We start from the raw sequence: 453,894 nt of genomic DNA, 5'->3' as shown, positions 1-453,894 counted from the left end.
GCGGCGGGCAGGCGGTCAGCGTCTGGCTCTCCACCGAGTACACCCGTGCGGCCCCCGGCGGCACCGGCTTCGCCAAGTGCGGCGGCAACTACGCCGCGGCCTTCGTGGCCCAGCGCCAGGCCGTCGAGCAGGGCTGTGACCAGGTGGTCTGGCTGGATGCGAGCGAGCACCGCTACGTCGAGGAGATGGGCGGGATGAACCTGTTCTTCGTCTACGGTGACCGCCTGCTGACCCCGGCGCTCACCGGCACGCTCCTGCCGGGCATCACCCGCGACTCGATCCTCGCCCTCGCCGCGGACCTCGGCCTGCGGGCGGAGGAGGGGCGGCTGTCGATCGAGGAGTGGCAGCGGGGCTGCGAGTCGGGCGAGCTCACCGAGGTCTTCGCCTGTGGCACCGCCGCGGTCGTCACCCCGGTCGGCTCGGTCAAGGGTGCGGACCGCGGCTGGACGATCGGCGACGGCACCCAGGGGCCCGTCACCGAGAGGATCCGCGAGGAGCTCGTGGGCATCCAGTACGGTTCCCGCCCGGACTCGCACAACTGGGTCCACAAGATCTGCTAGTCCCGTCCCCTTGGAGGAAGCCCGGTCTCCAATCCGGCCGGGCCTCCTCCTGCGGCGGGTCTATCCTTCGCTCAGCTTGCCGGTGTCGATCGTGAGGTTCCACGGCGCGGGCAGCTCAAGCGGCTTGCCGATCGACTCGGTGATCTCGTCGGAGTACCCCTCCGGCCCTGGCCTGCTGAGCAGCCTGAAGCGGTTCGCGAAGGTGTCTATCACCAGGTAGAGCGGAACTCCCGCGAGTGCGCAGGCCCGCGGTTTGACCACGTGGTCATCGTGAACGCTGCTGGGGGAGACGACTTCGGCGACCAGTAGCGTGGCGTTGGCGTACACGTGGCTGGGGTCCCAGAGGGGAGGGTTCGGGGGAACGACGACGAGGTCAGGTTCGAAGCGGTCCGCCTGCACCTGCAGGAGGAGTTTGGCCTCGGGGTAGACACGCCATCCCTTCTCTATGGAGAACGGTATGAGCTCCGCCATGAGCTGGTAAGCGACTTCGGCGTGAGCGATCGTGGGCATCTCCCTCACCACGATCCGGCCGTTGATGATCTCGATTCGGTGCTTCTCGAACCGATCGACGAGCTCCAGGTAGAGCCGTTCGAGCTCTTCCTGATCGTTGATCTGGTACGCGATCGATCTTTTCATGAGTAGTCCCACGAGGTCATCGGTTACTTCCAGCGTGGATACCTCCGCCCTCGGGCGGGGGAGGAAACGCGGCACTGTGCCGCGCTTCTGGGTGGGTGATGTAACCGTAGCCGTCGGCTCGTTGGAGCAGGCGAACATGGCGGTGGTGGATGCCCTGCACGAGGCCGTGCCGGGTGCGAATGTTGAATTTGCCGGTGGAGCGGACCGCGACCCGCCCCGTGTGCGTCCCGGTTTTGGTGCCGGTCGGGACGATGGCGCGGACCAGGTCGCCGGTCTGGTAGCCGTGGTGGCGTTTGGTGCGGGGTAGTGCCAGCCGGGGGAATCCGTAGCGGTCGCTGCGGGTGCGGCGGTAAGTGCCGCGCCCGGTCGCTGCGACCACCAGGATCACAGACGGCCAACCGGTCACGGTGTCGAGGTGGCCGACGTGCAGGGCGTCGAGGGTGTGGGATTTCGCGGCGCCGGTGCGGGACCGGTTCCATTTCGTGCGCCCGCCGGACGCGACGGCGACCGGTAGGCCGGTGGCCTCCAGTGCCCGCCACAGTGCCCACCGGGTGGCGTTCACGGCGGCGGCGTCCCGCAACGGGGCCTTGATCTGCCGCAGTACCTTCGCCAGCACCTTCGGCCGGTCGGCCAGGAACTCCTCGACCAAGGTGGCGGCCTTGGCCTGGTTGCACGGTATGCACGCCACGACAAGGTTGCTGAGGCGGTTGGAGCCGCCTCGGCTGTGCGGGTGGAGGTGGTCGAGGTTCAACGGTACGCCGGAGGCGCCGCAGTAGGCGCACGCCCGCCCCCACCTGGCCAGCAGGTACTCGCGGACCTCGTACGCGGCGAGGGTGCCCTGCTGGTATTCCACTCCTTCGAGTGGCCTGCCCGCCGACAGGGCGTGGGTGTCGAACGCGACCCGCTCGACGTGGACGGCCCGTACGGGCGCCCACCGGGTCAACCGGGTCGCCCACGACATGGTGGTGTCGACGCGGTGGCGCAGCGACGGCGCCAACCACCCCTGTGGTTTCGTGCGGTTGTTGAAGCGGGGGGGGGCGCGGTAGCGCAGGTTCCGCGACCGGCGCCCCCGGCGTAGAGCGGCGCGGGCGGTGAGCCTGTCGCGGATCTGCCCGCCCCGGTGGTCGAGCTGAATGCCGTACAGGCCGGTGCGGTCGGCGTGGCCGGTGCGGAACACCGCGATGCCGGTGTGTTTGCTGCCGGGGTCGATGCCGACCTGCACACCCTGGACGACGGAGTCGGCCACGGTGCGGTCGCGCAGGCGGATGACGAACGGGGTGTGACGCACCACCACCGCCCGGCCCGCCGCCAGCAGGCGGCGGGCACGAGCCGGGTGGCATGGGTCAAGCGGGTGGCTGTGCACGTCCAGGACGAACACGGCCGGGTGAACCTCACGGTTCGCTCCCTCGGACGCCTCAGCGCCCTTGGGGTGACGCCGGTCAGATGGTGCGGCCTGGCCGGTCTCCCCTCGCCCAGGTTGAACACCCGTTGCCTTGCGGCGTCCACGTCCCGTTTCGTCCCGACCCTGCGGGGTGTCTGCTGACGTGGATTCGAGGATCCGGGGCTGAGGAAGCACCCCGGAGTCGGTCTGCCGGCGTGTGTTCAACGTAGCCATCTGGTTCGCACCTCCACATCGTGATGGCTGGGGCTGGTCAACATGGAGCTAGCGGTGCGCGGTGCGGCACTTCAAGCTCCGGCCTTCGGACCGGGGTCGTTGACCCTTCCCTCCGCGCGGGTGGGCGTAACGTGTTTGGCATGTCGCTTAAAGTAATCGAAAAGATTTCTGCCCGCCCGGGGTTCGGGAAAGTTCTCGTCAGTGCTTTCGAATCATGGTGAGGCCGTCGGCGATGGGGAGCATGATCGAGGTGACCCGCACGTCGGCGCTGACCATGTCGTTGAACTCGCGGATGTGTCTGACCGTCTCGTCGTCCCTGCTGGGATCGGCGACGTGGCCGTTCCACAGCGTGTTGTCGACGAGGATCACCCCGCCGGGGGCCAGGCGCGACATCAGGATCTCGTAGTAGACGGGATAGTTGACCTTGTCGGCGTCGATGAACGCCAGATCCACCGCGGGGTGCTCGGGGAGCTCGCGCAGCCGCTCGGCCGCCGGGCCGATCCTCAGCTCGATGCGGTCGGAGACCTGCGTCTTCTCCCAGTATCTCCGGGCCACCGCCGTCCACTCCTCGCTCACGTCGAAGCAGGTGAGCCCACCGCCGGGGGCGAGCCCGCGGGCGAGGCAGATGGAGGAGTAGCCGGTGAAGGTGCCCACCTCCACCGCGTTCCTGGCGCCGCAGATCTGAGCGATCATGGTGAGGAATCGCCCCTGGTCGGGGGAGATCTGCATTACCGCACTGTCGCCGGTCAGCTCGCGGGTCTCGACGGCGAGCGCGTCGAGGACGTCGTCGGGCAGGGTGGTGTGCGCGAGCAGATACTGCCCCACGGCGGGGTCGAGATAGGTCGCCTTCATGGGCCTCATTCTCGCCGGTGCGAGGCGATCGCGAGGCGATGACGGGCGTGAAGCCGGGCCGTGTCGGCAGGTCGCGGGTCTCAGATCCTAAGATCGATGTGTCGGATGCTGTCAGCGTGTGGCAGACTCCAAAGCATCATGTTCTACGGTCTGCTCATTATCGGCAGGCGCGCTGGCTGAAAAGGGACACCGCCAGCGCGCAGACCTCTCACGTCCGTGAGGGGTTTTTTTGTTTCTCGAAGCCGAATGAGCGCGCGGCGAATCATCGAACCGCGAAGGAGAACGACATGGCCGACGATCGCTTCCACGTGTACGACACGACTCTCCGTGACGGAGCCCAGCAGGAGGGGCTCAACCTCACGGTGGCCGACAAGCTGGCCATCGCGCGTCACCTGGACGGCCTGGGCGTCGGTTTCATCGAGGGAGGCTGGCCGGGGGCCAATCCCAAGGACACAGAGTTCTTCAGGCGCGCTCAAACAGAGCTCGACCTGAAGCACGCGCAGCTCGCCGCGTTCGGCGCGACCCGCCGGGCAGGTGCGAAGGCAGCCGACGACCCATTGGTGGCCGCGCTGCGCGAATCCGGCGCGCCGGTCGTGACCCTTGTCGCCAAGAGTCACGACCGGCACGTGGAGCTGGCCCTCCGCACGACCCTGGAGGAGAACCTCGCGATGATCCGCGACACGGTCTCCCACCTCCACGCGGAGGGGCAGAGGGTCTTCCTCGACGCCGAGCACTTCTTCGACGGCTACAAGTCCAACCCGGCGTACGCGCTGGAGGTGCTGCGCACCGCCGCCGAGGCGGGTGCCTCGGTCATCGCGCTCTGCGACACCAACGGGGGCATGCTCCCCGACGAGCTGGCCGAGGTCGTGCACGCGGCCGTCGGGACGTCGGCCAGGATCGGCATCCACTGCCACGACGACACCGGCTGCGCGGTCGCCAACACCCTGGCCGCGGTAAAGGCCGGCGCGACCCACGTGCAGGGCTGCGCCAACGGCTACGGCGAGCGCTCGGGCAACGCCAACCTGTTCACCGTGGTGGCCAACCTGCAGCTCAAGCGGGGATTCGACCTGGTGCCGAGGGAGGCGCTGGCCGACATGACCAGGATCGCCCACGCGGTCACCGAGGTCACCAACGTCACCCCCAACTCCCACGCCCCCTACGTCGGCGTCTCCGCCTTCGCGCACAAGGCCGGGCTGCACGCCAGCGCGATCAAGGTCGATCCCAACCTCTACCAGCACATCGACCCCGCCGAGGTCGGCAACGACATGCGCATGCTCGTCTCCGACATGGCCGGACGCGCCTCGGTCGAGCTCAAGGGGCGCGAGCTGGGCTACGAGCTGGCCCCCGAAACCTCGCGGGAGCTGGTGAACCGGGTCAAGGAGATGGAGTCGAAGGGGTACACCTTCGAGGCCGCCGACGCCTCCTTCGAGCTCCTGCTTCGCGACACCGTCGCGGGCGAGCGCAAGCGCCACTTCCAGGTCGAGTCCTGGCGGGTGATCGTCGAGCGGACCCGCGGCGGCGAGGTCGTCAGCGAGGCCACCGTGAAGCTGCACGCCAAGGGTGAGCGGATCGTCGCCACCGGCGAGGGCAACGGTCCGGTCAACGCCCTCGACCGGGCCGTACGGCAGGGACTTGAGCGGCTCTACCCCGAGCTGGCGGGGGTCGAGCTGATCGACTTCAAGGTACGCATCCTGGAGGGCGCGCACGGCACCGACGCCGTCACGCGCGTGCTGATCACCTCCAGCGACGCGGCCGGGGAGTGGTCCACCGTCGGCGTCGACGAGAACATCATCGAGGCGTCCTGGCAGGCGCTGGAGCAGGCCGTCACCTATGGCCTGCTGCGCGCCGGCCACACCGACTGAGGGGCGGCCTCCGGGGTGCTTTCCCTGGCCGGCTCGGAAACTTCCGGCCAGGGCGGATGCGGGCGGGCTCTTTGGGGCTCGCGCGCCCCGGCCGGGGCTTGTCGTCAGGAGAGGTCGGCGCCGCCGACGCGGAAGCTCACCGGGCCCTCGGAGGTCTCCACATTGACCTTGCCGCCGGAGCAGGAGAGAGACGGTTTTCCGGTACCGGGCACCAGCACGGTCAGTACGGAGTCGCCCGAGGCGGGGGAGACGACCGCGGGTGCGGGGTGTCTCTGCAGGTAGGCGGAGGAGACCCAGCCCTGGTAGGGGTTCTTCTGGCCGCGGACCACCTTGAGCCCGCCGACCGGCTTGCAGGAGGGCATCGAGACCTGCACGAGCGTCGCCTTCCAGCCCGCCTTGTCCTTCACCACGACCTGGCCGCCGCTGTTCGAGACGGTGGACAGGTCTCGCGAGAAGTGCCAGATGTTGCGGACCGAGGAGCCCTTGGGGACCGTGTCCAGCACGGCCATCAGGTCCCGTTCGTGGTTGACGAGCACCGAACGGGTTCTGGGCACGCCGTAGGCCCTGTCGGTCAGCCGGTAGCTCTGCCGCTCGGACCCGATCGAGGATTTGCTCAGGGTGGTGGCGGTCCTGCCGCGGAACCGGGCCCCGGACACGATCGAGGTGTTGTGCGCCTCGGCCGACATCGTCCAGTGCCGGTAGCCGCTGTTCTCGTACGAGTCGAAGCCGACGTCGACCAGGACGTCGCGGCCCTGGGCGTAGTAGGTCACGCCCAGGTGGTCCTCGTGGCCGTGGTACTTCATGCCGGGCCCGAAGCGGATGGAGTAGAACGCCGACTCGGGCTTGTCCCAGGCGGTGCGCCCGTAGACGTAGCCGTTGCCGAACACCCGCACCGTCTTCTTCGGGTGGGAGTAGCCGACGGGCCGCACGTCCGCGCCGCCGTCGCCGATCGGGACCATGAACCCGTCGGGCTGGGTGGAGTGGGAGATGAAGTCCTCCAGCGACTCCCAGCGGCGTGAGATGTCGGCGGGCACCTTCCGCCCGCACGACTTGATGTTGTCCATCGCGACCTTCAGACGCTCGTAGACGTAGATCGCGTAGCGGGGGGCCTGCTCGCGCAGCGCGCCCTGGGAGTCGACGTCGAGCTTCACGGTCTCGGTGAGCCGCCTGATCGCGAGGCTGGACCACTGGTCGCGGCCGTAGCGGCAACCGATGCCGAGCAGCGCGATGTCCTGGTCGATGCCGTGGTTGTGGCCCTTCTCATACAGCTTCGGGTCCGACAGCATCCTGGCGTGCTCGGCCAGGCTGCCGGAGAGCCACGACTCGTTGACGTGCTTGCTGAGGCAGACCAGCGCGGGGGCGCGCAGCGCGATCGGGTGCTCCTGCCAGGCGTACGGGCTGGTCCCCGCGCCGCCGCGGGGGTTGTCGGCCACCCAGTCCTTGGCGATCTCGGCGGCCCGCGCCAGGTACGCCTCGTTGCCGTTCGTCTCGTAGTCGGCGACGAGGCGGCCCATCCAGCGCAGCGAGTGGAAGACCATGCTCCAGGAGCGGTTCCGGTAGGGGTCGGTGCGCCAGTCGACGTTCTTGCCGATCTTCACCGGGGCCAGGTCCAGGAAGGCGACCTCGCCGTTCATGATGTCCGCCGCCGTCGGCGTGGCCGGTAGCCAGTCGCCCTGGCACTCAGCGGTGCGTTTTACCTCCTGTGCCTCCGCGGTGCCGGCCGTGGCACCACAGGTCATCAGGAGGACGAGGGAGAGAGCGAGTGCTTGTGTGCGGCGGCGCACGCCAGTTCCTTCCGGGCCGAACAAGGGGAGTGGATCATGCTGTCCGAATCCCACTGAACCGGTCAAGCCGGGAGAGGCGCTTCCGGGACATCGTTAGCAACTAGATGCGGGTCTCCCAGGTTTCCCGGAGGGTGTGGCCTGATCCTGCCGGCCGATGTCCCTGCGGCCACTCGCGGGTGCCTTCGTGTTTCGGCAGGCTGGGCGGTATGAGACTCGCCGACATCGTCATCCCCGACACACCGGCCGCCCGCGGCGCGCTGGAGGTGGCGACCGCCTACTGCTCGCCCGCCCTGCTCAACCACTCCGTGCGCGCCTACCTGTGGGCGGCGGCCTACGGTGCGATGAACGACGTCGCCTTCGACGCCGAGTTGCTGTACGTCGCGTCGATGATGCACGACATCGGCCTGGTCAAGGAGTTCGACAGCCACACCGTGCCGTTCGAGGAGGCGGGAGGCCATGTCGCGTGGGTCTTCGCCGCCGGGGCCGGATGGCCCGTCGAGCGCCGCGTGCGCGCGTCGGAGATCGTCGTACGCCACATGTGGGACAGTGTGGACCCCGCGTGGGACCCCGAGGGGCACCTGCTAGAACTCTCCACCGCGCTCGACATCTCAGGGCGCCGGCCGGAGGACTTCCCCCCGGGGCTCCGCGCCGAGGTGCTTGAGAGTTACCCCCGGAAGGGGATCGGCCCCGAGTTCACCGCGTGTCTCATGAACCAGGCCACGCGTAAGCCGGACAGCCTGGCCGGAGGGTTCGCCCGCTCCGGGGTCGCCGAGCGCATCGCCGCCAACCCCCTGGACCGCTGAGGGTACCCGGCTCGGCCCCGTTCCCGGGGGAGCGATCGGGAGCGGAGCGCGCGCCCGGAGCGGACCCGGGCGTGCGCTCCTCCTGGCCGGTGCCCCCGACGATCAGGCTCCGGGCGCGGGGCCGGTGCTCTGCACGACTTCAAAGGACCACAACTCGGCCCCGGAGGCGGCCGGGCCCTGCCCGTGGCCGTGCCCCTGGGCCGGGCCGCCCTGGTCCTGGCCGTGCCCGTGGCCCTGGGCCGCACTGTGGGCGTGGCCGTGCCCCTGACCGGCCTCGGCGGCGGCCTGGGCGTGGCCCCGCTGGAAGGCCTGGCTCTCGGTCCAGCGCTTGAAGTCCTCCTCGGAACGCCAGCGGGTGTAGACCAGGTAGCGGTCGGTGCCGTCCACCGGGCGGAGCAGTTCGAACCACTCGAACCCGTCCGCGGACTCGACCACTCCCGCCCGTCCGGAGAAGCGGCGCTCCAGCTCCTCGCGCATCTCCGCGGACACTGTCAGCACGTTTATCTTCACGACCGAAGGCACATCGTCTCCTCGAAGCATTGGTTTCCCTGATCACCCTATGATCGGTGCTCCGTCAGGCGACGGTCCTTCGGGGGGGCGGCGCGTCCCCCAGGCTCACCCGGGCGACGGCGGGCATGCGCTCGGTCTCCAGGGCCTGGCGCATGTGCGGGATGACCACCCCGCCCAGCTGCTCGCGGACCGCGCTCATCGGCGCGTCCTCGGCGACCGCCACCCGCATCCGTACGACGGGGTGCTCGCTCGTGCCGACTATCGCGGCGGTGGCGCCGATGATCGAGGGGTGCGAGCCCGCCTCGGCCGCCGCCGCGTCGGTCACGCTGTGCGTGTCCACCTCGGTGATCCCTGCGGGGCCGCCGTCCAGGCGTATGCCGCTCAGCTTCCGGCGGCGTCCCTGGACCAGCAGCCAGCGCAGGCCGAACAGCGCGAGCACTATCGCCGCCGCGGCGACCACCCACCACAGCCACGGGTCGTAGCGGGCGAACGGCGCACGCGTCCGGGCGTCCACGAGTGGCCCGTGGGCGGACGCCACGGCCGGAGAGAACGCCCCCGCGCCGCGCGCCATCGCCAGGGCGCCCAGGGCCATCAGGGCCAGTCCCACGAGCAGCAGCCCCAGCCGGTTGCCCCGGGCGGTCTTGTCGTCCATGGCGCTCACTTCCCTCGCAGGTGCACGTGGACCGGATGGTTCCAGACGGGGGAGAGCGCGACGATCCGCGCGGCCACCGCCTCCCGTACGGCGTCGGCCAGTCCGGTGGTGTCCCGAACGCCGCTGTGGGCGTCCACTCGCACGGTCTTCCCCACCAGCCGTACCCTGGCCCGGTCGACCCCCTGCACCCGCTCGGCCGTGTGGGCCAGCGACCGGGCGAAGCCCCGGCGCTGCATGCCGATGACCAGGTCCTTGTCGCCCGTCCTCACCGGGATCAGCGTGGGCCGCCCCGGGATGAGCGCGAACAGCACCAGCAGCAGGCCCAGCAGGCCGATCAGGCCCGCGCCCGCCATCACTCGCGGATCGCTCCACGGCGTTGACGATGCCCAGGTGAGCATCCGGTCGTAGGGCAGCAGGCGTAGCGGGTGGCCCACCAGCGCGGAGATGACCTCCAGCGCCACGATGACGCCGATCGCCGTCATCAGCACGGCCGTGATGACCGAGGGGACCACCCGGCGCGGGCGGAAGGCCCTGACCGCCGCGCGATCCGCGGAGGCGTCCCTCGCCACCTCGTCGGGTGCCCGCGACGCGGGCGGTTCCACGAACGCCGAACCGGGCGCGGCCGGGATCTCCTCGGTCGGCCCCGTCTCGGAGACATGCTCGGAGAAGGGCGTCTCGGAGACATGCTCGGAGAAGGGGCCGGCCGGGTCGGGGGTCTGGGAGGTCATCGCCCTTCCTCCCGTGACGGGACGTCGGTCCCGTGGGCCGCCGTGTCCGGTGTCCGGAAGTCGGGCTGGTTCCCGCCCTCGGCCCATGAGAGCCCGCCTGAGACCTCGTGCGAGGTCTCGGCAGGGCTCTCGGCCGGGTTCTCGGGGGCGCGGGTCACGTTGGTGACGTCGATGTCGATGTGGCCGACCTCCATGCCGGTCAGCGTCATGATCCGCTCGGCGACATGGCGCCGGACCTCGTCGGCCACCTCGCGGATCGGGGCCGGATACTCCACGGTCACATCCAGCCGGAGCGTCGCGAGCGTGCCGTCGACGGCGGCGCGGGTGCCGCCGCGGAAGGACAGCGGCCCCTGTTCGCCGACCTTCCGCACCCGTGCCACCTCTCTGGCCGCGCCGGCCGCGATGCGTGACACCACCCGGTTGGATATGTCGGTTCTGCCGCGCAGTTCGGCCGGCACGGCCCGTTGTGACGGCTGGGCTGGTACGGCGGGTGGCGCGGACCGCTCGGTCCCGGCGAGGACGGAGCCCACCTGGTCGGCGGGGAGGCCGCCCGGGTCCGCGGCCGTTCCCGAGGAGGTGGCGCGGTGCTCGACGGGGGTGTTCATCGCCGTCTCGCCGAGAGCCGGGACAGGTCGACCTCGCCGACCTCCGCGAAGTGGCCGATGAGGAATCCGATGGCGCCCAGCACGAGCACCAGCAGGAATGCCCCGAAGCCGCCGAAGGCTCCGGCGAAGCCCAGAAGAACGCCGACGATCGTGCCGAGCACGGACCACACTGGGAACTTGTTCATGTCAAACCTCCGATATGGACATTCACCGGCCGGTCGTCCGCCATCGGGACGACCGCCGCGCGTATCTCGTCGGCGATCTCCGGTAGCGGGCGCCCCAGCTTGACGACCACCGAGACCTCGATCCCGTCCTCGTGCAGCGCGACACCGGAGATCCTCTCGCCGGGCAGGTAGGTCGCCACCGTCCCGAACGGGCCGCCCGAGAGGTCGACGACATCGGGGCAGCGCCGTACGGCGTCGGCTATCCCGTGCGCGAGACCCGACTCCTGGCGGGCAGGGTCCCGCTCAGTGGCCCGCCCAGTGGCCTGCTCACTGGCCCGCTCAGCGGCCGCGGCCGGTTTCTCGCGGGCAGGACCCGCCTTCTCGCCGGGTGCCGCGGCTGTCGTGCGGGCCGGGCCCCGTGGCCTCTGCGCGGGAACGGCCTCCGCCGGGGTGGCAGGCCGGTGGGCCGGGTGCTCCAGTCTGTGTGCGGGCATGACGGCCGGGGTCGGGTGCTCCGGTCCGTGCTCGGGCATGACGGCCGGGGTCGGGTGCTCCGGTCCGTGCACCGGATCTCTCACTGGACGCGCGGCTCAGGCCCGGACGACTCCCCCGAATCGTCCTTGTCCTGGCCGGGCATGTGGACGTCGGAGACCTTGATGTTGACCTCGGTGACCTCTAGCCCGCACATGCGCTCGATCGCCGTGATCACGTTGCGGCGTACGGCGGTGGCCAGGTCGGGGATGGCCATGCCGTATTCGACGACCACTTCGAGGTCGGCGGCGGCCTGACGCTCGCCCACCTCGACGGAGACCCCCTGCGTGATGTTCTGGTCGGCGCCGACCATTCCGCGTACCGCGCCTAGGGCGCGCGCCGTGCTCGCGCCCATGTTGTGCACGCCGGGAATCTCCCGGGCCGCCAAGCCCGCGATCTTCGCTACGACGGCGCTCTCGATGGTGGTGGTTCCCCTGGGAGTGACCAGGCCACCCTGGGATCCGGGAGTGTCGGTGCGTGCCCGGGGCACAGATACCTCGTCGCCCTTGGGCCTGTTCACCGTGCTGGCTTCAGTCACGTCCGTTCCTTCCCCCGAGGGAAGACCTGCTGGCCCTCCCGCATACTGACAGAAACGGTCATACCCCTAGTATTCCTGGCAATCAGGACATACTTATTCTTAACTCAATCGTGGTCGTATTGGGAAAATAGGTTTTATGGGTATTTTTAGTTGTATATAGCCCAGAGGGTTCGGTGGTGTGCTGGAGGATGCCGGACGGGCGGGGCGCGAGTCCTCCGGAGACGCGGGGGCGGTCAGGCGAGACCTGGAGCCCGACTAGCCTTGTCGTGTGCGTATAGCGAGGTTCTCCACAGGAGACGGTGTCGGGTTCGGGGTGGTCGAGGGTGGACCAGGGGAGGAGTTCGTCTCCGCGATCTCCGGTCACCCGTTCGGACCGATCCAGTTCACCGGTGAGCGTTACTCGCTCTCCCAGGTCAGGCTGGTCGCGCCCATGCTGCCCAGCAAGGTCGTCGCGATCGGCAAGAACTACGCCGACCACGCCCACGAGATGGGCGGCGAGGTCCCCGACGAGCCACTGGTCTTCCTCAAGCCGTCGACCTCGGTGATCGGTTCGGGTGAGGCCATCGCCTACCCGACGACCCTGTCCCAGCGGGTCGACTACGAGGGGGAGCTGGCGGTGGTGATCGGCAGGCTCTGCCGGGAGGTGCCCCGTGAGCGGGCCCACGAGGTCATCTTCGGCTACACCTGCGCCAACGACGTCACGGCCAGAGATCTGCAGAAGAAGGACGTCCAGTTCACCCGGGCCAAGGGCTTCGACACGTTCTGCCCGCTCGGCCCGTGGATCCAGACCGAGCTCGACCCGAGCGACGTCGCCATCGTCACCTCCGTGAACGGCGAGGTCAAGCAGAGCTCGCGCACCTCCAAGCTCATGTACGACATCCCCGCGCTGATCGCTCACGTGAGCGCGGTCATGACTCTGATCCCCGGCGACGTCATCCTCACCGGGACGCCCGAAGGGGTCGGCCCGCTCAGCGTCGGCGACGAGGTCAGCGTCTTCATCGAAGGAATCGGCACTCTCAGCAACCGGGTGGTCTCCCGTGATTAGGGTTCGTTTCGCCCCCTCGCCGACCGGCATGTTCCATGTCGGCGGCGCCCGCTCCGCGCTGTTCAACTGGGCCCTGGCCGAGAGGACCGGCGGAAGGTTCGTGCTCCGAATCGAGGACACCGACGCCGCGCGTAACCGGCCGGAATGGACCGAGGGCATCATCTCGGCGCTCGCCTGGATCGGGATCAACGACGGTGCCCCGGCCTTCGAGGGGCCCTACTTCCAGTCCTCGTACGAGAAGCAGCACCGCGAGGCCGCGGCCAGGCTGCTGGCCGAGGGCCGGGCCTACTACTGCACGTGCACTCGCGACGAGGTCAAGGCCCGCACCGGGTCCGAGCACCAGGGGTACGACGGCTTCTGCCGCGACCGGGGCCTGACCGAGGGCGCGCTCCGCTTCCGCACCCCCGGCGAGGGCGTCACCGTGATTTCCGACCTGGTCCGCGGCACCGTCGAGTTCCCCAACGGCGCGATGGAGGACTTCGTCATCGCGCGCGGCGACGGCTCCCCGCTCTTCGTGCTGGCCAACGTCGTCGACGACGTCGAGATGCGGATCAGCCACGTGGTCCGCGCCGAGGAGCACCTGTCCAACACCCCCAAGCAGCAGCTGCTCTGGGAGGCGCTCGGCGTCACCCCGCCCACCTGGGCGCACGTGCCGGTCATCGTCAACGAGAAGCGCCAGAAGCTGTCCAAGCGCCGCGACAAGGTCGCCCTGGAGTCCTACCGCGAGGAGGGCTACCTGGCCGAGGCGATGGTCAACTACCTGATGCTGCTCGGCTGGGGACCCGGCGACGACCGGGAGATCATGCCCTGGTCGGAGATGGTGCCGCTGTTCAAGCTGGAGGACGTCAACCCCTCCCCGGCCTTCTTCGACGAGAAGAAGCTCCGCGCGTTCAACGGCGAGTACATCAGGGCACTGCCCCTGGAGGAGTTCATCGCCCGCTGCGAGCCGTGGCTGGACCCGAGCTGGGACCGCGAGACCTTCGCCAAGGTCGCCGAGCTCGCCCAGACCCGCATCGCGGTCCTGTCCGAGATCACGGCGAATGTGGACTTCCTCTTCCTGGACGAGCCCGTCTTCGACCAGGTGTCGTGGGACAAGGCCATGAAGAACTCCGCCGTGGAGATCCTCACCGGCTACCTCGACCGGCTTGAGAAGGTCGAGATGGACCCCGAGTCGCTCAAGACGGCGCTGGAGGAGGTCGGCGTCTCCTGCGGCCTCAAGCTCGGCAAGGCCCAGGCGCCGGTCCGGGTGGCCGTCACCGGCCGCACCGTCGGCCTGCCGCTGTTCGAGTCGATCGAGGTCCTCGGCCGGACGCGGTCGATGGACCGCATCCGCGCCGCCCTCGCCAGGCTCCAGGCCTGAGGAACGCAGACCGGACGAGGCTCGGGTGTGCGGCGGAGCCGTCAGCGCATCGGAGGTCATCGTGGAGCCGGGGGTTCCGCCCAGGCCTGGGAGGAGTCACCCCCACCCAGGCCGGGGCAGGACCGGTGGTGCGGGAAGGATCAGGTCGGCAGGCCCCGGCGCCCTAGGAGGGGCGTGCCGGCGCCGTCCCGTGCGAGGCGAGCGGTCTGACCCCGCCGGGCAGCGGGAAGAGCTGGGGCGCCGTCTTCTCGTTGACCGCGGCCTCGTACTCCTCGGCCGTCATCGGCGGGAACATCAGCGACGTGAACAGCATGCCCTCGTCCCTGGTGATGCCCGTCAGCATGGGCACGCGGTGGAAGCGGCCCTCCCCGAACACCTTCGAGGGATCTTCGGGCAGCACCGCGTTACCGTACGCCGGCCCCCGGTGCCAGCAGCAGGGCGCAGGCCAGGCCGGAGACGAGCGCGGCGCCCATCCCGGTCCACTTCCATGGTCGTTTCATGGTGTTCAGTGTGCGCACCGCCCGTGCGGAGCGCATTGGAGATGCGTACCCGTCCGGGGTGCGGTTTCCCGCACCCCGGACGGTGCGCGAAGGGCTATGCCTCCAGGCCGCGGCGCTTCAGCAGAGGCTCGATGCGCGGGTCGCGGCCGCGGAAGTCGCGGAAGGCGTCCATCACGTCCCGCGAACCGCCGACCGACAGCAGGGTGGAGCGGAAGTGGTCGCCGTTGCCGCGCGTCAGGCCGCCGTTCTCCTCGAACCAGTCGACGCTCTCGGCGTCCAGCACCTCGCTCCAGATGTAGGAGTAGTAGCCGGCGCTGTAGCCGCCCACCCCGCTGACGAAGATGTGCGCGAAGTAGTTGGTCCGATAGCGGGTGCGGACCAGGTCGTAGGCGATCCCGGCGCGCTCCAGGACCGCGTTCTCGAACGCCTCGGCGTCCTCGACCCTCTCGCCCGCGGCCAGCTTGTGCCAGGCCCAGTCCAGCAGCGCCGCCGCGAGATACTCGACGGTGGCGAAACCCTGGTTGAACTTCTCCGCGGCCCTCATCTTCTCCAGGAGCTCCGCGGGCACCGGCTCGCCGGTCTCGTGGTGCCTGGCGAAGCCCGCGAGGATCGAGGGCCAGGTGGCCCACATCTCGTTGACCTGCGAGGGGTACTCCACGAAGTCGCGCGGCACGTCGGTGCCGGAGACCCGGGGGAAGCGCACATCGGAGAAGAGGCCGTGCAGGGCGTGGCCGAACTCGTGGAAGGCGGTGTTGACCTCCTCGAACGTCAGCAGCGTCGGACCCTCGGAGGGCTTGGTGATGTTGAGGTTGTTCATCACCACGGGCAGCTCGCCGAACAGGTGCGACTGGGTGACCAGGTTGTTCATCCAGGCGCCGCCGCGCTTGGTCGGCCGGGCGTACGGGTCGAACACGAACAGGCCGAGTGGTGAGCCGTTCGCGTCGGACACCTCGAAGACCCGGACGTCCGGGTGGTACCCGGCCAGGTCGTCCCGGTCGGCGAAGGTGATCCCGTACAGCTCGCCGGCGGCGCGGAAGACACCGTCCCGCAGCACCCGGTCCAGCTCAAAGTAGGGGCGAAGGTCGGCGGCGTCGAAGTCGTAGCGGGCCTTGCGCACCCGTTCGGCGTAGAAGGACCAGTCCCACGGCGCCAGGGGGAAGCCGGCCTGCTCGCTCAGCGCCTCGGCCTCCCGGCGGGCGTTGGCCACCGCGGGACCCACCAGCTTGCCGAGCATCTCCTCGACGGCGTCGGTGGTCTTGGCGGTCTGGTCGGCGACGGAGTATGCGGCGTGGTTGGGATAGCCGAGCAGGGCCGCCCGCTCGGCGCGGAGCATCGCCATCCTGGCCGCCAGCTCGAAGTTCTCCGGCGCCCGGCCGACGGACAGCTCGTACAGCCTCCTGCGGGTCTCCCGGTCGGTCAGCTCGGCCAGCGCGGGCTGGTTGGTGTAGTTGAACAGCGGCAGGACGTAGCCGCCGTCCTTCTCGATCGCCTTGATCGTGCTCTCGGCGAGCCCGTCCAGCAGCTTGACGTCCTCGACGACCAGCGCGGAGGCCGTGGAGGCCGTGAGCAGGTTCTGGGAGAAGGTCGTGGCGAGCCTGGTCAGTTCCTCGTTGAGCGCCCTGAGGTGATCCTGGTCGCTCTCGGACAGATCCGCGCCGGCCCTGACGAAGTCGACGCGGTACTTCTGCAGCAGCCACGCCTCCTCGGGGTCGTCGGTGGCCACCTGTTTGATCCGGGCGTACAGGGCGCGGTTCAGGCGGATGGAGTCGGCGTGCTGGGTCAGCCGGGGGGAGACCTGGGTCTCGATCTCCCGGATGCCGTCGGTCGTGTCGGAGGCGGAGATGCTGCTGAAGACGGTCACGACCCGCTTGAGAATCCGGCCCGAGCGCTCCAGGGCCTCGATCGTGTTGGCGAACGTCGGGGGCTCCGGGTTGTCGGCGATCTCCCGCACCTCGCGCAGCTGGTCGGCCATGCCGCGCTCGAAGGCGGGAAGGTAGTGCTCCTCCCTGATCAGGGCGAACGGCGGCAGTCCGTACGGCAGCGTGCTGGGTTCGAAGAACGGGTTCTCGGCCAAGGCGGGAACTCCTCTCAGGTGGACGGATCTCTCCAGCAGGGTTACACAGCGGACCTTCGTTGCGGCAGCCCGGTGATACCGCGATTCGGTCGCAGGCAATCGTTTTGGTCTTGACCCCCAACCTGGGCTATTCTTTCGGAGGCGCCAGCGAGTCCCGCAAGGGAGTCCAGCGCGGTGGGGTATGGTGTAATTGGCAACACGGCTGATTCTGGTTCAGTTGTTCTAGGTTCGAGTCCTGGTACCCCAGCTGCATCTTCTCCGGAAGATGCCGCAGATTCGGCTCCCTCCGAATCTGATGACAGTGTGTAGGGTCCCGTCGTCTAGTGGCCCAGGACGCCGCCCTCTCAAGGCGGTAGCGCCGGTTCGAATCCGGTCGGGACTACCACTGTCTCTCGCAAGGCTCCGTCGTCTAGTGGCCTAGGACGCCGCCCTCTCAAGGCGGTAGCGCCGGTTCGAATCCGGTCGGGGCTACAAGTGCGAAACCCCCGGGAGCAACGGCTCCCGGGGGCTTTTTTCGTTTCAGGGGCGCCTGAACGCTCCCCGCCATGGCGGAACAGGAACTTCCCGCCATGGCGGAACAGGAAAGGGACGGGGCGCCGCCCCGTCCCTTTCCTGTTCCGTTCCTAGTTCTGCCCCGAGCGGGCCTTGAACAGGGCACGCTTGGCGGCCTTGCCGACCTGCTTGTCCGGATGCGCCTTGCCGATCGCCTCCAGCAGTTCCTCCAGGTGCGGGTGCGGCACCTTCCAGATCACTTCGAGCAGGCTGACCAGGTTCGGCACGTTGCCGATGTCGTCCAGGCTGCTGACGAACTCGGGACGGCCCAGGCCGGCGGAGATGGTCAGCATGTCGAGGATCAGCCAGTGGGTGTCGGCCTGGGTGGGCGGGGGAGCGTCCTCGACGCCCAGCTGGGCCAGGTGGGTGGCCGCGTACGGGCGCAGGGACGGCTCGTCGAGCGCCTCCCGCCAGGCGGGTATGGCCACCTCGCCGAGCGAGCCGACCATGCTGGCCGCCTGGACCCGGATCAGCGCGTTCGCGTCGTCCTCGGCCGCGGCCTCCAGCAGGTCCCTGGCGGCCTGTTCGGGCGCGCGCAACTCCATCCAGGCCTCGAACTCGGCGTCCGCCTCCTCCTCGGGCAGCTCGGAGCCGAAGGAGAGCAGGTCCAGGGCGGTCATCGCGTCGATGGCGGGCCGGGCGTCCAGCTCGATGTCGGCGTCGTCCACGAGGTGGACCACGCCTTCCATGCCGAGCGGGGTCAGCCGCACCTGGTCGTGCTCGACCTCGACCATGCCGTACCCGGCCAGCCAGTCGAGCACCGGGTTGAGCGGGTCGCCGTACTGCGCGGTGGCGGCGGCCCAGGCCTCCGTGCCCAGGTCGTCGTACTCGGCGGCGGCCTCGGCCAGCTCGGTGCGGAGCTCGGCCAGCGGCTTCGAACCGGTCGCCAGCAGCACCCGGACCAGCAGTGCCCTGGTCAGCCCGGACAGGGCGATCGTGGCCTCCTCGTCCTCCAGCTCCGGGTCGCCGTAGTCGATGGAGTGCAGACCGGCCATCCACGCGTCGAGGGCGTCGTCGTCCTCCTCGAAGGGCCACTCCGCGGTGTCGGCGTCGACGCTGACCGTGTCCTCCCCCTCGGGCTGGAGGAAGTCGAGGTCGATCGCGAGGTTCCAGATGTTCCAGAGCGCGGGGACGGAGTCGGCCAGCGACTTGTCGCCCTTCTCGGGAACGGGGAGGCCGAGGGCGGCCAGGGCCTCGGTGATCTCGGCGTCGTCGAGCAGGCTCGTCTCGCCCACCCGGCGCTCCGAGCCGACCCAGACCGCGAGGTCGCGGGCCTTGGAGATCAGAGGTGCCCTGCGGGTGGCCGCGGCCAGCTCGGAGTCGGGGCGGAGCCTGATCGTCGGCAGCTCGGAGAGCTCGTCGGCGAAAGGCTCGAAGTCGCCGAGCCCCTCGGACTCCTCCTCGTCGTCGTACTCGTCGTCCTCGTCCTCCTCGACGACAAGATCCTCCATGGCGTCGACGAAGTCGTCTTCGAGGCGGTCGAGCTCGGCGAGCAGGTCCCCCAGCGGAGCGGAGCCCTTGGCCAGGCGGTCGGACTCCGACAGGAAGGTCAGGTAGGCGCGGATCGCGGGCACCATGCCGTCGGCGGCGGCGTCCGGGTCCTCGACGACCTGGGGCATCCGGTCGAGGAGAACCGTGCGCAGGTCGGACTGCCTCCACCGGCCGACGTCGTCGGAGGCGATCAGCCGGTGCCACAGCGCGACAGAGCCGACCAGGTTGGAATCGCTGCCGGGCGCGTTCTCACGCGCCCACAGGATGAAGTTCTGGAGCAGGGGACGCAGTTCAGCCGCGGCTGCCTCGATGCGATCTGTCACCTGCCCAGCCTAGGGGGCCGCAGGGGTGCTCGCCTCCTCATATCGCCCACAGGTCGACCGGTGTCAGCCGCCGTGGACGTCAGTTGGCGCGGCGCATCGACTCGGTGATCCGTTCGGCGGCGGTGACCACGGGGGCGGCGTGCAGCCTGCCGGGGGTGCGGGTCAGGCGCTCGATCGGGCCGGAGACCGACACCGCGGCGACCACCTTGCCGCCCGCGCCCCTGATCGGCGCCGAGACGCTGGCCACGCCCTGCTCGCGCTCGCCGACGCTGTGCGCCCAGCCCCTGCGCCGCACGCTCGCGAGCGTGGCCGCGGTGAACTTGGCCCCGCGCAGGCCCCGGTGCAGGCGGTCGGGCTCCTCCCAGGCGAGCAGGATCTGCGCCGCGGACCCCGCGAGCATCGGCAGGGCCGAGCCGACCGGCACGGTGTCGCGCAGTCCGCTGGCACGTTCGGCGGCGGCCACGCAGACCCGCTCGTCGCCCTGGCGCCGGTAGAGTTGCGCGCTCTCCCCGGTCAGGTCCCGTAGCTGGGTGAGGACCGGCGAGGCGACGGCCAGCAGCCTGTCCTCACCGGCGGCGGTGGACAGTTCGGACAGGCGGGGGCCCAGGACGAAACGGCCCTGGGTGTCGCGGGTGACGATGCGGTGGTGTTCCAGGGCGACGGCCAGCCGGTGGGCGGTGGGGCGGGCCAGGCCGGTGGCCTGTACGAGCTGCGCGAGGGACGCAGGGCCGGCTTCAAGGGCGTTGAGCACGAGGACGGCCTTGTCCAGTACGCCGACTCCGCTAGAGTTGTCCATACACCGATACTGCCGTCTCGACATATGAGAAAGCAAGTGGATGTGGGACAGCCGATCGCAAGGAGGCGACATGGGCCGCACGCTCGCGGAGAAGGTCTGGGAGCAGCACGTCGTGCGACGTGCCGAGGGAGAACCGGACCTGCTCTACATCGACCTGCACCTCATTCACGAGGTCACGAGCCCGCAGGCGTTCGACGGCCTGCGCATGGCGGGTCGCCCCGTCAGGCGGCCCGACCTCACCATCGCCACCGAGGACCACAACGTCCCGACCGTACGCGGCCCCATCGACGACCCGGTGTCGCGGGTGCAGGTGGAGACGCTGCGCAAGAACTGCGCGGAGTTCGGCGTCCGGCTGCACCCGATGGGTGACGCGGGGCAGGGCGTGGTCCACATCATCGGCCCGCAGTTCGGCCTGACCCAGCCCGGCATGACGATCGTGTGTGGTGATTCTCACACCTCCACCCACGGCGCCTTCGGCGGCATCGCGTTCGGCATCGGCACCTCCGAGGTGGAGCATGTGCTGGCCACCCAGACGCTGCCCGCCTACCGGCCGAAGACCATGGCCATCGAGGTCTCCGGCGAGCTGCCCCCCGGTGTCACCGCCAAGGACCTGATTCTGGCGATCATCGCCAAGATCGGCACCGGCGGCGGCCAGGGCCACATCGTCGAATACCGCGGTGAGGCCATCCGCAAGCTCTCCATGGAGGGCCGGATGACCGTCTGCAACATGTCCATCGAGGCGGGCGCCCGCGCGGGCATGATCGCTCCGGACGAGACCACCTTCGAATATCTCAAGGGCCGTCCGCACGCGCCGTCCGGTGCCGACTGGGACGCCGCGGTCGAGTACTGGAAGTCACTGGTCAGCGACGAGGACGCGGTCTTCGACACCGTCGTGGAGATCGACGCCACGACGCTGACCCCGTTCGTCACCTGGGGCACCAACCCGGGCCAGGGTGCCCCGCTGGGAATGCCGGTGCCCCGCCCCGAGGACACCGACGACCCGGCCGCCGCCGCGCGTGCCCTGGAGTACATGGGCCTGACCGCGGGTACCCCGCTCCGCGAGGTCAAGGTCGACACGGTCTTCGTGGGCTCCTGCACCAACGGCAGGCTGGAGGACCTGCGCGCCGCCGCCGAGGTGCTGCGCGGGCGCCAGGTCGTGACGCGCACGCTGATCGTGCCCGGCTCGATGCTGGTCAAGCTGCAGGCCGAGCAGGAGGGGCTGCACGAGGTCTTCAAGGCCGCGGGCGCCGAATGGCGCGAGGCCGGCTGCTCCATGTGCCTGGGCATGAACCCCGACACCCTCGCCCCCGGCGAGCGCAGCGCCTCGACCTCCAACCGCAACTTCGAGGGACGCCAGGGCAAGGGCGGCCGTACGCACCTCGTGTCCCCGCAGGTCGCCGCCGCGACCGCCGTCACCGGCAAACTCACCGCGCCCGCCGACCTGTAAGGAGTCCTCGAGATGGAAGCGTTCGTCACCCACACCGGCCGGGCCGTTCCGCTGCGCCGCAGCAACGTGGACACCGACCAGATCATCCCCGCCGTCTGGCTCAAGCAGGTCAGCAGGACCGGGTTCGAGAAAGGCCTGTTCTCCGCCTGGCGTGAGGACCCCGGCTTCGTCCTGAACGACCCCGTTCACGACGGCGCCACGGTCCTGCTCGCCGGCCCCGACTTCGGCACCGGCTCCTCCCGCGAGCACGCGGTCTGGGCCCTGCAGCAGTACGGCTTCCGCGCCGTGATCGCAGCCCGTTTCGGAGATATCTTCCGTAATAATTCCACCAAGATGGGCCTGCTCCCGGTCGTCCTGCCGGGCGAGGTCGTCGAGGCGCTGCAGACCGCGGTCGAGGCGGACCCGACCCTGGAAATCACCGTTGACCTGGAGGGACGCCAGGTCCGCTGGGGCGCGGAGGCCGTCGCCTTCGAGATCGACGACTACACGCGCTGGCGGCTGATGGAGGGCCTGGACGACATCGGGCTGACCCTGCGCAACGCCGATGCCATCGGGACATACGAGAATGGTCGGCAGCCATGGCTGCCGACGACCATCTGACGAGTTCAGAACACGAGCTGGCGTGGCGGCTGCGCGAGGCGCACCGCCGCGTCCGGTCCCTGCACGTCTCCGTCGAGGAGAGAAAACGTCTCACCAGGCGCCTTCTGGCCATCTGCGATATGGCCAAGCGTGACCTCGATCACGCCACAGGGCGCCTTGATTTGTTCCTTCTCAGCATTGATGTCTTGGTTTCAGATACGCCGAGCACTGGAAACATTGCGGAAGGTGATTGAGTCATACGGCTCCGTCCCCTAATTTCAAGCGAGCAGGGGGTTTCTCACCGTGATCGTTGATGAGAGATCTGTGATGAGACCCCTCGCCGTGACAAATCGGGTGAGACGGGTTTTCTGCCCCGTGACCCACTCCCGGACATCGGTAAGCAGGGGGAGCAACCTTATGAACAAAAAGGAACTCGTCGACGCCATCGCGGATCGGGTGGGCGACAAGAAGACGGCCACCGAAGCCGTGAACGCGGTGCTCGACACGATCCAGGCCGCCGTCGCGAGTGGCGACAAGGTCTCGATCACGGGGTTCGGTGCCTTTGAGATGGTGCACAAGCCGGCCCGCACCGCACGTAACCCCTCGACGGGTGCCGAGATCCACGTCGCCGAGAGCTGGGGGCCGAAATTCCGGCCGGGTTCCGACTTTAAGGAACTCGTCAACAACGGCGGCAAGAAGGCGGCGAAGAAGAAATAGGCCCCGGCGCAGGCGCCCGGACTCCCGAAGCGGGGCGTCCGGGCGTCCGGCCTCCCGACCGGCGCCGTCGGCTCGGGATCCCCGGCAGGGGCCGGCGAAAGCGCCCGGTGCGGTGTCCGGCCGGGGCCGGCGAAAGCGCCCGGTGCGGTGTCCGGCCACATTCACCGGGTTCGACAGCGGGGCGCCCCGGAGATGATCTCGGCCCCGGACCGCCGGGGAAGCCGGTGAGGATTCCCGGCCGCCTCACCGGCCGGGTACGGGGAAACCGGGTACGGGGAAAGTCGAGAGAGTGATGTAGGAGACATCGTCGCCGTCCATGACGATGTTGACCCGCTGGCCTGACCTGAGCAGCCTGAGCGGCCCCGCGTCGAACGCCGCCGCGCCGAACGGGATCTCGGTCCCGTCGTCCAGAAAGACCGACCCCGACCGGGTCGCCTCCTCGAAGCTCCGCACCGTCGCCTGCACACGCCCAGGGTAGCCTCCGGGCCGGAATCCCGCCCGAACCAGGTCGGGGCGTTCCGCTACCGGTCTCTGTCGCGCTCCTCCGGCCGCGAAGACCCGCCGGACGCCGAGATCTTTTCCGCGATGGCCAGTGTGCGGGGGCCGACGCCCAGGATCAGCGCCTGGCGCAGGTCGTCTGGGGTGTCCACGTCATGGCGGACCGACACCACCCCCTCCACGCAGAGCTCCTTGGCGCCGCGCCGCAGGTGCCGGTCCCGTGACTCGCCGCCGAACCCCGGCGTGAACGGCATGCCGGGCCGTACGCCGTAGAAGGTCGTGCCGACCTCGGCGGCGTCGGGCAGGAACATCTGGTCGAACTCCGTGGCGGCGGTCAGCACGCGGGCCAGCTCCGCGGGGCGGAGGGCGGGGAGGTCGGCCTGGAGGGCGCCGACGGCGTCGCCGGGCGCGAGCCGTACCGCCTCCAGGGCGCCGTGCCGCAGGGCGGCGTTCAGCCCCGCCTCCGGGTCGCCGACCACGTGCGCGCCGACCTCGCCGAGTGCCCCGGCGGCCACGGGGTCACCCGTCACCACGACCACCCGGGTGACGAGTGCGCAGCTCAGCGCCGCCTCGACGGTGTCGCAGGCGATCGCCACGGCCAGTGCGGCCCGGTGCGGGCCCGCCGCCGCCGACAGGCGGGTCTTGGCGGCGACCAGCGTTTTGACCGGGACGACAAGGGTCCAGGCGGAACTTCCCTGAGCAGGCATAGCGTTAAGCATCCCGCCTCGACATCCCGGGGAGCCAACCGGGAGACTTGGTGTGCAAACCGTTCATATGGAGGAGCCCATGAGACGCCCTGGCTGGCCCTCGCGATTCTGGGTCGCCTTCGCCGTCGTGATCGTCAAGCCGATCTCATGGCTCCTGGTCAAGAAGGACTGGCGTCGCAGCGACCGGTTGCCCAGGACGGGCGGGGTCATCGTGGCGACCAACCACCTGTCGTGGCTGGATCCGATCCTCATCTCGCACTTCCTCTACAACAACGGCCGCTGGCCGGTGATTCTCGCCAAATCGGGTCTCTTCTCGGTGCCGCCGCTCGGTCCCCTGCTGAGGGCGCTCCAGGCCATTCCCGTCTACCGGGGGAGCTCTGACGCGGGGCGCTCGCTGGAGGAGTCACGGCGCCGGTTCGCCGCGGGGGCGTGCGTGATGTTCTATCCGGAGGGTACCTGCACCCGCGACCCGGACTTCTGGCCGATGGAGGGCAAGACCGGCGTGGCCAGGCTCGCGCTGGAGACCGGCGCGACGGTTGTCCCCGTCGCGCACTGGGGAGCCCAGGAGATCCTGCCCTACGGAGCCAGAAAGCCCCGCCTGCTGCCGCGCAGGACCTTCCACGTGCTGGTCGGACCACCACTCGACCTGTCGCGGTACGAGGGGCGGCCGCTCCAGGCCGACGCGCTGCGCGCCGCGACCGCCGACATCATGGCGGCGATCACGGCGCAGCTGGCCGAACTCCGCGGCGAGAAGGCACCCGAGGCGCCGTTCAAGCGACCTTCCGACGCCTGACTTCGGCGTACGGTGTTGACATCCTCCTCTCCCCGCAGGGAGGGGATTCCCGTTTTCTCCCCCGCCCGGAGGCGGAGGTTTCCACGCCCAAGGAGAACCGATGACCAAGGCGGCTGTATTCGGCACGGGTTCGTGGGGAACGACCTTCGGCGTGATCCTCGCGGGGGCGGGCACCCGGACGATCCTGTGGGGCCGCAGCGCGGAGGTCGTCGAGGCGATCGACCGGCGGCACGAGAACCCCGTCTACCTGCCGGGCACGGTGCTGCCCGAGACGCTGCGCGCCACGACCGACCCCGCCGAGGCTCTCGACGGCGCCGACTTCGTGGTGCTCGCGGTGCCATCCCAGACCCTGAGGGAGAACCTGACACGCTGGAAGCCGGACCTGCCACCGGAGGCGGTGCTGGTCAGCCTGATGAAGGGCATCGAGCTGGGCACCACCAAGCGGATGAGCGAGGTGATCTGCGAGGTCGCCGGGGTGCCCCAGGAGCGGGTCGCGGTGGTGTCGGGGCCCAACCTGGCCGGTGAGATCGTCCGGGGCCAGCCCGCCGCCACCGTGGTCGCCTGCACCGACGAGCGGGCGATGGAACGCCTTCAGGAGGCCTGCTACCTGCCACCCTGGTTCCGCCCCTACACCAACCCCGACGTCGTGGGGGTCGAACTCGGCGGGGCCGTCAAGAACGTGATCGCCCTCGCGGTCGGCATCTCGGCGGGGATGGGGTTGGGCGACAACGTCGGGGCGATGCTCATGACGCGCGGGCTGGCCGAGATCTCCAGGCTCGGCGCGGTGCTCGGCGCGGACCCGCACACCTTCGCGGGCCTCGCGGGCATGGGCGATCTGGTGGCGACCTGTATATCCCCATTGTCGCGGAACCGAACTTTCGGGGAGAATCTGGGGCGGGGCATGACCTTGGCCGAGGTCGTCGCCGCCACGAAACAGACCGCCGAGGGGGTCAAATCCTGCGAGTCGGTGCTCGAACTGGCCAGAAAGCACGACGTGGAGATGCCGATCACCGAAGTGGTGGTGGCCGTCGTCCACGACGCAATGCCTCCCAGCGAGGCCGCGGTGCTCCTGATGTCGCGGACTCCCAAGCCGGAACGGTACGGCCTGTGAACACACGGTGTGGCCCATGAACAGACGGATACGCAGGCGTAGGGGGGAGAACACCCGGTCGGTACACCTGCCGGCTCCCGAGACGCCCCCGCAGCGGCCCTTCGGCCTTCCCGTGTGGCGCAGCTCCGCGTGGGGTTTCGGCGACTCCGCCGAGTACGCCGACGCGTTCGAGGAGAAGGGCTCCGGCCACACCTACGGCCGGATCGACAACCCCACCACCGCCGCGTTCGCATCGGCGGTGGCCTCTCTGGAGGGGGCCGCGGCGCCCGAGGACGTGGCCGGGCAGGCGTTCGCCTCGGGGATGGCCGCCGTCAACGCCGTCCTGATGACGTTCCTGCGCGCGGGCGCGCACCTCGTGGCACCCACCCCGCTGTACGGCGGGACCCACTCGCTGATCACCAACGTGCTGTCCAGGTTCGGGGTCGGCGCGGACTTCGTCGGCTACGGCGACCTGACCGAGGTGCGGGCGGCGATCAGGCCCAACACGAAGATCATCTATGCGGAGACGCTCTCCAACCCGACCATGGCGGTCTCCGACATTCGCGGCCTCTACCGGATCGCCCGAGCCGCGGGGGCGCTGCTGGTGGTCGACTCCACCTTCGCCACCCCGATCGTGTGCCGCCCCCTGGAGCACGGCGCCGACCTGGTGATCCACTCCGCGACCAAGTATCTCGGCGGCCATGACGACTGCGCCGGGGGCGTCGCGGTGGGCCGCCCCGACCTGATCGCCCAGTTGCGCGAGGTCAGGATCGACACCGGGGGCACGCTCTCTCCCGACGACGCGTTCCTGCTCCGCCGGGGGCTCGCGACCCTGCCGCTGCGGGTCCGCCGGATGTGCTCCACCGCGATGGTCTTCGCCGCGGCCGTGGCCAAGCACCCCGCCGTGCGCCGGGTCGACTACCCGGGGCTGCCGGAACACCCCGGCCACCAGCTCGCCAGGCACCTGTTCGACTCGGGGCCCGAGGGCACCAGGTACGGCGCCTGTGTGACGATCACCCCGCGTGGCGGTTACGACGCCGGCGTGGCCCTGGCCGACGCACTCAGGCTCGCCTCGATCGCCACCTCCGCCGGAGGAATCCACACCAAGGCCGCGCACGTGGCCTCGACCACCCACCGGAGAGCCGGCAAGGCGTCGGGGATCGACGAGGCGGCTGTCCGGTTCTCCATCGGACTGGAGGATGCGGAAGATCTCATCATGGACGTGACCAAGGCGCTCGACTCACTACCCGCATCGGGTAGATAGGCGCGTCTAACAGCCGGATTGCCCCCTAACAGGGGGTAGATTCGGTCATCATGAGTGAGCAGCACGAACCTCTACCGAGGGTCGCCGTCGTCTTCGGCGGTCGCAATTCCGAGCACGCCGTCTCCATTCTCGGGGCGGGAAGCGTGCTGGAGGTCATCGACAGGTCCAAGTACGAGGTGGTCCCGATCGGGATCGCCCAGGACGGCCGGTGGGTGCTCGCCTCCGGGGAGCAGCGATACGGGATCGAGAGCGGTGAGTTGCCCGCCGTCGACGCGGCGAGTGCGACGCTGGCGCTGACATCCGGTAGCGGCTCGCTGGTGGCGTACGACCCCGGCAGCATTCCCGTCGAACTCGGCCACGTCGACGTCGTCTTCCCGGTGATGCACGGCCCCTTCGCCGAGGACGGCACCATTCAGGGGCTGCTGGAGATGGCCGGGGTCCGCTATGTCGGCTCCGGGGTGCTGGCCAGCTCCGTCGGCATGGACAAGGCGTACATGAAGATGGTCCTCGCCGCCTCGGGCCTGCCCATCGGGCCGTACGTCGCGATCCGTGACCGCGACTGGCGGACCGACCGTGGCCGGGTGCTCAAGGAGGTCCAGGAGCTCGGCTGGCCGGTCTTCGTCAAGCCCGCCCGCGCCGGGTCCAGCCAGGGCATCTCCAAGGCCGCCGACCTGGAGGAGCTTGAGCGGGCCATCGAGTTCGCCCGCGAGCACGACCCCAAGGTGCTGGTCGAGGCCGCGATCACCGGCCGCGAGATCGAGTGCGCCGTGCTGGAGTCGCCGGACGACGAGGCGCCCCGCGCCAGCGTGCCAGGCGAGGTACTGGTCCACGGAGAGCACGAGTTCTTCGACTTCGAGGCCAAGTACATCGGGAATGACATGTCCCTGTCGGTGCCCGCGGACATCCCACAGGAGGCGGCCGAGCAGTTGCGGGCGATGGCCGTGCGCGCATTCGAGGCGCTGGGCTGCGAGGGCCTGTCGCGGGTCGACTTCTTCTACACCCCCGACGGGCGGCTGATCGTCAACGAGATCAACACCATGCCGGGCTTCACCGCGATGTCGGTCGCGCCGCAGCTCTGGGCCGCCACCGGGGTGCCCTACCCGGAGCTGGTCGACCGGCTGATCCAGCTCGCGCTGCGCCGCTCACCCGGTCTGAGGTAGGGCGGCCTTGATCGGTGCCGCGAGATCGACAAGCACGTTCTGCGGGGTGTGCTCCCGCGCGATCGTCACCTCGACGTAGGCCGCCCTGCCGATCGACGTGAACAGCGTCGGTCGGGCCGGGTCGGCGTACCACGCCACTCCGTCGATCTCGGGCACCTGGTCGGTGGGTGACATGGTCACCGGCCGTGGCACCCCGCAGCGCAGGGCGATGCGGCCCTGCCCCCACACGGCGACGTAGGGTGAGGCGGGGGTGGACTCGACCCGGTCAGCGCCGTCGAGTCTCCGCGGGAGCCGCTCGGCGAGCGCCTGGCACGCGGCGGCGGCGGACCCCTCGGGGACGGGCGGCTCGACCTGGACGGCGCCACCGCATCCCGCCAGGATCAGCAGGGCGCAGGTGCACCCCGCCAGGCGGGCGAACCGCAGTGGCATGTCACGTTCCCGACGGTCGGATACGGACCAGATACGGACTCAGATGTGGACGATGGGACACGTCAGTGTACGCGTGATCCCCTCCACAGCCTGAATCTGCGCCACCACGAGCTTTCCCAGCTCATCGACGTTGCGGGCCTCCGCCCGCACTATCACGTCGTAAGGGCCGGTGACGTCCTCGGCCTGGGTGACACCCGAGATGCCGGAGATCTCCGAAGCCACGTTCGCGGCCTTGCCGACCTCGGTCTGAATAAGGATGTAGGCCTGCACCACAACGACCTCCGGGGCGATTGGATCAGTGCCGAAGGGCCACCGTACCCTGTGATGAACGGGAGGTGTGTCATCACAGTCGGAGATCTCGGCGAATTCGGGGTTGTTGCACGTATTGCCGGACGCTTGCCACAGGGTGGGGCCGTATTGCTCGGTCCCGGAGACGACGCCGCGGTGGTGAGCGCTCCCGATGGGCGGGTCGTCGTGACGACTGACCTGTTACTCGAGGGTAGGCACTTTCGCCGTGATTGGTCCAGCGGCTACGACATCGGACGCAAGGCCGCGGCACAGAATCTCTCGGATGTCATGGCGATGGGAGCCCGTCCCACCGGCCTCGTGGTCGGCCTCGGGCTGCCCGCCGACGCCGCCATCGGCTGGCTGGACGACCTCACGGACGGCTTCCGCGACGAGTCCGATCTCGTCGGTGCCAGCGTGGTGGGAGGCGACATCGCCCGCTGCGACCTCGTCATGATCGCGGTCACCGCCCTCGGTGACCTGGGTGGCCGGGCGCCGGTCACCCGGTCGGGGGCCCGGCCCGGTGACGTGGTGGCGGTCGCGGGCCGCCTCGGGTACGCCGCGGCGGGCCTCGCGCTGCTCCGTGCGGGCCTGGCCGGGCCGGTGGAGCTGATCGACGCCCACCGCCGCCCCTGCCCTCCCTACGCGCAGGGCCCCGAGGCCGCCACGCTGGGCGCCACCGCCATGCTCGACGTGAGTGACGGCCTGCTCCAGGATCTCGGCCACGTGGCGGCCGCGGCCGGAACCGCGCTCGTGCTCGACCCGGAGGCGTTCGACGTCCCGCCGGTGATGCGGGAGGCGGCCCGGCTGCTCGGCGCGGACCCGCTGGAGTGGGTGCTCTCCGGCGGCGACGACCATGCCCTCGCCGCGACCTTCCCGGCCCACGTACGGCTCCCGGCGGGCTGGAACGTGGTGGGGCATGTCATCGAGGGGGAGGGAGTGCAGGTCAAGGGCCATCTGCTCGACCGCGGAGGCTGGGACCACTTCCGGGAGTGACTTTTACCACTCGTTGTTACATCTGCGAAAATTACGACAAACGGTTATTGAACTGGTATGAAGTTGGGCGGTCGAGATTCCCTCCGAGAAAGGGGCGATATGGGCCGCCATGCTGGAAACGGGGATGAGGCTTCCCCGGGCCGGGGGAAACGCGGGCCGGAGTCCGCTCCGGCACCCGGTCACCGGGACGAGCCGATCGGGCGCCGGCTCCGTCCCGAGGAGTCGATGATCACTGAGCCCCAGACGGGTTTCCTGGGGTCGGGATGGACGTCGGAGTCCAAGACGTCCGTCACATGGCCCGAGGACGAGGAAAGGTCCGGCGGACGGATCAAGACGACCCTGCTGATCGTCGCCGCGGTGGCGGTGGTGCTCGGCGGGACAGTGTTCGGGATCCGGGCGCTGACCGGCTCCGAGGGTTCCGCCGCCGACTGCCCGCCCACCGGTTGTGTCACGGCGGCGTCGAACCAGCCGGAGCTGCAACCCGACCCCGTCGGTGAGACCGAGCCCGAGGAGCCCGTACCGACCGACGAGCCCGCGGAGGCGGGCGACAGGACCGCGGAGGCCACCCCCTCCCCGACCCCCACCTCCACTCGCAGGGGAGGCGGGGCCACCCCCACCTCCCGGCCCACCGCGACGAGAAAGGCCACCCGCGCGCCCCTGGCCACCGACGAGCCGTCGTCCACCGACAAGCCGGAACCCACACCCACCTCCGAGCCTCTCGTCGTCGGTGACCACCGGACACCGGCCCCTGAACAGTCCCCGAGCACCACGGCGCCCGCCCCCGTGCCCAGCGACACCTTCGAGCCGCCCGTGCCCGCCGCGGGGGGCGCCATGATCATGGTCGGCGCCGCTCTCGTGAGGAGCAGGGCACAGTCGTACACGGTCAAGCTCGTGGTCGCCGCGGACGAGAGCGTCGAGAACCTGAAGGTGAGCGTGCCGGTCAGCGGGACGGTCTCCTCGGCGAGCGGAGCCGACTGGGAGCAGGTCGGCGACAGTCTGGTGATCGAGTCGCCGGAAGGGCTGCAGGTCGGCGAGGAACTCGTCGTCGTCTTCACCGCGAGCGGTGACGCGGAGATTCCGGAGACCTGTGAGAGCGACGGGGGAGAGTGCGCCGTCGCCTGACCCGGTGCCGTCGCGGCTCTGCCTGCGCGGCCCAGGTGCGGTGGGGAGTGGCAGCGGGGGTCTGATCCGCCACAGCCCCCGCACTTCAGTCTGCCTGCGCGGCCCAGGTGCGGTGGGGAGTGGCAGGGGGGCGCCAGCCGGTCGGGACGGGGCTGGTTGGATGGGGGCATGACCGTTCTGGCTCCCCCACGCGTGCTGACCGTCGCCGGCTCCGATTCCGGAGGCGGCGCGGGCATCCAGGCCGATCTGAAGACCATGCTGGCCCTCGGCGTCCACGGCATGAGCGTGATCGCCGCGGTGACCGCCCAGAACTCGGTGGGCGTGCAGGGCTACTGGGAGCTTCCCCCGGAGGCGGTCCGTGCCCAGCTCGACTCGGTGCTCGGTGACATCGGCGCCCAGGCGGTCAAGACCGGCATGCTCGCCTCGCCCGTACTGGTGGAGACGGTCGCCGAGGTGCTGGCAGGGCTGGATGTGCCCGTCGTGGTCGATCCCGTGGGAGTCTCCAAGCACGGTGACGCGCTCCTCGCCCCGGAGGCCGTGGAGACGGTCAAGTCGAGCCTGCTGCGCACGGCCACGGTGGTCACCCCCAACCTGTGGGAGGTTCTCCAGCTCACCGGGGTGAAGGTCGAGGACGACGCCGACCTGCGCCGGGCCGCCGACGCGGTCCTGGAGCTCGGGCCCGGGTGGGCGCTCATCAAGGGCGGCCACCTTCCGGGGGCCCCCGTCGATCTGCTGACCGACGGCACGCGGGAGTTCCGCTTCACCGCGGAGCGCCACGACAACCGGCACACCCACGGCACGGGCTGCACCCTGGCCTCCGCGATAGCCTCCTACCTGGCCCTCGGCGAGGATGTCCCCGCCGCCGTGGAGAAGGCGAAGGCGTACGTCACCGGTGCGATCGAACACGGCTTCCCCCTGGGGGCCGGCATCGGCCCGGTGGACCACGGCTGGCGCCTGCGCTCCCAGTCAACTTGACCCGGCCCTAAAGGACCGGGCTTGGAGGTAGGGCACCACTGGCTGTGGTGTGGCCTCCTCCGTCCAGACCACCTACGGGGTGGCTGGGACGCGTGACTCACGCCCCGCAATCCACGCAGCCTCGCCGCGTGCGGCGATGTTGCGGGAGGCATTCCGGTCGGCGTGGGCAACGACCCCGCAGTTCCGGCAGACGAAGAGGGCCTGGTTGACCCGGTTGTTCTTCTCGATGTGGTGGCAGTCGGCGCATTCCTGACTGGTGCAGGCCGGATCAACGCGCACCAGCGGGACGCCCGCCCGCCGCGCTTTGTACTCAAGGAAGGCCCCGAGCTGGTGGAAAGCCCAGGAGTGGAGCATGACCCGTTGGGGCTTGCGGAGCCGTACCCTCTCCCGGATTCCGCCCAGGTCTTCCAGGGCGATACCGGACGAGGTGCGTGCAGCCTCGGTCACGATCTTCTTCGAGATGATGTGGTTGACGTTCGCGGCGTGCCGCCGCTCTTTGCGACGGCGGCGCTTAAGCCGTCGCCTGGCGGACTTGGTGCCCTTGGCCTGGAGCTTACGGCGAAGTTCGAGCTGCCGCTTGCGGTGCCGGTTCAGACCACGTCCGTTGAACGGCGTCATGCCGTCCACGGTGGCGATGTTGACGATGCCGAGGTCCACGCCGAGCCAGCCGTCGGGGTACTCGTTGACCGGGGCCTCAGGTACCTCGCACACAGCGATCAGGTAGAAGGCGCCGTCGCGTTCGATCAGATCGGACTCACCCTTACGGTGTTCACGCAGCGCCTTGAGCGCCTCGGCCGAACAGACGAAGCGGACGTTCCTGATACGCCCGGCGGTGGTCCAGATACTGACGGTCTGAGCGTCGTACTGCCAGCTCAGACACCGGTCGTCAAACGGGTGCGCCGCCTGTGGACGGAAGGTGATCGGCGTGGACTCCGCTTTGATCCGGCGCTTGGAGCCCTTCTTGCCGAGGTTGCCGGCACGGACGTTCGCCTTCAACGTGGTGTAGGCATCGCGGACCTTCTTGATGGTGTGCTGAGCGGCCTGTGCCCCCAGCCCCCGCGCCTTCAACTCGGCGTAGGTGTGCTTGCGCAGCTCATACTCACGCGGCACGCCGTGCTCGAATGCCACGGCCGACACCCGGTTCGCGGCGTCGTTGACCGCATGCAGGGTAGCCGACAGCGCGGTGGCCTGATCGGCCTGCGGCATCAGCTTCACCTGCACGACGACCTTCACTTGGAAGATCGTATGATCTGTGTCACCACGCCGGGAGCCGAACCCCGACATTCGCAGGGGCCGTACACTCGTCTGCACCCTCTGCGCACACGTGGTCTTCACACCCGGGTATCGGCGCGGACCGTTCACCGACGAAATCCTCAGGCGGTGCGAAGACGTCATGCGGGCCGTCCGCGCCGACTTCGAGACCGAACCGGTCGAGTTCAACGGCGAGCGTGATCACGTGCACCTGCTGGTGCGCTACCCGCCGAAAGTCTCCCTGTCCAGGCTGGTCGGCTCCCTGTCCAGGCTGGTCGGCTCCCTCAAGGGCGTGTCCGCCCGGAGATCGCGACAGGAATACCCCGACCACATCGGCAAATACCTGTGGGGTGCCCACTTCCGGTCGCCCTCGTACTTCGCGGCCCGGTGCGGCGGAGCACCGCTGTCCATCATCAAGGAATACATCGAGAGCCAGAAACGCTCAGGCTGAGCCGCTCTCCGAAAGTTGCCGTCACCGCACCGCTCGGCCCTTGGCGGGCCTCCCGCGCTGCCGTTTCCTCCCGGGCGTGAACGCCCAGGGTTCCACGACAGATCACGCTGAACGTGGAGAACCTGCTCCGAACGAGGCGGAGCCGTCCTCGGAAGTGGGCCGTCCTCGGAAGGGGTCGTCCTGGGCCGCGAAGCCCGTTGGGAATGGCGAAGCCCGCCGTCCCATCGAGGGGACGGCGGGCTTCGCGGAAGTCCGACTAGCGGGTGACCTTGCCGGCCTTGATGCAGGAGGTGCACACGTTCAGCCGCTTCGGCGTGCCGTTCACCACTGCGCGCACGGGCTGGATGTTCGGGTTCCAGCGGCGGCGGGTGCGGCGGTGCGAGTGGGAGACGTTGTTGCCGAAGGTCGGCTTCTTAGCGCAAACGTCGCAAACGGAAGCCACGGTTCGCTCCTTAGATCAGTCGAGAGGCTCGATCCGCCGCACTGGCGGGCGGTCATCGGGCATGCCGGGACGACCGGCTGGCCATACGAGGATACCCGATGTTCGGCCCTACAGGCGAACGTGAGCCGCCATGAACGGTCGAACGGGGATAATCTCCGGAGGCAACCGTAGCGCATCCCGGGACACGCCACGGCGGGTCGTGTCCGGCGAGCGACGATCAGCCGGTGCGGCCGGGGTCGGCCGGGCTGTGCGGACGCTGAGCCACAGGTGGCGGCATGCCGGTCGCGGAGCCGGGACTCGACCGGAGAGACCGGAGAGACCGGAGAGAGCCGGTCAGGAGCAGGAGGGCAGGAATGCTGCAGGTTCTCGACCCGCCCTCGGTGCGGAGGTGGTCGCGGCTGGCCGCGGAGACACTGGGGAAGGCGCGCGAGGAGATCGACGCGCTCAACGTCTTCCCGGTGCCCGACGGCGACACCGGCACCAACCTGCACCTGACGATGCTCTCCGCGGCCGAGGCGCTCGACGGGCTGCCCGCCGACGCGGGGGCGGAGGCCACCTGGCAGGCACTCGCGCAGGGAGCGCTGCTCGGCGCGCGGGGCAACTCCGGGGTGATCGTCAGCCAGGTGCTGCGCGGCCTCGCCGAGGTGTTCAGGGAGGCCGAGGGGCGCGGCACGGACCTTGGCCGCGGCCTGGTCAGAGCCGCCGAGCTGGCCCGCGCCGCGGTGGCCAGGCCGGTCGAGGGCACGATCCTGAGCGTCCTGACCGCCGTGGCCGCGGTGGTGCGCGAGAGCCGGGAAGATCTCGTCTCGGTCGCGAGAAGGGCGGCAGAGGAGGCGCGCTCCGCGCTCCGCCGCACCCCCGGGCAGCTCGACGTGCTGGCCCGCAGTGGGGTGGTCGACGCGGGCGGCGCGGGCTTGACGATCATTCTGGAGAGCCTCGCCGCGGTCGTCACCGACTCCTACACCGAGCGGGTGGACATCCCCGCCCCGGCTCACCGGATCGGCGTGGAGGTCACGGAGGAGAGTGCGGACGGGCCCGGCTACGAGGTCATGTATCTCCTGGACGCCGGAGCGGCGCAGGTCACGGCGCTGCGTGCGGAGCTCGACGCGCTCGGCGAGTCGCTGGTGATCGTGGGTGGGGACGACCTGTGGAACGTGCACGTCCACGTGGACGACGCGGGCGCGGCGATCGAGGCGGCCGTCCGGCTGGGGCGGCCCCACCGGATCAGGGTGACGTATCTGGTCGGCTCGGGCAGGACCCGCCCGGCAGCGCGGGGCAGGGGGGTGGTGGCCGTGGCGGCGGGACCCGGGCTGGCCGCGCTGTTCGAGGAGTCGGGGGCCGTGGTCGTCCGCCGCGAGCCGGGCTCCAGCCCGCCACTGGCGGCGGTGCTCGCCGCCATCCGCGAGGCAGGCTCGGAGGTCGTGGTCCTGCCCAACGACAGTGGGACGCGTGAGGTCGCGGCCGCCGCCGCGGAGATAGCCAGGGAGGAGGGCCTGGTGGTCGGCGTACTCCCGACCAGGGCCTCGGTACAGGGCCTGTCGGCGCTGGCCGTGCACGACCCGCTGCGCCGCTTCGACGACGACGTGGTGGCCATGACCGAGGCCGCCGCGCACACCCGCCACGGGCACGTCTGGGTGGCCGACCGCGAGGTCATGACGAGCGCGGGCCTGGCCGAGCCCGGTGACGTTCTGGGGGTGGTCGACGGGGACGCCGCGCTGATCGGCAGGGACCTCGGGGCCACCGCTCTGGAGGTCGTGGGCCGCATGGTGTCCTCCAGCAGTGAGCTGGTGACCGTGCTGGAGGGCGTCAACGCCCCCGAGGGGCTTGCGCGCGCGGTGCGGGACCATCTGGCCGAGACCAGGCCGGACATCGAGGTGCTCCTGTACGAGGGTGGCCAGGGCGGCTACCCGCTGCTCATCGGTGTCGAGTGAACCGGTGTCGGACGAGCCGGTGTAGCGAGATTCGGTGTCAAGTGAGTCGGTGTCGCGAGATTCGGCGGCCGGTGCGCCGCCGGGGCGTTCGCGGGTGACGGCGCGTGAACCGCTCCGCGAGCCGGATCGGCGGCGCCGTCCGGGCCGGGTCGGGCGATTTCTGTCCCCCGCGCACGGTAGAAAGCTGGGGTGACGAGCTTCGACGAGCCGCTGGCGAAGGCGCTGGACCCTAAAACCGCCAAGTTGCTGGAGAGCGTTCTCGACCTGCGCACCGTCGGCGACCTGCTGCGGCACTACCCGCGGCGCTACGCCGAGCGGGGCGAGCTGACCGACCTCGACGATCTGCGGGTTGACGAGCACGTCACGGTGGTGGGCGAGGTCACCAGGGCGATGCGCAGGCCGATGCGTAACAAGGGCGGCACCTGGCTGGAGGTCGAGGTCGTCGACGCCCGCCGCAGCAAGATCTACCTGTCGTTCTTCGGCAAGGCGTCACACATCGCGGAGACGCGGCTGCGACCGGGCAGGCGCGGCATGTTCGCGGGGAAGGTCAGCGCCTTCGGCCAGGGCGAGAAGCGCAAGTGGCAGCTCTCCCACCCCGAGTTCGAGATGATCGAGGAGAGCGAGACGGGGGCCGAGGAGTTCGCCGCCGCGCTCGTGCCGATCTACCCGGCGGGCAAGGACGTGACGCCCTGGGCCATCCGCAGGGCGCTGGGCGTCGTCCTCGACACGATGGGCGAGCTCGACGACCCGCTCCCCGCGGAACTGCGCGGCCGGCACAGGCTCCCCGGCCTGTCGGACGCGTTGCTGGCGGTTCACCGCCCGCGCGACCACGCCGACGTGAGCAGGGCGCGCAAGCGGCTCAGGTTCGACGAGGCGTTCCTGCTCCAGGCGGTGCTGCTGCAGCGCCGGATGGCCGCGGCCTCCTGGCCCGCCACGCCCAGGCCCGCGATTCCCGACGGGCTGCTCGCCGACTTCGACGGGCGGCTGCCGTTCGAGCTGACCGAGGGGCAGCGCGAGGTGGGCAAGGAGGTCGCGGCCGATCTGGCCATGACCCACCCCATGCACCGGCTGCTCCAGGGCGAGGTCGGGGCCGGCAAGACCGTGGTCGCGCTGCGGGCGATGCTCCAGGTGGTCGACGCCGGGGGGCAGGCCGTGCTGCTGGCGCCCACCGAGGTGCTCGCCCAGCAGCACCATCGGTCGATCTCGGCCATGCTCGGCGACCTGGCCACCGGTGGCATGTTCGGCGGCACCGCGGTCGCCCTGCTGACCGGCTCGCTGGGTGCCGCGGCCCGTCGTTCGGCCATGCTCGACGCGGCCTCGGGCGCGGCGGGCATCGTCGTCGGCACCCACGCGGTCCTGCAGGAGCGGGTCCAGTTCGCCGATCTCGGCCTGGTCGTGGTCGACGAGCAGCACAGGTTCGGCGTCGAGCAGCGCGACGCGCTCCGCGAGAAGGCCGGGGGTGGCCGCCCGCACGTGCTCGTCATGACCGCCACGCCCATTCCCCGCACGGTCGCCATGACGGTCTTCGGCGACCTCACGGTCTCCACACTCTCCCAGTTGCCCTCCGGGCGTGCCCCGATCACCACGCATGTGGTTCCCGCCGCGGAGAAGCCGCACTTCCTCGACCGCGCCTGGACCCGGCTGCGCGAGGAGATCGGGCTGGGCCGCCAGGCCTACGTCGTGTGCCCGCGCATCGGCGATCTGGAGGGCGACGAGGGCGACATGTCGAAGGCCGACGATGAGCGCAGGCCGCTGCTGGCGGTGCTCGACGTGGCTGAGACGCTCTCGCACGGGCCGCTGCAGGGGCTCCGTACGGAGGTGCTCCACGGCAAGCTGCCTCCCGAGGAGAAGGAGGCGGTGATGAAGGCGTTCACCAGGGGAGAGATCGACGTGCTGGTGGCGACCACGGTCATCGAGGTCGGCGTCGACGTCCCCAACTCCTCGGTCATGGTCATCATGGACGCGGACAGGTTCGGCGTCTCGCAGCTCCACCAGCTCCGCGGCAGGGTCGGCCGCGGCGGGCTGCCGGGTCTCTGCCTGCTGGTGACCGATTCCCCGGGGGGCACGCCCGCCAGGGAACGGCTCGACGCCGTGGCGGCCACCCTGGACGGCTTCGAGCTGTCCCGTGTCGACCTGGAACAGCGTAGGGAGGGTGATGTGCTCGGCGTGGCCCAGTCGGGGCGCAGATCGTCGCTGAAGATGCTCAGGCTCCTCCGCGACGAGGATGTCATCCACGCCGCACGCCTGGACGCCGAGACGATGCTGGAGGCCGACCCCGAGCTGGCGGGGCACCCCGTGCTCCGCGCGGAGATCGACAGGCTCCTGGCGGACGAGCGCGCCGAATATCTGGAGAAGACCTGACAGGTGGCGGAGGCGATGCCAGGCGGAAAGGCGGGCGTCGTGGGTGTCGCGGGTGTCGCGGCGGTGGCAGACGGCCGGGCCGCGCTGTGCCCAACTGCGGGGACGGCCTCCCCCCGAATGCCGTCCCCGCCTGGGCCCACTCCCGGGTCAGGTGCCGAGAGCACCGGCGTGCGGAAGGGCTCACGATCACGCCGGTCGGCCTCCCCCTGGGTCACTTGGAGGCCGCAGGAATCATCATGCAAGGGACCGGCACCTGACGGAACGACCCTTACGCTTTCGTCGCCACTCCTTGCCCACTCTTGACCTAGATCACCTACCAGGACCCTTTTGACCTGCGGTTATGTGATGCGTCGCGACACGCCGTGCTGTGCGCGGCGCACCTGGGCGTCTCAGGGGCCGGTGTCGGAACCGGTGTCGGAACCGGTATCGGGACCAGTGTCGGGACGGGGTGCGGGCCGCGTCTGACGGTGTCTGACGGCACTGGGCGGCGCCTGACGGAACCGGTATCGGGACAGGGGGCGGGCGGCGCCTGACGGTCCTGACGGCACTGGGCGGCGGCACTGAGAGGATGGCCGGGTGAGCCGAGTCATCGCGGGAAGCGCAGGGGGACGGCGGCTGGCCGTGCCGCCGGGGCGGGGGACCCGCCCCACGAGTGACAGGGCGAGGGAGGGGATCTTCTCCACGGTGGGGTCGCTGATCGGCCCGCTGGAGGGGTGCCGGGTGCTCGACCTCTACGCGGGCTCGGGCGCGCTCGGGCTTGAGGCGCTCTCCCGGGGGGCCGCCCGTGTGCTTCTCGTGGAGTCGGACGCCAGGGCGATCCGGACGATCAGGCAGAACGTCACCTCGCTGGGGTTGCCCGGAGCCGAGGTAGCCGCCGACAGGGTTGAGCGGCTGCTGGCCAGGGGTGTCGGGGACACCGGGGACACTGGGGAGCCCTACCACCTCGTCCTCGCCGACCCGCCGTACGCGCTGGGTGACGAAGAGGTGGGGACGGTGCTTGAGCTGCTACGTGACCGGGGCTGGCTGGCCGAGGACGCGCTCGTCGCGGTGGAACGTGAGAGCAGGGGTAGAGACCTCCTGTGGCCCACGGGCTACGAAGAGGAGAGGGTCCGTCGTTACGGTGAAGCGTCCGTTTGGTACGGTCGCGCCGCCGGGAATCCTTAAGAGCAGGGAGTCCACCTTGCGTCGCGTTGTCTGTCCGGGATCATTCGATCCCGTCACGAACGGTCATCTGGACATCATCGGCCGGGCTTCCCGGCAGTACGACGAGGTCGTTGTAGCCGTACTGATCAACATCGAGAAGAAGAGCCTCTTCACGGTGGATGAGCGCATCCAGACGCTCCGGACGGTCACCAAGGAGTACGGGAACGTCCGCGTGGACAAGTTCCACGGCCTCCTGGTCGACTACTGCAGGCAGCAGGAGATCCCCGCCATCGTGAAGGGCCTGCGCGCGATCAGCGACTTCGACTACGAGCTCCAGATGGCGCAGCTCAACTACCGGATGTCGGGGGTGGAGACGCTGTTCATGGCCACCGGCCCCGAGGTCTCCTTCCTGTCTTCCAGCCGCATCAAGGAGATCGTCAAGTACGGTGGCAGTGTGGCCGGACTGGTACCTGATCTTGTCCAGGAACTCCTGGTCGAACGGCTCAGGGGCTAGGCCCTGCTATTCTCTTGTTTCGGCCTTGCACGATGGCGATGATGCGCCATGCCTAATGAGAGTGAAATGATTCAGCGCAACCTTGACCCCCGAGCCCCGTGGGTGATCTCTACCCATGACCTGGGGCGACGACCAGGGTCAATGCGTCGGATGAATCTCGTTCTCCCGGCACCGGCGGACATCGGCGTCGACATGATCGGCGTCCCCAGGGACGCCGATGTCGAGCTGGACATCCGGCTTGAGGCGGTCATGGAGGGTGTGCTCGTCACGGGCACTGCGCAAGCCCCGCTGCGGGGGGAGTGCGCACGCTGCCTGGAGCCGGTCATCTCGCGAACCGAGGTGGACTTCCAGGAGCTGTTCTTCTACTCGGCAGAGGATGCTGCCGAGAGTGACTCGCTTCTCGACGGTGAACTTCTCGACCTCGAACCCGCGTTTCGCGACGCGGTGGTGCTCACACTGCCGTTGAGTCCGGTCTGCGGTGAAGACTGCACCGGGCTCTGCGCGGAGTGCGGGGTCAGGCTGGCGGATGCCGAGCCTGACCACGGCCATGAGGTGATCGACGCCCGCTGGGCGAAGTTGCAGGGTCTGGTTCCGGAACATAACAACGATCAGGAGAGCTGACGTGGCTGTCCCCAAGCGCAAGATGTCGCGGAGCAACACCCGCTCCCGCAGGTCGCAGTGGAAGGCCGCCGCGGTTTCGCTCGTGAGCTGCCCCCAGTGCCGCTCGCCGAAGCGTCCGCACGTGGCATGTCCGACCTGCGGCACTTACAACCGCCGTCAGGTGATCGAGCCCTCCGCCTGATCGCATTCTGACTGACGGATGCCGACCGGGTCCTCCACGGCCTCGGTCGGCGTCACCGTCTGCATCCCCTGCGATGGCGGCCCGCCCGCGGCTGTGGTGGACGCCGGGGTTCGCGGTAGAACGCGTGCCCTCCCGGCGCCCACCACATCTTCGGGCATCTCTCGTTCCTTCGCCATCGCGCATTCGATGAGAGAACGTGCGAGGAGAAGCCTTGGGTACGAGCGTCAAGCCGGTCGCCGTCGAGTTCGTCAAGAACGAGCTTGAGCGCCTTCTGTCGGTGCGCCTGGACGTCGCCATCCTGGAGCGTGCGCTGACGCACCGCTCCTACGCGTACGAGAACGGCGGCCTGCCGACCAACGAGCGCCTGGAGTTCCTGGGCGACTCGGTGCTGGGCCTGGTCGTCACCGACAGCCTCTACCGCAACCATCCAGACCTGCCCGAGGGGCAGCTCGCCAAGCTCAGGGCCGCGGTGGTGAACATGCGCGCCCTCGCCGATGTGGCCCGCTCGCTGGGCCTTGGCCGCTTCCTGCGGCTCGGCCGGGGCGAGGAGGGCACCGGGGGGCGTGACAAGTCCTCGATCCTCGCGGACACCCTTGAGGCGCTCATCGGCGCGGTCTACGTGAACAGGGGCCTGGACGAGGCGTTCCGCGTCGTCCACCTGCTCTTCGATCCCCTCATCACCCGCTCCGCCTCGCTCGGCGCCGGGCTCGACTGGAAGACCTCCCTGCAGGAGCTCACCGCGTCCGAGTCGCTCGGCGTGCCCGAATACCATGTCGAGGAGAGCGGCCCCGACCACGCCAAGTCCTTCACCGCGGTCGTTCGCGTCGGCGGAGAGGGGTACGGTTCGGGATCCGGCCGCTCAAAGAAGGAAGCCGAGCAGCAGGCCGCCGAGGCGGCCTGGAACAGGATCCGCCAGGACCGCGACAGGCGCGAAGCCGGCTGACTCGTCGCCAAAGGAGGGGTGCATGCCCGAACTGCCCGAGGTCGAGGTGGTACGCCGTGGCCTGGAGCGGTGGGTTTCCGGCAGGGTCGTCGCCCATGCCGAGGTGCTCCACCCGAGGGCGATCAGGCGGCATCTTCCCGGAGCCGAGGAGTTCTCCGCCCGGCTGCAGGGCCGCACCGTCGGCCCGGCGGAGCGCAGGGGTAAGTACCTCTGGCTGCCGCTGGACGGCTCCGGCGCGATCCTGGCGCACCTTGGGATGAGCGGCCAGCTGCTGGTCGTGGAGCCGGACTCGGCATCGGAGAAGCACCTGCGGGTCCGGATCGGCTTCACCGACGGCGGCCCGGAGCTGCGCTTCGTCGATCAGCGAACCTTCGGCCACGTGCTGGTGACCACCATGACCCGGGCCGGCGGCCGGGCGGTGCCCGAGCCGATCGCGCACATCGCGGCCGACCCGTTCGAGAGGCATTTCGACGACGAGGCGTTCGCCCGCCGGCTGCGCGTCCGGCAGACCGAGGTCAAGCGCGCGCTTCTGGACCAGTCGCTGATCAGCGGTGTCGGCAACATCTATGCCGACGAGGCGCTCTGGCGGGCCGGACTGCACGGTGCCAGGCCCACCGGGTCGCTGACCAGGCCGAAGATCGCCGAGCTGCTGGGCGCCGCCAGGGAGGTGATGTCCGCCGCACTGGCCGAGGGCGGCACATCTTTCGACAGTCTTTACGTGAATGTCAATGGTGAGAGCGGTTACTTCGACCGTTCCCTCGCTGTCTACGGCAGGCGCGACGAGCCCTGTTCCCGGTGCGGTGCCCTGATCGTCCGCGAGTCGTTCATGAACCGCTCCTCCTACAGTTGCCCTCGCTGCCAGCCCAGGCCGAGGGGGGCCGCGGAGTGACGGACGTGCGGCTGACCGCCTGGGTCAGAGGTCGTGTGCAGGGTGTGGGGTTCCGCTGGTGGGCGCGGGCCAGGGCGCTGGAGCTCGGCCTGGTCGGCTGGGCACGCAACACGGCCGACGGCCGGGTCGAGGTGGTCGCGCAGGGTCCTGAGCAGTCGTGCTCCATGCTGCTTGAGCTGCTCAGGGGTGGTGAGACACCCGGCAGGGTGGACGGGGTCGTCGAACGTTGGAGCGAGGTCAAAGGTAGTCCCGAAGGTTTCGTTGAGCGTTGACCACTTTCCAGACCCACCCAAAATAAGGTATAGTTAACTGTCGAGAGTGCCTACTGGTGCATCCACTCGGAGCGTTCAACTTGACCGTCTCCCTCACCGGTGCGACTCTTGCATAAAGAACCACGCGCACCCCTCCCGCGGCAAAGAAGTGCGCGAACCAGTCTGGTCACTCAGCGTGGAGGACCCTTTACTATGGCGAAGGCTCTACTCGGCCACGTCGGCGGTCCCGACCCTCGTATGGTCTCGGAAATGCGTCGTCTTCAACAACGCATCCGTGATCTCGAGGGAGAGCTCACCCGGCTCCAGGCCCAGAACGACGAACTCGCGGCAAGTGCCCGCGATGAGGAGTTCAACCGTCTGCAGGATCGTGAGCCGGCCCTCACTTAACGGGGCCGGGGCGGAAACACACTGTCCGGGGACGCCTCGTCGGGGCGTCCCTTGTCATATACGTGTCATATATGTCGTGCGAGGAAGGCCAGCTGCTCGGGTAACACCCTGCGGCGATAGGCCGTGTCCTGGCATCCGTCGCTGATCCCTCCCTCGGCCGTGGCGCCCAGTGCCTTCAGGCCCTTCAGCATGGTCTGGGTCTGCCGTGCCCATGCGTCGCGCTCTCCACACCCCAGCCAGACCGGGATGTTCACGAGTTCGCGCAGCGGCGCCTGCGCCGCGCTCACCGTCGGCGATGCCGCGACGACCGCCCCCACCTGTGCGGGGCCCAGCTCCGCGGCCAGCCTCAGCGCCCCCGCGCCGCCCGCCGACCAGCCCATCAGCCCGATCTTCGTGGTGTCCATCCCGTTCATGCTCAGGTAGGGCAGCAGGGTTCCCGGGATGTCGGCGGAGGGCCAGTCGTCGATGGAGGCCAGCGCGAAGCGCCCGCCCCCGGCGGCCAGATAGCGGTCGATCGCGTAGACGTCGAACGGCGTGCGCGCGTCACCCGCGGCCCCGTGAAGCATGATCACCACGGGTAGCCCGTCCGCCGCCCCCGGGGGCAGCCCGACGATGACCCGCCGCCGGTCGACCCGGCTGCGCTGGAGCGTTCCAGGAGACGTCACCGGGGGTGCGGGGACCAAGCCGCAGACGATCTGGGCGTACGCCCCCCGGATGCCGTCGGGGCCGGCCGCCAGCACGGCGCCACCGAGGCCCAGCGCGGCCAGTCCGCCGCCCACCAGGAAGGCGCGCCGCCCGAGACGACCCCTGCCGCTCGATGGGCGTGACGGAGCTCCGTCGGCACCGCGTTCACCGTTCATGCAGGGCACCATAGGCGGTGTGCGGGCGGGTGCGGGTGAAGAACGGTAGTCTTCCCGCGTTGGCGAAGCCGTGGGCTGACGAGGGATGACGCGTTCATCGGTGCCGGGGGTGCGGCGCGTGACGCGCAGGCCGGCGCGGCCGCACCGTGAACGGGGGGTTTTCCTTGTATCTCAAGACCCTTACCCTGCGCGGTTTCAAATCCTTCGCCTCGGCCACCACGCTCAGGTTCGAGCCGGGTATCACCGCGGTCGTCGGCCCCAACGGGTCCGGCAAGTCCAACGTGGTCGACGCCCTGGCCTGGGTCATGGGGGAGCACAGCGCCAAGTCGCTGCGCGGTGGCAAGATGGAGGACGTCATCTTCGCCGGCACCTCCTCGCGGGCACCGCTGGGCCGCGCCGAGGTCACGTTGACCATCGACAACACCGACGGCATGCTCCCGATCGACTACACCGAGGTGACGATCAGCCGCCTGATGTTCCGGGCCGGCCAGAGCGAGTACGCCATCAACGGCGACATCTGCCGCCTGCTCGACATCCAGGAACTGCTGTCCGACTCCGGCATCGGCCGCGAGATGCACGTCATCGTCGGCCAGGGCCAGCTCGACCAGGTGCTGCACGCGGGACCCGAGGAGCGCCGGGCGTTCATCGAGGAGGCCGCGGGCGTTCTGAAGCACCGCAAGCGCAAGGAGAAGGCGCTGCGGAAGCTCGACGCGATGCAGGCCAACATGACCCGGGTCCAGGACCTCACCACCGAGCTGCGCCGCCAGCTCAAACCGCTGGGCCGCCAGGCCGAGATCGCCCGCAGGGCCGCCGTCATCCAGGCAGACCTCCGCGACGCCAGGCTCCGGCTGCTCGCCGACGACGTGCTCACCCTGCGGACCACCCTGGAGCGGGAGATGGCCGACGAGGCGGCGGTCCTCGCCCGCCGCACCGCTGTGGAGATCGAGCTGGAGCAGGGGCAGGCCGCCGAGGCCGAGCTGGAGGGCGCCGAGGCCGAGGCCCAGCCGCGCCTGGCCGCCGCACAGGAGACGTTCTTCCGGCTCTCCTCCCTCCGCGAGCGGCTCAGGGGCCTGGCAGGGCTCGCCGCCGAGCGGCACCGGCACGCCACCGACAACGCGGTGGAGCGGCGGGGGCGTGATCCCGAGGATTTCGAACGTGAGGCCGAGGAGGTCCGCGAGCAGGAGCGGGTCCTGGTCGAACTGCTCGAAGGGGAGCGGGAGTCACTCGCCGAGGCCGTGGCCCGGCGTGCCGAGACCGAGGCCGCGCTCGCCGCGGAGGAGCGGCGGCTGGGCGCGGAGGCCAGGGCCGCCGCCGACCGGCGCGAGGGCCTGGCCAGGCTCAGGGGTCAGGCCGGGGCCGCGCGCAGCCGGGCGGGGGCCGCAGAGGAGGAGATCGGCCGGTTGCGGCGCTCGCTGGAGGAGGCCGAGCAGCGCGCAGAGGGAGCCCGCGCCGAGTACGACGGCCAGGAAAGTGCCGAGCCGACCGCCGACCCGGCCCTCGCCGAGGAGCTGGAGATCGCTCTGGAGACGGTCGAGCAGGCCAGGGAGTCCGTCGAGTCGGCCAGGGCCGGAGGCGAGGAGGTCAAGGCGGCCGTCGCGGGCCCGAACGCCGCGCTCGCCGCCGCCAGGGCCGCCCTCGCCGCGGCACGCAAGGCCGACCAGCAGGCGCAGCGCCAGGTGGCCGCGCTGGAGGCCAGGTTCGAGGCTCTGGAGCTGGGGCTGGCCGGTGGTGCCGACGGTGGAGCCGCGCTGCTCGCCGCCGACCTGGCCGGGGTGCTCGGGCCGGTGGCGACCATGCTGTCGGTGCGGGCCGGCGCCGAGGAGGCCATCGCCGCAGTGCTCGGGGCCGACGCCGAGGCCGTCGCCGTCGAGTCGCTGCAGAGCGCGGCCGACGCCATCGAGTTCCTCAGGGGCCACGACGGCGGCCGGGCCGGTCTCGTCATCGCCGCGGGTGGAGCGGCGGTCCCACCGGGCCAGGTGCCGCAGGCCGGTGCGGAGTGGGCGATCGACCTGGTCACGGTCTCCGCCGAGCTGCGGGCCGCCGCCACCCACCTGCTGGCGGGCGTGCTGGTCGTGGACGATCTCGCGATCGCGAGGAAGACGGTCGAGCAGTACCCCGAGCTGCGGGCCGTCACCCGCTCCGGCGACCTCCTGGGTGCCCACGTCGCCGGCGGCGGCTCGGCGGGCGGCACCTCCGCCATCCAGATGCGGGCCGCGCTCGACGAGGCGGCCGCCGACCTGGCCGAGGCCAGGGTCGCCGCCGAGCTGGCGGCAATGGAGCTGGAGGAGACCGCACAGGCCGAGGGGGAGGCGCAGCTCGCGGTCGAGACCGCCCAGGCGCGGGTCGCCGACGCGCAGACGGGGGTGCAGAACACGCAGGCCGCCTTCAACGCGGCGCAGGCCGCCCTGGACCGGGTCAGGGCGAGGCAGCGCGACGTGGACCAGAAGGTCGCCGCGGTGGCCAGGCGGCTCGCCCAGCTGGACGCCGCCGCCAAGGCGGCCCGTGAGGAGTGCGAGCGCCTGGCAGGGGGCGTACGGGCGGCCGAGGAGGCGCGTGACCGCGACACGGCCGGTTTCGCCGAGCTGGAGGAGCGGCTCGCCGAGGCCGTAGGTGCCGAGGAGCAGCAGAGCGAGCCCGGCACCGACCTGCGCGACGAGCTCGCCGAGATCTGCGCGACGGCCAGGCAGGACGAGATGGAGGCCCGCCTCACCGTACGGACGGCGGAGGAGCGGGTCAGGAGCATCGACGGCAGGGCCGAGGAGCTGACGCGCGCCGCGGAGCGCGAGCGCGAGGAGCGTGCCAGGGCGGCCGAGCACAGGGAGCGGCGGCGTGAGCAGGCGCGGACGGCCCAGGCGGTCGTCAGGGGCGCGGAGCTGGCGCTGCGCGCGCTGGAGACCTCCCTGACCGCCGCCGCCGGAGAGCGCGACGAGGCGGAGCGGGCACGCGGGCAGATCGACGCCTCGCTCAAGGCGGTCAGGGTCCGGGTCCGGGAGCTCACCGGCGAGCTGGACAAGCTGGTCAATCGGGCGCACGGCAGCGAGGTGGCCCGCACCGAGCAGCGGCTCCGCCTGGAGCAGCTCCAGGGGCGGGCGGTGGAGGAGTACGGCGTCGAGACCGAGACCCTCATCGCCGAGTACGGCCCCGGCGAGCCGGTTCCGACGGAGGACGGCGAGCCCATCCCCTACGACCGCGAGGAGCAGCTCAAACGGGCCAGGGCGGCCGACCGCCAGATGGCCCAGCTCGGCAAGGTCAACCCGCTCGCGCTTGAGGAGTTCGCGGCGCTGGAGGAGCGGCACGCGTTTCTCACCTCGCAGCTGGAAGACCTCAAGAAGACCCGCCGCGACCTGCTGCTGGTGGTCAAGGAGGTCGACGAGCGGGTCGAGCAGGTCTTCGGCGCCGCGTTCGCGGACGTGGCCCGCGAGTTCGAGACGATCTTCACGCGGGTGTTCCCGGGTGGTGAGGGCAGGCTGCTGCTCACCGACCCGCAGGACATGCTGACCACCGGTGTCGAGGTCGAGGCCCGGCCGCCGGGCAAGAAGGTCAAGCGGCTGTCGCTGCTGTCCGGCGGTGAGCGGTCGCTGACCGCCGTGGCGTTCCTCGTGTCCATCTTCAAGGCGCGGCCCTCGCCGTTCTACGTGATGGACGAGGTCGAGGCCGCGCTGGACGACACCAACACCCAGCGCCTGCTGACCCTCTTCGAGGAGCTCCGGCAGACCTCGCAGATCATCATCATCACCCACCAGAAGCGCACCATGGAGATCGCCGACGCGCTGTACGGCGTGTCGATGCGCGGGGACGGCGTCACCCAGGTCATCAGCCAGCGCCTGAGGGAGAACGAGCCCGCCTGAGGTCCCCAGGGGGCCTGGAGAGAGCCCGCGGGATGAGGCGCCGGTAGGCCGTGAACCTGCCCGAGCCCTCGGGGGCGGTCCGGGGCCGTCCTCACGATGAACGAGTCCGTCCGGGTCTTTGAGGGTGGTCCGCCCGGTCGGGGGTGACCGGTGACGAGGGACCGCGCACCCGTCCGGGCACCTTGAGGTCGGAGCATCCCGGGCCGTCTGGAAAACTGTGGTCTTGTGGAAGGCTATCTCGGCATAATCGCGATCATCGTCGTCGTCGCCCTGCTGGCGGCAGGCGGCATGCTCCTGCTGTTCAGGAGGGGGGGCACCAGTGCGCCGCCGCGGGTCGAGGCGCCCGAGGCGCCGACGACCCCCGAGGAGACGCGGGCCCCCGGCAGGGGCGCGGTCGTGGAGGACGACGAGGCGACGACCACCCTGCCGCCGCCGGCCAGGCCGGTCGAGCCCGAGGCCGTCGTCATCCCGGAGATCGAGATCCCGCCGCCGTCCGCCGGCCGGATGGTGCGGCTCCGCGCCCGGCTGGCCCGGTCGCAGAGCACCCTGGGCAAGGGGCTTCTTGAGCTGCTCTCCCGTGACCGTCTCGACGACGACGCCTGGGACGAGATCGAGGAGACCCTGATCACCGCGGACGTCGGCGTGGCGCCGACCCAGGCGATGGTCGAGGAGCTGCGTACCCGGGTGAAGGTGCTGGGCAGCCGGACGCCCGAGGAGGCACGCGCCCTGCTCAAGGAGCAACTGCTCGGCCAGATCGGTGCCGACATGGATCGTACGCTGCACGTCAAGCCGCACGGTGAGCGTCCCGCGGTGGTCCTCGTGGTCGGGGTCAACGGCACCGGCAAGACCACCACCACGGGCAAGCTGGCGCGCGTCCTCATCGGCGACGGCGGCAAGGTCGTGCTGGGTGCCGCCGACACCTTCCGCGCCGCCGCCGCCGACCAGCTGCAGACCTGGGGAGACCGGGTTGGGGCAGCGGTCGTACGCGGCCCGGAGGGCGGTGACCCCGCCTCGGTGGCCTTCGACGCCGTGGCCGAGGGCATCAGGGAGAAGGCCGACGTGGTGATCGTCGACACCGCCGGGCGGCTGCACACCAAGACCGGTCTGATGGACGAGCTCGGCAAGGTCAAGCGCGTCATCGAGAAGAAGGCCACCGTCGACGAGGTCCTGCTCGTCCTCGACGCCACCACGGGTCAGAACGGCATGCGCCAGGCCCAGGTGTTCGCCGAGGTGGTCAACATCACCGGCATCGCCCTGACCAAGCTTGACGGCACCGCCAAGGGCGGCATCATCATCTCCGTCCAGCGCGAGCTGGGCGTCCCGGTCAAGCTGGTCGGCCTTGGCGAGGGTCCCGACGACCTCGCCCCTTTCGATCCCGAGGTCTTCGTGGACGCGCTCCTCGGGGAGTGAGTCCCGCCCGGTTGAGCCGGTCGGTCTCGGGGAGAGGCCGATCGGTGTGGCCCGGTTCGATCCCGAGGTCTTCGTGGACGCGTTCCTCGATGAGAGGCCGGACGGGCCTGGCCCGGTTCGATCCCGAGGTCATGGAGATCCAGGCCCGCTGTCGCTGCCCGCCTGACAGCTCGTCCAGCGGACGATCGCCCAGGTCGAGCAGGCCGGTCATGGCCAGGGCCACGCCGACCGCGGACTCGTCGTCGGACGACCACTGCCGGTACCAGGTCTGGTGCGGGTGCCTTCCCCTGGCGACCAGGTCCGCGCCGACGACCAGGACCGCGCCGGTGAGGGCCGAGACGACCAGCGGTGGCTGCGCCACCCCGGCCAGGCGCAGCGCGATCTGCGGGGCGGTCAGGGCGACGAACGCGATCGGCCCGGCGGAGGCGGTCGCCGTCGCCGCGAGAAGTACGGCCGCGAGGATCATCAGGCCCCTGGCGAGGTTCATCCGCACTCCCAGGCCGGTCACGGTGTCGTCGCCGAAGCGCAGCGCGCCGAGCGAGGCGGTGCCGACCAGGACCAGCCGGTAGCCGTCCATGCCGCTACGCCAGGCCAGCAGGTAGACGGTCAGCGCGCCGAGCAGGCCGCCGAGCAGGGCCGCCGCGGGGACGCCCGCCTCGGCGAGGACACCGCTCACGCCGCCCCAGGTGTTTCCCGCCGCTACGATGACCGCGACCACGGTCACGCTGGCGCCGGTGGTGACGCCCAGGATGTCGGGGCCGGCCAGCGGGTTGCGGGTCCGGTCTCTGCCGGTCGCGGTTGGCCCGCGACAGGAACGCGCCCCAGGGCGGCGCCTTCTCAAATACTGATTAATTTCAGGTACCCGTACATCACATACTTGGACGCGACCACGGTACGAGCCGTGTCCGCCAAGGGGAGCGCGTGCGGTGAACCGCCGGGGTATGCCGGGCCGTCTTCCAAGTGGAGATTAAGTCCCCAACGCGTGGGAAGCGGGAAGGCGTGGAGATGGGTCTTGGAACTTCTGTGGGCGTAGGCCTCGATCCGGAGGCTATCCGGTGGCGAGTCCGTCAGGCGTGGCGATTGACACCTTTCCTAACCCGAAAGATGTCACTACCTGAGGCTATGTGATGATAGACACACCTTCGACCGAATCCGGAGAACGATGTTACGATATTGATACTTGTTCGGCTGTAGGGCGTGTCGTGCCCGCCGTTGGCGCAGTCGGCGAGCAGCCTCCCGATCGCGCAGGGCTTTTAACGGCCCCCTTACGGGGTGCCTGCGAGCATCGGCTACGCCGTCAGAAAGGGTGCGCCGCAGCCTTGCCGGGCGGCAGCGGGGGGAAAAGCACGAGGGGGGTCCAATGATCACGATGACGGAAGAGCAACGCCAGGACTGGTTCGAACGCGATGTCGTGCCGGTCACCGGTCAGCTCTACGCGTCCGCGATGCGTCTGACCCGCAACACCGCCGACGCGGAGGACCTGGTCCAGGAGACCGTCACCAAGGCGTTCACCTCATACCACCAGTTCCGCGAGGGTACCAACCTCAAGGCGTGGCTGCACCGCATCCTGACCAACAACTTCATCAACGACTACCGCAAGAAGCAGCGCTCGCCCAAGCTCTCGGCCGCCGAGGAGATCGAGGACTGGCAGCTCGCCGCCGCCGAGTCCCACATGTCCAGTGGTCTCAAGTCCGCCGAGACCGAGGCACTGGAGCAGCTGCCCGACAGTGCGGTCATGAACGCCCTACGTGCCCTGCCTGAGGACTTCCGGGTCGCCGTCTACCTGGCCGACGTCGAGGGCTTCGCCTACAAGGAGATCGCCGAGCGGATGGGCACCCCCATCGGCACGGTCATGTCCCGCCTCCACCGCGGTCGCCGCCAGCTCCGTACCATGCTTGAGGACTACGCCCGCGAGGAGGGCGGCCTCCGCTCGTCCGAGCAGGTCCAGGTCGCCTGAGCCGTTTCCCGCCTTCCCGCCTCGCCTTCCTGCTTTCTTGCCGGGACACCGCGAGGCCGGGAGGCCGGGACGGACGGGTCAACCGGATGCGATCAGCGCGACCGCGGCGAGCGTGAAGCCGATGCCCACGGTCTGCACGGTGTTGAGCCGTTCCCCCAGCACCTGACGGGCCAGCAGCAGCGTGCTCGCCGGGTAGAGCGAGACCAGGACGCCGACGAGGCTCAGCAGCCCTCGCTGCTGGGCGAGCATGAAGAGCACGTTGGCGACCATGTCGAGCGTTCCGGCCGCGATGATGACGCGCAGCGCGCCCGGTCCCGGCCGCAGGGTGCGGCCGGTGGACAGGGCCAGCAGTGCGATGAGGGTGACCGAGGCCAGGCGTGCCCCGACCAGAGGCCACACGCCACCTTCCGCCGGGGCCTGGGCGAGCATGATGAAGAAGCCGCCGAAACCCGCGCCCGCGGCGAGTGAGGCCAGGATCGGGCCGTACCCTCTGACGCTTTTCCCACGGGAGGAGTCGCGGCTCACCAGTAGCACCGCCAGCAGTGCGAGAACCACCCCCGCCAGCGCGATCGGCTCCGGACGCTCTCCGACGGCCAGCCCGAACAGCACGGGCAGCACCGCCGAGACGGTCGCGGTGATCGGCGCCACCACCGACATCACGCCGGTGGCCAGCGCCCGGTAGAACAGCACCACCGCCGCCGCGCCGCAGAGACCGGAGGCCGCGCCCCAGGCCAGCGTCACGGGTGCCGGGGTTCCCGGCAGGGCCGGTAGCAGCGCGACGGCCACGGCCAACCCTGCGACCTGGGAGAGGACCACCACGGCGAGCACCCGCGACCGGCGAGTGGCCATGCCGCCCAGGAAGTCCGCGGTGCCGTAGACCATCGCGCAGGCCGTCGCCAGCACCACAGCGGTCACGCGTCACCTCAGTTCAATGGACTGTACTCCTAGGACAATATATGAAGTGCAATGGAGTGCCAACAAAGTTCACTAAACTGAACTTGTGGACCCAGAGACGATCACTGCCGCAGTCGCCAACAACGTGCGGGCCCAGCGGGCGCACCGGCAGATGACCCTCGACGAGCTCGCCGCGCGCTCCGGGGTGAGCCGGGGCATGCTCGTCCAGGTCGAGCAGGGCAGGACCAACCCGAGCATCACCACGCTCACCCGCATCGCCGACGCGCTCGGGGTGACCGTCGCACGGATGGTGGAGGTCTCCGACACGCCCGTGGTCCGGGTGGTCCACAGATCGGACGTGGTCACCTTCCCGCACGGCGAATCCAGCACCGCGCGCCTGCTGGTCGGCACCGACGCGCCCGCCATCCTGGAGCTGTGGGACTGGCGGCTGGCCCCCGGCGACCACCATGACGGCGACGCCCACCCCCCGGGAACCCGCGAGATGCTGACCGTGCTGGAGGGACGGCTCACCCTCTCGGTGTACGGCAGGAGCCACACCGTTGAGGAGGGTGACGCGGTCGTGTTCAGTGCCGACCGCCCGCACAGGTACGCCAACGAGGGGGACGTCCCGCTGCGGTTCATGATGGTCGTGACCGAGCCCCGGGAGACGCCGGACCGCTGACCGATATGAGACGTTCGCTGGACAGAGCCCTTTTAAGGCGCTAACTGGCCTCATCAGATGAGACATCGCCCCAGGTTATGCATCTCACTGAATGTGGCGCGTCGATACGGACAACTGGCGATTGACGCCCCATCCTGGTAGAAGTCCCGGCCATGATCCTGCGGGGGAGGCCGCCGGGGCTGCTTGTCGTCCCCGCGCCGCTTTCTGGGGGAAGCATGCGGGTATGGATGGCGGTGGCGACCCTGCTGCTCGTGGTCGCGGGATGCGCTTCCCCGAGCACCACGACGGGCTCGCCCGAGCCGGCGGCGCCCACCGGGACCATCGCGCCCACCGGGAGACCCACCCCGATCGAGCCGACCGCCCCGATCGAGCCGACCGCCCCGATCGAGCCGACCGCCCCCATCGTGCCCATCGTGCCCGCGCCTGCCGGTACCCCCGCCGGCGGCGTGCCCTCACCGGCCGGTTCCGGGAGGGCCGGCGCGAGGAAGGCCGAGGTCCGGCCGGGCCGGCCGGCGGGAAACCTCCCCGCCCCGCGCCCGGCGCGCAGGATCGACTGCGAGCGGGTCAAGTGCGTGGCGCTGACCTTCGACGACGGTCCGGGTGCCTACACCGAGAGCCTGCTCGACATGCTCGCCAGGCACCGGAACAGGGCGACCTTCTTCGTCGTCGGGCAGATGGTGCCGGGGAAGGGGGAGAGCATCCTCCGCAGGATGGTGGCCGAGGGGCACGAGCTGGGCAACCACAGCTGGAACCACCCGGAGCTACCCGGCCTGTCGGAGGTCGGTATCAGAGAGCAGCTGAACCGTACCCAGTGGATCGTCAAGCGCGCGACGGGGGTGACGATGGACCTCATACGCCCCCCGTACGGGGCGACCGATGCCCGGGTCGCCGCGGAGAGCCGCCACCTGGGGCTGGCCCAGATCATGTGGGACGTCGACACGCTCGACTGGCGTGACAGGGACTCCTCGCTCGTCGCCCGCCGCGCGGCCGAGGCGACACCGGGCTCCATCGTGTTGATGCACGACATCCATCTCTCCACCGTTCAGGCCGTCCCGCGGCTGCTGCACCATTTCGCCGCCAGGGGCTACAGGTTGGTGACGCTCTCGGAGCTGTACGGGAGGCGCCTGCTGTCGGGCAGGAAGTACCCCAGAGACAGCGGCTTCTGACCTCCGGTGACGGCCCCGCCCGGGAGGACCTCCGGTGACGGCCCCGCCCGGGAGGACCTCCGGTGACGGCCCCACCCGGGAGGAGGGCGGCCTGACGATCACCGTCGAGCTGCTGTACGAGAGCCCCTGACCAGATCCGGTACGGCTCCGTTCCCCCGAGCGGAGGCCGTACCGGTCGTGCTCTCAGGTGAGCAGTAGTACGAGCGCGGTGAAGGCCACCCACGCGAACAGCAGGGCCAGACGCATCCGGCCGGTCACGACCTGCATGGTGATGATCCCCCTTTCTATGCGGAAATCCTGCCCGGCCGCTCTTGGAGGGGGGTTGGAAGTCACTGGGGCCGATCCTGCCGATCCTGCCGATCCCGCCGTGGTGAGGCGTGGTGAGACGTAGTGAGGCATGGTGAGGATCGGTCAGGCGCTGCCCCGCAAGGCGCGAGAGGAGCGGCGGCGTGTGGCGGTGATCGGCGACGGCGCGGCGCCGCCTGACCGCGGTGGGCGGAGGATCCAGGGGATGGAACCCCTAATGCCTGATGATCACGCCGCAGGCGACGCGTCCGCCGGAGTCTCCCGCCTTGAGGGTTTCCGCGTCCGGGCCGCCTGTGCCGGCCGGGTCGCCGGGATCGGCGGGGTGGCCGTAGCGGTCGGGGATGTTGGCATGGTTGTCGGGCAGCATGTGGACGACGATGGAGCTGCCGTCGGAGTCGAAGAGCTGTCCCACCCGGAAGCGGTCGGTCACGACCGTGGCCTCACCGGTGCCGTCCGCGGCGACGAGGAGGTTGGGCAGGTCGCCGGAGTGATCGCCGTGCGTGGCCGAGTGGATGGTGAAGTGCGCGCCCGCGCTGGAGAAGGGGCTGCGGGTGACCGGGTCGATCGCCTTGGGGTCGCAGACACCCCTGGTGTGGATGTGGAAGCCGTGATAGCCGGCGTTCAGGCCGCTGACGGAGACCGTGAGCCTGGACTTGTTGTACGGCTTGTGGTCGATGCGCAGAAAGCCGACGTTCTTCCCGGCCGTGTTCTTGATGACGGCCTCGGCCGACGGCCAGGGCCATCGTGGCACGTGTGACGTCGCCTGGGCGGTCGCGCCGGTGCCGGCCGCCAGCGTGCCGAGCGCGACGGCCAGGGCGAGACAGGTCCTGTGAAACATGAGAGATCCCCCGTACGGTTCCCGGGCTCCCCCTCAGGTGGGGGGAGCGGCCCCAGCACAGGTTCATACCCCAACGGGGACGGGCACCCGCGTCACCACGCCGCCCCTGTGGGCACTCGGGGTGATCGCCGGCTCGTCGTGTTTACCCGGCGGGCGTCCGACCTGCCCGGCCCGCGTGGTGACGCGGGCCGGGCAGGTCGGTGGCGATCAGTTGGTCCGCTTGGCGCGGGCGGTGGTCCTGGCGCGGGTCGAGGCGTCGAGGACGACCTTGCGGATGCGCACGTTCTCCGGCGTGATCTCCACACACTCGTCCTCACGGATGAACTCCAGCGCCTGCTCCAGCGAGAGCTGGCGCGGCGGGATCAGCGTCTCCGTCGTGTCGCTCGTCGAGGAGCGCATGTTGGTGAGCTTCTTCTCCTTGGTGATGTTCACATCCATGTCGTCGGAGCGCGAGTTCTCACCGACGATCATGCCCTCGTAGACCTCGGTGGTCGGCTGGACGAACAGCACGCCGCGCTCCTGCAGGTTCAGCATGGCGAACGGGGTCACCGGGCCAGGCCGGTCGGCCACCAGCGAGCCGTTGTTGCGGGTGCGCAGCTCGCCGAACCACGGCTCGTAGTTCTCGAACACGTGGTTCACGATGCCGGTGCCACGGGTCTCGGTCAGGAACTCGGTGCGGAAGCCGATCAGACCGCGGGCCGGGACCACGAACTCCATCCGGATCCAGCCGGTGCCGTGGTTGGTCATGTGCTCCATGCGGCCCTTGCGGACGGCCAGCAGCTGGGTGATCGCCCCGAGGTAGTCCTCCGGGCAGTCGATGGTCACCCGCTCGACCGGCTCGTGGACCTTGCCGTCGACGAGCTTGGTGACGACCTGCGGCTTGCCGACGGTCAGCTCGTAGCCCTCGCGGCGCATCTGCTCGACCAGGATGGCCAGCGCCAGCTCACCGCGGCCCTGCACCTCCCAGGCGTCGGGGCGCTCGGTCGGCAGAACGCGCAGCGACACGTTGCCGACGAGCTCCTTGTCGAGCCGGTCCTTGACCATGCGGGCGGTGACCTTGGAACCCTTGACCCTGCCGACCAGCGGCGAGGTGTTGGTGCCGATGGTCATGGAGATCGCGGGCTCGTCGACCGTGATGAGGGGCAGCGGACGCGGGTCGTCGGGGTCGGCGAGGGTCTCGCCGATCATGATGTCCGGGATGCCGGCGATCGCGATGATGTCGCCGGGGCCCGCCTCCTCGGCGGGCTTGCGCTCCAGCGCGTCGGTCATCAGCAGCTCGGTGACCTTCACCCGCTGGATGGTGCCGTCGGTGCGGCACCAGGCGACCTGCTGGCCCTTCCTGATGGTGCCCTGGTGGACACGGCAGAGCGCGATCCTGCCCAGGTAGGAGGAGGCGTCGAGATTGGTGACGTGCGCCTGCAGCGGGGCCGTCGGGTCGTACGTCGGAGCCGGGATGGTGTTCTTGATCACCTCGAACAGCGGCTCCAGGTCCTCGGAGTCCGGCATGCCGGCGTCCTCGGGACGGTTGAGCGAGGCGCGGCCGGCCTTGGCCGAGGCGTAGACGATCGGGAAGTCGATCTGCTCCTCGGTGGCGTCCAGGTCGATGAAGAGCTCGTAGACCTCGTCCACGACCTCCTTGATCCGGGCGTCGGGGCGGTCGACCTTGTTGATGCACAGGATGACCGGCATCTTGGCGGCGAACGCCTTGCGCAGCACGAACCGGGTCTGCGGCAGCGGGCCCTCGGAGGCGTCGACCAGCAGCACGACGCCGTCGACCATGGACAGACCCCGCTCGACCTCACCGCCGAAGTCGGCGTGGCCGGGGGTGTCGATGATGTTGAGCGTCATACCGCCGTGCTTGACCGCGGTGTTCTTCGCGAGAATGGTGATGCCCTTCTCGCGCTCGAGGTCGTTGGAGTCCATGACACGGTCGTCCACGTCCTGGTTGACGCGGAATGCGCCCGACTGCCAGAGCATGGCATCCACGAGAGTGGTCTTGCCGTGGTCGACGTGCGCGATGATCGCGATGTTCCGCAGGTCGTCGCGGCTGTTCAAAGGCATGATGGAATCTCACTCTGTGATCGTGGAGGCGGCCGAGGAACCTGCGGCTCTCCTATTTTAGTTGATCCGGACAATCGCTCTCACGCCTCTGACCGATGAAGTGTGTCAATTCACCCTCAGAACCCCCGCCGGTCCCCTTCGATCCACAATCGGTACCGGGGTGGACGTCCACGACGAGCTCGCGCTGGAGAAGGCCGGGACCTTCCTGTGGGTCCATGCCGTGGCCGGCCACCGGGCACTCCCTAAGCTCGGATACATGCCTTACGCACCGTCGTTCCCCGTGATGCTCAGGACCCGGGATGATCTGCGGATCGATGCCGCGCACACCCCGTCGCGCGGGGCGGCCGACCTCGGGATCGTGCTGGCCCACGGTTTCACCGGGTCGTGGAGGGAACGTGTCACCCGCCGCATCGCCCACGTGCTCAGCGGGTTCGGCGGGGTGGTGGCGTTCGACTTCCGAGGGCACGGCCGCTCGGGAGGGCTGTCGACGGTGGGCGACCTGGAGATCCTCGACGTGGACGCGGCGGTGCGGCACGCGCGGACGATCGGCTACCGCAGGGTCGTGACCGTCGGGTTCTCCATGGGGGGTGCGGTGGTCCTGCGGCACGCGGGGGTGCTCGGCGGGGCGGACGCGGTGGTGTCGGTGAGCGCGCCGGCGCGGTGGTACTACCGGGGGACCCGGCCGATGCGCCAGGTGCACTGGGCGATCGAGAGGCCGGTCGGGCGGCTGGCCACCCGGCTGGGCAAGAACACCCGGATCATGAAGGGCGTGTGGGACCCGCTGCCGCTGGCGCCGTACGAGGCGGCCGCGAAGATCTCACCGGTGCCGCTGCTCGTCGTGCACGGGGACGCGGACCCGTTCTTCCCCCTGGAGCACGCGCACCAGATCCACGGGTGCGCGGACGAGCCGAAGGAGCTGTGGATCGAGCCCGGGTACGGTCACGCGGAGTCGGCGGCCACGCCGGAGCTGATCCGCCGCATCGGCGGGTGGGCCGTCGCCCGTTCCCGCCCGCCGGAAGGTGTTTACTCCTCTTGACGACGAATGATCGACAACGGTGGGGGACGGGGCGTATGCGGAGCATCTACGTGGCGGGTCTCGGGCGGGGAGACGGCAGGCAGATCGTCGAACTCGGCCTGATGGAACTGCTCACCCGGAGGGCCGGCCGTACGGGGGTGTTCCGGCCGATCACCGGGGGCGGCGAGGACCGCATCCTGGAACTGCTCAAAAGCAGATACCAGCCCGCAGCCGCGGTGACGGGGGTGAGCGCCGAGGAGGCAGCGGAGATCTACGCGGAGCGGGGCGTCGAGGAGCTCGTCGGCCGGATGGTCGCCCGCTTCCACACGCTGGAGCGGGAGTGTGACGCGCTGCTGGTGCTCGGCAGCTATTTCGACACCGACGACCTGCCGCGCGAGCTGGGTTTCAACGCCCGTCTGGCCGCCGAGTTCGGCGCTCCGGTGATCGTGGTGGTGGGCGCGCACGGCGACGCCGCCGAGGAGATCGCGGCCGAGATGCGCACCGGCTACCAGGTCTTCTCCGACCTGGGGTGCACCGTGCTCGCGGTGATCGCCAATCGGGTGCCCGAGGGCACGGTCGTCGACTGTGAGCTCCCGGTCCTCTGCTACGCCATCCCCGAGCATCCCTCGCTGTCGGCGCCGACCGTCGGGCAGGTCATGCGGGCGGTGGACGCGGAGCTGATCCAGGGCGACGAGGACGGCCTGCTCCGCGACGTGTTCGGGTTCGTGTTCGGCGGGGCGACGCTCCCGGTGTTCCTGGAACATCTGCTCGACGGCGCGCTGGTGATCGCACCGGGCGACCGCGTGGACCTGCTGCTGGTCTCGCTGGCCGCCGAGGCGGCCGGTACGGTGCGACCGGCCGGGGTCGTGCTCACCGTGGGGGAGCGGCCCACGACGCCCGTACGGGCGCTCACAGCCCGTCTGGCGCCCGGCATGCCGGTGCTCGCGGCCGACGGGGGCAGTTTCGAGGTGGCGACCACCCTGGCGGGCCTGGAGGGGCGGCTCACCGCGGACAACCCCCGCAAGATCGAGACAGCCCTGGGCCACTTCGAGGCCCATGTGGACGCCGACGCCCTGGCCGACCGGATCGAGCTGACCCGCTCGGAGCGGGTCACCCCGATGATGTTCGAGCACACGCTGCTGGAGCGGGCGCGGACCGACCGGCGGCACATCGTGCTGCCCGAAGGCGAGGAGGACCGCATCCTGCGGGCGGCGGACATCCTGCTGCGGCGCGGCATCGTCGACATCACCCTGCTGGGCAGGGAGGACGTGGTGCGGCGGCGGGTCGCCGACCTCGGCCTCGACCTGTCGGGTGTGACCGTCGCCGACCCGCTGACCTCGCCGCTGCGGGAGTCGTTCGCCCGGGAGTACGCCGAGTTGCGGGCGCACAAGGGCGTCACCCCCGAGCGAGCCGTGGACGTGGTCGCCGACGCCAACTTCTTCGGCACGATGATGCTGCACCGGGGCCTCGTGCACGGCATGGTCTCCGGGGCCGCGCACACCACGGCCGCCACCATCCTGCCCGCCTTCCAGATCATCAGGACGGTCCCCGGCACCTCCATCGTCTCCTCGGTGTTCTTCATGTGCCTGGCCGACCGGGTGCTCGTCTACGGCGACTGCGCGATCAACCCCGACCCGGACGCCGAGCAACTCGCCGACATAGCGATCTCCTCGGCCCGTACGGCGGAACGGTTCGGCATCGAGCCGAGGATCGCGATGCTGTCCTACTCCACCGGCGAGTCGGGCAGCGGCGCCGACGTCGACAAGGTCCGCGCCGCCACCGCCCTGGTCGCCGAGCGCGCGCCGGACCTGCTGGTCGAGGGGCCCATCCAGTACGACGCGGCGGTGGACGCCCGCGTCGCCGCGGCCAAGCTGCCGGGGTCGCGGGTCGCCGGCCGGGCGACCGTGCTGATCTTCCCGGACCTGAACACCGGCAACAACACCTACAAGGCGGTGCAGCGCTCGGCCGGGGCCGTCGCGATCGGACCGGTCCTGCAGGGGCTGCGCAGGCCGGTCAACGACCTGTCGCGCGGCGCCCTGGTCACCGACATCGTGAGCACCGTCGCGATCACCGCCATCCAGGCGCAGGAGGTCACGCTGTGAGCCGGGTACTGGTCCTCAACTCCGGGTCGTCCTCGGTGAAGTACCGGCTGCTGAGCGGTGCCGAGCACCTGGCCTCGGGAGTGGTGGAGCGGATCGGCGAGCTCGGCTCCCCGGTGCCCGACCACCGGGCGGCCCTGAAGGTGGTCGCCGACCTGCTCGCCGCCGAAGGGCTGGGGCTCGACTCTCCCGAGCTCGTCGCGATCGGGCACCGGGTGGTGCACGGCGGCACGACCTTCGCCGAGCCCACACTGATCACCGACGAGGTGGTCAGGAAGATCGAGGAGCTCATCCCGCTCGCCCCCCTGCACAACCCCGCCAACCTGACGGGCATCGAGGTGGCGCGGCGGCTTCGCCCCGACCTGCCGCAGGTGGCCGTCTTCGACACCGCCTTCCACGCGACGATCCCCCCGGCCGCCTCGACGTACGCGATCGACAGGGCGGTGGCCGAGCGGCTGAGCGTGCGGCGCTACGGCTTCCACGGCACCTCACACGCGTACGTCTCCCGCCAGGCCGCACTCCTCGCGGACCGGCCCGGGGCCAACGTGATCGTCCTGCACCTGGGCAACGGGGCCAGCGCCTCGGCGGTGTCCGCGGGGCGGTGCGTGGACACGTCCATGGGCATGACCCCGCTGGAGGGCCTCGTCATGGGCACCCGCAGCGGCGACCTGGACCCGGCGGTCGTCCTCTACCTGGCGCGTGCCGGAGGCATGTCCCTCGACGAGATCGACGTGCTGCTCAACCGCCGCAGCGGGATGCTCGGCCTGTGCGGTGACAACGACATGCGCGCGGTGGCGGAGCGGGTGAGCGAGGGCGACCCGGACGCCGAGCTGGCCATGTCGGTCTACTGCCACCGGCTCCGCAAGTACGTCGGCGCCTACTACGCGGTCCTCGGCACCGTCGACGTCATCGCCTTCACCGGAGGGGTGGGGGAGAACTCCGCGCTGGTCAGGGAGCGGTCGCTGGCCGGTCTCGGGGCGCTCGGCATCACCGTCGACCCGGCGCGCAACGTGCGGGGCGGCACGATCATCTCCCCTGACGGCGGTGGCGTGAAGGTCGCGGTGATCCCCACCGACGAGGAATTCGAGATCGCCAGGCAAACTCTGCTGGTCGTTTCGCGAACCAACCGGGGATGAATCACGTCTACCCATGGTGGACACATGAAATCCGCCGGAAGAAGTCCAGGGGACACGGAGCATCGCTCGACGATGCTCCGCGGGACATACTTCAGTGGTCGGGCGGTTGCCCAGTGTCGCGGGGGCGCGCTGGGCGGTGTGTCCGACGAGGGTGCCGGTACGGCTCGACACGAGCCGTACCGGCACCCACTCAAAGGAGCGGATCAGCCCGGACCAAGGATCAGCCCGGACTCAAAGGAGCGGATCAGCCCAGGCGGGCGATCGACTTGTACTCCAGGAAGGACGACAGTCCCTCGGGGCCCAGCTCGCGGCCGAGGCCGCTGCCCTTGAACCCGCCGAAGGGCGAGCTGGTCTCGATCATGAAGAGGTTGACGCCGTAGGTGCCGGTGCGCACCTGACGGGCGATGTCCATGCCGTGCTCGGTGTCGGCGGTCCACACCGTCCCGGCCAGGCCGTAGTCGCTGTCGTTGGCGATCCGGACCGCGTCGGCCTCGTCCTCGTACGGGATCACCGCCAGGACCGGGCCGAAGATCTCCTCGCGGGCGATGCGCATCTCGTTGGTGGCTCCGGCGAAGACGGTCGGCGCCACGTACCAGCCGCGGTCGTGGGGGCGCTCCAGGCCGCCGACGACGGCCTTGGCCCCCTCGTCGATGCCGATCTTGATGTAGCCCTCGACCCGCTCCTGCTGCCGCTTGGCGACCATCGGGCCGATACCGGTCGCCGGGTCGGACGGGTCGCCGACCGGCATGCCCCGTACCATCGCCGAGACCGCTTCCACCACCTCGTCGTAGCGGTTGCGCGAGGCCAGGATGCGGGTCTGGGCGACGCAGGCCTGGCCGTTGTTCATCAGCGAGGCGATCGACAGGAAGCCCATCGCGGAGGGCAGGTCGCAGTCGTCCAGAATGATCGCCGCGGACTTGCCGCCCAGCTCAAGCGTGCAGCGCTTGAGCTGCTCGCCGCAGATCGCCGCGATGCGGCGCCCGGCGGCGGTGGAGCCGGTGAAGGCGACCTTGTCCACGCCGGGGTGGGAGACCAGGTGCTCGCCCGCCTCGCGCCCGGCGGCGACGATGTTGACGACGCCGTCGGGGACGCCCGCCTCCCTGACCATCTCGGCCAGCAGGTAGGCGTCGAGCGGTGTCTCGGGCGCGGGCTTGACCACGATCGTGCAGCCCGCGAGGAGGGCGGGGGCCAGCTTGATCATGATGACGAACTGCGGGACGTTCCACGGGACCACGGCGGCCACCACGCCGACCGGCTCGCGGCGCACGGTCACCGGGCCGAACGTGCCCGCGCGCTCCTCCTCGACGGGGAAGGTCTTGCCGAGCTCGGCGTAGTACTGGAGCATGCCGAGCGGCTGCGGGGCCTGGGCCATTTGGGAGAAGGTGATCGGGGAGCCCATCTCCAGCGTGATGATCTCGGCCATCTCGCCTTGGCGGGCCGCGTAGATCTCGGCGAGCCTGGACAGGACGGCGGCGCGCTCGGGCATCGTCATCCGGGGCCACGGGCCGTGGTCGAACGCCTGGCGGGCGGCGGCCACCGCCCGGTCCATGTCGGCGGCGGTGCCGTCGGGGACCCGGCCGACGACCTCCTCGGTGTGTGGGGATATGACGTCGATGGTGCCGGTCCCTGCGGGGGCCACCCAGTCGCCCCCGATGAAGAGCGTGTCGTGCCGGCGCATGATGTGTTGCCTCCTGGTGGGCGGGCCAGAGTCATAATTTGAGCGAATGCTTGCTTGGACAGTGTTATCCGACAGTGTTATCCGACAGTGTCATCCGCGGGGAAGGGCGCCACAAGCCCCACCGCCGCTTGAGACCGAATCATGTTCTGTCGCCGATGGCAAGGGTGGCGGAAGTCTCCGCCCGATGAGCGGGCCGGGGCGCCCTGTGCGAAGATTCATCAGGGTTAAACCAGTGACACGTCAGGAAATGTTTACTCAAATCACCCTAAATGGGCAGATGGTTCGTCAATGGTGCGCGAGTTCCTCCGTTCCGGTGGCGAGCGCCAAGATCGTCTTCTATAGTTTCGCTCCGTCCATGAGGGGGCGCCGGAGGTGAGCGAAGCGTGAGGCCGACTCGCTCGGCGGTGCTGGTCGCCGTGCTCGCCGCGCTGCTCCTGTCGCCGGCCGTCGCGGGGGCGGCACCCCTCCGAGCGGCCAAGCCCAGTCCGGAGGTCGAGCTCAAGAGGCTGACCAAGGAAGCGGCCGAGATCAACAAGAACTACCGCGGCCAGGTGCAGAGCCTGGAGGAGACCCGGGTCCAGGCCAGCAAGGCCACCGTCAACGCCAGGAGCCTCAAGCGTGCCCTGGTGGCCGCCGAGGCCGACGTCGTGCGCTTCGCCCAGACCGCCTACATGGGCGGTGCCCTGGACGACGGCAGCCTGCTGAGCTTCCAGGGCGACCCCACCCTGGCCCTCAGCCAGGCCGCCACCATGTCCTACCTGGCCGGCCGCCGCGCCACCCAGCTCAACCGGGTCAGGGAGCTCATCAAGAAGGCCAAGGCCGCGGAGAAGGCCGCCGACGCGAAGATCCTCAAGCTCAAGAAGGACATCGCCGACCTCAAGAGGCAGCGGGTCAGGATCGAGGGGCTGCTGGCCAAGTACGGTTTCCAGACCCCCTCTGGCAACGGCGGACTGACCCCCCGCACGGTCACCATGCGCAACACCGTGCTGCAGAGCTTCCCCATGCCCTACGGCTACGGCTGCCTGCGCCCCGGCGACCCGGGCGACCACGGCACCGGCCGGGCCTGCGACTTCATGCTGAGCACCGGCGGCCGCGTGCCCACTCCGGATGCTCTGGAGCGCGGCAACCGCCTCGCCCAGTGGGCCATCGACAACGGCAACAAGTACGGGGTCATGTACATCATCTGGCAGCAGAAGTACTACGACGTCCGCACCGGCGCCGGCTGGAAGATGATGTCCAACCGAGGCGGCAACACCGCCAACCACATCGACCACGTCCACATCTCGATGTTCTGAGCTGCTGGGCCCCTGACCTGCGGTGATCTCGTCATGTGGGGCCTTCAGGGCACATCCAGGGCACTTCACGCTTGATGATCTTCAGCTGGCACGCGATAGAAGGTAGGGGCGGGCGCGTGCCCGGAGAACCTCGCCCGAGGAGGATCGCGGTGCCCCTGATCTCTCGCAGCGACTGCGAGCTGAACGCCTACGACCGCACGTTCTTCGTGGTCGATGTGACATTCGCCTACGATCCCGGCGACTTCCCGGGTGGCGGCTGGTTCGGAGCGATCACGAACTGCTGCCGCGTCTCCGCGGACGACGACCGCGTGAGCATCCGGCTTGAGGCGTGGGCCGACGTACCCGAGGAGCAGCGCGAGCCTTGGGCGGACGTCGCCTCAGGCGTGTTCCGGTCGGAGACCGGGGAGATCTGCGCGGCGGAGCTCTACACGGATGTGCAGGACGGGTTCCTGATCCTTGGGGAGCCGGGCCGGGACCGGCATGTGCGGGCCCACACTCGCACCGATGACGAGGCGGATCCGAGGGAGGAGTTCCTCTTCCAGTTCTGGCCGGCTCCCGTCATCGAAAAGCCTTCCTTCTAGGACTTCGACGTCGCGTTGCCAGGGGGCGCCCATATGTTTTCGATGACCTGTCTCATGCGCTCCTCGCTGGAGGGCATCAGGTGTAACGGCACCGTCGGATATCAGAACTGTCCGAATGGGTGTTTGATCACTGGACCTTGGCCTCGGCCCATGCTCGGGTGAGGATCTCGTCGACGGTGTCGTCTGGAGTCTGGTCGGAGGTGTCGAGCCAGAGCCCGAGGTGGGGGGTCTGGCTCCGCAGGCCATCGTCGAGCATGTCGATGGTCCACTGGTTGTAGGCATTCTTGCCGCGGGTTGCTTCCCGGGCGGCGATGGCCTCGGGCCGGGGGGCGAGCACCATGACGAGCAGCGGCCGCTGCTGGATGAGTTCGATCATCTCAGTGAGGTGTTCGCCGAGGATGACGTCTTGGGCGACCACCGTGAACCCCTCCCGGAAGTACTCATTGCAGGTCGCCGCTGTCAATCGGTGGCGCAGACGCAGCTGCCGCACCGCCTCCTCGGAAGAGTCGGGAGTCATGTCCGCCCGCCCGTTGATCACCATGCGCCGGAACAGGTCACCTCGGACGTGCACCGAGCGAGGCAGCCGTTCAGCCAGCAACTGCGCGATGGTCGACTTCCCGGCCGCCTGGATCCCGGTGATGAGGATGACGGCCTGCTGGTGTGCTGGGGTCACTGTGCGGTGTCCTTCGTGGATCGGCGGCTGACGTCGGCGGCGTAGGTCATCCAGCCGCCGCTGCTGGCGCGTTGCCAGGCGACGGCGACGTCGATGTGGATGCCGAGCATGCGGGCGAGCAGGGCTGCGGGGAGTTCGGTGGCGAGTTGGAAGAGTGCGGCGGAGCGTGCTTGGCCGGGTTGGATGTCGAGGTTTTTGAGGCGTTGTCCGAGGTGGGTGGAGCTGATCGGGCGGCCGGGCCGGCCTCCGGGGAACAGCCGGGGTGAGGGGTTCCCGGTGCCGGTGGTGGCGTGTCCACGTTTGCCGTCCAGGAGCCGGCGGGTGAGGTCGGCGACGGGTTCGGGCAGGGTGATAGGCGCTGATCCCAGGCGGATGCGGACCGTTGTGCCGTCGATGGTGATCTGGTCGGTGGTCAGTCGGCTGATCCGGGCGACTGGTTGGGCATAGAGCAGGACGAGAAGACCCGCGAGGCGGTCCCGGTTGCCGATGGTGTCGTCGTGGAGCAGGCGGCGGGCTGCCTCCCAGCGACTTTCCTCGTCCAGTACTTGGGTGGGGCCGTGCCAGCGGGTGGCGGGAAAGGACAGCGTGGTGAGTCGCTGGCCGATGCTCCAGCGGACGAAGTGTCCTGCCTGGTAGCGGTGGGAGGCTTCCCCGCTGGCCCTGTTTGTCCGACGCGCTGGTCACGATCGAGGCGTCGGCGTCCAGCACGATCCACCCGTTCACGGCGCGGCCGGCGGTGCTCACCCAGGGGAATCCGTCAGGGCGCCGGGCGAGCAGGTCCCACACACGGCGGCGGATGGTGGCGCGTGCCCGGCCGATCCTGGTCAGGTGGTGTGCGGTCACCTCGCCCGGCGTTCGCCAGACGATCGGCATCGACGCCGTCGTACCGAATACCGGGGTCGGGTGCTTCAGCAGCGCGATACGATCTTGTCCGGGCCACTGTGAAAGATGCGGGCCGACCGGCGTCCGCGACCACCGAACGTCGCGAGGAACTCAAAGCTGCCCGCCGCTGAGATTGTCGGCCGCATGGCCGGCACCGAACTCCCCTAGGCGGCCCTGCACCATGACCCTCCGCCATGTCGCCAGCAGCATGTCTGCTGCCGCGTACGGGTCGGTCGTTCCTGCAACGACTTGTTCCGCGAACTCGTCGAGCACGGCATCGCCGCGAATCCCTTCCCAGTCTTCCCGCAGCGACGTCACGGCGATCGTTTCGATCTCTACTTTCGCGCGGGCCAGACGTCGCTGCCGCAGCTGTCCGTTGGATGTCATCCACTCCAGATGTTCGGTCAGCACGTCAGCGACCTCTTGGATTCCGTCGCCAGTTTGCGCGACCAGTCTGAGCACTGGACGCCGCCACTGATCTGGCCTGCGGTCCATCACCTGGGTTGCGGCGCGTACGTCGCGGCGCACCTGGTCGGCGCCGCCCCGGTCAGCCTTGTTCACGACGTACACATCGCCGATCTCCAAGATCCCGGCTTTCGCTGCCTGGATCCCGTCTCCCATGCCGGGGGCTAACAGCACCACCGTCGTGTCGGCCATTCCAGCGATCTGAACCTCACTCTGCCCGACGCCGACGGTCTCGATAATGATGACGTCGCAGCCCGCGGCGTCAAGGATCCGTAACGCATGCGGGGTTACCCGGGCCAGCCCTCCGAGCTGCCCTCGCGACGCCATCGACCGGATGTAGACGCCCCTGTCGTGGGCATGGTCCTGCATGCGTACGCGATCACCTAGCAGCGCACCGCCGGAAAACGGTGATGACGGGTCAACGGCGAGTACCCCCACCTGCTTGCCTTGCCTGCGTAACACGCTCACCAGTGCCGACGTGGAGGTCGACTTCCCCACGCCGGGCGCGCCCGTGATACCGACGACGTGCGCGTTTCCCGTGTACGGCGCGAGGCCGGCCATAATCTCACGCAGGAGCGGAGACGCGTTCTCGACCAGGGAGATCATCCGGGCCACCGCCCGCAGCTCCCCGTCGAGCGCCTGCTTCACCAGTTGCGCGACATTCCGCCCCGGATCCTGCCTCATCGCTCAGCCTCCGTCTTGCCTGTCGTTCACGCCGTGTGGCTGGGTTCCTGGACGAACTCGACCAGGACACCGCCGAACGAGTGGGGATGCGCGAACATGATCTGCGTACCCATCCCACCGGGGCGTGGTTTCTCGTCGATGAACATCACCCCACGGGCGCGCAGGACAGCGATCGTTTCTTCGATGTCATCTACTTCGAACGCGAGGTGGTGGAACCCTTCCCCGCGCCGTTGGATGGAACTACGGACGACGCCGTCGCCCGTAGCCTCGAGCGCCTGCAGCCAACAGTCGCCAACCGGGATCATGCGTTCGACGAACCCGTCGGCGCTCTCGCTGTGCTCGACCGGGGTGCCGAGCAGATCGCACAGGAGTCGCACCCACGGGGCACCGGTCTCCTCGGCGAAGGCGACGTGGTGAAGCTTGCGGACAAGGCTCATACAGATCTCCAAGGTGGCGAACGCGGGCTACAGGTTCTTCCGGTCGAAGGGTTCGGCGAGCGCGGAGGGGACCCGGGCCCGTCCCACCAGTCCGCCGAGCGCCGCCAGGCTGAGGATGTAGGGAAGAGCGAGCCACAGCTGCGCCGGCAGCGACAGGGCGAGGTCGAACACCAGCGGCGCCGCGATCACCGGCACGGCGCCCGCCAGGACCCATCCGGATTTGGTGACGCCGTTGCGGCGCACGTGGCGGACCAGGAACACGACCGCTACCGCGACTGCGGCCAGCCAGACCACCGACGGGATCGTCTCGGCTCCCTGCAGCCGCAGTTGCAGCGCGTCGGCCCCACCGAAGAGCAGGCACGCGAGGATCATCCCGCGGGGATGCCACTTGCCGAACACGACGGCGGCCAGCGCGAGGAAGCCGCGACCGCTGGTCATCCCTTCGATGAACAACCCGACCTGCACCACCGACAGGAATGCGCCGCCCAGGCCGGAGAGGCCTCCGGCGAGGAGCACGGCGCTCCAGCGGACCCGGTTGACGTTGATACCAGCGGTCTCGACCGCTTCGGGAAGCTCGCCGGAACCACGAACGGCCAGGCCCCACTTGCGGCGGTACAGCACCCAGGCGATGAGCGGAACGATCCCGTAGCACAGGTACACCACGGGTGACTGGTCGAAGAAGACGCGCCCGATGACAGGAAGGTCGGCGAGAACAGGGACCGGGACCTTGTCCATCCGGGCGACGGTGACCTGTCCGGCGTCGAGGTACATCTGACGGTTGAGGAAGATCGTGACGCCTGCCGCCAGCAGGTTGATCCCGACCCCGACGACGATCTGGTCGGCGCGCAGCGTGACCGACAGCAGCGCCATCACCATCGCCAGGCTGGTTCCGGCGACGATGCCCACGAGCAGGCCGAACCAGCTCGAATTGGTCTGCTCGACGATCAGGAACCCGAAGAAGGCGCCGAAGAGCATCATGCCTTCGAGCCCGACGTTCATGACACCGCTACGTTGTGAGACCAGCTCCCCGCTGGCGGCCAGCAGGATCGGCACGGCGAGGAGCAGAGTCGTCGTCAGCCATGCCATGTCAAGGGGTGACATCGTCCGGCCTCCTGATCAGTTCGTCTCTGAGGTCAGTGCTGCCACCGGCTGCGATCCGGGCGAGGTCTTGGCCGACACCCGCCGGACCCGCCGTTTCTCGAACAGGTAACCGGCGCCGGCGACCAGGATGATGACCAGACCTTGTGTCACCAGGACGAGTCCGGACGGAACACCGACGCGTGCCTCCAACAGGCCGCCGCCCTGCTTGAGGGAGGCGAACAGGAACGCGGCGGGGATGCAGGCCAGCGGCGAGTTCCTCGCGAGCAGCGCGACCACGATGCCTTCGAACCCGTAGTTGGCGGAGAAGTTGTCGGCCATGTTGGCCTGCGGGCTGGCACCGATCAGCGACGCTCCCGCCAGCCCTGCGAGGCCACCTGACGCGACGAGCGCCAGGGCGGAGATCCGTACGGTCTTGATACCGGAATAGGCGGCGAAGTCGGGGTTGGCGCCGGTGGCGCGCAACCGGAACCCCGCCGTGGTGTTGCGCAGGAGCAGGGACAACCCCACCGCTGCCACCGGTACCAGGAAGAAGTCCAGGTGCAGCACCGTCCCGGGTATCAGCGTCGGCCATCGCGCGGCCTGCTCGATCGGCGCGGTCTGCCCGAGTGTCTGGGTCGGCTCCTCCAGCGGACCGGAGACCAGCCAGCTGACGCATTGGATCATGACGAAGTTGAGCAACAGGGTGGAGATGATCTCGTTGACGTCGCGCTTGGCCCACAACCACGCTGCGACCCCGGCCCACAGGCATCCGCCCAGGATGCCGCCCAGGATCATCAATGGCAGGTGGACGACGGCCGGGATACCACTGATCAGCAGCCCGATGGTCGCCGCGACGACGCCGCCCGCGAGGATCTGCCCTTCCAGCCCGACGTTGATCCGGCGGGCCGAGAACGCGAGCACCCATCCGAGCGCCGCCAGGGTCAGTGGCACCGACTTGGCCAGCATCGCACCCATCCGGCCGGTGCTCCCGAGCGCACCGTCGTAAAGCGCCTGCGCGGCCTCGCCGGGCGAGCTGCCGGCTGCCGCCACGATCGCCAGCGACGCCAGGAGCGCCAGCACCACCGCGCCGACGGAGACCGCCCACGCGATGAGCAGTCCACGCAATCGATCCGACATCATGCCATCGCTTCCGCTGCACCGGACATCAGGTGGCCGATCGTCTCCGAGGTCGCCTCGTCACCGACGAGGACACCGACGATCCGGCCACGCACCATGACCACGACCCGATCTGACAGGGTCAAAATCTCATCGAGCTCGGACGAGACGAGCAGCGTCGCGCCCCCTTGTTCCCGGTGCCGGTTGACGCACCGATACACGAACTCCATCGCGCCGATGTCGAGTCCGCGAGTCGGTTGTGCCGCGATGAGGAACTTCGGGGATCGTTCCAACTCCCGCGCCACGACCGCCTTCTGCTGGTTGCCGCCCGACAGTTGCCGCATCCGTACGTCGAGGCCCGGCACACGGATGTCGTAGTCGCTGATCAGCTTGCGGCAATGGTCCCGGATGGCACGACGCCGCAGGATCCCCGACCGTACGAACCGGTCATCGCCGAGGCTCTTCACCATGAGGTTGTCGACCATCGAGAGCGACAACGCGACCGCGTCACGATGCCGGTCCTCGGGGATCACCGCAGTGCCGGCGGCCGCGACGAGACTCGGGTCCAGCCGCTCGATCTCGACGTCGCCGATCTGCACACGGCCCCGGCTCGGCTGCCGGGCGCCGGCGAGGATGTCGACCAATTCGGACTGACCGTTCCCCTCGACACCGGCGACCCCCACCACCTCTCCCGCCCTGACCTGCAGGTTGATGTCGTCTAGGCGCACCCGGCCATCGGCGTCGCGAAGATGCACCCCCTGCACGTCGAGCATGACCGGGCCGGGTTCGACCTCGGCTCGGGGGACGCGCAGCAGAACCTCCCGGCCCACCATCATCCGCACGAGGTCCTTCACCGTCGCCTCGGCCGTGGTCACGGCCCCGACCACCTTTCCGCCTCGCAGAACGGTGCAGCGGTCGGCGACCTCGAACACCTCGCCGAGCTTGTGCGTGATGATGATGACGGACTTGCCCTGCCGGGCCAAGTCACGCAGCACCGTCGCTAGATGCTGCCACTCGCCTCGGGTGAGTACCGCGGTCGGCTCGTCGAGGATCAGCAGCTCGGCGTCTCGATAGAGAAGCTTGACGATCTCCACGCGCTGCCGTTCCCCGACCGACAGCTCGCTGATGCGAGCGTCGGGATCGACCTCCAGCCGGTGCTGCTCGGCGAGCCGGGTGAACCGATCCCTGACGCCTGCCAGATCCGATCCGGCGGCCAGGTGTCCTGGTGCCGTCAGGGCGATGTTCTCGGTCACGGTCATGTCCGCCACCAACATGAAGTGCTGGTGGACCATGCCGATGCCGAGCTGTTGCGCATCGCGGGGCCGCCGGATCGTGACCTGCCGGCCGTTGACGTGGATCGAGCCCTCGTCCGCCTGCACGACCCCGTCGAGGATCTTCATCAGCGTGCTCTTGCCAGCTCCGTTCTCGCCGAGAAGGGCGTGAATCTCACCGCGCAGCACTTCGAAGGTGACGTCCTCGTTCGCGACGACTCCCGGGTAACGCTTCGAGATGCCCAGCATCTTGAGGAACGCTTCGGAGGTGATTTGCCCCTTGTCGGGTGCTTCGGGCTGGCGCATCATCGATCAACCGCCCTCGGGCATCTTGATCTCACCGGCGTTGATCTTGGCCGTGACCGCGTCCGCCTCGGCCTGCAGATCCGCGGAGTTCGGGCACATGGTCAGCTTCTGAATCTTCGGGTCCTCCAGCGCGTACTTCTTGGTGCCCGTGGGCAGCCTTCCACTGGTGTAGTCCTGCAGGATCGTCGTCACCAGCTGCTGGTTGTTCTGGTAGTCGTAGCCGATGAGGGCATCGGACTCCTTGCAGCGGTTGGTGGTGGGATTGAACACCTTGACGTCCTTGCCCGATTCCTCGATCGCCTGCAGCACACCCGGCAGACCGGCGTCGACGAACGCGTAGATCACGTCGACCCCGTCGGTGATCTGGGCGGCGGCGGCCTGTTTGGCCTTGGTGGCGTCGCTGAAACTCCCGACGGTGATCGCCGAATACTTGATGCCCGGGGTGGTGGCGTGAGCGCCGGCCTTGAAGTCGATGTCCGACTGGCTGGTCGGCGGGATCTGCGCCCCGCCGATGAACCCGACCTTTCCGGTCTTGGTGACCTTGGCGGCGAGCACGCCCGCGACGTAGGCGGGAACGCCCTGCAGCATCATGTAGGCGTGGAGGTTGCCGATGCCCTCCGTGACGACACCTGACATCACGAAGGTCGTGTCGGGGTGCGTGGCCGCGATGGCGTTCGCGCCGGCGACCAGCGCGCTTCCGCCGCCGATGATGAGGTCGTTGTCGGCGGCCAGGTTGGTCAGCGCGTCCGTGATCTGCTGAGGGGCGACCAGGTTGTCGACGACCGACACCTTGAGGTTCATCGCCTCAGCGTTCTTGGTGACGCCTTCCAGATACGTCTGGTAGAAGGCGTTATCGTTGCGGGGCCCAGCCAGAGCGACTCCGACTCGGATGGTCTTTTCCTTATCCGAGCCCTCGGGGGCATCGGTTGCCCCAGCCCCGCAGGCGCTCGTGAGCAGCAGCGATCCCGCCACCGCCACCGCGGCGGTCAATCGTGAAGGAATTATCATGATGAAGCTCCATTGGGGGAAGAAGCCGAAGAGCATCGGCAATGGCGCTGAGTGAGAGCGGATCATCAGTAGATAGGCCAAGTGCCGCGAGGCTCGATCCCGATCTCCTTGAGCACGCGGCGGTCGATCTTCTCGACCTCCTCGCGGAGAGCGCCTTCGTCGACCCTGGTGAGCTTCTTGTTGTCCAGCAGGATGTCCCCACTGACCAGAACGGTGTGGACGGAGTGCCCGGTCGCCCCGTACACGAGGTTCGCGACGGGGTTGTGCAGCGGCCGCCAGTCGAAGTCGTCGGCCTCGTAGACGACGATGTCGGCCTGCTTGCCGACCTCGATGCCGCCGACGATGTCGTCCCACCCCAGCACGCGCGACCCGCCCAGGGTGCCCATCTCCAGCGCCTGCTCGGCGCTGACGGCGTTCGGGTCCTGCCGAGCGTCCCGCGGCAGCAGGGCGGCGAGCGAGATCGCCCGAGTGATGTCCTGGTGGTTCGAGCAGTTCTCGGCATCCGTGCCCAGGCAGATCGGGACGCCGGCGGCGAGCAACTCGGGCCACTTGCCGAACTGGGTCGTGCCCTTGGCGAGCTTCAACGCGGTACTCGGGTTCTGGGAGATCCGGGCACCGGAATCGGCGATGAGGGGGACCTCCCACTCCGCCACGCTTGTGACGTGGTTCATGAGGACCCGCTCGTTGAGCGCACCGATCTTGTGCATGTGCTCGATCGGCCGGTGACCGAACGCCTTCAGTTCCAGCGCCACCTCGCGCTCGCTGGTGGACTTGTGGATCACCATCAGTGACTCGGCTTCCAGCGCCAGTCTCGCCGCGCCCACGGTCAGCTCATCGGAGCAGGTGCCGACGCCCTCGATCGTCACGGCATCCCGGATACGCGGGTTGTTGAAAGAGCGGACGGTCTCCACACCCCACTCGAGCCGCTTGATAGCCTCCTTGGCATCGAACTTCAACCAGTCAGGAAGATCGCTAGGACCGGCGGAGCCGTTCTGGTCCCACGTCCAGGGACCGATCCGGCACCGCATGCCTGACGTCGCCACCGCCGTCATGACGGCCTCGATGTGGTTGCACCCTGGCTCTTCGAAGCTTGTGGTTCCGAAGCGCACCATCTCCGCGGTCGCGTGCAGTGCGTAGACGTGCATGTCCTCGGCGGTCAGCCGTGAGAAGGATGGGTAGATGAAGCGCCGCAGTGCGTCGAGGGTGGTCCCCCCTTCAGGCATCGCCCCCTTGGCGCAACACAGCAGGTGACGGTGACCGTTCGACAGGCCGGGGATCGTCACCTTGTTCCGGCCGTCGATGACGCGCTTCGCGTGGTAGCGGCCGGCGAGGTCCTCTCGTCGCCCGACATCGACGATCACGCCATCCTTGATGGCGACGAACCCCTGCTGGAAGATCCGGCGCTCCGGGTCGAGGCTGAGAACCCAGCCACCGTCGATGACAATGTCGACTTCCACCGTCGAGGAGATGGTTTGCTCTTCTGACATCTATAAGCCCTTCCCAAGCAGCAACGGCCTGCCAGGTATCTGGAGCCCCACGGAAGATCAGATCTGAGATCTGATATCGCATTGGCGCAAACCTATCGATGGCCGGAGCAGATCGTCAACAGTTTGAGAGACGGAATCCCCGGCGCGACATTCGAAAGCCGCAGGTCCGAGACCCTCAGGGCACGGGGATCAGGCAAGGCGGGACCTGGACGGCGACCATTGCCCCGAGGGTGGGACGTCACCTCAGGGGGTGCGAACAGCCAGGTGCCTGAGCCGGAGATTCCGGCGAACATGATGGTCGGGGGCGAGGGTCATCGCCCCCTTCGCCCCCGTCGGCAAGGAGCGGGCGAGTGTCAGGCGGGGCCGGAGTCGCTGAAGTTCTCCAGCTGGTCGGCCATCACCGAGACGACATGCGACCGCATCAGCTTCTCGGCGCCCTCGGCGTCGCCCTGGGCGATAGCCGAGCAGATACCGGCGTGCTCTTCGATCGACTGCTCAAGGCGCCCAGGGATGCCGACGGTGAGCCGCCCGATGCGCCGCTGGTGGCCTTCGAGGTTTTCTATCAGATCGTTGATCCACTTGTTGTTCGACTGACTGTAGATGAGCCGGTCGAACTCCTCGAACAGCCGGACGACCTCGGCAACATCGTCGGCGGCGAGCGCGTCGCGGCCCGCCTGCACGTTGCGCTCGAGGTCGGCGCGCAACCGGCCGGTCGGCTCGGCCGCGGCCGTGGCCGCGCAGGCGCCCTCGATCAGCTCGCGCACCTCATAGACCTCACGGAGGTCCTCGCGGCTGTAACCGGCGACGACCGCGCCCTTGTACGGAATCAGCCGCACCAGCCGGTCCTTGTGCAGCCGGACGAAGGCCTCCCGGATCGGCGTCTTGCTGACCCCCAGACGCGTGGCGATGTCGACCTCACGTAGCGCGGCGCCCACCTCGAAGTCGCCGTCCACGATGCCTTGGCGGAGATACTGGTAGACGCGGTCCTTGAGCTGCAGATGCGGCAACCCGTCCTGACCGAGGCGTTCCGCCGATTCCATTCAGGCCCCTAGATGAATTGTCGTTCCGGGAGATAGGCGTCTGTACGGCGTCTTGACAACTCCCAAGACAGCATAGTTTCGCGCGTAAGATGTGATGTGCCAAACCAGAAACGTCAAGTTCAGGTAAGCTCCCCGTTGATCAGGATCGGGCGACTGTCGAGCTCCAACGTCGCCTCCCGCATGACACAGTCGAGATGGGCCGAAGCGTCGACGGTCCCCCCGTAGGCGATCGAGTTGCCCAGCGCTATGTGGGCGCTGCCCAGGGTCGACTCGGTCTCCATCGCGATGCCGCATACCCGGCCATTGGGGTTCAACCCCATGGAAACCTCGGCGAGGTTGCTCATCCGCTCATCCTGGCAGCGGTCCATCATCTCCGTCAGGCGGATTCCTTCATCACCTTCGACCGCCACGAGGTGTCCGTCGGTGAAGTGCAACGCGACCGGCCGGGTCACCGGCCCCTGCCCCATGAACAGGAAGTCGGCGTCGATGACCACGACCCCGTTCGAGCTGTGCTCGACCGGGGCGGTCCCCGACTCGACATCGGGCGGCGCCATGTAAGCACCCCTGTCGCGGGCGACCCCGAACAGGGCCCGGCCCGGACGCCCTTCAACCGATCCGGACAGGTCGGTGCCCGCCGGGGTCGTCAACCGGTAGCTGGACGCCGATCCCCACGCTCGCGCGAGCCGCTCGGTCAAGGTTCGCAACCGGTCGAAGTCGACGTCGAACGGCCCACCGAGCCGGAAGGTGTCGGCGACGACGCCCGGCATGGCCAGGTAGCGCACGCCCTTCGCGGTCGCCCTCTGGCGCGCCCGGCTGGACCCGATGAACGTCGAGGTCAGCTCGATCGCGGCGGCGGCGCCGGCCAGCAGGCCCGCGACCGCCGCCGGCGGCTCACTTCCCGGCACCACGTATCGCGGCATCTTCGCTACGACCGGGACACAGTGCCTCTCCTCCAGGCCCGAGACCAGCGCCGCGACGACGTCCGCGTCGGTGCCCTCGTCAACGAGGAGGACCACCTCCTCCAGCGGCCGGGCACCCAGGCACTGGTCGAGGACGGTGGACAGGGTCCGGTCCGGAACGGGGTTTGCCACGACCGTTCAGCTTCCGGTGACGCTGTCGAAGCATTCCTTGAAGTACCGGACCGTCTTCATCCGGTCATCGCCGAGCGGGAACACGCTGACGCACTCCACGTCGAGTTCGAGCATGTTCTTGATGTGCTCCCGGGCACGGTCCTTGCCACCGGCCAGCGACATCCGATGCACGAACTCGTCAGGAAGCAGTTTCGCGGCCTGCTCGGCCTCCTGGAACTCCCCACCGCTGTACATCTCGCGGACCTGCCGGACGAGCTCGTTCGACAGACCCGCCATCTCGCAGTACACCGGAGCGGTCTGCGGAAACCAGGCGGCGATGGTCCGGCCGGCGGCCAGCGCCTTGTCCTCGTCGTCGTCGATCGCGCCGTACGCGAAGACGGTGATGTCCGGACGGGCGGACCGGCCCGCCTTCTCCGCGCCCCGTTCGATGTGGTCGATCGCCCACCGCAGCCCTTCCGGGTGCAGGCCGGCGAGTAGGATGACGCCGTCGGCGACACGACCGGCGAGCTCGAGGGTCTTCGGACCGCTCGCCGACATGTAGACCGGGATGTCGGAGCGCCCCGGCTCGCGCATGTGGGCATCATCGAGGACGAAGCCCGGCGCTCGCATCGTCACGTTCTCACCGGTCCACAGCCGCCGGATCGCGTCGATGCCCGCCTCGAGCTGCTTGAGCGGCGCCGGCTTCGAACCGAGCGCGAGCAGCGGACGATCTCCGGCGCCGATGCCGAGGACCGCGCGCCCACCGGAGACCTCGTCGACCGTGGTGATGGCGGTGGCGGTGACCGCGGGGTGGCGGGTGATGGGGTTGGTCACCGCGGTCCCGAGCCGTATCCGGTCGGTCCGCGACGCGGCCAGGGTGAGGTACACATAGACGTTCCGTGCGTGCAGCGACGAGTCGGTGAGCCAGAGTTCGTCGAACCCGTTGCCCTCGATCTCCTCGACCATGGACTCGAATTCCGTTGGGGCGTCAACGGGTTGCAGTGCCACTCCGCTAAGCATTTCAAACTCCCGAGGAGATGTACGTGTAGATGGTGGTGACCAGAGCCCGCAGGCCGAGCGTGACCGGTTGGATCTCGATCCACTCGGTCTCCGTGTGAGTGCCGTCCCCGTAGGTGATGCCGAGGGTCACCGCCGGGATGCCGAGCTTGTAGGCGGCGTTCGCGTCGGTGCTGGCTGCCGTGTAGCGGGGCTCGATGCCCAACGCCCGCAGCGACGCCGCGGCGGCCTCGACGAGTGGATGGTCTGCGTCCATCCGTCCCGCCGGGCGGTCGCCGATCTCCTCGATCTCGACGTTCACCCGCGGGGGGACATTCTCCAGGATCGCCGTCGCGCCCTCGGTGAGCGACCGCAGGGCGAGCGGGTCCTCCGAACGCAGGTCGAGGTCGAACATGCAACGCTGGGCGCGGGCGTTGATGGACTCACCGCCGTGCAAGGTGCCGACGTTGACGGTTACCTTCGCGGTGTGCTCCACCCGGAGGTGCCCCAGGTCGCGGATCATCTCGGCCGCCACATGAACCGCGCTCGGGACATGCGGGTCCTCCCACGCGTGCCCACCGGGAGCGGTGACGGTGACGCGCTTGCGGACCGAGCCGACCCCGATCAGGTTCACCCGGCCGAGGTAGTTGCCTTCGAGGGCGATCAGGGCACCGATCGGGACGAGCGGACGGTCGAGGGCGGCGGTGACACCGCGGAGGTTGCCAAGGCCCTCCTCACCGACGGTGGCCACGATCCACACCGGCCGGTCCGTCGGTGCCGCCATCAGCCGGTCGAGGCTGGACAGGGCGGCGACCGCGACCGTGTCGTCCCCGCAGCCGGGCCCGACGAGACGTCCCGCGCCGTCATGGGTGAGCCCGTGCCGGATGTCGCGTCCGAAGACGGTGTCGAGGTGCGCGGCGATCAGCACAGCCGGGCCGCGACCTTCACACACCCTTGCCCACACGTTTCCCACCTGGTCCATCGCGACCTCGCGCAGGCCGTCAGCACGCCACCACTGGGCGACCCGCTCGGCGCGGTCGGCCTCGTCCAGCGGCGGCGCCGCGATCAGCGAGAGCTCGATGGTCCGCTCGATGACCTGGCCGGCCTCGATGTCGCTGGTGGTGGCCAGAGCCGCCCGGGCCGCTTCGTCGAACGAGTCGGTCATGAGTCGACCACCACCTCGGCTTGGCCGACGGCCTGCCCGAGATCCAGCTCGGCCAAGATCTCATCGGTGTGCTCGCCCAGCTCGGGCGCGCCACGGTCATAGGAGAGAGGACCGTCCACCTGGAACGGCGGACCGATGTAACGGTAGCCGCCGGTCCGTATGCTCTGCTCCCGGACCAGCCCCAATACGGCGACCTGGGGCGAGGATAGCACCTGTGCGAGATCCCGCACCCGGGCCGACGGGATCCTGGCCTTCCCGAGATGCGAGAGCCAGGCGTCGACGTCCTGCTCGGCCAGCACGGCCTCGATCGCGTCGACGAGATCGGTGAGGTTGCGGACCCGGTCGGCATTGGTGGTGAAGCGAGAGTCCTCGAGTAACCATCGGGTGTCGAGGGCGCCGCACAGGCGATGCCAGAGATCCTCGCTTCCCGCGCCGGCGATGACGAGGTAGCCATCACGCGCACGGAACGCGCCGTACGGAGCGAACGTCGGGGAGTGGCTGCCCATCTGCCGCGGTACCTCGCCGTCGACGAGGTACGCGGGTGCCGCGCTGGAGAAGGCGGCGACCGCGAACTCCAGCAGCGACGATGACACGTACGCCCCGTCGCCGTGACGTTCTCGTCCCATCAGGGCTGCGACCACCGCGAGCGCGCACGAAACGGCGCTGCCGATGTCGAGGATCGGCACGCCGACCTTGACCGGTTCCCCTCCGGCGACACCCGTGACGCTCATCAGGCCACCCTCGGCCTGCAGGATCAGGTCGAACCCGCCCCGGGAGGCGTCCGGGCCGACCTGGCCGTACCCGGAGATGGAGGCGTACACCAGGCGCGGATGACGCGCGCGCACCGAATCGCTGTCGAGCCCTACCCGCCTGAGGGACCCGGGCCGGCCGTTCTCGATCATCACATCAGCCGACCCGATCAGGGCCTCCATGACGCGCAGCCCCTCGTCGGACTTCAGGTCGACGTGGATGCTGCGCTTGCCGGTGTTCAGCACCTGGAACAACACGCTCTCGTCACCGACGAACGCGGTCCCCTGCACCCGGTACGGATCGCCGGCGGCCCCCACCTCGACCTTGATCACATCGGCGCCGAGCGAGGCGAGGAGCATCGAAGAGTAGGCCCCCGAGACGAACCGGGTCAGATCGACGACCCGGATGCCTTCCAACGGCCTTTGCCGCCTCACCATAGCTGCGGCTCGCGGTAGACGCCGAACCTCGCCCGCATGGTGTCCGCGATCTCCCCGAGAGTCGCGCCGGCCCGACCGCACTGCATGATGTACGGCATGGTGTTGGCGCCGTTGCCGAGTGCCTCGTCGAGGTCCTCCAGCGAGTTCCGCACCGCCGCCTCGTCACGGGCCGCGAGCCGGTCCCGCAACTTGCGCCGCTGACGGTCACCCGCGGTCTCGTCGATCTCGAACAGGGGTGGGGCGATGTCGGAGTCGTCGGTGTACTTGTTCACCCCGACCTTGATGCGTTCACCGCTGACGATCTGCCGCTCGTAGGCGTACGCGGACTCGGCCACCCATCGTTGCGGGATGCCCTGGGCGAGCAACTCGACCAGCCCTCCGCCGGCGTCCACCTCGTCGACCAGCGCCCACGCGCGCTTCTCGATTTCGTCAGTGAGGCTCTCCACGAAGTACGAACCGGCGAGCGGGTCGATCACCCTCGCGACCCCGGACTCGTGCGCGATGATCTGCTGGGTACGCAGCGCCAGCCGTACCGATTCCTCGGTCGGGATCTCCAGCGCCTCGTCGTACCCCATGACGTGGATCGACTGTGCCCCGCCGAGCACTGCCGCGAGGCACTGCAGAGTGGACCGGACCACATTGTTCAGCGGCTGCTGCGCGGTCAGGGTCGCTCCGGAACATCCGGAGAAGAACCGCAGCCGCGCCGAGTTCTCCTGCTTCGCGCCGAACCGCTCAGTGGCCAGCCTGTGCCACATGCGACGCGCCGCGCGGACCTTCGCCGCCTCCTCGAACAGGTCGAGCTGGCTGGAGAAGTGAAAGGACAACCTCGGCGCGAAGAAGTCGAAGTCGAGTCCCCGGGCGAGGAACGCCTCAGTGTAGGCGATCGCCGAGGCCATGGTCAGCCCGACCTCCTGGATCGCGTTGCATCCCGCTTCCCTGGCGTGGTACCCGGTGATCGAGATGCCGTTGAACCGCGGCAGCTCCGCCGAGGCGTACTCCACCACGTCGGCGACGAACCTGATCGACGCTTCCGGCGGGAAGATGAACGTCTTGCGGGCCAGGAACTCCTTGAGGATGTCGTTCTGCAGCGTTCCGGCGACATCACGCAGGTTCACGCCCTGCCGCTCGGCCGCGACCAGGTAGAACGCCAGGATGATCGGGGCGGTCGCGTTGATCGTGAAGTTCACCGACAGTTCGCCGATCGGCAGGCCGTCGAACACGGCCTCCATGTCCTCGACCGTGTCGATGGCCACGCCCACCCGGCCGACCTCCGAGGCCACGTCCGGCGCGGTCGAGTCGTATCCGAGTTGCGTAGGCAGGTCGAACGCCACCGACAGAGCCGTCTGTCCTTGCGAGAGCAGGTAGCGGTAGCGGGCGTTGGTGTCTTCCGCCGAGCCGTACCCGGCGTACTGGCGCATGGTCCACAGCCGCTCGCGATACATCGTCGGGTAGGGCCCCCGCGTGAACGGAGGCTTCCCCGGTAGGCCGAGCCTGTCTTCCAGCCCGTCCTCGACCATGTCCGCGAAGTAGATCGGCTCCAGGGGAATCCCTGAATCGGTGGTGACCTCGTTGGGGTCATCGTTCATGACGCACTCCGCCCTCGTTGCGCAATGTCGAAAATCCTGGCCACCACGTCCGGCAGCGGCGTGCCCACCGGGAAGACGTCACGGACACCGAGGGTCTTGAGCCTGTCGACATCGGCGGGCGGAATCGTCCCGCCGATGACGATGGCGATGTCGTCCAGGTTCGCCTCGCGGCAGGCTTCGATCAGTTGCTCGGCCACGGCGATGTGCACGCCGGAGAGAACCGACAGCCCGATGATGTCCACATCCTCGGCCAACGCGGCCCCCACGATTTGGCTCGCCGACTGCTGGAGGCCGAGGTACACGACCTCGGCTCCGGCGTCGCGCAGTGCCATCCCGACGACCTTGACGCCGCGGTCATGCCCGTCTAGGCCCGGCTTGGCCAGGACGACTCGCGGGCGGACGGTCACCGGGTCGCTCATCGGGTCTCCTGGTCCCCGAGCGCGAGGGCCGCGAAGGTGGCGTAGACCTGGGTGGCCTCGACGATGTCGTCGATCGACAGGTGCTCATCGGGGCAGTAGACGGGTTCGCCTCCGGGGCCGAAGATGATCGTCGGAACCTTCTGGCCGAAGCTCGCGGTGTCGCCGAGCCACCCGGCCGCCTGCAACGGCGGTTCGCTGCCGCGCACCGAACGCACCGAGTCGCGCATGAGCTGGACGACGCGGTCACCGGGCTGGGCGAGGTAGCCGGACTTGACGTCGGCCAACGTGACGTCGGCCTCGAACCTCGGGTCGCGGACCTTGGCCGCGCGCAGGCAACGGTCGATCTCCTCCCGCACCTGCTCCACGGTGACGCCGGGCTGCGGCCGGCAGTCGACGCGGATGACGCACTCGTCGGGGATCATCGACGGGCCACCCGGCGGTAGTCCACCGTAGACCCGGCCGGGAGCCATGTAGGTCTCCGCACCGAACAGGTCGGTCACCCAGTCCTCGAGCTGTGGCGTGAGGCGGGACTGGTCGAACTCGAGCAGGGCATGCGCGGCGAGTGTGTTGGCGTTGACCGCGAGCGGCTTGTGGCAGGTATGGGCGGACTTGCCGCGCACCGTGATGTCGAAATAGTAGCGGCCCCGGTGGCCGAGGAAGATCTCGTTGCCCGACAGCTCTCCGAGCACGCACAGGTCGGCCGGGTACTCGTTGAAGTAGGCGATCGACCCGAGCTGGTCACCCATGTGATCGGAGACGGCCGCCATCGCGACCGAGCCGCGCAGCGGGATGCCGGAGTCGCGCAGCGCCTCCATGGCGACGATCTGGCAGACCAGCGCCGCCTTCATATCCATGATGCCGTGGCCGTAGATGGCCTTGTCGATGATGTCGCCCGAGAACGGCTCGGTCTTGGTCCAGCCCTGCGAGACCGGCTTGGTGTCCATGTGACCGGTCATCACCACCCGCGGCCCCGCACCGAAGGTGACCTCCCCGACCGTGTTCGGCCGGTCCGGAAGGACGTCCTGCAGCGCGGTCTTCTCGAAGCCGGAGTCCTTCATCACATCGAACAGGAACTTCGCAAGCGGGCCCTCGTCACCGAGGATGCTCGGGATCCGGCAGACCTCCTGAACGAGCGTCGTCAGCCGTTCGTAGTTGATGGCATCGACCGCACGAGAGGCCGCGTCGTCGCTTACCTCAGTGGTCATTCTTCATCCTTCCCTCGCTGACTGCGGTCGGTCGAATGGGGCCACCCAGGCGGCAGCACGGGGCTCCCGATGTTCGGCACCGAAGCCCAGCACCAAGTGTTTAAGATCTGATATGCAATCTAGCAGGCCCGGCAGGCCATGTCACTATCATCACTCATCAGATCTGAGATCTAATATCTCCTTTGTGGTGTTTGGGTGTGCCGTGCCAAAACTCATGCACCGGCTCCAACCTGGTATTTCGCATGCTTCCGAGGCGGGTGATGTTCTGGTGCCCAGAGCTTCGTCCACTTCGTGTGACCTGCAGTGTCTGCGGTTGGCAGGGTGCGTGGAAGGAGGCGGATGATCCTACCGAGGGGACGTCACCTAGAAGAGGGAACCTCGTAGGCAGGTGGCTGGCCAGCCATCAAGTCGGTCAGGTCGTTATCGGTGAGGCTGAGGTCGAAGGCGTTGCCCGCCTGCCATGGATTCCAGCCGCGATCAAGGGCCCTACGTATGGTCGCCATCACGAGCACCGGCCGTATGGCCATCATCCGCTCCCCGAGCCATGCGTCTGGCCGAGAGCAGGGAAGCGACACCAGGAGAACGCGACCCGGCGTATCGGACAGCTCCACCGCAAAGGTCAGCGGGCCCCAGCTGTTCCCCTGGCAGACGTGGGCTTACGACGGACCCACCAGCGGTAGACGATGCCATCCACCGTGATGAGCCGTGAGCCCTTCTTGGGGATCGCCATGAGACAGCCTCCTGCTCCGTTCCGTCCTTGTTCCGTGGGAGCGCCGAAACCGACGACGCCGTGCGTTGGGGATCGCTCAACCGGCGGTACGGGCGACCCGCCGGCCCTCGGGGGTCGTCGTCGTGGTCGACACCGAGCGGCAGTTCAGCCTCAACCGCCGCATCGCCATGCGGCTGCTGCGACAGCGCATCGAGGACGGCGACGAGACCGCGGGGCGCGCCGTCACCACCGCCCGCTGGCGCGTTCACGATGAGCTCGTACGCGGCAACCCCACCCGCATCGAACGCCCGGAAATGCCGAAGCAGGACCTGGCTTCACAGGAGCAAACGCGCCGACGACCGTGACAGTCCACCCGACCATAGTGATCGGCAAGCTGCTCGGCCTGCACCCCAACACCGTCGAACGCTGGGCGATCCTGGATCGCGGTGCCCCTGGTCTCTTGCAGCGACTGCGAGCTGAACGCTACGACCGCACGTTCTTCGTCGTCGATGTGACGTTCGCCTACGATCCCGGCGACTTCCTGGACGGCGGCTGGTTTGGAGCGTTACGAACTGCTGCCGTGTCTCTGCGGACGACGACCGCGGGGGTATCCGGCTTGAGGCGTGGGACGACGTACCCGAGGAGCAGCGCGAGCCTTGGGCGGACGTCGCCTCAGGTATGACGGATCAGATCTCGATGTTCTGCGCTGCCGGGCTTCCGACCTGCGGTGATCTCGTTGTAAGCCTCTCTCAGGGCACATTGCCCCGCCGCCCACACGTCTTCGATGACCCGCCTCATCCGGTCCTCGCCGGAGGGCGTCAGGTGCGGGTAGGTCCGCGTGCCCGAGGAGGTCGGCCGCAGCCTTGACGGAACTTGGAGATCTTCCATGACCGGCGGGCCGTTCTCGTGATCGCCAGGGTGCCCTAGGTGTTCTTGGAGTCTGTCGGAATGGGGATGTTCTGCATGCGGATGTACTCCAACAGATCATCTTCGTCGATGACCTCGTCGGCGGGCGGGGCGGTGACGACGAGCCGGCATCCCCAGTCGGTGTAGCGCGTGTCGCTCCGCTTGACCAGCGGCTCTTTTCCCTCTCCCACGGTGTCGGTGGTGGTCAGGCGCTTGAGCAGACCGTCACGGTCGGCCCAGAGTTGCCAGGAGACCTTCCCCTTGCTCTTCTTGCCGATGGGCTGCCCCGAGGTCCAGCTGATGAGGGCGCTCCTGGAAACCCTGCTCAGCTCCTTGTAACTCATGGTGCCCCGGTAGAGGAAACCACCGGAGACGGGCTTGCTCGCCGAGCGCTTCAGCACGGCCTTCAGCATGGACAGGTCGTACACGTTGATCGGCTGCAGGCTGGCGTCCCAGGCCATGTCCCGGCTCATGCCTCCCCTGTGGTTGTTCGGGAACCGGATCCACTTCTTGCCATCCGGGACCGGTCCGGGATACCGGTCGGCGTCGTCGTACACGTCTTTGCCGACGCGGATCACCCGGTAGGGGGCCGACTTCTTGGACGGGAGCCCCTTGCCCCTCGGCTGGGAAAGATCCCACCAGGTGAAATCTGCAGCCACCGGGCCCGATGGGGCGAGCTGGAGACTACCGCTGATCCGGGTCCCGCTCCCGGAGACCTTCGACTTCTTACCGAAGAAGTAGCGGCTGGTCTCGGAAATCCGAACGCCATGCTCGTTTCGGAACTGCTTTTTGAGTGTGCGCGCCGGATCAGGGGCGCCTGCCTGTGCGGCGGCGGGACTCATGGCAGTCGGCACGGACGCGATCAGTACGGCGACAGCCAGGGCGGACCATCGTCTCATGGGGCATTCGTCCTTGTTGTTGAGCTTTTTAGGCATTCGACGGAGAAGTGAAACTTAGCTGAGATGGTAACGGGCAGACCTTGCCCGCTTCGACGTTCGGCCCTGTGCTTTCTTTCATGGCGGGCGGCAGCGCCGAGCACGCGTGCGATGAAGCGGGGCGATGCTTGAACCCCTGGCACCACGCTCGATCCTGCTGACGGAAGCGCTGACAGCACCCCTGGACAGGGATGGACGCCGACAGAAAACGATCAAGAGATTGGGGTCTGCGAGCAGGTCTTGGGGATGCCGGTGGACGATCTCGAACTGGCTATGGATCTCAATGTCAGGCTTTTAAGGTCGTGTGGGGTGCTCGCCTGATGTGGCAAAGACGATCATTTGAGAACGGATGCCGATTGGGGGTTGAAGCGGTGTAAGTGAAGCGCCCTGGACTCGATCGGGGGATGGCGTCGGTGTCCTATTGGAAACCACCTGGTAGGGGCATGGTGACGCGGGGTTTCCGTGTTCGGGCCGCCTGGCGGGTGAAGGTCAGGCGGTCGGCACCACCATGGGGGTGCCGGTCACCGGGTCGGGGACGACGACGCAGGGCAGGTCGAAGACCTCCTCGATGAGCGCGGCGTCGACGATGTCGGCGGGAGCTCCCTCCGCGACGACGCGGCCGGCCTTCATGGCCACGAGGTGGTCGGCGAACCGGCAGGCCTGGTTGATGTCGTGCAGTACCGCGATGACCGTGCGCCCCTCGTCGCGCAGCCGCGCGAACAGCTTGAGCAGCTGGTACTGGTGGGTGATGTCGAGGAACGTGGTGGGCTCGTCGAGCAGCAGGTAGGGCGTCTCCTGGGCCAGCACCATCGCGACCCAGACGCGCTGGCGCTGGCCTCCGGACAGCTCCTCGACGCCTCGCTCGGCCAGTTCCGTGACGCCAGCCGCGGCCATGGCCTCCCGCACCGCCCGCTCGTCCTCGGCCGACCAGGTGGACAGTAGGGCGATGCCGATCGCCAGCAGCGGGATGGTGTGCGACATCTGCTCGCGGCCGGCCAGCGCCCCGACGGACCAGAAGCGGAACCGGTCGAAGACGTCGGGCAGCATCAGGCGCATGCCGAGCGAGAGGCCCGCGAGCACCGAGCTGAGGGCGACGCCGGCCAGGACGAGCCGGAGTGGGGAGGTCCGGCCGACGGAGTAGACCAGCAGCACCGCGAGCACGGAGCCGGCGAACGCGAGCATCAGCTGCGCGGACTGCGACCCCGCGAGGCCGAGCGCGCCGCCCAGGTTGATGGCGAAGCCGGCGCCGGCGGTCACCCCGAGGATGCCGGGTTCGGCCAGCGGGTTGCGGGTCAGCGTCTGGATCAGCGCGCCCGAGGCGCCGAGGGCGGCACCGACGAGGATGCCGAGGATCGTGCGCGGCACCCGGACATCGCGGATGATCAGATGATCGTCACTGCCGGCGTAGTCGGCGAAGGCACGCCAGATCTCGGCCGGTGCGATCGCGCGCGTTCCGACACTCACGCCGGCCACCGCCACCACAACGAGCAGTGCGAGGGCCGCGAGGAGGATCGCGGCCCGCGCCGGTAGATCAGTCCTCAAGCCCGGCAACTCCGCGCTTCCAGTATCCGGTGAACAGCGAGTCGAGCCGTCCCGCGCCCCATGAGCGCAGCGGCTTGATGTCGCACGCCTCCCCGGCCGCGAACAGGAAGGTCCGCTCCTCGGGCAGGGGCAGGGAGCGCACCGTCTCCGCGAGCGAGGAGCGGGTGCCCTCGCGGACCAGCCGGACGACCTGCACCCCTTCGCGCGCCGCGAGCGGGTAGGCGTGCTCGGCGGCGTCGTCGGTCTCGATCACGACCTGGGCCGAGACGTCCGCCGGGGACTCCTCCAGCCAGCGCGCGACCGCGGGCAGCGCGGTGGCGTCGACCGCGAAGACGTAGTGGCCGTAGTTGTGCGGGAACGCCTTGGCCCCCGGCGGACCGGCGATCGTGAGCTCGTCGCCCACCTCGGCGGCGACCGCCCACGCCGACGCGATCCCGCCCTCGTGGAGCACGAAGTCCAGGTCGAGCTCGGCGGCCTCGGCGTCGTACCGCCGCACCGTGTACTTGCGCGTGGTGGGCATCGGCTTCGGCCAGTCGAGCTCCAGGTGGTCGTTGGCGACCGGGGCGCGGTGGGTGCCGTCCGGATCGGGGAAGACGATCTTGATGTGGTCGTCCGCCTGGTAGGTGTGGAATCCTTCGAGCCCGGGGCCGCCGACGGTCAGCCGGAGCAGGCGCGGGGTCACGTACTCACGCGCGAGCACCGAGACGGTGCGGACCCCGATCGGGTAGCCGATACGCGCGGTGCCGGTCCCGGTCCGGTGGTGGGCGGCGACGCGCCCCCTCGGGTCGAGGCGGTCGGCGCTCATCGGCCGAGCAGCGGCGCGAGCGCCTCGTCGATGGAGTCCAGCGTCTTGACGGCCGAGCCGTATGTCGCCGCCTCGGTGTAGCGCAGCGGGAAGACCTTGCCGGCCTTGACCGCGGGCAGGTTCTTCCACAGCTTGGAGTCGAGGACGTACCGCACCGGCTCGCTCACCGAGCCGTCACTCTCCAGCGTGTACGTGACGGCGTCGGCCTCGGCGAGGCTCTCCGGCAGTTCCTCGATCGAGGGGTACTCGCTGACGTCGAGCGCGCCGCCGCCCTTCTCCTTGACCTCGCCGTAGTAGGTCACGCCGATGTCGGAGGCGATGTTGGTGCCCCACGACCCGGCGAACTCGCGGTGGAACGTTCCCTTGGCGATGTCGCCGTAGGCGCCGACGTGGCCGAACTTCACACCGTCGAGAGCGCTCCGGTACTTCTCGGTGAGCTCGGCGGTCCTCTTCTCGTACGCCGCCTTGGCGGTCTCGAAGTCGCCGAGGCGACCCGCGGCGTCGGACTGGCGTCGCGACAGCTCGCGCCACGCGGAGGGGACGGTCGGGCCGATGACGACGACCGGGGCGATGGACTCCAGCCGCTTCATGTCGAGATCGGCGAGGGCCGGCTTCGGGACGCCGATGACGATCAGGTCGGGCTTGGCCTTGGCGACGGCCTCGTAGTTGGTCTCGGCTGCCGTCTCTCCGGCGACCTTTTCGAGGCCGTTGTACGTCGCGAGGTCCTCCTCGGTCATCATCGCCAGGCCGCGTCTCCAGCCGGAGATGCCGACCAGAGGGGCGTCGGCCTCGATGAGTGCAGGCACCGCGTACCCGGTCGCGACGACGCGCTTGGGGTCGGCGGGGATGGTGATCTCGCCGTTGTCGGCGGGAGGCCATCCAATGTCGATGGGAAGTCACTCTGCGACCGGTGCCGGCCACTTCGGGACCGATCCGCTCTGGTGCGAGGAGTACGGCTACGGCCTGGGCACGCTCACCGGCGTCCTCGTGCTCAAGTACCGTTCGGCGGCCGTGCTCGAATTCGGCCAGAGCAGGCAGGACTTCCTGCACCAGCTCTACTGGTCGCCCGACGGCGTGCTCTCGACCCGGCACGGTGCCGACGCACAGTTCGTGGGCGCGCGGGAGGCGTTCTGGGCCCACCGCGCGGTGAGCCACGAGGTGCGGGCGGCGGGCCGGCAGACCGTGTACCGGGTCTGCCTGCGCCAGGTGCCCGAGGCGCTCGGCGGGCTGCGGGCCGGCGCGGTGTCCATCGACGACGAGGCGGCGCGGCTCGTTCAGGCGATCGCCCGACCGGGGTACGACGAGCGGGAGGCGCTCGTCGCCCGCGAGCGCATCATGGCCGGACTCGGTGCGTCGACCCGTGAGTTCGTCGGCCACCACGCCACCGGCACCGGTTTCGCGATGACCGTCGCCCGCACGCTGTCGCACGACCCCGGCGATCCCGTCCGCCTCGACGAGTGGGCCGAACGGCTGCACGTCAGCGTCAAGACGCTGCAGCGGGACTTCGTGCGCGAGTTCGGCATGTCCTACTCGCAGTGGCGCACCAAGCTGCGCCTGCGCGCCTCGCGGGTGCTGCTGGAGACCCAGCCGGTGGCCGAGGTCGCCCGCCGTGTCGGATACGCGACCCCCTCGGCCTTCATCGCGGCCTTCGCGAAGGAGTACGGATGCACGCCCGGCAGGTACGCTCCGCGCGAGGCCGACTCGGCCTGACCGGGAGGGAGACCGCACACCGCCCGGGTCCGGGCGGTGTGCGGGTGTGTCAGCGGAGCAGCTCGAAGAGCGTCAGCCACCGGTCGGGGTGGACGAACGCCACCACAGTGTCGCGGTCCACTCCCGCCTCCGTTTTGCCCGCGTGTCGCGGGTCGATCTCGTAGGCCACGACCCTTGCGCAGCTTTCGGCGAGGGCGAGGGTGAGCGCACCCTCGCCCGCGCCAGGCTCCAGGAGCAGCCCGTGCGATCCGGCCGCGGCGGCCATCTGCCCGACGGCGTGCGGATCGACGAGGAAGTTCTGCGAGAGGGTACGTCTGGCCAGGTCGCGGTCACCGCGACCGCCGCTGTTCCTTACCTTTCTCTGGGTGTGTGAATGGTTTCCGTGCGCGAAGGAGTGCGCCACAGCCGTCGCCCTTTCGGGTCCGAGGTGAAAAAGGTCTCGGAAAGGCCCTGGGCGCGCATTGGGGACGCGTGCGGAACGGAGAAGAGGTGACGCGTCCCTAGCGGGCCAGAGCCCGGCTGCCGCGAGGACGGATCACGTAGCCGACCATATGATCGTCGCCATCGCCGGGAAGTACGGCAAGACCCCGGCCCAGATCGTCCTGCGCTGGCACCTCGACCTGGGCAACGTCGTCATCCCCAAGTCGGTGACGCCGTCGCGGATCAGGGAGAACCTCGACGTCTTCGACTTCGCCCTCACGGACGAGGACATCGCCGAGATCGCCAAGCCGGACGCCGGCACCCGCGCCGGGCCCGACCCGGACACCTTCAACCGCTGAGTGCGTCCGCTCGCCCGCGCCGTGGCGGTGAGGTCCGCGGCCACGGCACGGGCGGGTGTCGGATGTCCCAGCCCTGTGAGATCCGCCGGCGTAGCCACTCGTAGGAGGCCTTCGGGGTGCGCCTGCCCGTGGGGAAGTCGACGTGGACGAGTCCGAAGCGCTGGCTGTAGCCCTCGGCCCACTCGAAGTTGTCCAGCAGGGACCAGACGTAGTAGCCGCGCACGTCCACCCCCTCCGCCCGCGCCCGCTCGACGGCCCCGATGTGGCCGTCGAGGAAGTCGATCCTGGCCTGGTCGTCGACCGTCCCGTCAGGGCCAGGCTCGTCGGGCTGGGAGCAGCCGTTCTCGGTGACGTAGACCGGCGGGAGGGCGTCGCCGTACCGGGCCCGGAGGCCGACCAGCAGCTCGCGCAGACCGTCGGGGGCGACGGGCCAGCCGAAGGCGGTGGTGGGGTAGCCGGTGACACCCGCGTCGGAGAAGGGGAGGCCCTCGCCGGTGGGCGCGGCGATCCGGGTGGGGTTGTAGTAATTGATACCGATGCCGTCGAGGGGCGCGCCGATCAGGTCCAGGTCACCGTCGCGGACACAGTCCAGGCTCACCCCGTACGCCGACAGGTCGGGGTAGGTGCCCAGCAGCAACGGGTCGTTGAACAGGCGGTTGTGCAGGATGTCGTAGGCGTCGGCGGCGGCCAGGTCGGCGGGGTCCGCGGAGGCGGGCCAGACCGGGGTGCAGTTGTTGGTGATCAGGACCTTCTCCGCACCGAGCGCCCGCAGCTCCCCCGCGGCCAGGCCGTGCCCGAGCAGCTGGTGGTGGGCGGCGGGGAGCGCGTCCAGGGCCAGGGTCCTGCCGGGGGCGTGGGTGCCCAGCGCGTAGCCGAAGACCAGGTGGACGAAGGGCTCGTTCAGAGTGATCCACATCGGGATCCGGTCGGCGAGCCGGTCGGCCACCGCCGCGGCGTACTCGGCGAAGCGGTAGGCGGTGTCGCGGTTCAGCCAGCCGCCCTCGTCCTCCAGGGGCTGGGGCAGGTCCCAGTGGAACAGCGTGGCCGCCGGGACGATGTCCCTCTCGTGGAGCGCGTCGGTCAGCCGGTCGTAGAAGTCCAGGCCCGCCTGGTTGATCGCGCCCCTGCCGTCTGGCTGGACGCGCGGCCAGGCGATGGAGAAGCGGTAGGAGTTCACCCCGAGACCGGACAGCAGCTCGATGTCCTCGCCCCAGCGGTGATAGTGGTCGCAGGCCACGTCGCCGGTGTCGCCGCCGCGGACGCGGCCGGGCTCGTGGGTGAAGGTGTCCCAGATCGAGACGCCGCGCCCGTCCTCGGCGATGGCGCCCTCGATCTGGTAGGACGCGGTCGCCGTACCCCACAGGAACATTCCGGCCTCCAAGTGCATGAGTCTGGCTCATGTTAACCGTCGCGCCTGCTTGTGGGGGATGATGGGGAGATGACGAACGTCTCCGGGGGAACGCTTCGCCGCCGCCCTGCCCAGCGCCGCAGCCTGGAACGGGTTGAGCGCATGCTGGACGAGTGCGCGCGACTGCTGGACGAGGTCGGCTACGAGGCACTGACCACCAAGGAGGTCGCGCGCCGCGCGGAGGTGCCGATCGGCACCTTCTACCAGTTCTTCCCCGACAAGCAGGGGCTGGTGCGCGCGCTGGCGCTGCGCAACCTGGAGGCGTTCCTCGGCAGGGTCACGGCCAGGCTCGCGGAGGTACGGCTCTCCAACTGGACCGAGATGGTCGACCTCGCGATCGACGAGTTCGTCGCGATGAAACGGGCCACGCCGGGGTTCGCCGTCGTCGACTTCGGAGAGGTGCTCGCCGCGCCCGGCGGGCCGGTGGTCAAGGGGACCGACCGGATGCTCGACGCCGTGCTGGAGAACAACGTCATCGTGGCCGACCGGCTCCGTGCGATCACCGTGGAGCTGCTCGGCGCCCCGATAGGCCCGGAGCTGGACCGGGCGCTCTTCGTCGCGGTCGAGGCGGCCGACGCGGTGCTCAAGCTCGCCTTCCGCTCCCTGCCGGACGGGGACCCCGAGCTGATCGCCGAGTGTAAGCACCTGGTCCGCCGCTACCTGTCGGCGCACCTGCCGCAGGAATGATCCCGGGGGCCGGATCCCGATGGTCCTTCACTTGACCTGGAGTGGGCTCCAGGTGGCATGCTGCCCGAGTGAGTGTGTACACACCGGGACAGGTGGTAGAGGAGACCGGCTTCAGCCTCGACACGCTCCGCTACTACGAGCGGATCGGGCTGCTTGAGTCGATCGACCGCAACGCGGCCGGACAGCGCAGGTTCACCGAGAAGGACGTCGGCTGGCTCGGCATGATCCGCTGCCTGCGCGACACCGGCATGCCGATCGCGGAGATGCTCCGTTTCGCCGAGATGACCAGGGCGGGCGACCACACGGTCCGCGAGCGGATCGCGCTGCTCGAAGCCCACGACCGGCGGGTACAGGGGCAGGTCGACAACCTGCGTGAGAGGCAGGTGGCGATCCGGAACAAGATCGCGTACTACCACTCGGTGGTCGGCCGGCCACTGCCTCTCCGAACCTGACCGGTGGTGGTCGGCCACTGCCAACCGGTGGTGGTCGGCCACTGCCTCTCCGAACCTGACCGACTCTCTCCGGGTCGAGACGCCCGCTCCCTGACGGGAGCCTCCCGGCCGACGTTCGGTGCGGGGCCACTGGAAGCCGTACGGCGGTAAATCCTACGGCTTATTGGTCGATCGGAACCCGTACGGCGGCTTTGCCGCTGGTCGAGGCACCCTTTTCGGTCCGGCTGTTAAACCGGTATCGGGGAGGGGCCATGGTCGCACCGCGCGCACGCCGGATCAACATCCCGCTGCGGCACGTCGCCCTGATGTGCGGGGGGATGCTGTTCGCTCTCCTCGCCAACGTGACCTACCTTCAGGGCCTGGACTCCGAGCGGCTCAACGAGGACCCGCGCAACCAGCGGACGATGATCGCTCGCTTTCACAGCCCCAGGGGTCGGATCCTGCTCCACGACGGCACGGTCATCGCGACCAGCCGCAAGGCTAAAAGCGCCACGTACCGGTATCGGCGCTCCTACCCTGGAGGCCCGCTCTACGCGGCGATCACCGGGCACTTCTCGCTCCACGGCAGCGGGGGCATCGAGCAGGCCGAGGAGGCTCTGCTCTCGGGAAGCGACCCCCGGGTGAAGGTGCGCGGGCTGGTCGGCGGCACCCGTGGCGGCGCCACGCTCCGGCTCACCGTCGATCGCGGTGCCCAGCGGGCCGCCTACGACGGGCTGCGCGCCACCGGAAAGCCCGGTGCCGTCGTCGCGCTCAATCCCCGCACCGGCGCGATCCTGGCCATGGTCTCGCTGCCCTCGTACGATCCGAACCTGTACGCGAGCTTCGACACGGCCAAGCTCGACCGGGTCTACAAGCGGTTGCAGGGTGATCCCGCGGACCCGCTGCTGAACCGGGCGATCCAGCGGAACTATCCGCCGGGATCCACCTTCAAGGTCGTCACCGGTGCGGCGGCGCTCCGCTCCGGGCGGTACGGCCCCGGCACCCGGGTCAGCGCCCCGGTATTCCTGCGCCTCCCCGGCACCGGCACCTACCTGCGCAATTTCGGCGGCCGTAGCTGCGGCAACGGCAACCCGCCGCTGCTCCAGGCGTTCAAGCTCTCGTGCAACACCCCCTTCGCGAAGATCGGGGTCGACCTCGGCCAGGACGTGTTGCGCGAGCAGGCCGAGGCGTTCGGGTTCGACACCGACGACCTGGAGATACCGATGCCGGTGGCCAGGAGCGTCTACCCTCCCGTGTTGGACGACGCGCAGACCGCGATGTCGGCGCTTGGCCAGTTCGACGTCCGGGCCACTCCGCTCATGATCGCGATGATCGCGGCGGCCGTGGCCAACGACGGTTCGCTGATGCGCCCCCACCTCGTGGAGGACGTACGTCTCGCCGACGGCACGGTGATCGACGAGGTCGAGTCGTCGGCGTACCGCCGCGTGTTCGGCGCCGAGGAGGCCGAACGGCTCACCCTGATGATGGTCGCCGCCACCGGGAAGGGGGGGACCGGCGCCGCCGCGGCCATCCGGGGGGTGAAGGTCGCCGGCAAGACCGGCACCGCGGAGAACTCCGCCAAGGGCAAGGACCACGCGCTCTTCACCGGCTTCGCCCCGGCCGTCTCCCCCCGGGTCGCCGTGGGGGTCCTGGTCGAGGGCGGCGGGTCAGGCGGGCAGGTGGCGGCGCCCATCGCCAGAGCCGTCATGGAGGCGGTCCTGGGCGGTCAGGCCGAGTAGGCCCTGGCCTGGAGGCCGTAGAGGTCGGCGTACAGCCCGTCGAGGTCCATGAGCTCTTCGTGGGTGCCGTGCTCGACGACCTTGCCGTGGTCCAGGACGTAGATCCGGTCGGCGTAGCGGACGCTGGCCAGCCGGTGGGTGATCAGCAGGACGGTGCGCCCGTCGGCGTGCTGCCGGATGCGTTCGAACAGGGCGTGCTCGGCACGGGCGTCCAGGGCCGCGGTGGGCTCGTCGCAGATCAGCAGCGGAGCGTCCCGATGGAAGCCGCGGGCCACCGCGATCCGCTGCCACTGGCCGCCGGACAGCTCCTGGCCGTCCTTGAAGCGCCGGTCGAGCAGGGTGCTGTAACCGTGCGGCAGCTCGGCCACCACCTGGTCGGCGCCCGCGACCTCGGCCGCCGCGACGAGCGCGGGCTCGCCCTTGTCGGTGCCCATGCTGATGTTGTAGCGGGCGGTCAGCGGCCAGCGGGTGTGGTCCTGGGCGATGACCGCGATGCGGTGTCGCAACTCGTCGGGATCGACACCGGCCAGATCGGTGTCGTCCCAGCTGACCCGGCCGCCGTCCGGCTCGTACAGCCCGGACAGGAGCTTGGCCAGCGTGGTCTTGCCCGAGCCGTTCTCCCCGACGAGGGCGACCACCTCGCCCCTGTCGATGCGCATCGTGAGCCCCCGGAGCGCGGGGACGGCGGAGCCCGGGTAGGTGAAGACGACGTCCTCGGCGGTGATCCGCTCGAAGCTCTCCGGCGCCCGCGCCGGGCGCCCGGAGGGTAGTCTGCGCTCCGCCTCCGCGCAGAAGTCGAGGAAGTCGGTGAAGTACAGCCCCTCCTCGTAGAGGCGGTTCGTGGCGTACATCAGGTTGGCCAGATAGGTCTGGCCCGAGCGGATGGCCAGCACGGCGGTGCCCGCCACCGCCAGCGGGACCGCGCCCATCGCGAGCAGCACGCCCAGGGCCACGTAGACCACGGCGGTGCCGACCCCGCCCAGTGCCTCGCCGACGACCTTCGCGAGCACCTGCCGCCGAGCCAGGCCGAGCATGACCGTCTGCTCGGCGGTGGCCACCGCGTCGTACATCCGCATCAGGAAGCCGCGCATGGTGAACGAGCGCACCTCGGCGGCGGGTTCGCGCTCCGCGAGCAGTTCCGCGATGATCCACTTTCGGCGGCGGGCGGGGATCAACGCGTACATGGTGGTGTAGCGCATGCGCGCGGAGCGGACCGCGGCCCAGGCGTCGGGCAGCACCGCCAGCACCAGCAGCGGCAGCAGGACCGGGTGGAGCACCCCCAGCACGCCCGCGGCGGCGACGATGCCGATGATCGCGGTCAGCGCGTTGATGGCCGTGGCCACCACCTCGTCCGCCATGGACACCCCGCGCGCCCTGGCCCGCTGGAGCGTGTCGTGGAAGTCGGGGTCGTCGAAGGCCGCCAGGCCGACCTGGCTGGTCAGCCCGTACAGGCGCTCCTCGGCGATCCGGCCGACCTGGGGCTCCAACCGCGACTGAGCCCAGCCCGCGCCCGCCTGAGCGAGGGTACGCAGGGCCGCGGCCACGCCCACCAGGATCAGGCTCGGTAAGGCGGCCCGCACTCGCTCGGGGGTCGGGCCCGCCTCGAACAGCGCCGACAGCACCCCGGTCGTGGCGAGCAGCCCGAACGCGGTGAACACCCCGCCGAACAGGCTCAGGGTGATCGCGACGGAGGTGTCACGAGGGCTGGCCAGCCAGGCCAGCCTGACGGCCTGCGACACCAGTGCGGGCAGCCTGCGGGCGATGGTTAGGAAACCGACCTTCGCCATCTTGTCGGTGTGCGCGTACCACTCGGAGAGGCTGAGCTCGCCAAGCTCGGGGGCCGGATCGGTGGGGGAGTCTGCCATGCGAGCAGTGTGAGCCGCCGCACCGGCGATGGCCATCGAATGGCCGGTTACGGTCGACGTCGCCTCGTATTCGAACCGCCACCGTCCCCGGCCGGACCGTCGGTCACTTTCGGAATCACATCAAATGCGGAGCGTCATGATTCTCGATGGATCGCCGTCCCGAGGCGGGGTGAGCGGTCACGGCCGAGTGGCGGGTGAGGCGGAACGTGCCGGGACGGGATGATCTGTAGGCCGGAAATGGTCTAAGACTGGGCATGGTTCGGTAATTGATGTCACACTTTCTGTGACGGTTCTACCCGCGACCTCTTTAAGAGCCGATGACCCAGGACACCGCACACGCTTCCCTCACCGGAGGCAACCTGCCTCTCGAACCCAACGGCTTCGTGGGGCGTGAAGCCGACGTGGAAGAACTCGCAGACCTGCTGAGCGTCGCCCGGGTGGTGACGCTCTGCGGGGCGGGCGGCATCGGCAAGAGCAGGCTGGCGGTCCGGGTCGCGACCCAGCTGGCGGGGGAGTTCCCCGGTGGTTCCTGGCTGGTCGAGCTGGCCGACGCGGTGCCGGGCGACCTGATCGAGCCCCGGGTGGCCGCCGTGCTCGGGGTCAAGGCCGAGCCGTCCCGCGCGCTGGCCGACACCCTGATCGACGCGCTCGGCGAACGGCGGCTGCTGCTGGTCATGGACAACTGCGAGTCGCTCATCGAGGAGTCCGCCAGGTTCTGCCGCGCCGTGCTCACCGTCTGCCCGGACGTGCGGGTGCTCACGACCAGCCGCGAGCCCCTGCGGGTGGCAGGGGAGACCGTGTGGCGGGTGCCGCCGCTCAGCCTGCCCAGGGGCGAAGGCCGTGACGTCGGCGCCAGCGAGGCGGTGCGGCTCTTCGTCGACCGTGCCACCGCCGCCTCGCGGGGCTTCGCCATGACCGAGCAGAACGCGGCGGACATCGCCGGGCTCTGCGCGGCGCTCGACGGGATGCCGCTCGCCATCGAGCTCGCCGCCGCCCTGTGCAGGGTGCTGACCGTGGAGCAGATCAACGCCAGGATCCAGGACCGGTTCCGGCTGCTGTCGGTGGGCGACAGAACGGCCCCGGCCAGGCAGCAGACGCTCCGGGCGACGGTCGACTGGAGCTACCAGCTGCTCAACGAGCCCGAGCGGATCCTGCTGCGGCGGTTGGCGGTCTTCACCGGCGGGTGGACGCTCGACATGGCCGAGCAGGTCTGCGCGGGCAGCGCTCTGCGGGCCGAGGACGTCCTGGGGGTGCTCTGCGACCTGGTCGACAAGTCGCTGGTCCTGGCCGACGCCGAGGTCGCGGGCGAGACGCGATACCGCATGCTGGAGACGATCCGCGAGTACGCCGCGGAGCAGCTCGAAGCCTCCGGCGAGGAACCCGAGTTCCGGCGGCTGCACCGCGACCACATGATCGAGCTCGCCGCCCGGATCCACCAGACGATAGTCCGGCGGCCCCGGCCCACCTGGACCGAGATCTGCCCGATGCTGGTCATGCTGGACGAGCTGCAGGCCAACGTCTGGGCGGCGGTGCGCTGGTCCGTCGAGGCCGCGAGCGACCCGGAGAGCGCGCTCCGCCTTCTGGTGCTGCTCCGCTGGCCGATCATCGCCGGGGGGAGGTTCACCCCGACCGACAAGTGGCTCGACCGCCTGCTCGACACCGCGCCCGAGGAGCTGGCGCCGTACGTGCGCGGCGACGCCCTCGCGCTGCGCGGGCAGGTGGCCTTCGGGCAGGGCGACCCGGACACCGCGCAGATCGCCTGCACCGCGGCGGTCGAGCTGTGCCGCGAGACGGGCCTGCCCGGGCCGCTCAGCGGCGCGCTGGCCATCCTCGCCTGGGTGGCGATCTACCAACGCCGCCCGGAGAGGGCCAGGTCCCTGCTGGACGAGGCACTGGAGGCCGTGCACACCGTCGACGACCCGTGGCACGAAACGGTCATCCGCTCCATGGAGGGCACCTTCGCGCTGTCGGAGGGCAGGGCGAAGGAATCGCAGCGCTCCTTCGAGGCCGCGCTGGCCATCGCCCACGAGCTCGACAACCACTGGGCCGCGCCGGTGGCCCTCATCGGCCTGGCCCAGGTCGCCTGGCTCCGCGGCGACCTGGCGGAGGCCCGCGCCCACTACGAGCGCGCCCTCGACATGCTCCAGGACATCACCGCCCACTGGCAGTCCATCACCTGCCTGTCAGGTCTTGGCCGGATCGCCCTGGCCCAGGGAGACCTCGTCACCGCGCGGACCAGGCTGATCGAGAGCCTGCGGCTCTGCATCGGGACCGGGCAGCGGCTCGGCGTGGCCCGCCGGATCGAGACACTCGCCCAGCTCGCGCTCGCCGAGGAGGACGACCGCAGGGCGGTGCGCCTGGCCGGCGCCTCCGCCGCGATCAGGAGCGCGATGAGCGGAGCCGTGCTGCCGCCCGGGTTCGGGGCACGGATGGAGGAGCTGCTCCAGCCCGCCCGGGTGCGCCTCGGTGACGTGCTGGTCGCCCAGCTGTGGGCGCACGGCCAGGAGATGTCCCAGGAGCGGGCGGTCCGCTACGCGCTCCAGCTCGACGAGCCGTACGAGACGCCCGTCCTGCTCGGCAAGCCTCCGGTCGCCGCCCCGCTGACCACGCTCACCTGCAGAGAGGCGGAGATCGCCGAACTGATCGCCAGGGGAATGAGCAACAGGGCCATCGCCGACGAGCTGGTGATCAGCCCCGCCACCGCGGCCAGGCACGTCGCCAACATCCTGGCCAAGCTCGGCTTCTCCTCCCGTACGCAGGTCGCCACCTGGGTCGTCGAGCAGAACCGTCCTTAGCGCGGTGTTCGTTCACGCTCGCCGGGCACGGCGGCGCGCCACCTCGGAAGACACCCCCGGGCTGGGACCGCCCGGGAATCCGGTGCGGATTCCCGGCCATCGCTTCCCGGCCGCCACCGCCCGGCCACCGCACCGGCCCGCACGCTCGGCTCGGGCCACTACATACCTCGGGCTACACATGTGCGGGCGTGAAGATACATCTCGGGATACCTAGTCCGGAGTATGTTCCGGGGCCGCCGCTCGCCGTACGTTTTCCTGGTGTTCGACCGATGACGTCCAGCCTTCCGCACCGTGCCGGTCACAGTTCCGGTCCGGGACGGCAGGTCCACACCATCCCGGACGTCTCGGTCGAGCACGTTGCGGACGTCGCGTGTCCCGGTAGACGGTGAGGTCCCCTCGGAGGGGTGGGGGCCGGAGCCAAGGGCCGCACGCGGCAGCGGGCTCGAGTCGCGCAGGGCTCGGGCCCGCCTTCCGTTTCCGGGACATCGTTTCCGGGACATCGTTTCCGGGACACCGCTTCGGAGGCGCTGTTTTTTGGGGAACTGTTTTCCGGGGGCGCTGCTCTCTGGGGCGCTGCTCTCGGGGGCGCTGCTTTTCCAGGGGAGTGCGGCTCGGGGCGTCACGGGGCGTCACGGGGCCGAATACACAGTCATCTACATACATCTGTCGATGCCCCTGTGGACAGGCCGCCCTACCCTCATCGGAATGAGACCCACCTCGCCGTCCACCAGCTGCACACTCACCGAGGCGGTGTTCGGCTACGCGCACGGGCGAGGTGATCGGCCGGCACTGATCGACCTCGGCGCGGGAACGGTGTACGGCTACCGCCGGTTGGCCGCGGAGGTGACCCGAGGAGCCTCGGGCCTGGTGCGGCGGGGGGCACGGCGGCGTCAGGTGGCCGGGATCCACGTGGACAGCGCGGTGGCCCAGACGCTGGCGGTGCACACGGTCATCGCGGCCGGAGGGGTGGCGGCGCCGATCACCTCGGGGTGTGAGGAGATGGCCGACCTGCTGGCCGAGTGGGAGGCGCGGCTGCTCATCACCACCCCGCGCCTGGCGGACGCCTCGTTGCGGGCCGTGGAGGACTCACGGGTCCGGCAGGTGATCGCGTTCGGCCCGGCCCGCGACACCGTCGACTTCGCCGACCTGCTGCTCCTGGAGCCCGTCCCGCTGCCCTTCCTCGACCCGGCGGTGCAGCCCGCCCTGCTGATCGAGGACGGAGGGGTGCTCACCCACCAGGATCTGATCACGCGGATGGGCCTGCTCGACAGGGGCGCCGAGCTGGAGAAGTCCGACGTCCTCCTGGTGACCTGGCCACTGAGGTGCAGCCTGGCCCTGACCACCCTGATCGGGCTGGCGTTGATGCGCGGCTCCCTGGTCGTCGTGGCCCCGGGCCTCTCACCCGAGGAGCTGGCGGCGACCATTCATGACTTCGGCGTCACCGTCGTGGCACTTTCCGACGGGGCGGTCCAGCGCGTCTGAGCTGTTCGCCGGAGCCGTCCCGGTGTTCACGACGGGCCGAAGACGATCCCCACGTAGGAGTCGGCCCGTAGCCGCCGGGCCGCACGGTGGGTCACGCCGTTCGGCTGCGCGCCCTCTCGCCGCTTCGACCATTCGCGCTATGGCTCATCAAGCCGGAGGAGGCCCGGGCTTTCCTCCGGGAGGAGATGGAATACCACCGGGCGCGACTGCGGGGCATGCGGGTCCTGAGGAAGGGACTCGATCTCAGCCGGCCCGCCGACCGGGCGTCCCTGCTCGGCCTCGAAGCCGGCATCCGGCGCCTGGAAGCGATGATCTCCTGGGCGGAATGGGCGATCGATGTGGTGGCGACCTGGCCGGCGGACGCCGACGCCGCGACCGGCGAGAGGGAATCAGGCTGAGGCGCCACCGCCCAGTGCGGCTGGACGGTTCACTCTATTTTCGTGTCAGACCCGTACGGGAGAGGCCTCATGAGGAAGCGTCGAGGGCCGGTGAGCGGCCGATCAGGGAGTCGCCCAGGGGGGTGCGGTGGTAGAGGACGGTGCGGCCGGAACCGTGGTAGGAGCCTTGGCGTATGCGGGGCGCTCGCCGCCGGCCAGGACGGGCTCGGAACATCGGGCGGCCTGCGGTCGGCGAGAATGGAGATTCGTTCGGAACGTCCCACCTCGCGGTAGGAGATCATCTACGTTGTCCCAGAAGCGCGAAGTCCCCTCGGCCGTCGGAGACAGTGCCCGCCTGCGGGCCGACTGTGCGAACTGCTTCGGGCTGTGCTGTGTCGCGCTGCCCTTCGCCGCCTCGGCCGATTTCGCGATCGACAAGGACGCGGGGAAACCGTGCGTGAACCTGCGGGCGGACTTCCGCTGCGGCATCCACGCGAACCTCCGCGAGCGGGGCTTTCCCGGCTGCACGGTCTTCGACTGCTTCGGCGCGGGACAGCAGGTCTCCCAGATCACCTTCGGCGGACAGGACTGGCGGCAGGCTCCGGGCACCGCCGGGAAGATGTTCGAGGTGTTTCCCGTCATGCGGCAGCTCCACGAGCTGCTCCGGTACCTGACCGAGGCACTGGCGCTGCCGCAGGCCCGCCCCATCCACGATGATCTCCGTCACGCGCTGGACGACACCGAACGCCTCACGCACGGCAGTGCGGAAACGCTCGCGAAAACGGACGTGGCAATGGTCCGTCAGGGTGTCAACGCCCTGCTGCTCCGCACCAGCGAGCTGGTACGGGCCGAGGTGCCCGGCCGCAAGAAGAATCACCGGGGAGCCGATCTCATCGGGGCCCGGCTCAAGGGCGCCAACCTGCGGGGGGCCAACCTGCGCGGGGCCTACCTCATCGCGGCCGACCTGCGGAACGCCGACCTGCGTACGGCCGACCTCATCGGGGTGGACTTCCGTGACGCCGACCTGCGCGGTGCCGACCTCACCGGGAGCATTTTCCTCACCCAGGCCCAGGTCAACGCGGCCAGGGGAGACGCCGCGACCAAGCTGCCCGCCGCACTCACCCGCCCCGCGCACTGGTCCTAAGCAGGGAGTTCCCCCGAGCCCCGGGGGATGAGCCTGGTCGGCAGCTCGACCCTCTCGGGAGTGCCGTGGTCGCCCGACAGGCGGCGGCGACAGCGTGGCGGCGATCCGGCAGTGGGCCGCCCGGACCTCGCAAGCGGTGTTGGAGCGGCTGGGTGCCTACCGTGATCCGTTCACCGGCCGGTTCACCGTGCCCAGCGAACGGACCTTCCGCCGGGTCCTGGCCGAGCTGGACGCCGACGCGCTGGACGCGGCGATTCCACCGCCGCCAAACACGGTGTCGACGTCATGACGACGATCCGCGACGCGTTACTGGGCCGCGCCTGGATGCCGCCCGACCCGGCATCGACCTGACCCCGGTTACCGTCCGCGATGACTCATCTTTAAGGACGATCACATAGCGCGAGCATGCAACCCCGGAATGCGCTGGACGTGAATGCTTACGACAAGAGACGATGCGAGAGGTATTAGCCCCACGCGAGGACACGGTGATCAACGAGCGGGGCCAGGGACATCGCCGCGCTCCTACGTAGCCCCATCGGGCCAGGACGCCGTCGGCAGCCCTGGGGGTCCCCGACCGGCGTGGGGGCATGAGATATCTCCTGGCTCCCACGGCCGTTGTCCGGTTGCGGGGGGTCGGTGCTGGTCATGGTGTGGGCCAGGGCCGGTTGCCACATCATCCAATCGGCGTCGCCTTCGGTGATCGAGTGGTGAAGGTCGTCGATGAGCTCCGGGTCAGGACGTGGTGGCCCGTACCGCGTCGGCCGGCGATGTGCCGGGCCGGCCGATCAGGCGGCCGAGGTCGTCGCCGGGGGTGTCGAGGTCGCCGCGCGCGGTGGCCTCGTCCAGGGAGGCGACGAAGTGGGCGGTGCCCTCGTCGAGGCCGGCGGACTGGAGGACGCCGGCCAGTTCGGGGACCGTGATGTCGCGGTACACGACCTTCGTCCCGGTCACCTCGGTGATCGTCGCGGCGAGCTCCTCCATGGTGAACGGTGTGCCGCCCAGCTCGTAGACGGCGTTGTCGTGCCCCTCGTCGGTCAGTACGGCGGCAGCGGCGGCGGCGTAGTCGGCCCGGGTGGCGGCGGCGATCCGCCCGTCGCCGACGGCCCCGAGGATCTCGCCGCGCTCAAGGTACTGGCCGAGTTGACCGGTGTAGTTCTCGGTGTACCAGCCGTTGCGCAGCAGGGTGAACGGGACGCCGGACTCGCGCAGCACGATCTCGGTGGCCTTGTGCGTGGCGGGTGTGAGCGAGAAGATGCTGGCGCAGACCCTGCAGACCCTTGAACGGGACGGCATGGTCACCCGCGAGGTCCTCACGGTGATACCCGCCCGGGTGGAATACTCCCTGACCCCTCTCGGAGCCCGTGTCGCCGAGCGCCTGCGCGACCTCGCGGACCTACTCGAAGGCTCCGTGGGCGAGATCGGCGCGGCGCGCGAGGCGTACGACAGCCGCCAGGCGTGACCGCGGGCGGGAACGACTCAGGACGTTTCTCTCCAGGATGTCCGGGTGGTGCTTCCCGCCATCCCGGCCGCGTGTAGATCGGCCTCAGCCCGGGCGGCCGCCGCGAGCAGCGAAGGCAACAGGTCACGGCGGGCGGACTCGGGGGTCGTACGGCTCGCGTGGGAGGAGATGTTCATCGCGGCGGCCACCCGGCCGGAGCGATCGCGGATCGGCACGGCGATCGAGCGCAGCCCCTCCTCCAGCTCCTGGTCGACCATCGCCCAGCCCTGGGAGCGGACCCTGTCCAGCTCGGCTCGGAGCGCATCGGAGGTCGTGATGGTTTTTGGAGTGAACCTGCGCAGTTCGGCGCGTTCCAGGTAGGCGTCCAACTCGTCCGGGGGCAGCCAGGCGAGCAGCACCCGGCCCATCGAGGTGCAGTGGGCCGGGAAGCGGGTGCCGATGTTGATGGTCACCCGCATGATCCGGGTGGTGGCCACCCGGGCCACGTAGACGACGTCCTCGCCGTCGAGCACGGCCACCGACGCCGACTCGCGCACCTCGGTGACCAGCCGTTCGAGGTGCGGCTCGGCCATCTCGGGCAGGGAGAGGCCGGACAGGTAGGCGTATCCGAGGTCCAGGACGCGGGGGGAGAGCGCGAACAGCCGCCCGTCGGTCCTGACGTAGCCGAGGTCGACGAGCGTCAGCAGGAACCGCCGGGCCGCCGCCCTGGTCAGGCCGGTCGCGCGGGCGACCTCGCTGAGCGTCAGCTCGGGGCTCGTCGCGCTGAACGCCTTGATCACCGAGAGCCCGCGCGCCAGCGACTGCACGTGGTCGGAGCCGCGGTCAACCGGTTCGATCATCGCCGTCCTCCTCGTTCCGATCGAACTCCAGTGCCGCCCGTGCCACCGCGAACGCCCGGTTCGCGGCGGGTACGCCAGCGTAGATCGCGGTCTGCAGCAGCACCTCCTTGATCTCCTCTTCGGTGAGACCGACGCGGAGCGCGGCCCGCACGTGCATGGCCAGTTCGTGCTCCTGCCCGAGCGTGGCCAGCATGGCGAGGGTGATGCAGCTGCGGGTGCGCCGGTCCAGGCCGGGGCGGGTCCAGATCTCCCCCCAGGCGTACCTGGTGATGAAGTCCTGGAAGTCGGCGGTGAACGGGGTGGCGCTCGCGGTGGCGCGGTCCACGTGCTGGTCACCGAGCACGGCCCGGCGCGTCGCGTCCCCGGCCTCCCAGCCGTTCGTGTCCCTGGTCTCACCCGTGCTCATCACATCTCCTCGGGCGTGGGGCGTCGGCCGCTGTTCTCGTGGGCGGCGAGCGCCCGGTCGACGAAGGCGGCGGCGGAGCCCAGGGCACCCGCCGGGTCGAGGGCCGCGTCGATCTCCTCGGCGGTCAGCGAGACGCCGGGATCGGTGAGCAGGACCTCTCGCAGCGCCAGGCCCTCGGCGGCGGCGCGGGCGCAGGCGGCGTCCACCAGCCGCCGGTGCTGCGGAGTGCCGCCGAGCCGGACGACCACCTGCTCGGCCATCAGCAGCCCCCGGGTCGCGTCGAGGTTGGCGCGCATCCTGGCGGTGTCCACGGTCAGGCCCTCCAGCACCTCGCGTAGCCAGCAGGCGGCGCTGCCGGTGAGCCGGAGCAGCTCGCCCAGCGTCTCCCACTCGGCCTGCCAGGGGCCGGCCGCGCGCTCGTGCTCGGCGACCATGCCGCCGAGGAGGGAGGCGACCAGCCCGGGTACCCGCTGGACGCAGGCGAGTACCGACATCGAACCCACCGGGTTCCGCTTGTGTGGCATCGCGCTGGAGGTACCCCGTCCGGGCCCGGTGGGCTCGGCGACCTCCGCCACCTCGGTCTGGGCCAGCAGCTTCACATCGTTCGCGATCTTGCCGAGCGTCCCCGCGACGGTGCCGAGCGCGCAGGCGAGCCGGACGACCGGGGTCCGGTCGGTGTGCCAGGGAACGACCGGCTCGGCCAGGCCGAGCTCGGCCGCGAGCAGCGGCGGCACCTCGTGGCCCCGCTCGCCGAGGACCGACAGGGTGCCCGCCGCCCCGCCGTACTGGGCCGGCAGCGGCACCCGCGCCAGCTCGGTCCGGGAGCGGTCCAGCGCGCTCAGCCAGCCCGCCACCTTCAGCCCGAACGTGATCGGTACGGCGTGCTGGCCGACCGTACGGCCGGCCATGACGCTGCCGCGGTGCTCGGACGCCAGTCGCGCGCACGCCCCGGCGCAGGCGGACAGGTCGGCCAGGACCGGGGCCAGGGCGCGGCGGGAGAGCAGCATCGCCGCGGTGTCGTTGATGTCCTGGCTGGTGGCGCCGTAGTGCACGAACCGTCGCAGGCCGGGCTCGACCCGCGCCCGCAGGGCGGCGACCAGGCCGATGACGGGGTTGCCGCTCCGGGCCGCCCCGGCGCCCAGCTCGGCGAGGTCGTAGAGCTCGGGACGGCAGGCCGCGGCCACTGCCGGGGGCACCTCGGCGGGGACCAGCCCGATCCCGGCCTGCGCGGCGGCCAGCGCGGACTCGACGTCCAGCATGGCGGCCAGCCACGCGACGTCCGACACCTGTGCGGCGGCCCCGCCCCTGGCGAACATCCCGGAGAACAACCCGGCGGCGGGAGCGGACATGGTCACCTCCGGATGGTTCGAATGTCGTTCACGGCGGACCAGAAGCCGACGCCCCCGGGGACGGCGGCGAGTCCCACACCATCCTCGCCGCCCCGGGGGCGCGACCTACCCGGTGCCGCACGCCTCACGCGCGGCGCGTCCTTCACGGCTTCCCGCCGGTGAGAGTGCGGAGGGCGGCGAGCTCCTCGGGGGCCGGGGGCGCGGTCTCGCGGAGACCGGGAGCGGCGGCCAGCGCCCAGCCGGTGGCGGCGCGGGCCTCGTCGAGGGTGACGCCGGGGTGCAGGTGGGTGAGGACCAGCTCGCAGGTGTCCGGGTCGGGCTCCAGGATGCCCAGGTCGGTGATGATCGTGCGGGGGCCGCTGCCGCGCAGGCCGAGGCGCTCGCGGTCGCCGGGCCCCGAGCCGAAGCCCACGGAGGTCACGAAGTCCACCCGGTCGACGAACGTGCGGCGGCTCTGCCGCACGACCACCGTCACCTCGCGGCAGGAGGCGGCGATCTCGGGGGCCCCGCCCGCGCCGGGCAGCCGGACCTTCGGGTCGTCGTAGGGGCCGATCACCGTCGTGTTGATGTTGGCGAACCGGTCGATCTGGGCGGCGCCTAGGAATCCGACGTCGATCCGGCCCGGCTGGAGCCAGTAGTTGAAGATCTCCGGCACGCTGACGACGGCGTCGGCGGTGTCGGCCAGCGCGCCGTCCCCGATCGACAGGGGCGGCCGGTCGGGTTTGGCGCCGATGGTGCCGGACTCGTAGATGAGGACCAGGCCGGGGGCGTGCGTACGGCGGGCGAGGTTGGCGGCGACGCTGGGCAGGCCGATGCCGACGAAGCATGAGCCGCCGTCCCGCAGCCGCCGGGCCGCGGCCACGGTCATCATCTCGTCGGAGGTGTAGCCGGTGCTGTGGGAGGGGGCGGTCGTCAAAGCACGTGCTCTCTCATCCAGGCCGCGAAGGTCTCCCGGTCGCGGCTGATCTCGTCCCAGGCGAGGTAGAAGTCGTTGTCGCGGCTGGAGTACCCGGCGCTGTAGGAGGGGTGGGAACCGCCGGGGGCCTCGGAGACGTGAGTGATCGCCCAGCCGGGCAGCACGATCGCGCCGGGGCGCGGCTCCAGCTCGTCGACGAGCTCCTCCACGGTGACCAGCGAGCGGCGGGCGGCCAGGACCGCCTCCTTCTGCACGCCGGTGATGCCCCAGAGCTGCACGTTGCCCCGCCGGTCGGCGCGCTGCGCGTGGATCACCGCGACGTCCGGGTTGATCGCCGGGACCGCGGTCAGCTCCTCGCCGGTGAACGGGCAGGTGATCGGCCTGATGTCGGCGGTCCTGCCTGGCAGGTCGGTGCCCCGGTAGCCGCGCAGCACCGCGAAGGGCAGTCCCGAGGCTCCGGCGACATAGGCATTGGCGATGCCGGCGTGGCTGTGCTCCTCGATCTCCAGGGGACCCGGCCAGTGGTTCTGCACCGCGTCGCGGAAGCGGTGCAGCGAGCCCACCCCGGGGTTGCCGCCCCAGGAGAAGACCAGTCTGCCGGCGCACCCCATCCCGATCATCTGGTCGTAGATCAGGTCGGGGGTCATCCTGATCAGGGTGAGATCGCGGCGTCTCTGCCGGATGATCTCGTGCCCGGCCGCGTAGGGGATGAGGTGGGTGAAACCCTCCATCGCCACGCTGTCGCCGTCGTGTACGAGCTCGGTCACCGCCTCGGCGAGCGGAACCACCGTGGCCATCGCGCCCCTTTCGCGGCTGTTCGATATGCGAACGACTGTTCTTTGGGTGAACATACTGACTCTTCGTTCGGATGGTCAACCCGGCGGCCGGCGTGGACGCCACCCCCATCCGCCTCGGCAAGTCCACGAGGTTCTTCGACCGCACGCCGGCGGCCGAGCTGTGGACGGCCCTGGGCCAGACCGGCTGGGGGCGCCCGGCCCGGCCATCGCCTGCTGCGCGGCGGTGCCGGTCGGGAGGCATGCCCCCTTCTCACAGGCCACCGAACGGGCTGTGGGAAGGTTGGCCAATAGTCGAGCGGGGGGTCGGTGTGTCGCGGGTGTCGCGGGTGGTGCTCATCGCGGGCTTCGTGCTCGCCTCGCTCAACCTGCGGCCCGCGCTGGCGGGCGTCTCCCCGGTGCTGGACGAGATCATGGGCGACCTCGGGCTGAGCGCCGCCGGGGGAGGAGCGATCACCACGGTCATGGTGGTCTGCCTGGGCGTGCTGGGCCCGCTCGCCCCGCTGCTCGCCCGCCGTTTCGGCCTGGACCGCACGCTCATGGCCGGGCTGCTGATCCTGGCCGTCGGGGTGGCGCTGCGCAGCGCGGGAAGCGTCCCCGCGCTCTACGCGGGAGCGGCCGTCGCCGGCACGGCCATCGCCGTCATGAACGTCACGATGCCCGGCGTGGTCAAGCAGCACTTCCCGGCGCGGGTCGGCCTGTTCACCGGGGTCTATGTCTCCGGCCTGGTGCTGGGCGCCGCCGCGGCCTCCGGGCTGGTGGTCCCGCTGGAGCGTGCCACCGGATACGGCTGGCGCGAGGTGACCGCGATGGCCGCGCTCCCGGCGCTGGCCGCCGCAGTGCTCTGGCTGCCCCAGGCACTGCGCCGCCCCGCCCGCTCCGAGGTCGCGCCCAGACCGTTCGCGCCGCTGCTCCGCACCCGGATGACCTGGTACGTCACCGCCTACATGGGCCTGCAGTCGCTGACCTTCTACGTCATGCTGGCCTGGCTGCCGACGATCTTCAAGGACGCGGGGCTCCCCGCCGACCAGGCCGGATACCTGCTCGGCCTCACCAACCTGGCCCAGGTGGCGGCCACCTTCACGGTCCCGATCCTCGCCGGGCGCGCGCGGTCGCAGGTGCCGTACGTCACCGCCGCGACCCTCCTCACGGTGGCCGGATACCTCGGCGTGCTGTTCGCCCCGGCCACCCTCCCGTGGCTCTGGATGATCGTCCTCGGGGTGGGGCAGGGCGCCTCGATCGCGCTGGCCCTGCTCATCATCGCGCTCCGCGCCCCCGATCCGGTCTCGGTGACCGCGCTCTCGGCCGTCGCCCAGTCCGTCGGGTACGTACTGGCCGCGCTCGGGCCGCTCCTGGTCGGTGCGCTCTACCAGTTCTCCGGCGGCTGGACGCTGCCGCTGCTGGCCGGGCTCGGCGCCTGCGGCCTGCAACTGGCGGCCGGGTTCCCAGCGGGGCGACCGGTCCCGCAGGCCGATACGGGCGCCCCGCCGGGAACCCGGCCGGACGAGGACTCCCCCTCCCCGGCCTGACCCGTCGCCACCCTGGGATCGGCGGAGCTCAGGACATCGGCTCTCGTCGCAGACGCAGGCAGAAGCAGGCGCCCCCGTCCTTGCCGGGTTCGTACCAGGCGTCGCCGCCGTTGCCCTGGGCGAGGCTGCGGACGATCCAGAGTCCCAGCCCCGTTCCCTCTGTCCTCTGCTCAACCCCCGGCTCACGGCTGAAGCGCTCGAACAGCCGGGGCACGAAATCCTCCGGTACGCCCGACCCCCGGTCACACACCCGGACCTGGACCCAGCCGGGCCGCCCGAACGCGGACACCTCGATCGGCGGGCGCCCGTAGGCGAAGGCGTTCTCCAGGTAGTTCTCCAGCATCGCCGAGAACTCCTTGCGATCGACCATGGCCACCAGTTCGGGACTGCAGGACAGGTGCACCTCCTGGGATCGCCCGTCCAACTCGCCCAGCCGTTCGAGGATGAATTCGAGCACGGGGACGCTTTCCAGGGAGGCGGACGCGCCCTTCGCATCGATCGTCGACGCGGCGAGGAGCTTCCGGACCAGCCCCTGGAGGCGGGCCGTACGGTCGGCGATGCGGTCGACGATCTCGGCCCTCTGCTCCTCGGCCAGCGCGACCAGGCGGTCACGCAGCACGTCCACCAGCACGCTGATCGTCGCAAGCGGATTGTGGAGCTCGTGAGCCGCGATCGCCACGGCGACGTTCTGGCGTTCCAGGGCCGCTTCCATCTCTCGCTCGTCGTGCCTCTGGCGTGTGACGTCGCGGAATGTCGCCACGTAGAGGCGCTCGCCCTCCAGGGTCGTGGCGGTGATCCGCATCTCGACCACCCGCCTGCCCCCGCCGGGCAGTATCAGGTCGATCCCGGTCGCCGCGCCGACGACGAGGGGGAAGCCGAACAGGGTGCCGATGAGTTCCTCCGCCGGGCGGGCGAAGAGTTCCGCGGCGGCCGGGTTGCAGAGCCGGATGACGCCCTGCTCGTCGACCGCGATGATCCCGTCCGCCGAGGCCGACACGATCACCTGGTTGATGTTGCCCGGAGATCCCGCGTCGTCGGGCCGCCTCGGCCCGGAGCCCACGGCGGGCCTTCCCTCGGCTGAGGGATCCCCTTCGATCCTCACTCCGACGGTCCTTCTGTCCCCTCGGATCCGGGTGCCCACAGGGTCGCGGGGCTGATGTCCCCGGCGAGGATCTGGGAGACGCCCCGCAAAGGCTCACCAATGTGCATGCCGGTACCGTCGATCGTCACCTCGCGAATGCCTTGGTCGTGGGCGGAACCCCGCGTCTGGAGTACGGCGATCGCACGCTGGATCTCCCCGACGCGCTCGACGTACTGGAGCAGGACCCAGACATCGGTGAAGCCGGCGATCTCCGCGGTCGTCGGGGTGCCCGTTGCCATGAGCCGTCCCGTGGGTCTCGCGGTGAGAAGCGTCGTGATCTCGCTCTGGCGGAGGACCGCTCCCAGCGCGATGACGAAGTCGAGCAGGGCCCGTGGCGTGACGACGCGTTCGAGCGCGGACAGCGTGTCGATGACCAGCCGACGGGGCCCGAACTCCTCGATGGCCCGCCTGAGCTGGAGAAAGTGATCCTCTGGCGACGCCACCTCCGGGTAGTCGGCGATGACCCGGAGCAGACCCGATGCCTGCATGGATCTGATGTCCAGGCCCCAGCCGTCGGCGTTGCGGAAGAGCTGCTCACGGGTCTCGTCGAAGGTGCAGAACAGGCTGCGCTCGCCCGCCTCGAACGCGCTGGCGGCGAAACGCAGACCCGCCAGCGTCTTGCCCGTGCCGGTCGGGCCGGACATCAGGACGATCGCGTCCCGGTAGAAGCCGCCGCCGCACATCTCGTCCAGCTCGGCGTTGCCCGACGAGACACGGTCCGGTGACGCGCGGCCGGAGGACACCAGGAACGCGAGGGGGACGACCACGATCCCGTCCCGCGGGTCGACGGTGAAGAGCCATTCCCCGGAACGGTGCGGGGCGCCGCGGAACTTGACGATCTCGACGGTACGGCTCCGCCGCCCCTGCCGCAGGACGTTGCGCAGGATGATGACGTTGTCCAGCACGAACTGTTCGACCCCGTAGCGGGTCACGCCGTCATACTCCGCGGGCCGCTCCGCGGTGAGCACCGAGGTCACCCCGAGCGTTTCGAGGACGGCGGCGATCCGGACCAGCTCGTGGCGGATGGTCTCGACGCCGGTGAAGCGGGTGAAGATCGCGCCGAGTGAGTCGAGCGCGACACGGCGGGCTCCGGTCTGGCGGACCGCGTGCTGGATGCGGGCCACCAGCGCGCCGAGGTCGTAGGACCCGACGGTCGGAGCCTCCTCGCCGATGCCCGTTGACGCGTCGACGAACGCCCACTTCCCCTCGTCCTCCCACTGCTCGATGGGGAAGCCCAGCGAGGCCGCGTTACGCCGGATATGGCTGGATGTCTCCTCGAAGGTGACGAACACCCCCGGCTCGTTGAAGCGCATGATCCCGCGAGCGAGGAATTCGACGGCGAACAGCGTCTTACCGCTGCCGGTCGTGCCGCTCACGAGCGTGGACCGGTTGGCGGGCAGCCCGCCCAGGGCGACATGGTCGAAGCCGTTGATCCCCGTGGGCATCCGCTCGATCGTTCCGCCGCCGCTCATCGCCGCGGCCTTTCCGGGGGCGGTTCCTCCAGGACCGGGAGGCCGAGGGCGACGGCGGCGCGGTTGTGATCGGACAGGTCCCCGATTACCCGTAGCTGCGGTGACGGCGCGAGTCTGATCACCGTCGGAGTGGCCAGGATCCGTCCCTCCTCCGCCAGGTCGGGCCGTTCGGCGGCGTCGACGACCTCGACCTCGTAGGTGCCGGACAGGCGGGCGTCGCAGAGGAACCGCAGGTTCACCTCCGCCGCCTTGGACCGTTCCGTGTTCCCGGCCACATACAGCCTGAACGAGTAGATGGTCACCTGGGAACTCGTCTCCAGCCTGCGCGGATCCCAAACGGGCCCCGCGGGATATGCCGCCGCCCGTGCCCTCTCGGGGGTGAGGAGAGGCCGGGGCACGTACCCGGTACCTCGAATGCTCATGAGTCCCAGCGGTCACACCCGCCGCACGGAGACCCCGTGACCTCCTCCAGCGGGCCTTGCCCGTCGCCCCGCGCCGCGAGTAGCGTCGTGAGCAGGGCCTTTTAACGCCGTTCGGCCTGTTCCCGACCCCTGACTCGCCCGCGAGGCCATGGGCCCGGGTTCGGTCATGATCGGCGAACCGTAGGGCGGCGGGGGCCACCCACGAGCCGGGAGGCGTTCGCGGTCCAAGTGAGCGGTCCAAGTGAGCAGTCCGAGTGAGCGGTCCAAGTGAGCAGGAGCATCCGTTGACCCGAGTCCTCGTGGTGGAGGACCAGCGGGCGCTTGCCGGTGCTCTTGAGATCGCGATCGACGCCCAGCCGGATCTGGACTGTGTGGGAGCCGCTGGAACGGTTGAGGATGCCGTACGCCTCATGAAGGCGCACCACCCCGACGTCGTGCTCATGGACATCCACCTGCCCGACGTCGACGGAATCGAGGGCACGAGGCGGATCAAGGCGGCCTACCCGGAGACCCGCGTCCTCGTTCTGACGGGAGACGCCACTCCTGATCTCTTCACGGCCGCCGCGGCGGTGGGCGCCGCCGGATTCCTCGCCAAGGACACGACGTTCCCGGCCATCCTCAGAGTGATCCGGGCTTCGGTCGACGAGAAGATCATCATGGTTGAGGGCGAGACGCTCGGAGTGCTGCTGCGGAACCCCCCACCCGACACGCCGCCCCGCGACGGTCGTGAGAACCGGGCGGGGCTCACCGCACGCGAACTGGAGGTCCTCGGGCTGATGGGGGAGGGGCTCGATCCCCGAGCGATCGCCGAACAGCTCGTCGTGAGCCTGCACACCGCCCGCGGCCACGTCAAGAACGTCATGGCGAAGCTGGGCGTGCACAGTCAGCTTGAGGCGGTCGTCGTGGCCACCCGGACGGGTCTCCTGCCAGGCCGGTAGGCGTACGGCCGAGCCTCGGGGGCGGCCCGAGGCGCAGGCGTCCCGTCCGGCCGAGGTCGCCGATCCGGCCCATCTGGGGGTGGTCATCGGACCACCTGGGGGTGGCGGGTCCGCCGGTCGTCCTCCTAGCGTGGTGACCACGCACCGCACACTGCCAAGGCTTGGTGGCGGGAAGGAAAAATTGACATGAGGGATACGGTCGGTCTGTGTGACTATGTCGATGATTTCGACACGTCTTCGGACCTCGGGCACGGGTGCCACAAGACTCCCGGGCACTCCGACGGTGTCGAGGTCGTCCAGACCGTCGCCCGCACGCTGAAACGCCTCGGGCAGGCGCTGCAGCAGCAGCGCCGGTTCGCCTCCGACGCCTCGCACGAGCTGCGCGGCCCTGTCGCCGCGCTGCGCGTGGAGCTGGAGGAGGCTCAACTGCATCCCGGCGATCACGACCTGGGGGAGGTGCTCGGGCGCGCACTGAGCGACGTCGATCGGCTTGAGGCGATCATCGCCGACCTGCTCGCGCTCTCCAGGGCCGGGGAGAACGCGCCGATCGAGTGGGAGCCGGTGGACCTGGCACAGCTGGTCCGGACGGAGGTCTTCCGGCGGGCGGACCGGTTCGATGTCCAGCTGCGGCTCGCACCCGGGGTGAACGTCAACACGGTCCGTCTCCAGCTCGCCCGGGTGCTCACCAACCTGCTGGACAACGCCCAGAGGCACGCGGAACGAGTGGTGCGGGTCGAGGTCACCCGTAACGCGCACACCGCGGAACTGGCGGTCTCCGACGACGGAGCGGGCATCGCCGAGGCCGACCGGGAACGGATCTTCGAACGGTTCACCCGGCTGGACGCGGCCCGCAGCCGCGACCGCGGCGGCACCGGCCTTGGCCTGGCGATCGCCCGTGAGATCGCCGAGGGCCATCGGGGGACCCTCCAGGCCGAGGACTCACCCATCGGCGGCGCGTGTTTCGTGCTGCGGCTCCCGCTCACCGACCCCTCTGGACTCCCGTTCCACGACTCGGCCCCGGGGCAGGCACGAGGGGATGGCGCCTTCGGATGTCACATGCTGGGCAACCCCAGGTGACCTTTGCCTACATAGAGATCAGGCCACCAAGCCAATCATGGCGGGCTTCAGGAGGATCGCCAGGCCGGTGCCCCAGGCACCCGAGGCCGTCGTCTTTGTGACTCGCTGTCCTTGTGGCTGACTTCCTTTGCGAGTCGTTGTCCCGCTGGTCATCCGGTCCTTCTACGGTCCTGAACATGATCCGTAGGTTTCAGGTCGCGGTGCTGGCGGTCCTCGCGACCGGTACCGTCGCCTTCGTGTCGCCACAATCCGAACCCGCGATCGCAGAGCCCCGCGGCCGCGACCCCATCGTCATCGGCCACCGTGGTGCCAGTGCCCACCGGCCCGAGCACACCCTGCTCTCGTACGAGGCCGCCATCGCGCTCGGCGCCGACTACATCGAGCCCGACCTGGTCTCGACCAAGGACCACGTGCTGGTCGCCAGGCACGAGAACGAGATCGGCGGCACCACGGACGTCGAGAACCATCCCGAGTTCGCGGACCGCCGCACCACCAAGACCATCAACGGTAGGTCGATCACCGGCTGGTTCACCGAGGATTTCACGCTCGCCGAGCTGAAGACCCTCAGGGCCGAGGAGCGCATCCCCGACCTGCGACCGGGGAACACTGTCTTCAACGGCCTCGCGGAGATCCCCACCTTCGACGAGGTGGTCGCGCTGGCGCGGCGGCACGGGGTCGGGGTCTACCCGGAGACCAAGAGCCCGAGCTACTTCGGCTCCATCGGCCTCTCCCTGGAGGGGCCGCTGCTGGAGGTGCTCGGCAGACACGGCTGGAGCGGGAGCGGCGCCCCGGTCTTCATCCAGTCCTTCGAGACGGCCAACCTGCGCGAGCTGAGCAAGCGGACCGAGCTGCCGCTGATCCAGCTGATCACCGCCGGCGGCGCCCCGTACGACTGGATCGCGGCCGGAGACCCGCGCACCTACGACACCATGGTCACCCCCGCGGGGCTGCGTGAGGTGGCCGGTTACGCGGACGGCGTCGGCGTCGACACCCGGCGGATCGTGCCGGCGGGACCCGACGGCCGCCTCCTGCCGCCCACCACGTTCATCCGGGACGCCCACGAGGCGGGACTGAAGGTGCACGCCTGGACCGTCAGGAACGAGAACTCACACCTTCCGCTGGACTTCCGGCTGGGCAACCCGGCCAGCCCGGCCTTCCCCCGGGCCACCGGCGACGTGATGGGCTGGCTGGAAAGGCTCTACCGGCTCGGCCTGGACGGCGTCTTCGCCGACGACCCGGGCATGGCCAGAGCGGTGCGGGCACGGGTGTTCTGACCTGCTGGGTTCGGTGACCGTCCAGGTCCGAGAGCCGTGCGGACTGCCACCGTCGCACGGGGGTTTCGCGACGGCGAGACCCCTGCGCTCTCTCCAGAACCGCGATCAGTGCCGGTGAGGTGATTTCCGGTCAGTAGGCAGGCCATACCGAGCCGACAGCACTCTTCTTGAATGCGCGCGTCATCGGTGGCGATGAACGTTTCCGCGATGTTTTCGGCCTGCTGGCAGCGCCGGTAGACGTGCCACATCAGGGGCTTGTCTCCCAGGAGTGCGAGCGGCTTGCCGGGGAACCGGGTCGAGCCGTACCGGCAGGGGATCACGGCGACATGGTGCGGGGTGGTGCCTCCCGATGAGGGCATAGGTACGGCTCCTGAAGGAAGAAGGTCTACGAGGACAGGAGCATCGCGAGCTTCGCCGCGAGACTGGGGGAGGAACAGGTGGCGAGCTTCAACCAGCGGTAGCCGCCGACCTCCTCGGGCTGCAGGGTGATGTCGACATCGCGCCGGCCGGTAGTCCGGAACGCGAAGCGGAAGTCGAAGTGCGGGTGCTCAGGTTCGGCTTTGGCAGGGTTGGCGGGGATGGTGTGGATGTCGATGTCCAGCGGCGTCCCGTCCATGGCGAGGTCACGGCTGACCGCGTCTGTGGGGATGCCGGTTTCTTCGGTGAGTTCACGGAGTGCCGCGGCAGGGAGGTCGGCATCGGCGCTTTCCAGGTGGCCGCCGGGTAGGAGAAGCCGGTCCAGGGCGTTGTGGTGGATGTGCAGGACCTGCCCGCACTGGTCGATGAGTACAGCGCTGCAGGTCACGTGGCCGGTGAAGGTGCCCCGGTTGGCAAGGTGACCGGGTGCGGTCAGAGCTTCGGTCAGTGGGATGAGAGCTCCGCGCTCGTCCGGGTGGCGTGCGAGATAGGCGTCGAGAGCGGCGCGGATGTGGTCATGGCTGATGGACACGCGGGTCACCTCTTGAAGTAGTCGAGCCAGATCTCCGCGATGACCTGACGCGCATCGGTGGTGAGTTCATACAGGCCGGGGGCATGGTCGTCACTGGTCAGGAGTGCGGTGACGGCGAGTATCTCGGCCTGCACGAGGTGGATGTAGGGGCCGACCGTCGCGCCGTGCAGGAAGTTGACGGCGTTGCCATCGGCCAGGACGTAGAAGTAGTGGCCGGTGGTGGAGTACCGGGTGAGATGGGGGCCGACCTCGACGCGACGGTAGAGAGGCGTGAGGGCGGTCAGTTCGAGTTCGTCCTCGGAAGAGGTGACCGAGGCGATGTAGGCGCCGTTCGGAAGCGCGGTGAAGTCCTCGTGCCTCAGGGCGAGGTTTCCGGTGGCGCACACGATGAGCCCGCACCCGCGGACGGCCTCGGCGCGGGTGACCGGGACGTGGAAGCCGTGGGAGCGGGCCTGGACCCGCTTGACCGGGTCGCCGTCGTAGACGGTGACCCGGACGTTCTTGGCGTGGAGCATCCGGGCGATGGAGCCGCCCAGCTTGCCGTACCCGATGACGCAGGCGTCGAGGCTGCCGAGGATGTCGCCGCGGGAGCGGATCAGGGCCTCGGTGGAGAACACGATCGAGTGGCCGACCAGATGGTCTTCAGGCTCCTTGAGCGGAGAACGGGCCACCGAGTAGACGGGGCAGGGCAGTTTTTCGAGTGCAAGGTAGCGCTGCAAACCGTTTTCCGTGTCTTCGACGACACCGCGGATCCTGCCGGAGAACTGCGCGCAGACCGCTTCCAGGCCGACGGCGAAGTAGCCGCCGATGTCGAGCAGCAGCAGGTCCTGACCTGCGGCGGTCTCCTCCAGGTAGTTCAGCGCGGTGACGGGATCAGCGAATCGGGTCCGACTGAGCGAATCGAGCGTGAAGTGCTTGCGGGCCTCGGCCGCGGCCGACTCGAAGATGGACCTGGGCTTGGGCAGAACGGCCGCGACGCGGGTCAACCGGGCCATCGCGTGAAGGAAGGCCGGACGTTCAGCGAGCAGGTGCGTAATGATCACGGAGGAGACCGGCTCGGGGTCGGGGAAGCGCTCGGTGACGCGCCGGAAGAAGGCGTCCAACCGGGCTTTCTCGAAGCTTTCCACAAGGAATTCCCTTGGTAGTCGGGCGGCATGTGTTCAGACGGCGGCGTGCTGATGGGAGGCGAGCCAGTCCAGTTGCGCGGCCATGCCGTGGCCAGGTCGACGCGGGGGTGCCAACCCAGCAGACGTCGCGCGGTACGGGGGTCGGCGTGCGTGGCGGGGACGTCACCGTAGCGGGTGCTGGCCATCTCGACCAGGACCGGCTCCCCGGTGAGCCGACGAGCGATGTCGATGACCTCGTTCAGGGAGGTGGTAGTGCCCCCGCCAACGTTGATCACGTCGTTTCCGGCAGGGGCCGTTGCGGCGGCGATGGTCGCGGCGACGACGTCGGTGACGTAGGTGAAGTCACGGCGCTGGTTGCCGTCGCCGAAAAGCCCGACGCCCCGACCCTCCAGGGCCGCGGTGAGGACGCGGTGGATGAACATGTCCTCGCGCTGGCGCGGTCCGAAGACGGTGAAGTAGCGCAACGCCACGACGCTGGTGGCGCAGTCGGGACGGGCGGCGTGCGCCAGGCAGAGTTGTTCCTCGGCGAGTTTGGTGACCGCGTACGGTGAGGCGGGTCGTGGATGATCGGTCTCCTTGCTCGGAGTGCCGTCGGTCGCTCCGTAGACGCTGGAGGAGGAGGCGACGACGAACCGCGGGACACGGAGCCGGGTGGCGGCTTCCATGATCCGCTGGGTGGCGAGGATGTTGCAGGCGACGTAGTCGCCGAACTGCGGCCCCCAGGAGGGCCGCACGCCGGGGATGCCGGCGAGGTGGAACACCGCGTCCGCGTCGAGCAGAAGAGGTTCGACGGCGCAGGTGAGCAGGTCCGCGGTGATGGAGATGAATCCCGGCTGGTCGTTCAGGGCGGCCAGGTTCGCGGCGGCGATGTGGTCGGCTCCGGCATTGCGGCGATCCACCCCGATCACGGTCATGCCGTACTGGAGCAGGGCCAGTGCCAGGTGGGAGCCGATGAATCCGGCGGTGCCGGTGACGACGGCTCGGCGCGGCGTTCCCAGGGATGCGCCGGAACGCGATGTTCCCAGGCGTTCGCCGGAAAGGGAGGACGGGGCCTCAGGCATGAGGAAGGTCTCCTGCTGGATGGATGACGTGGTCAGATGAGCTGGTCGAGCAGCGTGCGGCCATGTACGGCAAGCTGGGGGTTGCCGCTCTCGCGTCCGCGGACCAGCGCGGTGAGCGCCTCGATGACGCCGAACCGGATGAGAAGGTCGCGCTCGGTCTCGTCCGGTGGCCGACCGTAGCCGTCGAAGAACGTCTGGCGGAGGTAGGGGTTAAACCGCCAGTGGCGGTGTTCCAGCCGGGCGAAGTCCCGGACGCGGGCATCGAGCCGCGCGTGCTCGAAGTCGAGCACGCGCACGACCCCGTCCGGGCCGACGAGCCAGTTCCTGGGCTGGTAGTCCAGGTGACAGATCGCGCCCTCCATGGCCGTGACGGCCAGGGCATCGGCGTGGGCGAGCAGCGTGCGCCACTCGGGCGCGCTAATCAGACCGGCGGCGTGCGCCCGGCCAACCCACCAGCGGGTCCGCTCTGCCAGATAGACGGGGACGCTGTCTCCGGACTCCGTTGGCCCGACCTGGTGAAGTGCCCAGAGAGTGGCACCGGCGGAGTGATGGGCATCCCGCTCAGCGGACGAGCCGGGCGGGAGGTCGACGGCGCTCTGCCCGGAGAGCAGGGTCAGCAGGAGAGAGCGGGTGACTGGATCCGCCGCGACCATTTTCGGGGCACGGTCACCCAGGTGAGGGACCACGGTGATGTAGGCGTGTGCCTCCTGCCGGAAGCGACCGGCGTCAGTGTGCCGCTTGACCACATGGAGGACGTCACGGGCGTCGACGAGCGCCAGCAGGTGTGGTGGCAGCCCGGGCATGGGCACGGGACTGACCGGGCCGAGGGCCTGGCGGGCGAAGGTGAGGCGCGGGTCCTCGACAGCGATCACAGCGCCACCAGGTGTGCGGTGTCGTTGTGGCGGTCGAGCATCCAACGGCGTCGGCCTAGCCTGTTGAGATGGAGCTGCCAACAGGTCAGCGATCCGTGGTCGACGGTGAACCCGGCCTCGGCCCTGGGAGGGAGGCCGAGCAGGAGGGTATGTGCGGCGAGTACGGTCTCACCGTGCGCGGCGAACAGGACGCGCTCACCGTCGTGGCGTTCGACCAGGCTGGCCAGGAACGCTCCGGCCCGCCGCAGGTAGCCGTTCCATGTATCGGATCCGATGGCCCATGGCCGGTCGGGATGGGCATGCGGACCTCCGCCGAAGCCGGTCTTCACCTCGTGCCAGGGCTGGCCGTCGGCGTCCCCGTGGATCGGCCCGTCCAGGCCGGGCTCGATGATCAGCGGCAGGTTCAGGGCCGCGGCGTAGATCTCTCCGGTCTGACGGAGCCGGAGCCGGGTCCCGGCGTAGAGCGCGGTGATGGGCGCGTCGAGGTGCTCGGTGGCGATCCGCCGCACGGCCAGAGTCGCCTGGCGCCGCCCCAGCTCGGTCAGACCGGTGCAGGTGCGCGGGCCACCAACCAGACCCGCGACGTTACAACGGGCCTGCCCGTGCCGGGTGAAAACCAGCTCGGTGACGATCATGCGTGTCCTTCCTGTTCGATGACGAGACGCACCTGCGGCCAGGAGTGCCGGTAACCACCTCGTCCCAGGTAGGGAGCGGTGAGGATGCGGTGCAGCTCGGCGTGGCCGAGGAGCTGCGTCATGCTGGTGCCTCCCAGCCGGGCGTCATGTCTGGTTGCTGCCTGGTTGTAGCCAGCGAGCGCATGCTGGATGGCCGTTAGCTGGAGCGGGCCGTACGTCATGGCCAGGGTGACGACGAGCTTGGCGAGGTCATAGCCGAACGGGGCGAGGGTGAGGTCGTCGACGTCGACGATGATCGGGATGCCTTGCTCGGTGATGAGGATGTTGCGCGGGTTGGTGTCCTTGTAGAACGCCGCCGGTCCGATGGCGACGGCGTGCAGGAGCCTTTTCGCGGCGGTCAGGTCTTCGTCGTCAGCCAGATGATGAGTACGGCGCCGGGCGTCGAGCGCGGCGAGGCGGGGAGCGAGGAAGTCCGCCATCGTGTGGCCTGCGGGTAGCGGGTGAGGAACGCCCTGGTGTGCTCGGTGCAGGTCACTCACCCAGGCGGCCCCGTGCGCGTCTCCCAGAAGGGCTGCGAGCATCGGCAGGTCCCGCACACCCGGGTGACGGCCGTGAATATAGGTGAAGTCGATTGACGTCATTCCGACCGCTTCGATACCGGGTTGCCGGAACGGCAGGGCGTGCTCGGCCAACCAGGCATGATGCCGTACCGCCTGCGCGCACTCCTCCTGGGCGCCGTAAACCTTGGTGAAGACCGGCAGGTTCATCGCTCACCTCCCGGCTTCCGGGCCAGCAGGTAGGTGACGACCGAGGTGGTGCTCACTGGCTCGTCCGGCAGGCGGGTGCGCAGCGCGGAGGCGATGGCAGTGGGGTCGCCACGCAACTCTGCAGGAAGTTGGTACTTCGGGCTGGTGGCCAGGTATTCGGCGACGTGACCCAGGTTGGTGAAGGTGAAGCCGTGCTCTTCGTGTTCGAAGTGCTCGATGGGCAGCACCGGTTCGGTCAGGTCAGCCAGGTTGCCGCTGTGTGCCGCCGCGTACAGGCTTTCCCGGTACGACGCGTCTGGATCGAGCCCGGCATCGGCGACGAGGATGTCCAGGTCGTGGTAGCTGTCAGCGGACTTGGTGACCAGGATGGCGATGCCGCCCGAAGTGAGAGCGCGGGCGATCTCCGCGATCACCGCCTCCGGCCGGGGTGCGTGGTAGAGGCAGAACGCGGCGACGGCCATGGTGCACGCGCCGGTCGGTACGGGCAGGTGACGGAAGTCCGCCTGGACGAAGGACACCGCGCTGTCCGTGACGCCGAGGCGGGCGCGGGCGTCGTCGAGCATCGCTGCTGAGGCGTCGATACCAATGAGCCGTCTCGGTCGTAGGCGCTCGGCCAGGACGCGGCTGCTGGTCCCGCGCCCGCATCCGACGTCGATCACCAGCGGCACCTCGGGGGCAGGTAGATGCGCGGTGGCCAGGTCGGCAATGACCTCGGCGACCGCCCGGCCCCAGGTCTTGGCACGGTGCAGGGCCGAGGTGCGAGCGGCCAGCCGGGAGGCGTTCCGATACAGCTCCTCTTGCGCTGTCGCATCGAGAAAGGGGTTGGTGGAGGCGGTCACCGGCTCCACCTCCCGGTGCGGGGGGTGGAGCGCGTTATGCCTGGTGTGGGGCTGTCTGCTTCAGCCAGCGGCGGGTGTGACGGCGGCTGGTCAGCAGTACCACGTCGGCGTGCCCGCCGTACTCCTTGATCTTGGCCAGCACGCGGGGCCGCATCCTGCGCCGATAGGTCGCCACATAGCGCAGCACGCCCCAGTGGATGCGGTTGTAGATCCCGCTGTCCCGGTCCTGGCCGTGGCCGTGCTTGAGCTGGCGGGAGAAGACTCCCCACAGCGCCACGACAGTGGGCATGTCCATCAGGATCACGGTGTCGCAGGCCTCCAGCCGCACCTGGAGCGTGGAGTTGTAGTTGCCGTCGATCACCCAGCGCTCCATGCGGACCAGGTCGCGCTGGAGCGCCTCGAACTTCTCGGGTGGCAGCGGATTCCACGCGTCGTCGTAGTAGACGGCGTCCAGATGGGTCACCGGCGCGTCCACGACCTTGCCCAGCTCGCGGGCGAGGTGGGACTTGCCGCTGCCTCCGCAGCCGATGATGGCGACCCTCTGCATCTGCATGATGCTCCACGATAGTCAGGACGGTGACCTGCGACCGGGCATCGGCGCGGGCTCGTCCGAGTACAGCGGCCCCGCTGCCCGGGGTACGCGAAGGGATCATCTGACTTCCCTTCCTGAACTGACCGTCTCGATACGGGCCCGCGGTCCGGTGAGGTCGGCCAGCACCGCTTCAAGGACCCGGATCTGGGTGCTCAGCCGGAACAGTTCCAGGTGGTGCAGGCATTCGGCGATCAGCCGCATGTGCTCCCGGCTGCCCGCGATGGCACGCAGGCGGGCCAGCTTGCCGATGACGTCGGTCCTGTCGCGGACGATCAGCCGGGGAGGGACGAACCGCTCGACGTGCCGGATGTCCGCGGGGGCGAGCGGCAGGCATCCGGCCAAGACCGCCTCGAAGATGCGCTGGGTCACCTGACCGGCCGCCGCGTATCTCCGGGGCAGGAGCAGCACGGTCGCCAGCGCGCCGCCGTACAGCTCGTGCACCTGAGGGAAGGGGATCCTTCCTAGGAAGGTCACGTAGGGCCAGCGGTCGGTGTCGGGCCACTTGCCGGCGACCCGGTGCGGGAAGCGCGCGGCGGCGGACGCCAGGTAGGTGTCGAACTCCTCGTCCCTGTCGTACTGGTTGCCCACGTAGCCCAGGGTGATCGGCCGAGGAACAATCGCCAGGGCGCGCGGGTCGGCGCTGTCCAGCAGCGCGTCATCGACGGGGAACAGCAGGCTGCGCGCTCCGGCGGTCGGCGCGAGAGCGGCCTCGCACACGATCACGCCGGGTCGGTGGCGCCACGGGCTACCGGCGGTCAGCTGCCGGTCCTTGTCCCAGATCACCGTCGGGGTGCGCCGGACAACGGTGTAGTGATCCAGGAGTTCGTGCTGCCGGTGCAGGTCGCAGGTATGTTCGGGAGTCCCGCACGGAGTGGTGTTGCGGCCGGGGATGATCCAACGCCATTCCAGGAACAGCACGTCGATCTCGGGGAGACCTCGCTCGAAGGCGTAGCGACCGCCGAGGTCGTCACCGGCCTCCAGCCGGTCGCGGTCGGCCTGGAGGAAGACCAGCTGGTGGCCCTGCCCGATCAGCGCGTCGACCAGGGGACGGCGGTGGCTGCGTCCTCCGTCGGGAGTGTCGGTGATCCCGGGGCCGAGGAAGCCCCAGAAGCTGTATCCGATGATCACTTCGTCACCCACCTGCCTTCCAGGAGCAGCGCGTCCAGCCCGGAGACGGCCAGGCAGTCCAGAGCCATCCGCGGCGTTCCGCAGATGGGCTTGCCCTTGACGTTGAGGGAGGTGTTGATCAGGACGGGGACGCCGGTCCGGCGGGCGAATGCCTCCAGTACGGCGTGCATGAAGGGATTCTGATCTTTGGTGACGGTCTGGAGCCGTGCGGTCCCGTTGGCATGGACGATCGCCGGGATCCGGGCACGGGCGAGATCGGTGACGCCGGAGGCCATGGACATGAACGGGGCGTCCTGGCCGAGGGTGAAGTAGTCGGCCGCATGGTCGGCGAGGACCATCGGGGCGAACGGCCGGAACGGCTCGCGGAACTTCACCGTGGCGTTCAGCCGCTCGACCACGCCTTCGTTCAGAGGGGAGGCCAGGATGGAGCGGTTGCCCAGTGCCCGAGGGCCCGCTTCGACCCGCCCCTGGAACAGCCCAACGATGCGTCCGCTCGCAAGCTGCTCGGCCAGATGTTCGGCCGGGTCACCCTGCACGTGTTTCAGCGCGAGGGTGGGCCATGGAGACAGGTCGAGTTCCGGTTCGGCGAAGGCCGGGCCCAGATAGCAAACTCCGGCGATGCCGGACAGCGGCCGACCACCCGCGTTGAGATGGACGGCCGCAGCCGCTCCGATGGCGGTTCCCGCATCCCCCGGAGCCGGCGGGACGAAAACCTCCTCGAAGATCCCGGCATCGATGATCCGGCCGATGCTGACGCAGTTGGTCGCCACTCCTCCGCCGACACACAGGCGGCGTGATCTGGTCAGAGCCCGGGCGCGGCGGGCCAGGTGCAGCATGACCACATCGGTGCGTTCCTGTAGCGCGGCGGCCAGGTCCCGGTGAACCTGCTCGACGGGGGCGTGCGGGTGACAGGAAGGACAGGTCTCGGCGACGAAACGGGGCGACAGCCGAGGGTAACCGGAGGACAGGACCCGGATCGGGAAGAGCCTCGGGTCCAGGGTGAAACCGTCCGAGGTAAGGCAGATGGCCCGGGTGAACAGCTCGCGGAAACGCGCCGGGTCGCCGAGGGCGGCCAGCGCCATCACGGTGCCCTCCTCGTCTCCACGCCGCCAGCCCAGGTGTTCGGTGACCGCGCCGTAGGCGTAGGCGAGCGAGGCGGGATCGTGCAGGGCATGTAGAGTGCGGATCTCGGGCTGGCCGGGGGTGCGCTGGCGGGCGACGGCGACCGTGGTTGTCTGCGTCTCGCCCAGGCTGTCCACGACAAGCACGGCGGCCGCGTCCCAGCCGGAGGCGGCGAAGGCGTACATCTGGTGGGTCCGATGGTGCAGGACCGGCCGTACTCGCGCGCCTGGGAACATCCGGCCCAAGACTTGGACACGGCGGGCCGTACGTAGGGCGACCTTGGCGAATCCGGCCGCCCGGGGCAGCGCCCGTCCCCGCGTCTCGACCGAGCACAACAGGCGAGCCGCGTCGGGGACGGCGTCCAGGTAGCGGGGACCGCAGAAGTTGTAGGCGATCGCGTCCACGTCGGCGGCGGTGATGCCGGCCTCCCGCAGCAGCCACCGGACGGCATGGTGGGGGTAGTCCCTGGTGTGCTTGATCTGCGACAGGCGTTCCTCCTCGACGAACCCGACCAGCTCGCCGTTCACCAGCAGCGCCGCGGCGGAGTCGTGGGTGTAGGAGCACAGGCCCAGCACGACCGGAAAGGGGGATGTCATCACTGGTCTCACCGGGTCCCGGCCGTTGCCGTCGCGCGCGACCGTAGTTCCTCGTACCAGGCACGCAACGCCTCTCCCAGCGGCCCGCGTGCTTGGTCGGCGAGGTGCTGGGCACCGACACGGTCGCCGCTCTTCCATAGCCGGTAGCTGTGGAGCACCTCGGCCGCGGTGTCCCAGCCAGGATGGCCGGTCAGCTCGCCCGCCCGGGTCCGCGCCAGGAGCGTTTCGAAGCCGTGCCACGGCGCGGTCATCGCGGGGAGCTCCGGCGTCTCGGGGATCGCCCTCAGCGTGGCGGCCTGGTCGATGTCGCGTTCGTAGATGTGCAGGGAGTCGACGTGGTGGTGGTAGTCGCCGAGCTCGGCCTCCAGCCACCCGGCCATCAGCTCGTGCAGGGTGGTGGTGAAGAACAGGTCATACGGCAGGCCCACCCATACGTCCTGGCCGCGCATGGTGGTGGACATGTGCAGTCGCCCCTGCCGCAGGTGGAAGCGGAAGCCGAGGGTGCACGGGACGTCCCGATGCCCTGCGGTGTCCTGAGCGGGGTCGTACAGCTGAACCACCGCGCGGCGGGAGTCCGGATCGGCTTTCAGGGTCTCGATGACCCGTGCCAGCTGGTCGATCCGCCCACCCCAGCGGCGCATCCGCGGGCCATAGGCGCCGCGCAGGACTCCCCCGTCGGCGAACTGACGAAGCCGCCCGTTGAAGTCGAAGATCCACGGGTCGTCGGAGCCGGACAGGATCCACACGGTCTCGGCGATGGCGAAGGCCGGGTTGAGGATGCGGGCTGGTGGGGCGAGCAGCAGCCTGGCCCGTGGCCGGGTCAGCCGGAGGTTCACGTCCAGAACCTCTCGCGTGGCCATGCCTCGCGGGCTGACGCTCCGCCCGCCGTTCATGGTCAGAGCTACCGTCCCGCCGAACAGCCCGGCGACGCTGTCAGCCGTCAAGGTCATCATCAGGGGTTTCCTTCCTGGCCCGCCATCAGCGGGGCATCGTTGTCGAGAAATGCGGGCCGTACGAGGTCAGCTCGACGGGCCGAGGACGAGTTTCGCGACGGCGGCAGCAGTCGCGCCGTCCCATCGGCACACGGCGTTCTTCGCCCTGCCGGAGACGGATGTCTGACGAGGGAATGCGGCCAGGTGAGACAGGGCCGCGGCGACATCGGCCGCATCCGCGCAGGCACGCGCCGCCTGATGTTCGGCCAGACCGAGGGTTTGCTCGCCGGGCAGGCGGAGTTCGAGCACCGGCACGTTCAGCAGCATCGCTTCGATACCGCAGGTGGAGGAGACCGTCACGATGGCGTCGGAACCGACCAGGCAGCCGCGCGCCCCTGTCGCCGGATCGGCGACGGCCACTTTCAGCCCGGAGAGAGCCTCGAACACGTGCGGGTCCTGCGCAGGATGAGGAGCGATGACCAGTTCCCAGCCTCCCTCCGCTGCCTGCATCCCACGTAAGAGGATCTCCGCCTGGGTTCGCAGACGGCTGCGGGAGAACGGCTGGCAGGCCCAGACCACGATCCGTTCCGGTGGCCGGCCGCCTTCCGAAGTGAGCAGACTCTCCAGGTAACGGCGCTGACGCGGGCGATCCACCGAGGCGAGTGCGTCAAAACGTGGCTGGCCCAGCACGTGGATCTCGGCGTCGTCACGCCGTACCCACCCGGCGGCCGACGCGGCGTCCCGCTCACCCATGACGACGATGTGACGGCAGTGCAGGACGGGCCAGGCCACCGACCCGGGAATCCACGCTCCGTGCTGCACGTAGACGGTCCGCACGCCGATCCGGTCGGCGGTATGTACGGCGAGCGCGCCGAGAGGGCTCGTGTCATTGCTGACCAGCATCGTCGCGGGCCGGGTGGCGGCGATGACACCGTCCAGCCACGCTTCGGCGTTCACGGTGGCGCACCAGGACGGCTGGGTGCATCCCGCGCTGCGCTCCAGCAGGCGGGCCGCGAGGTCGGCCAGCCGGTCCAGGAGGACCTTATGTGCTCCGATCAGCACGGATCGACTGTCGCCCGGCTGCCGCATGGCATGGAGAGTGGTCACGGGAAGCCCTCCGGGAGCGAGCAGGCGGGTGAGGGGAATCCGGTGGACCGTGATCAGCGGATCATCGACCTCCAGGCACCGTTGTGCAGGGTCAGTGGCCAGATCCAGCAGCAGGCTCCGCTGTCCATTGCGGCTTACCTCCGCCAGGACCGGGAGCAGCGTCCCGGCATGGCGCGATGACCACGACACAGCCACCACCGCCGCCGTCGGGAAGCTGGGGACATCCCGGATCTCTGCGCTGGCGAAGGAACGGGGTAACGGCGCCGACGCGGCGAGGACCTCTGCGCCGAGGAGGTAGGCGATTCCCGGCCAGGTGACCGTATAGGAGCGGTACTCCTGCGAACTGCTGTCGCGTTCGCCGATCAGCGCTTGTCCAGGTGGGACGGTAATGGGACCGGGGGCGCTCGTGAACGGCGGCCAGGCCGACAGGGCGAGCAATTTACGCACGACCTGGGAGACCAGCCTCCGCACCGGCACTTGATGGACGTGCAGCCACGAGGCGCCGCTCGGTGTCACGGCGAGTTCCGAGGCGAACGATCCGAGCTCGTCCATCACGTGCTCGACATGCCGCTTGATCTCGTCGGGATCAATCTCGCCCACGTCGAGTTCCTCCACGCGGATGCGCGGTCCCGCTGAGGGCGTGAGGCTCGCGGCGCGCATCAGGTCCCAGCTCGGCGTGGCTGACGGCCGCCCTGAGAAGATCAGCGTGAGGTCGCTGGCAGTGGTCATCTGGGGCTCCTCAAGGGCACCGGTGAGGACGCCGCGGGAGCCTGTAGGTTCCGCCCGATCTGGACGAGGCGGGCGGGAGTCTCCACGACCAAGGGAGACGGTGTGGTAGGAGCCCCATATCCCCATCCGGCGTGGATATACCGCACGCCTGCGTGCAAGGCGGCCTCCTGGTCTACCGCCATGTCCCCGACGTAAACGGCTTGTGCCGGATCCGCTCCGAGCTCGACCAGGGCCAGCAGCAGGGCGTCAGGAGCGGGTTTGCCACGCTCGCTACCGGGAGTACGCACCGTGCCGAACGGACAGCCCAGGTGTTCCAGGAGCGGTGCCGCCCGGTTGAGCGGCTTGGCGGTCACAACCCCAAGCGACCAGCCGTCCTCAGCGAAGGCACGCAACGCCGCCTCGATTCCGGGAAACGGCGGGGCGAGGTCAGCCCACGTGACGGACGCCTCGTCGTAGGTGGCGTGCAACAGCTCGGCCTCGCACAGGCCAAGCTGCCGCATGATGTCGGGGAAGGGACGGCCGATGTGGCGCAGGTAATCCTCGAAGGGGACGTCCACGTTGTGACGTTCCTGAACGAGCTGCCAGGCCCTGCACATCACGACGCGGGTGTCGAACAGGACGCCATCCAGATCGAGCAGCAGCGCTCTGCGGGGCTCGGGGGCGGGCGATTCATCGTGGGAGCCAGCAGATGGGGAAATCACGGTCGCGGTTCTCCTTGCTGAGGCGGATCCGGGGATGTCACAGGTCACGCGGAGGACGTGCTGTCGCGGCGCAGGAAGGTGGTGACCTGCTTTCCGTTTGCGGCGATAGGAGCGGCAGTCCATGACTGAGCGAGAGCCGTGATGATCTGCAGCCCACGGCCGTTCTCCTGATCGTCAAGAGCGATCCGGGGCACGGGCAGGATCGGAGAGCCGTCCTGGAGATGGATGCCCACGGCGTTCGGCCGCAGTTCCAGGAGCAGGGTGACGATCTCAGTGCTCTGACCCATGAGAGCGGTGAGATCTTCCGGCCTCTGGCTTCGACCGTGATGGAAGGCATTGGTGACCAGTTCGCTGACGATCAGGACGGCGTCATCGATGAGATCCTGCTCTCCCCACGCGCGCAGGATGTCGGCGGTGAAGACGCGGGCCCTCTTCGGGGCGAGAGGATCGACGGCCGTCTTCAGCTGGGCGTGAAGTGTAACTGCTGGAAGGTCCACGTCGGCGGCGCTCATCACGGCTGCTTCCGGCCGACCGCTCCGGATGCGTCGTTCCGCCTTTTCGCGTAGTGAGAGCGCTGTGGGCGCGAGGTGCTGGAGATGCCATCGACGGCCATAGCCGGATTCCTTCCTGGAGACCAGACGGGGGACACTCTGTGCTCAGCGACCGTCACCGTTCGAAGCGGTAGGGCGCCGTGCTCAGGCAACCCCTCCGGCGGCCGTTCCGGAAGGATGCATCGATGGTGTTTGCGGGCACGCCGGGGTGCACGCAGGTTGTACGCCTTGCGCGAGGTGGGGCGTAGTCGCGAGGTCCTGTGCTGCTGCATGCTCACCAGGGACCATTCGGCAAGATCGTGGAGTGTTGACACAGGAAGGGGACACGACATGGACGGCAGTCACGCCGGCCCGGCCGGAAGCGCTGGATTCACATTGACCGGAAAGCGTGTTGTCGTCACGGGCGGATCACGCGGGCTGGGCGAGCAGATCGTGCGGCGTCTCGTGCTCGAAGGCTGCTCGGTGGCGGCATGCGCCCGCAGCGAGGAGCACCTCCGTCAGATGGCTGAATCCCTGGGGGGGTACGGTGAGAACGCGCTGTTCACCAAGTCGCTGGACGTGACCGCCTCAGAGCTGCTGGAGGAGTTCGTCGCCGAAGCGGCTTCTCGATTCGGCGGGCTGGACGGCGTCGTGGCATGTGCCGGTGGGGCGAGAGGCGGAGCGCTGGGCTCAGCGACCTCCCAGGACTGGACGGCGACGTGGGAGCTGAACGTCGGGCACGCGGCCCGGCTCATCTCGGCCGCCGCCCCGCATCTCCGTGCGGCGGGTGGTGGATCCGTCGTGATCGTCTCGTCGATCTCCGGCTGGAAACCCGGACCTCAGCCCCAGTACGGCGCGGCCAAGGCCGCACAGATCCACCTGGCCACCTCGCTGGCCCGGGAGCTCGGGGCGGACGGGATCCGGGTCAACGCCGTCTCACCGGGCTCCATGCTCATCCCGGGCAAGCGGTGGGATCGGATGCGCACCCAGCATCCCGAACGGTTCGCCGCGTTCACCCGCGAGTTCCCCGCCGGGCAACTGGTGGATCCTGCCGAGGTCGCGGCGGTGATCGCCTTCCTGCTCTCCGACGCGGCGAGCGGCATATCAGGGGCGAACATCCCGGTGGACCGGGCGCAGAACGCGCCGACCCCGGACGGTTACTGACCTCAGGCCGCGCCGAGTACGGGCCGGGCCTGCCGTTCGAACCGGCGCACCAGCGGCTCCGCGTGGTGCGGCTCCAGCCTGGTGCGGAAATCACGCAGAGCCTGCACCGACCGTTCGGAGTGAACCGTGCCCAGTAGGTTCAAGGCGGTGCTGGCCGCATCGATGGCCTCGTCCAGGCGCCGCTGCTGTAGATGTGCGGTGGCCAGGACGGACTGGCTGATGGCCTGGCGTCGACGCCGGTCGGCGTTGGCGCGTACCGAGTCGTCGGCGAGGTGTTCGGCGCGGCGGGCATCGCCCAGGTCACGGAAGCAGTGCGCGGCCTCGGCCTCCAGGTAGTGGTGGTCGAGGTAGCGGACCCAGGGCGACTCCTCCGAAGGACCGTCGCTGGCGTCCAGGGCAGCGTCGGCGGCCTTCAACGAGGCGGCGGCCTGCGCCGAGTGCTTGAGGGCGGCATGCCCGCGAGCCGCCATGGCATGCAGCCGCATCAGCCCGAGCGGGCTTCCCGCATTCTTGGCTGTGGCCAGTCCGCTACGCGCGAGGGCGACTCCCTCGTCGGGACGGCCGAGGCTGGTGGCCAGATGAGACAGGCCGGCCAGGATCTGCCCGCCCAGCACCCGGTCCCCGCCTTCGGCACAGAGCCGTAGCGCCTGGATCATGTAGCGCTCGGCCAGGCCGTACTCGGCCGAGTCATAGGAGCTCCAGCCCGCCATCGCGGCCAGCTTCGCCGCCGCAGTGAACAGCCGGCCGCGCTGGCGCTCGGGTGCCCCAGACCGCTGGAGCATGGGGACGACCTCGGCGGTGAGGTAGTGCACGACACTGGAGCGCACCTGTCCGCCGCCGAAGCGGTTGTCCATCTCGTCGAACATCGCGATCATCGCGTAGACACGCTCAGCGGGGCCACTGTTCGCGACGGCTGTCAGGTGTGTGGCCTGGTCGTCTTCGAGAAGCCAGAGCAGCCAGCGGCGCTGAGGGTCCATCAGGGCCGTGGCGACGAAGGGCACACTGCCCAGCAGCGCGCGGCGGGAGATATCGGTGGAGCCGAGTTCGGCAAGCGTGTGCAGTGTTTCACCCACATCTTCACCATAGGCGAGCGAACGGGCCACGACGGGACGCTGAGGCTCCGCCAGAAAACCGATGGCGACCGGACTGAGCGCGCGTCCGAGGCGTTCGGCCAGCGCAGCGGCTATGAACTCCGGGACATGGCCCCGCGGATGCATCCCTTGCAACCAGCGGGTGACAGATGCCTTATCGTAGCGCGTCACCACTCCCTGGCGCCCCGCCAGCTCGTTCACCCGACGCGCGAGCGCACCGTGGGAGCACCCCGCCTCGGAGAGCACCGCAGCCAGCGTCGTGTTGCCGCCCAGGAGTGTTCTGTCACCGCCCATGCGTTGATGATGCCTGCCCAGGGGGCGCCTGTCCCAGTATCTGGACCTGGTCTGCTCTCAAATACAACCCCCCGTACAACCGAACAACCCTTGGGCGGTCCGGTGCCGAACTTGATCAATTCTTTTTTTGATCAGGTTCGGCACCTGTCCAAGGCCGTCTCCCTGCCGAATCTCCGCCCGAGCCGTCCGGCCTCAGGCGACCTCGACCATCTGCTCGGCGTCGTCCAGCGGGCGCAGCTCGTCGGCGTAGCTGACCGAGACGCGGCGCATCACGCCGCTGTCGCTGATCGAGTACTGGCCCAGGCGCCACAGCGGCGGTGAGTACGCGTGGATCGAGACGCTGCCGTGCACCGCGCCGTTCAGCCGGTGGATGTGGTCGGGACCGAAGGAGAAGGACCCGCCCTCGGAGATCATGGTCTCCAGGTGCTCGCCGCCGATCCGGGGGTTGCACTCCAGGAGTGTCCCGGCCACCACCCGGACCGCGCCGGAGGAGGTGTCGTGGTCGTGCCAGCCGGTGTCGTCCTCGGGCCGCCAGCACAGCAGCCAGATGTCGACGTGGGAGTCACGGTAGAGAGAGGCGTAGTGGCGGCCCCCCTCCTCGGGGAACTCGACCTGCCCCTCCCATCGGGAGGGGTCGGCGGCCAGCTCGTTGACCAGGTCGAGAAGCTCGCGCCGGTCGAGGGCGCGGGCGGGCAGGGCCTCGTAGCTCATGCGGACTCACCGCCGGACGGCTTGGCGCCGCTGCTGTTCACTCGCGTGGCGCTCGCGTCGCTCGGGGCCGTCGTCGCCGGGAGCACACAGCTCCCACGGTCCTGGGACTGGTTCACTGACGCGACTCCTTCCGGTTCAACAGACGGTTGGGGTTGGTGACCGCCATGGCGTGCCAGGCGGCGTCGCCGAGCCCGGGGTCCGGGGCGGTGGCGTAGGGCTGGTCGGAACCGCTGACCACGACGTCGACGCCGAGTTCGCGGACGATCGCGTCGATGGCGCGCGGACCGTAGGAGGAGGTCTCCAGGAACATGCCGGGGTCGACCTGCCCCCGGCCCTCCCCGCCCCGGTTGGCCAGGCGCTCGGAGTGCAGCGGGGCCAGCCCGGCGAGCAGCGAGAAGCAGACCCGCAGGCGGGGGTGGCGGGCCCGGCCGAAGGCGGCGAAGGCGTACCAGGCGGAGTGCATCTGCTGCACGTACGGCACGACGGCCGGCCACCAGCCGGGCACCCCGGGTACTTCGGGTTCCTCGGCTTCCGGGGCGGGTCCTGGGTGCACGAAGAGCGGCAGGTCGCGTTCGGTGAGCACGTCGAGCAGCGGGGCGAGGTGGGCCAGGCCCGCGGCGTCGCGCACGGCGGTCGCGGGCAACTGGAGCCCGGCGAACCCTCGCCCGGCGTGCCGGGTGTCGAGGCTCTTGGCGAGCCTGCCCGGGTCGACCTCGCTGAGACAGGTCGCCGCCCAGGCGCCGAACGGCGCGGGCAGGGCGAGGGCGTCCTCGTGGTAGGCGTCGATGATCGGCCAGGCGTCCTCGGGCGGCAGCGACTCGATGCCGAGCGGGCTGGACAGTGACACCAGGGTCAGGGAGAGGTCCGAGTTCAGTGCGAGGCGCGCGGTGAGGTCGTGGTCTGCGGGGTTGACCTCGTAGGGGGGCTCGCCGCCGGTGTGGAGGGTCCAGCCGTCGAGGCGGGGCGCGGCCGTGCGGTGCCTGAGCGCGTCGACGAACGCGGGCGTCCACAGATGCTGGTGAACGTCGACGGCCACAACCGGCCTCCCCCCAGACTATCGAGGTATTTCCTACCTAGAATATAGGTAACCGCTCCCACCATGCTACATCCAGCAGTGACACGGTTCAGTGAACCGTTTCAGTGAATCGCTTCACCTCGTATCATGTCAATACCCTCAAAAGCCGCGATCTCCCTGGGAGTGCGCCTTCGGAGGCCTTGAGGAATAGGCTGGTCCGATGCCCCAGCCCCGGAAACGAGCGACCATACGTGAGGTGGCGAAGGCCACCGGACTGTCACCCGCCGCCGTCTCGTACGCGCTGCGCGGCATGCAGGTCTCCGAGGAGACCATCGAGCGGGTACGCCGGGCCGCGGCCGAGCTCGGCTACGAGGCTGATCCCATCGCCCGCGCGCTGGCCAGCGGCAGAACCGGCATGATCGGCCTGCTCTGCGGCTCCCTGGAGGATCTCTGGCAGCAGGCGCTGGCCGTCGGCATCGGCCGCGCGCTCAAGGACAACGACCGCTACGCCCTGATCCTGGACGCCGCGGGCGACCCCGCGAGGGAGCACACGCTCGCCAGGCAGCTCCGCGACCAGCGAGTGGACGCGCTGATCGTGCAGCCGGTCGACCCCGCGGCACCGCTCTGGGCCGAGCTGTGCGAGGGGCTGCCGGTGGTGTCGATCGGCGACGCGCTGGCCGGGGCGCGCGCCGCGGGCGAGGTCGTCTTCGACAACAGGGCCGGGGTGACCCTCGCCCTGGAGCACCTGAGAAAGCGAGGCCACCGGCGCCTGGCCGTCCTCACCTCGACCGGGGCCAGCACCCCCGACAGGCCCGCCGACGTGCACGTCATGGCCGAGGCCGGGCGGCTGGATCTGGACATCGAGATGGTCACCGCCCCGCAGTCACTGGCATCCGCCACGAGGGTCGCCGGCGAGATGCTCGACGCCGGGCACCGGGCGTTCTTCTGCTTCGCCGACTCGATCGCCTACGGCGTCTACGCGGCCTCGGCCGAGCGGAGGCTGGTCATCCCGTCGGAGGTGTCGGTGATGGGCTACGACGACCACCCCATGTCGGGACTGCTCACCCCCGGCCTGACCACCGTCGACTGGGACATCGACGGTATCGTCCGGGCCGCCGTCCGGATCGTGGTGGCCGCCGCCGACGGCAACCCGCGCCGCCGCCGCATCGTCCAGGCCCCCCAGCTCCGCGAGCGCGGCTCGGTCGGCTGACCGGCGGAGAGTCAGCGAACGGCGAGGGCGAGGCCGGACAGGAGCCCGCGTGCCACGTCGAGGTCGGCGTCCAGCGGGCGGTCGTCCATCGCGGGATCGAACGGTAGATCGCAGGGGACGCCGCGCAGGCGCAGGGCCCGTACGGAGGTCACCAGCTCGCAGGCCAGGACGATCTCCAGCGGTTCGACGGAGGCGAGCGTGGAACGGGCCGCCTGCGGGGTGAAGCTCGCGTGGTCCTCGGTTCCCAGGGAGAGCACGGCGCCGCCCAGAGTGACGGGGGCGGCCAGGTGGCGCAGCTCGGCCAGGGCGGAGTGCGCGACGTATTCGAGGATCATCACCCCGGAGCGGCCGGGGCGCTCGGCGAGGAAGGGGAGCAGCCCGGTGTGGGCCGGGTCGTTCAGGGTGGCGAGCCTGGCGGCGCTCAGCGTCGCGGTCTGCACGAGCGCGGCCCGCAGGGCGTCGAGGGCCAGTGCGACCCGCGCCGAGTGGAAGTTGCCGTTGTGCCAGGCCCGGCCATCGGCGATCAACGGGTTCTCCGGAGCCGCGTTCGCCTCCTCGGTGACGGTCTGCTCCGCCCGGTGAAGAGCGTCGAGCACGGCCCCGTGGACCTGAGGGAAGGCGCGGTAGCCGTACGGGTCCTGTACGCGGCGCGGGTTGGTGGCGCCGACCAGGGCGCGCAGCCCGGCCGCGACCGAGGTCTGCTCGGGGCCGCGCTGCACGACGGGAGAGAGCGGTTCCAGCGAGGCGTCGACCGCCAGGAAGGAGCGGGCCGCGACCGCCGTGGCGGCGGACAGGAGGACTCCCAGGCGGTGGCAGGCCAGCGCCGCGTCCGCCAGGGTGGCCGCGCCCGAGCTGATGAACGGCAGTGCGTCACCGGCGGCGAGCGCGAACCGGGGCACGGGCTCACCGGCGTGCGTGCCGGGAGAGGCGTCTTCGGCCCGGGCATCGGACCCGCCGGCCCGCGTCGCCCAGGATGAGGCGTCGGTTCCGGCTCGCCCGCCGGTCCGTACGCCCTCGGAGGGAGACCTCCAGGCGAGCTCGCCCAGCAGACAGAGCGCGGTGGTGGCCAGGGCGGTGAGGTCACCGGTGCCGATGGCGCCGTAGGTGCGGATCGGCGGGGTCAGGCCCCGGTTGACGGCGGCGGCGAGTACGGGCAACAGCGTGGGATCGACCCCCGAGCCGCCGGCGAGCAGCTGGTTGAGGCGGACGACGAGGGTGGCGCGGGCACGGAACTCCTCGATCTGCGGCCCCGCGCCACCCGCGTGGCTGCGGAGCAGGTCAAGACCGGCGGCCTCGGTCGCCACGTCCTTGTTGGCGCCCACCCCGGTGGTCCGGCCGTATACCGGCCCTTCGAGCAGGCAGGCCGTCCGCCATGCCGCCCGCGCGCGGGCCGTGGAGCCCAGCGCGACCGGTGAGCCGTGAGCCGCCCGATCGACCTGTTCGCAGGTCAGGTGGGCGCCGTCAAGGACGACGACCATCGGTTCAGTCGCCGACGATCGCGTCGAGGATCAGGTCGAGCAGCCAGCTGACCAGGCCGATGACGATCGCGCCCCAGAACGCGGGCCAGAAGCCCTCCACGTGGAAGGGCAGGCTGAGCTCCTTGGCGATCCAGCTGGTCAGCAGCAGCAGCCCGGCGTTGACGACCAGGGCGAACAGGCCCAGCGTGAGGATGTAGAAGGCGCAGCCGAGTGTCTTGATGACGGGCTTGAGAACGGTGTTGACGATCCCGAACACCAGGGCGACGGCGAGGAGCGTGCCGATCTCCTTGGCAGGGGTCTGCGCGGACACCGTGATGCCGTCCACGAGCCGGGTCGCCGCCCACAGGGCGGCGGCCACAACCAGTATTTTGATGATTATTTTCACGTTTGGGCATCCTCGCATGGATGGTTGGACGGGCGGCAGATCTGCATCCCGAGAGCGGATATATACGGACACTAGACACTTTGCTGGCCGGCCGAGCGCCTGCCGATCCGATCGATACCGAGCGCCGCGGGTACGGCGGTCACGGTGACCGGGACGGCGGACCGTATTCCGGCTTCCGTGGAGAGTTTCGCATCCGTGACCAGATGCGGTCACGAAAGTGGCGAGATCTTGTCAGGTGCGTCGCCGTTTCGCGAGAAGAACCGCTACCGGATGGGAAAGTCCCAGATGAGAAGCACAAATCGCCGAGGGGGCCTCATCATGTCGGACGACCGATCATCCACCGGCCGATCAGGAGATCAGTCCACCGGAGGCGGGACAGAACCCGGAACCCGGCCGGTCCCCAAGCCGGGCCCGAGGCCCGGTCCCGTTCCCAGGCCTGGACCCGGCCCCAAGCCCGGTCCCAAGCCTGGACCCGCTCCCAAACCCGGCCCCCAGCCCGGCGCCGCTCCCAAGCCCGGGCCCGGACCCGGAGCAGGACCCGGAGCCCGGGCCGGGGCCGGACCCGGGGCCGTGCCGGAGACGGGAGCCGGGCCGAGGGCCGGAGCGGGCACCGGTGCCGGGAGGGCCGCCGCGACCGGGACCGCCGCCGCGACCGGGACCGCCGCTGTGAACGGGACGTCGGCGCGTGCGGCCGGCCGTACGGTGTCGCGGGAGATCCGGCTGGCGTCGCGGCCCTCGGGGTGGCCGGTCCCGGAGAACTTCGAGCCGGCCGAGGCCGAGCTGCCCGCTCCCGAGGAGGGGGAGATTCTGGTCCGCAATCTCTTCATCAGTGTCGACCCGTACATGCGGGGACGCATGAACGAGGGCGAGTCCTACTTTCCGCCCTTCCAGATCGGTGCCCCCCTCGACGGCGGGGCCGTCGGCGAGGTCGTCGTGTCGCGCTCGCCGGACTTCGCCCCCGGCGACTTCGTCACCCACGGGTACGGCTGGCGCGAGTACGCCGTGCTTGACGCGAGGCAGGCCTGCAAGGTCGAGGAGATCCCGGGTGTCCCGCTCTCCGCCTACCTCGGGGTGCTGGGCATGACCGGCCTCACCGCGTACGTGGGCCTGCTCGACATCGCTCACTTCAAGGAGGGCGAGGCGGTGTTCGTGTCCGGCGCGGCCGGGTCCGTGGGCAGCCTGGCCGGGCAGATCGCCCGGCTGAAGGGCGCCTCACGCGTGGTGGGCAGCGCCGGGTCGCCGGAGAAGGTCGCCTACCTGGTCCGCGATCTCGGCTTCGACGCCGCCTTCAACTACCGCGACGGCCGGATCGGTGAGCAACTCGCCGAGGCGGCCCCCGGCGGGATCGACGTCTACTTCGACAACGTCGGCGGCGACCATCTACAGGCGGCCATCGACGAGCTGAGGATGTACGGCAGGGTCGCGATGTGCGGGGCGATCTCGGTCTACAACGCCACCGAGCCGGTACCGGGCCCGAACAACCTCCTCCTGGCCGTGGGGAAACGGCTCACCCTGCGCGGATTCATCGTCTCCGACCACCAGGCGCGGCTGCCCGACATGATCGCCGAGGTTGGCGCCTGGCTCCGCGAGGGCAGGCTCGTCTCGACGGAGACCGTCGTCGACGGCCTGGATAACGCCCCGCGGGCGTTCATCGACATGCTCCGCGGCGCCAACACGGGGAAGATGCTGGTCCGGCTGGTGCGCTGACTGTGCGTACCGTCGATCGCGCATGATGGTGACAATCTCGGGGCAGAAGGGGCGTGAGGGGGTGGGTCTGTTGGAAACGGATGAGCTTGAGTCACTGTCGGCCCAAGAACTGCATGATCGCGCGGTCCACTACGCCGTGCACCACGGAGATCTCGGCTTTCTGTGGGAGCTGCTCTCCTTGATCCCGGCGGCGGAGGCGTCATCGGGCCACGGGGATGAGACGACCAACGACCTTAGCCGGATCTCGGCTCTGCTCAGTGACGCCATGGTCTCGGGCCACGGGGAGCTGGGCGACGCGCTGCGCCCGTTCTACATCGAGTACCTGTCCAGACATCCCGATGCCTGAGGCGGGCGCCGTTCCGGCCTCCCTGCCTCTGTAGGGTGATCCGCAGATCCAGGGCGGCCGGAGGAGGAACGCGATGGCGCAGGTGAGAGTGGAACGGACCGAGAACGGGTTCGTGGCGCGCAATGACCGAGGAGCCGAGGTCGCCATGGGCAGTGGCGACGAGCAGGGGACCTTCACCCCGGTCGAACTGCTGCTCGCGGCGCTCGGCGGCTGCAACATCGTCACGGTGGAGCCACTGACGGCCCAGCGTGGCCACCGCATGGTCCGCCTGGCGATGACGGTCCAGGCGGAGAAGGTCGAGGCGAGCAAGCTGGGGCCGATCACCATCACCTACGACGTGGAACTTCCCGAGGGTGACGAGAAGGCCTCCGAGGTCCTCCGCGCGGTGGCCCACCGCGTCGAGGAGAAGTACTGCACGGTGAGCCGGGCGCTGAGGGAGAACACCGAGGTCGGCCTCGAACTCCCCTGATCCAGGCCCGGGGCAGGCAGATCGGTTCTCGGCCCGAGCTCGAACCGGGCCGATCGGCCTTCGGTCCGAGCCCGGGGCAGGCCGATCGACCCCCGGCCGAGCCCGAACCAGGCACCTCGACCCCCGGGAAGCCGGATTGTCGGGTATCCGGCGGGGGTTGACGGAGGCTTCGGTGATACCGGGTCAAGGGTGGGTGTAGGTGCAAAATCAACCTTTGGATGACGCGCCCGTTACATTTGGCCAGGTAGTGTTGTTGCAGGTCAAGGGGTCTGCGAAGCCCGGGGGGAGCATTGCAGAGACTTTTCACCGGATAAGGACGCGAGGGGGATCGCGTTCCCGAGCGGAGCCGCCGGAGTCTTGGGGGAGACGATGGCAAAGCCCGCGAAGAGGCCGGGGCCGGACAGTTGGGGGACTGTCCGGCCCCGAGTCTATCCGGGGGCCGGACGGCGTCCAGGCGGTGGACAGTGGCGGACAGTGGCGGACAGTGGCGGACAGTGGCCGAGCGGGATCAACCGGGGTGCGAGCGAGCTGAGGCTGCTGCTAGAGTTACCCCCGTTGCAAGCGCCGCTAGCTCAGTTGGTTAGAGCAGCTGACTCTTAATCAGCGGGTCCGGGGTTCGAGTCCCTGGCGGCGCACCACCGGCTGAAGCCGATGACCTGGGCACCTTCCGCACCGCGGGGGTGCCCGTAGTCATTTCCGGCCCTCGTGCGGGTTCTCCGGCCGCGCCCGCCCCTCACCTGATCGTTGATCTTTCGATGGGTGCGGATGGCGAAGGACCTGAGCGCGTAGAGCGCCGTCGAGGCCGTTGAGCAGGCGGTCGGCGCGGCCGTCGGAGGAGGATTCGAGTAATCTGGCGATGATGGCGGGGGGCAAGTAGCCGAGCACGTCGCACGCCTTTTGTGCGGGCATCGTCTCGATCAGGCGGATGGCGAGCGGGGTCGCGGCGAGGACGCGGACGATGCCGGCCGTGGTCCGGGCGGCGGTGCGCGCGAGGATCTTCGCGACCTCGCCGGGAGGTATGGCGCCCAGCAGCGCGCCGCCCTGTCCGGGATCGATGTGGCTCAGCGCCTGGCCCGCGCGGGCCGTCTCCATCGCCCGCAGCACCGCGGCGGTCTCCCGCCGCCTGGCCGCCATCACATTCAGCACGGGGCCTGCGGTTCTCGCCGGGACCGCGTCGAGAAACGAGGCGGCCCTGTCCGCGGACAGCTCCAGCAGGATCGCCCCCGCGGCTTCCGGCTCGATGTGGACCAGCACCCGCGAGACGATCTCCGCGGGGAGGCGGGCGAGCAGTCGCGCGGCGGGCGAGGTCGCCATGGCGCTGACGACCCGGGCGGCTTCGGCTGGGGCCAGCCCGTCGAGATCCACGGGCCTTTCCTGCGCGCGCTCGGTGGCCCTGGACGAGATCGGTGACGCGGGCCTGGGCGACGGTGTGGCTGAGGGTGCGGCCCCTGGCCGGTGCTGCGAGGGCGCGGGGTCGGAAGGGTGGGGTGAGGGGGCGGCGACCCTGGGCCGGCGCTGTGCAGGCGCGGGGTCGGCAGGAGGCGGTGAGGGGGCGGGCCTGGGGCGGTGTGGCGAGGGCGCGGGTGGGGGATCGGCGACGATCGACCTCAGAATCCCCTCCAGTCCCCGCGCGTCCATCCGCCGGTCGGGATCCTTGCGGAGCAGCCTGACGACCGCGTCGGACAGCGGCCCCGTACGAGTGAGGCGGGGAGGGGCGTCGAAGGTGATGGCTTTCATGGTGGCCGGCACATTGCCGCGGAAGAACGGGGAGTATCCCTCCAGGGCGTGGAAGAAGGTCGCCCCCAGAGACCACAGGTCGGCGGGCGGCCCCGGAGGAAGGCCGTTGATCCGTTCCGGCGCCATGTATTCCAGCGTGCCCGCGAAGGCGTTCTGCGAGGTGAGGCGGCTCTCGCCGATGATGTGGGCGATACCGAAGTCGACGAGGAACACCTCGCCCCCCTCGCCGACCAGGATGTTGGCGGGCTTCACGTCACGATGCAGCACGTCGGCCCGGTGCGCGGCGGTCAGCGCGGCCAGCACCCGCCTGCCGATCTCGGCGATCCGGCGCTCGCCGATGGGGCCGCGCTCGATCAGGTCCTGGAGCGAACTGCCCTTGACGTAGGCCATGACGATCCAGGAAAGATCGTCCTCCACGAACATGTCGTAGACCTCGACGATGCCGGAGTGCCTGATCCGCGCCGCGGCCCGCGCCTCGCGCAGCACGCGCTGGCGACGCACGGACAGGTGCTCTCCGTTCGGGAACAGGATGAGCTCCTTGAGCGCGACGCGGCGCCCGAGCAACTCGTCCTCGGCCAGCCAGACATTCCCCATCCCGCCACTGCCGATCATGGACAGGAGCCGGTAGCGGTCATTGACCAGGCGGCCGTTCATTTCGGGGATCACGCAGGGTCAGTCGTCGTCATCGGGGAACAGTTCGATCCTGCCGGGGCGCTCGCCCGCCGGGCCCGCGGAGTCGGATCTACGGAACGCCCGGGTGTTCGGCATCGCGCGCAGCATGTCGTCCTCGGCGGAGTAGTGGTCGTTGTCCGGGTTCTGAGGGTCGGTCAGATGCATGGTCTTCGACTGCCCGGCCGGGGTCTGCACCCTGCGGGTGGCGCGTAGGGGGTCTGGTTCTTCCCAGATGTCCCATATTGATGCGGAGTCGTCGTCGGCGTCCTGCTGTGTCGCGGAACCCGGCGAGGGGGCGGAGGAACCGAACTGGGAGCGGTAACTGTCTCGCGCGTCCCGGAACTCCTGCTTCGCCGCGAGGTTGAGAATCTTCTCGTAGTTGCCCGGCTTCTGCATCAGCTTGATCGCGACCGGCAGGCACTCGATCAGCAGGAACAGCAGGAACAGCAGGAGGTGGGTCGACCTGAGGGTGAAATCCTTGCCGGACGCCTCGTTGAGGGCCTGCAGCCGGATCAGCAACCCGTTGGTGGCCCTGTTCTCCGCGTCGAAGGCGTTCTGCAGGTCGCTCTGGCGCCGCACCGCGGCATCGAGCGACTCCTGGACCTTGGGCAGGTCCTGCGTCGCCTGGTCGAGGCGCTCCTTCTTGCTGCTCTCGTCCGTGGCGGTGAGCTCTGACTTGCGGTCCTCGATCTGCCGGGTGAGCAGGTCGACCTGGCTCTGGGCCTTCTCGTAGGCGCGCTTGCTCGCCTGGGCCAGGGGGCCGTCGCCCTTGCGCGGGCATGTCTTCCCGCCGTAGAGCTGGCACTGCCATTCGTCGTAGAGCTTCTTGGTCTGCGTCTGCTGGGCGCCGCGCTCGGCGGTCAGTGATTTGATCTTCGGGTCCTTGGCGGGATCCAGCGGGACGTCGCCTTCGGAGGTGATCACGTTCTGGAGGGCCGTCGTCTCCGTGCGGAGGCGGGCGACCTCCCGGGCGACGCTGCCCGTGCTCTGCCGCGTGGAGAACTCGTTGGCGCGCTGCTGCTTGATCTGGACGATCTGTGCGTCGATCTCGGACTTGAAGATCTGCAGGACCAGCGGGGTCGAGATGACGAGGCCGAGCAGCACGGCCATGAGGATCCGGGGCAGAGCCACCCGCCAGCGCCGCGGCCCGTCGGCGTGCATGGTGCTGACCAGCCAGCGGTCGAGGCTCATGATGGCCAGGCCCCAGACGAGGCTGGCCGGGATGGCGAGGACAAGGGAGACGCCGAGCGCGGAGTTCAGGGCGAACGTCATCGACACGACCGCCAGCACGCTGGTGGTGAGCACCGCTCCGCCGATGCCCTCGAATTTGCCCTGCTCGGTCGGGCAGAGCTTCAAGACTTCTGGGCGTGCGCCGGACAGGGCAATCAGGAGTGTCCTCATCTATTCCCCTTCCGAATGGCGCCCGAGCCCACGGTTATGAACTTTAGATCATGAGCTGGGAACGTCGCCACGACATGGACACTATTATAATTCTGTAAGGTGTGATTCCTTATACCGCAGGGAAATCAAGTCCGTGGGACGTCCCGGAGGTGGTCGTTGTGGGATCGATGCGACGCTGACAAAAGACGGAAAGAAAATTACACCGCAGGTGTTCGGGAATTCGTCGAGGGGATTGCCGGGTGGCGGAGCCGTCGCGCCGACAGTGGTCCATGCCTTTCTTTAGACGCGTTACGGAGGCCTTCAGGTGACCGAGCCGGGTGAGGTTCTGCTCCGCAAGGCCCTCGCCGGGGCGGTCGCCGGACTCGACGAGTCCAGGCGGCTGACCTTGGTGGAGGTGGCCGCCGACGGCATCACCACTTTCGACCTGCGCCGCGACGACCTGGGCAGGCCGCGCTGCCGGTTCGACCCGGTGATTCCGTGGACCTCTCTGGCGGGTGAGCGCGGGTGGGACAACCCCACGCAGGACCCCACCGAGGAAGCCGTCATCCGCGCCGCGGGCGTCCACTCCCACGCCGCGCTGATCCTGGTGTGCTCCTTCCCGGACAGTCCACTGGCCGGACAGGCGCTGGCCTGGCTGCACGCGGCACGCCCGGAGGCGATGGCTTTCGTCCAGGCGGACGTGCGGGTCGACGCGCTGCTGCGCGAGGTGCTCCTGAACGACCCGCTGGACCGCCCGTACGAGCTGGTCGTGCTGGAGCGGAGCGTGGTGACGGGCGGGTTCGAACTCGCCGCCCATCGGCTGTTCGCCATCGGGGCACGGCCCGGCGCGGTCGCCGAGGTCACCGTGCGCTGCGAGGCGGGTGACGAGAGGGGCACCGCCTTCGCCGTGGTGGCCTGGGGCCGCAGGCCGCTGCTGCTGTCGCTCCAGTCGGCGAGGCTCGTCCCGGGCCGTTACGATTTCCTGGTCGAGCTGGAGAGGCCGGGCCGGGTTCGTCTCCTCGGCCTGCCGGGCCTGGCGCAGGACGACCGTAGCTGGGCCGACCTGGTCGCCGCGGTGCCGCGCCGGGTCGACACCCGGACCGGCTCGCAGCACCTGATCTGCGCGGTCGAGACCAGCGGTGCCCCAGGTGACATCGTGAAGCGGCTCGACCGCCTCCGCCAGATGATCGCGACGGTGTCCGCGGGTTCTTCCGGCCATCTCCAGGTGTCACTGGTCACCTACGGCGCGCACTCCTACGACCGAAGGGTTCCCGAGGGGAAGGTCGAGGTCGTGGACTGGCTGGTCTCTCCCGGGCACGCCCTGACCTCGCTGACCCGCCTGGAGGAACGCGATCCGGCGCCGGAAGGCCACCCGCACGGCGCGCAGCTGGAGGACATGCTGGCCGTGGTGGCCGGCCGGATCGCCGCGGGAGAGGCCGAGCGGACGGTGCTGCTCACGGTCGGCGATCGGTCGCCGCATCCGGCCAGGGTGAACGGGAGGATCCTGCCCTGCCCGCACCGGCACGACTGGCGCGCGCTGCTGCACCGGCTCGAACAGTATCCGGGCATGGCGTTCGGAGCGATCTGCGACCGGGACGTGGGGAAGGCCGACCCCGTCTGGTCCCGTCTGGGCGCGACGGCGCTGACCTGGCTGGACGCCCTGGACATCCGCGAGTTCGGCGCCGAGCTCGGCCTGGCGGCGCCTCCAGACCAATCGATCCCCTTCCCCCTGATCGAGGTGCCATGACGAACATATGGAGCGGGCAGCGTATGGCTCCCGAGGCCGGATCCGGGCGTTCGCTGCCCAACATCGCGATGTGGGGTGCTCCGGGCAGTGGTAAGACCACGCTTCTCGCCGCGCTCAACATCGCCCTGCTCCGCCAGGAGGGCAACTGGAGCATCGTGGGCGCGGATGCCCAGTCCACCAGCTTTCTGACGGAGAAGACCACGGCGTTGTCGCGGGACAAGGTGTTCCCTCCGGCGACACAGGGTCTGGACAACTACAACTGGTTCCTGGTCGGGCAGCCCGAGCGTCGGCGTGCACGCTGGTTCCGCAGGTCGAGGATGGCCCGCGCCCTCAAGATCGGCATCAATCCGCTCGACCCGCCCGGCGGGGCCTTCGGCGACAAGGAAGGGGGCGGTCGCGCCTCCCAGCAGGACTTGCTCCGCAACCTGGTGCACAGCAGGGGCATCCTCTTCCTCTTCGATCCCATCAGGGAGAACGAGGACGGCGACGCGTTCGAATATCTCTACGGGGTGCTGGCCCAGCTCGCCGAGCAGGTGATCGCCGGGTCCGAGGTGACCGACGGCAGGCTGCCGCACTATCTCGCGGTCTGCATCACCAAGTTCGACGACTTCAAGGTGCTGGAGACGGCGAAGCGGCTGAGGCTGCTGACGACCGACCCCGAGGATCCCTTCGGTTTTCCCCGGGTGGCCGACGAGGACGCGAAAGAGCTGTTCCAGCAGCTGTGCAGGGTATCGGCCAGCGGAAACGCGGATATGGTACTGAATGCTATTGGGCGATTTTTCCGTGAAGACCGAATTAGGTACTTTGTCACCTCGTCGATTGGTTTCTACGTCGGCCCCAGGAACAAGCTTTTCGACATGGATGATTATCAAAACCTTGTCCCGACGGTGTCCAAGCCGGCGGACGGTCAACCGGTCTCCGACACCAGGTACAACACCGAGATTCGGATACGCGGCGAAGTGCGTCCGATCAATGTGATGGAGCCGATGCTCTGGCTCGGGCAGCGGATTTCCGTGCCGTAGCCGATCAGGAGGACTGGCCGATGAGCACGGTGCAACTGCCGTTCGAATGGGCGGTGGGGGGGAAGCTCCCCGGCAGCGGTGACGACTACAAGATCCTCGCCTGCAGCCAGGGGTTGCTCAGCCGCGACGACTTCGAGGAGATCAGAACGGTCTACACGATCGGCACCCCGGAGAAATTGCCCCAGGTGACGACCGCGTGGGTGGGCAGCGGTGACGACGCGCATCTGGTCCTGGCCATCCAGACGTGGTCGGACGAGGAAGACAGGCGGCATCGCAGGATCGCCCGCACCCACTACTTCTGCGTGCCGTACGCCCGCATCACCCAGCCTCCCCACCCCGTGTCCTACGAAGATCTCTACCACGTTCTCGGGATGTGCTCGCTGACCACGGACAGGCAGCTCGTCGTCCCCGTTCCCACGCTCGACTCCGGCGCGGTGGCGGCGAGGATCGACGGGACGGCCATGACCACGGCCGCGCTGCTCATGACCGGTCAGCACGTCTGCGTCGTGGACGGCGAGGCCGTTCCGACGATCGAGCGCCTGCGATTCCTCGACACGGTGGCCGCGCTGCTCCCGTACGGTATGCGCGCGAGGCTGACGGCGTCCACCTGGGCCAGCAGCACCGCCGACCACAAGATCAGGCTCGCGTTCACTCAGCACGTCCCGGCCAGGACGTACCCGGTCGCCTGGGGACAACTGGCGGAGATCCCCCGTCACGAGGAAGACGCGTACCGCTACCTCACCCTGCTGGGGCGCCACGCTCCGGACGCCAAGCTGGTCGACTGGCTCGCCGCGCGGACCGAACCGCTCACGTTCGGCAAGAACGGTAGATCCCGCGTGCTGGACCTGCTCCGGGGGTTCAACCCCTCGCCCCTACCGGCACTCATGCCCCCGCCCGCACAGCCGCCCGCACAGCCGCCCGCTCAAGTGCCCGCTCAGGTGCCCGCCGCCCAGGAGACGGTGGAAGGGCTGCTGACCGAGTGCGCCGATGTCCTCGAACGCGGGAGGACGGCTGAGATCAGGGACGTTCTCGCCAGGCTGGACGGCGTCGTCACGAGCCTTGGGCTGACGATCTCGGATGCCGAGCGGGCCCGCTACCAGAAGATCATCAGGGACCGGCAGCTGCTGTTGCCGAAAGACAGCCTGCCCGAGGAGCTGGAGGCTTTTCTGCACGCGGTGATCCGGATGGCCGGATACGGTTTGGCGGACACGCCCGCGCAGCTGGGCGGGACCACCCAGAGTGTGGTTCAGCCGGCCAGGGCGGCGACGACGGCGATCGTTCGCAGGCCCCCTCCCGATCCGGTCGCCTCCATGAAAACGGCGTACGAACTGGGCCGGGAGGAGCTGGAGGAGACGCTCAGGCCGCTGCAGACCAGGGAACTGGTCGCGGTGGCCGCGCGGCGGCCCTACGACATGCGGGTGGTGAAGATCACCTGTGACGAACTCGTCAAGCGGGGCGGTGGCAATGCCGAGGACCCGGAGATCGCCGAGGCTCTGCGCGAGCACCACTACCTCACCGACGCGCTCAGCGCGCTTCATCCGGCAGGGGACCGAGCCCAGTTCGACCGGCTCTGCGATCTGCTGGGGGCGGCTTACGGGCAGGAACTACACCCCAAGGCGTTCGAGGAGGTCTTCCGCTCACCGGGCGGACGGTCGGCGATGCTGGTCGCCGCCGCGGTGTTCCGGTTCGGTACGGGCGCGGGGGAGGCTCTGAAGAAGTCCGTCATCAACCTCGTGCGCGACTCGGGGCTCGAGCGCGAGATCGTCGAGCAGGTGGAGAAGCGGCTGCTCGAATCCCAGTCCGGCATGAGCCATCTGACCGCCGCCGATCCCCCACGGAAGAGGTGGTTCGGCCACCGGCGCCGGGGCAACAGGGGCAAACCTCTCGTCCCGACCCTGACCCTGTACTTCGCGATCATCGTGCTCGCGATCATCGCGCTGGTGGAGTTCTTCATGCTCATCCCGCGCATCCCGGGTTCCTGAGCGGGCGGCCGGTCATGCTGATAACAGCCGAGTGGGCACTGTGGGGCGTGCCTCCGGGAAGCAAGGACACGCACGACGTCCTGTCCTGCAGCCAGGGACGGATCGGCCGCTCAGGCTTCTCCCAGCTCGTCGACCGATACGCGAAGGCGACCCCCAGGGAGCTCCCCCAGGTGACGATCGCCAGGGCGGGCGCCGGCGAGGCCGCGCACATCTTCCTGGCCGTCCAGGAGTGGTCCGGCGCGTACGACGGGCTGGGCCGGGGAATAGCGGTCACCCGCTGCTTCTGCGTGCCCTACGCGCAGGCCGCCCTCGGCCCCGTCTCCTACGAGCGGCTTTATCGGGCGCTGGAGGGTCAGGCACTGCCGCCCGACGGTGCCCCGCTCGTCGTCGACCCACCGGCACTGGACGTCGAGGCCACCGCCGCGGCCGTGGGTCAGACCGCCATGGGCGCGGCGGCCCTCCTGCTCACCGGGCAGCGGGTCTGCGTCGTCGAAGGCGGCGGAGCGTCGCTGCTCGACCGGCTCCGGTTCCTGGACACGGTGGCCGCGCTGCTCCCGTACGGCTTCAGGACCAAGCTGATCGCCTCGACCTGGGCACCTCTCGCGGCCGAGCACCGGAGCAGGCTGTTCTTCGCCGAGTACCCGTCGGAGAAGGCGTTCAACATCGTCTGGAGGCAGGAGGTGAGCATTCCCGAGAGCCACGACGTCGCCCACCGGTATCACGACATGCTGACGAGCAGGAAAGAGAGAGGGCTCGCCGGGCTGATCGCGCGGTTCTCCCATGAGACCGAGCAGAGAGCGTTCTCCACGGAGACCCTGGCGGCCGTCCTGCCGATCGCGGAGTCCGGCGCGGAGCCCTCCCCCACGTCGATCGACGACCTGTTGATCGCCTGCGCCGACAGCATCGAGTACGGGCAGGCAGGCCTGATCCCCGGTCACCTGGCCCGGCTCGACGCGCTGCGGGATTCGGCCGCCGTGAACGGCAGCGTGCGCCGCCGGCGCAATATCGTCAGCGACCGCGGCCTCCTTGTCCCGAGTCCCGCCCTGGTCCCGGCGGTTCAGGAGCATCTCTACGATCTGGTACTGAGCGTGGCCTACGGGCCCGAGCTCACCGTCGACGGGCTCGACCGGATCCTTGCGGACGTGGATCCGATCCCCGCACGGCTGCTGACCGCGCTGTCCCGGATGCCGGCGGCTGATCCGACCGTCACGTTGAGGCTCGCCGGCCGCCTCGACCCGCGCCGGTCCGCGCCGGTCCTCGCGTCGCTGTCCGTCGGGGAACTGGTCGACGCGGGGGAGCGGGAGCCGATCGACGCGCCCGTGGTGCGGCTCGTGTGCTCGGAGCTCGCGGCCCGCTGGTCCGAGCCTCGCCAGCGGGCCGCCATCGGCGCGGCGCTGCGAGGCCGCGCACGGCTCACGGCCGCGATCGGGCGGCTCGACGGGACCGACGTGGACAGCCAGTTCGAGAGGTGCCTCGTCCTGCTGGTGGCCGACTACGGCGCATCCCTCGACTCCGACGAGTTGCGGGAGGCTTTCACCTCTCACGCCGAGGTGTTGTCGGTGCCGCTGCTCGCCGCGCTCGCACTGCTGTGCGACGCCCCCGCCCACCGGCTGCTCACCCAACTCGTCTTCCGCGCGCTTCTCAGCCAGGGGGGTATCACTGCAAAGACCTTCGAGAAGTTCCAGGCCGAGCACGACACCCCGGAGCCTGCCGACCCGTCGTGGACGCGCGTTCCCAAGCCGGAGGAGCCCGACGCCGACCCCTCACTCCTGCGCCGCCTCGGGTTCACGTACCGCAAGCGCGCTTAGATCCTGGAAAGGAGACCGGTCCTTCTCACGGCTGTGCCAGCCAGAGGAACGGCTTCACCACATTGATCGGATGTACTTCGCCGCGTATCCGGGCCTCGGTGTTGTACCCGGTGCCGGAGACCGGCTGGCCGCCCGCGGGTCCGGACTCCGCCGGAACGAGATTCTGATAGTCGTCCATGTCGAAGTACTCGTTCCTGGGGCTGACGTAGAAGCCGATCGACGAGGTCACGAAGTATCTGATCCGGTCCTCATGGAAGAAACGAGCGATGGCATTCGGCACCATGTCCGTGGCCCCGGATATCCTGCACAGCTGCTGGAACAGCTCTTTCGCGTCATCGTCGGTCACCAGGGGAAACCCGAGGGGATCCTCGGGGTCGGTGGCCAGCAGCCTCAGCCGCTTCGCCGTCTCCAGCACCTTGAAGTCGTCGAACTTGGTCAGGCAGACCGCGAGACGGTGCGGTAGGCGGCCGGCCGCGTCGAGGTGCGGGCCGAGCTGTGGCAGCGTGCCCAGGAAAAAGCCGGAGGCGTCGTCCCACCCCGACTCACCGAGGGGGTCGAAGAGATAGACCAGGTCATCGCAGCCGGCCAGCCACCGCGCCATGTCCTCGCGCTGCCCGCCGGAGGTGGTCATGACGCTGAGATGGAGAGTGAAGTCGGTCTCGCGGCGCCTTCCCAAGAAGCCCCGGGACAGCCGCTTTCCCCGGAATGTCAGCTCCGTGCCATCCAGCGTGATGTTCGCCGGGGGGAACCTGCGTCCCCGTACCAGCGTGTCGGTGAGTGCGACGAGCCGATCGGTCGCCGCGCTGTCGGCGCCCAGCAGCGACAGGCCGGCGTCGTGGCGCATGACCGCCATGTTGAGCGCGCCGAGAAAGGTCGTCTTACCGCTGCCCGCGGGGCCCAGCAGCCCAACGCGGCGCACGCGCCGGCCGGGTTCGGGCACCGCACCGTGCTCGGCCGTGATCCTGCGGGTGGGCGCCGCTCTCCTGGCGGGTGCGACGTGCTGTATGGCCATCGCGTCCACGAGGGCGGCAGGATCGGCCCGCCGCAGTTCCACGGAGTGATCGACACCGAGCCTTCGCAGGTGCGGGGACGTACGGCCGGGTGCGTCGTCGGTGACGGTCATGAGGCGCACCCCGCGATCGGCGAGCCGATCGGTCAGCTCCCGGTGGTCGTAGCGGTTCGGGCACGGGAGCGCCGCGTCGCGGCTGGCCCTGACCGGATGGGGCGGCTGCCTCGCCAGTACCAGCAGGACGACGGGGTGGCCCGGGTCGCCGGGGGAAAGGCGGCGCTCGATGTGATGCAGGGCGTCTTCCAGGGGTGCCGCCCCCGGGAAGCTCACCGACGTCGATTCCAGACTCGCCAGTGAGGCCAGAGCGTCCTCCGCGGGCTCCAGCCAGGAGCCGCTGACCACGGGCCGGCGCCCGTCGCCACGGCGGTTGTAGTCGTGGTAGGTGTAGCCGATGACCGCCACGTTCACCTCGCCGGGGTATCTGGCCATCAGCTGTTCGATCGTGGCCGCCGTCAGCCGCCGACGTCGCAGGACGGCTTCGTCCCTCCCGGACATCTCGATGGCGAAGATCACATCTGCCCGCTCCCGCCGGGCGGGAGCGGGTTGCCCGGCCTGGTCGCCCAGCAGGCTGTCCAGCAGTCCGGCGTCAGGACGCGGCGGGACACCGTCGTCGTGGTCCGGCACGACGCCGGTGCGTACCTCCGGCACGACGCCGGTGCGTACCTCCGGCACGACGCCGGTGCGTACCTCCGGCACGACGCCGGTGCGTACCTGCGGGGTCAGGCGGCTCTTCCAGCCCTGGCCGCCGATTCTCCTGCCACGCGCCTCGGGGAGCTGGCCGGGAAGCAGCGCGTTCACCTCTCGCATCGTGATCGCCACACCGCTGCCCGGCCCGCCGACCTTCGTGACCATTCCGATGACGGCTCCGTAGCCCGGCGACCACACCGCGGCGCCGCTGAGGCCGGGATCCAGCCGATGGCCGGGGTCGGTGGTCAGCGTGACGCTCCCATGGGCGGGCGCGAGGTCCATGACCCCCTTGACGATCACGCTCCGGCCCTCGTCGTCGGGCAGCCCCACCGCCGACCACCGCCGCCCCACCAGGTCGTCCACTTCGTCCAGCCGTACGGGCGCCGCGACCACCTGGGGCGAGGGGGTCTCCGCGAGCAGCAGGACCGCCAGGTCACCCGAGGCGCCCGAGGCTCCCGCCCCCGAGATCACCGAGGCGCCGTACCGGCGCGTCGGCCCGTTCGCCCTGGGGAAGGTCACCCACAACCGGTCCGCGGTCCGGCGACCGGGCGGGATGCCGTGGGCGCAGGTCAGCACCCGGTTCTCGCCGACGAACACTCCGGCGCCCACCGGCGCCGGATCGTCTCCCCGATGGATCGCGGCGACCCAGGTCCCCTCCTTTCCCGACCGGTTCCCCGGCCAGGGCTTCCCGGGTACGGCCTGGAAATCGACGTGACGATCCTCCGCTCCGGACGCGAGCGCGGTGATGCGCACGGGCAGGGTGTCGGTCCTGACGGTGGCACCCCTCTGGGTGCTGAGGCTGAGCCGGAGCTCGTGATCCCCCGCGTCTCCCCGCGCGGTCACGACGAACCGGGCAGGCCCGTACGTGCCACCGAACCGGTGGAGGATCACCGAGATGTCGTCCACCGACTCGACGGCGATTCGCTCCCCGCCGTCGAGCATGCAGCTGAAGGCGAACTCCTCTTCCCGGTACGGCCACTCGTCGCCGGGCCGCGCGAGCCTGAGATCCACCGTGACCAGGTACTCCTGGCCCACTGTCATGGCCCGGGGCCAGCTGACCAGGGGCTCCAGCTGGATGGTGGGCGGACTCACCGGGTCTCCTCGCGCGGCGCCGGCCCCAGGGTGGTCTCCGGGCTTCCGAAGTACGCGTACATGAAGGCGTAGAAGAACGGGAGCAGCTGTGCGGCGGCCTCCTCGTCGTCCTCACCGGGGACGCCCACGATCGGGGCCGCGACTTTTCTCCGATAGTCGCGCAGGGCCACGACCACGGGCGTGCCGGGGTTCCCGGTGAACGCGTCGAGCAGGCTCTTCGCCAGGTCGTACCCGTGCTCCCGGCCGACCTCTCCCATGGTCCCGATGAACCCGGAGGCCCCCGCGTCGAGGAAGACCCTGGCGAAGCTGCGCAGCGTGGTGTTGTCGAGGTCGGGGTCGACCTTTTCCCTGGCGGAGTGGCAGGCGTTGAGGAAGACGAGTCCGCCGGTCTGTTCCAGGCGGAGCAGGTCGTGCGCGTGGATCTCGCGGAGGCTGATCCCGCGCTTCGAGCCGCGAGAGCCCTCGATGAGTTTGATCTCTGTCCCGGAGTGGGGTGTGCCGGTCTTCCCGTACCTTCCGTGGCAGGCCACGTAGACCAGCGAGACGGGGCCGCCCTCCGCGTCCAGCAGATTCAGCAGGCCCTTGAGGGTGACGTCCCTGGTGGGCATCGGGAATCGATCCAGCAGGGCACGGTCGCCCGCCATGTCGGGAGCGACATAAGCGAGGATCTCGCCGGTGCATCTGGTCACCGCCGAGGGAGGTGTCCCCACCGAGCGGGCGATCGGAAACAGCGCGCCCAGCCACTCACCGGCCAGGCCCCTGTCGCGGTGCCGCAGTAATTCCCAGGGGAGGTCGTAGCCCGTGACATCCTCGATGATCATACGGACGTCGTCGCCGTGCGCCCGGCGGATCTCGGAGAGAAAGCCCTTGAGACCCTCGCTGGCGTCCTTGGACCAGCTGATGAGGCGCAGGAACGTCTTGGTCGGAGATTCCCCGCCGGCGCCGCCGTGGATGAGGTCTCCCAGGGTCAGCCTGGAAGGTTTCACCTGTTGCGGCTGCTTCTGGTAGGTGAGCGCGATGCCGCAGCAGCAGACCCCGGCGAGTCCGTAGCTCTCCCTGCCGGTGCCGCTCTCCCGCCACACGTTCAGGCGGGCGGTCCTGGGGGGCAGACCGGCGGTGGGATCGATGGGGGCCGGGGGGAGGGGGGCCATCTTGGTGACTCCCGCCCCGGCGCCGCCGACCGGCGGAACCCGTGCCTCCGCCGCCCCGGGGTCCCCCTTCGAGGGAGCCTGTGCCCGCGGGGGGCCGGCGGCGCGCGGGTTGAAGGGACGTCCGCCGCTGAGTAGTGCCCTGCGCAGCCCGTTCGGCATGCCGTTCACCGTGGCTCACCACCCTGCTGGAGCCGGGCGCCGCAGGCCTCGGCCAGCGCGCGGGTCAGAGCCGCGCCCGGTCTGGGGCCGGGATCGAGGACGACGGCGTGGATCCGTTTCATCCTGCTCAGTTCTCGTGCCATCGCCAGCGCGTCCTCCACTCCCTCGCTGCCGACGCGGTCGGGCAGCTCGCCCGTCGCGCTCGCGCGCAACGGGATGTTGCCGCGCCCGTCGGTGACGATGACGAGCAGCACGTCGTCGGCGGGCACCCTCCCCAGGTGGAGCCGGTGGCGCAGTGTCTCGACGGCCAGGTCGAGTCCGTGCGCGAGTGGGGTGCAGCGGCCCACGGGCCGTTCCAGGGCTCGTACGACCCGAGGGTCGAGCAGGCTGGACGCGCTGAACCGCTGGGCGCGGAGCTCGTTGGCGACGCCCGCCGCGCCGACCTCGATCACGGAGACGCCGGCCCTGCCGGTATAGGCCCACTGCAGGTAGGGGGCCAGGGCGTCGAGCCAGTTCCAGCCCGCCCTGCAGGTGTGATCGAGGACGAGGACCAGGAGCCTGGCCGGGTCGGCGCTACGGCGATGGACCCTCAGGTCCGGCGGGATCAGGTGCAGGGGGTGCGGCGGGCGCGAGTAGTGATCCTCACACCGCCCGGCCTGCAGGGGAGCGGCGCCGAGGATGGTGGCGACGATCGCCAGGTCGCCGAAGGCGCCCGGCCGTGACCCGATGGACCTGCCGTGGCTCGGCCGCGACGAGGAGTGCCGCGTGGTCTGCGAGCGAAGCGACCCCGGGTCTCGTTCCGGCTCGGTGTCGTCCTCGGGGTAGGGGCCGCCGGGGTCGGCGGGGGAGACGGGGCCCGGAGCGAGCGGCTGGGCGGGAGCCGGGGCCGCGACGTTGAACCCGTCCGCTCGCGCCGAGGGGGACGGCTCCTTCCCGCCGCGCCTTCCGGCTCCGCCGCCCTCTTCGGGATCGTGCCGCCCGCGGGCGACGCCGCCCCCGGAGTCGTCGCGGTGACCCCGATCGAGTGGTGGGGGGAGGCGCAGCAGTGACGCCGCCTGCTCGACGTCGGCGTTCGTGGTCCAGGTACGGCTGTCGAGGGTTGCCAGCGCCCGGCCGATCCTGGCGAGGGCGAGGTCCCGGCGCGCACCGGCCGTGCCCCTCGCGGTACGGCCGAGAACCCCTCTGGACACCTCGTCGGGTACAGTCGCCAGCCGGCCTCCGGCCAGCGCGTGGCGCCACTTCTCCGCTGGGGGTTCCAGATCCGCGGGGAGCCCGGAGGCGTCGACGCGCAGGGGGAAGCGGTCGAGCAGATGCGGCGGGATCCGGCCGACGTCGGCGCGGGCGCAGCCGGCCACCCACCGGGTCCGTGGCGCCCAGGTCACGCTGAGCCCTTCGCGCTCCAGGTGGGCCACGTCGGCGTCCAGCAGGGTGATCGCGGCCCGCTGCCCGGTGAGCGAGAGCTTCGCGAGATCGGAGACGAGGACGGTGAGGGGAGGGGCGCCGGGGCTGTCGACCAGGGGTCCCGGAGAGACGCCGAACGTGGGCCTGGAGGACAGGCCGATCCACGCGTTGTCCGCGACGGCCGACGTTCCCAGCACGTACGGGTGGGGATTCCCGAGGAGCGAGCCGAGCCAGTGCCCGATGTCGAGCAGCAGGGCGGGCTCCAGGTCGAACAGGAGCACCCCGCGGAGCCGTGGGTCGAGCGCGGCGCACGCCAGGGCGTACCTCACTCGCGACGCGGTCGGCATGGCCATCGTTACCCCAGGATGATCGTGTCCAGCTGGTCTCGCTCCTTGGCGGTCCACTTGATCGACTCGCCGTACACCGCCTCGGGAAGGCGATGCGCCAGGGCGAACTCGGCGACCGCGCGGACGTCGCCGGAGGTGACGATCCGGTGTCCTTCCAGCGCCGCCCGCGCTCTGGCGGCCAGTGCCATCACCTTCTCGCCGCGGTGCCCGGCCACCTCGAACTTCGCCGAGATCCGGGAGCAGAGGCCGAGGATCTCGTCCGGCATCTCCACCTTGCCCACCCTCGTCTTGGCCAGGTCAAGCCGCCTCCGTATCTCCCGGTCCTGCTCGGCCCCCTTCTCCAGCCACGGGGAGCCCGGCTTGGCGATCTCCTCCTCGAACCGCAGGACCGTGCGGAGGATCTCGTGCCGCTGTTCGACCGCCGTCTCGGCGCTGACCGGCACCAGCAGGCCGAACCGGTCAAGAAGCTGCGGGCGCAGCCACCCCTCCTCCGGGTTCATGGTGCCGACCAGCGTGAACTTGACGGCGATCGTCGGCCGGTCGAGCCCTTCCCGGTGGACCACGAGCACATTGGTCGAGGTGACGTCCAGGATGATGTTGACCAGATGGTCGTCGAGGAGGTTCACCTCGTCGATGTAGAGGAGACCCTGCTTGTCGGCGGCTTCCAGCAGACCCGGCTGCCGCTCGGTCCTGCCCGTCATCAGCGCGTCGATGCTCCAGCCGCCCAGCACGCGGTCTTCCGTGGCGTTGATGGGCAGCGTGACCGGAAGCCCGCCGTAGGCCATGAGGCTGAAGGACCGCACCGTGGTCGACTTGGCCGTGCCGCGCTCGCCGCTGACCAGCACGCCGCCGATGCCCGGCGCGACGAAGGCCAGCTCCAGGCATCGGCGCAGGTCCGCCTGTCCGACGACGTGGCTGTAGGGCAGAATCCGCACCTCGGTCATGGAGCCGGCTTCCTCCAGCGCAGCGTGACCAGAAGCTGCGCCCCGGAGGCCAACTCCACGATCTTCGCGCCGACCTTGCCGTCGACCTTCACGGCGAGCTGCATCTCGAACTCGTCGGGACGAGCCTCCTTCGCCATGGCACCGATCTGGTCGCCCACCTCGTAAGCGCAGTCCGTCACCATCTGGATCGCCTCGCTGAACAGGTGGCGACCGATCACCAGAGGTTTTTCCAACGCTCCCCGGGTGTCGCCGTCGTAGATCGACGCATGATCATTCGCTTCGAATTCGTCGATCTCGATGTTGATGGTCCCGCGACCGGACGCGCTCTCAACCGCCACTACAACCATGAAACCTCACTGGAGATTAACGTCGTTCTCAACGCCACTCGGCAGGCTCCCTGATTGTGCCGTAAATACCGGGGGTACGTCAGCGTATCCGGTGATGTACTTTCCCGCCGCGGAGCCGGATCGCGGTGATTCTCGCCCCGGCCCGGTGCTCGGATAAAGGGTCCGGTATTCGACCGCGGAGCGCACCGGCAGGTCATGCCGGGGAAAGCGGTTGTGGCAGCCCTCCGGTTCCGCGGAGGCGTTGACGACCGGATCCGCCGGCGCGGACCTCCGGGCAGATCGGCCGCCTGTCGAGGGCCTTCCGCTCCCACGTGGTCACCACCGGCGCGGGCGGGGGGTGCGGATGGTCGGGAAGATCTATAAGGGTATTTAGGGTGTAATAATACGAAATATCGGCCCAGTCCGGATCTGGTGGCGATGATCGGCCGCCGGCCTTTCGTGGCCAGTCTGGATATCCGACGATGTGCGGTCAGAAAGCCCGGCCCGATCGCACCGGATCCGGCTTTCATTTATTCACCCCGGGTATTGCCTTCCCCACGGTCCTGGCGAAGAGGGTCGCCCCGCGCCGCTTCCCGTCATTCTTTCATCGGTCAATCGGCGCCTTCCATGCGCCCGGCGGTGAAGACTTACCGGCGTGGTTCGAACTCTTTACCACCCGGCCGTCCCCGTCCGAGGCCGGCGGCGGGGGATCAGCGGGACCGGGACGATCGCGGACGCGGCCTGCGCCGGCTCCTCGACGGTATCGCCGGGCGGTCGCTCAGCGGGATGGACCGGTCGCGAGCGGCGATACCGGAAGAGTCCCCGTTTACCGCTCACCGGCTGGGTTTTCCTACGATGCGGGGATGGAAGTGCTGAGCGAGCAGGAGTGGCGGCGCCGGGCCTCGGCGCACCGGGATCGGGTCGGAACCTGGCTCGAACCGCATCTGCGCCGCGGCCAGGAGCGGGTCGCCCATCCGGTCGAGGACTTCCTGTTCACCTACTACAGCTTCCGGCCGGGACGCCTGCTGCGGTGGCACCCGGGGGCCGATGTGGTCCTGGCTGGGGCGAGTTCCTTCGGGGCGAACTACCGTGACTGCGAGCAGGGTGCGGTGCTGGACCTTGGGCTGGTGCTGCCGCAGCGCACGGCCGCGATCGGCTGGACCAGGGAGCTGCTGGCCGCCACCGCGAGCCGTCCGCCCTACCTGGGCTGCTTCGGGATGCACGAGTGGGCGATGGTCTACCGGACGCCGGAGGCGGAGATCCGGCACTCCTCCTTCCCGCTCCGGCTCTCTCCCGAGGGGATCGAGGAGGTCGTCGACCAGCGCGGAGTGCGGTGCGGCCACTTCGACGCGTTCCGGTTCTTCACCGCCCCCGCCCGCCCGCTCAACGTGATCCAGCCGACCCGCGAACGCCAGCGGGAGCTGGAGCAGCCGGGTTGTCTGCACGCCAACATGGACCTCTACAAGTGGGCCTACAAGCTGTCGCCGCTGATCGGCAGCGAACTGGTCGCCGACTGCTTCGCGCTCGCCCGCGACATCCGGATCGTGGACATGCGGGCCAGCCCGTACGACCTGAGCGCCCTGGGCTACCGGCCGATCCAGGTGGAGACCGCCGAAGGTCGCGCAGAGTACGCGACCGCCCAGCGCGCCTTCACCGAACGCTCCGCTCCACTCCGCCAACGCCTGCTGGAGGAGTGCGACCGCCTGCTGGCCCTGGCCTGACCGACGTCGGCCCCGGCAGCGTGGCCCGGTCGGCGGGCTACGGCTTGCGCGCCACAGCCCCGTGCGCGTCGATCCAGGGCGAGTCGTCGGTGTCGGGCCGCCAGCGTGTGATGGGCGCCAACCCCGGCTCGACCAGCTCCATATCCGCGAAGCACTCGGCCAGCTGGTCGAGCCGACGCAGGTAGTACGGCACGGCTCCGCTCTCCGCGAGCTTCTCACTGCCCTCGTTGACCGCCTCGCCCGTGTCGGTCCCGTCCCAGAGCACCAGGTAGCTGCCGGAGGGCACGGCATCCATGACGCGCGAGACGATGGAGCGCATCACCGCGAAGTCCTCCACATAACCGAGGACGCCCATGAACATCACGGCGATCGGCCGGGTGAAGTCCAGGACGTTGCGGGCGTCCTCCAGGATCAACTCGGGCTCGTGATAGTCACCGTCGACATAGGCGGTCACACCCTGCGGAGTGGTGTTGCGCAGCAGCGCCCTGGCGTGCACCAGCACCATGGGGTCGTTGTCGACGTAGACGATCCGCGCATGCGGCGTGACCTGCTGAGCCACCTCGTGGGTGTTCTGCATCGTCGGCAGGCCGGTGCCGATGTCGAGGAACTGGTCGATTCCGGCCTCCGCGGCCAGGTGACGCACCGCCCGGGTGAGGAACTTCCGCGACTGCGCCGCCATCGTCACGATCTGGGGGTAGACCGCGGCGACTGCGTCGCCGGCCGCCCTGTCCGCCTCGAAGTTGTCCTTGCCGCCCATCCAGTAATTCCAGATCCGCGCCGCGTGCGGAATATGTGGCTGGATCTTCGCGGCCAGGTCGCCGCGCCAGGGGATCAGAGGATCATCCATGTGCTCGAACTCCGGAGGGGGGTGAGGTGACGAGAGCAGTGCAAGAGTGATCATAAGCCTCGGCGGCTGTGCACCGCCATAACAAGGTATGAAGGCCACGAGAGATCTCTTTGCGATGAGCAACGGAGGCAATCCACAAGGTCCACGGCCTCGTCAACGCACTCGGATTTCCTGGCCGGTGTGCCGGGCAACAGCATGCTGGACGAACTGCGCCTCCGTTATCCCGACGGCACACTCAAAACGATCAACCTCAGCGTGTTCGGCCCCGTTCTACTACCGGTCCAGACCGTGTACCGCTACGTCGGCAGCTCGAACGACAACCTCACGGGCGCGGCCGAGATCGCCCATGAACAGCCAATTGGCTGTTCAGAGGCCTTACTACTGAGGTTCATGTGGTCTCTTCCCGCTGCGGCACCTTCCCTGCGGCTATCCTCACTGGTATGAGCGCTCAGCCTGTTCACCCGCACGTTCCTGGGGAGCCTCGGGTGCCGCGTACCGTCGACGGGATCTCCACCGCCCTTCAAGGCGGTCGGCGGATGGAGTTCTATCGCGAGCTCGGTATGGCACCCCTGGACCAGGCAGAGGCGATCCTGCGCCGTTGGTGGTGCGAGGCGATGCTCGACACTGATCCCAAGGCCGACCAGATTCGCAAGGCCGCGCTGGAGGGCACCTTGCCCGTCGCCACTCTCGCGGATGTCCTTGCTCGCAGAGAGCGGCAGGGTTTGCCCCTTGAGTGAGTCCGACGAGGAGGGATGGCCTTGCTATTTCTCCGAGGGAGTCGCGGAACTCCTGTCGGATCCCCAGATCAGCCCGACGTTGTTCTCAATGATCGCCGCGCTGTCCGTTGAGATCAACGAGACAAGAGGCGATCTCTCCGGACATACGGCTTCTGTCCAGTGGCCGCAACAGCGCAGAGTTCCGCTCGGCAAGGGTGGGATCTTGGGTATAGCTGAATATGTCGTCGTCGCAGACGCAGCCGAACCGCACTGTGTCATCATCCGGATCCAACGATCATGGCGATGACCAGGTGCTCATCGCCGATGGTCGTCACGTAGTCGGGCAGGGGGAGGGGGTCGGAGGCGCACACGACGTCCACCTCGGGCCAGAGCCTGCGGCAGGTCGCGAAGGCACGGCGTTCCGCGTACGGCTTCGAGACCAGCAGGACGGAGTCCACCCCGAGGGGTTCCAGCAGCCGGCGGGAGAGCGTGATGTTGTCGCCGGTGTTGCGGGCACGGGGCTCCACGATGATGGCCTCTGCGGGTACGCCGAGCTCGATCGCGTGTTCCCGGTAGTGCACGGCCTCTCCCCGGGGGAACCGGGCGGCGGTTTCCGTCTCGCTCTCGGGCGGCGCCGCGGTAACGGTCGCGGTCACGGTGAGGGTCGGCCTCGGGCTCGCGGTCGGGCTGGGACTCGCCTGGCGCGGGGCTTGCCGCTTCGCGGCGCCGTCCGGCCGGCGGACCTGGGGCGGATCGCCTGATGTCCCGGCTGACCAGGGAGAGCTTCACGCCCTGCATGTCCTTCGCGGTGAAGTAAGGCCTAAATGTCGCTCTGACCATATGTGGTCAGAGCGGAACGGTGGCAAGGATTGCCGTTGACTCGGATCCGGCCGCCGCGCAGATTACGGGCATTCCTGTTCTTCGGGGGATGTGCGGAGGTTGCCATGAAACGTGCGAGATTGGTCATTCTCGCAATCACGGTCCTGTTGCTGAGCCTGATCGTGACCACGCCCGCGGCGGCGGTACCGGATCCGCCGGCCGGTGATGACGGAGTACACGTCTACGTCGGCGAACTCACCGTGCGGCAGCTGGACGTGCTGCTGAAGTCGGGCGTCGACCGTGAGGAACTGCGGATCACCAAGTCCGTGAACGGCCAGAGGCTTCTCGTCGAGGCGGTCCTCGGGGCGGCCCAGGTGGAGCAGCTCCGCCGGGAGGGCCTCGGCCTGAAGGCCCAGCAGGCCGCGGCGTCGAGCAGACAGGCGGCCAAGGGGGACGGCGTCTTCAAGCCGTACAGCGGCGCGGGAGGCATCCGCGAGCAGATCGTCAACGCGGCGAACGCCAAGCCCGGCATCGCCAAGGTCGTCGACCTCGGCACCACGATCAACGGGCAGCCGCTCACCGCGATCAAGGTGACCAAGAACGCGCGGCAGCTCAGGGACGGGGCACGCAAGGCGGTGCTCTACATGTCCGCCCAGCACGCCCGCGAGTGGATCACCCCGGAGATGAACCGGAGGCTCCTGCTCCACTACCTGAACGGCTACGGCGTCGACCCCGAGATCACCCAGCTGGTCGACACCGTCGAGCTCTGGTTCATCCCGGTGTCCAACCCCGACGGCTACGACCACACCTTCACCGCGGGCAACCGCCTCTGGCGCAAGAACCTCCGCGACAACAACGGCGACGGGCAGATCACCAGCGCCGACGGCGTCGACCTGAACCGTAACTTCGCCTACAAGTGGGGCTACGACAACGAGGGCTCCTCGGACAACGCGGCCAGCGCGGTCTACCGAGGCCCGAACGCCCAGTCGGAGCCCGAGACCAAGGCCGTCGACGCCCTCGCCAAGCGTGTCGATTTCAGCTACGTGCTCAACTACCACTCGGCGGCCCAGCTGCTGCTGTACGGCGTCGGCTGGCAGCAGGCCACGCCCTCTCCCGACGATCTGATCTTCGAGGCCCTGCTCGGCGACGACGCGACGCCCGCCGTCCCCGGCTACGACCCCGACATCGGCGCCGAGCTTTACACGACCAACGGCGAGACCGACGGCCACATGACCAACAAGCGCGGCGCCCTGGCGATCACACCGGAGATGACCACCTGCGAGGTGGCGGCAGAGAGCGTCCCCGACGACGAGTGGACGCTCGCCGACTGCGCGGGCGGCCTGGGCTTCACCTTCCCCGACAGTGAGGCGCTGATCCAGGCGGAGTTCGCCAAGAACGTCCCGCTCGCCCTCGCCCTCGCCAAGTCCGTGAAGACCCCCGACAACCCGGTCTCCCCGGTGGGGCGTACGGTCCCCGATTTCAGGCCGGACAGCTTCACCGTCTCGTACGGCGACCCGCAGCCGGTGGCCGTGACCGCGCGGCGCTCCCTGTCGGCCAAGCAGCTGCGCTTCCGGATCAACGGGGGCCCGGTGCGCCTGCGCGGGCTCACCGAGTGGAAAGGCGGCGAGCGGTACGGCGACGAGAACGACGAGTACTTCGCCGAGTACCGCGCGAAGGTGGAGGGCGCCAGGCCGGGAGACAGCGTCGAGGTCTGGTTCACCGGCCACAAGACCGGCACCGGCACCGTGGAGAGCCGGCACTTCACCTACAAGCTGGAGAAGAAGTCCAACGCCAAGGTGCTGATCGTGGCGAACGAGGACTACACCGGGTTCAACCCGGACTATCCGGCGTCGGTGACCGCGCCGAAGTACGCCGCGCAGTACAGGCAGGCGCTGCAGAGCGCCGGGTACTCCTCCGAGACGTGGGACGTCGACGCGCAGGGCGTGCCGCACCACCTCGGGGTGCTCAGCCACTTCAAGGCGGTGGCCTGGTACCTCGGTGACGACCGGCTCGCGATGGACGCCCAGGACGTGGCCACCCAGACCCCGTTCGGCCCGCTGCCCGACATGGACGTCAAGCGGGAGCAGCAGGACCTGACCATCTCGGTCCGCGACTACCTCAACGAGGGGGGCAAGCTGCTCTACACCGGGGAGACGGCCGGATACCTCGGCTTCTTCGGCACCAGCCTCGGCGGCATCTACTACGGCCTGGACGGCGCGCCGGACGCCGACTGCGTCATCACCAGCACGGACGGCTTCTTCGAGGAGTGCCTCATCCTCGCCGACGACTTCGCCCAGTACTACCTCGGCGTCTACGGCCGCAACCCGCGCGTCGGGCCGTCCGGGTTCACCGGCACCGGCACCGGGCTGAACGGCACGAGCGGCACCTTCGGCGGCCCGGCGGTCACCGACAACCCGCTGGACGAGGCGGGCAACCTCCAGGTGACCAGCGACAAGCTGCCGCCCGCGAGGTTCCCGCAGTTCAAGAGCTCGGCCTCGGCCGAGTACATCGGGGCGACCGGGCCGTTCGACCCGGTCGAGGGCGGCTGGTACGCGGCCGGACCGCACACCGACGACGCGTACATGAGGCTGACGCGCACGATCGACCTGGCGGCCGTCCCCGCCGCGCAGCAGCCCAGGCTCCAGTTCCAGCTCTCGTTCAACACCGAGGAGGGGTACGACAACGTCGTCGTCGAGGCGCACACGGTCGGCCAGGACAACTGGACCACCCTGCCCGACCTCAACGGCGGCACCTCCACGGGCGTCCCGGCCGAGTGCGAGGCCGGCTTCCTGCTGGACGAACACCCGTGGCTGCTGCGCTACCTGACGCCGGGCAGCCCCTGCGCGGCGACCGGGACCAGCGGCTCCTGGAACGCCTTCACCGGCGACTCCGGCGGCTGGCAGCAGGTGGCCTTCGACCTGTCCGCGTACGCGGGGCAGCAGGTCGAGGTGTCGATCAGCTACGTGACCGACCCCGGCACCGGCGGTGTCGGCGCGTTCGTGGACGACACCAGGGTCACCACGGCCGGTGGCCAGCTGAGCGCCGAGGGCTTCGAGTCCGGTCTCGGTGCCTGGTCGATCCCCGGGCCGCCGCAGGGCAGCCCGTCGGGCGCGGGTGACTTCGCCAGGGTGCAGGCCGACAGGACGGCGGCCGTCTCGACGAAGGACAGCGTGTTCCTCGGCTTCGGCCTGGAGCAGGTGGCCAGTCCCGCCGAGCGCGCCGCGACCATCAAGAAGATCATGAAGCACCTGATCGGGTAGCCGGGTCCCACCGATAACGGGCAACCGGTAACCGACCCGATAACCGGTGACCGGACCCGACCGTGAGGCCGGGCGTCACGCACGTGGCGCCCGGCCTCCGCGCGCCCCGCTGACGTCGTCCACACAACCGCGTTCAGTTCCGCGGGTCGTCCCAGTAGTTCTTGAGCATCTCGCCAGGCCAACTGGGCTCGCGTACTTCGCCGCGCGGACCCATCTCTCTGAAGTACGGCGCCAGATCGTAGACGGGGCTGCCGTCGATCGCGTCGAGGTCGGTCACGTGCAGGTCCAGGCCGTCGGCCAGGGGCACGGTCGAGGTCCCCGGCGTGAACGTCGCGCAGAAGGCCGGGCTGAACCGCTCGATCGCCGGGGAGGCCTGGGCTCGCACCGTGACCCTGCTGGAGTACAAAACCCGTGATCGCGGCGGGATGGTGGTGAAGGTGGCAGCCCCGGGCACGTCGCAGACCTGCCACCGGTGAGGGCACGGTCTGACACCAGGACTCATGGTCCAGGACGAGGGAGTGCTCACTCACCAGCAGCTACCAGGCACCGAGTCTGCCCGAACAGCAGAACCGGTAGCTCCCATTAGGACGTGGAGACCTCGGGGTTACCCGGTCTGCGAAGCGTCAACCCCCGCGCGCCGCTTAACCGCGACGCGACGGGAGAATCTCCGGTCTTCAGGCCGGGGAGGAGTTCAAACCTGCTCCGACGTGAGCTTCGGCGGGGGCGGCAACCCCAGCCCCACGCCGACGGTGACTCCCACACAGACCCCGACCTCTACTCCGACAGTCACTCCGACGAGCCAGCCGGGCGGCACCTGGCAGGCGGGCACCACCTACGCGGCGGGCGCCACGGTGACCTACGGCGGCGTGACCTACCGGTGCCTGCAGGGGCACACCGCGCTGGCGGGCTGGGAGCCGCCGAACGTCGGTGCCCTGTGGCAGCGCGTCTGACCCGTTGAAATCCGGCCGGGGCGGTCGTCGCCGCCCCGGCCGGGCTCATCGCCGCCTTCGGGGGTCGGTGTCGACCGCTCCGCCGCTTTCAGGGGTCGGTGTCGACCACTCCCCGCCCAGAAGGACTCCGCGGCCGAACATGTCGGCCCGGTGTCCGGCTTTCCTCCCCGGCCTGTCAAGGAGATCTGATGAAGCGTGCGGTTGAGGAGGTGGCGGCGCTCACCGCGGCGCCCCCGGCCGAGTTCGAGAGAAGGTTCCTCGACATGCTCATCGCCCAGCAGGACGACGCCTCCCAGATGGCCAAGGTGGAGGTCGTGACCGGTCTGCACGCCGAGGTCACCGAGATGGCGAAACGCGTCGCTGTCTCGCGTACAGCGCAGATCGCGCAGATGCTGGCTTTGCGTGATAAGTGATGATTTGTCCCTTTATCTGCTTCTGTGAGATATTTCCTACCAGCTGTACGGGGAATCTGGGGGAGAATTATGCGCAGGATATTTGGGATCGTGGCCGGACTGATCTTGGCCGGGACCCTTGCCGGATGCGGGGGGGGCGTCCACCGACACGGCCCAGCCGGCCGACGGCACGCCGAAGGCCGATACCCCGCTCAAGGTCGGGGTCAACCCCGTGCCGCACGGCGAGGTGCTCAAGTACGTCAAGGACAACCTCGCCACCGCCGCCGGGCTGAACCTGGAGATCGTCGAGTTCACCGACTACGTCCAGCCCAACATCCAGCTCGACGAGGGAAACCTGGACGCGAACTACTTCCAGCACGTCCCGTACCTGGAGGAGTTCTCCAAGGGCAAGAACATCCAGCTCAGCTGGGTCGCCCCGGTCCACGTCGAGCCGCTCGGCCTGTACTCCAAGAAGATCAAGAACGTCTCCGAGCTCGCCGAGGGCGCCCAGGTGGCCCTGCCCAACGACGCGAGCAACCTCGGCCGCTCGCTCAAGCTGCTGGCCGACAACGGCCTGATCACTCTCAAGGAGGGGGTCGGCGTCAAGGCCACCGAGCGCGACGTCGCCGACAACCCCAAGAAGCTGGAGTTCAAGCCCCTTGAGGCCGCCCAGCTGCCCCGCTCCCTGGAGGACGTGGACGCCGCGATCGTCAACGGCAACTACGCCCTGGAGGCCGGCCTGCAGCCCGCGGCCGACTCCCTGCTCCTGGAGAAGAGCGAGGGCAACCCGTACGCCAACGGCCTGGTCACCGTCCCGGCCAAGGTGGACGACCCTCGGATCAAGAAGCTCGCCGAGACCCTGGCCGGCGCCGAGGTCGGGAAGTTCATCGAGGACAGGTACAAGGGCGCGGTCCTGCCCGCCCAGTGACCGATCCTTCGCCGATCTCTCAAGGGCCTGACGACTTTTCCGAAGTCGTCAGGCCCTTGACGTCTGCCGGGATGCCGTGGCCGGCATCTGTCTCCGCCGGGTGACGTTTGGGAGCCGTGTGCGGGATAGGGGGGATGCGTTGGCTCGAAGGAGGAGATCCCATGACCATCGCAGGCGGCATCCTTTTTATCATGCTCGGCGCCGTTCTCACCTGGGCCGTCGAATTCGACATCGCCGGATTCGACATCAACGTCGTCGGTGTCATCCTGATGATCGGCGGTCTCGCATGGCTCCTGTTCGCCGTCTACCGGCTCAGCATCGCCCGCCGGGCGGTGGCGGACTCGACGGCCACCACCGTGGTCGAGGACCCGGTCACCCGCCGTCGCGTCTACGAGAAGCGGCACTACAACGACCCTCCGGCGGTGTGAGTCAGGTACCGGCCAGGCGTGCCCGCGTCCTGGGCACAGCGGCCTCCTCTGCCCCCATCAGGGGTTTTAAACGTGTTTGACCTTGGGTTTCGCGGGAAGGCGAGCTGTTTTGGACGGAAAGGAGTTCGACGATGGAGGCTCCGCAGTACGTCGCCGCGCGTGTGCAGCGCGCGCTCGCCGAGGACGAGAGAACCACGGAACTCGGCATCCGGGTGGATGTCCGAGGTGACCAGCTCTACCTGCGCGGCCAGATCACCAGCGCCGACCGCCGCGACCTGATCGCCAAGGTGGCCGGCGAGGCGGCTCCCGGGCTGGTCGTCCACAACGAGATCGATGTCGTGAGCGTGGTGGAGCCGGTGAGGGAGGAGCAGCTGTGAGCGCGCTGCGGATCGCGGCGGTCGGGGACGTGCACCTGGACGAGAGTCTCAGGGGGGATTACCGCAGGCGGCTCGACGGTATCGAGGATCGGGCCGACGTGCTGCTGCTCGCCGGCGACCTGACCCGGCACGGCACCATGGAGGAGGGGGAGATGGTGGCGGACGAGTTCCACGACCTGCCGATCCCGGTGGTGGCGGTGCTCGGCAACCACGACTACCACTCCGACCGGCCCGCCGAGATCGCCGCGCTGTTGCGCGGGGCCGGGATCGAGGTCCTGCACGACGACGCGACGGTGATCGAGATCGACGGGATGCGGCTCGGCGTGGCCGGTGGCAAGGGCTTCGGCGGAGGGTACGCGGGCAAGTGCGCCAGCGACTTCGGTGAGCCGGAGATCAAGGCGTTCATCGGTCACACCAAGCGGATCGCCGATCGCTGGCGGGTGGCGCTGAAGGAAATGGAGGCCGACTACCGGGTCGTGCTGTCCCACTACTCGCCGGTCAAGGACACCCTCGACGGGGAACCGCTGGAGATCTACCCCTTCCTCGGCAGCTACCTGCTGGCCGAGGCGGTCGACGCCGAGGGCGCAGACCTGATCATCCACGGGCACGCGCACGCCGGTACGGAGAAGGGCGTCACCCCGGGCGGTATCCGGGTGCGCAACGTGGCGCTGCCGGTGCTGGGCCGGGCGTACGGGGTGTACCTCCTGTAGAGGGGCCCCGCGTCATGGCTCACGTCGCACCACCTTGTGACATGAGCGGGGTGTGGCCTCCGATAAAGGGCCCGCCGGAGGGGTCCGCCTGCAGACCTGTAGAGGGGACCGCGCCCCTCCCCCGCACCGTCGGGCGCGCCGCCGCAGGGGAACCGGTGGTGGGGGAGGGGGACATGAAGAAGCGGGCCGGGGAGATCCGGCCCGCGAGGCTTCTTGGGGTTCGGGGCGACTTGCGCCTTACGGGCGCGAAGCTCGCTTCGAATGGCGTGTCGGCTCAGGGTCGACACTGGACGGCGTGCGGGTCATGGGCCCGCACCGGACATGTGCTTTCGCGAGTGTGGGGCTCGCGTCAGACATTGAAGATGCTCACGCCCCCGGGGCCGACGAGGAAGCCGAGGACGATGAGGACGATCCCCCAGAGGAGGTCACGACGGGCCAGGATCACGTAGATCCCGGAGATGACGAGAATGACCGCGATGATCCAAAGTAAGGTTGCCATAATCGGCCTCTGCCCTCACGATTCATGACTTAACATCTTCATCATCCTTTGTTCGGTATAGATCAACTATCGGCTGAATGAACCAAAACCAGGCGCTGGACAGGGCCACGACCCCGCCGAACACCGCCGCCGGCCAGGCGTTGACGACCGTCTCCGCGACCAGCGCGACCGAGCTCGTCATCGCGATCGCGAGCCCGGCGGCCCCCGCTATGCCGACTCCGTTGGCGCGGTGCAGCATCTTCTCCTTCAGCCCGGTCCGGAACAGCAGGCGATGCTGGGCGGCCGGGGTGATGAAGCAGACGGACGCGATGGCGGCGCTCAGCAGGGCGATGAAGAACAGCCAGTGCCCCAAGACATCGACCTTGTTGAAGCCCGCGGCGAACGGCAGCGTCAGCAGGAAGGCAAAAAGCACCTGCACGCCGGTGACCGCGACGCGCAGGCCCTGCAGGAGCTCGCCGAGTTCGCGGTCGACGCGTTCCTTGCGGGTTTCTTCAGCGATACTTAGCGAGGAACCCCGGGTGTTCACGCCCGGGAGGAATCGCATACGGTGCCGCGCGTTTGGCGAGTCAACGCTATACTTCACAGCGTGAAATTCGTTGTGCAGGTCCGGCTGTTCCCCACGCCCGCCCAGGAGGCGGCGCTGGCAGACACGCTGCGCCTGTGCAACGACGCCGCCAACCTCGTCTCCGGTGTCGCGTGGGCGACGAAGGTGTTCCGCAACTACGACCTGCGGCTGCACTCCTACGGCGACCTGAAGGCCATGGGCCTGTCGGCCCAGCCCGCCCAGCACGTCATCAAGAAGGTCTCCGACGCGTACACGACGGTGAAAGCCCAGGTGAGTGCGGAGCTGCGCACGCCTCTGGCCAAGCCGATCGCCTTCCGCCCGGACGCGGCGCAGCCGTTCGACGATCGGTGCCTGTCCTGGCAGGTCGAGGCCCGCACCGTGTCCATCTGGACCACCGGCGGCCGGATGAAAGGCATCCGGTTCGCCTGCTCCGACGAGCAGGCCCGCGCACTGGCCGCCTACCGCAAGGGCGAATCCGACCTGATCCACCGAGACGGCATGTGGCTGCTCATCGCCACCTGCGACGTCCCCGATGCCGACGTCACCGAACCCGACGCCTTCCTCGGCGTTGACCTCGGCATCGCCAACATCGCCACCACCGGCGACGGCGAACGACACTCCGGCAGGCACCTGAACGCGGTCCGGCACCGCAACCGGGAACTCCGCCGCCGCCTGCAGGCCAGGCAGACCAAGTCCGCCAAGCGGCTCCTGAAGAGGCGCCGCCGTAAGGAGTCCCGGTTCGCCCGGGACGTTAACCACCGCATCTCCAAAAGCATCGTGACCGAGGCTGCACGCACCGGACGCGGCATCGCCCTGGAAGACCTCCAGGGCATCCGTGAGCGGGTACGGCTCCGCAGGCCCCAGCGGGTCACGCTGCATTCGTGGTCGTTTCACCGGCTCGGCCGGTTCGTCGCCTACAAAGCCGCCCGCGCGGGTGTCGCCGTCGTCTACGTCGACCCGGCTTACACCTCGCAGGAGTGCTCGGCGTGCGGGCACGTCGACAAACGCAACCGGCCCAACCAGGAAACCTTCGCCTGTACGTCGTGCGGTTTCGCTGAGCACGCCGACGTCAACGCGGCCCGCAACATCGCCTCGCGCGGTGTGACGTGCTGGGCAGTGAGTCACGCTGCCGACGACGCGGCCTGAACCGTCGAACCCATCGACGGCGAGGAGCTGCAAGCTCGGTCGTTTACGGCCGAGAAGCTGACGGGAGGGATTTTCTCTTTGCATATGCTTGACTTGAACCATACGCCCCGTTTACCCGAGTCAAGGTCCGGCATGCCTACCGTGGAGGCTATGGGGTACGCGTGAGCCATGGGCAGCCACAGTCATGAGGTCACGGACGCGATCCTGGAAACGCTGAAGCGGGCGAGCAGCGGGCTGAAGGAGGCGGATATCAGGTTCGCGCTCGCCGGAGGCTGCGCGGCGTACGCGCGAGGAGCCGCGCCCTCGCTGCACGACGTCGACTTCGTCCTCCCCGTCGAGGACGTGCCGCTCGCGCTCGAAGCGCTGGGCAAGCTGGGCTTCGAGACGGTCAAGCCGCCGGAGGACTGGCTGGTCAAGGCATTCGACGAGGGCAGGCTGGTGGATCTGATCTTCTCGATCTGCGACCATCCGATCACCTCGGAGCTGTTGAAGCGGGCCGAGCCGATGAAGACCTCGGCGGTGATCCTGCCGGTCCTGGAGGCCACCGACCTGGTCATCTCGTGGCTGCTGCCGTTCTCCGAGCACACCTGCGACTACGGTTCGTTGCTGCCCCAGGTCCGTGCCCTGCGCGAGCAGGTCGACTGGAACCGTGTCGCCGCCGTCGTGCGGGACTCCCCGTACGCCTCCACCTTCCTTACCCTCCTGGGACGCCTCGACATCATCCCCGACTCCCTCGACTCATCGGGCGACCCGACCTGGCCGTGAAGCGTCATCGATCTTCGGAGGCGCCACCCGGGGGTCGGCGGCGCGACTTTCCGGTACCGCCTTCCGGTACCGGAACGCGACTTTCCGGTACCGGAAGGCGGTACCGGAAACGGAGAGTGCCCCGCCGGTCGGCGGGGCACTCTCGTTGTTCGGCGTGCCGGATCAGATGGTGCCCGGTCCGCTCCCGAACGGGAAGCGGCCGTAGTACTCGCCGACGCGGTCACGGTAGGCGGGCTCCTTGAAGTTCGCCTCGTCGAACTCGGGCGCGCCCTTGATCTCGTGCTTGGTGCGCGCGACGTAGACCTTCTTTTCCTGCGGGTCGATCTGTGTCACGGTGCTCGCCGGCAGGAGGACCTTCTTGCCGAAGATCCACGGACCCGTGTCGATGACGAGGTAGCTCTCGCCGACCTCGTAGGTCGCCTCGTCGACGGAGCCGATCTTCCCGTCGGTGGCCTCAACGTGGTACCCGGCGACATCGAGCGTCCTGTCCTGGCCGTACACGTCGGCGCGGTAGTTCCAGAGCTCAGGCTGCATGGTTGAACATCTCCTTTGCGTTGGATTCTCCGGGCTCCGATCAGGTACCCGAGCGAGGGGCGCTAAACGGGCTCCGTTCCGAGTCGGCCGGTGCGGAGCACCGCCCTGCCCCCCTCGCACCGCAGGTCGCCACGTGATTCCGCCCTCCCATCCCGCCCGGAGAAATCGCAGCCGTCACCTGTTCGTTGCTGCTCATATGTCAGTGCATGTACGGACTACAGCGCCGAGTCCGGTAGTCTTGTCGAGGTCTGGCGCCGCTAGCTCAGTTGGTTAGAGCAGCTGACTCTTAATCAGCGGGTCCGGGGTTCGAGTCCCTGGCGGCGCACCTGAAAGAAGCCCCAGCCGGGTATGCCCGGCTGGGGTTTCTTCGTTCGTCGCCTCGTTGAATCAGTCTGTCTCGTCCTCGTCCTCGTCCTCGTCCTCGTCCTCGTCCTCGTGATCGTGTTTTGGTGCTCGCGGTGTGGTCGTGCGTGGCCGCGTCGTAGCGGGCAGATCGTCGATCTTCACCCCGGTCTCGTGCGATCCGGGCTCCGTCCCGCATGCCTTCCGTACGCCACGGTGTGGGCGGCCGTAGCCGCCCACGCCGCGCCTCAGGCGAAGGCCTTGCGCGACAGGTCGTCCCACGCCTCCCATTCCGCGATCCGCCGCGCGTACTCCGCGCGCAGCAACGGCAGCGGCTGGTCGCCGAAGAAGACGCGCAGCGGCGGCTCCTCGGCGTCGACGATCGCCAGGATCGCCGCGCCGGTGGCGTCGGGATCGCCGCGGCGAGCCGAGGCGCTGATCGGCATGTTGCCCCGGAACTCCTCATATGCCGACAGCTGCGATGCCCGTACGGCCGAGGATCCCTGCCAGTCGGTGGCGAATCCGGCCGGTTCCACCAGGGTGACCTTGATCCCGAACGACCGGACCTCCATCGCCAGGCTGGATGTCAGGCCTTCCAGGCCCCACTTCGACGCGTGGTACAGCCCGAGGCCGGGCAGTGCGAACACACCGCCGACCGACGACACCTGGATGATGTGCCCGTGACCCTGCTCGCGCAGCACGGGCAGCGCCGCCTGCGTCACCCACAGCGGGCCGAGTAAGTTCGTGTCGATCTGCCGCCGGGCCTGTTCCTCGGTGACCTCCTCGACCATGCCGAACAGCCCGTATCCGGCGTTGTTGACGACCACGTCGAGCGAGCCGAACCGGCTGTGCGCCGTGGCGACGGCGGCGAACGCGGCGTCGCGGTCGGTGACGTCGAGCTCGATCGGCAGGACGGCGTCGCCCCATGCCTCGACGAGCGGGGCGAGCGTCCGCAGGTCGCGCGCCGTCGCGGCCACCGAGTCGCCGCGTTCCAGGGCCGCCAGCGTCCACACGTGGCCGAATCCTCGCGATGCTCCGGTGATGAACCATGTCTTGGGTACCATCGAGACCTCCTTGAAGTAACTATATGGTTATCTGTCTATCTTGGCATTGATTGCTTGTCAATAACCAATTATTTACTTATGCTGGGGTGTATGGCACGCGATGCGGACAAGACTCGGGACAAGCTCCTGCTCGCGGCGACCGCCGAGTTCGCCGCGTACGGCGAGGCCGGTGCACGGATCGATCGAATCGCCGAGCGCGCGGGCGTCAACAAGCGGATGATCTACGCATACTTCGGCAACAAGGAACGGTTGTTCGCCACCGTGCTGGAGCACTCCCTCAGCCGGCTCGTCGAGGCGGTCCCGCTCACGACCGACGACCTGCCCGGATATGCCGGTCGTCTCTTCGACTACCTGGTCGACCATCCCGAGCGGCACCGGCTTGCCCTGTGGCGCACCCTGGAGAGCTCGCCGTCCACCGAGGTGGAGGAGCGCTCCATCGCCGAGAAGCTGGCGGCGCTGTCGGCCGCGCGGGCTCATGACAGCGCGCTCGATCCGGTGGCGCTGCTGGTGTTCATCATGGCGCTCGTGCAGGCATGGCCGAGCAGGCACGGCGCCCTGGCCCGGCCCACGTTCGCGGACGCCGCCGCTCAGCGGGCCACCGTCGTGGAGGCGGTCCGCCGCCTGACGACTCCGTAGCCGGCAGCACGCCACCGGCTCTGGCCGGTCGGCGTTCTTACCGGCGTTCTTACCGGACTTCTTGTCGGCGAAGATGTGCCGACAGCCCGCCGTAGTGAATCTGGGCGATCATCTGCTGCTCTTGTCGCCGGAGCCCTGAGTGGATCTCAGCCGGGAACGGAGGAAGTTCACGATGATCGACATGACCTGCGTGCTGGTCCAGATGCGGGCCTTGGACGACAGTACGCCGTGACCGGCACCCTCCAGCACATACCGCCTGCTGTCCACATCGGCGCGGCGCAGTGCCTGGTGCAGGCGTGCGGTCTGCGCAGGAGCCACGACGCGGTCGTCGTCGCCGTGCAACAGCAGGAACGGCGGCGTCTCACCTGTGATGTGGCTGACCGGGCATGGGCGCGCCACCAGTAGCGCCAGGACGGCCGGCACCAGTGCGGCCAGCATGACCAACGCCATCGCTCGCACCGTAGTGCCACTCAATGGGGCGGCCAGGGCGCCGAACAGGTAGGCGGCACTGCCGGACAACGCGGAGGCCGCCCCGGCGCGGGCGTGGCCGATGGTCTGCGTGATGGTGGTGACGGCGGGGAAGACGCCGCCGACGCCGAACATCGTGACGGCCAGGCAGAGCCAGGTGCCGGCCAGGGTGGGCGCCAGCATGGCCTGGACTGCCAGCGCCAGCGTGCCGAGGGTGGCGATGGCGATGTAGCCGGTCAGTAGCAGCGGCAGCGCCGCTCGCCGGGCGGCCAGGCCGAAACTCGCGCTGGCGGTGAGCATGGCCACGGCGTTGACGGCGAACACCAGCCCGTACTGGACGGCGCTCAGCCCGTAGCCGTCCTGGAAGACGTAGCCGCCGACCCGCTGCTACCCGGCACCCACACCGTGAGCATCCGGGGAGTCCTGCAGCGCTACCACGTCGCCGGCTTCACCCAGGCCTACGGCATGACGGAGCTGGCCCCGGTGGCCACACTGCTCACCGCGCGGGAACACCTGACGGGTGGCGGGCTGCTGCGCTCGGCAGGGCGAGCCACACCCCACTGCGAGGTCCGCGTCATCACCTCCGACGGTCAACCCGCCCCGGCGGGCACGGTCGGCGAGGTCACCGTCCGGGGCGCCAACGTGATGCTCGGCTACTGGGGCAGGCCCGACGACAGCGCCGCCGCGGTGCGCGAGGGCTGGATGCACACCGGCGACGGTGGCTACCTCGACGAGCACGGCTACCTCTACATCGTCGACCGGATCAAAGACATGATTATCACCGGCGGCGAGAACGTCTACTCCTCCGAGGTCGAAAACATCATCGCTCAGCATCCCGCGGTGGCCTCCTGCGCCGTCATCGGCGTACCGGACGCACAATGGGGAGAGCGAGTGCACGCCGTCATCGTCCTGCGCCCCGGCGCGACCACCACCGCCGCGCACATCAGGACCCATGTCAAGACCACATCGCCGGCTACCCCGTCTGGCTCTCCCGCTTCGGCAACGCCACCCGGCAGGCGGCGACCTACCGCAAGGGCAGGGTCTTCCTGGCCGGTGACCACGCCCACCCGCTGACCGGAACCCGGGCCCCCGACCTCGACCTGGCCGATGGGACGCTGTTCGAGCTGCTGCGCGACGGCCGTCCGGTGCTGCTGGACCTGTCGGGCGGCACCCTGGCGGCCGTCGGTGGCGCCCACGTGTACGCCGTCGCTCCGGCGGCCGGTGACCGGCCGGGATGGGCCACCGCCCGGGCGGTCCTGATCAGGCCTGACGGGTATGTGGGGTGGGCGTCCGAGGAGCCGGACGACGCCGCCTTGGCCAAATCGGCGCGAGCCATGCTCCACTGACCACCCGGCCCGCTATCGCAGCACCTTGGCGACGCCGCGCCCGCTCCGGAGGCGACGGCCCCGGTCATCGGGTGTATCGGGCGACGCGCAGCCGGTGTAGCCGTTCGACCAGGTCGGTGGGGCGGTCGAAGTCCACCAGGGGGAGCCAGGTGAGAGTGTCGAGCTCCTCCGGGGCCATCGCGCCCCGGATTCCGCCGACCAGCGCGGCGACGGTGTCGGTGTCGCCGCCGAGGAGGACGGAGTGGCGCAGCGCCGAGTCCAGATCCGCTGTCGTGCTCAGCACGTGGACCACGGCGGCGGTCGTCTCCAGCGCGTCGAGGCTGACGCCTTCGGCGGGAGAGGTCCAGTTGCCGGCGAGGGCGGCGCGGACGGCGGTGGGCTCGCCGTAGCGACCGGCGACCCAGTCGGCCTCGGCCTCGGCGGCGGCCAGGACCGCGGCGAGTCCCAGGCCTTCGATCGCCCTGGCGGCCATCGCGGCGACAAGGCAGGCCGCGGCGATGGCCTCCGGGGCGCGGTGGGTGCCGATCGCCAGCGCCTCCACCAGGTGACGGCGCAGGTCGGAGGCGGTGGCGGGAGTGGTCCAGCCGACCGGGAGCATGCGCATCGCCGCGCCGTTGGTGGCGCGCTGGCCGGGGATCGGCTCGGGCAGGGCACCCGTCTCACGGAAGTGCTCCAGGGCCCGGCGGGTGGTCGGGCCGATGCCGCGGATCTCGTCCTCCGCGGCGGCGAGCCGGGCCAGGAAGGCTTCGGCGGTCGGGTCACCCTCGGTGTCGGCCAGCAGCTCGCAGACCAGGAGCATCTGGGCGGTGTCGTCGGAGGTCGCGCCGCGCGGCCAGCCCCGCCGGGTGGCCGGGATCTCACCGATGCGGTCGGCGTCGATCGCCGCCGGGGCCGAGCCCTCCCAGGGGACGCCCAGCGCGTCGCCCGCGGCGAACGCCGTCATCGCCCGCCCGATGCGCTCGGCGCCGTCGAGGCGGCCCGCCGGGGACGTGGCCTCGGCGTGGCCTCGGGTCACCTTCGCGTGTGGCGGGCGTGGGGTCACCTTCGCGTATGGTGGGCGTTCTCCCTGGTCACGGGCGAGCGAGGTAGATTTGGGGAGCCGTTCCTCTGGTTGCTGCACCGCTACATGGTAGTTCGTGAGCACCTGGTGAGCCTGCGATACGAGTTCCGGCGTGATGTTCGTGACGGCGTGACGCGGCGACCGGTGGAGGGCGGGCCGCTGTTCCCCGAGGACGGGGGTGACGAAGGAGAACGCGGTCAGCCGCCGGAAGGCCGTCATCGTCGCGGGGAGGTTCATCTCCGCTTTCAGCCGGAGGAACAGGTCGCCGTCGAACGACTGGGTGGCCGACTCCCCGTCCCGTGAGAGCCGAAGAGGCTCCGATCCGGGCGCTCACGGCCCGGGCCGGAGCCCGTGGTCCTGCGGTGTGGCGATGATCAGCCGACGTTGGCGCAGATCGCGTAGACGCTGATGCCGACGTCGTTGTAGCCGGGCTGGCGTCCGAGGCCGATCCAGCCGCCACCGTCATCGGTGGGGAAGGAGCCCACCAGGACGGCCTGGTTTCCCTGTGCCTCGGCGCCGCCGCCGACGACCTTCTTTCCGGCGGGACACCTCACCACCCGGCGCTGGAAGTTGGGAACGTTGGCGTTCGGAAGCTTGACGATCTGGTATCCGGTGAAGTCGGCGGCGGCCGGCACGGAGGCCGTGGCCGGGGTGGTGACGGTCAGCGCGGTCAGGCCCGCGATGCCGACGGCGACGCTCAGGGCGGTGGTCACGAGTTTCCTGCTTCGCATGATCTCTCCTGGGGGACCGGGGATTCCTGAATGGTCACGCATAGTAAATTGGTCACCGCTCTGCGTGTCCAGTCTTGGTTCTGTCGCCGCTTCGCCAGTTGTGCCGGTCTTGTCGATCGGGTACGCGCGTGACGGGTGGGGGCGCCGCGTAGGTGGGGGCGGCGTGTGCGCGAGGGGCTGGACGGGCGTGGGAGCCGGGGGCGTGCGGAGGTGCGGTGTGCCCGGAGGTGGCGTCGGGGGCCGGTGCCGGGCTTGGCGGGGTGGGGGTACGGAAGGTGGAAACGGGCACCGTCAAAGCTGGGACAGGGGGGGAGACCTACGCCTACTTCGCCACCGACCCGGTGACGGGCTGGGAGCACTACACGCAGGGCGCGGGGCCGCAGTCCTCCTCGGGAACGCTCGGCAACCTGTCCGGAGGCCAGGTGAAGGTCGAGGTCTGGAGCGCCATCGGCAACGGCACCACCTCCCTCGGCGTCGGCAACCAGTCTCTCGTACGGCTGCCGTTCAGCTGATCCGCGACGGGGCGGCGGGTTCACCGCCGCCCCGTCACCCTCAGTTGATCTGCGAGGGGAAGGCCGGGAGCGAGAGCTCCCGGCCGTTCTCGTTTCCGGTGGCGGACGGCAGGGGCAGGCCGATCGGGCTCAACGGCGGCAGGAAGCCCGACTTCACGACGGCGCAGGCCAGCGGGCGGAGCAGCCGGGCGAGGACGGAGGTCCGCTCGTCACCGAGGGCCCGCCAGGGACCGGCCGCGGCCTCGTCGGTCAGCCGTTCGATCCGCTCGCGCACCCGCGTGCCCTCGGACGTGAGGCCGCCGGAGGCGTCGACCCACCCGCGCTCGCGCAGGGCGGCGGCACCGGACTCCCACTCCTCGTCCGGCCAGGGGCGCGCCGCGCGCAGCAGGGCCATGTCGGTCTCACCGGCGGCGACCTTGAGCAGGTGGGCCTGGATCGGGGGGACGCCGTGGGTGATGAGCGCGGCCACGTGCCCGTCGCCCCGGTGCTCGCGCAGCGTGGTCGCGGCCTGCCAGAGCAGCAGGTGCGACTCGCCCGGCGCGGGCAGCGCCTGGTTGGCCGCGCTCAGCACCCGGCCCGCGGTGTCGGCGAGGCCGGCGGCCTGCCAGGCGAGGTCGGCTGCCGCGCGCAGGTCGTCCGGGCCGGTCACCTCGTCGGTGAGCAGGTTCCGCAGCGCCGCCCTCGCCCCGTCGCGCCGGGCACGGAGCACGTCGCCGGGTGTCGCGAACGTCCATGCGTCGGGGAGCGCCCTGGACACCTTGGCCGGGGGGAAGCCGTGGAAGGCGGCCGTGACGACGTCTGGGCCGACCGGCCCGAGCGGCGCCGCCCGGGCCGCGAAGTACCCCATCCAGAAGCCACGCATGCCAACCGCGTCGGACGCCGCCCGAGCCTCCGGGGCGAAGTAGGTGACGGCGTGCAGGGGCTCCAGCAGCTGCCACATGACACGCGGAACGTTCGGTTCGTGCTCCGGCACGGTCTCACACCCTGTCTCGTGGATCCTGGCGGATCGGCTGTGCATGTTCATACGGTACTCGGCGAAATAACCGTTGATCTCCCGTTGGGAGATCCGCTCATATGGTCCGAACCCTGACCTGATCAGCGGAGATGGGTCACCTTTCCGGTAAGGCTGGGTCTTCTCAAGGGATGCCGTGCGGGTTGTCGAGAACTCAGAGCGAATTGTGATCCCAGACGGTTCGCCCTCTGTCGCCGCACTCCCGGTGCCACCGTCATGTCCGGTCGTCCAGCCCTCCCGAGTCGATGGAGAGCCGCGCGTGTCGGTCACTGAAGGTGACACCGGCGGCGGCGCCAGACCTGGGCGGCCGCTCCGGTGACCGGGGAGGGGGAGCCCGCCCTCACTCCACCGGCCTCCCGGCCCCGCGGCTCTAGCGGCACCTCGCTCCCTCGCCGAGCTTTCGACCCTGAACCTGGGTGGTGCCGTGCGGCGAGTCGCCTGCCGCGCTCCCGTACCCCGGAAGGCGGTGGTCGGGGGGTGAGCCGGCCCGGGGCTCTTTCCTCGCTGGATGAGCCGCGACGGTGCCGTCGCCGCGCGGGGAAGCCGGGGCATGATATAGCAAACGGGGTTGGTATGCCCCGGAAGTAGGAGCCAACCGTTATTTACCTTTGTGCACGGTTGTTGGGGAATCTGGAAATTGGTGGTAAATCATCCCGGCGCTGCGGGGCCATGGCAGAGGGCCCGGCGGGGCGCTTTCCAAAGTCGACATTGTTCATGACTACAAGTAAAGAGAACGGTGGAGAAGGGGGTTGTCTGGGCTCCATGTGGTAGGGCCTCGGGGGGAGGCGGCCTCTTTCTCCTAGATGGATCGTTCCAGTGGACGTCGAGTCCGGTCTCATGGCGCATGACGGGAAGATCTCCCGGATCGGGGCCGGCCTGGGGTGGGGGGCGGCCAGGGGTGGGGGCGGTAAGGAACCCGCTGGGCGCGGGCGCCGGAATGCCCGTCGCATGGAACCTCGGGGCCCTCTGTGGGATCGCCGGTGACGGCGGAGCCGAAATCGTCAGTGAAGTTCGCCTGTCGAAAAGGGTGTTCATGAAGCCCGTGATCTGGCCGGGGCGACTTATGTGAGAACGGCGGGAAGAATGCGCCGTGACAGCCGGAATTCCCGGAGGAGGACTGAATGGCGCCCGGCATGAATGTGTCGAGATGTTTGATAATTGCTATATTAAAAATAAGCGGCAAATAGCGAAGAGTGGATGTCGGGTTCTTTTTGAAACGCTCTCGGGATGCCGCTGATTCGTGACCGGACGCAACCCGTGAGGCGGGTACGACCACGGCGTGCGGCCGGACGGTCGTGCGCACGGCCCCGGAGGCCTCCGGGGACTTCCGGGCGGGGCACGTCGGGGCCCGGTCGGAGGTGACCGCGGGGCCGTCGCCGGTGAGCGGCCGCCTGGATGTGCCGGAGTCGCCGTCAACAAGGTGCGGACCAGGGGCGTTCCCCAGACCGAGAGAGTTGCGTTCTCTGGCCGGAGCGATTGTCGCGGACTCGGCGAGGGGGCGGACCGGACCGGCGGGAGATCGTCCCGGGGTGATCCGTCGTGCGGATGGCCACTCCGATGGCCATCCGGGCGGGTTGCTACAGATTTCAAAGTGAGGAGCCCTACCCTGAGTCGCTGGTCAGGGGGTAAATTTCCTGTTAACTGCTGGTTTGTCGCCCCCATGTACTTATCCCGCCCCCTTACCCAAAGTCAAGGTCTTGCCGATCGCTATTGATGCTGATAGTCATTCTGGGTAGGACATTCGGCTGAATCGGCTCTCCGAAAATCGGTTCTCCGAGAGGGGCTGTGGCGATGCGGTCACTATTGCCATACGGGATGGCGGACTTCGAACGGCGCGGTTTCCGGACCGATCACGCAGCGGCCCGGGCGATTCTGGAGGAACGCGCCAGGAGCTTTCTTGACGGATTCAACCTCGCAGCCTTCCGCTGGTCGGACATCCACGAGGCGCTCGCCACGGTGCCGGCGGAGAACCGGGGGTTCGCCTACGAGGGCGCGGCGATGTACGCGGCCTATCGTGACCTGCCCAACCCGCGGCGAGACAGCGCGCTCCACCGGCTGCTCGACGGGCCGGGGCGGGGCTACCCCCACCTCATCCACGTCGGCGCGGGCTGGGGGCTGACCCCCGCCCGGCTGCCGGCGCCGCTGCGGCTACCGGGGACCCCGCTGCTGCGGTGGCTGGCCCTTGACGGCGCGGGGTTCGGCGAGGTGTTCTTCGGCGGCCTGCGGGCGCTGGCCCGACGCAGCCGCAGGGCGCCCACCGCCAGGGGGGCGATCCGGCTGGCGGGCTGCGGCCGGGCGCTCTGGTTCGCCGAGTCCGCCGACGTCGCCGGGGTGGCGGAGGTCATCGGCCGTCAGCCGGGAGTGGCTCGCACCGAGCTCTGGAGCGGAATCGGCCTGGCATCGGCGTACGCCGGGGCCACCACGGAGGCCGGGCTGGAGGCGCTGCTGGCCGCGGCCGGCCCCTCGGCGCCGGCCTTCGCCCAGGGGGTCGTCTTCGGGGCCACCGCCCGCGTCCGCTCGGGCATCGTCCCGGCCCACACCGAGCTCGCCTGCCGCGTCGTGCTCGGGGTCGACCTTGACACCGCGGCATCCTGGGCCGACCGCACCGCCGCGGACCTCGACCACTCCTACGACGCCGCCGCCTACCAGGAATGGCGGGCCCGGCTGAGAGGTATCACCGCCGCCCGGCAAGCCGCTTGAACCTCCGATCGGAGAACGGAATGGTCCACACCATCCTGCGCAGGAGCGTGCCGGCCACGGTCGCGATCGTCCTCTGCGCCGCGCTGGGGTTTCTCACGCTGCGGCCGAGCATCGCGACCGGAGAGGCCACCCGGCTCGCCGGGCGCTACTCGTTTGAGAGCCTCGACCTGAACTCGGCCCCGCCCCAGGCCCGCACCGAGCGTGTCGTGGCCCCCGGCCTCCGGGACATCAGAGGCTGGATCTCCGCGGTCGGCGCGGCTGTGGCTCTGACGGACCTGCGTGGGCTCGGCCACTCCGGCGACGTCTGCCTGGTGGACCCCCGCGACGACAGCGTCACGCTCCGGCCGGCCCCCCGGTCGGGCGGCACGCCGTACCCGCCGGTCGAGCTGCGGCCCTCGGGCGGTGTGCCGTACGACGCGACGATGGCGCCGATGGGGTGCGTCCCCGCCGACCTCGACGAGGACGGCGACACCGACATCCTGGTCTACTACTGGGGCCGGTCACCGGTCGTCTTCCTCAACACCCGGCCCGGCGTCCCGGCCGCCGCGGGCTTCACCGCCACAGAGCTCGTCGAGCCCATGCAGGTGTGGAACAGCACGGCACTCAACATCGCCGACGTCGACGGCGACGGGCACCTCGACGTCCTGGTCGGCAACTACTTCCCTGACGGGGCCAGGGTGCTCGACCCGACGGCGGCCGACGACAGCCGCATGGCGATGCAGCACTCGATGAGCCTGGCGCGCAACGCCGGCGGCAACCGGATCCTGCTCGGCAGGCCGACGGGCGCCCGCGACACCCTGCCCCGGTTCACCGACGTCGGCACGGCCCTCGACGACGACGTCGCGCGTTCGTGGACCCTCGCCTTCGGCCTGCAGGACCTCACCGGAGACCTGCTGCCCGAGATCTACGTCGCCAACGACTTCGGGCCCGACTTCCTGCTCGCCAACGAGTCCACGCCCGGCCACCTGCGCCTGCGGGCCGTGCCCGGCACGCGGACCCTGACCATGCCCAAGTCCAAGGTGCTCGGCCACGACTCGTTCAAGGGCATGGGGGTCACGTTCACCTATCCGGGCGGTACCGGCCTGCCGATGATGATGGTCAGCAACATAACCAGCGAGTACGCCCTGCAGGAGAGCAACTTCGCCTTCGTACCGGTCGGCGGTCCCGGCGAGCTCGCCTTCCGCGACGACAGCGAGGAGCTGGGGCTCTCCCGCAGCGGCTGGGCCTGGGACGTCAAGTCCGGTGACTTCGACAACGACGGCACCGACGAGATCCTGCAGGCCACCGGGTTCCTCAAGGGCGAGAAGGACCGCTGGCCCGAGTTGCAGGAGCTCGCCATGGGCAACGACGACCTGCTCGACCTGGCCGGGGCCTGGCCGAACTTCGGGCCCGGCGACGACCTGTCCGGCCACCAGCACAACCCCTTCTGGGTCAGGACTCCCACCGGCCGCTACGCCGACCTGGCGCCCGCCCTCGGACTCGACCGGCCGGACGTCAGCCGGGGGTTCGCCCTGGGCGACGTGAACGGGGACGGGAAGCTCGACGCCGTGGTCGCCAACCAGTGGGAGAACTCCCGTCTCCTGCTGAACCGGTCCGAGGGGCCTCCCGGAATCGACCTCGAACTCGTCGTGCCGGCCGCCGGCGGAGGCACCAGGGCCGCGGTCGGCGCGCAGGTCGAGATCACCGGGCCCGTACGGCAGAAGACCCAGCTTTATCCGGCCAACGGGCACGCCGGCGCCTCCGCGTCGCGGGTCCACCTGGCGGCGCCCACCGGCTCCGCCACGGGGATGGTGACCTGGCGCGACGCGGCGGGCACGCACAGCGCTCCGATCTCGCTCACGGCGGGCCGTCACACCCTTCTGCTCGGCTCCGACGGAACGGTGGCGACGCGATGACGACCACTCAGAAGGAACGGCGGTTAACGCGATGACCACCACGCTTCCCCAGCCGGAGATCCAGCTCCCACCCCCCTCCACGCCTGAGCAGGCGGCCCCGCCGGTCGACATCCGCCTGAAGGCGCTGCAGCGGTTCGCCATATCGATCACCATCCTCACGATCCTCGGCCACGCGGTGCTCGGCTTCGAGCAGGCCCCGATCACGCCGATCGTCTCGGTGCTCGCCGCCTACGCCGTCGAGCTGCTGATGGAGACGTTGAGCGCGTGGTCGAAGGGCCGGCGTCCCGGCTACGCGGGCGGCCCACGCGCGCTGGTCACCTTCCTGCTGCCCGCGCACATCGTTGGTCTGGCCTGCGCCATGCTCCTGTACGGCAACGCCTCCGTCTGGCCGTACGTCTTCGCGGTGGCGGTGGGCATCTGCCTCAAGCACCTGATCAGGATCAAGGTGAACGGCTCCGCGCGGCACTTCCTCAACCCGTCGAACGCCGGCATCGTCGTCACCCTGCTGCTGTTCCCCTGGGTGGGCATCGCCCCGCCCTACCAGTTCACGGCGAGCATCAGCGGGGCGCTGGACTGGTTCGTCCCGCTCGGGATCCTGATGCTCGGCACCATGCTCAACGCGAAGCTCACCGGGAAGATGCCGCTCATCGCCGGGTGGGCGGGCGGTTTCGCGGCGCAGGCGGTCATCAGGTGGCTGCTGCTCGACCACTCCCCGGTGGGCGCGCTGCTGCCGATGACGGGGGCGGTGTTCGTCCTCTACACGAACTACATGATCACCGATCCGGGGACGACGCCGGTCAAGCCGCGCAACCAGATGATCTTCGGTGCGACGGTGGCCGCGGTCTACGGCGTGCTCGTCACCCTTCACGTCGCGTTCGGTCTGTTCTTCGCATTGGCGATCACCTGCCTGCTGCGCGGGGCGGTACTCCTCGTGGGCCGGGTCCGCAGGGAGAAGGCGGCACGATGAGTCCTGCGAACACCCGGATCGCCGTCGTCGGGATGGCCTGCCGCTACCCCGACGCGGTGAGTCCGGACGAGCTGTGGCAGACGGTCCTCGGCGGGCGGCGGGCGTTCCGCCACCTCCCCGAGGCGCGCACGCGCGTCGCCGACTACCGGGGAGAGGGGCCCGACTCGATCTACTCCGGCCAGGCCGGTGTGCTGCGCGACTGGGAGTTCGACCGGAGCCGCTTCCACATCTCGGGCCCGCTGTACCGGGCGGCCGACCACACCCACTGGCTCGCGCTGGAGACCGCGGCGGACGCCCTCGCCGACGCGGGCTTCCCCGACGGCGACGGACTGGAGCGCGACCGCGTGGGGGTCGTCCTGGGCAACTCGCTGACCGGCGAGTTCAGCCGGGCCTCCGCGCTCCGGCTGCGCTGGCCCTTCCTGCGCCGGGCGGCGGCCGCCGCGCTGGCGGGTAGCGGCCTGGAGTCCGACGCGGTGTCCGCGGTCCTCAGCCGGCTGGAGAACCTGGTGAAGGACCCGTTCCCCGAACCGGGCGACGAGACCCTCGCCGGGGCGCTCAGCAACACGATCGCCGGGCGGATCTGCAACCACTTCGACTTCCGCGGCACCGGTTACACGGTCGACGGCGCGTGCTCCTCCAGCCTGCTCGCGGTGATGACCGCGTGCCGGGCGCTGGCCGACGGGGATCTCTCCCTGGCGCTGGCCGGGGGGGTGGACCTCAGCCTGGACCCGTTCGAGCTGGTGGGCTTCGCCCGGGTGGGCGCGCTGGCCCACGGGGAGATGCGCGTCTACGACGCCGACCCGACAGGCTTCCTGCCCGGCGAGGGCTGCGGGATCGTCGCGCTCATGCGCACCGAGGAGGCCGAGCGGCGCGGGCTGCGCGTCTACGCGTACCTGACCGGCTGGGGCAGCTCCTCGGACGGCGCGGGCGGGCTCACCCGTCCCACGGCGCGAGGGCAGGCCCTCGCCATGCGGCGCGCCTACCGCCTCGCGGGGACCGACCCCGCCGAGGTGGGGTTCGTCGAGGGCCACGGGACCGGCACCGCCGTCGGCGACCGTGTCGAGATCGAGGCCCTCACCGAGGTCAGAGGCCGGGGTGCGGCGCGCGCGGCCCTCGGCAGCGTCAAGGCCAACATCGGGCACACCAAGGCGGCGGCGGGCGTCGCCGGGCTCATCAAGGCGGCCCTCGCGGTGCATCACCGGGTGCTTCCCCCCTCGACGGGTACGCGCGAGCCGCATCCCCTGCTCGGGGAGGCGGGGGTGCCGCTCCGGCTGCTCGCCGAGCCCGAGCCGTGGGACCGGCCGGTGCCCAGGGCCGCGGTGTCCTCGCTCGGCTTCGGCGGGATCAACGCGCACCTGGTCCTTGAGGGCACCGGGCGCACCCCCGCCAGGTCGCTCTCCCCGGCCACCCGCCGCTGGTCGGCGCCGGTCCCCTCCCACCATGTCGTCGCACTGGCCGCCCCCGGCACCGGCGCGCTCGCCGGTCTCCTGCGGGACGTGGCGGGGCTGGCGCCCGCGCTCAGCCAGGCGGAGCTGCACGACCTGGCGCTGACCTCGCAGGCCGGGTTCGGTGGCGGTGCCGCCCGCGCCGCCCTGGTGGCCGGGACCCCCGACGAGCTCGCGCGCGCCGCGGAGGCGGCGCTGGACAGGACCGGGGAATGGGACGGCGGGCTCGTCGTCGACGCGGGAGGCGGCTTCGCGCTCGCATCGGGACCGCACGCCCGGGTGGGACTGCTCTTTCCCGGGCAGGCGGCGCCGGTCCGCGAGACCCTCGCCGCCTGGGCCGGCGGCCTCGCCGTCCCCGACTCGCCGGTCGCGCTGCGTGACGGCGACCCCGACACCGCGATCGCGCAGCCCGCGATTCTGCGACAGTCGCTCGCAGCCCTCGCCTGGCTCGACGCGATCGGCTGCGAGCCCGTGGCGGCGGTGGGACACAGCCTCGGCGAGATCGCCGCCCTTACCTGGGCCGAGGCGATCACCCCTGGCGACGCCATGCGCCTGGCCGCCGCCCGCGGCCAGATCATGGCCCGGCACGGCACGCCGGGTACCACCATGGCGGGCATCGCGGCCCCGCCCGAGCGGGTCACCGAGTTGCTCGCCGGGACCGGGGCGGTCGTCGCGGCGCTCAACGGCCCCGCCCAGACCGTCGTCGCGGGACCGGTCGAGGACGTGCGCGCCATGGTCGCCCGCGCTCGCGCGGAGGGGACGGAGGGAGCCGTCCTGGCGGTCTCCCACGGATTCCACAGCCCCGCGATGCGCCCCGCCGAGGCGCCGCTGCGCGAGTTGCTGGACACGATGACCGTGCAGGCGGCGCGGCGACGGATCATCTCCACGGTCACCGGCCTTCCGTACGGCGACGGCGACGGCGACGGCGACGGCGACGGCGGCGGTGGCGGTGACGGCGATCCGGCGGCGCTGCTGGTCGACCAGCTCACCCGCCCGGTCAGGTTCGCCGAGGCACTCGCGCGCCTGGTGCGCGAGTGCGACCTGCTGGTGGAGGCGGGACCGGGAACCACCCTGTCCGGCCTGGCCGCCGGACTGCCCGCGATCTCGCTCAGCATGGACTGCGGCGGCGACCCCAGGCGCCAGGCACTCGTCACCGCGGCCCTGGCGGTGTCAGGGAACGCGGACCTGCCGGGATGGGCCGCCGGGCGCGCCTACCGGCACCTTCCCATCGACAGCTCGCCGAGCTTTCTGGCCAATCCGTGCGAGACCCTCCCCTGGGACGGGACCTCCGGGGACGGGCCGCCTGCCGAGGTCGCGTCGCCCCGGCCGGTGGCCGAGATCGACGAGGCACCCGTGGCCGAGGCTGGGAGCGGGGCCGGGAGCGGGGCCGGGGCCGGGAGCGGGGCGACCACGGACCTGAACCCCCTGGAATGCCTGCGCGAGGAACTGGCGGCAGGGCTCGAACTGCCGCTGGAGACCATCAGGCCCGCCAGCTCGCTCCTGGGTGATCTGCACCTCAACTCGCTACAGGTGGTCCGGCTCGTGGGCCGGGCCGCGAAGGCTCTCGGCAGGCAGTTGCCCGCCGTCCCGCTGTCGCTCGCCGAGGCGTCGGTGGCCGAAGCCGCCGAGGTACTCGCGGCCCTGCCGTCCGCGGGGGAGGAGAGCACCGAGCACGTCGAGGGCGTCGGCGGATGGGTGCGGGCCTTCCGGCACGAGTGGGTCCCCGCCGATCCTGCGGGGCCGACAGGGGAGCCGGTGTTCTCGCTCCCCGCCGAAGCCGGCCCTGAAGCCGTGGCCGCGCTGCTCACGGAGATCGCCGAGCGCGCTCCCGAGCGGCTCGTGCTCCGCCACGACGGGCACCCGGCGGCCGAGGCCGTCGGCCGCAGCCTCGCGGTCGAGCTCCCGCGCACGTCCGTGACGGTCCTGCGCACGGCGGGAGGCGAAGAAGGGCCGCCGGTCGGCGCGGAGCACGGGTACGCCGAGCTCAGACGGCTGCCGGACGGTTCGTACCAGCGGGTCCGCACGGTGCCGCACCCACTCTCCGCGAGCGGCGGGCCGCCCATCGGCGTCGGCGAGGTCTGCCTGGTCACCGGCGGTGCCACCGGCATCACCGCGCACAGCGCCGCCGCCCTGGCCGAGCGGGCCGGATGCGTGCTCGCCCTGCTCGGCCGCAGGCCCGCCGACGATCCCGAGGTCGCCGCCGCACTGGCGGACCTGCGGACCCGGGTCCGGGCGGTCTACCTTCCCTGTGACGTCACCGACCCCGCCCAGGTGCGGGCGGCGCTCGCCGCCGCCGCCGAGCACGGGCCGGTGCGCGGCCTGATCCACGGGGCGGGCGTCAACCTTCCGCAGAGCCTGTCCGCCGTGACAGCGGAGACGCTCCGGGCGCATCTGCGTCCCAAGGTGGACGGGCTGCGTGTGCTCCTCGCCGAGGCGGGAGAGGGGTTGAGCCTGGCGGTGGCCTTCGGCTCGATCATCGGCAGGCGCGGCCTGGCCGGGCAGTCGGAGTACTGCCTGGCCAACGACTGGATGCGGCACGTGGTCGAGGACTGGGCGGCCGACCACCCGTCCTGCCGCACCCACCTGCTGGAATGGTCGCTCTGGTCCGGGGTGGGAATGGGCGTCAGGCTGGACACGGTCGACGCCCTCCGGCGGCAGGGCATCACCGCCATCGCCCCGGACGAGGGCGCGGCCGTGTTGCTCGACGTGCTCGGCGACGCGGCGGCGCCCACCACGCTCCTGCTGACCGCACGCTTCCCCGCCGGCCCGACCCTCGCCGTCGACGGGCCGCCCGCGCCCCTGCTGCGCTTCACCGAGCGGGAGCTCACCCGTACCCCCTGCGTCGAGGCCGTCTACCAGGCCGATCTCGGCGCTCGCACCGACCCCTACCTCGACGACCACCGGATCTCGGGCACCCGGGTGCTTCCAGCGGTCGTCGGCCTGGAGGCGATGGCCCAGGTCGCCACCGCCGTGGGCCACGGCGGTGAGCAGTGGTCCTTCGAGAACGTCCGCCTGCGCGCGCCCGTCATCGTCGACGGTGACGCCCCGCATCCGGTACGGCTGGCCGCGCTCGCCGGGCCGGACGGCACCGGTGTCGTCCTGCGCGACTCGGCGGACGGCTTCACCACGGACCGCTTCACCGCCAGGCTGGTCCCTCCTGCCCTCACGCCTGCCGCCACGCCCGCCCTCACGCCTGCCGCCACGCCCGCCCCGGTGGGCGCTTCCGCCGCGCACGGCTTCTACGACAACGGCCTGTTCTTCCACACGGGCAGGTTCCGGCGGGTCGCCTCGTACGGCCTGCTGACCGCGTTCCGGGTGGAGGCGGAGATCGAGGGTGGGGCGGACGACTGGTTCTCCTCCTTCCACTCGCCCGATCTGCTGCTCGGCGATCCGGGGCGGTACGACGCCGCAATCCACGCGCTGCTGGCCTGCGTGCCGCACCGTGAGGCGCTCCCCGTCGGGATCGACAGGTTCACCGTCTGGCGGCGGCCTTCGGGGGGCTGCCTGGTCCGAGCCGCGGAGCGGGAGCATCACGCCGGTGAGTACGTCTTCGACATGGACCTCGTCATGGACGACGGGCGGATCTGTGCCCGCTGGGAGGGACTGAGGCTGCGCGCCACGGGCCCCAGGGCGTGGCCGGGTTCGCTGCCGCTGTCCCTCGCCGGGCCGTGGATGTCGCGGCTGCTCGCCGAGAACGGCCTCGCCCGGCGCGTCGAGCTGGCCGCCGTGCCCGGACGCAGACAGGACGGCGCCGCGGCCGGGCTCGCGACCCGGCTCACCGCCGGCGCCGCCGGCGCCGACAGCGCCGGTGGTGCCGTGTGGCACGACGCGCGCGGCGCGCTGCGGGCGCCCACCGGGGGAGTGAGCGCCTCGTACACCGCGGGCCACGTCCTCGTCGGGGTGGCCGACCACGCGATCGGGGTCGACTGGCAGGACACCTTCGGCATCGCGGACAGCGAGTGGCCGGACCTCGTCGGCGAGCGTGGCACCGCGCTCGCCGACGCCCTCGCGGCCAAGACCGGTGAGGGGCAGGCGATCTGCGCCGCGCGCTCCTGGACCGCCAGGGAGTCGCTGGCGAAGGCAGGGAGCGCCCCCGACGAGCCACTGCGCGTCCACCAGGTCGGCCGCGACGGCCTCGTCGTGCTCACCGCCGGGGGCTGGTGCTGCGCGACCGCGCTCGTACCCGGTACCGGGGTCATGGTCGCGACCGCGGTACCCGAGGAGATCTGATGCGCGCATACCGCCACGTCCACACCGTCACCTTCGACGAGACCAACCTCGTGGGCAACGTCTACTTCGCCCACTACCTGCACTGGCAGGGGCACTGCCGGGAGCACTTCCTCGCCGAGCACGCCCCCGGGGTCCTCAAGTCCCTCGCTGACGGCACGCTCGCGCTGGTGACCCTCGGCTGCGACATGACCTACTACGAGGAGTGCTTCGCGCTCGACAAGATCGAGGTGCTCATGACTCTGTCCGCGGTCAACGGCAACCGTATCGCGATGAACTTCGACTTCCGCCGGGGCGGAGTCCAGGTCGCGCGCGGCTCCCAGTCCGTCGCCTGCATGCGCAGGACCCCCACCGGCGTCGCCCCCGTCGCCCTGTCCGCCGAGCTGTCCGCCGCACTCAACGCCTTCGCCTGATCCCCCGTTCCCACCTGATCGCGAGAGGTCCGAGATGACATCGCTCAACAGCACCAGACACCGCACCGCGCTCTTCGTGTTCCTCCTGATCGTGCTCGCACACTGGGCCGAGCATCTCGTTCAGGCCGCCCAGATCTGGGTGCTGGGATGGCCGATCCCCGAGGCGCGCGGCGTGCTCGGGCTGTGGTTCCCCTGGCTGGTCAAGTCGGAGGCGCTGCACTACGGCTACGCCGTGGTCATGCTCGTCGGGTTCGTTCTCCTGCGCAGGGGGTTCACCGGCCGCTCGCGGGTCTGGTGGAACATCGCCCTGGGCATCCAGGTCTGGCACCACTTCGAGCACCTGCTGCTGCTCGTCCAGGCGGTGACCGGCAACCACCTCCTCGGCCGGCCGGCGGTCACCAGCGTCGCGCAGCTCGTCTTCCCCCGGGTTGAGCTACACCTGTTCTACAACAGCATCGTCTTCGTCCCGATGGTCGTCGCCATGCTGCTCCACCGCAGGCCCAACCTTGCGGAGTACAAGGAGATGAACTGCTCCTGTGCGGCGGTCGTGCCGCGTGCGGCGGTCCCGGCGTGAGCGACGACCCGGGTCCCACCACGGGCACGGTCGACCCGCCCGAGGCCCCGGTACGGAGGCCGTCGGTGTTCTCCATGGTGCTCGCCACCGTCGCCGGGCTGGGGCTGCTCGCGCTGACGCTGCCGAGCATCGGACCCACGGTCCGCGCGGCCTACGCCGACGGGGTCAGGGGCACCTTCACCGCGGTCCGCCTGAGCTGCGTCGAGCATCCCGGTCACGAGGCGTGCTCCTGGTACGGCCGGTTCAGGCCGGAGGGGGGCGTGGACTCCGCCCAGGAGGTCTACCTGTACGGCAGCGACCGCGAGATGCTCAGCCCCGGCCGGCGGACGGCGGCGGTGGACGTCGGCAGGGGCAGCCGGGTGTACGGGCCCGGCGGCTCCAGGGAGTGGGTGTTCGTCGGCCTGCTCACGCTGGCGGGGCTGGGCCTGCTCGGCCTGGGCGGGCGGACCGCGGTCCGGCTGGGCAGCAGGCGTGCGGGAGAGGGGTGAGAGCGGCGACGGCCACTGCGGACGGTCGCCGCGGCTCAGGAAACGGAGGAGGGGGGGGGTATCGGCTGGGCCGACAGCCCCATCAGCTGGGTGCACCTCAGGATCGCCGCCGGATCGCCTTCGAGCGACAGACCTCCGGTGACGACGGCGTCGAACGGGCTGATCAGCTCGGCTCCGATCCGGACGAACGTCTCGGCGCTCGTCCGCACCACTATCGCCGGCTGGTCGGCGGGACCACGGTGGGCCGTCGCCGCGCCCGCGGTCACGGCGATGTGGAACACGTCCTCGTCTATCCGGAACTCGTAGGACTCGTGCACGTCGGGCACCGGTTGCCCCTGGATCATCGCCTGGAGGGCGAAGAACCCCCAGGAACTGCTGGTCATCCCCGTCCTGGCATCGTCCTCGGTGAGGAAGCGCATTCCCCATCGGGAGAGGTACAGCAGGGGCTCGCGGAGCTGCTCCCCGATGGGAGTGAGCCTGTACCGCTTTCCCCGGGCGTCTCCGGGAACGGGCTCGGCCTCCAGGATCCCCCGCGCGCCGAGCGCCTTGAGACGGTCGGTGAGCAGATTCGGACCGATTCCCGGTAGGTGTGCCTGGATCTCGTGAAATCGTGCGGGCGCTATGATCAGTTCCCGGACGATCAGCAGTGTCCAGCGCTCCCCGATGATGTCAAGCGCGGCGGCCAGCCCACAGAACTGTCCGTAGTGCCGCTTGTCTGACGTGAGCACGCGCTCTCAAACCTTCCTGTTGCTTTTTTCAACTGCCCTGTGTTCGGTGCCCCGCCCGGCCGCGTCCACGTCAGGCCGGGAGCGCCTTGAGCTCGCCGTTGACGCGGCACCCCGGCTCGCCCAGCACGTTGATCTCCCCGTAGCCCCCGGCGGGCAGGCCCGACCCCGTGCCGCCGGGGTTCCACACCGATGACGGCAGCGAGAGCGCCAGCACCGCGCACGCCGCGAGCACGGCCGTGGTCTCGGCGTCCCGGCAGCCGGCCGCGTAGAGGCAGTGCTGCTCGCCGTACTCGCTCATGATGCGGATCACGGCGCCGCTGACTGGAGCGTTCCCGCCGGGAATGGGAACGACCTCGCACTCCAGGAAGGGGAAGACCGGACGCCCGGAGACGCGTCCGTCGAGTTCCCAGACCCTTCCCATCGCGGCGGCGAGTGCTTCGGCGTGGTCAAGGCACGCGCCGATCAGCGACCCCGTCAACTCCAGGCGGTACGGCCGGGTATGCACGAAGCTGGTCGCCATTCCCACGAGGGTGAGGGAGGAGGGATCGGAGCCCGTACGGACCTCCAGGCCGAAATACTCCCCGCCGTTGAGGAAGGCGACTGTTCCGAGAGCCGGCCTTGGGGTAGGGGTCCGCTGGTCGCGGTTCGAGTCGCTGCTCGTGGCCGTCATGACGACATCACCTCGTCGGCATCCGAGTTCGCAATCATTGTCGCCGAGTCACTATGCACATTCAAATTGTATTCCCATCAAGCCCTGGACGAGGCGTCAATTTTGCAATTGACTATATAAAAAAATAGTGTAATCTCCACGCTGGAGGGCATACAGGGCAGGGAAGAGGGGTGTGAATCCATGACGGAGAAGCCGCCGGCGAAGATCGGCAAGGACGACATCGGTTTCGACTGGGCGCTGGAGAAGGATCCCGGGGCGGTGTGGGCGGCGCTGTCCACCGAGGAGGTCGTGTCACGGTGGTTGGGCTGCAAGGCCGCCGTCGACCCCGTTCCCGGTGGCAAGGTGCGGTTCGACTGGGGGGACGAGGGGATGACCGAGGGCGTCGTCACCGACGTCGAGCCCGGCCGGATCCTCGAATACAGCTGGGACGAGACGGCCGAGGAGGCGTCCAGGGTCCGCTGGGAGGTCGAGGCCGCCGAAGGCGGCAGCCGCCTCCTGCTGACCCACAGCGGTTTGAACAGGCCGCAGAAGGCGGTGAAGGAGCTCGCGGCGGGCTGGCATGACTTCCTCGACGCCCTCGTGGCGGAGCTGAGCGGCACCACGCACACCAGCCGCCACGACGAGCTGCTCGAACGCTACGCGAAGAGTTAGCGCGGCCGGACCGGACCGTTCACCGGGCGGTCGCGCCCGCGACGCGGCCGGTGGCGAAGCCCGCCAGGCAGCGCATCCGCTGGGTGGCGACCCGGGCGCTCGCGGACGCGGGATCGGCCGGGGCGAGCCGGTCGGCTCGCTGGTCGGGTGCGTACCGGCTGGTCGAGGGCTTCGGCGTGTTCATGTGGCCTCCGGCGAAACGGGCGCGATGGCCGGCGCGGACGCCGGCCATCGCGGGGTTGGTCACGGGTGGGTCAGTGGTGCCAGCCGGTCCGCGGGCAGTACTGGATGCCGGGCTCGTCGGCCACGCCGTCCAGGTCCGAGTCCACGTCGGCGTCCCTGGTGGAGTAGATGTCCAGGGAGTTGAGGTCCACCTTGCCGTCGCCGTCCCAGTCGACCAGCTTGCCCTTGAAGGTGCCGGTGATGAAGGCGTTGGTCAGCGGTCCGGTGGGGGTGTCCAGCGTGCCGAGGATGCTGTTGCCGGGGAAGAGGATCTCCTCCAGGGAGCTGCCCTTCATCGCGTCGAAGTTGACGTAGCCCCAGGTGTGCACGCCACCGCGGACGTAGCGGATGGCGGCCTCGTCCTTGATGGTCATCCGGGGGTCGAGCGTCCAGCGGCCGGCCCGGGAGGCGATGACCTGCTCGTTGCGGTGCCCCAGCGAGTCGTCGTCCGCCTGGCCGGAGAGGAAGATCGGGCGCAGGCCGCGCGACTGGAAGTAGAAGCTGCCGTGCCCGGCGTCGCCCATGTTGGTGACGCCGCGGAACAGGAAGTTCTCCACGTGCGGCGAGCCGTCCTCGTGCAGGCCGGAGAGTGACTTGCTGATGATCAGCTTGTTGTGCCGGGTGTCCACGTTGGGGCACGCGTGCGCCTGGCCGAAGCTGCGGGCCAGTCCCTGCGGGGAGAGGGTGATCTTGCCCCAGTGCTTGCCCGTGTCGTCCAGCATGACGTAGACGTGGCAGCTGATGTTGAGGTAGATGGTCTCGTCGAAGGTCCGGTCGGCGTGGTAGACCCACGCGCGGCGGTCGAAGGTCGGGTAGCCGGTGGTCAGTTCGGAGGCGAAGAGCCCCGCCCACTCACCGACGTCGGCGTCGTCGTCGTTCACGGTGCGCTCGAGGATCTCCAGGGCGCGCGCGCCGCCGATCTTCTCCAGCGCCCAGAGGGCGTTCCAGCGGACCTCGCGGTTGTCGTCGGTGGCCACGGCCTCGGCCAGCAGGTCCACGGCGTCCGGCAGGTTGCGGTCGACGTACTGGTACAGCGACTGCTCGCGGATCATCGGGTCCGCGTGGTGCAGGGCCTCGTGTGCGACGTGGGCGTCGGGGCGGGAGTCAAGGCGCACCGCCACCTGGTCCAGGAATCGGCCGAAGTCGCTCTGGAGGTCGGCGGGGTCACCGGCGAGCGGACTGGTCCACGGCGTGCTACCGCCGGGAGTGAACTCGGATACTTCGCGGGTGAATTCGACGGTCATGACCAGCTGCTTTCTCTTGGAGATTTCGTCTCGACATCGTCGTGATGGGGGCTCGCGGGGTCATGGACAGGTGCCGTGATTCGCCGAACGCGGCTACCTCCGTTTCGAACGGTTGCCTGTTCGAGGCCGGTCTGATCGCTACGGGAAGTGCCCGGGGGCCGGCCGGTCAACTGATCGAGAGAGGCGGCGTCGATCACCATACCGCCCATCTCGCTATATATAAAAATAGTATCGCGGGTTCGGGAAAATCAACCCACAGCTTCGCCCGATCTGGCCCTCTCGGTGGGTGTGTCCAGCTTTCGTAGGGTGAAATGGGTCAGGCTAGGCGCACTCATCACACTCTGCACCTAGCCTGAGAATAAAGATCTTTATCTGTAAAGATAGTGTTCTGTGGCCTACGGCCGCCGAGGGGGAATTGTCAGCACGGCACGGCCTCGATGTTCGCGGCGAAGGCGGCCGCGATGTCGTCGATCCGGGTCTGCGTCTCCTCCTCCGTCGCGCCGTGGACGACCGCGCAGCCCGCGTCGACGTTGAGCACCGTCCGCCGGTCGGGTACGCGGTCGCCGATCGCGATGCCCAGGTCGACGTCGACCACCCCCGGCATGCTCCGGATCCGCTTCATGTCGGGCAGCCGGGTGACGTGGCCGGTGGGGACCGGCAGCTCGCTCCAGGCGACGTAGCCGTCCCCGTGCGGCCCCGGCGGGCTGAAGTCGTCCATCACCGCCACCTTGAACGCGGTGCTCTCCAGCTCGATGCCGAACCGGTGGGCGATGCAGGGGAGGATCCTGCCGCCGCCGCACCGCGCGGCGCACTCGGAGAAGAAGGTCCCCTCGGACGACTCGAAGAGCTCAAGGTGGAAGACCGTGGAGGTAAGCCCGAGCGCGCCCAGCGAGGCCTCGGCGAAGCGGTGGTAGCGCGAGTAGAGGTCCGGGTGGGCGCCGGGGTCCATGATCATGGAACCGACGAGGTTCCCGTTCCTGAGCTCCAGCATGTTCCGCACGTAGCGGCCGACGCTCAGGAACTCCACGACCCCGTTCCTGACGATCCCGTCGAGGTGGAACTCCACCCCGTCGACGAACTCCTCGACCAGCCACGGCCCCGGAACGCTCCGGTGGACTTCCCGGTAGGCGCGCAGCACCTCGCTCAGGTGCTCGCGGTCGCGGACCCGGGTCACCCCGTAGGTACCGGCCGAGGCCAGTGGTTTGACCACGGCGGGGAATCCGAGGTCGTCGATTCCGTCGACCGGCGAGTGGTTCGACTCCAGGACGGCGGAGGGGGTGACGGGGATGCCCGCGGCGCGGATGAGCGCCTTCTGGAAGCCCTTGTCGCGCGCCGCGACGGCCGCCCTGACCGGGATGCCGCGCGCGCCGAGCAGCTCGGCCAGCGCCGCCGCGGTGATCATCCCCGCTTCCGAGTTCGTGAACACGGCGTCGATGTCGCGGTGAATGCCGCGGCGGTGGAGCGCGGAGAGGATCTCGGCTATCGAGGTCCGGTCGGCGACCGCTATCGGATCGCTCTGGAGCCGCAGGTTCTCCAGCCGGAGCCCGTGTGCGTCGAGCACGTTGAACAGGACGACGCCGTTCTCCTCCGCGTAGTCCGCGTAGGCGGAGCTGTGTCCCAGGACGAGTACGCGCATGGCATTCTCCGATTGGTGGGCGTCCCACCCTCGTTATCTGATCAGTATGCTGTCCAGCCGCCGGCGGGCCACGAGCAGTGCGGCGACCCCCACGACCAGCAGGTAGGCGACGTGGCCGAGTGCGTCCCATCCCGCGTGGCCGAGCGCGAGGTCGCGGATGAGCACCACGCCGTGGTAGAGCGGTGTCCAGGCGACGATGTCCGCCAGCCAGTCCGGATAGACCGACAGCGGATACAGCGTCGTGGAGAGCAGGGAGAGCGGAACGACGACCAACTGCACGAATTCGTAGTCGTCGTAGTCGCGCATCAGGGTGACGGCCACCATGCCGAGCGCGGCGAAGGTGAACCCCAGCAGCACGCACGCCGACAGCGCCAGGACGCCCAGGTGCGCCTGAACCAGACCGAGCGCGACGAGGATGGCCATGAAGACCGTCGAGTAGGCGGTCGTCCTGAGCAGGATCCAGATGGTCTCGCCGATGGCGATGTCGGTGACCATGATGGGAGTGTTCAACACCGCGTCGTACGTTTTGGCGTAGCGCAGCTTGGCGAACATGATGAGTGTGGTGTCGTACACCGCGTCGTTCATGACCGCCGACGCCAGCAGCGCGGGTCCCACGAAGGCCGCGTAGCCGACGACCACCCCCGGGGACATCTCCACCTCGCCGATGAGGCTGCCGATGCCGAACCCGATCGAGAACAGGTGGAACAGCGGTTCGAGGAACCGGCACAGGACCGCCATCCGGGTGCGGCGGTAGATGATCACATTCCGCTCGATCAGGCGGAACGGCCTGCGCCGGTTGCGGTACGGAGGTGACAGGACCTCGTCTCGCCGCGCGGTCTGGGTCAACGGAGCCGCCTCACTTGGTGAGAACCCGCTGGTAGCTCCGTACCGCCAGGAAGAGCCCCAGCGCGGTCAGCGAGAACAGGTAGAGAACGTGCACGGTCAGCGCCCCGGCTTCGACGTGGCCGATGACGAGCCCCCGGCACAGCTCGACCCCGTGCCAGAGCGGGGTGGCGTACGCCAGCGGGCGGAGGAGCGCGGGCATCTGCTCGATGGGGAAGAAGATCCCGGAGAACAGGAAGAGCGGCAGCACGATCACCCGGAACACCGCGTCGTACCAGACGGCGCTGACCTGTCGTACGGCGAAGGCCATCGTGACGGACGCGCACGCGATGCCGGTGAGCAGCGCGGCGGGCAGGGCGAACAGGGACGACCAGGAGGAGATCGCGCCGAGCAGCAGGCCGGCCAGCAGGAACGCCGTGCTCACCATGGTGATCCGCACGCAGATCCAGAGCAGGTGACCGAGGAAGACGTCCCTGACCCGCAGCGGGGCCGCGATCATCGCCGCGTACGTCCGTTCCCAGAACGCCGCGGTGGTCACCGGCCAGGTGGACTCGCCCACGGCGGTCTGCATCGCCGCCCAGACGAGCAGTCCCGGCGCGATGAACACCACGTAGTCGACACCGCCGATCTGGCCGGAGCCGGAGATCTTCGTGTCGACGAGCGCCCCCAGGCCGAAGCCCATCCCCACCATGAAGACGATGGGGGTGAGGATTCCGCTGATCACGGTCCCGCGCCATCGTCGCCGGTAGTTGATCGCCCAGTACTCCAGGGCGTGGATCGTGGGATGTTTCGGCATCGGGTTCCCCTAGTCGGTCAGCGCGCGTCCGGTGAGCCTGAGGAACACGTCCTCGAGACCGCTCCGGCGCACCAGCAGGACCTCCGGTGTGAGGCCCAGCTCGACGAGCTCGATGGCGGCCCGGTCGCCGTCGTCCGTGTAGAGCAGCGTCCGGTCGCGCATCGTCTCCACCCGCTTGGCGAGCTGGGACAGGCGGTCGCCGAACCGGGCGACCACCTCGGAGTCGGCCCTGATCTCCACGACCTCGCGGGTGGAGTATCTCTCGATCAGCTCGCGGGGCGAGCCCTCGGCGACGATCCGCCCGGTGTCCATGATGACGAGCCGGTCGCAGAGCTGCTCGGCCTCCTCCATGTAGTGCGTGGTGACCACCAGGGTCACGCCCTGGCTCTTGAGGCGGTGGAGCCTGTCCCAGACGGCCTGGCGGGCCTGCGGATCGAGCCCGGTGGTCGGCTCGTCGAGCAGCAGCATGTCGGGATCGCTCACCAGGGCGCGCGCCATGGTCAGCCGCCGCCGCATTCCGCCGGAGAGGTTGGCGACCTTGTCGCCGGACCGATCGTTCAGATGGACGAACTCCAGCAGTTCCACGGACTTCGCGCGAGCCTGCCGCCAGCTCATGCCGAAGTAGCGGGCATAGACGATCATGTTCTCGTGGACCGTGAGGTCCTCGTCCAGGCTGTCGTCCTGAGGGACCACGCCGAGCCGCTGTTTGATCGCGGACTCGTTGCCGGGGATGTCGGTGTCGAAGACCCTCAGCAGGCCCTCGGTGACCGGGGAGACACAACCGATCATGCGCATCACGGAGCTCTTGCCCGCCGCGTTCGGGCCGAGGAAGCCGAAGGCCTCGCCCCGGACGATCCGGAGATCGATGCCGTCCACGGCGGTCAGCGCTCCGTACCTCTTCACGAGGCCCTCGGCGTGGACGTAGGTTGCCTCCACATCATTGCGCATATATGAAACGATAGCGTCATGGGTAAGGGGCGTCCATGGATCACGGCCCTCCCAGCGGGGATATCGCTTGTTCTTCGGCACTTTCGCGGTCGTGATTCTCGGTAGATCGGTTGTCGTTGACGCGTATCGTTATAGATATATATTGTCTTCCCTGTCTTGACCTGCGGGGGAGGTTCGTATGCCACCTGACACAGCCGGCCACCCGAGCAGGCCACTCACCAGGGGGAGTGTGACCGTCCGCCCGTGGACGCGGCACGACGTGGCCTTCCTCTCGATGGTGAGCTCGCTCGAAACCAACCCCTGGGCTCCGGTGCCGCTCGGCCTGTCAGCGGCGCAGTGGCTATCGGAACTCGAAGCGACAGCGGACCGGGGCGACCTGGGCTTCATCATCGAGGTCCAGGGCGTAGAGGCGGACGAGAGCGCCGGGATCACAGGGAGCGCCGGGATCACAGGGAAGGCCGACGACGCCGGGCGGGACACGCGCCCGGCACCGGCCGGCCTGCTGACACTCGGAGCCTTCGACCCCCACCACCGCGTCGCCGAGATCACCGGCTACTGGGTGTTGCCCCGCCTGCGTGGCCGGGGTGTCGCGGCGACCGCCATCGACCTCGTCACCGGCTGGGCCATCGCCTCGCTGGGTTACGCCCGCATACAGATCTTCACGCGCCCCGACAACGTGGGCTCCCGTGTGGCCGCGCTGCGCGCCGGCTTCGCGGAGGAGGGCGTGCTCCGATCATTCGTGGAAGTCGCGGGCGAACGTTCGGATGCGGTGGTGCTCTCACGCGTCCACCCTGTTTCACCTGTCCCTACCGAGAGGAATGCCCCCCGTGCTCTCGACGCCGCCGACCAGGCGCCGGCTCATCTCCGCTGACTCCCACCTGGACCTGCCGTGGATCCCGCCGGGCCTGTGGCAGGAGAGGCTGCCCGCGAGCCTGCGCGAGGAGGGGCCACGCGTCGTCGAGACCGGCGACAGGGGCTCGATGTGGGTCTGGGAGGGCAGGCCGCACACCCCGTCGGCGGCCGGGTCGAACAACGCCCTGCTCCTGAAGGATTTCTACGGTGACTTCGGCGTCGAGACGGAGCCCGGATCGCTGCCGCCCTCCGATCCGAAGCTGGTGAGCGCCCACCTCGAAGGCGCGGGCGTCACCGCTCAGGTGATGTTCCCCCCGGTGGACGGGTTCATCTTCGGCGACGAGCGGCTGGGCCTGGCCTGTGTGCGCGCCTACAACGAGTTCGCGCTGACCATGGACCGGGACAGCGGTGGGAAGGTCGTACCGCTCGCCATCCTGCCCACCGGCTCGCCGGAGGCGTGTGCGGCCGAGGCCCGCTGGGCCGTCGAGCAGGGTTTCCGCGGGCTGGAGTTCAACGCGCTGCTGGCCGGCCGGCCGCTGTGGGAGCCGGTCTGGGAGGAGTTGTGGGACACCGTGGAGCAGGCGGGCGTCCCGCTGTGCACGCACATCTCCGCCACTCCAGGTGTCGAGCCGGTACGCCACCACGGCCAGTGGCCCTCCTACGTCGTGCAGGCGTCGTTCGCGATCCTGGACCCGATCCTGTCGCTGCTCTTCTCCGGCGTGCTCGACCGGCGGCCGGGGCTGCGCGTCCTGCTGGGCGAGTGCCGCGTGGGCTGGCTGCCGTTCGTCATCCAGCAGGCCGAGGACACCGCCAGGGAGCGCTACACCGACGTCAAGCTCTCCAGCACGCCCATCGAGATCTGGCAGCGCCAGATCGCGGCCACCTTCGAGGAGGACCGCATCGGCGCGCGGATGCTCGCGATGCCGTGGGCGAACCTGGCGGGAACCGTCATGTGGGCCTCGGACTACCCGCACAACCACCGCGTCTGCTTCGACCCGCACCCCGTCCTCGACGAGTTGTTCGCCGAGGTTCCCGAGGACGTCGCCGACCACGCCTGCTACGGCAAGGCAGCCGAGTGGTTCGGACTGTGACCCCCCGGACCTGTACCCGCCCGTCACCGAGCAGTCGCCGATCCGCACCCAGCCGTCCGGCAAGGAAGGCGCGGAAGACGAGAAAGGGAGGTTCGGCATGTACCGGACCAGCAACGCCGAGTTCACCGGCCCCTCGATCCGGCCGCAGGTATCCGGACCGATCATCGACGTGGACCAGCACCTGAACGAGACGTTCGGCACCTGGGACGGCGTGGACCTGACCGAGACCGGCGGGCTCAAGCTGGACCTGCGCGAGGACGAGTTCGGCCGGCGCTTCCTGTACCTCGGCGAGGAGCGGATCGGCCCGGGCCGGGCGACCGTCCCCGACGAGTACGAGCGCATCGCCCGCCTCATCGCGGCCGACGAGCTGGCCTACGAGCGGGAGAAGGAGGACCGGGCGCTCAACCCCCGCTCCTTCGACGAGACATGCGAGCCGACCGCCAGCGACCCGGCCGCCAGGATCCCGCTCCTGGACCAGATGGCCACGGACGTCGCCATCATGTTCCCGAGCTACGCCTTCTACTGGACCCGGCTGGTCGAGCCGCGTGGCCACCGCGTCGTCCAGGCCCACATGGCGGCGTGGAACGACTGGGTGGCCGGGCAGTGCGCGCCCTACCACGAGCGGCTGCTGGCCGCGGGGCAGATCGGTCTGTACGACGTGGACTGGACCGTCGCCGAGATCCACCGCTGCGCCGCGCTCGGCATGAAGGGCGTCTCCCTGGCGATGAAGCCGTTCCGGGGGGTGCCCTGGTCCCATCCGAGCAACGAACCGGTGTGGAAGGCGCTGGAGGAGACCGGCCTCGCGGTGTTCATGCACATCGCGGTCATGCCGCACACGGTCGACCCGGCGTGGGAGAGAGTCGACGCGTACACGGACTCGCACTCGGGGCCGGACCTCAGCTCGATGATCAATCGACACCTTCCGGTCGAGGCGGCGCTCAGCGACCTGATCTTCGGAGGGGTCTTCGAGCGGCATCCCGGGCTGAAGGTCGCCACCATGGAGTGCGGCGGCCTGTGGGTGCAGAGCTTCCTGGAGCGGATCGACTGGGTGATGGACGTCGTCGGGGTGCGCAACCACTATCTGCGCCGGCAGCTGTCCATGCCGCCCTCGGACTACTTCCGCCGCGCCGTGCGAGTGGGCGCCTTCCCCTTCGAGGGACTGCCCGGCTACCTCTTCGAGGGTGGCGAGGACCTGTTCCTGTACGCCAGCGACTTCCCGCACTACGAGGGGACGGCGTACGGGACCGGACGGTTCGAGGAGGTCTTCGACGCCCTGGGCGCCAACCCGTCGATCAGGCAGAAGTTCTACGTCGACAACTCGGCCGAGTTCTTCGGGATCTCCCCGGTGAGCGGGCAGGAAGGCGCGCCGGCCGATGTCGTGGCGTCTGCTTAGCGCGGCGGACGCCGCCCCGGTGCCGTACGGCACCCGCTCGCTGTCGGCTGCCGGCGGTCCGTCAGGGGAGGCTGCCGGCGGTCCGTCAGGGGAGGCCGCCGGCGGTCCGTCAGGGGAGGCCGCCGAGTCGGCGTCGGAGGTCGCGGGTCCGCTGTCGGAGGCCGAGGTCCAGAGCTTCGCCGCCGACGGATACCTGGTACGCCGGGACTTCTTCACCCCGGAGGTCCACCGGGAGCTGCTGGCCGGTGCCGACCGGCTGATCGAGCTGGTGGTCGACTCCTCGGTCGTGCTCGGCCGCCGGAACCCGCGAGGCGACCTGCTGCTGGACGCCTCGGGCGAGCTGGTGATCCGCAGGATCAGCCCCGTCGTCGATGTGCTGCCCGTCGCCGCGGCCCTCGCCGCCGATCCGATGATGCTGGCGGCGGTACGGCAGCTGACCGGGCACTCCGGCACGCTCATGGAGAGCAAGCTCAACTACAAGCAGCGCCTGCCTCCGGTCGAGGGGCTTCCGTTCCTGCCGACCCGCGCGTCCGGCGACACCTGGCCGCTCCACCACGACTGGGGCTACTACCGTCAGCAGGGCTACCCGCCCAGCACCATCTCGGTGGCGGTCAGCCTGGACGACACCGAGAACCGGGGGCCGATGACGGTGGTGCCGGGCTCGCACCGCGAGCCCACCCGCCTGGTGGGCCGCGATCCCGACAGCGGCAGCGGCCGGGTCGAGGAGAGCAGCGTCGGGCCGCTGCGGCGGAAGATCCACGCCCCCGCCCGTTCGGTGCTCTTCTTCCACAGCCTGCTGGTGCACTCCTCCTCGCCCAACGAGTCGGGCCTGCCGCGCAGGATCCTGCACCTGACGTACGCCCCCCCGTTCGCCGACGGGACCGCCGCCACCCGGCGCAACGGCCGCTGGCAGGAGGCCGCGGCGCGCTTCGAGCGCCGCTACCGCGAGATGGGCGGGACCCGTTCCTTGACATCCTCCCCGAAGCCGGAGCACGGGGTTTCCACGCTGGAGGGATTCAGATGAGCACCGACGCGACCGCAGGGCAGGCCGCCCCGCTGAAGGCCGTGGTCTTCGACTGGGGCGGCACGATCACGCCCTGGAACCTCGTACCCAGGCAGCTGCAGTGGCTCGCCGCGGGTGCCCTGCTGGACGGGGCGGACCCGGAACGGGCCGCCGCCGCGCTGGCCGCCGCGGAGACCGAGATCTGGAGCATCTGGGCCGAGACCAGCGAGGTGGCCTCGATCCTCACGGTCCCCCGTATGGCGGCCGACACCCTCGGCGTCGAGCTGCCGGACGGGCTCGCCGACGAGGTGCTCGCCGCGCACCTGGAGACCATGGCGCCCAACATTCACGCCCGCCCCGAGGCGCGGCGGGCACTGGCCGCGCTCAAGGAGCGTGACCTGCTGGTCGGCATCCTGACCAGCTCGCACTGGCCGCGCTCCTGGCACGAGCGGCTCTTCGAGGAGGACGGCCTGGCCGATCTCCTGGACGTCTGCGTCTGCGGCTCGGACCTGAAACGGGCCAAGCCGGACCCGGACAGCTTCCTCACGGTCCTGCGGATCCTGGGGGTCACCCCGGCCGAGGCGGTGTTCGTCGCCGACAGCCCCTGGGACATAAGCGGCGCCCAGGCGGTCGGCATGCGCGCGATATGGCTGCCCAACGGCCTCCAGGAGGAGGAGGGCACCGACCCGGAGGCGATCGTCACCGACCTGGTCGGCGTCGTCGACGTCGTCGACCGCTGGCTCGACCCCGTACCGCTCTCCAGCTGAGAGGCTCTCCATGCGTTACGTAGTGCCCCTTGAGGAAGCCCCCGCCGGTGCCGGTGCCGGTGCCGGTGCCGGTGCCGGTGCCGGTGCCAGTGCCAGTGCCAGTGCCAGTGCCGGCGTCGGTGTCGACGCCGGTCTCGGCGCCGGTGTCGGCGGTAAGGCGTCGGGGCTGGCCGACCTGCTGCGTGCCGGGGTCAGGGTTCCGGCCGGGTTCTGCCTCACCGTGCTCGCCCTGCGGGACACGCTCGCCGCGGCCGGGCTGACCGAGCTGGCCCGCGAGGTCGAGGAGGGCCGATCCGACGCCTCGGGCGTGGCGGAGCTGAGGTCCGGCCTGCTCGGGGCCGAGCTGCCGCCCACGCTGGTGACCGAGGTCCTCGACGCGTACGACCGCCTCGTGGCGCGCTCCTCGCGGGGCGGGGGGGAGAGCGCCGCCGCGGTGGCGGTGCGCTCGTCCGCGCTGGCCGAGGACGGCGCCGAGGCGAGTTTCGCCGGCATCTTCGACAGCCACCTGAACATCGGCGACGCCGACGGGCTGCTCCACGCGATCCGCGCCTGCTGGCTGTCGCAGTGGTCGGAGACGGCGCTGGCCTACGGCGAGCGGATGGGGACGTCGGGACACACGATGGGCGTGCTGGTGCAGCGTCTGGTCTCACCGACGGCCAGTGGCGTGCTCTTCACCGCCGACCCGGTCACCGGGGACCGCTCCCGCCTGGTGGTGAACGCGGTCTACGGCCTGGCGAGCGAGCTGGTCGAGGGGACCGCCCCCTGCGACACGTTCGTCGTGGACCGGGAGACCGGTACGGTGCTGGACCGGAAGATCGCCGACAAGCCCTCGGCGGTCGTCCCCGGTGGGCCGGGTGAGATCGTCGATCTGGAGGTGGCGGCCGGGCGGCGACAGGCGCCCGCGCTGACGGACGCGGAACTGCGGCGCCTGGTGGAGCTGGCGGCCGAGATCGAGGCGGTCAGGGGCGACAACCAGGACATCGAGTGGGCCTTCCACGACGACGAGCTCTTCGCGTTGCAGGCCCGCCCGATCACCGGGCTGCCGTCGGACCTGAGCGCGCAGTACTCCCCGGACCTCCCGCCGGACGGCCGCTACTGGCTGCGCGCCTCCGAGCTGTCCCTGGGGCCCTCCTCGGTATGGGGTCTGATCTCGTTCGGGAAGTTCACCGAGGGCCTGAACCGGGCGCGCGCCTCCTGGCACTCGCCGTGCCGGCTGCGGACCGCCACCTACCAGGGCTACCTCTACATGGGCGAGGACCTCGCCACCGGTGACCTGCCCGATGATCATCAGGTCGCGTACGAGGTGGCGATCGACCGCATGGTGGCCGAGGCCCCGGTGCGCTGGCGCGACGGGTGGCGCGAGGCGGTCCAGCGGAGCAGCAGGGAGATCCTGGCGGCGGACCTGACCGCCCGCTCCGACGCCGACCTCGTGGGCGGGCTCACCGCCTGGCTCGCCGGGCGGGCCGACGACGACGAGATCGGCGGCATGGTCGGCATGACACCGGTCTTCGTGATGGCACGCCTGGCCCGGATGGAACCCGAGATCGCCCAGGAGCTGGCCAAGCACGTCCTGCACGGCCTGCCGAGCATGCTCGGCGAGCTGGAGGAGGCGCTGTGGCTGCTGGTCAGGGAGCTCGAAGCCGACGACTGGACGCGCCGGACCCTGACGGGCCTGGAGGCGCCGGCCGCGCTGGAGGCGCTGCGCACCCGGCCGGAGGCGTGGGCTCCGATCGCCGCGTTCCTCGGTGAGTACGGCTATCACGGCATGGACGGCATCGAGTCGACCCCCTGGATGGAGGACACCGTCCCGCTGATCGCCGTACTCGCGGCCAAGGTCGGGCACGAGGAGGAACGGCCGAGCACCAGGCTGGCCAGGCTCGCGGTCGAGCGGCGGCACGCCGTGGACGCCCTGGTCGCCGAGCACCCCGGCCGGGCCGAGGCCATCCGCCGCCTCGTCGTCGAGCTGGAGTCGTGCCTGCCACTCGGGCAGGACCGTTATGTCGCGCTGACCGAGGTGGGGCACGCCGCCACCCGCTACCAGCTGCTGGAGATCGGCCGCAGGCTGTGCGCGCGGGATCTGTTGCGCGAGCCGGTGGACGCCCTGTACCTGGACGCCTCGGAACTCGAACAGGGCCTGATCGGAGGCCTGGACCGTCGAGGCCTCGTCGCCGAGCGCAAGCGCATCCGGCACTGGCAGCGGGGACTGCGGCCACCGATCACCATCGGGGCCGAGCAGTCACTCGACGCCGTGCCGTACGTGATCGACTCGATCCTGTCCGACCGGGCGAGCGGTCTCGACTTCAGCGTGGGACCGGGGTCGGCCGACGGCGAGCAGGTGCTGGTCAGCGGGGTCGCGGGATCGGCCGGTCGCTACGTGGGTCCCGCGCGGGTCTGCGCGTCGGTGGCCGATGCGGTGCGTCTGCGCCGCGGTGACATCCTGGTGTGCTCGACGACCTCGCCTGCCTGGACCCAGTACTTCGGCCTGATCGGTGCCGTCGTGACCGACCAGGGAGGGCTGCTGTCGCACCCGGCGGTGGTGGCCAGGGAGTACGGGATTCCAGCGGTGATCGGCGCCGAGGGCGCGACCACGACCATCGTCTCCGGCCAGTCGGTCGGGGTCGACGGCGGTAGCGGGATCGTCTTCACGCCCGGCTCTCCCTGAACTGTTGAAACCGCACCTGTGGTTCAGATGGTTCAGGAGGGTATGACGAGCCTTGTCATGTCCGGTAGCCGGGCCTGCCGACCACAGGAGAGTCTTCGATGGATCGCACCTGTCCGACAGGATCGCCGTGAGCAGCGGCGTGAGCGGGGGCATGAGCGGGGGCGTCGGCCCGGCCGTGGCCGCGTTCGGCGGGGAGGGGCGCATGAGGGGTGACCGCCCCCGCGCTCTCGGGGAGAGACCGTGAACGAGCTCGGCGCGCGGCTCCGCGAGGCGCTCCACGCCGAGTTGCCCGCCGCCTACCGGCTGCGGCGGGAGCTGCACGCCGAGCCGTGCCTGTCCGGCAAGGAGGAGCCGACACTCAAACGGATGCTGGACGCGCTGCCCGAGGGCAGCGCGATGGAGCGGGTGGCGGAGACCGGCGCGCTCCTCCGGGTCGGCGGCGACGGCCTGGCCGTCGGGGTACGCGGAGAGCTGGACGCCCTGCCGATCCCGGAGGAGACCGGGGTGCCCTGGGCTGCGCAGAACGGTGCCATGCACGCCTGCGGCCACGACGTCCACCTCGCCGCCCTGGTCGCGCTGACCAGGGCGGTCGACCACGTACAGGCGCCGGCACCGATGGTCGCGGTGCTGCAGCCACGTGAGGAGGGTCCCCCCTCCGGCGCCCGTGACATCGTCGCGTCGGGCGCGCTCCAGCGGAACCAGGTCGGCGCGATGATCGCGTCACACGTCCAGCCGGTGCTCGAAGCCGGTCAGACGGCCTGCACTCCCGGCGCTGTCAACGCCTCCTCCGACCGGTTCGCGGTCGTCGTCCGGGGCCGGGGAGGGCACGCGGCCTACCCCCACCTGGCCCAGGACTCGGTCCTGGCACTCGCCCAGATCATCGTGGCCGCGCAGCAGCTCGTCAGCCGCGACGCCGACCCGATGACGCCGACGGTGGTCACCTTCGGGATCGTGTCGGCGGGCACCGCCCCGAACGCGATTCCAAGGAAGGCCGTCGCCCAGGGCACCTTCCGTACGATGTCGGAGGCCTGGCGTCAACGGCTGCACCAGCGCTTCCACGAGATCGCCGAGGGTGTCGCCCGTGCCTACGGCTGCGAGGCGGAGGTGCGGATCACGTACGGGGAGCCGGTGCTCGTCAACGACGCCCGCCTCGCCGAGGAGACCGGCTGCATCCTCGTCGAGACGGGCCACCACATGCCCGCCACGCTGCGCTCCTGCGGTGCCGATGACTTCGCCCACTTCGCGTCGGTCGTGCCGTCGCTGATGCTGTTCGTGGGCACCGACACGGTGGCCGGGCTGCACAGCCCGCACTTCCTGCCGGGAGACGAGACGGTGAAGGCGCTCGCGGAGAGCCTGCTCGCCGGTTACCTCGGGGCCGCGCAGGTGATCGGCGCGGGCCAGGGCCACTGACAGAACCACCCGCTCCGGTCGCGGGACCGTTTTCCCGGCCACGGCGGCTCACCGGTGCCGTCTCCGGGAACCGAGGAGCGCGGGGGCGACACACCGCCGGCCGAAAGCGCCTAGGTGAGCCGGATCCACCGCGATGCCGGTTCCGCGGTCCGGGACGCAGACGATCGCGGAGCCCGTCAGTATCCCGCGGCGGGATCGATGACCCCCTCCAGCGGGAGGCCCGTCCGCAGATTGCGCACGTTCCGCTCGACCCGCTCGCAGAACATCCGGGTGACGTACTCGGCGGAGTCGGCGCAGTGCGAAGTGATGAGCACCCTGTCCTCGGCCCACAGCGGGTGCCCCTCGGGGAGCGGTTCCGGGTCCGTCACGTCCAGCCCGGCGGCGGAGATCGTCCCCGCGCGGAGGGCCTCGACGAGCGCGTCGGTCTGAATGTGCGCGCCGCGGGCGACGTTGACGACGACGGCGTGCGCCGGCAGCAGAGCCAGCTCGGCGGCGCCGATGACGTGCGTCGTCTCCGGCGTCAGGGCGAGGGCCAGCACCAGGATGTCGGTCTCCGGAAGCACGGCGGGCAGGGCCTCGGGCGGCAACGTCTCCTCGGCGCCCTCGATCCTCTCCGCCCGGCGGCGGATCACCCGGATCCGGCACTCGAACGGCCGCAGGAGCCGGATGAGCTCGGTCGCTATACCGCCGCCGCCGAGGACCGTCACCCTCTGGCCGTGCAGAGACCTGGGATCCACCGGGTACCAGCGGGGGGTGCGCGCCTGCCGGGCGAGGTTGCGCAGGCAGGCCAGCACCAGCATGAGCGCGTGCTCGCCGACCTGCCCGGCGAACGCCCCCTTGGCGCAGCTGAAGACCACGGGGCGGTCGAGCACCCCGGACGCGGTGAACCTCTCCACCCCCGCCCAGGGGAACTGCACCCAGCCGATCCGGGGGTGGGCATCCAGAGCCGAGCGGAGCAGTTCCGGCTCGCCAGGGATGAGCCACACCAGGCCGTCCGCCTCGGCGAGCGGGACATTGACGCCACCGCCGCCGGACACGGCCTCCTCGACCCTGAGGCGCAGGCGGTCGAGGCCGGGGGAGTTGGGACGGTCGTAGGCCGCCCCCGCCTCCGGGGACGGGGCTATCGCGATTCGGGCTTCCATGAACGACATTCTGTACGTGGCCCACCGGCCGCGTACCTCGGCGTCCCGCACCCGTCACCGAACGGGATCGATCACCCGAACCCGTCACCGAACGGGATCGATCACCCGAACCCGTCACCGAACGGGATCGATCACCCGAACCCGTGCCTCTCACGTTCCTTGACCAGCTTGAAGAACTCGTGCTCGGAGGCCGCGACGCGGGAACGGCGCCGCCACCAGCTCACCTGCTCGTGTCGAGGAAGGCGTTGGAATCCCTCCCCTGGAGGGCGTGTGCTGCCGTTGCCGACGGATGATCATCGTGGGATCGGCCCCTGCGGGGCAGTTGGACACGGGTTCATACCTACGGCACCGCCCAGGGCATGTACGGGGTGGTTGGGGGCCGTTGGCACCTGCGGCGCTGTCCGGTGTGAAGGTCAAAACCGCGTCGAGGGTGAGTGGGTGGTCAAGCGCCGTTCGGATTTGCGGGCTGTCCGGGGCTGAAGGTCAAAACCGCAGCGACGGCAGGTGGACGGGTGGGCGCCGTTGACGCCTGCGGACCGTACGGGGTGAAGGGCGCGTTGGGGGAGGTGGTTGGGGGTGGTGATGGTGGGGGCGAGGAGAGGGGGCAAAACGGGGCAAAAACCTTACGGTCGGCCTCTGGTGAGCTTTTCCGTAGGGGGTTCCTTGATCTGGGTGATTGAGCACACCCCCGGTGTGCTCAATCACCCAGATCAAGGACTGATCGGTGCAACTCATCGGGCGGATGGGGGCAGGGTGCTTATCCACAGAAAGGAATTCGGTCCTACGGGCTTCCTCTCTCACAGGGCATCCTGCGGCGTATGCGAGCACTGGCCCATCAACGTCTCCCCTTGGCACTGGAGCGCCTGATGCACCATCAGGCGGGGGTCGTCACCCGGCAGCAGGTGCTGGGATACGGAATCTCCCGGAGCGCCGTCTCCCATTACCTTGGTGGTTGTCGGTGGCGGGCCGTCTATCCCGGCCGAGGCGTCTATGCGACCTTTACCGGACCATTGAGTAGAACCGCTGAGCTGTGGGCCGCGGTTCTCGCCTGCGGGACAGGCGCGATGCTCAGTCACCACACCGCTGCAGAGTTGTGGGGAATCACCGAACGGCCGAGTGGCCTGATCCACGTGACGCTGTCCCACGGTCATTCGGTCAGAGCACTGAGCCTGGATCCACCGAGCCGATTCTGAACTGAAGATCCTGAAATGAGAGGAGGTGCCCTCCGACCTGGGATGATGGGAGTTCTTCAGGCTTCCGCCACCTTGATCGAGAGGACACCTCTCAAGTGCAATTGTTCCACGACTCTGCCAAGACCCATGCGATCTTCGATGAGGAGCGTGTAGTCGCGTACGGCGGGCTGGGGCCGGTGATGCGGTTGGCCGAGCGGTGCGGCCTGAGCGACCTGGCGGGCGAGCACGTCACTCCCACCGGCCGGGACGGCGTGAACCCGGCGGCGAAGATCGGCTCGATCGTAGCCGGGATGGCCTGCGGGGCCGACAGCATCGATGATCTGGACGCACTGCGCCACGGCGGCATGGACACGTTGTTTACCGGTATCCGCGCACCGTCCACGCTGGGATCGTTCCTGCGGTGCCTGGCCTGGGGCAACGTCCGGCAGATCGAGAAAGTGGCCCGCCTGCTGCCGGCCCGGCCGGCCGCCCATACGCCGTTGCCGCCCGGCGCGGACGTGCTCGCCTTCCTCGATGTGGACTCGATGCAGCGACGTACCTACGGCTACAAGAAGCAAGGATCGGGGTTCGGCCACACCAAGATCGGCGGCAAGGGCGTGCTGGTGCGCGGACTGAACGTGCTGGCCTCCACACTGTCCACACCGCTGGCCGCCCCGGTGGTGACCGGCACCCGGCTGCGCGGCGGAAGCGCGAACTCCGCCCGCGGCGCGGCCTGGTTCGTGCGTGAGTCGATCGGCGCGGCACGATCAGCGGGCGCGAGCGCCACCCTGATGATGCGCGGGGACTCGGCGTTCTACACCGCAGGCGTGATCAACGCCTGCCACACGAACGACGTGCGCTTCTCCGTCACCGCCAAAATGGACCCCAAGATCAAAGCCGCGATCGCGGCGATCGACGAAACCGCCTGGACAGCGATCAAATACCCCAACGCCATCTTCGACGAACAAGCAGGGGGCTGGATCTCCGACGCCGAGATCGCGGAGGTCGCCTACACGGCGTTCGCCGCGAAGAAGGGCCAGGCCATCACCGCCCGGCTGATCGTGCGCCGGGTCAAACGGCTCAACTCGCAGACCGGGCTCCGGCCAGAGGAACCGTTCCCGCTCTACCGCTATCACGCGATCTTCACCGACAGTCCGTACGCCCTCGGGCAGGCCGAGGAACAACACCGTGATCACGCGGTCATCGAGCAGGTCAACGCGGACTTGATCGACGGACCATTAGCGCACCTGCCCTCGGGCGTGTTCACCGCCAACGCCGCCTGGCTGACCTTGGCGGCGATCTGCCACAACCTGCTGCGCGCGGCCGGCTGCCTGGCCGGAACCTTTCACGCCAAGGCGCGCGGCGCCACCCTGCGCCGCCATCTCATCGGCGTGCCCGCCCGCATCGCCCGGCACGGCCGGGGCCACCTCACCCTGCATCTTCCCCGGTATTGGCACTGGCGGCACGCATGGATGAACCTCTTCCAAGCCGTCCACCGGCTGCCACCGATCCGCGCGGCTTGACCCGTCCCCGCCCTGCCACCACTCTTCCCTCGACCTCCACGGTCACCCGCGCCCTCGCGCACGAACCCCGCCCCCGAGCCCGTGAACGCCTGGACAATCCGTGACCCGCGCACGGCGGGTTCTCCACACCCCAAATCAGACCCCCGTCAGGCAAAACGGTCCTGGTGAAGGAATCGAACCGAAGAATGATCACCAGAATTCACGCCGTGGATCCAGGCTGAGGGACATACGGATCCACCGATCTTCCAAGGCAGATCGGATCAGGCATCCGGCGGCATCTCCGCCGCGAACCAGGTTGGAGGAGACGGTCATCGCGCTGACCCAGCTCTCCTCTGATCTTGACGAGGTCACCGCATGGGTAGCGCAGGCTTGCGGCTCCCGACTGACCACCGCGGCTCGGCTGGCCACCACACTCGCAGGGCACGGCAAGCTTCGCCGGCGGCCGGAGTTGATCGCGTTCGTGGGTGTGGCCGCCGAAGGTGCCCATTCGCTGTTGGAGACACGCTACTTCCAGAGAGTCGAGCGGGCTCATGATCTCCCCCGAGGTCGACGCCAGCTCCGGCGCACCGAAGACGGCGTCAGCCAGTACGACGACGTGACTTATGAGCAATATCGCACGATCGTTCACCTCGATGGCCGAGTCGGTCACCTTGGGCGGGATGTCTTCCGGGACATGCGCAGAGACAACGCCGCCACGGAAAAGAACAAAGCCTCGCTCCGATATGGCTACGCGGATGTCACCCACCGCTCCTGCGAGGTCGCCGCCCAGATCAGCCACGTCCTCATCGCCCATGGCTGGACCGGGCGCCCCAGTTCCTGCGGTCTGGCCTGTTCGGTCCTTGATCTGGGTGATTGAGCACGCTGGGGGTGTGCTCAATCACCCAGATCAAGGAAAACCCCTACGGAAAAACGCGCCAGAGGCCGACCAGTAAGCCTTTTGCCCCGTTTCGTCCCGGCCCTTCGCCTCGACCCCCAACTGCCTCCCCCCAACCGCCTCCCCCCAACATGCCCTTCACCCCGTACGGTCCGCAGGCGTCAACGGCGCCCGCCCGTCCACCTGCCGTCGCTGCGGTTTTGACCTTCAACCCCGGACAGGCCCGCAGATCACACCCTCGGCGCATCCCCGACCTTCACCACGGACGACGCCGGACGTGTGAACGGTGCCTGTCCACTCACCTGCCGTCGGTGTGCCCCTCACCTTGCACATACGAGCGGCCCCCGACCAGTGTGGCCGGGGGCCGCTCGTTGAAGGTGTGTCAGGGCTCCACGCCTGTGGCCGGGGGCCGCTCGTTGAAGGTGTGTCAGGGCTCCACGCCTGTGGCCGGGGGCCGCTCGTTGAAGGTGTGTCAGGGCTCCACGCCGATGTGTACCGGACCGGCGTCCGGTCTGACCGCGCTGAGGATGCTCGTCGGGATGCGGAACACCCGGCCGGGAGCCGCCGGCCACCACAGCCGCTTCCGCACGACGACCTTTCCCTCTTGCCGAAGAACGATCCGGGGGAACGGGATGTAGCGGTCGCTCCACAACAGCAGGCGGCGACGGGCCGGGGCCGGATCCTTCGGGCGGAAGATCTCCGGCGCCACCCAGCGGAAGGGCGCGTCGGCGACGAGACGTACCTGTTCGGCCGGTGTCCTCCTCTCCTCCACCCAGGCGATGACGGAGCGCACGACATGGGCGCCGTCGATCGCCGCGATGTCGGCGGTGTCAACCGGGTGGAGCAGGTTGCCCACGGCGAACACGCCCGGCCTGTCGGTACGTAGCGCGTTGTCGACCAGCGGGCCGTTCGTGCCGGGGTCCATGGCGATTCCCGCCGCGCGCACCAGCTCGTGGTCGGGGATCCAGTCGCCGGTGAGGACGAGCGTGTCGCACTCGACGACCCGCCTCCTGCCGGTGTCGATGTCCTCGATCTCGACGGCCCGCAGCTCCGGTCGGCCGATGACCTTCGTCACCCGGGTGCGGGTGGCGACCCGGGTGCGGAAGAGGATCCTGCCGGGGACGCTGAACAGGGAGTAGGAGTCCGGCCGGGGATACTCGGTGGTCATCAGGACGGTCCGGCAACCGGCCTCGCGCAGGGTCAGCGCGGCCGACCAGCTGACCAGTTCGGCGCCGACGATGACCGCTCTCTTCCCGACCTTCCCGTGCTGCAGGTGGACGAGATTCTGCAGGTGCCCTGTGGTGTAGACGCCGTGGGCGCGGTCTCCGGGGATGAGCCGGGCCGGTCGTGGACGCTCCCGGGCGCCGGTGGCCAGGATGACTGCCTGCGCCTCGACGCGGATGCGGCCCCGCGGGGTGGTGGCCTCGATCGCGCGGTCACCGGCCCAGTTCGTCACGGTGGCGTTCGTCAGGATCGTCGCACCGGCGGCCTCGGCCTGCCGGACGAGCCTCCTGGCGTAGGCGGGACCGCTCATGAAGCGTCTCATGTCCCTGATCCCGTAGCCGGGATGGTCACTGTGCCGGGGAATGCCCCCGGCCGTGCTCTCCCGGTCCAGGACAAGGACCTCGCCGTTGATTCTCGGCGCGAGTTCACGGGCGGCGCTCAGCCCGGACGGTCCGGCGCCGATGATGACGACGGCCGGGGTGAGAGTGGTGATATCGCCGGACGTCATCGGCAGGCCTCCTGCGGTGATATCGCCGGACGTCATCGGCGGGCCTTCCGCGGTGTTGTCGCCGGACGTCATCGGCGGGCCTCCTGCGGTGCGTGGCTCTGCCCGCAGGCGCTCTCGCCCCTGCTTTCCAGCAGCTTCTTGACCTCGGCGCCGCAGAAGAACCCCTGGCAGCGTCCGTTCATCGCCCGGGTGCGGCGGCGCAGCCCTTCCAGGGTGGCCGGTGGGATCGGCGACCGGAAGGTGTCGCGGATCTCGCCGGCGGTCACCCGCTCGCAGAAGCAGACCACGTGGCCGTAGGCGGGGTCGGCGGCGATCCGGGCGGCGTCCTGGTACGGGCGGGTGAAAGCCTCCCCGAGGTTGGGCATGCGGGGCGGCTCCGGCAGGTTCTCCCGTGGTACGAGCACCAGCCCGGCGCCACGGGCGAGCTCGGCGACGTGCTCGGCGATGGCGATGCCGGCGGTCAGGCCGGTCGAGCGGATCCCGCCGACCAGCACGTAGCGCTGTCCGGCGTCGGCCTCGATGAGGTAGTCGGGGTGGTCGCTCGCCGCGCGCAGACCGGCGTAGGTCGCGGTGACCTCCTCGCGCAGCAGGTCGGGCATCAGCTTCTCGCCCTTGCCCAGCAGGAACTCCAGCCCCTTCTCCGAGGTCCCGGTGTCGGTGCGGTCGACGAGGTCCTCGGCGGTGGGACCGAGCAGCACGTTGCCGTAGACGGTGGGGCTGATCAGCACGCCCTTGCCGCGCGAGCTGGGCACCGGCAGAACGATCTTGTTGACCATCGGGCGGGCGAGCTTGTCGTAGACCAGTAGCTCACCGCGGCGCGGCGTGACCGTGAAACGGTCGTGGCCGAACAGCCGGTCGATGACGTCGGCGCCGAGCCCCGCCGCGTTGACCACCCAGCGGGCCTTCACCTCCCCGCCGGAAGCGCGCAGCACCGTGTGATCGCCGAGGTCCTCGACCGAGGTGACCGCCCGGTTCAGCAGCAGCGTCACGCCGCGGCCGACCGCGTCCGCGGCCAGGGCGAGGTTGGTGGTCCAGGTGCAGATGATCGACTCGTCGGGAACGGTCAGGCCGCCCAGGACGCCTTCCCCGAGGTGGGGAAGTTGCCGGTACACCTCCTCGGGGCCGACGATCTCCGTCCTGCCGTACCCGTTCTGCTCCGCCTTCCGGCGCAGGCCCGGCAGCGCGTCGAGCTCCTCGGCCGTCCAGGCCACCAGCAGGGCGCCGGTGTGCTCGACCGGAATGCCGGTCCGCGTCGCGTACTCGGAGAGCAGATGGTAGCCCTCGCGCACCAGCCGGGATTCGAGGGTGCCGGGTTTGGCGTCGAAACCGGTGTGCAGGATGGCGGTGTTCGCCTTGCTCGTGCCGTCACCGACGTCGTCGCGCGCGTCGAGCAGCGCGACGCTCAGCTCGTACCCGGCCAGCTTCCTGGCGATGGCCGAGCCGACGATGCCGGCACCGATCACCGCCACATCGAATGTGGTGTTCACCGTGCTCCCTCCCGCGTCAGGGCGGCGTTGACCGCCTCTCCCCACCGGGAGCGGAAGTCGGCCGCCTGATCGGCGGACCATCGGGGTTCGTAGGTCGTGCTGGGCTCCCACGGGTCCACCGCGTCCGCGAGGGAGAGCGACGGGTCCAGCGCGGTGCGGGCCAGCGCCACCGCCCCCATCGGGGTGGCGTGCTGGGAGGGGTAGACGTCGATCCGGATCCGCATCAGGTCGGCGACCGCCTGCATGAGGACCCTGCTCCGGGTGAGCCCGCCGTCCACGCGCAGCCGGGTCAACGGCTGCCCGAGGTCGGCGGCGACGAGGTCGCCGAGCTCGGCGACCTGCGCCGCGATCCCCTGCAGTACGGCGAGCACGAGGTGCCCGGAACCGGTGGAGAGGGTCAGCCCGGAGAACGACGCCTTGGCGTCGGGACGCCACCAGGGGGCTGCCAGGCCGGCCAGCGCCGGCACGCACAGCACCCCCTCGGCGTCCGCCGCCGCGACCACGTCCAGGTCCGCGGCGGTACGGATGAAGCCGAGATCCTGGATCCACCGTACGGCGGAGGCGGCCGTGTAGACCTGGCCGTCGAAGCAGTACGAGGTCTCCCCCCGGACCCGCCAGGCGACCGAGGCGGCCAGGCGGGCGGTGGAGCGCGCGGCGGAGGTGCCGGTGTTGGCAAGCAGGAACGCGCCGGTGCCGAAGGTGCACTTCGCCTCTCCGGCGTTCAGGCAGTTCTCGGCGAGCAGCGCCGCCTGCTGGTCGACCACGAGTCCGCCGACGGGCACGTGCCCGCCGAACGCGGAGGTGTGGCCGACCACCTCGTCGCAGGAGACGATGCGCGGCAGGCGCTCCCCGCCGAGCCCGAACAGCTCCAGCAGCTCCGGATCCCAGTCGCCGTCGTCGAGCCGGGTGACCAGCGACCGGCTGGCCGTGGCGACGTCCGTGACGAACTCCCCGGTCAGACGGTGGATGATCCAGGAGTCGGAGGTGGTGACCACCCCTTCACCCGTCACGTTCCGGCGTAGCCAGGCCATCTTCGGGGCGGAGAAGTACGGGTCCAGGATCAGCCCGGTGGTCGCGGCGATCCGGTCCTTGAACTCCTCCAGCTCCGCGCAGATGCTCTCCGAGCGGCGATCCTGCCAGACGATGGCGGCCGATAGGGGCTCACCCGTTACGGGGTCCCAGGCCAGGACGGTCTCGCCCTGGTTCGCCAGCGTGACGGCGTCGATCCGCACCCCGGCCCGCGCGACGGCCTGGCGACCGGCCGCCAGGACCGAGTCGAGCAGTTCCCCGGGGTCCTGCTCGACTCCGCCTGCGGGCAGGTAGGTGGGGCGGACCGGGAGCTCGGCGAGGCCGAGCACCTCACCGCGGGCGTCGACGACGATCGCCTTGGTGCCGGATGTTCCCTGGTCTATCGCCAGTACCGTGGTCACCGCCGGTGGGTCCCCTCCGTGCGCCTGCCCTTGGCCGCATCCGTGGCGTCGGTGGTCAGCTCCGCGTCGATGGAGTGCATGTCCGGCATCACCAGGCCCTTCGTGCCCTTGGTGAGAAGGAGGTAGGCAAAGTACACGGCGCCGATGGCGAGCATGATGAGCACGTAGATCCACGGCTCCACGAATGAGGCGTCACGGAAGAGCAGCAGTTCGAACGCGAGCCAGATCAGCGCGACGACGATCACCGGGATCTCCCAGCGGCCCAGGTCGAACCCCTTGCTCGGCGGCAGCGACTTCCGCTTGACCACGTACATGACGACGGTCCCGGTGTAGATGATCGCCGGCAGCAGGGTGGCGGCGGCGAACAGACCGAAGAGGGCGTCGGTCCGGGTGGAGAAGACCGCCAGGATCAGCTCGCCGATGACGAACATGAAGACGGTGGCGTTCAGCGGGGTGCCGAAGCGCGGGGAGACCTTGTGCAGGCCCTGCCAGCCGGGGAAGCGCTGGTCGCGGGACATAGCCCAGACCAGCCGCACGCCGGTCATCAGGATCACCATGCCGCAGGCGAAGATCGCGATGACCACCAGCACGAGCAGACCCGTACCCACGATCGGGCCGAGCGACCGGCTGATCACGTCCGCGACCGGGGTTCCCGACTTGGCCAGCTCGACCGGGTCGCCGGCGAGCAGTGTGACGGCGACCAGGAACAGGAAGCCGAGCACACCGGAGGCGAGAACCGCCTGCCACATGGCGCGGGGGACGACGCGGGCCGGGTCCTTGGTCTCCTCGGCGAGGTTGGCCGCCGACTCGAAACCGACGATCGTGAACGCGCCGAGCAGGAAGCCCAGCATCCACGGGCCGGCCGAGGTGAGGGTGCCAATGCTGAGGTAGCCCTCGGACGGGATGGCGCCGGTGCTGAACAGGTTGGCGAAGTTGACTTCCTTGGCGACGAATCCCACGATCAGCAGCAGCAGGACGAGGGCGATCATGCCGATCAGCTCCGCCGTCACGGCGAAGTTGTTGACCCGCTCGGTCCACTTCGTGGAGAACCCGACCAGCAGCGCCTGGCACATGATGACCACGCCGGTGATCACCCAGGCGTTCAGCGCGGTGCCCTCGTAGCCGAGCAGCACGGGCATCACGGTGGAGGCGATGGTGTAGTCCACCGCCACGACCACGACCGCGAGGAACGAGAACGAGACCCAGCCGATGATCCAGCCGAGGACGGGGTTGGCCAGCCGGGACATCCACTGGTAGGAGTAGCCGGTCACCGGGATGCGCGCGGCCAGCGAGCCGAAGATGAACGCGACGGCGAGCTGACCGATGATCACGATCGGCCAGGTCCAGATACCGGCCGGTCCCGAGGTGTTCAGCACCGAACCGTACGTGGTGAAGATGCCGGTGGCGATCGAAACGAAGGCGAACGCCACGGCGAACGAGGCGAAACGCCCGGTGCCCCGCGTCATCGCCTGCTTGTAACCGAATTCCTCAACACTTGCGCCGCTCTCCTGATTGCCCGGCGCGGGTGGTGAATACTGGGTCATGGACCTACAACTCCTGTGTTTCCTGTCAGATGGTGCATCGGTGTGGTAGTCCGAGCCGGGTGGCGTTGCCGCGCCGCCCGGCTCCTTCGACAGTCGAGAACGTTCAAGACAGCACGATCACCCCGCCCTTGCGGGTGATCGTGTCCTGGATGCCGGAGGGGGGTTCCGCCTCGGTGATGAGACCGGCGAACTCGCTCACCTCGGCGACCCGGTGCCGGGCGACCAGGCCGAACTTGCCTGAGTCGGCGAGCACGTAGGAACGCGTCGCGTTCCTGAGGATGATCTTCCGAACCGCGATCTCGTCCAGGTAGTAGTCGGTCAGGCCGGCCACGGCGTCGACGCCGCCCGATCCGAGGAACGCGATGTCCGGGTGCAGGTCCGCGAAGAACGCCTGGGCCACCGAGTTCGAGAGCGCGAGGTCTCCGCTCCGCAGCCTGCCCCCGCAGACGAGGACCTCGATGCCGGGGTGCTCGGAGAGTTCGGCGGCGACCAGCAGGGAACACGTGGCCACGGTCCCGGAGAAGTCAAGTGGCAGGGCACGGGCCACCTGGACGGCTGTGGTTCCCACGTCGATCACGATGGTCTGGCCGGGATGCACGAGCGCGGCCGCGGCGCGGCCGATGCGCCTCTTCGCCTCCGCCGCGGTCCCGGCGCGTTCGGCGAAGGGGAGTTCCTCACCGGACGACTGCCCGAGCGCGATCGTCGCGCCTCCGTGAACGCGCGCCAGCTTTCCCTGGCGTTCGAGCAGTACGAAGTCACGGCGGATCGTCTCCGCTGACACGCCGAGCTCGCGAGCGAGGTCGTCCGTGGTGACCACGCGAGAGGTCCGGAGCGCCTCCCCGATGCGCGAATGCCGCTCAGCGGGCAGCATGGTTGCCCGTTTTTGTGGAATTCTGTGCATGCATGACGGGAATTATGCTTTGGTGTGGTTACCAAGTCAATACTTTGCGCTATCGAGTTGGAAACTTTTGCTGGGATCCCGCTGTCGGCAGCCCGAGGGAGTCCCCCCTGACCTGGTTACATAAGTGAGCTATAAGGCCCCGGTGACTCTGCCTGTCCGTGACCGCCCCGGGCATCCTCGGTCATTCGCGGGCATCGCGGCCACTCTCCGGCCGTGCGGGCCGTGTGAGCCGTGCGGGCTGTGTGAGCCGTGCGGACTGTGTGAGCCGTGCGGACTGTGCGGGTCGCGCGGCGGCGCGGCCCCCTGCCGGGAGCCGGTCTCACCCGGGTGCCGGGCCCGTGGCCGACCGAAGGTGTCACGGGCCCGAAAGCCGCCCATGGCACGGCCGTGGCCGGTGTCCTGTTCGGACGGCACGGCACGATCGTGGCCGGGGTGGCCGCGCTGCGTGCTCGCGCACGACTACGCCGTCTACGTCGAACCCAACGTCTGGGTGCGCCATCCCCTGGACTGACCGGGCCCGCGAGCCCTCACCGTTCCCGCCGGATCAGAGCCGGGGCCGGGGCAGAGCCGGATCAGAGCCGGGGCCGGGGCAGAGCCGGATCAGAGGTCGGCCGCGCGCGGGGGTGTGATCTCGGTGCCGGTGTTGCCCGTTCATGGTGTTTTGCGAGAGAGACCCAATTGAGGGGGGCGTCAGGCTCTCCGCCTGGTCGAACGGGCGGCCCTGAATTCTGCACCGCCTCATCGCGTGTCTCTCAGGGTTTGGCCATGGTGACTTCGCGAGCGACGGCAGAGGGGGCGGCCGGCGGAGCTCCAACCCCCGGAAGGGCGATTTCGGGCAAAAGCCCTTCCGGGGGTTGGAGCTCCGCTTCTTCGTTCACGGCCGGTCCGGCCGATGAGACGTGCCGAACGCCTTGATTACCTCAGTGTGTTTGGTTCCTGTTTATCTACAGAACCTGTCGTGGCCGTCGTCGTAGCCGTCCAGCCAGCCCCTGTCGTAGTCGCTGATTCTCAGTGCGAGGCCGGGCAACTCGCCCGCTTTGGCCCTCGGCCTAGAACAGTCCTGTCCGGCGGCTCGGTAGCCGTCTCGGTAGCCGTTCCAGTACCCCCCTCTCGGGTCCCTGGCCGGTGGGGCCAGGTCCGTCGTTGGCTTGCTCTGTTGAGCGCTTGCCGCCGGCGGTGTGGGATCCGGCGTGGCCGAGGCGTGCGAGATCGAGGCCGGTCCGAGGGTCAGGGCCGCAAGAAGCGCCGGACCGAGCACCATAAGTTGTCGCTTGCCGTACATGGGTTCCTCCTCTGAATGGCCGCGAGCATGGATCACTTGGCGGCCATGGGCAACAGGCACGATATAAGGCGAATCCTTTGGCGCAAAGGATCTAATTGCTTGCTTTCTTGTTCTTGCGGCAGACTCCGGCAAAGCCAATTTAACCTCCGGATTTGTTTGTTCCGATTATTTTTGGGAACCTGTCGACTTTTCCGAAAGAGCGAAAAGGCCATGGGCACTCGCTTGACACGGGCGGCGCCGGGCACCGGTACGGACTGCTTGTCCAGGGGGGGCTCGGCCTGAGGCCGAGTGGTGATGTCGATGATCGTGGTACGAGATCGCGCTGGGCCGCCGCCGGTCCGGGGGCGGAGCCCTCGGCGCCCGGCCGCGTCTTTCCGAGGCGCCTGGAGGGGCGCGAGAAGATACGCGATGGAATGGCCGCGTACTATGCGCGATCGGTGGATAGCGACCGCAAGGTGAACGCGGACAGGTACCGGTACGTGCTGCACACCACCGCTGACCCGGATGTGTTCATCGCCGAGATCGATACCGCCTTCGACGTGCCAGGAGGAGCGACGACCATGTCGCTGGTACAGATCTTCCGCCTTCGCGACGGGAAGATCGCCCTGCTACGTGAACACTTCGCACCGGAGCAGGTGGACTGAGGAGATGCCGGATACCCCGGAGCCCTCTCCAGGGTTCCGGGAGCAGGTCACAGGTAGCGACCGCAGGGGTGGAAACCCCGGTGGTAGTGGAAGCACATTTCCACGACGAAGGGGCGGCCGTCCTCGTGGAACACGTCTCCCGTCTTCACCTGACATCCCATTAGGTACATCCCGTTAGGTCATCAATCATGTGGTGATCGGGGATGGCGGGTGAAAGGAGTGGGGTTGTCGAAGCCCCACTCCTCTTCTAGCTGTTGCCGTGACTCTGGCTAATGACCGCATCGACTACAGGTGCTCCCACCGCAGTGGTCTGGTGCCTGGGCGGAGGTGAGATCGACGATGGGCTCGAACACGAACGTTGGCGAGGTCGTTTGATCGGTGGTGGTATCGACCGGTGTGTTTGTGCTCATGGGCTTCCTTTCAAAGTGTGTCCCGCCGTGGGCAGGTCACAGATCGCCGACCCGTCGCCGGGTCGATTTCCGCGCTGTTTCAGGTGACCTCTGTGAGGTCGGCGCGGAGCCTGATGGGGATGGCCCTCGGGGAGTCGTGGCCGGGCCTTCCCTCAGTAACGGTCAGCGGCGACGCAGACCACGCCCTCGGTGACAAACCTGGTGAGCATGCCGGTGACCTGGTCAGAACCGACGCCGACCGCTGCGATCACCTCCGTGACGTTCCGGGTGCCGTCGCAGTGGTCCAGCAGGGCGGCGGTGGCGTCGTTGATCCGGTAGACCCGTACGGCCGGCTCACCCCACTGGCGTTGCAGCAGGATCGACGTGTGCCGGGCGGGTAGTCGCGCGGGCGGCACCTCGGCGGTGACGTCGTGATCGAAGAACGCGACCCGGACGGTGGGGGAGATGCTGAGCACCCCACCTGCCGGTGTGCCCTCACCGACGGCCCCGTCCGGAGCGAGGACCGGTTCGAGGACCGGTTCGAGGTCATCCGGAACGGCGGCGGTCGGTTTTCTGGCCACTTGGGCTGCTTGGGCTGCTTGGGCCGTATGGGCTGCCTGGGGCATTTGGGGTGCCTGGGTCGCCTGAGCCGCTTGGGCCGCCTGGGTCGCCTGCCGGTCACGTGCGAGCTGTCCGCACAGCAGTTCGTAGCGGGCGAAGTCGACCAAGGGCGCCGACGCGCGGCCGTCGATCCACGCCACCAGTCGCTCGGGCTCCCCGGAGCCCGTCAACCCCTCGCCCGGTTGCGGTCGGCGAACGGTGGCGGAGGCGAACCCCTCCAACAGCTCCGGGTAATGGGCCTTCAGCTCGGCGACGGTGACGGGCAGACAGGCTGTCACCTTCTGCACCAGCTTGCTGCGGACGCTCTCAGCGGTGACACGGAATCCCGCGGGTGGAGCGCCGGCCAACATGGCCAGCTCGGCATCGCTCAACCCGTAGCGGTGCTGCAGCCGCGCGGGATCCTCACGCAACGTCGCCAGTTCGGCCTCGCAGGTCAGCACCGCGGCCAAGGCCTCCTGTAGGCCCATCAGGTGCTCCCGGTCATGGACGGGCCGGCAGGCGAACGTCGTAGGAGGGTACGGGCCTGGTCGATCTCCACCAGCAGCTCGTACGGATCATCCGGGAAGTTCCGGTCGCGTTCCACCAGGGTGGCCTGAACGGTGGTGCGGCCCACCAGTTCGGCCAGCAGGTCCCACACGCGGGGTGGTACCGGTTCACCATGGGTGTCGAGGGACAACTCCCTATCGTCCCCGTCCTCACCGCCCGCCAGGTGCACCTGCGCCACCCGCTCCACCGGGATGGTGTCGAGGAACTCCAGCGGATCAAAATCGTGATTGCGGGCGTTGATGTCGAGATTGGTCAGGTCCAGCAACAGGTGACACTCGCAGTTCTCCATCACCTCGGCGATGAACTGCGCCTCGCTGAGCGGGCCGGCCAGATTCACGTAGTAGGTGATGTTCTCCAGCAGGAACGGTGCCCCCACCGCGTCCTGCACTTTCTGCGCCCTGCGTCCCAGCAGGCGCGCCGTCTCCCGGGTGCGGGGCAGCGGCGCGAGCACCCCCAGCGCGACCTGATCCGTCCGGGTGAAACACAGATGGTCGCTGAACCACGGCGCATCGATCTCGGCCACCAGAGCCGCCAGTGCCTCAAGGTAGTCTCCATCGACTTCACAGCCCGAGCCGATGGACATTTCAACCCCGTGCGGCACGATCGGGAATCGGGCGGCCAGCGCGTGCAACCGTTCCCGCTTGTCAGTAGGGGCGAACAGGAAGTGCTCAGTGATCACTTCTAGCCAGTCGATCCGGTCGGCATGCTGGTCGATCATGTCTGCGAGCTCGGTCCGGTAACCCAGGCCTGAGCCCAACTCGCGCAGTTCGAACACCGTGCACCCCCAAGATTCGGCGTGTGTCGCCATCTAGGGATCCTGGTTGCCAGTCCTTTTGAATGATGCCCGAGCCCGTTCCCGCCACACTCCCGAGATGGGCAAATACTGAATTAGGCTGATAAAAGCTGATATACACCGAAATATGGAAAGTCTTGATGATGAGTTCTTAGCGTCTGCGAAGATTCAATTTTCGAAGTGTCTTGGATATACGGGTCAGGGAGCCCCTCGGTGTTCGTCGCCGCGGACGATGGCCGGTGACCGCGGCTCGGCGTCTGGAAGATGCCGCAGGTCAGGGATCCGGGAGCAGGGCGTGGGCGAGCTGATCCGTGACCCAGCTCTCCCAGTGCTTCGTGGTCCACGCGCATTCGCGGGTCATGACGAGGAACAGGTCCGGTGAGAGCAGGGCGACGGTGATGTCGGTGGCCCGGCGCCGGGTCAGTCCAGGTCTCAGCGCGGTCAGCCCGGCGAGGACGGCGACGAACGTGCTGTGGGCGGTGCGCCGCTCCTCGCTGTTCTGGGCACACTGGGCGGCCATGTCGGCATCGCTCGCCGCCGCGTCGCGCACCACCGCCAGGACGGGGGCGACCCGGCCGAGGATGACGCCGGACTCGTGAACCCACCGCCGGATGGCCGTCGCCGGGTCCGGTGCGGCCTTCAGCGCGACGAACCGGGGCCGTTCGAGAAGCGGGACGGGCTCGTCGTCACCCATGGAGGCGACGTCGACGACGTGCTTGAGGAGACAGCCCTTGTTGCCGTAGTGGAAGTAGACGGTCGGGGCCGACACCCCGGCGGCGTCGGCGATCTCCTGGAAGGTCGTCCCGGTGTAGCCGTGGGTGACGAACAGCCGGTGCGCGGCTTCGACGATGCGGAGCCTGGTCTGCGCGGATCTTCGGTTCCGGCCGTTGACGTCTGACACCAAACTATAGTAACACTTTAAAGTATAACTTTAATAACTTCAGATCCGCGCCGACGCCCCTCGCCGGCCGGGAAGGGGTGACCGATGACGGCCCTGGGCGGATTCCATCACGTCAAACTGCCGGTCTCGGACGTGCGCAAGAGCATCGAGTGGTACGGGCGGGTGCTCGGCCTTGAGGTGGCGATCGAGTTCGTCGAGGCGGGCGTGCTGCGCGGTGTGGCACTGCGCGACCGGGACGGTACCCTCATGCTGGCGTTGCGCGAGGAGCCCAGGCTGGCAGGGGAGCTGCGGGGGTTCGACCCCGTCGCGCTCGGCGTACCGACCTACGACGCGCTGGTGGAGTGGTCGGATCACCTCGACGCCGCCGGCGCGGCCCACTCCGGAATCGCCGAGGCCAGCATCGGATGGCTGATCAGCGGGGTGACCGACCCCGACGGCATCGAGATCCGCCTCTACACCCTGCAGAAACGCGGGTGAACCCACCTCTGACCACCGGCGGCCAGGACGGCGCGGGTCCGCCGGTTCGACTACACCGAACTGGTGGCGCGGGTGCGGGCTCTGGGACGGCACAGCCAGGAAATCGGCCGGCGGCAGACCGGGCTCGGCCGCCGGCCTACCGCCGTCGTTTCCCTCATGACCGCCACGCTGCCCCGGATCTCGAAATAGGGCGGGGTGCTTCCCGGCGTCAGTTGGTGCGGGTGTTGGGGAGGTGCTCACCCAGGTAGCCGATCCAGACCTTGCCGGTGGTGCCGGCTGAGTCGTCGTGGAAGTACAGCCGGGGCGCGGGGTATCCGACGGGCCGGAGCTTGATGTGGGACTCCATCAGCATCTGCCCGCTCGGATGCACCTCGGGTGGTACGGCGAAGACGCGGGGGGCGCTGAACTTGGCGCGGCTGACCACGCTCTTGGACTCGCGCATGGACAGCATCCCGGTGGGGATGGTGAGGCGAGTGGGGGAGCCGTTGGTGCACCAGTCGTAGAAACCGCCGGCGAACTCCCGGCGGGAGCGCGCCCCCGCGAAGTCGTCCAGGGCGCGCAGCGCGTCCCACGCCTTCGCCGCCCAGGTACGGCACTGGACGTGATGCTCCAGGTCCAGCCGGGCGGCGGCGTCGTCGATGTCGCCGACGCCGATGTGACGCAGGCTCTCGCGGGCCTCGGCCAGGACCTCGATCAGGCCGCCGGGTTCGAACACGGGTTCGTCCCCGGTCACCCCGTACACCGGCTGGCCCGCCTCGGCGAGCCTGCGCTCCAGCCAGCGGACCCGCTCGGCGAGCTTCCTGGCGTTCGTGACGGCCTCGGCGTACTCCCCGCTGAGCAGTAGGTGCTCGTCGCGAAGCTTCCTGATCTCGGCGGCAAGCCGGTCGCTCGCGTCCTCCGTCCTGGCGGGAGGCTTGGCGTGAGGTCTGGGGGGAGGTTCGGAGTGAGGTTCGGCGGGGAGCCCGGTGGGAAGTACGGCATCGTGTCGTTCCGCGACGGCGTCACGCAGCTCGAAGACGATGTCGCGCAGGCCGGAAAGGTGCGGGCCGAGCGTGCGGACCTCGCGGAGCACCCGGCCGGAGTCGCCCGAGGCCTGGGACGACGTGGCGAGTCCCAGGGCCGTCTCCAACTCCCCGCGCAGTTCCTTGACCACCAGGTCCGCGACACTCTGGGCGATCTCCGCCACGCCGGAGGTCGGCCCGGCTTCCACGGCGACCGTCTCCCCGGTCTCCGTGTCCTTCCCGGCGGCGACCTCGGCGACCTCGGCGTTGCCCTCGGTCTCCCCGGTGTCCTCGGAGGGCTTGGCGACCGGGGAGGCCGTGGGCCGGGTCTTGGCCATCATCCGCCGCAGCAGGTCCTCGCGGGCGGCATCGGTCTTCGAGGGCCGGGACGCGGCGGCGGCGATCTCGCCCAGCTCGGCCCGTCCGGCGAGCACGCGGTAGACGGCACTGAGCGTCCGCCGCACGTCTTCGGGGAGCTCACGATGGGCGGTCTCGCCGATCGCCCCGTCGACGATCCGATCCAGGGCGGCGGCGCCCCAGCTGCGGATCTTGGCGTCGCCCATGGGCAGGTGCCGACGGGGGTAGCGCTCCCCGGCAGGATCGAAAGGGGTGAAGTAGGTGCGGATCGCTCCGCCGAACACGCCCAGCTCCGGGCCCATCGCCTCGTTGAACCGGTCCTGGGCGCTCAGGTCGGCCAGCCGTACGACCAGGCCGACCCCTGCGACGCCGTCGGCCAGTCGACCGGCGCGCTCCCGCGCCGCCTCGGGATCGCGGGGGTTCGTGGAGACGACCAGGACCGGCACCCGGCGGCGGGGTTCGGTCATCACGTGGACGAAGCGCCGCACGTCATCCTCGTGGAGGAGCACCGGGCCGCCCTCCACCTGGACGCCGCCGTCGCTGATCCGCGAGGTGCTCAGGTACGCCGGGAGGAAACCGGGTGCTTTCACCACCGCCGGTTCCTGCTGCGGCTCCGCTTCCCGGCCTTTCCGTCTTCCCGCCCTCGATCCCTGCCCGGTGGTCCCGGCATGTTCGGGCTCTCCATGCTGGTCCACGGTGACGACGACCCATCCGGTCATGCCCGGCACCGATTCGGCGTAGGTCACCCGGGTCCGCAGACGTGCCTCCCCCCACGGCTCGTCCAGCGTGTAGCGGCCGCAGTCGCCACGCCGCTCCATCACGAGCCGGGCTCCGCCCACCTCCGCCTCTACCTTCGGCGCCGCGGCGCCCGGGGCCGGGAACCCCTTCCGTACGACCCAGCCCGAGAAGGTACGGCGCAGCCGGATGGAGATCGGAGGTGTGGGGTCGCGTAGCACCGCCTGATATAACCGCGTCACGTTCGACGTCATGATCACAACACCTCATATGTCATCAACATCGGGGATGTACGGCTCGCGTCCGGTGAGCGGACGTCAGTCGCGCACGAGTTGGATGTCAGCGAGGCCCCGAGGGTTCCCGCAGGTGCGCATAGTGCGGCATGAACACTGATTTGGGAGGGAGTTCCGCAATATCGGTGCTGAATGAGGTGATATTTGGTGCTTTGGTGACGTGGAATCTCCGGCTGTCAAAGACCCGGCCGCCGCCCCCTCATCGGACGTCGCCAGTCCGGATACCGGCGGAAGGGGCGTTGTGGCAGACCTCGATCGCGAGGCGATGCGAGCAGTGGTGGAGCGGATCCGGCACGAGCCTTCTGCTGGGCACGGGGGAGTTCCTCGCCGACCGGCTGCCGAGGATGCTGGTCCGGGGAGGATCGGCGGATCCCGGTAAAGTCCCCGCCGGGGGCTTCGACACCGGCGGATTTAATTTGGGATGAAAGGTGATGGGCGTGCTGGTGTGCACGAGCGCCGTTCCCATGACCGTCTGGCCGTCACGCTGCTTCCAGATCTCAAAGTGATAGAACCCCGCGGGGACGTTGACCCATTTGTGATGCTGCCAGGAGTTGCAGGTGAACTGCGCGACGGTGCCGATCGGACGCAGGGCCATCCAGTAAGTCGTGACACCGGACGGACAGGTGAGGTTCGACCAGATCTCGATATTGCCACTGACCGTCTGGGTCCAGTCCCCCGAGAAGATGCGCATGGTCATGCTCTCGATCGTTATGGGGAAACCGTGTCCAGAGGTTACCGGCGACGGACTGGCCGCCGGAGACGAGGTGGGGATGACCAGGGAGGGGACGGGACCCGTAGGGGTCGACAAGACTTTTTCTGTCACCCAGACCCCGGCGATCACCACCGCGGCCAGCACGACGATTCTCGCCACGGCGTGCACGGACTTTTTCCGTCTGGACGGCGCCGCTGCCATGGTGGCCCGAGCCAGCGCCGACCAGCGGTCCACCCAGGGAACAGGGTCGGCCCCACACGCCGTGGTGTAGGCCTTGACGAATTCCAGAGAGGGCAACGGCCCGGTTGGAACGAGGCGTCGCGCCAGAAAGCTGCCATGACGCCCCATATGTGCGCCGACCTCTTTGAATGAGGAGTTCCCGCGCAGTCGGCGCAGGTCCTCAATGAATCTTCTCGCCTCCGGAATCGTCGGCGCCTCAGGGTTTACTACCACCCCTTTTTTCCTTTGTGCGGCGACCTGATCAAATGTAAGGGCGGCTGCGAGCAATGCGACCACCAGACCGGCCGAACTGGATATCTTGTCCGCGGCCTCCAAGCCGACGTGCACATAGATGGTGATCGCTACGGAGGTCACACCCGCTACTGCCGCCCAAATGGCAAAACGCGTGTTCATGGCGATATTATGGATCACTCACAGAAGAAAATTACCCTGTCGGATGTGCCGCGAAAAAATTCTTTGGAGCAGCCGGCCGGAGTTTGCCGCCCCTCCGGGGGGCGGTTTCCTGGACAAAACGGTGCGATATCCGGGGTGACGGCGCCGATGGTGAAGGTCGTGGTGGCCGCCGGAGCTTGGCGGGTCAGGCTCCGGCCGTTTCCCTCCGCGGTTCCGGCCGGATCCGGCAGCGGGACCTCCGGACCAGGGGGTGTCGCCGAACTCCGGGTCGATTGTGGGTGTCAGCCGGGCTGGCTGCTGTCCTTGTGCTTGCCCCAGCCGTGCCAGTGGTCGATCTCGATCCAGGCGCTGACCCGGCCGCGGTCCCGCTGCGGATACTTCTTCCCGAGGTACTGCTGGGCCAGCCGGTCGATGTCGGTCAGATCCTTGTCGTCGCGTATGTCGGCGACGTGCCCGATGATGCTGACGTGGGTGTACCAGTTGTCCTCTTCGAGCACGGTGAGGGCGACCCGGGGGTCGTCGCGCAGGTGATTCAGCCGCTTGCGGCCCTCGTCCATGTTGACCAGGATCCGGCCGTCGTCCCAGAGATACCAGGTGGCGGTGGACACCGGCCGGCCGTCGGGCTGGAGCGTTGTGATGACGGCCGGATTCGGCCTCTTCAGCATGGCGACTGCTTCCTCGGGAAGCGGCGGGTTCGACATGATCTCTCCTCTTCGCGTCGGCGTCTCACGTCCCGGACGGTGACGGTTACGCTACCTTCCGTACGCGGTCCGTCCCGTGGTGGAGCGCCGAGGGAACGCCTGTCGAGGCCGGAATCCCCGGCCCCGCACAACCGGCCGCAGGAGTGAGAGTGCCCATCTCAGGTTGAGCCGCAAACCCTCGACCTTGGCACTTTTCCCGGACCAAGGCCGGTTTGGGGCTCATCAAGGGCAATACCTGTCCTTCGTGACTCCTCCGCTCCCCGAAGGCAGCGGCTTCTCGTTAAGCCGCTGCGGCGTCACAAAGGGCAAGCCCTGTCCTCAGGATATGGACGGCGAGAGGGGCGCCCACTCACCGCGATCGGGCGAGCCGGAACCCCAGGTCGTCGATGCGGAAGGTCGGGTGACTCTTGCGGCGGCACGACGCTCGGCATCCCCGGGGGTGATCGTACAGACCTCCGCCCCGGAACACCCGGTACGGGCCGTAGACCTCGGGATCGTAGACGTCCCAGCACCACTCCCACACGTTGCCGATCATGTCGTACAGGCCCCACGCGTTCGGCGCCCTGGTCGCGACGTCGTGCACCTCGCCGCCGGAGTTCCCGCGGTGCCAGGCGATCTTGTCCAGCTCCCCGTAGCGCACGCCGGAGGTCCCGGCCCGGCACGCGTACTCCCACTCCGCCTCGGACGGGAGGCGATAGCCGTCGGCTTCCCGGTCGCAGACCACGTCCTGACCGTCGGGGTTGTCACCCATCAAGTAGCAGGGGCCGAGCCCCGTCGCCTGAGAGAGCAGGTTGCAGAACCGGACGGCATCCATCCAGGAGACCTCGGTCACCGGCGTCCGCGGCCCCGCCGAACTCGCGGGCACCTCACCTCGAACGGTGCGGTACAGCTCGCGGGTCACCGGATACGGCGCCAGCTCAAAGGCGCCGACCTCGACCTTCCAGATCGCCTTCGTGCCCTCGTCCCGCAGGAAGATGCTCCCGGCGGGAATCTCGATCATGTGCTCGGCGATCGCCTGGCGCGGCGTCGACTCGGGGCTCATCGTAGGTCCTGTTCCACCCGGCTGGTCCGTGTGAACGACATGCGGACACACCTGTTCGCGAACGCTACCAGGGGAGGACGGGCAGCCCCGCGGGTCTCGCGCGCAACAGCAGCATGTCATCGGAGTCGATCATCGTCGCGTTGGCCCGATCCCGGTTCGCCTTCCAGGCCGGACCGCCGTAGAAGAGGGCTGCCCGGTGCCGGGCCGTCGATGTCCGGGCGGACTCGGCACGCCTGGGGATTCCGACGGGATCTCCTAGCCTCGGGCGGATATCTGCTGTACGGCCCAGCTGTTGCCGTCCGGGTCGTTGAAGAAGACGAATCCGACGTTGTCCAGGGGGTCAGGTTCGGGATTCGGGCTCTTGCCAAGGACCTGGATCTCGCTGACCTCCACCCCTCGCTCGACGAGCTGGGCACGCGCCGCGTGGAGATCCGAGACGACCAGTTGCAGCCCTCGGAGCGAGCCCGGCGCCATGTCCGTGAGCCCCTTCCCCACCACGATCGAGCAGCCAGAGCCCGGAGGGGTCAGCTGGACGACGTGAACGTCGTCGCCGACCTTGGTGTCGTGGTCCACGGTGAAGCCGAGTCGCTCGGCGTAGAAGGCCTTGGCGCGGTCCACGTCGGAGACCGGCACGACCACCACTTCCAGGGTCCAGTTCACAGTGCGTTTCCTCTCGGCGACGGGATGACTTCCAACGCACGTCTATCAGCTGCCCCCGACAAATCCATGTGATCGGGATGAGACGCCGGAGCGCGAAGATCACTCGCCGTGGCTGATAAGTCTGACGGCTCAGGTTGGGTAAGGATCGGTGGGTGCTCGGGGACCTCTCGTGTGCCGTCGATGCCCGCCCGGCGGACCGGGGTGACGAGGCGCAGTACAACGACATCTGTCGAGGCCATCAGGAACTGCTCAGGGCCGTGACGATGGACGGCGGGAATGTCGAGGACCGGGTCGAGAACAACGTCAGGAACCGCTCCCAGGCACCCTTTCCCGGAGGTCGGCCTGGAGGAGCCCGTAGCCGCCGGTGACGCGCCAGTCCGGGGTGTCCGCGTCGAGGTTTTTCAGGGTTGCCGGGGGGATGCCGACGGCCACGTCGGATTTGAGGGTGCGGAGCGCGGCGACCGGGCCGGGAAAGTACGCGACCGTGTCGGCGAACGGGGTGGTGGGCGGCCATGACCGGTCGCCCACCAGCCGCCGGTAGTTGAGATCGCCCTTCATGATGGTCAGTGACGCCCGCTCGAACAGAACCGCGAGGTCGGTGGGGAGACGACGGAAGGACCAGGGCGCGCAGTAGAAGTCGTGGACGTAGGGCGAGAGTCTCCCGTCCGCGGTCGCCTTCCGGAGTCGGTGGAAGGACGCGCCGTCTGTTTCGGCCAGGCGGGCCAGCGTGTCGGCGAGGTCGGCGGTGGTCGCGTCGGAGACGTAGTAGGGGTACGGCTTCAGATGGAGAGCGACCGAGGAGGCGTGCCCGTGTTCCAGGAGGTGGTCGATGAGAATCAGATCCGCGAGCAGTTCGCGCCCGCTGTTGTCGGCCACCACCACGACCTCGGCCCCGGGAGAGAGCGCGTTCCACACCTTCGCGCTGTCGTCGCAGACCAGCTCGGCACTCGATGATTCGGCGAGGGTGCCCATTTTGAAACTCAGGTCGGCGCGGTTGCCCCAGAGCGCGGCCAGCAGCTTTGCCCGACCGGACGCGCCGGCCGCCGGCCGCTCAAGGTCGTCGAGGGATGCCGGCTCGGCACGCTTGAGAGGGGCGAACGGATCCACTCCTTGCCACGGTCCCGGCTCGAAGAATCCGACCGCCTCAAGCACCCGCCGGTAGAAGTACGACTCCGACCAGAGGAAAGGGGCTTCCAACCATGGTTTTCCGAAGTGGTCGGCACCCCAGACCGCCCACACCTTCCGATCATGGGCCCGCGCGCCGAGCGGCTCCATCACCCCGGAGAAGATCTCGGTGAGCAACGCGTCGAGGGCGTCACGCTGCTCGGACCCGTACGAATTCGTGTCCTTGATCTTCGCTACCAGCTTCGGAGTACGATCGTGCCAGACCTGCCAGGCGTAGCCCTCCGGATCGCTGTTCAGCAACTCGGGCGGTAGCTCTTCATTCACCGAAGTTCTCTCGCTCCTCGTCGGCGGGTATCTGACGCGTGCGTTCCAACCGTACGCGTCGAGGTCGCGAAGACCGAACGCCACCCAGCTGGCCGTGACCGTACCTTCAACCGCGCGGACGCCGCCCAGCAGATCATGGCGGTGGGTCGGCCGCGCCTCTCGGGTCGCCCGCCGGAATGGTCGCAAATAGGTGACGGCGGTTCGGTGTGATGGGTTCTGTCGGATTTAAATGCTATTGATGGCCGTCGCAGTGATTCCGATGATTTGTGGAGCTATTAGATGGCAACGGTCACCTTCAGAGATGAGACCGCGGCGGGAAAGCCGAAAGAGGAGTTCACCCTCCCCGACCTGCCGGAGAGCATCTCGGCGCGGGAACTGGTCCGGCTCAGGGTCCGCGAGGAGGTCGCCCGGTACAACGAGGCCCCCGCCGCCCGGTTCAACGGCCTGGTCCGTCCCGAGGACGCCGAGGTGGAGTTGAACGGCTACCGGATGGGCGCGAAGCGGCGGATCGACTGGGAACGGCAGGCGGACACCGCCGAGCGGGCGTTCCAGCGCAACGGGTTCGTGCTGCTGATCGGGGAGCGGCAGATCGACGACCTGTCGGAGACGGTCGATCTGACCTGTGACCCGGTTGTGTCGTTCATCAAACTCGTTCCGCTGGTCGGTGGCTGACCAGGCCACCCGCCGGCTCGACACCTGAGAACCGCCCGGACGCGGACGGCCGCGCCCGGGGGTGATCAGGAGAGCTGGGGCGGGTGGCCGGCCGGGCGAAGAGGCCGTCCTGCACGGCCGGCAGCTCGTTGTAGGTGCCCTGCTGGACGATGCGTCCCTCGTCCATGACCACGATGCGGTCGGCGGCCACCACCGTGGAGAGCCGGTGGGCGATCACCACCCGGGTGGCGTTGTCGCCGGCGTGGCCCTGAGCCGCAAACCCCGCTACCTCGGCCGTACGGCGCAGGAGGCGCGGCTCGTCGCCCGCGGCGAGGCCGACTACCTCGGCATTCCGGGCTTCATGTTCGACGAGCCGGCGCGCGCCCGCACGCACTCGGTGCCCGACGCCCCGGTGGCCGGCGGAGGCGGCCGGTTCCGCGGCAAGCCCGGAGACCTGGCCGCGGTCCTGTCCAGGTACGGCCACCTGACCGTTCAGCAGGAGCGGGGGCCGGAGGCGCCGGCGTGGGTGAGGTCGCCGGTGGTGACGGTGACCGGCCGAGGGGGCGTACGGTGCCGTGCAGGAGAATCCACAACCTCATGATCTGAACCCCGAACACGCCCTAATCGGGTGACCCCGGGTTCGGGGACGTGGGGGCGCAGCCGTGGGTGACGAAGTAGATCTCCATGGAGATCGACCCGTTAGGGGCGGAGAGGTCGTGGAAGTTCCGGGTCACGGCCGTTCCGAAGATGCGCGGGTACGTCTCGCGGATGGCCGTGTTGACCCGGGTGGCCAGTTGAACGCCGCCTCTGGCGCCGCCGTCGGAGTCGGAGCCGAAGGTCAGGACCATGCCGACGCGCCGTCCGGCCAGGTTGTCCCGGTACCTGCGCAACTCTTGGCGGACCTGTGCGGTCAGTACGCCGTCACCGGCACCGGGGGTGACCCGGAACGAGAGCGTGACCGGTTTCGCCCGGACGCCTCCGATCAGGCCGGTGCAGGGAGAAGCCGAGGGGGCGGGTCTGGCGGGACTCTTTTCCCCAGGTTCCTTCTTGGCCGGGCTCTTCTTCTCCGAGGGCTCCTCGGGCTGGTGTTCTCTCTCCGAGGTTTCCTTCTCCGGGGTTTTCTTCTCCGAGCTCTCTTGCTCCGGGGCCTTCTTCTCCGGGGCCTTCTTCTCCGGAGGCTTCTCGGCTGAAGGCTTTTCGGCCAGGGGCTCTTCGGCCGGTAGCCCTTCGGCCGGGGGCTCTTTGGCCGGGGGCCGGGCGGGGGCAGGCAGGGACTGGAAGGGGTCCGGTTGGAGCCGAGCGGTGTCCGTCACGAGGTCGGTGGGTGAGGGGGGTGGTGCCTGCGCTCCCAGCATGATGATCGTGAGTCCGAGCAGCAGGTCGGCGAAGAGCCAACCGGCCATCAGGGTCGTGCTGGAGGTTCTTCGGCGGGCGGTCACTGCGGGGTCCGAGCTCTCTGGCGTGAGTCCGGCTCGTCGTCACCGCTGTCGTCTGCTTCGTTGTTGCCGTTGCCGTTGCCGTTGCCGTTGCCGTTGCCGTTGGCCTGGTCGTTGTCGCCGCCGTCGGCCCGGCCGCCTCCGCTGTCCCCGCCTCCGCTGTCCCCGCCGCCGTTGGGGCCCTCGCCGTTGCCTCTGCCCTTGTCGTTCTTCCCGTCCTTGCCGGGACCGCCGGCCGGGGCGAGAGCCCAGAGGCCGTCGGCCGGAAGCCGCAGCCGGGTACTCGCCTGCTCCGAGTCGGTCACCTCGCGTTCTGCGAGCTCCCTCGAAGGCAGGTCGGCCAGCACGCTCGCGAGCGCGGTGGGAAGCCGGTCGAGCGCCTCCCGCGTCTGCTCCAGCAGGGCGACCGTCTCGATGGTGGTGTCGATCCGGGAGGCGTGGATCCCGGTGGCGGCGGACCAGCTTTCAAGGGCCTCCCGGATCTCCGTACCGGTGCCCTCGAAGGTCCGGTGAAACTCCCTGGCCGTGCCCGCGATGCTGTCGGTGACCCGCGCGCCGAGCAGGTCGACCGCCTTCTCCGTCGACGAGCCGACCGAATCGATCGAGATGGCCGCGCGGTCGACGGCATGGCCGATGCCCGCCGTCACGCCGACCAGCTCGTTGATCCGGAGGTTCAGGCCGGAGACGCTGCCCTGAACCGACTTCATGGACCGTACGAGTTCGTCGTTGAACGCCTGGCGCATGTCGAGGGTGGTCCGGGAGATGGTCGTCGACAACTGGTCACCGGCATCGGTGACGGCCCGGCCGGCCGTGGAGCCCGCGATGTCGATCACGGCCGAGAACCGGGCCACCGCCGCGGCGAGGTCGTCACAGGTGCTGTTGACGGCCGCCAGGTGCCCGCCCAGATGCTCGACGGCGTCGCGCACGTCGATCGCGCTGCCGGCCAGCGCGTCCGTGGTCTTGCGGGTGGCCTCCAGGGTCAGGGTGAGCGCCTCGACCAACTCGGTGTGCACCTTGCGCGCCGTGGTCCCGACGAAGCCGATGTCGGCCGCCGCCTTGTTGAGCTCGGCCCCGAACCGCTCCGGTGAGGAGAGGCGGACCTTGCCGAGTACCAGGCTCGCCTCGGTCAACGCCCCGCGAAGCCGGACGCGGAGGGCACGCAGCGTCCGCTCCGCGGCGTCCTCCCTGGTGTTCCGCGTGATGTTCTCGAACACGGTCCAGCAGATGAGGCAGAAGATGGCCGCGAGGGTGCAGAGCGCGATGTTGTCGAACTCGAAGAACCCCGGCAACCTGCCGTCGAAGCCCTGCTGCCACATCTCCAGGAAGGGCCGTCGGGCCGCGTTCAGGCCGCCGGCCTCAAGGACGTCGCCGTAGGCGCCGGTGGCCATCATCAGGCCGAGCCAGGTGATGAAGATCGGTACGAAGACGAGGGCGGGACCGATGGCGCCGCTGAGCCCTCGTCGCCACCCCGGTCTCCTCGGCGAGGACGTGGTTCCCGCCGGTTCCCCGTCCACGAGGATGGTGTCATCGGGGGCGAAGGCGGCGAACAGATCGACCTCGCACCAGTGTCCGGCCGTGTCGGGATCGGTGACCGCGTCTGCGAGGTCACGTAGCTGGTCCTGACGGGCCGCCAGGTGGGGGTGATCGGCAAGCTCGCGAAGCTCGCCGGCAAGCTCCAGGTCCGTCACGGACAACCGACATCCCCTCCTGATGGCGCTGAGCGCCTTTTCGGCAATCCGGATAGACCGATTCATGCCTCTGGGAGGCGTGATCATTTTGGCATATGGCGCGCATGTCAGCGGAAAGAACGGTCCGCGGCGGAGGAGAGCGCGCTGGATCGGCGCCGGCGGACGCGGACGGCGCCGTGCGGCACGGTGAACTCCGGTGGTGCGATGAACTCCGGTGGCACGGTGAACTCCGGTGGCACGGTGAACTCCGGTGGTGCGATGAACTCCGCGGTCAGGTCCATGAAACGGAGGCTTGGAGAACTCGATTCGTGGCATCGGGTGAAAGGGGGGGACCGGACCGAGGAAACGGAGTTCACGCTTGGGTGCGGAGACAGATCTGGACGACGCGGAGGTGATCAAGCGTGCCCGGCATGATCCCGCTGCTTTCTCGGTGCTGTTCGACCGGCATGCCTCCGCCCTGCACCGTTGTGTGACGCGGCGCCTGGGGGGCTCGATGGCCGACGACATCGTGGCCTGCTGAGCGGCGAGATCGGCGGTGATAGCGTCGGTGACCGCTGCCTCGGGCACATTGGCGGGGGTGATGCCGACCGCGGCGATCAGGCCGGTGTCCAGATCGGTCAGCACGTGCCGTTTGTAGCCGTCGAAACGTACCGCGCGGGATTTGCGGCCGTGGCGCATGTCGGTGTCCGCGGCGCCGATGCGCCGGTCCTTGGCCACGCCCCGGGCCAAGACCGTGCTGCCGTCCTCGGCGATGGTGACGTCCTGGTCGCGGATCTGGGCGGCGACGGCCGTGCTCGCCGCCGCGGCGTCGGTGCCCGGCCCTGCCGGCTGGACGGCGATGAACGCCTCGACCGCGGCCCGGCGGCTGCCGCGTGCGTAGCCGCGGTCGACGAGTGGGTGTGAGATTGATTCCTATCGGCCTTGCCAGACCGGGACGCGCTTCTCCTTGAACGCGAGCGCGCCCTCGCGTGCGTCGGCGGAGTCGAAGACCGGCGCGAGGATCTCGCCCTGGCGGCGGAACGCCTCGTCGGGCTGCCAGCGGGGCGCCTCGGCGATGATCTGCTTTGCCGCGGACACGGCCATCGGGGCGTTCGCCGAGATGGTGCGCGCGAGGTCCTGGGCGACCCGCAGCGTCTGGCCCGGCTCGGCCAGCCGGTTCACCAGTCCGTAGGCGTGTGCATCCTCGGCGGTGATCGGGTCGCCGGTGAGCAGCAGTTCCAGGGCGCGGCTGCGTGGCAGGTGGTGGAGAAGGCGGAGTGCTCCGCCGCCGCGGGCGACCAGTCCGCGCTTGACCTCGGGCAGGCCGAGGACGGCGGTCGAGGAGGCGACCAGGAGGTCGCAGCAGAGCAGGATCTCGAAGCCGCCGCCGAGCGCCCAGCCTTCCACGGCCGCGATCAGCGGCTTCGTCGGCGGCCGCTCCACGATGCCGGCGAACCCACGGGTCGCCGAGCGGGCGACCTCACCGTGGGTGAACGCGTCCAGGTCGAGTCCGGCGCAGAACGTGCCGCCGGCACCGGTGATCACGCCGACCCGCAGCGCGTCGTCCTCCTCCAGCCGGTCCAGCGCCGCGGAGACGCCCTCGGCGACCGCGCGGTTGACCGCGTTGCGCTTCTCGGGCCGGTTCAGTGTGATCGTGAGGATTCCGTCGTGCGCGTCCACTAGGACGGCACCACCCGTTTCCTTCTCCATGTGTCCTCCTCGGACGTCCCAGGCTGGCTGGCGTGTTATTCTACATCAAGAACAATGTTCAATGGAGGATGGAATGTCGACGACCAGGTTGTCCGAGGAGACGTCCGCGATCCTGAGTGGCCTGGAAGGCTTCCTCCAAGCAGAGGTCTTCCCGCTGCACGAGAAGCATGCTGCCGTGCTCAACGAACCGCGCGGCCGCTACGACGACAGCGGTCGGCACGTCGCTCAGGTCGAGGAGTGCCGCCGCCGGGTCCGTACCGCGTCCGCGGAGGCCGGCTTCTTCACGATGAACGTGCCCGAGGAGCTCGGCGGCGGTGGCCAGGGCGCGGTCACGACGTACGCCGCCTGGGAGCTGATCTACCGGCTCAGCGGGCCGCACCGCTGGCTCGCCCACGAGGCGCTGGCGCATTGGGCGACCGGTCCGAGCTTCGTCTTCGGGCTGGTCTCCGCAGACGTTCGCGATCGGGTGCTGCCGGGCCTGATGTCCGGCGAGAAGACGATGTGCTTCATGATGTCGGAGCCCGAGGCGGGTTCCGATGCGTGGTCGATGCGGACCAGGGCGGTTCCCGATCCGTCCGGCGGGTGGCGCCTGACCGGCACCAAGCAGTGGACGACGAACGGTCCCTACGCGGACTACGGCCTGGTCTTCGCGGTGACCGACCCGGCCGCGCTGGCCGAGCGCAGCGGCGGCCTCTCGGCCTTTCTCGTCGACATGGACGCGCCCGGGCTCCGGGTGGACAGCGTCATCGGCCTGTACGGCGAAAGCGGCGGCAACCACGCGATCATCTCGCTCGATGACGTCCACGTCGGGGCCGAGCTCCTCGTCGGCGAGGAGGGCCGGGCTGCCGGCATCGGCCTGGGCGGGATCAGCCTGGGCCGGATGTACAACTGCGCCAAGTCCGTCGGCCTGGCGCGCTGGGCACTCGACCAGGCGCTCGACTACGCCGCCGAGCGGCGCTCCTTCGGGAAGGTGCTCGCCGAGCACCAGGGGGTGATGTTCCCGCTGGCCGAGTCCGCGACGTACGTGCACGCCGCGCACGTCCTCGGCCTCGACACCGCCACCCGGATCGACGCCGGCGAGGGCGCCCTCAAGGAGTCGGCGATGTGCAAGATCCTCTCCACCGAGATGGCGACCCGGACGATCGACCGGGCGATGCAGACCCTTGGCGGCATGGGGATCACCACCGAGGTGGGGATGGCCGAGGCATGGCAGATGGTCCGCACCGTCCAGATCGCCGACGGGTCCGCGGAGATCCTGCGCCGACTCGTCGCCGGCCGTCTGCTCGCCGGCGACCGCAATCTCTGATTCCTTCGAGTAAGGTGGCGCGTTTCTGAAATCATTTGCCGAGTAAGATCGCGCGTTTCTGAAACGATGCCGACCGCGCGGCTCCGAAAGGACGAGATCCATGACCGATGACAAGGACCGGGCACCCGCGGTGACGCGCGCCTTCACGGTGCTCAGCGCCTTGGCGCAGGGCGGCCCCTCGGTGCTCGCGGACATCGTCGAGAAGACCGGCATCAACAAGAGCACGGTCTTCTACATCCTCCGCACTCTCACCGCCCTCGAGGCGGTCGACTACGACGAGCGGATGCGCACCTACCGGCTCGGCCCGGCCCTGCTCGAGCTGGGCGCGGCGGCGAGCAGCCAGTTCGGCGAGCTCTCCCTGGCGCGCCGCTACCTCGGCGAGCTGCTGGAGAGGCTGATGGCCACCATCGTGATCTACCGGCGGGTGAGCACCGAGGAGATCTCGCTGCTGGACAAGCTGGAGCGTCCCAACCGGGTCCGGATCACCCTCCAGCCGGGCGAGCGGATCCCGATCCAGGGCGGCTCGTTCGGTCGCGCCTTCCTCGCCTACGAGGACCCTGCCTCGCTGGAGGTGATCCTGCGGCACGGACTGCAGGCGTTCACCCCCAAGAGCCTCACCGACGTCGCGGCGTTCCGGCAGGAGCTGGACCTGGTCCGCGAACGCGGGTGGGCGGTCGACCACGAGGGATACGCGCTGGGCATCTCCACGGTCGCGGCCCCGATCTTCGACGCCGACGGGCGGGTCACCCTGGTGGTGGCCGCCGTGGGCTTCTCCAATCTCATCGACGACGACACCGCTGCCGAGTACGGCGTCGAGCTGCGCCAGGTCTGCGACCGGATCGGCGAGGCCAACGCGCAGTCGCGGCAGCTGAGTAGATAGGCACCGGCTTGACCCCACCCCCGGCGTACTTCCCTCAGGCCGGAGAGCAGGCTCTCACCGGCATCCGCGTGGTCTTCCCCGCGGCGCTCGGCCCGGTACCGTTCGCGGCGATGCTGCTCGCGGACCTGGGTGCCGAGGTGATCCGGATCGACCGCGCCGGAGCCGCCGGGGTGATCGACACCGCGCCGGCCGACGACCCGCGCACCCGTGGCCAGCGCTCGATCGGGATCGATCTGAAACACCCGGAGGGATGCGCGATCGCGGCCCGGCTCGCGGCCTCCGCGGACGTCCTCCTCGAGGGGATGCGCCCGGGGGCGATGGAGCGCCTGCGCCTGGGGCCGGCGGATCTGCATGCGGTCAATCCGCGGCTGATCTACGGCCGGGCGACCGGCTGGGGGCAGGACGGACCGCTGGCCCAGACCGTCGGACACGACATCAACTACATCGCGCGTTCCGGGGCGCTGCACCCGATCGGCGACCCCGACCGACCGCCCGCGGTCCCGCTGAACCTCGTGGCCGACTTCGGCGGCGGTGGCGCCTACCTCGCGCTCGGCGTGCTCGCGGCGCTCATGCAGCGCGAGCGGACCGGGCGGGGTCAGGTGATCGACTGCGCGATGGTGGACGGCGCGGCGTCCCTGACCACGATGATCCACGCCATGCTCGGCTCCGGCGCCTGGCGCCCGGAGCGCGGCGCCAACCTGCTGGACGGGGCCGCTCCCTTTTACCGCACCTACCGCACGGCCGACGGCCGGTACGTCGCGGTGGGCGCGATCGAGCCCGCCTTCTACCGCGCGCTGCTGGACGGACTCGGCCTCGAGCCGGCCCAGTGGCCGCAGCACGACCGGTCCTGCTGGGCCGGGCAGCGGGCCGCGCTGGCAGAGATCTTCGCCTCTCGGACCCGGGCCGAATGGGTGGAGCGGTTTCGCGGGAGCGACGCCTGCGTGACCGCGGTCTCCACGCCGGACGAGGCGGTCGCCGACCCCGAGCTCGCCGTGCGCGGCGTCTTCGTCGACTGGGACGGCGTGCCGCAGCCGGCGCCCGCGCCGCGGCTCTCGGCGAGTCCCGCGGTCGCCCGGCCCCGGTGCGGGCAGGCGGCGGACACCGCCGAGCTGCTCGCGGAGCTGGGTCTGGGCGAGGACGAGGTCGACGCGCTCTGCGCCGCCCGCGCGGTCTTCCGGGCACCCGCGCGTCCTTGACCCCGATAGCCAGGCGCTCGTACACTATAAAGAATACGGTTCTCCATAGTGAATGAGTGCGTGATGACTCTCCCTTCACACTCCGACCGCGGCGGCGCCGTGGAGTACGCCGGGTTCGACGTTTCGGTCATTGACCGCGTTCTCGTCGTCCGGCTCGACCGGCCCGAGGTCGGCAACGCCCTGAGCCGCCGGATGCGCGAGCCGATGGCGCGCATCTGGGCGCGCGTCAACGAGGACGACGAGCTCCGCGCCGTGGTGGTGACCGGCGCGGGCGACCGGCACTTCTGCACCGGCGCCGACGTCAAGGAGATCGCCGAGACCGGTGAGGTCCCGTCCGCGGCCGCCGCGCAGGAGCCGATCGTCTGGTCGCCCCTGGCAAGCGGCGTCCGCAAGCCGGTGATCTGCGCGGTCAACGGCATCGCGGCCGGAGGCGGCCTGCACTTCGTCGTCGACGCCGACGTGGTGATCGCCGCCGAGCACGCCGCCTTCCTGGACACCCATGTCAGTGTCGGCCAGGTCGGGGCGGTCGAGAACATCGGCCTGACCCATCGGCTGCCCTTCGGGACCGCGATGCGGATGACCCTCCAGGGCTCCTCCTTCCGGCTCGACGCGGCCCGGGCGCACGCGCTCGGACTGGTCGAGGAGGTGGTCCCCGCCGCCGACCTGGAGTCGACCGCGCTGCACGTGGCCTCCTGCATCGCCGCGAACTCGCCGCGCGCCGTCGAGTTGTCCCGCGCTCTGCTTTGGGACTCGCTGGGCCGTCGGCCCCACGACGCCGCGGAGGATGCCTGGCGCCTGGCTCAGCGGCACTGGTCGCACCCCGACTTTCTCGAGGGCGCCCGTGCCTTCGCCGAGAAGCGGCCGGCGCGGTGGACGGTGGGGTCATGACCGCTGAGCTCGCCGACGTCGACGCGTTCCGGGCCGAGGTCCGGGCACTGCTGGGCGAGATCGGCGACGGTCTCGACCCACGTCAGTTCTTTCACGGCCGAGGCGGCCCGACGCGGGCGCTCTACCGTGAGCTCGGCCGGCGCGGCTGGCTCTCGCTGGGCTGGCCCGGTGAGGACGGCGCCGCCCCGGAGACGCTCGCCCACGAGTTCGCGCTCTGGGACGAGCTCGCCTACGCCCGCGCCGCGCGCCCCGATCTCGCCGCCGGCATCGTCGCCAAGACTCTCGTCGTGCACGGCACCGCGGACCAGAAGGCGCGCTTCCTCCCCGGCATCGCGCTCGGCGACATCTCCTTCGCGCTCGGCTACTCCGAGCCGGAGGCAGGCTCGGACCTGCGCGGGGTGCGTACCCGGGCGGTCCGCGACGGTGGCGTCTACCGGGTCACCGGGGAGAAGCGCTGGACCTCCGACGCCCACCACTCCGACTACCTCTGGCTGCTGTGCCGGGCCGACGGGGTGGCCGACGGCGACCCGCACACGCTGCTCGTCCTCGACCTGCGAGCCGTCGGCGTCGACATCAGGCCGATCGAGACCATCGACGGGCACCGCCTCAACGAGGTCTTCCTCGACGACGTGGTCGTGCCGGTGACCGACCGGGTCGGTGAGGAGGGTCAGGCCTGGAGGCTGATCCGGGAGGCGCTGGCGGTCGAACGTCACCTGATGGTGCTGCCCGGCCGGGTCCGCCGCGACCTGGAGAGCCTGGTGGGCTGGGCGCGGGAGCAGGACGTCCTCGACGACCCGCTTCTGCGGGACCGGATCGAGCAACTCGCGGTCGACGTCCAGGCCGTCGAGGTGCTGGCCGCCGAGGCGCTGGCGCGCACCCTGGAAGGCGCCGACTGCACCGCGGAGGCCGCGCGCGTGAAGCTGGTGGGTTCGCGGGCGACCCAGGAGATCGCACGGGCCGCGCTGGAGCTCGGCTACCTGGAGGCCACCCGCCGCGAGGACGACCTGGCCTTCCTGTGGCGCGAGTCGATGATGGAAACCCTGGCCGGCGGTACGTCGGAGATCATGCGCGGCGTGCTGGCGCGCGCCGAGTTCGGGCTCGGTGGCCGATGACCGGCTCGTTCGTGGAGGTGGTGCGTCGGCATGCGCTGCAGACCCCGCAGGCGCCCGCGGTCACCGACCCGGCGACCGCGTGGAGCTGGGCGGATTTGTGGCGGCGCGCGCACCAGATCGGCGGCGCGCTGGCGGACCGCGGCATCGGGCCCGGCGACCGGGTGGGGACCGCGATGGACCCGGGAGCCGAGCACCTCGCGGTCCTGATCGGGATCATGGCCGGCGGCGCGACCGCGGCGCCGCTGAACGTCAAGCTCGCACCTGCCGAGCTCGCGCGGTACCTGGACGCGGTCCGGCCGTCCGCGATCGTGGTCGGCGACGGACATCGCCCGCAGACGCGGGTGCCGTCGTACCTGAGTGGCGAGCTCGTCGGCGCGGCCGCGTCCTGGCAGCACCACCGGACGCCCGGCGACGCGCCGACAATCGTCTTCGGGACCGGCGGGACGACGGGGACGCCTCGCGGCGCGGTCTGGTCGACGGCCGGGCTCGCCGACTACCTGGCCTGCAGCGCGCTCGCCCTCGAAGCGCGCCGGACCGACACCGAGCTGTTCTTCGCGCCGTTCTTCCACATCGCGCTCGCCACCTGCGCGCTCTCGACGCTGTACGTCGGAGGCGGTCTGGTGGTCGAGCCGCGCTTCGACGCCGGCCGGGCGGTGGACCTGCTTCTCACGGGCCGGGCGAACCGGCTGTTCGGCCCTCCGACCGCGCTCAACCGGATACTCGACCATCCCGCGTTCGACTCGTCCCGTACCGGACACATCCGCACCGTGCTCTTCGGCTCGACCGCCTCCGAGCCCGACCTGCCCGAGCGGCTCGGCCGCGGCTTCGGCCACGCCACCCTGATCACCGGCTACGGCGCCACCGAATTCGGCGCGGTGGCGCGGCTGCGTTCCTGGGAGAACGGAGGGAGGATGAGCGGGATCGGCTGGCCGGTTCCCGGCGCCGAGCTGCGGATCGTCTCCGCAGCCGGTGAGCCGGTCGCGGCAGGCGAGGTCGGTGAGCTGGTGGTGCGCGCGCCGTGGCAGATGGCGGGCTACCTCATCGACGGGGTACCGCAGCCGGTGCCGGAGGAGGGAGTGCGCTCGGGCGACCTGGCCGCCCGCGCCCCGGACGGCAGCATCGAACTGCGCGGCCGGCTCAAGGAGCTGATCATCACCGGCGGCGAGAACGTCTTCCCCATCGAGGTGGAGCGGGTGCTGTGCGAGCACCCGGACGTGGCGCAGGCCGCCGTCGTCGGCGTTTCCGATCCCGGCTGGGGCGAGCGGGTCGAGGCGGTGGTGGTTCCCGCGGCAGGGTCCACCGGCGCTCTGGTCGGCGACCTGGACCGCCACTGCCGGGAACGGCTGGCCGGGTACAAGGTGCCCAAGCGGATCGTCGTCCGCGACGCGATGCCGCTGACCACGGCGATGAAAATCGACAAGCTCACGCTGAAGAGGTGGCTCGATGAGCACTGACTGGCCCTACTCCCAGGAACAGCGCGATTTCCAGCGCACGTTGGCGCGCATCCTGTCCGAGCTGCCCGAACCCGAGCCGAGGCCGATCTTCCCCCGGAACCGATGGACCGCGATCGCCGAGGCGGGGGCGCTGGGGCTCACCGCGCCCGACCTCGGTGCCGGCGCCCTGGACGTGGTCGCGGCCGGCGACGCGCTCGGCCAGGGCGGCTGCCCGGGCCCGTGGTGGCAGACCCTGCTGACCCTGGACGCGCTGCCGGCCGAGGACGCCGAGGCGGCGATGGCCGGCGCGCTGGTGCTGACCGCCGGCACCGCGACCGCGATGCCGTGGGGCGCGAGCGCCGACCGGATCTTCGAGCTGGGCCGGTACGACGAGGACGGCTGGCGGGTCCGGCCGGTGGCGCTCGGCGAGGTGCGCGAGGACTGGGTCTCGCTCGGCCACGAGCCGGTCGTCGCCGCAGAGCTCGTACCCGCGAGCCCCGAGGTGCTGGTCGGGCCGCGTACGGCGCTGCTGGCCCGGCTCGGTCTGGCCGCCTATCTGGCGGGCGCGGGCCAGCGCGTGCTGTCCGATGTCGTCGCCTACGCCGGACAGCGCACCCAGTTCCGGACCCGGATCGGCGACTTCACGGCGGTCGCCCACCCGCTGGCCGAGGTCGACGCGCAGGTGCGGGCGGCGACGCTGCTGACGCGCCGGGCGGCCGACGCGCTCGACGACGCCGACGACCCGCGTGCGGCCGAGATCGACGTGCACGCCGCGCTGCGCGCCGCGGCGCGCTCCTCCCGGCAGGCGGTCTACCAGGCGCACCAGACCTACGGCGCGATCGGCTTTTCGCTCGAGGGCCCACTGTCCTGGCTCGGCCAGCGGGTCGCGCAGCTGGCCACCGAGGCCGAGAGGTTCGCTCGGCAGGTCAGGCTGGTACCGGCCGCCTGAGCCGAGCCGAACCGGCGACCGAACCGGCGACCGAACCGGCGACCGAACCGGCGACCGAACCGGCGACCGAACCGGCGACCGAACCGGCGACGAGGCGCGACCGTATCGGTCGCGCCTCGTCGTCGGTTCGGTCTCGTCCGGGTCAGCGCGGTGCCATCCGGATCGCGCCGTCGAGCCGGATCGTCTCCCCGTTGAGGTAGCCGTTGGAGAGGAGCTGGAGGGCGAGCTCGGCGTACTCGGCCGGGTCGCCCAGCCGCTTGGGGTAGGGCACCGTCGCGGACAGTGCGGCGCGGGTCGACTCCGGCAGCCGAGCCAGCATGGGCGTGTCGAAGATGCCGGGCGCGATCGCGTTGACCCGGACCCCGTGGGAGGCCAGGTCACGGGCGGCCACCAGCACCATCCCGTGCACGCCGGCCTTGGACGCCGAGTACGACGTCTGTCCGATCTGGCCGTCGAAAGCGGCCACCGAGGCGGTCAGCACGATCGCCCCCCTCTCGCCGTCGACGAGGTCGTTGCGGCTGAGGCGCTGCGCGGCCAGCCGGAGCACGTTGTAGGTGCCGATGAGGTTGGTACGCACGACGTCGCCGAACGACTCCAGCGAGCCGGGCTGTCCGCCGCGGTCGAGGATCCGTACCCGGTCGCCGCCGCGCCCGGCGCAGTGGACCACCCCGTGCACGGCACCGTAGCGCTCCTGTGCGGCGTCGAAGACCGCGGTCATGGCCGTCTCATCGGTGATGTCGGCCTTGACGAACGGGATCGCGGTCGCGTCCGCCTCCTGCGGGCGCAGGTCGGTCCCGACCACGTTGGCGCCGCGGGTGAGCAGCAGATCGGCGGTGGCCCGCCCGAGACCGGAGGCGGCCCCGGTGACGACGATGGTGGACGACTCGATCTTCACACTGTGTCCTAATCAGTTCTGGGAGTAAGCCATCCGGCGGAACTCCGGGTCGGTAACCGCCGCAGGTGAGCGCTCTGATGTTCTGGGCGCGCCTACCACGACCGGCGACGCGCCCGTGGGTCCGGCCACGACGCCGCTCATGACCAGCGCTCGACGAGCGTGGCGTTGGCCATCCCGCCGGCCTCGCACATGGTCTGCAGACCGAAGCGGAGGTCGCGGTCGCGGAGGTGGTGCACGAGGCGGGTCATCAGGATGGCGCCGGACCCGCCGAGCGGGTGCCCGACCGCGATGGCGCCGCCGAGCGGATTGACCCGGGCCGGGTCGGCGCCGGTCTCCCGCTGCCAGGCGGCGACCACCGAGGCGAACGCCTCGTTCACCTCGAACGCGTCGATGTCGCCGATGCCGAGACCGGCGCGGGCGAGCAGCTTCCGGGTGGCGGGGATCGGCGCGGTGAGCATGGTGACCGGGTCGTCGCCGATGACCACGCCGTGCCGGAACGCGGCCAGCGGGCGCAGTCCGAGCTCGGCCGCCTTGCGGTCGGTCATGATCAGCAGCGCCGCGGCGCCGTCGGAGATCTGCGAGGCGTTGCCGGCCGTGACGACGCCGTCGTCGCGGAAGGCCGGCTTGAGGCCGGCGAGCTTCTCCGCTGAGGTGTCCCGGCGGATGCCCTCGTCGACGGCGAGAGAGCCCTCGGGGAGGTCGACCACCGCGAGCTGGTCCTTGAAGGCGCCGACGTCGGTGGCGGCGGCGGCCCGCTCGTGCGAGCGGAGGGAGAGCTCGTCGAGCTCGTTCCGGCTCAGGCTCCAGCGCTGGGCGATGGTCTCCGCGCCGAGGCCCTGGCTGAAGGTGTCGGTGCCGTAGCGGGCCCGTACCCGCGGCCCGTACGGGTTGCCGACCGCGCGCGCGGATCCGATCGGTACCGTCGACATCGACTCGACGCCGCCGGCGATCACGACGTCCTGCTGTCCGGAGACCACGGCGGCGGCCGCGAAGTGGAGTGCCTGCTGGCTGGAGCCGCACGCGCGGTCGACGGTGGTCCCCGGAACCGTCTCCGGCCAGCCGGCGGCGAGCGCGCCGAGGCGGCCGACGTTGCTCGACTGGGCGCCGATCTGGGTGACGCAGCCCCAGACGACGTCGTCGACGTGGGCCGGGTCGAGACCGTTGCGCTCGAGGATCTCGGTCAGCACGTGCGCGGTCAGGTCCACCGGGTGGACGCCCGCCAGGGAGCCGTTGCGGCGTCCGATCGGGGTGCGTACCGCATCGACGATGACAGCTGTGGCGCTCATGCAGACCCTCTCGACAAGGCTGTTCTGTATATTGTTCTATGTTCTTACTGGTGAACACATTAGAGCAAGGACGCCGGATGTCAATTGTGTTGAACACCGAGGAGCGGGACCTCCAGCAGGCGTTGCGCCGCTACCTCGACACCAAGATCGCACCGCTCGTCGCGGAGTACGAGAAGCGCCGCGAGTTCCCTTGGGACCTGCTCGGGGAGCTCTACGAGTTCGGGTACGTCCGCGGCGCGGTCGCCCGTGAGCACGGCGGCGACCAGGTGAGCGCGATGGTGCAGGCCATCCTCATGGAGGAAGCCGGTCGCTGCTGGGGCTCGCTGCGGACCACGGTGAACGTCCAGGGCATGGTCGCGATGCTGCTCAGCCGGGTCGGCACCGCCGCGCAGCGCGCCCGCTTCCTGGATCCGATGCTGGCCGCGTCCCGGTTCGGCTGGTTCGCGCTCACCGAGGCGGAGGCCGGCTCCGACGCCGGCGCGCTGCGCAGCACCGGCCGCCGCGAGGGCGACTCGTTCGTGCTCAACGGCCGCAAGATCTACATCACCAACGCGCTGCATTCCGAATTCGGGATTCTGCTGGCGCGCCAGCTCGACGAGGACGGCACCGACCGCGGGGTCTCGGCGTTCCTGGTCGACGCGGCCGAGTCGCCGTACGACGTCCACGACATCGCGCACATGCCGGTGCGCAGCACCACCAGCTGCGAGCTCGTCTTCGACGATGTCCGGATCCCCGCCGAGAACCTGCTCGGTGAGCCCGGCTCCGGGTTCGGGCTCGCGATGGCCGCGGTCAACCAGGGGCGGCTGAACATGGCGATGGGCGCGGTCGGCCTCTCCCAGGCGTGCTTGGAGGCGGCGGTCAAGTTCAGCCGGGAGCGCAGCCAGTTCGGCAAGAGCCTGGCCGAGTTCCAACTGGTCCAGCAGATGGTGGTCGACATCGCCGTCGGCACCCAGACCGCCCGGCTCCTCGGGTACGACGCCGCCCGCGTGCTCGACGCCGGCGGGGACGGGCGCTTCGAGTGCTCGATGGCGAAGTACTACTGCGGCGAGACCGCCGGACGCAGCGCGACGCTGGCGCTGCAGGTGCACGGCGGCGCCGGCCTGATGGAGGAGTTCCCCGTCGAGCGGTACTTCCGCGACGCTCGTGAGGCGACGATCCCGGAGGGCACCTCGCAGATCCAGGTTCTGCAGATGGGCAAGCACCTCCTCGGCCGATCCGCGCTGCGATGAGCGGGCCGCTGAGGCTGTCGGTGGTGCTGCCGCTCGGCGGCGAGCTGCCGCGGCTGCTGGAGACGGCGATCGCGATGGAACGGGCCGGCGTCGACGTGCTCGCCGTACCGGAGGCCTACAGCATGGACTGTGTCAGCCTGCTGGGGTTCCTGGCGGCGCACACGAGCCGGGTCGAACTGGCCAGCCAGATCCTGCCGATCTACTCCCGCACCCCGGCGCTGCTGGCGATGACGGCGGCCGGGCTCGACCGGGTCAGCCAGGGACGGTTCCGGCTCGGCCTCGGCGCCTCGGGACCACAGGTGATCGAGGGCTGGCACGGTGTCCGCTTCGACCGGTCGCCGGCCCGCACCCGTGAGATCGTCGCGGTGTGCCGCCGGGTGTGGCGCCGCGAACCGTTGTCCCACGACGGCGACCTGTATCCGCTGCCGCTGCCGAAGGGGCGCGGCGGCAGCGGCCTGGGCAAACCGCTGACCCTGATCGAGCGACCGGTGCGCGACCGGATCCCGATCTACCTGGCGGCGCTCGGACCCCGCAGCGTGGAACTGACCGCCGAGATCGCCGAGGGGTGGATCCCGTTCGTCTATGTCCCCGAACTCGCCGACCGGGTCTGGGCGGAGCCGCTGGCGCGCGGCCGGGAACGGCGGGACCCGGCGCTCGGGCCACTGCAGGTCTCGGCCGGCGGGCCGTTCGCGATCACCGATGCCCCGTGGCCGCTGCGTGACCTGGGACGGGAGCGGCTGGCGCTGTACGTCGGCGGTATGGGCGCTCGTGGCGCGAACTACTACCACGCGGTCGCCTCGGCGTACGGATTCGCGGACGAGGCCGACCGGGTCCAGGAGCTGTACCTGGCCGGGCGCAAGCCCGAGGCCGCGGCCGCGGTCCCCGCGGGACTGCTGGAGGGCACCTCACTGATCGGGGACGAGGACTACCTGAGGGCGCGGCTGCGCGCCTACGTCGACGCCGGCGTGACGACCCTGCAGATCGACCCGGTGGGCCCGCGGCCGCTGGCCGACATCGCCCGGCTGCGGGAGCTCGTCGATGCCCTGTGACTGCTCAGAGAACGGGCTTTGCAAGTCGTTGACGTGCTCCTGCGCCATGGATTACGGTACACAGAACGTTGTTCTCACATGAGAACAATCCAGATCCTGGAACTGCACATGATGGAGGCTCGCCATGGCGAATAGAACTCGAATTCTGGGGGTGAGCCTAGCTGCGGCCGTGCTGTCCCTTTCAGTCACAGCCTGCAGCGACTCCCCGGAGAGCGGAGGCGACATCGTCATCGGCATGATCGAAGACACCGCAGGTGGCATCGCCGCGACGTCCGCCGAGGCGACCCTGGGGATCGAGCTGGCGCTGTCGGAGATCAACGCCGGTGGCGGGGTCGACGGGAAGAAGCTGAAGCTGGTCCGGTTCAGCGACGGCGGCGAGCCCAGCCAGTCGCCGGCGCTGGTGCGCAAGCTGATCAACGCGGACGCCCGGATCATCTTGATGAACTCCGGTTCCGCGTCGGCGGCGCAGGTCAAGCCGGTCGTCCAGCAGGAGCACATCGCGACGATCTCGCCGACCAACATCCTCGGTGCGATCGCGCAGCCGCCGAACCACACCTACTCCTACATCCTGGCCAACCCGGTGACCGACGTGGGCACCGTCTACGGCGCCGCCTTCACCAAGGCCGGTTACAAGCGGGTGGCCGTGCTCACCGACGACTCCCCGACGATGGCGGGCCTCAACGACGCGCTGCTGCCGACCCTGGAGAAGGCGGGCGTGAACCTGGTCGCCAAGGAGAAGGCGCCGATGAACGCCACCGACGTCACCGCCCAGGTCAGCCGGCTGAGCGAGTCCAAGCCGGACGCGGTGCTGGTCTCCTCGCTCGGCGGTCAGCTGGAGGTGCTGTTCCAGAACGCCCTCAAGCAGGCGCTGCCGAGCACCCCGCGGTTCTCGCTCGCCTCGATCGGCAACCAGCCCGAAACCTGGGCGCTGGCCAAGCCGGGAACCCTGGACGGCCTGGTCTACGCGAGCGCGATCTCCTCGCAGAACACCCGGTCCAACGAGCTCATCACCAAGCTGAAGGCCCGTTACGGCGCCAAGTTCAAGGCGCTCACGGCGTTCTCGGCGCAGGGCTACGACAGCGTGCACCTGGCCGCGAAGGTGCTCAAGGACGCCGGCTCCGGCGCCGACTCGAAGGCGATCAACGCCGCGCTGCAGAAGATCTCCGGCTTCGACGCCAGCTTCGGTGGCGCCGGGTTCACGATGTCGTTCAGCGGTGACAAGCACATCGGCTCCGACGGGCTGTGCGGTATCGTGCTGCGCACCTTCGACGCCCAGAACCAGCCCGGGCAGAACTGGGCCGCATACCAGCCGAGCTGCAACTGATGGCCGGCCGGCCACTGGTGGTGATCACGGGCGGCGCCCGCGGAATCGGACGCACCCTCGCCGAGGCGTGGGTCGCCGACGGCGCCCGGGTGGCGCTCGCGGACCTCGACCTCGACCAGGCCGAGGCCACCGCCGCCGAGCTCGGTCGCGACGTCGCCCGCGGGGTGCGCTGCGACGTCGGGGACGACGAGTCGGTCCAGTCGGCGATCGAGGAGATCGCCGACTGGGCCGGCCGGATCGACTGCCTGGTCAACAACGCCGGGTTGCACCTGATGGCCTGGTCCCGCCCGGCCACCGAGATCGACAGTGCCGGCTGGATGTCCATCCTGTCGGTCAACGTCGTCGGCCTGGTCCGGTGCGCCCGTAGCGCCCGTCCTTGGCTGGCCCGGTCCCCGAACGCCAGCATCATCAACGTCTCGTCCGTGTCCGGCATGGTGCCGCGGGACGTGTACGGAGTGACGAAGCTGGCCGTGCGCGGTGTGACCACTGCGCTCGCCGCCGAGCTCGCCGCCGACGGGATCCGGGTCAACTGCGTGGCGCCCGGACCGATGGACACCGACTCCGCGATGGCCGACCTGCCGTCGGCGCTGCTGGAGGACTTCATCTCGACCAAGCAGTTGATCGCGCGACAGGGCCGGACAGCGGACCTGGTCGGCCCCGCGCTGTTCCTCGCCTCGGAGGCCGCCGCCTTCGTCACCGGCGAGACCCTCATCGTCGGCGGCGGCTTCCCGCTGCGGATCTGACCCCCCTGTCCTCGAACGAGAACCAAGAGAACCGAGAGAAACGAAGGAATCATGAGCTGGCAGCTGCACCACGTCAACATCCCCGCCCACGACGTCCGGGCGATGGTCCGCTTCTACCAGAGCGTCTTCGGCATGAACGAGATCCAGTTCCCCTGGTCCGGCGATGGCAAGCAGGGCCAACTCGAGACCGGGAGCGACTTCGTCGCGCTGTTCGAGGACGGCAACGGTCGCCAGATCCATGTCTGCAAGCCGACCCCGTCACTGCCCTGGGACAACGACCTGCGACTGCACCCGGTCATCAACGGCCACATCGCCATCCAGGTCGACGACATCAAGGGCGTCATGCAGCGCCTCACCGAGCAGGGCGTGCCCTTCAACGACGCCGGCACCTGGTCCTACAAGGGTTTCCACCAGCTCTACACCTACGACCCGTCGATGAACGTCGTCGAGGTGAACCAGCGGGTCGAGTGATCCGCACGCGCTGAGAGACGGAGAAGGAGTCCCCATGCCTGTCGAGCTCGTCATCCCCACGCTGGAGACGGGGTGTTTCCTGGGCCTGATCGCGTTGGCCCTGTTCATGGTCAAGGAGAGCGCCGCACTGTTCAACTTCGCCGTCGGCGGCCTGGTGGTCGTCGGGGGGATGGTCAGCTCGGCGCTCACGGTCGGCGCCGGTCTGCCGCTGGTGCTCGGCGTGCTGGTCGGGGTGGTGTCCGGCGCCGTGCTCGGCCTGTGCATCGAGGTGCTGGTGGTGGCCCCGCTGGTCAAGCCCGGTGGGGGTGAGGACCACCACGTGGTGATGGCGCTGGTGGCCGGTCTCTTCGCCGTGCAGCAGATGGCCGGGGTCGCCTTCGGCAAGTCGGCGCTGCCGGGGGTGACCTGGGTGAACGGAGATGTGCTCGAGTTGGGCAAGCTCGTGATCAGCGCACAGGCGCTTATCGAGATCGCGGTCACCGTCGCCCTGTTCGCCGCCGTCGGGCTGCTCCTGCGTCGTACCAAGCTCGGGCGGCAGTTCCGCTCGATCGGCGACAACACGCAGGCCGCGACCATGCTCGGGATGCCGGTACGGCGGATCCGGCTGCTCGCATTCGCCGCGTCCGGCCTGTTCGCGGGGCTGGCCGGCGCGCTGTTCGCCAACCGTGCGGGGGTCGCGTTCACCAGCGCGCTGCAGTTCACCCTGTTCGGGTTCCTCGCCTTCGTGATCGGCGGCGCGGCCAACGTCTGGGGGCCGCTCGCCGGAGGGCTCGGCCTGGCCTTCCTGCAGGCGCTGGCCATCTACCACTTCGGTCCCGCGGCGCTGAGCTACGTGACCTTCGCCGCCGCAGCGATCTTCTTCGCGCTGCGCCCGGAGGGAATCTTCGTCAAGCGGGTGCGCGCATGAGCCGGCTTAGTCGTTTGAGTCGGCTTAGTCGTTGGCGGACGCCCATCGCGTTCGCGGTGCTGATGCTGGTCGTGGTGTGGGTCGGCCAGAACGGCTACCGCCAGGACCTGGCGATCCTCATGGTCACCTACGGCATGATCAGCCTCGGTCTGTACAGCCACTACATCATGGGCAACTCGATGTCGGTCGCCTACAACGCCTACGTCGCGATCGGCGGCTACGCACTGGGCATTCTGTGCGTGCGCACCAACCTGTCGCTGTTCCTGGCGCTGCCGATCGGGATCGTGATCTCGGCGGCGGTCGCGGTGCTGCTCGGGCTGACGACGTACAAGCTCTCCGGCTTCTACCTGGCCGCGGTCACCCTGCTGTTCGGCGAGGCGTTCACGGCCTGGCTGGTGGACAGCACCGACCTCACCGGCGGCCCGGCCGGGGTGGTGCTGACCCGGGGGCTGACCGTGTTCGGCCACGAGGTCACCCGCCAGCAGTTGGTGGTCGCCGCGTTGCTGACCCTCTTCCTGGCGGCCTGGGGGCTGGACCGACTGCGCACCTCGCCGTTCGGGATCGCGTTGCGGGCCAAGGGCGAGGCGGCCCGTGCCGTCGAGTCCTCGGGCGTTTCGACGCGAGCGCTGACGTTGATCTCGCTCGGTATCGGCGCCGCCCTCGGCTCCGTCGGCGGGTGGTACTTCGCCGCGGTGAACCTGTCGATGCTGCCCGAGTCGGTGCCGCTCTCAGTCGCCTTCGTGGCGTTGTTCATCCCATTCCTCGGCGGCTACCAGTCGCCATGGGGATCGGTGGCCGGGGCGGTGATCGTCACCCAGCTGACCTTCAACCTGACCTGGTTCCAGGACACCGGCACGCTCGCGTTCGCGGTCGCCGTGCTGTTGGTGCTGATCTTCGCGCGGCGGGGCCTGCTCGGTCTGCTCGACGATGTCCTGGCGGGACTGACCCGGCTAGGTCGCAAGGAGGGGAGGGACCATGTCCAGCCTGGCGCTTAGCTGTCAGGGCCTGCACAAGGCGTACGGCGGCGTGCGTGCGGTCCACGACGTCAGCTTCCACGTGTGCAGTGGTGAGGTGGTCGGCCTGGTCGGGCCGAACGGCGCCGGGAAGAGCACGGTCGTCGACCTGATCAGCGGCGAGCAGTCCGCGGACACCGGCCAGGTCCTGGTCGCCGACCGGGTGCTGAGCGGGCCCGCGGCCCGGCGGGCCAAGCGGGCGAAGCTGGCGCGTACCTTCCAGTACCCGCAGATCGCACACGAGCTCACCGCGCTGGAGAACGTGCTGATCGGCGCCTACGCGACGACGTTCACCGGACCGCTCTCGTTCGCCGCGACGCTGATCCACGGACTGCTCGACCCGCGCGCGGAGCGGCTGCGGCGCCGCGCCGAGGAGGTGGCCGGCTCGCTCAGTCTCCGCGACCTCGACCGTCCCGCCTCCGAGCTCACCCTGGGTGAGCTCCGCCTCTTGGAGGCGGCGCGCGCGCTCAGCCAGGATCCGGAGGTGGTGCTCCTCGATGAGCCGTTCGCCGGGCTGGACGCCGACGGCATCCAGGGACTCTCCCGCGCGATCCGCACGATGGCCGACGCCGGTTGCGCGGTGCTGCTGGTGGACCACAACATCGACATCGTGGTCTCCCTTGTCAACCGGGTGGTGCTCATGGCGCACGGTGAGGTGCGCTTCGACGGAGACCCGGCCGAGTGCATGGCGAGCGCGGAGATGAAGGAGGTGTACTTCGGTGACGACTGAGAACGATCGGGTGGCCCTGGAGGTGCGCGATCTCAGAGTCGGCTACGGCAAGGCGGTGGCCCTCAACCTCGCCGGTCAGGCACTCGTCGTCCCCACCGGCGGTGTGACGCTACTGCTCGGCGCCAACGGGGCCGGCAAGTCGTCGCTGGTGAACGCGGCGTACGGGGCGGTGCGCAGCACGGGCGTGGTGCTGCTCGACGGTGAGGACGTCTCGGCCACGAGCGCGGTCGACCGGGCACGCCGAGGGATGGCGCTGGTCCCGCAGGGGCGGCAGCTGTTCCCCCGCATGACGGTCCGGGAGAACCTTCAGGTGATGGCGGAGATGCTGGACCTCCCGGACGCGGCGGTGGAGCGGGGGATCGAGCGGTTCGAGCCGCTGCGCCGTGGCGTGAACAAATCCGCCGGCGTGCTCAGCGGCGGCGAGCAGCAGATGCTGGCGATTTCGCGGGCGTTGCTCAACGAGCCGCGAGTCCTCCTGCTCGACGAGCTCTCGACCGGGCTGGCACCGGTGATCGTCAGCGAGCTGCTCGACCTCCTGACCGGTCTGGCCGAGGAGGGGGTGGCATCGTTGCTCACCAGCCCGACCAGCACGCGACTGCTCCGCTATGTCGACAGCGGCTACGTGCTGGTCCGCGGTGGCGTCTACGCCGGACCGCTCGCTCCGGACGACCTCGAGGCCGCCTACGCCGAGGCGCTCGGCAGCGTGCAGCGCAACGTGCGCGACGGCTCCGTCGCCGGACACCGGATCTGAGGCCGGTCGATGCGGACGGAGACGGGACCCCCGACTGTCGGTGTCGTCGGGCTCGGGGCGATGGGCGGAAAGCTCGCCGACCGCCTGGCGACCACCGGTTGGCCGGTGCTCGGCCACGACCCTTTCGGGGGCACCACGCAGGCCCACCGTGTGGACAGCCTGGCCGCGCTGGCCGAGGCGGCGTCCGTGCTCCTGCTCGTCCTCCCCACGCCGCCGACGGTGCGCGGCGTCATCGGGGAGCTCGCGCCGCTCTTGGGCCCGAACCACTTACTGGTGAACCACTCCACGGTCGCGGTGCAGGACGCTGTCGCGCTCGGCTCACTCGCCGAGACCGGCTGCCGGGTGCTCGACGCGCCGTTCTCGGGCGGCACCGAGTCGGCGGTGGCCGGGACGCTGACGGTCTTCGCCGGAGGTGACCGGAGCGCGCTGCTCACGGCCGAGCCGGTGCTCGCGGCGTACGCGTCCCGCGTGGTGGCATGCGGCGCGCTCGGAGCAGGGACGACCGTGAAGCTCCTGCACCAGCACCTGGTCGCGGCGCACGTCGTCGCGGCGGCCGAGATGTTCCGGCTGGCGGCGTCGGCGGGTCTGGCGGAGACCACGATTGCCGAGCTGCTGGCGGGGACGGCAGCCGACTCCACGATGCTCCAGGTCCTCGTCGCGCGGCTGGTGGAGGAGCCGGGGACCGTGCGCGGCAGTACCCGGATCCTGCACAAGGATGTGACCCTGGTCGCCGAACTCGCCGAGAGTCTCGGCGCGCGGCCGGATCTGCTCCCCGCGATCCGGCAGGTCCTGGAGCGTCACCTCGACGGTGTCAGCGCCGATGTGGACATCGCCGCGCTCGCACGCGACGGCTGAGTTCGACATCGACCCCGATGAACCACTCCTGGCCGAACTCCGCGAACGCCGGCTCACCGCTGACCCGGGAGAGCTTTTTCCGAGGCCGACCCGAGAGAAGCGCCGCCGAACTCAATCGACGTGTGAACGCGATCCTTCGGGTCGGTCGGCCGTGAGCATCAACGGGGTGCCGACCCCGTTCTGGGAGCTCGCCTCGGCGAGGAAGGCGGCCAGCCATCCCAGGGCGTCCAGTGACCACTCGGCGAGGACGCCGCTGAATGTGGCCCGGTGCCGGGCGGGCCCGCGCCACAGCTCGTCGATGACGGCGGGTTTCAGGACCGTGTCGTCGTCGGTCAGGGAGAACGAGTCGCACGAGAAGACGTCCTGCGTGAAACCCCGCATCCACCGGAGCATCTCGGGCGCCGCCGAGCGGATGGACGGCTCCTGTCCGCCGTCCAACGTCACCCGCACCGGCGTTCTCAGCCGCGGGTCAACGTCGGCGAACCAGCCGGCCTCCTGGAGCAGGGGTATCACACCCCTCACCCGCGACGACGCGTCGAGGCTCTGCACCGGCAGCAGGAGCTGAACCGCTCGCAGGCGCGGAGTGCCGATACGCGCCACCACGTCCCCCGCACATGAGAGGAACGCCTGAACCGGCAACGGCCGGCCGTCGGGAACCGGTTCGGTCAACGACACCTGAAACCACGCGATACGTGACGGATCCGACCCGGAATCCGGACCCTGCCCGGCGTCGTTCATCCCCCAGAGGCCGCCGGACGCGTTCTCGGTGGCTTCGGTGAGCCATCCCATCGCGGACGACCGCGCGACGAACAGGCTGTACGCGTCCGAGGAGGCGACGTGAGGATCTCGCCACGGATGTGACACCAGCTCGCCGTGCAGAGCCGCGAACATGGTGCTGTCGGGTCTGATGCTCACGTCGCCCTCTTCCGCTATCGCCTGCAGTAGATGTTCCGGCTCGGTGTGTAGAGCTTGCCCGGGTCGTCGGCCAGACCGACCAGGTCCACGTCGACGACGCTACGCCATCCCGTCAGGCTGTTGCTGTTACAGCCGCCGCGTCCGGTCGCGCGGTTGCCGGCGCCGCCGCCGGATCGCACCGTCGCACGGCCCACCGTGCCGGCGTTTCTCCAGCTGCCGTCGGAGTAGTACTGCTGCAGCTGCACCGTGACGACCGCCAGGGTGGCGTTGCAGTTGCCGTTGACCCACCAGCCGTGCCCGGAGGCCTCGAAGGCGGACGAGGAGACGTGGACGTAGTCCCCCGCGGTGTTGAAGACGCACAGCGCCCGGGTGTTCGCGGTGGAACCGGTGTTCTCCAGGGTCGCCTCGCCCCCCGCGGGAGCCCGACCGGTATCGGGAGCCGGAGCGGGGGCGGGAGGGGGTGCGAGGACGGATTTCGACGGAACCGCGATCGCCGCGGTCTGCGACATCCCGAGGAGCGCTGCGCTTACGATGCCGGCCGTCATGGAGATCTTGCGGAGTGATTGACGCATGATCGTACCTCCGTGCTGAGTCGAGTCGAGCGGGGGCAGAGGCCGTTGTGTGAATCTTGTCCGGCGGTTGGAAATGTGCACGGTGCTGATCTCACGTGATGGCGCCAGACATTGGTAAACGTGTCATTTACGCTCTGCCGTGTCAATGGAAAAAGAATTATCGGCGGCGTTTCGATAGCTGCTCGATCTGCGATTCACGAACATAGGCGGACAATCCGCCGAATAATTATTTATTTCCTGCTAAAGCCCATCAAGGGTCCCATGTTTTCGTGGGTGATAATTCATGACAGGGCTCAGGAAGGCGGCCGTCGTACGGTCAGACAGCCCGCGCTCCCGGGCAGCAGGGACGGACCTGGTCCGGCGTCGCCGCGTTGTCCAGGACGATCAGCATCCGGCGGCCGGCCAGCCGCGAGCGGTAGAGCGCGGCGGCGGCGTCGGGGTCCTGCGGCACGGAATGGGCGCGGACGCCGAGAGCGACCAGGAAACGGTGCAGGGCCTCCTGGGCGGTGACCGGCTCTCCCGGGTCGTAGCCGCGGAGATTGATGTAGAGCTGCCCGTCGGGAAAGCGGTCTTGGACCTGATACGCCCAGCGCAGCGCGAGCGACGTCTTCCCCACGCCCGCGGTCCCGGCGATCACGCACACCGAGATGACGCGCGGATCGCCGTCTTCACCGATCAGGACAGTGTTCAGCTCTTCGAACTCACCGGTACGGTTGACGAACCCGCGCACATCGGCCGGTAGCTGCCGTGGGGTGAGGTTCGCGGGGCCGCTCCGGTCCGGTCTGCCATGTTCGTGGAAATGGACTCCGCCACTGACGTCCCTGGCCTGTACGACATCACGCGAGGACCCCGACAGTTCGGAATGCGAACCGCCGGGGTTCTTCTCGTCTTCTCCGGGCTTTTTTTACGCCTACTCCGTCTTCGTCGTGGGCGAGGGAAGGTGTGCCACCTCGCGGTCGAAGTAGGACATCACATCTTCACCGGCCTCGTAGAGGCTTTTGATGTATTTCTCCCAGCCTCCGATGAGGCCGGGGTCGGTGTAGCGAACCGCGCCGTTCGGGACGCCGGTTTCGGTGTAGAGAACGTGGTAGAGAGTTCGGCCGCCGAGGATGACCACTTCCGGCAGTGGAGTGGTCCTCTCCGAGGCCGCCACCTTTTCCACGCCGACCACGCGGACCCGCTCACCGCATTCGGCACGCAGCCGCAGCGAGTACAGCTCCCACCGCATATATGGCGTGAGCGGCGTCTCGACCACGCGTACCCGGTGGAAGAAGGAACCGCGGCGCTCGTCCTCCCGGGTGACCGCGAGCAGGTCGTCTCGCCTTTCATCGAGAAGCCGCAGCGCTTCCTCCCAGTCACCTCGGCGAAACGCGTCACGGCTGGGACTGCCCTGTTCCTCGAAGTGCTGCCGCCGCTCGAACTTCCAGGAGTCCCGGTTGCGAATCTGCGCATCCCGTTGCCGGAAGTCGCGTCGGTAGGCGTCCCTGACGAGTCTTTCGCCCTGCGCGGGAACAAGGAAGGGCGCGCGGGGATCAAGCATCGGCGATGTCCGCCTTCGCCGCGCTGAGCATGATGCCCGGGATGACGACCAGTCGTTCATCCGGGGCGAGGGACACGCCCTCCGGCAGGCGAGGGCTGTAGGCGGCGGTGAGGTCCCTGCCGATCACCGCGATGTCACCGTTGTCGAGTTGCCAGATATCTGGGCATTCGTCGCGGCCGTCCGAACGGTCTAACTCTTTGGCCGACTTCCCTAATCGCCGCTCGAACAACGCGGAAGGGTCAGCCTCCCAGGAACGAGCCATGCCCGCCTCCACTCGGCTTGGCTGTGCGTTCTACCTGTGCGGAGCATATGTTGGACGGCACTCCGGGACAACGGAATGGGTGGATTATCGCGCGAACGTGGCCGAAAAAAACAAACCGCCTGTCCGAAACAGTGGACAAACGAGCTGAACGGAAGGTGTTCACAGCACCTACGCACCGATTTTCGGTGCGTAGGGTGACGAAGGTTTGACACCGAACCGGCCTCGGCCTGCCGGTCATCGATCGGGTTCGGGCCGCAGCGGATATTTTCCGGATCCGTGCTACGGCCGCGCATTCCGACATCCAGCACGTCGGTGCTTGATTCTGGTTGTCAGTGGACTTCGGAGACGTCGAGAACATCGCGCCAGGAACAGTGCGTGCGGGATTCTCTGCTGCCAGAAAGTCTCATATTTAATGAGAAGGGGGCAGAAATGCCGGTGTCATCGCCGATCAGGACTCCAGTGGCGGCGCCCGAACTGCCGATCACGGCAGATTCACGTGCGCACAATTCACGATCTACGGCTGGAGTGCGGGCCGATACAAGGGCAGCTGATCGGGATTGCCGGTCGTCTGTCGCAGGATGGTCAGTCCATCTCCTGTGCTCTGTGAGGTTTTGGAGTGCCGAAGGTGATCCCGCCTTCGATGTCCCTGGCCTGCACGGCGCTACCGTGCACGGTGCCACTGATCTCGTTGTGGACACCGCCGGGCTCGGGTTCAGGCTCGGTGTCCTTGGGAGGTGAGGAAACGGTGTCCTTGGGAGGTGAGGAAACAACGCCGAAAACCGCCAGCCCCAGCCCCAGCAGCCCGACGAAGGCGCCGAGCACGCTGGCGAGCTTGTCGGCACGATCCAGGCCGACCGCGATGAAATACCACCCCAGCGCGGCCAGTGCCGCCAGCGCCACGGTTACGCCCAACCAGATCAGTGTGCGTTTCGACATGCGTTCAGTGTCGGCCAGGTTTCAAAATGGGGGAAGCCCGCCGCGAAACTCATCGCGTCCGGCGCCCCGGTGCGTTGACCGCGATGCTCCGTCCCTCGCGAGCAGGCATCCGTTCGTCCATGGCAGGCGCTGCTTCGTCGTCCAACGGTTTCGAGGGGGCTTCCGAGATGGCTTCCGAGATGGAGTCTCCGTAGGCGTTGTCCTCCTCGGTGACGGTGGCGGGTCCGTATTATTCGTGTTGTGTTCCCAGCCGGTGGTCCTGCCCCTCACTATCACTACAACACCGATGGGCGTGTTTCCGGCCGGCCTCCCTGGTGGAACTTCCCGCTCAGCCTGATCTGGGCGCTGGCCCCGCTTTACACCCTCGGACTCACGACCCCCTTCATCATCGGACATGCCGCGGTGCGGCTGAAAAGCCGGTTCGCCGGATTCACGACCTGTGTCTACAGCGTTCTTCTGCTGGCGTTCGCCATCATTTCCGGAATTTATAGCGACAATGACCCCACGACCAAGGAGCCGGAAGTCGATGCGATCGCGGGAGTCTTGATCCTCGTGGGCTGGCTGGGCGGCACGGTGCACGCGCTCATCCTTCGGTCATCCGTCTTCCGGACTCGGCCGACGGTTCCCTTCCCTTCGGGGGCCTGGCAGTACAATCCCATGCCGCCGCCTCACTACCGGGCTCCGATGCCGCCGACCCTGCCTTACCAGGCTCCCGCGCCTCACCATGGAGCTCGGGCCTTCCGAGATGGCGACGGTCTGCCATCCGCATCCCAGCCTTACCAGGCGTCATCGATACCGACCCCGATACCGCCATCCTCCCTGTCTCAGTGGTACCCGGCAGACACCGCGTCCGGTTCTCCTCCCTTCGGCAGCATCGGGCCGTACCGGCTGGGCCAGAAGATCGGCGAATGAACCGCCGGACAGTCTCCTCGGTGAGCCTGTCGTGCCGGACACGCTTGACGGCCACCCTGCGGTTCAGGTGAAGGTCGACGCCCTGCCAGATCTCCCCCATACCGCCCCGGCCTATCGGCTGCTGTAGCTCGTAGCGCTGCGCGACCAACATGGGACTCCGATTGTCAGAGGTTGGGGCATCGGCCGCCCGTTGGGGAGATAGCCGGATCCGGATCTTACCGATGGTGCCGGTGGATCGGTCCGATAAGGGGTGCGTGGTCAGTCGTTCAGGGCGACGGTGACACCGTCGGAGAAGATGGAGTCGTGTAGTTCGATCGCCTTGATCCTGAAGTTCTTCGGGACGTCGAAGAGCAGGATCCCGTTGACCGCGTTGCCGGGGTTGATGGTGTTGAGGAAGGCGTTGGAATTCTTCAGCCCGAGGGCGGCGGCGCCGGAGTCGGGGTCGTACTGCCTGCCCTTGGTGTCGATGAGCTTCTGTGAGGAGTCGCTGAACAGCTGGGACTCCTCACCGATGTTCTTCACGGTGACGTGCACCAGGACGTATTGCCCCTGGGCATCGGATCCGACGTACTCGTCGCCGACCCGCGCGACGCCCTTCTCGACCTTGGCGACCTTGAAGGCGAACTTGCCGTCCTTGACGGTGTCGCCGATTCCCGCCGACTTGGGTTCGGTCTTCTTCGCGGGGGCGGAGGTGTCGGTGGCCGCGGTGTCGTCCGAGCTCGCTGAGTTCCCGCCGTCCTTGTCGCCTCCGCTGAGAAGGGCGCCGATCACCACCAGGCCGATCAGTACGGTGGCGCCGATGAGGAACGCGCGCAGGCAGCCGCCTCCCCTCCGTTGCACGATCACGGTCTGTGGAGGGGGCTGGGGGTAGCCGTGCTGCGGGGGTTGCGGGTTTCCGTACATGGCGGGACCTCGCTTTCCAGGGGGTGGGGGCGATTGTGCGACGCCAGTGAATCATAGTGTGAATACGATGCACAAGATTAAATCTCGTGACTGCCATGTATGCGTGTATCATCACTAATTGATGTATCTCGTTCACATCTGATTGGATCGCACTCAAGTCGCGGCAGATACCCCGGAGCGCATGTGTTGCCGCACCCCGGTGCAGGCAGGTTCAAGCAGTCAGGACGACCGCCCCGGTCACCGGACCAGAAGACGTGTCGGTTCGTTGAGCACTGAGGCCGCAGCGGAGAAGTCGGCCAGGCGGGCGGCCAGCGTCTCGACGGCTAGCCCTACCCCCGATCGTCAGTGGTGATGGGATCGTCGGATCCGTCATCTTCCTCCGCGACGGTGGGAAGCACGTACTCCTGGGCGAGTGCAGCCAGGTGCAAAGGAAGCGGTAGGGACAGGGCGTCGAGATAGTCGGCCGCCTGGCGCAATTGATGGACTGCCATGGCCAGGGCCTCGGGAGTGTCTCCTTCCTCACCGAGGGAGGCCGGGTGGCAGCCCAGAACGGTGACCTCCATGAGGGCGGGGTTCCAGGCGGGGATCTCGGTGTCGATGGTCGGCTCACCCTTGCGCTTTCCCATTCGCAGAGCACGAGGGGCGAGCTTGTCGGCCTCCACCGCGGAGGCGCGGAAGGTCCCGGCCTTGTCGGTGGTGCTGTAGAAGACCCGCGAATCAGAGGTCTCGGTCCACAGACCCGCGGCGAGGCCGTTGACCCCGGAGGGGTTGCCGATCCCCCACCACTGGGGTGTCTCGCGCCCGCTCGCGTCACGTACCCTGACCAGCCGCAGATCGGGGTCGAGCCGACCGGCCGACGCGTGGCCCGTTCTGATCAGGTCCGCTATGACCTGACCGTCCTGGAGCCAGGGCCAGTGCGCCCGGCCGTTCTGGGAGTGGGCGAGCAACAGTGTGGGGTGCCCGTGCAGGGAGCGGAGCATCTTCTGCAGGTAGCGGGCGGTCTTGGCGCGCTGTTCCTCTCTCTTGTGGTGTCGCTCCTGAAAGGTAACGCGAGGGTACGGCTGCCCGTCGGTGGGCGGCGGCGACAGGGGTATCTCCATGCCGGGTGCGTAGCCCTCGTCGACCTCGTTCGACGTGCCGGGCGCGCGGTCCCCCTCGATCTCGTCCGGCGCGTCGGGGAGCTCGGCGATCCTGGTCAGCCGTAGCAGGAACTTCGGGTAGGGAATCCAGGCGCGCTGTTCCGGGTCCCAGCCGCGGATCACGGCCTGGCCCGATCCCGGATCCGAAGGACCGACCAGGACGGTGACCGGGGCGTGCCTGGCCACCCGGGTGGGGCCGTCGGCACGGCGCTTTACCATCCACACGGCCGCGTAGTGGAGGTCGGCGGGCAGCCGATCCCCCAGCGTGTGCTCGGGCACGACCCGCACGCCGAGCTGGCGGAGTCCGTCCAGCCAGGCCGAACGGGCGCGGTACGCCGCGTTCTTCTCGGAGTTGTAGCCCCTGGCCTTTCGAGGGACGGCGGTGAACTGGGTGACCACCCCGGCGTCGGCGCAACCCAGCCGCAGCGCGAACTTGGGATCGTGGAGAGGCGTCCGGAAGTCGATCCGCCGGTCGATCTCGACCAGGGCGAGGGCGGCGGCTTCCAGGTCGGCGCCGTCGGCAGTCAGGAAGTCGGTGACGGCGGTGCGGCGGGCGGTGATGGCCGCGGCGAGAGCCCGCCCCCTGCCGCGGGGCGCCGGGTCGATGTCGAGGGAGTCGGCGAGGCCTCCCGACAACGGCAGGCACCGCAGCAGGATGGCGAGTTCGGGGGTTTCCCAGCGGAGGAGAACCGGAACTCCGGGCTTGGCCGTGTCGAAGGCCTCGGCCACGGGCGCGCCGCCGTCCCCGTCCAGGGCGAGCACCTCGGCGAGGGCCGCGATGGCCGTGTCACGCATGGTGGCGGTCTGCCACAGGAGACGGGCCTCCATGACCGGGACGCCGGTGGACGCCGTTTCCTCGTCCGAGATGGCTCGTACGGCGACCGCGAGTGCGGCGCGGCGGGCATGGGTGGTCCGCACCTCCTCGGCCTTCTTGGCGTCCCCCTGCGTCTTGGGCCGCGGGTTGGCGGGCGTGTTGGGGGAGATCCTGCTGCGCCTCAGGTCGGGGGCGCGCGTCAGCCCTTCGGGAAGCGCCTGTTCGGCCCACTCGACGATCTGTGAGCGCTGATGGGACATCAGGCCGGCCTTGACACCGTGCTGGCCCATGTGGTTGCTGTGCACCACGGAGGCGCGCACGCCGGGCCCCTCGCCGATCCACCATTCGGGTTCGGTGAGCAGCTCCGCGGGGTCGGGGAAGGGCTGCCCGAGGGCGATGCCCCGCAGGATTCCGGCGGGGCTCGTCTCGCGCCAGTCATGGGCTCGCTCGGTGCGGTCCCAGGTGAGCCGGGCCACGGCGTAACGCTCACTGGTGGGTGTTCCGGGAAGCCAGGGCACGGTCGGGCGCAAGTAGACCGAGGTGTCGCGGCGGAAGGGCAGGTGGAGGCGGCCGTTCGCGGCGGGGTGGGTGGCCCACCGCCTCAGGCCTGTGTGGACGTGCAGCCGGAGGTGCGGCGAGAACGGGGCGGTGTGCAGTGAGATGTTGATGACGACTGAGAACCACCAGGTGCGGTTCTTGACCTCGTGCGGCAGAGGTTGCGACATCAGCTCCGCGCCCTGCTGCCGAGGACCACGCGGAACGGCCCTGAACCTCAGCAAGCCGGCTCCCGTGTCGTAGGGCTCCAGGGAGAGGACGCGGCGCGCCAGATGGTCGGTGGCGAGCTGGAACTGCCTGCCGAGCGGGAGCGCGGTGCCTCCGTCGGTGGTGTCGCAGCCGAGCAGGTCCACCTCCACCTCGCGCCAGCGCGGCGGATCGGCGCGTAGTTCGGCGAGGGTCTCGACGACCCGCCCGCGGTGTTCCGGTTCCGGGCGCAGATTACGCACCCAGGCGGTGAGCAGCCGCTCGAACGCCGCGTCCGGCAGCGGGTGGGGGATGTCGGCGGGGGCGTACAGCCAGAAATCCTTCTCGTCGCCGTGCTTCTCCGAGCCTCGCCCTCGCACCACCAGGTCGGGGGCGAGGCTCTGCAGCACGCCGTCCATACGGTAGGTGGGAACAGTACGGTACGGCTCCGCCTCGGCGTCCCGGCCGGCGTCGCACAGCGCGAGCAGGCTGTCGCGCCACTGCTCGGGAAAGGGCAGGGCGCGGTACCGGGCGGTCAGCGGGGCGGTGCCTGGGGCGAGGAGGTAGGCGGCGCGGCGGATCTCGTTGTAGGTGAATCCCATCGGGGCTCCTGGGTGCGAGGATCTTGTCAGGGACGTGTCGGCCCGGCGGTCATGCCGCGGAGCGCGTCGTAGAGCGGTCGGTAGAGCATCTGGACGAGGGCGGGGTCCGCCGGGTCGGCGAAGAGGCCGGGGTCGGCATCGGCGGCGAAATAGGGGGCGAGAACGGCCCGCAGCTCGGCCAGCAGGCCGTCGCCAGGGCTGCTGAGACGAGCGGTTCGCGCCGTACTGACTCCCGGTGCGGTCGCCGCCGCGTACCGCGGGGCGAACCTGGCGTCCACGAAGACCACTCTGGCCGGGACGCCGCCGCGCACCAGGCGCCCAATGACCTGCCAGATCGCGACCAGCTGGTCCCAGGCGAAGGACCGCTTCTCCTCGGGGCCGAGCCGGGAGTAGACGTAACGGCGGGAGAGCAGCCGTCGCCACTCACGACGGGCCTCGTGGCGGAACGCGAGGCCTGCCGCGTCGAGGCCGTCGGCCTCGGCCATCAGCTCGCCGAAGGTGGCCCCTTTCAGGTCGGGATGGTCACGGACGAAGCGGGTCACCCAGTCGTTGATCGCGAAGATGGCCAGGGACAGGTCGTCGGGGCGCGGATGCGGACGGGCGAGGAACAGCACGGTCCCGAAGGCGGCGGTGCGCTGCGCGTTGAGGATGTTGTGGCCGCGTTCGATCGCCATGAGTGGGGCGACCAGAAGCTCGGCGTCCGGGTCCTCGGCGAAGGATGCCAGGTCTCCCCGGCGTATGGCGGCGGCGTGGGTGCGACCGTCGGAGCCGACCCTCCCGCCTCGCACGGCCTGTTCCAGGTCGGCGTCGTCGGCGGCGAGCACCCGGACCCGGCCGCGCCAGCGCTCCGTTTCCTGCAGGGCGTCGGCGGCGGCGTTCGCCTCCCGGTAACTGCCGACCAGCAGCAGAGCCCTGCGGCGGCCGTCGTCGCCGATCAGGGAGAGCTCCTGTTCGAGCGGGCTGGGCAACCCACCCCGGCCGGGACGGCCCAGGCACGCGATCATCCGGCGCAGCACCGCCGGTCGCACGGTCTGATCCTGACCGGACAGGCTCAGCGGGGTGTTGTCGTCGTCGTAGAGGAAGTGCGTGCGAAAGACGGTGTCCCGGATGGCGTCGAGAGCACGGGGATCCGGCTTGAGCACCGCCTTGACGGGGGCCAGAACGTGGGCGCGCGTGGACGTGCCCGCCCAGCTGGTGCCCGACATCAGCAGCACGTGGGGCCCCAGGCGCCCGGTGGAGGGGACGGCACCCAGGCTGGGCAGCGACAGCAGCAGCTCCCGGCCGACCCCGGCGCAGCGGAAGAACCGCAGGGTGCCGCTGAGGCGGCCCTCGGGGTCGCGATCCTGCTCCTCGGGGAGATACTGGAAACCGATGACATTGCCCATCGGGGCTTCGGGGACGATCGGGGCGTAGTCGAGCGGTGGACGCCTGGAGAGTTCGTTGTCGGTCGAGTCGAGGTTGAGCGCGGCCTCCACCTGCGGCCACAGGAAGGTGAGCCGGTCGAGACGCTGGTGCAGCGCGGAGAGCAGGAGGGTGAACTCCAGCCGCTTGGTGGTGCGGTCGTACCAGGGGGGGCTGCCGGGGACGTCGGCCGGGTCGGGTTCGCCGTTGTGCCGGCGGGCAGGCGGCGGCACGGAGCCGTCGAGTAGCGGGGAGCCGTTGAGGAGTAGGTCCAGGACCCCGCGCACCCGCTGCCGCGTGCCCTTCTCATTCAAGGTGTGCAGCAGGTCGTGGGTGGCCTGGATGAGGCGGTCGGTGTCCGTTCCGTAGGGGCCTCGGTCGCCGAGCGGGTCGTCGCGGAAGGTGTCGAAGACGGAGGTCACCTCCTGCCTACGGTCGGCCCAGGGGAAGGCTTCCTGCGGGGTCGGCCGTTGCTCTGCTTCGGCTCGTGCGAGTTTTTCCTCGTCCTCGTAGAGGATCTTCTCGTCGGGCACGTCATCGGCGAGGAGCGTGGTTCCGGAGGTCTCGCCGGGAGTCGGATACCAGGCGGCGATCAGTTTCTCCTGCAGGGTCCAGGCGCTGAAGTACTCGATGTCGGCCCAGGTACGCAGGTCCTCGTCACTCATCAGCATGGCGTACAGCCGGTTGGTGGCGGCGCTCACCACGTCGAGCGAGACGGCCCAGCGTTCGACGTCACGCTCGGACAGCGGCAGTCTCCCTTGCCGGGCCAACTCGTCGATCTTGTGGGTGTGCAGCTTGTCGAGCCAGGACTCCGGCCCCCTGGTCACCAGGGTCGCCGACGGGGCGAACATGGTGTCCAGCTGCATCTGCACCCGGTCGGCCTCGTCCACGATCACGATGTCGCTGCGCAGGCAGGCCAGCTCCAGATAACGCAGCCGTTCCTCGTTGAGGTGGTTCGGCACGGGACTCTGCACCAGGCTGGCGGGGTTCGCCACCCAGATCAGCGCGTCGACCAGTTCCCGGGCGGCGCTGTGCCGGGGGCAGGCGCTCCAGATCGGGCAGCCGTGTGCCGGGCCGAGCGCGTCCGGAGGCTCCTCGCTCCGGATCGGCTCGCCGATCGGGTAGAGGTCGGGCAGTATCCGGCCGGAGGCGGGCTCCGGTGTCTTGCGGGCGGGATGGAGGCGGGTGCACGGGGCGTCCGCGTAACGGAGCGGTTCGACGGCCTCGTTGCCGCGCAGAGCGTCCACGACGCAGACGGTGCTCAGGTCGTCGAAGCCCGGGTCGTCGTGGGTCAGCAGGGATCCGGGAGTGCGGGCGGCGAGGCGACGGTGCAGCCGCTGCACGTGGGTCTCCCGGGTGGTGGTGCCCAGCACGGGGGCCGCGTCCAGGCCGAGATCGCGGAAGAGGGCGGTCAGCGTGAGCTGCTCGGCGACGTCGCCGACCACCAGGGTGGTCCGCATTCCCTGTCTTGCGGCCCAGACCGCGATCAGTGACATCAACGTGCTCTTGCCCGCTCCGACCATGCCGACCAGGTGCAGCATCCCGTCGAGGCTGAGCACCTCGGCGGGGGCGAACCTCAGGCCGTCGTCGGTGCGTGTGTCCAGCTCCAAGACGGTGAGGCGCCGCTCCCAGTCGCCGGGGCGTCGGCCGAGTTGTCGTTCGCTGTCGTCCATCCAGCGTGCGGTGTCCGCGAGTTCCGCCAGAGGCACCTGCAGAGGCCGGTCTTCCCAGGTGTTCTTCGCGGTGAGTTCGTGGCCTGGAGCGGGTGCCGGGCGTGGTGACTCGGGCAGGGTGACGGATGTGTGCCGACGGCGCTCGACGAAACGGTGCGAGCCGGGACCCGCGAGGGTCAGCTTGCGCCGGGCGAAACCGGGCGTACCCTCTAATACGGCGTCGTACGTCGCGAAGCGACCGGCTGCGACGAAGGGTTCCATTCGCCGGGCGGGAGCGCCCGCCGACGGCAGGCGGTAACCGCGCAGCCGCTCCTGCACTTCCTGGTACGCCTCCAGGGACTGCAGCCACATCCGGCGGCGGCGCAGGGTCCACAGCAGGTGGCGAGCGGAGACGAGCAGTCTTTCCTCGTCCTCGGTGGTGGTGAGGCCGTCGGCGCGGGCGAATGGGTAGCCGCCGAGGAGCACCCATACGCCGTCGGCGGGCCGCTCGGGATCGAGGCGTTCCATGAGCCGGAGGCCGAGCTCCACCTGGAACAGCAGGGACGGCCTGATCCCAACCTGCTCCCGGGACAGGAATCCCGAGATGCCGGGGACAAGGGGTTGGTACCAGCTTTCCGCGTCACGCATCGAAGGCTCTGTTCGCGAGTGTGTCGCCGTTCTCCTGCACGAGGCGGGCGGCGGGGCCGGTGTCGCCGCGCAGTCGGGCACGCGCGGCCGCGACCAGCCGCCGATCGGTGAGCAGGGGGAGGCCGCCCGCCGCGTGCGCGCGGTTGCGGGCGTACACCTCCAGATAGTTCGGGCGGGCATCGACGCGGTACCGGGGGACCACCCAGCACGCCTCGTCGTACGGAGGTTGCTGCCGGACCTCGGTCGCGGCCTGCCCGAGAAGGCCCGGGTGGGCCCAGTCCTTGACGTCAACCGCCCAGACCCAGCCGTCGGGGAAGGTGATCCGCAGGTCATAGGCGTCGAAACCGGGCCACATCTCAACCGGGAGGTGCAGGGCCCGCAGTTCCCTTTCCAGGTCGGCCTCCGCCCGGCCGGGGCCGGTGACGAACTGCCGCAGCGGCCGGTTGAGTTGCCACAGCGTGCCGATCTCGTCGGCGCGTAGTGTCCGTCCCAGCGGGGGCTGCCCCTGCCGTCGGCAGCGGTCGCGCTCGCACCACCACCCGCCGTCGGTGAGAGGGACGAGCAGGGTCAGGCAGCGGGCACACGTGACGTACGCGCCGTCGCTGCAGAAGCTGTCGGGGACGCGGTGATATATCTGCTCGACGAGCTCCCTGACCGGATCCAGGTAGAGATCAGTGGCGACCTCGAACATGTCGTTACCGGTGAGGGCGGGACGTTCCACCAGCAGTCGGCGGAAGGCGGTGTAGGACTCGGGGGCCTCACTCTCACGGCAGAGCCGCATCGCGGTGTGGATCACCGTGCGGTCGTACTGTTCCGCCGCGCTGTCACGGGCGCGGATCCACCACTCGTGGCACAGTTGGGTGGGCTTGGCGGAGTCGGGATCGATGAGGAGGTCGTCAGGGCCGAAGGCGTCCAGGGGCAGGTCCAGCGGCCAGTCCTCGATCGGGCGGGTGCGACACCAGGCGAGGAGTTCCGGCAGGCTCCGAGGCGGGCGGGCTTCCTTCAAGAGGCAGGCGAGCACCGTACGATCCAGGGCGCGCTGCGCCTCGGCGGGATAGGGAAGGGCGAACGCCTCGAGGTCGGTGATCTCCGCGAGCTGGACCACGGCCGTCGCGATCGTGTGCAGAAGCGTGACACCGGCGTGCGTGGACCAGTCCGCGAGGGAGGCGGAAGGCTGGGGCGATGGCATGGGACGGCCTCCTGATGGGTTCCTCGGAGAAGGGCGTTCGGCGGATCGGGTGAAGGCCTGTCTGGGCCGGTGTTCTCAGCGGGAGGAAGCAGGCGGCGTGCCGAGGTGCTCGCGACCGGGGCGGCACCAGTCGAGGGCCTCGCAGCCGCCGCAGTGCCGACCGGGGTTCGGGGGGTAGGAGGTGTCCCGCAGCCAGGGGCCGGCCATCTCCGCGACAACCGCGCGAGCCTCGTCGACGACGGAGGGGAGTCCGGGGTCCAGTTCCTCCAGGCCTCCGTCGTCCGGGTAGAGCATTTCCAGCTCGATCCGGGACCGGCGCATGTCCCCGCCGAGCACCCCGGAGGCCATCATGAGGACGGCGAGGGCGAGCTGGGGGTAGGTGCGCATCAGCGGCCTTCCCTCCCACAGGTGGTTGCCCGAGGTCTTCGTCTCCCGCCAGATCCACCCGCCTCCGCGTGTGTGCAGGAGGTCGGGGGTGGCGATGACGACGACGTCGAGTTCGGGGTCGTAGCAGGTCAGCTGCGGCTGTAGGCGCACCTGCTCGCCGGGGCCGAGCCCGTCGAGCGGGCACAGGGCCGCATGCTCGGCGATCATGCGGGCACCCGCTCTGGCCTCGTCGCCGCTGAGGATGTGCCCGCCGGCGGACCAGTCGCCCGGGTCCTCAGGGCCCGCCACGTGCCGGCATCCCCGGGCGGGAAGGGCGGCGTGCCGCTCGTTCAACCAGGCGTCTACGGCACGCCCTCTCAGGATCGCGGCACTCTCCGGACGCGGGGACCTCAGCTTCAGCTGCCGGGTGAGATGGAAGCGGGCCGGGCACTCGTGGTGGGCTCGCAGGTCGCTGGCGGACACGCTGCGCCGTGGGCGCGGCCTGCCGGGAGAGAGGGCCAGCACGCCGGGAGCCCTGTGCAGCGCCGTACATCCGTTCAGAGCCTTGCACCCGACACAGCCGGAGCCGGGAACGTGCTCGGCGCCGTCCACCGCCCGGCCCAGGGCGGGTGCGGCATGCTCGGCATAGCGTTCGCGGACCTCCTCCACGTCCCAGTCGATCAAGACGGCGCTGCCGCCGTCGCCACAGCCGACGCCCACGACCCGAACTCGCCGGGGACGGGTCGTACGAGCGGAGGGCAGCCCTTCCGTCGGTCTGTAGGGCTCGCCGTATTCCGCCGTGCTCGGGACGCCGAAGGCGACGGTGTGGGCCGCGGCCGCCAGCTCCGCCTTGGAACGTTCCTCGTTGACGGTGCCGAAGGACAGCAGCCACAGTTCGCGGACACTTCCGTCGGAGGAGGCGTACCGGCGTCCCCAGGCGGTCTGCTCATAGCGCGTCGCGCCGCGATGGTCGGGTGACCTGAGAACCTGCCCTGTCACCCACTCGTCCCGGACGGGGTGGGCGCGCGCCGCCCCTTCGGCCTCCTCGGCCGCGCGGGCGGCCAGATACCGGGACGCCGCGACGGCGGTCCACTCGACCAGTCCGGGATGGGCGGGAGGGCGGCCTTTCCGGCCGAAGGTGCCACGGGTTCGGCGAAGGTCCTCCATCGCCTGCGTGATCGTCACTCCCTGATGTTCAATGAGGTCGAGCATGTCCATCAGCGGTTTCAGGGTGAAGCCCTGCAGCCGCTCGTAGCGGCGTGGCGACCCGGGAGTGGCCTGGATCCAGGGACGGGCCTTGACCGCTACGGCGACGGGGCAGTCCCGGGCGTCTTCCCGTGCCGAGGGCAGCCCGGTGCGCACGAGTGAGCCATCGCCGGCGGTGCCCAAGGGGGGAACCCAGGCGGTCATCTGAACCCCTCTGTTCGATCGCGGCATGTGAGTGAGGCTCCTGTGGCGGAGCGGCAGTGAGTGGTCTCAGGAGAGCATCTACTGTGAACTAAGTCAAGTGATGAACTCTTGTCTCTCAAGTTCACGCTACACTGCTTCCGTCGTTACAGAAGGCGACATGAGCGATTTGTGAGACAGGTGTGAACGCCGCTCGGAAGGTGGACATGGAGCCTGGGGACATGCTGGACAGTCGCTATCGGCTGGAGAGGCCTCTCGGCAAGGGCGGCATGGCCGAGGTCTGGGAGGCCTACGACACGCAGGACGACCACGAGGTTGCCGTCAAGGTCGTCCGCCTCGTCCAGGACCTCGTCGGCCACTGGTTCGACACCGAGAACATGAACCAAGGCCGGATGGAGCTGCACAACCGATTTCGGCGGGAGGGGGAGGTGCTGGCCGGCCTGAGGCACCGCGGCATCCCGGAGCTGTACGGCAGGGGCACCCACGGAGACCGCCCCTACATCGCGATGCGGTTGGTGAAGGGCATATCACTCCATGACTTCCTGAAGAGGCGAACGCTCACGCTGCCCGTGGTGGTCGCGATCGCCTACCAGATCGCTGACGCTCTTGCCTGCGCTCACGCGGCCCAACTGGTCCATCGCGATCTCAAACCAGACAACGTACTCATCGACCACGGCGGTGCTGTCTTCCTTGTCGACTTCGGGATCGCGTTGCCCCTGTATCCCGGCGTCACCCGCTACACCGAGCAGGGAAAGTCGGTCGGTAGCAAGGGGTACATGGCGCCCGAGCAGCTCAGGGTAAAGCCGCTCACCTTGCACACCGATCTGTACGCCTACGGGTGTGTGATCTTCAAACTCTTCACCGGCCGGCGGCCCTTTGAGACCGATACAGAGCTGGACCTTGTCCTGCAACACCTAGAGAGCGCCCCGCCGTCGGTCCAGGAGTTCGCCCCCTGGGTGCCGGACGACATCGCCGAACTCATCCTGAGACTCCTCGCCAAAGAGCCAGATAACCGGCCTGCTGACATCCAGACTGTTCTGAAGGTGTTGAAGCCCTACCTCCCCGCTCCCGGTGATCCTGCTCCGGCCCCGAGCGTCGACCCCGACCCGACACTCGGGTTCAGGGAGCCGGACGGATCGCCCGCAATTGCCGTACGCCACCCCCAGGTGGCCCTGCGGTTCGCCCGCTCACGTCGCGCGGTCACCTGGGTGAGTCGCCGCAACGTCGAGGAGGTCCTGGCCGAGGTCGGCGAGGAGTTGGCCGAGGGACGGGCCGGCCCCGCCACCGAGCGCCTCGCCGAGATACTTCCCGCCGCGCGGCGTGAGTTCGGTGCCGACCCGCTGGTCCGGAGGGCGCGGAGGGCGTGCGCCGACAGCCTGCGTATCGCGGGAGACTGCGGCCGAGCCGGTGACCTCTACCGGCAGCAGGCCGACGACCTCGGCCGGGCGTCCGATCCGGCGGCCCGGGCCGAGAGGCTCGTCGCCCTGCTCAGGGTCGCCGAGTGCCGCATCCCGTCCGGAGAGATCGACGCCGCGCTGGACGGCCTGCGCGACGTGATGGGCGAGGTCGTCGCGCTGCCCGCCGAACTCGCCGAGCCGATCGTCGTCCTCTGCGAGGACCTCGGTGTCGAGCTGTCCGAGCTGCGCCGTGAGACGGAGGTGAACGAGATCCTCGCGCCGATCAGGCGCCGCGGGGCGTGATCCTCGTCAGGTGAGCGGTCACCCAGGAAAGGTGCGTCGGGTATGGGTGTCACCCGCGCCCGATCGCGCGACGCCAAGACCGGCCGGGCGATCGCTCGCGTCCTGTTCTGGGAAGTTTCCGGTGGAGATCATGCCCGGCTCCCCGGAAGCCTTCCGGCGGCGATGCCGTCGGTCAGCCCGTTGACCAGTTCCCTGCCGATCGTCCCCGCCTCCCGCAACGACCTTTCAAAGGCGGTGAGTCGCCGGAAGGCCTCGCCGTAGCGGCGCTGCTCCTCGAGAGGAAGCCGCAGCACCTGCAGCCTGCGGACATCGATACGGGAGGACGTCGAGGCGTGGGTTCCCGCCTGCCTCGCGTTGGCCGGGGCCCGCAGGCAACCGGCCAGGAACCACGGGTCGAGCAGTGCCGGATCCACCCGAAGGGCGAACAGCTGCGAGCCCAGCACCGTGGGGGCATCGATGTCGACCCAGGCGCCGAACGCCCGGTAGGCCCCGACGACCACCACCTCCTCCGGGACGGTCACGGTGAGGGTGCCCGCCGTCTCACCCGCCCAGGCCTCGCGCCCAGGTAGCCAGCCGGACGGCCTACCTCCGACCAGCACGTCGGTGACGGTCAGCAAGGGCACGGCGTCATCGGGGGCGTCACCGGTACGCACCGCCTCGTCCGCCGGTTGCTGCCCGGTCCGCAGCGTCATCGCGCCCGCCCGGACCAGGTCGCCCACGGTCACCGTGCCCTGACCTGTCGGTTCCTCGCCGCTCAGTTCGAGCGCGGACAGGGTCGCGGTCAGATCCCGCAGTTCGTGGAGCAGGGTGCCGAACCGGTTCCACGAGCGCCGCAGGCCCAGGTCCGCGGAGGCCACCGCCTTCGGGATGTGCCGCGCCGGGGTGAGGTCCACCTCGTCGTCCAGAAGGTCGATCACCGGAACCACGGTGTGGTCGGCCGGTAGATCCCTACCCCCGTCTTCTGCTCGGATGGCCGAAACCACGCGCCTGTGCAGGAGAGGCCAGTCGATCGCCGCCCTGCCGGTCCTCTGAGCTCCTTTTGACAACTCCGGCTGCATATCGGCCGCATCGACCAGGAGTACCCCGGCACCCGGCCTCGTTCCGTCTTCGGCCGGTGCTCGCAGGACCCACAGGTGCAGCGCGACGCTGTGCGGGGGCGCGGCCCCCGGCGGCAGGGCGATCACCGCGCGCAGTACGCCGGTACGGAGCAGCCCTGCCCGGATCCGGCGCCCCGCTCTGCGGGAGGCGACGCCGGGCGGCAACAGCAGCACCGCCGTCCCGCTGGGCGCCAGGCGGCTCAGCGCGTGCTGTGCCCAGGCCAGCTCCGGCTCGGTGCGGGGAGGCAGGCCGTACGTCCAGCGGGCATCGGTGGCAAGCTCCTCGTATCCCCAGTCGCGCTCGTTGAACGGTGGGTTGCACAGCACCACGTGGGCACGGACGCCGGGATGGGGGTCGGCGCGCAGCGTGTTCCCGGCCCGGATGTCCACCTCCCGCCCGATCTCATGCTCCGGCGGATGCATGGCGAGCAGGATTCGTACGGCGGCCAGCGCCGCCTGGGTCGGGTCGACATCCTGGCCGAGCAGTTTCAGCGGGATGCCCGAGGCGTGCGCGTCCACCTTGCCGGCCCACTGCCGGGCGGCGGCGAGCAGCAGACCGCCGGTGCCGCACGCGGGGTCGAGCACGGTGCCGACGTCACCGGCCTCGTCGTCGCGTGACAGCTCGGCGACCTTGGCCATCAGGGCCGCCAGCGGGCGTGGTGTGACGCCGATCTGCCGGACGTGGGTGTCGAGCCAGCGGCCGAGCAGGAAGTCGAAGGTCTCCCGTGCCCCGTGTTTCCTCGCCAGGCCGACCGCGCGTTCCACCAGAGACCGCTGAGCGTCGGAGAGGCCGGTGCCGTCCGGGAACTCCATTGCCGAGCCGGGCCGGGGAGGGGAAGCGGAGCCTGAGGAGCCCGTCTCCTCCCGGACGAGCCGGGCACCGACCACGGCGATCGCCGTCCCCATCGCGTCGCGGTCCCCAAGTGCCTCGAACTCCGGCCACAGCCGTTCCCTGTCGCCGACCTCGTCAAGCTTCCCCTGCTGTCTCAGCCACTCCTCCACCTGGGACAGCGCGAACTGCGGGCTGGTGTCCGTGCCGCCGACCGGCGCGGGAAAGCTGTCGTGGCGACGGCGCCAGTTGCTGACGGCCGCGCGCCCGACACCGGCGATCCTGGCTATCTCCGCCAGAGTGACGGAGACGGAAAGGTCGGCAGAAGGAGGCATTGTGTCTCCGGGTAGGGGACAGAAAGGTGACGACCCCGGAAGGCACGACGACGGCGTGTGCCCAGGTGGGCAGGCACCCTAGCTTCCCGAGAAGGTCCTTTCGGCAGCCTATCCGTTGACTTAGTTCACCGTGGAGCCGGCCCGGCCGTGGAGGCTTGACCAAGGGCGATGTCGAGGTCCTCTCCGGCCCACCCGGTGCCGTCTCTCCAGATCGTCGTGACGGTGAAGGCGGCGGACAGCACCCCCGGAGCCCACGCGGGCTCGGGAGCCTGGGGGAGTACGAGGAACAGGTGCCCGGCCCGGTCCCCGCCGACGTGCTCGACCTCCCTGATTCGGAGTACGGCCTCGCGCATGCGCTCGTAGGTGTGCCCGCCCTTTTCCAGGACCTCGTACAGCATGGTCCCTTCCGGTCCCTTTGTCGTCGCGAGGATCGTGGCCGGGAGGCTGGACGGGGATCGGCGATGGTGGACCCTGTGTGAAGACCGCGTCACATTTCTGGAAGCGTCGGAGACGTGACGGAAGAAAGCATGGGCGCCGGGTGGTGGATGTATGTTTACCATCCGTAAAATGTCAGTGTTGCCGACCGAATCATTCGCGGACGGGGAGTATAGACAGGGCCACTGACACTTCTCGCCGAGGTTGTTCTTCGCCTCACGGTCGATGCGTCAGGTTGCTGGTTTCCTTAGGCGTTTGAGCTGCAAAAACAGGGGATCTTCCTTGGTTTTGCTTTTATTTTGGCGGCGGGTTTCTTTGGGCGTTGAACGCCATTGAAGATGCAGAATGTGGTGTTCCCGTTACGCTCATGATTGTGAGAGCTGTCCGGCGTCCGCGATTATGTCTTTACTTTCTTGCCGGTTCCATGTGAAGATCACTTCGGCCCAAGAGCGTTTACCGGAAAGGTCGGAGTGAAACCGCAGAAACCAAGACCTGGCGTTCTGTTCCGTAACCATCGCCGAGCCTCACTGATAGTCGCGGTAGGGGTGTCCACCTCGCTCCTCGTGACCCCCGCCGCAGCCGCCCCCACCCCCACGCCTGCCCCCACCTCTGCCGTTCCCGTGTCGCGACCGGCCGCCACTCCTGATCCGGTGAAGGCGGCCCAGCAGGAGGCGAAACGGCAGAACAAGCAGGTCGAGATCGAAACCCTGCACACCGAGAACTCGACGACGGTCGCCACAGGCGACGGTAAGACGCTGGGCACCTATGTCTACAGCCAGCCCGTCCGCGTCAAACGAGACGGCGTCTGGAAGAAGGTCGACACGACGCTGGTCGCGGAGAACGGGGTCGTCAGGCCTCGGGTGGCCAAGCTGGACATCAGCCTGTCCGACGGTGGTGACACCGCTCTGCTGACCGCCAGGGGCGAGACGCTGGGTGCCGAGAAGGACAAGGCCGGAGAGGTGAAGATCTCCGCGCCGAGCGAACTGCCCGCGCCGAAGTTGTCGGGCAACAGAGCGGTGTACGAGTCCGCCTACGGTCGCGGCGTCGACTTGGTGGTCACCGTGACCCCGACCGGTTTCCACCAGGAGATCGTGATCCGGGAACGGCCCGCCAAACAGCTGAAACTGCCGATCTCCGTCGATCTGCCCGCGGGGATGGAGTACGGAAAGACCTCCGCGGGCAAGGCCGCCGTACTGGCGGGAGACAGGCCGGTGGCTGATCTGGCCTCGGTGCGGATGCTGGACGCCACGGCGGCCGAAGCTCCCGGGTCCGGTCGCATGGGTGCGGCGACGACCACTGTTCAGGACAAGTCGAGCGGGCCGGTCGTGGTGCTGTCTCCGGACGAGGGATTCCTCGCCGATCCGCAGGTCACCTATCCGGTGACGCTGGCCGCGGCCGGCTCGGACTGGTACGGCGCCGGTTATCCCGACGACACGTTCATCAACAACAAGACCTGGGGCACCGGCGGCCCCAACCAGGGCATGTTCAAGCTGCTGGTGGGCAACGGCGGCAATGCCATCTCCAACGGCGACACCAACGATCCGAGCACGGTCTGGCGCAGCTATCTGCGCTTCGACCTGACCGGCGCCCCGTTCATGGGCCGGCCGATCCTCAACGCCGACCTGCGGCCGTGGAACTACCGCTCCCACGCCTGTGGCGACGCCAAGGGCGACATCGTCGTCCGCCGCATCACCAGCAGCTGGAGTGTCAACTCGCTGAGCTGGAGCAGTCAGCCGTCGGTGACCACCAGCGGGCAGGGCATCAAGGGCAGCGCGGTAGGAGACCACTGCTCCGGCGACCTGACTTCTCGGGATGTGTACTACACCATCGAGGGCATCGTCCGGGACTGGGCCGCCGGCCAGCCCAACCACGGTCTGCGGATCAGCGCCCTGCAGGAGGGCGGCGTCATCAACTGGCGCGAGTTCCGCTCGGCCAACTACACCGACTTCGACGGCCACCCCCCACACCTCTTCGTCAAGTACGAAGAACCCGCGCCAGAGCCGGAGACCAAGGGCATGTTCCTGCCCTACTTCGCCAACCCCACGGTCGGCGACGACCTGGACCACAGTTTCGGCGTCGACACGTGGCCCTCGGCCCCGGAGATCACCGAGACGCAGGCGTTGCGGCAGCGTGAGGAGTCGCCGGACTATGTCATGGAGGACTCCACGCTCGGCGTGGGCGTGCCCGACGATATGAGCGCCGAGGAGTGGCTCGACGCGATCGAGGCGGTGCACCCGACCGACCCCGATCCCGAGCCGCCGACCGGCCCCGACACCACGCCGCCCACAGTGAGCGGCACCTACCCGGAGGCCGACGCGATCGGCACCCCGGTGGGCGAGCCGGTGCGCGCCGGGTTCAGCGAGCCGGTCACCGACGGCGTGATCGTGGTGAAGGGCCCCGACGGCACCCCGGCCACCGGCACGACGACCACGGACGACGCAGGCCGGGTGCTCATATTCACGCCCGGCGCGGCGCTGGCGGCCAACATCCGGTACACCGCCGAGGTGAGCGGCGCAAAGGACGCCGCGGGCAACGTCATGGCGGCTCCGCACGTCTGGTCGTTCACCACGATCGTGGAGAGCACCGCGCCGACGATCGTGCAGACCGTTCCCGCCAGGGACGCCACCGGGGTCGCCGCCACCACCCCGGTGCAGGCCGTGTTCAGTGAGGCCGTGCAGGAGGCCCAGGTCTCGGTGAAGAACGCCGCGGGCGTCGCGGTCGCGGGCAGCGCGGCGATGGACGCTGCGAACACGGTGCTGACCTTCACGCCCACCCAGGCATTCCCGCGCGGCACCCGCTACACCGTAACGGTCAGCGGCGCCAAGGATGCCGCAGGCAACGCCATGACGCCCGACAGCTGGTCGTTCACCACCAACAGCGTCGGCCTGGTGGCGGCCTACGGCATGGAGGAGGGCACCGGCACCACGGTCGGCGACTCCTCCGGTGAGGGCAACACCGGCCTGGCGCAGGGCACCAGCTGGTCCAATGACGGCCGGCACGGCAAGGCGCTGTCGTTCAACGGCACCACCAGCCTGGTGACCGTCGGCGATTCCCCGTCGCTGGGCCTGACGACGGCCATGACGTTGTCGGCCTGGGTAAGTCCGACAACCGTCGACGGCTGGCGCACCATCCTGATGAAGGACGACGGCGAGAACGAGGAACTGTCCTACGGCCTGTACGCCTCCAACGGCACCACCCCGTCCGCGTGGTTCTCGACCGAGAACACGGCAGAGGTGACGGTCAACGGCACGGCGCCCTTGCCCGCCAACGCCTGGCGGCACGTGGCCGTCACCTACAACGGCACCACCGCCCGCCTCTACGTCGACGGCAGCCAGGTCGGCCAGACCACCACCACCGGCCCCCTGCTGGATGTCGACGGCGACCTGCACATCGGCGGCAACACGATCTGGGGCGAATACTTCAGCGGCCTCATCGATGAGGTCCGGATCTACAACGTCGCCCAGACTGCCGCTCAGATCCAGGCCGACATGACCACCCAGATCGGCGGCTCGTCCCCCAACCCGTCCCCCAGCCCTTCGCCCTCGCCGAGCCCGTCTCCGACCCTCACGCCGTCCCCAGTCCCGGGACTGGTCGCGGCCTACGGCATGGAGGAGGGCAACGGCACCGTGGTCGGCGACTCCTCCGGCAAGGGCAACACCGGCCTGGCCCTGGACACCGGCTGGTCCAATGACGGCCGGCACGGCAAGGCGCTGTCGTTCAACGGCACCACCAGCCTGGTCACGGTCGCCGATTCTCCGTCGCTGCGACTGACGACCGGGGTGACGCTGTCGGCCTGGGTCAGGCCGACGAACCTCACCAGCTGGCGCACCATCCTGATGAAGGACGACAATCAGGCCGAGATGTTGTCCTACGGCCTGTACGCGTCCAACACCGTCGTCCCCTCCGGATGGCTGGCCACCGGCCTTGAGGAGATGGTGACGGTCAACGGCGGCACGGCGTTGCCCACCAACGCCTGGCGGCATGTGGCCGTCACCTACAACGGCACCACCGCCCACCTGTACATCGACGGCGCCCAGATCAGCCAGACCCCCGCTACCGGCGGCCTGCTGGACGTCGACGGCGACCTGCACATCGGCGGCAATGCCATTTGGGGCGAGCACTTCAGCGGCCTCATCGACGAGGTCCGGATCTACAACATGGCCCAGACCCAGGCGCAGATCCAGGCGGACATGACCACCCAGGTCGGCGCGGCTCCGGCCGGGGCCCTCGCGGCGTCGGCACTCAGCACGGCGAAGGCGGCCGACTCCGCACCGGAAATCGCGAAACTGTCGGTGTCCGGCTCCGTTGGCGCGCCCCGGCTCAAGGCCTGGCTGACCGGCCCGCAGGACCACCGGGCGAAGGTGGAGTTCGAGGTCGCCCCCAAGTCGGCCAAGTCGGCCCAGCCAGCCAAGCGTAAGAAGCCGATTTGGTCCGGCACGACCGATTCCGCCGGGAGCGCCACCGCCACGGTCAGCATCCCGTCCGGTCTGCTCGCCAACCGGCAGGAGGTGCGCTGGCGGGCCCGGACCACGACCGGTAAGTGGTCGGCCTGGCAGCCGTTATCCGCCGCCCTCCTGGCGGCTCCGCTCGTCCGACCCTCCGTGGATAAGCAGGAGGTCCGTAACGTCGCCGCAGCCAGGACGTTCCCCTACAACCACATGACCGAGTCGGAGTGCCAGGACGCGATCGCCGCGATCAACCGACCGGACCTGGTCAGTTCCATGCACCGACGGGGCTGGTACTCCAAGAACTCCTACAGCATGTGTTACGCGATGTGGATCGGTGAACGCGACGAAGACTCCAGCGTCAACCGCGACGACCCGCTGTTCAGCGACACCAACTGGTACGGGCGGCTGACGATCCTGTTGAACAGTTATGTCGGCAAGGGCCACAATGCCGCCACCCCCAGGATCGCCAGAAACGGCCCTGCGGGCTACAACAGCCGGGACATCAAGGTCAAACTCGCCGTCACCGACATCAACCTCGTCAACGCCGACTGGGACGACCGCGCGTTCCGGGTCAGCCTGGGCGAGTCGGCGGACTGCGCCGCCACCTTCGTCGACACCGACGGCCAGACCAAGCCGTGGGGATACGGCAAGGAGCTCACGGTCGCACAGTGGCGCAACCGCGGGCCGATCGAGATCAAGCTGAGCGTGCCGGAGAACGTGCGGTCGACAAGCCCGGACAAGGGGAATACGTGCAGCATCAAGCCGTCTATCAAGTACACCCATAACCCCGAGTTGATGGACAGCTACAAGACGCTCAATCCGCAGTTCAACGGCAAGGCGTGGGTGCAGAACTTCATCTGCGACAGCGCTGACTGGATCAAGGCCTACACCGGTGGCTGCATCGTCAACACCGTGCGTCCGGTCTTCATCCTCAACGGCAATGACGCCAAGGTGAAGGAGTCGGCCGCGCACTGGGCGGACGCGCTCTTCCGCCCCGCCGCCACCGACCCTGGCAGAGGAACGGCCAAGAAGATCCCCGGCCGGTTCAACTGGCAGGACCCCGGCTGCACGCAGGGTCAGGCTCCCGTCTGCCTGCATCGCACCCGGGACACGGCCACCATCAACAGGAACCGCGGCGTGTCGATTCCGGAATGCCGAAGAGCTTGGCCGGGATACAGCGGCCACTGTGACGAGTTCCCCTTCGCGTCAACGGTCGAGGGGGCTGCGAACACGAGCTACGACTATTCCGTGCGCACCATCAAGGGCTCGGACAACTGTTCTTCCGGGTCGCGGACGAGCGTGTTCTACCAGCGTCACCGTATCCGTGACAATTTCTCGTTCTGGATGGATATCATCGAGAAGGGTAAAACGGCGCCGACGGGTGGCGCGCCCGGCGTCGTCGTCACCGATCCGCTTCCGGAGGAACTTCCGGAACTCGATCACGGCACCTGTACGGTCGACGGAATAGGAGCCAACATCATCGGCCCCATTCCCCCCGCCTGATAGATGACCAGGGTGAGGGCGGATTGTTCACCGCCCTCACCCTGCTATTTTCTGGAGCGTTCACATGATCGAGATCGAGACCGCCTGCCTCACCTGGATCAGGACCGGCGATCTCGACCAGGCGGTCCGGGCGTTCGGCGGACACCCCCTCGTGGCCGAACCGGAGACCTTCGACGGCCTGTTCGGCATCGCCGCAGAGGACCTGCCCGACGACGCCACCGGCGTGGCCCTGGTGGCTCGCCACGGGGAGTGGGCCGTGATCGTCGAGCCGTTCGCGTTCCGCGGGCTGAGCGAGACGTTGCTGGGCCAGGTCGCGGCCAAGGGCGAGGCGTTCCGGGTGGCGTGGACCATCAACATGGCCACCTTCGTCAGCTACGTCCGTGACGGCGAGGTCGTCGCGTCGTTTGACGCCCTGGATCTCGACGGCGCTCGTGGCCGGGAGTGGCTCGACGGCCTGCCGGTGAGTGAGGCCGACTGGCGCGCCGACTGGAAGGCCACCGCGTTCGCCGTGGCGGAGCACCTGTCCGGAGTCGTCATCGACGACGACTGGACGGCCCGGCCCCACGCCCTCCACTGGTTACGCCCGGTGACCGTCGGCGCGCGCCCGGCCCTCCGAGTCGACGGGCGCATGCGGGCCATCGCGGCCATCGACCCCCGCATCGCCCGCATCATCGCCGAACCCACGCCCGACCGGCTGCCGGAGATCGTCGGCATCGCGGCCGGTCTGGCCGTGGCCACGGCGGGCATCGACGGCCCTCTGGTCGAGGAGGCGCTGGGCCTGATCGCGGCCGGCGCGTGCTCCGCCGAGCTGGCCGGGCGGCTGGGCGTCTTCCGAGCGGAGTTCGCGCGACGGGCGTCGGGGGCGTTTCAGGCCTCGCCCGACAGCGCCCGGGAGCGGTACCCCTCGCCGGGCCATGACACCGACTATGGCCGATGGATGGTGAAGGGGGCCGCCGCCGAGGCGTTGATGACGGCGGTGAACCCGGACATGGATCTGTTCTGGCGGGCCCAGCAGGTCGTCAACCAGTCCGGCGGCACCTACCTCAGCGAGGAGAACAGGGACATCGACCGCCACTACGCGCTCGGAAGGGTTGTCACCTACCTCGACTCCTGAGTAACTGCGAGCCGGGGACGTTTTTTCTGGCAGCGGCCACTGCCGTTCTGGAAGATGGCGTCGACGTTCTCATGCCGCCCACTGACGCTGGCTGGGGGCGGCTGTACATAAAATATTACGCGGTAAAGTCACTTTTGGTGGTCCTGGAGCCGGAAGGCCGTTTCGGGCTGTCGCCAAGCCTGGAATATGCTAAATTGGCGACCGCGAGCCAGTATAAGTCAAATGATACCTATGGCCTCCTATGTGTACTGCAGGTCATTGACTTCTGTATGGCAAATGGCGACAATGCCATTTCGGGTTAGTTGTGATCTTTCTGTGGTTGGCTGATGGATTCGGTTGAAGTTTGTTTTTGAGACCCGTTTGGTGTTGAAGGTGATGGTTCTTTGATGTCGATGCCAGGGGAGTCGGCGACCTCTTTCAGGGACAGGTCGGCCCTCAAGGTGAGCCGGCGCGAGTATCTGGCGACGTTGGGAACTCGCCGCCACGACATGGTCGAGAGTCTGCTGAAGGGCGGCCATCGTGCCATCGGTGATCGTGGAGTTGGCCGCCGATGCGAGCCGGTCCCGCAGTCCGTCGAAGCCGGTGACGCTCCGCGCGATCATTTCGAGGTCGCGGTCAAGGGGCCGGCGTGCGTCCGCGCATGCTCGTTGCACGTTTCCGGTGGCCTCGGCGGCCCTCAGCGGCGTCTGGCGCAGACGGCTCACCTCCTCCTGTAACGCCTCGACGGAGTCCTCGGCGGCAGGGGGGTGTACTCGTCGCGGATTCTTCTGGCTCTGTCGTCAACTCGAACTCTTCGGGCTCGTAGTGGTCGGGCGCTTCGATCGCGTCGGGATCCGAATCCTCGGCTATCGCCTCGGCGGCGGAACCCGGCCGTAGCAACCTCGCGCAGGTGTCCGTGGTGAGCTCGTCGTGATTTCCGAATCCAGGGAGGAGGGCAGGCTGAGAACGTGGATGAGCGGCGAACTCTGCTTCCTGTCGCTTCCCCTGTCGTCCGGCGGTCGCCGTAGATGTGGCGTCATCGAACTCTCCGGGGACGGCCACACGCCTGTGCTCGTACGGCCGGAGTTGGGGGGTGGGAAGCGGCACCCGGTTGGTAACCCGATCGGGGGTGTGCCGCGTCACACTGAGAGATACTAGATCGTTCCTGATTATATGTGAACTAAGCGCACGAATATTTTTTCTGTGGACATGGGACACATGTGTGGCATACAGTCCAGTTCGCGCCCTTGACGGAACGGCTCCTGGGCGATCGACTTTGCAGGTCCTTTACCCCCATTGGCCCCCGCCCGGTAAACCTTCCCCCCGATGATCACATCCCCTCGATCACGGAACGACGGCCCGAGCGCGGGAGCGGCGGGGAGCCGTCGGCGAGGAGTGAATGGTGACCAGCGCGACCCCCCTGAGCGCGACCCAGCAACGACCGGGCATCGGAGCCCTGGTGGAGATCCGAGGGCAGCGCTGGGTGGTCAGCGAGGTCGACGCCGGCGAGCCCAGCACCCTGGTCGGCCTGCAGAGCGTCGAGGACGGCCGGTACGGCGACCGGCTCGACGTCGTCTGGGAGATCGAGCCCGGCCGCCGGGTGCTGCCCAGCGGCTCGCTGCCCGAGGTGACCCCCGACGGGTTCGACCCGCCCGAGCGGCTGGCCGCCTTTCTGGACGCGATCCGCTGGTCCGCGGTGGCCAGCGCCGACGTCAAGACGCTCCAGGCGCCGTTCCGCTCCGGCGTCGCCATCGAGGACTACCAGCTGGAGCCGGTGGCCCGCGCCCTGGACGCGCCCCGGGTGAACCTGCTGCTCGCCGACGACGTCGGCCTCGGCAAGACCATCGAGGCCGGGCTCGTCGCCCAGGAACTGCTGCTCCGCAACCGCGCCCGCAGCATCATGATCGTCTGCCCGGCGGGGCTGACCCTCAAGTGGCGCGACGAGATGGCGGAGAAGTTCGGCCTGGACTTCACCATCGTCGACACCGAGCGCTGCGCGGTGGTCCGCCGCACCCACGGCAGCGCCGCCAACCCGTTCAAGGTCTACCCGCTGACCATCGTCAGCCTGCCCTGGCTGCGCGGCCCGAAGGCGCAGCGGCTGCTGAACGAGGTGCTCGACTCATCCGGGCTGGAGCGCCGCTTCGACCTGCTCATCCTGGACGAGGCCCACCACGTCGCACCCGCCGCGCCCAAGCAGGTCTACGCGGTCGACTCCCAGCAGACCAAGCTGATCCGCCACCTCGCCCCGCACTTCACCCACCGGCTCTTCCTCTCCGCCACCCCGCACAACGGCTACGACGCGAGCTTCACCGCGCTGCTGGAGATCCTCGACGACCAGCGTTTCGCCAGGGGCGTCGAACCCGCGAAGGCCGCCGTCGGCGAGGTGATGGTACGCAGGCTCAAGCGGCACATCGTCAACAAGGACGGCAGCAAGCGCTTCCTGGAGCGCGCCGCACAGGCCATCCCGGTGCACTACCCGGAGGACGAGCGCGAGGCCCACGGGCTGCTCAAGGAGTTCGCGGAACTCCGCCGGAACCGGCTCAACCGGAGCCGGAAGGGCCGCAAGGCCGCCGACCTGGTGACGCTGCTGCTGAAGAAGCGGCTCTTCTCCAGCCCGGCCGCGTTCGCGCACACCGTCGGCGTCTACCTGAGCAACGTCACTGATCGGGCGGTCGAGACGGACGACGACGATGACGAGATCCCCGAGTGGGCGGAGGAGTTCTGGGAGAACACCGCCACCCTCGACGACGAGCCGCTGGCCGAGGCCGAGGACGACGCGATCGGCATGGCCGCGCCGCTCCAGGGCGCCGCCACCGAGGCCGAGGTCGAGCTGCTCAACCGGATGCGCGCTTGGGCGCTCGACTACGCGGGCGCCCCCGACGCCAAGGCCCGCGAGCTGATCACCTACCTCAAGGCGGTCTGCCGCCCGGACCGGCACTGGACCAACGAGCGGGTCGTCGTCTTCACCGAGTACCGCGACACCCAGCGCTGGCTCACCGAACTGCTCCGCCAGGAGGACCTGGCCGGGGACCGGCTCGCCATCCTGCACGGCGGGATCGCCGCCGACGACCGCGAGCAGCTCCGGGTCGCCTTCCAGACCGACCCGGCCGAGCACCCGGTACGGATCCTGCTGGCCACCGACGCCGCCAGCGAGGGCATCGACCTGCAGAACCACTGCCACCGGCTGATCAACTACGACATCCCGTTCAACCCCAACAAGCTGGAACAGCGGATCGGCCGGGTCGACCGGTGGGGCCAGAAGCACAACCCCGACATCCGCCACTTCGTCGGCACCGGCTGGGACAGTGCGGTCGACTCCTTCGAGGCCGACCTGGAGTTCCTCTCCCGGATCGCGAAGAAGGTCGCCCGGATGGAGGACGACCTCGGCTCGGTCAACGCGGTGCTGGCCGACGCCGTACAGAAGCGGATGCTGGGCGGCATCCCCGACTACGACGTGGAGCGCGCACCGCAGAAGCAGACCGTGCAGGCCGAGACCGACGTAGGCGAGCAGGTGCGCAGGCTCCGCGCCAACCTCGACGACACGAAACGCGAGCTGGACCTCAACCCGGTCAAGGTGAAACGGGTGGTCGACACCGCGCTCGGCCTGGCCCGCCAGCAGCCGCTCCGCAGGCACACCGACGACAAGCACCTCGCCGAGGGCCTGTACGACGTGCCGCCGCTCACCGGCTCCTGGGAGCGCGCCACCGCCGGACTCGCCGAGAAACTCCGCAGGAAGGACGAGGTGCCCAGGCAGCGCCCGGTCACCTTCGACGAGCGGGCCACCCTCGACCCGCAGGGCCGGGTACGCGACGACGTGGTCCTCGCCCACCTGAACCACCCGCTCGTCGCCATGTCCACCCGGCTGCTCCGCGCCGCCGTCTCCAACCCCGAGATCGACCTGCACCGGGTGACCGCGATGGTCAGCGACGACCCCGCGCTGGAGACCACACTGGTCGGCGCGTTCTTCCGGTTCGTCCTGGTCGGCGGCGACGGTATCCGGCTGCACGAGGAGGTGCTGCACGCCGGAGGCTGGATCCCGGAGAGCGGCCGGTTCCGGCGGCTGGACAGCGTGACCGCGCTCGGCACCCTGCTGGGCCGGGCGCTCGCCGGCGGCACCCCCGCCTCCGCCCCGGTACGGCACCGCCTGGCCGCGCTCTGGCCGAAGGTCGGCGAGGCCGTTCTGCAGTCGATCGACTGGCGGGTCAACGGCAAGGACCAGAAACGCGACCAACTGGAGCGCAAGCTCGCCCAGCGGATGGAGGCCGAGCAGGCCCGGCTGACCGCCAACCTGGCCCGGTTCGAGAGCACGCTCCGCGCCAAGCTCGCCGAGAACACCGATGAGGACGCCCTGTTCAGCCGGATCGAGGCGAGCCGGAACAAGGAAGAGCTCGACCAGTACCGAAGAGACCGCAGATCCTGGGAGGACCGCTTGTCCCGCCTTGCCGAGGAGCGCGACCGCGAGCTCGCCACCATCGCGGCCCGCTACCGCGACCCGCAGTCGCACCGGTTCCCGGTGGCCGTGGTCTTCGTCGTGCCGAAGCGGGAGGCCACCCGATGAGCCGGGGCAGGACGTTCGGCAGGGAGCGGGACGCGGTACGCCGGCACCAGGAGTGGCTGAGTCTCGTCGAGGTCTCCGGCCCGTTCCTCAGCGTGCCGGTGCTCAGGTCGGCCTGGCCGGAGCTCGACTCGCTGAACAGGACGGAGGTCGACCGGCTCCGCCTCGCGCACGCCACCTGGCTGGCCGGCCGCGACCGTAGGGACCAGACCGCCGCCGTCCGCCGGGCCTGGATCGGCCACGTGCTGCGCGAGCTGCTCGGCTGGGACGACGCGGTACGGATCGGCGGCATCGACGAGCTGACCATCCAGGTCCCCGAGCACGACACCTCCCTCACCCCGCACTTCGCCCTGACCGTGCCGGGCTCGGGCGCCGGGGCCGGTCCCGCACCGGACCCGGGTGCGATCGGCACCGCACCGGACCCGGGTGCGATCGGCACCGCACCGGACTCGGATGCGATCGGCGGTACGCCGCGCCCGATCGCGGCAGGGGACGTACGGCTGCTCGGCATGATCAGCAACGATCACCCGATGGCCCGGATGCGTACCTCCACCTGGGCCGCCACCCCCGTCGACCGGATGGCCCAGCTCTGCCGCCACCACGGCGTCGAACTCGGCCTGGTCACCGACGGCCGCTGGTGGACCCTGGTCTGGGCGCCGAAGGGCGGCGTCACCACCACCGCGGTCTTCGACGCGATCCCCTGGCCGGAGGCCGCCGAGCGCGACGTCCTCCGCGCGTTCGTCTCGCTGCTCAAACTCGACCGCTTCTTCTCCGTACCCCAGGCGGAGCGGCTGCCCGCGCTGCTGGCCGCCAGCCTGGACAACCAGGAGGAGATCACCGAGGCCCTCGGCGTCCAGGTCCGCCAGGCCGTCGAGCTGCTCGTCACCGCGATCGGCCGGGCCGGGGTACGCGACGACATCAAGGCGCACGAGGTCTACCGGGGCTCGGTGACCGTGATGATGCGGATCGTCTTCCTGCTCTTCGCCGAGGAGCGCGGCCTGCTCCCCGCCGACAACGAGGTCTACGCCACCGCCTACTCCGCGGGCCGGCTCTGCGCCGAGCTGGAGCAGCTCGCCATCGACGGCTCCGAGACCGAGCTGGAGAACGGCAACGCCGCCTGGCACCGGCTGCTCGCCGTCTTCAAGGCCGTCTACCGGGGCGTCGACCACCCCCGGCTCAGCATGCACCCGCACGACGGCTCGCTCTTCGACCCGGACACCTTCTCCTGGATGCCGCTGAACATCGACGACCGGACCGTCCTGCACATGCTCAAGGCGGTGCAGTACGTCGAGGTCGGCACCGGGAAGAACCGCGAGCGCCGCAAGCTCAGCTTCCGCTCCCTGGACGTCGAGCAGATCGGCTACGTCTACGAGGGCCTGCTCTCCTTCGAGGGCTTCCGCGCGGCGGACACCGTCGTCGGCCTGATCGGCAAGGCCGGTAAGGAGGCCGAGGTCGAGCTGACCGACCTGGAGAGCCTCGCCGCGGGATTCGGCGGTACGACGGGCGACGGCTTCGCCGCCAAACTCGCCGAGCTGTACCGGGACACCGGGCTCGGTACGGCAGGCGCCGTCGCCCGAAAACTGACCCCCTTGGACGCGGCCGGTGAGCTGGAGGCGACCCGGAAACTGCTCGCGGCCACCGGAGGGGAAGCCGAGCTGGCCCGGCGGCTGCTGCCGTTCGCCGGGATCATCCGCGACGACCTGCGCGGCCTGCCGCTGGTCATCCTGCCCGGCACGCTGTACGTCACCGAGTCGGCGCTGCGGAAGAACACCGGCACCCACTACACGCCGAGGAAGCTCGCCGAGGAGGTCGTCGAGGGGGCCCTGGAGCCGCTGATCTACACGGTCGGCCCGCTGCAGACCGCCGACCGGTCGCAGTGGAAGCCGAAGACGGCCAAGGAGATCCTGAAGCTCAAGGTCGCCGACATCGCGATGGGCTCGGCCGCCTTCCTGGTCGCCGCGGCCCGCTACCTGGGCGAGGCCCTGGTCGAAGCCTGGTCCCGCGAGGGCGACGAGCGCGCGGTCGCCTACCTGGACGGCCGCGAGGACGACCGGGTACGCACCGTCGACGCCGAGGCCGACCCGCTGGTCATCGAGGCCCGACGGCAGATCATCGAGCACTGCCTGTACGGCGCGGACATCAACCCGATGGCCGTGGAGATGGCCAAGCTGTCGCTATGGCTGGTCTCGATGGACCCGGCTCGGCCGTTCACTTTCGTGGACGACCGGTTGGTGGCGGGGGACTCGCTGCTGGGGATCACGTCTCTTGAGCAGCTTGAGGTCATGCACATGGACCCGGCGAAGGGTCGGAAGGTCCATGAGGACCTGTTCGACTGGACGGCAGGGGTTCGCTCCAAGGTCGCCGAACTGGCCGATAGGCGTCGGGGAATCGCGGATATCGAGTTGGGAGAGGACCCACTGGCAGGTTTGGCCAGGAAGCGGGCACGGCTCGAAGAGATAGGTATTGCCTCGGCGCAGTTGCGGCTTTTTGCTGACCTGACAGTGGGGGCAGCGCTGGCATATGCAGGCAAGGGGGACCGGGCTCTCAAGGTTGGTTCGGAGCACGCGGCGAAGGTGGCAAATGACGTATTTGAGGGTAGAGGGGAGCTAGAGGCTCGGGAGCTACGCAAGGAGTGGCTCGCTACCGATCAATTGGAAGGAAACTTTGACCGGCAGCCTATCCATTGGCCATTGGTGTTTCCTGAGGTCTTCGAAGGAGCAGGGTTCGACGCCGTCATCGGTAACCCGCCGTTCCTTGGAGGTTCTAAAATTACCGGTGCGTTTGGGTTGCTGTATCGCGAGTACTTGGTTGAATCGATCGGTTATAGTAAGCGCGGAAATGCGGATCTAGTAGCCTATTTCACTTTACGTTCTCATGCAGTTCTTGATAAGGGTGGTCAAGCTGGCTTAATTGCTACTAATACCCTCGCTCAAGGCGACACTCGTGAGGTCGGACTCGATCAACTTGTGGCCGATGGGGCCGTGATTCGCAAATCTGTAAAGAGTCGTCCGTGGCCGTCGAAGAGTGCGGTACTGGAGTATTGTGCAGTCTGGATCAGCCGCATGGCGCTCGGTGAAGATGTCAAGCGGATTGCCGATGACGTGCCTGTCGCAGGAATCACCCCGTCTCTTGATCCGGTATCTCGTTTAACCGGGAACCCCTATCGACTTTTTGGGAGTCAAGGGATTTCGTTTACTGGATCAAAGCTGGATGCCATTGGGTTCACGGTCGAATCCAATGTTGCTATGGCTATGATTAAGGATGATTCACAGAATGCCGAAGTTCTGTTCCCCTACGTTAATGGGCAAGATCTAAATTCCCGTCCAGATTTTTCTGGGAGTCGTTGGGTTATTAACTTCCATGACTGGCCAGAAGATATTGCTAGGACCTATGTGGGGCCGTATGATCAAGTGATTCGATTAGTGAAGCCGCAACGGGAAACTAATAACCGTAAAGTTTACCGTGATTACTGGTGGCACTATGCCGAAAAGCGTCCTGGGATGCTAAAAGCTATTGCTGGGCTGAAACAGATCATTGTGATCACACTCGTGAGCAAGGTCGTGATGCCGGTGATGGTGCCGACTGGGCAGGTGTTCTCGCACATGCTTGGCGTCTTCGCGACAGATGACATGGCGATGCTGGGGCTGCTGTCGAGCGCGCCGCACTACTGGTGGGCGCGTGCACGCGCGTCGTCAATGAAGGCGGACCTGCGCTACACGCCATCAGACGTGTTCGAGACGCTGCCCCTCCCCGAACTCACCCAGGAGATGCGTGATCTCGGCAACCGGCTCGACACTTTCCGCCGCCGCCTCATGCTTGCCCGCCAAGCCGGTCTCACCGCCACCTACAACCTGGTTAACGACCCCAAGTGCGAGGACGAGGACATCGTCGAGCTTCGCCGTATCCACCGGGCTATCGACGAGGCGGTCTGCCGCGCCTATGGCTGGGACGACCTGATTGACAAGCTTGACCACGGTCACCACCCCGTAGCCCGGGAGACCCGCTACACGGTCGGCCCCGGCGTGCAGCGGGAGTTGGTAGACCGGCTGCTGGAGCTCAACCATGCCCGCTATGCCGAAGAGGTCGCCCAGGGCCTGCACGACAAGGGGGCCAAGAAGAACACCCGGGGCAAGCCCAAGGCCAAGGCGAACACCGACCAGGAGGACCTGTTCTGACAGGGGGCAAGGCGAGGGGGCCCGGGATGAGCTGAGCGTGGCACTCGGCTCACCCCGAGCGCCGTTGGGAAGGAGCGTGACGGATACGCCTGCTACTCCGAGTGAGTTGACAGACACGGAGGTGGACCGGTTTACTGGTTCCAACCACGCCGCCGGACACGTGCCGGTGGTTGAAGGCCCCGCCCATTGGACGGGGCCTCACTTATTTCCGCCAGAGGTCCGGGTGCCACAACGCCGGACGCTCGATGTCTCCCTCGTGATCTTTGAGCCTCTCAGGGAACTGACAGGCTTCGAAGGCGCTTGTCTTGATCTGGCGGAAGAAGGTCGGCGGAATCTGCTGCAGTTGCCAACTGCCCTTGGAGCGTCGGCCGGGGTTGAGGATGCCCACCGGCAGGCCATGGTCATGGCAGACCATCCGGATGGGTTCCGCGAGATCGGCGTCATTGCTGATCACGACAGTGAATTCGCAGTCACCGCCGAGAGCGTCGGAGAGCAGGTAGGCGCCGATGTTGACGTCCGTTCCCTTCTCTTCCACTTTGATCACCTCCACCGTCTTCGGGCCGACCGGGGGAGGATGGGCCAGGCGCATCCGGACTGTGCTGACCTGAAAGCGCCCGAGGTGGATGCTGAGATGTGGAATCGTGGCCAGGGCTCTGAGGTAGAAGTCCTGCCGGTTTGGCTTGTCGGGGTCATCCGGCCATGCCATGACATTGGCGGTGAAGTAGCGGATGCGGTGGATCTCATGTTCCGGTAGTAGGCGCCGGGTGAAAGCATCGAGGTCCAACCACTTGTACGGGCTGCCCTTGAGACGGCCGTAGAAGAGGTTGAGCCCGTCAACATAGACGTTCGTAAGCACAGAGTGAATATATCGTCACGCAAAGTTAAAGAGGTGCGGGTTTCGCGCGCCGCTCGAACGGGAGTACGGGGACTGGGAACGACCCCGCTCTTTCGCCGCGAGGCAGCACCATGCCTTGAGCGGGCGGCGCTGCGGCGATGGCGTGGAGCCGGGCCGTTGCGGTCGCGGTCATGGTAGATTGACAGGACGCGGAGGTGTCCGCCGTACGGGGAACGGTGGCGTTGCTGGATGGCCGTGGCCGTCTGTGCCGGCTGGGAGCCGAAGGCGGGTGCGTGGGATCGGCCGCCATATGGCTTAAAGTGCTTGCTCGGTCGCTTTTGGTGAGGCAGGCTGGGTGTGCCGCGCCCCCGGTGGGCGTTGGAAGTGAGGCCGGGACCACCGATGGAATCGGGCACCCGGCTCTCGCGCCTTTTATGGCTCAACATGCTTGCCTGGTCATTCTTGGCGAGACGGGCTGTGCCGCACCCCTTGGGGTGCGGAAGTGAGGCCGGGCCTCCCGATGGAATCGGGCGTCCGGCCTTCGCGCTGTCCGGCCCCGAGGCGGTGGCCGCGTGGGTGCGCCTATTACTCCAAGTGAGTTGCCGGGCATGGAAATGGGCCTGTTTGTCGACCTTGACCACGCCATCGGACATGCGCCGTTGGTTGAAGGTCCCGCCCACTGGGCGGGACCTCGCTTTTTTGTGGCAGGCTGGCGGCCTCGGATCTTCTCCTCGCGGGACTCGGTCCTGTCGGTTTTGGAGTTCTTCGGGGTGGTCAGGAGAGGGGGGCGAAGTCGCCGTTCTTGATGCCGTTGATGAAGGTGGTCCAGTCGGTGCGGCGGAAGATGAGGGTGCCGCCGTCGCGGTTCTTGGTGTCGCGGACGGCGACGTCGTTGCCGACGAACGCCATCTCGACGCAGCTCGGGCCGTCGGCGCTGAGGCTGCTCTTGCGCCAGCGTGCACCGGATAGATCTGGTTGCATCTCGGTTCCTTCCGCTAGTGATCTCTGTGTAGAGATGCGAGTAGCGCTGCTGTGTCGGCGGGGCTGAGCGCTACCGCGCGAAGATGCTGACACATATCGTTATACCGCTGGATATCTGTTTCTTCCTCAAGGAAAAGGTCGCCGGCCATGCTGTCGATGTGAATCACATCGGGGTTGTCCGCAGCGAACTTCAAGACGATGAAGCTGCCGGGCATACCTGGGTGGGCTCCAGCGGAGAACGGGATGACCTGGACGGTGATATGCGGGCGCTTGGCTTGCTGGGCCAGATGTTTGAGCTGAGCGCGCATGATGAGATCACCGCCCACCGCCCGGAACAGGGCGGCCTGATCCAGGATCGCCCATAGGTGCAGCGGTGTGTCTCCCTCCAGGAGAGCCTGTCGCTGCATCCGGGCAGCGACACGATCCTCGATTTCGTCATCGGTAACGGTCGGACGGACACCGCGAATCATCGCCCGCATGTAGTCCTCGGTCTGTAGCAGGCCGGGGATGAACAGCGACTCGTAATTTATGGCCTGATGGGCCTCGGCCTCCAGGCCGATATAGGCGCTGTACTTGTCGGGGAGGTCTGCTTCGAGGCCGTGCAGCCACCCGCGCTGCTTGGCCTCCTTCTGTAGCGTCACCAGGTCGGTGCGCTGGCTGCCGGTGACGCTGTAAGCGTCGAGCAGGGCGTTGAGTGTCCGGAGCTGCGGCTTGGTCTTGGCCGTTTCGATTCGGTGGAGCGTAGCGAGGTTGACGTCGGTCTTCTCGGTCACCTCGGCCTGGGAGAGTCCGGCCTCCTGGCGGAGGCGGCGTAGCTCGGCTGCCAGACGCCGCAGGCGCACCGTTGGCGGTTGACGCTTGATCCGTGGCAGGGGTGCAACTGCCCCCAACTCATCCTTCTCCTGCATCTTCAGCACCTCTCTGGACTATGCGGGCAGTGTAAGAACCTGCATTGCATTTACTCATGGTGATGGTGCATGCTCACTCCGTAAGCTTTCCAGGCGGGCTCCCCGCTGGAAGGCGAAACGCATGATTTCCCCAGACGGCCGGGCGGACGATCTTCCCTCCCGAGGCGGCCCACCCCGTACCGGGTGTCCGTCCGGCCTCAGCGGTACGACCGGCGACACATCTGCGACGCTCCCCGGCCGTACTTCCTCGTAGGACCGGCACCGTGCTCCCCTCGTCCCCCGTGGGGGAGAGCGCGGCGTCCCCCGTCTGCGAACGGTGCCGGTCCTATGCCCGACGTACTGACCAGGAGCGGGTGAAAATGACCGGTGTCGCCACCACAGAGCACTACCTGGAACTCTCCGTCTTCCCGACCTCGCCCTACTACGCTCGGGTGCACGTCCAGCGGGTGCTGGAGGGCTGGCGACGGGACGACCTGATCGAGACGGCCCAGCTCGTCGTCTCCGAGCTGGTCTCCAACGCCGTCAAGGCGCACACCTCGTACCCTGCCGACGTCGAAGCGGCCCATGCCGACCCGGACCGAATCTGGATGGACCTCTACCTGGTCGGCGAGACGGTGGTGCTCCGCGTCTGGGACGCCGCCCGCACCCCGCCCGTCCTGCGCACCCCCGCCCCGGACGACGAGAGCGGCCGAGGCCTCCACCTCATCGACCTCCTCGCCGCCGACTGGGGCTACTACCGCCCAACCCCCGGCGGCAAGATCGTCTGGTGCACCCTGGCAGCCCCACCGCCACCCCGAGAAGCCGCTGAGCCCTGAAAAGGAGCGATCGATTGTTCGCTGACCGGCTTGAGCCGTACGGCGACAGCATGCCGGATCACGAGGGCCGCGATCGTCTGAACCACGGACTCGCGGCCTGATCACGTGCGAAACTGTGCCGCGACCGACCGGTGGGCGGGTTCTGCCCGTCGGTTCGCCCCATCATGATCTCCTTGCTGCCGGTCGCAATGATTGCGAAAGCGGCGAGGCCCCCTGCCCGGTGATAGGCCGATCGGCGATGATGACAGCAGGCACGACAACGGGAGGAGGCGAGCGACGTGGACGACATCCGGACTCGGAGGGGTCTGCTGAATCAGAGCGACGCTGCCCGCTTCCTCGATATCCGGCAGCAGACCTTCAACCGCTGGGCCAGAGGTTACGAGCGGGGGCGTCCGCTGCTGCACGTTCTTCCCCCCGGCGGCTCCCGGCAGGCGACCGTGCCATTTGTCGCCATGGCCGAGGCCTATGTGCTGGACGCGCTCAAACGGGCCGGGGTGAAGCCGAACAGGATCCGGCCCGCACTCCAGCGGCTTCAGCAGGAGTTCGGTCACGAGTATGTCCTTCTCGCTCCCGAACTGGCGACGGATGGCATCGACGTGCTGTGGGATTTCTCGCGGACGGAGGCCGGTGCGGGACTCATCGAGGCGCGGACGGGCCAGCACGTCATCCGGGAGATCGTCGCCGACTATCTGGACTATGTGGTCCGTGCCGAGGACGGATTTCCTGCCAGCCTGCGACTGCGGAGCTGTCTGCCGTCGAATGTGGTGGTCGATCCGCATCGGGCGTTCGGGCAGCCGATCTTCGCGGAGACGCGCACGCGGGTGTCCGAGGTGGCGGCCATGATGAAGGCCGGCGAGGAGCCGGAGGTGATCGCCGATGAGCTCGGAGTCACCCTCGACGATGTCAGAACCGCCACCCGCATCCTCCTGGGCCACGCCGCCTGAGTTCTACCTCGATGAGAACAGTGTGAGCCGCAGTGTCCGTAAGCTGCTGGCCGGGCTGGGTTACCTGGTGCACACTCCCGCGGAACTGTTCGGCTCGCGAGATGAGGCGCTGGGGGCCGCCGATGAGCGCTGGCTACCTCTGGTCGGGCAGCGAGGTTGGCTGGTGATCGCCTGTGACATCCGTATATTCGAGCGCCCGCACGAATACGAGGCATATCTCAAGGCCAAGGTCGCGGTGTTCCTGCTGCCGGGCGAGTCGAAGATCGAGGAACGCAAGGGACTGATCGCCTGCAATCTCTCGGCGATGTGCAGCGAGGCCAGCCAGCTTCGATCAGGAGTGTGGCGACTGACCGTGCATGGTCTGGACCCCTACGAGGCTCCGGCTGCCAAGAAGAAGCGAGCGCAGCGTCCAAAGACGATTGGTTGTGGGTCTTGCCGCGAAACCCTCTCTGAAAGATTGGCGTGAAGATCGGATATTGCGCCAGTTCGCAGCCGTCTTGCCGTTGTTCTCCTACCAGCGGAGGAACTCGACCGGACTAGGTCAACGGTGGATGCCTCGCGGTCTCGCTGGTGGTGATCCGCTCCTCGGCCAATAGTGTGAATCGTCCGTCCTGCGTTGACTCCGTGCCTATCGGAGAGGGCCGGCGCCGCTTCACGCTGAGGAAGCGGAAGACGACGAAGCCGATACTCATGGCAGCCGCCACCCACACGACCGTCTTCCCGATGGCCGCGATCACCTCGTTCCTACCAGGTGGGAGCACGATCATCTGTACGGCGGCGCCGACCGGCACGGTCAATCTCGCGAGGAGACCGATCACTCCCGGCCGCTTGACGCACGCACCCACGGCCCCAAGGGGCGCCCCGAAGATGACGCTGGTGATCCACCACACGAGCGGCTCGGACTCGTACCAGGAGGACAGGGACCCGTCGCTGCGGATGGTTTCCACGACGCTGTAGGCCGCCGTGGCCGCGAGCAGGGACAGTGCGCCGGCGACAGCGCCTTGGGCCAGTGCCGCAGGACGGCTCTCCCCGGCGCGGGTGACCAGCCACCCCACGGCGACCGCCGATCCCGCCCAGGCCCAGCCGGAGTCCAGCAGCACGCTCATGATCTCTATGACCGACGCCCCGCTGGTCGTGGCGATCCGACTTTCGAGGTCCGCATAGTGGTGGGAGACGGCGTTGACCAGGGAGGTCGCCGCGCCGAACCCCGTTCCGATCAGCAGCGCGCTGACCAGGACTTTAGCGAGGCGAGTCATACGTGGCGGTCCTGCCGTCGACGGCCATGTCGCTGATCGTCAGTCACGGATGCCTTCCTATTGCACTTGTCATGATTTATGACAAGTGGCCAGACTATTCGCTGCTCATCACACCTCGTACATTCCGGCTGCGGCGACCCGGAACAAGGCTCACGGGCTCGTGATCAGTACGTGGCATCAGAACAACCGGGGCGACCTGAACTCTCGTGATCTATGGCCAACCGGTACCCGTCGGTTCTGGAGGGATCTCGTTCTCCGTGGGCTCCGGGGGAGGCTCGCTCTCGATCGGTTCGGGTGGTGACTCCGTCCCGGGAAGGTCGGCGGGGAGCGAGGTCGCCGGTATCGGTTCACGCAGCTCAGCTGGTGAGCTGCCGCTTGCCGGGATCATGGCTGCGAGCACGAGGATGAACCCGACGACCGCCACTAGGCCCGCACCGACCTCGTCGGCACCCGGACCGCCGGGCAACCGGCGTGGATGCCCACGCACCCAGACCCTCTTGCCGTTCTGATTCCGGTAATGGCCGTTGACCCAGGTCCAGCGCGTAGCGCCCATGCCGGGACCGTACAGAGGTCACCGGACCGCGACCAGAACAGCGCACGGCAGAGTTTCCTACCTCGCCGTGAGTCGGCAGCGCTTGTTCTGTGTTCGCTCGTACCGTTGGCGGTCGACATCGCCAGGGTCACGCCTTTGTGAAGTTGTGTCCGCCCTCCATCGAATTGATTTTCGATTGGGTGTCGGGGCGTGCTCCGGTCTGTACGGAGGCGTTGTCCGAGTGCCCGCCAAGGATGGAGGCACCGCACACTCAACCTGCGTTGCCGGTGTGCTCAACCAGGACATTGAATATGTAACAGAGCGAAATTGGCGATTTCGTTGAGTGGAAGATCCTGGTGCGAATGGCCGTAATAATGCGTTAGGGTTGCGTTTAAATGTGCCATGCGAATTTTGTCTTTACTGTTGACCTCTCGTGATTGCCATGTTATTTTAAGTTCAATTTGCATATAGCTGCCACGGGAGTGGCGAGAAGAGGAGTGGTCGTGAAACTGACCATGCTCTGCAAAGATTCTAACTCCGGAGGGCAGGGCTGCCCAAGTGTCTACTTAGCGGACAGCGGCGAGATGGTCGTGCAGGGCGTCCAGGTGGACGAGGCCACAATGGGGGAGCTGGCGAACCTGCTGCCCGGTGAGACCGCTGTACGAATCGATCCCGAAGTCATTCTCGGTGCGATTCGGCGCTACCAGGCCGACCGGTGACGGCGGACTCGTGTCGGCCACAACGTTTCTGTCACTGAGCGATCCCCGATTCAACAGCCTTTTCGTTGAATTTCGCCACACGGCCTATCGTCTGGAAACTCTGCAGGCCTACGACGTCTCGTACGAGCAGGAGGCGTTTGATCGCTTTCTCGTCGGCGGGCCGCGTGGCCGGTTCTCGGGAATCGAAGACTGGGTTGACATGGTCAGGGCAGGGGTCGAGGAAGGAAAGCGATTCCATCGCGTTCATGTGTTGATGGAACCGCTGTCGGATTACATTCGCTTCGAATGCGCATGGTCTTATCGGCATACGGTTGCGGCCGGCGAGGACGTCAGGGTCATCCCGGTCGATGAGCATGAATGGCCGGAAGGCCTGCCCAGAGTCGACTACTGGCTCTTCGACTCCGTCCGGCTGCTCATCATGAACTACACCCCGGAGGGGACCTTTCTCTCCGCTGAGCTGGTCGAGGATCCACGAAGGATCGTGGAGGCGAACTACTGGCGTGACCGGGCCGTCGGGCTGTCCGTTCCGTTCTTGGAATATGCAGCCGGTTACGACGATCTGATGCTCGGGCGACGGAAGCGTGCGTGCTCTCGACCGGGATGATTTTTCCTCACTCCACGGGCGGCGCACACCGTGTGCCGGAGATCCGTGGTCGGTCGTCTTCGGACAGTGGGAGTCGGGTTGAAGGACGGGCAGGCGTCGGGCACCACGCACAACGAGATCAGCGGTGAGTCGGGAGCGGCCGTACAGGCGGGGACCGTGCACGGCGGCATCCATGTCGGCCCGGTAGCCAAGGGGATATTCCCCGGGCCCCGCCAGCTGCCCATGGACGTCACCGAGTTCGTCAACCGGGAAGAACAGATGGCCAGGTTGGACGCTCTCCTGCCACGCGACTCACCGGAGAACGGCCAGTCGGCGAGCGCGTCGGCCGTCATCTCGGCGATCGCGGGAACCCCGGGGGTTGGTAAGACCGCCCTGGCGGTCCACTGGGCCCACCGTGTGCGTCACCACTACCCGGACGGAGATCTCTACATCAATATGAAGGGGTACGGCCCAGGCCCTGCGGTAAGTGTCGGCCAGGCCCTTGACTCCTTCCTGCGTGCGCTGAACGTCGCTCCGGACCGGATACCCGCGGACTTCGAGGAGCGGGCGGCGATATATCGCTCCGTGTTGAACGGTAAGTGTGTTCTTGTGGTCATCGACAATGCATCGTCCGTCGATCAGGTGAGGAATCTCCTACCCGGCTCTCCGATGTGTACGACACTTGTGACCAGCCGTAGCACGCTGCAAGGTCTTGTTATTCGGGAGGGTGCGGTACGTATGGTCATAGATGCTCTCTCACCGGCTGAATCGTTGGAACTGCTCAGGAACATAGTGGGAGCGGAACGGATCGATGCGGAGCGGGATGACGCGGAGAAGTTGGCAGCACATTGCGCCTATCTACCGTTAGCGTTACGCATAATAGCCGAACGCATAACAAGTCACCCATACACCAGTCTGGCGGAGTTCGCGGCGGAACTCGCGGACGAGCATGCCAGGCTTGACGCGCTGGGCATCGAGGATGACGAACTAAGCAATGTGCGGGCAGTGTTCTCGTCATCATACAAGGCGCTCAATCCGGACCTGGCGCGAATGTTCAGACTCCTTGGCCTGCACCCGGGCTCCGAATTCAGCGTGGCCGCCGCGGCAGCCCTGATCGGAGCGGATCAGAGGACCGCGCGGCGGCTGATCGACGCGCTTGTGAGCAGAAATCTGGTGCAACCTGTGGCGCCGGAAAGATATCATCTACATGATCTTTTACGGGTTTATGTCGTTGAGCGGGTGAATGTCGAAGAGACCGTTTCGGTGCGTGTCACAGCCGTAAGAAGCTGCCTTCTCTGGTATCTCATGAGTGTCTACAACGGACACAAGGTCATTCTGCCGGGATTTCACAGCGTTCCCATCGACATTGACGGTGTGCCGATCACTCCTCTTCTGTTCGATGACGTGGACAGGGCCATGCAGTGGTTCGAGCGGGAGAGAGGAAACCTGCTCGACGCCCTGGCGATGGCGGTGAAAACCGAACAGTTCGACATAGCGTGGAGACTCCCGGCCGTGATGTACGGCTTTTTCGAGCTCCGTTCGTACTGGTCGGACTGGCGTGAGATCCACACCGTCGGAGTGGAGGCCGCCAAGTCGATCGGTGACCGATACGGAGAGGCCTGCAACTACCTGGGGCTCGGTGATGCGAACTGGTTGCTACGACGCCTCGACGAAGCACTCGTGTGTTACCAGAACAGTGCCGAGGCAGGACATGAGGTGGGAGACGGCTGGGTCGAGGGCTTCTCGCTGCGGCAGATAGGAGTCGTTCTCCAGGAGACCCGGCAACTGGACCAGGCGATAGAGGTGACCCAAGAGGCGATCAATGTTTTCCAGGCGATCGGGGAGAAAAGGGGGGAGGGGATGGCCTGGCTCAGTCTTGGAAAATGCTACGGACTGCTCGGGATGCATGCCGAAGCGGCTGACTACTGCCGCGCGGCACTCGGCATATTCGCAGAGATCGAGGACGAGTGGAGCCTCGCCTGGGGCAGATGTGCTCTCGGGCTAGCCCTGAACCTGGATCCACGGCGTGAATTCTGGTGATCATTCTTCGGTTCGATTCCTTCACCAGGACCGTTTTGCCTGACGGGGGTCTGATTTGGGGTGTGGAGAACCCGCCGTGCGCGGGTCACGGATTGTCCAGGCGTTCACGGGCTCGGGGGCGGGGTTCGTGCGCGAGGGCGCGGGTGACCGTGGAGGTCGAGGGAAGAGTGGTGGCAGGGCGGGGACGGGTCAAGCCGCGCGGATCGGTGGCAGCCGGTGGACGGCTTGGAAGAGGTTCATCCATGCGTGCCGCCAGTGCCAATACCGGGGAAGATGCAGGGTGAGGTGGCCCCGGCCGTGCCGGGCGATGCGGGCGGGCACGCCGATGAGATGGCGGCGCAGGGTGGCGCCGCGCGCCTTGGCGTGAAAGGTTCCGGCCAGGCAGCCGGCCGCGCGCAGCAGGTTGTGGCAGATCGCCGCCAAGGTCAGCCAGGCGGCGTTGGCGGTGAACACGCCCGAGGGCAGGTGCGCTAATGGCCCGTCGATCAAGTCCGCGTTGACCTGCTCGATGACCGCGTGATCACGGTGTTGTTCCTCGGCCTGCCCGAGGGCGTACGGACTGTCGGTGAAGATCGCGTGATAGCGGTAGAGCGGGAACGGTTCCTCTGGCCGGAGCCCGGTCTGCGAGTTGAGCCGTTTGACCCGGCGCACGATCAGCCGGGCGGTGATGGCCTGGCCCTTCTTCGCGGCGAACGCCGTGTAGGCGACCTCCGCGATCTCGGCGTCGGAGATCCAGCCCCCTGCTTGTTCGTCGAAGATGGCGTTGGGGTATTTGATCGCTGTCCAGGCGGTTTCGTCGATCGCCGCGATCGCGGCTTGATCTTGGGGTCCATTTTGGCGGTGACGGAGAAGCGCACGTCGTTCGTGTGGCAGGCGTTGATCACGCCTGCGGTGTAGAACGCCGAGTCCCCGCGCATCATCAGGGTGGCGCTCGCGCCCGCTGATCGTGCCGCGCCGATCGACTCACGCACGAACCAGGCCGCGCCGCGGGCGGAGTTCGCGCTTCCGCCGCGCAGCCGGGTGCCGGTCACCACCGGGGCGGCCAGCGGTGTGGACAGTGTGGAGGCCAGCACGTTCAGTCCGCGCACCAGCACGCCCTTGCCGCCGATCTTGGTGTGGCCGAACCCCGATCCTTGCTTCTTGTAGCCGTAGGTACGTCGCTGCATCGAGTCCACATCGAGGAAGGCGAGCACGTCCGCGCCGGGCAGCAACGGCGTATGGGCGGCCAGCCGGGCCAGCAGCAGGCGGGCCACTTTCTCGATCTGCCGGACGTTGCCCCAGGCCAGGCACCGCAGGAACGATCCCAGCGTGGACGGTGCGCGGATACCGGTAAACAACGTGTCCATGCCGCCGTGGCGCAGTGCGTCCAGATCATCGATGCTGTCGGCCCCGCAGGCCATCCCGGCTACGATCGAGCCGATCTTCGCCGCCGGGTTCACGCCGTCCCGGCCGGTGGGAGTGACGTGCTCGCCCGCCAGGTCGCTCAGGCCGCACCGCTCGGCCAACCGCATCACCGGCCCCAGCCCGCCGTACGCGACTACACGCTCCTCATCGAAGATCGCATGGGTCTTGGCAGAGTCGTGGAACAATTGCACTTGAGAGGTGTCCTCTCGATCAAGGTGGCGGAAGCCTGAAGAACTCCCATCATCCCAGGTCGGAGGGCACCTCCTCTCATTTCAGGATCTTCAGTTCAGAATCGGCTCGGTGGATCCAGGCTGAAGGAGTCAGGCTCGTATGAGGAGTCACGGGCCAGCTACCGGCTCGCGCTGGCAACGTTCGGCACCTTCGAAGACAGGCTCAACGAGTCGCGTGCCCTGATCGGTGTCGGGGAGGCGTACCAAGGAATGGGGCAGCGGGGAGAGGCCCGAGCTTATTTCGGCAGAGCGGCTGCGCTCCTTGAGAATCTGGGCGATTCGGATGCCGCTGACCTTTGGGAGAGGATCGGCCCGTTGAACGACTCCGGCTTATGACAGGACCGCACGAGTCGGCGGCCTCCCTCCGTGCCGGTGGCAGAGAACTGGCTGTTTCCTGGCACGCCTCCATCCGGAGGCTGCATGACGAGATCTTCCTCCGGCCCCCCTTTCTCTTTGGGGAGCGGGCGGCGCAGGAGCATGAGGACATGCTGACCACGATCCGGGAAGACCTCACCTTCGGGATCTCCGTCGCGCTGTCCGGTACGGACGTCGTGGGTTTCACGTACGGACATCGCCTGCTGACAGACCACAGGTGGTGGGAGAGGTTCACGACTCCCGTACCCTCCGAGGTCACGCGAGAGTGGGATGGGCGGACCTTCGCGCTGATCGACATCGGGGTGAGCGAGCGGTGGAGGGGGAGAGGCATCGGCCGTCGCCTGGTCGACTCCCTGCTCGGTCCGAGATCGGAATCCCGCGCGGTGCTTTCGGTGCAGCCGGACGCGGCTCAGGCGCACGCCTTCTATGTAGCTTTGGGCTGGCAGCTGATTGGTAGAAAAGGTCCGATACCAGGGGCTGTGCCGCCGTTCTGGGATATCTACTGCCTTGATCTGATGGCCGACTGATCCTGTCCGGTTTTCTGCCGGTTATATCGTTCTCGTCCGGTCTGATCGGATGCATGCGACGACGGTCCATGGAGAATGCCGTCAGGTGTCGGTTATCGCGATTTGTGTCTGTTTTCTTCTGAGTGTCATGCCAAAAGCCGAGCTAAATCTGTTCTAATGAACGGCTAAAGAATGAGCTCTGCGAGAGGTATCGGCGGGCGTGATCAACGACCAGGAAGACCTTTTTCCGGATTTAGGTGACAAACAGCAAGGGCTCGACTTTGTAGTCGAAAAATCGGATAAACCGGTTAAAAAGGAACAGGTGCCTCCTGGTCTGGACACCTCGCAGGCGTTCGAGCAGGGCACGTCCTTCCAGGTGCGTGACGCGTTCGAGGAGCTCGTACGGCGTGACCTGCTCGGTCCGTGGGACGGCGACGGCGAGGAACTACCGCGTGGGACGTCCGGGCCGCGGGAGCGCTACCTCGTCGGAATGCTCGGCCCGAAACCCTCGCACCGGTCGGCCCGGGAGGACGCGGGAGAGATGCCGGAGACCGAGATCGGGGTCGAGGGTGACGGCGCCGAGGGTGAGCTGCCGGAGGTGCTCACCCCGCAGAACCTCGGCCGGATCTGGGCCTCGTCCATGGGACTGTCCTTCGCGGTGCCCGGCGAGGTCGACGCACTCGCCGTCGTCGCCTCCTGGGGGCGCTACACCAAGACCGAGACCATGATCGAGGATGCCAAAGGCAGGGAACGCACCGCCTCGACCTGGACGCGCAAGCAGGTGGACCACCGGAAAACGGTCCGGCTCGACGGTGAGCCGTCGCAGCGGATTCCGCTCACCATGGAACGTGCCGAAGACCCGGGTGTCCTGCTGGCGGTGGCGGTCCGGCCGCAGCGGGACGGCCGCCGGGTCGTCGAGCTGACGCTGATCAACCAGCAGATCGAGCCGGAACGCACCCCCGACGTCGCCTGGCTGTTCCAGGCCGGACTGACCGTGACCGCACCCGGCACCGATGTCCTCGTCCCCGCCGACGGCGACGCCGCGAGCGGCAACATCACGGCCGCCACGGCCGCCGCCGCCACCGCCGCCACCGCCGCCGATCCCCACGCCACCCAGGCCGCCGATGTCTTCCTGCCGATCGATGACCCGGTGGACGACCTGGAGGCGGTCGGCGACGACCTGGAGGAGCGGCATCTGCGGCTGCTCTACCGGCACGAGCGCCGCTACGCCTCCGGTCGCAACGTCGCCGTACACGCCGAGGTCGCCCAAGGGGAGCGGTGCGCGCGGGAGCTGCGTACCACCTGGTTGCCCGCCTACGACGTGCCCGCCACCGTCGCCCCGGTCGGCAAGGGGACCGCACTGGCCGAGGTCGAGCTCTCCATGGACGTCCTGGCCATGGCCTCGCCGGAGGATCTCGCAGCCGGGCTGCACCCGCTCGCGGACGGATACGCCGCCTGGCTGGACGGGCAGCGGAACCGGATCCCGGATCTGCCCGAGCCGCTTCGCGAGGTGGCCAAGAACGCGGTGTACAAGGCGGAGCAGGCCGCGAGACGGATCCGCGACGGGGTCGAGCTGCTCACCGACCCCGGGCGGGACCGCCACGACCAGGCGCTGGCCGCGTTCCGGTTCGCCAACACCGCGATGGCCGCGCAGCGCCGCCGAACCACGGTCGGGAAGCTCCGCGACGAGCTGGGGCTGAGCTACCCGCAGGCCATGGCCAAGGTGGAGGCACAGGGGGAGAGCGCCGCGTCGTGGCGGCCGTTCCAGCTCGCGTTCGTGCTGCTCAACCTGCCGTCGCTGACCGACCCCGAGCACGCCGAGCGGGCCGCCGACGCCTCGGCCACCGTCGACCTGCTGTTCTTCCCGACCGGCGGCGGCAAGACCGAGGCGTACCTCGGCCTGACCGCCTACACCTTCGCGATCCGCCGCCTGCAGGGCACGGTCGGCTCCGGGGCCGACGCCCGCGACGGTCGGTCCGGGGTGTCGGTGCTGATGCGCTACACCCTGCGGCTGCTCACCGCGCAGCAGTTCCAGCGGGCCGCCGCCCTGGTCTGCGCCGCCGAGGTGCAGCGCCGCGCGGACCCGGCGACCTGGGGTGAGGAGCCGTTCCGGATCGGCCTGTGGGTGGGCGGTGCTGTCTCCCCGAACTGGTTCACCGAGGCGGCCGACCAGATCCACGAGGCCAGGGAGGCGCCGGCCGGCCGCAGGACCAACGTGCTGCAGACGCTGACCTGCCCGTGGTGCGGAGAGAAGTTGACCGGGGATCGCAATCTCTTCACCGACGATGACCGCAGGAGGGTGCTGCTCTACTGCGGCCGGGGCCGGGAGGGCGAGGCCGACCCCTGCCCGTTCTCCCGGATCGGCGAGGACCGGATGCTCACCTCCGAACTGGACGACGCCGAGGAGATCGCCGCGCGCCGGGACGGGATGCCGATCCTCACCGTCGACGAGGAGATCTACCGGCTGGTCCCCAGCCTGGTCATCGCCACCGTCGACAAGCTGGCGCAGCTTCCCTGGCGGGGGTTCGCCGGTCACCTGTTCGGCCGGGTCAGCCAGCGGTGCCCCCGGCACGGCTACCGCCACACCGACCTGGACGAGCACGTTAAATGCGGTGCGAAGCACCACGCCAAGGGGAAGCTGCCCAAGGTGGTCAGTCGCCCGGTCCTCCGGCTCCGCACGCCGGACCTGATCATCCAGGACGAGCTGCACCTGATCTCCGGCGCGCTCGGCACCACGGTCGGCCTGTTCGAGGCGGCCGTGGACGAGCTCTGCACCTGGAGCCCCCGCCCCGGGACCCTGACCGGGCCGAAGATCATCGCCTCCACCGCGACCACCAAACGGGCCGAACGCCAGGTGCTCGGGGTCTTCGGTCGCCGGCTCGCGGTGTTCCCGCCGCAGGTCATCGACGTCACCGACACCTTCTTCTCCCGGCAGGTGCCGCTCACCGAGAAGACGCCCGGCCGCCGCTACCTCGGGGTCTGCGCGCATGGGACGAGGCTCAAGTCCGCCGAGATCAGGCTGGCGGAGATCCTGTTCCTGGCCGGGCAGACCATGTTCGACCGGTACGGCGAGCCCGCCGACCCCTATATGACGGTCGTCGGCTACTTCAACGCCACCCGCGAGCTGGCCGGCATGCGCCGCTATCTGGACGACGACGTGACCACGCGGATCCGGACGCACGGCAGGCGCAAGGGGATCGCCAACCGGCTCTCCTCCCCGGCAGACCTGCTCACCGTGGTGGAGCTGACCTCCCGGATCTCCTCAGGAGACATCAGCGAGGTGCTCAAGCAACTGGAGATCGGCTTCGACCAGGAGACGGACACCTCGGGGCGCCGGTACGCGATCCGCGCGGAGTGGGCCGACGTGCTGAAGGAGAAGAACAAGGAGAAACGCCGGAACGCCCATCCGCTGGCCGAGCGTCAGCGGCGGCGCGGCACGGGTCGCCAGCCGGTGGACGCGGTGCTCGCCACCTCCATGCTCCAGGTCGGTGTGGACGTCTCCCGGTTCGGGCTGATGGTGGTCACCGGGCAGCCCAAGAACACCGCCGAGTACATCCAGGCCTCCTCCCGCGTCGGCCGCGACGCCGAACGCCCCGGTCTGGTGATCACGCTCTACAACTGGTCGCGCCCCCGCGACCTGGCGCACTACGAGGACTTCGAGCACTACCACGCCACGTTCTACCGCCAGGTCGAGGCGCTGTCGGTCACCCCGTACACTCGCCGGGCGCTGGACCGGGGCACCGCGGCCATGTTCGTCGCCGCGGTGCGCAACGCCGAGGAGTCGTACTCACGTAACCGGGACGCCGAGGAGGTGCCGCTGTCCGGGCCGGTCGTCGGCCGGATCGTCGACCGGCTGCTGACCCGCGCCGAGGCGGCGGGCGACGTCCGCGCCCGCGACTACCTGGCCGAACGGATCAAGGTGGTGACCGACTCCTGGGAGCAGGCCAAGGGCAGCGCGGCCCGGCTCGGCTACGAACAGCGCAAGAGCACCAAGCAGGAGATCGTGCTCGGCCTGCTGAACCGGGCCGGCAACGGCCGGTGGGACGCGCTGACCGTCGGCAACTCGATGCGCGAGACGGAGAACGAGCTCAACCTGCTGTTGCCGGGCAGCGGTGACATCTTCGCCGTGCCGTACGGGGCACCGGCCTGGACGTTCCAGCCGTCGGACGCTGACGGCACGGGCGTGGAGGTCCCCGAAGGGGACGAGATGGGCGTGTCCGAGCTGAACGGGAAGGGCAAGTAATGGCCGACTCCGCACCGTACCTGCGCCGGGTGGGGGCCGTGCGCCCCAGCCACCTGATGTTCACCTCCGGCGTCGGCTCCATCGTCGACCTGCCGAACTTCTCGGTGCTGGTCAGAGGGTTGGACGACTGGCGGTACGACAGGCTCGGCGACACCCCGCAGGTCATCATCGAAGCCCGGCTGCTCGCCGCCGTGCAGGCGATCCTCGGCAAGACCGTCGGAGAGCTCAAGCCCGCTCCCTGGCTGCCCGGAACCGATACCAAACCCAAGGGAGAGGCCGCCAGGGTCGGTGTGCCGGTCATGCCGTTCCCGAGCTGGATGCGCTGCACCGCTTGCAACCTGCTGGCGCCGATCGACACCCAGGCGTTCGGCTTCAGGAACGACAAGCCGAGCAAGCCGCACGAGGCCAGGTTCTTCCACGAGTGCGGACGCGGCAACAAGGAACGCCTGGTGGTCGGCGCCCGTTTCGTGCTGGCCTGTACGGCCGGGCACCTGGACGACTTCCCCTACCTGGAGTTCGTGCACCGAGGCCAGAAGTGCGCCAAGGCGCCCAAGCCCAACCTGCGTATGGAGGACTTCGGCGGCAACATCGGGGCCAACGTGCGGATCACCTGCCAGCGCTGCGGCGAGGACCGTAACATCCGCGAGGCCATGGGGCGCAAGGGCAGGGCCGAACTGCCGGGCTGCCGGGGCCGCCACCCGCACCTGGGCACGTTCGCCGAGAACGGCTGCAAGCAGCAGCCGCACCTCGTCGTGGTGGGCGCCTCCAACCAGTGGTTCGCGCAGCCCCTCTCCGCGCTCGCCGTACCCAAGCCGGGCGCGGACGAGCTGGACGCCAGGGTCGAGCAGTTCTGGGAGAGCCTCCAGCATGCCCCCGGGGTGGAGATCTTGGAGTACATGCGCCGCGTGGCGCCGCTCTCCCACGAGTTGGCGAAGTGGCCCGACAACGAGGAGGTCTGGGCGGCCATCGAGCGACACCGCGACAAGCTGGAGGCAGCGAGCGGTGAGGTGCAGGGACGGCTGGACCTGCTCACCCCCGAATGGCAGGTCTTCTCCGCTCCCACGCTCCCCGAGCCGACCGACGACTTCACCCTCCACCGGCACCCGGACGGCGTACCCAGCCTGCTGAAGGGCTACTTCGCCGACGTCATCCAGGCCGAGCGGCTGCGCGAGGTCCGCGCGATGATCGGTTTCACCCGGCTGGACGCCCCCGACTTCGAGGACCCCGAGCTGGTGACCCGGGCACCGCTGGCCCGCTCCAAGCCCACCTGGGTGCCCGCGAGCGAGGTACGCGGCGAGGGCATCTTCCTGAAGCTGTCCGAGGACCTGTTGACGGCGTGGGAGGGGCGGGTACGCGCCTCCTCCTTCACGGATGAGCACAGCGGCCAGACGCGGTCGGTCCCACACGAGCACCGGGAGGCGTACGGGCGGTTCCGCGACCACCGCTACTCCGACCGGATCCCGTTGGGGTTCGACAGGTACCGGGGCTGGCCGGACCTGCGCTACTACGCCCTGCACACGCTCTCGCACCTGCTGATCCGCACGATCGCGCTGGAATGCGGCTACAACTCCGCCAGCCTGTCCGAGCGGATCTACGCCGGCACCGAGGACGACCCGCGCAGCGGGATCCTGATCTACACGGCGGTGCCGGACGCAGAGGGCACCCTGGGCGGGCTGGTCTCGCTCGCCGAACCCGAGGAACTGGTCCGGCTGACCCGCCGCGCGCTGTCGGAGGCCAGGCACTGCTCCTCCGACCCGCTCTGCGCCGAGCGGCTGCCCCGGGCACCCGAGGACTTCCTGCACGGCGCCGCCTGCCACGTCTGCCTCTTCGTCTCCGAGACGACCTGCGAACGCGGCAACCGCTTCCTGGACCGCAGGTTCATCGTGCCCATCGGCGACCCAGACCTGGCCCTCTACCCCGAGATCCCGTGACGCCGGACTCTCCCTTCGCCCAGGTGGCGGCCGATGCCGTCGCCCGGCTCGGACCGGTGCGAGTTCGCACGCTGGCCGAGCGGATCTCAGGGGACGGACCACGCTCGGCGATCCCCTCGGCCGTTCCGGCCCCCGGATTCGCCGAGGTGGCGCGGGCCGTACTGGCGGCGCAGGAAGCCGAGGGGATACCGGACGGGGAGGCCGCGGCGTACCTGCGGGGTGTCGCCGACGGGTACGCGCGGCACGCCGCCGCCCACCGGGTCGAAGCGGTGTGGAGCGGGCCGGGCACCCATTCTGTGCCGGTCCGGTCCACCGCGCAGGTCCTGGTGGACGTCGTGAACGAGGCGTCGCACGAACTGCTTCTGATGACCTACTCCGCGAAGCCGTACCCGCCGCTGCTGGACGCACTGGCCGAGGCGGTGCGGCGCGGAGTCTCGGTGATGGCCGTCGTCGAGACCCTGCGGGGCGCGGGCTCCGCGCTGGGCGGCGCCGAGCCGGCGGCGGCGTTCGCGTCGGTCCCCGGGGTCGAGCTGTGGCACTGGCCGACGGCCAGGCGGGACGGGCAGGGGGCGAAGATGCATGCCAAGCTCGCCGTCGCCGACCGGCGGGTGCTGCTCGTGTCGAGCGCCAACCTCACCCAGTCCGGGGTCGCCAGGAACATCGAGGCCGGGCTGCTGGTGTACGGCGGTTCGACACCGTCGCGGGCGGCCGAGCACATCGCCGAACTACGTGTCAGGGGCGTACTGGAGCGGTTGCGGTGAGCCGGGGATTCCGCGGTCTCACCGGTGAACATGTACGTTCTCCGGAAACCCCTTGGTGATTGTTAGGAAATACCAAAATTCTCCGTGGAAGGCGGGCCGTTGTGGGCAGGCGGACAATTGTCGGAGATCGCTATGAACTGGACCCGGTGTCCCGTCAGGCGGGCGGTATGGGGGAGGTCTGGTTCGGCTACGACAAACGTCTGGATCGGCCGGTCGCGGTCAAGTTCATCCGGATCGACAGGCAGACCGACGGCAGACCCGATGACGAACTCACCAAACGCTTCGTGCGCGAGTCGCGGATCACCGCCCGGCTGGAACATCCCGGGGTGCCCGTCGTCTACGACTGCGGATCGCATGGCGAAGAGCTGTACCTGGTCATGCAGCTCGTCAACGGCTGCCCGGTCTCCTCGCTGCTCGACGAGACCGAGGTGCCCGTCGCCTGGGCGGTGGCGATCGCCGCCCAGGTGTGCTCGGTGCTGGCCGTGGCCCACGCCAACTCGCTGGTCCACCGTGACCTCAAGCCGAGCAACCTGATGCTCTGCCCCGACGGGACGGTGAAGGTGCTGGACTTCGGCATCGTCGCCGCGCTCGGTTCCAACGCCGTCACGAAGCTCACCGCGACGGGCATCGTGGTGGGCAGCCCCGATTACATGGCGCCGGAACAGGCGATGGGCGAGGCCACCAGCCGGCGGAGTGACCTGTACTCCCTCGGTGTGGTCCTGGACGAGATGCTCAGTGGGAAGAACCAGTTCGCCGGTCCCACGGCGCTGGCCTCGATGCGCAACCACACCGACGTTCCTCCCCGGCCGCTGCGTACCAGGAGACGAGAGGTGCCGGAAGGGCTGGAGCGGCTCGTCCTGTGGCTGCTCGCGAAGGAGCCGGAGAAGCGGCCTCCCAGTGCCGACGTGGTCTACCGGCGGCTGATGGACTTCTGCCGCGACCTGCCGGCCTTCCCCGGTTATGTGAACCTCGGCGCACCCCACCCGGTGCGGATGTACGCGGCCGTCGTGGGCCGGATCGCCGCCGAGCCGCCCGCAGCGGGGCCGGTCGCGGTGGTGTCGGTCGGCGTGAGGCCGGTCGGATCGGCGACCGGCCCCGCCGCCGATCGGCCGCTGACCGGGAAGGCACGGCCCGAGCGGCTCCGGGACGGGGCCGGGGCCGAGTCGCCCCGGCCCGGGTCGCCCCGGGACGCCGGGGGTCGCCGGGGCGACGCCGGGCCGGCGGCCGGGCAGCGTGATGCCGGGCAGGAGGCCGTCGCGTCCGCCAGAAAAGACGCCGAGGCGCTCAAGGCCGAGTCGAGGTTCACCCAGGCCGCGGACGTGCTGGCGGAGGCGGTGGAACCGGCCGTCCGTGCCCTCGGGCCCAAGGACTCAGGTGTGATCGACCTGCGAATCGAACTGGCCGACGCGCTGTTCCTCGGCGGGGACTACCGGCGGGCCGCTCCCGAGTTCGGCAGGCTGGTGGCCGACCTCGCCGACCGGGAGGGGCCCGAGCACGATCTCGTACTGCGCTGCCGCCTGATGGAGGCGAACTGCCACGCGGCGGTCGGCGAGACGAACCTGGCCCTGGCCCAGCTCGGCGGGCTCCTGGACGACGAGAGACGGTTCGGCGTCGACGAGGAACGGATGCTGGAGTTGCGGCGCCAGATCGGGCTTCTCGAACTCGGCTCCGGCAGGAGATCGCGGGCGAAGGTCACGCTGAGCGACCTGCTGCGGGATCTCGAAGGTAGATACGGCTCCCGCCACCCCACCGTCGAAAAGGTCCGGGAAATCCTGGAAAGCCTTGATGGCCGATAACCAGGGCGAGCATTCTTGTAGGTCGCTTCCACAAATGAGAACCTCCGGAGGACACGGCGTGCCGAAGCTCGGAATCGACAAGGACTTTCTCCGTGACTTCGGAAAGCTCGACCGATCCGTCCAGGACCGCGTCACGGAGATCTTCGCCAAATTCGAGCAGGCCACCCATGCCGGACTGCATCTGGAGAAGCCGAACAACGCGCGTGACCCCCGGTTCCGGACGATTCGCATCGACAAATTCTGGCGTGGGGTCGTGCTCGCGCCCGAGGCCGGTGACTCGTTCACGCTGCTGAAAGTGCTGCCGCATGACGATGCCTACACCTGGGCGCAGCGCCGCAGGGCATCGGTGAACACGGCGACCGGCCGCATCGAGATCAGGGATGGCGCGGCCATCGACGCCACCCTGCCGGAACTGGCCAGGATGGCGGATCGGGCGCCGCGGCGGCTGTTCGACGACGCGGGCGACGCCGACCTCAGGCGACTCGGCGTCGACGAGCAGACCCTGGCCTTCGCCAGGGCGCTGACCGACGTGGTGCAACTGGAGGCCGCCAGGTCCTTCCTGCCGCGGAACCAGTGGGACGCCCTCTACGGGCTGGCCGCGGGCATGACCCCCGAACAGGTGTGGGCCGAACTCGGCGCCGGCGCCGGGCGTGAGCCGTATGACACCGAGGACATCACGGCGGCCGTCGAGCGCACCCCCGAGCAGGTCGTACTCGTCGACGGCCCGGATGAACTGATGGAGGTGTTCCGTCACCCGTTCGCGCTCTGGAAGGTCTATCTCCATCCGGCGCAGCACCGGGTGGCGTACGCGGCCTTCGGCGGACCGGCCCGCGTCACCGGCGGCCCCGGTACCGGTAAGACGGTCGTCGCCCTGCACCGCGCCTGCCATCTCGCGCGCCAGGGCGCCGGCCCGGTGCTGGTGACCACCTTCACCTCGACGCTGTCCGCCTCGCTGGAGGCCGGGGTGCGACTGCTGACCGACTCACCCGAGGTCCGCGACCGCATCGTCGTGCGGCACGTCGACCAGCTGTCCTACCAGGTCTTCGCCGAACGGCACGGCCGCGCCGCCATCCTCCGGGACAAGGAGGAGAAGGACATCTGGCGGCGGATCGTCAAGCAGCTCGACGCGCCCTTCACCGAGACGTTCCTCGCCGAGGAGTGGCGGCACGTGGTGCTCGCCCAGCAGGTGACCAGCGCCGCCGAATACCTGAAGGCCAAGCGGGAGGGGCGGGGCCGAGGGCTGGGCTCCCGGCAGAAGGCCCAGGTGTGGCAGGCGGTGTGGGAGTTCGAGGAGGAGCTGCGACGGCGGCGCGTCTGGACATACGAGACGATCTGCGTCGAGGCCGCCCGGTTGCTCCGCGAGCGGCCGGAGCGGCCGTACCGGCACATCGTCGTCGACGAGGCGCAGGACCTGCACCCCGTCCAGTGGCGGCTGCTCCGCGCGGCCGTGTCCGAGGGGCCCGACGACCTGTTCATCGCGGGTGACACCCACCAGCGGATCTACCAGAGCCGGGTCTCGCTGCGGGAGCTCGGCATCGGGGTCGCGGGCCGTTCCACCCGGCTGACCATCAACTACCGGACGACCGCCGAGATCCTCGCCTGGAGCCTGGGCATGCTGCGCGGCGAGCGGATCGACGACATGGACGGCGGTCTGGACGCCGGCCTGGACATGGTGGCCGGCTATCGGTCACAGGTGCACGGCCGGCCGCCGGAGCTCCGCGGTTTCCGCACCCAGAAGGACGAACTGGACGCGCTCGCGGGCAAGATCGGGGAGTGGCTGGACGCGGGTGTGGCACCGGGGGAGATCGGCATCGCGGCCCGGTCCAACATGCTCTCCGACTCGGCGATCACCGTGCTGGAGCGAGCCGGAATCCCGGCGCGGTCGCTGGCCAAGGCCCCGGACGCCGAGGACGCGGTCCGGTCCGGGACCATGCACCGGATGAAGGGGCTGGAGTTCCGCTGCGTGGCGATCATCGGTCTTTCGGAACACCAGGTGCCGTCGTCGAGCGCGGTCACCCCGGTTCGGGAGGATCCCCTGACGCACGCGCAGGATCTGCAGCGTGAGCGCTGCCTGGTGTTCGTCGCGTGCACCCGGGCGCGGGAGCAGCTCCACCTCTCCTGGCACGGAACGGCCAGCCCGTTCCTGGCCGGCTTCGCCACGTGACTTTCAGTAAAAGATCAAGTGCAAGCCGTACGGCGACAGTTAAGATCATCGGTCTCTCACGCTGAAGGCAGGACATGGCCAAGCTCTCGGTACTCCTCCACCAGATCGACAACGGCACCGTGCTGCTGCCGGAGTTCCAGCGGGGGTACGTCTGGAACCGTGACCAGGTCCGCGGGTTGATGCGCTCGCTGTATCGCGGATACCCGGTCGGCGGCCTGCTGATGTGGGAGACCGAACCGGACCAGGCCTCGGTACGCGGCGGCGCGACCGACGGCGGCGTACGGCTGCTGCTGCTCGACGGCCAGCAGCGCATCACCTCCCTGTACGGGGTGATCCGAGGCCAGGCGCCCGCGTTCTTCGAGGGAGACGCCTCGGCGTTCACCGGTCTCCGGTTCAACGTCGAGGACGAGAACTTCGAGTTCTACGGCCCGGCGAAGATGCGTGACGACCCCAGATGGGTGGACGTGACCCGGCTGTTCACCGACGGGCTGGAGCCGTTCATCAAGGACTTCAGCTCCGTTCCGGAGTTCACCACCTACCTTGAGCGGCTCAACCGGTTGCGGCAGCTTCTCGACCGGGAGTTCCACGAGGAGAAGATCACCGGGGCCGACAAGGACGTGGAAGTCGTCGTCGACATCTTCAACCGGGTGAACTCCGGCGGCACCGCGCTGTCCAAGGGCGACCTCGCGCTGGCGAAGATCTGCGCGCACTGGTCTCCCGCCCGGCAGGTCATGCGCGACCAGCTGAAGCGCTGGGAGAGCGTGGGATTCGAGTTCTCCCTGGACTGGCTGCTGCGCAACACCACCGCGGTGGCGACCGGACGGGCGGTGTTCACCGCGCTCGACGCCGTGTCGGCCACCGACTTCGAGACCGCCCTGACCAGGTCCGTCGGGTACGTCGGCAACTTCCTCGAAGCCGCCTCCGGGCGGCTCGGCCTGGACCACGACCAGGTGCTCATGGGCCGCTACGCGATCCCCGTCATCTCCCGGCTGCTCCACCTCAGCCCGGGCGGCCGATTCGCCGACGCCGTCCATCGGGACAAGGTGCTGTTCTGGTACGTGCACTCCGCGCTCTGGGGCCGCTTCGCCGGATCGACCGAGACGGTGCTCGCCCAGGACTACGAGATCGTCAAGGAGTCCGGCATAGACGGGCTGATCGCGTCCCTGGAGCGCTGGCGCGGCGGAAACCTGGAGATCCAGGCCCATGACTTCGACGGCTCCACCAAGGGCTCACGCTTCTACCCGCTCCTCTACATGCTCACCCGGGTCAAGGGCGCCCGCGACCTCGGCAGCGGACTGGAACTGCGCGCCGAGATGCTGGGCAGGCTCACCTCTCTGCAGGTGCACCACATCTTCCCCAAGGCAGTGCTCTACCGGGCCGGCTACGACCGGTCGCAGGTCAACGCCGTCGCGAACTTCTGCTTCCTGACCCAGGACACCAACCTCATGATCGGGAAGCGTTCTCCCCAGGAGTATTTCGCGGAGGCGGAGGAGAGGCACCCCGGCGTGCTCGCCTCGCAGTGGATCCCGGCCGACCCCGACCTATGGCGGGTCGAGCGCTACCCCGACTTCCTCGCAGCCCGGCGTGAACTGCTGGCGCAGGCCGTGCAGTCCTTCCTGACCGAACTCCGTAACGGAGCCTCCGCGGTGGCGGCCACCGAGCTGCGGCCGGTGACGGTGGTCGCGGACGAGCAGGACGACGTCCGTTCGGCCCAGGTCAAGGCCATGGCCGAGGAACTGGTGCGACTGGGGTACGCCGAACCGGCGCTCGACAGCGAGATCGCCGATCCCGTCACAGGTCGTGCGCTGGCCGTCGCCGAGGCCTTCTGGCCGGACGGGCTGCAGGCGGGGCAGGGCAGGCCCGTGGTCCTGGAGCTCGATCCGGACGTCGCGGATCTGCCCCGGCTGGAAGAGCTGGGGTACGAGGTGTTCACCTCGGTCGACGCCCTGCTCGGTTACGTGACCCGTCGCAACGAGAGCGCCTCCGGGGTCTCCAGGGTCTCCGGGGTCTCCGGGGTCTCCGGGTTCTCGGGGTCCTCGGGGTCCTCGGCGGAGGAGCCTGCTACCGGGGACGAGCCGAAGGCCGGAACGGCGGTGGACGCCGAGTTCAACGAGGCGATGCGCTCCGTCTATGACAGGGCGCGCGCCGAGGCGAACTACCATGCGACGTACTTCCTGAGCATGCTCGCCGAGCACGGCAGCCTCGCCACGGCCCGCAAGCTGCTGCACGCCCCCGCGGTGTCCGACGGCTTCGCCGCTCTCTGGGAGCGTGGGCGTCTCGACCTGACCGTCGAGGCGCTGGTCGTTCAGCCGCGCTTCGCGGACCTCTTCACGCCGGCCGAGATCGAGATCGCCCACCACCGCCTCGGCCAGTTCGGCTACCACTGCTGATCTTTAATTCGTAGAGTTACGAAGATTTGCGGACCAGGCCAGTCTCGGCCAGGCAGCCGTCGATCAGATACGGCCGGGTTGCGTCCACGGCCGTGGTGTACAGCCCTGTTTCAGCTACGGCTCGCTCCCCGGTTCGGCCGACATCCCGGCGATCGTCGTCGACCACCTCACCCACCCGTCGCCGATCACGCCCGGCGGGATGAAGGGGGTCGGCGAGAGCGGCACGATCGTCTCGGTCGCCACGGTCGTGAACGCCGTGGCTGCGGCCCTGCCTGAGGTAGCAGACAAGATCACTTCGGTGCCCTTGACCGCGGAGAAGATCTGGACGCTGCTGAATGCCGCAAACGCGACGACCGGGCAGGACGGGAACGGAGTCGGTGCCAACCGCCTGTGAGGTGGTCGGCTGCGCCCTGATCCGAACGTCAGGTGATCTGGATCGTCGGTCCGGTCCGCCCGTCGAGGGGAACATGCGGCACGTCGCTCCGCAATGGCCGGATCGAGGCCTTCACCCTGGACCGGGAACGCAACTGGCCGGTTCCGGGGTTGAGGGCGCTGCAGGTCAGTACCGCGCGGCGGCGGGCGGGATCTTGGCCGGGGCGGAGCGGAGTTCCTCTTCGAGGGCGTCGACGAGTGCCCTGGCCGCCTGGCGCAGCCGTACGCGGCGGGCGGTGAGGTCTTCGACGAACGTCCGGGCCTTTGGCCCCACCCAGGTCGGCCGGCCGGTGAGTTGGCCGTGGGCCGGGTCGAGGGCGGCCTCCAGGACGGCGACCCGCGCCCTGAGCTCCGTCAACGTCTGTTCCAGCAGTTGGCGCCGCGGGTTGGGCACCAGATCCTCCGGGCGAGAATTCATTTATCCCTCTTCGGATGCGGATACATCGGACGGACTATTGGACATTATTGGGTCTACGGCACATCGGCCAGCCCTGGAGGAATGCATGGGACGTTTTGTGCGGCGCGGTGTCCTGGTTTGTACGGTGGTGTTACTGGGTGTGGCCGGATGTGGGGATAGCGGCCCTACGGCGGCCGAAGCGGGCGAGACCCTCAAAACTCATATCACCGAGTTGATGAAGGAGCGCCACGCTTTGGATGTCCGAATCACCGATTCCGGTGGGCGTGATATTTCATGTGGTGAGGGCAAAGAAAAGCGGACCTTCGCTGCTGTCGGCAGGGATCCGGCAACAGAACGTGGGGCGGACAGTCTTAACACTCTCTTGCTGGGCTCACTTTCTGGGGTAGCTCCTTATCGCATCGTTGAAGACCGTGGCGATGCTCCTATCAAGCTTGCCAACGACGAGTACAAGACAAAGATGACTTTGGAGTCGCCAGGTAACGGGCAGTACGCGGTCAGAGGTGAAACCGAGTGTCTCCCAACCTCGTGAGCTAACTGTCGAAGGCCAGAGCGCGCTCCCGGCCTCGCTTGTTGCTGCCTTCGAACCAGCTCGCCGTGTCGTTGGACAGCCTTCCAAGTGAAAGCTTGGCCTCGCTTCCCATGCCGTTGGCCACCGCCCACCGCTCGAAGGACTCCAACCCCTTGTTGCCCTGTTTGATCAGTTCGGCGAACGGTCTGAGGTTGCCCTTGGCGTCGATGATGGACACGCCGGGTGGGCAGCTGGCCTGGAACTCGGCGGCTGTCACCTTCGGGGTGAAGCCGTTGGCCATCAGCAGTTGCGCGTACGTGTGCTGGCGGCTGAGGGTCGCCGCCCTGTCGTCCTTGTTGGCCTTGTCCATCCGGGTCTCGTCCTCCTTGCCGAAGGCGCCCTCGGCGGAGAGGGAGGTGCTTAGCGCCAGCCAGCCGAACCCCCACACCAGGTTCGGTGCGTAGAGCGTGCTCGCCAGCCCGATGGCGGCGTCGCGGAGGAAGTTCACCGTATCCTTGCGCTGCTTGTCGATCATGTCCAGGTTGCCCTGGACCTTCTCGACGGCGGCCAGTTCGAAGCCGCGTACGTTGCCCAGGGCGGTGAACGCCTTGTCCAGGTGTTCGACGTCGCCGGTGCGCCGGGCCGTCGCCGAGGCGTCGGCGATGAGCTGCTGGGAGAAACGGCCCATGCCCTGGTCGAACGGGGCGAGGTTCTTCGCGGAGTCGGCGAAGGTCTTCAGGAAGTTGTAGGTGTCCTTCGGGCTCAGGGTGAACGCCGCCGTGGTGCCGAAGGCCGAGGTGAAGGGCTTGAGCGTGCTCGCCTCGGTCATGTTGGCGTCGCCGATGTTCGCGCCCTCGGTGATCTCGGTGGCGTAGGCGCCGGCCAGCGTCGACATGTAGATCCTGGCTGCCGGCGCGACCTCCATCGGGGTGGCCGGGGAGTCCTCGGTGCCGTCGGTGTCCTTGAGGTCGCCCATGATGGTCATGACATTGAAGGCGAACTTCGCGGCCTCGGGGCTGTGCGGGCCCTTCTCGTAGGCGCCGCCTCCGGCGGCGAGCATCCGGCCGAACTCCGCGCCGATGTCGAAGTCCACGCTCGTCGGCCACCGCCAGGGATGTTTGGGGGTTTCCAGCCCAAACCAGGGTGTTTTATAGATTTTTGAGGTTTCTGGGCGGTTGAGCTCGGTGAGCAGGTCTCTGAGGTCCTCGCGCGACATGGCGTTGAACAGGCCCCTGGCCACGTCGGGGTTGTTGGCCAGGGCGGGCAGCAGTGGGACGAGGTCGGTCTTCCACCGCCGGGGACGGGTGCCGTCGCCGTCGCCGACCGGCTTTCCCACCCTGCCCCGCGCTATCTCGGTGAGCCACGCGGCGGGGAACATGCCGTACCGGAGCAGGGACGCCAGCTCGCCGTCCGGCGCCTTCTTGAGGTTGCCCGCCTCCCAGGCCGAGCCGAGGAGACCCGGCTGCGCGCCGACCGCGGTGGCCAGGGCGTCGCCGATGACCTTCCGGTGCTGGTCGCCCGCCTTCTTGTCGTACCTCTCCAGACGCTGGATCATGCCGAGCATGCCCTCGGGGCCGAGGACCCGGAAGAACCCGGCGGTCAGATAGGCGTCCTGCTGCCCGTCGGCGAGTTTGCCGAGGATCCGGTCGTAGGCGGCATCGGGCAGGCCGAGGGTGGACGGGGGAAGTCGCGAGAGCTGAAAGGCGAGCTCGGTGCCCTCTTTGGCGCTGCCCGCCGGGGACTTTCCGGTCTTCTCGTCGTAGGGCAGCAGCCCCCACTGGAACGGGTCCCCAGGTTGGCCGCCGGTCCATGCCGAGGTCTGTCCTGGGAGGCTGACTCCTACTCCCAGCATGGGCAGGTCCTGGTTGATCGTCTGCAGGCGGTTGCGCAGCCCCAGGAGTTCGTCGCTGACCCAGCCGTCGATCTCCCTGAGCGGCAGCAGTCCCTCCGCCGGCACCTCGGCCGTTGCGAGCAGCTGCCGGATCCGCTCGGTCTGCTCGCCGATCACGTCGCGACCGCGCTCCAGCGCGGTGATGAAGCCCTGCATCAGCTCGGGGTCGATCCCGGCGAAGTCCGGCGGCAAAGATCCCGTTCCCGGCGATATCGCCTCCACGCCATTCTCCCCGCTCCGCTTTCAGCCATTTAACTCTAACTCTATAATAAGCATATTAAAAATAGAAAATATGGACCTTTCAGGCATTAAGGGGTGATTTCTACCTTGCTCTACTGTTCCCACGTGCACGTCCGGTGGATGGTAGAGGGGGGGCTTCCCCCCCGCGATGGCGGTAAATAAGGAAGAAGTGGGTGATATGTCGGTTCCACCCTTCTGGAGCCGGCCGCGGGACTCCGGCGCGACTTCCGGAACCCGCCTTTGAAGCGATGATTCGCATCAGTCTGAGGAGCGACGGCGCTGATCCTCTCGTCGGATCAGATGCGGCGGCTGCTGATCCTGGCCCTGAGCGACCGGCCGCGATACGCGCCGACCCTGGACCCGCTGCCCGGAGCCCAGCGGGGAGGCGGAGTCACTGCGGCGCCGGTTCCCCGACCGGCACACCGCACGGCTCAACGCCGACGCCACCTGCGAGCAGGCACTTGACCTGCTGGCCTCGCACAGCTGCGTCCACTTCGCCTGCCACGCCGGACAGGACCTCGCCGACTCCAGCCAGGGCGCGCTCTACCTGTACGACAGGCCTCTGAAGGTCACCGACCTCGCCCGCCTCGATCTGGAAACGGCGGAGCTCGCCGTGCTGTCCGCCTGCCAGACGGCCGTCGGCGGCACGGACCTGCCGAACGAGGCGATCCACCTCTCGGTGGCACTGCTCCTCGGCAACTTCCGGCATGTCGTCTCGACCCTGTGGGCCGTGGGGGACGGACAGCGCCCGAAGCGTCATCGATGAGGTCTATCAGGAACTCGGCAACCGGCAGGGCCGCATCCACACGTCCCGGACGGCACGTGCTCTGCACGACGCGGTCAATCGCGTCCGCAGGCGAGAGCCCTACCGCCCCATCGCCTGCTTCGTGCCGGGCCGCCACTTCTCCCGCCGTATGGGCCGGGAAGGCGGGCCGGTCCTGGGGGCCGATGCCCCGTCAGCCGCGCGGGTCGAGCAGCCGGGCGCTCTCGCGTACACCCTCGATCATCAGGTCGCGGTGCGCGCGGAAGTAGTCGAGCGGGGCCGAGGCGGTGACGGCGCCGACCACGCTCGCCGAGGCGTCGAGGACGGGAACGGCGACGCAGGCGAGGTCGGGACGGAACTCCTCGACCTCCTGGGCCATGCCCGTCGCCCTGACCCGGTCCAGTTCCTCCTCGAAATCCTCCAGCCGGGTGATCGTGTTGCTGGTGAGGCGGCGCAGTCCGAACTCGGCGAGGTAGGTCCGGCGGGCGGGCAGGTGCGCGAGGAGCACCTTCCCGAACGCCGTCGCGTGTGCCGCCTCGTGGAAGCCCACGTCCAGCGGCTGCACGCGCGGTGTCTCCGGCGAGTCGACCACCTCCGCGACCACGAGGTGGGCGTCCCGCAGCACGCTGTAGTAGACGGCGGTGCCGCTGATCCGGTGGGCGTGCTGGAGGGCCTCCGACACCAGCGGCGTGCTGCCGAGCTGGTCGCGGAGACGCTGGTTCAGCGACGTGAGCTTGTAGCCCAGGCCGTAGCCCCGGGAGTTGGGCAGCCGGACCAGGTAGCCCTCGTGGATGAGCGTGTTCAGCAGGTGGTAGGTGGTGGACAGTTTGAAACCGCAGCGCCGCGCCACGGCCTTGGCGGTGACGCCGTCACCGGCCGACCCCACCACCTCCAGCACGCGCAGCGCGCGCTGGACGGACGAGAGAAGTCCCTGGCTCTCAGCCGGTTGCGACACGGAGGACCCTCATGAACTCGCGCATCCACGCCGGATGGTCGGGCCAGGCCCGTCCGGTCACCAGGTTTCCGTCCACGTGGGCCTCGCTGTCGATCCAGGTCGCGCCCGCCACCTCGACGTCCGGGGCGCAGGCCGGGTAGGCGCTGCTCTCCCGGCCCTTCAGCACGCCCGCCGCCGCCAGCAGGATCGGCCCGTGGCAGAGCGCCGCGATCGGCTTGCCGCTCTCGGCGAAGTGCCTGACGATCTCCAGGCACTGGCGGTCGTTGCGGATGTACTCCGGCGCCCGGCCTCCGGGCAGCACCAGCGCCGCGTACCGCTCCGGCTCCACGTCCGCGAACGCGAGGTCGGAGGGCCAGGTGTGCCCCGGCTTCTCGGTGTAGGTGTCGAAGCCGTCGACGAAGTCGTGCACCACGAACTGGAGCTTCTTGACGCTCGGCGCGGCGATGTCCACCTCGTACCCCTCCTCAAGCAGCCGCTGGTAGGGGTACATCACCTCCAGGTCCTCCGCCGCATCACCTGTGACGATCAGCACTTTGGCCATCGCGTAACACCTCCGTAATCAGTATCCCCCGATCCTTGCCACGCACGGGGGCAGGGTCAACGCCGGAGATTCCACAGGTCGGAAAAACGGACATTCCCGATGTGGTGAGACATCGGAGATGTAAGCGCTGGGGCACTGCTCTCGTTCACCAACAGCATCGGGAGCATGGCACGCGAACGTGCCACTCTTGTGGCGTTGCCGCACCCCCGGTGGGTGTTGGAAGTGAGGCCGGGACTACCGATGAAATCGGGCGCCCGGCCTTCGCGTCATCAAGAGGCGGTTGCCGGGCGTGGACGAGCAGTGGAACGCGGGCGGTGCGGCGAGTGACACGCCGGAGCTCGCTCTGCACATGCGCTCCGTCGGCCGCTACGGGCGATAGGCATCTCGACGGTGTTTGATGGTTTGGATCGTCACGGTGTGCTTGTCTTCGTCAATGCGATAGACAGCACGATAAGTTCCGCGTCGGGCGACATGTAGCCCTTCGTATGGCTCTTGAAGAGGTTTGCCTACGCGCCAGGGCTCGCGTGCGATGGCACCGGTAATCAGCTCCCAGGCCGCGGCCGCCACGGTCTCGGGGAGGCCCGAGGCGAGTGCGCGGCAGGCGGGCGGGTCGAGGAGAACCGTGTATCGGTCGCTCACGCGCTCGCCTTGCCGAGGCGAGCGGCCATGATGGCGGCCATCTCCTCCTCGGTGGTCACGTCGCCGCGAGCCTCGGCAGCCGCGGCCTCGACCAGGTCTGCGCGCATCTCCGGATCAGCGAGGATCTCCAGTGTCTCCTGCAGAGACTCCCACTCGGCCACGGACACGATGACGGCATGCGGACGCCCGTTCCGGGTGAGCGTGAAGTGATCGTGCTCGCGGGCGGCCCGATCCGCCAGCTCGGTCAGCCGGTCCTTCGCTTCGCTGATCGGAATGATTTCCATGCAACGATGATATCTCTGGCCTGAATATCGGCCAAAGTTTCGGCTAGTGCTGTGACTGGGAACGTTCACCGGGTTGGGCGTTGGGCGCCCAGCGCGTCCGGGGCGACGGGCGCCTGCGTTGCGCCGGCGCAGGTAGGACTGCGGAGCCTGGACGACCGGTGGCCACCGGCCCCGGCAAGGGTTTCCGGTCACCGCACTACCCGTGTGCCCCGATGATGCGCAGGGCGAGCTCGCAGTAGTGGTCGGCGATGTCCTTGGCACTCCACTCGCCCTCCTCGCGATACCACCGGGCGACGTCGACGCCGAGCGACAGCAGCGCGAGCGCGCTCATCCGCGGGTTGGCGGTGTGGAACACGCCGCCGGCGACGCCGGCCTCCACGATCTGACGCATCTCCTGCCCGATGGCGCGCCGTACGGCGCTGATCTCCCTGTGGTGCTCCGGGCTGAGCGCGGAGAGCTCGTAGTTGACGACGCGTGCGCTGGTGTGGCTGCAGGCGTGGTGCATGGTGAACTCGCGGACGACCGCCAGGAGTTGCTCCACCGGGTCGTCCGAGCTCGCCGCGCCCGCTCGCACGAGCCGCAGCGTGAGGTCGTGTCCCGACCGTGAGATCAGGTAGAGCAGCTCCTCCTTGGACTTGTAGTGCACGTAGAGGGCCGCGGGGCTCATCCCGGCCGCCGATGCGATGTCGCGGGTGGTCGTGCCGTGGAATCCCTTGGCGGCGAAGGACTCCACAGCGGCGGCGATCAGCCGGTCGCGGGCGTTCTCCGGGCGGGTTTCCCCTGTCGGGGGGTGGTCGTCCGGCACGTCACCACTTTCTGCGATCTGGCGCACAAGCTCCCCTTGCGGTTGGGGCGTTGACAAGGATGTCGCAATTGAGGAAGGCTAAGCAAGCGCTTAGTGATAAGCAAGCGCTTAGTCAGCCTGCTCGTGCGAGGTTCTCTTGAGGCGCAGTATCTACAGCTCCGACCACGAGGCGTTCCGCGGCTCGGTCCGGGCGTTCCTGCGTGACCAGGATCTGGGCCGGCTCCAACGAGATCATGAAGGAGCTCATCGGCCGGGACCTCGGTCTCTGACCGGCGACAGAACGTGGAAAGCAGAGGAGAAGACCAAGTGAACGAGCAGCAGAACCGGCAGCCGGGTCGCATCGCGATGGTCACCGGGGCCGCCCGCGGCATCGGCGCCGCGGTCGCGAAGCGTCTCGGCGAGGACGGATTCGCCGTGGCGGTCCTGGACCTGGACGAGGAGGCGTGCAAGCCGGTGGTGGACGAGATCGAGGCCGCCGGTGGCAGGGCACTGGCGGTCGGCATGGACGTGGCCGACGAGCAGGCGGTGGAGGCCGCGGTGGCCAGGGTCGCCGGTGAGCTCGGCGCTCCGACGGTACTGGTGAACAACGCCGGCATCACCCGCGACAACCTGCTGTTCAAGATGACCGCGACCGACTGGGACGCGGTGATGGGCGTGCACCTGCGCGGGGCGTTCCTGATGAGCAGGGCCGCGCAGAAGCACATGACCGATGCCAGGTGGGGGCGCATCGTGAACCTGTCCAGCACCTCCGCGCTCGGCAACCGGGGGCAGGCCAACTATGCCGCGGCCAAGGCCGGCCTGCAGGGCTTCACCAAGACGCTGGCGATCGAGCTGGGCAGGTTCGGGGTCACCGTGAACGCGATCGCGCCGGGGTTCATCGAGACCGATATGACCGCCGCCACCGCCGAGCGGGTCGGGGTGCCGTTCGAGCACTTCAAGGCGGCGGCGGCCAAGGAGATCCCGGTCGGGCGGGTCGGCCGGCCCGAGGACATCGCCGCGACGGTGTCGTTCTTCGTACGCGAGGAGGCCTCGTTCGTGTCCGGTCAGGTGATCTACGTCGCCGGCGGGCCCCGCGCCTGACGGCTGGGACGACGATAAGGCGCGAATGACGACGTTCGCCGGTGCCCCGGACGAGGTGCACAAGAACTCCCTGGCCCGCAACGAACTCAGGCGGCAGACAGGAATCGCGTGACGAGCCGCCCGGGTCGGCGTTCAGTCCAGCCGGGCGGGTTCGTGGGCGGACGGCGGCATGTTTTAGATGTGATGGTCGCTCCGACAGGTCGCCGGGAGTTGGGTGAGCAACCGGAGTCCCGGCCGACATCGACCTCAGGCGCCGGGATACTTCCTGAGCCAGGCGTCGGTGATCTCATGATCTCCAGCGGACCAGGCCGCGAAGTCGTCCGCCAGTTCGGTGATGGCGTCGCGGCCCTCCAGGTGGGTGAGCCAGCCGGAGGGGAGCGCGGCCTCGCCGTGCAGGGCTCCCAGCAGGTTGCCGCAGACGGCCCCGGTGGAGTCGCTGTCGCCGGAGTGGTTGACCGCGAGCAGCAGCGCCCGCCCGACGTCGCCGGGCGCGGGGTACGCCAGGGCGCAGTAGACCGCGATGGCGAGCGCCTCCTCGGCGACCCACGCCCCGCCGAGTGACTCGACCCGCTCCGGGCTCGGATCACCCTCCGCCGCCAGGGACACGGCGGTGCGCAGCGCCTGGCTGGTCTCCTCGTGCGAGGGGTACGTCTCCAGCAGGTCCGCCGCCTTCCGTACGGCCCGCGCGAGCGGCTCGTCCTCCGCCACGTTCGGCGGCGGAGTCGGGAAGCCGCTCTGCTCGGCGGGAGTCACCAGGAAGTGCATGGTGGCCGCGAAGGCGCCGGCGGCGAGGTAGCCGGTGGGGTGGCCGTGGGTGAGCTGGGCGCACTCGGCGGCCAGGTCGAAGGCGTGCCGTGGACTTCGCGCGCGCAGGCCGAACGGGGCCGAGCGCATCACCGTTCCGCAGCCCTTGGAATCGGGGTTGACCGGACCCGGCCTACCGAACGGCGCGGGGACGCCTGCGTGCCGGTGCCGCAGGCCCGACAGGCAGGCGTTCCCCGGGGCTCGCCGGGAGTAGAGCCACCTCTGCTCGCGGAGCAGGCCGGTGCGGATCGGGTCATTCCCCGAGGCGTTTGGATCGTACGCCGAGGAGCCGGGGGAGCGGTCGTTCGCGGTGGGGGGTGGGGAAGGATGCCGCTGGGTGTCCAGCCAGCGCAGGTAGGCGCGGTGGACCGCGCCGAGGTCGCCCCCGCGGATCAACCCCTCCACGGTGAACAGCGTCATCTGCGTGTCATCGGTGATCAGGCCCACCGTGCCACGCCAGTCGGGAACCAGCCCGGTCACTCCCGCAGGCCCGTGCTGCCTGCGGATTCTCCCGATCGACTCGAACTCGATGGGAGCCCCCAGTGCGTCGCCGAGCGCGCCGCCCAGCAGGCAACCTCTCACGCGACTGCGATAGTCCGGCAGGTCATGGGCGGGAGGGCGCACGTGATTCACTCCTCGACGGGATCGGGATCGGGATCGGGATCGGGATCGGGATCGGGATCGGGATCGGGATCGGGATCGGGATCGGGATCGGGATCGGGATCGGGATCGGGATCGGGATCGGGATCGGGATCGGGATCGGGATCGGGATCGGGATCGGGATCGGGATCGGGATCGGGATCGGCAGGACTCGGAGTTTGAGACTCTACGCGGAGACATAACGGAAAATGACCAATATGGAGTGGGCTGGGCCTCGATTTCGAGGAGTCTCCGAAACGTGGAGAACGGCTGTCACGCGGCCGTGTGAGAAGCCTCTGAAACATGGCGCGGTGCGACATCCGGGGAATGTCCTCGTCGCCTTCGGGAACCGCGGGTGCTCGGGAAGGCAACAACGGGTGTCCTGACCGAGAGCCGAGAGGCCGGATATGAGCGAGACGAGCCGGACCGGGACGGAGGTCGGCGCGGTCTTCTCCCACGACGAGGTGGGGGATGACGGCCCCTTCTCCGCTGACGGGTCGGAGATCCCCTCCACGGGGGCGGGGATCGACGACGCCTCACTCATCGAGCGGTCCCGGCGGGAGCCCGAGGCGTTCGCCGAGGTCTTCCACCGGCACGCGCCGGAGATCAAGCGCTACGTCACCCGGCGGCTGGGGGTCGACGCGGCGGAGGACGTGGTGGCGGACACCTTTCTGGTGGCGTTCCGCGGGCGGGAGGGCTACGACCCGTCCCAGCTCAGCGCGCGCCCGTGGTTGTACGGCATCGCGACCAACCTGATCAGGCGGCACCGGCGCGTCGAGGTGCGGCAGCTGCGCGTTCTCGAACGGACCGGCGTCGATCCGGTGACCGTCCCGTTCACCGAGCGCAGCGACGAGCGGTTGAGCGCCGGTGCGGTACGGCGGAGCCTGGCGGCCGCCCTGGCGGGGTTGCCCACGGGCCACCGGGACGTGTTGCTGCTGGTGACGTGGGGTGGTCTGACCTACTCGGAGGCCGCCCAGTCGCTGGGCATCCCGGTGGGCACGGTCCGCTCGCGCGTCAACCGCGCCCGGAGCAAGGTACGCAGGCAACTCGGCGGAGTCGATCCCACGTCTGTCAGCGAGGAGCCCTTCCATCATGTTTAGCAAGGGGACTGCCAGGTTTATCCGGCAGGTGAAGCGCTTCCCCGTCACGGTTCCTGTGTTCGGAACGGTCAAGGTCCGGCCGTCGCCTGCCTCGGCCGGGGGAGTCGAGAAGCCGCTCCCCCCGGGGAACGGAGAAGTCACGGATGAGATGACCCGGTTGAACCGGCTGCGCGCCGAGGTGCCCCATCCTGACCTGCGGGAACTGCGCGCCGAGGAGCGGCGGCTGCTGTCGGAGATCGCCGCCCACGGCAACGCGCGGGCCGCGCGCCCGGATGGTCGCCCGATGAACCCGCGCGGGCTCGTCCGGAGGAGCCTACGGACGAGCCTCGCCGTCGGGGCCACGGCCGCCGTGATCACGGGAGTGGTGTATGCCAACCTCGCCGCGCGTCCGAAGGAACCCGTCAGGGTGGCGCCGATGGCGATGTCGGAGGTCCTCCAGCGGGCCGCCGACACCGCGAGCAGGCAGGACGAGCTGCACCCGAGGCCCGGCCAGTTCCTCGCCTACGAGTCGCAGGCCATGTTTCCGGTCAAGCTGGAGGAGGGCCGCTACCTCGACCGCAGCATGATCAAGCTCTGGCTACCGGCCGAGGGTTCTCCCCTGGATAAGGGGGTCATATCGGTTAAGCACCTGGAACCGGAGCCGTATCCGGGAGAGCCGCTGCCCGCCGAGGCCAGGCGGCGGGCGGGGGGCGGGGGCGAGCCGTCGAGACTTGAGGGCATCGACATCCGTCCCGACCACCTGCGCACCGACTACGCCCACCTGAGCCGGTTGCCCACCGACCCCGCCGGGATGCGTGAGCATCTCTACACCGGTCTGTCAGGGGGACCCCTCGATCACTACGAGGCCTGGGGGCGGGTCGGTTCGATGATCACGCAGGCGTACCTGCCGGCCGCCCAGCGGGCCGCGCTCTTCAAGGCGACCGGCACGATCCCCGGTGTCGAGACCGTCGACGGGGTCGAGGACGCCGCGGGACGCGCAGGGGTCGCGGCGGCCATGGCCAACCGGGAGGGTGGGGTACGGCACGAGTACATCTTCGACCCCGCCACCTACCTGTACCTGGGCGAGCGCGTCGTCGTGGTGGACGCGGCCAGGGCCGGGGCCCCGGTGGGCAGCGTGCTGACCTCGACGGCGCTGCTGAAGGTCGAGGTGGCCGACCACGCGCCCAAGGTCGCCCGATAGCCGGGGCCGTGCCGCCCTCTCCAGCGGCCCCGCACCCCCGGTAGCCGGGGTGCGGAGCTCCGGCGCCACCGGCGCGGGGGTCCCGGATGCGAGCACCGAGGGCATCGCCGGGTCGGGGGCTCCCGAGGGTGAGCGGCACCGGGCCACACGATCGTGATGTACCCGTCGAGTGGTACAAATCCACACTTTTTACTCCGAATCAGGGGTATGGCGGGGCCGTTGTTTTCTGTCACCATTACCCCATGCACGCCTTCCGTCTTGTTCGCGCCGCGGTGTTCGCGGTCGTGTGCGTGACGGCGTCGCTGGCCATGCACGTGCTGGCCGGAGGCACTCCGGTCGGGCCGGGCGTGCTGGTCTGGGCGGTGCCGCCGACCGCGGCGGGCGCGTTCCTCCTCGCCCGGCGGCAGCGTGGCTTCGGCATGCTGCTCGGGGCGAGCTTCGCCGCGCAGTACGGCATGCACCTGTGGTTCACCTCCGGCGCGGTCACACCGGCGACGGGGCACGGGCACGGTGCCGGTGGCCTGTCCACAGGTGTGTTCATGCTGCTGGTGCACGCCGTGATGGCGCTGCTGTCCGCCCACTGGCTGGAGCGGGGGGAGTGCGGCCTGGCCATGCTCCTGTACCTGCTCTTCGCCTCGGTACTCACCCTGCTGTTGTGGCGCGCGCCCGTCGCCTGCCGCGTCGCCCCGCCCGTCGCGCCCGACGACCGGGTCCCACTCCGCACCCGGCTGCTCGCCGCCGCGGTGTCACGTCGCGGGCCGCCCGCGCTCCCGCTCGGCATCTGACATCGGGCCCGCGCGCCCGGACGCCGTCGTGCCCTTCCGGGGCTTGCGTACCCTCTCGGGGCCTGCGGCTCCTTCCGGGGCTTGCGTACCCTCTCGGGGCCTGCGGCTCCTTCCGGGGGCTCGGGTACCCTCCCGAGGCCCGGGGCTCCGAGCGCCGCGCGTTTCCGGACCGTGAACCGTCGCGCCCTTCCCGGACGGTGAACCCGGAGTCCCGCCGGTTCGCCACGGCCGGTCGGCCCGAACTCCCTCGCGCCCTTCCCGGGCGGTGAGCCGGCGTCCTGCCACCCCGCCCGGGGTGGCGAGCCGGCTCTCGCAGTGCTCTCCCGGTCTCCTGCCCCGATGCCGTCACGCTCTCGCGACGACCGTCCCGGCGAACCGGATCGGCACCCTCGAACCGAACCCCACACCGCGGTGACGCGTACCTGCCGGTGCGTGCGTTCCCTGCGAACGGAGAACTCCCATGACGTCGAACGTCGACCTCCAGCCCGAGGCTGGACCGTCCACACCCGCCACCCCCCGCACCCCCTCCACCTGGGCGACGCTGCGCTCGCTCCTGCTCCGCCTGCACTTCTACGCCGGCATCCTCGTCGCGCCCTTCCTGCTGGTGGCGGCGGTGACCGGCCTGCTGTACGCGGCCTCCTTCCAGCTGGAGCAGGTGGTCCACTCCCACGAGCTGACCGTCCCGGTCCCCCAGGGGCAGCAGAAGGTGCCGCTGGCACGGCAGGTCGCCGCCGCCACCGCCGCGCACCCCGAGGGAACCCTCGGAGCCGTGCGGACCTTCGACGAGCCGGGCCAGACGACCCGGGTGCTGCTCGACGTGCCCGGCCTCGCGGAGAGCACCCGCCTGGCGGTCTTCGTCGACCCGTACACCGGCCAGGTCCGGGGCGCGCTGGAGAGCTACGGCAGCTCGGGCGCCCTGCCCGTGCGAACCTGGATCTCCCAGCTCCACCGTCACCTGCACCTGGGCGAGCCGGGACGCGTCTACAGCGAGATGGCCGCCAGCTGGCTCTGGCTGGTCGGACTCGGCGGGCTGGTGCTCTGGCTGACCCGTCGCCGCCGGGCAGGCCGGCGGCTGCGCCGCGTCGTCGCGCCCGAGCGCGGCGCCCGCGGTCTGCGCGGGACCCTCTCCTGGCACGGCTCGGTCGGCCTGTGGGCGCTTCTCGGCCTGCTCGCCCTGTCGGCCACCGGTCTGACCTGGTCGAAGTACGCCGGAGCCAATGTCGACGTGCTGCAGACCTCGTTCGGCTGGTCCACCCCGTCGATGCCCTCCTCCGGCGGCCACGGTGACCACGCCGCCGGGGGGCACGGAGGAGGTGGCACCCAGACCGTCGACGCCGACCAGGTGGTCCAGGCGGCGGCGGGCAGGGGCCTGTCCGGACCGCTTGAGGTCGTCTGGCCGTCCGAGCCGGGGAGCTCGTACGTCGTCAAGGAGATGGACCGGCTCTGGCCGCAGCGCAACGACCAGGTGGCGGTCGATCCCACCACCGGCCAGGTGAGCGCCGAGCTGCGCTTCGACGACTTCCCCGTCGTGGCCAAGCTGATCCGGTGGGGCATCGACGGGCACATGGGCTTGCTGTTCGGCCTGGCCAACCAGATCCTGCTGGCCGTACTGGCACTGGCGCTGATCTCGGTCATCGTGTGGGGCTACCGCATGTGGTGGCTGCGCCGCCCGACCCGGGGTTTCGGCGCCCCCTACAGGCGCGGCGGTCTGCGGAGGCTTCCCCCGGTCGTGCTCCTTCCCCTGGCGGTCGTGGTGATCGCCGTGGGCGTGTTCCTCCCGCTGCTGGGCATCTCGCTGTCGGCCTTCCTCGTCATCGACGTCGTCCTGGCCAGGATCGCGGCGTCGCGCGCGGGGAGAGTCGGCGCCGACAAGCTCGGTACTGACGAGTCCGGCACTGACGAGTCCGGCGCGGACAGGTCCGGCGCTGACGAGTCCGACGCGGCCAGGTCCGGCGCCGGGGTCTCCGGCTGAGGTCGCAGGGGTGCGGTGCGGGCGCGTGCCGCACCCCCGCGTACGCCTTCCACCACCCTGGTCAGTCCGGGTGGTGCTGGTGCTGCAGGTAGGCGGCGGTCTCGGGGTTGGCGGGGAAGTACGCCTCGATGGCCAGCTCGGCGACGGTGATGTCCAGTGGGGTGCCGAAGGTGGCCATGGTGCTGAAGAAGGCCAGCTCCCGGTAGCCGCGACGGAGCCTGAGCGGGATCACGATGTGACCGGGTCCTGGCCGGTCTATCTCCGGCTCGGGCTGGTCGCAGGGGTAGTCGTCGAGTTCCTGCCAGAGCTCGGCCAGCTCGGGGTCGGCGGTGAGGCTCATCTGGCGGCGGAGCCGGTGCAGGAGGTGGGCCCGCCACTCGCCCAGGTTGATGATCTGCTGCGCCATGCCCTTGGGGTGCAGGCTCAGCCGGAGCACGTTGACCGGGGGGACCAGCAGTTCGGGTGCGACCCCGCGCAGCAGCAGCCCGGTGGCGGAGTTGCGGTCGATGAGGTTCCAGCGCTGGTCGACGACCACCGCCGGGTACGGCTCGTGCCCGCTGAGCACCTGTCCCAGCGCCTCGCGTACGGACGCCATGTGCGGGGAGTTGAGCGGTGTCTCCGAGTAGAGCGGTGCGAAACCGCCGGAGAGCAGCAGGTGGTTGCGCTCGCGGAGGGGGAGTTCCAGCTCCTCGGCGAGGTGCAGGATCATCTGCCTGCTCGGTTTGGACCTTCCGGTCTCCACGAAGCTCAGATGCCGGGTGGAGATGTCCGCCTGGATCGCCAGGTCCATCTGGCTCATTCGCCGGCGCTCCCGCCACTGGCGCAGAAGCTCACCTACCGGCCGGGACGCGCTGGTGGTGGTCATGCAGCACACGATAACCGGTGATGATCAGCAAAACCATTACTGAAGACATAATGCCTGCCATGATGTGGAGGAGACGGCCAGGAGTTCGTGTTCGTCGGAAGGCTGGCCCCTGAAACCCTCATTGGCTAGAATTATGTACATGACGGTTCTTTCTCTGGCAGACGCGCGAAACCGACTCTCCGGAATCGTCGAGTCCGCTGTCAGCACCCACGAGCGGTTCGAGATCACCCGTAACGGCGTGCCCGCCGCCGTGCTGCTGGCCGCCGATGACTACGACACGATGCGTGAGATGATCGAAATTCTCGCCTCGGCTGAAACCGTGGCGGCCATCCGAGAGGGGCTCGCCGACCTGGATTCGGGACGCACCTTCTCGCAGGAGGAGGTGGAGGCCGAGCTTCGCCGGACCGGCCGTCTGTGAGCGGGCGGTACGAACTCAGCCTCACCCGTCGTGCCAGGCAGGATCTCGCCGAGCGGCTGCCGGCGAAGGTCGTGCCCGCGGTCTGGGAGTTCATCACCGGCCCGCTTCTGGACAATCCTCGCCGGGTGGGCAAGCCTCTCGATGAGCCCCTCGCCCCGCAGTGGTCAGCGCGGCGAGGCGACTACCGGGTGCTCTATCTGATCGACGACGGCCGGATCGTGGTGCAGGTGATTACCATCCAGCATCGGGCGGACGCCTACCGGTCGCCATGAGTGGTGAGCCGTGCTTTGGTCGGCATGACGCCGAGCCTGAAGGACGGCCATCTCTGGCGTGACGGCCGTCCGATGAACGGTCAGCGGTGGCGGACCTTGGTGGTGAGGCGGTTGAGGATGCGGTCCCACTCGGTGCCGAAGGGGTTGTCCTGGACGAGGTAGGTCCAGGTGGCGGTGGGGCGCTTGAGGCCCGCGCCGTCGAGGTCGAGGCCGTCCTCGGTCACCGTGGCGGTCTCGAAGGTCTCGACCGAGCGCGACTCGATCTCGGCCAGCAGGCGCTGGTAGGCCGGGACCGCGTCCTTGTGGAACTCGTCGATCGGGTTGAGCCGCCCGAGAACCCGCAGGTGGATGCCCTCGCGCAGTTCCCCCAGGTAGGCCAGGTGGTCGGCCCAGCCGCGGTCGAGGTGGAACAGCACAATCTGGCGGGCGGCCTCGTGGAGCACCTCCTCGCCGGCGCTCTCCGCCAGCTCCGACCACCGCTCGGGGGCGGCCGAGGCCAGGGCATCGCCGGCCACCCGCTCGCGCAGGACCCGGTCGCGGCGCTCCAGCAACTGGCCGCGCTGGCGTTCGAGCAGGCGGGTGTAGCGCCAGGTGTTGCGGTGGATCTCCATGTTGACGCCCTCGGCGACCCGCTGGGCGTGGCCCACGAGGGAGTGCTCCGGCACGCCCTTGGCGTACTCGTCGGCGACGTAGTGGGTGATCAGCTCGTCCTCGCCGCTGACGTAGAAGACCGAGCCGCCGGGGTCGCCCTGACGGCCCGCGCGCCCGCGGAGCTGGTCGTCCAGCCGGCTGCTGGTGTGCCGTCCCGAGCCGATGACGTACAGGCCACCGAGCTCGTCGACGCCCTCGCCGAGGCGGATGTCGGTGCCGCGCCCGGCCATCTGGGTGGAGACGGTGAGCGCGCCGCGCTCACCGGCCAGGGAGATGATGGCCGCCTCCTCGGCGTCGTTCTTGGCGTTGAGGACCACGCACTCCAGTCCTCGGCCGCTCAGGGTCAGCGCCAGGCGTTCGGACTCGGCCACGTCCATGGTGCCGATCAGGATCGGCCGGCCGGTGGCGTGCACCTCGGTGATCTCCTCGACCAGCGCGAGGTCCTTCTCCATCCGGTACTCGAAGAGCCGGTCGGGCTCGTCGGTCCGCACGCACGGCCGGTTGGAGGAGACCACGGCCACCTTGAGGTCGTAGAACTCCCGCAGCTGGTCGCCGACCGCGACCGCGGTGCCGGTCATGCCGCACTTCTCCGGGTAGCGGGTGATCAGCGCCTGGACGGTGATCGAGTCGAGGATCTCGCCGGTCTCCGAGGGTGACAGCGCCTCCTTGGCCTCCACCGCCGCCTGCAGGCCGTCCGGCCAGCGCTGCAGCAGCGCCACCCGGCCCCGCGACGGGTTGATCAGGTGCACCTTGCCGTCCCGGACGATGTAGTCGACGTCCTTGGTCAGCAGAGCGTGCGCGTGCAGGGCGAGGTTGACCTCCGTCAGCGTGGCGGGGGTGTCGTAGAGGTCGAGGCCGAGCGCCTGCTCGACGGTGTCGATGCCCTTGGTCGTCAGGTGGACGTTGCGCGCCTGATCGTCGAGCTCGTAGTGGTAGCCCTTGACCAGCTGCCTGACCAGCGCCGCCATCTCCGGCACCGCGTCGCCTGGGTCGGCGGCCCCGGCCAGCACCAGCGGCACCCTGGCCTCGTCGACCAGCACGGAGTCGGCCTCGTCGACCACCGCCACGGCCGGCGCGGGCACGATCAGGTCCTCCACGCGGGTGCTCAGCCGGTCGCGCAGCACGTCGAAGCCGATCTCGCTGACCGAGCCGTACGTCACGTCCGCCGCGTACGCCGCCCTACGTTCCCCGGGCGTGGAGTTCTGTCCGATCCAGCCGCAGGAGACGCCGAGCGCCTCGTACAGCGGACCCATCCATTCGGCGTCACGCCGGGCCAGGTAGTCGTTGACCGAGATGACGTGGACGCGCTTGCCCTGCAGGGCGTATCCGGCGGCGGCCATCGCGCCGGACAGGGTCTTGCCCTCGCCGGTCGCCATCTCCGCGACGTTTCCCGACAGCATCGCCAGCATGCCGACCAACTGCACGTCGTAAGGACGCAGGTCGAGCGTGCGGCGCGAGGCCTCCCTTACGATCGCGCAGAACTCCGCCATGTCGTCGACGGAGGGCGTCGGCAGTTCGTCGAGCGCGCGGATCCGCTCCTCGCGGGTCCCGGCGTCCGCCACGACCCGCTCGAACTTCGACAGGTCGATGGTGCCGGGGCGTTCGAGGAAGCGCCTGAAGAGCTGAGTTATCGAGGCCACGTTCCCTCCAACGCCCGTTCGCGGGCTCGCGTTCCGTCTCTTCGCACATTGTGATGCAAAGATCGATTGTTCATGGATCGGAGCGGGTTCGCGAGGTCTCCGGAGCGGCAGGCTGCTCGCCGGGGATATCGGGCCGCTGCGATGCCGAGGTGCTCCTGGTCACCGGGCCGTTGCGATGCCGAGGTGCTCCTGGTCACCGGGCCGCTGGGACGCCGAGGTGCCCCTGGTCACCGGGCCGCTGGGACGCCGAGGTGCCCCTGGTCACCGGCCCGGCCGGTGGAGCAAGGTGAGGACCACGGAATCTTCGACCCGGTTTGCCGGATCCTGATTCCCTGTTTCGCGACACGTTCGCCGGTCATGGGGGTCTCTCCCACATCGACATCGATTACTCAAAGTAAGATTACGAAAGTGAAGAGTAGTCGCGAGGCGATCTCATCTGCGAAAACGGCATCCGGCGGACTCCGTCGCGTTGTGCTGCTGCGCGCCACCGTCACCGACGGTGATCCGTCCGCGCGGCGCGGCTGGCCAACTCCCTGAGCCGGGCCTTCGCGCAACTGATCGACGACCTCGAACACCCCGCTCAGTCCCCGGAGGGGGCGAAGGTGAGCGTCTCGATAGTCGACCAGGCGCAGGTGCCGTCCGCGCCGATCGAGCCGCGACTGCCGATCAACGTGGCGCTGGGCGCGCTGATCGGCCTGACGGTCATCGGGGGAGTGATCATCTTGAGGGATCGGCTGGACACGACGATCCGCACCCCGCAAACGCTGCGGAAGGCCACCGCGGTGCCGGTGCTGAGCGAGATCGGCTACGAGCGCGACGCCCGGCGGCACCCGCTGATCACCGAGCGGGACGGCTCCTCCGCCCAGATCGAGGCCTTCAACACGCTGCGCACGAACCTGCAGTTCATGAACGCCGAGCACCGACCCAGATCGCTGGTGGTCACCAGTTGTCTCCCCGGCGAGGGCGTGTCCTGGATCTGCGGCAACCTCGCCGTCGTCCTGGCCGAGGCGGGCTTGCGGGTAGCCCTCGTCGACGGCGACCTGAGGCGGCCGAGCATCGGCGAATACCTGAAGACAGGTGACCGGCCCGGCCTTACCGACGTACTGGCCGGCCGAGCCGAGACGTCCGCGGTGATGCGGCAGCGGGACGTGTCGGACGGCCGGCTGTCCGTGATCCCCAGTGGACCGTTGCCGGACGGCCCGAGCGTGCTGCTCGGCTCCCAGCGGATGCGCCTGCTGATCGACGAGCTCGTCGACGCCTGCGACATCGTGATCATCGACACGCCGCCGCTACTGCCGGTCACCGACGCGGCGACGCTCGCGGCGAACTGCGACGGGGTACTCCTGGTGGCCAGGTGCGGCAGGCCCCGCGAGCAGGACGTGGCACACGCACTGGGCCTGCTCTCCTCCGTCGGCGCCCGCTTGGTGGGGGCGGTGCTGAACTTCGCCCCCACCCGCCGCGGCGACGCTCGTGAGTATCCGTCCTACGCCCCGGGAAACCTGACCAGAGAACCGCGTATCCCGCCCGTACCTGACGACAGCTGACAGGTACGGGCGGGACGATCGTTCCATGACCATGACAGCGAAATTCCTGGCCGTGAACATCGATTGCGCCGAGCCCAGGCGACTGGCCGAGTTCTACGCGGCCGTCTTCGGCTATGAGCTCCAGTACGCGGAGGACACCTACGCCGGTATCGGCGACGGCACGATGACCGTCTACTTCCAGCAGAACCTCGACCGCAAGCCCGCCGCGTGGCCTGGCCCCAACAAGCAGTTCCACCTGGACGTCCGTGTCGCAGACGTCGAGGCGGCGGTCCGGGACTACCTGGAGATCGGGGCCACCAGGCCCGCCTTCCAGCCCGGTGAGGGAAAGTGGGTGGTGCTCGCCGACCCCGAGGGCCACCTGTTCTGCGTCTGCCCGACAGGCGACTAGGCGACCTGCCGCCGGGGGAAACAAGAGACGGCATAGGTCCCTACCCGTTCGTCTCGCGCTCTAAGCTTGCGGGGTGACCCAAGAAGCGCTTCTTCCCAGATGTCCTGTTCGCTCTGCGGGGTGGCGATGACCTGGGTCGGGATATCGATCGCGTTGGTCGGCGCGCTGGGCTACGCCCTGGGGGCCGCGCTCCAGCAGTTCGAGGCGGTCTCCGAAGGCGCCTCGCTGAAGCTGATGAGGCGGCCCCGCTGGTGGTTCGGCGGTGTCATCGGGTTCACCGGGGCATCCCTGCACGCCGTCGCCCTCAGCTTCGCGCCGCTGATCGCGGTGCAGCCGATCAGCGTGGCGACGCTGGTGTTCGCGGTGCCGCTGGCGGCGATGCTGCACGGCAGGCGCCCGCACCGGGCGGAGATCAGTGGCTCAATCGCGGTGGCCGTCGGGCTGCTCGGCCTGCTGCTGCTGGTTCCGGTGCACCCGGTGAAGCCGCACATGACGAACCAGGAGGCGCTGGGCTTCCTCGGCTGCGTCGGGCTGGTCATCGTGGTGAGCCACCTGCTGGGACGGAAGATGACCGGCTCGGCCAAGGCACTCACGCTGTCGGTCGCCGCGGGAGCGATGACCGCCAGCGTCTCCACCTTCGTCCGGGTGGTGGGCGGCAACTTCGGCGGTGACTTCGGCACGCTGCTCAACTGGTTCACGGTCGCCATCCCGGTGCTGCTCGTCTGCGCGATCGTGTTGCTGCAGAAGACCTACGAGGTGGGTTACTTCGGCATCTCCTACGCGGCGGTGCAGGTGGTCGACCCGATCACCTCGATCCTCGCCGGTGTGCTCCTGCTCGACGAGGCGGTGCCCACCGGCTGGCTGAACGTGGTTCCCGCGCTCTTCGCGGTCGCGCTGCTCGTCTGGGGGACGGTCACCCTGGGGAAACTCTCCCCGGACCACGGGGTTCCGGCCTCGGTACGCGAGAAGGCGACGGTCTCGCCGTAGGCGCCCTTCGTGGTGGGTCAGGTTGAGGGCGGCGGCCAGCCGAGCACCTCTTGTGGTGGGTCAGGTTGAGGGCGGCGGCCAGCCGAGCACCTCGTCCATCGCGCCGTTCACGCGCGAGGGGGCGAGCCGCCAGCTGAGCGCCGTCATCGTGTCGCGCAGCCGCACGGCCAGCGGGTTGCGCAGCCGGGTGACGCGGCAGATCGCGGCGGACCGGGCCACGATCCTGGAGGTGCGCTCCAGCCGGGCGGCGGTGTAACCGGCCAGCACGTCGTCCCCGCCAAAGAACACGGCGCCCGTGCCGTCGCCGACCACGTGGGCCAGCACCACCGCGTCCTCGATCGCCTGGCAGGCGCCCTGGCCAAGGTTGGGGGTCATGGCGTGCGCGGCGTCGCCCAGCAGCGCGACCCTGCCCCGGTGCATGGCGGGCAGCGGAGGGGCGAGGTGGTGGACGTCGTTCCGCAGCACCCGTTCCGGCGTGGCGGCGGCGAGCAACTCCGGGATCGGGGAGTGCCAGTCTCCGAACAACCGGCGCAGCTCGGCCGGCTGGTCTCCGCCACCGCCGCCCGCCGGGACGGTGTCGGTGGCGTAGCAATAGGCCGTGTCCCCGGCCAGCGGCATGACTCCGAAGACCTTTCCGCGCCCCCAGCTCTCGTATGCCTGGCCGTGTACGCCCGGGGCGGGCACGAGCAGCCGCCAGGCGGTGATGCCCGAGTAGCTTGGGGCGGGGTGGCCGGGGAACAGCGTGGACCTGACGGGGGAGTGGATGCCGTCGGCCCCGATCACCAGGTCCGCCTCTGTCCGCCCGCCGGCGAAGGTCACCAGACCGCTGTCCGGGTCGACCCGTGTGACCTCGGTGTTCAGCCGGACCGTACCGGTCGTGAGGCGTGCGGAGAGCGCGGCGACCAGGTCCGCGCGGCGCCCCAAACCCGCAGGCGGACGATCGCCCGCTACGAACTGGCCCTGGAGGCCACCCGCCGTCCCGAGCTGCGCACGATCTATGACAGGGCCGGCGAGCGCTTCCGTGACCCCGCGGCCGCGATCCTCGCCGCCGCGGGGTCGCCCGACCCGGTACGGCACGGGCGCCGGCTCGTCGCCTTCGGCGAGGGCGTCATGTTCGACGCCATCGTCGGCGCCGGAGCCGAACCGACCCTGGACGACCTCCGCCGGGGGATCGGGGAACTGCTGCGTGGCATGCTCGGCCGGGAAGGCGCATAGGGCTCGGCCGAAGCGTCGCGGAAACCGGAGAGGTCCGGAGCTCGAAAGATTCGGGGGCCAGGGGCGATCCGGGAAACCGGAGAGGCCCGGATGGCCGGATGGCCGGTTCGGGAGGCGTTCAGCGGGCCGGGCCGGTGAGGCGGGCACGGTGGGCGGGCCACTCGTCGTCCAGGATGCCGAAGTAGACGGTGTCGCGCCATGTGCCGTCGGCGCGGCGGCGATGGCGGCGCAGGGTGCCCTCGTGAACGCCGCCGATGCGCCTGATCGCGTTCTGCGAGCGGATGTTCAGGTTGTCGGTCTTGAGTTGCACCCGGTTCACGCCCAGCTTGTCGAAGGCGTGGTCGATCAGCAGGATCTTGCACGCGGTGTTCACCCCGGAGCGCCACAGGGCCCTGCCGTACCAGGTCCAGCCGATCTCGATGCTGTCGGCGTACCCGGGCGTGTCGATATAGGTGGTCCAGCCGACCGCGCGGCCGCTCTCCTTCAGGATCACCGTGAACGGCACGTGGTCTGCCGCCTCGACCAGTCGCGCCGCGATCCGGGCCAGTTCGGCCTCGGTACGCGGGGTGGGGTCGGTCACCCAGCGCCACACCTCGTCGTCGTGGCCGCCGGCGGCGAACAGGTCGGGGATGTGGCCGTCGGTCAACGGCTCCAGCCGTACGGTGTCGCCTTCGAGGGTGATGGGAGCGGGCATCTGCGCGGTCATGGAAAGGACTTTAGGACTCCGAGTGGACCTGCTCGAAGGTCCACTCGTGAGGCCTTCCCAGAGACCACTCGGCGGTCGAGGTACGCGCCCCTGGTCCCGCCGCGGGACAGGGGTCCGTGAATTTCCGCTGACCTCCCCCGCTCGCGGGCCGGTGCCACCCGGCCCGCGAGCGAGGGAGAAGGGCTTGCTCCGGGTGCTGCCTGTCGCTCAGGGGAAGGGGGATGGGCGCCTGCCCGGGGCGGAGTGGGGGGATTACTTGGTAAAGGAGAGCGTCTACTCCGGGCGGAGTGAGGTCAGCAGCAGGTCGGCGAAGTGCGCCCCCAGCTCCGCGCCTGAGAGTGCGCCCTCCACGCTGTACCAGGTGCCCAGGTGGTGGATGGAGCCGAAGAAGAAGTCGACGACGATGTCGGCGGGGACGTCTTTCCTGAAGGTGCCCTCGCGCTGTCCCTCGATGACCAGGTCGCGGAAGCGCTCGTGGTAGCGGCGCCGCTCGGCGCGGACGACCTTGCGGGTGTCGGGCGCGAGCAGGTGCATCGAACGGAAGAAGACCTTGGAGTCGTCCAGGTTCTCCACGGTGGTCGTCACGACGTCCGCGGCAGCGGTGTGCAGGCGCTCGGACACCGGCCCCGAGCCGTCGGCGAAGTGGGTCAGCCGCTCCATCTGCATGCGCAGCACACGTCCGTAGATCTCGTGGAGCAGGTCGTCCTTGGAGTCGAAGTAGTGGTACATGGCGCCCTTGGTGACACCGGCCGCCGAGACGATCCCCTGCACCGATGTGCCCTCGAAGCCCTGCTCGGCGAAGAGGCGGGTGGCCTCACTGAGCAGGCGCTGCCGTACCGGCTCCTGGTCCTGAGTCATACGTGTCCCCCATGGTGTGGTGTGGGAAAGCGTACCGACTGGTTGGTCAAGCGGGGGGTGATTGCCATAGACGTGTTACTTGCGTCACCTTCGCGATTCAACGATAGCTGGAGCCCCCAATTGGGTATTTCATAGTCCAAGGATCTTCAGTGTGGCAGGTCCCCCCACTTTCCTTCACGACCGCATCGAGCCATGGGGGGTTCGTCATGCCCGGCGGATCTATCTACGTGACGCCAGTCGACCAGGTCCACGGCCTGTCACCCCAGGTCATGTACGAGCAGTTCTGGCTCAAGGAGGCCGACCACCGCAGGAAGATGCGCGGGGTCAAGGCGGCGGCCGGCCTGGCGGTGGGCGTCGCGCTGGCCTACCGGTTCAACCTGTCCCCGATTGTCCTCGGGCTGCTGTGCGGCGTGCTCGTCGGTGCCGCGGACGCGTTCTGGACCTGGCGCGAGTACGACGCCACCGCCGTCTGGCGCGGCAAGCGCAGGGGCGAGACCATCACCGGTAAGCGGCTCCGCCGCAGGCTGCGCAGGTCCGGCTACCATATCCTCGACGGCCGGGCCATCCCGGGCAAGGCCTCGATCGACCACCTCGTCATCGGCCCCGGTGGCATCTGGGTGGTCGACAACGAGGCGTGGCACCCGGAGACCGAGATCGCCCGGTACGGCGACCGGCTGTTCCTCGGCGAGAAGTACGGCACGAAAACGGCGAAGGCACTCGTCGAGGTCTCCGAGTCACTGGCCGAGGTGCTCTCCCGCGAGTCGGGCATTCCCGTCACCATCGAGCCGTTGCTCGCCGTGCACGGCGGGCAGCTCAGGCGGTCGGTCACCGCGGAGGGGGTCACCCTCCTCAAGCCCCGCCTGGTCGTGCGCTGGATCAAGGACGGTCCGCGGGCGGACTTCGACGACGCCCAGGTGGAGGTGCTCGCCAGGACCGCCGCCCGGGTGCTGCGCCGGATGAGCTGACCGTATGCCGACCGCCGCCCGGGTGCTGCGCCGGATGAGCTGACCGTATGCCGACCGCCGCCCGGGTGCTGCGCCGGATGAGCTGACCGTATGCCGACCGCCGCCCGGGTGCTGCGCCGGATGAGCTGACCGTACGTCGGCCGTGCCCGGGTGTCGCGCCGGGAGAACCGGAATCCGCTCAGGAGAGTTCCTCGATGAAGGCCGCCAGCTGCGTGACGTTGCGGCACTCGTACATGGGCACGATCCCCCCGTATGCCGTCGCCACCGAGTCGCCGGTGTCCCACTGGGCGGTCGGCTCCGGGTTGAGCCAGTAGGCGTGCCGAGCGTCCCTGGCCAGCCGTCTCAGCGTCTCCAGTGCGGCCGGCTGGTAGTTGGACCGGGCGTCGCCCAGGATCAGCAGTGACGTCTTCGGCCCGATGGCGTCGCCGTACCGCTCGGCGAACGTCTCCAGCGCGTGGCCGTAGTCGGTCCGGCCGAACCGCACCATGTCGGCCTCCTGCACCAGCCGGGTCATCGCCTCGGCCACGTCGGCGCCCGGCATGAAGAACCGGGTGATCTCGTCCACGGTGTCCACGAACCCGAACGCGCGGACCTTGGTGAACTGCTCGCGCAGCGCGTAGGTCAGCAGCAGGGTGAAGTGGGCGAAGGAGGCGACCGAGTCGCTGGTGTCGCAGAGCACGACCAGCTCGGGCTTGTGCGGGCGGCGCGGCCTGTTGAAGGTGGTCAGCGGCACCCCGCCGCTGGACAGCGAGGCCCGTACGGTCCTGCGGAAGTCGAGGCGGCCGCGGTGGCCGAGCCGGTGCTTGACGGTCAGCCTGGCGGCGAGACGCCGGGCGAGCGGATGGACCTCCCTGCGGAGCCTGGCCAGGTCGGCCTTGGTGATCCGCAGGAAGTCGAGCTGCTCCAGCGGCGGGCGCACGGAGGAGCGGGCGATCCGCTCGATGCCGGAGTCCTCGGCGATCCGGCGGCGCACGTCGCGTGAGACGGCGTCCTCGAAGCGCCTGGTGTGCTCGCCGATCCGCTGCCGGGCGACCTTCTCGGCCAGTCCGCCGCGCTCCTGGCCGAGAAGGACCTCGGCGAGCAGCCGTGCCATGAGCGTCTGGGGGGAGAGTGCCCGCATCACCGAGTAGGAGAACCAGTTCTGCCTGCCGGGACTCGCCACCTGGCGGCCGAAGCGCTCCACCATCGCCCGTGCGAACTCGTTCATCCCCTCGGCGCCCAGCAGCAGCTCGGCCAGCCGGTCGCGCAGCTCGGGAACCTCGGCGGTCCGCAGGTCGAGCCCGGCCGCGTGCGAGGCCTGCAGGCCGGTGGTGGAGGCGGGGAACCACAGGTCGAAGAGCGTGTCGAAGCCCGGCCGGTGCGAGGGCCGCTTGACCAGCGTCGCGGCGTACGCGGCCCGCAGCGACTCCCGCTCGGTCAGGTCGATCACCTCCAGTGCCCTGGCCGCGTCCAGCCCTTCGGCCGGCGACACCGGCAGCCCGGCCTCGCGTAGCGCGTGCACGAACCCCACGTGCCGGTCGAGCAGGCTCACCCTCGGCCTCCCGTCCCGATGGCCGGGCCGCCCGGGCCGCCCGGGCCGCCCGGGCCGGTCGGCCGGGCAGGGGCGGTCGCGGCGGGCCCGGCCGGCCGGGCCGTGCCGGTCACAGTGCGAGCTCCTTGCGCGCCCGGGTCTGGTCGGAGGCGTGCTTGAGTACGACGCCGAGGGTGGCCCCGATCGCCGCCTCGTCCAGCTCGGTCCTGCCCAGCGCGAGCAGGGTGTTGGCCCAGTCGATCGTCTCGGCGATCGAGGGCGCCTTCTTCAGCTCCAGGGCGCGCAAGGTGGCCACCGTGCGGGCGAGCTGCTCGGCCAGGGCGGCCGTGATCGTGGGCACCTGGGCCAGCACGATGTCGCGCTCGCGCTCCGGTGTCGGGTACTCCAGGTGCAGGTAGAGGCAGCGCCGCTTCAGCGCCTCGGAGAGCTCGCGGGTCGCGTTGGAGGTCAGCACCACGTACGGCCTGCGTACGGCGGCGATCGTGCCGAGCTCGGGGATGGTGACCTGGTAGTCGGACAGGATCTCCAGCAGCAGCCCCTCCACCTCGACGTCCGCCTTGTCGGTCTCGTCGATCAGCAGGACCACCGGCGTCTGGGATCGGATCGCCGCGAGCAGTGGCCGCTCCAGCAGGAACTCCTCGGTGAAGATGTCGTCGTGGGTGGCGTCCCAGCTCTCGTCCTGCCCGGCCTGGATGCGCAGGAGCTGCTTCTTGTAGTTCCATTCGTACAGCGCCCTGGCCTCGTCCAGCCCCTCGTAGCACTGCAATCTGACCAGCTTCGCCCCGGTCGTCGCCGCCACGGCCTTGGCGAGCTGGGTCTTGCCCACGCCGGCCGGCCCCTCGGCGAGGAGTGGTTTGCCGAGCGCTCCCGCCAGGAAGACCGAGGTCGCGATGGAGTCGTCGGAGAGGTAGTCGACGGCGCTGAGCCGCTCGCTGGCGTCGGCGGGCGAGGCGAACCACATGTGTGCTCCCAGTACAGGACCGAATGTTGTTCTAGCTTAGCCGCTGATCGTAACGGATTTCGAAGCCCTGCCCGATGTGCGCTATCCTTCAGGAGCTTCAAGCGCCGCTAGCTCAGTTGGTTAGAGCAGCTGACTCTTAATCAGCGGGTCCGGGGTTCGAGTCCCTGGCGGCGCACCCGATGGAAACCCCAGTTCAGTACGCTGAGCTGGGGTTTCTCGGTTTTCGGGGGACTCTGGTTGGACCGGGACGCGCCCGGGGTCGCTCGCTGGACGCTCTTTGAGGTTCCCCCTGGACCGACTGGAACGGGCGCCGACGACGCGGCCACGAGCACGGAGAGCGACCAAAAGGTGCCGTGGTGGACGGGGTCGCCGCTCGCCGTACTCCAGCACGTCCTCGGAGGACGGCCGAGGGGGTGGATCCGCAGTGGCTCCGGGTCGATCTGGGTGCGAGCGCTACGGTGTCGCGGGTCAAGCTGACCTGGGAGGCCGCTTACGGCAAGTCGTACAAAGTCCAGCTAGATCCTACGGTTCGAGGCATGGCGATCACGCAACACAAAATCGGTTCGGGATTCGACGCGCACAGCACAGCGGACGAGGTTTTGGCCGGCCTCCGGTTATCCGGCAAGAACGTCCTGATCACCGGCGGCTACTCGGGGCTCGGCCTGGAGGCCACACGCGCGCTGGTCCGCGCCGGGGCACACGTCGTCGTGCCCGCCCGCCGTCCCGCAGTGGCGAGGGAGGCCCTGCATGGCATTACGCGGACGGAGGTGCGAGAGTTCGATCTGTCGGACCCCGACAGCATCCGGACCTTCAGCCACCGGTTCCTGGAGACCGGCCGAACCGTCGACATCGTCATCAACAACGCGGGCGTCATGGCCTACCCGCACAGGCTCATCGCCCCCGGATGGGAAGCGCACTTCGCCATCAACCACCTCGGGCACTTCGCCCTGGTCAACCGGCTGCGCCCGGCGCTGGCCCCCACCGGGGCACGAGTTGTTTCGGTGGCCTCGTCCGGGCACTTCCTGTCCGACATTCGCTGGGACGACCCGCACCTCCGCCACGGCTACGACCATTGGTCGGCCTACGGGCAGTCCAAGACGGCCAACGCCTTGTTCGCCATGTGGGTGCGTTGCGATCACGAGATGGCCAGAGCGACACAGAATTTCGATCAGGCGAATGGTCCGCCTGGCTTGAGGCGAACCACCGAAGCCGCAGTGGGGTCTGGTCCGTCCTGCCTGAGAAGGGCACGGAGGTGGCCTCGGTCAGCAGGGCCGAGGCCCTCAGGCCCGGCCTTGATCCCGTCGCGGAGCGGAAAGCAGGCGTAGAGTTGGGAGTACCGAGGACATTTCGTGCGTTGACATCCAGGTCGACGTCGCCCAAGGCGATAGGCGACTCCGGTCCCCCTCAGGGACCGAGACGGGCCGGGCGATCATGATGCCGGAGCTTCTTTCCCACAGCACGCCGTTCACAGACACCACTCCTGAGGCACGCCTCAGCCTGGATCCCGCCCTTGGCCGCAGGGGCGCCGTGGACGGGGCCTGGTGGCCGTACTCACAGGACGCGGCAGTGGAACTGCCGGGCCTCATCGCCGCCATCGACCGGCGGCTGGGCCGGCCCGTCATGCGCGTGGGCCTGCCCCTGGGGCCCTGGGACGACATCCCGCACCGTGTCGCGGCCCCCGGCCGCCAGGTCAAGGTGGGCTGGTTCCGCAACATGGACCCGCACGTGGTCACCCTGATCTGCGAGGCCATGGACCCCGTCAACCTGCTGGTCATTCCACCCGGCACCGAGAACGGCACGGCCGCGCACATGCTCGCCCTGGCCACCAGGTGCGCGGGTGCCACTCGTCCGACCGACATCCTCACCGCCGCCGCCTCCGGCGCCACCTCGATCACCCGAGACGACGGCCAGGGCACCCGGGACGACGGCCAGGCCACCTGGGAGAACGAGGGCGGGCGGATCGCCGACCGCGCACCGCGCCGGTCACCAGGGCCCAGATCCTCTCCGAGAGGAGACATCATGACCGTTCTGCAAACTCAGACCTCCCACGGAGCGGGCCCCCAGGCCGCCGGCCCCGCTGCGACAGTCATTCATCTACACGGCGAGATCGACGTCTTCACCAGTGCGGCACTGCGCGAACGACTGCTCCGCGCGTTGCGGCGCGGAGCGAACCCGCTTGTTCTCGACCTGTCCGGGGTGTCGTTCTTCGACACGTCAGGGCTGGCCGTACTGGTCGGCATCCAGCGCCGTGCCAGGCAGCTCGGAGTCACCTTCGAGCTGTCCGCGCCTCGGCACCAGACGGCGGTCCTGCTCCGGGTCACCGGTCTGGACCGCACTTTCACCATTCGCTGAGCGTCAGCGGAGCGGATCCCCCTGTCAGCGGGCATACCCATCGGTAGGTTACGCTCGCCCGGCGAGCTCGGGTCTCACCGGCGTGGACTTTTCCGTACGCAAGAAACCTGCAAACCGACGGCAAGCCGGACTTACTACGATCATCGCCATGATGAAAAGAATGATCGCGGTGACCGCTGTCGCCGGAGCCGCCGTGCTGGCGGCCCAGCTTCCCGCGTCCGCGAGCTCCTCCACCGCGCTGCTCCGCCTGCGCGGCGGTTTGACGCTGGAGATCCCGAACTCCTGGCGGGTGTACGGGACCGCGGATCAGGTCCGGGTGGTGACCGGTGCCTGCGCGCGGCCCAACGGCGGTTACTTCCAGCCCAGGTGCGACAGCTTCTGGGTCATGGGGCCGAAGGCCCTCAAGACCGGAGGAGAGGGCTTCCGGCGCTACGACCCCACCCAGGGCGCGTTCTACCCGGCGTCCGACGTGGTGCCCTGCGCGACCAACCCCAAGTACGGCCAGGTCCTCGGTAAGGCGATCGTGGTCGGCTACCGCAACATCGGGGTGGCGCACAAGGCGCACTACCGGGTGTGGCCGGGCCGGTGTATGTCGTACACCGACTTCGCGCAGAAGTCGACGTTCAACCAGCGTGAGTGGTACCTGCCCAAGTCGAAGATCCTGATCGTCGACCAGTGGGCCACCCCCGGCCTGGCCACCATCCTGAAGAACGCGATCTGGGACAACTGATCGCCTGACCCGCCACCTGGAACCAGACCGACCTGCCCGTCCCTCGGTGAGGTGACCCCCACTCGATCGTGAGCAGGTCGACCAGCCACAACTCCCGCCCGCCGTCGCCATCGGTCTCCGGTACGCGTACGGCGGGCGCGCTCGTGAACGTCTTCTCCAACAGTGCCAGGCGGCCAAGCTCGGGACCGGTCACCGGCCCGGCGGCGCGATCAAGATGGCCGAATGTGGTCGCCGTGACCGTGTTGATCCGAAATGCGATCAGGGTCAGGGTGAGTGGACTTCAACGTACAGAGGTGGTTATGGCGGCTCAGGATTCCCTGCTCAAGGTCTACGGCGATCGTACGTACGCGCATGTGGCGATGGTCCGGCACCAGGGCATCACGGTGGCGTTCGCGATGGACTCGGCGCGACGGATCGTCTACAACGTCCTGAACCTGGCCAGGACGGATACCGCCAAGGGCGAGATGGACGCCGCGTAGTGGGCCGACAACCCCGCCGAACTGCCGTTCCCACGGGAGATCACCGAGGTCGGCTACAGCATCGCGGGCGCGACGGCGATGCCGGCGGTCAAGCGGGGCGGCCGGATCGAGGCGGGGGCGGCCGAACAGCTGGAACCCGACGAGATCGACACGTTCCTCTCCACGACCGCGTGCCTGTCGGCGGCGGCCCCGTTCCAGGTGATCTCGGACGGCACGTACGTGGTGGTGCTGCGGCAGTCGGTCGGGGCCGCCCACGCCGACGCGGTGCACAAGCTGACCGGCGGCGGCTGTTCCGGCGACGCGGCCAGGACGGACTACGAGACCAGCGGCGGCGACAAGGTGCCGCTGGTGCGGGAGACGCTGCCGTGCGACCGGTTCCTGCTCGTGGACGGCAAGCTCAAGCCGGTGCTGGAAGTGCGCTATCGGCGCAGCCGGCACGCCACGCGGCCGGACTCGACCAACGACACGCTGGGCACCGAGGACATGGAGAGCCGGCCGTTCTACGAGCCGACGAAGGAACTGTCGTTCATCCGCAACCTGAGCGGCGGGCGGTTCACGGCGGTGATGGTGCCGACCGCGATCAACGACATGTGGCGGTGGCAGCTCTTCGCGCAGAACGACGCCACCGGCCGCGTCGACTGTTTCAACATCGAGCGGGACGCCGACGGCGGGTTCAACACCCAGGGCACGCGCTTCTACACCAGCCCCGACCCCAAGTACCGCGACGCCGTCTTCGAGCGCGCCCCGGGCAAGTGCCCGTTCACCAACCTGGAACTGGTGCCGGTGGCGGGTGTCGCAGGGCACGCGGAGACCGCGCTGCTGCTGGACGGTACGGCCGGGCATGTGGACCTGGGCAATCCTGGAACGTTCAAATTCGGCGCCGGGCCTTACACGATCGAAGCGTGGATCAAGCCGTCGGCCTTCGACGGGACCGTCCTGGCCAAGGGCACGGCCTGCCGGCTCGGGGTGCACCCGAACGGCACGGTCTTCCTCGCCCACAACAGCGCGCCCTGGTCGGTGGCCTCGATCGAGCCGATCCCGCTGAACGAGTACACCCACGTGGCCGGGGTCTACGACGGGACAACCGCGACCGTCTTCGTCAACGGCAGGGCGGGCCAGAGCGTGAGCCTGCCGTACCAGACCGACCAGGCCGCACCGGTCCTGATCGGCGCGGTGAACACCGCGGGGCAACCGGGCAGGTTCTTCAACGGCGAGATCGACGAGGTGCGTCTCTGGGACCGCGTCCGCACGGCTGAGGAGCTGAGGCGGGAACTGGGCCATCGCCTGATCGGCAACGAGTCGGGACTGGTGTCGTACCACCGCTTCGACGAGGGGTCGGGCACGACCGCCTACGACCAGAGCGACCGCGCCGTCAACGGCACGCTCCGCGGCGGTGTGCAGTGGGTGGGCTCGCAGGCCCCGGTGGGCGATCACCCCGGCGTGCGCCGCGACAGCTTCTCCATCGCGGGCCGGAGCGTGATCTCCGGAATGTCCTCCGTGCTCTACCACCAGCAGCAGTCCGCCTCCGTCGGGTACGGCACGACCGCCAGACCGGCCAAGCGCCAGGCACGGTTGCTGCTCGCCTTCACCACCAAGGCGGCCGCCGACAAGGACGGGCAGGTGGCGACCGTGGAGTTCGGCGTGGGCAGGGACGGACGGCTGGCCCAGGTGCCCGACATCCTGGACCTGCCGGTGATCGACCGCCCGACGCAGAGCAGTGACCTGGATGCGATCGCCGTGCTGGAGCAGAAGATCAAGAAGCTTGAGGGCGAGGTGCTGGACCTGCCCCGGGAGATCGACCGGTTGACCAAGCTCGCCGCGAACGTGCCCGCGCTCCAGACCTCCTACGACGAGCTCGCCAAGCAGGTCACCTACTGCCAGCAGAGCTAGGACGAGCAAAAGGACAGGTTAGAGGCCTGGCTCTGGCGGCTGGACATACAGGAGTCGCCCGGTCGGCCGACCATCGCGATCAGGGGCGACGACCTCAAACTGGGCGCGGAGCTATGGACAGGGGCAGCCTCCGCGCGTTCTTCTTCATGGAGAGGAAAGGTGAGTACATCACTTTCTCCATGGACAAGAAAGACGAGTACCTCAGGCTCATCAACTTCAAGAGCAAGCTCGCCGTCTCCTCGGCGGGCGCCGACAACTCCGTGGTCCAGACGAAGGCGGCCCTGACGCGGGATTCCGGGCTGATCAAGATGGTGCCCGTCAAAATGGTCGGCACCGCCGACACCGGCCTGAGGGACGCGAAGGCCGCGTTCCACAAGGCCGGCATCGATCTGGAGGACGCGCGCGCGGGGCGTAACAAGGCGTCGGTGCTGCAACGCGACCTGGCCACCAGGCAGGTCGAGCTGGATACGGCGCGCAACGACCTCGCCCTGAAGACCGGCGCCGCCCAGGGCGCGACCGATCTGACAGTGGCCATGCCGCTGCTCGTCCTGGATCGCACCGGGCTGAGCTGCGCCGGCGCCCTGCTGGCCTTCGCCCGATGCACCGACGCGCCCGTCCTGCTGGACAGCGCCACCGGCAACGTGGTGCTGTACTTCCACGGTGTCAACGACCAGTTCTTCGCCGCCTACCTCGACACCTTCGTGATCCCCTCGACCCAGGAACTACCCGTCGACGGCAGCGCGGTCCTGTTCACGGCCCGCGACGCGGGCCTCGACCTGGGCGCGCTCACGATCACGGTGAGCGATGGCGACGCGCCGGTGCGACCTGACCATCTCCGGCGGCCGGGAGGGCGAGACCTGGCGCTCGCTGCTCACCGGGCCAGGTCCTCCTGGTCGTCAGCGAAGGGATCGAAGAGTCCGAATCCGACGACTGTGCCCTGTAACGGCTCGTCCTCGTCGCTTTCGTCGGCGTCCCGATCGGTCATCTGGGCCGCCCGCGCTCGCTGGACTTTCCGGTTGGCGGGGTGTCCGGCGGCCGATGACTCTGCGGTTGTTACGGATTCCGCATCGGCCTGCTCAGTGATCTCATCGGCTGCGACGCTGCTGGCCGTGAGCGTGGGCAGCAGGTCAGGCGGCAGGTGATTGCGGACCGCCGCGACGGCCCGGGTGCGAGCCAAGGCCCGCTCAGTCGGATCGGGGCCCTGCCCAGCCCGCCGAAGCAACGCGGCCAGCACCACCGCGACGGCGGTCTCGTTGGTGGCGTCCACCCCGCGCTGCGCAGCGATCTTGCGGGCGTGCCTCCAGGTGAAGTCGGCGAAGGGCTGCGCCACCAGGGACGCATGACGCCACGGCGCCATGATCCACCCGCCCCGGTAGTGGTTGCGAATCCAGACCCGGGTGACGTCGTAGGGGTCGTAATGAACCTCCCACCGACCGCCCTTGGCCGTGATCGGCGATGGGTAGTGGCTGTAGGCGCGCAGCTCGGGGCAGGTGTAGGTGTGGTAGTCGATCTGCACTCCGCCATCCCCAATCGCCCGCCACTCCGCCGGCAGCAACTCGATGTAGTCCTCACCCGACAACGCGATCGGGATGTAGCCCGCAGCCGTGACCAGGGCAGCGTATGCGTCGTTGGGGGAGGCGGGCTGGTCAGGGGTGAATGGGTGGCGCAAGCCTTCATGTGGTCGCGACTGCCACCCGGCCACAACCCACTCGTCCAGCTGTTCCTGCAGGTCAGGTAGTGACCACACTGCTCGCTCATCGACATCGGCGCCGCGGTGGGTGACGTCTCGGCCGGTGTAGCCGGCCACGTGCTGGCAGAACAGGGTGTTGATCGACTCGAACGTCCGCTCCATGATCGCCTTGTCGGTGCCGGTCTGCTGATGGGCAGGCTGCACCGAGATGCCGAGGGTGTCGCAGGCACGTAGGAACACCTCCGACACGAACACCCTGCCGTGGTCGATCACCACGGTGTCAGCCGCTATGACCGGCTTGGCCGCCGCCAGCTCCAGTCGCGTGTCGATGCTCACCAGCCGCTGATGGGGGATCCTGGATGCCTTCATCGCCAGTGCTTCATCCCAGCCTGGCCGCATCGGCTCCGGCGTCATCATCCGCGCCAGGAGCAACGCCGCGTCCACCGCCTTCGCACCGACCGGGCGTAACACCGCGGCGCAGATGGTCCGGGTGGCGACATCAACTGCGGCGACCAGCTCGGGACGGCCGATCACCCCATCGTCCATCACCGCCATCACATCCAGCAAAGTGCCGTCCATCTGGACCTGCTCGCCGGGCCGGGACGCGGTGGTCGCGGTAAACGCGCCCTCAGGGCGGTTGGCCATCTGGCGGCGGGTGGTCGCCGACCCGAAGGTGTGCTTCCCAGCCGACAGCACATCCAGCAGCTTGTAAAAGGTCGTCTTCCCCGGCAATGGCACTGTCCCGGGCCCATACTCCTCTTCCAGACCCTGCTTGATCTGGCTGATCACCCTGCCCTTAGTGCCCGTCGACGTGCTGGTCTGCGCGTCGATCACCCGGGCCGCGGCCTCGACCACACGAGCGTCCACGTTCCCGGTCGGCTTGGCCCGCCGTGCGTATCGGGTGTCGACCAGCCCCCATAACCCCTGATCACGGTAGCGAGCACGCATCCGCCGGACCGTCCGGACACTCGCCTTCGTGCCCGCCCTGCACAACTCCTCTGCCTTGGCGCGCTCCCGCTCGACCAGAGAATGCAGCACCGGGTCGTACTCCGGACGAGGCTGTGTTCCCTCGGGTGCGCCCAGCGGGAGCCCGGTCTCCACCTCCACCAGATGCCGCTCCCACTCCCGGGCAGCCGTCAGCACCTGTTCTGGCAAGGTGGCCAACAACCCCAGCGGCGGCACCCGCGCCACGCGCCCGTCGCCCTGACCTCCCCCGCCCAAGACGGCGAAGTCCGGCGCAGCCTGCAGATACGGCGCCAGCACCACACTGGCCTCGTTCGCCGTCGACAACAACCGCACCGCGTTGCCGGACAATGCCACCACCTGGTGCTCGACGCCCTCGAACCGCACCCGGTCGCCGATGCGCAGCACCGGCCGGTCAACCACGACGGCCCCCTGCCCCCACGGCCGTCTTCACGATGCTGCGGTCGCTGAGCACCAAAGACAGATCCGCCTCCAGCTCGTGCCGCCACATCAGGTGAAACAGCACCGGCAGCGTCGCGATCGGATCCCCGACCAGCTCGGCCCCGTCCATCAGGGCAAGCGGTTGGGCGAACACCTCACGCAACTGGGCCGCGACCGCCTCATCCATGCACCGCGGATGCCGGTAACCCGCCAACCACCGCTGGTTGGCCACCACCACCCCATTCATCGTGCCCCACACCGCATACCGCCATCCCAGCAGGTCACACGCCTGCTGCGTGGCCTGGAACGCCTCCCGGTCACTCTCACCGATCCGGTCCAGCGGCCGTGAGTCCAGCACCAGCACCCCGCCCCCGGCCACCCGGACGAAGAAATCAGGAGCATGTCTGCGCGGTCGGCCATCGACGCTCCATCGCAGCCAAAACGGCTGTGACGCAACCGCTGTCACCACAGGATCGAAATCGATCGCGATCAGGTGGTCCCGCTCAACCCACGACTCGAACCCAACCAGGCGGCCCATCGTCGCCGACCAGTACCAGCCCGGATAGTTCCGCTGCCCCGCGTATGACGGAAACGACCGGACCGGACGAGCCGCCTCCAGCTTCACCCGGCTCAGCTCCTCCAGCTTCACCGACCGTTCGACGCCGTCCGCATCCACATAGGCCACATCGAACCTGCTGGCCACATCCAGCGCATCCGCACTCACTTAGTCATCGTGGCCACATCTCCGCGAACTGGCCACCTACTTGGCCAGATCTCCTCGGAATCGGCCACATCAACGATGACCTGACACCGGCGATGGCATGATCACGCCGGGCCGCACCCGCGTGATCTCATGCTGGGGCTACCCTGAATCTAGACAGACTAGATAGGAGGACGCCTGTGAGCGGATGGCAGGTTCAGGAGGCGAAACAACGCTTCAGCGAGGTTGTACGGCGTGCGGTGAACGAAGGTCCTCAGGTGGTCACCCGGCATGGGGAAGAGGTGGCCGTCGTCATCGACATCGCCGAATACCGCCGCCTCAACGGTGGCGCTCCGGACTTCAGACAGTTTCTTCTCGCCGATCCTGACTGGGACGACGACGTGGAGTTCCCGCGGAACCAGGACCTTCCCCGGGAAGTCGATTTCGACTGATGGGTATCGGCTACCTACTCGACACGAACGTGGTCTCCGAAGCGCGCAAGCGGAACGGCAGCCCTCAGGTCAAGGACTGGATCGCCGCGGCTCACGGACCCACTCTCTACCTCAGCAGCCTGACGGTCGGTGAGATTCGCTGCGGAGTCGAGCTTCGCCGACGCCGGGACCCCGGCCAGGCAACGGTGCTGGAACGTTGGCTGCACGGCCTTCAGCGGCAGTTCGGTGATCGCATCATCCCCGTCACCGTGGAGGCCGCCGAGGAGTGGGGACGCCTGAACGCCATCCGCCCACTCCCCACGACGAACGGCCTGATCGCCGCGACGGCCCGGGTGAACGGCTGGACCCTGGTCAGCCGGAATATCAAAGACTTCGCCGGCACAGGAGTGTCCGTCGTCAACCCGTTTGACGTGCTGATCTGAGTCCTGCCGGCCTGGGCTCCGATGGTGGCGACGACCTTGGGGTGCCGGTGGCCGACACGGTCGGCATGCGCCGCCCGCCCTAACCCGTGACCTGGAACCAGACCGATCTGCCTGGGCCGTCGTGGTGGAATCCCCACTCGGCGGCGAGCAGGTCGACCAGCCACAGCCCCCGCCCGCCGTCGCCATCGGCCTCCGGTACGTGGACGGCGGGTGTGCTCGTGACGGAGCCGTCGTCGGTGACCTGCACGTGGACCGCCGTGGTGGTGCGGGCCAGGTAGACGGTCACTCGCCCGTCCGTGGTCCGTCCGGAGTCGGAGTGGGCCACCGCGTTGGTGGCCAGCTCGCTCAGCAGGAGCAGCACGTCGTCGAGCAGCGGGGGCGCGATGCGTCCGGCCAGCAGGTCCCGGGCCCAGGCCCGCACCTCCGGCACGGAGGCCACCCGGCCGGGAAAGACCTGCCGCCACGCGCTGTACGGCCCACCCGCCCACGGCATCGCGTCGTGATGCCCGGGAAGTTTGTCTTCTTCCCCTGGCATCGTCGAAGTTCCGTCACCGTGATGTCCGGGGCAGCTGTCCTCTTCCCCCGTTGCCTCCCGCTCGGATCTCAAGCGGTCACCGCCGACATGATCATGTCGGCCGCGTTGTCGGCCTCCGCCCAGACCCATTCCCCGCGCTGCCACAGCCGTGCCCACCAGGGCCGCCAGACGAACGCCCAGCCGCAGTAGCGCCGGACGACCGTGATCCTGACCAGTGCCGTGCCCGTCGCCGACCGGATCTCCAGAATCGGCTGCCCGGCCACCGGCAGGACCAGCGAGGTGCACACTCCGAGGCCGTGCAGATCCCAGCCGAGCCGGGTCAAATGCGCAAATCGCTCGCGCTGTTCGGTGGCCGGCACGCTTTTGTCCCCGGAATGCCGGCGGCGAGCATTACCGAGGCGTGAAAGGTCGCTGTTCTGATCGTTCATCGCTCGTTCTCGTCCCTGATTTAAAGGTATGAGGATGCTTTCTTTTCCGTCCTGTCTAATCGATAGGGCGTGTGCTTAGATTGCCCGCATGGCAGGTGGATTCATGGCTGGATTGGCACCCCGGTGGATGCTCTGGAATGTCGGGTGAGAGTTTCCCCATACCAAGGTCTGGAATCGCCGCTATAACCAAAAATCCGTTTTTCTCTATTTCAGGAGGAATGCGATGAGCGACGAGATCCCCCCGGACCCGGGCTCCCCCCGCGCACGCTTCGCCGCCGAGATGCGCCGCCTGCGCGAGGCTGCCCAGCTCTCCCAGAGCGCCGTGGGCAGACGCCTCGGCTGCACCCAGACCCAGGTAAGCCGCCTGGAGAGCGCCAGCCGCACCCCGTCGAAGTCCGACGCCGAGCGCCTCGACGCCCTCTTCGGCACCGACGGCAGCACGTATTTCACGGACCTGCGCGAGTACATCGTGGCCCGCCACGGCACCCCGATCTGGTTCATGAGCTGGGCACAGGAGGTCGAGCCGTTCGCCCTCGTCATGCGCTCGTGGGAACCGCTGCTCATCCCCGGCTTCCTGCAGACCGAGGCGTACGCCCGAGCGATCTTCAAGCATGCCCCTCGGATCACCCCGGAGGAGATAGAGGAGCGGGTTAAGGGTCGGATGTTTCGCAAGAAAATCCTTGATGGGGACAATCCCCCACTTTTTCTGACCCTCATCGACGAAAGTGTGCTGTGCCGTAATGTCGGCGGCCCCGAAGTAATGCGGGAACAGCTCGGCTACTTACTGGAGATCGCCCAGCGCCCCTCCATCTCCATCCAACTCGTTGATCGGCTCTGCCTCTCCGGCGTTCTGGGCGCTTTCATGATCGCAGAACTTCCGGACGGGCAACCGGACGCGATTTATGCGGACTCTTCAGCGGAAGGACAGATTTCGGCCGACCCCAGCGTCGTAACCCCGATATGGAATCGCTATGAAGCGATACGTGGATGGGCTTATCCTGAGCACATGTCCCTCAAAATGATCGAGGAAGCGAGGCAGGAATGGATCTGAGTGTCGCGGTATGGCGGAAGTCGTCGCTCTCCGGAGACAACGGTGCTCAGTGTGTTGAGGTCGCCGCGAATCTGCCCGGTGCTGTCGCGGTTCGTGACAGCAAGGACCCCGACGGCGCCAAGCTGCTCTTCACTCCTGCCGGGTGGCGGGCCTTTGTCAGCGGCATCAAGGTGGGAGACTTCGACCACCTGAGCTGATTGCCGGGATTCACCTATTTTCGGCTATCCATTAATGGGAATAGCGCTTCGTCTCTTTCGTCATTTCGGGCCCCCGATCGGTCAACCGGTCGGGGGTTTTGTGCGTCCAGTAACGGTGTCGGAGTGAGTCCGGATAGAAGTCCGAGAATTCGTGGTTCGCGGCCCCGACAGCCTTTCCTGGAAGCCGGTGGATGTGGGCGGTCACCGCATCAGCGACGACCAAGAGGGGTCGGCCTACGAACGACGCCATGGTGAGCGCGCCGAACGCGGCACTCGACGTGGTGAGCGGCGTTAACCTCGCCGGATGACCGATCTCCAGCACCTCGTCGACGATGCCGACCGTGACGGAATCCAGAAGCTCGTGGTCGGTGCCGTCGTGTATCACGACGATCGGGTGCTGATCCTGCGCCGTTCCTCCGGTGACGACTTCCTGCCCGGCATCGAGGAACTGCCCTCCGGTGGTGTCGATGACGGCGAGGACCTCCGGTCAGCGCTGGCCAGGGAACTGGCCGAGGAGATCGGCTGGAGCGGCCCGCTCATCCTCGACCGGGATTTCGTAGCCGTCTTCGACTACCTGTCCGGTTCAGGGCGCAAGGCCCGCCAGTGCACCGTCGCTCTTTCCGGTAACGCGTGTCCAATCGTCCTGTCCGACGAGCATGAGTCCTACCGGTGGATCACTCTCGACGAACTGTCCGACTCCGACCTAACCGACGAGACCGCCCAGGCCATCCACGACTGGGCTGCGACCCGCCGCTGACCGGGGCCGTAGATAATTCGCGCCGGTCATCCCTTGTCCATCGGCTGATGGGAATCAAACAGCGCCCTTCGGTAAGGCGCTGACGCCGGGGAGTTTGGCGAGAAAACGCATGAGCTGTTTATCGGCGAATCCGGTACAGCACATGCCGACGCAGTGGCCCGTCGGGCACGTCCGGGTGGTCGAAGTCGGCGGCGGGGGCACGGGTCATGCCGATCCGGCGCATCACCGCCTGGGAACGCAGGTTGGTGGTGGTCGTTATCGCGACGATCTCCGGCAGTTCCAGGGTCTCGAAACCGAAGGCCAGGCAGGCCAGGGCGGCCTCGGTGGCGTAGCCGTGGCCCCACGACGAGCGGGTCAGCCGCCAGCCGATCTCCATCCCCGTGAACGGCATGCCCTCATGCGCCGGGGTCAGGCCGGTGAAGCCGATGAACTCACCGGTCTTCAGGACCTCCACCGCCCACCACCCATAGCCTCGCCGGCCGAGGTCGGCCTGGAAGAGCGCGATCGAAGCGGCACTCTGCTCACGCGTCAGCAGGTCCGGGAAGTGTTCCCGAACCTCGGGATCGGCGTTCATCGCCGCCCAGGGGTCCAGGTCGGACTCCCGCCACTGGCGGAGCAGGAGGCGATCGGTACGCAGTTCGGACATACTGCCAAGCTAACGTGATCAAAGTGGGAGGGGCGACCGGTTTTGCCGGTGGACCGTCACCGGCCGTCGGGTCACCGGAGGGAGATCGCCGTTCTTGCCGCGAGGACCGCCGTCGCGGCAATCGACCTGGTATGAAACAGGCCGCCCGGCCTGGGCCGTCCAGGGCGCATCCTGTTTCATGAGTCGGCTCAGGCGTATTGCGGCGCGATCTCGCCTATTGCCTGGTCCAGGATTTCCAGGCCCAGGTCAAGCTCTTCTTCCGAGCTGGTGAGGGGCGGCGCGATGCGGAACGTTCCGCCGATTCCCGGAAGTTGCACGATGTTCATGTGCAGTCCCAGGGCAAGGCAGCGGCGGGTGATCGCGGCCCCCATCTTGTCGGAGCCCTGTTTGGTTTTTCGGTCGAGAACCAATTCGACTCCCTGGAGCAGGCCACGACCGCGCACATCCCCTACATTTTCGTGGCGTTCCTGGATGGCGAGCAGGCCGGCGCGAAGGTGGGCCCCGAGCTTCGCCGCTCTGATGTCCAGCTCGTCACGCTTGAGGACGTCAAGAACGCGGTTTCCGACAGCGGCGACCATCGGATCGGACACGTGGGTCGTGAAGAACAGGAAACCGCGTTCTGCGGCGGTCTGCTCGATCTGGGATGAGGTGACGATCGCGGCCAGCGGAAGACCTGCGCCAAGGGTTTTGGAAAGTGTGAGAATGTCCGGCACCACGCCGTCTCGTTGGAATGCGTACCAAGTGCCCGTCCGGCACAGGCCCGTCTGCGCTTCGTCGAGGATGAGCAGCATTCCGCGCTCCTCGCACTTACGCTTCAACGCGGCAAGATAGCCCAGTGGGAGATCGATGATCCCGCCGGAACTCAACACGGGTTCGACAATGCAGGCCGCCAGACTTCCTGTCGACTGAGCGTCGACGAGCTCGAAGGCGAAATCGAGTTGGCGACGCCAGTCCAAGCCGCCGTCGGCGGTCGTGAAATCGGGACGGTAGGCGTACGGAGTGGGAATGGCGAAATTGCCCGGGGTGGCAGGACCGTAACCCATTCGTCCGGAACTATAGGTGGCGTTCGCCGCAGCCTGTGTCATGCCATGCCAAGAGCGCGAGAACGATACGATTTCGTACTTGCCGGTGACGAGCTTGGCCATCCGAATCGCTGCCTCATTCGCCTCCGCCCCGGTTGTCAGCAGAAGTGTCTTCTCCAGCGGGGCCGGCAGCGACTCCGCCAGGCGGCGGGACAACTCCACGACGGGGCGCGACAGCATTCCGCTGTACAGATGGTCGAGCGTCGCGATCTGCTCGTGCACTGTGGCCACGATCTCCGGATGCGAATGGCCCAGGATGGAACTCATCTGTCCCGACGTGAAGTCAAGGATTTTCCGGCCGCTCTCGGAATAGACGAAACTGCCTTCCGCGCGAACGATGATCTCGGGAACGAACGACGCACCATACCGTATGACGTGTTTATGAACGTCGGTCCAGAATGGTCCGTCGGCCGCTTCGACGGGAGACGGAGAAAAGGGGCGGAAGGAAGTCATGGATAAACGGTATGGCCACGAGTCTGTTCGCGTCCATCGCTACTTTGCAGATGCTCTGTTCGATAGAGGCGTACAGTACGCAGGGCATCACCGGCAGGCCCTGACGTGAACGGCATGGTGCCGGCCGGTGGTGATGCCCCGCACGCGGTCCGCCGTGGCACCCGTCACCTGACCCAGGACCTGGGCACGCACTACGCCCTGATCCCGAAGGATGATCAACATCCCGAAGGGTGATCAACCCGCGCTGTCGGCCGCGGCTCGACGCGCGCCGGCGGACACCGACACCGACTTCGCCGAGTGCACGTACTGAATCTGAAAGCTCGGCGTGACGCGCGATCATGCCGATGACCTGCAGCGATAGATAGCCTTCGTGTAACGTCCACCTTTGATCGTCAGTACGCCGACTGTGATCGTGGCCACAGCCGAACCGAGTCGCGTACCATCCGCCGCCATGGCTACGCCCGACATCGCCCGCGCACCTTGTCGACCCTGTGAAATCGGCCCTCAACGGACCCGGTCGTCAATGTGCCGTAGCCCTGGCACAGTATGTTGTCAAGGTGATACTCAGCCCATGGCGCTTACGACTCCTCGATGCGTTCGAGCGCCTCGGAACTGTTCGCGCCGTCGCCAAAGAACTGAACCTCAGCCCCTCGACGGTCTCGCAGCAGCTGTCGGTTTTGGAAGGGGAGACAAAGACGAAGCTGTTCGAGCGGGAGGGGCGCGTTCTCACACTCACGTACGCAGGCGGAATACTGGTGGCCCGCGCCCGCGATCTGCTCGACCATATGGAGTCCATAGAGATCGAGCTCGCTGAGTTGTCGTCAGACCCAGTCGGGCACCTTCGCATCGGTGGTTTCGCGAGTTCCGTTGTGCCGATCCTCATATCCGCGACGAAAGCGATGGCCGAGAGCCATCCGCGGCTATATGTGGAGCTTCGGGAGATCGAGCCTCACGAGAGCATAGCCGCGCTCCACCGTGGCACATGCGATGTTATCGTCACAGTGGACCAGGAGGACGGATCTCTCATAGATCCAGGTATTCGAAGCATCCCGCTTGCCGTCGATCCGTTCTTTCTCCTCCTCCCGCCGCAGCATCAACTGAGACATCAGGCGAAGATCTCAATCAACGATCTCGCGAAGGAACGTTGGGCGCTCGACTTTCCCGGGACTTATCTCGGCGACCTGGTGCCGGGGCTCTGCCGGAAGGCGCAGTTCGAGCCCATCGTCGCTGGAAGATTCTCAAGTCACAACGTCGTTCTGGGGCATGTGGCGGCCGGACTGTCCATAGCCCTCCTGCCGAAGCTGGCTCTCACCTCGGAATACGATGTCGCAGTTCAACCGTTCGATCAGCTGCCGCCGCGAAAGATCATCGCCGCCGTTCGCCGTGGATCGGCGCGCAGCACCGCGATCACGACGGCCCTGCACGCTCTCAGCGGCGCGGCCACCGATGCGCTCGGTGGCCACGAGTAGGCCGCTTGTAGCTCGGGGACAACCGTCTGTCGGGACGGTCCAGCGCGACGGCCTCAAACTCCCGGGTGGCGCGCTGACCGGTTGAGACCACCGTGCCGCACGGGTCTTTCCCGATACCCTCCAGGCTTCAGGCAGGCGACGATGCGCAGGGGGGATTCACAGTGAAGAAGCTGATCGTCCGGCTTTGGAGGTTGATCAACGGCTCGCTCCAGTGGCGCATCCTCTGGCTTCGGCACGCCAAGTTCACGGTCGGGGTGACCGGGGTCGTGCGTGACACGGACGGCAGGGTCCTCCTGCTGAAGCATCGCTTCTGGCCGGTGGGCAGGCAGTGGGGGCTGCCGACCGGCTGTGCGAACAGCTCGGAGACCTTCGAGGACACGGTCTGCCGCGAGGTGCGGGAGGAGACCGGGCTGAAGGTCCACGTCGGAGAGCTCGTTCAGCTGAAGAGCGGCTACAAGCTGCGCCTGGAGGTGGCCTACGAGGCCGAGTTCGTCGGCGGCACGCTCGAAATCGACGACTTCGAGATTCTGGAGGCGAGATGGTTCGCCCCGGACGACCTACCGGAGGAGATGCAGGAGTCGCACCGCCTGCTCATCCGCCGCGAGCATCTCTAGCCTCCATGCCACGCCTGGCGCCGAGCGATCGTGATCGGGTGATCGGGACCGGGCTGCAGGATGGGCTTTTCGGTCATGGCGAGAACTCCTTTCTTTCAAAGGTAGTCCGCCGGAGCCTCGGACCGCGCTGCCGCCACCGTCGACAAGTGGGGCCCGGCACAGCCAACCCAGGTCCCCCTGCCGTTGACCGACCGGTATCCGGCTCACCTTGTGTACGAGCAGTGGATAGGAGTCCGATGATCGTTTGTCCTGGCCCTGTACTCCGCACATGACTCCGATTGACCAGGGTGATCACCCAGATACAGCTGCTGACCTGAAGCGATGCGGCACGTGCGAAAAACAGGCCTAGCGCTGCCACGCCGCCAGCAGATCTTCCGGTGTCCAGGCCGCGGCCAGTGGAAGTCCCGGTTCGTATCCCGACCTCGACACCGCCACTTTCGGTGTCTCCACGGTCACGCCGGCGACGGCTGCGGAACCCTGGACCAGCGCGTCATAGTCATGGCGGTCGAACGGCCGGGCGTCGAGCCATTTGATCGATCCGACGAAGTGGACCCTGCTCGCGACGGGTTCCCGGTCCGCGCCCACGAGATCAATCTCGGGATTGTTCTGCCGATTCCACCACCCGCCCACAGCCTCGGTGTCCGGCCATGCGTCGTCCGGAAGCATTCTGGCCAGGCAGTCACGTACGAGTGGCTCCACCGCGCGACCTCGCCAGGCTGTCCAGGAACGTTCGATCCGTCGCAACGCCAGATCCGGTCGGCCTCTTTCACTGTCGGCGATGGCCCGCTGCAGGAACGCCAGCCAGAACCGGAGATAGTGGTCGGCCACCCGGTACCGCTTGTTCTTGGTGTCGGGCCGGTCGGAGAGCGGGAGGTCGGTCGCCACCACGCGCTTGGCGATCAGGTTCGCGAGGATCGGCGCCAGGGTGCCGGACGGCAACGGCGCCGCTCCTCCCACATTGGCGGCGATCGTGCTGAAGGTGCGTTCTCCGGTTCCAATGGCCTCCAATACGGTCCGGGTGTAGGTCGCCGACGGAAATTCTCCGAGCAGGGACAACTCGCCGGCGGCGAGAAGAGGTGAAAGCGGGTTGGCAAGACTGTCGCGCAGGAAGTCGATCCTGGACATGCCGCGCTCCCATGAACGGACCACCTCGGGGAAGCCTCCGGTGATGAGCAGCGCGTCCACGGCGTCGGCAGCGGGCAACCCTGTCATGTCGGCGACGTCCTGAAGAGCAAGAGGCCTTAGCGTCATGTGAGCAGCCCGGCCGAAGAAGGGGCGGCCGTACTCCTGTAGGGATTCCATCACCGACAGGTCGCTTCCGACGAGGATCAACAGGATCGGCCGAGCTGAGAGATACCTGTCCCAGGCCGTCTGCAGGGCACCCTCGAACTCCCCGTCCTGTTCGATCAGCCACGGAACCTCGTCAAGAACCACGATGCACGGGGTCTCATCACCCGCGGCCAGCGCCAGCGACCGGAGGGTGTGGTTCCAGTCCTGCGGCGCGGAGCCCTGAAGGAACTCGGCGCCTGCGAGTCCGGAGCAGGCGACGGTCTCGGCGAAGTCATTACGTTCCGCAACCGGACTACGACCTCTCGTCGCCTGGAAGACGACATACGGCAGGCCAGAACGATCACAGAACTCCTGCACCAGGCGCGACTTGCCCACTCGCCTGCGGCCAGTGATGATCACTGCCCGGCCTCGCGTCCCTCCCCTGCCCTCTGTCGCGAGCCGCAACTGCGCGTCGAGTTGATCGAGATCGAAGGCCCTGCCGGTAAACTCCATCGATCCTACCTTAGTAATAATCAATCTTACTTAGATGAAGTCTACATTGATGCCACTACCTGGGCGCGGAAGATGAGAAGTCGCGAAGACAGCCGCCACAGCCAGGGTGAACGGCTGGACCCTGGTCAGCCGGAACGTCAAGGACTTCGACGGCACGGGGGTGTCCGTCGTCAACCCGTTCGACCCCGCCCGATGCGGGTCGCGGGGGCGGGCACGCTCCCCGCGCCGCCGCCCGCCGCGGAGTGCCCGCTCCGGTGAGCGGTCAGCGGCTGACCCCGTCGGACGGGCGGAGCAGGTCGAGGTCGGCGCGGCGGGGGAGGCTCTCCCCGGACGCTGGAGGAGGCCGCGATGATCGACGGCGCGAGCCGGCCGGTGATCCTGTGGCGGATCCTCTTTCCCCTCGTCGCGCCGGGACTGGTCGCCACGAGTGTCTTCTCGTTCATCACCGCCTGGAACGACTTCATCTTCCGCCAGGACCTTCATCATCTCGGCCAGGGACAACCAGACGCTGCCCTCGGCCCTGCTGGTCTTCTTCAAGCCCGACGAGAACGACTGGGGCGGCATCATGGCGGCCTCGACGCTGATGACCGTTCCTGTGCTGATCTTCTTCGTGGCCGTCCAGCGCAGGCTGGTGGCCGGGCTGGGCGGGGCGGTGAAGGACTGACACCCGCCAGGCTCCGTTCCCCCTGTACCGATAATTTTTGCCTGGACCAGGGCAGAACTGTCCCTCGGGACGGTTGACAGGCCAAAATTGGTCCGTGGGCAGGATCGGATCGGTAGGAATGAGCGAGTGCGAGCGTGGGAAGCTTCCGCCAGTTCTGGGCCAGTTGTTCGCTGACGGGGCCGACGGAAGCAGCGGAGGTGAGGGCCGGAGGCTCTCGGTGGACCTGCCACCGGGGGACGTGGTGTGGCCCGACCCCGGTTACGCTCAGCTCTCGCTCCGTCGCCGTCCGGCGTTCTGGCTGAGTGAGGTGGCGGTCTCCGGCGAGTACTGGGCACGGCTGCGGTCCCAGCACGAGCACTCCGGCCTGTGGCCGGTGCTGCTGGAGGACTCGGTGCAGCCCTGGTCGGCCGGTCAGATCGCCCCGGACGCCGCCGTCGAGATCGACAACTACCAGGCCGCCGCGTTCATGGCCGAGGTGTGGTCCGACTGGATCGTCAAGGCCCACATCGACCAGCTCGAAATCCTCGACCCCTTCGGAGTCGAATGTCCGGGTCCGGCCCCTTCGGGAAGGCCTGCCGCCGATCCCGGCGTGGTCGCCGACTGGTACGCCGGCCTGGTGGCCGAGCGCAGGACCCCGCTCGGGCTCGTCGCGGTCGAGCGCGGGGCCGACGCTCTCGCCGTCATGGGCTGGCAGGGTGCCCTGAACCACAACGAGTGGATGGTCCCGCTCGCGGCCGTGGTGCGGAGCTGGGAGGACAGGTTCGGGGTGCGGGTGGTCGGCATGGGGTTCAACACCCTCGACCTCAGCGTCGCCGCACCTCCGACGACCTCGGAGCACGCCCTGCACGTCGCCGCGGAGCACTGGACGTTCTGCCCCGACAGCATCATCCAGGGCGCGGGGAGTCTCATCGACTACGCCGAGCAGATCAAGGGCAGGAACGCCTGGTCGTTCTGGTGGGACTGAGCTTGCCCGCCGCGGGTCTCCGGGGTGTGAAACCCGAGATCGGCAAGACGTTCTCGCTGGTAGGGCGGCTGTTGGTGTGACGGGGTCCCCGATGGGGCTTTCTTGGGGGTAGTAGGTAGATCTTCTGGGGTTTTCATGGCATTTGCTTTGCTTTGTCCGATTTCGTGAGTAGTGTCCATGGGTATCGGTTGGCGACCTGCCCTTCACAAGAGGGAGCGGCCGGCCGACGTCGAATCCCACAGGGCCCGCATGGTCCGGGGAACCGGGGAACCATTTTTCCGGGGTGAATCCGCCGCGAACGTGCGGCGGTAGGGCAACTCCACCGCTCGAACCCGTCAGCTAACCCGGTAGACGAGCTGGAGAGGAGATCCCCCTCATGGATCACCGCGTCACCACGTCGGTGCCCGCTCTGCCCGTGCCGACCACCTGAACTTCGTCGCTGACCCCTGTCGCCGCGCCTGAGCGCGGCACCTGGATCGTGCTCCGCGTAGCGATCGACTGATCCTGCCACGCCACTTTTCCGATGAGCGCGTCCCCGCCACTGCACTCCTCCCCATGCGTCGCACGTGGCTGCCCCGTTCCCTCGCGAAAGAGCCTCTTCTTCATGCGTCTTCCTTTTGACCTGCACAAGAACGGCCTGCATAAGAACCTCCCGAAGAACCTCCCGTACAAGAACCGCCTCGCCACCGCCGCTCTGGTCGGTGCCGGCGTGCTCGTCTCCAGCGGTGTGGCCTCCGCGCTGCCCGCCTCCTCCGCCGCTCCCGCCTCCGTCGCCGCTGCCGGTGCCACTGCCTCCGTTGCCTCCCCCGGCGCGGACACCGTGGTGGCCGCCAACGAGACCGTTCTCCTTGAGGGCTCGACCAGGGCCTCCTACTTCTGGGACGACTCCTCGGGCCGGGCCGGTGACACCGGCCTGCCGGCCAGTGGCAAGCCGATGCAGAAGGGCATGATCGCCAGCCCGAGCTGGCCCCTGTTCACCGAGGGCTATGTCATCTACAAGGGCAAGAAGGCCAAGTTCTTCGTCGGTGACCGCGGTCCCGGCGTGCCCTCCAACCGGGGCATCATGATCGACATTGATGCCAAGACCTTCGCCGACCTGACCGACGGCCGGTTCAACTCCGCCACGCTGGGTGTGGACGGCAACGGCGGCATGGGCCACATCGACATCAAGTACGTGGTCACCAAGTGGGGCGACGGCGTGGGCAAGAAGAACCACCCCGTGGCGTTCGCCACCGGTGCCTGGCGCTACCGGGACGCGAACCCGGCGAAGCCTCCGCAGACGGTCCTGGTCAAGGCCGAGCAGTCCAAGAAGTCTGTGAAGACCCAGCAGGTGATCCAGACGTTCGCCAAGCCCAAGATCATGTCCGAGCCGCTCACCGCACCTGAGGCGAGCATCGCCGCCAAGCCGGTCGCCCTGTCCGGCGCCGACGCCAAGGCCGCCGAGCAGGGTGTCCGGGACCTGGGCGCCGCCGCCCCGGTGGCGGCCGTCACCTCGGCCGGTCCGTCCGCCGGCACGGCCGCCGGCCTGGCCCTGGCGGGAGTGCTCGCCGCGGGTGGTGCCACCTACCTGGTCGCCGGCCGTCTCCGCGGTAGGGCGGGCGCCGAGGAGAGCTGAGGTCCGGCACGATCTCCGGCTTTCCTTCGCCGACGCGATCCGATGAGATCCTCCTGCGGCCCGTGCCCCCCGGGGCACGGGCCGCAGGAGGATCAGACCTCGAGCCGCTCCTCGATGCCGCGCAGGATGTGCCGTGCGAGCGCGAGGTTGGCCCGGTTCCGGTCGAGGGCCATGTAGATGAACAGGCCTTTGCCGCTCCGGCCGGAGAGCGGGCGGATCACGTGGTATTGCGTGCCGAGCGTGATGAGGATGTCCTCGATGCCGTCCTTGAGGCCGAGCGACTCCATGGTCCGCATCTTGGCCTTGACGACCTCGGTGTTACCCGCGGCCGCCACCTGGAGGTCGAGATCCTTGGAACCGCCGAGCGCGCCCAGCGCCATCCCGCTGTTGTAGTCCACGATCACCGCGCCGATGGCACCGTCGATCGCCATCATCTCCTTGAGAGAGATGTCCATGTTGCCCATGTCTGCCTCCGATCACTGAGTTATCGATATCCGTGAGGTGATGGCGGCCAATCTGGCCGCCGTCTTGCGACCCTCCAGCCTGAGCAGCCCGAGGTTGGTCCCCGGGCGTGCCAGAACCGTGAGGACGATCTTGGGGCCGGCGGCGTAGCAGGCCGCGTAGCCGTTGGTGCCGGAGATCAGCGTCTCCTCGAAGGCGCCCTTGCCGGCCATGCCGGTCATCCGGCGGCTGAGGGCCAGCAGCGCGGAGGAGAGCGCGCCGGTCTGCTCGGTGGAGGTGCCGTCGCCCAGATCACTGGCCAGGGTCAGACCGTCGACGCTGCACGCGATGCTCCCGTCCACGTCGGGTATCCGCTCCCGCAACAGCGCCATCTCGCGGTGTATCTCCTCACGCAGTTCCACCGACACCCTCCTTCCGATCAGCTTCAGCGTCCGCAGCCTTATCGGCGGCATCGAACCAGGCTCAAGTCAGTGCCTCCAATGCGTTCCTGAGCCGGATGAGCAGGTTGACGTCGGTCGGGTCCCCGGTGGCTCCGGGAAGCGACGCAGGCGTCGCCAGGGAGCCCGTTCCGGCTGCCGGGATCTCCGTGGCCCCCCTCGTCCGCCTCGGCAGCGGGTCCTGCGTGGCGGGTGCGGCGGCCGCGTCGGGTTCCGGGATGCGCAGCAGCCCACGGGAGGCGAGCTGCCGTACGGCGAGCAGCACCGAGTACGCCGGGCGGCCCAGCTTGCGCGCCAGGTCGGCCGGGGGCGCCGTGGAGTCGGCGCCGACCAGCACCTCCCACTGCAGTGAGCTCAGCACCACCCGCTGGGCGGTGATCCGCCTTCGCGGGACGACCGGGAGCGTGTCCAGCTCCGCGGACGGCCAGGTCTGTTCCAACTGCGCCTTCCTCCGCTTGCACTCCCGGAGCAGGCCGGCCGCGTCGAAGTACCACTGCGGTCCGAGCCAGTGCCGCTCTCCCCGCCGGAACCTGGGCCGGTGCCCGGTTGCCTCCAACAGGAAGTAGCTGGCGTCGAGCACCGTGCTCAGCACGCAGAACTCCAGCTCACCCCTGGTGAGCAGGCCCTGTGCGAGGAGCCGGTCGCCTCCGAGGATCTGCGGGGCGGCGACCGGCGGCTCGCCGCCCCGCAGATCCTCGGAGGCGACCTGCCTGGCCTGTCGCAGGGCATGGGCGGAGATCCCGCGGCAGGCCGCCAGCAGGTCCTCCAGCCGGGGGGCGGACGCGCTCTCGGCGTAGGTCACGCGGCCGTCGGTGAGATAGATGACGCCCGCCTTACCGAGGCGGAGCGAGCCGGTGGCGCGATCACCGGCGAGCCCACTGAGGATGATCTCGATGCTTGGCACGGCTTCACGTCGAGATCAGGCGGCCGGAAAGGGCCTGGAGGCGGTGGCGGGCCAGTGCCAGGTTCGACCGTTTCAGATCGAGCCTGACGTAAATGACCAGAGGGCCGTCGAAAAGCGTTTCCAACGGCCTCAGTAAATGGTGGCCGCCGTCCGTGGTTATGATCATGTCGTCGATCCGGACCGTACCGCCCGGTGCGGTGACGGCGAGCCCGTCCAGCGTCGCGCGCAGGGTCTCGCTCAGTCCCGCGGCAGATCTCTCCACGTCACCGTGGCGGCTCGCACCACCGGTCGCCACGACCGTCCCGCTGGTCTGATCGATGAGGATCGCGTCCAGGGCGCCGGGGATGGCCATTACCTCAGTGAGGCAGTCTTCGATTCCGAGCACGTGCTCTCCCTTGCCGACGACTTCAACGTCGCCCGGTCAGCGTAGGGAAAGCCCTCGTGGTTCGCCTTTTCTGCCTAGGTCATTGATAGGAAAAAGCGTAGGATTCACCATCTAGGTAGGAAGATATACACCCCGGGTGGGAATCAACCCGTTGGCCGGTCGGTGATAATCGCCTTTTCGTCCGGCTTGAAAACAAGACGGGGCGGGGCCGCGCTGCGGTCGGTCCTCGCGACGGGGGCACAGCGCGGTCGCGCCGCGGTCAGTTCTCGCGACGGGGGAACGTGGGCGGGTCTGCGGCGCGCCGGATCACCGCGGCGAGCTGTTCCTCGGTGAGCACGCGAGGCTCGCCGATGCTCCTGGCCCGCACGTACACCTCGCAGAGCCACTCCAGCAGCCTGGTCGCCTCGAAGGCCCCGTCCAGGTCGTCGCCGATCGTGACCCCGCCGTGGTTGGCCAGCAGCGCCGCGCGCCTGTCCGCCAGCGCGGCTCGGACGGAGGCGGCGAGCTCGGGCGTGCCGTAGGTGGCGTATTCGGCGACGCGGACGGTCCCGCCGAGCAACAGGGCGTTGTAGTGGATCGGCGGCAGCTCGCTCATGGTCGTGGCGACCACGGTGCCGAAGACGGAGTGGGTGTGCACAATCGCGCCGGCGTCGGTGGTCGTATAGACCGCCAGGTGCATGGGGGTCTCCGAGGACGGTCGCAGGTCGCCTTCGACGAGGTGGCCCTCGACGTCGACGATCGGGCAGGCCTCGGGTTCCAGCCGGTCGAGGGAGACGCCGCTGGGCGTCACGGCGACGAGTTCGCCCGCGCGCACGCTGAGATTTCCCGCGGTTCCGACGACCAGTCCGGTCGCGGCGGCTCGGCGGCCGTACTCACATAGCAGGCGGCGCTGCTCGGCCAACAACACGCCGTCAAAAGTAGGGGCTTGCGGTACGGGGCGGCAAACCCTCATTATCTGGTCTAGACCGGTTGCCGCTCATTGGCTGCCGGCGAGCATGGTTCCTTTATCTCGCCGGTTGCGGCCAAGTCAATGGTTCCGGGGAAATATCGGCCACTATGTGCCGTTCTATCATTGAATTGCACCTCCTTGGCGTTTGGTAGTTAGCGGATAGGTCGCGAGGACATCACGGCTTGGTCTAGACCGGCAGGGAAGTCTTGACGCTGGGCTCCGCGGATACGTACCTTCGGGCAAACGTTTAGGAAACTTTCCTAATTGATCCCCCGTTCAGGAGGGTTGCATGTCAAACTCGGTCGGTACGCCCGGAGACATCACCCGGCGGCAGTTGCTCCGCCGGATCGGCATGAGCGCTCTGATCGTCGGCCCGGGCGCCGGGCTGCTCAGCGCCTGCGCCACCGGCGGCGGTGCGGCTCCTTCGGCCGGCACCTCCGCGGCCCCCTCCGCAGGTGGTGCGATCTCCGCGAAGAACCCGTTCGGCGTCGCCGCCGACGCGCCGCTTGAGGTCGTCATCTTCAAGGGTGGCCTCGGCGACGGCTACGCCACCGAGGTGCACGAGCCGCTGTACAAGAAGACGTTCGCCCAGGCGCAGGTCAAGCACGTCGCCACCCAGCAGATCGCGCAGACCCTGCAGCCGCGGTTCGCCGGCGGCGACGTCCCCGACGTGATCGCCAACTCCGGCACCGACCTGATGGACAACGGAGCCCTGCAGCAGGAGGGCCAGCTCCTTGAGCTCACCGAGCTGTGGGACGCCCCCTCGATCGACGACCCGAACAAGAAGGTTCGCGACCTGGTCGCGCCCGGCACCGTCGAGTCGGGTCTCCTCGCGGGCAAGCCGTACCTGATGAACTACGTCTTCTCCGCGTACGGCCTCTGGTACGACTCCGCGCTGTTCGAGAAGAACGGCTGGACCCCGCCGAAGACCTTCGAGGAGTTCAAGGCCTTCGCCGAGAAGGCCAAGGCCGCCGGGGTCACCCCGTTCGCGTACGCGGGCAAGAACGCCGCCTACTACGCGTACTGGATGATCCTCATCTCCGCCGCGAAGATCGAGGGCAACCAGATCCTGCTCGACGTCGACAACCTCGTCGACGGCGTCTGGCAGCGCGACGCCATGAAGCAGTCCGCCGCCGCCTGGGCCGAGATCGCCAAGTACATGGACAAGTCCTTCGAGGGCCTGATCCACACCGCGGTTCAGCTCCGCCAGAACCAGGGCAAGGTCGCCCTCTATCCCTCCGGTTCCTGGCTGGAGAACGAGCAGAAGAGCCAGACCCCCGAGGGGTTCAAATACGCGCTGGCGCCCACCCCCAGCGTCACCGCTGCCGACAAGATGCCCTACGAGGCCATCCGCGCCGCCGCCGGCGAGGCGTACATCGTCCCGGCCAAGGCCAAGAACCCCAAGGGCGGCCTGGAGTACCTGCGCATCATGCTCTCCAAGGAGGGCGCGAGGGGCTTCACCGAGAAGTCGGGCAACATCACCGTCGTGACCGGCGCCGCCGACGGCCTGGAGCTGTCGCCGGGCAACGCCAGCCTCAGCGCCGCGCAGACCGCCGCCGGCCAGAACGTCGTCACCTTCAGCAGCTTCGAGAACTGGTACAAGGAGTTCGAGACCGAGCTGCGCAAGCAGACCAACGCGCTCATGTTCGGCCGCATCTCCGGCGACGAGTTCTGCGAGAAGATGCAGAAGGCCGCCGACAAGACGAAGGCCGACTCGTCCATCACCAAGCAGACCCGGACGGTGTAGCCCCGATGCGGCAAGGCAGGTATCCGTTCATCGTCGGCTTTCTCGCCGCGCCGGTGCTCCTCTACGTGGTCTTCGTGGTCAGCCCGTACATCCAGGCTTTCTACATCGCGCTGACCGACTGGAAGGGCATCTCGGCGAACCCCCGGTTCATCGGCCTGGAGAACTTCGCCAGGCTTCTTGACGACGAGGTCTTCTGGGCTGCGGTGCGTCACCACGGTGTTCTGCTGCTTGTCATGCCGCTGGTCACCATCGTGATCGCCCTGTTCTTCTCCTTCCTGCTCAACCTGAGCGGCGGGCAGCGGGGCGGCCGGATGACCGGGATCCGGGGCTCGAAGGTCTATCGCGTGATCTTCTTCATGCCCCAGGTCCTGGCCGTCGCCATCGTCGGCGTGCTCTTCCAGGCGATCTACAGCCCGGAGCGGGTCGGTGTGGTCAACGGTCTGCTCGACAAGATCGGGGTGGAGCCGGTCGGATGGCTGATCGACCCCGACCTCGCCCTGTGGACGATCATCAGCGTGATGGTCTGGCAGGCCGTCGGCTTCTACGTGGTGCTGTTCTCGGCAGGCATGTCCTCCATCCCCAAGGACGTGTTCGAGGCCGCCGCACTCGACGGCGCGGGCAGGTTCACCCTGTTCTTCAAGATCACGATTCCGCTGCTCTGGGACACCATGCAGGTCGCCTGGGTCTATCTCGGCATCGCCGCCTTCGACGCCTTCGCCTTGGTCCAGGTCCTCTCGGTCGACCGCGGCGGGCCCGACAACGCCACGACGGTGCTCCCGATGGAGATCTGGCGCACGGCGTTCAACTTCTCCAAGTTCGGCTACGCGTCGGCGATGGGCGTGGCGCTGTTCTTCATGACCATCACGTTCGCCGCCCTCACCCTGCGCGTGACCCGGCGCGAGAGGATCGAGTTCTGATGGCCACGGACACGGCTCGCAAGCCCTCCGCCCGCCCTTCCGCCCACGCGCGCGTCAAGCGCGGGAAGGCGAACTCGCTCGGCCCCTTCGGCGCGCTCTCCCACCTCGCGCTCCTGGTCTGGGCGATCCTGATCGTCGGCCCGATCCTCTGGACGTTCCTGGCCTCTTTCAAGACCAATACCGAGATCTTCGGGGACGCCATCACGCTGCCCGCCTCCTTCGGCTGGGACGCCTGGGGCCGGGCCTGGGAGAAGGCACACGTCGGGCAGTACATGCTGAACACCATCTTCGTGGTGGCGTGCAGCACGGCCGGCACCATGCTGCTGGGCTCGATGGCCGCGTACGTGCTGGCGCGCTACACCTTCCCCGGCAACAGGGCGATCTACTTCCTGTTCGTGTCGGGGATGACGTTCCCGGTCTTCCTCGCGCTGGTCCCGCTCTTCCTCGTGGTGAAGAACCTCGGCCTGATCGACACCCACCTCGGCGTGATCCTGGTCTACATCGCCTACTCGCTGCCGTTCACCGTCTTCTTCCTGTCGGCGTTCTTCAAGACGTTGCCCACCTCGGTGGCGGAGGCGGCGATGATGGACGGCTGCTCGCACACCCGGACGTTCTTCCAGATCATGGTGCCGATGGCCAAGCCGGGGCTGGTCAGCATCACGATCTTCAACATCCTGGGTCAGTGGAACCAGTACCTCCTGCCGATCGTGCTGCTGTCGGGCAATGTCGAGGAAAAGTGGCTGATCACCCAGGGTGTCGCCAACATCTCCACCAGCGCCGGGTACGAGGCCGACTGGCCCGGGCTGTTCGCCGCGCTGAGCATGGCCATCATCCCGGTCATGATCGTCTACATCATCTTCCAGCGCCAGATCCAGTCGGGTCTCACCTCCGGTGCCGTCAAATGACCGGATCCGGTCAAATTACAAGCTCCGGCGAGTAATCCGGGGGGTGTCGCCGGGAGTCGTTCTTATAATGGAGCCTGTCCCGGCTGCCCGGCCTCCTGCCCGAACTGGAGCCCCTCCTTGAGGGGACCAGCCACGCCACCGCCATGGCCCAGGGCATCATGGCCATGGCCCGGCGCGCCGGGAGCCTGCCCAGGCTTGGCGTCTTCGCCGGGGACATGATCTCCTGGGAGGATGAACCTGCTTGACGACTCCGCGGTGAACGACAGACTCGCCGGCCTGCCCGAGTGGCGACGCGAGGGAGACGAGATCCGCCGGAAGATCACCGCTATCGACTTCCCGACCGCGATCCGCATCGTGGACGAGGTCGCGGTCGAGGCCGAGAAGCTCAACCACCACCCCGACATCGACATCCGCTGGCGCACCCTTCACCTGGCGCTCAGCACGCACGACGCCGGCGGGCTGACGGAGATGGACTTCACCCTGGCCACCCGCATCGACGAGATAGCCGCCGCCAACGCCTGAACGCCCCCAGGAGGGCCGGGTCGGTTGGCGGCCGTCTTCGCACCTGGCCGGGTGCGAAGGGGCGAAGGGGCGAAGGGGCGAAGGGGGAGGGGCGAAAGCCGGGGATCGCGGAGGCCGGAAGCGGTCAATACCGAGTGTGATCAGACGATTACTGGTTATGGTGGGCGCTGCACTGTTCCGGCCCGCCAAGGAGATCGTGGATGCGCATTCTGGGAGTTCTCGCCGTCGCCCTGCTCTGCGCCGGCTGTGCCGAGCGGGCCGCCGACCCCCATCCGGCAGGGCACGGACCGGCCGCCACCCCGAGCGCCTCGGGGATCCGCCTTGTCGGGGGCGGAGTCTTCTCCGCCCCCGGACCTCGGGCCTCCACCATCGCCTACGACACCGCGCTGGTGCCGCCGGGAGCCGCGGCCCGGGTCACCGCGGAGTCGGGGGCGGTGCTCGCCACCTCCACGGTCACCGTCACGGGCATGCTCCCGGGACGCACGTACGGGGTGCACCTGCACGTCAACCCGTGCGGTCTCAAGCCCGAGGACGCCGGGCCGCACTACCAGCACACCCACACCCACGCCAGTGCCAAGAACGAGGTCTGGCTCGACTTCACCACCGACGCCCGGGGTGAGGCCCGCGCCACCGCCACCCGGGACTGGGCGTTCGTCGCGGGCCGGCTGCCCAGGTCGTTGGTGATCCACGCCGAGCCCACCCGCACCGTCGGCACCGAAGCCGGCAGCGCCGGCCCCCGAGTCGCCTGCGTCACCCTTACCGAGCCTTAGGGCCTGCCCCTTGGGTCCCCCGGTGCCGGGCGTTCCGCGATCAGGCGTGGCCCGCGGGGATGGTGCCGAGGCGTCCCGCCTGGTAGTCCTCGAACGCCTTGGCGAGCTCCGCCTGGGTGTTCATCACGAACGGCCCGTAGTGCGCGACCGGCTCGCCGATCGGACGGCCGCCGAGCACGATGACCTCCATGTTGGGGCTCCGGCTCTCCTGGGTGCCGGCCGCGGAGAGTGTGATGGTCTCGCCGTCGGTGCCCAGTCCCGGAAGGTTGCCGAAGCCGTCGAAGACGGCCAGCCGGCCGGACTCGATCGGCTGCCGGTCGCCGCCGGCGGTGCCGCGGCCCGACAGGACGTACGCGAGCGCGTTGAAATCCTTGCGCCAGGGGAGCGTCAGCTGGGAGCCGGGGCTCAGGGAGGCGTGCAGCAGGGTGATCGGCGTTCTGGTGGAGCCGGGGCCGGTGAACTCGCCGACCTCGCCTGCGATCAGGCGGACCAGCGCCCCCCCGTCGTGACTGCTGAGCAGGACGACGTTGGCCCTGCCGATGTCCTGATACTTCGGCTCGACCATCTTCTCCCTGCCGGGGAGGTTGACCCAGAGCTGGATCCCGTGGAACAGGCCGCCCTTGGCGACCAGCCACTCGGGGGGAGCCTCCTTGTGCAGGATTCCACCGCCGGCCGTCATCCACTGGGTGTCGCCGTCGGAGATCGTGCCGCCACCACCGTGCGAGTCGGCGTGGTCCATCACGCCGTCGATCATGTAGGTGACGGTCTCGAAGCCCCGGTGCGGGTGCCAGGGGGTGCCCTTGGGCTCGCCCGGCGCGTAGTCGACCTCGCCCATCTGGTCCATCATGATGAACGGGTCGAGATACTGGGACTTGATCGTCGCAAGTGCCTTGCGGACAGGGAAGCCCTCTCCCTCGAATCCGCTCGGGGCGGTGGTGATGGCCAGCACCTGGCGCTCGTGGACCGCGTTCAGCGGCTGCGGCAGGCGGGGCAGGGTCAGCGGGTTCTCTACGGTCACGGCCGGCATTGTGGATTCCTTCCTGCGATGTTCGCAGGCGACAACTCAGTTGATGTTTCAACTATTCCATGGCGGGCGAGACCGGGGCGGCGGACCGGTCACGGGTCAGCCGAAGACCGCGGGCGGGGGGACCGGGAGGACCACGGCGTCGCCGTCGTGCAGCGGGCGGGCTCCGGCGATGAACCTGACGATGTCCTCGCCGTACACGCAGCGGGTCTGGGTGAGGCCGCCCGCGGCCCTGCGGGTCAGGTCGGAGACGGGGAGCGGCACGCGGGAGGCGACGACGATGAGGTTGCCGAAGCGGCGGCCCCGCATGACACCCGGCTCGGCGAGCAGCGCGATCTGGGGGAAGGTGCCGCGGACGGTGGCGAGCACCCGGCGGGTGAAGGCCAGCCCCTTGCCGTCGGCGACGTTGATCAGCACGGTGCCGGTGGTGCGCAGGACGCGGGCGACGTCCCCCATGTACTCGGAGGTGGCCAGCTCGATCGGCATCGTGGCACCGCTGAAGGCGTCCAGCACGAGCAGGTCGGCCGAGTCGTCGGTGAGTCCGGCGGTGGCGGTGCGTCCGTCGAGGATCCTGACCTTGAGCCGGGGCACCGACTTCAGCCGGAGCTGGTCCCTGACGAGCTGGACGAGCCCCTCGTCGGGCTCGGCGACGATCTGCCGGGATCCGGGACGGGTCGCCGCGACGTAGCGGGGCAGGGTGCAGGCGCAACCGCCCACGTGCACCGCGTCCAGCGGCCCCTCCCCGAGGAGGTCGACGACGTCGGCCATCAGCCGGACGTACTCGAAGTCGAGGTAGGTGGCGTCGTCGAGGTCGACGTACGACTGCGGCACGCCGTCCTTGGAGACCACCCAGCCGGAGGGCCTGTCGAGATCCTGCAGAAGGTCGACCTCGCCGAAGGTCACCGGATACCGTCCCGGCATCGGCCCCCGCTCTTCCCGCCTGCCCATCAGCTGGATCCTCTTTTCCACGACGTGAACCCGGAGAGAAACCATATGCGCAGCCGAGGGTCCCCGTTTCCATCGCGGTGGAGTTCCCGTCCGGCGGGGTGGAGTCCCGTCCGGCGGGGTGGAGTCCCGTCCGGCCGCGGCGGGGGGAGACGCCGGCCACCCGGTCGCGGCGTGTAGGGGGAATCACAGCCTACGATTTAGTAACTTACGCTACCGTAGGTTTATGGCCACGACCGTTACAGAAACGCTCGCCGAGTCCGTCAAGCCCCGCCTCCGCGGCTGGTTGCACGCCGGGGCGCTCCCCGTGGCACTCGTTGCGGGATTCGTCCTGGTCGCGCTGGGGCCCACCCCGCAGGCGAGGATCACCGCCGCGATCTACGCGATCACCTCCGGCCTGCTCTTCGGAATCTCGGCCACCTATCACCGGGGGGTGCTCTCCCCGCGGACGGAGGAGGTGCTCCACCGGCTCGACCACGCCAACATCTATCTGATCATCGCGGGCACCTACACCCCGTTCGCGCTGCTCGCCCTGGACGGTCAGGCCGGCGCGGTGGTGCTCGGCGTGATCTGGGCGGGTGCGATCGCCGGGGTGCTCTTCCGGGTGCTGTGGGTCGGTGCCCCCCGGTGGCTCTCGACCGCCCTCTACATCGGCCTCGGCTGGACCGCCGTCTTCGTGCTGCCGCAGCTCGTGGCGGGCGCCGGCGTGGTCGCGGTGGCCCTGCTCTTCCTCGGTGGGGTGCTCTACACGGTGGGCGGCGTCGTGTACGCCATGAAGCGGCCAGATCCCTCCCCCCGGTGGTTCGGCTTTCACGAGGTCTTCCACGCCTTCACCGTCGCCGCCTACCTGGTGCAGTACGTGGCGGTCTCCCTGGTGGTCTACGCGGCGGCGTAACGTGCCGCGCTGACGCGAATCCAGGATCCGGGCACCGGGAAGTGCGTAACGGCAGGCCGATTTGACTGATCTGTGGTCTCGGCAGGGGGAAACCCCGGGAAGGGAGACGGTCATACGAGAGGAGCTCGGGCCGCACGGTCCCGGCGCCCGGGTGTCCATGTCCAGCTTGCCGCTATACCGGAAAATCTTCATAAGAGTCGCCTCTGATGCGTAATCTCTCCGTGTAGATGCGTCAATGACGGGGGATCATCTCTTCGGATTACCCGTGGAGGGGACATGGACGTGCACGGCCGTCTCGCTCGTCATCTGCTCGTCGACGGCTACCGGCTGGTGCTGGACCTCGAACGGAGCCGAGGTTCCCGGCTCGTCGACGCCCGCACCGGCCGAAGCTACCTGGACTTCTACAGTTTCTTCGCCTCGGCCCCGCTCGGGGTGAACCCGTTCGACGACGACCCCGAGTTCCTGGCGCTGCTCGGCCACGTCGCCGCGAACAAGCCCGCCAACTCCGACCTCTACACCTCCCACCTCGCCGACTTCGCCGACACGTTCGCCAGGGTGCTCGGTGACCCCGAGCTGCCGCACCTGTTCTTCGTGGAGGGCGGATCCCTTGCCGTGGAGAACGCGCTGAAGTGCGCCTTCGACTGGAAGAGTCGTCTCAACGCCTCGCGGGGGCGATCCCCCGAGCTCGGCGGCAAGGTGCTCCATCTCACCCGCGCCTTCCACGGGCGCAGCGGCTACACGCTCTCGCTGACCAACACCGACCCGGTCAAGACAGACCGGTTCCCGAAGTTCGACTGGCCCAGGATCGAGGTGCCCGCGATCCACCTCGGGGACGTCGAGGCGGCCGAGGAGAGGTCCCTGGCCGCGGCACGGGCGGCCTTCGAGCGCCACCCCCACGACATCGCCTGCTTCATCGCCGAACCCATCCAGGGGGAGGGCGGCGACAACCACATGCGGGCGGAGTTCCTGCTCGCGATGGAGCGGCTCTGCCACGAGCATGACGCCCTTCTCGTCATGGACGAGGTGCAGACCGGCGCCGGGATCACAGGCACCCCCTGGGCCTACCAGCAGCTCGGCCTGAGTCCCGATGTCGTGGCCTTCGCCAAGAAGGTCCAGGTGGGCGGGATCATGGCGGGCCGCAGGGTCGACGAGGTGCCGGACAACGTGTTCCAGGTCAGCGGCAGGATCAACTCGACCTGGGGCGGAGGGCTGGTCGACATGGTCCGCTCCCGCCGGATGCTGGAGATCGTGGAGCGCGACGGCCTGATCCCGCGCGCGGGCAGGCTCGGCGCCGAGCTCCTTGAGATGCTGCTGGAGATCCAGGCCGACTTCCCCGGCCTGGTGGAGAACGCCCGGGGGCGCGGCCTGATGTGCGCGTTCGACCTGCCGGACGCCGCGGAGCGCGACCTGGCGGTGGCCAGGCTCAGGAAGGACGAGGGCGTGCTGGTCCTGCCCTGCGGCGAACGCTCGGTGCGGCTGCGCCCGGCGCTCTCGATCACCTCGGAGGAGCTGGCGGAGGGCACCTCCGCCATCGCCCGTGCCCTGGAGGCCTCCCGCCCGCCGAGGCGTACCGCCCGGCACGGCCTGACGCCTCCGAAGCGGTCCGGAGATGTCGTGCCGCCGTTCAGCAGTGCTGAGGATCCTCGCGCGCGGCCCGTTCCAGCCACAGATCGATCGCGGTGACCCGCGAGTCGACGCCGAGCTTGGCGTATATCCGGTTCACGTGATTCTTCACGGTCTTCTCGCTCAGAAACAGGTGCCGGGCGATCTGCCCGTTGGAGCGACCCGTCGCGATCAGTTCCATGACCTCGGTCTCGCGCCTGCTCAAGCCCGTCACGACTGTGGGTTCCGCGTCGAACGTGGCATCGTCGACTCTCATTCGGCCTCCGTGGTTGCAACACGGTCAGGTCGCCGAAACCCCCGATCCTACGGCGTAGCGATAGCTGCGAGCATAACCCGCAATATCCACTTTTGGTGGGTAAAGGGATTGGAAATACGGAACGGCCGGTCCCGAGGGACCGGCCGTTCTGATGGGGTGAGCGAGGGGACTTGAACCCCCGGCATCTAGGACCACAACCTAGCGCTCTGCCAACTGAGCTACGCCCACCATCGCCGCCGTGGCAGCACATGAAAAGTGTAGCGGTCTTTGGGAGTCGTTTCGTACCGGGTTTCGCGCGAACCGATCAAGATTTCTGCGTGGACACGCTCTCGGCCAGTTCCCTGGCGGTGGCGGAGTCGGGACCAGGCTGGGGCACGAAGACCGCCGCGCGGTAGTAGCGCAGCTCCCGGATGCTCTCCACGATGTCGGCCAGCGCGCGGTGACCGCCCTGCTTCTCGGGCGAGGCGAAGTAGACCCGTGGGTACCAGCGCCGGGCCAGTTCCTTCACCGAGGAGACGTCGATCATCCGATAGTGCAGGAAGGCGTCCACGGCGGCCATGTCACGGGAGAGGAACGACCGGTCGGTGGAGATGGAGTTGCCGCACAGCGGGGCCTTCTTCGGCTCCTTGATGTGTCCCTTGAGGTATTCGAGCACCATGGTCTCGGCCTCGGCCAGCGTGACGCCCTCGCTCAGCGCGTCCAGCAGGCCGGAGGCGGTGTGCATCTCCCGCACCACCTCCGACATCTGCTCGATGGACTCGGGAGGAGGCTTGATGACCACGTCCACACCCTCGTCAAGCTGGTTCAGCTCGCCGTCGGTGACCACGCAGGCCACCTCGACAAGCGCGTCACGGCCAAGGTCAAGCCCGGTCATCTCACAGTCGATCCAGACCAGCAGGTCACTCATAGCCTTCAGGGTAGTACTCACTTACGAGAGCTTGAATGACTTGATCACCTTGTCCACCGTTGAGATGCCGAGATTGTCCGGCACGGTGATGTAGGCCAGCGCCGGTCGGCTGCCCTCACCACGGTCGACGATCAGGAACGCGGCCCGCTCTCGCTTCCACTTCCAGCCGTTGGCCTCGGACTGCTCGGAGAAGTCCAGATCGAAGACGAACAGCCAGGCGTCCTTGCCGCTCACCTTGACGGCCTTGTCCTCGATGATCTTCCGGCGGTGCGGGGGGCTGTAGAAGTTGGGCTCCACGACCTGCAGTAGCGTCGCGGCGACCGAGCGCATGCTCTCGACACCCTGGTAGCCGTACTGGTCGGGAAGCTCGCCGGTCAGCACGTTGCCGACCCAGTTGCCGCCCTTGCCGTCGAAGTTCTCATGGGCGGGGGCGATGGCCGCGCTGGTCCAGGTGAACCCGAGCCCACTGCCGATGCTGGGAGGGACCCGCCACGGTCCTGCGGGGACCTCGTAGGACAGGCCGGTCACCGGGTCGGTGATGCGCCCGTACACCGGCTGGGGCGGCGTGTTCTGCGATGGCCCCGGCCCGGGGGTCGGCTCCTGGCTGGGGGTCGGGCCGGGTTCCCGGCTAGCGGTGGGAGGCGGCGTACGGGGTGTGACGGGCTCGCCGGCGTTGTTCCTGCTGCCGGGGTTGACCAGATACATCGCGGCGACCACGATCACGACGATCAGGACCAGCGCGCCGCCACCGCCCAGGATCCACGGGAGCGGACCGCTCTTGCGCGGCGGTGGCCCGGACGGGTAGCCGTCGTACCGTGGGAGTGGCATCTGCGCCGTGTTGCCGTCCGGCTGCGCCGCGCCCGCCGGTTCCCGCTGTGCGGCCTGCCGGCTCCACTGGCCGGCCGGGTCCGTCCCCGCGAGCTCTCCCGGCGGGGGAGGCGGCCCCATCTGCTGGACACCCTGCCCTGCGGGGTGCGGCTGGGGGAGGGGGCCGGTCTGCGGTCCCTGCGGCGTGCCCTGCCCTGCGGGGGTATCCGCCTGATGGGTGGCGTCGGTCCATTGGTGGCCGTCCCACCACCGCAACAGCGGCGAGCCGTAGGGGTCGGGGTACCAGCCGGAGGGGATCTGCGTGGTCATGGCCGTCAGAGTAGTAAGAACGGCTTTGTACTGCATTGCGGACCTTGCGGACCACTCATGAACATTTGTAGGTGAAGGTGGCTCTGTCCTGGATCTTTTTGCCCTCGGGGACCGGTGAGAGCAGCGACAGGGTGATGGTCCCCTTGAAACTTCCCTCGCCCTTGACCGTCCAGTCCAGGCTTACCTGGTGCGAGGTCGCCCCGGACGCGGTCCGGTCGGTCTGCACGATCGGCTCCTTGCGGTCGCTCCGCTTCCACCGGTAGCGGACCTCCCCGCCCGCGCCGTTGGTGTACAGGACACCGGTGATCTTCACCGTGCTGTCGCATCCCTGGGTCTTCCTGGGGGCGCTGACGTCCACCCTCGTCACCTCCAGCGGTGTCGCCGAGCCGCGGAACAGCCAGAGCGCCAGCGCGCCCACGACCATCAGCGCGAGGATCGCCGAGGAGAGGATCGTACGACCACGACGCCGCCGGGCATGGGGGGCCGCGGCGGCCCCGAGCCTGTCGGAGGGCGGCTCGGTCTGCTGCTGGTCCCGGCCGGTCCGCCAGATCTGGGCGGCCGTGGTCTCGGCGGGCACCCCGGGACCGAAGCGCAGGACCACGTCCTCGGGCCGGTGCTCGCCGGTCCCCGGGGTTCGCTGCTCGCCGGTTCTCGGGACGTGGAGCAGTGTGACGATCTCCCCCTCGTCGGGGGCGGCCGGCACGGGTGGCGGAGGCCCTCCCGGATTGGGCGCCTCGTGTGTCGGCCACCGATGCAGGGTCTCCACGAGCCTGTCACGGGTCGTGAACCCGGACGGTAGCGTGTCGCGCCCGGCGAGCAGGGCGTCGCGCGCGGCGGGGAGTCCTCGGATGGAGGCCGTCGCCGCCACCCTCTCCAGCAGCCCCGCCGCCTCCCGGTCGGCTGAGGCCCAGGTGGCGGCCAGCCCTCGGGCGAGTGACGCCCAGGCGGCCACGTCCCGCTCCGGCGCGGGCGGGCGGCCGAGCAGCGCGTCGAGCAGCCCCCGCTCCGAGAGCAGCGCCGACCCGTCCGGGGCGATCACCACGGTGCCGGGGTGGAGCTCACCGTGGCTGAATCCGGAGGCGTGAACGGCCAGCAGTGCCCGTGCCGTCTCCATCAGGACCGTGGCCGCGCTGCCCGCGTCGGGCCGGGGTGATCCAGGTGCGCCGGACAGCAGGTCGCGCACCGTCGGGCCCGCCGGTTCCGAGGTGATCAGCCAGACCTCGTCCTGGGCCGTGATGAGGTCGGCGATCGGGACCAGCCCGGTCAGGCCGCTCTGCGTGAGCCTGCGGTCGGCGATCACGGCCGCGATCAGCCTCTCGCGGGCCGAGGGATCGGCGACCAGTCGCGGGTCGAATCTGAGCGCGCTTGCCTGCCGCCCGTCGGCCGCGACGGCCGACGACCAGATTCCCAGGTCGTCGGCCCAGGTACGACCGGTCAACCGGAATCCGGCGACGCCGCTCCGGTCAGTGTTCATGATCGTGCCCGCTCCCTGTCCTTAGCGGCGTTTCCTGTACCGTCCCGTCATGCCGCGCTTGACGGTCAGTGTGACCGGCACGGCACCGCTTGTCATCAGACCCAGCGCGAGGAACACCGCGGGGGTCACCGCGGCGGAGGGCAGGGGCGAGCCGGTGAGCTGGGGGGTTCCCTCGGGGGTCGGGGTTCCCGCAGAGGTCGTCCCGGAGGGTGAGGGGGCGGGGGTGGTCGGCCGCGTCCGGGTGGGGGAGGCCGTTGGCCGGGTTGGGGTCGGGGTGGCGGACGGCGGTCTGGTCGTGGGCCTGTCCGGATTACCCGGACTGCTGAGCGTGGAGCTCTCATCGGGGGAGGGAGACGCGGACGCCTTCCTGGTCGGCTTACTCGTCGGCCGCTTGGTCGGCCTCCTGGTGGGTGTCGCCGACGCCTTGGGTGTCGCCGACGCCTTGGGCGTCCTGGTGGGCGGCGCGGTGGGCGGCGCGGGCGGGAGGCCGGAGGTGCTGCCGCTCGGTGTCGGCGTCGCGGAGGGCGCGCCCGCGGTCGGTGACTCCGCGGGTTCGTCCGGCTCGTCGAACTCGTCGCCCTCGTCTCCGGGGAGCACCGTCTCCAGCGGGTCCGAGGGGGTCGGGTCCTGCGTGACGGCGGAACTCTGCGACTGGATCTTCGTGGTGCCGCCTGAGCCGACCAGTACCGCGCTTACCCCGCCGATCACCGCGATGCAGCCGACGCCAATGAGGATCTTGACACTCAGCTTGCCGAGCGAGGAGGTCCTTCCCCTCTTGCCGTCGAGCTCGGTCATGGCCAGCGAGGTGTCGGCCGCCGGGGCGGGGGCGTCCAGCGGGAACATCCCGGCCAGCAGCCCGACGATCCCGGCCAGGCGGCGGCGGCCGCGCTCCTGCCAGTCGGGGCCGTAGGCGTCGGCCGCCACCGCCTCCAACTCGGTGAGGAACGCGGAGGCGGTCGGCGGCCGGTCGGCGGCGTGCTTGGCCAGGCCGCGTTCCACCAGTCCCTGCAGGGCCGGGGGCACCTCCTCGACCGGCGGCGGCATGACCTGGTGCTGGCGGGCCAGCGCGGCGATGTTCGTGGCCCGGAAGGGGCGGGCGCCGGTCAGGCATTCGAAGAACACGACGGTGGCGGCGTAGACGTCCGTGGAGGGCCCGGCCGGTCCGCCCACCCACTGCTCGGGTGCCATGTACGGGGGAGTGCCCGCGGGGGCGTCGCCGTTGCCGGAGCGGACCGCGATGCCGAAGTCGACGAGCTTGCTCTTCCCGTCGGCCTCCACCATCACGTTCTCGGGCTTGAAGTCACGGTGCACCACGCCCGCCGAGTGCGCGGCGGCCAGCCCCATGAGCGAGCCCTTGAGCACGAGCAGCGCCGCCTCGGGGCCGGTCGGCCCCTCAGAGCGCAGCAGCGCGCGCAGGGCGACGCCGTTGATCAGCTCCATGACGATGGCCGCGCCGGCGCCGGTCTCGACGTAGTCGTACAGCCGGACGGAGTGCGGGCTCTTCAGGGTGTTGAGCACCCTGGCCTCGTGCCGGAAGCGCGCCACGAAGCCGACGTCGTTCCTGAGCTCGTCGGACAGATACTTGATCGCTACCAGGGCGCCGTCGGCATCGTGGCGCGCCATCACCACACGCCCCGCCGCGCCGGCGCCCAGCTCGCGGATCTCGGTGTATCCGGGGACTTGCCAGGCCGATGGCGTGCCGTACATAACGGTCTCCTCAGTTGTCTGGGCCCCCACCCATAACAGACGGACCGTAGCCTAGCCATAGAGAAACGTATTTCGCGCATTAATCGCGAATCGGTCTCGCGCCGTATGGCTGATCAGTGCGAGCGGCCGGACTTCGGACCAGGAGGCGCGCCCCGTGGCGTCGGCCTGTCGCGGAGGCTTAGCGAGCGGGCATGGTCCGCGACGCGATGTGCGCGGGGACGGTCAGGTCCCCGGTCATCGCGGGGTCGGGCTCGGGGGTTCCCCAGACCTGGTGGAGCGGCAGGACCCCCGCCCAGATCGGCAGCTCGTAGTCCTCCTCGTCGTCGATCGGCGGGCCCTGCCGCACCTTCACCGACGCCTCGGCGAGGGAGAGGGCGAGCACTGTGGTCGCGGCGAGCTCCTTTCCGGTGGGCGCGCGGCTGGCGTCCCACTGGCCGGGGGCCAGCTGCTCGGTGATGGCCCGCAGCCCGGCCAGGTGCTCCTCGCCGCCCGCCACCCGGCGGACACGGCCGTAGACCATGGCGCAGCGGTAGTTGAGCGAGTGGTTGAAGGCCGAGCGGGCCAGCACGACGCCGTCCAGGTGGGTCACCGTGACGCAGACCTCGTCCGCGTTCCGCAGGGAGGTGGCGCCGGTGGAACCGTGCAGGTAGAGGGTGTCGCCGATCCGGCCGTAACCGGTGGGGACGACCATGGGGAAGCCGTCGACCACGACGCCCAGGTGACAGACCAGCCCGGCGTCCAGCACCGCGTACAGGTCCTCGTGAGAGGTCAGGCCCCTGTTCTTCGAGCGGCCGAGGGTGGTACGGGGAGTCGTAGAGAGCATGGCACTAGTCTAAAGAGAAGTGGACATTCAGAATACGTCCACTTTCACGCACTTATAGGAGACCACTTTGCCGCGCCTCGCCGTCGACCTGCCCGTTTTGGTGGACCGCGACTCCGGCACGGCACTCGCCGTCCAGCTCGGCGACCGCCTCAGGGCCGCCATGCGCGACGGCACCCTCGCCTCCGGCGAGCGCCTGCCCTCCACCCGCTCCCTCGCCGGCCAGCTCGCGGTCAGCCGTACCGTCGTCACCGAGGCCTACCAGCAGCTGTACGCGGAAGGCTGGCTCGAAGGACGACACGGCTCCGGCACCTACGTGGCCGACATGGTGGTTCCCCCCGTGAACGAGCGCGCTCGCGGCCCCCTCGCTCCACCTCCCGCCGCCCTTCCAGGCCGGGACACCCCGCCAGGGGACGGAGAGCAGGTGATCGACCTGCGTCCCGGGCGGCCGTGGGTCCACGACTACGACAGGGCGGCCTGGCGCAGGGCCTGGCGCGGAGCCGCCGACCTGCCGCCGGTGAGCGACCCCGACCCCCGCGGGCTGCCAAGGCTCCGCGTGGCCCTCGCCGAGCACCTGCGCCGGACCAGGGCGATCCCCGTCGGGCCGGAGAACATCATGGTCACCCGGGGCACCGGCAACGGGCTCGACCTGGTCGCCGCCACCTTCCTGCGGCCCGGTGACCGGGCCGGCGTCGAGGAACCCGGCTACCGCGTCGCCAGGAACGTCTTCGCCGGGAGGGGAGCGGAGATCGTGCCCTGCCCGGTCGACGAGGACGGGATCGTCGTGGACCGACTCCCGGACGACCTGCGCGTCCTCTACACCACCCCGGCCCACCAGTACCCCCTCGGCGGCCGCCTGCCCATCCCGCGCAGGGAGCGCCTCCTCGCCTGGGCCCGCCGCACCGGCGCGATCCTCGTGGAGGACGACTACGACGCCGAGTTCCGCTACGACGTCGCGCCGCTGCCCGCCCTGCACGGCCTCGATCCCGAGCGGGTGGTACTGCTGGGCAGCCTGAGCAAGGCCCTGACGCCGGACATCGGCGTCGGCTGGCTGGTCACCCGGCCGAGCCTCATCGAAGCCATCGCCCTGACCAGGGACAATCTGGCAGACCGCACCGGAGGCCCGGCCCAGCAGGCGGTGGCGGTGCTCTGCGAGAGGGGGGACCTGGACCGGCACCTGCGCCGGATGCGGCTGGAGTACGCGCGCCGCCGCGCCGTGGTCGTCGACATCCTCGGCTCCAGGGTCACCGGCGACACCGCGGGCCTGCACGTCATGGTGGAGCTCGCGGAGCACGCGGTCACACCCCTGGTCGAGGCCGCCCGCGCCCGCGGCGTCCTGCTCGACTCGATGGCCCGCCACTACCACGGGCCGCAGCTGCGGCACGGCCTGGTGATCGGTTACGGCTCCGCGTCGCAGGCGGACGTCAGGCGGGGCGTCTCGGTGGTCGCCGGGCTGATCGGGTGAGAGCGGCGTCTCGGTGGTCGCCGGGCTGATCGGGTGAGAAAGGACCGTTCCCACATCGCGGACGCGGTCAGGAGGACTGCAGGGACGTTCGCAGGCGGCCGTACGTCTTGAGCGCGCGGTCGGCGGTGGTGCGCAGCAGCGGGTTGGCCAGGACCGTGCCACGCGCCTTGCGCACCGGCACCCGCAGCATCCAGTGGACCCCGGCGCCGGGGCTCAGCCGGGCGACGCGGCCCTCCGAGACCTCGTACTCGCCGTTCTTCAGCTTCTCCTTGTACTCCTTCTCCCCTCGGCCCATGTCGATGACTCCGATCCCGGCCTCCGCGGCCTTCTCGGCCATGGCCAGGTGGTGAATCAGGCCGGGGGAGTACTTCGCGAAGGCGGTGTCGTAGGCGGGGAACCAGCCCGCGAGCGTGGTGCCGGTGCGCAGGCCGAAGTGCCCGGCGACCGGCTTCTCGTTCACGTACACCATGTCGAGGACACCGCCGAAGTGCTCGGTGTCGGTGGCGAGGAGCCGTTCGACCAGCTCCACGATCCATGGCCGGGCGAACCTGTCGTTGCGGCCGGTGCGGCGATACTGCTCGGTCTTCCAGCCGAGCAGGGTGCGCAGCGGCGCCAGGTCGGTGGTGGCGTAGTCGTGCCGGAGCGTCCCGGCGTCACGCTGGAGCTTGCGGCTCTTGTACGCCGTCGAGCGGTAGGTCTTGCCGGAGGTCACCTTGATCGTCTCGATGTACGACTCGAAACCGTCGCGGAGATCGATGATCGGTGAAGGGTGCCTGCTGTGCCCCGGCTGGAGCAGCGGCTGCCCCGCGATCAGGTGGTCGAACTCGTAGACGGCCAGACCACAGGCCCTGATCAGGCGCCGTGCGTCGATCTCCACGTCCTTGGCGTGGACCAGCCCCTGCGCGTCGGTCAGGCCCGCGGCCACGGGCATGCCGATCCCCATCGGATGGCGTTCGAAGGGGAAGAACCCCACCACGTCCTGTCCTTCGTACAGCACTGCGACCCGGACGCGCTCCTGCAGGGCGCCGACGGTGACTGTGAACTCCGGCGACAGGAACGGGCTGTCGAAAGCGGCGTCGGCACCCTGGAGAGTCCTCCAGCGGTCGATGTCGACCGGTCCGAGATCACGGGGCTGAACGATTGAGACGCGCATGAGCTCCTACTGGGATGTGCGGGGTCCCCTACGTCATCCTGTGCAGGATGCCGTAAAGCTCAAGCATGCTGGTAGGGACGTAATGTAACGATAAAGGATGGAAGGGATCCCCAGCGGTGGGATAGGCAACGTTTCGGGATCTCATTGTGGGGCTCCAGGTGGCGCCCCTGACCCGAGTGGCGTTCTAATGGGGGCCATGAGCACCCCTGGCATCGACTGGCTCCGCCTCGTCGGATGGATCGCCGCCAACGTCCCCGGCGCCGGCGAGCCCACCGGAGTCTCACTGATCGCCGGTGGCAGGTCCAACCTGACGTACGTCGTCGAGACCCCCGGGCGCCGTCTGGTGCTGCGCCGCCCGCCGCTCGGGCACGTGCTGCCGACCGCTCACGACATGAGGCGTGAGTGGCGGGTGATCTCGGCGCTCGCGCCGACCTCCGTCCCGGTGCCCGAGCCGGTCGCCTTCTGCGACGACCAGGACGTGATCGGAGCGCCGTTCTATCTCATGGCGCATGTGGACGGCGCGGCCGTGCGGAGCCAGGAGGAGGCGCGGGAGCTCACCCCCGAGCAGACCCGGAGACTGTCGGAGCGGCTGGCGGAGGTGCTCGCCGCGATCCACGCGATCGACTACCGGAAGGTGGGCCTGGCCGACTTCGGGCGCCCCGAGGGATACATGGCCCGCCAGCTGGAGCGCTGGGGACAGCAGTGGGAGCGGTCGAAGACCGGCGAGTTGCCCGCGTACGACCGTCTGGTGGCACTCCTTCGCGAGCGCCTGCCCGCCCGCTCGGCCTCGACGCTGGTTCACGGTGACTACCGGCTCGACAACACACTCGTGCGAATCTCGCCGGACCCCGACATCCTCGCCGTCGTCGACTGGGAGATGTCCACACTCGGCGATCCCCTGGCGGACCTCGGCCTCACCCTCACCTACTGGCAGGACCCCGGCGACACCGAGCGCGCCTCGATCCCGGTCGCGGCGGGCGTCACCGTGGCCCCCGGCTTCCTCACCACCCGCGAGTTCGCCGCCCACTACGCCAAGGTCTCCGGCGCGGACCTGTCCGACCTGGACTTCTACCTGGCCTTCGGCAACTACAAGCTCGCCGTCATCGTGGAGGGCATCCACGCCAGGTTCAAACAGGGCAAGACCGTCGGCGAGGGCTTCGAGCACATCGGCGCCGCCGTTCCCACGCTCGTCGACCGGGCACTGCGGGTCCTGGAGGGCTGAGTCTCCGGCGGTTGCGATCCCCGGCTGTACTGCGGGTTCTGGAGGGCTGAGTCGGCGGTCGCGGTCCCGCTGTACTGCGGGTCCTGGAGGGGCTGAGTCTCCGGCGGTCGCGGTCCCCGGCCGTTTCGGACTCGTGGCGGGGGTGTCGTACGACCCCGTGACCGGGGGCGTGCCGGGAACTACCGTTGACTTTCAACCGTCATGCAAGTCGTCATGGATACGCTGGCGACACGACCGGTAACGCTTGCCTGTGAACCATCTCAGGCCATCGTCACGCCCGTTGCCACTGTGGAACGCTACATTCGTTGACCTGCGAGGATTGAGGAATCGGTGATACCGACTAACGGACGGCACCAGCGACGGCGCCCGGCCTGGCCGGTCGCGCTGGGGGCGATGGCTGTAACAGCGGTGCTGGTGGTGGGCATTATCGCCTTTGCTGTCAAGCCGGATGTTCCTCGCGGACAGAGCATGACAATTCCTCCCACGCAGGCGGCGCCGACGCTGGAGGAACCACCCGCGGTCCAGGAGTGGCCACGCTGGGGCATCACCCACACCGAGTTCAGCGCCGACAACGAGGACGGCAAGGTCACCGAGGCCGCCTCCCACATGCTCAGCCGGGTTCCGCTGCTGCAGAACCAGCACATCATGGGCTGGGGCGCGGGCAATCCCGAGCCCGCGCCCGGCAAGAACGACTTCCGCGACCTCGACCGTCGCATCAGGTTCATGTCCAAGTCCCAGGCCATCCCGATCATCACGCTCTGCTGCTCACCCGACTGGATGAAGGGCGGCACCTCCGGCCGGACCGACTGGACGCAGCTGGAGACGGCGCCCCGGCGCGAGCACTTCGACGACTACGCGAAGCTCGCCGCGACGGTCGCCAGGCGCTACCCCACGGTCAAGCACTACATGGTCTGGAACGAGCTGAAGGGTTTCTGGAACAACGCCCAGAACCGCTGGGACATCGAGGGCTACACCGAGCTCTACAACAAGGTCTACGACGCGCTGAAGGCCGTCGACAAGGACATCAAGGTCGGCGGACCCTACGTGTCGGTCGGCAGCACCACCACTCCCGAACGGGGGGCGGAGATCCAGGGACCGTGGGGGAGCGTCGTCCAGCGTGACCTGGAGGCGGTCGAGTACTGGATCGAGAAGAAGAAGGGCGCCGACTTCATAGTCGTCGACGGAGCCTCGGTCACCAGGGAGGCCGGTGCCTACCCCGACGAGTTCACCGCCCTGGGCAAGTTCGGGGCCCTCACCACCTGGCTGCGGCAGAAGAGCGGCGACCTGCCGGTCTGGTGGGCCGAGTGGTACGTCGAGCCGGACAGCAGGAACTGGAGCGAGGAGCGCCGTATCGCCGTCCAGACCGCCGCGATGATGGAGTTCGCCACCAGCGGCGTCACCACCTCGCTCTACTGGAACCCGCAGCGCAAGTCCACCGGCGGCGACAACCAGGTCTGCCTGGGCTGCCTGTGGCACCCGAGCACCGGTGAGGAGATGCCCATGGCGGGCGTCCTGAGCGGCTTCGCCAAGTGGTTCCCCAACGGGACCAGGCTGGAGACGGTCACCTCCTCCAACGGGAAGGTGCGGGTCCTCGCCCAGGAACGTCAGCTCGTGATGGTCAACACCACCAACGCGGCCGCGAGCACCACCGTGGACGGCAAGCAGTTCCAGTTGAAACCGTACGAGATCAAGTGGAGCGAGCGCGTCGGCGCCTAGTTCCCGGCCGGTCGGACGGCGCCTCGCCGCATACGCCCGCGAGGCGCCGTCCGACGCTACGGCGCGATCCGCAGCGGTTAGGCGCTCTCCGGGCGGGCAGGGGAACGGGAGGGCCTGCGCCAGTCGGTGAACCAGCGCAGCAGCCACTCCACGGGCCCGTAGTGATGGCGGCTCAGCCACCACCGGCTCCACACGGCCTGGACCGCGAAGATGGCGATGCCGATCGACACGACGGAGAACGGGCTGAGCTGGTCGATCAGGCTCATCCCGTAGCCGGTGAAGATCAGTGAGCTGATCAGCGACTGTCCCAGATAGTTCGTCAGCGCCAACCTGCCGGGAGGAGCGAGCACCCCGGCCAGGCGCGGTGCCGCGGGGAGCAGGCGCAGCAGGGTGGCGGCGTAGGCCGCGGCCAGCAACGGCGCGGTGACCAGGTTCACCGACTGGCCGACCATGTGGTACGCGTGCCCACCGCCCGACCAGGTCGAGTGTGCGTAGACCACGGCCCCGGCGAGGCCGACGGTGAACCCCGACCACTGCAGCCGCCGCAGCGTCGCCGTGTGCCCGGACAGGTCCCTCAGCAGGCGCATCTTGCCCAGTGCCAGTCCGACCAGGCAGGCGGCGAGCACCGTGGGGCCCTGGAAGAAGACCCGCAGCACGAAGATCCTGGCGAGTTTGTGCAGGTGCTCGTTGATGATCATGGATGCGGAGCCGTGCAGGGCGCGGTCGGACATGGCGGCCTGGGCGGCGCTCTCGGAGACGGCCCCCGAGGCGTCGGTGCCCAGCGTCGCCAGCACGGCCAGCAACAGCGTCCCCACCGCCAGCGCCACGGTCAGCGCGACCGCGGAGATCATCGCGGTGCGCGGGGTGATCCGCCGCACCGCCAGCAGGACCAGCCCGACTATCGCGTACGTGGCCAGGATGTCACCGGGGAACAGCAGGATCCCGTGGGCGAGGCCGAGCAGGAACAGCCCTCCCAGGCGGCGCAGGAACCTGGGGGTGAAAGCCGTCGCCGAGGCGTGCGCCGAGTCGAGCTGGAGGGTGAAGCTGTAGCCGAACAGGAAGGCGAAAAGCAGATAGAACTTGTTCTCGAAGAACAACGAGACGATCCAGCGCACCTCCCAGTCGAGCGGCGCGGAGAACGACGGCGCCGCCAGCCCCGCCATCCGGTATCCGGAGGCGAGATAGGTGATGTTGACCACCAGGATGCCGAACAGCGCGAAACCACGCAGCGCGTCGACCGCCGCGATCCGCCGTCCCCCGGCCTGGGTGGAGGTCCCCGCCCGGCCAAGGGGTTCCCCAGCGAACATCCAACCGTCCTTCGACCAGGCTCTGAGACGTATGTCTCCCGGCAAACGGTGCCCAGTATGGCGCGGCGAGGCCGCGAGCCAAGAGACTTTGCTCTTTATTGAAGCTGGTACCCGATGACGATGAAGCGCTCCGCGATCACCGCCAGGGCCAGCACGAACGCGGGCACCGCGACGAACAGGATGCGCCTCCTGGCCCGCTTACCCCGGCCTCGGCCCCTCAGGCAGAACACCTCGTAGGTGAACAACGCGATCCAGGTCACACCCAGCGCGGCCAGGCCGACAGGCGTCCATGGCGAGGTCGGGTCGCTGCCGCCGAGCGGCACCCCGCGCTCGGGGATCTCGGTGCCCTCGGGGAAGGACTTCAGCGTGTAGACGGCGGCGTCTTCGCCGTTGAAAACACGTGTGACCTCCTTGCTGGCGTCCAGGGCGGCGCGGAACCGCGGGGCCCAGTCACGGGGGTAGCCGTGGTTGAGCTGCAGGTATCCGGCCTGCGCGCGGGTCGCCACCAGGTAGGTGTTGGGTGGTGACGCGCGAAGCTTGTCGATCACCGCGGAGATACGGGCCGGGTCCGGGTTCACCAGCGCCTGCTCGTAGGAGATCTTGTCGAAGTCCTGTTCGCCCCACGGGATGATGGGCGTGACCTCGGGGCCGAGCACCGGGCTCAGGTAGAGGACACGGGCACTGGGTTCGTCGTGGTCGTAGATGTAGCGCATCGCCGCGACCTCGCTCGCCGAGACTCGCTCGAACTGCTCGTTGCCGTATCTGGCGACCAGGAAGACCATCGCCAGCGCCATGGCGCACCCGGCGGCCAGCAGCAGTGAGATCCGGCGCGTCAGCTCCGGGTTGAACCGGATGTTGCGTTTGCGGATCGGCACCGTCTCCTCCGGCGCGTCCTCGGTGCCGGCGGGAAGGTTCGGGAAGAAGGCGTACGCGGCCAGGATGCAGGCGCCGGGCAGCGCGAACAGGTAGATCCGCAGGCCGATCTCGCCGCCGTAGTTCTGCAGCCCGAGCGCCAGCACCGGGACGCAGAGCAGCAGCAGGGCCGCGCGGTCGCCGACACCGCGCCGCACGCGGCGCAGCAGGCCGACGGCGGCCAGCGTCAGGATGACGCCGCAGATGCCGAGGCGGGCCATCAGGACGAGGGCGTGCCTGGGATCGCTGCCGTCGATCCGGTCACCGGTGTTGCTCTGCAGGTTCTGCAGGATCCGGCCCAGTCCGCCGAAGAGCTGGTCGATGTGCCCGCTCCAGAAGGTGACCGTCTGGTAGCTGATCCACGACAGCACGATCAGGCCGAGGAAGAACGGTAGCCCCCAGCTGAGCGAGGAGCGCCGGAGCAGGATCAGGCCGGTCAGCGCGCCGAGCATCATGAACGGCGTGATCTGGTGCGAGGCGGTCGCGGTGCCGAACAGGCCGATCAGCACGATCAGCATGATCACTCGGTCGTAGGCGCCCGTCGAGTGGGGCAGCTCACCGGGGGTCAGCCCGTCCAGGCGGGCCAGCAGCCGCCGGATGGGGCCCTTGGCCGGCATCGGTTTGTCGCGGGGCTCGACCTTGCCGAACCAGCGCAGCACGATCGCCACGAAGGCCAGGTAGATCGCGTACGTGAAGCCCTGGGAGGAGAAGTAGTCCTGGCCGATCCACTGGACGATGACGAACAGCAGGGCGGCGAACCAGCGGGCACGGGTGGTGGCGACCACCTGGCGCAGGATCAGCACGAACGGCAGCAGGTACAGCAGGTTCGACAGCAGCGGCGTCCACCGCATGATCGTCGCCAGGTCGGTGACCCCGGCGGCCTTGGTGACGAACGCCACCAGCGCGAAGAACCCCGGCCAGGCGAGGCGGGCGTCGAGGATCGCGGACGACTCGCCGGTGCGGTTGATGTACTCCACGAAGCCGGCGTGCACGTAGGCCGTGGGGAACCTGGCCTCGTCCGAGATCAGGGCCGACGCCCCGTGCAGGGCGAAGGTGATCGCCGCGATCTGGAAGAGCAGCAGGAACTTGCGGTCGGTGTTCTGCGCGATCGTGACGAAGAACGCGACGAGCATCAGCAGGATCGCGGCGAACGCGGTCAGCGGCATGGCCGAGATCAGGCCCAGGGCGTCGATCTTGGTCACGTCGACGCCCCGCAGCGGGCCCGGTGCCACGCGCAGGGCCAGCACGTACATGATCAGGCCTTCGACCGTGAGCAACGGCGGCAGCCACACCGCGGCCGACTGCATCACGGCCGTCATTCGCGACGGTCTGGCGGCGGCCGGAGCCGCCTGTCCCGAAATTCGCCGCGCGCTCTGCGGCTCCCGACGGCCCGTTGGAGCTCCCGGGGCCTCCGAAGCGGTCTCAGTGACCTCAGGGGCCTCAGAGGTCCCTGGAAGCAGGCTGGGCGTCGCGACGGCCCTTCTTCGCCGCTCCGCCGCCCCCACCGATCCCGCACCCACCGATCCCGTGCGTTCCGATCCCGTGCGTTCCGATCCCGTGCGTTCCGATCCCGTGCGTTTCGGCGTCGGACGGAGCGGTGCCGAGGGCAGACGCATCTCCGTCGTGGTGTCGATCTCGCTGTCGGAGGCGCCCTCGGCCGCCTCGACCTCGGGGGCGTCCGCCGTGGGCGGTGAGATCGGGCGTGCGGGGAGCCGGATGACGGCGGTGGTCTCCATGTCGTCGCCGTCGGAGGTGTCATCGGGAGCCCGGCCGGAGATCACGCCCGGTGGCGCACCCGGCGTATCCGGTGCGTCGTCCGCGTCTCCCGGGGCACTGTCGCCGCCGTCACGGTCTGCGCCCGGCGCTCCGCCGTCACGAGAGGCGTCGGTGGCCTCGCCGTCCCGGTCGGTACCCGGTGCGGCGGTGTCGGGAGTCTCGCCGTCGGGCGCCTCGTCCAAAACCTCCTGAGCCTCGGAGGACGCCGCGCCGGTGTGCTCGCTGTCGGACCCGTCGCGCGCTCCGTCCGAAGGCGCGGGGTGGGTGGGATCGGTCTCCCCGACCTCGGCGGTCTCCGTCGCCGGTGTCGTCGTCACGTCATTACCTGCCCGTTGCCTCACGTCTAACATCATGGCGGCTACGCGGACCGAGGTGCGACGGGCGAACACGGAGATACATCATGTTCGACTGCTTTGCGTAGACCGTTGAAGAGCAATACCGCGACCGGATTCCGCCCGGCGGCACCCGTACCGCCACCTGCGCTCCCGTGCGGGAGCATCGGCGAGGACGGAGAGAGAGACGAGCGCACCCGGGAGGGCGCCGGCCCGCGGGCCACGCCTCTCCCGGCTGGAGAGGCCGCTCACACCTGGCCGCGCACCCGGCGCAGACCATATCTCGTGCGCCTGACGACAGCGTAGCCCTTCGTCAGCATCCGTTCTTTCATGTAGATCAGCGGGACCTGGTTTCCCTCGACGGCCCGGCTGAACATTCTCATCGACGTGCCCTCGGCGATGGTCAGGCGCGGCAGCGCGAGCACGTCGTGCCGGTCGGCGGCGATGGCGTTGCTCACCGCGCAGGCGGCCCAGTAGCCGGCCCGCCGGACCTCGCGCCGCACCCGCGCGCTGGAGTAGCCGTACGGGTAGGCCATCGTCGAGACCAGGGAGCCGATCTTGTCTTCGAGCAGGGCCTTGTTGCGCCGCAACTCCTGACGGAGCTCGTCATCCGAAAGCTGGTCCAGCTGCGGATGGCTGTGGCTGTGGCCGCCGATCTCGATGCCGCACGAGGCCGCCTCACACGCCTGGCTCCACGACAGCATCGTGTCCAGTGGCCTGCCCGCCGCGTCCTTGCCCGCGTCGCTGACCCACCCGCTGGTCAGAAAGACGGTCGCGGGGAAGTCGTAGCGCTCAAGCAGGGGCAGCGCCTCGCTGTGGAAGTCGGCGTACCCGTCGTCGAAGGTCACCACCACCGGCCGCTCCGGGATGGAGCGGCCGTTGTTCTTGTGCAGCGAGGCGACCAGGTCGGCCACCGTCAGCGGCGTGAACCGGTTCTCCTTCAGGTAGGCCAGTTGCTCGGCGAAGGCCGAGGGGCGTACCGCCAGCGGCTTCGTCTCGGCGTTGGGCCGGTCGGAGACCGAGTGGTACATCAGGATCGGTACGCGGATCATGAACGCACCCGCTTCAGTCGAAGGGAACCGATGACGTAACCCCAGGCGGTCCAGGCGAGACCGACGACGATCGCACCTGCCCTGCCCAGGCCGGACAGATCACCCCGCAGCGCCTCGCCGACCCCGCGCAACGCGCCCAGCGGCAGCGCCTTCAGCACGTGCGCCCGCTCGCTCGACAGCCCGTCGCCCGCCCCCACGCTCTGGGTGACCAGCGCCTTGGACAGGCCCTCCGCGTAACACCGCGAGCGGAAGTAGGCGAAGGTGGCGCGCACGGCCGGCACCTTGTGGCCGATCACCGCGGCCGGTTCGAACAGCATCCCCGAACCGGGCATCCGCTGCGAGAGCCGGATGCAGAACTCGGTCTCCTCACAGCCCAGCGGGCGTGGCTTGCGCCCCTGCACGCTGCGCCCGATGCCGGTGTGGAACCCGCCGACACCGCCCACGACCTCCCTGCGGAAGGCCGCGTTGCCGCCCATGACGTTGCGGATCCGCGCCCGCTCCGTGGGCATGCCGCGATAGCTGCAGCCCACGGTCCAGTCGAACTCGTGGGGATACCAGCCGGGCCGGTGCCCGGTGCCCCACAGCGGCCTGGTCAGCCCGCCCACCCCCACGATGGTCGGGTCCTGGAAGCCCTCCTCCAGTGCTTCCAGCCAGCCAGGCTCCGCGACGGCGTCGTCGTCCAGGTACGCCACGATGTCGCCGGAGGCGGTCGCCGCACCGGTGTTCTTGCCACCGGACAACCCCTTCTCCTGAGCGTTCTCCACCACGATCGCGCCGGGGTACTCCTTCTTCAGCTTCAGATGGAGGTCCGGGTTGTAGTCGACGACCAGGATGATCTCGTGCGGCCGGTGGCTCTGGTTCTCGACCGACTCGACGGCTGCTCGGATGTCCTCCCAGCGTTCCTCGGTGTAGACGCAGATGACGACACTGCTTCTCATGGCTACGCGGCGCCCTGGTCCGCCGCGCGGGAGGCGGCCGCCGGCTCGTGAACGACGGGAGCGGGGCTGCTCCGCCACTCGCGGATGATGGTCTTCAGCACCCGGATGCCGTCGCGGACGGCGTGCAGGTTGCTCTCGCCGTGGATGCGGCAGCGCTCGTGGCTGGGAACCTCGTGAACCTTGAGCCCGGCCTTGGCGGCGCGGACGTTCATCAGGGTCTCGATCTCGAAGCCGTCGCAGTCGAGGTTGAGGACGTCCAGGTGGCGGGCCCAGAAGGCGTTGTAGCCGTAGCACAGGTCGCTGTAGCTGGTCCCGTACATCCTGTTGACCAGCGCGGTCAGCGTCTTGTTGCCGAACTTGCGGATGAACGTCAGGTCGTCGCTGCCGCCGCCGGATGCGTAGCGCGAGCCCTTGACGAAGTCGGCCCCGGTGACCAGCGCGCCCACGAACTGGATGATCTCGCGGCCGTCCGTGGACCCGTCGGCGTCGATCATCACGATGATGTCGCCGGTGCAGGCGGCGAATCCGGCCGAGAGCGCGTTCCCCTTGCCCTTGCCGGTCTGGCGGACCACGCGGATGTTGGGGCGCAGCTTCCTGGCCACGGCGATGGTGTCGTCCACCGAGTTGCCGTCCACCAGGACGATCTCGTCGATCCACTGCGGCAGCGTCGCGAAGACGTGCGGAAGGTTCTCCGCCTCGTTCATGGCCGGTACGACGACGCTGACGGTCGGGGAGATCGCCATGTTGGGGGTGATGGGGGTGAACCGCTCGATGGGCGGCACCGCCCTCAGGGGCGGCTTGTTGTTGTAGTGCTTGGCGACTTCGGGACTCATGGTGACGGATGTCCTTCCGGGCGGTCGGTCGTCGGGGGCGACTGGCGGACGGACCCGGGGCCATAGGCGATCGGAGGGATCGGGGGAAATGGCGAATGCGATGAGGGTTGCATGCGAGGGTCCTGGCGAATGGGTGCGGTGGTGGGAGCGGGTCTAACCCACTCCCCATGGTTCCTTGACGACCGGGGTGCTTGATTGGTTCTGCGCGGGGGAGCGCATACGGCCGAACCCCTTCAGCACACGGTCAGCAAGCCTGTACAGATGCGGGCGATCGGTAACGATCGTTCGTGCTTTGTTGACCGGGGTGCGGCCGATCCAGTGGACGGCGGCCGCGGGGGAGGGACGTGAGACGCGGCCCTCCGCGACGAAGAGGTCACCGCTCTTCAGCCAGCTCTTGTACTCGCGCCCGCCCTTGCCCATGTCGACCTGCCGCAACCCTGAGCCGGCGGCGTGCTCGGCCATGTGCAGGTGGTGCATGATGCCGGGAGAGTAGCGCGCGAACTCGGTGTCGTAGGCGGGGAACCAGCCGACCAGGGTCGTCGCGGTACGGAGGCCGAAGTGCCCGGCGACCGGCCTGTCTCCGGCGTAGACCATGGTCAGGACACCCGCGAAACTCTCGGACCTCTCCGCGTGCATCTCGTCGAGCAGCTGGACGATCCACGGCTGGGCGAAGCGGTCGACGCGGCCCGTCCTGCGGTACTGGTCGGACTTCCAGTTGGTGAGCGTGCGGAGCGTGCCAAGGTCGGACGAGTCCCACTCGAAGCGGATCTCGCCCTGCTCGCGGCCGAGCTTGCGCTCCTTGTAACGGACGGTCTTGAGGTTCTTCGGCGAGTTGGCCTTCACCTGCTCGATGTAGGTCTCGAAACCCACGCTGAGGTCCATCACCGGCGCCGGTCGCACGTCGGACTCGTACGCCGCGAACGTCGGCTGGCCGGGGACCAGGTGGTCGAAGTCGAAGACCGAGAGCTTGCAGGCGCGCAGCAGGGCACGGACGTCCAGGTCGAGGCCGGGGACGGAGATCAGTCCGTGGCAGGTGGTCAGGAAGCCCCCGAGAGGCTTGCCGATCCCGAAGCTGTGCCGTTCGTAGGGGAAGAATCCCACGATCTTGCCATCGTCCTGTATCACCGCGACGCGGACGTAGTCACGCAGGCGCCCCATGGCGAGCGTGAACTCCACGGAGAGAAAGGGGTTGTCCAGCGACGGATCCGCTACCTGCAACTCCCGCCATCGCGAGATCTCGGATTCCCCGAGGTCTCCCGGACGAACGATGACGATGTTCACCTTGACCTGACCCCCTGTTCGGTCTGCAAGCTCCCGCTCCCCCGATACAACACGCGTAGTACGTATATGAAACCGCCGAGCACCGCGATCGTCGCAACTCCGGCACGAGGCGACCACGCGTCAAAAGTGAGCATGGCAGCGGCCAGGAGAACGTTCACAACCAGGCTTGCCGCTGCCCCCACTGATAGTGCCGCAAGAGGGTCACGATCACGCAACAGTCCTACCACCGCGAAGCCCGGAACCACCAACAGGAACAGGGGAGTGAGAACCAGGCGTAACGGAGTGTCGATGTCGACCAAGGCGATCACGGCCCCCGCGACACATGCGAAGGTGAGTGCCCATTTGAGCACCCTGCGGTTGATCGACATCTCCGAAACTCCCGGTTGGTAATGACGTGACTGATCGCGCCTTCATGTGATCAATCACTCAGCATGGACGTCAATGCCGACGCTCGGCACCCGTCCATGGTTTACCGGATTCCTGAGAGAAGTCTCGGTGTTAGGTAAAACGAGATGCGGGAATCAGCCTATCTCCCCCTCGGAGCCTGCCCCGGCGGAGGGGGCCGGGGTCGGGTCGGGGGCCGGGTCCGGGGGAGGCGCGGAGGCGTCCGCCTCCAGGTTCTCCCAGGAGATCGCACATCCGGCGTTGCCTCCGGCGGACTTGAACGCGACGCGGCCCGCGCCGCTCTCCGAGGGGTCCTTGGCCGTGACCCAGATCACGGCTCTCGCCCCCGCCTTCAGTTGCCCCCGGGCGGGATGCACGTCGAGCCCGCCGGAGGTGGTCGCCGACCAGGAGAGCGTGGCGTTGCGGGCCGCGAGCCGGATCTGCCCGGCGCCCTCTCCGATGTTCGACGGGCACGAGACGGTCAGCCGCCCGGCTGCGGGCGGCGGGGTGGTGGCGCGGGTGGTGGCGCGGGTGGCGCGGGCCGGCCGCGCGGAGGACCCGCGGGTCGGCGCCGGGCGCGCCGCGGTGGGGGTGGAAGCGGGCGTCCCGGTCGCCGGGGTCCTTCGCGAAGTGGGAGTCGGCGCGCTCTCCGTCTCCAGGTCCTCAAGGGGCAGGTCCTCAAGGGGCAGATCCTCCGGCGGCAGGTCGGGCGTCGGCTCCGGGCCGGGCTCCAGTGTGATCAGCGCGGGTTCCGTACCCGGTGCGGCCCCGGCGCTCCCCAACGCCCCGCCGGCCAGGCCCTGCCCGCCCACCACGGCCACCGCCCCGGTGGCCGCCAGCACGCACACCGCCGCCAGCAGCAGCACGGGCCCCCTGCGCTTTCGCTGCCTCCGCCGCTGCGCCGGCAGTACCTCGGTATACCGCCCGGCACCATCCGGGGGCGTTGCCACGCGCCGGGACCGGGGGCCCGCGGGGGACGCGGTCTCCCGGGTTCCGCGGCTTCCCTCGTCGCGCGCCCGCCGGCCGGCCGGCTCCTTCCTCACCGCCCGCCGGCGGCCCGGTGGCCGCTGCCCCGCCACCGGGAACCCGGCCCTGTCGAAGTGGTCGCCCTCGGCGACGACGGAGGCGCGCTCCTCGCGCAGTTCCGGGTTCACGCAGGTCTCGATCACCCGGCGGCGCAGGGAGAGCGGCGGATAGGCCGGCGGCACCAGGTCCAGCAGCCGCCCGGCCGAGACGTGCCGGTCCCTGCGCTCCACGCATACCTCGCAGCGGCCGATGTGGGCCGACAGCCGCCTGCGCAGGATCGTGGTGAGGGGCCCCTCCCACGAGTCGACCATCGCCGACAGGTCGGGGCAGTGCGCCCGGCCGACCTTGGCGAGTACCACGGCCGCCGCCGCGTTCTCCAGGTGGTCGCGGGCCCGGCAGAGCCTCGCCGTCACCTGCCGGGAGGTCAGCCCGAGCACCGCGCCGACCTCGCCGCCGCCGAGGTCGTGACGGAGCGAAAGCTCCAGCACTTCGCGTTCCTGCCCGCCCAGCTCCGCCATCGCCTCGTGGACCAGGGCGGCCAGTTCCCGCTCGCCCGGGTCGTCGTGGACGTCAGGAGGCGGTGCCGTCCTCCGCCGGCCGCCGCGCTCCGCGCCCGCGCACCGGATCCGTACGAGTGCGTACAGCCACGCGCGCAGGCGGCCGGGATCGCGCAGGCGGTCCACCCGGCCCTGGGCCGTGACCAGGGCGTCGTGTACGGCGCCGGCGGCGCTCTCACGGTCGCCCAGCAGTGAGTGGGCATAGTCGTGGAGACGTTCGGCATAGGAGTCGTAGAGGCTCGCGGGCGCCGTCGTGTCGGCGCGCCGCAGCGTCTCAACGAGTTGTTGATCGTCGGTTCGGCCGACGGTCGGCCATCCGGGCACGGACATTCCTCCCCGCGGGACGGGCTCGTTCACGGGCTTCGACACTCGCCCGTTCCAGGCCTCACACGCGTAGGACGTCACCTCCCCGCAACCGGTTGACCAGATGGGTCAATATCATGCCAACCTGGTATGACCTGGGAAAATTGGTGCAGCTGGTGCCAATGTGGCGCCGGCCGTACGCGATGGGGAGTCAGCAGTTGGGGGCGCAGAGCCGGCGCTTCATGCCCTCCAGGAAGAACTTCCTGACCTCCAGGACGTCCTTGGCGATGTACGCGTCACCGCCGGTCGCCTTGGCCAGGGCCTCCATCTGGCGCTTGCCCTTGGGGGCGTCGGGGCCGAACGCGATGATCAGGACGCTGACCGGCTTCTCCGGGTTGAACTGCTCCCTCAGCCGCTTCAGGATCTGCTGGTTGCCGATCCCCCCGTCCGGGTCGTCGTTGCCCGCCCCGTCGGTGAGGATCAGCACCGTGTTGATCTTGTCGCTCTGGTATTCGTCGGTCATCTGCCGGTAGGCGGCGGCGAGGGTGTCGTTGAGCCCGGTGTCGCCGGTCGCCTTGGCCTGGGCCCCGATCAGCTTCTGGTTGAGCACGTCCCTGCGCAGCACGCCGTTCATGTCCTCGGTGAGCGGGCCGACCGGGACCGTCTCGCGGTAGTCGACCCCCTGGCCGTCGAGATGCGTGGAGAACTCCCACAGTCCCAGCTCGCTCTTGGCGGGAAAGAGCTTCATGCCCTCGACGGCGATCCTGCTGATCGCCTGCATCCGGGTCATGCCGGTGCCGGGCACCGGCAGGGCCATGGTCCCCGAGACGTCCAGCAGGGTGACGAGCCTGGTGCCGAGCTTGATCCGGGACCAGGTCTGCGACATCCTCGCGACGGTCTTGCCGTCGGGCGGCTCGATCGCCTGCGGTGCCTTGGCCTGGAAGCCCGCGGAGCCGGAGATCGCCTTTCCGCCCTTGCCGTCCGGGGTGCGGAAGCCCTGATCCTGCAGGGTCTTTTTGGAGGACTCGCTGCCGAGCTCCTGCTGGAACGCCTCGGCGGCCTTGCGTACGGCGGTGTCCTTGGCGGTGATCACCACCGGGTAGTCGAGGTTGATGGTCCCCTCAGCCGGATAGAGCGGTACGGCGGGCACCTCGGGCTTCTTGACCTTGTTGAACGCCCAGACACCCTGCTCCGAGGCGATGCCCAGCGGGGCCTTGCTGCCCTTGACACCGAGGCTGGACAGCAGCGCGTCCTGGTCGCGGACCGTCGAGGTCGATCCCGACAGGTTCTTGAGCGCACCGACCAGCTGCTCCTCGCCCGCGCCCGAGGCCGTGGCCACCCCGGCGGCGGCCAGGAGCGCGCCGAGCCCGGCGGCGTTGAGCGAGGGGTCCAGCACCAGTACGCGCACCTTGCGGCCGGGGCCGTCGACGTTGGCCACGTTGGCGGCGTTGATCATGCCGCCCCAGCTGGCCTCGCCGAAGCTCTTCTTCAGGTTCGGTATCACCAAGCCCGAGGCCACCATGACGATGGGGGAGTGCGCGATGGACGCGCCGGCCTCCGGCACCTCCTGATTCCGTGCCCGCAGGTTCGTCACCCACAGCCCCGAGTCCGGGATCCACAGATCCATCGCGGCGGCCCTGCCGCCGGCCCCGCTCAGGGAGGAGGCCACGGTCGCCGAGGCGCCCTTGGTCACCGCGACGGTGGTGCACCTGCCCTCGACCTCGTGGGACGCCTTGTTGAAGCGCTCGGCGATCTGGGACAGGGCGGGCTGGATGTCCGGTGAGGCGGTGATCCGCAGTGGCAGCGCGTCACCCGCACACCCGCGGTCGCGGTTGATGACCACGAACGCGGCCACACCGAGCAGCACCGCGAGGGCGACGGAACCGGCCAGCGGGACCAGCACCCTGCCGTGCCCCCCACGCCTCCGCCTGGGCTGCGGCTCCTTGGAGGAGGTGTAGCCGCCCTCGAGATCATCCGTACGGTGACGTCCCACGATTCCCTCTTCGATGTCGATGTCAGGAAGCTAGCGGGTCACCCTATCGGGAGGTTGTCCGCAATGTTCACGGAACTGTACTGGGAACGGTTACTGTGGCAAAACACCCCTTTTGGTGCTGTTATCACCATACGTGTTTATATTGGCACCCTGTGTCCCAGTGGGGCGGCCTGTGGTCAATGGTGCCGGGATCGCCTGGTCGTCGGCGGGAGAGGTGCGCGTCAGTGGTGGCAGGAATGGCCGTGCCACGCCCTGAGCCCCTCCCGCACCGCCACCGCCGCCAGCAGCACCGCCATGGCGGGATCCACCCACCACCACCCGGCGGTGTTCAGCGCCAGCCCGGCCAGCACCCCCGTGGCGAGCAGCGCGCACATCAGGTTCTGCGTCCCCTCGCCCGCGGTCGCCGCAGAGTGCAGCCGGATGGCCAGTCGCCGCTTGGCCACCCCCAGAAACGGCATGCCGACCGCGCTGGTCGCCGTCACGGCGATCCCGAGCAGGCTCGGCACGGCCCGGTGGCCCGCGCCCAGGTCGTGCGCCACATGCAGCACCAGGTAGGGGGCCAGCAGCCAGAAGCTGATCGCCACCGCCTTGCGTGCCCGCTCCTCGGCGTGCGCGGAACCGGTCCTCGAACCGGTGAACCGCCAGACCACGATCAGGCTGGCCACCGCCTCCACCAGGGCCGACGTACCCCAGCCGATGAGGGCGACAGAGTGCGCTCCCAGTCCCGCGACGATGCCGAGCACGCTCTCCGCGCCCAGCCAGAGGAGGGTGGCCAGGGAGAGCGCGCGGGCCCGGTGGGCGTCGCGCAGCCACTCGGCGCTGGGCGCCGGCACAGTCTGGTCGGTCACGGCGACCTCCGAATCCCCGATCTACGGCATTCGGTAATCTAGCCGTCACGGAGTGTGGTCGTGCCGGGAAGCGGCAAAGCTCACCACCGCGGTGGCTTCTCCGCTCCCCGGCGTGCCCACGCGCTGTGATCGTGCCACAGGATGGGACCTGCCCAGCAGATCGTCGGAGGGAAACCCGTGCCGTTCACGCCCAGTCATGTGGCCGCCGTGCTGCCACTGATCTCCTCGGAGCGTATGCGCCGGTTGCTCGACCCCTGGGCACTCGCCCTGGGTGCCATGGTGCCCGATCTGCCGATCTTCTTCCCGTTCCTGCCCGACTACATGATCTGGCACTCCTTCGAGGGCGTCCTCACGATCGATCCGCTCGCCGTCGTCGTGTTGCTGGCGGTATTCCACCTGGTGCTCCGCGACCCGCTGACCGCGCTCCTGCCTCCCGGCCTCGCCGGGCGCGCCGCGGCCCTGACCCCCGGCATGTACGGATTGCGGCGGCTGCCCGCCGTGATCGCCGGAGGCGCGGTGGGCGCCCTCACCCACAAGCTCTGGGACTCCTTCACCCACTCCTACAGCTCCACCACGTGGGGCTGGGACTGGCTGGACACCCGGGTGGCGGACGTGCTTCCCCTGTTCCGCCTGCTGCAGTACACCTCCACGGTGGTCGGCCTGGCGGTCGTGCTCTGGTGGGCCTGGCGTGGCCTGTCCGGAATGGAACCCCGGCCGGTTCCCGAGCGGCTGGTCATTCCCGCCCGCGGGCGGATGGCCGTGTTCCTGGCCACCGCCCTGTCCATCCTGCTGGGCGCGATCGCCTGGCCCATCGCCTTCCCACCACGCGGCACGGCGGAGCTCGTGACGAGGCTGGGTGCGGGAGTGGTCGTCGGCTGCTCCGCCATGCTCCTCGTCCACGCGCTGATATGGCAGCTCAGGCGGGTCATGGCAGTATTCGAGGGTGCCTGAAGCCATCGACCCCCACCTGGCCGACCAGTTGGCCGACCAGTTGGCCGACCAGTTGGCCGACTACGCCAACCTGCGTGACGTCGAGCTGCGCAAGAGCTTGGAGGCCGAGCACGGTCTCTTCATAGCCGAGGGGGAGAAGGTCATCCGCCGCGCCGTCGCGGCGGGCTATCCCGTGCGCTCCGTCCTGCTCACCCCCCGCTGGGCCGAGCCCCTCGCCGACCTCCTCGACACCCTCGAAGGGCGGGTCCACGTCGTGGATGACGCCGTCATGGAGGGCGTCACCGGCTTCCAGGTCCACCGAGGCGCCCTCGCCGCGATGGAACGCCTGCCCCTGCCCGCCGTCGAGGAGATCCTCTCCGGCGGGGCCGCCTCCCCGGAGAGAAGGTCCCCGGGCCGGGCCACCGGTCGTGATCTCGGACGGGTGGGCGCGGAGGCCGTGGGCCCCGGCGCCGAGGGCACCCCGCCCCGGCGCGTCCTGGTCCTGGAGGACCTCGTCGACCACGGCAACGTCGGCGCCATCTTCCGCTGCGCCGCCGCGCTGGGCGTCGAGGCGGTCGTCCTCTCGCCGCGCTGTGCCGACCCGCTGTACAGAAGGTCGGTGAAGGTCTCCATGGGTGCGGTCTTCGCGATCCCGTACGCGCGGATGACCGACTGGTACGCGGGCCTGGCCGAACTGCGCGAGGCGGGCTTCCAGACGCTGGCCCTCACCCCCGACCAGTCCGCCACGCCCATGGACAGGGTCACCATGGCCGACCGGGTGGCGCTCCTGCTCGGCTCGGAAGGGGACGGGCTCTCCTCCCGCTGGCTGCGCGAGGCCGACGAGCCGGTCTGCATCCCGATGAGCCCGGCGGCCATGGGCCTCGGCGTCGACTCCCTCAATGTGGTGGCCGCGGCCGCCATCGCCTGTCACGGCCTGATGCGCGCGGGCTGAGCCTCACGGGTCCGGGCCCCATAGGCAACCGGTGCTCGGAGTGGATGCCGTCCGGCAGGGGCGGGCAGGCTCACATGTCGCGGTGGAGACTTTCGGCAGGTCGAGCGACCTCGCCTCCGGTGCCGGCCCGGGCCTCTCGGGGGAGTCCCTGCTCGCTCGCCCAGGCCAGGAGCCGCGCCGCGGTCTGGAAGCGCCGGTCGGCGTCGGACTCGCCGAGGATGACGCCGATGAGGCGGTGGCCGTCACGGTCGGCGGCGAACGACAGGCAGTATCCGGCGGCGCTGGTGTAGCCGGTCTTGAGGCCCAGGACCCCGGGAGCCTTGCCGAGCAGCTTGTTGGTGTTGGTCCAGGAGTGTGCCCGGTGCACCTTGGACCTGGCCACGACATGGCGCCTGGCGGAGGCGATGGTCCGCAGCACCGGGTCGCGCAGCGCGATGTCCGCCAGCTTCGCCTGATCTGAGGCCGTGGAGTGGCCGGGTGCCGGCTTCGGCAGGCCGTCGGCGCTGGCGTAGGCGGTGTCGACCAGGCCCATGGAGCGGGCCGTGGCGTTCATCTTCGCCACGAACCTCGCGTTGCCGGGACCGTAGACGCGGGCCAGGGCGTGGGAGGCGTCCGCCCCGGAGGGGAGCATGGTCGCGTACAGCAGGTCCCTGACGGTCAGCCGCTCCCCGGCGCTCAGGGAGGCGTGGGCCGCGCCGTTCGACGCCGCATGCCGCACATCCGCCGCCTGGATCGTGACGGTGTCGTCCAGCCTCGCCTCCCTGAGCACGACGTACGCTGTCATGATCTTTGTCAGGCTGGCCACCGGCATCCGCCTGCCGGCCTGCTTGCTCAGGTGGACCGCTCCCGTGTCCGTGTCGTACAGGTACGCTGCCCGTCCCGGCACCGAGGGCACGGAGGCGGGCTTTTTCCCGGCGGGTGCGGGGCTGAAAGCCGCCGCGGCCGGTCCGGTGACCAGGGTGGATTCCGGGGAACCGGCGGCCAGGGCCGACGTCGGGGACGCGGTGGCCAGGGTGGCCGCGGCGACCAGCGCGGCGCGGGCGATGAGGCGGATTCCCCCGTGATGCATGCGAGCCATGCTGGCAGAGGCCACCGTCAATATGCGGAAGTTGGCGGTTTGGCGATGGAAAGTTGACATCGGCGGCGGGAAAGGAGGATCCCGCACGGCGGCGGGATCGGCGCGTGTCAGAAGGGTCGGGATCGGTGCGTGTCAGGTGGTGGCGGTCGGCCTGTCGGCCTCGCCGTGAACGTGCCGGCGACCACGCCCGGGGCGACCCACGGGAGTCAGGTGGTGGTGGCGGCGGTCGGCCTGTCCGCCTCGTCGCGGGCGGTCCGGCGACGGCGCCGGCGACGGCGGACGAGCCCGGCGACCAGCGCGACCGCCGCCAGGCCCGCCAGGGCCGCCAGGAGCGGCGACCGCATGGCCAGCTCCAGCCAGCCCCAGATCACCGAGTACAGGCCGAAGGACGTCACCGGCACCCAGGTCAGGCAGCCGAGCGCGCTGGCCACGACGTACCAGGGATAGGAGATCCGCAGCACCCCGGCCACCCAGGGCAGCGTGTGGCGCAGCCCGGGCACCCAGAAACAGGCGTAGACGGCGAGCGCGCCCCACTTCCTGACGACGTTCTCGACCCGCAGGATGTTCTCCTGGCCGATCTTGGTGCCCAGGCGGGAGGTGTAGAGCCTGGAGCCCAGGACGTGGCCGATCCAGTAGTAGGCCTGGAACGCGCCGAACAGGGCCACGCCACCGATGATCACCCAGAGCCACAGGGGCATGCCCAGGAAGGACGCGGAAGCGGGGTCGGGGATACCCACCACAACAGGTCGCACTCTGAACATCACCGCCAAGGTCGCTCCGCCTGCTTGACTTGATATTAGGGCAGGCTTACCTCATCCGTTGCGGCGGGAGTCCCCTTAGGCACGCGAACTGCAAGCGGACGTCAACTCCAGAGCAACCACCGTGGCATACACCTGGGGGTAACGGAGAAAGGTGTCTGTCATGGGTTCGCGTAGCAGTATGGCGCCGGTGGTGGCGAGTGGGACCGCGAGCGTCGTCAAGCTGCTCATCGCCACCCTTGCCTTCGCCGGAGCCTATCTGGGAGTGGAGACCGCGTACGGCACCCCCGCCAGGATGCCGGTCGGGCAGGAAGTCACGGCCGGCACGGCGACGCGGGCACCGGTGCGGACCGTGGTGCTCTCCGCGAGGTCGATGCCGACCACCACGGAGCAGGCCCCGGTGGCGGGTACGGTCACCACGGAGCAGGCCCCGGTGGCGGGTACGGTCACCGTTGGCGCGATCGACGCGTTCGGTCCCTGCGACAGGCCCTACCTGGCCCAGGGCGTGGTCGACAACGACGACCCCCGGGCCGCCGTCTCCTACGGCTGGCGCCTGGAGCGCTGGAGCTCGAAGACCCACCGCTGGTACGCCTACCTGAGCGCGAGCTCCGGCTTCACCGGGGAGAGCCAGACCGTCGAGTGGCAGCCCCGGATCATCAACAACCCCGGCTGGTATCGCGTCGTGCTCGTCGTCTCCGGTGACGCCCCGCTGCGCAGCGAGAGGTTCCTGGTCGGCTGCTGAGGCGGGTCAGCCGCCGAGGGAGCGCCGTGCCGCCTCCACCCACCGGCTCACGCCGACCCGCTCGGCCACCGCGAGGGCGTTCTCGTAGTGCGGCCGCACCGCGTCGGTGAAGCCCAGCCGCAGCGCCAGGTCGCCCAAGGTCAGGGCGACCGGCCAGAGTGCCACCACGCCGGTTCCGGCGCCCGCGATCCGGTCGGCGAACGGCTTCAGCGTGTCGTACGCCTCGATCATCCGCTCCCGGTCGTCCAGCAGCATGCCCGCCAGCGCCCGCCAGATCATCGCCAGCTCGTAGAGGAAGTCGGGGCGCACCGGCGTCTTCACCGCGATGACGGCCCTCGCGTCGCGATGGTGGCCCGCCGAGGCGAGGGCCACCGCGTAGGCGTCGAGTGTCCATTTGGCCCCGCGCTGGTGCGCCTCGGCCAGTGGCTCGACCATCTTGGCGGCCTGCCCGTTGACCAGGTTCAGGCAGAACGTGGTGATCAGCGGCAGGTCCTGGCGGCCCTCCAGCATGCCGGCCCTGGCGGTCAGCCTCGCCGCGTCGCGGTAGGCGCGCTCCGCCCCGGCGAAGTCACCGGCGATCATCAGGCGCTGCCCGGCGTACCAGGCGACCACGGCGGCCGGCGCGGGCAGGCCGTACTGCCTGGCCAGCTTCTCGGTGGCGGCCACGTGTGCGTCGGCTTCGGCGAACGCGCCCGAGGCGGCAGCGCACTCCATCAGCACGAGGTGGGCCAGTGCCTGCACCGAGATCTGCCCGGTCGCCCTGCCGACCTCCAGCAGCTCCCTGCCGATGACCTCGCGCTCGCCCACCGGCGTGATGCCGTACGACTGGCGCAGCCGCCCGCTCAGCGCGGTCGCCAGCAGGGCGGGGTCGCCGGACCGCCTGGCCAGTTCCTCGGCCTCCAGCGAGGCCTGCTCGCCCCGGGGAGTGGCCGACCCCTCCAGCTCCAGGGCGAGCGTGGCCAGCAGGCTCGCCCGCAGCGACTGCTCACCGGCGGGCAACTCGACCAGCGCCTGCTCGGCGACGTCGACGATCTCCCAGGCAGTACGGGTGAAGTCGCGGGCCATGCCCTTGTGCGGCACCGCCAGCGAGGCGGCCACCCGGGCGGTGAGCTCCAGGTTGCCCAGCGGCAGTGCGGCGTCCATCGCCTCACGCCGCCGCCTGCGGGCCGCGGCCATGTCGCCGCAGAGCGCCAGTGCCTTGATCAGCCGCAGGGTCAGCAGCAGCCGCTCCCTGGTGCTGTCGGGAGTGTGGGTGATGCCCGACCTGTCGAAGGCGGCGATGGCCTGCTCCCACAGGGTGGCGGCCTCGCGGTGGGCGAAGCGGCGCTCGGCCTGCTCGGCGGCGAGCCCGGCGTAGTGCACCGCCTTGATGGCGGTCTCGCTGGTGCCCGCCGAGTCATAGTGGTGGGCCAGCGCGGCCACGTCACCGGGATTCCTGCGCTCGATCACCGCGGCCACCGCGGCGTGCATCCGGGAGCGGCGCAGGCGGGAGGCGTCGGAGTAAAGCGTGTCGCGGACCAGGTCGTGGTCGAATCGGAGCATGCCGGGGCCCGGTTCGGTGACCAGCCCGGCGAGCAGCGCCGCCTCCACCGCGTCGACCACGGCGTCCTCGTCGCCGGAGACGTCGACCAGCACGTCCACGTCGACGTCGCGGCCGATCACCGCGGCCTGCAGCAGGATCTGCTGGGCGGTCACGGGCAGCCGGGAGATCCGCCTCCGCAGCACGTCACGGACGCCCGACGGCACGCCGGAGATCACCTCGGCGGCCGTCGCGCGGTCGCTCACCGCTTCGGCGTCGAGCAGGCGCACCGTCTCGCGGACGAAGAAGGGGTTGCCGCCGGTGCGCTCGACGATGCTGTTGACCGCGTCCTCGTCGACCTCGCGCACGCAGGTCGCCCGGACCAGCTCGGCCACCGCCTTGGTGTCGAGCCCGGTGAGACCGACCCGGACGGGACCGAGCCTGGCCAGCGCGGCCAGCACGTCGGCCTGCTGGTCACTCAGCTCGCTGTCGCGGCAGGTCACCACCAGCAGCACCCGGCTGGTGGCCAGCAGGCTCGGCAGCGCGCGAAGCAGCGCCAGCGTCTGGTCGTCGGCCCAGTGCAGGTCCTCCAGGGTCAGCAGGATCGGCGTCTCCTTGGCGACGGCGGCGAGGTAGCCGCCCACCGCCCGGTGCAGCCGGAATCCGCCGGAGGCCTGGTCGTCGTCGGGCTCGGGGGCCGCGTCGTCCAGGAGCGGGGCCAGCAGTGCGGCGTACTCGCCCGGGCCGGCCGCGCTCACCAGGGTGCGCAGGATCTCCACCCAGGCCCATCCGGGGGGAGTGGCACTGCTGTCGGGGCAGGCCCCGGAGGAGATGCCCCACCCGTCGTCGGACAGCCGCATGTTGAGCTGGCGGACCAGCGTGGTCTTGCCGGCGCCCGCGTCACCGCTGATGATCGCGACCGTGAAGCGGCCGGTCCTGGCCGCGGCGGTGGTCAACCTGCTCAGCTCCGCGTCGCGGCCGACGAACGGCTCGGGCTCCAGCGGGGGGAGCTTCACCTGGGCCACCGCGGGCCTGGGCGGCCAGGTGTCGGCGGTCACCTGCTGGCGCTGCCTGGCCGGTGGCGGGGCGGCGAGCTGCAGACCCGGATCCTGGGACAGGATGTCGGACTCCAGCTTGCGCAGCGCGGGGCCGGGGTCGATGCCCAGTTCCTCGGAGAGGATCGTGCGCGCCCTGCGCAGCGCGGCCAGCGCCTCGCCCTGCCGCCCGCAGCGGTACAGGCCCAGGGCCAGCAGCCGCCAGCCCTCCTCGCGGAGCGGATGCTCGGTGGTCAGCGCCTCCAGGTCGGGCACCGCCTCCGCGGGCATGCCCATCCGCAGGCCGCTGTCGGCGTGCCGCTCACGGGCCACCAGGCGCAGCTCGGCGAGCCGGTTGACCTCGGCCTCGGCCCACGGCTGGTCGGCGAAGTCGGAGTACGGGGTGCCGCGCCACAGGCCCAGGGCCTTCTCCAGGCGGGGCCGCGCGGAGGTGGGGTCGTCACCCTCCAGCTGCTCTCCGGCGGTGCGGACCAGCGTCTCGAAGCGGAGCGCGTCGACCTGCTCGGGGGCGGCGCGCAGCGCGTAGCCCGAGGCCACAGTCACCAGCAGCCGGTTGGGGCCTCCGCGTGGACGGCCGGGCTCCAGCACCCTGCGCAGCCGGGAGATGTAGACCTGAAGGCCCGACTGCGCGCCCTTGGCGGCGTCGTCGTCCCACAGGTCGTACAGCAGGGAGTCGACGGGAACGACCTGCCCACGCGCGACGAGCAGGCGCGCCAGGACCGCACGTTGACGGAGCCCGCCCAAGTCGAGCTGGTCCTCACTGGAATGCGCCTCGACCGGGCCGAGAACTCGGAACGCCACCATGTCAGCCGCCACGCTATGTGGGCCTTCCAATCGCACACAAGGTATTTCCCAATCTAGCGGCTGATCGGCTCCTTTTCAGGGGCCGGTGCGGCGTTCTCACGCCGGCGCAGGAACGACCACGCGCCGAGCGCCAGTCCACCGAAGGGGATTTCGACAGTGTAGGTCCAGAACCCGAAAAGCAGCGCGGCGGCGGTGGCGGAGTCCAGCGGAGCACCGAAGAAGACCAGCGCGCCGACGGTTCCCGCCTCCATTATTCCCGCCCCGCTGGGAGTCACCAAGGCCGTGGTCAGAATGCGGGACAGGGCGAAGGCGGCGATCGACTGGGCCAGACCCGGGTAGGCGCCGGTCGCGTGCAGGCAGACGACCAGGATCAGCCACTGAAAACCCAGGAAGAAGACCATGCCCAGCGTCAGCCCGGCCCAGCGGCTCCGCACGATCTCGGAGGTGTCGGCCCGCAGCTTGGCCAGCGCCTCGGAGACGGCATGCTCGCCGGGGCGGATCCGGCCCGGGAACAGGCGGACGAGGGCGTCGAGGCCCCGGCCCAGGACGTCCGCGGCGCGGTCCCAGTAGAGCGCGGTGATCACCACGGCGACCAGCACCAGGATGGACACCGCGCCCGCCCAGCCGGCCCCGGTCACCGAGGGGCTGAGCGGCTGCCCGCTGATCAGCAGGGCCATGATGCCCACCGCGGGCAGCAGGAATCGGAACAGGGTGTTCCAGATGCCGCTGGTCAGGGTGGAGACCACGACGGCCCGGATGGGGAAACCCCAGCCCCTGGTCATCGCGAACGTCATCGCCACCCCGGCCGCGCCGCCGAAGGGGAGCAGGTTGCTCACCGCGCTGCCGCTCGCGTTCAGCGTCAGGGCCTGCAGGTGGGTCAGGCCGGGCAGGGAGGCGGTCAGCACGAACGTGTAGGCCAGCAGGCTGAGCAGCCAGACGCCGGCCATCAGCGCGATCCCTCCGGGGCTCAGCGCGGCGAACTGGGCACCGATCTGCGACCAGGAGACGTGCTTGCCCGTCAGGGTCGCCACGACCTGGGGCATGAAGATCACGAGTGTGGCGGCCAGCGCCAGCGACGCGACCGACAACCCGATCTGGAGCAATCTGCTCTTCACGTAACACCCCCGATCCAGTGTGCCGCTCCCGGACTCATCCTCGGGGAGGAATTTCGAACGGGTGCCTCAGGCGGGAGCCCAGGGGGGCGTCCCGCCTGACGTACCACTCGGTGCCGAAGACGAGACGGTAGAGGGGCTGGGGGATCTTGAGCATGACTCCGAGCGTGCGGGTGTCGGCGCCGGTGGCCTGGGAGGCGTGGGCGGCCATGCTCGCCCGCTTCTGGCGGGCGAAGCGCCGCACGCCTACCCGGTGAGTGATCACCTCGCCGGGGGAGTAGGCCCGTTCGAAGGCACGGATGTCGAGTTGCGGGTAGAACCTCCGGACGAGCCGCAGCCCTCGCAGCAGGGGGTCGCGGTTGACCGTGGCCTCCAGCACGATCGGGGTCTTCGCGATCTCGGCGGCCCGGCCGCCGACCCGGTGCACCTGGACGTGGTCGGGGTGCCCGTAGCCCCCCGCCGGATCGTAGGTCGTCAGCAGGTCGGCCCTCTCCTCGGTGAGGATGGCGGCCAGCCGCCGGGCGGCCTCCTCCGTGTCGGCGTCGATGAAGGCGTTGTCCGGCCTGTCGTCGGCGATCCCACCGTCGGGAGCCAGCCCGGAATCTCCGTAGCCGAGGTTCACCACCCGGGCGCAGCCGAGCGCGGCCGCCGATTCGTACAGCTCGGCCATCCGGGCGGCGCCCAGCGCCTCACCGGGTTCGAGGTCGGCCTGGCCTCGTTCACCCGAGGTCGCCACGACGAGCACCACCCGGTGCCCCTCGGCGGCGAGCATCGCCATGGTGCCCGCGGTCAGCAGGGCCTCGTCGTCGGGATGGGCGTGAAAGAACACCGCTGTCTTGACGTTGCCGATCAGGCTGGACTCCGTTCGCGGGGGTTGAGCGCGCCCTCGGGGGCACACAGGCATGATCTCACGCGGGTCTACGCTGGCATCGTGAGGATCCTCCATGTCAGTGACTGTTACCTGCCGCGCCTCGGAGGGATCGAGGTGCAGGTCGCCGATCTGATCCGGATGCAGCGGGAGGCCGGTCACCATGTCGAGGTGGCGACCGCCACCCCGGGGGAGCCTCTCCCCGGAGTGCACAGGATCGTCGCGGGACTCCCCTTCGACCTGCCGGTCCACCCGTTCGGGGTGGGCCATCTGCTCCGCCTGATGAGGGCACGGCGCCCCGAGGTGGTGCACGTGCACACCGGCGCGGTCTCGCCGTTCGCCTGGATGGGGGTGCGGGCGGCGACGCGGGCGGGGCTGCCCCTGGTCGTCACCGTGCACAGCATGTGGGACCCGGTCACCAGGGCGATCTACCGGGGGCTGCGGCTGCTGTTCGGATGGCACCGCTGGGGGCTGGTGGGCACCGCGGTGAGCGAGGCGGCCGCCCTGCCGATCCGCGCGGTGGCCGGGCCCGGCGTACCGGTGTACGTGGTCTCCAACGGCCTGGACGTCTCCGGCTGGCGCGCCGCGTCCCCTGCCGCCGATTCCGCCGGTGCGGATTCCGCCGGTACGGGTTCGGTACGGTCCGACCCGGTGCATGTCGTCGCGGTGGGGCGGCTGGCGCCCCGCAAGCAGCCGATCCGCCTGCTGCGGCTCCTGCGGGAGGCCCGTGCCCTGGTGCCTCGGGAAACGCCGATGCGGGCCACGGTCGTCGGGGACGGTCCGGCCCGATCACGGATGGAGCGCTATCTGAGGGCCAACGGCATGACCGGCTGGGTCTCGCTTCCCGGCCGCTACAGCCGCGACCAGATCCGCGAGCTGCTCGCCGCGACGGACGTGTTCGTCGCCCCCGCGCCCCGCGAGTCCTTTGGACTGGCGGCGCTGGAGGCCAGGTCGGCGGGGGTGCCGGTGGTGGCACGCGCGCAGAGCGGGGTGGCCGACTTCGTCCGGCAGGGCAAGGAGGGGTTGCTCGGGCGGAGCTTCGACGACCTGGTCACGTCGGTGGCCAGGCTGGTCCGCGACCGCGAGCTGCGCGAGTCGATCGCGGCGAACAACCGGGAGACCGAGCCCGTCCGCAGCTCCTGGCCCGCGGTGCTCGAAGGCTTCGAACGCTGCTACGAGCAGGCCCGCGCCCGCGGGGGCTGACGGGGGTGCGTCAGGCCCGGGGCGGGGGGAAACGTGCAAGATCCCTGCTGTGCGGTGGCGGGGCCCGGGAGGTGTTCGGTACGGCCGCCGCGCCGCACTGCCCCCCGCAGGCGGAGCGGCGGCCGTACCGGGAGTGCCTCCTGTCGGAAAGGAGGCACGGTTCCGGTTACGAACAGGCGGCGGCGAGCTTGGTGGTCGCCTCCTGGATCTTCGTCCCGAGCGTCCCGAGGGTCGAGGCCGAGGCGGCCGGGTCGTTCGGGTCGATCTTGATCGCCCCGAACGAGGTGGAGAGGTCGGTGAGCGCGCTGGCCAGATCGCCGTCCGCGGTGTCCGCCAGAGCCTTGAGGTCGGCGGCGAGCTTGGCGGTGGCGTCGTTGAACTTGCCGAGGTCACCGGCGCCCGCCGTGGCGGCGGTGCTGTAGTCCGTGAAGATCTTCGACCACGTGGCCTCGGTGCAGATCGTGGCGTTGGTGGACGACCCGCCGCAGGCGGCGGTCATCGATATGAGAGCGGCTCCCGCAGCGGCGACGGCGATACGGCGGGGGGAAAGGGCGCGGAACATTTCTGCCTTTCATTGCATTTCGTGACAGGTAGCACGGTAAGCATAGGGACTTGCGCGCCACTTTCACGGCACTTACAGAAGTGACTCAAGTGACTTGATGTGATTCCGTCCTCGCGGTGGGTAAGAGCGGGGTATGGCTGAGGTGATCGTCGAATCCGGTTCCGGTCAGCACTCGCTCAAGCGGGTCATCGGGCGCAGGGTTCTGCTCCTGTTCGTGGTGGGTGACATCCTCGGCGCGGGGATCTACGCGCTGGTCGGGAAGGTCGCGGGCCATGTCGGCGGAGCACTGTGGGTGCCCTTCCTCGTCGCCTTCCTGCTGTCGGCGCTGACGGCGACCGCCTATGCCGAGCTCGTCGGCAAATATCCGCAGGCCGCGGGCGCTGCGCTTTATGTGAATAAAGCGTTTAATATCCCCTTCGTCACCTTCATTGTGGCGTTCGCGGTGATGATGAGCGGGATCACCTCGGCGAGTGCCGCCGCGCGGGCCTTTGGCGGCAACTACCTCACGGAGTTCGTCACGCTGCCGGTCGTCGTCGGCGCGTTCATCTTCCTCGGCCTGGTCACCCTGGTGAACTTCGCCGGCATCTCCGAGTCCATCAAGGTCAACGTGGTGCTGACGATCATCGAGGCGTTCGGCCTGCTGGTCATCATCGCGATCGGGATCTACGCCCTGCTGTCCGGGGACGGCGAGCCGTCACGGGCACTGGAGTTCCATCCGGCCAACGGCGCCTTCCTCGGCGTGCTGGGAGGCACGGCCCTCGCCTTCTACGCACTGCTCGGTTTCGAGGACTCGGTCAACCTCGCCGAGGAGGCCAGGAATCCGCAGCGTGACTTTCCCCGGGCGCTCTTCGGCGGCCTGGCCGTCGCGGCGATCGTCTACCTGGGGGTCGCGTTCACGGCGACCATGCTGGTCGACACCAGGACGCTGACCACCTCGTCCGGCCCGCTGCTCGAAGTGGTCAAGGTCGCGGGGCTGGCGTTCCCGCCCAAGCTGTTCGCTCTGATCGCGTTGCTCGCGGTGGGCAACACCGCACTGATCAACATGCTCATGGCCTCGCGCCTGGTCTACGGCATGGCGCGTGCGGGGATCGTGCCGCGGATCTTCGCGTCGGTCCATTCGACGAGGTCCACCCCGTGGGTGGCCATCGTCTTCACCGTGGGGGTCGCGGCGGTGCTGGTCGCCACCGGAGACGTGAGCGACCTGGCCGACACCACGGTGCTCCTGCTGCTCTGCGTCTTCACGATCGTCAATGTGGCCGTGCTGGTTCTGCGCGGGGACCGCGTGGAGCACGAGCACTTCCGGGCGCCGAGCTGGATGCCCGCCCTGGGGGCGGTGGTCTGTCTCGTCCTGGCGCTGCCGGTCACCGGCAGGGGAGGGGACGTCTACCTTCGCGCGGGGACACTGCTCGCGATCGGGATGATCCTCTGGTTCGTCAACCGGCTCTTCCTGTCAGAAGGGCAGCGCTCGCCCTGAGGGGGTGCGGAGGTCGAGGTGCGGAGGTCGAGGAGGGGCGGGTTCCCGGCAGGGACACCGTCTGTTCCAAGCCGGCGACCTTGTGGTGGCGCGGGGGGACTCAGGGAGACTCCGCGGGGGGACTCAGGGGGACTCCGCGGGGGACTCAGGGAGACTCAGCGGCGGAGCACGAAGGCTCTCTCGTCGTCGCCGGTGCCGACCGAGCCCACCGCCCACAGCGCGTCGGTGCCCGGCACCCGGGTGAGACCGGTGCCGCCGATGTCGTCGGTCCCGTCGTACTGCTGGGTGGCGGTGTAGGCGCGGAACAGCGGACCGTACTCACGTGACCAGGTGGTGCCGTCGAAGTGAAGGATGAGCACCTGCCCCGCATGATCGGCGTCGATGCCGCTGATCCACAGGTCGCCGGGGCCGGAGGCGGTGACGCCCTGCAGGACGCCGCGCGAGACCGGCACCTCGACCCGGGTCCAGCGGCTTCCGTCCCAGCGCATGACCAGCGGCTGCGCCTTGTTCACCTCCGGCCGCGGGCCCGGGGCGGTGGAGATCTCTCCGACCGCCCACACCTCTGTCGGAGAGACCTGCCAGACCCGGTTGAGCCTGCCGCCGGGGATCCGGGGCGTCTCCGTCTCCTCCCACGATTCCCCCGCACCGTGCCAGACCAGCGGAGTCCTGGCCTCGTCCGTCCCCACCACCCAGACATGCCCCTTCCTGAAGGTGATCGCCTCAAGGGTGCCCTTCTCGATGCTCAGCGCGTTGTGGAACGCGCCGTCCCTCCACTCCACGACGACCGCCCCGGCGGGGCCGTTGGCGGCGAACCAGGCGGTGCCGCCGCTCGTCGCGACATCCGCCAGCCGGTAGTCCTCGGCCACCCCGAAGGGCCGGTGCGTGGTCCACGCCCGCCCGTTCCAGTGCGCGGCGAACGGGCTTGAGCCGTTGCCCACCACCCACACGTCGTCGGGACCGCCCGCGCTGACCCCCTCCAGGTGATAGGCGTCGGCCTCTCCCAAGGGCACCTGCCGCCAGTGGCTCCCGTCCCAGCGGAGGATCGCGGGCGTGCCCTCCCGATCCTCCGCGCTGTCCTGGTAGCCCACGGCCCATGCGTCACGGGGCCCGGTCGCCGCCACGTCGAGCAGCGCCGTGCCGCCCGACAGCTTCGAACTCCCCGCCTCCGCCGCCCACTCGGTGGACGCGGGGACCACCGCGTTCGCCGAGGGGCTCGCCGCGGGGTCCTGGGCGGCCGGGCCGGGAGAGCCGATGGCCGGCGGAGCCTGGCCGGCCGGGCCGGGAGAGCCGGTGACCGGCGGAGCCTGGCTCTGGGACGCGGGGCTCTGGGAGACCGTACGGTTCGGCGCCGGGGTCGCGGTGGGTTCGGGCGCCGTCCGGCCCGCGCCGCACGCGGCGATCAGGAGCGTTCCGACGACCATGACCGCCACCGGGCGCAGCTGCAACATGCCGTCATTGTTCCTTATATCACCATCGATGGGCGGTATCCGCCGGGATGGGAACCGCTTGTTCGGCCTGACCTCGCCGGCTCAACCTCGCCGGCCCGACCTCGGTGTTCGAGATGTTCCCCACCGTGGCCGAGGCGCTGGAGGCGGCCTGAGGCGGGGGTTCGCGCGACGTGCGACCAGCGCGAGATCAACGGGAACCGGCGGCGGTCCGGCACGCCTGAGGACCGGTGCTCTCGCCGACAAAGGCGTCGAAGAGCCGTTCGCGGTCGATCGCGGTCGTGATGAACGTCCGGCTGCCGACGGCGGGCAGCGCGCCCCACGCGCCGCCCTCCTCCCGGATCATCCCGACCTCCGCCCAGCAAAGGCCACCGTGTCGCCGCGGTTTCGGCGGGAGCTGGAGACGATCATCTACGCTCCGAGTGTGATCCACCGAGGGGAGAGGGGACTTCCATGGCCGAGGAACCGTCGAAGCTGGCCGGCCTGCTGTACGAGATCGGGTTGCTCAAGCGCTACAAGCGCACCGGCTGGCTGGTCGCGGGAGTACGTGACCCCGAAAGCATCGCCGACCACTCCTTCCGGACAGCGATCATCGCAAGTGTGATCGCCGCGCTGGAAGGCGGTGACCCCGAGCGCGCGGCCTTCATGAGCCTGTTCCACGACACGCAGGAGACGCGGGTCACCGACATTCCCTACCTCGCCAAGCGCTACCTGAAGGCGGTATCGAACGAGGAGGTCACAGCCGACCAGGTGCGCGGTCTCCCCGGGCCCGTGGCGGAGATGGTGAGCGGCGCGATCGGCGAGTACGAGGAGAAGACCAGCCTCGAAGCCGTCTGCGCCCGTGACGCGGACAAGCTGGAGTGCCTGATCCAGGCGATCGAGTACCGCGAGCAGGGTCATCAGAACGTGCAGCCGTGGATCGACAGCTCTCTCGCCGCGCTGAGGACACCGTCCGCCAAGCGTCTCGCGGACGAAGCGCTCGGCACGGGATCGCTGGAGTGGGTGACAAGCGTTCTCAACGGGGAGCGGGATACCTGACGCTCGCCACCCGTACGAGAGGGGAGGGCGAATACCGGTCGGTCACAGCGGTCGGGCGGGTCCGGCCCGGTCGTACCGGCCCCCGCTGGAGGAGAGCCGGCGCGTCGCCGGGTTCATCTCGTTCTGAACCCGTCCTCCGTTCATGGGCGTTCTCCTGTCCGGAGCTCTGACCGGCTCCGGGCGAGAACACAGCGGTCCTTCGCGGCCGTTCGAAGTTCTCGTCCGGCCGATTTCCGGGACAGGTCAGGCGGCGGCGTGTTCCCGGCGGAGCTGGACGCCGCCGGCACGGCCCTCGCGCTCGCGGAGGATGGTGCGGAGCACCCGAAGGCCGTCGCGGACGGCGTGCAGGTTGCTGACGCCGTGGATCCGGCTGCGCTCGTGGCTGGGGACCTCGCGGATGACGAGTCCGGCCTGGGCGGCGCGGATGTTCATCAGAGTCTCGATCTCGAAGCCGTCGCAGTCGAGGTCGAGCGCGTCGAGGTGGCGGGCCCAGAAGGCGTTGTAGCCGTAGCACAGGTCGGTGTAGCGGGTGCCGTACAGCCGGTTGGTCATCTTGGTCAGCACCGTGTTGCCGAGCGAGCGGATCGGGCTGATGTCGTCGGATCCTCCGCCGGGAGCGCAGCGCGAGCCCTTGGCGAAGTCGGCGCCCTCGACCAGCGCGGTCACGAAGGCGTGGATCTCCTTGCCGTCGGTCGATCCGTCGGCGTCGATCATGACGATGATGTCACCGGTCGCGGCGGCGAAACCCTCGGTGAGGGCGTTGCCCTTGCCTTTCCCGGTCTGCCTGACGACGCGCAGTCCGGGACGGAGGGCCTTGGCCACGGCCACCGTGTCGTCGACGGAGTTACCGTCGACCAGGATCACCTCGTCGATCCAGGATGGCAGGGTCGCGAAGACGTGGGGCAGGTTCTCAGCCTCGTTCATGGCGGGGACGACCACACTGACGCTGAATGCGAAGGGGGCGCTGTTCATGCCCACAAGGTCTACCGAACCGCCTGCAGAACGCTTGAAAGCCCCTTGCAAGCCCGTCCGGGACGGAAGGCCGGTCGCCCCGACCTTCCTCTGAGGGTACGGGGAAGGTCTCTTTGCCGACGGTCAGAAAGGGAGTGCACGACCCGAGGGGCTGCGCAGATCGAGCGGTACCGGCCTGCGGGGGGGACGGGGGCGTTGCACGACCAGGATCCTTTTCACGGTGCCGCTCCATTCTGGGCTGGATCACCGGGTGTTACCCATGCCAGCCCCAAGAATCACCTATCTCCGTATCACATGAAGAACACTGGCCACACGCTCCGCGGCCGTGGCGACGTCCTCCGCGTTACCGATGCGCCCGGCCCAGGACAACCAGAACCACCACTCGCCGTCGGCCTCGTGGGCGGCGAGCACGTCCTCGGTCCTGGCGGGTGCCATCGGGTTGATCACGTGGAGCCTTGGATAAAGCCCCGCCGCCGACCGCAGGCGTACCTGGAAGGCGTGCGCCTCCAACTGGACGGCCAGCCGCCGCAGGTGGTCGACGGCCTCGCCGCGTTCTGCCATCATCCGGATCACTCCTGGAGGACACTCGTGACTTGCTTCTTTGCAGAGTGCGGTTTCGCGGCACTTGAGGCAATCGGTCCTTCCGCAAACCCCCCCAGGATCAGTGGAATAGACCGGAAAGTCGTTGATGTTCCGTTGAGAAACCGCGAATAACGGGAATCCGGCGCACGGATGCGTTTACGCTGTGGTGCGCCCTTGTTAATGTTGTGTAAACAGCGACCGGGAGAGGGGCGCCGTGGCCCGAGGTGAGCACTCGCCCGCATGTGCACGACGCTGGCGCGAGCAGGCGGCGTCCAGGCAGTGGACCCCCTGGCAGACCGCGCAGGCCATCCATGGCTGCTGCGGGGTGAGCCTGCTCAAGGCGCACCGTCTGGCCAGGGGATGGTCGGCCAGGCAGTCCGTTCAGGAACTGGAGGAGCTCTGTGAGCGCCAGGACCTGGGCGAGGCGCGGGCCAGCATCGACCTGCTCAACGCCTGGGAGAACAACCGGGCCAGACCGCGCCCGCAGACCATAGATCTGCTAGCCAGACTGTACCGCGCCAACGCCGTCAGGCTAGGCCTGGCCGGAGACTACTGCGAGGACGGCGGAGGCGCCAAGGTCGTGGTCGTCTCCGGCGGCGAGGGACGCCCGCCCTACCAGGCCGAGGAGCGGGAACGGTCCGAAGACGACATCGAGCGACGGGCGCTGTTCCACCACGCTCTGCTCGGCTCGCGGTCGGTGATGACGGGCCGGCTGCTGGCCGAGGTGGAGCGGACCCGCCAGGACCTGGACCGTACGCTCGCCATCGCCACCGTCTCCGAGGAGCAGCTCGACCGGCTCGACGAGCAGGTGCTGCGCTACCGGCGCGAGTACATCAGCAGCGCGCCGGTGCCGATGCTCTACCGGCTCATGCTGGAGCTGTCGGACGTCAGGACGCTCTCCCTGACCCGTCAGCCCGCGATGGCCCAGCGCCGCCTGCTCAACGCCACGGTCATGCTGGCACTGCTGTCGGCCGACGCGCTGATGAAGCTCGGCGACACCCGCCAGGCCCACGCCTGGTACAACACCGCGCGCACCGCCTCCGACGACATGGGCGACGTGCGGCTGCGCGCCCTGGTCCGGGCGCAGCAGGCGATGCTGCCGTACTACTACGGAGACCTGGCCGAGACCGTGCGGCTGGCGCGCGAGGCCAGGATGCTCGCGGGGAGCGCGCCCAGTTCCCCGGCGGCGCTCGGCGCGGCGGCCGAGGCGCGGGCACTGGCCCGGATGGGTGAGCACAAGGCGGCCAGGGTCGCGCTGGCCGAGGCGGAGCGGATCTTCGCCAGGATGCCCCCCGAGGGCCACGACCACCTGGCCTTCCGCTTCTCCGAGCGGCGGCTGCAGTTCTACCGGATCGGCACCCTGATCGAGCTGGGTGAGGACGTCGACTGGAAGCCGGGGCCCACGAGCCCTTCGGAACCGTACGCCATCGACCCGGTGCTGATCCTGCTCGACCAGGCCGCGCACCTGGTCCGCGACGGCAAGGTCGACGACGCCTGCCACCTGGCGGAGAAGGCACTGCTCCAGGTGCCGCTGGAGCACCGCACCTCCATCGTGCTCAACCGCGCGCGGGCGCTGCTGTCGGAGGTGCCGCAGACCAGGCACAGGGCGGCGGCGGTGCGCCGCCTGAACGACCTGGTCACCGGCGCGGCTCTGGTCAGCTGATGGGGTCGCTCGCCGAGGAGGCGTTCACAGTCCTAAGGGAGGTCTGCGAGGATCTCGGCATCGACCACAGGGACGCGGAGCTGCTGCGGGTGCGCAGCAACGCCGTCTTCAAGCTGCGCAGCGAGATCGTGGTCAGGATCGCCACCGCGCCCAACGCGCTGACCCGGCTGCCGCTGGTCCTCGCGGTGGCCCGCTGGCTCGCCGAGCAGGGTTTCCCCGCGGTGCGCCCGGCCGACGAGATCTCCGAGCAGCCCGTGGTGCACGAGGGCAGGGTCGTCACGTTCTGGCACTACGTGCCGGCCAGCGGCCGCCCCACCACCACGGAACTGGGTGAGATCCTGCGCAGCCTGCACCTGCTGCCGGTGCCGCCGGTGGCTCTGCGGCGTTTCGTCGACCCGTTGTGCGAGGTGCGCCGCGCTGTAGACCGCTCAGAAGAGCTCACCCTCAGCCAGCGGGCCTGGCTGCGCGACCGCATCGCGGAGCTGACGGAGCGCTGGCTGGACCTCGGCGTGGACGACGAGCCGGTGCTGCTGCACGGTGACGCCTGGATCGACAACCTGCTGCGCTGCACGGACGGTCATGTGGTGCTCTGCGACTGGGACGGCGTCTCGGTCGGCCCCCGCGAGTGGGATCTGGTCCACACCTACCACGGTCAGCGGCGCTTCGGGCTGACCGCCGCCGACGTGGACGCGTTCGCCGACGCGTACGGCAGCGACCTGCGTTCCTGGCCGGGATACTCCACTCTCATGGAGGTCAGGGACATCTACGCGGTGGGCATCCACATCCGCAACGCCGCCGCGGATCCCTTCTCCCGGCGCGAATTGCCCCGCAGGCTCGATTCCCTCACCCGGGGTGAACAGCATGCTCGCTGGTACATGGCCGAACCCGCTAGTGTCTCCCAATAAAGACCTTCAAACGGGGGCAGAACATGCCAAAGGTCACGCTTCGCAATACCTTTCACGTCCGCAACACCCCGGAGGTGCTACGGGCCCACCTGAGCCGGCCGCAGAGCTACATAGGACTCTCGCCCATGGTGGTCGCGGTCAAGGACGTCGAGCAGGGGGAGGCCGAGACCCGTTACACCTCGGTGGAACGCTTCAGGTTCCTCGGCTTCGTCAAGTACGACAACATGATCAAGGTGACGTTGCGGAACACAGCGCGGACCGTGGAGGGCGAGGTCGACAGCCCCGGTGGGGTGCGCATGGACTACCGGTTCACCCTCAGTGAGAAGGACGGGGGCACCGAGGTTGAAGACATTCTCGTGGTGCACGCCTGGGCCAGGCCGCTGCTCGGCTACGCCGCGAAGAAGGCCCGCGAGGTGCAGCTCGCCCGCGCCGGGATCCTGGCCGCACGCCTGGGCGCCGCCTCCTAGACTCCGTCGGCCGGGGCGGGACGGGTGAGGGCGCCCACGGTCACCGGGAAGGTGATGGCGATCCTCGGCGCGTTTCTGCCGGGAGACGTGAGGCTGACGCTCACCGAGATCTGCCGCCGGGCCGAGCTGCCTCCCGCCACCGGTCACCGGCTGGTCAAGGAGCTGGTGGAGGGCGGCTTCGTGGAGCGGCTCCCCGACGGCTCCTACCGGGTCGGGATGCTCCTGTGGCGGATCGGCGCCCAGGCGGCGGAGCCGCGGGAGCTACGGGAGCTCGCCCTGCCGTACATGGAGGACCTCTACGCCGCGACCCGCGAGAACGTGCAGCTCGCGGTGCTCCGCGACGACCGGGCGCTGTACCTGGAGCGACTGCGCGGGCCCACCTCCGTGCCGATCGTCTCGCGGGTGGCCGGAGGACTGCCGCTGCACGCGACCGGGGTCGGCAAGGTCCTGCTGGCCTTCGCGGACCCGGAGACGGTGGAGCGGGTGCTCGCCAGGGAGCTCACCCCGCACGCGCCCAACACGGTGGTGGACCCCGCGCGGCTCCGTACCGAGCTGGAGGAGGTCCGCCGGACCGGGATCGCCTGCACGCAGGAGGAGATGTCGGTGGGCACCTGCTCGGTCGCGGTGCCGGTACGGGGGGCGGGCGGCCGGGTGGTGGCGGCGCTGTCACTGGTGGCCTGGCGGCACAACGCCGACCCGCGCCGGCTGGCACCCGCCGTGCTGACCGCGGCCGGGGCCCTCTCCCGGGACCTCGCCGCCCTCCGAAGGTGACGGGTTTCCGCTGACAGGTTTCCGGTGATGGGTTTCCGCTGAACGGAAGAGCGGCGCGTGCGGGGGTGAACCGTGCGGAATGCTCGACGCATGCGAACTCAGGTCGGGATCGTCGGGGCGGGCCCCGCCGGGCTGCTCCTCTCCCATCTGCTCCATCTGCGGGGCATCGACTCGGTGGTCCTGGAGGCACGGAGCAGGCAATACGTCGAGCAGCGCGTGCGGGCCGGGGTGCTTGAGCAGGGCACGGTGGACGTGCTCAACGAGGCGGGCGTCGGCGACCGGATGCGCGCCGAGGGACTGCCGCACCACGGCATCGAGCTGCGGTATGGCGGGGCCGGGCACCGCATCCCCTTCGAGAGGCTCGTCCCCGGCCGGGCCATCACCGTCTACGGCCAGCAGGAGGTCGTCAAGGACCTCGTCGCCCGCAGGCTGGCCGACGGAGGGAGGATCCTCTTCGACGTCCCCGACGTCGCCCTGCACTCGCTGGAGAAGGATCCCTACCTCACCTTCCAGGGCGAGCGCCTCGACTGCGACGTCATCGCCGGGTGCGACGGCTTCCACGGCGTCTCGCGGAGGTCGATCCCCGAGGGCGTCCTGTCGGTCTTCCAACGGGACTATCCCTTCGCCTGGCTCGGCGTCCTCGCGCGGGTCCCTCCGTCGGCCAAGGAACTGATCTACTCCCATACCGAGCGGGGCTTCGCGCTGCACAGCATGCGCTCCGAGGAGATCAGCCGCTTCTACCTGCAGGTTCCCCCGGACGCCTCGCTCGACGACTGGCCGGACGAACGGATCTGGGCCGAGCTTCGGGCACGCCTGGAGACGGTCCCCGGGTTCACGCTGGCCGAGGGGCCGATCATCTCCAGGGACGTGTCGGCGATGCGCTCGTTCGTCGCCGAGCCCATGCGCCACGGCAACCTCTACCTCGCCGGGGACGCCGCCCACATCGTGCCGCCCACCGGAGCCAAGGGGCTCAACCTGGCGGTCGCGGACGTCCGGCTGCTGACCGCAGCCCTGGCCGAGTTCTACGCGACGGGCTCCGCGGACCTGCTGGACGCCTACTCCGACAGCTGCCTGAAGCGGGTCTGGCGCGCACAGCACTTCTCCTGGTGGATGACCACGCTGCTGCACACCTTCGACGCCGACGACGCCTACGGGCGGCGCCTGCAGATCTCGCACCTCGACTACGTCACCTCCTCAGCGGCCGCCGCGACCACGCTCGCGGAGAACTACGTCGGCCTGCCCTTCGACTTCGGAGCCCGCCCGTGACCCACCCAGATCCGCACCCGCACCACCTCACCCCCGGCTATCTCAGCACCCTGCTCCGCGCCCCCTCGTACCCGCCGGTGCGACCCGCCCTCGACCCGGAGGCGGCGGAGCTGCTCGACCCGGTCTACGGCCATCGGCCGGTCGGGCCGCTGGACCACGACCTGACCAGGCAGCACGCGGGCGAGCCGATCGGCGAGCGCGTCATCGTCACGGGCCGGGTCCTCGACAGCCGGGGCCAGGCGGTGCCGAACACGCTGGTGGAGGTCTGGCAGGCGAACGCCACCGGCAGGTACGCCCATCCGGTGGACCGGCACCCGGCCCCGCTCGACCCCAACTTCACCGGTTTCGGCCGCTGCCTGACCGACGCCGAGGGCCGCTACCGGTTCGTCACGATCAAGCCGGGTGCCTACCCCTGGCGCAACCACTCCAACGCCTGGCGTCCGGCGCACATCCACTTCTCGATGTTCGGCGCCGCCTTCACCCAGCGGCTGATCACCCAGATGTACTTCCCCGGCGACCCGCTGTTCGCCTACGACCCGATCTTCCAGTCGGTCCCGGAGCCCAAGGACCGCGAGCGGCTCATCTGTGCCTTCGACCTTGACGTCACCGAGCCCGAGTGGGCACTCGGCTACCGCTGGGACGTCGTGCTGGGCGCGACCCCGTTTGAGGAGGAGTGATGTCGCAGACCCCGTCGCAGACCGTGGGGCCGTTCTTCTCGTTCGCCCTGTCGTACGCCGAGGGACCCCTCGTCGTGCCGGCGGACCATCCGGACGTGATCGATTTGCGCGGCCGGTTGCTGGACGGCGCGGGCGAGCCGGTGTCCGACGCGCTGCTGGAGATCTGCCAGCCGGGGTTGTTCGGCCGCTGCGAGACCGAGGCCGACGGCTCCTACCACTTCCGCACGGCCAGACCCGACGGCTACATCCCGCTGCTGATCTTCGCGCGCGGCCTGCTCAAGCCGGTCTGGACCCGGATCTATCTCACCGCGGAGGCGCCGTTCCCCGCCGAGGTGGATCCGTCACGCCGGAGCACGCTCGTCGCGGTGCCCGAGGGGGAGCGGGCCTACCGGTTCGACGTCCGCCTCCAGGGGGACGGCGAGACGGTGTTCTTCGCCTACTGATCCCGGTGCTCGCCGGGGCGGACGAGGCCGTGCTCGTAGTCTCGCGCTCAACCAGCGGGCTCCTCCCCGGTGGCCCGTGTCGTCAGCGGGAACGAGGCACTGACGCGGTAACCGCCGTCCGGCAGAGGTCCGGTGGCGAGCCGCCCGTGGAAGAGCGCGACCCGCTCCCGCATGCCGATCAGACCGTGCCCGGCGCCCCGGGGTCCGGTATGGCCGTGGCGGGGGCCGTCGTCGACGACCTCCAGGCTGAGCGTGCGAGGCCGATGGGAGACGGTGACCGTGACGCGTGCGGGACCCGCGTGCTTGAGCGTGTTGGTCAGCGCCTCCTGGATGATCCGGTAGGCCGACAGCTCCAGCCCGGCCGGGAGCGGCCGCGCCTCGCCCTCCACGGCCAGCTCCACCTCCAGGCCGGCGCCGTGTACCTGCTCCACCAGGTCCTCCAGCCGGGCCAGGTTGGGCTGCGGGGCCAGCTCGTCCTCGTTGGAGTCGGTACGCAGCAGGCCGAGCATGCGGCGGAGCTCCTCGACCGCCTCTCGGCCGGCTTCCTCCACCACGGTCAGCGTCTCGCGTTCGACCAGCTGGTCGGGGCGGAGCATCAACCTGGCCGCGCCGGCCTGCATGACCATGACGCTGACGCTGTGGGCGACCACGTCGTGCAGCTCGCGGACGATCCGGGTGCGCTCCTCGGCCACGGCCTTGCGGTCGAGCAGCTCGCCGCGTTCCCGTGCCTGGATCGCGACCTGCCGGTGCCGCCACACGGCGAGGCCCGTGCCGCCGGCGATCGAGGTCATCACCACGGCCACCGCCAGGTCCCGGGGGATGGAGGGATGGTCGCCGGCCAGCATCATCGACCCGACGAAGAGCCCGGTGACCACGAGCCCGATCGCGATCCTGGGATCTCGCGGGGGAGTCTCGCTGACCAGGGTGAACAGCAGGATGAGCTGGACGTGGAACTGCCAGGCGGCGGAGAGGTCGCCGAGGTGCGCGAAGCTCACCGCGCTCACCAGCGAGTAGACGGCCAGGATCGTGAGCGGGGCACGGCGCCGTACGAGCACCAGGCCCGCCGCGGCCAGCACCGCCGCCGGCAACCACCAGGACTGCTCATGGCCGAAGGCCGACGTGCGCTCGCTGAGCTCCTCGGTGAGGCCGAACGCGGCCGTGACCGCCGCGATCAGCCAGTCGACGGCGCTGGGCGCGAAACGGCGACTCATGACGCGAGGGCAGGGGGGTGCGGCATGACGTGAGGGTAAGGGGCGGAAAGGAGGCCTGACATCCCTCTGGGGGTGGATTGCGGTTCAAGGCGGGCCCTGATGCGGGGGCCCCGATACCGGTCCTCTGATATCGGTCCTCTGATATCGGGGTCCCGATACCGGGACCCTGATAGGGCCCGCCCTACCGTCGTCGGTCCTCGTGCAGGTCAGGGGGCCGGTGCGGTGGGTTTCCCCGGAGGGGTGGCGTCCCCCTGCCCCGGGGGCCCTACGGGATCACTCAGGGGTGGCCGGGGGCTCTCTCCGATATTCCGGGACCTTGATCGTCGCCATCGTTGAGGCATGGGAAGTCAGGCGCTCACCGGATCCAGGATGATCTTCGGCGGCTACGCGGCGATCGGTGCCGGGGCCGTCACGATGCTCGGGCTGCACGTGGTCACCGGCCTGGACCCGGTGCACACGGTGATCAGCGAGTACGCGTTCGAGGCGGACGGCTGGCTGCTGCTCCTGTCGCTCACGCTCTTCGCCGCCGCCGCGACGATCATCGGGACCATGCTGGCCCGGCGGGGCGAGGACCGGGCCGCCGCCCTGCTGGTCGGACTCTGGGGCCTGTGCATGCTGCTGATCGGCGCCTTCCCCACCGACGAGCCCGGCGTGCCGCTGTCGATGTCCGGTGGCATCCACAGGTACGCGGCGTTCGTGGCCTTCCTGACGATGCCGATCGCCGGACTGCTCCTGGTCAGGCGGCACGCGGCCGGCCCGTACGCCCGCGCGATCCGGCTGCTCAGCCTGGCCTCCTTGGGAGTGCTGGTCCTGGTGGTCCTCCCGTACGTGGTGCGGATGGCCGGCTTGGACCTGACGGGCGACGACATCCCCGCCGGGGTGACGCAGCGGCTGGTGGTGGGCTTCGAGGTGGCGGTGCTGGCCATGCTGGGCCTGGTGGCCGGAACCGGATACGGCCGTACCCGCCGCCCGCTCCCGGTGACCGCTCGCGCCTGACCCCTCGCGATCCGGGGTGATGTGCTCCTGGTCCTGGGGTGACGTGCTCCCGGCCTTGGGGGATGCGCTCCCGGTCCTGAGGGCGGCCGGAGCGAGAGGGGCCTGCCGCCGACCGACGACCCCGCCGCTACTTTCCTGACTTTTCATTATTTGTCGTACGGCTGCCCTACGCTCCGGAAGCGTCGATCAACAGAGAGGGTGGAGCATGGCCGCGCGGAGCACTTACCTGGAACTGTCCGAGGACGGCGGGAGCTCGCACAAGTTCTACGAGGTGGTGCTCGACGGAACCCAGGTGACGATCAGGTACGGCCGCATCGGCGAGTCCGGCCAGTCCAAGATCTCGGCCTTCGCCAGCGAGGCGAAGGCCGAGGCGGCCGCCGCGAAGAAGATCAACGAGAAGGTCCGCAGGGGTTACGCCCCCGCGGTTCAGGGGGTGCGCCAGCGCCGCGCGGTCACCCGGCGCAGTGTGGAGAGCGCCCGCTCCACCGCCACCCAGGCGCCGGTGCTCTGGCGCTTCGCCAGCGGCGCGGCGGCGTTCGGCATCTTCGTCGACTCCGAGCGCTGCTGGGTCGGCAACCAGCGCGGCGATGTCTACACCGTCACCCACGGCGGCACCGTCACCGGTCGCTTCCGGCTGCCCGACGGGGTCAAGTGCATCGTCGGCGACGACTTCTGGATCTACGCGGGCGCCGACGACGGCAAGGTCTACGACCTCGGAGGCAAGGTCCCGAGGGTCGCGTACGAGATCGCCGAGGACGTCGACATCTACTGGCTGGACATCCACGACGGCGTGCTGGGCGTCTCCGACCGGGCGGGGCGGATCACCACGATCGACCACGAGGACGAGTTCCAGTGGGCGCGCAAGGGCAGGGGCGACTCGGCCTGGATGGTCCGCTGCGACGACGAGGCCGTCTACCACGGGCACTCCACCGGGGTGGCCCGCTACGACGCCGCCGACGGAGCGCCGGTCTGGGAGACGCCCATCAACGGCGCGGTGCTGTTCGGCTGGCAGGAGGCCGGATCGGTCTACGCGGGAACCTCGCGCGGCGCCGTGCACCGGCTGCGCAAGTCGGACGGCGCCGGCCAGGCGGTCTACCGCTGCGACGCCACGGTCTTCTCCTGCGCCACCGCCCCCGACGGCCGCTACGTCTTCGCCGGTGACAACCACTCCTCGATCTACTGCTTCGACCAGGGCGGCGAGCGCCTGTGGAAGCTGGCCACCGGCTGCGGCTCCGCCTTCTCCATGCAGTACCTCGACGACCGCCTCTACATCGTGACCACCGACGGCACCCTGGCCTGCATCGACGCGAGTGAGGAGGCGATCAGCGCGGCCCAGGGGGGTACCGTCCCCAAGCCCGTCGACGTCAAGGCATCGGCCGGGCTGGCGGTGGTGGAGCCCACCACCGTGCTGGAGACCGTGGTGCTCGACACGGTCTCGCACACCGGCGACGGCGTGGTGGTGGAGTGCTTCCGCGAGGGCGAGCGGCTCAGGGTGCGGGTGGTCAGCGAGGGCTACGACGTGCGGCGGAACGTGCAGTTCCCCAAGGGCGTGCGCGAGGTCGGGGCCCGCTACCTCGTCGAGGGCGTCCGCTTCTCCGAGAGGGGCGGTTTCTACCGCGCGTACGGCGACATCAGGCGCCTGCTCTGACCGCGAGGGCGAGGCGGCCGGTTCCCCACCCGGCCGGTCCCCTGGCTAGGCACTTGTCGGCCGCGGGGTTCACGATGTCGCGCGCCCCGCTGTAGACCCACTGCTGGGTGGCCAGCAGTGGGTCTACAGCGGGGCGCCCACCCGGTACGGATCAGGGGCGGCCGCCGGAGCCGTCGAGCCCGGCGCGGCGCAGGGCGTCGGCCATCGCGCCGCTCGGCGCGTTACGCTGCCGACCCCCGCGGTCTTGCCGCTGCCGGTCGCCGCGCCCCTGCCCGCCGCCTTGGCCGCCACTCTGCCCGCCGCCTTGCCCGCCACTCTGCCCGCCGCCCCGCTTGCCGCCGCCGTCACCCTGGCGCTGACCCCCGCCGCCCTGCTGGTCGCGCTGGTCGCGCGGTCCTCGCGGGCCGGAGGGCTTGACGTCGTCATCCAGTCGCAGGGTGAGCGAGATGCGCTTCCGCGGGATGTCGATGTCGAGCACCTTCACCCGGACGATGTCACCGGGCTTGACCACCTCGCGCGGGTCCTTGACGAAGTTGTGCGACAGCGCCGACACGTGCACCAGGCCGTCCTGGTGCACGCCGACGTCGACGAAGGCGCCGAAGGCCGCCACATTGGTGACCACGCCCTCCAGCAGCATGCCGGGCGAGAGGTCGGAGAGCTTCTCCACGCCCTCCTTGAAGGTCGCCGTCTTGAAGGCCGGGCGCGGGTCACGGCCCGGCTTCTCCAGCTCGGAGAGGATGTCGGTGACGGTCGGCAGCCCGAAGGTGTCGTCCACGAACTCCTGCGGGCGCAGGGTCCGAAGCACCGTACCGTTGCCGATCAGGGTCGTGATGTCGCCGCCGGTGCTCCGCAGGATGCGCCGCACCACCGGATACGCCTCCGGATGCACGCTGGAGGTGTCGAGCGGGTCGTCGCCGCCGCGGATGCGCAGGAAGCCCGCGCACTGCTCGAAGGCCTTCGGGCCGAGCCTGGCCACATCCTTCAGCGCCTTGCGGGAACGGAACGGGCCGTTGGCGTCGCGGTGCTGGACGATGTTCCCCGCGAGCCCGGAGGTGATGCCCGAGACCCGGGCGAGCAGCGGCGCCGAGGCGGTGTTGACATCGACGCCGACCGCGTTCACGCAGTCCTCCACCACGGCGTCGAGGGAGCGGGAGAGCTTGGTCTCGGCGAGGTCGTGCTGGTACTGGCCGACGCCGATCGACTTGGGGTCGATCTTGACCAGCTCGGCCAGCGGGTCCTGGAGCCGCCGGGCGATCGACACGGCGCCGCGCAGCGACACGTCCATGCCGGGCAGCTCCTGCGAGGCGAACGCCGAGGCGGAGTAGACCGAGGCGCCGGCCTCCGACACCACGATCTTGGTCAGCCCGGGGATCAGCTTCACCAGCTCGCCCGCGAGCTTGTCGGTCTCGCGCGAGGCGGTGCCGTTGCCGATGGAGACGAGCTCCACGTCGTGCTTCTTCGCCAGCGCGGCGAGAGTGGCCAGCGACTGGTCCCACTGGCGGCGCGGCTCGTGGGGGTAGATCGTGTCGGTGTCCAGCACCTTGCCGGTCGCGTCGACCACCGCGACCTTCACGCCGGTGCGCAGCCCCGGGTCCAGCCCCATGGTCGCGCGGCTCCCGGCGGGCGCGGCGAGCAGCAGGTCGCGCAGGTTGGCGGCGAACACGCGGACCGCCTCCTCCTCGGCGGCCTGCCACATGCGCGTCCGCAGGTCGATGCCGAGGTGGACGAGGATGCGGGTGCGCCAGGCCCAGCGGACCGTGTCGGCCAGCCACGCGTCGGCGGGCCGTCCCCGGTCTACGATGCCGAAGCGGTGCGCGACGCGGCCCTCGTAGGTACCGGTGGGCTCGGGCTCCGGCTCCAGGGTGAGGCCGAGGATCTCCTCCTTCTCCCCCCGGAACATCGCCAGGATCCGGTGCGAGGGCAGCTTGGTGAACGGCTCGGCGAAGTCGAAGTAGTCGGAGAACTTGGCACCCTCCTCCTCCTTGCCCTCGCGGACCGCCGCGACCAGGCGTCCCTTCGTCCACATCCGCTCGCGCAGCTCACCGACCAGGTCGGCGTCCTCGCCGAACCGCTCGACCAGGATCGCGCGGGCACCGTCAAGCGCGGCGGCGGTGTCGGCCACCCCTTCGCCGACGAACGCCGCCGCCGCGGCCTGCGGGTCGACCGACGGGTCTGCCAGCAGGCCGTCGGCGAGCGGTTCGAGCCCCGCCTCCCTGGCGATCTGCGCCTTGGTCCGCCGCTTGGGCTTGTAAGGAAGGTAGACGTCCTCCAGACGGGCCTTGGAGTCGGCTGCCATGATCTGTGCCCGCAGGGCGTCGTCGAGCTTGCCCTGACCGTCGATCGATTCCAGGATCGCGGTGCGTCGCTCCTCCAGCTCCCGCAGATAGCGCAGCCGCTCCTCCAGCGTGCGCAGCTGCGTGTCGTCGAGCATCTCGGTGGCTTCCTTGCGGTAGCGGGCGATGAACGGCACGGTGGCACCGCCGTCGAGCAGGTCCACCGCCGCCCGCACCTGTCGCTCGCGCACACCCAGCTCTTCGGCGATCCGCTGATGAATAGACGTGGTCACGATCTCTCTTCCTTCTTGATGGCGGTCCCCAAGCTACCGCCTCACTCCCCGGCGGGCCGGAGGGCTGGGGGACCAATCACGCGAGAGCCGGAAAAGAACCGGGTGAGAGCCCGGCGCGCACGGTCACCGGCCGCCTTCGAGATCGGTGTCGGGGATCCAGGAGCCGTGGATCCCCCCGGGGACGCGCCGGGGCAGCTCGACCGTGGCGATGGGGGCCGCGGCGATGTCCCCGGCGTCCAGCACCAGCAGTTCCGAGGTGTCCCTGGCGAGGTCGCCGACCACGGTGAGCAGGTAGCCGTCGTCCTCGCGGGTGCCGCCTGCCGACGGTACGAAGACCGCCTCGCCCGGCATTCGGTCGCGGCCGGTGGGGGCGATCCGCCGGGTGCCGGTCGCGCGGTCGTACTTGACGATGGCGTGGTCGGTAAGGTCGGAGCAGGGGAAGGCGACCGCGTAGTGGTAGCGGTTGAGCCGGCCCACCACTTCCACGAGGCCTCCCAGCCGCCGCGGTCGGTGCGGGGACCCTCCACGACGATCCGCCCGCCGGCGCCCTCGTAGGCGTTGGCGACGTGCAGCAACGCGCCGGGCTCGACGTCGTACCAGGTGACGGTGGCGGGGCCGGTGCGGGGCATGACACCGATGCGCGGCGCGTAGGTGTCGCTCCATCGGTAGGGGATGCCGGACGGCTCGGACGGGTCGAACACCACCGACAGGTCCATCCGGATGACGTGGTTCTCGGTGATGCCGAAGTCGTGCATCAGGGACGGTCCCGCTCCCTCGATCACCTCGGTCCGGATGATCTTTCCCTCCGCCGAGGCGACGTAGTAGATCAGGTGGGGCGGGAACGGGGAGTACGCGAAGAAGTGCAGCTCGCCGGTGACCGGGTCCTCCTTTGCGGAAGTAGCGGCCGGACAGCTCCGGCGGCAGGGTGCCCCGCACGGTGAGCTCGCGCGAGGTGATCTCGTCGGCGACGGGGGCGAAGTGGCCGGCTGATGTAGGGCTTGGCGTTCATGCGTTGCTCCTTGCGGTGTGGGAGGTGGTGGTGCGAGTGGAGGGAAGGGCGAGAAGGGGGATCGGGGAAGTCGCCCCGTGACCGCCTGCGGATTCTGGCCGGGGCGTATCGCGGGTGGGCCGTCGGCGATCCACACCGCTACCTGCTGTTGCAGGGGGTGCCGCTGCCGGGCTACACCGCGCCGGTCGACACCGTGCTGCGGGCACGGGCGACCCTGGGCCCGTTCCTGAAGGTCTTCACCGACGGGAGGCCAAGCCCGGCGGTCCTGCCCGTCGTGGAGCAGATGGAGGTGTGGGCGCGCAAGGAGCCGGCCGTCGCGTCATGGGTGGCCCAGGAGGGAGGGGTGCCCGAGGGCGAAGGCGGCGGAGCCGCCGGGCGGGCCCTGGCCGGGGCGGTCCTCGCCTGGTCCCTCATGCACGGCGTGGTCAGCCTGGAGGTCGCCTCGCAGTTCGGCGGCATGGGCCACGACCCGCGCATCCTCTTCGAGGCCCAGGTGGAGACGCTCGCGGACTCGTTCGGTCTCGGCTGACCGGGAGCGGCTGCCTCAGCCACCGCCGGGCGTTGCTCGGACACGCCCGCCGAGCATTGATTGCGGACGGGCGCGGTGTGACTACCGCTTTCTTTCGGTCGCGGCGAGTTTCTCGAGCGCGGGGCCCGTGAGCCGGTACCTCTCCCATTCGTCGAGAGGTTCCGCGTCGAGCGACCGGTAGAAGTCGATGGCGGGGGTGTTCCAGTCGAGCACCGACCATTCGAATCGGCCGTAGCCGCGTTCCACACAGATGCGGGCCAGCTCGGCGAGCAGTTCCCTGCCGTACCCGCCACGCCGGTGCTCGGGGTGGACGAAGAGATCTTCGAGGTAGACCCCGTGCGTGCCGGTCCAGGTCGAGTAGGAGACGAACCAGATCGCGAACCCCGTGACCTTGTCCCCGTCGGTGGCCATGTGGCAGAACACGCTGGGAGAGGGGCAGAAAAGCGTCTCGCGGAGCAGATCCGGGGTGTTCTTGACCTGGTCCGGCGCTTTTTCGTACTCCGCGAGGCCGTGGATCATGTCGATGATCGCCGGGATGTCGTCCGGCGTTGCGGGGCGAATCATGCTCGCAGTCTAGGGGCGGGGTACGGAAGGGCCGGGCCCACAAAGAGGATTTTTAGTAATAAAACGTGCTATATGACGCGGTGTGGCTGTACGGGTGGCTCCTCCCGTAAATTGTCTGCTGATCGAAGTGCAGGTCGTTGAGAGAGGCGGGTCACCATGTCGACAGAGCCCACGGGGGAGCGGTTGGCGGAACTGAGGCAGGCGTTCGCGGCCATCGACGCCGACGGTGACGGATTCATCACGGAGGCCGAGTTCCGCGGGCACTTCCCCGACCTGCCCGCGGAGGCCATCGGGTCGCTGAACCGGGACGGCGACTCCGACGGTGACGGCCGCTTCTCGTTCGAGGAGTTCGTCCGCCTGGTCTCCCGCGGCTGAGCCGCCCGCCCGCTCTCCTCGGGGAGCGGGCGTGTCCGGCTCGCGCCCCCGTCACAGGGCTGATCGCCGGAGGGCCGTCGGGATCAGCGTGAGACGGTGACGCTCTCGCCGGAGAGTTCGCGCAGTGACTCCTCGACCGTGGAGTTGATGGGAAACGCATCTCGCAGTCTGGTCAGATCGAGCAGACGGCTGAGGAATCCGTGCACGCCGACGAGGCGCAGCCAGCCCTTCCGCTCGTAGGCGCGCCGCAGGCTCGTCAGCAGCACCCAGATACCCGTGGAGTCGCAGAATCCCAGCCTCGTCGTGTCGACGACCAGACAGACATGGCCCCGCCTCATGAACTCCGCGAGCCGCTCCTCCAACAGCGGAGCCGAGGATTTGTCCAGATCGCCGACCAGGGTCACTACGGAGAACTGGGGATGTGTGTCCACGGTGACGGAAAGCCGAGTCATATCGCCCCGCTGTCTACGGCAGTTGGAGACAGCGCCCTGTCGGGAGCCGTGCAAGGACCGGTGCCATTGACACCACCGTACGCCCGTGGCTTGTGACAGTTCAACGGGTGAATGCGAACCGCCGGATGTCAGGACACCACCCGACGCGAAGTGGGACCTGCTCAGGGAGGCGCTGTTTGTCCATTCCGCAGTGTGTTCGGCGGTCGTCGGTGGGAACCCGGTCACCGTCCGCGGGCGGGGCGGCCTGCCCTTCCACGGCCTCGTGGGGACGGGAAAGGGCGGGCGGCCCCGGTGATCGCGGAGACGGCACAACGGGCTGTCACGCGAACGTGACTCCGTTCCAAGCGTGCTTGCCAGGCCCTACGAGGCGGACAACGAGTTCGTGGCCGGCTGCCCTGCCGTGAGCGTCTGCCGCAGTGGCTTGCCGACGCTGGGCGCCGAGGTGATTCCTTCCGGCGCTTCCTGGACGTCCACCGGGTTGATCCGGCAGCCGTGCTCGTCGTGGTGATCGGCATCGGCGTCGTCGAACCACACGCCGCCGTCCGCGAGATAGCGGAAACGGATGGGCTGCCGTGCGGGGACGGTCAGGCTCACCTGGTAGGTGCCGTTCTCCTTGCGTTGCATGGGATGGGCGTAGGGGTCCCAGCCGTTGAAGTCGCCGACCAGTGAAACCCCCCCGCCGGCCGGGCTCTCCGCTATGGTGAAAGTCAGCTTGACCTGGCCGTTCTTGGTCGGCTTACCGCGCTTGATCACTGAAATCCTCCTGACATCACTGTCTCCGTGCGTAACGTGCCGTGATCTCGGTTGCGGAAAGACGTGAAGATCACGCCAACTACCGGATCGCGCCGACAGGGACGTGACGCGACCGGGAGGCCGACGCCCGGTCACGGCCGAGCCGTCGATCCCATATGGATCGTTACCGCCCGTAGCGGCGGGACAACCCGGGCAAGCTGACTTTTGATCGGCATCACGTCCGACCTTGACCCGGGCATGGCGGTTGGCCGATCCACGGTCGGAGACGGGTCGGGCGTCGGCCAGGATGGTGGGGTGGACATAAGGCCGATCTCCCCGTCGTCGCTGGTGGCGGAAGTCGTTGACAGGGTCGCCGTGGAGCCCGGCGACTCCTGGGTGCGCGTCGCACTCGACGGAGCGCCGGCGGCGCGGCCGGGGGATCTCGCCGACGCGCTGGCCGACCCGCTCCGGCTCCGCGGCCGGGAGGTGCTCCGGGTCTCCTCCGCCGACTTCCTGCGCCCGGCCTCGCTCCGCTTCGAGTACGGCAGGACCGACCCCGACTCCTTCTACACCGACTGGTTCGACTACAAAGGGCTGGTCCGCGAGGTCCTGGGGCCGCTCGCTCCCGGCCGGTCGGGGAAGGTGCTGCCCACGCTGTGGGACAGCGTGGTCGACCGGGCCACCCGCGCACCCTACGTCACCGTCCCCTCCGGCGGGGTGCTGCTGCTGGACGGTCCCCTGCTGCTGGGCAGGGGGATGCCGTTCGACCTGACCGTGCACCTGAGGCTCTCTCCGGGCGCGCTCGCCCGGCGCACCCCGGACGAGGAACGCTGGACACTGCCCGCCTACGCGCGCTATGAGGCGGAGGTCGCACCGGCGCAGGTCGCCGACATGGTCGTCCGCGTCGACGATCCGAGACATCCGGCCCTGGTCACAGCGCCGTGAGCCGTCTCGTGGCAGGGCGGGCCGGACACGAAGGCTGGACACGAAGGCTGGACACGAAGGCTGGACACGAAGGCTGGACACGAAGGCGGGGCGGGAACGAGGGACGGACACGAGGGCCGGACACGAAGGCGGGGCGCGTCCCCCGACACGCCCCGCCTTTGGATCATCCAGCGGCTCAGCTAGACGCCCGCGCGCGAGGGCATCCTGCCCTCGGAGTACGTGCCGTGGAGCATCTCCTGCTCCGTCGGCCGCATCTCGTCGTGGTGCTCCTCCATGCGCAGCGCGAGCCCGATCCCGAAGAAGGTGGGCGCCCACTCACCGATGAAGATTCCCCACCGGTCCGCCCGGTCGATCCCCGCCTTCTCCGCCGAATTCGATGCCAGCCACGCCGCGAAAGACAGGCCGACCGAGGCGATTCCGGCGATGTACATCGCGCTGGACTTGACGCCCATCTTGTGAAGCGTACTGATCATTTCATCCCCCTGATGGTGGTTCGCTCTTATGGTTACCCAGGGAGACTGTAGATAACCAGTTGTGACGAACCACAGGTAGATGCTTCTCCTGGCCTGTGAGTGCGCTGCTCCGCTCACTCCTCGCCGAGACGTTTGAGGAGGCCTTCACGCCTGGCGTCGAGCTCACTGACGAGGATCTCCTGCTCGTCGGCCTGGTTGATCATCATTGATCGCTCGACGGGGTCGGTGGGGCCGACCTCTCCGACCTGCCGACGCATCTCGGCGACCTCGTTACGCAGTCTCTCCAGATCCTCTTCGACCTGCCGTAGTTCTTCCTGAAGGCTCATTTGCTGTCCATACCCCTGCTTTCGGCCTCGACTCCCGACCTTGGTCGTCTCGCCGGGCCCGTCACTCCCACTCCGCGACCACCGGTGATCCAGGCGCCTCTCCGTCGCGACGGGAACCTGACCGGGCCGGCCGGTGTACCTCCCGCATGAGACGAATTCTTGTCGGTCAAGTGGTCAGTCATCGTCCTGGTCGCCGTGGTGGTCCCGGCCGTGGTCGTCCCGGTCGTTTCTGTCATCCCGGTCATCCCGGTCGTCCCGGTCGTCCCGGTCGTCGTCGTCCCTGCCGTTGGCGGCACGGTCGTCGTCGGTGTCGTCGTCCGCGACCTCCCGGTCCTGCTCCAGGATCGCGCCGGTGGTGGCGTCGACGTCGAAGTCGTGCTCGACATCGCCTTCGCGGAGCTCGACCTCCCAGTTGGCGGGCGTCTCGTCGCCGTCGAACTCGACCTTGACGAGCTTGGCGCCGGGCACCTTCTCCTGAGCGATCCTGACGGCCTCGTCCCGCGAGATCCCGGCCTCCTCCTCGCCGGGCGCGGGAGTCGCGGGGGTGCTCTCGGTGCCGGGCGTCGGATTCACCGGCGCGGGAGTCGTCGCACTGCCGCTGGGGGCCGGGGTGGGCGTCGTGGTTCCGGCGGAGGCGACCGCGCCACCTCCGGCGATGACGGCGAGGAGTCCGGTGGCGGCGATGGTGAGTTTCGTAGTGTTTCGCATGTCCCCGAGCTTGCCGGGGACCCCGTTAGCGCCACGCTGCGCCAACCCTAAACGCAGGGTAAGGTCCGCCGAACCGGTTCGGCGGACGCTCTCGCCCGCCGCAGGGGAGAGCGGGCCGAGCCCCTCGCGGGCCGGCAGGCCATGAGGGCGGCAGGCCGTGCCGATCACTGGGGCCGGGCTGAACCTGGCGGGTCGGGATGTTCTCCATGACGACACGTACGCTCTCGCTTCGGGGCAGTAGCGTCGGCGAGGTTTTGGAGGTGGGGTTCCTGGGTTAGAAATGAGCTGTAAAGGAAGATTTGTCGGTATATGCACATGCGATTGCAAGTGCAGACGCAAGTGCGCGTCCAGTAGGGCTGTGTGATTCACGCCGTATATGTGAAAGTGTGGCACCGTAGGAAGGTGCGACAGGGAGCCGACATGGCCAGACAGACCGCCGAAGACAGCGGCGCGCAGGGCGGCGTTCTCACCTACGCGGGTGGTGGTGGTCCCACCGTCCTGCGGATTCTTCTCGGTGCCCAGCTGCGGAGGCTGCGCGTCGCCAAGGAGATCACCCGAGAGCAGGCCGGTTACGCCATCCGCGCCTCTCATGCCAAGATCAGTCGGCTGGAGCTCGGGCGGGTCGGTTTCAAGGAGCGCGATGTCGCGGATCTGCTGACGATGTACGGGGTGACCGATACCGAGGAAAGGGCCTCGCTGCTGACCTTGGCCCGTCAGGCCAACGCCCCCGGCTGGTGGCACAAGTATGGCGACCTGCTCCCCAGCTGGTTCGAGGTCTACGTCGGGCTCGAAGAGGCGGCCTCGACGGTCCGGACCTATGAGGTGCAGTTCATCCCCGGCCTCCTGCAGAGCCCCGAATACGCGCGGGCCGTCATCATGCTCGTGCACGGTGGCGCCTCGGCGGGTGAGGTCGACCGCCGAGTCTCGCTCCGTATGGCCCGTCAGAAGCGCCTGACCAGGCCGGATGCTCCGACACTCTGGGCCGTGATGGACGAGGCCGTGCTACGGCGACCCATCGGTGGGCCGCAGGTGCTGCGCGCCCAGATAGACCACCTGCTCGAAATCATCGAGCTGCCCAACGTCAAACTGCAGATCATGCCGTTCGACCGGGGCGGCCACGCCGCGGCGGGTGGACCGTTCTCCATCCTGCGCTTCCCCGGGCGGGACCTGCCCGACGTGGTCTACCTGGAACAGCTCACGAGCGCCCTCTACCTGGACAAGCTCGACGAGATCGACCACTACATACAGGTCATGGACCGCCTGTGCATTCAGGCCTACTCCCTCGCCGAGAGCAAGAGGTTCCTCGGGGACCTGCGTGAGGAGCTCTCGGGCTGATGCCCGGCACGTGGGTCACTGCCCGCCGGCGTCGGCCCGATTTGATGGGTTTTGAGAAGGATTGTGACGCTTGACGGCTTGAGTCCGCCTTAATTGTCGATCAGATGATATGTCGTTTCATGATCTGAACTGCTGGCTGCTCGTCTACCATTCGGGAAAGAGTGGTGAAGGCGAGGATATGACTGAGCGCGAGCAGGCTTCACCGGGAATCGACCCCACGATCCCGAGTGTGGCCCGTATGTACGACTACTACCTGGGAGGCAAGGACAACTTCACCTCCGACCGGGCTGCCGGCGACAGGATCATTGAGCTTGTCCCCAACGTGAAGGACGTGGCGCGTTCCAACCGCGCCTTCCTCGGGCGCACCGTGCGGCATCTCGCCGCCGCGGGGATCCGCCAGTTCATCGACATCGGCACGGGCCTGCCGACGCAGGAGAACGTGCACCAGGTCGTCCTCCGCGAGGCGCCCGACTCCCAGATCATCTATGTCGACAACGATCCCATCGTGCTCGCGCACGCCCGCGCGCTGCTCGCCGACAACCCGCAGACCACCGTGATCCCCGGGGACCTGCGGGAGCCGGATGTGATCCTGGATCACCCGGACGTCCGCGAGCGCATCGACTTCGACCAGCCGGTCGCCGTCCTCATGGTCTCCATCCTGCACTTCGTCGCGGATGACAAGGAGGCCGCCGACATCGCCACCTCCTTCGGGCGGCGGCTGGCCTCGGGCAGCCACGTGGTGATCTCCCACGTCACCTCCGGCGACCTCAGCGAGGAGCAGGTCCGTCAGGGGCGTGCTGTCTACGGCACGACCACCGCGGGCGGCGTCTTCCCCCGCACCCTCACCCAGATCCGCGAACTGTTCGACGGGCTGGAGGTGCTCGAACCCGGTCTGGTGCCCGTCTACGACTGGCGGCCCGACCCGAGTGACGTCGTCATCGCGCCGGGAGCCGGTGCCGTCACGGTGGGCGCCGTCGGCCGGGTTCCCTGACCGGTGACCCACCCACATTCCGAACCTTTGCCACCCGGCACGGCAAGGTCCAGTGGATGGACCAGGCACCGGAGTACACCCCCCATCTCCGTCGGGGAGTCGTGGACCGTGAAGTCCCGTCAGGGAGTCTGCCTGATCAGGCAAACCACTCTCGGTTCACCCCCATTAGAGGCATGATCGCGTGTCACGTCGAGCTTTCATGTTCAGTAGATGTGCGAGCCACGGTATTTCTGTCAGAGATTTTTTATCTAGCACTACTAGAGTCGGCGGGATGTCCATAAGCGGCCTAGCGAGAAGCCGCTCCCCTCAGGGGCGGAGGAGTCACAAAGGGAGCGTCGTGAGCGCGACGACATCGGCTGATCGTCACGGTTGCCCGCGAACCGGTCGAGACGGAGGGCGAACTTTATCCCTGAATGAAATGGATGCGGCATTGCCTGTGGATTCGCCGGTCCGTAGCATCCGTCACATGTCCATCACGCGTGAGTTCGCCTATGCCTCGTCCTCGCGTCCCGCTGACGGCGAGTGCGTGTGGTACCGCTCCAAGGGTGACGTCTTCGACCTGATCCGTACGGGCAGCGACGGGGACTTCCGGTATCACGCCTTCCACGCCCGCGACGGCCGCTATCTCCAGGCGTTCGCCTCCTGGCAGGACGGCATGGAATGGATCAGGGAGCGCGTCGAGAACGAATAAGACAAGCCAGAGGTCAGGCACGATCGGGCGCGGCAGCTGGGAGGTGGAGGAGGCGCTGATCCAGAACGGGGTGTCCAGGGCCAGCACGCCCAGTAGCAGGTCCGCGCCGCCGACCCGGAACTCGCCCCGGGGGTAGCACATGGGCGAGCTGCCGTCGCAGCAGCCGCCGGACTGGTGGAACATCAACGGGCCGTGTCGTTCGTGGAGCACGGTCAGCAGTTCCTCGGCGGTGGGGCTGAGCCGCACCCGCTCCACTCGGAGCGGGCCTCGTCCTCCGAGTCGAAGGTCGTCACCGAGACGACCGGCCCGAAGATCTCCTCCTGGAAGACGCGCATGTCGTTGCTGCCCTTGAAGATCGTCGGCTCGATCTCGGCCCCCAGGGCCGGGAAGCTGACATCTCAAGTCCGGCGGCTCCGGCGGGCGGGACACTCCCGGCAGGCGTTGCCTGCCTTACCCGCCGTTCGTCTCCCGCGATGCCGTCCCCGGGCGGCTGGACGACGGCTGGGGCGTCCGGGTGGCGGGGGAGATCAGGAGGCAGCCGCCACCGGGCGTGAAACCCTGGCCGGTCCCGGTGCGGGTTCTACGGCTGTTCCAGGCAGGGAGCATCGGAGATGCCCACCGAGAGTTCCTTGCCTGAGGCGCCCAGCACGCGGATGGAGTTGGTGTCGCCGAAGTAGGCGACCTCGGCTGCGGCGTCGCAGATCTCCTTGGCCGTGGCCGACTCGTCGTCGGTCAGGGAGGTCTCGATCGACACCGAGGTACACTGCCCCGCCACGGTGACCGACCGGACCCTCTCCTGTCGTACGTGCTGCTCGACCTTGTCGGCGACCTCCCCGCAGGACGCCTCGGCGGGCGGCGCCGTCGTCTGAGCGTTCCCGCTCGGACTGTCCGCGACGGGCGCGTCGTCCTCCCCGCCGCCACACCCGGACAGTAGGAGAGCGGCTGCGGCCACCAGGATCAAGTGCCTACCAGAAGTCATGAACGTGACGGTATGTCCGCCCCCTTGCGGGCCACTTTCCGGCGAACAGCGACGCGCCCTCCAATCTGCGGGGTCTTCATCAGGGCATGGTCGTAGGGCTCGTTCGAACCCTTCATCCAGCCCTTCGCGAGAAGCGCCGACTCGACGGCGTCCTCGAAGACCTTCTCTTGATGCACGAGGGCACGATCACTTGCCCTTCTCCGAGTTTTGATCACTGTGAGCATCTGGAGGGTTACGAAATTCGGTCGAAGACCTGCGAGACGCCTGGTCGTACAGTGAAGATATGGGCGTGTTGACTGTTGATCTCGATGCCAAGGCGGAGAAGGCTCTGAACGAGCTGACTTCCGATGGCCGTTCGGCGACCGAAGCCGTTCGCGAAGCGCTCGTCATCGCTCAGCGTCTCCACCGTATGGAGTGGGCCCGAGTCGCAGCCAAGAGGCTGGCCAACGACCCCGCAGACAGGGCCGAAGCGGAAGCGATCATGAGAGACACGGAGCACCTGCGTGCGTGGTGACGTGTATCGGCTGCGTGCTCCTCGTGACGCGATGGCCCATGAGTAACGAGGTGAGCGTTTCCCGGTAATCCTCCAGTCGGACTTCTTGGCTCATCTCTCCACCGTGCTCATCGCTCCGACCTCGGCGAGTGCGCCTCCCGCCCTTTTCCGCCCCGAGGTCGAACTCCTCGGCAGGTCGCGTCCATGGACGTGGTGTACGAGCATCCGAATCCGGTAAGCCGGTCACGGTGGAAAAGCGCGGCGTCGTCCGTGGGGAAAAGCGCGGCGAGGGTGGCGGAGTGGTTCAGGGCCGCTCGTCGGTGTCGCGTCGTGCGGGGTCGAAGGTCAAAAGCGCGCCGAGGACCGTGGAGTGGCCCCAGACCGCCCATCGGTACGGGTCCGCCGCGGTGCGGAAGGGTTCGGGGCCGCTCCTCGCCGCTGCTCGCCGCCGCCTCGTGCGGGGCTCTCGCCGTGCGGGGTACGAAGGTCCGCGGGGCGTCCGGTCACGGGTCGCCCTCGGCTGGGCGCGGGGACGAATCGGGCCTTCCACCACGAAAAGCGGCCCACCCGAGGGGGTGGGAGTGGCGCCTTCCTTGATCGGGGTGAATCCGCACGCCCCCAGCGTGCCAACTCATCCAGATCATGGAAAATCCCCGATCGTCACCACCACGGCCCCGCCTCCACGCCCGCCATGACCCGCTTTGCCCCCTCCCGGAGCTCCACCGGCCCGCCCCCCCTGTCACCCACACCCGGCCAATGCCCGCCACCACCCCGCACGATGCGTTACCGGTGAGCGGCCCCCAACCACTCCACGGCCCTCGCCGCGCTTTTGACCTCCCACCCCGCACGATGCGACACCGGTGAACGGCCCCACACCACTCCACCACCCTCGCCGCGCTTTTCCCCACGTGCTACGCCGCGCTTTTCAATGGCGATCAGCCAGGCGCGACGCGGGTACCGATCTCAAACACTCGTACACCACCTGCGCGGACGCGACCCCTCGGCAAGCAGACGTGGATCATGGTCGAGCAGACCATGGCTGTCGCCCCACACCGCCTGGGTGACTTCGCGGGACGTCTGGACCCAGCCGAGATCGAAGAGGTCGATGACGCCCTGCACACCGTCCTTGGCATGCTCCAGTAGAGAGGACGCGGAGCACAACGAGCCTGCTTCCTCTGTCGTGATCTCACACGAGCCGGGATCGTGACAGAGGAAGTAGGGTGTCAGCCTTGGTGGCCGCGGTCGAACTCGTTGGCCTTCACGCCGTTGATGAAGGCATCCCACTCGGCGGGGGTGAAGAAGAGCTTGGGGCCTTCGGGGTCCTTGGAATCGCGTACGGCGATCAACTCGGGGTGCTCGGCCTTGTGGCCGGGAGCGTCGACGACATCCTTGAGTTCCGCGACCTCAACGCAGTTTCCGCCGTTGTCGCCGGTCCAAGTTGACTTACGCCATTGAGCTCTTCTCGTGCGCCCAGTAGAACTGGAGGTGAAGCCGTGACATAGCGGCTGATCTGCATGTTCGTAAGCTCGTCGTCGCTTGCCGGTGAAAGTCCGGTCCGGGTAGCTGCCAGGAGGCCCGGTAGCAGGCTGGCGGCTTCGTCTGGAAACGGGCGGGGTCGAAGCCCAGCGTCAAAAGCCCTTAAGGGGGAGCGACGATGCGGTCCGTAGCATGACGCGAAGCCTGCGGCGTCGTTACTCAGCCGTCTTCGGACGGGACAAGGGAGAGCCGAGCCCCTCGTGATCGGGGTGAAGGCCATGGAAGCGGCGAAGAGCCTGGAAATTGCAGCCGCGAAGAACTCCCCGGCGTATGGGGCGCGGAACGTATCGATAGTGACGGCGGGAACTGGGGAGGCCCTCCCCGGCCCGGTGACCTGCGGAAGGTGTTACCGGAGCGTGGCGTCCTATAACCGGTCAACGCCGGGAAGTGGATTGCTGGCCGGGTGGGCGTCGGAGGCGGCCGTAGTACTGCTTGAGCCGACCGGACAACATAACCGGCGGTGAGGGAAGGGCCGCTACTTCGTCGATGCATATTGAGGTGGAGGAGGGGCTCGGTGAGTGCCGTTTTGGCTATTCCCGCCGCCGTGGGGCCGCGTGTTCCGCGTGATCCGGTCCGCGCCTTGCAGCATGTGCTCTACCGGGCGGCCAAGGCCGATCCCGGACGTCGGTTCCACGCGCTCATGGACAAGGTCTATCGCAGAGACGTTCTGGAGCGCGGGTGGGTCATGGTGCGCAGCAACAACGGCGCACCGGGCATCGACGCGACCACGCTGGCCGACATCGAGGAGTACGGGATCGTCCGGCTTCTTGAGGAGTTGGCCGCGGAACTTCGGCAGGGCCGGTATCGGCCATTGCCCGCGCGCCGGGTGATGATCCCCAAGCCTGGGCTGAAGGACGAGTACCGGCCGTTGTCGATTCCCGCTGTTCGGGATCGGATCGTGCAGGCCGCTGTGAAGATCGTGTTCGAACCGGTCTTCGAGGCGGACATGGCTGATTGCTCATTCGGGTTTCGCCCGAAGCGCTCAGCACACGATGCTCTGCAAGTGCTCATTGAGGAGCAGGCGCGGGGCCGCCGGTGGGTGGTCGAGACGGACATCGCCAACTGCTTTTCGGCGATTCCGCACGATGAGTTGATGCGTGCGATCGAGGAACGCGTCTGCGATCAGTCGCTCCTGAAGCTCCTGCGGGTGATTCTGCGCGCCGGGGTGATGGAGGACGGACAGATCCGGCGAGAGGTCACCGGCACGCCACAAGGCGGCGTGGTTTCACCCGTCCTCTGTAACGTCTACCTGCACCGATTGGATCGGGCGTGGGACGAGGCGGACGGCGTGCTGGCCCGCTATGCCGACGACGCGATCGTGATGTGCTGGTCCCGCGGTCAAGCCGAGCGGGCCCTGGCCCGCCTGACGGAGCTGCTGGCGGCACTCGGTTTGGAGCCGAAGGCCGCCAAGACCCGCATCGTGCACCTGGAGGTCGGTGGGGAAGGCCTGGACTTCCTGGGCTTTCACCACCGGCTGGTGCGCTCACGCGGGTTCAACGGGAAACGGCCGTTCGTTTTCCTCGCTCGCTGGCCCTCAGACAGGGCGATGCAACACGCCCGCGACCGGATCCGTGACCTCACGGACGGCCGCAGGCTGCTGCTTCGCACCGAAGCGATCACCAAGGAGGTCAACCTGTTCCTGCGGGGATGGGCTGGCTATTTCCGGTACGGGCATTCTGCCCGGCGCTTTAGCAAGATCAGAGAGTTCGCCTGGATGCGCCTGGCGCTGTTCCTCAGCCGAAAACACCGGCGCAGCCGGAGCTACGGCCGGGGCGTGCTGAAACGCTCGCTCAGCGATCTCGGCTTGATCAGCCTGTATGGAATCGTCGTCGCGCCCAGGGCGGGCAAGCCCTGGCGGGAAAGGCCGAATGCCGGCGGTGAACGACGTCGGTGAGCCGTGTGCGGGAGAACCGCATGCACGGATCGAGGTGGCGGGGGTTGGAAACGGAGCGAAGAACCTGGTCACGGCCACTGGGGTGGCACACCCGTCCGGGAAACCGACGGAAGGAAGGCCCCAGGCCCTCCCGCCAGGAGAAGCCACCGCGCCAGCCCCCGACCCTACAGGTCCATCTTTCCTCTGCCGTCCTTTTGATGAGGTCTATCGACATGCGTAGCGGCAACGCCTCGGTCCTGATGGACTCAAACTTCCGGATGGCGTAGCGGACTTCTTCGTGATCATTGACGGTGAGTCCATGTAGAGCCGTGTCCACGTACGCTACATCGATTCCACCATCAAAGGTCGCGATGGTGAACCCGCTGAGCAGACCCGGATGCATCCCGTGGGGAATCACCTGGATGCTAAGCGCGGGACTGATTATGGAACACAGATACTCCAGTTGCCCTCGCATGTCCTTGGGTTCGCCTATTGGTCGATAGAGAACGGCCTCATCGATGACGCACCGGAAGATCGGAGGCTGTGGGTCCTCCCGGGTGAGGATAGCCTGACGTTCCAGGCGGGCTCGTAGGGCTACCTCGTCGCCATGCATTACCACGCGGGCGTAAGCCTCGGTCTGAAGCAGCCCTGGAACCAGAAGAGGTTCGTAGGCGCGCAGTTCGGTTGCCTCTGGTTCCCTTGCCCTCCACTTACCGAACCACGACGGGAACTGTTGTGCTTTTCGCCAGTCGAGAAGGCGGCGGAGGGCGCCGCCCGTGTTGAGGACCTTGTCGCAGGCGTCGGCGAACTCGGGGCTGGCCGGAAGCTGGCCGGTCTCCACCCCGCTGATCAGGGACTCGCTGAAGTGGATCTTCTCGGCCAGCTGACTCTGGGTGAGCCCCGCCGCTTTCCGGTAGTGCTTCAGCTCTCGGCCCCATATTGCCTGAGGTGTGTAGAGGTCGATCACGATGCCCTCCTTGCCGGAATTCAACAACGGCCGTGCGAATCCCCAACGCTCGTCGATGGTAACCGTTCGACTACCAAGCGTAGCCATATCGCGGCACGCTGGCCATATGGATTCCAAAGAAGAAGGGGAGACCGGAAAAGAGGCTCTCAAGGCGTACGCGGCGCTGATCGAATATCGCTACACGCTGGACCCTTCCCTGGCCGTGCTGGGGGAGAGATGGATGCCGTGCGAAACGCGAAACGTGGCCTCCGCCCGCCGATTCGTCCGGGACATCGCCACCGACTGGAACGCGTCGGAAGACACCCCGGAAATCGCCGAACTTCTGGTCTCCGAACTCGTCACCAAAGCGATCGCATACGGCTCGTCGGACGTTCCGGACCCGACCGTCATCCGCATCAGAACCACCAGGGAGAAAGAATTGATGACCGTGGACGTCTACGACTCCTGCATAGCCGTCCCCCGAATGAGGCAGGCCGACCACCTGGCGACCTCCGGCAGGGGCCTCACCATCGTCGAAGACCTCTCCCACAACTGGGGCTGGACCCTCAACCCCTACGGAAAGTCCGTCTGGTTCCAGTTGGTGGCATGGCCCTGAGGCTATGGAGATTGGAGGCGGTCACTTTTCGAAGTGACCGCCTCCAGGAGCCGAGTTCATGCTTGGTGTGTATGACTCGTTGACCCCTTCTCGGTGATGTCTCGTCGCGGAGCGTGTAGTTCGCGTGGGTGGGGTGGGCGTCTTGGGAAGCCTTTAAGTGGATCGTGCTGGACGAGTCGCGGGAGCGGATCGAGCGGCTGCTGCCGAAAGTGGGGCGGCAGTGCCGCCCCCGGACCGTAAGCGAACGGCCCCGTCGGCGCACCCCGCACGGCTCCGGGCCTGGTACGCGTCGATGATTGAGCCAGGAGTTCAGGGTATGAGCAGGACGCGGCCGAGCTGGGAGCGGCTTTCCATGATCCGATGCGCTTCGGCCGCCTCGTCGAGTGGCAGCCGGGCGTGCAGCCTGGCACGTAGTCT

The 453,894-nt window shown here is 69.1% G+C and carries 421 protein-coding genes, 7 tRNA genes, 10 pseudogenes and 1 riboswitch (2 of these 439 cut by a window edge); of the genes and pseudogenes, 214 read left to right on the top strand and 224 right to left on the bottom strand.

The window, feature by feature from the left end:
* Positions 1-560, top strand: partial view of a branched-chain amino acid aminotransferase gene (locus OG884_RS09055; RefSeq protein ID WP_326644032.1) — the 3' portion only. 535 nt of this gene lie to the left of the window's left edge; the window shows 560 of its 1,095 coding nt (coding positions 536-1,095); its start codon lies beyond the left edge, outside the window; the stop codon is at positions 558-560.
* 60 nt (positions 561-620) lie between these two features.
* Here OG884_RS09055 and OG884_RS09050 read toward each other — a convergent pair whose 3' ends face one another.
* The 3 genes from OG884_RS09050 to OG884_RS09040 all read right to left on the bottom strand — a co-directional run bounded on the left by OG884_RS09050 (position 621) and on the right by OG884_RS09040 (position 3,663).
* Positions 621-1,196, bottom strand: coding sequence for a Uma2 family endonuclease (locus tag OG884_RS09050; RefSeq protein ID WP_326644030.1), 576 nt, complete (start codon positions 1,194-1,196; stop codon positions 621-623).
* 16 nt (positions 1,197-1,212) lie between these two features.
* Entirely contained in the window at positions 1,213-2,574 is a 1,362-nt protein-coding gene (iscB, locus tag OG884_RS09045) for an RNA-guided endonuclease IscB (protein WP_326644028.1), read from the bottom strand.
* A 435-nt stretch (positions 2,575-3,009) separates the two neighbouring features.
* Positions 3,010-3,663, bottom strand: coding sequence for an O-methyltransferase (locus OG884_RS09040; RefSeq protein WP_326644026.1), 654 nt, complete (start codon positions 3,661-3,663; stop codon positions 3,010-3,012).
* Between the two features lie 287 nt (positions 3,664-3,950).
* On the opposite strand from OG884_RS09040, the gene cimA reads away from it, so the two are divergent.
* On the top strand, positions 3,951-5,525 hold the full coding sequence (gene cimA / locus OG884_RS09035) for a citramalate synthase (protein WP_326644024.1): 1,575 nt from the start codon (positions 3,951-3,953) through the stop codon (positions 5,523-5,525).
* Positions 5,526-5,629: 104 nt separating this feature from the next.
* Here cimA and OG884_RS09030 read toward each other — a convergent pair whose 3' ends face one another.
* Positions 5,630-7,309, bottom strand: coding sequence for a heparinase II/III family protein (locus OG884_RS09030; protein WP_326644022.1), 1,680 nt, complete (start codon positions 7,307-7,309; stop codon positions 5,630-5,632).
* 206 nt (positions 7,310-7,515) lie between these two features.
* On the opposite strand from OG884_RS09030, the gene OG884_RS09025 reads away from it, so the two are divergent.
* Positions 7,516-8,112, top strand: coding sequence for an HD domain-containing protein (locus tag OG884_RS09025; protein ID WP_326644021.1), 597 nt, complete (start codon positions 7,516-7,518; stop codon positions 8,110-8,112).
* 102 nt (positions 8,113-8,214) lie between these two features.
* Here OG884_RS09025 and OG884_RS09020 read toward each other — a convergent pair whose 3' ends face one another.
* The 7 genes from OG884_RS09020 to OG884_RS08990 all read right to left on the bottom strand — a co-directional run bounded on the left by OG884_RS09020 (position 8,215) and on the right by OG884_RS08990 (position 11,840).
* Positions 8,215-8,634, bottom strand: a complete 420-nt coding sequence (locus OG884_RS09020) for an antibiotic biosynthesis monooxygenase family protein (RefSeq protein WP_326644019.1) — start codon at positions 8,632-8,634, stop codon at positions 8,215-8,217.
* A gap of 52 nt (positions 8,635-8,686) precedes the next feature.
* Positions 8,687-9,274: an alkaline shock response membrane anchor protein AmaP gene (locus OG884_RS09015; RefSeq protein WP_326644018.1), complete on the bottom strand. Its 588-nt coding sequence runs from the start codon at positions 9,272-9,274 to the stop codon at positions 8,687-8,689.
* 5 nt (positions 9,275-9,279) lie between these two features.
* The gene (locus OG884_RS09010) at positions 9,280-10,002 is read right to left on the bottom strand and encodes a DUF6286 domain-containing protein (protein WP_326644016.1); all 723 of its coding nucleotides are present in this window, start codon (positions 10,000-10,002) and stop codon (positions 9,280-9,282) included.
* Positions 9,999-10,607, bottom strand: a complete 609-nt coding sequence (locus OG884_RS09005; RefSeq protein WP_326644014.1) for an Asp23/Gls24 family envelope stress response protein — start codon at positions 10,605-10,607, stop codon at positions 9,999-10,001. Before OG884_RS09005 ends, OG884_RS09010 begins: the two co-directional genes overlap by 4 nt.
* Positions 10,604-10,792, bottom strand: coding sequence for a hypothetical protein (locus OG884_RS09000; RefSeq protein WP_326647132.1), 189 nt, complete (start codon positions 10,790-10,792; stop codon positions 10,604-10,606). The genes OG884_RS09005 and OG884_RS09000 overlap by 4 nt, the downstream gene beginning before the upstream one ends.
* Positions 10,789-11,265, bottom strand: coding sequence for a hypothetical protein (locus OG884_RS08995; RefSeq protein WP_326644013.1), 477 nt, complete (start codon positions 11,263-11,265; stop codon positions 10,789-10,791). The genes OG884_RS09000 and OG884_RS08995 overlap by 4 nt, the downstream gene beginning before the upstream one ends.
* Positions 11,266-11,345: 80 nt before the next feature.
* Positions 11,346-11,840, bottom strand: a complete 495-nt coding sequence (locus OG884_RS08990; RefSeq protein ID WP_326644012.1) for an Asp23/Gls24 family envelope stress response protein — start codon at positions 11,838-11,840, stop codon at positions 11,346-11,348.
* Between the two features lie 268 nt (positions 11,841-12,108).
* Here OG884_RS08990 and OG884_RS08985 point away from each other — a divergent pair, with 268 nt between their 5' ends.
* Both OG884_RS08985 and gltX read left to right on the top strand, forming a co-directional pair.
* Complete coding sequence (locus tag OG884_RS08985; protein ID WP_326644010.1) at positions 12,109-12,885, top strand: fumarylacetoacetate hydrolase family protein; 777 nt, start codon at positions 12,109-12,111, stop codon at positions 12,883-12,885.
* A gap of 28 nt (positions 12,886-12,913) precedes the next feature.
* The gene (gltX, locus tag OG884_RS08980) at positions 12,914-14,245 is read left to right on the top strand and encodes a glutamate--tRNA ligase (protein WP_326646884.1); all 1,332 of its coding nucleotides are present in this window, start codon (positions 12,914-12,916) and stop codon (positions 14,243-14,245) included.
* A gap of 163 nt (positions 14,246-14,408) precedes the next feature.
* Here the strand turns inward: gltX and OG884_RS08975 are convergent, their stop codons facing one another.
* Positions 14,409-14,645, bottom strand: coding sequence for a hypothetical protein (locus OG884_RS08975; RefSeq protein ID WP_326644008.1), 237 nt, complete (start codon positions 14,643-14,645; stop codon positions 14,409-14,411).
* Between the two features lie 194 nt (positions 14,646-14,839).
* Positions 14,840-16,819 (bottom strand): M3 family metallopeptidase, encoded by a 1,980-nt coding sequence (locus OG884_RS08970; RefSeq protein ID WP_326644007.1) that lies wholly within the window; start codon positions 16,817-16,819, stop codon positions 14,840-14,842.
* Positions 16,820-16,994: 175 nt separating this feature from the next.
* Here OG884_RS08970 and OG884_RS08965 point away from each other — a divergent pair.
* The 3 genes from OG884_RS08965 to OG884_RS08955 all read left to right on the top strand — a co-directional run bounded on the left by OG884_RS08965 (position 16,995) and on the right by OG884_RS08955 (position 17,290).
* Positions 16,995-17,066, top strand: a tRNA-Gln gene (locus OG884_RS08965).
* A 62-nt stretch (positions 17,067-17,128) separates the two neighbouring features.
* A tRNA-Glu gene (locus tag OG884_RS08960) sits at positions 17,129-17,204 on the top strand.
* Between the two features lie 13 nt (positions 17,205-17,217).
* A tRNA-Glu gene (locus OG884_RS08955) sits at positions 17,218-17,290 on the top strand.
* A gap of 152 nt (positions 17,291-17,442) precedes the next feature.
* On the opposite strand, the gene OG884_RS08950 is transcribed toward OG884_RS08955, so the two are convergent.
* Together OG884_RS08950 and OG884_RS08945 are read right to left on the bottom strand one after the other, a co-directional pair.
* Complete coding sequence (locus OG884_RS08950) at positions 17,443-19,185, bottom strand: hypothetical protein (protein ID WP_326644005.1); 1,743 nt, start codon at positions 19,183-19,185, stop codon at positions 17,443-17,445.
* Between the two features lie 79 nt (positions 19,186-19,264).
* Entirely contained in the window at positions 19,265-19,981 is a 717-nt protein-coding gene (locus OG884_RS08945) for an IclR family transcriptional regulator (protein ID WP_326644003.1), read from the bottom strand.
* 70 nt (positions 19,982-20,051) lie between these two features.
* On the opposite strand from OG884_RS08945, the gene leuC reads away from it, so the two are divergent.
* The 4 genes from leuC (at position 20,052) to OG884_RS08925 (ending at position 22,724) form a co-directional block, all read left to right on the top strand.
* Positions 20,052-21,428: a 3-isopropylmalate dehydratase large subunit gene (leuC, locus tag OG884_RS08940; RefSeq protein WP_326644001.1), complete on the top strand. Its 1,377-nt coding sequence runs from the start codon at positions 20,052-20,054 to the stop codon at positions 21,426-21,428.
* Between the two features lie 12 nt (positions 21,429-21,440).
* Entirely contained in the window at positions 21,441-22,028 is a 588-nt protein-coding gene (gene leuD, locus OG884_RS08935; protein ID WP_326643999.1) for a 3-isopropylmalate dehydratase small subunit, read from the top strand.
* Positions 22,007-22,261 (top strand): hypothetical protein, encoded by a 255-nt coding sequence (locus tag OG884_RS08930; RefSeq protein ID WP_326643997.1) that lies wholly within the window; start codon positions 22,007-22,009, stop codon positions 22,259-22,261. Before leuD ends, OG884_RS08930 begins: the two co-directional genes overlap by 22 nt.
* A 163-nt stretch (positions 22,262-22,424) precedes the next feature.
* The gene (locus OG884_RS08925; protein ID WP_326643996.1) at positions 22,425-22,724 is read left to right on the top strand and encodes an HU family DNA-binding protein; all 300 of its coding nucleotides are present in this window, start codon (positions 22,425-22,427) and stop codon (positions 22,722-22,724) included.
* A gap of 243 nt (positions 22,725-22,967) precedes the next feature.
* On the opposite strand, the gene OG884_RS08920 is transcribed toward OG884_RS08925, so the two are convergent.
* Together OG884_RS08920 and cofC are read right to left on the bottom strand one after the other, a co-directional pair.
* The gene (locus tag OG884_RS08920; protein WP_326643995.1) at positions 22,968-23,189 is read right to left on the bottom strand and encodes a hypothetical protein; all 222 of its coding nucleotides are present in this window, start codon (positions 23,187-23,189) and stop codon (positions 22,968-22,970) included.
* Positions 23,190-23,245: 56 nt separating this feature from the next.
* On the bottom strand, positions 23,246-23,941 hold the full coding sequence (gene cofC, locus OG884_RS08915) for a 2-phospho-L-lactate guanylyltransferase (protein ID WP_326643993.1): 696 nt from the start codon (positions 23,939-23,941) through the stop codon (positions 23,246-23,248).
* Between the two features lie 67 nt (positions 23,942-24,008).
* On the opposite strand from cofC, the gene OG884_RS08910 reads away from it, so the two are divergent.
* From OG884_RS08910 to OG884_RS08895, 4 genes are all read left to right on the top strand, one after another.
* Complete coding sequence (locus OG884_RS08910) at positions 24,009-24,722, top strand: lysophospholipid acyltransferase family protein (protein WP_326643991.1); 714 nt, start codon at positions 24,009-24,011, stop codon at positions 24,720-24,722.
* Between the two features lie 100 nt (positions 24,723-24,822).
* The gene (locus OG884_RS08905; protein ID WP_326643989.1) at positions 24,823-25,833 is read left to right on the top strand and encodes an NAD(P)H-dependent glycerol-3-phosphate dehydrogenase; all 1,011 of its coding nucleotides are present in this window, start codon (positions 24,823-24,825) and stop codon (positions 25,831-25,833) included.
* A 16-nt stretch (positions 25,834-25,849) separates the two neighbouring features.
* Positions 25,850-27,076: a trans-sulfuration enzyme family protein gene (locus tag OG884_RS08900; protein ID WP_326643987.1), complete on the top strand. Its 1,227-nt coding sequence runs from the start codon at positions 25,850-25,852 to the stop codon at positions 27,074-27,076.
* Positions 27,077-27,126: 50 nt separating this feature from the next.
* Positions 27,127-28,236, top strand: coding sequence for a D-alanine--D-alanine ligase family protein (locus tag OG884_RS08895; RefSeq protein WP_326643985.1), 1,110 nt, complete (start codon positions 27,127-27,129; stop codon positions 28,234-28,236).
* On the opposite strand, the gene OG884_RS08890 is transcribed toward OG884_RS08895, so the two are convergent.
* The gene (locus OG884_RS08890) at positions 28,219-28,665 is read right to left on the bottom strand and encodes a DUF3515 family protein (protein ID WP_326643983.1); all 447 of its coding nucleotides are present in this window, start codon (positions 28,663-28,665) and stop codon (positions 28,219-28,221) included. The genes OG884_RS08895 and OG884_RS08890 overlap by 18 nt on opposite strands.
* A gap of 39 nt (positions 28,666-28,704) precedes the next feature.
* The gene (locus tag OG884_RS08885) at positions 28,705-28,938 is read right to left on the bottom strand and encodes an Lrp/AsnC family transcriptional regulator (protein ID WP_326643981.1); all 234 of its coding nucleotides are present in this window, start codon (positions 28,936-28,938) and stop codon (positions 28,705-28,707) included.
* 51 nt (positions 28,939-28,989) lie between these two features.
* Between OG884_RS08885 and OG884_RS08880 the strand changes: the two genes are divergently transcribed.
* The 3 genes from OG884_RS08880 (at position 28,990) to thiD (ending at position 32,043) form a co-directional block, all read left to right on the top strand.
* Positions 28,990-29,946: a thiamine-phosphate kinase gene (locus tag OG884_RS08880; RefSeq protein ID WP_326643979.1), complete on the top strand. Its 957-nt coding sequence runs from the start codon at positions 28,990-28,992 to the stop codon at positions 29,944-29,946.
* 225 nt (positions 29,947-30,171) lie between these two features.
* Positions 30,172-31,068 (top strand): hypothetical protein, encoded by an 897-nt coding sequence (locus OG884_RS08875; protein ID WP_326643977.1) that lies wholly within the window; start codon positions 30,172-30,174, stop codon positions 31,066-31,068.
* 168 nt (positions 31,069-31,236) lie between these two features.
* Positions 31,237-32,043, top strand: a complete 807-nt coding sequence (gene thiD / locus OG884_RS08870) for a bifunctional hydroxymethylpyrimidine kinase/phosphomethylpyrimidine kinase (protein WP_326643975.1) — start codon at positions 31,237-31,239, stop codon at positions 32,041-32,043.
* Between the two features lie 72 nt (positions 32,044-32,115).
* On the opposite strand, the gene OG884_RS08865 is transcribed toward thiD, so the two are convergent.
* The gene (locus tag OG884_RS08865; RefSeq protein ID WP_326643973.1) at positions 32,116-33,276 is read right to left on the bottom strand and encodes an RNA-guided endonuclease InsQ/TnpB family protein; all 1,161 of its coding nucleotides are present in this window, start codon (positions 33,274-33,276) and stop codon (positions 32,116-32,118) included.
* 19 nt (positions 33,277-33,295) lie between these two features.
* Between OG884_RS08865 and tnpA the strand changes: the two genes are divergently transcribed.
* Positions 33,296-33,745: an IS200/IS605 family transposase gene (gene tnpA / locus OG884_RS08860; protein WP_326643971.1), complete on the top strand. Its 450-nt coding sequence runs from the start codon at positions 33,296-33,298 to the stop codon at positions 33,743-33,745.
* A 256-nt stretch (positions 33,746-34,001) separates the two neighbouring features.
* Here the strand turns inward: tnpA and rpmB are convergent, their stop codons facing one another.
* Positions 34,002-34,187: a 50S ribosomal protein L28 gene (gene rpmB / locus OG884_RS08855; RefSeq protein WP_012894387.1), complete on the bottom strand. Its 186-nt coding sequence runs from the start codon at positions 34,185-34,187 to the stop codon at positions 34,002-34,004.
* A 353-nt stretch (positions 34,188-34,540) separates the two neighbouring features.
* Here rpmB and OG884_RS08850 point away from each other — a divergent pair, with 353 nt between their 5' ends.
* The 10 genes from OG884_RS08850 to OG884_RS08805 all read left to right on the top strand — a co-directional run bounded on the left by OG884_RS08850 (position 34,541) and on the right by OG884_RS08805 (position 43,429).
* Entirely contained in the window at positions 34,541-36,118 is a 1,578-nt protein-coding gene (locus OG884_RS08850; RefSeq protein ID WP_326643967.1) for a DAK2 domain-containing protein, read from the top strand.
* 189 nt (positions 36,119-36,307) lie between these two features.
* Positions 36,308-38,479, top strand: coding sequence for an ATP-dependent DNA helicase RecG (recG, locus tag OG884_RS08845; protein ID WP_326643965.1), 2,172 nt, complete (start codon positions 36,308-36,310; stop codon positions 38,477-38,479).
* 576 nt (positions 38,480-39,055) lie between these two features.
* Positions 39,056-39,643: a 16S rRNA (guanine(966)-N(2))-methyltransferase RsmD gene (gene rsmD, locus OG884_RS08840; protein WP_326643963.1), complete on the top strand. Its 588-nt coding sequence runs from the start codon at positions 39,056-39,058 to the stop codon at positions 39,641-39,643.
* A gap of 16 nt (positions 39,644-39,659) precedes the next feature.
* A complete protein-coding gene (gene coaD, locus OG884_RS08835) occupies positions 39,660-40,136 on the top strand; it encodes a pantetheine-phosphate adenylyltransferase (RefSeq protein WP_326643961.1) in 477 nt (158 codons plus the stop codon).
* A gap of 66 nt (positions 40,137-40,202) precedes the next feature.
* A complete protein-coding gene (locus OG884_RS08830) occupies positions 40,203-40,757 on the top strand; it encodes a YceD family protein (RefSeq protein ID WP_326643958.1) in 555 nt (184 codons plus the stop codon).
* Position 40,758: 1 nt separating this feature from the next.
* Positions 40,759-40,938: a 50S ribosomal protein L32 gene (gene rpmF / locus OG884_RS08825; RefSeq protein WP_012894381.1), complete on the top strand. Its 180-nt coding sequence runs from the start codon at positions 40,759-40,761 to the stop codon at positions 40,936-40,938.
* A 271-nt stretch (positions 40,939-41,209) separates the two neighbouring features.
* On the top strand, positions 41,210-41,881 hold the full coding sequence (rnc, locus tag OG884_RS08820; protein ID WP_326646883.1) for a ribonuclease III: 672 nt from the start codon (positions 41,210-41,212) through the stop codon (positions 41,879-41,881).
* A 22-nt stretch (positions 41,882-41,903) separates the two neighbouring features.
* A complete protein-coding gene (gene mutM, locus OG884_RS08815) occupies positions 41,904-42,770 on the top strand; it encodes a bifunctional DNA-formamidopyrimidine glycosylase/DNA-(apurinic or apyrimidinic site) lyase (protein ID WP_326643950.1) in 867 nt (288 codons plus the stop codon).
* Complete coding sequence (locus OG884_RS08810; RefSeq protein WP_326643949.1) at positions 42,767-43,042, top strand: acylphosphatase; 276 nt, start codon at positions 42,767-42,769, stop codon at positions 43,040-43,042. Before mutM ends, OG884_RS08810 begins: the two co-directional genes overlap by 4 nt.
* Positions 43,043-43,234: 192 nt before the next feature.
* Positions 43,235-43,429, top strand: a complete 195-nt coding sequence (locus OG884_RS08805; protein ID WP_084195478.1) for a hypothetical protein — start codon at positions 43,235-43,237, stop codon at positions 43,427-43,429.
* Positions 43,430-43,494: 65 nt separating this feature from the next.
* Here OG884_RS08805 and OG884_RS08800 read toward each other — a convergent pair whose 3' ends face one another.
* Entirely contained in the window at positions 43,495-44,289 is a 795-nt protein-coding gene (locus OG884_RS08800) for an alpha/beta hydrolase-fold protein (protein ID WP_326643945.1), read from the bottom strand.
* A 164-nt stretch (positions 44,290-44,453) separates the two neighbouring features.
* Here OG884_RS08800 and smc point away from each other — a divergent pair, with 164 nt between their 5' ends.
* Both smc and ftsY read left to right on the top strand, forming a co-directional pair.
* Positions 44,454-48,137, top strand: a complete 3,684-nt coding sequence (gene smc, locus OG884_RS08795; RefSeq protein WP_326643943.1) for a chromosome segregation protein SMC — start codon at positions 44,454-44,456, stop codon at positions 48,135-48,137.
* Positions 48,138-48,362: 225 nt separating this feature from the next.
* Positions 48,363-49,547 (top strand): signal recognition particle-docking protein FtsY, encoded by a 1,185-nt coding sequence (gene ftsY / locus OG884_RS08790; RefSeq protein WP_442811656.1) that lies wholly within the window; start codon positions 48,363-48,365, stop codon positions 49,545-49,547.
* Here the strand turns inward: ftsY and OG884_RS08785 are convergent.
* A complete protein-coding gene (locus OG884_RS08785; protein WP_326643941.1) occupies positions 49,462-50,388 on the bottom strand; it encodes an iron chelate uptake ABC transporter family permease subunit in 927 nt (308 codons plus the stop codon). The two genes, ftsY and OG884_RS08785, sit on opposite strands and share 86 nt — an antisense overlap.
* Positions 50,389-50,907: 519 nt before the next feature.
* Between OG884_RS08785 and OG884_RS08780 the strand changes: the two genes are divergently transcribed.
* A complete protein-coding gene (locus OG884_RS08780) occupies positions 50,908-51,504 on the top strand; it encodes a sigma-70 family RNA polymerase sigma factor (protein ID WP_326643939.1) in 597 nt (198 codons plus the stop codon).
* Positions 51,505-51,582: 78 nt separating this feature from the next.
* Here the strand turns inward: OG884_RS08780 and OG884_RS08775 are convergent, their stop codons facing one another.
* Positions 51,583-52,419 carry a DMT family transporter gene (locus tag OG884_RS08775; protein ID WP_326643937.1) on the bottom strand — a complete coding sequence of 279 codons (837 nt, stop codon included), beginning with the start codon at positions 52,417-52,419 and terminating at the stop codon, positions 51,583-51,585.
* An 85-nt stretch (positions 52,420-52,504) separates the two neighbouring features.
* Here OG884_RS08775 and OG884_RS08770 point away from each other — a divergent pair, with 85 nt between their 5' ends.
* Positions 52,505-53,080 (top strand): helix-turn-helix domain-containing protein, encoded by a 576-nt coding sequence (locus tag OG884_RS08770; RefSeq protein WP_326643934.1) that lies wholly within the window; start codon positions 52,505-52,507, stop codon positions 53,078-53,080.
* Positions 53,081-53,295: 215 nt separating this feature from the next.
* Positions 53,296-54,246 carry a polysaccharide deacetylase family protein gene (locus tag OG884_RS08765; protein ID WP_326643932.1) on the top strand — a complete coding sequence of 317 codons (951 nt, stop codon included), beginning with the start codon at positions 53,296-53,298 and terminating at the stop codon, positions 54,244-54,246.
* 183 nt (positions 54,247-54,429) lie between these two features.
* On the opposite strand, the gene OG884_RS08760 is transcribed toward OG884_RS08765, so the two are convergent.
* The 3 genes from OG884_RS08760 to typA all read right to left on the bottom strand — a co-directional run bounded on the left by OG884_RS08760 (position 54,430) and on the right by typA (position 57,451).
* Complete coding sequence (locus OG884_RS08760) at positions 54,430-54,579, bottom strand: hypothetical protein (RefSeq protein ID WP_326643930.1); 150 nt, start codon at positions 54,577-54,579, stop codon at positions 54,430-54,432.
* 187 nt (positions 54,580-54,766) lie between these two features.
* Positions 54,767-55,390, bottom strand: coding sequence for a superoxide dismutase family protein (locus OG884_RS08755; protein ID WP_326643927.1), 624 nt, complete (start codon positions 55,388-55,390; stop codon positions 54,767-54,769).
* 207 nt (positions 55,391-55,597) lie between these two features.
* On the bottom strand, positions 55,598-57,451 hold the full coding sequence (gene typA, locus OG884_RS08750) for a translational GTPase TypA (RefSeq protein WP_326643925.1): 1,854 nt from the start codon (positions 57,449-57,451) through the stop codon (positions 55,598-55,600).
* A 256-nt stretch (positions 57,452-57,707) separates the two neighbouring features.
* Between typA and OG884_RS08745 the strand changes: the two genes are divergently transcribed.
* The 3 genes from OG884_RS08745 to OG884_RS08735 are packed head-to-tail and all read left to right on the top strand — an operon-like array spanning position 57,708 to position 61,701.
* Positions 57,708-58,487 (top strand): alpha/beta hydrolase, encoded by a 780-nt coding sequence (locus OG884_RS08745; RefSeq protein WP_442811718.1) that lies wholly within the window; start codon positions 57,708-57,710, stop codon positions 58,485-58,487.
* 35 nt (positions 58,488-58,522) lie between these two features.
* The gene (pta, locus tag OG884_RS08740) at positions 58,523-60,568 is read left to right on the top strand and encodes a phosphate acetyltransferase (protein WP_326643921.1); all 2,046 of its coding nucleotides are present in this window, start codon (positions 58,523-58,525) and stop codon (positions 60,566-60,568) included.
* Positions 60,565-61,701, top strand: coding sequence for an acetate/propionate family kinase (locus OG884_RS08735; RefSeq protein ID WP_326643920.1), 1,137 nt, complete (start codon positions 60,565-60,567; stop codon positions 61,699-61,701). Before pta ends, OG884_RS08735 begins: the two co-directional genes overlap by 4 nt.
* Positions 61,702-61,945: 244 nt before the next feature.
* Here OG884_RS08735 and OG884_RS08730 read toward each other — a convergent pair whose 3' ends face one another.
* Positions 61,946-63,379, bottom strand: coding sequence for an aldehyde dehydrogenase (locus tag OG884_RS08730; protein ID WP_326643918.1), 1,434 nt, complete (start codon positions 63,377-63,379; stop codon positions 61,946-61,948).
* A gap of 383 nt (positions 63,380-63,762) precedes the next feature.
* Between OG884_RS08730 and OG884_RS08725 the strand changes: the two genes are divergently transcribed.
* Together OG884_RS08725 and OG884_RS08720 are read left to right on the top strand one after the other, a co-directional pair.
* Positions 63,763-64,674, top strand: coding sequence for a coiled-coil domain-containing protein (locus tag OG884_RS08725; RefSeq protein ID WP_326643916.1), 912 nt, complete (start codon positions 63,763-63,765; stop codon positions 64,672-64,674).
* A 149-nt stretch (positions 64,675-64,823) separates the two neighbouring features.
* Positions 64,824-65,255, top strand: coding sequence for a hypothetical protein (locus OG884_RS08720; protein ID WP_326643914.1), 432 nt, complete (start codon positions 64,824-64,826; stop codon positions 65,253-65,255).
* A gap of 127 nt (positions 65,256-65,382) precedes the next feature.
* Here OG884_RS08720 and OG884_RS08715 read toward each other — a convergent pair whose 3' ends face one another.
* The 16 genes from OG884_RS08715 to OG884_RS08640 all read right to left on the bottom strand — a co-directional run bounded on the left by OG884_RS08715 (position 65,383) and on the right by OG884_RS08640 (position 83,332).
* Positions 65,383-65,928, bottom strand: a complete 546-nt coding sequence (locus OG884_RS08715) for an AAA family ATPase (RefSeq protein ID WP_326643913.1) — start codon at positions 65,926-65,928, stop codon at positions 65,383-65,385.
* Positions 65,929-66,921: 993 nt separating this feature from the next.
* Complete coding sequence (gene meaB / locus OG884_RS08710) at positions 66,922-67,959, bottom strand: methylmalonyl Co-A mutase-associated GTPase MeaB (RefSeq protein ID WP_326643911.1); 1,038 nt, start codon at positions 67,957-67,959, stop codon at positions 66,922-66,924.
* A 26-nt stretch (positions 67,960-67,985) separates the two neighbouring features.
* A complete protein-coding gene (locus OG884_RS08705; protein WP_326643909.1) occupies positions 67,986-68,396 on the bottom strand; it encodes a VOC family protein in 411 nt (136 codons plus the stop codon).
* 27 nt (positions 68,397-68,423) lie between these two features.
* Positions 68,424-69,497, bottom strand: a complete 1,074-nt coding sequence (locus OG884_RS08700; protein ID WP_326643907.1) for an ABC transporter permease — start codon at positions 69,495-69,497, stop codon at positions 68,424-68,426.
* A gap of 15 nt (positions 69,498-69,512) precedes the next feature.
* Complete coding sequence (locus OG884_RS08695) at positions 69,513-70,616, bottom strand: ABC transporter permease (RefSeq protein ID WP_326643906.1); 1,104 nt, start codon at positions 70,614-70,616, stop codon at positions 69,513-69,515.
* A complete protein-coding gene (locus OG884_RS08690) occupies positions 70,613-72,172 on the bottom strand; it encodes an ABC transporter ATP-binding protein (RefSeq protein ID WP_326643904.1) in 1,560 nt (519 codons plus the stop codon). The genes OG884_RS08695 and OG884_RS08690 overlap by 4 nt, the downstream gene beginning before the upstream one ends.
* Before the next feature lie 3 nt (positions 72,173-72,175).
* On the bottom strand, positions 72,176-73,177 hold the full coding sequence (locus OG884_RS08685; protein WP_326643903.1) for a BMP family ABC transporter substrate-binding protein: 1,002 nt from the start codon (positions 73,175-73,177) through the stop codon (positions 72,176-72,178).
* 65 nt (positions 73,178-73,242) lie between these two features.
* Complete coding sequence (locus OG884_RS08680; RefSeq protein ID WP_326643901.1) at positions 73,243-74,664, bottom strand: amidohydrolase family protein; 1,422 nt, start codon at positions 74,662-74,664, stop codon at positions 73,243-73,245.
* A 353-nt stretch (positions 74,665-75,017) separates the two neighbouring features.
* Positions 75,018-75,704: a GntR family transcriptional regulator gene (locus OG884_RS08675; protein ID WP_326643899.1), complete on the bottom strand. Its 687-nt coding sequence runs from the start codon at positions 75,702-75,704 to the stop codon at positions 75,018-75,020.
* Between the two features lie 119 nt (positions 75,705-75,823).
* The gene (locus OG884_RS08670) at positions 75,824-76,795 is read right to left on the bottom strand and encodes a hypothetical protein (RefSeq protein WP_326643897.1); all 972 of its coding nucleotides are present in this window, start codon (positions 76,793-76,795) and stop codon (positions 75,824-75,826) included.
* A gap of 6 nt (positions 76,796-76,801) precedes the next feature.
* Positions 76,802-77,794, bottom strand: coding sequence for an LLM class flavin-dependent oxidoreductase (locus tag OG884_RS08665; RefSeq protein WP_326643895.1), 993 nt, complete (start codon positions 77,792-77,794; stop codon positions 76,802-76,804).
* Position 77,795: 1 nt separating this feature from the next.
* Positions 77,796-78,935, bottom strand: coding sequence for a M20/M25/M40 family metallo-hydrolase (locus tag OG884_RS08660; RefSeq protein ID WP_326643893.1), 1,140 nt, complete (start codon positions 78,933-78,935; stop codon positions 77,796-77,798).
* On the bottom strand, positions 78,932-80,101 hold the full coding sequence (locus OG884_RS08655; protein ID WP_326643892.1) for a CaiB/BaiF CoA transferase family protein: 1,170 nt from the start codon (positions 80,099-80,101) through the stop codon (positions 78,932-78,934). Before OG884_RS08655 ends, OG884_RS08660 begins: the two co-directional genes overlap by 4 nt.
* A gap of 14 nt (positions 80,102-80,115) precedes the next feature.
* The gene (locus OG884_RS08650) at positions 80,116-81,708 is read right to left on the bottom strand and encodes an acyl-CoA mutase large subunit family protein (RefSeq protein ID WP_326643890.1); all 1,593 of its coding nucleotides are present in this window, start codon (positions 81,706-81,708) and stop codon (positions 80,116-80,118) included.
* A complete protein-coding gene (locus OG884_RS08645; RefSeq protein WP_326643888.1) occupies positions 81,705-82,127 on the bottom strand; it encodes a cobalamin B12-binding domain-containing protein in 423 nt (140 codons plus the stop codon). Before OG884_RS08645 ends, OG884_RS08650 begins: the two co-directional genes overlap by 4 nt.
* Positions 82,124-83,332, bottom strand: a complete 1,209-nt coding sequence (locus OG884_RS08640; protein ID WP_326643886.1) for a M20 family metallopeptidase — start codon at positions 83,330-83,332, stop codon at positions 82,124-82,126. Before OG884_RS08640 ends, OG884_RS08645 begins: the two co-directional genes overlap by 4 nt.
* 852 nt (positions 83,333-84,184) lie before the next feature.
* Here OG884_RS08640 and OG884_RS08635 point away from each other — a divergent pair.
* Entirely contained in the window at positions 84,185-84,406 is a 222-nt protein-coding gene (locus tag OG884_RS08635; protein ID WP_326643884.1) for a hypothetical protein, read from the top strand.
* Positions 84,407-84,423: 17 nt separating this feature from the next.
* Positions 84,424-84,723: a hypothetical protein gene (locus OG884_RS08630; protein WP_326643882.1), complete on the top strand. Its 300-nt coding sequence runs from the start codon at positions 84,424-84,426 to the stop codon at positions 84,721-84,723.
* A 241-nt stretch (positions 84,724-84,964) separates the two neighbouring features.
* Here OG884_RS08630 and OG884_RS08625 read toward each other — a convergent pair whose 3' ends face one another.
* The 4 genes from OG884_RS08625 to OG884_RS08610 all read right to left on the bottom strand — a co-directional run bounded on the left by OG884_RS08625 (position 84,965) and on the right by OG884_RS08610 (position 89,035).
* Positions 84,965-85,846 carry a hypothetical protein gene (locus OG884_RS08625; RefSeq protein WP_326643880.1) on the bottom strand — a complete coding sequence of 294 codons (882 nt, stop codon included), beginning with the start codon at positions 85,844-85,846 and terminating at the stop codon, positions 84,965-84,967.
* A 525-nt stretch (positions 85,847-86,371) separates the two neighbouring features.
* Positions 86,372-87,433, bottom strand: a complete 1,062-nt coding sequence (locus tag OG884_RS08620) for an iron chelate uptake ABC transporter family permease subunit (protein WP_442811654.1) — start codon at positions 87,431-87,433, stop codon at positions 86,372-86,374.
* Positions 87,414-88,229: a siderophore-interacting protein gene (locus tag OG884_RS08615; protein WP_326643876.1), complete on the bottom strand. Its 816-nt coding sequence runs from the start codon at positions 88,227-88,229 to the stop codon at positions 87,414-87,416. The genes OG884_RS08620 and OG884_RS08615 overlap by 20 nt, the downstream gene beginning before the upstream one ends.
* A complete protein-coding gene (locus tag OG884_RS08610; protein ID WP_326643874.1) occupies positions 88,226-89,035 on the bottom strand; it encodes an ABC transporter substrate-binding protein in 810 nt (269 codons plus the stop codon). The genes OG884_RS08615 and OG884_RS08610 overlap by 4 nt, the downstream gene beginning before the upstream one ends.
* A gap of 82 nt (positions 89,036-89,117) precedes the next feature.
* Here OG884_RS08610 and OG884_RS08605 point away from each other — a divergent pair, with 82 nt between their 5' ends.
* Positions 89,118-89,939 carry a helix-turn-helix transcriptional regulator gene (locus OG884_RS08605; RefSeq protein WP_326643873.1) on the top strand — a complete coding sequence of 274 codons (822 nt, stop codon included), beginning with the start codon at positions 89,118-89,120 and terminating at the stop codon, positions 89,937-89,939.
* A 49-nt stretch (positions 89,940-89,988) separates the two neighbouring features.
* Here the strand turns inward: OG884_RS08605 and OG884_RS08600 are convergent, their stop codons facing one another.
* A complete protein-coding gene (locus OG884_RS08600; protein ID WP_326643872.1) occupies positions 89,989-90,342 on the bottom strand; it encodes an rRNA adenine N-6-methyltransferase family protein in 354 nt (117 codons plus the stop codon).
* 148 nt (positions 90,343-90,490) lie between these two features.
* Here OG884_RS08600 and OG884_RS08595 point away from each other — a divergent pair, with 148 nt between their 5' ends.
* Positions 90,491-90,718, top strand: coding sequence for an aldo/keto reductase (locus tag OG884_RS08595; RefSeq protein WP_442811652.1), 228 nt, complete (start codon positions 90,491-90,493; stop codon positions 90,716-90,718).
* On the opposite strand, the gene OG884_RS08590 is transcribed toward OG884_RS08595, so the two are convergent.
* Positions 90,708-92,087, bottom strand: a complete 1,380-nt coding sequence (locus OG884_RS08590) for a GH1 family beta-glucosidase (protein WP_326646880.1) — start codon at positions 92,085-92,087, stop codon at positions 90,708-90,710. The genes OG884_RS08595 and OG884_RS08590 overlap by 11 nt on opposite strands.
* 69 nt (positions 92,088-92,156) lie before the next feature.
* Here OG884_RS08590 and OG884_RS08585 point away from each other — a divergent pair, with 69 nt between their 5' ends.
* From OG884_RS08585 to OG884_RS08575, 3 genes are all read left to right on the top strand, one after another.
* Positions 92,157-92,813, top strand: coding sequence for a TetR/AcrR family transcriptional regulator (locus OG884_RS08585; protein WP_326643870.1), 657 nt, complete (start codon positions 92,157-92,159; stop codon positions 92,811-92,813).
* 68 nt (positions 92,814-92,881) lie between these two features.
* Positions 92,882-93,265 (top strand): MerR family transcriptional regulator, encoded by a 384-nt coding sequence (locus tag OG884_RS08580; protein ID WP_326643868.1) that lies wholly within the window; start codon positions 92,882-92,884, stop codon positions 93,263-93,265.
* A 251-nt stretch (positions 93,266-93,516) separates the two neighbouring features.
* Complete coding sequence (locus tag OG884_RS08575) at positions 93,517-94,983, top strand: peptidoglycan D,D-transpeptidase FtsI family protein (RefSeq protein WP_326643866.1); 1,467 nt, start codon at positions 93,517-93,519, stop codon at positions 94,981-94,983.
* On the opposite strand, the gene OG884_RS08570 is transcribed toward OG884_RS08575, so the two are convergent.
* Positions 94,971-96,848 carry an ABC transporter ATP-binding protein gene (locus OG884_RS08570; RefSeq protein WP_326643865.1) on the bottom strand — a complete coding sequence of 626 codons (1,878 nt, stop codon included), beginning with the start codon at positions 96,846-96,848 and terminating at the stop codon, positions 94,971-94,973. The genes OG884_RS08575 and OG884_RS08570 overlap by 13 nt on opposite strands.
* Before the next feature lie 317 nt (positions 96,849-97,165).
* On the opposite strand from OG884_RS08570, the gene OG884_RS08565 reads away from it, so the two are divergent.
* From OG884_RS08565 to OG884_RS08545, 5 genes are all read left to right on the top strand, one after another.
* Positions 97,166-99,643 (top strand): ATP-binding protein, encoded by a 2,478-nt coding sequence (locus OG884_RS08565; protein ID WP_326643863.1) that lies wholly within the window; start codon positions 97,166-97,168, stop codon positions 99,641-99,643.
* Between the two features lie 705 nt (positions 99,644-100,348).
* Positions 100,349-101,125 (top strand): AMP-binding protein, encoded by a 777-nt coding sequence (locus tag OG884_RS08560; protein WP_326643861.1) that lies wholly within the window; start codon positions 100,349-100,351, stop codon positions 101,123-101,125.
* Positions 101,126-101,211: 86 nt separating this feature from the next.
* Positions 101,212-101,523: a hypothetical protein gene (locus OG884_RS08555; RefSeq protein WP_326643859.1), complete on the top strand. Its 312-nt coding sequence runs from the start codon at positions 101,212-101,214 to the stop codon at positions 101,521-101,523.
* Between the two features lie 286 nt (positions 101,524-101,809).
* On the top strand, positions 101,810-102,646 hold the full coding sequence (locus OG884_RS08550; RefSeq protein ID WP_326643857.1) for a pentapeptide repeat-containing protein: 837 nt from the start codon (positions 101,810-101,812) through the stop codon (positions 102,644-102,646).
* A 94-nt stretch (positions 102,647-102,740) separates the two neighbouring features.
* Positions 102,741-102,935 (top strand): hypothetical protein, encoded by a 195-nt coding sequence (locus OG884_RS08545; protein ID WP_326643855.1) that lies wholly within the window; start codon positions 102,741-102,743, stop codon positions 102,933-102,935.
* Between the two features lie 443 nt (positions 102,936-103,378).
* Here OG884_RS08545 and OG884_RS08540 read toward each other — a convergent pair whose 3' ends face one another.
* Positions 103,379-103,858: a hypothetical protein gene (locus OG884_RS08540; protein WP_326643853.1), complete on the bottom strand. Its 480-nt coding sequence runs from the start codon at positions 103,856-103,858 to the stop codon at positions 103,379-103,381.
* Positions 103,859-103,886: 28 nt separating this feature from the next.
* On the opposite strand from OG884_RS08540, the gene OG884_RS08535 reads away from it, so the two are divergent.
* On the top strand, positions 103,887-104,105 hold the full coding sequence (locus OG884_RS08535; protein ID WP_326643852.1) for a winged helix-turn-helix transcriptional regulator: 219 nt from the start codon (positions 103,887-103,889) through the stop codon (positions 104,103-104,105).
* A 17-nt stretch (positions 104,106-104,122) separates the two neighbouring features.
* On the opposite strand, the gene OG884_RS08530 is transcribed toward OG884_RS08535, so the two are convergent.
* The 5 genes from OG884_RS08530 to OG884_RS08510 form a co-directional block, all read right to left on the bottom strand.
* Complete coding sequence (locus OG884_RS08530; RefSeq protein WP_326643850.1) at positions 104,123-104,944, bottom strand: IclR family transcriptional regulator domain-containing protein; 822 nt, start codon at positions 104,942-104,944, stop codon at positions 104,123-104,125.
* Positions 104,928-105,350, bottom strand: a complete 423-nt coding sequence (gene pcaC, locus OG884_RS08525) for a 4-carboxymuconolactone decarboxylase (RefSeq protein ID WP_326643849.1) — start codon at positions 105,348-105,350, stop codon at positions 104,928-104,930. Before pcaC ends, OG884_RS08530 begins: the two co-directional genes overlap by 17 nt.
* Positions 105,350-106,699 carry a 3-carboxy-cis,cis-muconate cycloisomerase gene (gene pcaB, locus OG884_RS08520; RefSeq protein ID WP_326646879.1) on the bottom strand — a complete coding sequence of 450 codons (1,350 nt, stop codon included), beginning with the start codon at positions 106,697-106,699 and terminating at the stop codon, positions 105,350-105,352. The genes pcaC and pcaB overlap by 1 nt, the downstream gene beginning before the upstream one ends.
* Before the next feature lie 142 nt (positions 106,700-106,841).
* Positions 106,842-107,570 carry a CoA-transferase subunit beta gene (locus OG884_RS08515; protein WP_326646878.1) on the bottom strand — a complete coding sequence of 243 codons (729 nt, stop codon included), beginning with the start codon at positions 107,568-107,570 and terminating at the stop codon, positions 106,842-106,844.
* A 41-nt stretch (positions 107,571-107,611) separates the two neighbouring features.
* Positions 107,612-108,412 (bottom strand): CoA transferase subunit A, encoded by an 801-nt coding sequence (locus OG884_RS08510; protein ID WP_326643848.1) that lies wholly within the window; start codon positions 108,410-108,412, stop codon positions 107,612-107,614.
* A gap of 71 nt (positions 108,413-108,483) precedes the next feature.
* Here OG884_RS08510 and OG884_RS08505 point away from each other — a divergent pair, with 71 nt between their 5' ends.
* On the top strand, positions 108,484-109,938 hold the full coding sequence (locus OG884_RS08505) for a CynX/NimT family MFS transporter (protein ID WP_326643846.1): 1,455 nt from the start codon (positions 108,484-108,486) through the stop codon (positions 109,936-109,938).
* A gap of 28 nt (positions 109,939-109,966) precedes the next feature.
* Here the strand turns inward: OG884_RS08505 and OG884_RS08500 are convergent, their stop codons facing one another.
* From OG884_RS08500 to OG884_RS08490, 3 genes are read right to left on the bottom strand one after another with little or no spacing between them, the layout of a single operon-like run.
* Complete coding sequence (locus OG884_RS08500; RefSeq protein ID WP_326643844.1) at positions 109,967-111,040, bottom strand: sensor histidine kinase; 1,074 nt, start codon at positions 111,038-111,040, stop codon at positions 109,967-109,969.
* Positions 111,037-112,551 carry a circadian clock protein KaiC gene (gene kaiC, locus OG884_RS08495; protein ID WP_326643842.1) on the bottom strand — a complete coding sequence of 505 codons (1,515 nt, stop codon included), beginning with the start codon at positions 112,549-112,551 and terminating at the stop codon, positions 111,037-111,039. The genes OG884_RS08500 and kaiC overlap by 4 nt, the downstream gene beginning before the upstream one ends.
* Positions 112,548-112,949: a circadian clock KaiB family protein gene (locus OG884_RS08490; RefSeq protein ID WP_326643840.1), complete on the bottom strand. Its 402-nt coding sequence runs from the start codon at positions 112,947-112,949 to the stop codon at positions 112,548-112,550. The genes kaiC and OG884_RS08490 overlap by 4 nt, the downstream gene beginning before the upstream one ends.
* A gap of 308 nt (positions 112,950-113,257) precedes the next feature.
* Here OG884_RS08490 and OG884_RS08485 point away from each other — a divergent pair, with 308 nt between their 5' ends.
* The 3 genes from OG884_RS08485 to OG884_RS08475 all read left to right on the top strand — a co-directional run bounded on the left by OG884_RS08485 (position 113,258) and on the right by OG884_RS08475 (position 116,262).
* Positions 113,258-113,911: a response regulator transcription factor gene (locus OG884_RS08485; RefSeq protein WP_326643838.1), complete on the top strand. Its 654-nt coding sequence runs from the start codon at positions 113,258-113,260 to the stop codon at positions 113,909-113,911.
* A gap of 186 nt (positions 113,912-114,097) precedes the next feature.
* The gene (locus OG884_RS08480) at positions 114,098-114,988 is read left to right on the top strand and encodes a sensor histidine kinase (protein WP_326643836.1); all 891 of its coding nucleotides are present in this window, start codon (positions 114,098-114,100) and stop codon (positions 114,986-114,988) included.
* 176 nt (positions 114,989-115,164) lie between these two features.
* On the top strand, positions 115,165-116,262 hold the full coding sequence (locus OG884_RS08475; protein WP_326643834.1) for a glycerophosphodiester phosphodiesterase: 1,098 nt from the start codon (positions 115,165-115,167) through the stop codon (positions 116,260-116,262).
* On the opposite strand, the gene OG884_RS37435 is transcribed toward OG884_RS08475, so the two are convergent.
* The 15 genes from OG884_RS37435 to OG884_RS08405 form a co-directional block, all read right to left on the bottom strand.
* On the bottom strand, positions 116,187-116,621 hold the full coding sequence (locus OG884_RS37435; protein ID WP_442811650.1) for a cytidylyltransferase domain-containing protein: 435 nt from the start codon (positions 116,619-116,621) through the stop codon (positions 116,187-116,189). The two genes, OG884_RS08475 and OG884_RS37435, sit on opposite strands and share 76 nt — an antisense overlap.
* A gap of 26 nt (positions 116,622-116,647) precedes the next feature.
* On the bottom strand, positions 116,648-117,211 hold the full coding sequence (locus OG884_RS08470; protein ID WP_326643832.1) for an NUDIX hydrolase: 564 nt from the start codon (positions 117,209-117,211) through the stop codon (positions 116,648-116,650).
* Positions 117,212-117,216: 5 nt separating this feature from the next.
* Positions 117,217-118,338 carry an adenosylhomocysteinase gene (locus tag OG884_RS08465; protein WP_326643830.1) on the bottom strand — a complete coding sequence of 374 codons (1,122 nt, stop codon included), beginning with the start codon at positions 118,336-118,338 and terminating at the stop codon, positions 117,217-117,219.
* A complete protein-coding gene (locus tag OG884_RS08460; protein ID WP_326643829.1) occupies positions 118,251-119,399 on the bottom strand; it encodes an NAD-dependent epimerase/dehydratase family protein in 1,149 nt (382 codons plus the stop codon). Before OG884_RS08460 ends, OG884_RS08465 begins: the two co-directional genes overlap by 88 nt.
* Positions 119,400-119,431: 32 nt before the next feature.
* Positions 119,432-120,271 carry a phosphotransferase gene (locus tag OG884_RS08455; RefSeq protein ID WP_326643827.1) on the bottom strand — a complete coding sequence of 280 codons (840 nt, stop codon included), beginning with the start codon at positions 120,269-120,271 and terminating at the stop codon, positions 119,432-119,434.
* The gene (locus OG884_RS08450; protein ID WP_326643825.1) at positions 120,268-120,906 is read right to left on the bottom strand and encodes a histidine phosphatase family protein; all 639 of its coding nucleotides are present in this window, start codon (positions 120,904-120,906) and stop codon (positions 120,268-120,270) included. The genes OG884_RS08455 and OG884_RS08450 overlap by 4 nt, the downstream gene beginning before the upstream one ends.
* Positions 120,903-121,673 (bottom strand): phosphotransferase, encoded by a 771-nt coding sequence (locus OG884_RS08445; protein ID WP_326643823.1) that lies wholly within the window; start codon positions 121,671-121,673, stop codon positions 120,903-120,905. Before OG884_RS08445 ends, OG884_RS08450 begins: the two co-directional genes overlap by 4 nt.
* On the bottom strand, positions 121,670-122,512 hold the full coding sequence (locus OG884_RS08440; RefSeq protein ID WP_326643821.1) for a class I SAM-dependent methyltransferase: 843 nt from the start codon (positions 122,510-122,512) through the stop codon (positions 121,670-121,672). The genes OG884_RS08445 and OG884_RS08440 overlap by 4 nt, the downstream gene beginning before the upstream one ends.
* Before the next feature lie 34 nt (positions 122,513-122,546).
* Positions 122,547-123,065, bottom strand: a complete 519-nt coding sequence (locus OG884_RS08435; RefSeq protein ID WP_326643820.1) for a topology modulation protein — start codon at positions 123,063-123,065, stop codon at positions 122,547-122,549.
* A 96-nt stretch (positions 123,066-123,161) separates the two neighbouring features.
* Positions 123,162-124,244 carry a glycosyltransferase family protein gene (locus OG884_RS08430; protein ID WP_326643818.1) on the bottom strand — a complete coding sequence of 361 codons (1,083 nt, stop codon included), beginning with the start codon at positions 124,242-124,244 and terminating at the stop codon, positions 123,162-123,164.
* On the bottom strand, positions 124,229-125,950 hold the full coding sequence (locus OG884_RS08425) for a carbamoyltransferase family protein (RefSeq protein WP_326643816.1): 1,722 nt from the start codon (positions 125,948-125,950) through the stop codon (positions 124,229-124,231). Before OG884_RS08425 ends, OG884_RS08430 begins: the two co-directional genes overlap by 16 nt.
* A gap of 8 nt (positions 125,951-125,958) precedes the next feature.
* On the bottom strand, positions 125,959-126,903 hold the full coding sequence (locus OG884_RS08420; protein ID WP_326643813.1) for a thymidylate synthase: 945 nt from the start codon (positions 126,901-126,903) through the stop codon (positions 125,959-125,961).
* 66 nt (positions 126,904-126,969) lie between these two features.
* Complete coding sequence (locus tag OG884_RS08415) at positions 126,970-128,718, bottom strand: hypothetical protein (protein WP_326643812.1); 1,749 nt, start codon at positions 128,716-128,718, stop codon at positions 126,970-126,972.
* On the bottom strand, positions 128,715-129,419 hold the full coding sequence (locus OG884_RS08410) for an HAD family hydrolase (protein ID WP_326643810.1): 705 nt from the start codon (positions 129,417-129,419) through the stop codon (positions 128,715-128,717). The genes OG884_RS08415 and OG884_RS08410 overlap by 4 nt, the downstream gene beginning before the upstream one ends.
* A gap of 44 nt (positions 129,420-129,463) precedes the next feature.
* Complete coding sequence (locus OG884_RS08405) at positions 129,464-129,931, bottom strand: ATP-binding protein (protein ID WP_326643809.1); 468 nt, start codon at positions 129,929-129,931, stop codon at positions 129,464-129,466.
* Between the two features lie 414 nt (positions 129,932-130,345).
* Between OG884_RS08405 and OG884_RS08400 the strand changes: the two genes are divergently transcribed.
* Complete coding sequence (locus tag OG884_RS08400) at positions 130,346-131,113, top strand: SDR family NAD(P)-dependent oxidoreductase (protein WP_326643807.1); 768 nt, start codon at positions 130,346-130,348, stop codon at positions 131,111-131,113.
* A 2-nt stretch (positions 131,114-131,115) separates the two neighbouring features.
* Here the strand turns inward: OG884_RS08400 and OG884_RS08395 are convergent, their stop codons facing one another.
* The 3 genes from OG884_RS08395 to OG884_RS08385 all read right to left on the bottom strand — a co-directional run bounded on the left by OG884_RS08395 (position 131,116) and on the right by OG884_RS08385 (position 134,245).
* Positions 131,116-132,498, bottom strand: a complete 1,383-nt coding sequence (locus OG884_RS08395) for a hypothetical protein (protein WP_326643805.1) — start codon at positions 132,496-132,498, stop codon at positions 131,116-131,118.
* 192 nt (positions 132,499-132,690) lie between these two features.
* The gene (locus tag OG884_RS08390) at positions 132,691-133,209 is read right to left on the bottom strand and encodes a cysteine dioxygenase (protein WP_326643803.1); all 519 of its coding nucleotides are present in this window, start codon (positions 133,207-133,209) and stop codon (positions 132,691-132,693) included.
* A 112-nt stretch (positions 133,210-133,321) separates the two neighbouring features.
* A complete protein-coding gene (locus tag OG884_RS08385) occupies positions 133,322-134,245 on the bottom strand; it encodes an amidohydrolase (RefSeq protein ID WP_326643801.1) in 924 nt (307 codons plus the stop codon).
* A 235-nt stretch (positions 134,246-134,480) separates the two neighbouring features.
* Here OG884_RS08385 and OG884_RS08380 point away from each other — a divergent pair, with 235 nt between their 5' ends.
* Complete coding sequence (locus OG884_RS08380) at positions 134,481-135,434, top strand: LacI family DNA-binding transcriptional regulator (protein WP_326643800.1); 954 nt, start codon at positions 134,481-134,483, stop codon at positions 135,432-135,434.
* A gap of 11 nt (positions 135,435-135,445) precedes the next feature.
* Here OG884_RS08380 and OG884_RS08375 read toward each other — a convergent pair whose 3' ends face one another.
* Together OG884_RS08375 and OG884_RS08370 are read right to left on the bottom strand one after the other, a co-directional pair.
* Positions 135,446-136,912 (bottom strand): aromatic amino acid lyase, encoded by a 1,467-nt coding sequence (locus OG884_RS08375; RefSeq protein WP_326643798.1) that lies wholly within the window; start codon positions 136,910-136,912, stop codon positions 135,446-135,448.
* 4 nt (positions 136,913-136,916) lie between these two features.
* On the bottom strand, positions 136,917-137,297 hold the full coding sequence (locus tag OG884_RS08370; RefSeq protein ID WP_326643797.1) for a phage holin family protein: 381 nt from the start codon (positions 137,295-137,297) through the stop codon (positions 136,917-136,919).
* A gap of 702 nt (positions 137,298-137,999) precedes the next feature.
* On the opposite strand from OG884_RS08370, the gene OG884_RS08365 reads away from it, so the two are divergent.
* The 4 genes from OG884_RS08365 (at position 138,000) to OG884_RS08350 (ending at position 140,457) form a co-directional block, all read left to right on the top strand.
* The gene (locus tag OG884_RS08365; RefSeq protein ID WP_326646877.1) at positions 138,000-139,004 is read left to right on the top strand and encodes an NADP-dependent oxidoreductase; all 1,005 of its coding nucleotides are present in this window, start codon (positions 138,000-138,002) and stop codon (positions 139,002-139,004) included.
* Between the two features lie 61 nt (positions 139,005-139,065).
* Positions 139,066-139,350, top strand: a complete 285-nt coding sequence (locus tag OG884_RS08360; RefSeq protein ID WP_326643796.1) for a hypothetical protein — start codon at positions 139,066-139,068, stop codon at positions 139,348-139,350.
* Positions 139,351-139,423: 73 nt separating this feature from the next.
* Complete coding sequence (locus OG884_RS08355; protein ID WP_326643795.1) at positions 139,424-139,819, top strand: OsmC family protein; 396 nt, start codon at positions 139,424-139,426, stop codon at positions 139,817-139,819.
* A 561-nt stretch (positions 139,820-140,380) separates the two neighbouring features.
* A tRNA-Lys gene (locus tag OG884_RS08350) sits at positions 140,381-140,457 on the top strand.
* Between the two features lie 52 nt (positions 140,458-140,509).
* Here OG884_RS08350 and OG884_RS08345 read toward each other — a convergent pair.
* Together OG884_RS08345 and OG884_RS08340 are read right to left on the bottom strand one after the other, a co-directional pair.
* Entirely contained in the window at positions 140,510-142,222 is a 1,713-nt protein-coding gene (locus tag OG884_RS08345; RefSeq protein ID WP_326643794.1) for a protein kinase domain-containing protein, read from the bottom strand.
* 6 nt (positions 142,223-142,228) lie between these two features.
* Positions 142,229-143,629, bottom strand: a complete 1,401-nt coding sequence (locus tag OG884_RS08340) for a DUF4407 domain-containing protein (protein WP_326643793.1) — start codon at positions 143,627-143,629, stop codon at positions 142,229-142,231.
* A 304-nt stretch (positions 143,630-143,933) separates the two neighbouring features.
* On the opposite strand from OG884_RS08340, the gene OG884_RS08335 reads away from it, so the two are divergent.
* Genes OG884_RS08335 through OG884_RS08320 form a run of 4 tightly spaced genes read left to right on the top strand, consistent with a single transcriptional unit; the run spans position 143,934 to position 150,167 of the window.
* Positions 143,934-145,355: a hypothetical protein gene (locus tag OG884_RS08335; protein ID WP_326643792.1), complete on the top strand. Its 1,422-nt coding sequence runs from the start codon at positions 143,934-143,936 to the stop codon at positions 145,353-145,355.
* 23 nt (positions 145,356-145,378) lie between these two features.
* On the top strand, positions 145,379-146,377 hold the full coding sequence (locus OG884_RS08330; RefSeq protein WP_326643791.1) for a hypothetical protein: 999 nt from the start codon (positions 145,379-145,381) through the stop codon (positions 146,375-146,377).
* Between the two features lie 20 nt (positions 146,378-146,397).
* A complete protein-coding gene (locus OG884_RS08325) occupies positions 146,398-148,359 on the top strand; it encodes a hypothetical protein (protein WP_326643790.1) in 1,962 nt (653 codons plus the stop codon).
* Between the two features lie 14 nt (positions 148,360-148,373).
* Positions 148,374-150,167: a hypothetical protein gene (locus OG884_RS08320; RefSeq protein ID WP_326643789.1), complete on the top strand. Its 1,794-nt coding sequence runs from the start codon at positions 148,374-148,376 to the stop codon at positions 150,165-150,167.
* A gap of 25 nt (positions 150,168-150,192) precedes the next feature.
* On the opposite strand, the gene OG884_RS08315 is transcribed toward OG884_RS08320, so the two are convergent.
* Genes OG884_RS08315 through OG884_RS08295 form a run of 5 tightly spaced genes read right to left on the bottom strand, consistent with a single transcriptional unit; the run spans position 150,193 to position 157,355 of the window.
* A complete protein-coding gene (locus OG884_RS08315) occupies positions 150,193-153,015 on the bottom strand; it encodes a serine protease (RefSeq protein ID WP_326643788.1) in 2,823 nt (940 codons plus the stop codon).
* Positions 153,012-154,325 (bottom strand): CHAT domain-containing protein, encoded by a 1,314-nt coding sequence (locus OG884_RS08310; RefSeq protein WP_326646876.1) that lies wholly within the window; start codon positions 154,323-154,325, stop codon positions 153,012-153,014. The genes OG884_RS08315 and OG884_RS08310 overlap by 4 nt, the downstream gene beginning before the upstream one ends.
* Before the next feature lie 5 nt (positions 154,326-154,330).
* Positions 154,331-156,079 (bottom strand): hypothetical protein, encoded by a 1,749-nt coding sequence (locus tag OG884_RS08305; protein ID WP_326643787.1) that lies wholly within the window; start codon positions 156,077-156,079, stop codon positions 154,331-154,333.
* A gap of 2 nt (positions 156,080-156,081) precedes the next feature.
* Positions 156,082-157,017, bottom strand: a complete 936-nt coding sequence (locus tag OG884_RS08300; RefSeq protein ID WP_326643785.1) for an AAA family ATPase — start codon at positions 157,015-157,017, stop codon at positions 156,082-156,084.
* Positions 157,014-157,355 carry a CU044_2847 family protein gene (locus OG884_RS08295; RefSeq protein WP_326643783.1) on the bottom strand — a complete coding sequence of 114 codons (342 nt, stop codon included), beginning with the start codon at positions 157,353-157,355 and terminating at the stop codon, positions 157,014-157,016. Before OG884_RS08295 ends, OG884_RS08300 begins: the two co-directional genes overlap by 4 nt.
* An 851-nt stretch (positions 157,356-158,206) precedes the next feature.
* Between OG884_RS08295 and OG884_RS08290 the strand changes: the two genes are divergently transcribed.
* Positions 158,207-159,064: a 3-methyladenine DNA glycosylase gene (locus OG884_RS08290; protein WP_326643781.1), complete on the top strand. Its 858-nt coding sequence runs from the start codon at positions 158,207-158,209 to the stop codon at positions 159,062-159,064.
* 37 nt (positions 159,065-159,101) lie between these two features.
* Here the strand turns inward: OG884_RS08290 and OG884_RS08285 are convergent, their stop codons facing one another.
* Complete coding sequence (locus OG884_RS08285) at positions 159,102-159,911, bottom strand: SAM-dependent methyltransferase (RefSeq protein ID WP_326643779.1); 810 nt, start codon at positions 159,909-159,911, stop codon at positions 159,102-159,104.
* Positions 159,912-160,106: 195 nt separating this feature from the next.
* On the opposite strand from OG884_RS08285, the gene OG884_RS08280 reads away from it, so the two are divergent.
* Both OG884_RS08280 and OG884_RS08275 read left to right on the top strand, forming a co-directional pair.
* The gene (locus OG884_RS08280) at positions 160,107-160,355 is read left to right on the top strand and encodes a hypothetical protein (protein ID WP_326643778.1); all 249 of its coding nucleotides are present in this window, start codon (positions 160,107-160,109) and stop codon (positions 160,353-160,355) included.
* On the top strand, positions 160,352-160,648 hold the full coding sequence (locus tag OG884_RS08275; protein WP_326643777.1) for a hypothetical protein: 297 nt from the start codon (positions 160,352-160,354) through the stop codon (positions 160,646-160,648). The genes OG884_RS08280 and OG884_RS08275 overlap by 4 nt, the downstream gene beginning before the upstream one ends.
* Positions 160,649-160,905: 257 nt before the next feature.
* Here the strand turns inward: OG884_RS08275 and OG884_RS08270 are convergent, their stop codons facing one another.
* The gene (locus OG884_RS08270; protein ID WP_326643775.1) at positions 160,906-161,283 is read right to left on the bottom strand and encodes a YdcF family protein; all 378 of its coding nucleotides are present in this window, start codon (positions 161,281-161,283) and stop codon (positions 160,906-160,908) included.
* A 288-nt stretch (positions 161,284-161,571) separates the two neighbouring features.
* Here OG884_RS08270 and OG884_RS08265 point away from each other — a divergent pair, with 288 nt between their 5' ends.
* A complete protein-coding gene (locus tag OG884_RS08265) occupies positions 161,572-164,706 on the top strand; it encodes a M14 family metallopeptidase (protein ID WP_326643773.1) in 3,135 nt (1,044 codons plus the stop codon).
* Positions 164,707-164,839: 133 nt separating this feature from the next.
* Here OG884_RS08265 and OG884_RS08260 read toward each other — a convergent pair whose 3' ends face one another.
* On the bottom strand, positions 164,840-165,013 hold the full coding sequence (locus OG884_RS08260) for a hypothetical protein (RefSeq protein ID WP_326643772.1): 174 nt from the start codon (positions 165,011-165,013) through the stop codon (positions 164,840-164,842).
* Positions 165,014-165,029: 16 nt separating this feature from the next.
* On the opposite strand from OG884_RS08260, the gene OG884_RS08255 reads away from it, so the two are divergent.
* From OG884_RS08255 to OG884_RS08225, 7 genes are all read left to right on the top strand, one after another.
* Positions 165,030-165,182 (top strand): zinc ribbon domain-containing protein, encoded by a 153-nt coding sequence (locus OG884_RS08255; protein ID WP_326643770.1) that lies wholly within the window; start codon positions 165,030-165,032, stop codon positions 165,180-165,182.
* A 231-nt stretch (positions 165,183-165,413) separates the two neighbouring features.
* Positions 165,414-165,656 carry a carbohydrate-binding protein gene (locus OG884_RS08250; RefSeq protein WP_326643768.1) on the top strand — a complete coding sequence of 81 codons (243 nt, stop codon included), beginning with the start codon at positions 165,414-165,416 and terminating at the stop codon, positions 165,654-165,656.
* 188 nt (positions 165,657-165,844) lie between these two features.
* Positions 165,845-166,069, top strand: a complete 225-nt coding sequence (locus OG884_RS08245; protein WP_326643766.1) for a DUF305 domain-containing protein — start codon at positions 165,845-165,847, stop codon at positions 166,067-166,069.
* Between the two features lie 118 nt (positions 166,070-166,187).
* A complete protein-coding gene (locus tag OG884_RS08240; protein ID WP_326643764.1) occupies positions 166,188-166,976 on the top strand; it encodes a MetQ/NlpA family ABC transporter substrate-binding protein in 789 nt (262 codons plus the stop codon).
* 161 nt (positions 166,977-167,137) lie between these two features.
* Positions 167,138-167,404 (top strand): DUF6458 family protein, encoded by a 267-nt coding sequence (locus OG884_RS08235; protein WP_326643761.1) that lies wholly within the window; start codon positions 167,138-167,140, stop codon positions 167,402-167,404.
* A gap of 131 nt (positions 167,405-167,535) precedes the next feature.
* Positions 167,536-167,781, top strand: a complete 246-nt coding sequence (locus OG884_RS08230; protein ID WP_326643759.1) for a BON domain-containing protein — start codon at positions 167,536-167,538, stop codon at positions 167,779-167,781.
* Positions 167,778-168,491 (top strand): metallophosphoesterase family protein, encoded by a 714-nt coding sequence (locus tag OG884_RS08225; protein ID WP_326643757.1) that lies wholly within the window; start codon positions 167,778-167,780, stop codon positions 168,489-168,491. Before OG884_RS08230 ends, OG884_RS08225 begins: the two co-directional genes overlap by 4 nt.
* Positions 168,492-168,840: 349 nt before the next feature.
* Here the strand turns inward: OG884_RS08225 and OG884_RS08220 are convergent, their stop codons facing one another.
* The gene (locus tag OG884_RS08220) at positions 168,841-168,990 is read right to left on the bottom strand and encodes a GPGG-motif small membrane protein (protein WP_165959640.1); all 150 of its coding nucleotides are present in this window, start codon (positions 168,988-168,990) and stop codon (positions 168,841-168,843) included.
* Between the two features lie 22 nt (positions 168,991-169,012).
* A complete protein-coding gene (locus OG884_RS08215) occupies positions 169,013-169,516 on the bottom strand; it encodes a DUF6328 family protein (protein WP_326643753.1) in 504 nt (167 codons plus the stop codon).
* Between the two features lie 60 nt (positions 169,517-169,576).
* On the opposite strand from OG884_RS08215, the gene OG884_RS08210 reads away from it, so the two are divergent.
* Positions 169,577-170,701: an RNA-guided endonuclease InsQ/TnpB family protein gene (locus tag OG884_RS08210; protein WP_326643752.1), complete on the top strand. Its 1,125-nt coding sequence runs from the start codon at positions 169,577-169,579 to the stop codon at positions 170,699-170,701.
* A gap of 168 nt (positions 170,702-170,869) precedes the next feature.
* Positions 170,870-171,466 (top strand): hypothetical protein, encoded by a 597-nt coding sequence (locus tag OG884_RS08205; RefSeq protein WP_326643750.1) that lies wholly within the window; start codon positions 170,870-170,872, stop codon positions 171,464-171,466.
* A gap of 162 nt (positions 171,467-171,628) precedes the next feature.
* On the opposite strand, the gene OG884_RS08200 is transcribed toward OG884_RS08205, so the two are convergent.
* Positions 171,629-172,000: a PRC-barrel domain containing protein gene (locus OG884_RS08200; protein ID WP_326643748.1), complete on the bottom strand. Its 372-nt coding sequence runs from the start codon at positions 171,998-172,000 to the stop codon at positions 171,629-171,631.
* Between the two features lie 251 nt (positions 172,001-172,251).
* Here OG884_RS08200 and OG884_RS08195 point away from each other — a divergent pair.
* A tRNA-Lys gene (locus OG884_RS08195) sits at positions 172,252-172,325 on the top strand.
* Positions 172,326-172,590: 265 nt separating this feature from the next.
* Here OG884_RS08195 and OG884_RS08190 read toward each other — a convergent pair.
* The gene (locus OG884_RS08190) at positions 172,591-173,406 is read right to left on the bottom strand and encodes an SDR family NAD(P)-dependent oxidoreductase (RefSeq protein ID WP_326643746.1); all 816 of its coding nucleotides are present in this window, start codon (positions 173,404-173,406) and stop codon (positions 172,591-172,593) included.
* A 90-nt stretch (positions 173,407-173,496) separates the two neighbouring features.
* On the opposite strand from OG884_RS08190, the gene OG884_RS08185 reads away from it, so the two are divergent.
* Entirely contained in the window at positions 173,497-174,042 is a 546-nt protein-coding gene (locus OG884_RS08185; RefSeq protein WP_326643745.1) for a TetR family transcriptional regulator, read from the top strand.
* Positions 174,043-174,150: 108 nt separating this feature from the next.
* Here OG884_RS08185 and OG884_RS08180 read toward each other — a convergent pair whose 3' ends face one another.
* The gene (locus tag OG884_RS08180; protein WP_326643743.1) at positions 174,151-174,834 is read right to left on the bottom strand and encodes an alpha/beta hydrolase; all 684 of its coding nucleotides are present in this window, start codon (positions 174,832-174,834) and stop codon (positions 174,151-174,153) included.
* An 81-nt stretch (positions 174,835-174,915) separates the two neighbouring features.
* On the opposite strand from OG884_RS08180, the pseudogene OG884_RS08175 reads away from it, so the two are divergent.
* Both OG884_RS08175 and OG884_RS08170 read left to right on the top strand, forming a co-directional pair.
* Positions 174,916-175,467 (top strand): annotated as a pseudogene (locus OG884_RS08175) (AMP-binding protein); the annotation flags it as partial.
* On the top strand, positions 175,389-175,856 hold the full coding sequence (locus OG884_RS08170; RefSeq protein ID WP_326643741.1) for an aromatic-ring hydroxylase C-terminal domain-containing protein: 468 nt from the start codon (positions 175,389-175,391) through the stop codon (positions 175,854-175,856). The pseudogene OG884_RS08175 and the gene OG884_RS08170, both read left to right, overlap by 79 nt.
* 64 nt (positions 175,857-175,920) lie before the next feature.
* Here the strand turns inward: OG884_RS08170 and OG884_RS08165 are convergent, their stop codons facing one another.
* Both OG884_RS08165 and OG884_RS08160 read right to left on the bottom strand, forming a co-directional pair.
* Positions 175,921-177,153 carry an ADP-ribosylglycohydrolase family protein gene (locus OG884_RS08165; RefSeq protein ID WP_326643739.1) on the bottom strand — a complete coding sequence of 411 codons (1,233 nt, stop codon included), beginning with the start codon at positions 177,151-177,153 and terminating at the stop codon, positions 175,921-175,923.
* Between the two features lie 137 nt (positions 177,154-177,290).
* Positions 177,291-177,647, bottom strand: coding sequence for a hypothetical protein (locus OG884_RS08160; RefSeq protein ID WP_326643737.1), 357 nt, complete (start codon positions 177,645-177,647; stop codon positions 177,291-177,293).
* Positions 177,648-177,874: 227 nt separating this feature from the next.
* On the opposite strand from OG884_RS08160, the gene OG884_RS08155 reads away from it, so the two are divergent.
* Positions 177,875-178,159 (top strand): hypothetical protein, encoded by a 285-nt coding sequence (locus tag OG884_RS08155; protein WP_326643735.1) that lies wholly within the window; start codon positions 177,875-177,877, stop codon positions 178,157-178,159.
* 40 nt (positions 178,160-178,199) lie between these two features.
* On the opposite strand, the gene OG884_RS08150 is transcribed toward OG884_RS08155, so the two are convergent.
* On the bottom strand, positions 178,200-179,177 hold the full coding sequence (locus tag OG884_RS08150; RefSeq protein WP_326643734.1) for an SCO6745 family protein: 978 nt from the start codon (positions 179,175-179,177) through the stop codon (positions 178,200-178,202).
* 1,809 nt (positions 179,178-180,986) lie between these two features.
* On the opposite strand from OG884_RS08150, the gene OG884_RS08145 reads away from it, so the two are divergent.
* Genes OG884_RS08145 through OG884_RS08115 form a run of 7 tightly spaced genes read left to right on the top strand, consistent with a single transcriptional unit; the run spans position 180,987 to position 191,880 of the window.
* Positions 180,987-181,871 (top strand): DUF1702 family protein, encoded by an 885-nt coding sequence (locus OG884_RS08145; protein WP_326643732.1) that lies wholly within the window; start codon positions 180,987-180,989, stop codon positions 181,869-181,871.
* Between the two features lie 20 nt (positions 181,872-181,891).
* Entirely contained in the window at positions 181,892-183,766 is a 1,875-nt protein-coding gene (locus tag OG884_RS08140; protein ID WP_326643730.1) for an FG-GAP repeat domain-containing protein, read from the top strand.
* 31 nt (positions 183,767-183,797) lie between these two features.
* On the top strand, positions 183,798-184,733 hold the full coding sequence (locus OG884_RS08135) for an enediyne biosynthesis protein UnbU (RefSeq protein ID WP_326643728.1): 936 nt from the start codon (positions 183,798-183,800) through the stop codon (positions 184,731-184,733).
* Positions 184,730-190,408: an SDR family NAD(P)-dependent oxidoreductase gene (locus OG884_RS08130; RefSeq protein WP_326643726.1), complete on the top strand. Its 5,679-nt coding sequence runs from the start codon at positions 184,730-184,732 to the stop codon at positions 190,406-190,408. Before OG884_RS08135 ends, OG884_RS08130 begins: the two co-directional genes overlap by 4 nt.
* Positions 190,408-190,818, top strand: coding sequence for an acyl-CoA thioesterase (locus OG884_RS08125; RefSeq protein WP_326643724.1), 411 nt, complete (start codon positions 190,408-190,410; stop codon positions 190,816-190,818). The genes OG884_RS08130 and OG884_RS08125 overlap by 1 nt, the downstream gene beginning before the upstream one ends.
* Before the next feature lie 34 nt (positions 190,819-190,852).
* Positions 190,853-191,392: a hypothetical protein gene (locus OG884_RS08120; protein WP_326643722.1), complete on the top strand. Its 540-nt coding sequence runs from the start codon at positions 190,853-190,855 to the stop codon at positions 191,390-191,392.
* Complete coding sequence (locus OG884_RS08115) at positions 191,389-191,880, top strand: hypothetical protein (RefSeq protein WP_326643719.1); 492 nt, start codon at positions 191,389-191,391, stop codon at positions 191,878-191,880. Before OG884_RS08120 ends, OG884_RS08115 begins: the two co-directional genes overlap by 4 nt.
* 35 nt (positions 191,881-191,915) lie before the next feature.
* On the opposite strand, the gene OG884_RS08110 is transcribed toward OG884_RS08115, so the two are convergent.
* Together OG884_RS08110 and OG884_RS08105 are read right to left on the bottom strand one after the other, a co-directional pair.
* On the bottom strand, positions 191,916-192,608 hold the full coding sequence (locus tag OG884_RS08110; protein ID WP_326643717.1) for a helix-turn-helix domain-containing protein: 693 nt from the start codon (positions 192,606-192,608) through the stop codon (positions 191,916-191,918).
* Between the two features lie 70 nt (positions 192,609-192,678).
* On the bottom strand, positions 192,679-193,278 hold the full coding sequence (locus OG884_RS08105) for a hypothetical protein (RefSeq protein ID WP_326643715.1): 600 nt from the start codon (positions 193,276-193,278) through the stop codon (positions 192,679-192,681).
* A gap of 180 nt (positions 193,279-193,458) precedes the next feature.
* Between OG884_RS08105 and OG884_RS08100 the strand changes: the two genes are divergently transcribed.
* Positions 193,459-193,929 carry an SRPBCC domain-containing protein gene (locus tag OG884_RS08100; protein ID WP_326643713.1) on the top strand — a complete coding sequence of 157 codons (471 nt, stop codon included), beginning with the start codon at positions 193,459-193,461 and terminating at the stop codon, positions 193,927-193,929.
* 19 nt (positions 193,930-193,948) lie between these two features.
* On the opposite strand, the gene OG884_RS08095 is transcribed toward OG884_RS08100, so the two are convergent.
* The 6 genes from OG884_RS08095 to OG884_RS08070 all read right to left on the bottom strand — a co-directional run bounded on the left by OG884_RS08095 (position 193,949) and on the right by OG884_RS08070 (position 199,618).
* Entirely contained in the window at positions 193,949-194,176 is a 228-nt protein-coding gene (locus OG884_RS08095) for a hypothetical protein (protein WP_326643710.1), read from the bottom strand.
* Positions 194,177-194,183: 7 nt separating this feature from the next.
* Positions 194,184-195,395, bottom strand: coding sequence for a HEAT repeat domain-containing protein (locus OG884_RS08090; RefSeq protein WP_326643708.1), 1,212 nt, complete (start codon positions 195,393-195,395; stop codon positions 194,184-194,186).
* A gap of 418 nt (positions 195,396-195,813) precedes the next feature.
* Positions 195,814-197,031: an ATP-grasp domain-containing protein gene (locus OG884_RS08085; protein ID WP_326643706.1), complete on the bottom strand. Its 1,218-nt coding sequence runs from the start codon at positions 197,029-197,031 to the stop codon at positions 195,814-195,816.
* Between the two features lie 33 nt (positions 197,032-197,064).
* Positions 197,065-197,877 (bottom strand): ABC transporter permease, encoded by an 813-nt coding sequence (locus tag OG884_RS08080; protein WP_326643703.1) that lies wholly within the window; start codon positions 197,875-197,877, stop codon positions 197,065-197,067.
* Between the two features lie 10 nt (positions 197,878-197,887).
* Entirely contained in the window at positions 197,888-198,670 is a 783-nt protein-coding gene (locus OG884_RS08075) for an ABC transporter permease (protein ID WP_326643702.1), read from the bottom strand.
* A gap of 9 nt (positions 198,671-198,679) precedes the next feature.
* A complete protein-coding gene (locus OG884_RS08070) occupies positions 198,680-199,618 on the bottom strand; it encodes an ABC transporter ATP-binding protein (RefSeq protein ID WP_326643701.1) in 939 nt (312 codons plus the stop codon).
* Positions 199,619-199,796: 178 nt separating this feature from the next.
* On the opposite strand from OG884_RS08070, the gene OG884_RS08065 reads away from it, so the two are divergent.
* The 7 genes from OG884_RS08065 to OG884_RS08035 all read left to right on the top strand — a co-directional run bounded on the left by OG884_RS08065 (position 199,797) and on the right by OG884_RS08035 (position 208,796).
* Positions 199,797-200,489 (top strand): GNAT family N-acetyltransferase, encoded by a 693-nt coding sequence (locus tag OG884_RS08065; RefSeq protein ID WP_326643700.1) that lies wholly within the window; start codon positions 199,797-199,799, stop codon positions 200,487-200,489.
* Positions 200,446-201,561 carry an amidohydrolase family protein gene (locus OG884_RS08060; RefSeq protein WP_326643699.1) on the top strand — a complete coding sequence of 372 codons (1,116 nt, stop codon included), beginning with the start codon at positions 200,446-200,448 and terminating at the stop codon, positions 201,559-201,561. Before OG884_RS08065 ends, OG884_RS08060 begins: the two co-directional genes overlap by 44 nt.
* Positions 201,562-201,658: 97 nt before the next feature.
* Positions 201,659-202,954: an amidohydrolase family protein gene (locus tag OG884_RS08055; RefSeq protein WP_326643698.1), complete on the top strand. Its 1,296-nt coding sequence runs from the start codon at positions 201,659-201,661 to the stop codon at positions 202,952-202,954.
* The gene (locus OG884_RS08050) at positions 202,935-203,978 is read left to right on the top strand and encodes a phytanoyl-CoA dioxygenase family protein (protein WP_326643697.1); all 1,044 of its coding nucleotides are present in this window, start codon (positions 202,935-202,937) and stop codon (positions 203,976-203,978) included. The genes OG884_RS08055 and OG884_RS08050 overlap by 20 nt, the downstream gene beginning before the upstream one ends.
* Positions 203,975-204,724 (top strand): HAD family hydrolase, encoded by a 750-nt coding sequence (locus OG884_RS08045; protein WP_326643696.1) that lies wholly within the window; start codon positions 203,975-203,977, stop codon positions 204,722-204,724. The genes OG884_RS08050 and OG884_RS08045 overlap by 4 nt, the downstream gene beginning before the upstream one ends.
* Positions 204,725-204,734: 10 nt before the next feature.
* Positions 204,735-207,386 carry a PEP/pyruvate-binding domain-containing protein gene (locus OG884_RS08040; RefSeq protein ID WP_326643694.1) on the top strand — a complete coding sequence of 884 codons (2,652 nt, stop codon included), beginning with the start codon at positions 204,735-204,737 and terminating at the stop codon, positions 207,384-207,386.
* A 240-nt stretch (positions 207,387-207,626) separates the two neighbouring features.
* Entirely contained in the window at positions 207,627-208,796 is a 1,170-nt protein-coding gene (locus tag OG884_RS08035) for a M20 metallopeptidase family protein (RefSeq protein WP_326643692.1), read from the top strand.
* Positions 208,797-208,972: 176 nt separating this feature from the next.
* Here the strand turns inward: OG884_RS08035 and OG884_RS08030 are convergent, their stop codons facing one another.
* A complete protein-coding gene (locus OG884_RS08030) occupies positions 208,973-209,938 on the bottom strand; it encodes a D-isomer specific 2-hydroxyacid dehydrogenase family protein (RefSeq protein ID WP_326643690.1) in 966 nt (321 codons plus the stop codon).
* A gap of 1,288 nt (positions 209,939-211,226) precedes the next feature.
* On the opposite strand from OG884_RS08030, the gene OG884_RS08025 reads away from it, so the two are divergent.
* Both OG884_RS08025 and OG884_RS08020 read left to right on the top strand, forming a co-directional pair.
* Positions 211,227-212,633, top strand: coding sequence for an IS1380 family transposase (locus OG884_RS08025; RefSeq protein ID WP_326643688.1), 1,407 nt, complete (start codon positions 211,227-211,229; stop codon positions 212,631-212,633).
* Between the two features lie 295 nt (positions 212,634-212,928).
* Positions 212,929-213,489, top strand: a complete 561-nt coding sequence (locus tag OG884_RS08020) for a hypothetical protein (protein WP_326643686.1) — start codon at positions 212,929-212,931, stop codon at positions 213,487-213,489.
* Between the two features lie 490 nt (positions 213,490-213,979).
* Here the strand turns inward: OG884_RS08020 and OG884_RS08015 are convergent, their stop codons facing one another.
* From OG884_RS08015 to OG884_RS07995, 5 genes are all read right to left on the bottom strand, one after another.
* Positions 213,980-215,239: an NAD(P)/FAD-dependent oxidoreductase gene (locus OG884_RS08015; RefSeq protein ID WP_326643685.1), complete on the bottom strand. Its 1,260-nt coding sequence runs from the start codon at positions 215,237-215,239 to the stop codon at positions 213,980-213,982.
* 68 nt (positions 215,240-215,307) lie between these two features.
* A complete protein-coding gene (locus OG884_RS08010; RefSeq protein WP_326643683.1) occupies positions 215,308-216,726 on the bottom strand; it encodes an NAD(P)/FAD-dependent oxidoreductase in 1,419 nt (472 codons plus the stop codon).
* On the bottom strand, positions 216,723-218,156 hold the full coding sequence (locus OG884_RS08005; protein ID WP_326643681.1) for an FGGY family carbohydrate kinase: 1,434 nt from the start codon (positions 218,154-218,156) through the stop codon (positions 216,723-216,725). Before OG884_RS08005 ends, OG884_RS08010 begins: the two co-directional genes overlap by 4 nt.
* Positions 218,153-219,700, bottom strand: a complete 1,548-nt coding sequence (locus OG884_RS08000; protein WP_326643679.1) for an amino acid permease — start codon at positions 219,698-219,700, stop codon at positions 218,153-218,155. The genes OG884_RS08005 and OG884_RS08000 overlap by 4 nt, the downstream gene beginning before the upstream one ends.
* Before the next feature lie 103 nt (positions 219,701-219,803).
* Positions 219,804-220,571 (bottom strand): DeoR/GlpR family DNA-binding transcription regulator, encoded by a 768-nt coding sequence (locus OG884_RS07995; RefSeq protein WP_326643677.1) that lies wholly within the window; start codon positions 220,569-220,571, stop codon positions 219,804-219,806.
* Between the two features lie 406 nt (positions 220,572-220,977).
* Here OG884_RS07995 and OG884_RS07990 point away from each other — a divergent pair, with 406 nt between their 5' ends.
* Positions 220,978-221,112, top strand: a complete 135-nt coding sequence (locus tag OG884_RS07990; protein WP_326643676.1) for a hypothetical protein — start codon at positions 220,978-220,980, stop codon at positions 221,110-221,112.
* 429 nt (positions 221,113-221,541) lie between these two features.
* Here the strand turns inward: OG884_RS07990 and OG884_RS07985 are convergent, their stop codons facing one another.
* Positions 221,542-221,883 carry a hypothetical protein gene (locus OG884_RS07985; protein WP_326643675.1) on the bottom strand — a complete coding sequence of 114 codons (342 nt, stop codon included), beginning with the start codon at positions 221,881-221,883 and terminating at the stop codon, positions 221,542-221,544.
* 455 nt (positions 221,884-222,338) lie between these two features.
* On the opposite strand from OG884_RS07985, the gene OG884_RS07980 reads away from it, so the two are divergent.
* Entirely contained in the window at positions 222,339-222,527 is a 189-nt protein-coding gene (locus OG884_RS07980) for a hypothetical protein (protein ID WP_326643673.1), read from the top strand.
* Positions 222,528-223,089: 562 nt separating this feature from the next.
* On the opposite strand, the gene OG884_RS07975 is transcribed toward OG884_RS07980, so the two are convergent.
* The 3 genes from OG884_RS07975 to OG884_RS07965 form a co-directional block, all read right to left on the bottom strand.
* Entirely contained in the window at positions 223,090-224,004 is a 915-nt protein-coding gene (locus OG884_RS07975) for a hypothetical protein (protein WP_326643671.1), read from the bottom strand.
* On the bottom strand, positions 224,004-224,891 hold the full coding sequence (locus tag OG884_RS07970; protein ID WP_326643668.1) for a DUF692 domain-containing protein: 888 nt from the start codon (positions 224,889-224,891) through the stop codon (positions 224,004-224,006). Before OG884_RS07970 ends, OG884_RS07975 begins: the two co-directional genes overlap by 1 nt.
* A 259-nt stretch (positions 224,892-225,150) precedes the next feature.
* The gene (locus OG884_RS07965) at positions 225,151-225,777 is read right to left on the bottom strand and encodes a TetR/AcrR family transcriptional regulator (RefSeq protein ID WP_326643666.1); all 627 of its coding nucleotides are present in this window, start codon (positions 225,775-225,777) and stop codon (positions 225,151-225,153) included.
* Between the two features lie 84 nt (positions 225,778-225,861).
* Between OG884_RS07965 and OG884_RS07960 the strand changes: the two genes are divergently transcribed.
* On the top strand, positions 225,862-226,254 hold the full coding sequence (locus OG884_RS07960; RefSeq protein ID WP_326643664.1) for a VOC family protein: 393 nt from the start codon (positions 225,862-225,864) through the stop codon (positions 226,252-226,254).
* A gap of 208 nt (positions 226,255-226,462) precedes the next feature.
* Here the strand turns inward: OG884_RS07960 and OG884_RS07955 are convergent, their stop codons facing one another.
* The 6 genes from OG884_RS07955 to OG884_RS07930 all read right to left on the bottom strand — a co-directional run bounded on the left by OG884_RS07955 (position 226,463) and on the right by OG884_RS07930 (position 233,837).
* Positions 226,463-228,601, bottom strand: a complete 2,139-nt coding sequence (locus tag OG884_RS07955; RefSeq protein WP_326643662.1) for a hypothetical protein — start codon at positions 228,599-228,601, stop codon at positions 226,463-226,465.
* 238 nt (positions 228,602-228,839) lie between these two features.
* On the bottom strand, positions 228,840-229,985 hold the full coding sequence (locus OG884_RS07950) for a hypothetical protein (protein ID WP_326643661.1): 1,146 nt from the start codon (positions 229,983-229,985) through the stop codon (positions 228,840-228,842).
* A 281-nt stretch (positions 229,986-230,266) separates the two neighbouring features.
* On the bottom strand, positions 230,267-230,686 hold the full coding sequence (locus tag OG884_RS07945; RefSeq protein WP_326643659.1) for a PPOX class F420-dependent oxidoreductase: 420 nt from the start codon (positions 230,684-230,686) through the stop codon (positions 230,267-230,269).
* Positions 230,687-231,035: 349 nt separating this feature from the next.
* Complete coding sequence (locus OG884_RS07940) at positions 231,036-231,728, bottom strand: formylglycine-generating enzyme family protein (protein WP_326643657.1); 693 nt, start codon at positions 231,726-231,728, stop codon at positions 231,036-231,038.
* A gap of 255 nt (positions 231,729-231,983) precedes the next feature.
* Entirely contained in the window at positions 231,984-232,388 is a 405-nt protein-coding gene (locus OG884_RS07935) for a VOC family protein (protein ID WP_326643655.1), read from the bottom strand.
* 303 nt (positions 232,389-232,691) lie between these two features.
* Positions 232,692-233,837 carry a damage-control phosphatase ARMT1 family protein gene (locus OG884_RS07930; RefSeq protein WP_326643653.1) on the bottom strand — a complete coding sequence of 382 codons (1,146 nt, stop codon included), beginning with the start codon at positions 233,835-233,837 and terminating at the stop codon, positions 232,692-232,694.
* A gap of 279 nt (positions 233,838-234,116) precedes the next feature.
* Between OG884_RS07930 and OG884_RS07925 the strand changes: the two genes are divergently transcribed.
* Positions 234,117-234,509, top strand: coding sequence for a hypothetical protein (locus tag OG884_RS07925; RefSeq protein ID WP_326643651.1), 393 nt, complete (start codon positions 234,117-234,119; stop codon positions 234,507-234,509).
* Here the strand turns inward: OG884_RS07925 and OG884_RS07920 are convergent.
* Positions 234,481-234,729 carry a hypothetical protein gene (locus OG884_RS07920; protein ID WP_326643649.1) on the bottom strand — a complete coding sequence of 83 codons (249 nt, stop codon included), beginning with the start codon at positions 234,727-234,729 and terminating at the stop codon, positions 234,481-234,483. The two genes, OG884_RS07925 and OG884_RS07920, sit on opposite strands and share 29 nt — an antisense overlap.
* Here OG884_RS07920 and OG884_RS07915 point away from each other — a divergent pair.
* Positions 234,715-235,089, top strand: a complete 375-nt coding sequence (locus OG884_RS07915) for a hypothetical protein (RefSeq protein WP_326643647.1) — start codon at positions 234,715-234,717, stop codon at positions 235,087-235,089. The two genes, OG884_RS07920 and OG884_RS07915, sit on opposite strands and share 15 nt — an antisense overlap.
* Positions 235,090-235,108: 19 nt before the next feature.
* On the opposite strand, the gene OG884_RS07910 is transcribed toward OG884_RS07915, so the two are convergent.
* The 3 genes from OG884_RS07910 to OG884_RS07900 all read right to left on the bottom strand — a co-directional run bounded on the left by OG884_RS07910 (position 235,109) and on the right by OG884_RS07900 (position 237,893).
* The gene (locus OG884_RS07910) at positions 235,109-235,891 is read right to left on the bottom strand and encodes a hypothetical protein (RefSeq protein ID WP_326643645.1); all 783 of its coding nucleotides are present in this window, start codon (positions 235,889-235,891) and stop codon (positions 235,109-235,111) included.
* A gap of 32 nt (positions 235,892-235,923) precedes the next feature.
* Entirely contained in the window at positions 235,924-237,618 is a 1,695-nt protein-coding gene (locus OG884_RS07905) for a hypothetical protein (RefSeq protein ID WP_326643643.1), read from the bottom strand.
* A gap of 101 nt (positions 237,619-237,719) precedes the next feature.
* Positions 237,720-237,893: a hypothetical protein gene (locus OG884_RS07900; RefSeq protein WP_326643641.1), complete on the bottom strand. Its 174-nt coding sequence runs from the start codon at positions 237,891-237,893 to the stop codon at positions 237,720-237,722.
* A gap of 77 nt (positions 237,894-237,970) precedes the next feature.
* Between OG884_RS07900 and OG884_RS07895 the strand changes: the two genes are divergently transcribed.
* Positions 237,971-238,132: a hypothetical protein gene (locus OG884_RS07895; protein ID WP_326643639.1), complete on the top strand. Its 162-nt coding sequence runs from the start codon at positions 237,971-237,973 to the stop codon at positions 238,130-238,132.
* Between the two features lie 68 nt (positions 238,133-238,200).
* Here OG884_RS07895 and OG884_RS37430 read toward each other — a convergent pair.
* A pseudogene (locus OG884_RS37430) lies at positions 238,201-238,329 on the bottom strand (hypothetical protein); the annotation flags it as partial.
* Between OG884_RS37430 and OG884_RS07885 the strand changes: the two are divergent.
* Positions 238,295-238,492 (top strand): hypothetical protein, encoded by a 198-nt coding sequence (locus OG884_RS07885; RefSeq protein WP_326643638.1) that lies wholly within the window; start codon positions 238,295-238,297, stop codon positions 238,490-238,492. The pseudogene OG884_RS37430 and the gene OG884_RS07885 overlap by 35 nt on opposite strands.
* A gap of 32 nt (positions 238,493-238,524) precedes the next feature.
* Here the strand turns inward: OG884_RS07885 and OG884_RS07880 are convergent, their stop codons facing one another.
* On the bottom strand, positions 238,525-239,301 hold the full coding sequence (locus tag OG884_RS07880) for a crotonase/enoyl-CoA hydratase family protein (protein ID WP_326643636.1): 777 nt from the start codon (positions 239,299-239,301) through the stop codon (positions 238,525-238,527).
* 73 nt (positions 239,302-239,374) lie between these two features.
* Here OG884_RS07880 and OG884_RS07875 point away from each other — a divergent pair, with 73 nt between their 5' ends.
* From OG884_RS07875 to OG884_RS07845, 7 genes are all read left to right on the top strand, one after another.
* Positions 239,375-240,607: an acyl-CoA dehydrogenase family protein gene (locus OG884_RS07875; RefSeq protein WP_326643634.1), complete on the top strand. Its 1,233-nt coding sequence runs from the start codon at positions 239,375-239,377 to the stop codon at positions 240,605-240,607.
* Between the two features lie 100 nt (positions 240,608-240,707).
* The gene (locus OG884_RS07870; protein ID WP_326643632.1) at positions 240,708-241,487 is read left to right on the top strand and encodes an IclR family transcriptional regulator; all 780 of its coding nucleotides are present in this window, start codon (positions 240,708-240,710) and stop codon (positions 241,485-241,487) included.
* Between the two features lie 8 nt (positions 241,488-241,495).
* Entirely contained in the window at positions 241,496-242,683 is a 1,188-nt protein-coding gene (locus OG884_RS07865; RefSeq protein WP_326643630.1) for a CaiB/BaiF CoA transferase family protein, read from the top strand.
* 63 nt (positions 242,684-242,746) lie between these two features.
* On the top strand, positions 242,747-243,571 hold the full coding sequence (locus tag OG884_RS07860; RefSeq protein ID WP_326643629.1) for an enoyl-CoA hydratase/isomerase family protein: 825 nt from the start codon (positions 242,747-242,749) through the stop codon (positions 243,569-243,571).
* On the top strand, positions 243,568-244,683 hold the full coding sequence (locus OG884_RS07855) for an acyl-CoA dehydrogenase family protein (RefSeq protein WP_326643628.1): 1,116 nt from the start codon (positions 243,568-243,570) through the stop codon (positions 244,681-244,683). Before OG884_RS07860 ends, OG884_RS07855 begins: the two co-directional genes overlap by 4 nt.
* Positions 244,680-246,137 (top strand): class I adenylate-forming enzyme family protein, encoded by a 1,458-nt coding sequence (locus OG884_RS07850; protein ID WP_326643626.1) that lies wholly within the window; start codon positions 244,680-244,682, stop codon positions 246,135-246,137. The genes OG884_RS07855 and OG884_RS07850 overlap by 4 nt, the downstream gene beginning before the upstream one ends.
* Positions 246,127-247,065: an acyl-CoA dehydrogenase family protein gene (locus OG884_RS07845; protein WP_326643625.1), complete on the top strand. Its 939-nt coding sequence runs from the start codon at positions 246,127-246,129 to the stop codon at positions 247,063-247,065. Before OG884_RS07850 ends, OG884_RS07845 begins: the two co-directional genes overlap by 11 nt.
* Before the next feature lie 142 nt (positions 247,066-247,207).
* Here OG884_RS07845 and OG884_RS07840 read toward each other — a convergent pair whose 3' ends face one another.
* Both OG884_RS07840 and OG884_RS07835 read right to left on the bottom strand, forming a co-directional pair.
* Positions 247,208-247,960: an SDR family oxidoreductase gene (locus tag OG884_RS07840; protein WP_326643623.1), complete on the bottom strand. Its 753-nt coding sequence runs from the start codon at positions 247,958-247,960 to the stop codon at positions 247,208-247,210.
* 137 nt (positions 247,961-248,097) lie between these two features.
* Complete coding sequence (locus OG884_RS07835) at positions 248,098-249,246, bottom strand: thiolase family protein (protein ID WP_326643622.1); 1,149 nt, start codon at positions 249,244-249,246, stop codon at positions 248,098-248,100.
* Positions 249,247-249,323: 77 nt separating this feature from the next.
* On the opposite strand from OG884_RS07835, the gene OG884_RS07830 reads away from it, so the two are divergent.
* From OG884_RS07830 to OG884_RS07785, 10 genes are all read left to right on the top strand, one after another.
* Complete coding sequence (locus OG884_RS07830) at positions 249,324-250,475, top strand: acyl-CoA dehydrogenase family protein (RefSeq protein ID WP_326643619.1); 1,152 nt, start codon at positions 249,324-249,326, stop codon at positions 250,473-250,475.
* Between the two features lie 8 nt (positions 250,476-250,483).
* Complete coding sequence (locus tag OG884_RS07825) at positions 250,484-251,524, top strand: LLM class F420-dependent oxidoreductase (RefSeq protein WP_442811717.1); 1,041 nt, start codon at positions 250,484-250,486, stop codon at positions 251,522-251,524.
* Positions 251,525-251,759: 235 nt separating this feature from the next.
* The gene (locus OG884_RS07820) at positions 251,760-252,848 is read left to right on the top strand and encodes an ABC transporter substrate-binding protein (RefSeq protein WP_326643615.1); all 1,089 of its coding nucleotides are present in this window, start codon (positions 251,760-251,762) and stop codon (positions 252,846-252,848) included.
* Positions 252,848-253,591 (top strand): SDR family NAD(P)-dependent oxidoreductase, encoded by a 744-nt coding sequence (locus OG884_RS07815; RefSeq protein WP_326643613.1) that lies wholly within the window; start codon positions 252,848-252,850, stop codon positions 253,589-253,591. Before OG884_RS07820 ends, OG884_RS07815 begins: the two co-directional genes overlap by 1 nt.
* A 51-nt stretch (positions 253,592-253,642) precedes the next feature.
* Positions 253,643-254,062 (top strand): VOC family protein, encoded by a 420-nt coding sequence (locus OG884_RS07810; protein WP_326643611.1) that lies wholly within the window; start codon positions 253,643-253,645, stop codon positions 254,060-254,062.
* Positions 254,063-254,096: 34 nt separating this feature from the next.
* The gene (locus OG884_RS07805) at positions 254,097-254,969 is read left to right on the top strand and encodes a branched-chain amino acid ABC transporter permease (RefSeq protein WP_326643610.1); all 873 of its coding nucleotides are present in this window, start codon (positions 254,097-254,099) and stop codon (positions 254,967-254,969) included.
* A gap of 14 nt (positions 254,970-254,983) precedes the next feature.
* Positions 254,984-255,964: a branched-chain amino acid ABC transporter permease gene (locus OG884_RS07800; RefSeq protein WP_326643608.1), complete on the top strand. Its 981-nt coding sequence runs from the start codon at positions 254,984-254,986 to the stop codon at positions 255,962-255,964.
* A complete protein-coding gene (locus OG884_RS07795) occupies positions 255,945-256,712 on the top strand; it encodes an ABC transporter ATP-binding protein (RefSeq protein WP_326643606.1) in 768 nt (255 codons plus the stop codon). Before OG884_RS07800 ends, OG884_RS07795 begins: the two co-directional genes overlap by 20 nt.
* Positions 256,702-257,463 carry an ATP-binding cassette domain-containing protein gene (locus OG884_RS07790; protein WP_326643604.1) on the top strand — a complete coding sequence of 254 codons (762 nt, stop codon included), beginning with the start codon at positions 256,702-256,704 and terminating at the stop codon, positions 257,461-257,463. Before OG884_RS07795 ends, OG884_RS07790 begins: the two co-directional genes overlap by 11 nt.
* Positions 257,464-257,472: 9 nt before the next feature.
* A complete protein-coding gene (locus tag OG884_RS07785; RefSeq protein WP_326643602.1) occupies positions 257,473-258,318 on the top strand; it encodes an NAD(P)-dependent oxidoreductase in 846 nt (281 codons plus the stop codon).
* Between the two features lie 111 nt (positions 258,319-258,429).
* Here the strand turns inward: OG884_RS07785 and OG884_RS07780 are convergent, their stop codons facing one another.
* From OG884_RS07780 to OG884_RS07755, 6 genes are all read right to left on the bottom strand, one after another.
* On the bottom strand, positions 258,430-259,233 hold the full coding sequence (locus tag OG884_RS07780) for a hypothetical protein (protein WP_326643601.1): 804 nt from the start codon (positions 259,231-259,233) through the stop codon (positions 258,430-258,432).
* 14 nt (positions 259,234-259,247) lie between these two features.
* Positions 259,248-259,805 (bottom strand): hypothetical protein, encoded by a 558-nt coding sequence (locus OG884_RS07775; RefSeq protein WP_326643599.1) that lies wholly within the window; start codon positions 259,803-259,805, stop codon positions 259,248-259,250.
* A gap of 316 nt (positions 259,806-260,121) precedes the next feature.
* Positions 260,122-260,535: an AAA family ATPase gene (locus tag OG884_RS07770; protein WP_326643596.1), complete on the bottom strand. Its 414-nt coding sequence runs from the start codon at positions 260,533-260,535 to the stop codon at positions 260,122-260,124.
* 180 nt (positions 260,536-260,715) lie between these two features.
* The gene (locus OG884_RS07765) at positions 260,716-261,345 is read right to left on the bottom strand and encodes a DUF6879 family protein (protein WP_326643594.1); all 630 of its coding nucleotides are present in this window, start codon (positions 261,343-261,345) and stop codon (positions 260,716-260,718) included.
* Positions 261,338-261,607: a hypothetical protein gene (locus tag OG884_RS07760; protein ID WP_326643592.1), complete on the bottom strand. Its 270-nt coding sequence runs from the start codon at positions 261,605-261,607 to the stop codon at positions 261,338-261,340. Before OG884_RS07760 ends, OG884_RS07765 begins: the two co-directional genes overlap by 8 nt.
* A 582-nt stretch (positions 261,608-262,189) precedes the next feature.
* Complete coding sequence (locus OG884_RS07755; RefSeq protein ID WP_326643591.1) at positions 262,190-262,543, bottom strand: hypothetical protein; 354 nt, start codon at positions 262,541-262,543, stop codon at positions 262,190-262,192.
* Between the two features lie 240 nt (positions 262,544-262,783).
* Here OG884_RS07755 and OG884_RS07750 point away from each other — a divergent pair, with 240 nt between their 5' ends.
* Positions 262,784-263,455: a hypothetical protein gene (locus OG884_RS07750; protein WP_326643589.1), complete on the top strand. Its 672-nt coding sequence runs from the start codon at positions 262,784-262,786 to the stop codon at positions 263,453-263,455.
* A gap of 258 nt (positions 263,456-263,713) precedes the next feature.
* On the opposite strand, the gene OG884_RS07745 is transcribed toward OG884_RS07750, so the two are convergent.
* The 5 genes from OG884_RS07745 to OG884_RS07725 form a co-directional block, all read right to left on the bottom strand.
* Positions 263,714-264,358: a DUF4352 domain-containing protein gene (locus OG884_RS07745; RefSeq protein WP_326643586.1), complete on the bottom strand. Its 645-nt coding sequence runs from the start codon at positions 264,356-264,358 to the stop codon at positions 263,714-263,716.
* 329 nt (positions 264,359-264,687) lie between these two features.
* Positions 264,688-267,654: a pPIWI_RE module domain-containing protein gene (locus OG884_RS07740; RefSeq protein WP_326643584.1), complete on the bottom strand. Its 2,967-nt coding sequence runs from the start codon at positions 267,652-267,654 to the stop codon at positions 264,688-264,690.
* 26 nt (positions 267,655-267,680) lie between these two features.
* Complete coding sequence (locus OG884_RS07735; RefSeq protein WP_326643582.1) at positions 267,681-271,355, bottom strand: hypothetical protein; 3,675 nt, start codon at positions 271,353-271,355, stop codon at positions 267,681-267,683.
* Entirely contained in the window at positions 271,348-272,544 is a 1,197-nt protein-coding gene (locus tag OG884_RS07730) for a restriction endonuclease-related protein (protein ID WP_326643580.1), read from the bottom strand. Before OG884_RS07730 ends, OG884_RS07735 begins: the two co-directional genes overlap by 8 nt.
* 75 nt (positions 272,545-272,619) lie before the next feature.
* On the bottom strand, positions 272,620-274,320 hold the full coding sequence (locus OG884_RS07725; RefSeq protein WP_326643578.1) for a PD-(D/E)XK nuclease family protein: 1,701 nt from the start codon (positions 274,318-274,320) through the stop codon (positions 272,620-272,622).
* Between the two features lie 203 nt (positions 274,321-274,523).
* Between OG884_RS07725 and OG884_RS07720 the strand changes: the two genes are divergently transcribed.
* Positions 274,524-276,017, top strand: a complete 1,494-nt coding sequence (locus tag OG884_RS07720; RefSeq protein ID WP_326643577.1) for a serine/threonine-protein kinase — start codon at positions 274,524-274,526, stop codon at positions 276,015-276,017.
* Positions 276,018-276,145: 128 nt separating this feature from the next.
* On the opposite strand, the gene OG884_RS07715 is transcribed toward OG884_RS07720, so the two are convergent.
* Both OG884_RS07715 and OG884_RS07710 read right to left on the bottom strand, forming a co-directional pair.
* Positions 276,146-278,278: an N-6 DNA methylase gene (locus OG884_RS07715; RefSeq protein ID WP_326643576.1), complete on the bottom strand. Its 2,133-nt coding sequence runs from the start codon at positions 278,276-278,278 to the stop codon at positions 276,146-276,148.
* 125 nt (positions 278,279-278,403) lie between these two features.
* Complete coding sequence (locus OG884_RS07710; RefSeq protein ID WP_326643574.1) at positions 278,404-278,676, bottom strand: hypothetical protein; 273 nt, start codon at positions 278,674-278,676, stop codon at positions 278,404-278,406.
* 582 nt (positions 278,677-279,258) lie between these two features.
* Between OG884_RS07710 and OG884_RS07705 the strand changes: the two genes are divergently transcribed.
* Together OG884_RS07705 and OG884_RS07700 are read left to right on the top strand one after the other, a co-directional pair.
* The gene (locus tag OG884_RS07705; RefSeq protein ID WP_326643572.1) at positions 279,259-284,664 is read left to right on the top strand and encodes a LamG-like jellyroll fold domain-containing protein; all 5,406 of its coding nucleotides are present in this window, start codon (positions 279,259-279,261) and stop codon (positions 284,662-284,664) included.
* Positions 284,665-284,728: 64 nt separating this feature from the next.
* Positions 284,729-285,778 (top strand): DUF6461 domain-containing protein, encoded by a 1,050-nt coding sequence (locus OG884_RS07700; RefSeq protein WP_326643570.1) that lies wholly within the window; start codon positions 284,729-284,731, stop codon positions 285,776-285,778.
* Positions 285,779-286,017: 239 nt separating this feature from the next.
* Here OG884_RS07700 and OG884_RS07695 read toward each other — a convergent pair whose 3' ends face one another.
* Complete coding sequence (locus OG884_RS07695; protein WP_326643568.1) at positions 286,018-286,482, bottom strand: hypothetical protein; 465 nt, start codon at positions 286,480-286,482, stop codon at positions 286,018-286,020.
* Positions 286,483-287,156: 674 nt separating this feature from the next.
* On the opposite strand from OG884_RS07695, the gene drmD reads away from it, so the two are divergent.
* Both drmD and OG884_RS07685 read left to right on the top strand, forming a co-directional pair.
* Entirely contained in the window at positions 287,157-290,315 is a 3,159-nt protein-coding gene (gene drmD / locus OG884_RS07690; RefSeq protein ID WP_326643566.1) for a DISARM system SNF2-like helicase DrmD, read from the top strand.
* A 239-nt stretch (positions 290,316-290,554) separates the two neighbouring features.
* On the top strand, positions 290,555-294,487 hold the full coding sequence (locus OG884_RS07685) for an Eco57I restriction-modification methylase domain-containing protein (RefSeq protein WP_326643564.1): 3,933 nt from the start codon (positions 290,555-290,557) through the stop codon (positions 294,485-294,487).
* Between the two features lie 202 nt (positions 294,488-294,689).
* Here the strand turns inward: OG884_RS07685 and OG884_RS07680 are convergent, their stop codons facing one another.
* From OG884_RS07680 to OG884_RS07670, 3 genes are all read right to left on the bottom strand, one after another.
* Positions 294,690-295,343: an NYN domain-containing protein gene (locus tag OG884_RS07680; RefSeq protein WP_326643562.1), complete on the bottom strand. Its 654-nt coding sequence runs from the start codon at positions 295,341-295,343 to the stop codon at positions 294,690-294,692.
* A 753-nt stretch (positions 295,344-296,096) separates the two neighbouring features.
* A complete protein-coding gene (locus OG884_RS07675; RefSeq protein ID WP_326643560.1) occupies positions 296,097-296,303 on the bottom strand; it encodes a DUF397 domain-containing protein in 207 nt (68 codons plus the stop codon).
* Positions 296,304-296,317: 14 nt separating this feature from the next.
* Positions 296,318-297,211: a helix-turn-helix domain-containing protein gene (locus tag OG884_RS07670; protein ID WP_326646875.1), complete on the bottom strand. Its 894-nt coding sequence runs from the start codon at positions 297,209-297,211 to the stop codon at positions 296,318-296,320.
* 359 nt (positions 297,212-297,570) lie between these two features.
* On the opposite strand from OG884_RS07670, the gene OG884_RS07665 reads away from it, so the two are divergent.
* The 3 genes from OG884_RS07665 to OG884_RS07655 all read left to right on the top strand — a co-directional run bounded on the left by OG884_RS07665 (position 297,571) and on the right by OG884_RS07655 (position 299,436).
* Complete coding sequence (locus OG884_RS07665; RefSeq protein ID WP_326643558.1) at positions 297,571-298,026, top strand: ATP-binding protein; 456 nt, start codon at positions 297,571-297,573, stop codon at positions 298,024-298,026.
* A 278-nt stretch (positions 298,027-298,304) separates the two neighbouring features.
* On the top strand, positions 298,305-298,970 hold the full coding sequence (locus OG884_RS07660) for a DUF433 domain-containing protein (RefSeq protein ID WP_326643556.1): 666 nt from the start codon (positions 298,305-298,307) through the stop codon (positions 298,968-298,970).
* A gap of 22 nt (positions 298,971-298,992) precedes the next feature.
* Positions 298,993-299,436: a hypothetical protein gene (locus tag OG884_RS07655; protein WP_326643554.1), complete on the top strand. Its 444-nt coding sequence runs from the start codon at positions 298,993-298,995 to the stop codon at positions 299,434-299,436.
* A gap of 70 nt (positions 299,437-299,506) precedes the next feature.
* Here the strand turns inward: OG884_RS07655 and OG884_RS07650 are convergent, their stop codons facing one another.
* Positions 299,507-300,226 carry a hypothetical protein gene (locus OG884_RS07650; RefSeq protein WP_326643552.1) on the bottom strand — a complete coding sequence of 240 codons (720 nt, stop codon included), beginning with the start codon at positions 300,224-300,226 and terminating at the stop codon, positions 299,507-299,509.
* A 1,035-nt stretch (positions 300,227-301,261) separates the two neighbouring features.
* On the opposite strand from OG884_RS07650, the gene OG884_RS07645 reads away from it, so the two are divergent.
* From OG884_RS07645 to OG884_RS07635, 3 genes are all read left to right on the top strand, one after another.
* Positions 301,262-301,477 carry a hypothetical protein gene (locus tag OG884_RS07645; RefSeq protein ID WP_326643550.1) on the top strand — a complete coding sequence of 72 codons (216 nt, stop codon included), beginning with the start codon at positions 301,262-301,264 and terminating at the stop codon, positions 301,475-301,477.
* A 10-nt stretch (positions 301,478-301,487) separates the two neighbouring features.
* A complete protein-coding gene (locus tag OG884_RS07640; protein ID WP_326643548.1) occupies positions 301,488-302,081 on the top strand; it encodes a DUF6879 family protein in 594 nt (197 codons plus the stop codon).
* Positions 302,082-302,159: 78 nt separating this feature from the next.
* Complete coding sequence (locus OG884_RS07635; protein WP_326643547.1) at positions 302,160-304,100, top strand: ATP-binding protein; 1,941 nt, start codon at positions 302,160-302,162, stop codon at positions 304,098-304,100.
* Between the two features lie 189 nt (positions 304,101-304,289).
* Here the strand turns inward: OG884_RS07635 and OG884_RS07630 are convergent.
* Positions 304,290-305,695, bottom strand: a pseudogene (locus OG884_RS07630) (IS1380 family transposase).
* 48 nt (positions 305,696-305,743) lie between these two features.
* Here OG884_RS07630 and OG884_RS37425 point away from each other — a divergent pair.
* The 9 genes from OG884_RS37425 (at position 305,744) to OG884_RS07590 (ending at position 320,294) form a co-directional block, all read left to right on the top strand.
* Positions 305,744-306,070 carry a tetratricopeptide repeat protein gene (locus tag OG884_RS37425; RefSeq protein WP_442811716.1) on the top strand — a complete coding sequence of 109 codons (327 nt, stop codon included), beginning with the start codon at positions 305,744-305,746 and terminating at the stop codon, positions 306,068-306,070.
* A complete protein-coding gene (locus OG884_RS07625; protein WP_326646874.1) occupies positions 306,067-306,636 on the top strand; it encodes a GNAT family N-acetyltransferase in 570 nt (189 codons plus the stop codon). The genes OG884_RS37425 and OG884_RS07625 overlap by 4 nt, the downstream gene beginning before the upstream one ends.
* Before the next feature lie 301 nt (positions 306,637-306,937).
* Entirely contained in the window at positions 306,938-310,858 is a 3,921-nt protein-coding gene (gene drmA / locus OG884_RS07620; protein WP_326643545.1) for a DISARM system helicase DrmA, read from the top strand.
* Positions 310,858-312,789 (top strand): DUF1998 domain-containing protein, encoded by a 1,932-nt coding sequence (locus OG884_RS07615; protein ID WP_326643543.1) that lies wholly within the window; start codon positions 310,858-310,860, stop codon positions 312,787-312,789. The genes drmA and OG884_RS07615 overlap by 1 nt, the downstream gene beginning before the upstream one ends.
* The gene (drmC, locus tag OG884_RS07610; RefSeq protein ID WP_326643540.1) at positions 312,786-313,550 is read left to right on the top strand and encodes a DISARM system phospholipase D-like protein DrmC; all 765 of its coding nucleotides are present in this window, start codon (positions 312,786-312,788) and stop codon (positions 313,548-313,550) included. Before OG884_RS07615 ends, drmC begins: the two co-directional genes overlap by 4 nt.
* Positions 313,551-313,696: 146 nt before the next feature.
* On the top strand, positions 313,697-315,346 hold the full coding sequence (locus OG884_RS07605) for a serine/threonine-protein kinase (protein ID WP_326643539.1): 1,650 nt from the start codon (positions 313,697-313,699) through the stop codon (positions 315,344-315,346).
* A 58-nt stretch (positions 315,347-315,404) separates the two neighbouring features.
* Entirely contained in the window at positions 315,405-317,510 is a 2,106-nt protein-coding gene (locus OG884_RS07600) for a UvrD-helicase domain-containing protein (protein WP_326643538.1), read from the top strand.
* Between the two features lie 74 nt (positions 317,511-317,584).
* Entirely contained in the window at positions 317,585-319,900 is a 2,316-nt protein-coding gene (locus OG884_RS07595) for a GmrSD restriction endonuclease domain-containing protein (RefSeq protein WP_326643536.1), read from the top strand.
* 199 nt (positions 319,901-320,099) lie between these two features.
* Complete coding sequence (locus tag OG884_RS07590) at positions 320,100-320,294, top strand: hypothetical protein (RefSeq protein ID WP_326643534.1); 195 nt, start codon at positions 320,100-320,102, stop codon at positions 320,292-320,294.
* Between the two features lie 165 nt (positions 320,295-320,459).
* Here OG884_RS07590 and OG884_RS07585 read toward each other — a convergent pair whose 3' ends face one another.
* Positions 320,460-320,750, bottom strand: coding sequence for a hypothetical protein (locus OG884_RS07585; protein ID WP_326643532.1), 291 nt, complete (start codon positions 320,748-320,750; stop codon positions 320,460-320,462).
* 85 nt (positions 320,751-320,835) lie between these two features.
* On the opposite strand from OG884_RS07585, the gene OG884_RS07580 reads away from it, so the two are divergent.
* The gene (locus OG884_RS07580) at positions 320,836-321,279 is read left to right on the top strand and encodes a hypothetical protein (RefSeq protein WP_326643530.1); all 444 of its coding nucleotides are present in this window, start codon (positions 320,836-320,838) and stop codon (positions 321,277-321,279) included.
* A gap of 1 nt (position 321,280) precedes the next feature.
* Here the strand turns inward: OG884_RS07580 and OG884_RS07575 are convergent, their stop codons facing one another.
* Complete coding sequence (locus OG884_RS07575) at positions 321,281-323,371, bottom strand: hypothetical protein (RefSeq protein ID WP_326643529.1); 2,091 nt, start codon at positions 323,369-323,371, stop codon at positions 321,281-321,283.
* Between the two features lie 412 nt (positions 323,372-323,783).
* Here OG884_RS07575 and OG884_RS37420 point away from each other — a divergent pair, with 412 nt between their 5' ends.
* Positions 323,784-324,155, top strand: a complete 372-nt coding sequence (locus OG884_RS37420) for a CHAT domain-containing protein (protein WP_442811715.1) — start codon at positions 323,784-323,786, stop codon at positions 324,153-324,155.
* A 190-nt stretch (positions 324,156-324,345) separates the two neighbouring features.
* On the opposite strand, the gene OG884_RS07565 is transcribed toward OG884_RS37420, so the two are convergent.
* The 5 genes from OG884_RS07565 to OG884_RS07545 all read right to left on the bottom strand — a co-directional run bounded on the left by OG884_RS07565 (position 324,346) and on the right by OG884_RS07545 (position 327,403).
* Positions 324,346-325,107 carry an IclR family transcriptional regulator gene (locus OG884_RS07565; RefSeq protein ID WP_326643525.1) on the bottom strand — a complete coding sequence of 254 codons (762 nt, stop codon included), beginning with the start codon at positions 325,105-325,107 and terminating at the stop codon, positions 324,346-324,348.
* The gene (locus OG884_RS07560) at positions 325,091-325,648 is read right to left on the bottom strand and encodes a DJ-1/PfpI family protein (RefSeq protein WP_326643523.1); all 558 of its coding nucleotides are present in this window, start codon (positions 325,646-325,648) and stop codon (positions 325,091-325,093) included. Before OG884_RS07560 ends, OG884_RS07565 begins: the two co-directional genes overlap by 17 nt.
* 366 nt (positions 325,649-326,014) lie before the next feature.
* The gene (locus OG884_RS07555; protein WP_326646873.1) at positions 326,015-326,215 is read right to left on the bottom strand and encodes a type II toxin-antitoxin system RelE family toxin; all 201 of its coding nucleotides are present in this window, start codon (positions 326,213-326,215) and stop codon (positions 326,015-326,017) included.
* Positions 326,216-326,283: 68 nt separating this feature from the next.
* Positions 326,284-326,571: a type II toxin-antitoxin system Phd/YefM family antitoxin gene (locus OG884_RS07550; protein ID WP_326643521.1), complete on the bottom strand. Its 288-nt coding sequence runs from the start codon at positions 326,569-326,571 to the stop codon at positions 326,284-326,286.
* A 196-nt stretch (positions 326,572-326,767) separates the two neighbouring features.
* Complete coding sequence (locus OG884_RS07545; protein ID WP_326643519.1) at positions 326,768-327,403, bottom strand: TetR/AcrR family transcriptional regulator; 636 nt, start codon at positions 327,401-327,403, stop codon at positions 326,768-326,770.
* A 312-nt stretch (positions 327,404-327,715) separates the two neighbouring features.
* Here OG884_RS07545 and fabG point away from each other — a divergent pair, with 312 nt between their 5' ends.
* On the top strand, positions 327,716-328,456 hold the full coding sequence (gene fabG, locus OG884_RS07540; RefSeq protein WP_326646872.1) for a 3-oxoacyl-ACP reductase FabG: 741 nt from the start codon (positions 327,716-327,718) through the stop codon (positions 328,454-328,456).
* 246 nt (positions 328,457-328,702) lie between these two features.
* Here the strand turns inward: fabG and OG884_RS07535 are convergent, their stop codons facing one another.
* Both OG884_RS07535 and OG884_RS07530 read right to left on the bottom strand, forming a co-directional pair.
* A complete protein-coding gene (locus OG884_RS07535) occupies positions 328,703-329,884 on the bottom strand; it encodes an ADP-ribosylglycohydrolase family protein (RefSeq protein WP_326643517.1) in 1,182 nt (393 codons plus the stop codon).
* Positions 329,885-329,889: 5 nt separating this feature from the next.
* The gene (locus tag OG884_RS07530; RefSeq protein WP_326643515.1) at positions 329,890-330,219 is read right to left on the bottom strand and encodes a hypothetical protein; all 330 of its coding nucleotides are present in this window, start codon (positions 330,217-330,219) and stop codon (positions 329,890-329,892) included.
* A gap of 87 nt (positions 330,220-330,306) precedes the next feature.
* Here OG884_RS07530 and OG884_RS07525 point away from each other — a divergent pair, with 87 nt between their 5' ends.
* The 4 genes from OG884_RS07525 to OG884_RS07510 all read left to right on the top strand — a co-directional run bounded on the left by OG884_RS07525 (position 330,307) and on the right by OG884_RS07510 (position 334,936).
* Entirely contained in the window at positions 330,307-330,999 is a 693-nt protein-coding gene (locus OG884_RS07525) for an RNA polymerase sigma factor (protein ID WP_326643513.1), read from the top strand.
* A gap of 148 nt (positions 331,000-331,147) precedes the next feature.
* On the top strand, positions 331,148-332,179 hold the full coding sequence (locus OG884_RS07520) for a CU044_5270 family protein (RefSeq protein WP_326643511.1): 1,032 nt from the start codon (positions 331,148-331,150) through the stop codon (positions 332,177-332,179).
* A gap of 242 nt (positions 332,180-332,421) precedes the next feature.
* A complete protein-coding gene (locus tag OG884_RS07515; RefSeq protein ID WP_326643509.1) occupies positions 332,422-332,964 on the top strand; it encodes a hypothetical protein in 543 nt (180 codons plus the stop codon).
* A 460-nt stretch (positions 332,965-333,424) separates the two neighbouring features.
* Complete coding sequence (locus OG884_RS07510; RefSeq protein WP_326643507.1) at positions 333,425-334,936, top strand: PepSY-associated TM helix domain-containing protein; 1,512 nt, start codon at positions 333,425-333,427, stop codon at positions 334,934-334,936.
* A 61-nt stretch (positions 334,937-334,997) separates the two neighbouring features.
* On the opposite strand, the gene OG884_RS07505 is transcribed toward OG884_RS07510, so the two are convergent.
* Positions 334,998-335,801 (bottom strand): helix-turn-helix domain-containing protein, encoded by an 804-nt coding sequence (locus OG884_RS07505; RefSeq protein WP_326643506.1) that lies wholly within the window; start codon positions 335,799-335,801, stop codon positions 334,998-335,000.
* Positions 335,802-335,940: 139 nt separating this feature from the next.
* Here OG884_RS07505 and OG884_RS07500 point away from each other — a divergent pair, with 139 nt between their 5' ends.
* Positions 335,941-336,219, top strand: coding sequence for a type II toxin-antitoxin system Phd/YefM family antitoxin (locus OG884_RS07500; RefSeq protein WP_326643504.1), 279 nt, complete (start codon positions 335,941-335,943; stop codon positions 336,217-336,219).
* The gene (locus OG884_RS07495; protein WP_326643502.1) at positions 336,216-336,491 is read left to right on the top strand and encodes a type II toxin-antitoxin system RelE family toxin; all 276 of its coding nucleotides are present in this window, start codon (positions 336,216-336,218) and stop codon (positions 336,489-336,491) included. The genes OG884_RS07500 and OG884_RS07495 overlap by 4 nt, the downstream gene beginning before the upstream one ends.
* 80 nt (positions 336,492-336,571) lie before the next feature.
* On the opposite strand, the gene secA2 is transcribed toward OG884_RS07495, so the two are convergent.
* Complete coding sequence (secA2, locus tag OG884_RS07490) at positions 336,572-338,782, bottom strand: accessory Sec system translocase SecA2 (RefSeq protein WP_442811647.1); 2,211 nt, start codon at positions 338,780-338,782, stop codon at positions 336,572-336,574.
* Between the two features lie 521 nt (positions 338,783-339,303).
* On the opposite strand from secA2, the gene OG884_RS07485 reads away from it, so the two are divergent.
* From OG884_RS07485 to OG884_RS07475, 3 genes are all read left to right on the top strand, one after another.
* A complete protein-coding gene (locus OG884_RS07485) occupies positions 339,304-340,326 on the top strand; it encodes a polysaccharide biosynthesis tyrosine autokinase (RefSeq protein ID WP_326646870.1) in 1,023 nt (340 codons plus the stop codon).
* Between the two features lie 25 nt (positions 340,327-340,351).
* Positions 340,352-340,714 (top strand): VOC family protein, encoded by a 363-nt coding sequence (locus OG884_RS07480; protein ID WP_326643500.1) that lies wholly within the window; start codon positions 340,352-340,354, stop codon positions 340,712-340,714.
* Positions 340,715-340,813: 99 nt separating this feature from the next.
* Positions 340,814-341,701 carry a DMT family transporter gene (locus tag OG884_RS07475; protein ID WP_326643498.1) on the top strand — a complete coding sequence of 296 codons (888 nt, stop codon included), beginning with the start codon at positions 340,814-340,816 and terminating at the stop codon, positions 341,699-341,701.
* Positions 341,702-341,761: 60 nt separating this feature from the next.
* Here OG884_RS07475 and OG884_RS07470 read toward each other — a convergent pair whose 3' ends face one another.
* Positions 341,762-342,484 carry an FAD-dependent monooxygenase gene (locus OG884_RS07470; protein WP_326643496.1) on the bottom strand — a complete coding sequence of 241 codons (723 nt, stop codon included), beginning with the start codon at positions 342,482-342,484 and terminating at the stop codon, positions 341,762-341,764.
* Between OG884_RS07470 and OG884_RS07465 the strand changes: the two genes are divergently transcribed.
* Positions 342,461-342,916, top strand: a complete 456-nt coding sequence (locus OG884_RS07465) for a hypothetical protein (RefSeq protein WP_326643494.1) — start codon at positions 342,461-342,463, stop codon at positions 342,914-342,916. The genes OG884_RS07470 and OG884_RS07465 overlap by 24 nt on opposite strands.
* A 118-nt stretch (positions 342,917-343,034) precedes the next feature.
* Here OG884_RS07465 and OG884_RS07460 read toward each other — a convergent pair whose 3' ends face one another.
* Both OG884_RS07460 and OG884_RS07455 read right to left on the bottom strand, forming a co-directional pair.
* Positions 343,035-343,622 (bottom strand): GNAT family N-acetyltransferase, encoded by a 588-nt coding sequence (locus tag OG884_RS07460; protein WP_326643492.1) that lies wholly within the window; start codon positions 343,620-343,622, stop codon positions 343,035-343,037.
* A 273-nt stretch (positions 343,623-343,895) separates the two neighbouring features.
* On the bottom strand, positions 343,896-344,480 hold the full coding sequence (locus OG884_RS07455; protein ID WP_326643490.1) for a TetR/AcrR family transcriptional regulator: 585 nt from the start codon (positions 344,478-344,480) through the stop codon (positions 343,896-343,898).
* 206 nt (positions 344,481-344,686) lie between these two features.
* Here OG884_RS07455 and OG884_RS07450 point away from each other — a divergent pair, with 206 nt between their 5' ends.
* Positions 344,687-345,445 carry a nuclease-related domain-containing protein gene (locus OG884_RS07450; protein ID WP_326643488.1) on the top strand — a complete coding sequence of 253 codons (759 nt, stop codon included), beginning with the start codon at positions 344,687-344,689 and terminating at the stop codon, positions 345,443-345,445.
* Between the two features lie 178 nt (positions 345,446-345,623).
* Here OG884_RS07450 and OG884_RS07445 read toward each other — a convergent pair whose 3' ends face one another.
* Positions 345,624-346,976 (bottom strand): vWA domain-containing protein, encoded by a 1,353-nt coding sequence (locus OG884_RS07445; RefSeq protein WP_326643487.1) that lies wholly within the window; start codon positions 346,974-346,976, stop codon positions 345,624-345,626.
* 109 nt (positions 346,977-347,085) lie between these two features.
* The gene (locus OG884_RS07440; RefSeq protein ID WP_326643485.1) at positions 347,086-347,937 is read right to left on the bottom strand and encodes an AAA family ATPase; all 852 of its coding nucleotides are present in this window, start codon (positions 347,935-347,937) and stop codon (positions 347,086-347,088) included.
* A 101-nt stretch (positions 347,938-348,038) separates the two neighbouring features.
* Between OG884_RS07440 and OG884_RS07435 the strand changes: the two genes are divergently transcribed.
* From OG884_RS07435 to OG884_RS07410, 7 genes and pseudogenes are all read left to right on the top strand, one after another.
* Positions 348,039-348,112: transfer RNA gene (locus tag OG884_RS07435), tRNA-Lys, on the top strand.
* Between the two features lie 178 nt (positions 348,113-348,290).
* Positions 348,291-348,443: pseudogene (locus tag OG884_RS37415) on the top strand (galactose-binding domain-containing protein); the annotation flags it as partial.
* Between the two features lie 30 nt (positions 348,444-348,473).
* On the top strand, positions 348,474-349,262 hold the full coding sequence (locus OG884_RS07430) for an SDR family NAD(P)-dependent oxidoreductase (RefSeq protein ID WP_326643483.1): 789 nt from the start codon (positions 348,474-348,476) through the stop codon (positions 349,260-349,262).
* Between the two features lie 106 nt (positions 349,263-349,368).
* Positions 349,369-350,289: an STAS domain-containing protein gene (locus OG884_RS07425; protein WP_326643481.1), complete on the top strand. Its 921-nt coding sequence runs from the start codon at positions 349,369-349,371 to the stop codon at positions 350,287-350,289.
* Between the two features lie 148 nt (positions 350,290-350,437).
* Positions 350,438-351,019, top strand: coding sequence for a hypothetical protein (locus OG884_RS07420; protein ID WP_326643479.1), 582 nt, complete (start codon positions 350,438-350,440; stop codon positions 351,017-351,019).
* 299 nt (positions 351,020-351,318) lie between these two features.
* Complete coding sequence (locus OG884_RS07415; RefSeq protein WP_326643477.1) at positions 351,319-351,498, top strand: hypothetical protein; 180 nt, start codon at positions 351,319-351,321, stop codon at positions 351,496-351,498.
* Positions 351,499-351,576: 78 nt separating this feature from the next.
* Complete coding sequence (locus OG884_RS07410) at positions 351,577-353,388, top strand: LamG domain-containing protein (protein ID WP_326643475.1); 1,812 nt, start codon at positions 351,577-351,579, stop codon at positions 353,386-353,388.
* An 871-nt stretch (positions 353,389-354,259) separates the two neighbouring features.
* Here OG884_RS07410 and OG884_RS07405 read toward each other — a convergent pair.
* Positions 354,260-356,464, bottom strand: coding sequence for a Mu transposase C-terminal domain-containing protein (locus tag OG884_RS07405; protein ID WP_326643473.1), 2,205 nt, complete (start codon positions 356,462-356,464; stop codon positions 354,260-354,262).
* Positions 356,457-357,206 (bottom strand): TnsA-like heteromeric transposase endonuclease subunit, encoded by a 750-nt coding sequence (locus OG884_RS07400; RefSeq protein ID WP_326643471.1) that lies wholly within the window; start codon positions 357,204-357,206, stop codon positions 356,457-356,459. The genes OG884_RS07405 and OG884_RS07400 overlap by 8 nt, the downstream gene beginning before the upstream one ends.
* A gap of 176 nt (positions 357,207-357,382) precedes the next feature.
* On the opposite strand from OG884_RS07400, the gene OG884_RS07395 reads away from it, so the two are divergent.
* Positions 357,383-357,634: a type II toxin-antitoxin system Phd/YefM family antitoxin gene (locus tag OG884_RS07395; RefSeq protein WP_326643469.1), complete on the top strand. Its 252-nt coding sequence runs from the start codon at positions 357,383-357,385 to the stop codon at positions 357,632-357,634.
* Complete coding sequence (locus OG884_RS07390) at positions 357,634-358,056, top strand: type II toxin-antitoxin system VapC family toxin (protein WP_326643467.1); 423 nt, start codon at positions 357,634-357,636, stop codon at positions 358,054-358,056. Before OG884_RS07395 ends, OG884_RS07390 begins: the two co-directional genes overlap by 1 nt.
* A gap of 79 nt (positions 358,057-358,135) precedes the next feature.
* Here OG884_RS07390 and OG884_RS07385 read toward each other — a convergent pair whose 3' ends face one another.
* Both OG884_RS07385 and OG884_RS07380 read right to left on the bottom strand, forming a co-directional pair.
* Positions 358,136-358,591, bottom strand: a complete 456-nt coding sequence (locus OG884_RS07385; RefSeq protein ID WP_326643465.1) for an ATP-binding protein — start codon at positions 358,589-358,591, stop codon at positions 358,136-358,138.
* 68 nt (positions 358,592-358,659) lie between these two features.
* Positions 358,660-358,950, bottom strand: a complete 291-nt coding sequence (locus OG884_RS07380) for a hypothetical protein (protein ID WP_326643463.1) — start codon at positions 358,948-358,950, stop codon at positions 358,660-358,662.
* Between the two features lie 292 nt (positions 358,951-359,242).
* On the opposite strand from OG884_RS07380, the gene OG884_RS07375 reads away from it, so the two are divergent.
* From OG884_RS07375 to OG884_RS07365, 3 genes are all read left to right on the top strand, one after another.
* Entirely contained in the window at positions 359,243-360,070 is an 828-nt protein-coding gene (locus OG884_RS07375) for a helix-turn-helix domain-containing protein (protein ID WP_326643461.1), read from the top strand.
* Positions 360,061-360,267, top strand: a complete 207-nt coding sequence (locus OG884_RS07370) for a DUF397 domain-containing protein (RefSeq protein WP_326643459.1) — start codon at positions 360,061-360,063, stop codon at positions 360,265-360,267. The genes OG884_RS07375 and OG884_RS07370 overlap by 10 nt, the downstream gene beginning before the upstream one ends.
* Before the next feature lie 304 nt (positions 360,268-360,571).
* Positions 360,572-361,024, top strand: coding sequence for an NUDIX domain-containing protein (locus OG884_RS07365; protein ID WP_326643457.1), 453 nt, complete (start codon positions 360,572-360,574; stop codon positions 361,022-361,024).
* 118 nt (positions 361,025-361,142) lie between these two features.
* Here the strand turns inward: OG884_RS07365 and OG884_RS07360 are convergent, their stop codons facing one another.
* Together OG884_RS07360 and OG884_RS07355 are read right to left on the bottom strand one after the other, a co-directional pair.
* On the bottom strand, positions 361,143-361,670 hold the full coding sequence (locus OG884_RS07360; RefSeq protein ID WP_326643455.1) for a GNAT family N-acetyltransferase: 528 nt from the start codon (positions 361,668-361,670) through the stop codon (positions 361,143-361,145).
* Positions 361,671-361,858: 188 nt separating this feature from the next.
* Positions 361,859-363,205, bottom strand: coding sequence for an aspartate aminotransferase family protein (locus OG884_RS07355; RefSeq protein ID WP_326643453.1), 1,347 nt, complete (start codon positions 363,203-363,205; stop codon positions 361,859-361,861).
* Positions 363,206-363,762: 557 nt separating this feature from the next.
* On the opposite strand from OG884_RS07355, the gene OG884_RS07350 reads away from it, so the two are divergent.
* Together OG884_RS07350 and OG884_RS07345 are read left to right on the top strand one after the other, a co-directional pair.
* Complete coding sequence (locus tag OG884_RS07350; RefSeq protein ID WP_326643451.1) at positions 363,763-364,674, top strand: LysR substrate-binding domain-containing protein; 912 nt, start codon at positions 363,763-363,765, stop codon at positions 364,672-364,674.
* A 161-nt stretch (positions 364,675-364,835) separates the two neighbouring features.
* Positions 364,836-365,288 carry an NUDIX domain-containing protein gene (locus OG884_RS07345; protein ID WP_326643450.1) on the top strand — a complete coding sequence of 151 codons (453 nt, stop codon included), beginning with the start codon at positions 364,836-364,838 and terminating at the stop codon, positions 365,286-365,288.
* 345 nt (positions 365,289-365,633) lie between these two features.
* Here the strand turns inward: OG884_RS07345 and OG884_RS07340 are convergent, their stop codons facing one another.
* Positions 365,634-367,070: an ATP-binding protein gene (locus OG884_RS07340; protein ID WP_326643448.1), complete on the bottom strand. Its 1,437-nt coding sequence runs from the start codon at positions 367,068-367,070 to the stop codon at positions 365,634-365,636.
* Between the two features lie 106 nt (positions 367,071-367,176).
* Here OG884_RS07340 and OG884_RS07335 point away from each other — a divergent pair, with 106 nt between their 5' ends.
* From OG884_RS07335 to OG884_RS07325, 3 genes and pseudogenes are all read left to right on the top strand, one after another.
* Positions 367,177-367,422, top strand: a complete 246-nt coding sequence (locus tag OG884_RS07335; RefSeq protein ID WP_326643446.1) for a hypothetical protein — start codon at positions 367,177-367,179, stop codon at positions 367,420-367,422.
* Positions 367,395-367,734, top strand: a pseudogene (locus tag OG884_RS07330) (carbohydrate ABC transporter permease); the annotation flags it as partial. The gene OG884_RS07335 and the pseudogene OG884_RS07330, both read left to right, overlap by 28 nt.
* A 217-nt stretch (positions 367,735-367,951) precedes the next feature.
* Positions 367,952-368,698, top strand: coding sequence for a DUF4253 domain-containing protein (locus tag OG884_RS07325; RefSeq protein ID WP_326643444.1), 747 nt, complete (start codon positions 367,952-367,954; stop codon positions 368,696-368,698).
* 217 nt (positions 368,699-368,915) lie between these two features.
* Positions 368,916-369,067: riboswitch (cyclic di-AMP (ydaO/yuaA leader) on the top strand.
* A 12-nt stretch (positions 369,068-369,079) separates the two neighbouring features.
* On the opposite strand, the gene OG884_RS07320 is transcribed toward OG884_RS07325, so the two are convergent.
* A complete protein-coding gene (locus OG884_RS07320; protein ID WP_326643442.1) occupies positions 369,080-369,304 on the bottom strand; it encodes a hypothetical protein in 225 nt (74 codons plus the stop codon).
* Between OG884_RS07320 and OG884_RS07315 the strand changes: the two genes are divergently transcribed.
* Entirely contained in the window at positions 369,303-370,313 is a 1,011-nt protein-coding gene (locus OG884_RS07315) for a hypothetical protein (protein WP_326643440.1), read from the top strand. The genes OG884_RS07320 and OG884_RS07315 overlap by 2 nt on opposite strands.
* Before the next feature lie 92 nt (positions 370,314-370,405).
* On the opposite strand, the gene OG884_RS07310 is transcribed toward OG884_RS07315, so the two are convergent.
* From OG884_RS07310 to OG884_RS07290, 5 genes are all read right to left on the bottom strand, one after another.
* Positions 370,406-370,777 carry a hypothetical protein gene (locus tag OG884_RS07310; protein WP_326643438.1) on the bottom strand — a complete coding sequence of 124 codons (372 nt, stop codon included), beginning with the start codon at positions 370,775-370,777 and terminating at the stop codon, positions 370,406-370,408.
* A 12-nt stretch (positions 370,778-370,789) separates the two neighbouring features.
* Positions 370,790-371,176, bottom strand: a complete 387-nt coding sequence (locus OG884_RS07305) for a roadblock/LC7 domain-containing protein (protein WP_326643437.1) — start codon at positions 371,174-371,176, stop codon at positions 370,790-370,792.
* A gap of 61 nt (positions 371,177-371,237) precedes the next feature.
* A complete protein-coding gene (locus OG884_RS07300) occupies positions 371,238-372,116 on the bottom strand; it encodes a hypothetical protein (protein ID WP_326643436.1) in 879 nt (292 codons plus the stop codon).
* A 4-nt stretch (positions 372,117-372,120) separates the two neighbouring features.
* Positions 372,121-372,501, bottom strand: coding sequence for a roadblock/LC7 domain-containing protein (locus tag OG884_RS07295; RefSeq protein WP_326643434.1), 381 nt, complete (start codon positions 372,499-372,501; stop codon positions 372,121-372,123).
* 259 nt (positions 372,502-372,760) lie between these two features.
* On the bottom strand, positions 372,761-373,408 hold the full coding sequence (locus tag OG884_RS07290) for a class II aldolase/adducin family protein (protein WP_326643432.1): 648 nt from the start codon (positions 373,406-373,408) through the stop codon (positions 372,761-372,763).
* Between the two features lie 331 nt (positions 373,409-373,739).
* On the opposite strand from OG884_RS07290, the gene ngcE reads away from it, so the two are divergent.
* The 5 genes from ngcE (at position 373,740) to OG884_RS07265 (ending at position 378,311) form a co-directional block, all read left to right on the top strand.
* Positions 373,740-375,197: an N-acetylglucosamine/diacetylchitobiose ABC transporter substrate-binding protein gene (gene ngcE, locus OG884_RS07285; RefSeq protein ID WP_326643430.1), complete on the top strand. Its 1,458-nt coding sequence runs from the start codon at positions 373,740-373,742 to the stop codon at positions 375,195-375,197.
* Positions 375,198-375,202: 5 nt separating this feature from the next.
* Positions 375,203-376,114, top strand: coding sequence for a carbohydrate ABC transporter permease (locus OG884_RS07280; RefSeq protein ID WP_326643428.1), 912 nt, complete (start codon positions 375,203-375,205; stop codon positions 376,112-376,114).
* Positions 376,114-377,019, top strand: coding sequence for a carbohydrate ABC transporter permease (locus tag OG884_RS07275; protein WP_326643425.1), 906 nt, complete (start codon positions 376,114-376,116; stop codon positions 377,017-377,019). Before OG884_RS07280 ends, OG884_RS07275 begins: the two co-directional genes overlap by 1 nt.
* Before the next feature lie 231 nt (positions 377,020-377,250).
* Positions 377,251-377,541, top strand: coding sequence for a 4a-hydroxytetrahydrobiopterin dehydratase (locus tag OG884_RS07270; RefSeq protein ID WP_326643424.1), 291 nt, complete (start codon positions 377,251-377,253; stop codon positions 377,539-377,541).
* A gap of 200 nt (positions 377,542-377,741) precedes the next feature.
* Positions 377,742-378,311 (top strand): superoxide dismutase family protein, encoded by a 570-nt coding sequence (locus OG884_RS07265; RefSeq protein ID WP_326643422.1) that lies wholly within the window; start codon positions 377,742-377,744, stop codon positions 378,309-378,311.
* 40 nt (positions 378,312-378,351) lie between these two features.
* On the opposite strand, the gene OG884_RS07260 is transcribed toward OG884_RS07265, so the two are convergent.
* Together OG884_RS07260 and OG884_RS07255 are read right to left on the bottom strand one after the other, a co-directional pair.
* Positions 378,352-379,338, bottom strand: a complete 987-nt coding sequence (locus OG884_RS07260) for a pirin family protein (protein WP_326643420.1) — start codon at positions 379,336-379,338, stop codon at positions 378,352-378,354.
* Between the two features lie 96 nt (positions 379,339-379,434).
* On the bottom strand, positions 379,435-380,283 hold the full coding sequence (locus OG884_RS07255) for a spermidine synthase (protein ID WP_326643418.1): 849 nt from the start codon (positions 380,281-380,283) through the stop codon (positions 379,435-379,437).
* A gap of 223 nt (positions 380,284-380,506) precedes the next feature.
* Between OG884_RS07255 and trhA the strand changes: the two genes are divergently transcribed.
* Positions 380,507-381,175, top strand: coding sequence for a PAQR family membrane homeostasis protein TrhA (gene trhA / locus OG884_RS07250; protein ID WP_326643416.1), 669 nt, complete (start codon positions 380,507-380,509; stop codon positions 381,173-381,175).
* Positions 381,176-381,451: 276 nt separating this feature from the next.
* A complete protein-coding gene (gene lat, locus OG884_RS07245) occupies positions 381,452-382,858 on the top strand; it encodes an L-lysine 6-transaminase (protein ID WP_326643414.1) in 1,407 nt (468 codons plus the stop codon).
* On the opposite strand, the gene OG884_RS07240 is transcribed toward lat, so the two are convergent.
* The 7 genes from OG884_RS07240 to OG884_RS07210 form a co-directional block, all read right to left on the bottom strand.
* Positions 382,800-383,054 (bottom strand): helix-turn-helix domain-containing protein, encoded by a 255-nt coding sequence (locus OG884_RS07240; RefSeq protein WP_326643412.1) that lies wholly within the window; start codon positions 383,052-383,054, stop codon positions 382,800-382,802. The genes lat and OG884_RS07240 overlap by 59 nt on opposite strands.
* Before the next feature lie 152 nt (positions 383,055-383,206).
* Positions 383,207-383,282 (bottom strand) — tRNA-His (locus tag OG884_RS07235).
* Between the two features lie 76 nt (positions 383,283-383,358).
* The gene (orn, locus tag OG884_RS07230; protein ID WP_326643410.1) at positions 383,359-383,961 is read right to left on the bottom strand and encodes an oligoribonuclease; all 603 of its coding nucleotides are present in this window, start codon (positions 383,959-383,961) and stop codon (positions 383,359-383,361) included.
* A 21-nt stretch (positions 383,962-383,982) separates the two neighbouring features.
* Positions 383,983-385,098 carry a DUF2510 domain-containing protein gene (locus OG884_RS07225; RefSeq protein ID WP_326643409.1) on the bottom strand — a complete coding sequence of 372 codons (1,116 nt, stop codon included), beginning with the start codon at positions 385,096-385,098 and terminating at the stop codon, positions 383,983-383,985.
* 55 nt (positions 385,099-385,153) lie between these two features.
* On the bottom strand, positions 385,154-386,572 hold the full coding sequence (locus tag OG884_RS07220) for a hypothetical protein (RefSeq protein WP_326643407.1): 1,419 nt from the start codon (positions 386,570-386,572) through the stop codon (positions 385,154-385,156).
* 21 nt (positions 386,573-386,593) lie between these two features.
* Positions 386,594-388,279, bottom strand: coding sequence for a serine/threonine-protein kinase (locus OG884_RS07215; protein ID WP_326643405.1), 1,686 nt, complete (start codon positions 388,277-388,279; stop codon positions 386,594-386,596).
* A gap of 178 nt (positions 388,280-388,457) precedes the next feature.
* Positions 388,458-389,102 (bottom strand): pyridoxamine 5'-phosphate oxidase family protein, encoded by a 645-nt coding sequence (locus tag OG884_RS07210; RefSeq protein WP_326643403.1) that lies wholly within the window; start codon positions 389,100-389,102, stop codon positions 388,458-388,460.
* A gap of 67 nt (positions 389,103-389,169) precedes the next feature.
* Between OG884_RS07210 and pdxR the strand changes: the two genes are divergently transcribed.
* Positions 389,170-390,564 carry a MocR-like pyridoxine biosynthesis transcription factor PdxR gene (gene pdxR / locus OG884_RS07205; RefSeq protein WP_326643401.1) on the top strand — a complete coding sequence of 465 codons (1,395 nt, stop codon included), beginning with the start codon at positions 389,170-389,172 and terminating at the stop codon, positions 390,562-390,564.
* A gap of 67 nt (positions 390,565-390,631) precedes the next feature.
* On the opposite strand, the gene OG884_RS07200 is transcribed toward pdxR, so the two are convergent.
* Positions 390,632-391,717, bottom strand: a complete 1,086-nt coding sequence (locus tag OG884_RS07200) for a GNAT family N-acetyltransferase (RefSeq protein ID WP_326643399.1) — start codon at positions 391,715-391,717, stop codon at positions 390,632-390,634.
* Positions 391,718-391,913: 196 nt separating this feature from the next.
* On the opposite strand from OG884_RS07200, the gene OG884_RS07195 reads away from it, so the two are divergent.
* Positions 391,914-392,939 carry a phosphotransferase family protein gene (locus OG884_RS07195; protein WP_326643397.1) on the top strand — a complete coding sequence of 342 codons (1,026 nt, stop codon included), beginning with the start codon at positions 391,914-391,916 and terminating at the stop codon, positions 392,937-392,939.
* 468 nt (positions 392,940-393,407) lie between these two features.
* Positions 393,408-394,655 carry a GH39 family glycosyl hydrolase gene (locus OG884_RS07190; protein ID WP_326643395.1) on the top strand — a complete coding sequence of 416 codons (1,248 nt, stop codon included), beginning with the start codon at positions 393,408-393,410 and terminating at the stop codon, positions 394,653-394,655.
* Between the two features lie 77 nt (positions 394,656-394,732).
* Here the strand turns inward: OG884_RS07190 and OG884_RS07185 are convergent, their stop codons facing one another.
* The 9 genes from OG884_RS07185 to OG884_RS07145 all read right to left on the bottom strand — a co-directional run bounded on the left by OG884_RS07185 (position 394,733) and on the right by OG884_RS07145 (position 408,197).
* Positions 394,733-395,962: a DUF418 domain-containing protein gene (locus OG884_RS07185; RefSeq protein ID WP_326643393.1), complete on the bottom strand. Its 1,230-nt coding sequence runs from the start codon at positions 395,960-395,962 to the stop codon at positions 394,733-394,735.
* A 95-nt stretch (positions 395,963-396,057) separates the two neighbouring features.
* Positions 396,058-398,967, bottom strand: coding sequence for a hypothetical protein (locus OG884_RS07180; protein ID WP_326643391.1), 2,910 nt, complete (start codon positions 398,965-398,967; stop codon positions 396,058-396,060).
* 263 nt (positions 398,968-399,230) lie between these two features.
* On the bottom strand, positions 399,231-400,034 hold the full coding sequence (locus OG884_RS07175) for a polysaccharide deacetylase family protein (RefSeq protein WP_326643389.1): 804 nt from the start codon (positions 400,032-400,034) through the stop codon (positions 399,231-399,233).
* On the bottom strand, positions 400,031-400,972 hold the full coding sequence (locus OG884_RS07170; RefSeq protein WP_326643387.1) for a glycosyltransferase family 2 protein: 942 nt from the start codon (positions 400,970-400,972) through the stop codon (positions 400,031-400,033). The genes OG884_RS07175 and OG884_RS07170 overlap by 4 nt, the downstream gene beginning before the upstream one ends.
* A 2-nt stretch (positions 400,973-400,974) precedes the next feature.
* Entirely contained in the window at positions 400,975-401,805 is an 831-nt protein-coding gene (locus tag OG884_RS07165) for a glycosyltransferase family 2 protein (RefSeq protein ID WP_326643385.1), read from the bottom strand.
* A gap of 153 nt (positions 401,806-401,958) precedes the next feature.
* The gene (locus OG884_RS07160) at positions 401,959-403,086 is read right to left on the bottom strand and encodes a GNAT family N-acetyltransferase (RefSeq protein ID WP_326643383.1); all 1,128 of its coding nucleotides are present in this window, start codon (positions 403,084-403,086) and stop codon (positions 401,959-401,961) included.
* A gap of 521 nt (positions 403,087-403,607) precedes the next feature.
* Positions 403,608-405,377, bottom strand: coding sequence for a sigma factor (locus tag OG884_RS07155; RefSeq protein ID WP_326643381.1), 1,770 nt, complete (start codon positions 405,375-405,377; stop codon positions 403,608-403,610).
* A 190-nt stretch (positions 405,378-405,567) separates the two neighbouring features.
* Complete coding sequence (locus OG884_RS07150; protein WP_326643379.1) at positions 405,568-407,349, bottom strand: substrate-binding and VWA domain-containing protein; 1,782 nt, start codon at positions 407,347-407,349, stop codon at positions 405,568-405,570.
* 221 nt (positions 407,350-407,570) lie between these two features.
* On the bottom strand, positions 407,571-408,197 hold the full coding sequence (locus OG884_RS07145) for a hypothetical protein (RefSeq protein WP_326643377.1): 627 nt from the start codon (positions 408,195-408,197) through the stop codon (positions 407,571-407,573).
* A 141-nt stretch (positions 408,198-408,338) separates the two neighbouring features.
* Here OG884_RS07145 and OG884_RS07140 point away from each other — a divergent pair, with 141 nt between their 5' ends.
* Complete coding sequence (locus OG884_RS07140; RefSeq protein ID WP_326643375.1) at positions 408,339-409,148, top strand: DUF4184 family protein; 810 nt, start codon at positions 408,339-408,341, stop codon at positions 409,146-409,148.
* Positions 409,141-410,079, top strand: a complete 939-nt coding sequence (locus OG884_RS07135) for a TrmH family RNA methyltransferase (protein WP_326643373.1) — start codon at positions 409,141-409,143, stop codon at positions 410,077-410,079. Before OG884_RS07140 ends, OG884_RS07135 begins: the two co-directional genes overlap by 8 nt.
* A gap of 70 nt (positions 410,080-410,149) precedes the next feature.
* On the opposite strand, the gene OG884_RS07130 is transcribed toward OG884_RS07135, so the two are convergent.
* Both OG884_RS07130 and OG884_RS07125 read right to left on the bottom strand, forming a co-directional pair.
* On the bottom strand, positions 410,150-411,148 hold the full coding sequence (locus tag OG884_RS07130) for a D-alanyl-D-alanine carboxypeptidase family protein (RefSeq protein ID WP_326643371.1): 999 nt from the start codon (positions 411,146-411,148) through the stop codon (positions 410,150-410,152).
* A 215-nt stretch (positions 411,149-411,363) separates the two neighbouring features.
* Positions 411,364-411,894 (bottom strand): DedA family protein, encoded by a 531-nt coding sequence (locus tag OG884_RS07125; RefSeq protein WP_326643369.1) that lies wholly within the window; start codon positions 411,892-411,894, stop codon positions 411,364-411,366.
* Positions 411,895-412,078: 184 nt separating this feature from the next.
* Here OG884_RS07125 and OG884_RS07120 point away from each other — a divergent pair, with 184 nt between their 5' ends.
* Entirely contained in the window at positions 412,079-412,657 is a 579-nt protein-coding gene (locus tag OG884_RS07120) for a hypothetical protein (RefSeq protein WP_326643367.1), read from the top strand.
* A gap of 6 nt (positions 412,658-412,663) precedes the next feature.
* On the opposite strand, the gene OG884_RS07115 is transcribed toward OG884_RS07120, so the two are convergent.
* From OG884_RS07115 to OG884_RS07105, 3 genes are read right to left on the bottom strand one after another with little or no spacing between them, the layout of a single operon-like run.
* Positions 412,664-416,047, bottom strand: a complete 3,384-nt coding sequence (locus OG884_RS07115) for a BTAD domain-containing putative transcriptional regulator (protein ID WP_326643365.1) — start codon at positions 416,045-416,047, stop codon at positions 412,664-412,666.
* 41 nt (positions 416,048-416,088) lie between these two features.
* Entirely contained in the window at positions 416,089-417,150 is a 1,062-nt protein-coding gene (locus OG884_RS07110; RefSeq protein ID WP_326643363.1) for a lysylphosphatidylglycerol synthase transmembrane domain-containing protein, read from the bottom strand.
* 34 nt (positions 417,151-417,184) lie between these two features.
* Positions 417,185-418,051, bottom strand: coding sequence for a PIG-L deacetylase family protein (locus tag OG884_RS07105; protein WP_326643361.1), 867 nt, complete (start codon positions 418,049-418,051; stop codon positions 417,185-417,187).
* Positions 418,052-418,078: 27 nt separating this feature from the next.
* Here OG884_RS07105 and OG884_RS07100 point away from each other — a divergent pair, with 27 nt between their 5' ends.
* Positions 418,079-419,218, top strand: coding sequence for a glycosyltransferase family 4 protein (locus OG884_RS07100; protein WP_326643359.1), 1,140 nt, complete (start codon positions 418,079-418,081; stop codon positions 419,216-419,218).
* Positions 419,219-419,384: 166 nt separating this feature from the next.
* Here OG884_RS07100 and OG884_RS07095 read toward each other — a convergent pair whose 3' ends face one another.
* A complete protein-coding gene (locus tag OG884_RS07095) occupies positions 419,385-419,780 on the bottom strand; it encodes a hypothetical protein (RefSeq protein ID WP_326643357.1) in 396 nt (131 codons plus the stop codon).
* A 133-nt stretch (positions 419,781-419,913) separates the two neighbouring features.
* On the opposite strand from OG884_RS07095, the gene OG884_RS07090 reads away from it, so the two are divergent.
* The gene (locus OG884_RS07090) at positions 419,914-421,254 is read left to right on the top strand and encodes an APC family permease (RefSeq protein ID WP_326643355.1); all 1,341 of its coding nucleotides are present in this window, start codon (positions 419,914-419,916) and stop codon (positions 421,252-421,254) included.
* A 155-nt stretch (positions 421,255-421,409) separates the two neighbouring features.
* On the opposite strand, the gene OG884_RS07085 is transcribed toward OG884_RS07090, so the two are convergent.
* Both OG884_RS07085 and OG884_RS07080 read right to left on the bottom strand, forming a co-directional pair.
* On the bottom strand, positions 421,410-422,702 hold the full coding sequence (locus OG884_RS07085; protein ID WP_326643353.1) for a hypothetical protein: 1,293 nt from the start codon (positions 422,700-422,702) through the stop codon (positions 421,410-421,412).
* Between the two features lie 187 nt (positions 422,703-422,889).
* On the bottom strand, positions 422,890-423,045 hold the full coding sequence (locus OG884_RS07080) for a hypothetical protein (RefSeq protein ID WP_326643351.1): 156 nt from the start codon (positions 423,043-423,045) through the stop codon (positions 422,890-422,892).
* 107 nt (positions 423,046-423,152) lie between these two features.
* Between OG884_RS07080 and OG884_RS07075 the strand changes: the two genes are divergently transcribed.
* The gene (locus OG884_RS07075) at positions 423,153-423,737 is read left to right on the top strand and encodes an HD domain-containing protein (RefSeq protein ID WP_326643349.1); all 585 of its coding nucleotides are present in this window, start codon (positions 423,153-423,155) and stop codon (positions 423,735-423,737) included.
* Between the two features lie 243 nt (positions 423,738-423,980).
* Here the strand turns inward: OG884_RS07075 and OG884_RS07070 are convergent, their stop codons facing one another.
* The gene (locus OG884_RS07070) at positions 423,981-424,709 is read right to left on the bottom strand and encodes a glycosyltransferase family 2 protein (protein WP_326643347.1); all 729 of its coding nucleotides are present in this window, start codon (positions 424,707-424,709) and stop codon (positions 423,981-423,983) included.
* A gap of 279 nt (positions 424,710-424,988) precedes the next feature.
* Entirely contained in the window at positions 424,989-425,273 is a 285-nt protein-coding gene (locus OG884_RS07065) for a hypothetical protein (RefSeq protein WP_326643345.1), read from the bottom strand.
* Between the two features lie 232 nt (positions 425,274-425,505).
* Between OG884_RS07065 and OG884_RS07060 the strand changes: the two genes are divergently transcribed.
* The 7 genes from OG884_RS07060 to OG884_RS07030 all read left to right on the top strand — a co-directional run bounded on the left by OG884_RS07060 (position 425,506) and on the right by OG884_RS07030 (position 431,483).
* A complete protein-coding gene (locus tag OG884_RS07060; RefSeq protein WP_326643343.1) occupies positions 425,506-426,954 on the top strand; it encodes a helix-turn-helix domain-containing protein in 1,449 nt (482 codons plus the stop codon).
* Positions 426,954-427,859 (top strand): phosphotransferase enzyme family protein, encoded by a 906-nt coding sequence (locus OG884_RS07055; protein ID WP_326643341.1) that lies wholly within the window; start codon positions 426,954-426,956, stop codon positions 427,857-427,859. The genes OG884_RS07060 and OG884_RS07055 overlap by 1 nt, the downstream gene beginning before the upstream one ends.
* A 23-nt stretch (positions 427,860-427,882) precedes the next feature.
* Positions 427,883-428,326 (top strand): SRPBCC family protein, encoded by a 444-nt coding sequence (locus OG884_RS07050; RefSeq protein ID WP_326643338.1) that lies wholly within the window; start codon positions 427,883-427,885, stop codon positions 428,324-428,326.
* 24 nt (positions 428,327-428,350) lie between these two features.
* Positions 428,351-429,097, top strand: a complete 747-nt coding sequence (locus OG884_RS07045) for an IclR family transcriptional regulator (RefSeq protein ID WP_326643336.1) — start codon at positions 428,351-428,353, stop codon at positions 429,095-429,097.
* Positions 429,098-429,187: 90 nt separating this feature from the next.
* On the top strand, positions 429,188-430,363 hold the full coding sequence (locus OG884_RS07040; RefSeq protein WP_326643334.1) for a 4-hydroxybenzoate 3-monooxygenase: 1,176 nt from the start codon (positions 429,188-429,190) through the stop codon (positions 430,361-430,363).
* On the top strand, positions 430,360-431,040 hold the full coding sequence (pcaH, locus tag OG884_RS07035; RefSeq protein WP_326643332.1) for a protocatechuate 3,4-dioxygenase subunit beta: 681 nt from the start codon (positions 430,360-430,362) through the stop codon (positions 431,038-431,040). Before OG884_RS07040 ends, pcaH begins: the two co-directional genes overlap by 4 nt.
* Entirely contained in the window at positions 431,040-431,483 is a 444-nt protein-coding gene (locus tag OG884_RS07030; RefSeq protein ID WP_326643330.1) for a protocatechuate 3,4-dioxygenase subunit alpha, read from the top strand. The genes pcaH and OG884_RS07030 overlap by 1 nt, the downstream gene beginning before the upstream one ends.
* 47 nt (positions 431,484-431,530) lie before the next feature.
* On the opposite strand, the gene OG884_RS07025 is transcribed toward OG884_RS07030, so the two are convergent.
* The gene (locus tag OG884_RS07025; protein ID WP_326643328.1) at positions 431,531-432,694 is read right to left on the bottom strand and encodes a sensor histidine kinase; all 1,164 of its coding nucleotides are present in this window, start codon (positions 432,692-432,694) and stop codon (positions 431,531-431,533) included.
* Positions 432,695-433,033: 339 nt separating this feature from the next.
* Between OG884_RS07025 and OG884_RS07020 the strand changes: the two genes are divergently transcribed.
* On the top strand, positions 433,034-433,690 hold the full coding sequence (locus OG884_RS07020) for a DUF998 domain-containing protein (RefSeq protein WP_326643326.1): 657 nt from the start codon (positions 433,034-433,036) through the stop codon (positions 433,688-433,690).
* 205 nt (positions 433,691-433,895) lie between these two features.
* Positions 433,896-435,338: a WGR domain-containing protein gene (locus OG884_RS07015; RefSeq protein ID WP_326643324.1), complete on the top strand. Its 1,443-nt coding sequence runs from the start codon at positions 433,896-433,898 to the stop codon at positions 435,336-435,338.
* 151 nt (positions 435,339-435,489) lie between these two features.
* On the opposite strand, the gene OG884_RS07010 is transcribed toward OG884_RS07015, so the two are convergent.
* The 3 genes and pseudogenes from OG884_RS07010 to OG884_RS37410 all read right to left on the bottom strand — a co-directional run.
* The gene (locus tag OG884_RS07010; RefSeq protein WP_326643322.1) at positions 435,490-437,904 is read right to left on the bottom strand and encodes a Tex family protein; all 2,415 of its coding nucleotides are present in this window, start codon (positions 437,902-437,904) and stop codon (positions 435,490-435,492) included.
* Between the two features lie 123 nt (positions 437,905-438,027).
* Positions 438,028-438,390: a carotenoid oxygenase family protein gene (locus OG884_RS07005; RefSeq protein WP_326643320.1), complete on the bottom strand. Its 363-nt coding sequence runs from the start codon at positions 438,388-438,390 to the stop codon at positions 438,028-438,030.
* A gap of 29 nt (positions 438,391-438,419) precedes the next feature.
* Positions 438,420-439,022, bottom strand: a pseudogene (locus OG884_RS37410) (carotenoid oxygenase family protein); the annotation flags it as partial.
* Here OG884_RS37410 and OG884_RS07000 point away from each other — a divergent pair.
* Positions 438,912-439,442: a TetR-like C-terminal domain-containing protein gene (locus OG884_RS07000; RefSeq protein ID WP_326643318.1), complete on the top strand. Its 531-nt coding sequence runs from the start codon at positions 438,912-438,914 to the stop codon at positions 439,440-439,442. The pseudogene OG884_RS37410 and the gene OG884_RS07000 sit on opposite strands and share 111 nt — an antisense overlap.
* 81 nt (positions 439,443-439,523) lie before the next feature.
* On the opposite strand, the gene OG884_RS06995 is transcribed toward OG884_RS07000, so the two are convergent.
* A complete protein-coding gene (locus OG884_RS06995; protein ID WP_326643316.1) occupies positions 439,524-440,006 on the bottom strand; it encodes a GNAT family N-acetyltransferase in 483 nt (160 codons plus the stop codon).
* Positions 440,007-440,162: 156 nt separating this feature from the next.
* On the opposite strand from OG884_RS06995, the gene OG884_RS06990 reads away from it, so the two are divergent.
* The gene (locus tag OG884_RS06990; protein WP_326643314.1) at positions 440,163-440,381 is read left to right on the top strand and encodes an EF-hand domain-containing protein; all 219 of its coding nucleotides are present in this window, start codon (positions 440,163-440,165) and stop codon (positions 440,379-440,381) included.
* Positions 440,382-440,464: 83 nt separating this feature from the next.
* Here OG884_RS06990 and OG884_RS06985 read toward each other — a convergent pair whose 3' ends face one another.
* Both OG884_RS06985 and OG884_RS06980 read right to left on the bottom strand, forming a co-directional pair.
* Positions 440,465-440,812, bottom strand: coding sequence for an STAS domain-containing protein (locus tag OG884_RS06985; RefSeq protein ID WP_326643312.1), 348 nt, complete (start codon positions 440,810-440,812; stop codon positions 440,465-440,467).
* Positions 440,813-441,193: 381 nt separating this feature from the next.
* Positions 441,194-441,586 carry an isoamylase early set domain-containing protein gene (locus tag OG884_RS06980; RefSeq protein WP_326643310.1) on the bottom strand — a complete coding sequence of 131 codons (393 nt, stop codon included), beginning with the start codon at positions 441,584-441,586 and terminating at the stop codon, positions 441,194-441,196.
* 294 nt (positions 441,587-441,880) lie between these two features.
* Here OG884_RS06980 and OG884_RS06975 point away from each other — a divergent pair, with 294 nt between their 5' ends.
* Positions 441,881-442,510 carry a uridine kinase gene (locus OG884_RS06975; RefSeq protein ID WP_326643309.1) on the top strand — a complete coding sequence of 210 codons (630 nt, stop codon included), beginning with the start codon at positions 441,881-441,883 and terminating at the stop codon, positions 442,508-442,510.
* 179 nt (positions 442,511-442,689) lie between these two features.
* Here OG884_RS06975 and OG884_RS06970 read toward each other — a convergent pair whose 3' ends face one another.
* The 3 genes from OG884_RS06970 to OG884_RS06960 form a co-directional block, all read right to left on the bottom strand.
* Positions 442,690-442,983 carry a hypothetical protein gene (locus OG884_RS06970; RefSeq protein ID WP_326643307.1) on the bottom strand — a complete coding sequence of 98 codons (294 nt, stop codon included), beginning with the start codon at positions 442,981-442,983 and terminating at the stop codon, positions 442,690-442,692.
* A gap of 113 nt (positions 442,984-443,096) precedes the next feature.
* Positions 443,097-443,309 carry a hypothetical protein gene (locus OG884_RS06965; RefSeq protein ID WP_326643305.1) on the bottom strand — a complete coding sequence of 71 codons (213 nt, stop codon included), beginning with the start codon at positions 443,307-443,309 and terminating at the stop codon, positions 443,097-443,099.
* Between the two features lie 174 nt (positions 443,310-443,483).
* A complete protein-coding gene (locus OG884_RS06960) occupies positions 443,484-444,017 on the bottom strand; it encodes a PepSY domain-containing protein (protein WP_326643303.1) in 534 nt (177 codons plus the stop codon).
* A gap of 420 nt (positions 444,018-444,437) precedes the next feature.
* Here OG884_RS06960 and OG884_RS06955 point away from each other — a divergent pair, with 420 nt between their 5' ends.
* The 3 genes from OG884_RS06955 (at position 444,438) to OG884_RS06945 (ending at position 447,034) form a co-directional block, all read left to right on the top strand.
* On the top strand, positions 444,438-445,352 hold the full coding sequence (locus tag OG884_RS06955; protein WP_326643301.1) for a helix-turn-helix domain-containing protein: 915 nt from the start codon (positions 444,438-444,440) through the stop codon (positions 445,350-445,352).
* 178 nt (positions 445,353-445,530) lie between these two features.
* Complete coding sequence (locus tag OG884_RS06950; protein WP_326643299.1) at positions 445,531-446,343, top strand: SAM-dependent methyltransferase; 813 nt, start codon at positions 445,531-445,533, stop codon at positions 446,341-446,343.
* Between the two features lie 466 nt (positions 446,344-446,809).
* Positions 446,810-447,034, top strand: coding sequence for a hypothetical protein (locus tag OG884_RS06945; RefSeq protein ID WP_326647130.1), 225 nt, complete (start codon positions 446,810-446,812; stop codon positions 447,032-447,034).
* A 48-nt stretch (positions 447,035-447,082) separates the two neighbouring features.
* Here OG884_RS06945 and OG884_RS06940 read toward each other — a convergent pair.
* The 4 genes and pseudogenes from OG884_RS06940 to OG884_RS06925 all read right to left on the bottom strand — a co-directional run.
* A pseudogene (locus OG884_RS06940) lies at positions 447,083-447,289 on the bottom strand (DUF779 domain-containing protein); the annotation flags it as partial.
* Positions 447,290-447,297: 8 nt separating this feature from the next.
* Positions 447,298-447,411 (bottom strand): annotated as a pseudogene (locus OG884_RS06935) (aldehyde dehydrogenase family protein); the annotation flags it as partial.
* A gap of 203 nt (positions 447,412-447,614) precedes the next feature.
* Complete coding sequence (locus tag OG884_RS06930; RefSeq protein WP_326643298.1) at positions 447,615-448,013, bottom strand: hypothetical protein; 399 nt, start codon at positions 448,011-448,013, stop codon at positions 447,615-447,617.
* On the bottom strand, positions 448,010-448,189 hold the full coding sequence (locus OG884_RS06925; RefSeq protein WP_326643297.1) for a hypothetical protein: 180 nt from the start codon (positions 448,187-448,189) through the stop codon (positions 448,010-448,012). The genes OG884_RS06930 and OG884_RS06925 overlap by 4 nt, the downstream gene beginning before the upstream one ends.
* 107 nt (positions 448,190-448,296) lie before the next feature.
* Between OG884_RS06925 and OG884_RS06920 the strand changes: the two genes are divergently transcribed.
* Both OG884_RS06920 and OG884_RS06915 read left to right on the top strand, forming a co-directional pair.
* Positions 448,297-448,527 carry a hypothetical protein gene (locus tag OG884_RS06920; RefSeq protein ID WP_326643295.1) on the top strand — a complete coding sequence of 77 codons (231 nt, stop codon included), beginning with the start codon at positions 448,297-448,299 and terminating at the stop codon, positions 448,525-448,527.
* Between the two features lie 936 nt (positions 448,528-449,463).
* Positions 449,464-449,649: pseudogene (locus OG884_RS06915) on the top strand (type II toxin-antitoxin system PemK/MazF family toxin); the annotation flags it as partial.
* A gap of 80 nt (positions 449,650-449,729) precedes the next feature.
* On the opposite strand, the pseudogene OG884_RS06910 reads toward OG884_RS06915, so the two are convergent.
* Positions 449,730-449,903, bottom strand: a pseudogene (locus OG884_RS06910) (DUF397 domain-containing protein); the annotation flags it as partial.
* Positions 449,904-450,556: 653 nt separating this feature from the next.
* Here OG884_RS06910 and ltrA point away from each other — a divergent pair.
* The gene (gene ltrA, locus OG884_RS06905; RefSeq protein WP_326636118.1) at positions 450,557-451,936 is read left to right on the top strand and encodes a group II intron reverse transcriptase/maturase; all 1,380 of its coding nucleotides are present in this window, start codon (positions 450,557-450,559) and stop codon (positions 451,934-451,936) included.
* Here ltrA and OG884_RS06900 read toward each other — a convergent pair.
* Positions 451,851-452,882 carry a helix-turn-helix domain-containing protein gene (locus OG884_RS06900; RefSeq protein ID WP_326643294.1) on the bottom strand — a complete coding sequence of 344 codons (1,032 nt, stop codon included), beginning with the start codon at positions 452,880-452,882 and terminating at the stop codon, positions 451,851-451,853. The two genes, ltrA and OG884_RS06900, sit on opposite strands and share 86 nt — an antisense overlap.
* A gap of 106 nt (positions 452,883-452,988) precedes the next feature.
* Here OG884_RS06900 and OG884_RS06895 point away from each other — a divergent pair, with 106 nt between their 5' ends.
* Positions 452,989-453,477: an ATP-binding protein gene (locus OG884_RS06895; RefSeq protein ID WP_326643293.1), complete on the top strand. Its 489-nt coding sequence runs from the start codon at positions 452,989-452,991 to the stop codon at positions 453,475-453,477.
* A gap of 309 nt (positions 453,478-453,786) precedes the next feature.
* Here the strand turns inward: OG884_RS06895 and OG884_RS06890 are convergent, their stop codons facing one another.
* Positions 453,787-453,894, bottom strand: partial view of a quinone oxidoreductase family protein gene (locus OG884_RS06890; protein WP_326643290.1) — the end only. 681 nt of this gene lie beyond the right edge of the window; only the last 108 of its 789 coding nucleotides appear in the window; its start codon lies beyond the right edge, outside the window; the stop codon is at positions 453,787-453,789.

It is taken from the genome of Streptosporangium sp. NBC_01755, from assembly GCF_035917995.1.
In the GTDB taxonomy this organism is placed as follows: Bacteria; Actinomycetota; Actinomycetes; order Streptosporangiales; family Streptosporangiaceae; genus Streptosporangium.
The sequence above is the reverse complement of the archived record's forward strand: the minus strand, read 5'-3'. Positions and strand labels throughout refer to the sequence as shown.

What these genes read in the sequence shown, in the direction of transcription:
- OG884_RS09050 (WP_326644030.1), bottom strand. Translation starts at nt 1,196, where the DNA reads ATGAAAAGATCGATCGCGTACCAGATCAACGATCAGGAAGAGCTCGAA.
- OG884_RS09040 (WP_326644026.1), bottom strand. Translation starts at nt 3,663, where the DNA reads ATGAAGGCGACCTATCTCGACCCCGCCGTGGGGCAGTATCTGCTCGCG.
- cimA (WP_326644024.1), top strand. Translation starts at nt 3,951, where the DNA reads ATGGCCGACGATCGCTTCCACGTGTACGACACGACTCTCCGTGACGGA.
- OG884_RS09025 (WP_326644021.1), top strand. Translation starts at nt 7,516, where the DNA reads ATGAGACTCGCCGACATCGTCATCCCCGACACACCGGCCGCCCGCGGC.
- OG884_RS09015 (WP_326644018.1), bottom strand. Translation starts at nt 9,274, where the DNA reads ATGGACGACAAGACCGCCCGGGGCAACCGGCTGGGGCTGCTGCTCGTG.
- OG884_RS09010 (WP_326644016.1), bottom strand. Translation starts at nt 10,002, where the DNA reads ATGACCTCCCAGACCCCCGACCCGGCCGGCCCCTTCTCCGAGCATGTC.
- OG884_RS09005 (WP_326644014.1), bottom strand. Translation starts at nt 10,607, where the DNA reads ATGAACACCCCCGTCGAGCACCGCGCCACCTCCTCGGGAACGGCCGCG.
- OG884_RS09000 (WP_326647132.1), bottom strand. Translation starts at nt 10,792, where the DNA reads ATGAACAAGTTCCCAGTGTGGTCCGTGCTCGGCACGATCGTCGGCGTT.
- OG884_RS08995 (WP_326644013.1), bottom strand. Translation starts at nt 11,265, where the DNA reads ATGCCCGCACACAGACTGGAGCACCCGGCCCACCGGCCTGCCACCCCG.
- gltX (WP_326646884.1), top strand. Translation starts at nt 12,914, where the DNA reads ATGTTCCATGTCGGCGGCGCCCGCTCCGCGCTGTTCAACTGGGCCCTG.
- OG884_RS08945 (WP_326644003.1), bottom strand. Translation starts at nt 19,981, where the DNA reads ATGGACAACTCTAGCGGAGTCGGCGTACTGGACAAGGCCGTCCTCGTG.
- leuC (WP_326644001.1), top strand. Translation starts at nt 20,052, where the DNA reads ATGGGCCGCACGCTCGCGGAGAAGGTCTGGGAGCAGCACGTCGTGCGA.
- leuD (WP_326643999.1), top strand. Translation starts at nt 21,441, where the DNA reads ATGGAAGCGTTCGTCACCCACACCGGCCGGGCCGTTCCGCTGCGCCGC.
- OG884_RS08930 (WP_326643997.1), top strand. Translation starts at nt 22,007, where the DNA reads ATGGCTGCCGACGACCATCTGACGAGTTCAGAACACGAGCTGGCGTGG.
- OG884_RS08925 (WP_326643996.1), top strand. Translation starts at nt 22,425, where the DNA reads ATGAACAAAAAGGAACTCGTCGACGCCATCGCGGATCGGGTGGGCGAC.
- cofC (WP_326643993.1), bottom strand. Translation starts at nt 23,941, where the DNA reads ATGCTTAACGCTATGCCTGCTCAGGGAAGTTCCGCCTGGACCCTTGTC.
- OG884_RS08910 (WP_326643991.1), top strand. Translation starts at nt 24,009, where the DNA reads ATGAGACGCCCTGGCTGGCCCTCGCGATTCTGGGTCGCCTTCGCCGTC.
- OG884_RS08905 (WP_326643989.1), top strand. Translation starts at nt 24,823, where the DNA reads ATGACCAAGGCGGCTGTATTCGGCACGGGTTCGTGGGGAACGACCTTC.
- OG884_RS08900 (WP_326643987.1), top strand. Translation starts at nt 25,850, where the DNA reads ATGAACAGACGGATACGCAGGCGTAGGGGGGAGAACACCCGGTCGGTA.
- OG884_RS08895 (WP_326643985.1), top strand. Translation starts at nt 27,127, where the DNA reads ATGAGTGAGCAGCACGAACCTCTACCGAGGGTCGCCGTCGTCTTCGGC.
- OG884_RS08890 (WP_326643983.1), bottom strand. Translation starts at nt 28,665, where the DNA reads ATGCCACTGCGGTTCGCCCGCCTGGCGGGGTGCACCTGCGCCCTGCTG.
- OG884_RS08880 (WP_326643979.1), top strand. Translation starts at nt 28,990, where the DNA reads ATGAACGGGAGGTGTGTCATCACAGTCGGAGATCTCGGCGAATTCGGG.
- OG884_RS08875 (WP_326643977.1), top strand. Translation starts at nt 30,172, where the DNA reads ATGATCACTGAGCCCCAGACGGGTTTCCTGGGGTCGGGATGGACGTCG.
- thiD (WP_326643975.1), top strand. Translation starts at nt 31,237, where the DNA reads ATGACCGTTCTGGCTCCCCCACGCGTGCTGACCGTCGCCGGCTCCGAT.
- OG884_RS08850 (WP_326643967.1), top strand. Translation starts at nt 34,541, where the DNA reads ATGCTGCAGGTTCTCGACCCGCCCTCGGTGCGGAGGTGGTCGCGGCTG.
- OG884_RS08830 (WP_326643958.1), top strand. Translation starts at nt 40,203, where the DNA reads ATGATTCAGCGCAACCTTGACCCCCGAGCCCCGTGGGTGATCTCTACC.
- mutM (WP_326643950.1), top strand. Translation starts at nt 41,904, where the DNA reads ATGCCCGAACTGCCCGAGGTCGAGGTGGTACGCCGTGGCCTGGAGCGG.
- OG884_RS08805 (WP_084195478.1), top strand. Translation starts at nt 43,235, where the DNA reads ATGGCGAAGGCTCTACTCGGCCACGTCGGCGGTCCCGACCCTCGTATG.
- OG884_RS08800 (WP_326643945.1), bottom strand. Translation starts at nt 44,289, where the DNA reads ATGAACGGTGAACGCGGTGCCGACGGAGCTCCGTCACGCCCATCGAGC.
- OG884_RS08780 (WP_326643939.1), top strand. Translation starts at nt 50,908, where the DNA reads ATGATCACGATGACGGAAGAGCAACGCCAGGACTGGTTCGAACGCGAT.
- OG884_RS08765 (WP_326643932.1), top strand. Translation starts at nt 53,296, where the DNA reads ATGCGGGTATGGATGGCGGTGGCGACCCTGCTGCTCGTGGTCGCGGGA.
- OG884_RS08755 (WP_326643927.1), bottom strand. Translation starts at nt 55,390, where the DNA reads ATGTTTCACAGGACCTGTCTCGCCCTGGCCGTCGCGCTCGGCACGCTG.
- typA (WP_326643925.1), bottom strand. Translation starts at nt 57,451, where the DNA reads ATGCCTTTGAACAGCCGCGACGACCTGCGGAACATCGCGATCATCGCG.
- OG884_RS08745 (WP_442811718.1), top strand. Translation starts at nt 57,708, where the DNA reads ATGCCTTACGCACCGTCGTTCCCCGTGATGCTCAGGACCCGGGATGAT.
- pta (WP_326643921.1), top strand. Translation starts at nt 58,523, where the DNA reads ATGCGGAGCATCTACGTGGCGGGTCTCGGGCGGGGAGACGGCAGGCAG.
- OG884_RS08730 (WP_326643918.1), bottom strand. Translation starts at nt 63,379, where the DNA reads ATGCGCCGGCACGACACGCTCTTCATCGGGGGCGACTGGGTGGCCCCC.
- meaB (WP_326643911.1), bottom strand. Translation starts at nt 67,959, where the DNA reads ATGAGGCAGGATCCGGGGCGGAATGTCGCGCAACTGGTGAAGCAGGCG.
- OG884_RS08705 (WP_326643909.1), bottom strand. Translation starts at nt 68,396, where the DNA reads ATGAGCCTTGTCCGCAAGCTTCACCACGTCGCCTTCGCCGAGGAGACC.
- OG884_RS08700 (WP_326643907.1), bottom strand. Translation starts at nt 69,497, where the DNA reads ATGTCACCCCTTGACATGGCATGGCTGACGACGACTCTGCTCCTCGCC.
- OG884_RS08695 (WP_326643906.1), bottom strand. Translation starts at nt 70,616, where the DNA reads ATGATGTCGGATCGATTGCGTGGACTGCTCATCGCGTGGGCGGTCTCC.
- OG884_RS08690 (WP_326643904.1), bottom strand. Translation starts at nt 72,172, where the DNA reads ATGATGCGCCAGCCCGAAGCACCCGACAAGGGGCAAATCACCTCCGAA.
- OG884_RS08685 (WP_326643903.1), bottom strand. Translation starts at nt 73,177, where the DNA reads ATGATAATTCCTTCACGATTGACCGCCGCGGTGGCGGTGGCGGGATCG.
- OG884_RS08680 (WP_326643901.1), bottom strand. Translation starts at nt 74,664, where the DNA reads ATGTCAGAAGAGCAAACCATCTCCTCGACGGTGGAAGTCGACATTGTC.
- OG884_RS08675 (WP_326643899.1), bottom strand. Translation starts at nt 75,704, where the DNA reads ATGGAATCGGCGGAACGCCTCGGTCAGGACGGGTTGCCGCATCTGCAG.
- OG884_RS08665 (WP_326643895.1), bottom strand. Translation starts at nt 77,794, where the DNA reads ATGCTTAGCGGAGTGGCACTGCAACCCGTTGACGCCCCAACGGAATTC.
- OG884_RS08660 (WP_326643893.1), bottom strand. Translation starts at nt 78,935, where the DNA reads ATGACCGACTCGTTCGACGAAGCGGCCCGGGCGGCTCTGGCCACCACC.
- OG884_RS08650 (WP_326643890.1), bottom strand. Translation starts at nt 81,708, where the DNA reads ATGAACGATGACCCCAACGAGGTCACCACCGATTCAGGGATTCCCCTG.
- OG884_RS08645 (WP_326643888.1), bottom strand. Translation starts at nt 82,127, where the DNA reads ATGAGCGACCCGGTGACCGTCCGCCCGCGAGTCGTCCTGGCCAAGCCG.
- OG884_RS08640 (WP_326643886.1), bottom strand. Translation starts at nt 83,332, where the DNA reads ATGACCACTGAGGTAAGCGACGACGCGGCCTCTCGTGCGGTCGATGCC.
- OG884_RS08625 (WP_326643880.1), bottom strand. Translation starts at nt 85,846, where the DNA reads ATGAGACGATGGTCCGCCCTGGCTGTCGCCGTACTGATCGCGTCCGTG.
- OG884_RS08615 (WP_326643876.1), bottom strand. Translation starts at nt 88,229, where the DNA reads ATGAGCGCCGACCGCCTCGACCCGAGGGGGCGCGTCGCCGCCCACCAC.
- OG884_RS08605 (WP_326643873.1), top strand. Translation starts at nt 89,118, where the DNA reads ATGGGAAGTCACTCTGCGACCGGTGCCGGCCACTTCGGGACCGATCCG.
- OG884_RS08595 (WP_442811652.1), top strand. Translation starts at nt 90,491, where the DNA reads ATGATCGTCGCCATCGCCGGGAAGTACGGCAAGACCCCGGCCCAGATC.
- OG884_RS08590 (WP_326646880.1), bottom strand. Translation starts at nt 92,087, where the DNA reads ATGTTCCTGTGGGGTACGGCGACCGCGTCCTACCAGATCGAGGGCGCC.
- OG884_RS08585 (WP_326643870.1), top strand. Translation starts at nt 92,157, where the DNA reads ATGACGAACGTCTCCGGGGGAACGCTTCGCCGCCGCCCTGCCCAGCGC.
- OG884_RS08575 (WP_326643866.1), top strand. Translation starts at nt 93,517, where the DNA reads ATGGTCGCACCGCGCGCACGCCGGATCAACATCCCGCTGCGGCACGTC.
- OG884_RS08570 (WP_326643865.1), bottom strand. Translation starts at nt 96,848, where the DNA reads ATGGCAGACTCCCCCACCGATCCGGCCCCCGAGCTTGGCGAGCTCAGC.
- OG884_RS08565 (WP_326643863.1), top strand. Translation starts at nt 97,166, where the DNA reads ATGACCCAGGACACCGCACACGCTTCCCTCACCGGAGGCAACCTGCCT.
- OG884_RS08560 (WP_326643861.1), top strand. Translation starts at nt 100,349, where the DNA reads ATGAGACCCACCTCGCCGTCCACCAGCTGCACACTCACCGAGGCGGTG.
- OG884_RS08530 (WP_326643850.1), bottom strand. Translation starts at nt 104,944, where the DNA reads ATGATCGAACCGGTTGACCGCGGCTCCGACCACGTGCAGTCGCTGGCG.
- pcaC (WP_326643849.1), bottom strand. Translation starts at nt 105,350, where the DNA reads ATGAGCACGGGTGAGACCAGGGACACGAACGGCTGGGAGGCCGGGGAC.
- pcaB (WP_326646879.1), bottom strand. Translation starts at nt 106,699, where the DNA reads ATGTCCGCTCCCGCCGCCGGGTTGTTCTCCGGGATGTTCGCCAGGGGC.
- OG884_RS08515 (WP_326646878.1), bottom strand. Translation starts at nt 107,570, where the DNA reads ATGATGACCGTGGCCGCGGCCCGGCGGCTGCGGGACGGCGGCTCATGC.
- OG884_RS08510 (WP_326643848.1), bottom strand. Translation starts at nt 108,412, where the DNA reads ATGGCCACGGTGGTTCCGCTCGCCGAGGCGGTGACCGAGCTCGTACAC.
- OG884_RS08505 (WP_326643846.1), top strand. Translation starts at nt 108,484, where the DNA reads ATGGTCAACCCGGCGGCCGGCGTGGACGCCACCCCCATCCGCCTCGGC.
- kaiC (WP_326643842.1), bottom strand. Translation starts at nt 112,551, where the DNA reads ATGAGCGGCGGCGGAACGATCGAGCGGATGCCCACGGGGATCAACGGC.
- OG884_RS08480 (WP_326643836.1), top strand. Translation starts at nt 114,098, where the DNA reads ATGAGGGATACGGTCGGTCTGTGTGACTATGTCGATGATTTCGACACG.
- OG884_RS08475 (WP_326643834.1), top strand. Translation starts at nt 115,165, where the DNA reads ATGATCCGTAGGTTTCAGGTCGCGGTGCTGGCGGTCCTCGCGACCGGT.
- OG884_RS37435 (WP_442811650.1), bottom strand. Translation starts at nt 116,621, where the DNA reads ATGCCCTCATCGGGAGGCACCACCCCGCACCATGTCGCCGTGATCCCC.
- OG884_RS08460 (WP_326643829.1), bottom strand. Translation starts at nt 119,399, where the DNA reads ATGCCTGAGGCCCCGTCCTCCCTTTCCGGCGAACGCCTGGGAACATCG.
- OG884_RS08450 (WP_326643825.1), bottom strand. Translation starts at nt 120,906, where the DNA reads ATGATCGTCACCGAGCTGGTTTTCACCCGGCACGGGCAGGCCCGTTGT.
- OG884_RS08445 (WP_326643823.1), bottom strand. Translation starts at nt 121,673, where the DNA reads ATGAACCTGCCGGTCTTCACCAAGGTTTACGGCGCCCAGGAGGAGTGC.
- OG884_RS08435 (WP_326643820.1), bottom strand. Translation starts at nt 123,065, where the DNA reads ATGCAGATGCAGAGGGTCGCCATCATCGGCTGCGGAGGCAGCGGCAAG.
- OG884_RS08425 (WP_326643816.1), bottom strand. Translation starts at nt 125,950, where the DNA reads ATGACATCCCCCTTTCCGGTCGTGCTGGGCCTGTGCTCCTACACCCAC.
- OG884_RS08420 (WP_326643813.1), bottom strand. Translation starts at nt 126,903, where the DNA reads ATGATGACCTTGACGGCTGACAGCGTCGCCGGGCTGTTCGGCGGGACG.
- OG884_RS08415 (WP_326643812.1), bottom strand. Translation starts at nt 128,718, where the DNA reads ATGACCACTGCCAGCGACCTCACGCTGATCTTCTCAGGGCGGCCGTCA.
- OG884_RS08405 (WP_326643809.1), bottom strand. Translation starts at nt 129,931, where the DNA reads ATGAGCGCCGCCGACGTGGACCTTCCAGCAGTTACACTTCACGCCCAG.
- OG884_RS08395 (WP_326643805.1), bottom strand. Translation starts at nt 132,498, where the DNA reads ATGGGCGGTGACAGAACACTCCTGGGCGGCAACACGACGCTGGCTGCG.
- OG884_RS08390 (WP_326643803.1), bottom strand. Translation starts at nt 133,209, where the DNA reads ATGAGCTACGAGGCCCTGCCCGCCCGCGCCCTCGACCGGCGCGAGCTT.
- OG884_RS08375 (WP_326643798.1), bottom strand. Translation starts at nt 136,912, where the DNA reads ATGGTCGTCGTCCTTGACGGCGCCCACCTGACCTGCGAACAGGTCGAT.
- OG884_RS08355 (WP_326643795.1), top strand. Translation starts at nt 139,424, where the DNA reads ATGGCGCAGGTGAGAGTGGAACGGACCGAGAACGGGTTCGTGGCGCGC.
- OG884_RS08340 (WP_326643793.1), bottom strand. Translation starts at nt 143,629, where the DNA reads ATGAGGACACTCCTGATTGCCCTGTCCGGCGCACGCCCAGAAGTCTTG.
- OG884_RS08330 (WP_326643791.1), top strand. Translation starts at nt 145,379, where the DNA reads ATGGCTCCCGAGGCCGGATCCGGGCGTTCGCTGCCCAACATCGCGATG.
- OG884_RS08325 (WP_326643790.1), top strand. Translation starts at nt 146,398, where the DNA reads ATGAGCACGGTGCAACTGCCGTTCGAATGGGCGGTGGGGGGGAAGCTC.
- OG884_RS08320 (WP_326643789.1), top strand. Translation starts at nt 148,374, where the DNA reads ATGCTGATAACAGCCGAGTGGGCACTGTGGGGCGTGCCTCCGGGAAGC.
- OG884_RS08310 (WP_326646876.1), bottom strand. Translation starts at nt 154,325, where the DNA reads ATGCCGAACGGGCTGCGCAGGGCACTACTCAGCGGCGGACGTCCCTTC.
- OG884_RS08305 (WP_326643787.1), bottom strand. Translation starts at nt 156,079, where the DNA reads ATGGCCATGCCGACCGCGTCGCGAGTGAGGTACGCCCTGGCGTGCGCC.
- OG884_RS08300 (WP_326643785.1), bottom strand. Translation starts at nt 157,017, where the DNA reads ATGACCGAGGTGCGGATTCTGCCCTACAGCCACGTCGTCGGACAGGCG.
- OG884_RS08290 (WP_326643781.1), top strand. Translation starts at nt 158,207, where the DNA reads ATGGAAGTGCTGAGCGAGCAGGAGTGGCGGCGCCGGGCCTCGGCGCAC.
- OG884_RS08285 (WP_326643779.1), bottom strand. Translation starts at nt 159,911, where the DNA reads ATGGATGATCCTCTGATCCCCTGGCGCGGCGACCTGGCCGCGAAGATC.
- OG884_RS08280 (WP_326643778.1), top strand. Translation starts at nt 160,107, where the DNA reads ATGCTGGACGAACTGCGCCTCCGTTATCCCGACGGCACACTCAAAACG.
- OG884_RS08275 (WP_326643777.1), top strand. Translation starts at nt 160,352, where the DNA reads ATGAGCGCTCAGCCTGTTCACCCGCACGTTCCTGGGGAGCCTCGGGTG.
- OG884_RS08265 (WP_326643773.1), top strand. Translation starts at nt 161,572, where the DNA reads ATGAAACGTGCGAGATTGGTCATTCTCGCAATCACGGTCCTGTTGCTG.
- OG884_RS08245 (WP_326643766.1), top strand. Translation starts at nt 165,845, where the DNA reads ATGAAGCGTGCGGTTGAGGAGGTGGCGGCGCTCACCGCGGCGCCCCCG.
- OG884_RS08235 (WP_326643761.1), top strand. Translation starts at nt 167,138, where the DNA reads ATGACCATCGCAGGCGGCATCCTTTTTATCATGCTCGGCGCCGTTCTC.
- OG884_RS08230 (WP_326643759.1), top strand. Translation starts at nt 167,536, where the DNA reads ATGGAGGCTCCGCAGTACGTCGCCGCGCGTGTGCAGCGCGCGCTCGCC.
- OG884_RS08220 (WP_165959640.1), bottom strand. Translation starts at nt 168,990, where the DNA reads ATGGCAACCTTACTTTGGATCATCGCGGTCATTCTCGTCATCTCCGGG.
- OG884_RS08205 (WP_326643750.1), top strand. Translation starts at nt 170,870, where the DNA reads ATGGGCAGCCACAGTCATGAGGTCACGGACGCGATCCTGGAAACGCTG.
- OG884_RS08200 (WP_326643748.1), bottom strand. Translation starts at nt 172,000, where the DNA reads ATGCAGCCTGAGCTCTGGAACTACCGCGCCGACGTGTACGGCCAGGAC.
- OG884_RS08190 (WP_326643746.1), bottom strand. Translation starts at nt 173,406, where the DNA reads ATGGTACCCAAGACATGGTTCATCACCGGAGCATCGCGAGGATTCGGC.
- OG884_RS08185 (WP_326643745.1), top strand. Translation starts at nt 173,497, where the DNA reads ATGGCACGCGATGCGGACAAGACTCGGGACAAGCTCCTGCTCGCGGCG.
- OG884_RS08170 (WP_326643741.1), top strand. Translation starts at nt 175,389, where the DNA reads ATGGGGAGAGCGAGTGCACGCCGTCATCGTCCTGCGCCCCGGCGCGAC.
- OG884_RS08165 (WP_326643739.1), bottom strand. Translation starts at nt 177,153, where the DNA reads ATGAACCTCCCCGCGACGATGACGGCCTTCCGGCGGCTGACCGCGTTC.
- OG884_RS08160 (WP_326643737.1), bottom strand. Translation starts at nt 177,647, where the DNA reads ATGCGAAGCAGGAAACTCGTGACCACCGCCCTGAGCGTCGCCGTCGGC.
- OG884_RS08150 (WP_326643734.1), bottom strand. Translation starts at nt 179,177, where the DNA reads ATGCACAGCCGATCCGCCAGGATCCACGAGACAGGGTGTGAGACCGTG.
- OG884_RS08145 (WP_326643732.1), top strand. Translation starts at nt 180,987, where the DNA reads ATGGCGGACTTCGAACGGCGCGGTTTCCGGACCGATCACGCAGCGGCC.
- OG884_RS08140 (WP_326643730.1), top strand. Translation starts at nt 181,892, where the DNA reads ATGGTCCACACCATCCTGCGCAGGAGCGTGCCGGCCACGGTCGCGATC.
- OG884_RS08135 (WP_326643728.1), top strand. Translation starts at nt 183,798, where the DNA reads ATGACCACCACGCTTCCCCAGCCGGAGATCCAGCTCCCACCCCCCTCC.
- OG884_RS08130 (WP_326643726.1), top strand. Translation starts at nt 184,730, where the DNA reads ATGAGTCCTGCGAACACCCGGATCGCCGTCGTCGGGATGGCCTGCCGC.
- OG884_RS08125 (WP_326643724.1), top strand. Translation starts at nt 190,408, where the DNA reads ATGCGCGCATACCGCCACGTCCACACCGTCACCTTCGACGAGACCAAC.
- OG884_RS08120 (WP_326643722.1), top strand. Translation starts at nt 190,853, where the DNA reads ATGACATCGCTCAACAGCACCAGACACCGCACCGCGCTCTTCGTGTTC.
- OG884_RS08105 (WP_326643715.1), bottom strand. Translation starts at nt 193,278, where the DNA reads ATGACGGCCACGAGCAGCGACTCGAACCGCGACCAGCGGACCCCTACC.
- OG884_RS08100 (WP_326643713.1), top strand. Translation starts at nt 193,459, where the DNA reads ATGACGGAGAAGCCGCCGGCGAAGATCGGCAAGGACGACATCGGTTTC.
- OG884_RS08090 (WP_326643708.1), bottom strand. Translation starts at nt 195,395, where the DNA reads ATGACCGTCGAATTCACCCGCGAAGTATCCGAGTTCACTCCCGGCGGT.
- OG884_RS08085 (WP_326643706.1), bottom strand. Translation starts at nt 197,031, where the DNA reads ATGCGCGTACTCGTCCTGGGACACAGCTCCGCCTACGCGGACTACGCG.
- OG884_RS08075 (WP_326643702.1), bottom strand. Translation starts at nt 198,670, where the DNA reads ATGCCGAAACATCCCACGATCCACGCCCTGGAGTACTGGGCGATCAAC.
- OG884_RS08070 (WP_326643701.1), bottom strand. Translation starts at nt 199,618, where the DNA reads ATGCGCAATGATGTGGAGGCAACCTACGTCCACGCCGAGGGCCTCGTG.
- OG884_RS08065 (WP_326643700.1), top strand. Translation starts at nt 199,797, where the DNA reads ATGCCACCTGACACAGCCGGCCACCCGAGCAGGCCACTCACCAGGGGG.
- OG884_RS08055 (WP_326643698.1), top strand. Translation starts at nt 201,659, where the DNA reads ATGTACCGGACCAGCAACGCCGAGTTCACCGGCCCCTCGATCCGGCCG.
- OG884_RS08050 (WP_326643697.1), top strand. Translation starts at nt 202,935, where the DNA reads ATGTCGTGGCGTCTGCTTAGCGCGGCGGACGCCGCCCCGGTGCCGTAC.
- OG884_RS08045 (WP_326643696.1), top strand. Translation starts at nt 203,975, where the DNA reads ATGAGCACCGACGCGACCGCAGGGCAGGCCGCCCCGCTGAAGGCCGTG.
- OG884_RS08040 (WP_326643694.1), top strand. Translation starts at nt 204,735, where the DNA reads ATGCGTTACGTAGTGCCCCTTGAGGAAGCCCCCGCCGGTGCCGGTGCC.
- OG884_RS08030 (WP_326643690.1), bottom strand. Translation starts at nt 209,938, where the DNA reads ATGGAAGCCCGAATCGCGATAGCCCCGTCCCCGGAGGCGGGGGCGGCC.
- OG884_RS08015 (WP_326643685.1), bottom strand. Translation starts at nt 215,239, where the DNA reads ATGACGTCCGGCGATATCACCACTCTCACCCCGGCCGTCGTCATCATC.
- OG884_RS08000 (WP_326643679.1), bottom strand. Translation starts at nt 219,700, where the DNA reads ATGACCCAGTATTCACCACCCGCGCCGGGCAATCAGGAGAGCGGCGCA.
- OG884_RS07995 (WP_326643677.1), bottom strand. Translation starts at nt 220,571, where the DNA reads ATGCTGCCCGCTGAGCGGCATTCGCGCATCGGGGAGGCGCTCCGGACC.
- OG884_RS07990 (WP_326643676.1), top strand. Translation starts at nt 220,978, where the DNA reads ATGGCACGGCCGTGGCCGGTGTCCTGTTCGGACGGCACGGCACGATCG.
- OG884_RS07985 (WP_326643675.1), bottom strand. Translation starts at nt 221,883, where the DNA reads ATGTACGGCAAGCGACAACTTATGGTGCTCGGTCCGGCGCTTCTTGCG.
- OG884_RS07975 (WP_326643671.1), bottom strand. Translation starts at nt 224,004, where the DNA reads ATGGGCCTACAGGAGGCCTTGGCCGCGGTGCTGACCTGCGAGGCCGAA.
- OG884_RS07970 (WP_326643668.1), bottom strand. Translation starts at nt 224,891, where the DNA reads ATGGCGACACACGCCGAATCTTGGGGGTGCACGGTGTTCGAACTGCGC.
- OG884_RS07960 (WP_326643664.1), top strand. Translation starts at nt 225,862, where the DNA reads ATGACGGCCCTGGGCGGATTCCATCACGTCAAACTGCCGGTCTCGGAC.
- OG884_RS07955 (WP_326643662.1), bottom strand. Translation starts at nt 228,601, where the DNA reads ATGACGTCGAACGTGACGCGGTTATATCAGGCGGTGCTACGCGACCCC.
- OG884_RS07950 (WP_326643661.1), bottom strand. Translation starts at nt 229,985, where the DNA reads ATGAACACGCGTTTTGCCATTTGGGCGGCAGTAGCGGGTGTGACCTCC.
- OG884_RS07945 (WP_326643659.1), bottom strand. Translation starts at nt 230,686, where the DNA reads ATGTCGAACCCGCCGCTTCCCGAGGAAGCAGTCGCCATGCTGAAGAGG.
- OG884_RS07940 (WP_326643657.1), bottom strand. Translation starts at nt 231,728, where the DNA reads ATGAGCCCCGAGTCGACGCCGCGCCAGGCGATCGCCGAGCACATGATC.
- OG884_RS07925 (WP_326643651.1), top strand. Translation starts at nt 234,117, where the DNA reads ATGGCAACGGTCACCTTCAGAGATGAGACCGCGGCGGGAAAGCCGAAA.
- OG884_RS07910 (WP_326643645.1), bottom strand. Translation starts at nt 235,891, where the DNA reads ATGGCCGGTTGGCTCTTCGCCGACCTGCTGCTCGGACTCACGATCATC.
- OG884_RS07900 (WP_326643641.1), bottom strand. Translation starts at nt 237,893, where the DNA reads ATGGACCTGACCGCGGAGTTCATCGCACCACCGGAGTTCACCGTGCCA.
- OG884_RS07880 (WP_326643636.1), bottom strand. Translation starts at nt 239,301, where the DNA reads ATGGAGAAGGAAACGGGTGGTGCCGTCCTAGTGGACGCGCACGACGGA.
- OG884_RS07875 (WP_326643634.1), top strand. Translation starts at nt 239,375, where the DNA reads ATGTCGACGACCAGGTTGTCCGAGGAGACGTCCGCGATCCTGAGTGGC.
- OG884_RS07870 (WP_326643632.1), top strand. Translation starts at nt 240,708, where the DNA reads ATGACCGATGACAAGGACCGGGCACCCGCGGTGACGCGCGCCTTCACG.
- OG884_RS07860 (WP_326643629.1), top strand. Translation starts at nt 242,747, where the DNA reads ATGACTCTCCCTTCACACTCCGACCGCGGCGGCGCCGTGGAGTACGCC.
- OG884_RS07855 (WP_326643628.1), top strand. Translation starts at nt 243,568, where the DNA reads ATGACCGCTGAGCTCGCCGACGTCGACGCGTTCCGGGCCGAGGTCCGG.
- OG884_RS07850 (WP_326643626.1), top strand. Translation starts at nt 244,680, where the DNA reads ATGACCGGCTCGTTCGTGGAGGTGGTGCGTCGGCATGCGCTGCAGACC.
- OG884_RS07845 (WP_326643625.1), top strand. Translation starts at nt 246,127, where the DNA reads ATGAGCACTGACTGGCCCTACTCCCAGGAACAGCGCGATTTCCAGCGC.
- OG884_RS07835 (WP_326643622.1), bottom strand. Translation starts at nt 249,246, where the DNA reads ATGAGCGCCACAGCTGTCATCGTCGATGCGGTACGCACCCCGATCGGA.
- OG884_RS07830 (WP_326643619.1), top strand. Translation starts at nt 249,324, where the DNA reads ATGTCAATTGTGTTGAACACCGAGGAGCGGGACCTCCAGCAGGCGTTG.
- OG884_RS07820 (WP_326643615.1), top strand. Translation starts at nt 251,760, where the DNA reads ATGATCGAAGACACCGCAGGTGGCATCGCCGCGACGTCCGCCGAGGCG.
- OG884_RS07815 (WP_326643613.1), top strand. Translation starts at nt 252,848, where the DNA reads ATGGCCGGCCGGCCACTGGTGGTGATCACGGGCGGCGCCCGCGGAATC.
- OG884_RS07810 (WP_326643611.1), top strand. Translation starts at nt 253,643, where the DNA reads ATGAGCTGGCAGCTGCACCACGTCAACATCCCCGCCCACGACGTCCGG.
- OG884_RS07805 (WP_326643610.1), top strand. Translation starts at nt 254,097, where the DNA reads ATGCCTGTCGAGCTCGTCATCCCCACGCTGGAGACGGGGTGTTTCCTG.
- OG884_RS07795 (WP_326643606.1), top strand. Translation starts at nt 255,945, where the DNA reads ATGTCCAGCCTGGCGCTTAGCTGTCAGGGCCTGCACAAGGCGTACGGC.
- OG884_RS07785 (WP_326643602.1), top strand. Translation starts at nt 257,473, where the DNA reads ATGCGGACGGAGACGGGACCCCCGACTGTCGGTGTCGTCGGGCTCGGG.
- OG884_RS07775 (WP_326643599.1), bottom strand. Translation starts at nt 259,805, where the DNA reads ATGCGTCAATCACTCCGCAAGATCTCCATGACGGCCGGCATCGTAAGC.
- OG884_RS07765 (WP_326643594.1), bottom strand. Translation starts at nt 261,345, where the DNA reads ATGCTTGATCCCCGCGCGCCCTTCCTTGTTCCCGCGCAGGGCGAAAGA.
- OG884_RS07760 (WP_326643592.1), bottom strand. Translation starts at nt 261,607, where the DNA reads ATGGCTCGTTCCTGGGAGGCTGACCCTTCCGCGTTGTTCGAGCGGCGA.
- OG884_RS07755 (WP_326643591.1), bottom strand. Translation starts at nt 262,543, where the DNA reads ATGTCGAAACGCACACTGATCTGGTTGGGCGTAACCGTGGCGCTGGCG.
- OG884_RS07745 (WP_326643586.1), bottom strand. Translation starts at nt 264,358, where the DNA reads ATGTACGGAAACCCGCAACCCCCGCAGCACGGCTACCCCCAGCCCCCT.
- OG884_RS07740 (WP_326643584.1), bottom strand. Translation starts at nt 267,654, where the DNA reads ATGGGATTCACCTACAACGAGATCCGCCGCGCCGCCTACCTCCTCGCC.
- OG884_RS07735 (WP_326643582.1), bottom strand. Translation starts at nt 271,355, where the DNA reads ATGCGTGACGCGGAAAGCTGGTACCAACCCCTTGTCCCCGGCATCTCG.
- OG884_RS07730 (WP_326643580.1), bottom strand. Translation starts at nt 272,544, where the DNA reads ATGCCATCGCCCCAGCCTTCCGCCTCCCTCGCGGACTGGTCCACGCAC.
- OG884_RS07725 (WP_326643578.1), bottom strand. Translation starts at nt 274,320, where the DNA reads ATGACCGCCTGGGTTCCCCCCTTGGGCACCGCCGGCGATGGCTCACTC.
- OG884_RS07720 (WP_326643577.1), top strand. Translation starts at nt 274,524, where the DNA reads ATGGAGCCTGGGGACATGCTGGACAGTCGCTATCGGCTGGAGAGGCCT.
- OG884_RS07715 (WP_326643576.1), bottom strand. Translation starts at nt 278,278, where the DNA reads ATGCCTCCTTCTGCCGACCTTTCCGTCTCCGTCACTCTGGCGGAGATA.
- OG884_RS07710 (WP_326643574.1), bottom strand. Translation starts at nt 278,676, where the DNA reads ATGCTGTACGAGGTCCTGGAAAAGGGCGGGCACACCTACGAGCGCATG.
- OG884_RS07700 (WP_326643570.1), top strand. Translation starts at nt 284,729, where the DNA reads ATGATCGAGATCGAGACCGCCTGCCTCACCTGGATCAGGACCGGCGAT.
- drmD (WP_326643566.1), top strand. Translation starts at nt 287,157, where the DNA reads ATGGTGACCAGCGCGACCCCCCTGAGCGCGACCCAGCAACGACCGGGC.
- OG884_RS07675 (WP_326643560.1), bottom strand. Translation starts at nt 296,303, where the DNA reads ATGCAACCAGATCTATCCGGTGCACGCTGGCGCAAGAGCAGCCTCAGC.
- OG884_RS07670 (WP_326646875.1), bottom strand. Translation starts at nt 297,211, where the DNA reads ATGCAGGAGAAGGATGAGTTGGGGGCAGTTGCACCCCTGCCACGGATC.
- OG884_RS07665 (WP_326643558.1), top strand. Translation starts at nt 297,571, where the DNA reads ATGACCGGTGTCGCCACCACAGAGCACTACCTGGAACTCTCCGTCTTC.
- OG884_RS07650 (WP_326643552.1), bottom strand. Translation starts at nt 300,226, where the DNA reads ATGACTCGCCTCGCTAAAGTCCTGGTCAGCGCGCTGCTGATCGGAACG.
- OG884_RS07625 (WP_326646874.1), top strand. Translation starts at nt 306,067, where the DNA reads ATGACAGGACCGCACGAGTCGGCGGCCTCCCTCCGTGCCGGTGGCAGA.
- OG884_RS07615 (WP_326643543.1), top strand. Translation starts at nt 310,858, where the DNA reads ATGGCCGACTCCGCACCGTACCTGCGCCGGGTGGGGGCCGTGCGCCCC.
- OG884_RS07595 (WP_326643536.1), top strand. Translation starts at nt 317,585, where the DNA reads ATGGCCAAGCTCTCGGTACTCCTCCACCAGATCGACAACGGCACCGTG.
- OG884_RS07590 (WP_326643534.1), top strand. Translation starts at nt 320,100, where the DNA reads ATGAAGGGGGTCGGCGAGAGCGGCACGATCGTCTCGGTCGCCACGGTC.
- OG884_RS07585 (WP_326643532.1), bottom strand. Translation starts at nt 320,750, where the DNA reads ATGAATTCTCGCCCGGAGGATCTGGTGCCCAACCCGCGGCGCCAACTG.
- OG884_RS07580 (WP_326643530.1), top strand. Translation starts at nt 320,836, where the DNA reads ATGGGACGTTTTGTGCGGCGCGGTGTCCTGGTTTGTACGGTGGTGTTA.
- OG884_RS07560 (WP_326643523.1), bottom strand. Translation starts at nt 325,648, where the DNA reads ATGGCCAAAGTGCTGATCGTCACAGGTGATGCGGCGGAGGACCTGGAG.
- OG884_RS07550 (WP_326643521.1), bottom strand. Translation starts at nt 326,571, where the DNA reads ATGGAAATCATTCCGATCAGCGAAGCGAAGGACCGGCTGACCGAGCTG.
- OG884_RS07530 (WP_326643515.1), bottom strand. Translation starts at nt 330,219, where the DNA reads ATGTCGCACCGCGCCATGTTTCAGAGGCTTCTCACACGGCCGCGTGAC.
- OG884_RS07525 (WP_326643513.1), top strand. Translation starts at nt 330,307, where the DNA reads ATGAGCGAGACGAGCCGGACCGGGACGGAGGTCGGCGCGGTCTTCTCC.
- OG884_RS07520 (WP_326643511.1), top strand. Translation starts at nt 331,148, where the DNA reads ATGACCCGGTTGAACCGGCTGCGCGCCGAGGTGCCCCATCCTGACCTG.
- OG884_RS07515 (WP_326643509.1), top strand. Translation starts at nt 332,422, where the DNA reads ATGCACGCCTTCCGTCTTGTTCGCGCCGCGGTGTTCGCGGTCGTGTGC.
- OG884_RS07510 (WP_326643507.1), top strand. Translation starts at nt 333,425, where the DNA reads ATGACGTCGAACGTCGACCTCCAGCCCGAGGCTGGACCGTCCACACCC.
- OG884_RS07505 (WP_326643506.1), bottom strand. Translation starts at nt 335,801, where the DNA reads ATGACCACCACCAGCGCGTCCCGGCCGGTAGGTGAGCTTCTGCGCCAG.
- OG884_RS07500 (WP_326643504.1), top strand. Translation starts at nt 335,941, where the DNA reads ATGACGGTTCTTTCTCTGGCAGACGCGCGAAACCGACTCTCCGGAATC.
- OG884_RS07480 (WP_326643500.1), top strand. Translation starts at nt 340,352, where the DNA reads ATGACCATGACAGCGAAATTCCTGGCCGTGAACATCGATTGCGCCGAG.
- OG884_RS07475 (WP_326643498.1), top strand. Translation starts at nt 340,814, where the DNA reads ATGTCCTGTTCGCTCTGCGGGGTGGCGATGACCTGGGTCGGGATATCG.
- OG884_RS07460 (WP_326643492.1), bottom strand. Translation starts at nt 343,622, where the DNA reads ATGACCGCGCAGATGCCCGCTCCCATCACCCTCGAAGGCGACACCGTA.
- OG884_RS07455 (WP_326643490.1), bottom strand. Translation starts at nt 344,480, where the DNA reads ATGACTCAGGACCAGGAGCCGGTACGGCAGCGCCTGCTCAGTGAGGCC.
- OG884_RS07450 (WP_326643488.1), top strand. Translation starts at nt 344,687, where the DNA reads ATGCCCGGCGGATCTATCTACGTGACGCCAGTCGACCAGGTCCACGGC.
- OG884_RS07440 (WP_326643485.1), bottom strand. Translation starts at nt 347,937, where the DNA reads ATGTGGTTCGCCTCGCCCGCCGACGCCAGCGAGCGGCTCAGCGCCGTC.
- OG884_RS07430 (WP_326643483.1), top strand. Translation starts at nt 348,474, where the DNA reads ATGGCGATCACGCAACACAAAATCGGTTCGGGATTCGACGCGCACAGC.
- OG884_RS07425 (WP_326643481.1), top strand. Translation starts at nt 349,369, where the DNA reads ATGATGCCGGAGCTTCTTTCCCACAGCACGCCGTTCACAGACACCACT.
- OG884_RS07420 (WP_326643479.1), top strand. Translation starts at nt 350,438, where the DNA reads ATGATGAAAAGAATGATCGCGGTGACCGCTGTCGCCGGAGCCGCCGTG.
- OG884_RS07415 (WP_326643477.1), top strand. Translation starts at nt 351,319, where the DNA reads ATGGCGGCTCAGGATTCCCTGCTCAAGGTCTACGGCGATCGTACGTAC.
- OG884_RS07410 (WP_326643475.1), top strand. Translation starts at nt 351,577, where the DNA reads ATGCCGGCGGTCAAGCGGGGCGGCCGGATCGAGGCGGGGGCGGCCGAA.
- OG884_RS07390 (WP_326643467.1), top strand. Translation starts at nt 357,634, where the DNA reads ATGGGTATCGGCTACCTACTCGACACGAACGTGGTCTCCGAAGCGCGC.
- OG884_RS07385 (WP_326643465.1), bottom strand. Translation starts at nt 358,591, where the DNA reads ATGCCAGGGGAAGAAGACAAACTTCCCGGGCATCACGACGCGATGCCG.
- OG884_RS07375 (WP_326643461.1), top strand. Translation starts at nt 359,243, where the DNA reads ATGAGCGACGAGATCCCCCCGGACCCGGGCTCCCCCCGCGCACGCTTC.
- OG884_RS07370 (WP_326643459.1), top strand. Translation starts at nt 360,061, where the DNA reads ATGGATCTGAGTGTCGCGGTATGGCGGAAGTCGTCGCTCTCCGGAGAC.
- OG884_RS07365 (WP_326643457.1), top strand. Translation starts at nt 360,572, where the DNA reads ATGACCGATCTCCAGCACCTCGTCGACGATGCCGACCGTGACGGAATC.
- OG884_RS07360 (WP_326643455.1), bottom strand. Translation starts at nt 361,670, where the DNA reads ATGTCCGAACTGCGTACCGATCGCCTCCTGCTCCGCCAGTGGCGGGAG.
- OG884_RS07355 (WP_326643453.1), bottom strand. Translation starts at nt 363,205, where the DNA reads ATGACTTCCTTCCGCCCCTTTTCTCCGTCTCCCGTCGAAGCGGCCGAC.
- OG884_RS07340 (WP_326643448.1), bottom strand. Translation starts at nt 367,070, where the DNA reads ATGGAGTTTACCGGCAGGGCCTTCGATCTCGATCAACTCGACGCGCAG.
- OG884_RS07315 (WP_326643440.1), top strand. Translation starts at nt 369,303, where the DNA reads ATGCGTCTTCCTTTTGACCTGCACAAGAACGGCCTGCATAAGAACCTC.
- OG884_RS07320 (WP_326643442.1), bottom strand. Translation starts at nt 369,304, where the DNA reads ATGAAGAAGAGGCTCTTTCGCGAGGGAACGGGGCAGCCACGTGCGACG.
- OG884_RS07310 (WP_326643438.1), bottom strand. Translation starts at nt 370,777, where the DNA reads ATGGGCAACATGGACATCTCTCTCAAGGAGATGATGGCGATCGACGGT.
- ngcE (WP_326643430.1), top strand. Translation starts at nt 373,740, where the DNA reads ATGTCAAACTCGGTCGGTACGCCCGGAGACATCACCCGGCGGCAGTTG.
- OG884_RS07280 (WP_326643428.1), top strand. Translation starts at nt 375,203, where the DNA reads ATGCGGCAAGGCAGGTATCCGTTCATCGTCGGCTTTCTCGCCGCGCCG.
- OG884_RS07275 (WP_326643425.1), top strand. Translation starts at nt 376,114, where the DNA reads ATGGCCACGGACACGGCTCGCAAGCCCTCCGCCCGCCCTTCCGCCCAC.
- OG884_RS07270 (WP_326643424.1), top strand. Translation starts at nt 377,251, where the DNA reads ATGAACCTGCTTGACGACTCCGCGGTGAACGACAGACTCGCCGGCCTG.
- OG884_RS07265 (WP_326643422.1), top strand. Translation starts at nt 377,742, where the DNA reads ATGCGCATTCTGGGAGTTCTCGCCGTCGCCCTGCTCTGCGCCGGCTGT.
- OG884_RS07260 (WP_326643420.1), bottom strand. Translation starts at nt 379,338, where the DNA reads ATGCCGGCCGTGACCGTAGAGAACCCGCTGACCCTGCCCCGCCTGCCG.
- OG884_RS07255 (WP_326643418.1), bottom strand. Translation starts at nt 380,283, where the DNA reads ATGGGCAGGCGGGAAGAGCGGGGGCCGATGCCGGGACGGTATCCGGTG.
- trhA (WP_326643416.1), top strand. Translation starts at nt 380,507, where the DNA reads ATGGCCACGACCGTTACAGAAACGCTCGCCGAGTCCGTCAAGCCCCGC.
- lat (WP_326643414.1), top strand. Translation starts at nt 381,452, where the DNA reads ATGGACGTGCACGGCCGTCTCGCTCGTCATCTGCTCGTCGACGGCTAC.
- OG884_RS07240 (WP_326643412.1), bottom strand. Translation starts at nt 383,054, where the DNA reads ATGAGAGTCGACGATGCCACGTTCGACGCGGAACCCACAGTCGTGACG.
- orn (WP_326643410.1), bottom strand. Translation starts at nt 383,961, where the DNA reads ATGAGTGACCTGCTGGTCTGGATCGACTGTGAGATGACCGGGCTTGAC.
- OG884_RS07225 (WP_326643409.1), bottom strand. Translation starts at nt 385,098, where the DNA reads ATGACCACGCAGATCCCCTCCGGCTGGTACCCCGACCCCTACGGCTCG.
- OG884_RS07220 (WP_326643407.1), bottom strand. Translation starts at nt 386,572, where the DNA reads ATGAACACTGACCGGAGCGGCGTCGCCGGATTCCGGTTGACCGGTCGT.
- OG884_RS07215 (WP_326643405.1), bottom strand. Translation starts at nt 388,279, where the DNA reads ATGTACGGCACGCCATCGGCCTGGCAAGTCCCCGGATACACCGAGATC.
- OG884_RS07210 (WP_326643403.1), bottom strand. Translation starts at nt 389,102, where the DNA reads ATGCTCTCTACGACTCCCCGTACCACCCTCGGCCGCTCGAAGAACAGG.
- OG884_RS07200 (WP_326643399.1), bottom strand. Translation starts at nt 391,717, where the DNA reads ATGCGCGTCTCAATCGTTCAGCCCCGTGATCTCGGACCGGTCGACATC.
- OG884_RS07195 (WP_326643397.1), top strand. Translation starts at nt 391,914, where the DNA reads ATGAGCACCCCTGGCATCGACTGGCTCCGCCTCGTCGGATGGATCGCC.
- OG884_RS07190 (WP_326643395.1), top strand. Translation starts at nt 393,408, where the DNA reads ATGACAATTCCTCCCACGCAGGCGGCGCCGACGCTGGAGGAACCACCC.
- OG884_RS07185 (WP_326643393.1), bottom strand. Translation starts at nt 395,962, where the DNA reads ATGTTCGCTGGGGAACCCCTTGGCCGGGCGGGGACCTCCACCCAGGCC.
- OG884_RS07175 (WP_326643389.1), bottom strand. Translation starts at nt 400,034, where the DNA reads ATGATCCGCGTACCGATCCTGATGTACCACTCGGTCTCCGACCGGCCC.
- OG884_RS07170 (WP_326643387.1), bottom strand. Translation starts at nt 400,972, where the DNA reads ATGAGAAGCAGTGTCGTCATCTGCGTCTACACCGAGGAACGCTGGGAG.
- OG884_RS07165 (WP_326643385.1), bottom strand. Translation starts at nt 401,805, where the DNA reads ATGAGTCCCGAAGTCGCCAAGCACTACAACAACAAGCCGCCCCTGAGG.
- OG884_RS07140 (WP_326643375.1), top strand. Translation starts at nt 408,339, where the DNA reads ATGGGACCTGCCCAGCAGATCGTCGGAGGGAAACCCGTGCCGTTCACG.
- OG884_RS07130 (WP_326643371.1), bottom strand. Translation starts at nt 411,148, where the DNA reads ATGCATCACGGGGGAATCCGCCTCATCGCCCGCGCCGCGCTGGTCGCC.
- OG884_RS07120 (WP_326643367.1), top strand. Translation starts at nt 412,079, where the DNA reads ATGGGTTCGCGTAGCAGTATGGCGCCGGTGGTGGCGAGTGGGACCGCG.
- OG884_RS07105 (WP_326643361.1), bottom strand. Translation starts at nt 418,051, where the DNA reads ATGCCTGTGTGCCCCCGAGGGCGCGCTCAACCCCCGCGAACGGAGTCC.
- OG884_RS07095 (WP_326643357.1), bottom strand. Translation starts at nt 419,780, where the DNA reads ATGTTCCGCGCCCTTTCCCCCCGCCGTATCGCCGTCGCCGCTGCGGGA.
- OG884_RS07090 (WP_326643355.1), top strand. Translation starts at nt 419,914, where the DNA reads ATGGCTGAGGTGATCGTCGAATCCGGTTCCGGTCAGCACTCGCTCAAG.
- OG884_RS07085 (WP_326643353.1), bottom strand. Translation starts at nt 422,702, where the DNA reads ATGTTGCAGCTGCGCCCGGTGGCGGTCATGGTCGTCGGAACGCTCCTG.
- OG884_RS07080 (WP_326643351.1), bottom strand. Translation starts at nt 423,045, where the DNA reads ATGATCCGGGAGGAGGGCGGCGCGTGGGGCGCGCTGCCCGCCGTCGGC.
- OG884_RS07075 (WP_326643349.1), top strand. Translation starts at nt 423,153, where the DNA reads ATGGCCGAGGAACCGTCGAAGCTGGCCGGCCTGCTGTACGAGATCGGG.
- OG884_RS07070 (WP_326643347.1), bottom strand. Translation starts at nt 424,709, where the DNA reads ATGAACAGCGCCCCCTTCGCATTCAGCGTCAGTGTGGTCGTCCCCGCC.
- OG884_RS07065 (WP_326643345.1), bottom strand. Translation starts at nt 425,273, where the DNA reads ATGATGGCAGAACGCGGCGAGGCCGTCGACCACCTGCGGCGGCTGGCC.
- OG884_RS07055 (WP_326643341.1), top strand. Translation starts at nt 426,954, where the DNA reads ATGGGGTCGCTCGCCGAGGAGGCGTTCACAGTCCTAAGGGAGGTCTGC.
- OG884_RS07050 (WP_326643338.1), top strand. Translation starts at nt 427,883, where the DNA reads ATGCCAAAGGTCACGCTTCGCAATACCTTTCACGTCCGCAACACCCCG.
- OG884_RS07040 (WP_326643334.1), top strand. Translation starts at nt 429,188, where the DNA reads ATGCGAACTCAGGTCGGGATCGTCGGGGCGGGCCCCGCCGGGCTGCTC.
- OG884_RS07030 (WP_326643330.1), top strand. Translation starts at nt 431,040, where the DNA reads ATGTCGCAGACCCCGTCGCAGACCGTGGGGCCGTTCTTCTCGTTCGCC.
- OG884_RS07025 (WP_326643328.1), bottom strand. Translation starts at nt 432,694, where the DNA reads ATGAGTCGCCGTTTCGCGCCCAGCGCCGTCGACTGGCTGATCGCGGCG.
- OG884_RS07020 (WP_326643326.1), top strand. Translation starts at nt 433,034, where the DNA reads ATGGGAAGTCAGGCGCTCACCGGATCCAGGATGATCTTCGGCGGCTAC.
- OG884_RS07015 (WP_326643324.1), top strand. Translation starts at nt 433,896, where the DNA reads ATGGCCGCGCGGAGCACTTACCTGGAACTGTCCGAGGACGGCGGGAGC.
- OG884_RS07000 (WP_326643318.1), top strand. Translation starts at nt 438,912, where the DNA reads ATGCGTTGCTCCTTGCGGTGTGGGAGGTGGTGGTGCGAGTGGAGGGAA.
- OG884_RS06995 (WP_326643316.1), bottom strand. Translation starts at nt 440,006, where the DNA reads ATGATTCGCCCCGCAACGCCGGACGACATCCCGGCGATCATCGACATG.
- OG884_RS06990 (WP_326643314.1), top strand. Translation starts at nt 440,163, where the DNA reads ATGTCGACAGAGCCCACGGGGGAGCGGTTGGCGGAACTGAGGCAGGCG.
- OG884_RS06970 (WP_326643307.1), bottom strand. Translation starts at nt 442,983, where the DNA reads ATGATCAGTACGCTTCACAAGATGGGCGTCAAGTCCAGCGCGATGTAC.
- OG884_RS06965 (WP_326643305.1), bottom strand. Translation starts at nt 443,309, where the DNA reads ATGAGCCTTCAGGAAGAACTACGGCAGGTCGAAGAGGATCTGGAGAGA.
- OG884_RS06960 (WP_326643303.1), bottom strand. Translation starts at nt 444,017, where the DNA reads ATGCGAAACACTACGAAACTCACCATCGCCGCCACCGGACTCCTCGCC.
- OG884_RS06955 (WP_326643301.1), top strand. Translation starts at nt 444,438, where the DNA reads ATGGCCAGACAGACCGCCGAAGACAGCGGCGCGCAGGGCGGCGTTCTC.
- OG884_RS06950 (WP_326643299.1), top strand. Translation starts at nt 445,531, where the DNA reads ATGACTGAGCGCGAGCAGGCTTCACCGGGAATCGACCCCACGATCCCG.
- OG884_RS06945 (WP_326647130.1), top strand. Translation starts at nt 446,810, where the DNA reads ATGTCCATCACGCGTGAGTTCGCCTATGCCTCGTCCTCGCGTCCCGCT.
- OG884_RS06930 (WP_326643298.1), bottom strand. Translation starts at nt 448,013, where the DNA reads ATGACTTCTGGTAGGCACTTGATCCTGGTGGCCGCAGCCGCTCTCCTA.
- OG884_RS06920 (WP_326643295.1), top strand. Translation starts at nt 448,297, where the DNA reads ATGGGCGTGTTGACTGTTGATCTCGATGCCAAGGCGGAGAAGGCTCTG.
- OG884_RS06895 (WP_326643293.1), top strand. Translation starts at nt 452,989, where the DNA reads ATGGATTCCAAAGAAGAAGGGGAGACCGGAAAAGAGGCTCTCAAGGCG.